This is a genomic window from Streptomyces fructofermentans, assembly GCF_014651055.1.
In the GTDB taxonomy this organism is placed as follows: Bacteria; Actinomycetota; Actinomycetes; order Streptomycetales; family Streptomycetaceae; genus Streptomyces; species Streptomyces fructofermentans.
On record NZ_BMWD01000004.1, the window covers coordinates 92,001 to 416,110 of the forward strand.

The following is a 324,110-nucleotide window of genomic DNA, read 5'->3' on the forward strand; positions in this document are numbered from 1 at the left end:
GGGGGCCCCACGGCGTTGGTACGCGTCTGCGCGGCCGGTGCCCGCACCCGCAGGTGTCGCCGGTGCCCGGGCCCGCGGAGGCTCACCGGCCGACGGGACCGGAACGGGGGTTGCGCCCGTGGCACCGGCCCTCCGCGCGCGGTCCACGACATCGACGCGGGCCGATCCCCAGGGCTCACGGCCACAGCCCGGCGTGCCGGCCGACCGAAGCGGGGCCGGACCCCGCACCCCGAGTGCCCGCAGAACGGCTTGCGGGGGCCGGGCAGCGGCCGGAGTCCCGAAGGGGCGCGGATCGGGCCGGGGACCGCGGGAGCCCGCGCATCCGGAGGTCCGGCGAAGGCACGACCCCGGGCCGAGGGGAACTCCGCACCCGAAACCCGACGGACTCGCCCGCCCGGGAGCGGCGGAGCGGAGTCACCGGATCCGGAGCCCGGGCAGAGCGGCGGAGTCCGAAGGCCTGGAGGCCGGGAAGGCCGGGGAGGCCGGGCCGTCGTGCACCCGGGCGACGGGGCAACGGGGCAACGGGGCGACGGGGCAACCGGGTCCTACGGATGCTCCGTTCCCGTTCCGAGCTTCTGTCCCCGCAGCAGGATCCACGCCGCCGCCGACGCCGCGAGCAGCACCGCCGCGCCGATGCCCGCCGCGCGGCTGATCCCCTCGACGAAGGCCGTGCCGGCGGCGTCGACGAGTTCGCGCGCGTTCGGCAGCCCGGCCGACGCCTCCACCGCGCCGCCGAGCGACTCGTGGGCGGCCGCCGCGACCTCCGGCGGGGTGCCCGCCGGGACCGTGAACCCCCTGTAGACGCCGGTGACGATCGAGCCGAGCAGCGCGATGCCGAGGGCCGCCCCGAGTTCGTACGCCGTCTCGGAGACCGCGGACGCCGCGCCCGCCTGCTCCTTGGGCACGCTGGAGAGGATCACGTCGGACGTCACGGTGAAGGAGAGTCCGGCGCCGACGCCGACGACCAGCAGGGCCGCACCGAGGAGCGGGTACCCGGTCGACGTGCTGAGCAGGGTCAGCACGGCCAGCGCGATGCCGATGGCGGCCAGCCCGCCTGCGGCGACCGAGCGCACCGAGTAGCGGCGCGCGACCCGGCCGGCCACCAGCCCCGCCGCCACCGCGCCGAGCGCCGCGGGGATTTCGGCGAGCCCGGCCTCCAACGGACCGCGCCCCTGGACGAGTTGCAGGTACTGCGAGAGGAAGAAGACCAGCCCGGAGAGTCCGAGGATGGTCAGCAGGTCGGCGAGCACGGCTCCGGAGAAGCCCCGGCTGCGGAACAGCCGCATGTCCAGCAGCGGTACGGGAAGCGTGAGTTGGCGGCGCACGAAGCCGTACAGCGCGCCCGCGCCGAGCAGTCCCGCCCCGAACGCCACCGCGCTCGGCCCGTGGGACGCGGCCTCCTTGATCCCGTACACGATGCCGACCATGCCGACGAGGGACAGCACCACGCTGGCCAGGTCCCACGGACCGGGCCGCGGGTTGCGGGACTCGGGCAGCAGCTTCACGCCGACGAGGACGAGCACGGTCATCACGGGCAGGTTGATCAGGAAGACGGAGCCCCACCAGAAGTGCTCCAGCAGGAAGCCGCCGACGACCGGTCCGACCGCCGTGCCCGCCGAGGCGGTGGCACCCCAGATGCCGATGGCGAGACTGCGCTCGCGCGGGTCGTGGAAGAGGTTGCGGATCAGCGCGAGGGTCGCGGGCATCAGGGTCGCGCCGGCCACACCGAGCAGCGCCCGCGCCACGATCAGCGTCTCGGGCGAGCCGGCGTAGGCGTTGAGCACGGATATCAGCCCGAACGCGACCGATCCGACGAGCAGCAGCTTCTTGCGCCCGATGCGGTCGCCGAGGCTGCCCATCGAGACGAGCAGGCCGGCGATCACGAACGAGTAGACGTCACCGATCCACAGGAGCTGTGTGCCGCTCGGCCGCAGGTCCTCGCTGATGTAGGGGGTCGCGAGGCCGAGCACGGTCGCGTCGACGGCCACCAGCAGCACGGCCAGGACGAGGACGGACAGGGCGAGCCAGCGGCCCGGCCTCTTCTCCGTCTCCGCCGCGAGGGCCCGCTGCGTCGTGCTGGTCATGATTCGTCTCTCCGTAGCGCTCCGCCGAGCAGCAGCTCGACGATCATGTAGTGGAAGTCCTTGGCCGCCACCCGGCCCTCGGTGACGGCCCACGCGCCCGAGGCGCAGAGTCCGAAGAGGGCCTCGGTGAGCCAGGCCGGGGTGAGGTCGATGCGGAACTCGCCGCTCTCCTGGCCGCGCCGGAACAGCGCGGCGATGCGCGCGTCGATCCTGGCCCAGCCCGCGTTCTGCTCCTCGCCCTCGAACAGCTGGTTCTCGGTGTAGAGGAAGGCGAGCAGTCCGGCGGCGTCCTCGAACTCCCGCACCAGGCGGCGGACGGCCTCCCCCGCGGTGTCCTCGTCGAGCCGGGCCGCGTCGAGCGCGGCCTCGCACTCCTGGATGCCCAGGTCCTCCAGCGCCCGCACGAGGACGTCACGGCCGGCGAACTGGCGGTGCAGGGTGGCCCGGCTGATCCCGGCCGCCTTGGCGACCTCGTCCATGGTGGCGGTGGATTTCCGGGTCAGCAGGGCCGCGGCGCTGCGCAGCAGGTGTTCACGATCGACGGCCATGAGACAAGGCTACCCCACATGAGACACTGATGTCTCATGTGGGGCATGCGCCGCTCGCCGACGCTCGGGGTCCGGGGTGGGGCTGCTCAGTGCCAGGGCAGTCGGCCGCGCCGGTCCCAGTACTCCGCCGGCTCCTCGGCGAGCGCGGCGAGCCGGGCCGTCTGCCCGTCGTCGAGGTCGACGACCGCGGCGTGCAGGTTCGAGGCGAGCTGGTTGACCGTGGCCGCGCCGGACAGCACGACGCCCGCCCAGGGCTGCCGCAGTACCAGCGCGAGGGCGACCGCGTCGGGGCCGAGGCCCGTCTCCTCGGCGACGGCCCGCAGCACGTCGGGCGCGTGCGCCCCGGCGAGCCGCCCGTTGGCCACGCCCTCCTTGACGATCACGGTGAGCCCGGCCTCGTGCGCCTCGGCCAGCGCGGGTGCCACGGAGGTCTCCAGCACGTTGTACGTGGACTGGACGGTACGGAAGAGGGGCTCGCCGTCGACGGTCACGGCGAGCGCCGCGCGGACCGCCTCGGCCTGGGCCGGACCGCTGGTGGAGAAGCCCACGGTGAGGCCCCGGGAGGCGGCCTCGGCCAGCCTGGCGTGCAGTTCCTTGTCGGTGAGCGCCGGGCTGTCCGGCGTCACGGAGTGGATCTGGTAGAGGTCGAGGCGCGCTCCGAGCAGTTCGGCGGTCTCGGCGCGCTGCCTCTCGTACGTGGCGAGCCCGTGGTCCTTGACCTCGTGCGCCTCGGCGTCGGTGCGCCAGTCCGCCGTGTAGGTGTAGCCCCACTTGCTGCCGACGACGACATCGACGGCGTCGGGCCGCGCGGCCAGCCAGCCGGCCAGGAACTCCTCGGAACGGCCGTACGAGCGGGCGGCGTCGAAGTAGCGCACGCCCTGGGCGTGGGCGGCGTCGAGGAGTTCGAAGGTCCGCTCGCGCAGGGCGTCGACGCTGCGGTCGGCCGGCAGGTCCGTCTCCCTGCCGAGGTTGATGTACCCGGGGCGGCCCACGGCCGCGAGGCCGAGTCCGAGGTGGGCGGTGGGTGTCGTCGCTGCGGCGAGACGGGCGAAGGGCATCGCGTGCTCCGTTTCCGGTCGGCTCCTTTACGGGCGCCCGACCAACGTAACGCGCGATGCCCCTCTCGTCGGCGACCCGCTACTTCTTGTCCTTCGCGGAGGCCCACGCGTGCTGGGCCGCGACGTCCGACGTCACCTCGGCGAGCTGCACGGCCACGGCGCTCGGGGCGGTGCCGCCGCGGCCGTCGCGGGCGGCGAGCGCGCCCCTGACGTCGAGGACCGACCGGACCTCGGGCGTCAGGTGGACGGAGATCTTCGCGAACTGCTCGTCGGTGAGCCCGTCGAGTTCGACGCCCCCGGCCTCGGCGGCCTTCACGCACTCCCCCGCGACCTCGTGCGCGACACGGAACGGCACCCCCTGCTTGACCAGCCACTCGGCGATGTCCGTGGCCAGTGAGAAGCCCGCCGGGGCCAGTTCCTCCATGCGCTCGCGGTTGACCGTGAGCGTGGCCATCATCCCGGTGAAGGCCGGCAGCAGGACCTCGAGCTGGTCGCAGGAGTCGAAGACCGGCTCCTTGTCCTCCTGGAGGTCGCGGTTGTACGCGAGGGGCAGGGCCTTGAGCGTCGCCATCAGTCCGGTGAGGTTGCCGATGAGGCGGCCCGACTTGCCGCGCGCCAGCTCCGCGATGTCCGGGTTCTTCTTCTGCGGCATGATCGACGAGCCGGTGGAGAAGGCGTCGTGGAGCGTGACGAAGGAGAACTCCTTCGTGTTCCAGATGATGACCTCCTCGGCGATCCGGGAGAGGTTCACCCCGACCATCGCGGTGATGAAGGCGAACTCGGCGACGAAGTCGCGCGAGGCCGTGCCGTCGATGGAGTTGCCGACACTGCCGCGCTCGAAGCCGAGGTCCTCGGCGACCGCCTCCGGGTCGAGGCCGAGGCTGCTGCCCGCGAGGGCGCCGGAGCCGTACGGCGAAACGGCCGTCCGCTCGTCCCACTGGCGCAGGCGCTCGGCGTCCCTGGACAGCGCCTGCACGTGCGCGAGCACGTGGTGGGCGAAGAGCACGGGCTGGGCGTGCTGGAGGTGGGTGCGGCCCGGCATCGCGACGTCCGGGTGCGCCTCGGCCAGGCCGATCAGCGCGCCCTGGAGGTCGGCGAGGAGCCCGCCGATGATCCGGGCGTGGTCGCGCAGGTACATCCGGAAGAGCGTGGCCACCTGGTCGTTGCGCGAGCGGCCGGCGCGCAGTTTGCCGCCGAGGTCCGGGCCGAGGCGCTCCAGCAGTCCGCGCTCCAGCGCGGTGTGGACGTCCTCGTCGGCGACGGTGCCGACGAAGGAGCCGTCGGCGACGTCCGCCTCCAGGACGTCGAGCCCGGCGGTCATCCGCTCCAGTTCGTCGGCCGTGAGGAGGCCGGCCCTGTGCAGCACGCGCGCGTGCGCCCGGGAGCCGGCGATGTCGTACGGCGCGAGACGCCAGTCGAAGTGGACGGACGCGGACAGCTTGGCCAGGGCCTCGGCGGGACCGTCGGCGAAACGGCCGCCCCAGAGCCGTACGTCTCCGCTGTTGCTGCTCACTTGCTGCGCTCCTCAAGGCTGTGGATGTGCGACCGCCTCCCCACTCGGACGGGAGTCGCGCGAGGGGGGAGGCGGCTGTCGGGCCGGTGCGTTCGGGTCCGCGGGGCTAGGCGAGGTCGCGCTTCGCCGCGATCTTGGACGACAGGGCGAAGATGTCGATGAAGCCCTGCGCCTTGGACTGGTCGAAGGTGTCGCCGGAGTCGTAGGTGGCGAGGTTGAAGTCGTACAGCGACTCCTCGGACCTGCGGCCGGTGACGACGGCGCGGCCGCCGTGCAGGGTCATGCGGATGTCGCCGGTGACGTGCTGGTTGGCCTCCTCGATGAAGCCGTCCAGGGCGCGCTTGAGCGGGGAGAACCACAGGCCGTCGTAGACCATCTCGCCCCAGCGCTGCTCGACCTGGCGCTTGTAGCGGGCGAGCTCGCGCTCGACGGTGACGTTCTCCAGCTCCTGGTGGGCCGTGATCAGCGCGATCGCGCCGGGAGCCTCGTACACCTCGCGGGACTTGATGCCCACGAGCCGGTCCTCGACCATGTCGATCCGGCCGATGCCCTGGGCGCCCGCGCGCTCGTTGAGCTGCTGGATGGCCTGGAGGACGCTGACGGGCCTGCCGTCGAGGGCGACCGGGACGCCCTTCTCGAAGGTGATGACCACCTCGTCGGGCTCACGCGGCAGGGCAGGGTTGCGCGTGTACTCGTAGACGTCCTCGATGGGGGCGTTCCAGATGTCCTCCAGGAAGCCGGTCTCGACCGCGCGCCCGAAGACGTTCTGGTCGATCGAGTACGGCGACTTCTTGGTGGTGGCGATCGGCAGGCCCTTCTCCTCGCAGAAGGCGATCGCCTTGTCGCGGGTCATCGCGTAGTCGCGGACCGGCGCGATGCACTTGAGGTCGGGGCCGAGGGCCTGGATGCCGGCCTCGAACCGCACCTGGTCGTTGCCCTTGCCGGTGCAGCCGTGGGCGACGACGCCCGCGCCGTGCTTGTGGGCGGCGGCGACGAGGTGCTTGACGATCGTGGGGCGGGAGAGGGCGGAGACCAGCGGGTAGCGGTCCATGTAGAGGGCGTTGGCCTTGATCGCCGGGAGGCAGTACTCCTCGGCGAACTCGTCCTTCGCGTCCGCGACCTCGGCCTCCACGGCACCGCAGGCGAGGGCGCGCTTGCGGATGACGTCCAGGTCCTCGCCGCCCTGGCCGACGTCGACCGCTACGGCGATGACCTCGGCGCCCGTCTCCTCGGCGATCCAGCCGATGGCGACGGAGGTGTCCAGACCGCCTGAATAGGCGAGTACGACGCGCTCGGTCACGGGTTTTCTCCTCACAGTGCATTCGCTGACATGCATGAGTATGCAGGAGTCTGCATGGTTCGTCAATCCATGCGCGCCGGGACGCCGACCCCGCCGCGGCACGCGGCCCCCGCGACGCCCACGGAGGAGGAGCCCGTACCTGCCCGGACGCACGGCCCGGTGCGGGTCGTCCCGCGGGGCTGCGGCCATAATCGTTCGACATGGGAAAGACATATGAGCGCATAGACGGCCGACTGCGTACCTTCATCGAGGCCCAGCCCGTGTTCTTCACCGCGACCGCGCCCCTGTCCGGGGACGGGACGGTCAACCTCTCCCCCAAGGGCCTGACCGGCTCGTTCGCCGTGCTCGACGAACTCACCGTCGCCTACCTGGACTTCGCGGGCAGCACCGCCGAGACCATCGCCCATCTGCGGGAGAACGGCCGGATCACCCTGATGTGGTGCGCCTTCCAGGGCCCGCCCACCATCGTCCGCGTGCACGGCCGCGGCGAACCGGTCTTCCGCGACGACCCCCGCTTCCCCGGCCTCCTGGCCCGCTTCCCCGACATCGACCCGACCCGGCACGGGCTGCGCGCGATCGTCGTCGTCACGGCCGAACTCGTCCGCGACTCCTGCGGCTACGCGGTGCCCTTCATGACGTACGACGAGGACCGCGACCTGCACGCCAGGCGCTTCGCGCGGGAGGACGACACCTCGCTCAGCGCGTACTTCGAGAAGAAGGAGCACGTGGCGAGCAGCCTGGACGGACTACCCGGGCTGCCCCTGCCGCTGCCTCCCCGTAGCGTCTGACGCATGCGCCGCACCGGAGCCCTCGTCCTCGCCTCCGTCTCCCTGCTCGCCCTGGCTCCCGGCCCGCCCGGACCGCCGCCCGGACCGCTGCCCGAACGGATGGCGGACACCGGCGGCGGCAGCCAGCTGATCACCGCGCGGGCCGCCCGGACCTCGTCGACGACCGGCACGGTGACCTGGTGGAACCGGCGCGGCGGACGCTGGGTCGAGGCCGGTTCGGCGCCCGCCCGCTTCGGTGCGCGGGGGCTCGTCGAGGGCCGTTCGCGCACCCAGGGCACGAACACGACGCCCACCGGGCTGTACGACCTGCCGTACGCCTTCGGGACCGAACCGGCGCCCGCGGGCACGGCGACCCCCCACCGGAAGGTGGGACCCGACTCCTGGTGGTGCCAGGACAACGGCTCCCGCTCCTACAACCGCTGGACGGAGCCGCGCCCGGCCGACTGCCGCGCCGCGGAGTCCGAGCACCTCGCCTCGTACGGGACGCAGTACGCGCACGCGCTCGTCATCGGCTTCAACTACGCGCGGCCGGTCCGCGGGCGGGGCGCCGGGATCTTCCTGCACGTCGACGGGCGCGGGGCCACGGCGGGCTGCGTGTCCGTCCCCAAGGACGCCATGCGGCGCATCCTGCGCTGGGCCGATCCCGCGCGCCGGCCGCACATCGCGATCGGCACACGGAGCGGACCGACCGCTCTCACGCGCTACTGACGGCACCGACAGGCCTCCGGCCCGCCGCCCGGCGCCTCGCCCCCGGCCTGCGACGACACCCCTCGCGGCCTCGGGTTACCGCGGGTCTCGGCACGTCCCCGCTTGCTCCGCGGGGCGTTGAACACACGGCCTTCCCCGGACGTACCAGTGGGCCAAGGGTCCACTCCCTTCCCAGCGTCCCCACGGAGGAACCGTGAGCACCATCGCCGGCGGTCGCGCCGCGCGCCGCCAGACGATGCGCCGTATCCGCCCTCGCCGCTCCCCCGCCATCCCGCTGCTCATCGCCGTGTGGGCGGGTGCCGCGGGCGTGATCTGGCTCTGGTGGAGCAATACGCCGTCCATCGCGGACGACAAGGGCCGGATCCTGAACGCGGGCCGCATCACCGGCCTGCTCGCCGGGTACCTGATGGCCCTCGTGGTGCTGCAGATGGCCCGGGTGCCCGCGCTGGAGCGCCGGGTCGGCTCGGACCGGGTCGCCCGCTGGCACGCCATGAGCGGCCGCTACACGCTCTGCCTGACGCTCGCCCACATCCTGCTGACGATGTACGGGTACGCCCTGCAGTCCGGCACCGGGATCGTCGAGCAGACCGTCGACTCCGTCACCACCCTGCCGGACATGGGCAAGGCGGCGATCGGCGCGAGCCTGCTGCTGTTCATCGGCCTGATCTCCGTCGGAGCGCTGCGCCGCAGGATCCCGTACGACACCTGGTACCACATCCACCTGCTCACGTACGCGGCCGTCTACCTGTCGTTCTGGCACCAGCTCTCCACCGGCAACGACTTCGCCGTGGAGCCCACCGCGACGACGGCCTGGTACGTGCTGTACGGCACGGTGACCGCCCTGGCGCTCTGGTACCGGGTGCTGGTGCCGATCCGGCTGAACATGCGTCACCGGATGCGGGTCGAGGAGGTCGTCGAGGAGGCGCCCGGCATCGTCTCGGTGCTCATCAGCGGCAAGCGGCTGCACCGCATCGGGGCCGAGCCGGGCCAGTTCTTCCGCTGGCGGTTCCTGGCGCCGGGGCTGCGGCTCAGTTCGCACCCGTACTCGCTGTCCGCCGCACCGCGTCCGGGCCTGCTGCGCATCACCGTCAAGGCGCTGGGCGACCACAGCACCGCGCTGCGGTCGCTGAAGCCCGGCACCAAGGTCTGGGCCGAGGGCCCGTACGGGGCGCTGACCGCCTCGCGCCGCAGCCGGGGCAAGGTGCTGCTGATGGCCGGCGGCGTGGGGATCACCCCGATGCGGGCGCTGTTCGAGACCCTGCCCGCCGAGCGCGGTGACCTGACCCTGCTGTACCGGGCCAACACCACGCAGGACCTGGCCCTGTGGGACGAGTTGTCCGCCATCGCCGACGAGCGCGGTGCCCGGCTGATGTACGCGGTGAACAGCCCCGACGGCGAGCGCCCCGACATCAACCCGGAGACGCTGCGGCTGAAGCTGCCCGACATCGACACCCACGACGTGTTCCTGTGCGGCCCGCCCGGGTTCGCGGAGAGCGCGTACACCGCACTGCGCGGAGCGGGCGTGCCGGCCCGCCGCATCCACCACGAGTCGTTCGAGCTGTGAGGAACGGGAGTCCGGACCGATGAAGAAGAGCCATCCCCTTCGCCGTGTGGTGCTGGCCGGTGCCGCGACGGTGTCCGGAATCGTGCTGCTGCTGTCGCTGAAGCCCGCGTCGGACCCCGCCGCCGCGTCGGCCGGCGGCACGCCCCAGCAGCAGCAGTCGGTGGCGCCCCAGGGTTCCGGGGGCGCGCAGGCCGCCGCCGACGGGGAGCCCCGGACCCTCACCGGTGACGTCGTCAAGACCGACTACGGCAACGTCCAGGTCCGGATCACCGTGAGCGGCGGGAAGATAACCTCGGCCGCCGCCGTGCAGTCGCCGTCCGGCGGGCGCAGCACCACGGTCAGCGCCGACGCGGTGCCCAAGCTCAACCGGGCCGCGATCGCCGCCGGCAGCGCCGACATCGACGCCGTCTCGGGCGCCACCTACACCAGCGGCGGCTACAAGAAGTCCCTCCAGTCGGCCCTGGACCAGGCCGGCGCGCCGGGCGGCGGCGCGGGCGAGCCGAGCGGATCGGGCGGATCGGGCGGCGGATCCGGTGGGGGAGGCACCGGGTCGGGCGGCTCCGGCGCCGCCCAGGCCAGGACCGTCACCGGCAAGGCCGTGCAGACGGACTACGGCCCGGTGCAGGTCCGGATCACCGTGGCCGGCGGGAAGATCTCCAAGGCGGAGGCGGTGCAGTCGCCGAGCGGCGGCCGCAGCAGCCAGATCAGCGGCGACGCGGTGCCCAAGCTCAACCGGGCCGCGATCGCCGCCGGCAGCGCCGACATCGACGCCGTCTCGGGCGCCACCTACACCAGCGGCGGCTACAAGGAGTCCCTCCAGTCGGCCCTGGACCAGGCCGGTGGCTGAACCGGACGGACCGGCGCGGCCCGACGAGGCGCTCCCCGCCCTGCGGCACGCCGAGGAGGTGATGGGCACCGTCTTCTCGTTCGACGTCCGGGGCGGTGAACCCGACGCCGTGCGGGCCGCGTTGGACGAGGCGGTCGCCCAGCTCCACGTGGTGGACGAGGTGTTCAGCACGTACCGCGAGGACAGCCAGGTCTCACGGCTCGCCCGCGGCGGGCTGACCGTCGGGGAGTGCGACCCGGAGGTCGCCGAGGTGCTCGACCTGTGCGCCAAGGCGGAACGGCTCAGCGACGGCTGGTTCAGCGCGACGTACGCGGGAACCGTGGACCCGACCGGCATGGTGAAGGGCTGGGCCGTCGAACGCGCGGCCCGGCGGCTCACGGAAGCGGGCGCCGCCGGCGTCAGCGTCAACGGCGGCGGCGACATCCAGATGTACGGCGTGCCCGGACCGCACCGCCCCTGGCGGGTCGGTGTGGCGGATCCGCTGCGTCCCGGCGGTCTGGCCGCCGTGGTGTCCGCCGCGGGCGTCGACGAACTGGCCGTGGCCACCTCGGGATCCGCCGAGCGCGGTACGCACATCCTGGACCCCCGCACCGGCCGCACCGCGGTCACCGACCTGGTCGCGGTGACCGTCGTCGGCCCCCGCATCACCTGGGCGGACGCCTGGGCGACCGCGGCGTTCGCGATGGGCTCGCGGCAGGCGCTCCGCTGGCTGGACTCGCTGCCGGGCGTCGAGGCGCTGCTCATCACGGCGGGCGACGAGGTCCGGTGCACCGGAGGTCTCGCCGCCCGTCTGGGATGAGCAGCCCGCGCGAGGCGGGGATCAGTGGTGGTTCTGCGCCAGCCTCAGCAGGTGGTCGGCGAGCGCCTGCCCGCCCGTCGGGTCGCGGCTGATCAGCATCAGCGTGTCGTCGCCGGCGATCGTGCCCAGGATGTCGTGCAGCTCGGCCTGGTCGATCGCCGAGGCGAGGAACTGCGCGGCGCCCGGCGGGGTGCGCAGGACCACGAGATTGGCCGAGGCCTCCGCCGAGATCAGCAGCTCCGAGGAGAGCCGCCGCATCCGCTCCTCCTTCGCCGACTCCCCCAGCGGCGCGCGCGGGGTGCGGAAACCGCCCTCGCTCGGCACCGCGTAGATGAGGTCGCCGTCGTTGTTGCGGATCTTCACCGCGTTCAGCTCGTCCAGGTCCCTGGAGAGCGTCGCCTGCGTGACGTTCAGCCCGTCGTCGGCCAGGAGCTTCGCGAGCTGGCTCTGGGAGCGCACGGGCTGCCGGTTGAGGATGTCCACGATCCGGCGGTGGCGTGCGGTGCGGGTCTGCGGCACGGCGGGTCCCGCGTGCTCGTGATCCTGCGCCTGACTCATCGTCTTCGTCCCATTCCTCAGGATGCTCCGTCCCCGTCGGCCTGTCGGGCCCGGTCAAGGACCCCCGGCAGCGCCCGGAGGAACGCCTCCGCCTCCTCGTCGCGCAGATTCAGCGGCGGCATCAGCCGTACGACGTCGGGGGCGGGCGCGTTGACCAGGAGGCCGGCGTCCTGAGCCGCCTGCTGCGCACGGGGCGCGAGCGGCTCGGTGAGCACGATACCCAGGAGCAGGCCCGAGCCCCTGACATGGCCGACCAGCGGATGCCCGAGGGATTCGATCCCGTCGCGCAGCCGCTCGCCCGTCCGCTTGACGTTGTCCAGGAGGCCCTCGGCCTCGATGGTGTCGAGGACGGCGAGCCCCGCGGCGCAGGCGACGGGGTTGCCGCCGAACGTGGTGCCGTGGTGCCCCGGCCGCAGCAGCTTCGCGGCCCGCCCGAACGCGACGGTCGCGCCGAGCGGCAGTCCTCCGCCGAGCCCCTTGGCCAGCGTGACGACGTCCGGCAGGACGCCCTCGTGTGCCTGGTACTCGAACCAGTGCCCGGTACGGCCGATCCCGGTCTGCACCTCGTCGAGGACGAGCAGTGTGCCGGTGGCGGCGGTGATGGCGCGGGCAGCCTTGAGATAGCCGGGGGGCGGTACGACGACGCCGTTCTCGCCCTGGATCGGCTCGATGACGACGAGCGCGGTGTCCTCGGTGACGGCGGCGGCCAGCGCCTGCGGGTCCCCGTACGGCACGTGCGTGACGTCGCCGGGCAGCGGCAGGAACGGTTCCCGCTTGCCGGGCTGGCCGGTCAGCGCGAGCGCGCCCATGGTCCGGCCGTGGAAGCCGCCGTCGGTCGCCACCATGTGGGAGCGGCCGGTCAGCCGCCCGATCTTGAAGGCTCCCTCGTTGGCCTCGGCCCCCGAGTTGCAGAAGTAGACGCGGCCGTCCCGCCCGAAGAGCTGGAGCAGCCGTTCGGCGAGCGCGACGGGCGGCTCGGCCACGAACAGGTTGGAGACATGTCCCAGTGAGGCGATCTGCCGGCTCACGGCCTCGACGATCGCCGGGTGGGCGTGGCCCAGGGCGTTCACCGCGATACCGCCGACGAAGTCCAGGTACTCGGTGCCGTCCGCGTCCCAGAGCCGGGTGCCCGCGCCTCGGACGAGGGGCAGGCGCGGGGTGCCGTAGTTGTCCATGAGCGAGCCCTGCCAGCGGCGGGTGAGCGCCTCGTTGCCCGTCCGTTCCTGCTGGGCCGCGGGTTCCTGATGGCCGGTCATACGGCTGTCCCCTCCTGCTCTTCCTGCTCTTCCTGCTCTTCCTGCCCGTCCGGCACGTCCTGCCCGTCCGGCACGTCCTGCCCGTCCGGCACGGTCGCGTCGTGCGGGTGCTGCTCCGCCGGTGCCGTCCCGTGCCGGGGGTTCGGCTCCTCCGGCGCGGTCGGGTCCGGCACGACCATCGTGCCGATGCCCTCGTCGGTGAAGATCTCCAGCAGGATCGAGTGCTGGACCCGGCCGTCGATCACCCGGGCGGTGTTGACGCCGTTGCGGACGGCGTGCAGACAGCCCTCCATCTTGGGCACCATGCCGCTGGCCAGTTCGGGCAGCAGCTTCTCCAGCTCGGAGGCGGTGAGGCGGCTGATCACCTCGTCGCTCTCCGGCCAGTCCTCGTAGAGGCCCTCGACGTCCGTGAGGACCATCAGGGTCTCGGCGCCCAGCGCCGCAGCGAGTGCCGCAGCCGCCGTATCAGCATTGACGTTGTAGACATGTCCGTCGTCCTGGCTCCTGGCGATCGAGGAGACGACCGGGATGCGGCCGTCGGCGAGCAGCGCCTCGATGGCGCCCGTGTCGATCGCGGTGATCTCGCCCACCCGCCCGATGTCGACCGACTCGCCGTCGATCGTGGGCCGGTGCCTGGTTGCGGTGATCGTGTGCGCGTCCTCGCCGGTGAGGCCGACGGCGAGCGGCCCGTGCTGGTTGAGCAGTCCGACGAGCTGGCGCTGGACCTGCCCGGCGAGCACCATGCGGACGACGTCCATGGCGTCCTCGGTGGTGACCCGAAGGCCCGCCCGGAACTCGCTGACGATGCCGTGCCGGTCCAGGGCGGCGCTGATCTGCGGGCCGCCGCCGTGCACGACGACGGGCTTGAGGCCCGCGTGGCGCAGGAACACGACGTCCTGGGCGAACGCGGCCTTGAGGTCCTCGTCGACCATGGCGTTGCCGCCGAACTTGATGACGACGATCCTGCCGTTGTGCCGGGTCAGCCAGGGCAGCGCCTCGATGAGGATCTGCGCCTTGGGCAGTGCGGTGTGCTTGCGGGTGGTGCTCATGACGAGTACGCGCTGTTCTCGTGGACGTAGTCGGCGGTGAGGTCGTTGGTCCAGATGGTGGCGGTCTCGGAGCCGGCCGCGAGGTCGGCGACGATGTGCACCTCGCGGTAGCGCATGTCGACCTGGTCGCGGTCCTCTCCGACGCCTCCGTTCCTGCAGACCCATACGCCGTTGATGGCGACGTTGAGCCGGTCGGGCTCGAAGGCCGCCCCGGTGGTCCCGATGGCGGACAGGACGCGGCCCCAGTTGGGGTCCTCGCCGTGGATCGCGCACTTGAGGAGGTTGTTGCGGGCGATGGAGCGGCCCACCTCGACGGCGTCGTCCTCGCTCGCGGCGTTGAGCACCTCGACCCTGATGTCCTTGCTGGCGCCCTCGGCGTCCCGGATCAGCTGCTGTCCGAGGTCGTCGCACACGGCCCGTACGGCCTCGGCGAACTCCGCGTACTGCGGGGTGACCCCGGCGGCCCCGGAGGCGAGCAGCAGCACGGTGTCGTTGGTGGACATGCAGCCGTCCGAGTCGACCCGGTCGAAGGTGGTCCGGGTGGCGGCGCGCAGCGCCCGGTCCAGGGCGTCGCCGTCGACGTCGGCGTCGGTGGTGAGGACGACCAGCATGGTGGCGAGGCCGGGGGCGAGCATGCCCGCGCCCTTGGCCATGCCGCCGACGGTCCAGCCGTCCTTCGCCACGACCGCCGTCTTGTGCACGGAGTCGGTGGTCTTGATGGCGATGGCGGCCTTCTCGCCGCCGTGCTCGGACAGTGCCCCGGCGGCCGTGCCGATGCCCTTGAGCACCTTGTCCATGGGCAACAGCAGTCCGATGAGCCCGGTGGAGGCGACGGCGATCTCGCCCGCGTTGAGGTCCAGCACCTCGGCCGCCCGCTCGGCGGTCGCGTGGGTGTCCTGGAAGCCCTTGGGGCCCGTACAGGCGTTGGCTCCACCGGAGTTGAGGACGACGGCCGAGACCAGGCCGCCCTTCAGGACCTGCTCGGACCAGAGGACGGGCGCGGCCTTCACACGGTTCGAGGTGAAGACGCCCGCGGCGGCCAGCGCGGGCCCGTGGTTGACCACGAGGGCGAGGTCGGGGTTGCCGTTCTCCTTGATGCCTGCCGCGATGCCTGCTGCGGTGAACCCCTTGGCAGCGGTGACGCTCACTGTGACTCCTCGTTCGCTTCTCCGCCTGCGTGGCGCACAGGTGCGGGTTTCGTCCTCGTCCTCGTCCGCGGCCCGGCGGCCGCGCACGCGTCGCTCACGGTGCGACTCCGACCGTGGAAAGGCCCAGCTCCTCGGGGAGCCCGAGGGCGATGTTCATGCTCTGCACCGCGCCGCCCGCGGTGCCCTTGGTCAGGTTGTCGATGGCGCTGATCGCGATGATGCGCCGCGCGTCCGCGTCGTACGCGACCTGCACCTGAACGGCGTTGGAACCGTGGACGGACGCGGTGGACGGCCACTGCCCCTCGGGCAGCAGGCGCACGAACGGCTCGTCGGCGTAGGCCTTCTCGTAGGCGGCCCGTACGGCTTCGGCGGTGACGCCGGGCCCGGCCTTGGCGCTGCAGGTCGCGAGGATGCCGCGGGGCATCGGGGCGAGGGTCGGCGTGAAGGAGACGGTGACGGGGGCGCCGGCAGCCGCGGAGAGGTTCTGGACGATCTCGGGGGTGTGCCGGTGGCCGCCGCCCACGCCGTACGGGGACATGGAGCCCATGACCTCGCTGCCGAGCAGGTGCGGCTTGGGCGCCTTTCCCGCGCCGGAGGTCCCGGACGCGGCGACGATCACGGCCTCGCTCTCCGCGAGGCCCGCGCCGTACGCGGGCAGGAGCGCCAGCGTGACGGCGGTCGGGTAGCAACCGGGCACCGCGATGCGCTTGGACCCCTCCAGCGCAGCGCGGCAGCCCGGCAGTTCGGGGAGTCCGTAGGGCCAGGTCCCGGCGTGCGGCGAGCCGTAGAACCGCTCCCACTGCGCGGCGTCCCGCAGCCGGAAGTCGGCGCCCATGTCGACGACCAGTACGTCGGGCCCGAGTTGCTCGGCGACGGCGGCGGACTGCCCGTGCGGCAGCGCGAGGAACACGACTTCGTGCCCCGCGAGCACCTCGGACGTGGTCTCCTGGAGCACGTGTTCGGCCAGCGGCGCCAGGTGCGGCTGGAGTGTGCCGAGCCGCTGTCCCGCGTTGGAGTTGCCGGTCAGGGCGCCGATCTCGATCCCGGGGTGCGCGAGGAGCAGACGCAGCAGTTCCCCGCCCGCGTACCCACTCGCCCCGGCCACTGCCGCACGTACCGCCATGGAACCCTCCTCTTGGATGGCATGACTATACGTTGCGCTGCACGTTTATGCAATCGCCCCGGATGGGTACGCATGGTCCTCCGGGCCTCTCGGCGCGCGACGGCCCGCGCTCCGAGCCCGGTCGTGCCGCCGGTGCGGCCCGGGGGATGATGACGGCCATGGACGACACGGGTGTGGACATCGGGCGGGCCGTCGCGGAGATCCGGAACGCCGAGGAGATGCCCGGCCTGCCGATGGCCTGGCGATGGTCGCCCATGTCGCGCTTCGTGTTCGCGCTGGCCATGGACGCCGACGGCGGCTGGGCCTACCAGATGAACTCGCTCGACGTGCACGACGAAGGCCTGACCAGGGCCGTCCTCGCGTTCGCGAGGGAGCACCGCCTCGGACGCGGCCCGGACGCCGGACCGCTCACGACCGCCTCCGGATTCTCTTACGGGACCTACCGGTTCGACTCGGTGGCAGCGGCTTCGCCGTCCGTGCACGGCTACCACCACGGGCGGAACGAGGCCCTGAACGAGGTCGTCTCGGGGGTGTTCCCCGCGTACCGGTGCGAGTTCCGCGGCGACGAGAGCCCGGAGGAGGCGGTGACGCGGTTCAAGGGCATGCTGCGGCCGACGGTCCTCTCCCGGCCCCCGGTCCCGTACCTGCGGATGCGGTACGACAACACCAGGACGAAGGGCGGCAGCGTGGGCCCGTCCCGCGGGTTCACCACGCACGACGTGCTGCTGCGGGAGCTGGGGCTGCTCGAAGGCGCTCCGGGGAGCTTCGTGGAGTTCGAGAACTCGTCGGGCGAGGTGTGGCACGTCGAGTGGAACGGTTCGTGGCTGGTGAACGGAACAGCCCGGGACGCGCCGCCCTCCGAGAGTTGGGTGGCGTCGGTCCTCGGACTGCCCGGAGAAGTCCGGTGACCGGCCTCCTGCCGACCGCCGGGCACGCTCCTCGGGCTGTCCGAGGAGGTCCGGCGAACGGCGACCCGCCACCCGCCGAGCCCAGGGCCCGCGCGGTGACCGCCCACGGCTCACGCGACCGGGAGTGCCGTGCACGCCCCGACCCCCTCGGCCGGCGGGCCCGGCCGCGACGCGCCCCGGCCCCTGCGACGACTGCCGTGACCCCGACCCCGCTTCAGGCACCGGCCACCCGCACCGATCGCGGTCGCCCTCGCAGCGCGGGCAGGCGGGCGCAGTCCTCGGCACCGGAGAGGCCCTCACCGAGAGCCAGGAGCGAGAGGAGCTGCACGGGCCGGCCGGCCGTGGCCGCGGCCTCCAGCTTGTGGTGGCCGTCGAGGAGGAAGTGCGTCAGTCCCCAGTGCCGGTAGTGGTCGGCCGGGAGGCCGGAGGCGGGCTCGCACACGTCCAGCGTCGACACGGCCACGGCCGTCGGCACCGTTCCCCGGCCCATCAGCCCGGCGTACTCCTCGACCCGGTCCCTGTCGTTCCAGGTGGGCGGAACCATGGGCACGACGAACTCGTAGAGGTGGGCCGCCTCGTCGACCGCCGTCTCGAAGGTCCGGTAGTACGGCGTGTGCGGGTACTCCGGGAGGCCCCAGAACTGGTCCAGCCCCCATGTGGCGACCTGCTCCGCGCCGAAGTAGTCGCCCTCCTCGCCGGGGACGGTCAGGCGGGGCTCCACACGGAGCAGCATCGGAAGGTACTCGCCCTCCGGCAGCAGGGCGCCGAACGCGTCGATCACGCCGCCGTCGTCCGGATCCGCCAGTGGGCCGGAGAGTCGCTCCCGCGGGCCCTCCAGCGACAGCGTCTGCCCAGCGGTCTCCAGACGGCGGAACAGGAACTGGCACGTCCCGCACCAGAAGCTGAGCTCGAAGGCCGGTGCCCCGTCGACCGTGAGCAGCCGGCGCCCCGGCCCGCCCGCGGCCTCCCGGCGCTCCGCCTCGAAACGCAGCCGCGCCTGCGGGGCCGGAACGCCGAGCCTGCGCGGTTCACCTGATCCGATCATCACGGACCGACCGTAGGGGACGCCCCCCGGCGGCACCACCGCACCCCCGGGGGCCGCCCCGGAGGGGGTCAGGACGGGGACAGGTCCGTGTGCAGCATGTAGTGGTCCGAGTGCGGGCTGGGGCGTACCCGGTGCGTGAGGGGGGTGATGCCCCGCAGGAAGACGTAGTCGAACTTGCTCTGCCACTCGGTGGTCGGCTCGCACGCACCCGCGGCCAGGGGGCGGCACCGGGGGTCCGTGTCCGCGGCCAGCGCCCACATCCCGGCGAGTTCCTGGGAGTCCGGTACGGCGTTGAAGTCGCCGAGGACGATCGCGCGGTCGTGGCGGGCGACTTCGGCGGCCAGTACGCCGATCTGGCGCGCCCGGACCGGCTCCTGGCGCCGTTCGGCGAGGTGGGTGTTGAAGACGCGGACGGACCGGCCGCCCACGGTGGTGGTGACGGCCATGTACCCGCGGTCCTCCGAACCTCCGTCCGGGTACTCGACGTTCACGCGGTCCGTCATCGGTGCCGCCGACAGGATCGCCTGGCCGAAGGCCCCCGGGCTCCACGGCAACCCCCCGCAGCGGCTCCAGTTCTGTTGCACCATCCCGTACTCGACGCGGTAGACCAGCCCGTACAGGGCCTCCAGATGGTCACGCACCCTGTCGACGTCTCGCGCGCACGCCTCCTGCAGGCCGACGACCTGGGGCGCGTACGTGGCGATCTCCGCCGCCAGGCCGAGGTCGTGACCGCTGCGGCCGCAGGGGTTGCAGATGTTCCACGTCATGACCCGGTTCGGTATGACGTCCTCGGCGGCGCCGGGCGGCAGGGGCTCGGCGACGAGGGCGCCCCCGGGCGTGCTGGGACCTATCAGGACCACGCAGATCGCGGTCATCGCGGCCGCGAGCGACCACGTGCCCCTTCCGAGCACCAGCGCCTCCCCGGAGTGGATGTTCGGGGCATCGCATGGCGCCCGCGTGTACGAGGGTAGGGGACGGACCGTCCACCGCACATGCCCCTCCCGCCCGCCGCGCGACGCCCACCGGCCGTCCCGGCCCGCGGCGGCCGGCGGGCCGGGTCCGTGCGCGAGCGGACCCCCGACTTGCGGTACACACGCGTCAGATGGGCCTCGACAGCCTCCCTCGGCAGGAACCGCGAGGTGGCCGCCTCCCCGTTGCTCAGCCCCTCCCCCACGGCCCGCGCCACCTGGAGCTCCTGCGGGGTGGGCCGGTCCACCGGCGCGGGGCCCGGGCACGGGGCGTGCGGGCTCCCGGGCGGCAGGCGCCCGTCCGGTCCATCGCCGACTTCCTGCGCTTCGCCGGCGTCCTGTGATCCGTACCGCCGCACCCGCCCCCGCCCTCACCCCCGCCGGTCGCGCTTCCTCCGGCGGGGGCGGTGCGCGGCCGTGCGGCGCCATCCCCTCCCGCCCCACCCCCGGCCGTCGAGCGGGGGGGTCACCTGGCGGCCGCGCACCTCGACGTCGATGCCGTGGGCGCGGCCCGTCCCGGTGGAGCGCGCCCGGGGACGAGCGTCGACTCGCCGCCGTCCACGGCCTGTTCGTGGTCGTGCCAGGCCGGGTCGCCCGCGGAGACCATGGCGTTCCCGGCTGCCTCGTCGCTCTGCACGTACGTGTCCCGCGGGATCAGCGTGACCGTGTCGCACGTTCGCGATGTCGGATGCTTGCCGGCACCTCGAACGGCAAAATGGGAAGGGTGCGCGAGGGCGTCAAAGGGTTGTGCGGGAGAGGCCGGGGAGGCGGACGGGATGACCGGGTTCTGGCCCGTGGTCGATGTGCTGGCGTATCTGGCCGGCGACTGGCACGTGGAACGCTCGGTGCGGGACCTGGCCGGCGCCGAGGAGGGCTCCTTCAGCGGGACGACCGTGTTCGGGGCGCCCGAGGAGGGCGGGGCCGGACTGCTGCACCACGAGTCGGGCACCTTCGTGTGGCGGGGCGCGGCGCGGCCCGCCGAGCGCACGCTGCGGTTCCTGCCGGGCGGCCGCCCCGGCCTGGCCGACGTGCGGTTCGCCGACGGCCGCCCGTTCCACGACCTGGACCTGACCTCGGGGCGGCACGTCGCCGACCATCCGTGCGCGGCCGACCTCTACCGGGGCGAGTTCACCGTGTTCGACGCGGACCGCTGGCGGACGGTCTGGCGCGTGGGCGGTCCGGCCAAGGACCTGGTCCTCACCACGGACTACACGCGTACCGGCTGAGCGTCCAGGCGCAGGTTCCAGCGCCCGCCCCGGCCCGTGAGCGTCACCGCGGACAGCGGGCGCACGTCGAGGTTCCAGTACGTCGCCGGAGGCGCCTTGAGGGCGTACACGACGGCGGCGCGCACGACCGCCGGTTCGGCCACCGCCACGATGCGCACACCGTCGTCGGCGGGCCGGGTGTCGAGCCAGCCGCCCACCCGCTGCACGAACGCCAGGAGGGACTCGCCCCCGTGGGCGGCGGAGTACGGATCGGCCAGCCAGCCGTCGACCGCCTCCGGTTCGCGGGCCATCGCCTCGCCCAGCGTCAGCCCCCGCCACCGGCCCATGTCGCAGTCCCGCAGCGCGAGCTGCACCAGCGGCGCGAGGCCCAGAGCGTCCCCGGTGGCCCGGCTGCGCGGCGTGGGCGAGCAGTACCGCAGTTCGGCCGCGGCCAGGGGCATCAGCCCGTGCGCGGCGCGCTGCACCTCGTCCCAGCCCGCCTGATCCAGCGGCCGGTCGTCGTCGAAACGCTCGGCGAGCAGCGAGGAACTACGGGCTGCGGCGACCAGCGTGACCCGAACATGCATGCGGCGATGGTGAGGTCAGGACCCCCGCAGGTCAAGAGGTGACTGGCGGCGCTCACGGAATACTCACGCGTCACGTACCGCCGGCGGCCCGGCGTCCGGCGCCCCGCGACCACCCCGGACGTCCGGTACGTCCCCTTCGGGGGCGTAGGCCGGACCGGCCCGGGCGGGCGGGTGCGCGGGGCCGCTTCCGGTGCCGCGTTCGGGGCGGAGGGCGCCCGCCCGGGGCGGCGGGCCCCCCGCACGGGACGGGCCGCCGGGCGGCGGGGTGCGGGCGCCCTCGATCGCGTAGCCGCCCCACGGCGGGCCCGGCGGCCGGTCGCGGGCCGCGCGCCCACCGGCCCGCCCTGCCCGCGCCCACCGGCCCGCCCTCCCCGCCGCTGCCGGCGGGCGGGGGCGCGCCGGCGGTCCGGGGTCCTCACGCCGCAGCCGCGTCGCCCGCCTCCTCGCAGGCCGCCACGAGACGGCGTACGCCCTCGGTGATCTCGGCCGTCCCGGCGACCGTCGCGAAGCTCAGCCGCAGATGGGCGGCCGGGGGCTCGGCGCTGAAGTAGGGGCGGCCCGGGGTGACGGCCACCCCGGCGCGCAGCGCAGCCGCGACCAGCGGCTCCTCCTGGGCGCCGTCGGGCAGCCTCACCCACAGGTGGTAGCCGCCGGACGGGACGTGCGGCAGGGCGAGCCCGGGCAGCCGCAGCCGCAGGGCGGCGGTCATGGTGTCGCGGCGCTCGCGCAGCGCCGCCGAGACGGCGCGCAGGTGCCGCGGCCACGCCGGGGAGCCGACGAGTTCGAGGGCCGCCTCCTGGAGCGGGCGGGGCACGAAGAAGGTGTCGACGATCTGGATGGCCCGCAGCCTCTCCAGGACGGGCCCGCGGGCCGCCAGCGCCCCCACCCGGAAGCTCGGCGAGGTCGCCTTGGTGAGGGAGCCGACGTGCACCACGACCCCGTCGGGGTCCTCCGCGGCCAGCGGACGCGGCAGCGGTCCCGCGTCCTCGTGCACGAGCCGGCGCACGAAGTCGTCCTCGACGACGAACGCGCCCGCCGCGCGCGCGATCCGCAGCACCTCGCCCCGCCGGGCCGGTGCGAGGACCGCCCCGGTCGGGTTCTGGAACAGCGGCTGGCACACGAACACACGGGCGCCGGTCGCCCTGAAGGCGTCGGCGAGCAGTTCCGGCTTCACCCCGTCCCGGTCCACGGGCACCGGTACGGGCCGCAGTCCGGCCGCCCTGGCGATGGCCAGCATCCCCGGGTAGGTGGGCGACTCGACGAGGACGGGGGCGCCGGGCGGGGCGAGGGCGCGCAGGGCGGTGGTGAGCGCGGACTGGCCGCCCGCGGTGATGAGCACCTCCGCGGCGGTGATGGCACCCCCGATGCCCCGCGCGAACCATTCCCGCAGCTCCGGCAGCCCGTCCACCGGCGGACGAGCCCAGGCGCCGGGACGCCGGCCGGCCCGGGAGAGCGCGGAGGCCATCGCCCGCTCGGGCTGCAGGGAGGCGTGCAGGTAGCCGCCGTTGAACTCGATCACGCCCGGCGGCGGGGCGGCGAGCGAGACCAGCACCCCCGAAGCGTCCACGGTGCGCGGTACCGGTTCGGCGGCGGCGTCGGCGCTGAGCGTCACCTCCTGCCAGGAGGTGTCCCCGGCCGCCGGTCCGGCCTCGCGCGGCTCGGCCCGGAACGCGCCCGCTCCGGGCCGGGTGACCACCAGGCCCTCGGCGGCGAGCTGGGCCAGCGCCCTGGACACGGTCACGGGGCTCACCCGGAACCTCTCGACCAGCGCCCGGCTCGACGGCAGCTTTCCACCCGGAGAGTAGCGGTTCAGCTCGCTCCGCAAGCGATCCGCCAGTTCACCGACACTGCTACGCTCATGCATGACAGCACAGGATAGCGCTACCGCACAGAACCCGATAGCGGTCCGCGCCTCCGCCGGCGCGGACGGCGCGACCGCCGCCGGCACGGGCCGCGAGGCGGGCACGCGGGCCGCCCGCGACGGCCGCGCGAGCGCCGGAGGGCGATCCACCCCCGACCCGGGCGCGGTCGCCACCGGCGGGCCCGGTACCACGTCGCCCAGTCCCCGTACGGGCACCCTCATGGCCGGGCTGGGCGTCACCGCCTTCTCCCTCACCTTCCCCGCCACCGCCTGGGGTCTGGAGGGGTTCGGGCCCTGGTCGCTGGTGGCCGTGCGCAGCGTCCTCGCGGCCGTCGTCGCGGGCGGCTGCCTCCTGGCGCTGCGCGTACCCCTGCCCGTGCGCCCGCACCGGCCCGGCCTCGCCGTCGTGGCCGCCGGTGTCGTCCTCGGCTTCCCGATGCTCACGACCCTCGCGCTGGAGACGTCGACGACCGCGCACGCCGCCGTCGTCGTCGGACTGCTCCCCCTCACCACGGCCCTGTTCTCGGCCCTGCGCGTCGGCACCCGGCCCTCACGCACCTTCTGGGCGGCGGCGCTCGCGGGCGCCGCCGTGGTCATCGCGTTCACCGTGCAGCAGAGCGGGGGCGCCCTGACGAGCGCCGACGCCTACCTGTTCGGGGCCCTGCTGGTGTGCGCCGCGGGCTACACCGAGGGCGGTCGGCTGGCCGGCGCGATGCCCGGCTGGCAGGTGATCGCCTGGGCGCTCGTCCTGTGCCTGCCCCTCACGGTTCCGGTGGCCGCGGTCGCGCTCACGTACGAACCCGTGCGGCTGACCGCGCACAGCGTGACGGGACTGCTGTGGGTGGCGGTCGGCTCGCAGTTCGCCGGCCTGGTGGTCTGGTACCGGGGGATGGCCGCGATCGGCATCCCCAGGGCCAGCCAGTTGCAGTTGGCGCAGCCACTGCTGACACTGGTGTGGTCGGTGCTGCTCCTGGGCGAGCACCTCACCGCGGCCGCGCCCCTGACGGCCGCCGCCGTGCTCGTCTGCATCGCCGTCACCCAGCGGTCCCGGGGCTGAGCGGCGCGCACGCGCCGGTGCCCCACGGCGCCGGCGCCGTACACATCGGCCGCCACGGGCCGCCACTCCCGCGCGAGACGAGGAGGCCCCGCAGATGCAAGCAACCGAAGGCGATCACCTGCTGGTGCACGGCAGGGTCGTCGGCCGGCAGGACCGGGTCGCGGAAGTCGTCGAAGTTCTCGGGCAGAAGGGCAATCCTCCCTTCCGTGTCCGCTTCGAGGACGGCCACGAGGCCCTGGTCTCCCCCGGCCCCGACTCCGTGGTCCAGCACCGGGACACCGCCCGCTGATCCGCGCACGGCGCGGGCGCGGGCCCGGTCAGCGCGAGGGCGCCGCCGGCTGCCGGTAGTGGTCGGCGACGACCCTCGCCATCGCGCCCGCACGGTCGGCCGCGACCTCCTTGGCCGAGAAGAACACGTGCCCGCGCACCTCCGGATGGTCCCGCGCGAGGGTGAGGTGCCGGGAGAGTTCGGCGGGGTCCTGCCAGGCGGCGGGCTGCGCCGGGTCACCGGCCTTGTACAGGGCCTCGCCCACGTAGAGCTTCGTACCGCTGCCGCGTACGGCCTCCGCCCACCACGGGACGAGCTTCGCGTAGTCGGCGGCGGGGAGGCCGATGTTCCAGTAGAGCTGCGGGACGACGTAGTCGATCCAGTTCTCCCGGGCCCACTTGCGCGTGTCGGCGTACAGGTCGTCGTACGTCTGCACACCGGCCCGGGTGTCCGAGCCCAGCGGGTCGGTCGCCGCGTTGCGCCAGACCCCGAAGGGGCTGATCCCGAACTCCGTGCCCGGCCTGATCTGCCGGATGCGGGCGGCCGTCTCGCGCACCAGCCGGTCGATGTTGTCCCGCCGCCAGGCCGCCCGGCCCGGGAAGGCGCCGCCGTACGCCTCGTACGCGGCGTCGTCGTCGAAGACCTGGCCCGCGACGGGGTACGGGTAGAAGTAGTCGTCCCAGTGCACGGCGTCCACGGCGTACGAACGCACCGCGTCGAGCATCGCGTCCTGGACGAACGCGCGGACCTCGGGCAGCCCGGGGTCGTAGTAGAGCCTGCCGCCGTACGGGACCACCCACCCGGGGTTCCGGCGGGCGGGATGGGAGGCCACCAGCCGCGTCGGATCGGTGTGGTTGGCGACACGGTAGGGGTTGAACCAGGCGTGCAGTTCGAGGCCCCTGGCGTGCGCCTCCTCGACCGCGGTGCCGAGCGGGTCCCAACCGGGCGCCCTGCCCTGGACACCGGTGAGGCACTGCGCCCAGGGCTCGTACGGCGAGGGCCACAGGGCGTCCGCCGTCGGGCGCACCTGGAGGACCACCGTGTTCAGCCGGCGCTCCACCGCACGGTCCAGGTGGGCCAGGAGTTCCGCGCGCTGCGCGCTCGCGCTCAGGCCCGGCCGGGAGGGCCAGTCGCGGTTGGCGACGGTCGCCAGCCACATGCCGCGCATCGTGCCCGTGGCGGCGCGGCGCCCCGGCGCCCCGGACCCGCCGGTCCCGCCGGAATCCCCGCCGCCGGCCCTCTCGACCGCCGCGGCCAGGCCCGCCGTAGCCAGCCCGGACAGCCCGACCGCCGCAGCCGCGGCGAAACCCCTGCGTGACATCCGCCCCATGCGGCACTCTCCGAACGCTGTGGGTCCGCCTGGTCACGGACCGTTCGTCCCGGACAGCATGCCCGACCCGGCCGGTCGTTCGCGCGAACCTCCGGAGTAACGTGCGTGGCGGCGGCGGGCACGTTACAACGGAGACCTGCCGAGCCAGTGATCAGCGAGAGCGAAAGGGACGATGTGACCGACACCTGGGGCGACATCGCACGCGTGGGAGTGGTGGGCTGCGGCCAGATGGGGGCAGGCATCGCCGAGGTCTGCGCCCGCGCCGGCCTGGATGTGAAGGTCGCCGAGACCACCGGCGAGGCGCTGGAGTTCGGCCGGACCCGGCTCTTCAACTCGCTCTCGAAGGCGGCCGAGCGCGGCAAGATCTCCGAGGAGGAGCGGGACGCCACGCAGGCGCGGCTCTCCTTCACCACCGACCTCGGCGAGTTCGCCGACCGCGACCTCGTGATCGAGGCCGTGGTCGAGAACGAGCAGGTCAAGACCGAGATCTTCCAGGTCCTGGACCAGGTCGTGACGCGGCGGGACGCGATCCTCGCCTCCAACACCTCCTCGATCCCGCTGGTGAAGCTCGCCGTCGCCACGTCGCGCCCCGACCAGGTCATCGGCGTCCACTTCTTCAACCCGGCCCCGGTGCAGAAGCTCGTCGAGCTGATCCCGGCCCTCACCACCTCCGAGGGCACGATCAGCCGGGCCCAGGCGCTCGTCGAGAAGATCCTCGGCAAGCACGCGATCCGCGCCCAGGACCGCTCGGGCTTCGTGGTCAACGCCCTGCTGATCCCGTACCTGCTCTCCGCGATCCGGATGTTCGAGTCCGGCATGGCGAGCCGCGAGGACATCGACAACGGCATGGAGCTGGGCTGCGCCCACCCGATGGGCCCGCTGAAGCTGTCGGACCTCATCGGCCTCGACACCGTGGCCTCGGTCGCGTACTCGATGTACGAGGAGTACAAGGAGCCGCTCTACGCCGCGCCCCCGCTGCTCCAGCGCATGGTCGACGCGGGCCGCCTCGGCCGGAAGTCCGGCTCGGGCTTCTACACGTACGACTGACCCCGGCGGCCCGGACGGGCGGCGGACGCCCGCCCTCCGGCACCGCGCGCGCCTGCCGCCCTCCCCGGGACGGCCACGGACGGCGCGCCTTCTGCGACCGCGGGCCCGGCACTCCTCGGAGTGCCGGGCCCGCGGCATTCACACACCGTGTGCGCACCGGGCCCGCATATGCCCCGCGCACACTCTCCCGCCCCGTCCACCAGGCGAGTTGACTTTCCGTGCGCAGGTGGGGATGTGACGACTACGGAAAGGAGCGGACACGTGACCGCCGACCCGGAGCATCCCGTGGTCCATGGAGAAGTCGCAGAGTTGCGCCGTCGCCTCGACGTGGCGCACGCCCGTGTCGAGGGCGGGCTGGCCCTGCTCAGTCATCGCGCCGAGCAGACCGCCAAGGAGCTGGACGACCTGAGCGCACGGGTCGTCGCGCTGGAGCACACCCGCTGGCCGCTGCGGGCGGTCGCGGTCGTCACGGCCGTGGGCGCGTTCGCCGTGGCGGTCTGGCAGGCGCTGGGCCACTAGGGGTGCCGTTCGGATCGGCCGGCGAGGACCGTTCGGGCACGGCCCGAGGGGCGGGGCCCCGAGTGGACCGGCCCGAGCAGGTCCGGCGCGAACCGGTCCGGACGAGACGCCCCGGGCCGTGTCCGGCGGTTCCCGCCGCTCGGGAAGTGTCCGGCACGGTCACGGTCCAGGACGCCGCGGGGGATCAGGGCAGGGTGTCCTGACCGAGCCTCAGGTGGTGCAGGAGGAGCAGCGCGGCCGCCATGTTGGCGGCCGGTACCTCGCCGCGGGCGACCATGTCGGGGACGAGCTTGAGGGGGACCCACTCCCGGCGGTCCGACTCGAAGTCGTCCACGGGGTGCCCGATGTGGACGCCCTCGTCGGCCCAGTAGATGTGGTGCCGGGCGTCGGTGAGCCCGTTGGAGGGCTCGACGCTCATCAGGTGACGCAGGGGTCCCGGCCGCCAGCCGGTCTCCTCCTCCAGTTCGCGGGCCGCCGCGGCGGCGATGTCCTCGCCGTCCTCGACGACGCCGGCGGCGAGTTCCCAGCCCCAGCTGTCGGTGATGAAGCGGTGGCGCCACAGGAGCAGCACCTCGTTCGCCTCGTTCACCACGGTGGCCACGGCGACGGGCCGCAGCCGTATCAGGAAGTGATCGAGGTGCCGACCGTCGGGCAACGCGACATCCGCCAGATTGACGCTGAACCAGCGGTTTTCATACACAGTTTGTTCGTTCTCTTTCGTCCACTGCACGGTTCTGCCACCTTCCGCCGAGTAGATGGCAATATGGCAGCCGGAGCCTCCGCACAGCAGGCTCGCCGATGACACCTCTCGGCGCACGGGTGGACCTGTCCTCGCCCCTCGCGGAGTCACGGGACCCGGGGGCGGCGGCGCGTCCGCGCCGAGTGCGCCCCCCGTCCCCTCCCCGGGTTCCCCTGCGGGCTGTTCCTAGAGCGGTACGCGCAACGCCCCGTCGATGAGCTCGGCGGCCTCGGACGTCCCCGAGCAACCACTGGCTACGAGGTGTTCGCGCACCGCGCGGAGTCTGTCGCGCAGCCGCTGGGACTCCATTCCCCGCGCACGCTCCGCCATTTCGACCGCGGTGACCACCGCCCGGTCGGCGTTCCCCTGGCGCAACTCGATCTGGCTGAGCATGGCCAGCCGGTGCACCCTGCCCCGGTCGTGCGCCGGATTGTCCACGGCGGCGGCGGCGTGCTCCCGCGCGGCCGTGAGGTCGCCGAGGCTCAGCAATGCCTCCGCCACCTGCACATTGACCAGGCCCGGCTGGACATAGCCGGTCTCATCCGGCTCGTACCCGCGCCGGATGCGGTCGGCGGCCTGCTCGGCACGCCGGATGCAGGACAGCGCGCTGCTGCCGTCACCGAGGTGCGCGTACGCCTTGGCCTGCATCGCGTAGAGGTCCGACGCGAGCGCCGGGGTGATGTGCCGTCCCGCGGCGCGCAGGGCCGCCTCGGCGAAGGCGACGGCCTGCCGGTGCTCGCGCATGAACAGCGCCTGGTTCACGAGGAGGGCGATGACGTACGCGCCGAGACCCCGGTCCCCGCTGGCCTTCGCGAGGCGCAGTGCCTGGTGGAAGTAGCGCTGGGCGAGGCCGTGCGCGTCGGAGTCGTACGCGCAGATGCCGGCGATGGCCACCAGTCCGCCGGTGGCGCGGTGGAGTTGGCGCCCGGTGTCGTCGGGGTAGCTGCCCCGCAGGAGGGGGGCGGTCTCGGCGTTGAGGAAGCCGACGATGCGCGTGCGGGTCGCGACGCCGCCGGCCTTGCGGTACATCTGCTCGTAGTGGGCGCGGGCCGCGCGCAGCATGTCGATGTCGGCCATGCTCACCCGGTGCCGTCCGCCGCGCGAGACGTCCACGTCCTCCGGGGGGTTCTCCCACTCCCACACCGGCATCACGGCCGGGGTGCCCGTGACGGCCGGGGCGCCGAGGATGTGCGGGCGCTGCTGCTCGTCGGAGCGCCACAGGGCCGTGGCCCGCTCGACGAAGCCGGACAGTGTCGTGCCGTGCGGGGCGGCCGGTTCGCCGGGGACCCCGAGGCCGATGTCGTCCAGTGTGACGGGCCGTTGGAGCCGGGCGGCGAGCACCTCGCAGATGAGGTCCGGCACTTGGCCGCGCGGCCGCTGGCCCTTCAGCCACCGCGCCACCGCGGTGTGTTCGTAACGAAGCGTCAGATTCCTTGCGCGCCCCGCCTGGTTGACGTGGGCGGCCAGACCCGCGTGCGAGATCCCGGCCTCGTCGAGAACGGCGTCGAGCAGTGTGTTGGGCTGCATGAATGCCCTCCGGTGCCTCGGTGCGGACAGAGTAGTGCCTCCCCCTTCACACGGGGTGTGAACGGAGTACGCGAATCCGTGCAGTGCGTGCGCTGTCGCGGAGAGTCGCGGACCGCTTGACTGAAATGCCTCGTCAAGAGGCCGGTCGGGCCGCCGGCTCCCCCTCGTACAGTGCGGCGGCCCGTGTCACGCCGTCCGCCACGCCGCCTGCCCGACACTCCGTGGCGGGGCGGACGGCTCCGCCGGTGGTCCGCCGCCGGCGCCCCGGGGCCATGGCGCGGCCCCGGGTCGCGCGGGGCCGTCCGCGGTGGCTTCCCCCAGGTCACGGGGTACTGTGCCGGGCCATGGAGGGGCCGGGCCGCGCCGTCGGGCGGTTGCGGTCGTTGCGGATCACCAGCATGGCCACGTCGTCCGGGGGCCTGCCTCCGACATGGCGCCGGAGCCGGCCCGAGACCGTCCGCAGCAGTTCCTGGGGCGACACGATCCGGCCGGGTACGGCATCGGCCCGGACGGTGTCCGCGCGCACGGCGCCGGTCGGCGCGGTACCGGCCGGCGCGGCGTTGGCGAGCACGGTGTCGGTGAGCACGGCCTCCGCGCGTACCCCTTCGGCGAGCACGGCGTCCGCGAGCACGGCGGCCAGCGGGAAGAACCGGCCGCCCCGGTCGCGCGCGTCCTCGGCCCCGTCGGTGTGCAGGAACAGGGCCTCGCCCGGCAGCAGGCGCCCGCAGCGCACGACGGCCGGCTCGGCGGGCAGCGGGAAGAGCCCGAGCGGGGGCAGCGGGTCCGCCACCGCGATCTGCTCCACCGGCCCGGCGGCACCGGCGGGCACGGGTCCGCGGCGGAGCAGGTACGGCCACGGGTGACCGCAGTTGAGGGCGCGCATCGTGCCGTCCCCGCCGATCTCCAGGAGCAGCACGGTGACGAACTCCTCGGCCACCGCGCCCTCCACGCCGGGCGCCGCTCCGGACGGGTGGTGCCCGGACTTCGCCCGCTCCCCCAGATGCCGGGCCAGCGCCCGCTCCAACCGGCGCAGCACACCGGGGAGTTCGGCCTCGTCGTGGGCCGCCTCACGGAAGCTGCCGAGGACGGCGGCCACGGTCCCGAGGGCGGCGAGGCCGTGTCCGCGGACGTCGCCCATCACGACCCGCACCCCGTGCTCGGTGCCGACGACCTCGTACAGGTCGCCCCCGACGGTGGCGCCGCGGTCGGCGGAGAACTGCGCCGCGGCGAAGGACAGCCCTTCCAGGCGCGGCGGCGGCGGTCTCAGCAGGACGCCCTGGGCGGCGCCCGCGACCCGGCGGACCTGCCGGAGTTCCCTCAGCAGCCCGCGTCTGGCGTGCACGACGAGCCCCGTACCGACCGCCAGGAGGACGAGGCAGGTGGCGATCCGGGCTTCGAGCCCGTCCTGCCGGGCGAGCGGGCAGGTCAGCTTGAAGGTGACGGCGGCCGCGCCCCACAGCGTCGGCAGCCCCGTGGCGAGCGCGTCTCGCAGCCTCCGCCCCCGGCGGCGGCCCGGGCAACGCCTCCCGGTGCGGCCCGGCAGCAGGCCCCGGACTCCGCGGAACGTGCCGGGCACGGCGCTGTCCGGTGTCCTGGCGGCGGCCTGGCGCCACCGTGTCAGGTGAGCCGTCCGGGGACCGGCCCGGCGGGGGTCCCCGATCTTGGTACGGATCATGCCGATGGCCCCCCTAAGGCCCCGTTCAGCGCGCGGGCACCGGCCGCTCCGACCGGACCGATTCTGTCGATCGGCCGCGCCGATCGGACCGGATCGCCCGCACTTGTCACCCGAAGGAGTGAGGTGACTGTTCAGGGGCCCCGAAAGGGCGCGGGGGACGGTGTGCCGGGCCGCGCCGCTCGCGCGGCGGGCCCGGCACACCGTCCCCCGGTACCACCTGTGTCGCTAGCTCCGCAGAGCCGCTCCCGTGCGCTCGCCCGCGAGGGCGACCGCGGCGTCACGTGCCGCGGATGCCTCCTCGACGGTCAGCGTCCGGTCGTCGGCGCGGAAGCGCAGCGCGTAGGCCAGCGACTTCCTGCCCTCGCCGAGCTGCTCGCTCTCGTAGACGTCGAACAGCCGGATCGACTCCAGGAGTCCACCGGCGCCCTCGCGCAGCGCCGCCTCGACAGCGGCGTGCGGGACGGTCCGGTCGACGACGAGCGCGACATCCTGCGTGGCGACCGGGAACGTCGAGATGTGCGGCCCCTCGGGAAGACCCGCGCTCGCGCGCTCCAGGGCGTCCAGGTCGAGCTCCATCGCGCTGGTGCGCGGCGGCAGGCCGAGACCCTTCAGGACGCCGGGGTGCAGCTCGCCCGCGTACCCGATGACCTGCTCGGCACCGTCGACGACGACCGCCAGCTCGGCGCAGCGGCCCGGGTGCCACGGCCCGTACTGGCCCTGGCGCACCAGGAGCACGGTGCCGGACTCGCGGGCGAGGATCCGGGCGGCCTCGACGGCGTCGGCCCAGTCGGCCGGGTGGCCCTTGCCCCACCAGCCGGCCTGCTCGCGGGCGCCCGCGAGGACGACGGCGGCGTGCCGGGGCTGGACGGGGAGCGCGTCCGTGAGGGAGGCGAGCTCCTCGTCCGTGGGACGGCGGTCGACGGGCAGGCGCACGGCGACGCGAGGCTCGTCCTGCGGGAGGAAGACCAGGCCCGTCTCGAACAGGGCCAGGTCGTGCGAGCCCCGCCCGTCGTTGCGGCGCAGGGCCTGGAGCAGCCCGGGCAGCAGCGTCGTACGGAGCGCGGGCTCCTCGTCGGAGAGCGGGTTGACCAGCTTGACGACCCGGCGCTTCGGGTCGTCGGCGGCCAGTGCGAGCTGGTCGAAGACGTGCTCGCCGACGAACGGGTAGTTCGGCGCCTCGACGTAGCCGGCACCGGCCAGGGCGCGGCCGACCCTGCGGTGCAGCCGCTGCCGGTCGGTCAGTCCCAGGCCCGCGGGGGGCTTGGGCAGGGTGGAGGGCAGGTTCTCGTAGCCCTCCAGCCGGATGACCTCTTCGGCCAGGTCGTTCGGGTCCGTCAGGTCGGGGCGCCAGGACGGGACGGTGACGATCAGCTCGTCCTGCCCGTACACGTCGCAGCCGACCTCCTGGAGGCGGCGTACGACGGTCTCGCGGCCGTAGGCCACGCCGGCGACCCGGTCCGGGTGGTCCGCCGGGATGGTGATGGTGCGCGGCGCGGAGGGCGCGATGACCTCGGTGACCCCGGCGTCGGCGGTGCCGCCCGCCAGGAGGACCAGCAGGTCGACGGTGCGCTGGGCGGCGGCGGACGCGGCCTCCGGGTCGACACCGCGCTCGAAGCGCTTGGACGCCTCGGAGGCCAGCTTGTGGCGGCGGGCCGTGCGCGCGATGGAGATCGGGTCGAAGTGGGCGGCCTCGACGACGACCTCGGTGGTCGTGCCCTCGGTGTCGTCGATCTCGGTGTTGGCGCCGCCCATGACGCCCGCCAGGCCGATCGCCCCGCGGTCGTCGGTGATGACCAGGTCCTCGGCGTCCAGCGTGCGGACGACTCCGTCGAGGGTGGTGAGCTTCTCGCCCGGCTCGGCCCGGCGCACGCCGATCGTGCCCTGGACGCGGGAGCGGTCGTACGCGTGCAGGGGCTGGCCCAGCTCCAGCATCACGTAGTTGGTGACGTCGACGGCGAGCGAGACCGGGCGCATGCCCGCCTTCTGGAGGCGGCGCCGCAGCCAGATCGGGGAGCGCGCCTCCGGCGCCAGACCGGTGACGGTCCGCGCGGTGAAGCGGTCGCAGCCCAGCGGGTCGGAGACCTGCACCGGGTGGCCGAACGCGTTCGGTCCGGGCACGTCGAGCAGTGCCGGGTCGCGCAGCGGCAGCCCGTAGGCGGTGGCGGCCTCGCGGGCCACCCCGCGCAGGGACAGCGCGTAGCCGCGGTCGGGGGTGACCGCGATGTCGAGGACCTCGTCGACGAGTTCGAGCAGCTCGATCGCGTCGGTCCCGACCTCGATCTCGGGCGGCAGCACGATGATGCCGCCGCTGCCGTCGTCGCCCATGCCCAGCTCGTCGCCGGAGCAGATCATGCCGTGCGAGGTCCTGCCGTACGTCTTGCGCGCGGCGATGGCGAAGTCCCCGGGCAGCACCGCGCCCGGGAGGACCACGACGACCTTGTCGCCGACGGCGAAGTTGCGGGCGCCGCAGACGATCTCCTGGGGCTCGCCGGTGCCGTTGGCGGTGCCGACGTCGACCGTGCAGAACCGGATGGGCTTCTTGAAGCCCTCCAGCTCCTCGATGGTGAGCACCTGGCCGACGACCAGGGGGCCCTTGAGGCCGGCGCCCACCTGCTCGACGGTCTCGACCTCGAGTCCGGCCGGGATGAGCCTGGCCTGGACGTCGCGCCCGGTCTCCGTCGCCGGCAGGTCGACGTACTCCCGCAGCCAAGAAAGCGGGACCCGCATCAGATCTCCATCCCGAACGGCCGGGTGAACCGGACGTCGCCCTCGACCATGTCTCGCATGTCTTCGACGTTGTGGCGGAACATCAGCATCCGTTCGATGCCGAACCCGAAGGCGAATCCGCTGTACTTCGCGGGGTCCACGCCGCAGGCGACGAGCACCCGCGGGTTGACCATGCCGCAGCCCCCGAGCTCGATCCAGCCCTCGCTCGAGCACGTGCGGCAGGGGCGGTCGGGGTTGCCGACGGACTCGCCCCTGCAGACGTAGCAGAGCATGTCCATCTCGGCCGACGGCTCGGTGAACGGGAAGTAGTTCGGACGCAGCCGCGTCTTCATGTCCGCGCCGAAGAGCGACTGGACCATGTGGTCCAGGGTGCCCTTCAGGTCCGCCATCGTCAGGCCCTCGTCGACGGCGAGCAGCTCGATCTGGTGGAAGACGGGCGTGTGCGTGGCGTCGAGCTCGTCGGTGCGGTAGACGCGGCCGGGGCACACGACGTAGACGGGCGGCTCACGGTCGAGCAGCGCACGGGCCTGCACCGGCGAGGTGTGCGTGCGGAGCACGACACCCGACTCGCCCTCGGCGGCCCCCGCGCCCTCGGGGCCTTGGACGAAGAAGGTGTCCTGCATCTGCCGGGCCGGGTGGTCGGGGCCGAAGTTCAGGGCGTCGAAGTTGAACCACTCCGCCTCGACCTCGGGACCCTCGGCGACCTCGTATCCCATGGACACGAAGACGTCCGCGACCCGCTCCATCATGGTGGTCAGCGGATGCCGGGCGCCGGACGGCGTGCGGTCGTACGGCAGCGTGACGTCCACCGCCTCCTCGACGAGCACGCGCGCGTCCCGCTCGGCCTCCAGCTCGGTCTGGCGGGCGGCGAGGGCCTTGTTCACGGCTCCGCGCGCCTGGCCGACCCGCTTGCCCGCGTCCGCCTTGGCGTGCGGGGGCAGGGCGCCGATCTCGCGGTTGGCGAGCGCCAGCGGCGAGGTGCCGCCGGTGTGGGCGACCTTGGCCTCCTGGAGCGCGTCGAGGTCGCCGGCGGCGGCGAAGGCCGCGAGCGCCTCGTCCCGCATGCGCTCGATCTCTTCCGGTTTCAGTGTCTCGACCTCAACGGGGTCGTACGACTTGTTCGGTGCCGACATCTCTTCCCGTGCTTCCGATTGGTTGGCCAAAGGTCCCCGTCGCGAGTCGTGGGCGAGTCGCGCTCGGCTCAGGACGCAAACGTGCCAAAGACCGAGTCTAACGGGGGTGAGGTGTGCGAATGCGCCCGCGGGCGGCTCCGGCCGGGGAGGCCGGGCTCAGGCCAGATAGGCCGGGGTGCCCACGGGCAGCGTAAATCGGAACTGCGCGCCGCCCTCGGGGGCGCGGCCGACCGTGATGGTGCCGCCGTGGACCTCGACGATGCCCTTGACGATGTAGAGGCCGAGGCCGGTCCCGCCGCGCTTGCTGCCCCGCCAGAAGCGGGTAAAGACGCGGTTCATGGACTCCTCCGGGATGCCGGGGCCCTCGTCGCTCACCGTGACCGACGTGCAGACGTCCTCCCCTTCGCGGGGGGACGGCGCGGGCGCTACGTCGATGGTGACGGTTCCCTCCCCGTGGCGCACGGCATTTTCCAGCAGGTTGCTCAGCACCTGGTCGACCTTGTCGGGGTCGGCCCACAGGTCGGGCAGCGGCTGTCCGATGCGCAGCAGGAAGCGGTCGGCGGACTGCCCCGAGGCCACGTACGCCTGGATGTGCCGGCCGACGGCGGCGCCGATGTCGACGGGCTGGCGGCGCACCTCCAGGCGTCCGGAGTCGATGCGCGAGATGTCGAGGAGTTCGGCGATGAGCCGGGTGACGCGGTCGGCGTCGGCGTCGACCGTCTCCAGCATCAGCCTCTTCTGGTCGTCGGTGAACCGCTCCCACTTCGCGAGCAGGGTGGCGGTGAAGCCCTTCACGGAGGTGAGCGGCGAGCGCAGTTCGTGTGCGACCGTGGCGATCAGCTCGGCGTGGCTGCGCTCGGTGCGGCGGCGGGCCTCGGTGTCGCGCAGCGAGACGACCACGCGGCGGATCGGACCGGTGGGCCGCAGGCGCACGTACCGCGCCGAGACGAGGACCTCCCTGCCGCCGGGCAGCAGCAGATTGCGCTCGGGCTGGCCGACCCGGATCGCGAGCCCTCCGTACGGGTCGGTGAGCTGCCACCAGCGGCGCCCCTCCAGGTCCTCCAGTGGCAGGACCCGGTCGAGCTGCCGGCCCAGCGCGTCGGCTGCGGGGGTGGCGGTGATCCTGACGGCCGCGGCGTTGAAGCAGATCACGCGGCCGTGCTCGTCGGCTATCACGAGTCCGTCGGGGAGCTGGTCGGGGTCGAGGCCGAGTTCGGCGAGGTCTCCGTGCCGGGGCGCGGGCGCGCTCCGCACGTCGTGTGCCCGCAGTGCGCTCTTCGCACCGCTCGTGCCGACACTCATCCCCGTACCCCACCTCTCGTCTGGCGCAGGGCCCCCGAGCCCGTCACCCTACTAGCTGGGAGTGACGGAACGGACCCCCTCAGGCACGAGCACTGCGGGCACGCTGCGCTCGCGCCGACGCGTAGAGACATACGGCGGCGGCGGTCGCGAGGTTCAGACTCTCGGCCCGCCCGTGGATGGGTACGCGCACGACCGCGTCCGCCAGCGCGCGGGTCTCGGCCGGGAGCCCCCACGCCTCGTTCCCGAACACCCATGCGGTGGGTCCGCCCATGGTGCCCTTGTCGAGTTCGTCGTCCAGGTCGTCCTCGCCCGCGCCGTCGGCGGCCAGGACGCGCACGCCGGCCTCCTTGAGCCCGCGGACCGCGTCCTCCACCGGGACGCCGACCGCGACCGGCAGGTGGAACAGCGAACCGACCGACGCCCGCACGGACTTGGGGTTGTAGAGGTCCACGGACGCGTCGGTGAGCACGACGGCGTCGGCACCGGCGGCGTCGGCGCACCGCAGCACGGTCCCGGCGTTCCCCGGGTCGCGCACGTGGGCGAGCACGGCGACCAGTGCGGGCCGCGCCGCGAGGATGTCCTCGAACGGGGTGTCCAGGAAGCGGCAGACACCGACGAGCCCCTGCGGGGTGACGGTGGTCGAGATGTCGGCGACGACGTCCTCGGAGGCCAGGTGCACCCGGGCCCCGGTGTCCCGGGCCGCGCCCACGATGTCGGCGTAGCGGTCGGCGGCCTCGGGGGTGGCGAACAGCTCGACCAGTGCGGGCCCGCCGGCCGTCCGGTGGGCGGCGGCCTCCCGCACGGCCTGCGGCCCCTCGGCGAGGAACAGCCGGTCCTTGCCCCGGAAGTTCCGCTTGGCGAGCCGCCGCGCGGCGGACACCCGGGAGGACCGGGGGGAGATCAGCTCAGGGGCGGCGTCCATGCCGTTACGTCACCTTCGGTTCGCGAATGGGGTGCGGGACACGTGGTTCCGCCTGCTTCACGCGGCCGGGCCGGCCGCGCGGTGCGGGGCCCGTACGCACTCGGACCCGCAGGCCTGGTGGCCTGCGGGTCCGAGTCACATCCGGCTGGGGGCCGAGGTCGGTGTCACGCAGCCTTCGGCGCGTTGACGTCCGACGGCAGCGCCTTCTGGGCGACCTCGACGAGCGCGGCGAACGCGTTCGCGTCGTTGACGGCCAGCTCCGCGAGGATCTTGCGGTCCACCTCGATGTTGGCGGCCTTCAGACCCTGGATGAGGCGGTTGTACGTCATGCCGTTCTGGCGGGCCGCAGCGTTGATGCGCTGGATCCACAGCTGACGGAAGTCGCCCTTGCGCTTCTTGCGGTCGTTGTAGTTGTAGACCAGCGAGTGGGTGACCTGCTCCTTGGCCTTGCGGTACAGGCGCGAACGCTGACCGCGGTAGCCGGAGGCCGCCTCGAGGATTGCCCGGCGCTTCTTGTGGGCGTTGACTGCCCGCTTGACGCGTGCCACTTGTTAACTCCTTGTAGCGGGGCCGTGGGGAGACTCACACGGCCCGAAATCGATTGGGTCCCGGTCCAGACGTACGGCGCCGAGGCGCCGGTACGTCACTTGCCGAGAAGCTTCTTGATCTTCTTGGCGTCGCCCGGGGCCATCTCGGCGTTGCCGGTGAGGCGACGCGTCACACGGGACGACTTGTGCTCGAGCAGGTGGCGCTTGCCGGCGCGCTCGCGGAGCACCTTGCCGGAGCCGGTGATCTTGAAGCGCTTGCTGGCACCGCTGTGCGACTTGTTCTTCGGCATAGCGCCGTTCTCTCCTCGTCAGTGGCGTTCCTGTGCCCGGTCGCGAAACCGGGCACAACGGAACGTCATGTGTATGGGTTCACGTCCCCGGACTCGCGTCCGGAGACCCCCTTGGGACCTGCGTCCCGGGATCAGGCCTCGGCTGATGCCTCGGCCGGGGCCTCGGCGGTCTCGGCGTCCTCGGTGACCGTCTCGGTGCCTTCGGCATCCTCGATGTCGCCGTCCGCGGCGTTCTGCGAGCGACCCGGGTTGGCCTTCGCTTCCGCCTTGCGCGCCGCCTGGGCCTCACGGGCCTCGGCCATCGCCTCGGTCTTCTTCTTGTGCGGGCCGAGAACCATGATCATGTTCCGGCCGTCCTGCTTCGGGTTCGACTCGACGAAACCGAGGTCCGCGACATCCTCCGCGAGGCGCTGCAGCAGTCGGTAGCCGAGTTCCGGCCGGGACTGCTCGCGACCACGGAACATGATCGTGATCTTGACCTTGTCGCCCTGCTTGAGGAACCGGACGACGTGACCCTTTTTGGTGTCGTAGTCGTGCGGGTCGATCTTCGGCCGGAGCTTCATCTCCTTGATGACCGTGTGCGCCTGGTTCTTGCGCGCCTCACGGGCCTTCATGGCCGACTCGTACTTGAACTTGCCGTAGTCCATGAGCTTGCAGACCGGCGGACGCGCGGTCGCGGCCACCTCGACCAGGTCGAGGTCGTACTCCTGCGCAAGCTCCAGGGCCTTGGCAAGCGGAACGATCCCGACCTGCTCGCCGCTGGGACCGACAAGTCGTACCTCGGGAACGCGAATCCGGTCGTTGATGCGGGGCTCGGCGCTGATGGATCCTCCTCGGATAGCACCACACGGCTGTCTGGCAGACAGCTCGCGTACGTCTGTTTCACGGGACCAACCACCGCGGCGCATGAAAAATGCCCCGGACGGGACGCAGGCGGGGCTCCAAGGGTTACCGGAGCACCGCCGCGGTCAACCGCGGGGCGCATATTCGACGGCTCCATCGTCCGTACGGAACGATGGTGGCCGCCTGACCGGGTGACCCGCCGTCCCGGAGGGCGGTCGGGTGGGAGATCGGAGCCTCCACTTGCGGGCCGGGCACAGGAGTGTCCGGCCGGTCGTTACAGAAGGTTAGCAGCTCCCGGGGCAAGGCGCTAACCGGCCGTCGCCCACCTCCTGCCGAGGGGGTTCGCGCGGGGGCCTATCGTGTGGGGCATGAGTGACACCCCTCCCGAATCCCCCGAGTCCGCCGGCTCCCCCGACTTCGACGCCATGACCCGCGACATCGCGGAGGTGCCCGCGGTCGAGGTCCTCGTGACGGTCGCCGTCAACCTGATGAGCGCCGCCGCCGTGAAGCTCGGTCTGACGGAGGAGGGCGACAAGTACAAGGACCTCGACGAGGCCCGCAAGCTGGTGCACGCGCTCGCCGGACTGCTGGACGCCAGCGCGACGGAGATCAGCTCCTTCCACGCGGCCCCGCTGCGCGACGGCCTGAAGTCGCTCCAGCTCGCGTTCCGCGAGGCGTCCCTCGTACCGGACGAGCCGGGCCAGGGGCCGGGCGAGAAGTACACGGGTCCCGTCTTCGGCTGACCCTCCCCGCGGGGGAGGCCGGCGCGCCGCCCCTAGGAGCGTACGAACAAGGGCTCGCCCGGAGGCGTCGTCCCGGCCGGCAGGATCGCCAGGTCGAGGCCGCGCACCAGGCGGGCCCTCAGCGTCTCGTCCGCGGCCAGCCGCCGCGCCACCGCCCGGGCCGCCTCCGCCGGCTCCGCGGACTCCTCCAGGACTAGGGCCAGGGTGCCGTCCGCCCGGCCCGGGCCCAGGTAGGCGCTGTGCACCGTCGGCTCGGCGGCGACCGCCGAGCGCACGGCCGCGGTCACGGCGGGATCGGCGAGCGGGTCCGTCGTCGTACGCCCCTCGGCCAGCGCGAGCAGCGCGGGCCCCGTCAGCTCGTACGGGACCGGACCGGCCAGGTCGAGCACGAGGGTGTCGGCCTTCTCGTGCGCGGCGGCCTTCAGCGCTTGGTGCAGCGGTACGGCCACGGGACGCGCCCGCGGGTCCCAGCGGGCCAGCGACTCGGTGGACGTGAAGGCGGGCAGGGCCGTCCGGCCGCCCGCCTTCAGGGTGGGGACGGCCATGTCGCTGGTCTTCTCGCGGCGCAGCCCGTTCTCGTCCTCCTCCACCTCGCCGAGCACGGCGACGACGGGGACGAGCAGTCGGGCGCCCTTCAGGGCCGCCAGGACGGGAGCGTGCGCCGACCTGTCCTCGGCCCAGGCCGAGAGCGCGGCGCTGAGCCGGGGGTCGGCGGTGCCGTCGTCGTCGGAGAAGCCGGGGTCCGGGATGTTCTTGTTCGCCACGGGGACCGAGCCTAGCGCTGCCGGGGCGGGTGGCCGCCCGTGGGCCGATCGCACGGTTTGCCCGGACCGGAAACGAGGCGTTCACGGGTCGAGGGATTTCTCAGGAATCCCTGACACGCTTCTCACACACGCCTAACCGCACGCACAGCGCGGGGGCCCACGATCGCGGCATGTCCCCCCGCAGAGCACGGCCGCGCAGCGCCCGTCCGTCCCGCCGCAGGCGGCTCCTCCACGTGGGTGCGGCCTCCCTCGTGCTGCTGGGTGCCACGACCGCGGGGACGGCGTACGTGAGGGCCCACGACCGCGACGGCCTCGTATCGTCGTCCGCGGCACCCGAGGCGATGGAGGCGACCGTGGAACCAGGGACCGCGCCCACCCGCGCGAGCGGCTCGCCGTCGCAGGCGCCTCCCACTCCGGCCGCCGACCCCGACGCGCTGCTGGCCGAGGCGGTGGAGGCCGTGCCCCTGGAGGACGGGGCGAGGGTGTCCGTGGCCGTGCTGGACCTGGCGTCGGGCCGGAGCGCCATGTACGGGGACGCGGCGTTCGACACCGCGAGCATCGTGAAGGTCGACATCCTGGCCGCGCTGCTGCTGCTCGCCCAGGACGAGGACCGTGCGCTGACCGTTCAGGAGAAGGCGTACGCCTCCGCGATGATCCGCAGCAGCGACAACGCCTCCGCCACGGCCCTCTGGTACGCGATCGGCCGGGCGGAGGGCCTCGCCGCGGCGAACGAGCGGTTCGGACTGCGGGACACCGAGGGCGGGGACGGGGCGCTGTGGGGGCTCACCCGGACCACGGCCGCCGACCAGCTCGCGCTGCTCCGCCAGGTGTTCGGGAGCGACTCGGAACTGGACGAGGACGCGCGGGCCTATCTGCGCGAGCTGATGGGCGGCGTGGCCGAGGGGCAGGACTGGGGCGTCTCCGCCGCGGGGTCCGACTGCGCCCTCAAGAACGGCTGGCTGCCGCGGAGCACGACCGGGCTGTGGGACATCAACAGCGTGGGACGGGTGGCCGCGGACGGCCGCACGTACCTCGTCGTGGCGCTCTCCGACGGCAACTCCACGATGGCGAAGGGGATCTCGCTGGTGGAGGCGGTGTCCACGGCGGCGGTGGACGTGCTCGCGGACGCCTGACCGGCTACGCGGCGTCCTCGCGGCGCGGTCGGGAGCCCCGCCACAGGACGGTGGCCACGACCAGCAGGACGCCTCCGACGCCGCCGGCGAGGGGCCCGAGCCACGCGGTGGAGGCGCCCCCGTCCTTGCCGGTGTCCGGGCCCTCGCCGAAGTACTTGTCGTCGTGGGCCACCGGGCTCAGGCTCCCGGGCTTGAGCCCGGCGCTCCTGGCGACGGCCGCCGCGGGGTCGATGAAGCCGAAGCCCCGGGAGTCGTCACGTCCGCCCGAGGGGGCGTTGCGCGCCGTGTCCTGCAGCAGCTTCTTGATCTGGGCCGGGGACAGCCCGGGGCGGGCCGCCTCGATGAGGGCGACGGCCCCGGAGACGAAGGCCGAGGCGGCGCTGGTCCCCCAGCCCTCGTAGTACTTGCGGTCCGGGTCGGCGATGACGACGTCGACGCCGGGCGCGCTGACCGTGGCGTACCAGCGGCGGGTGGAGAACGGGGCGCGGGTGCCGTACCGGTCGACGGCCGTCGCGGCGATCACGCCCGGGTAGGCCGCCGGGTAGGAGATGTGGTCGCCCTTCTCGCCGCCGTTGCCCGCCGAGGCGACGACGACGGCGCCCTTCCTGAGGGCGTACTGGACGGCCGCGTCCTCGGACGCCTCCGGGTGGGCGGACTTGGAGTCGTCGCCCAGTGAGAGGTTGATGACGTCGGCGCCGTGGTCCGCGGCCCACCGGATGCCCTCGGCGAGGGCGTTGCCGCGGTTGCTGCGGGCCTTGCCGCGGGACGAGTCGCCGTCCTCCAGGATCACGCGGACGGGCAGGATCCTGGCCTCGGGGGCGATGCCCATGACGCCGTCCGCGTTGCCGGCACCGTGGCCGTGGCCCGCGATGATGCCCGCCATCGCGGTGCCGTGCCGGGCCCAGGCGCGGTCGCCGCGGCCCGCGCCGAAGCCCACCATGTCCTTGCCCTCCAGGACGTTGCCCGCCAGGTCGGGGTGCCGGTCGTCCACGCCCGTGTCGAGCACGGCGACCGTGACGCCCTCCCCCTTGGTCGTACGCCAGACCTCCTGCGTGTGCATCGCCTCCAGTGCCCACTGCTGGGCGCGGATGCCGTCCGCGTGGGCGGCGGTGGGGGGCAGCAGCGCGAGGGTGGAGGCCAGCAGGACGACGAGGAGTCCCGCGCGGCGGGGCCCGGGGCGGCGCGCCGTGCGGGGTGCGGCGGTGCGGGTCATGACGGCTCCTCCCCGGCAGGGTCGACGGACTTGCGCAGGCTCCGCTCCACGCGGTCGGCGAGTCCCCGGGCGTCGTGGCCCAGGCCCGCCTGCGCGGGCGACTTGGTCGAGTCGGCCTTCATCGCGTCCTCTGCGGGCAGCGGTTCGCCGACCGTGCGGCCGTCGGCGAAGCCGGAGACCGCGTACACGACGACCGGGGCGTCGGTCAGCACCGACAGCGTCCACGACGCGCGCTGTCCGTCGCCGAACCCGGCGGCGGCCCCGTCCGCGGGGGCGTACGGGCGGGGCATGAGGTCGCGCCGCCGGTCGAGGCCCTGCTTCTCGAACCGGGTGCGCAGCGCCGCCATGGCCGCGGAGTCCGCCTTGGTGAACAGCAGGCCCACCGTCGTGACATGGCTGCGGGTGGCGTCCGTGTAGGTCGCGCGCAGCAGCCGCAGGCAGCCCACGGGGGCGAGGGCCTTGCGCAGCAGGGGGTCGAAGGCCTTCTTGCAGCCGCTGTCCGGGGCCACGGCGACCCGGGTCCACACCCGGTCGGAGCCGCCGGGTCCCGCGCCCTCGCCGCGCACGGTGGGCGGGAAGAGCTTGTCCACGGGGCTGCTGTGCCACAGGTCGCCGGCCGCGGCGAACGCGTTCCGTCTCCCGTCGCCGTCCGTGCCGTCGCCGGTGAGCCAACTCCCGGTGGCCGCGCCGCCGATGAGCCCGAGCCCGAGCACCACGCAGGCAGCGGCGGCCACGACCCGGGAGCGCCGGCGGGGAGCCGCGGCGGGCGGGCCGGGTTCCGGGTCGAACGCGCCGGGGGGCGGGAAGGAGTCGAACGGCCGGGGGGCCGGGATGCCGGGAGCCGGGGCCTGTGCGCCGGGGTTCCGTACCTCGGGGCTCCGTACTTCGGGGCTCCGTGCGTACGGGGCGGGCCAGGAGGGGTCGGTGAAGGACTCGCCTCCGGGCGGGCGCGCGCCCGCGGGAGGCGTGCGGGATGCCGATGGAGGCGTGCGGGGCGCCGCGGGAGGGCCGGCGGGCAGGGTGCGCAGCCGGGTCGTGTCCTCCGAGGGCGCCGCGGTGCGTCGCGCGGCGGGGTGCAGGGTGCTGGGCCTGGGCGGTATGGGGCGTCCGGCCCGGCCGTCCGTGTCGAATGCGTCGGCCCTGCCTGCCGTGCTGCCCGTGCCGACCGGCGCGGACGTCGGGACGGCGCGCGGCTCCCGGGTGCCCGGCGCGGAAGGCTGCGCGGTCGCCGGAGCGGGCGGGAGCGGAGGGCCCTCGGGCCGCCGGGGCGGGCGGACGGCCGCACGCTCGCGGGACGCGCCGGGGGCCGTGCCCGGTGCGGTGGCGGGGCCGGGCGGGGCGGACCGCTCCCCGCCCTCGGGCCGGGGGACACGGGGTCCGGTGGCGGGGCGCGGCGGAAGCCCGGCCCCCCGGGAGGTGTGCGGTGCCGTGCCGGGGCCGGTGGCGGGGCGCGGCGGGACCGTCCCGGGTGCGGCGCCCTGTCCGGGCCCGCGCGGATCGCCCGCCGGGCGGGGCGGCAGGCCGGTGCCCCAGAAGTCCGTGCGCGGCGGGCGCGGGTCGGTCGACGGGCGCGGCGGGGCGTCCGGACGGCGCGGGGAGGCCGGCGGCGGGGTGTCGGGGAACCGCGCGGAGGCCGGTGGCGGCGGGGGCGTCCGGGGCGACGGCGGCTGTTCGCCGGTGGGCCGCAGGCTCGGGAAGCGCGCCTCGGGCGGTGTGTCCGGGGCACCGGGTCGCGGCGCGGCGCCCGGCCGGTGCTGCCACGGGGCGGGGCCGTCGGGTTCGCGGGCGGTGCGCGGGCCGGGGGCGTGCTCGTCGGTGCCGTCCTGGGCACGCGTCCCGTCCGGCCGACGCGCGGCTTCGGTGGACCCGGATTCCTGTGACCCGTCGGGCCGGTCCGCCGACTCGCCCGCGGAGGGCGGCCCTGGCGGTGTGGACGGGTGCGGCGGATGCGAGGCGCGGCGCGCTTCCGTGCTCATGCACCCCCCGTTTCCTCGGCCCCGGGCGACCGGCCCGCCGAAGGAACCCCTCCGGAACCGTTCCCTGCTTGCGTGCGCGTCACTCTACGGGTTGACGACGCGGGAGTGGGAACCAGTCCGCAGGCCCGGAGGCATCTGCCCGGAACGTCCCCCTACCCTGCGGTAATCAGGTCTGGCAGGCTTCGCCCATGACTGCCCGCGCCGCCGACCGGGCCCGCTACGACCGGGCCACCGCTCACCTAGACGCCCCCCTCGCGATCGTGGATCTCGAGGCCTTCGACGCCAACGCGGACGACCTCGTACGGCGGGCGGGCGGCAAACCCGTACGCGTGGCGAGCAAGTCCGTGCGCTGCCGCGCGCTCCTGGAGCGCGTGCTCGCCCGGGACGGCTTCGCGGGGATCATGTCCTTCACGCTCGCCGAATCGCTGTGGCTGGCCCGCTCCGGCTTCGACGACGTGCTGCTCGCCTACCCGTCCGCGGACCGCAAGGGGTACGCGGAGCTGACGAACGACCCCAAGCTCGCGGGTGCCGTCACCGTGATGATCGACGACCCGGCGCAGTTGCGGCTGATCGACGAGGCGCGCGACGGCGGGCGCGAAGTGGTGCGGGTGTGCCTGGAGTTGGACACCGCGCTGCGGATGTTCGGCGGCCGGGTGCGGGTCGGCGCGCGCCGCTCGCCGCTGCACTCCCCCGCCCAGGTCGCCGATCTGGCCCGTACGGTCGCCCGGATGCCCGGGTTCGCGCTGGTCGGGATCATGGCGTACGAAGGGCACATCGCCGGGGTGGGCGACGCGCTGCGCGGGCGGCCGCTGCGTTCGCGCGCGATCCGGCTGATGCAGGCCACGGCCCGCAAGGAGCTGGCCGCGCGGCGCGCGGACGTCGTGCGGGCCGTGCGTGCCGTCGCGCCGGACCTGGAGTTCGTCAACGGGGGCGGCACCGGCAGTGTCCAGCACACCGCGGCGGAGGACTCGGTGACCGAGATCGCGGCGGGTTCGGGACTGTACCTCCCGCGCCTCTTCGACAACTACACGTCGTTCAGCGGGCGTCCGGCCGCGCTCTTCGCACAGCCCGTCGTCCGCAGGCCGGGGGTGGGTGTCGTGACCGTGCTGGGCGGCGGCTACCCCGCCTCGGGCGCGGCGGGCCAGGACCGGCTGCCCGTGCCCCATCTCCCGGAGGGCCTGTCCTACGACCCGCAGGAGGCGGCAGGCGAGGTCCAGACGCCACTGCTCGGCGCGCCCGCCGACGACCTGCTGATCGGCGACAAGGTGTGGTTCCGGCACGCGAAGGCCGGGGAGCTGTGCGAGCGGTTCGACGTGCTGCACCTCGTGGAGGGCGAGACGGTGACCGCGACCGTCCCGACGTACCGCGGGGAGGGGCACACCTTCCTGTGACGGCTAGCGGGAGGGCCCGATGCTGCTGCCCACGCCGCCGCCGGTGTCCGCGTCGCCGACCGCCCGTATCCCCTTGGTGATCCGGTCCATGTCGGCGAGCGGCGGGCCGTCCTCGCCCGCGTCGAACACGTACCGGACGACGATCGGCGCCTGCGCGCCGACGCTGGACGGGAACACCGTCGACTGGACGTAGCCCCCGGGGCCCGCCCCGGTGGTGACCCGCCAGCGCACGAAGTAGCCGGCCCGGCCCGCGACGGCGACCGGTCCCTGGGCCACGCGCTTGTGGGACGTGATGCCGTGGAAGGGCCGCCGGTCGACCCGGTCGCGGTCGTAGGCCAGGTCGGCGGCCTCGGAGATGTCGTCCTTGGCGAGCGCCTCGGGGGACGTCTCGTCGTTCTGGGTCACCGTGCGGGAGCTGACGACGCCGTGCCGGCACAGGCCGTCGTCGCCCGGGCAGTCGTACGTCCCCGGGGTGGTCATCAGCACCTCGGGGTCGCTGACGTTCTCGGGCGCGGCCCAGCCGTCGAGGAGCGGCAGGGTGATGCCGTTGAGTTCGTCGACGACCGCGGTCGGGTCGTCGGCGGGTGTCCTCGAGGGGGACGGCGAGGGGGCCCTCGGGGTGGCGTCCGGCGCGGCGCCCGTGGCCGCCGGCACGCCGTCGGACTCCGGGACGCCGGTGTCCCCGCTCAGGACGACGGCGCCCGTGACGATCACCGCGGTCAGCACGGCCGCGGCGGCGGTGAGGACGACCGGCCTCGTGCGGAGGTGACCGCCGGCCGGGGCCGACCGGACGTGTGTCGGCGGTTGTCCCGGCGCCTCGGGGGTGCGGCGGTGCTCGGTCCAGGCGGTCCCGTCCCACCAGCGCTCGACGTGCGGGGCCGAGGGGTCGCGGTACCAGCCGGGCGGCGTCGTCATGCTCATCCCGGCACTCTAGGCGGACCGTAGCCGTGCCGTGCGCGGCGGCCGGTCGGGGGCGCGGCCGCCGCGGGGGAGCGGCTACACGGGGGTCACGTACGCCCCCGAGATCCCGCCGTCCACGAGGAAGTCCGAGGCGTTCACGAACGAGGAGTCGTCGCTCGCGAGGAACGCGACGGCTGCGGCGATCTCGTCGGCCTCGGCGAACCGACCGACGGGAATGTGCACGAGGCGGCGCGCGGCGCGCTCCGGGTCCTTGGCGAACAGCTCCCGCAGGAGCGGGGTGTTGACGGGGCCTGGGCACAGGGCGTTGACCCGGATGCCCTCGCGCGCGAACTGCACGCCCAGCTCGCGGGACATGGCGAGCACTCCGCCCTTGGACGCGGTGTACGAGATCTGCGAGGTCGCGGCGCCCATGCGCGCGACGAAGGACGCGGTGTTGATGATCGAGCCCCGGCCCTGGCGCCGCATGTAGGGGATCGCGGCCTTGCAGCACAGGAAGACGGAGGTGAGGTTGACGTCCTGGACGCGCTTCCAGGCCTCCAGGCCCGTGTCGAGGATCGAGTCGTCGTCGGGGGGCGAGATGCCCGCGTTGTTGAAGGCGACGTCGACGCTGCCGTAGGTGTCGTAGGCCGCCTTGAACAGGGCCTCGACCTGTTCGGGGTCGGTGACGTCCGCCTCGACGAAGAGTCCGCCGACCTCCTCGGCGGCCGCCCTGCCGCGCGGCCCGTCGACGTCCGCGCAGACGACGTGGGCGCCCTCGGAGGCGAGCCGGCGGGCGGTCGCGAGTCCGATGCCGCTGCCCGCGCCGGTGACGACGGCGGTGCGGCCGACCAGGCGGCGGCAGATGATTCCCTCGGTGGCTTCGGTCACTGTGCGGGGCCCTCCGTGCTGATGAAGACGTTCTTGGTCTCGGTGAAGGCGGTGAGGGCGTCCGGGCCCAGTTCGCGGCCGATGCCCGACTGCTTGAAGCCGCCGAACGGGGTCCAGTAGCGGACGCTGGAGTGGGAGTTGACGGACAGGTTGCCGGCGCGGACGGCGGCCGACACCCGCAGGGCGCGGCCCACGTCCCTGGTCCAGATGGAGCCGGACAGGCCGTGGTCGGTGGCGTTGGCGAGCCGTACGGCGTCGGCCTCGTCGTCGAAGGGCAGGACCACGGCGACGGGTCCGAAGACCTCCTCGACGGCGACGCGCGCCCGCGGGTCGACGCCGGTGAGCACGGTGGGCGGGAACCAGTAGCCGGGCCCCCTCGGCGCCGTCCCCCTGATGCCGGCGAGGTCGTCGGTCACGTACGAGCGCACACGCTCCAGTTGGGGGCGGGAGATGAGGGGGCCCATGTCGGTCCGCTCGTCGGCCGGGTCGCCGACGACGACCGACTCGACGGCCGGGGCGAGGAGTTCGAGGAAGCGGTCGTGGACGTCCCGCTGCACGAGGATGCGGGTACGTGCGCAGCAGTCCTGGCCCGAGTTGTCGAGGAACGACATGGGGGCGGCCGCCGCGGCGGCCTCGATGTCGGCGTCGGCGAAGACGATGTTGGGGCTCTTGCCGCCGAGTTCGAGGGTGACGCGCTTGAGCAGGGCCGAGCTCCTGGCCAGCACCTGCCTGCCCACGGCGGCGGACCCCGTGAAGACGATCTTCGCGACGCCGGGGTGGTCGACCAGCGCGGTGCCCGCGACGGGCCCCGCCCCCGGGAGCACTTGGAGGAGGTGCTCCGGAAGGCCTGCCTCCAGGGCGAGTTCGGCCAGCCGCAGCGCGGTGAGCGGGGTCGTCTCGGCGGGCTTCAGGACGACGGCGTTGCCCGCCGCGAGCGCCGGTGCGGCGCCCCAGGCCGCGATCGGCATGGGGAAGTTCCAGGGCACGATGACACCGACGACGCCCAGCGGTTCGAGGATCGTGACGTCGAGGCCGCCGGCCACCGGGATCTGCCGGCCGGTGAGCCGCTCCACTCCCCCGGCGGCGTAGTCGAGCAGGTCGCGGACGTTGCCCGCCTCCCAGCGGGCGTTGCCGATGGTGTGGCCGGCCTCGCGGACCTCCAACAGGGCCAGTTCCTCGACGTGTTCGTCGACGACGACCGCGAACCGGCGCAGCAGCCGGGCCCGTTCGCCGGGCGCCAGGGCCGCCCACCGGACCTGTGCCCGCGCGGCCCGGACGACGGCGGCGTCCACGTCGGCCGCGCCGGCGCCGGTGACGGTGGCGACGACGTCCTCGGTCGCCGGGTTGAGTACCTGGAGCTCGTACGGCTGCGACAACGAAGGGCCTCTCACATGCGTTCGAAGGAGCGGCGCAGCTCCCAGTCGGTCACCGCGGCGTCGAAGGCGTCCAGCTCGACGCGCGCCATGTTGCGGTAGTGCGCGACGACCGCGTCGCCGAACGCGGCACGGGCGATGGGGCTGTTCTCCCAGAGTTCGGCGGCCTCGCGCAGGGTGCCGGGCACATGCGCGTAGTCCCCCGCGTAGGCGTTGCCCGTGCAGGCCTCGGGAAGTTCGAGGCCCTGCTCGATGCCGTGCAGGCCGGCGGCCACGAGGCCGGCGACGGCCAGGTGCGGGTTGACGTCCCCGCCGGGCAGCCGGTTCTCGAAGCGGGTCGAGCGGCCGTGCCCGACGACCCGCAGCGCGCAGGTGCGGTTGTCGTGGCCCCAGGCGACGGCGGTCGGCGCGAAGGAGCCGCGCTGGAACCGCTTGTACGAGTTGATGTGCGGCGCGTAGAGGAGGGAGAAGTCGCGCAGCGCCGCGAGCTGTCCCGCGAGGAAGTGCCGCATGGTGTCGGACATGCCGTCCGTGCCCTTGCCCGCCATGACGTTGGTGCCGTCGGCGTCGGTGAGCGAGAGGTGGATGTGGCAGGAGTTGCCCTCGCGCTCGTTGTACTTGGCCATGAAGGTCAGCGAGACGCCCTCCTGGGCGGCGATCTCCTTGGCCCCGGTCTTGTAGACGGCGTGCTGGTCGCAGGTGACCAGGGCCTCGTCGTAGCGGAACACGATCTCGTGCTGGCCCGGGTTGCACTCGCCCTTGGCGGACTCGACGGTCAGCCCGGCGGCGGCCATCTCGTTGCGGATGCGGCGCAGCAGCGGCTCTATCCGGCCGGTCCCGAGCACCGAGTAGTCGATGTTGTACTGGTTGGCCGGCGTGAGTCCGCGGTAGTTCGCGTCCCACGCCTGCTCGTAGGTGTCCTTGAAGACGATGAACTCCAGCTCGGTGCCCACCTGCGCGGTGAGGCCGTGCTCGGCGAGCCGCTCCAGCTGGCGGCGGAGGATCTGGCGGGGTGCCGCGAGGACGGGCCGGCCGTTGTCCCAGGCGAGGTCGGCGAGGACCATGGCCGTCCCGGCGTTCCAAGGGACCCTGCGCAGCGTGCCGAGGTCGGGATGCATCGCGAAGTCGCCGTAGCCGCGCTCCCAGGACGACATCTCGTATCCGTCGACCGTGTTCATCTCGGTGTCGACCGCGAGGAGGTAGTTGCAGCCCTCGGTGCCGTGCTGGAGGACTTCGTCGAGGAAGAAGCGGGCGGCGAACCGCTTCCCCTGGAGCCGCCCCTGCATGTCCGGGAACGCCAGGACCACCGTGTCGATCTCGCCGCCCGCGACGAGGGCGTGCAGTTCCTCGACACTCAGGGGTGGTGTGCGGTCTGCCACGGGAAGGCTCCTTCGGTCAGCCGGGAGCCATAAGGTATTGCCGAGAACCATTGCTTGGGAAGGGGGCGCGGCCGGATGTCGCAACCGGACCCGTACGGCCCGCAGGACCGGCTCGGACCCGTCCTGCGGCCGGTGCGCGCGGGCAACGGCTTCGAGGAGGCCCTGGAGCAGATACTCCAGATCGTCCGGCTCGGCCTGGTGCCCGGCGGCGAACGGCTGCCTGCTGAAAGGGAGTTGGCGGAGCGCCTCGGAATCAGCCGGGTGACGCTGCGCGAGGTGCTCAAGGTGCTCCAGGACCAAGGACTCGTGGAGCCGCGCCGCGGGCGCTACGGCGGCACCTTCGTGCTGGCCAGGACCGAGGCCCCGGGCGGGGCCGAGCTGCGCCGCCGGGTCGAGGGCGTCGACATCGAGGACGTCCTGCGGTTCCGCGAGGTCCTGGAGGTCGGCGCGGCCGGGCTCTGCGCGGCGCACGGCCTGCCGCCCGAGGGGTCCGCGCGCCTGCGCGACGCGCTCGCCCGCACCCGCGACGCGCCGCTGGCGGACTACCGGCGGCCGGACACCCTGCTCCACCTGACGCTGGCCGAACTCTCCGGCTCACCCACCCTGACCGCCCAGTACGCGGCCGTGCGCGCGACCGTGAACGACCTGCTCGACGGAATCCCCCTGCTGGTACGGAACCTGGAGCACTCGCAGCGCCAGCACGCGGCGGTGGTCGAGGCGGTGCTCGACGGGGACGCGGACGGGGCGCGCGAGATCATGCGGGAGCACTGCGCGGGCACGGCGGCGCTGCTGCGCGGCTTCCTGACCTAGCGGATCACGACCCGGCGGATTCCCGACCCGGCGGAATCCGCCAAAGGTATGGGTCCGGTCCATTAGCCTCTCCTCCCGGGGCCGGACGAGCGACAGGGAGCGCGGGATGCACGGGATGCGCCGGACGACGGACGGGCCGGACGCGCCGGACAGGCCGCTGATCGGTGTCAGCACGTATCTGGAGTCCGCGCGTTGGGGCGTGTGGGAGCTGGAGGCGGCGCTCCTGCCTGAGGGGTATCCCCGGCTGGTCCGCGCGGCCGGCGGGCTCGCCGCGATGCTGCCGCCGGACGAGCCCGCGTACGCGGCGCCGACCGTGGCCCGGCTCGACGCGGTGGTGATCGCGGGCGGTCCCGATGTGGAGCCGTCCCGGTACGGGGCCGTCCGCGACGCCCGTTGCGGGCCCGAGGCGCGGGCCCGTGACGACTGGGAACTCGCGCTGATCGAGGCGGCGTTGGCCTCCGGCACTCCGCTGCTCGGCATCTGCCGCGGGATGCAGCTGCTCAACGTGGCGCTCGGGGGGACGCTGGTGCAGCACCTCGACGGGCACGCCGGGACGGTGGGGGTCTTCGGACGGCACCCGGTGAAGCCCGTGCCGGGGTCGTTGTACGCGGAGCTGGTGCCGGAGGAGGCGTCCGTGCCCGCCTACCACCATCAGGCGGTGGACCGGCTCGGGGCGGGTCTCGTGGCGTCCGCGTACGCGGAGGACGGGACCGTGGAGGCGGTGGAGTTGCCGGCGGGCGCGGGGTGGGTGCTGGGGGTTCAGTGGCATCCCGAGATGGGGGGCGACCTCCGGGTCATGGCGGGGTTGGTTCGGGCCGCGGGGGGTTGGGGGGCCGGGTGAGGGGGGACCTGGCGTCCGTCGGGGCTTGCTCATGGCGTGGGGGTGACTTGCCGGACCCGTCGCGCGGTTCCCCGCACCCCTTCAAGTGAGCTGCCCGACTGGCGGGTTCGCGGGCTTGGCCGAGTCGCCCGGGCCCGTGCCGGCTCGGGTGGGGCTGTCGTGGTCAGGTTCGGGTCAGGGTGAGGAGGTCCCGGGCCGGGCCCGTGGGGCGGTGGCCCTGGGGCCAGACCGCCTTCAGGTCGCGGCTGAGGCGGACCCCGTCCAGGGGGATCTCGACCAGGCGGCGCGCGGACAGCTCCTCGCCCAGGGCCAGTTCGCTCAGGACCGCGGGCCCCGCCCCGGACGCCGCGGACGCCTTCACCGCCGTCGTGGAGGACAGCTCGATCAGCGGGCGCGCCAGCCCGCCGAGCGCGGCGTCCAGCACCTGCCGCGTACCGGAGCCCTTCTCCCGCAGGATCAGCGGCGTCCCCGCCAGCTCGCCCGCGTCCAGGGGCCGCCGTCTGCGCGCCCAGGCGTGCCCTGGCGCGGTCACCACGATCAGGCGGTCGTGCGCGATGACCACCGAGTCGAGCCCGCCCGCCACGGACACCCCCTCGACGAACCCGAGGTCCGCCTCGCCCGACAGCACCCGTTCCGCCACCACCGTGGAGTTGCCCGCGAGCAGGGACACGGCGGTGTCCGGGCGCTGCGCGCGCAGGGCGAGCAGCCACCCCGGCAGCAGGTACTCGGCGATCGTCATGCTCGCCGCGACCCGCAGCCGCGAGTCCCGGCGGTCCCTCAGCGCCTGCGCCCCCGCGTCGAACGCCTCGGCCGCCTCCACGATCCGCCGCGCCCAGTCGGTGACCAGCGCCCCGGCGTCGGTGAGGCGGGAGCCCCTGGGCGACCGGTCCACCAGCGCGACGCCGAGCTGCCGTTCCATGGACCGGACGCGGCTGCTGGCCGCCGGCTGCGTGATCCCGACCTCGCGGGCCGCCCGCCCCAGGCTCCCGAGCCGTGCCACGGCGAGCAGCAGTTCCAGCGCGCCCAGGTCCGGCACCCGGTGCGCGAGCCCTGCCACGGGGTCCGCAGCCCCGCGAACCTGCTGGTCATCCGCCTGTTCATGCCGACTCATAAGCCCACCTTATGTCCTCATAGGCCGGTACTCCCTGGCGAGGCCCCCGGCCCGCGGGCACGGTGAAGCCATGGTCACCGCAGCCCATCCGCATCCGGCCCGCAGCGCCGTCACCCGCCGTCCCGGGCGGGTGCGCACCGTCCGGCATCTCGGACCCAACTGGTACGCCACCGTCATGGGCACGGCGATCGTGGCCACGGCGGGAGCCGGGCTCCCCGTGCACGTGCCCGGACTGCGCACCGCCCTCACCGCGGTCTGGGCGCTCGCCCTGGTGGCGCTGGTGGCGCTGCTGGCCGCCCGGGCCGTGCACTGGACCCACCACCGAGACCAGGCCAGGGCCGATCTGCAGGACCCGGCGGCGGCGCCGTTCTACGGCTGCCTGTCGATGGCCCTGCTGGCGGTCGGAGGCGGCGCCCTGGTCGTGGGACGGGACTGGATCGGCACCCCCGCCGCGGTCGCCCTGGACGCCGTGCTCTTCACCGCGGGCACCCTGACCGGCCTCGCGGCGGCCGTGTGCGTCCCGTACCTGCTCGTCGTGCGGCGGCGGACGGCGCCCGCCCAGGTCACCCCCGTGTGGCTGCTGCCCGTGGTGGCGCCGATGGTGTCCGCCGCCCTCGGGCCGCCGCTGGTGCCGCACCTGCCGGCCGGCCAGCCCCGCGCGACCCTGCTCCTGGCCTGCGTCGCGATGTTCGGCCTCAGCCTGCTGGCCACGCTCGTGATGCTGCCGCTGGTCTTCGGGCGGCTGGCCACCGGCGACCCGCTGCCCCAGGTGCTCACGCCGACGCTGTTCCTGGTCCTCGGCCCACTGGGCCAGTCCACGACGGCCGTGGACAGGTTCGCCGTCACGGCGCCGGGCGTCCTGCCCGCCCCGTTCGACCGGGGCTTCGACGTCCTCGCGGTGCTCTACGGGGTGCCCGTGATGGGATTCGCGCTGCTCTGGCTGGCGCTGGCCTCGGCCCTGGTGGTGCGGGCCCGCCGCCGGGGCATGGGCTTCGCGATGACCTGGTGGGCCCTCACCTTCCCGGTGGGCACCTGTGTGACGGGAGCAGAGGGCCTCGCACGGCACACCGGACTGGTGGCCTACGAGGTCCTGTCGGTCTGCCTGTACGCCCTGCTGCTCACGGCCTGGGGCGTGGCCGCCGTGCGGACGGCCCGGGGCCTGCTGGACGGAGGGCTGCTCGCAGCGCCCCGCTGAGCACACGCGGGGCCTGCGCGAGCGAGGGCCCGTACCAGGTGAGGAGCCGCCCGTCGACGAGGGCGCAGGGCAGCCCCGCGAACGCCTCGGGGCCGTCGTCACGGGTGAAGCGGTACGGCTCGTCGGGCAGCACGACCAGATCGGGACGGGCCGCGCACAGCTCGTCGACGGGGACACGGGGGTAGCGCTCGGCGTGATCCGCGTAGACGTTGCCGACGCCCAGCCGGGCCAGCACGTCGCCCGCGAAGGTGTCCCGGCCGAGCACCATCCAGGGCCTTCGCCAGACGGGCACGACCGCGCGCGGCGGCGGCCCCGTGCGCAGCGGGCCGGGAGCTTCCGCCCAGGCCTCCCGCGCCTCGTCCAGCCAGCGCGGGCGCCCCCGCACGCCGCACGCGGCCAGCACCCGCTCCAGCTCGTCGAGGGCCTGCGGCACACCGCGCACCTCGGTGACGAGGACGGCGAGGCCCGCCGCGCGCAGCGCGCCCAGGTCGGGTTCCCGGTTCTCCTCCTCGTTGGCGACGACCAGGTCGGGGGCGAGGCCGACGATCCGCTCGACGTCCGGGTTCTTGGTGCCGCCGACGCGGACGACCTCCAGGCCGGCCGGGTGGCTGCACCAGTCGGTCGCCCCCACCAGTACTCCGGGGGCCGACACGGCCACGGCCTCCGTCAGGGAGGGCACCAGCGACACGACCCTCATCGCCGCCGGCCCCCGCTCCCGCGGTCAGCGGCGCGGATCGTCGACCGCCTCGATGTGGTCCGCGACCGACACGACCAGGATGCGGGTGTCCGCCTCGGTGGCCCGCCACCGGTGGCGGACACCGCCGGTGAGGTAGAGCGTGTCGCCGCGCCCGAGCCGGTACGCGCGCCCCTCCGCCTCGACCTCGACGGCCCCGTCGGCGACGTACATCAGCTTGTCGTTGCGGTGCTGGAACTCGCGGCCCGCGTCGTGGTCCCCGGAGATCTCCAGGGCGTGCAACTGGTGGTGACCGCGCACGAGGGGGCGCACCCGGGGCTCGTGGGTGAACTCGGAGTCGCCGCCGCGCACCACGTCGACGCTGCGCGCCGGGTCCGCGGCGGCGAGCAGCTCGACGCTGGTGGTCCCGAGGGCGTCGGCGACCCGCTGGAGCGAGCGGGTGCTCGGCCGGGCGCGCTCGTTCTCGACCTGGCTCAGGAACGGCACGGAGAGGCCGCTGCGCTGGGCGACGACGGCGAGGGTGAGCTCCAGCGCCCGGCGCCGGCGCCGGACTGCCGCGCCCACTCGAAGGGTCTCTTTGCTCTCGTCCATCGCTTCGGCTCCCCCCTGTGCGTCGTCGGTGCGTGAGGTGCGGTGGCTGCGGCGCGTTCCCCTGCGGGTGGGCGCCGGTCTGCTCGCTGTTCTTGATGTGTTCTCTGCACCCTACGGGTGTTCCGCAAACCGTTTCACGTGCCCGTCGGATCGTCTTGAACATTGCCCTGGGGAGCGGGCGGCGACGCTACAGTTCGCGCCGCCGAACCGGTCGGCCGACCTGATCCCGGTGCCGCCCGCCCATCGGGGGCGAACGGCCCGGCCACCGCCGCGTCCCTTCCGGAGGTCCCGGCGGGCGACCGGGGCGTCCCGCGGGTGACCCGCCGGTACCGGCCGGTGCCCCCCGTGTACCGCCGGGTGACCGGGGCGGCGGCGCGCCGGGCGGGGTCCCGCCGCCGCACGGGGGCGGGCGCCGCCGGAAGCCCGCGGGGCGGACCGCGGCGGGTCCTCCGGGCAGGCGGCGGACGCCGCGGACGGTGCCGCCGTCGCCGTCCTCCCGGGTCGTGCACACCGGTGCGCGCTCGCGCATGGGGCCCTCCGGTCCCGCCCGGGGGTCCTGCCGCCCGGGACACGGTTGTCCGGATCCTGCTCGTCGGGGCGAGCCGGCGCCCGGTGTCGGCCGGCGGGCGCGGAAGCCCCGTATCGAGTATCCGACGTCGCCGTCCCGCCCGCCGGACGGACGGCCCGGGGCGGGCCGCCGCCCCGGGCGAGAACCCTCCCCCCGCGCCCGCCGGCACCGCGCGTTCCGCCGTCGGACGCCCGTGGGGGCCCGATCTTCGAGATCGGGCCCCCACGGGCGTCGTGCGTCGGCGGAATCCCGGGGAGACCGCCGCTCGCCTACCGCGGCGTCATCCGCTCCACCATCTCCGGGTGCTCGTCGAGCCACGCGGACACGGCCTCGGCCTCGTGCCCCTGGCCGCGGTCCTTGATCACGCCCTCCAGGCTGCCGAGTTCGTCCTCGCTCATCCTGAACCCCTTGATCCACTCGGTGAGCCGGGGATACCGCTCGGGGAACTCCTTGCTGGAGATCGTGCGGATCGTGTTGCCCTCGCCGAACAGCTTCCTGCCGTCCGCGAGCTTGGTGAGCCCGTACTCGCTGTACGCCCAGTGCGGGGACCACAGCACGACCGCGACGGGTTCCTTCCTGGCGTACGAGCGCTTCAGCTCGGCCAGCATCGCCGGGGTGGAGCCGTCGACGACCTCGTACTCCTCGTCGAGCCCGTAGCCCGGCAGGACCTTGGTCTTCAGGAGGTTCATCTCGCCGGTGCCCGGCTCGATGCCGATGATCTTCCCGTCGAAGGTGGAGGACCTGCCCTTGAGGTCCTCCAGCGACTTGACGCCCTTCACGTAGGACGGCACGGCGATCTCCAGGGAGGTGGGCTCGTACCAGGTGCCCAGGTCCCTGAGGTCGTTCTTGTGCTTGTCCCAGTAGTTCTTCTGCGCGTGCGGCAGCCAGGCGTCGAAGTTGAGGTCGATGTCACCGGAGGCCAGGCCCGTGTAGACCGGTCCGACGTCCATCTGCTTGAGGTTCAGCTTGTAGCCGCGCCGGGCCAGGACGTCCTTCCACAGGTACGTGACGGCGACGTCCTCGTCCCAGGGGAACCAGGCCACGTCGACCGCGCGCTCGGCCTCGGCTGGCGTGCCGGCCGAGGACTTCGCCACCGGCGCGAGCTTGTCGACGACACCGGGGTTCGCCTTCAGCCAGGTGCGCACGGCGTCCTGCTGCTTGCCCTTGCCGGCCTTGTTGATCTCCGCCTCCAGGCCGGTGAGCTGCTTCTCCGTCATCCGGAAGTCCTTGAGCCACCCGCCGACGGTCGGGTTGTCGCCGGCGAAGCCCTTGCGGGACAGCGTGTGCACGCCGTCGCCCTTGCCCCAGGCCCCCTTGGGGTCCTTGAGCTTCTTGAGGTCGTACTCGCTGTAGGCCCAGTGCGGGGACCACAGCGTCGTGACGACCGGCTCCTTCTTGGCGTACGCGCGCTTCAGTTCGGCCAGCATCGCCGGGGTGGAGCTGTCGACGACCTCGTACTCCTCGTCGAGCCCGTACTCCTTGAGGACCTTGCTCTTGAGCAGGCCCATCATTCCGGCGCTGGACTCGATGCCGGTGATCTTCCCGCCGAACTCCCCCGCCCTCCCCTTGAGGTCCTCCAGCGAGTCGACGCCCTTCATGTACGAGGGCACGCTCAGCTCCAGCGACGTCGGGCCGTACCAGGAGCCCAGGTCGTCGAGCCGCTCGCCGTACTTCTTCCAGTACTCCTCGTGCGTCGTGGGCAGCCAGGAGTCGGTCTGGAAGTCGATGTCGCCCTGCGCGAGGGAGGTGTACAGCGGGCCCGCGTCGAACTGCTTGGCGTCGACCTCGTAGCCGCGCCGCTCCAGGATCTCCTTCCAGAGGAAGGTGGAGGCGACGCCCTCGTCCCAGGGGATGTAGCCGATGGAGACCTTCTCGCCCTTGCCGACGTTCCCGCTGTCTGCGGCGCTGGACTCGCCCGGGGCGGAGCCGAACACGCCCATGCCTCCCGCGACCAGCGCGAGGACGACGACGCCCACCACGGCCACGGCGGGCCGGGGGCGGTAGGACCAGATCCTCAGCCCCTGCGCGGCGCGCGCCCTGGCGGCGGCGCGGCGGCCCAGCGGCGAGACCTGGGTGCCGAGGGCACCGGTCATGCGGTCCAGGTAGATCGCCAGGATCACGATGGCCACTCCGGCCTCGGAGCCGAGGCCGACGTTGAGCTGGCCGATGGCCTCGTTCACGTCACCGCCGAGGCCGCCGGTGCCGACCATGCCCGCGATGGCGGCCATGGACAGACCCAGCATGATGACCTGGTTGACGCCGGCCATGACCGTGGGCAGGGCCAGCGGGAGCTGCACCCGCAGCAGGGTGTTGCGGGGGGTGGTGCCGAACGCCTCCGCGGCCTCGACCAGTTCCTTGTCGACCTGCCTGATGCCCAGTTCGGTCATCCGGACACCGGGTGCCAGCGCGAAGATCAGCGTGGCCACGATGCCCGCGGGAGCGCCCGTCCCGAAGAACAGGATCGCCGGGATGAGGTAGATCATCGCGGGCAGCGTCTGCATGAAGTCGAGTACGGGGCGCACGATGCCGCTGACCCGGTCGGACCGGGCCGCCCAGATGCCCACCGGAACCGAGACGGCCAGCGCGATGATCGTCGCGACGAGGACCAGCGACAGGGTCACCATCGCGTTCTCCCACAGTTCGAGGGAGTCGATGAAAGCGAACCCCGCGAAGGAGAGGACACCGGCGGACACCCCGCGCAGCCAGAACGCGATCACCGCGAGGATGCCCGCGAGGAGCAGCGGCTGGGGGGCCTGGAGCACGGCGTCGATGCCGTCGTACATGCCGAGGAAGACGGTCTTGAGGAAGTCGAAGAGCCACGCCATGTGGTCGAGCAGCCAGTCGACCGCGTCGTTGACCCAGTCGCCGAAGGGGATCCTAGGCACCGGCCTTCACCGCCCCGACGGTCTTGCCGCGCGGTGTGTCGCAGGGCCCGGGCTCCCCCTGCTCGTCGCCGAGGAAGCCTACGAGCCGCTGCCGGGGCACGACCCCGACCAGCCCGCCGTCGGCGTCCACGACGGCGACGGGGTGCTCGACGCGGGCGCTGATCGCGCACAGTTCACCGAACGCGGTGCCCGGCGAGGCGGTCTCGCAGCCGCACTCCGCCTCGTCCCCGCGCGTCCGCGCGTCCATCACGGCGGCGGCGGTGAGCACCCGCGACCGGTCGACGTCCTGGGTGAAGGAGGCCACGTAGTCGTTGGCCGGGCGGACCAGGATGTCCTCGGCGGTGCCGATCTGGACGATGCGGCCGTCGCGCATGACGGCGATGCTGTCGCCGAGGCGCATCGCCTCGTTGAGGTCGTGCGTGATGAAGACGATGGTCTTCCTGAGCTTCTTCTGGAGCTCGATCAGCTGGTCCTGCATGTCGCGCCGGATCAGCGGGTCGAGCGCGCTGAACGACTCGTCCATCAGCAGCAGGTCGGCGTCGGTGGCGAGGGCCCGCGCGAGTCCGACGCGCTGCTGCATGCCGCCTGACAGCTCGTCGGGCCAGGACTTCTCCCAGCCGGCGAGGCCCGCCAGCTCCAGGGCCTCGGTGGCCCGCTGCTCGCGCTCGCGGCGCGGCACGCCCTGCACCTCCAGGCCGTACGCGGCGTTCTCCAGGACGCTGCGGTGCGGGAAGAGCGCGAAGTGCTGGAAGACCATGCTGATCTTCCTCGAACGGACCTCGCGCAGCTCGCGGTCACTGAGCGCGGTGAGGTCCTGCCCGTCGAAGCGCACATGCCCCGCGGTGGGCTCCAGGAGCCCGTTGAGCATGCGCAGCAGCGTGGACTTGCCGGAGCCGGACAGACCCATGACGACGAAGATCCGGCCCGGTTCGACGGTGAAGGACGCGTCGATCACGGCGGCGGTCGTACCGTCGGCGCGCAGGTCCTCGCGGTCGGCCCCGCGACGCAGTCGCTCGACCGCCTCGCCGGGTCGTCTGCCGAACACCTTGTACAGCTGTTCCGCCTCAAGCCTGGATGACACGTGTACCTCTCGGGTCGAACGAGGACGGCCCGCCTCCCCCGCCGGCGGGCCGTGGAGCGACGCGGGTTCCGCCCGCTCATCCGGTGCGCGTGCCGTCGGGTGTGGCCGACGACCCGACCGGGCTCGCTCCGGCTCGGCGCCTGCCCCGGGCCCCCTGGCGCAAACTCGTCCGTGTCCCACCTCACACACGCTCCGCACCGGGCGGGCGGGGCGGGACCCGGACGGTCGGGGACGGGGCACGGGTCCCTCGGGTCCTGGCCGTCCCACCAGCCCGGCAGCGGTGACGAGCGGTCGCTGTCAGTGGCGTACGGCATGATGCGGAGCGTGACGCAGCAGACTCAGCAGCCCCGGCGACTCATGCTCCTCGACACCGCCTCCCTGTACTTCCGGGCCTATTTCGGGGTCCCGGAGTCCGTGAGGGCCCCGGACGGCACACCGGTGAACGCCGTGCGGGGACTGCTCGAATTCATCGACCGGCTCGTCAAGGACCACCATCCGGACGACCTGGTCGCCTGCATGGACGCGGACTGGCGGCCGCAGTGGCGGGTCGACCTGATCCCGTCGTACAAGGCCCACCGCGTGGCCCGGGAGACCGAGACCGGCCCGGACGAGGAGGAGGTGCCCGACACGCTCTCGCCGCAGGTGCCGGTCATCGAGGCCGTCCTCGACGCCGTGGGCATCGCCCGCGTCGGTGTCGGGGGGTACGAGGCGGACGACGTCATCGGGACGTTCACCGGCCGCGCGACGGGACCCGTCGACATCGTCACCGGCGACCGCGACCTGTACCAACTGGTCGACGACAAGCGGGAGGTGCGCGTGCTGTACCCGCTCAAGGGCGTCGGCACGCTCCAGGTCACGGACGAGGCGTGGCTCGGCGAGAAATACGGCGTCGACGGCCCCGGGTACGCGGACCTGGCGCTGCTGCGCGGCGACCCGAGCGACGGGCTGCCGGGCGTGCCGGGCATCGGCGAGAAGACGGCGGCGAAGCTGCTCGCGTCGTTCGGGGACCTGGCGGGCATCATGGCGGCGGTCGACGACCCGCGGGCGGCGCTCACGCCCTCGCAGCGCAGGCGCCTCGACGAATCGCGCCCGTACATCGCCGTGGCGCCCACGGTCGTCAAGGTGGCGGGTGACGTGCCCCTGCCCGAGGTGGATCCGGCGCTGCCGCGTGTGGCGCGCGATCCGGCCGCGCTGGAGGAACTGGCGGCCCGCTGGGGCCTGGGCGGCTCGCTGGCGCGGCTGATGACGACTCTCGGGGCCTGAGGGGGACACTGGAGGCCGAGGTACTCCCCGGGCGCCCCGAGGGACCGCACCGCGGAGTCCACTCGGCCTCCCCCGGGGGTACGTCCCGACCGGTGCGGGAGCGGTACGCCCTCCCGGTACGCCCTCCCGGCCCGGTACGTCAGACGCGAAGTCGCGCGCTCAGTCGAGCGTTTCCTCCGGAGAAGGTGCTAACTTAGGTAAGGCTAAGCAAACTTATCCGGGAGGCCGATATGTCAGAGCGTCCGGCACGCAGGGTCCCGAAGCCCCACTCCGCGCGGGTCGTCCGCACGGAGCGGCTGACTCCCCACATGCAGCGCGTCGTCCTCGGCGGCGAGGGGCTGGCCGGCTTCACGGCCGGCACCAGCACCGACCACTACGTGAAGCTGCTGTTCGGGGCGGCGGGCGTGACCTACCCGGAGCCCTTCGACATGGCGCGGATCCGGGAGGAGTTCCCGCGCGAGCAGTGGCCCGTGACGCGTACGTACACGGTGCGCGCCTGGGACCCCGAAGCCCGCGAACTGACGCTGGACTTCGTGGTGCACGGCGACGAGGGCCTCGCCGGCCCGTGGGCCAAGCGCGTCCAGCCGGGCGAGCTCGTCCGGTTCCTGGGCCCCGGCGGGGCGTACGCCCCCGACGCCGGGGCCGACTGGCACCTGCTGGCGGGCGACGAGAGCGCGCTGCCCGCGATCGCCGCGGCGCTGGAGGCGATGCCCGCCGGTGCCGACGTGCGCGCGTTCGTCGAGGTCTCGGGCCCGGCGGAGGAGCAGAAGATCGACTCCGAGGTGGACGTGGTCTGGCTGCACCGCGGTGACCGGCCGGTCGGCGAGGCGCTGGTCGCGGCCGTACGCGCGCTGGAGTTCCCGGAGGGCCGGGTGCACGCGTTCGTGCACGGCGAGGCGGCCTTCGTGAAGGACCTGCGCCGGCTGCTGCGGGTCGAGCTCGGGATTCCGCGCGAGGACCTGTCGGTCTCGGGCTACTGGCGGCTCGGGCACAACGAGGACGGCTGGCAGGCCGCCAAGCCGGCGTGGAACGCACAGGTGGAGGCCGAGCAGGAGACCGTGTCACCCGCGGCCTCCTGACGTCCCGCTCCGGCGGCGGGACGGGCCCCCTCCCCTCCTGACGCCCCGGCCGGGCGGGACGGGCCCCCGCGTCGCGAGACCGCCGACGCGGCCTGCGCCACAGGGCCCGGGAGGGGCCGATGCCACAAGTCCCTCCGGACGGCGGCCTGTTGACGCCACGCGCCCGGCGGACCGGCCGGCCGAAGACGCCGCGACCGGGTCCGCGCCCACCGGCACCGAGGCGCGCCCGCGGCGCCAGGCCCCGGACGCAACGCGGGGACGCGGGTCGCGACCGTCGACGCGAACCCCCGGCCTCCGCCGACGCGGCGACCGGGCGCCGCGACGACCCCGCCCCGACGTGGCGTGGTCACGCCCCGTGGGCCGCCGCCCCCCGAGGACGCCGCTGCAATCACCCCTCGGAGGACGGCGCCCCGGCCTCAGACCGAGCGCTGGTACGACCGGAACGTGCGGATCGACAGCAGGACCGCGACCACCGCGAGGGCGGCCAGGGCCCCGGTCCGGGTCAGTACGACGAACCGGTCCGGGTCCTCGGACATCGCCGAACGGCCCGCCACCATCGCCCAGTCCAGCGGGTTGAGGTCGGCGACGTGCCGCATCCAGTCGGGCATCCGCGAAGGAGCCATGAAGGCCGAGGAGAGGAAGGTCAGCGGCAGCAGCAGGAAGGTGTTGATGCCGATGATCGACTCCCGCTGCCGCACCAGCATTCCCAGGGCGTTGGAGAACGCCCCGAAGACCGTGCCGAGCAGCGAGGCCGCGACGACGAGCACCGCCACTCCCGCCGCCCCGCCCGGATACTCCGCCCCGCCCAGCCTGCCGAGCAGGACGATGAGCAGTGACTGGACGGCCGTGGTCAGCGCCTGCTGGACGACGTTGGCGTTCATCAGGGCGCCCCGGCCGACCGGTGTCGTCAGGAAGCGGTTCAGCGTGCCGCGCTCGATCTCCTCCAGAGTGCCCATGCCCGCCCACATGTTGGAGCTGAGCGCGCTCATCACGACGATGCCCGGCACGAGGTAGTCCAGATAGCTGCCCGTGCCGAAGCCGCCGAGTTCGACGACGTCCTTGAAGAGGTTGCCGAACAGGAACAGCCACACGGCGGGCTGGATCAGCATCATCACCACGTACGCGGGCTGCCGCAGTACGGCGGTCAGTTGACGCTGCGTCATGAACCAAGTCTGGGACAGGGCTTCGGTGCTCATCGGGCGCCTCCGGCGAGGGTGAGGCCCGCGGTGCCGTCGGTGGCGGCGGCCTCGGCCTCCGCCTCGGCGTAGCGGCGGCCCACGTACCGCAGGTAGACGTCGTCGAGCGACGGGCGGGCCACGGTGGCGGACGCGACTCCGGCCCCGGCCCGTTCCAGAGCGGCGAGCAGGGCGGGCACGGCCGCCGCCCCGTCCTCGGCGCGGACGCTGACGCGACGGCCGTCGAAGAACGCCTCGTACACCCCGGGCAGTGCGGTGAGCGCGCCCGAGAGCAGCGTGCGGCCCGCCTCGCCGACCGGTTCGCGCAGTTCCATGTGGACGGCGTCGCCGCGGAGTTCGCCCTTCAGGGCGTGCGGTGTGCCCTGGACGACGACGCGGCCCCGGTCGACGACGGCGATGTGGGCGGCGAGGCGGTCGGCCTCCTCCAGATGGTGCGTGGTGAGCAGGACGGTCAGACCCTCCTCTCCCGCGAGGCGGGCGATCTCGTCCCACATGGCCGCGCGGGCCTCGGGGTCGAGGCCGGTGGTCGGCTCGTCGAGGAAGAGGACCTCGGGCCGGTGGACCAGGCCGAGCGCGACGTCGAGGCGGCGCAGCATGCCCCCGGAGTAGCCCCTGACCTGGCGGTCCGCGGCGTCCGTGAGCCGGAAGCGGTCCAGCAGCGCGTCCACCCGTTCACGCAGCGGTGCGCCCCGCAGGCCGTGCAGCCTGGCCTGCAGCCGGAGGTTCTCGCGGCCGGTGGCCACCGGATCGGCGCCGGACTTCTGGGCCACCACTCCGATCGCCCGGCGGACCCGGTCGGGATGGTCCAGCACGTCGTGGCCGGCGACGGTGGCGGTGCCCGAGTCTGGACGGGCGAGGGTGGTGAGGATCTTGACGGTGGTGGACTTGCCGGCGCCGTTCGGGCCGAGGAGTCCGAAGACGGTGCCCGACTCGACGGTGAGGTCCATGCCGCGGAGGGCGGTCACCCCGCCCGGGTAGGTCTTGGTCAGGTCTCGCGCCTGCACTGCGGGCGCACGGTTGCTCATGACGACTGCTCTCCTGGGTCGGCTGATGGGAGCCGTTCCGGGTGAAGAGCGCCGGGCTATCCTGGGTGTGCCGCACCTCGATCGCCTGGCCTGCCTCACCGCGGAGTCGGCTCGGGGTTCGAGACCCCGGCCGGGCTGCTGCAACAGCTCTGCCGGGGTCCGTCTCGCATCTGGGTCACTTCTCGGGGTTGCGGGCCTCCAAGTCCTTCACGTCCTGCGGCACTTCCCCGGTCTCGTGGAACCGCCGCCACTGCTCGACACCGTCGAGCGCGCCCGACTCCAGCTCCCGCAGGAACCCGCGGAGCCACTCGGCCTGCGCCTCGGCCATGTGGAGCTGGTACTCGCTCTCGACGAGGAAGATCCGCGGCAGGGTCTCGTACAGCTTCGCCAGGCCGCCGCGCGCGCTCGCCGCCTGCACCTCCAGCGTCTTCAGCCGCTCGGCGAGCAGACGCGCGACCTCGTCGGGGTGGACCGCCCCCATGAGGGACAGCGCGGCCTCGAAGATCGGGAACTCCCGCGCCGGGACGGCGAGCAGGTCCGACAGCCACTCCGTCGCCTCCTCGCGTCCCGCGTCCGTGATGCCGTAGAGCGTGCGCTCGGGGCGGTTGCCCTGCCGCTGCACCTCGGCGACCTCGACGAACCCGTACTTCTCCAGGTTCTGCACCACGGTGTAGAGCGAGCCGTAGTTGATCTTCAGGCTGGTGTCCTTGCCCCGGCTGCGCAGGGTCTGGGCGATCTCGTACGGGTGCATCGGACGCTCGGTGAGCAGCACCATGACGGCCAGGGCCAGCGGGTTGCCGAGCTTGCGGCGCTTGGTCGCCACGGATCTCACCTCGTCTCCGAATATACGTGGCAGAACATATCGCGAGTCCGGAGCACTGCGCAATACACACGATGTATCGCGATCGGCGCGGCGGCGCAAGGCCGTGAGGACTTCGGCCCGACGCGGACACGAACGCGTCACGCGGGCGAAACAGGCCCTCCCTAATTTCTGTCACCCGACAGGAATCCGCTGTCGCCTCCAGGATCCCGCCCCCTGCGCCGAAGGCAGGTGCCGCCGTGGCCACAACCGCCCCCTCCGACGTACGCCCCGAACCACCCGGGCCGACCGCCGACAGCTCCCTGGTGGAGTTCGGCTACCGGCAGGAGCTGCACCGCAGCCTCGGCCGGTACGCCTCGTTCGCCGCCGGCTTCTCCTTCATCTCCGTACTGACGACCGTCTTCCAGTTCTTCGCCTTCGGGTACGCGTTCGGCGGCCCCGCCTTCTTCTGGGCCTGGCCCGTCGTACTCGTCGGCCAGTTGCTGGTCGCCGCGTGCTTCGCCGAACTGGCCGCGCGCTACCCGATCTCGGGCGCCGTCTACCAGTGGTCCTCACGGCTCTCCACCCCCGCCTTCGGCTGGTTCGCCGGATGGATCATGGTCATCGGGCAGATCGTGGTGGTCGCCGCCGCGGCGCTCGCGCTCCAGGTCGTGATGCCGGCGATCTGGTCCGGCTTCCAACTGATCGGCGGCGACCCGGCCCCGACCTCGGCGAGCGGCGCGGCCAACGCCGCCCTCCTCGGCGTGGTCCTGCTGGCCCTGACGACCTTCGTGAACATGATCGACAACCGGGTGATGTCCCTCGTCAACCGCATCGGAGTGACCGCCGAGATCATCGGCGCCGTCCTGATCGCGGTTCTCCTGTTCACCCACTCCGAACGCTCCCCCGGCATCACGTTCCACACCGGTACGGCCGCCCAGTCGGGCCTGGTCGGGGCACTGCTGGTGGGTTCGTTCACGGCCGCGTACGTGATGATCGGCTTCGACAGCGCGGGCGAGATGAGCGAGGAGACGCACCGTCCGAGGCGCACCGCGCCCCGTACGATCCTCACCGCGCTCGGCGCGGCGGGCCTGCTCGGCGGACTGATCGTCCTCGGCGGCCTGCTGGCCGCGCCCAGCCTGACCGACGGCCGCCTCGGCTCCGAAGGGCTGAGCTACGTCCTGACCAGCAGCCTCGGTGACGGTGTGGGCAGGGCCCTGCTCGTCGACGTGGTGATCGCCATCGCCGTGGCGACCCTCGCGATCCAGACCTCCGCCTGCCGGATGCTGTTCTCCATGGCCCGCGACGGGCAGCTGCCCTTCGCCCGCCGGCTCGCCGCGGTCGACCGGCGCACCGGGATGCCCGGCGCCCCCGCCCTGGTCGTGGGTGTCCTCGCGGCGGCCCTGCTGCTGCTCAACTTCGCCTCGCCGGAAGCCTTCCTGGCCATCGGCACCACCTGCATCGTGATGCTCTACCTCGCCTACGCGATGGTGACCGGGCCCCTGCTGTGGCAGCGCCTGCGCGGCGGCTTCACCGTCGAGGGCGCGGACGAGACGGGCCGCCCGCTCTTCTCCCTGGGCCGCTGGGGAGTCCCCGTCAACGCGCTCGCCCTGCTGTACGGGCTGTTCATGACGGTCAACCTGGCCTGGCCGCGGGCCGAGGTGTACGACCCCGCCGGCGGGCACTGGTACTTCCAGTGGTTCACCGTGCTGTTCCTGCTGGCCACCGTGGGGCTCGGCGCGCTGTGGCGGGCCACGAGGACACAACGGGGGCGCCCGGCCCCGAGGGAGGCCGCCGCCGCGGAGCCCGTCCGGGAACCGACCCGGTAGCGTCCGGCGCCCGCCGGGTGGGTGGCATGCCGGTCACGCAGCCCTGGCGCACGGGCCGGCGATCGGAGCCGGAGCACGCCTCGGACGCCGTCGCCCACCGGAGTCGGGCACGGCCGAACCCGGCGACGGACCCGAACGGCCCCCGGAGGGAAGCCCCGGGGGCCGTTCTCGTGAGCGGCGTGACGGATCGTAGCGCGTGTTTGTGCAACTAGGTGCACAAGCCCCGGGCCGGTGCCGTGGGCGTGCGGCCCCCGGCGCTGCCGCCCGGGCTTCCCAGTGGCTGTTCGCGCCTGGCCGAAGGGGCACTGGGGGCGGTCGCACGCCGGTCCCACCGGGTCGCGGGGGCACGTGGTGGCGGAGGCACGTGGTCGCGGGGGTGGCGGGGGCACGTGGTCGCGGGGTGCGAGCCGGTCCCGGACGACCGGGCCCGGACGACCGTGCCCGCGGCCCATGCCCGGGGCCGCGCTCGGGGCCAGTCCGCCGGGGGCCTGCGTACTCTTGGCCGGGTGAGACGCAGAACCCGGATTCCGCCCTCCCCCCTGCCGCAGCGCGAAGGGGTGGACCCGATGCGGGTGCGACTGCCGGTCGAGGGCCCCTGGGCCACCGTGCGGGAGCACCTGGTCGGACGGCTCTCGGCGGGCGCGGGGGTCGTCGACGCGATGCTCGGCTCGGGGCTGATCGTCGGCGCGGACGGCCGTCCGGTCACTCCCGACGACGCGTACGTGCCGGGGATGTTCGTCTGGTTCCACCGGGAGCTGCCCGACGAGGTGACGGTGCCGTTCCCCCTGGAGGTAGTCCACCGCGACGAGCACATCGTCGTCGCCGACAAGCCCCACTTCCTCGCCACGACGCCGCGCGGCAGCCATGTCACGCAGACCGCGCTGGCACGGCTGCGGCGGGAGCTCGGCATCCCGGCCCTCGGCGCGGCGCACCGGCTGGACCGGCTCACCGCCGGACTCGTGCTGTTCACGGTCAGGCCCGAGGAGCGGGGCGCCTACCAGTCGCTGTTCCGCGACCGGCTCGTCCGCAAGGAGTACGAGGCGGTGGCCCCGTACCGCGAGGGGCTGGAACTGCCGCGCACCGTCCGGAGCCGGATCGTGAAGGAGCGGGGCGTGCTCGCCGCCCGCGAGGTGCCGGGCGAACCGAACGCCGTCAGCCGCGTCGAGTCGGCCGGCCACCGCGACGGCCTGGCGCGCTACCGCCTGCACCCGACCACCGGTCAGACACATCAACTGCGGGTGCACATGAGCGCGTTGGGCGTACCGATCCTGGGCGATCCGCTGTACCCGGTGGTGACCGGCCCCGTGCCGGCCGGCGACTTCCGGCGTCCGCTCCAACTACTGGCGCGGGTGCTGGAGTTCACCGATCCGGTCACGGGACGGGAGCACTCGTTCCGCAGCGGGCGGACCCTCGGGGCCTGGTCCGCGTACGACGACTGGGCCGCCGGCCCGGCGCCTCAGTAGCCGCGCCACCAGCGCAGGAACCGCTGCCAGGCGCCCAGCGGGCGCCCGGAGTCCGGGGCGGGCGCGGGGGGCAGCGCCTCCGGGCGGGGCTCCACGGGCCGCGGGGCCGGGGAGGGCTTCAGGCGCGCCGAGGAGACCTCCCAGTCGGGCCTCGGTCGCGGCACCTCGCTCACCCCGGGACGCTCCATGACGTCCTGCGGCGAGGCCGGGTCGAACTCCACGGGCAGTTCCACCAGATGCCGCGACGAGATCGACGCGGTCCAGCGCAACGAGTGCTCCTCCACGGCGAGCTGCACGTCCGGCAGCCGCTTGAGCAGCGCGTCGACGCCCACGTCGGCGATGGCACGGCCGATGTCCTGACCGGGGCACTCGTGCGGGCCGCCGCCGAAGGCGAGGTGCGAGCGGTTGCCCCGCATGTTCGCCTTCAGGTCCGGACGGACCAGGGGGTCGACGTTGCCCGGCGCGATCCCGAGCAGCAGTCCGTCGCCCTTGCGGATGCGCCGGCCGCCCAACTCCGTGTCCTGCTTGGCGAAGTACCCGAGGACCGTGCTGAACGGCGGCTCGTCCCACAGGGACTGCTCGACCGCCTGGGGCACGGTCATCTGACCGCCGTTGAGCTGGGCGCGGAAGCCGGGGTCGGTGAGCACGACCCTGAGCACGTTGGCGAGCAGGTTCGCCGTCGCCTCGTACGCGGCGAGCAGCACCAGCCGCAGGTGCTGGCCGACCTCCTCGTCGCTGAGCCCCGCCGGATGGTTGATCAGGTGGCTGGTGAAGTCCTCGGCGGGCTCGGCGCGGCGGCGGACGGTCAGCCGCATCAGTACGTTCATGACGTACTCGTTGCTGGCGATCGCGGTCTCGGTGCCCTTGAGCAGGTCGCGCGTCTTGTGCACCATGCGGTCGTCGTACTCCTCGGGCATGCCGAGGATCTCGCACAGCACCGCCATCGGCAGGTGCTCGGCGAACTGGCTCACCAGATCGGCCGTGCCCCGCTCGCAGAACTTGTTGACCAGGTACTGGGTCCAGCTGTTGATGTAGCGGCGCAGCGTACGGGAGTTGATGGTCGACATGGCACCCATGACCGCGCCGCGCAGCCGCTGGTGCTCGTCGCCCTCGGCGTGGGAGCAGATCGGCTGCCAGGCGATGTGCGGCATCAGCGGGTGGTCCGGCCCCGCCGTGCCGTCCAGCACGGCGGTCCAGATGCGGCTGTCCCGGGTGTAGAGCGAGGGACTGCTGACCATGTGCAGGTTCTCACCGTGCCCGAGGACCATCCAGAACGGGACGTCGTTGTGGAGCAGCACGGGCGCCACGGCTCCGTGCTCGGCGCGCAGTTTCTCGTACAGGCCGGCCAGGTCCTGCGCCTCCGGTCCGTACAGGCGGCGCAGTCCGCCGGGCCCCGTACCGTGGGCGGGGCAACTCGGCGGCGGCTCGGACAGGAGGTCGTCCGTTCCGGTCGGGGAGTGGGGTTCAGGCGTCACGGTGATCGCTCCGAAGCTGAGGTGGGAACCGGTGTCTTGGGGTTCGGGCCCGCGTCGGGGAGCGGGCCGCTGTCTCGGGAGTCCGGGTGGTGCGGGTGCGGGGCCGGGTCGCCGTCCGGTCGGTGCGGGACCGGGCCGGGTCGCCGTCCGGTCCGTGCGGGACCGGGCCGGGTCCCGGACCGACCCCGTCGTGATCGGCCGGGTCAGGTCCTGGCCGGGGCCGACGCCATCGCGATCGAGTGCAGGAAGCGCATCAGCGTCATCAGCACGTCACGGCTGGACGCCCGGCGCCGCGCGTCGCACTTCACCATGGGGATCTCGTCGGAGAGGTCGAGCGCCGCGCGGAGGTCCTCCATCGGGTAACGGGGCCCGTCCGGGAAGTCGTTGACGGCGACGACGAAGGGCACACCGCGCTCCTCCAGACGCCCGATGACGTCGAAGCTGACTTCCAGGCGGCGGGTGTCGATCAGGACGACCGCGCCCAGCGCGCCCTCGAACAGGCCGTTCCACAGGAACCAGAAGCGCTCCTGTCCCGGCGTGCCGAACAGGTAGAGCACCAGTTGCTCGGTGATGCTGATGCGCCCGAAGTCCATGGCCACGGTGGTGGCCGTCTTGGAGTCGGAGCCGTAGTTGTCGTCGACACCGATGCCGGCCTGGGTCATGGTCTCTTCGGTGGTCAGCGGCCTGATCTCGCTGACCGAGCCGACCATCGTGGTCTTGCCGACCCCGAAACCGCCCACGATCACGATCTTCACCGCGGCCGTCGCCGTCTGCGGGAGGTGGTCCTCGGCACGAGGACCCGTGATGGTGTCAGAGCTTTTGAAGTCCATGCATCACCGCTTCGAGGAGGGAACGGTCGGGCAGCTCCGAGCGGACGATCGGAGCACGCGCCTGTACCAGTTCAGCCGTCAGCAGCTCGGTCAGCAGTACGGTCACCACGCTGAACGGCAGATTGAGATAGGCCGAGACCTCGGCCACGGACATGGGGGCCCGGCACAGCCGGAGCAGTGCCGACTGTTCCGGCTGCGCGGTGGGCGGGGCGTCGGAATGCGCCACGATCAGGGTCACCAGGTCGAGTTCGGCACGGTCTCCGCCCTCGACCTGTCCGGTGACGACGTAGAGCCGCTCCGGGTCGCTTCCCTTGCCCTGCCCTTCCGCAGGAGCTGGGGGTGATTCCTCCGGCGCCTCCTTCGGAACGCGCCGACGTCGTTGCGGAGGAGTCATACGGTCTGCCCGTTCCGCCGGGGCGGACTCGTCAGATGGGCACCGATCCGTACGACGAGGTCGCGCATCCGCGCGCTCATGAGTCCGGCGTCCACATGGGCCTCGGCGAGCACCGCGAGGTAGGCGTTGGGACCGGCGGCCATCATGTAGAAGTAGCCGCCCTCCATCTCGATGATGACCATCCGCATCTTGCCGTCGGTGTCGGGGATCTCGGTCGCGACGGCCCCCGCGAGGCTCTGGAGCCCCGCGCAGGCGGCGGCGATGCGGTCGGCGGCGTCGGGGTCGCCGCCGTAGCGCGCGATGCGCAGCCCGTCCGCGGAGAGCACGACGACCTGCCGGGTCCCGTACACCCCGTCGGACAGCTCCTTGAGCATCCAGTCGAAGTTGGCTCGCTGCTGGATCACTTGAGGTCCCCCTCGTCATCGGCCTCCGTGCGGGCGGGACCGGTCGTGTCTGCGGACGTCTGCTGCTGCTCTTCGTCTCCGCCCTTGAGGCCGGCCATGAACGCCTCGACCCACAGACCGGGTTCCTTCTCCTCCTTCTTCTTCGCCGGGGAGGGCACCTGGGTGGACGACCGGGTCCAGTCGATGACGGGGCGGCCCTCACGCCGGGCGGTCTCCGCCTCCTCGGCGGCGGCCCGCGCCTCCAGTACGCGCTGGCTGTAGGGGACCTTGACCCGGCTGCGGCGCTGCGGAAGGCCGTTGGCGGTCCACTCCGTGACCTCGGGGACGTCGTCCTCCATGCCCTCCGGCGTGGAGATGCGGGGACCGGTGGTGGGACGGCGCTTCTTCTCCACGCGCTTGGGTCCCTCGACACCGCCGAAGTCGACCTTCGGCACCGCCGCGGCGCCGATGCCGTGGGCGAGACCGGGCGCGGGCTCCTCGGTGAGCATCCTGCGCGGCACGACCAGCACGGCGCGCACGCCGCCGTAGGCGGACTGCCTCAGCGAGACCTGCATGTCGTACATGTCCATCAGGCGGCCGACGACGGCGAGGCCGAGCCGGGGGCTCTCACCGAGGTTGTTCAGGTCGGCGCCGGCCGCGGCCTGCTCCAGCATCTTCTCGGCCCGGGTGCGGGCCTCCTCGCTGAGGCTGACGCCGGCGTCCTCGATCTCGATGGCGACACCGGTCTGCACCTCGACCGCGGTGACGTGCACCTTGGTGTGCGGCGGCGAGTAGCGGGTGGCGTTGTCGAGGAGTTCGGCGGCCGCGTGGATGATCGGCTCGACATGGATGCCGTTGGCGGCGACCTTGGCGATGGAGTGCAGCTCGATGCGCCGGTACTCCAGGATGCGGGACATGGCACCCCGCAGCACGCTGTAGAGCGGCACGGGCCGGGGCCACTGGCGCCCGGGGCGGCCGCCGCCGAGCACGGCGATGGAGTCGGCGAGACGGCCGATCAGCGCGGTGCCGTGGTCGATGCGCAGCAGGTCGTCGAAGACCTCGGGGTTGCGCCCGTGGTCCTCCTCCATCTCGCGCAGTTCCTTGTTCTGCTGGTGGACGATCGCCTGGACGCGCCGGGCGATGTCGACGAACGAGCGCTGGGCGGCCTCGCGCTGGAGCTCCTCGTTGTCCACGATCCGCAGGAGTTCGACCAGCAGGGCGCGCTGGGACGGGGGGATGTTCCGGTTGCCGGGGTCGTGGTCGATCGTCAGACGGATCGCTTCATGCGGCGACTTGCCCCCGCGCATGCGCACGAGCACGGCCGGCAGCAGTTCCTCGCGCAGATGGTCGATCTCGGCGTCGTGGAGGGCCACGCGCCGCTCCATCACCTCGGTGCGGTGGGCGAGTTCGGCGCGGGCCGCGCGCATGAGGCGACCGCGGCGGACGGCCTCGGCGGCCGTGGCGATCACGAGCAGCGTCGCCACGGCGCCGCACCAGCCGACCGCCGTCCGGGCCGGCTGCGCCACCAGGGCGACGGCCGCCCCGGTCGCCGCGGCCAACGCTATGGCAGGCAGCAACAACACACGCGCGTAGGGAAGTTCACGGCCACCGGGAGGGGTTTGAACACTCACCATGTATGCCTTCTGAGACAGGTCGGCTGGAGGTCTGGGGGGAGATCACTGGATCATCGGAACATTGGGAACAAGCGCACGATTACACCTCAACTCGGTGCGCTGCGGGCGAGCTTAGTCCGACCGGATCATCGCTGTGTCATATTCCGCAAGCGCCTGAAATCGCCCTCGCGGCAGGAGTACCCTCTGCCTCATTTGCACGCTGCGGCACCATTCGCACACTCTGCGTCACAGTGGACGGACATGCGAAAACCCCTCATCAGAAGGGGTGGGACACCCTCGCGGCCCGTGCCCTGCGACGGCCCCGCGCGGACTCCGGGAGATCCCGTGGGACACCGGGAGCGGTCTCGCACGGACACCGGGAGCGGTCCCGCGCGAACTCCGTAGGACCTCGGGAGCCGTCGCGCGCCGCACTCGGCGGCACTCGGGACGTCCGGGATGCGTCCGGGATGCGTACGGGGACGATCGGGTGCGTACGAGCCGCGCCGGATCAGACCCCGGCGATGCGCAGCGCCGCGTCGGCGGTCGCCTCCGCGAAGGCCGACACCGGGCGCTCCGGGTCGGAGCGGTGCACGAGGATCACCCCTTCGATGAGACCGAACACCAGGTCCGTACGGAGGTCCAGCGCGCTCTTGGCGAGCGCGCCGCCCGCCTCGGTCGCCGCGAGCAACTGCCGGTACGTGTCCTTGAGTTCGGCGCGGACGGCGTGGAACCCGGCGAACCGCTCCGAGCGGACCTCGGGGAGCAGGTAGAGGCCGCCGAGGTTGTGCGGGCCGCCGCAGAGCAGTTCCACGTCGGAACGGCACAGCTCCCACAGCCGCTCGACGGCGGGCCGGGAGTCGTCGGCGAGGAGCCGCCGGGCGAGCGCCAGCGACGGCGTCACCGTCGACTCCAGCAGCGCGGCGAGGAGTTCCTCCTTGCCGGACACGTAGTGGTACATGGACGCCTGGCGCATCCCGGCGCGCTCGGCGACCGCCCGGGTGGTGGTGGCCGCGTACCCACTGGTCGTGAACAACTCCGCGGCGGCGGCGAGCAGTTCGTCACGGGGCGGAACACCGCTGTCCGGCCGCTGCTCGGCGCGGGGCCTGCCGACCCGCCGCCCACTGGAACCCATGCGTTCGATCCTCGCACACCGCCCCGCGCGGCGGTCCCGGTGAGCGATCGGTAACCGCCCGGCAACGTACGGGCAACGGCGCGGACCCGCCCGCCTCCTAATTTCTGTCGGGCGACAGAAATGACATCGGAGCCGGAGGTCCCGCGATGGCGACAGCGACCACGTACGGAGCCCGTGCCCACGCCCGGGCACAGGAGAGCACGCGCACCGAGGCCATGCCGGTCGTGCCGGCCGGCGACTGGCCCGCACCGCCCTGCGAGGCGGGCCACCTGGTGTGGGCCGAGACCGTCGCGGGCGGCGGCTACACGCACCGCGTCCTGGCCCGCGGGACCGAACTGCGCCTGACCGACCTCCGGGGCGACGCATGCGCGCATCTGCTGCTGTACGCCGCCGACCGGCCCTGGGAGCGGCTGAACGTGGCCGACACGGTCAAGGTGCAGTGGAACGCCTACCTGGGAGAGGGCAGGCTGCTCCTCTCCGACCAGGGCCGCGTCCTCGCCTCGCTGACCGCCGACACCTCGGGGCGGCACGACGCGCTGTGCGGCACCTCCACGCTCGTCCGCAACACCCTGCGCTACGGCGACGGCACCCCGCAGTCCGCCTCCCCCGCCGGACGCGAACTGTTCAAGCTGGCCGCGGCCAAGAACGGCCTGGAACCGCGCGACCTGCCGCCCTCGCTCTCCTTCTTCCAGGGCGTGGAGGTGGGCGGCGACGGCTCGCTCGGCTTCACCGGTTCGGCGGGCCCCGGCGGCAGCGTCACCCTGCGGGCCGAGCAGGCGGTCACGGTGCTCGTCGCGAACGTGCCGCACCCGGCGGACCCCCGCCCCGAGTACGTCAGCACCCCGCTGGAGGTGCTCGCCTGGCGCGCCTCGGCCACGGGGCCCGGCGACCCCCTGTGGGACGCGACGCCCGAGGGCCGCCGCGCCTTCCTCAACACCACCGAATTCCTCGCCGCCAGGGGGCTCGCATGAGCACGCACACGGGCACGGCCACAAGTACGGGCACGGACAAGGGCGCTGACGCGCACCCGGCCCCGTACAGGAGGACCAGGACGCACATCGACACGGACACGGGCACCGTCGTCCCGGCGCGTGCCGCCTGGTCGTCGGTCGTCCGGGCCGGGGAGACGCTGACGGTCACCGACCTGCACGGCAACCAGGCCGTCGACTGCCTCGTGTACGACGCCCACGACACGGCCGTCCGCTACAGCGCCCCCGACACCGTGCAGGCGCAGGGCGGCATCTTCCTCACCGCGGGCAGCGTGCTGATGTCCAACGAGCACACCCCGCTCATGACCGTCGTCGAGGACGAGGTCGGCCGGCACGACACGCTCGGCGGCGCCTGCTCCAAGGAGTCGAACACCCTCAGGTACGGCCACCACACGTGGTCGCAGCACGCGTGCGTGGACAACTTCCTCGCGGAGGGAGCCCGCCACGGCCTGGGCAAGCGCGACCTCGTCTCGAACATCAACTGGTACATGAACGTGCCGGTGGAGCCGGACGGCACCCTCGGCATCGTCGACGGCCTCTCCGCACCCGGCCGGAGGCTGACGCTGCGGGCCGAACGGGACGTGCTCGTCCTCGTCTCCAACTGCCCCCAGGTCAACAACCCGTGCAACGGATTCGAGCCGACGGCCGTCGGCATGACGATCACCGCGGCGGGCGGCCCGGACGGAGGTGCCCGATGACCTTCGACACGCTCCTCGTGGCCAACCGGGGCGAGATCGCGGTACGGATCATCCGCACGGCCCGGCAACTGGGCCTGCGGACCGTCGCGGTGTACTCCGACCCCGACCGTTCCGCGCCGCACGTCCGGCTGGCGGACGAGTCCGTACGGCTCGGCCCCGCGCCCGCGAAGGAGTCGTACCTCGACGCCGACCTGGTGCTGCGCGCGGCCAAGGACACCGGCGCGGGCGCGATCCACCCGGGCTACGGCTTCCTGTCCGAGGACGCGTCCTTCGCCCGGCGCTGCGAGGACGCCGGCATCGTGTTCGTCGGCCCGACGCCCGGTCAGCTCGAACTGTTCGGCGCCAAGCACACCGCGCGGGCCGCGGCCGAGGCGGCGGGCGTCCCCCTCGCCCCCGGCACCGGGCTCCTCGGCTCGCTCGGCACCGCCCTCGCCGAGGCGTCCGCGATCGGCTACCCCGTCATGCTCAAGGCCACCGGCGGGGGCGGCGGCATCGGCATGTCGGCGTGCCGGTCCGCCGACGAGCTCACCGACGCGTGGGAGCGGGTGCAGCGCGTGGCCGCGGCCTCCTTCTCCTCCGCGGGCGTCTTCCTCGAACGCCTCGTGGAGCACGCCCGGCATGTCGAGGTGCAGGTCTTCGGCGACGGCGCGGGCAAGGTCGTGACCCTCGGCGACCGCGACTGCTCCCTCCAGCGCCGCAACCAGAAGGTGGTCGAGGAGGCCCCCGCGCCCGGCCTGCCCGACCGGGTCCGCGCGCGGCTCGCCGACTCGGCCCGCGAGCTGTGCGCCTCGGTCGGCTACCGCTCCGCCGGGACCGTGGAGTTCGTGTACGACGCCGCCCGCGAGGAGGCCTACTTCCTGGAGGTCAACACCCGTCTCCAGGTGGAGCACCCGGTCACGGAGGAGGTCCACGGCGTCGACCTCGTCGCCTGGATGCTGCGCCTGGCCCGCGGCGAGGCGGACGTCGTACGCGACCAGGGCGAGCCGCGCGGCCACGCCGTCGAGGCACGGCTGTACGCCGAGGACCCCTCGCGCGGACACCGCCCCAGCGCCGGGCTGCTGACCCGGGTCGCGTTCCCGGACGGCGTCCGCGTGGACGGCTGGATCGAGACGGGCACCGAGGTCACCACGGCGTACGACCCGATGCTCGCCAAGATCGTCGCGTACGGCTCCGACCGGGCCCAGGCGCTGGAACGGCTGGACGCCGCGCTCGCGGCGACACGGGTCGACGGCATCGAGACCAACCTCGGACTGGTCAGGGCAGCCCTGGCGGACGCCGGCTTCCGGGCCGCCGCGCACTCCACCGGCACCCTCGGGGGCATCGGCGACCCGACGCCCCGGATCGAGGTCGTCGCCGGCGGCACCCTGACGACGGTGCAGGACTGGCCGGGACGCACCGGGTACTGGCAGGTGGGCGTGCCGCCGTGCGGGCCGATGGACGACCTGTCGTTCCGGCTCGGCAACAGGGCGCTCGGCAACGACGAGGGGGCACCGGGCCTCGAATGCACCCTCCAGGGGCCGACCCTGCGCTTCACGCACCCGACGACCGTGTGCGTCTCCGGCGCCTCGGCGAGGGTCACGCTCGACGGGGCCGAGGTCCCGCAGTGGGAGCCGGTGACGGTCCCCGCGGGCGGCGAACTCGCGGTCGGGGCCCCCACGGAGCACGGACTGCGGACGTACGTCCTCGTCGCGGGCGGCGGGTTGGACGTACCGCCCCACCTGGGCAGTGCCGCCACCTTCACCCTGGGCCGGTTCGGCGGGCACGGGGGGCGGGCCCTGCGGACGGGCGACGTCCTGCACGGCGGCGCCGCGGTCGTCCCCGGCGGGCCGGTGCCCGCGCCCGAACGCCCGGTGCTCGGGTCCGGATGGTCGATCGGCGTCCTCGAAGGCCCGCACGCGGCACCGGAGTTCTTCACCGAGGAGGACATCCGCGAGTTCTACGCCGCCGAGTGGAAGGTGCACTTCAACTCGGCGCGCACGGGTGTGCGGCTGGTCGGGCCCAAGCCCCGCTGGGCGCGCGCCGACGGCGGCGAGGCCGGCCTGCACCCCTCCAACATCCACGACACGCCCTACTCGGTGGGTGCCGTCGACTACACCGGCGACATGCCCGTGCTGCTGGGCCCGGACGGGCCCTCGCTCGGCGGGTTCGTGTGCCCGGCGACCGTAGCGACGGGGCAGCGGTGGAAGCTGGGGCAGCTCCGCCCCGGGGACACCGTGCGGTTCGTGCCGGTGACCGTGCCCGAGGCCGCGCGGCTGCGGCGCGCCCCGGCCGCCGAGCCGGTGGCCGACCGCCCGGAGATCGCCGACGGCGGCGTGCTGGCGCGGGACGCCGACGTGACGTACCGGCGCGGCGGCGACGACAACCTGCTCGTCGAGTTCGGGCCCATGCAACTGGACCTGGCCCTGCGGATGCGGGTGCACGCGCTGATGGAGGCCGTGTCGGCGGCCGCGCCGCCCGGCGTCGCGGACATCACGCCGGGCATCCGCTCGCTCCAGGTCCGGACGGACCCCGACGAGCTGCCCCTGCCCGAACTCCTCGCCCTGGTGCGCGGGATCGTCGCCGCCCTGCCGCCGGCAGACCGGCTCGTGGTGCCGTCCCGCACCGTCCACCTCCCGCTGTCGTGGGACGACCCGGCGACCCGCGAGGCCATCGCCCGCTACATGGCGGGCGTGCGCGACGACGCCCCCTGGTGCCCTTGGAACATCGAGTTCATCCGCCGGGTCAACGGCCTGGACTCGGTCGCCGACGTGTACCGCACGGTGTTCGACGCGGAGTACCTGGTCCTCGGCCTGGGCGACGTGTACCTCGGGGCGCCGGTGGCGACGCCGCTCGACCCCCGCCACCGGCTCGTCACGACCAAGTACAACCCGGCGCGGACCTGGACGGCCGAGAACTCGGTCGGCATCGGCGGCGCGTACCTCTGCGTCTACGGCATGGAGGGGCCCGGCGGCTACCAGTTCGTCGGCCGCACCACCCAGGTGTGGTCGGGCTGGCAGCAGCGCGGCGCCTTCGAGCCCGGCTCGCCGTGGCTGCTGCGCTTCTTCGACCGCGTCAAGTGGTATCCGGTGGAGGCGGACGAACTGCAGGAACTGCGCGCCGACATCATCTCCGGACGGTTCGTGCCGAGGATCGAGGAGGGCACCTTCTCGCTCGCCTCCTACGAGGCGTTCCTCGCCGACGAGGCCGAGTCCATCGAGGAGTTCCGGGTCCGGCAGGGCGCGGCCTTCGCCGCCGAACGGGACGCCTGGGAGGCGGCGGGCGAGTTCACCCGGGCGGAGGCCGTCGCGGCTGCGCCCGTGTCCTCCGCCGAGGTGGCGGTCCCGCCGGGCGGCCGCCTCGTGGAGGCCGAGTTCGCCGCGTCGGTGTGGCAGCTGAACGTCGGCGTGGGGGACACCGTGACCGAGGGGCAGCCCCTGCTGGCGCTGGAGGCGATGAAGATGGAGTCCCGGGTCCCGGCGCCCATGGACGGAGTGGTCGTCGAACTCCTCGCCTCCCCCGGCGACCAGGTGGAGGCCGGAACGGCCCTGCTCGTGCTGGGACCGGCGGCGGGACCGGCCGTGCCCTCCCCCTGAGCCCGATCCGCCCCTCCGGCGGCCGGGCGCCCGGGCTTCCGGGCACCCGCCCTCCCCGCTCCGCAAGGATTGCCCCCGGTCCACGCGCATCGGACCGGGGGCGCGCACACCGCTCCGGTACGCCGGAGCGCGGCCGTGCCACGACCGGCCGGCCCGCCGACCACCCCGCACCCCCGAGCAAGGAGCACCGGATGTCGACCCGGACCCGGGGCACGGCCCCGACCCCCGTCCTGACCCGTGTCCGCGCGGCCTACGCCCGCGTCGAGGCGGTCGACCGCCCCGAGATCTGGATCGATCTGCGTGCCCGGCCCGAGGTGGAGGCCGAGGCGGCCGGGATCGACGCCCGGCTCGCCGCGGGCCACCACCTCCCCCTCGCGGGGCGCCTGCTGGCGGTGAAGGGCAACATCGACGTCGCCGGACTGCCCACCACGGCGGGCTGCCCGGCCTACTCGCACCGGCCGGAGACCGACGCCCCGGCGGTGGCCCGGCTCCGCCTGGCGGGCGCCCTGGTGCTGGGCACCACGAACCTGGACCAGTTCGCCACCGGCCTGGTCGGCACCCGCTCCCCGTACGGCGCCGTCCGCAACGCGTACGACCCGCGGCGCGTCAGCGGCGGCTCCAGCTCGGGCAGCGCCGTCGCCGTGGCCCTCGGCATCGTGGACCTGGCGCTCGGCACGGACACGGCCGGGAGCGGCCGGGTGCCCGCCGCGTTCAACGGCGTCGTCGGCCTGAAGCCCACCCGGGGGCTGGTCCCCACGGAGGGCGTGGTCCCGGCCTGCGCCTCCCTCGACTGCGTGACCGTGTTCGCCCGCACCCTCGCACAGGCCCAGGAGGCCCTTGCCCACATGGCCTCGCCCGCCGGCCGGGCGGCCCGACCGGTCCCGGGGCGCGCTCCGGGCCCGTGGCGTGTCGCCGTCCCGCCGCGTGAGCGGCTCGGCGCGCTGGACGAGGGCTGGGCGGAGGCCTTCGAGGCGGCCGCCGCACGGCTGCGGGACGCGGGGGCGGAGCTGCGCCCGCTCGACCTGACGCCCTTCACGGAGGCGGCCGCCCTGCTGTACGAGGGCGCGTTCGTGGCCGAGCGGTACACGGCGGTCGGCGACTTCGTCGACAAGTCGCTCTCGGCGGGCGGGGCCGGTCTCGATCCGACCGTCGCCGGCATCATCACCCGCGCCCGGGACATCCCCGCCCACCGGCTGTTCGCCGACCAGGACCGGCTGGCCCGCCTGCGGACCCGCGCGCTGGCGGAACTCGGCGACGCGGACGCCCTGCTGCTGCCGACGGCACCGGGCCACCCCACGCTCGCGGAGGTGGCCGCCGACCCGTTGGGAGCCAACGCGCGCCTCGGCCGCTTCACCAACTCCACGAACCTCTTCGACCTGGCCGCCGTTGCCGTCCCGGCGGGTGAGGTGTCCGGGCTGCCCTTCGGGGTGATGCTGGTCGGCCCGGCGTCCACCGACGAACGCCTCGCCCTGATCGCCCGCGCCCTGGAGGCACCCGAGGTACGGCTCGCCGTGGTCGGCGCGCATCTCTCCGGCCAGCCGCTGAGCGGTCAACTCCTGGCGCTGGGCGCCACGCTGGACCGTACGACGACGACCGCGCCCGTGTACCGGCTGCACGCCCTGGCCACCGAGCCGCCCAAGCCCGGCCTCGTCCACGTGGGCGAGGGCGGGGGCGGTGCGGCGATCGAGGCCGAGGTGTGGCGGCTGCCCGCCGAGGGGCTCGGCCGGCTGCTGGCGGCGCTCCCCCGGCCGATGGCGCTGGGCCGGGTGGAGCTGGCCGACGGCACCGCGGTACCCGGCTTCCTGTGCGAACCGGCCGCCCTTGAGGGCGCGCGGGACATCACCGCCTGCGGCGGCTGGCGGGCCCACCTGTCGTCACCGGACGCGTGACCGACACCCGCGGGTCCCCGGCCGGGGACGCCACGCGATGAACCCCGTTCCGCCACGCACACACCGGACCGCGCGCGGGAAGCACACCGGATCGCGGCGCGTCCGGGGGCGCCCCGGTTCCCGCGCCCCGTCCGGTCCGGCGACCTGCCCGGTCGGGTGACCCGCGGCCCACCGGCCGGCCACCCGTACCGCCGCTCACCGCCGTGCCCCGCCGCCCCCGGAAGACCCGTGGCTCCCTCCGGGAGCGTCCGCGGGTCCGTCCGAGGGGCGCTCAGCCCACCGAGGAGTACGCGACCACTCCGCGCAGGAGTTGGTCGACGGCCTTGCGCGCGTTCTTCGCCACCGTGGAGTCCGCCTTGGAGACGGGCGCCGCGGCCGAGATCTGCCCCAGCACGTCGATGACCTGCTTGCACCAGCGCACGAAGTCGCCGGCGGGCATCTCCGCCTCGCGCAGCACCTCGTCGAGCCCCTTGCCGGAGGCCCACTGGTAGGCCGCCCAGGCGAAGCCCAGGTCGGGCTCGCGCTGGCCGACGCCCTCGGTCTGCGTGATGCGGAAGTCCTCCTCCAGGGCGTCGAGCCGCCCCCAGATGCGGACCATCTCGCCCAGCGCGGCCTTCGCCCGCCCGGCCGGCAGCTTCGGCGCCATCGCGTCGTCGCCCGCCCGGGACTCGTACACGAGAGCCGAGACGCACGCGGCGAGTTCGGCAGGGTCGAGTCCCTCCCAGACGCCCTCGCGCAGGCACTCGCTGGACAGCAGGTCCATCTCGCCGTACAGCCGGGCGAGCCGCTTGCCGTGCTCCGTGACCTCGTTGCCGCGCAGGTAGTCCAGCTCGGTGAGGAGCGCGACGATACGGTCGAAGGTACGGGCGATGGTGTTCGTCCGGCCCTCGATGCGCTGCTCCAGCTGCGCGGTGTCGCGCCGCAGCCGGTGGTACCGCTCCGCCCAGCGGGCGTGGTCCTCGCGGTCGCTGCACCCGTGGCAGGGGTGCGCCCTGATCTCCGTGCGCAGCCGCGCGATCTCGCGGTCGTCGGCGGCCTCGGCACGCCCCCTGCGGTGCCGTTCGGGCACGATGTGCCCGGCCTTGGTGCGCAGCGCGGAGGCCAGGTCGCGGCGCGACTGCGGCGAGCGCGCGTTGAACGACTTCGGGATGCGCATCCGCTCCAGCGCCTCGACGGGCACCGGGAAGTCCGTGGTGTTGAGCCGCTTGACCTGGCGCTCGGCGGTCAGCACCAGCGGACGCGGGCCGTCGTGGTGCTCGAAGCCGCGGTGCCCGTTGGACCGTCCCGCAGGGAGTCCCGGATCGAGCACGAGGGCGAGCCCCGCGAACTTGCCGGTCGGCACGTGGATGACGTCGCCCGGCTTGAGCCGCTCCAGGGAGACGGCCGCCTCGGCCCGCCGCTGGGTCGCCCCCTGCTTGGCCAGCTCCGTCTCGCGGTCCTTGAGGTCGCGGCGCAGCCGCGCGTACTCCTCGAAGTCCCCGAGGTGGCAGGTCATCGACTCCTTGTAGCCTTCGAGCCCCTCCTCGTTGCGCTGCACCTGACGGGAGATCCCGACGACGGACTTGTCCGCCTGGAACTGCGCGAACGAGGTCTCCAGCAGCTCGCGCGAACGGTGCCGCCCGAACTGCTCGACCAGGTTCACCGCCATGTTGTACGACGGCTTGAAGCTGGAGCGCAGCGGATACGTGCGGGTGCCCGCGAGGCCGGCCAGGTGGTCGGGGTTCATGCCGCGCTGCCACAGCACCACGGCGTGGCCCTCGACATCGATGCCGCGTCGGCCCGCCCGGCCCGTGAGCTGGGTGTACTCGCCGGGGGTGATGTCCGCGTGCTGCTCGCCGTTCCACTTGACGAGCTTCTCCAGCACCACCGAGCGGGCGGGCATGTTGATCCCGAGCGCGAGCGTCTCGGTGGCGAACACGGCCTTCACCAGACCGCGTACGAAGAGCTCCTCGACGACCTCCTTGAAGGTCGGCAGCATGCCCGCGTGGTGGGCGGCGATGCCCCGCTCCAGGCCTTCGAGCCACTCGAAGTAGCCGAGGACGTGCAGGTCCTCGTCGGGGATGGACGCCGTGCGCTCCTCGACGAGGGCGCGGACCCGTTCCCGTGCCTCGTCGTCGTTGAGCCGCAGGCCCGCGTACAGGCACTGCTGGACGGCGGCCTCGCAGGCCGCGCGGCTGAAGATGAACGTGATGGCGGGCAGCAGCCCCTCGGAGTCGAGCCGCTCGATGACCTCGGGCCGGCCGGGTGTCCACACCCGGGACCGCTGGCGCCGCTCGCGCTCCCGGTCGGCGTCGCGCATGGCGCGCCCCCGCTTGCGGTCCTGGTACGAGGGACGGCTCGCCTCCATGCGCGCCAGGCGCGTGAGGTCGGGGTTGACGGCCTTCTTGTGGCCCTCGCCCTCCTCGAAGAGGTCGTACATCCGCCGCCCCGCGAGGACGTGCTGGAACAGCGGCACGGGCCGGTGCTCGGAGACGATCACCTCGGTGTCGCCGCGCACGGTGTCGAGCCAGTCGCCGAACTCCTCCGCGTTCGACACGGTCGCCGACAGCGAGACCAGGGTCACGGACTCGGGGAGGTGGATGATCACTTCCTCCCAGACGGCGCCGCGGAAGCGGTCCGAGAGGTAGTGCACCTCGTCCATGACGACGTAGCCGAGGCCGAGCAGGGTCCGTGAGCCCGCGTACAGCATGTTCCGCAGCACCTCGGTGGTCATCACGACCACCGGCGCGTCGGAGTTGACGCTGTTGTCGCCGGTGAGCAGACCCACCTTGTCCGCGCCGTAGCGGCGGGCCAGGTCGGCGTACTTCTGGTTCGACAGCGCCTTGATGGGCGTGGTGTAGAAGCACTTCTTGCCCTGCTGGAGGGCGAGGTGGACGGCGAACTCGCCGACGATCGTCTTCCCCGAGCCGGTGGGCGCGGCCACCAGCACGCCCTTGCCGGCCTCCAGGGCCCGGCAGGCCTCGATCTGGAAGGGGTCGAGGCCGAAGTCGTACATCTCGCGGAAGCCCGCGAGAGCGGTGGCCTGCTCGACGGCGCGCTTCCGTGCTGCCGCATACCGCTCGGCGGGTGAGAGATCCTCTGTCATCGTGCTTTCGAGACTACCGGCCGCCGCTGACAACAGGACGATCATTATTCGATCGGAGCCCGCCGATCCGGAGCGCTGCGGTCCGGGACCCGGCGGCCGTCCCCGGCGAAACGCCCCGGGAGCGGGCGCCGAAGGGGCCCCGGGGCCCTGTCAGAGCCCGGCCACCCGCACGGCGCCGCGTACGCACCGGGCGGTCAGCGGCAGCGCGCCCAGCGGCTCCCCGTCCGCGTACCCGGTGATCCCGTCGGCCGCGAGTTCGACCTTCGCGGCCCGGTGCACGGTGACCTTGGGATGGCTGAGATGGGTGCCCTTGTAGACCCGCGGGAAGACGGTGAGCAGGGTGCTGCGGCTGCAGTCGCCGACCACCGTGACGTCGAAGAGCCCGTCGGTGGGATCGGCGTCCGCGCATATCCTCATGCCGCCCCCGTAGGAGCTGCCGTTGCCGACGGCCACGAGCGTCGCCTCGATCTCCCGCACCTCGCCGTCGTCGAGGGTCAGCCGGTACGGGATGGGCTTGAGCGAGGCGAGTTCGGCGAGCATCGCGAGGTCGTACCGGAAGCGGCCCACGGGCCAGTTCATGCGGTTGCCGCGGTCGTTGACCCGGGAGTCGAACCCGGAGGCGAGGACCGTCCCGAACCAGGTGCCGTTCACGAGCCCCAGGTCGATGTCGCGCAGCCGGTCGCCCTTGAGCGCGTCCGCGACGATGCGGCCCGCGGCGGCCGGGTCGCGCACGGGCAGCCCGAGCGTGCGCGCGAAGTCGTTGCCGGTGCCGACGGCGACCAGGCCCAGCGGGGTCCGCGTGCCGGCGACCGCCTGGAGCGCGAGGCTCGCCATCCCGTCGCCGCCGACGGCCACCAGGGCCCCCGTGCCGCCCCGGACGGCGGCTCGCGCGCGGGTGAGGGCGTCCGCGGCGTCCTCGCCGAGGATCGTGCGCACGGAGAAGCCCGCCGCGCGGAGAGCCGAAGCGGCCGGCTGCGCCGCGTGGGCGCCCCGGCCGCGTCCCGCGGTGGGATTGACGAAGAGGGTGATCTCGCTGGTCACGGGCCGGACCCTACAAGATCGCCCGCCCTCGTCAGGTCACGTCGTCATAACCGTTGACGCGGTCCCGCTCGGAGTCCGCCTGCGCGGGCAGCGCGCGCGGCCCGGGCACGGTCTCGATCTCGCCGATGTCCTCGGGGGTGAGGTCGAGTTCGGAGGCCTCGTCGTCGTCCGGCCCTTCGGCCTCGCGGCGGGCCCTGCGGCGGTCGTTCAGCAGGGAGATGCCCGCGGCGGCGAAGTACAGGACCCAGATGGGGCCTGCCAGCGCCAGCATCGTCAGCGGGTCGGTGCTGGGCGTGGCGACCGCCGCGAACACGGTGATGCCCATGATCATGGCGCGCCACCAGCCGAGCATCCGCCTGCCGGTGATCACCCCCGCCATGTTGAGCATCACCAGGAGCAGCGGCAGCTCGAAGGAGAGGCCGAACACGACCACCATGCGGGTCACGAGGTCGAGCAGGTCGTCCAGGGGCAGCAGGTTGTCCACGCCGAACGGCGTGAACTCCATCAGCACCTTCGCGGTGGTGGGCAGCACCTTGTACGCGAAGAAGGCGCCGCCGAGGAAGAGCGGTACGCCCGACGCGACGAAGCCGTAGGCGTACTTCTTCTCACTGCGGTGCAGGCCCGGCGCGACGAACGCCCACAGCTGGTAGAGCCAGACCGGGGAGGCCAGCACGACACCGGCCATCAGCGACACCTTGAGCGCCAGCGTGAAGGGGCCGAGGAGGCCGTTGATGGTGATGCGCGCGCAGGGTTCGTCGGAGGTCGACTTCGCCAGCTCTTCGAAGGTCTTCCCGCAGCCCACCTCCTTGAGGATGGGCTCGGTGAAGAAGTTGATGATGTCGTTGTAGAAGAAGGCGGCGACGATCGTGACGAGGACGATGGCCAGCATCGCCTTCGCGAGCCGGTTGCGGAGCTCGCGAAGGTGCTCCGCGAGCGGCATCCGCCCCTCGGGATCCTTCTCCTGCTTGCGGGCGGACTTGAGCAACCCACGTTCCCATCTCGTGCGGCGGGCCGGAGGTCACCGGCCCTGCGTCAGCGCTTGGTCGTGTCCGTCGGCTCGGCCACCGGGCGCGAGCTGGTCACGTCGCCGGGAGCGGCCTGGATGGTGCGCTGGGCCGGGGGCTGCTGGTCGTCGTGCGGCGGGGCGGCGGGGGCGGATGCGCTGTCCTGGCCCTCGGTCTTCATCGCCTTGGCCTCGCTCTTGAGGATGCGAGCGGACTTGCCCAGGGAGCGAGCCATGTCCGGAAGCTTCTTCGCGCCGAACAGCAGGATGATGACGACGAGGATGAGAATGATCTCGGGAGCGCCGAGCCTTCCGAACATAAGTCTTTACCTTCTCACCGAGGCGGCGTGGTTGGGTGGCTGCCCGACCGGTCGGACACCTGTCCGACGATCGTGCCGGCAGCGATCGTAACGCTCGGGGGTGAACGCGAAGCAATCCCCGTGCGTACTCCCGTTCCGCGACCCGCGCCTCGTTCTCCGGGCCACGATCAGCAGCGTACCTGCCGCGCCTGCGCCTCTGACAGGTCGCAGTGGCTCAAAGAGAGCGCGCCACGGTCAGAGGGCGTCCGCGGAACGGGCCACGCCGACGGACGCGCGTTCCAGGTCCTCGGCGGCCCGGTTGATCCTGCGCGTGGATTCGGCGACCTGGCTGCCCAGTCGCTCCGCCTCGACGAAGACACGGACGGCGAGGACGCCGATGACGGCGATTCCCAGGAAACCCGCAGCGATGGCGAGCATCGGCCAGAACATGGCCCGAGCCTAGACGGTGGGGTGCAGCCGCAGAGTGCGCACCCCTCCACCGGTGAGGAGTTCGACGATGCGCTCCCCCGCCGGCTTGCGCACCGCGGTGCCGCACTCCGGGCAGGTGAACGAGTAGAAGGTGGTCCGGTGCGTGGCCCCGATGGCGAGCCGGAACGCCGCCGCGGCGAGTTCGAACCCGCCGCGGCAGTCGGGGCAGGCGACCCTGAACACCACGGGACGCGCCCGGGTCATCCCCGAGAACGCGGACGCCACGGACATCTCCCTGGTACCGGCCGTCGGCGACGCGCTCACAGACCCTGCTCCTGCCTGTCGTACATCTCGTCCCGGACCGCGCGCGGTCCGGAGTCCGGGCGGGGTACGGCCCCGACTCCGGTCGCGGTGCCGGTCACGCTCCCCGCGTCCGTGCGCGGCTCCGTGCCGCCGGTCCCGGTCTGCGCTGCCGCGCCCTTCGGGGCCGGAGCGGCCTTCGGCGCGGGGGCGGAGTCGGGCGCGGGGGCGGAGTCGGGCGCGGGGGCGGCTTGAGGCGCGGGGGTGGCCCGCGGCCGGTCCGGCGCCGGGTACGCGTCCTGGGGCGCGTCGTAGGCGAGCAGTGCCTCGCGGGCCGCCTGCCGGGCGCTGTCCGCGACGTCCTGCGGCGACACGATCCGGCCGTCGCGACCCAGCCGCAGCGCGAGCCGCCGCAGCGACCCGGGATCGGGGGCGCGCAGCGTGATGCGCAGACCGCCGTCGGGCAGTTCCTCCGCGCTGTCGTGAGGGTAGTACTCGGCGACCCAGCGCCCGCCGGGACCGACCTCGATCACCACCTCGGGGTCCTCCGCGGCCGGCTGCACCAGCGCTTCGGAGAGGTCCCGCAGTTCGATCTCGGGAGGCGCGGACGGCTCGTCGAGGATCTTGATCTCGGCCACCCGGTCCAGCCGGAAGGTGCGCCGGGCCTCGGAGCGGCGGCACCAGGCCTCCACGTAGGTGTGGCCGACGCTGACCAGTCGGATCGGGTCGATCTCCCGCTCGCTCAGCTCGTCCCGCGAGGGCGAGTAGTAGCGGATCCACAGCCGGCGGCGCTCGGAGATGGCCCGGTCGACGTCCGCGAAGACACCGCCCTCGGACTCGAAGGTGACCGAGAGCCGTGAGCTGGCCCCGGCCGCCTCGCCCGCGGCCGCCTCCACCTTCGCGGTGGCCCGCAGCAGCGCCTGCCGGTCGCCCTCGCGCAGCCCGGGCAGGGTCGACACCGCGCGGGCGGCCACCAGGAGGGCGGTCGCCTCGTCGGCGGCGATCCGCAGCGGCTCGGCGGCCTCGGCGGCCAGCGCACCGGGATTGCGCCACCAGATGCGGTCGCCGTCCGTGTCGATGTCGAGCAGGTCGCCGCCGCGGAAGCTGGTCCCGCACAGCGGCAGTACGTCGAGGTCGGAGATCAGCTCGTCCTCGGTGATGCCGAAGGCCCGGGCGACGTCCTCGACGCGGGCGCCGGGGCGCTCGCGCAGATACGTCACCAGGGAGAGCATCCGCCGGGTCTGGTCGATCGCGTTCGTGGGCCTGGCCGGTTTTCCTGCCACGTTCCTGTGTTCCCCTCAGCCCTTGGCCACTGCGCGCAGCCGGTCCACGACGTCGGCCCGCAGCTCGGCGGGTTCGAGGACCACCACGTCGGGCCCGAACTCGACGAGCCAGGCGTCCAGGCCGTGGCCGTACGGAATCTCCAACTCGTCCCAGCCGTCGCCGAGTTCCCGCACCGAGGCGGACTTGGCGCGCAGCGGGTATCCGGAGCCCGAGCGCAGCCGGATCAGCGCGGTGCGGTCGGCGATGTCCCCGGCCCAGCCCGCGACGGTCTCCCGCACGGTCACGACGTCGGGCACCGCGGCCGTGTACGCGCCGTTGCGCGCGCGGACCTTGCCGGTGATCCGGGAGAGCCGGAAGACCCGCTCGGCACCCCGGTCGCGGTCCCAGCCGGCCAGGTACCAGTGGCCGCGCCAGCACTCCAGGGCCCAGGGCTCGACCTGGCGGGGCTCGGGCCGGGCCGCGGTGGCCTTGCGGTAGTCGAAGGTGACCGGCCGCCGGTCGCGGCAGGCGAGCATGAGCGGCTCGAAGGCTGCCTCGTGCACCGGGATCCGCGGCTCCAGGGCTCCGTGCGCCTCGTACGGGTCGACGCCCTCGGGCAGCCCCGCGGCGCGCAGCTTCTGCAGGGCGCCGCTGGCCGCGCCCGCGAGGCGGGCCTGCTGCCAGACCTTGGCGGCCAGGCCCAGGGCCGCGGCCTCCTCGGCGTCGAGGGTGATCGGCGGCAGGCGGTTGCTGTCGCGGCGCGCCAGGTAGCCGACCTCGCCGTCGAGGTTCTCGACGGTCTCGATCACCAGTCCCAGCTCGCGCAGGTCGTCCTTGTCGCGCTCGAACATGCGGTTGAAGGAGTCGTCCGAGCCGGCTTCCAGATAGGCCTCGATGGACTCGCGCAGCTCGCGCTTGCTGAGCGGCCGCCGCGTCCCGAGCAGACACAGCGCCAGGTTCATCAGCCGCTCTGCCTTGGCAATGGCCATCGATGCCCTTCCCTATGGTGCTTCCGATCGTCGACCGTACCGCCCCGGGGTGTCGGGGCAAAAGCCGAGGGCCCATGCCCGGACAGGCATGGGCCCCAAGTGATCAACTCCGGTCAAGCGGTGATCACCCGGCTGGTGGGGGCGGACCGGAGCCCGGTCCCCGACGCTCAGACCGCGACGAGATCGCAGACGAAGATCAGCGTCTCGCCGGGGCCGATACGGCCGCCGGCACCGCGGTCGCCGTAGGCGAGGTGCGCGGGGATGACCAGCTGGCGGCGGCCGCCGACCTTCATGCCCTGCACGCCCTGGTCCCAGCCCGCGATGACCTGGCCGACGCCCAGCTGGAACTTGAGCGGCGTACCGCGGTTCCAGGACGCGTCGAACTCCTCGCCGGTGGAGAAGGCCACGCCGACGTAGTGGACGGAGACGGTGTCGCCCGCCTTGGCCACCTCGCCCTCGCCCTCCCAGATGTCCTTGATCTCGAGGTCCGCCGGGGGCTCGCCGCCCGGGAAGTCGATCTCGGGCTTCTCGATGCTCACGTCTCTAGCTCCTGCTTGTGTACGGCACGTGTTCGCCGCGCCTGTCGGTCAACAGGGCGACCCGGACAGTCTTGCACTTCCGGCGGGGTCACATCTTCGCGAGGATGTCCACGGAGAAGACCAGCACCGAGTCCTTCTTGATGCCGCTGCCCTGCGGCGGGCTGTCCCCGTAGCCGAGGGCCGGCGGAACGACGATCAGCACACGGCTGCCGACCTTCTTGCCGGTCAGTCCCTGCGCCCAGCCCTTGACGACCTGCGCCAGCGGGAACGAGGTCAGCTGCCCGCGGCTGTAGGTGGAGTCGAACTCCTTGCCGTCGGCCCACAGCACGCCCTTGTACTGGACGAGCAGGCTGTCGCCCTCGCCGACCTCGGCGCCGTCGCCCTCCAGGATGTAGTCGGCGACGAGCTTCGTCGGCGCCGCCTTCTTCGGGACGTCGATCGAGGGCGCCTTGCCGTCGGTGTTCGTGCCCACCTTCGGCAGGGCCGCGTCGTTCTGCGGGACGACCTTGCCCTTGGCCGAGCTCTTGCTGTTGAAGGTCTCCTCGATGTCGACGACGAAGACCAGCGTGTCGGTGCCCTTGATGCCCGCCGCCTCGTTGCCCGTCGTCCCGTAGCCCCAGGTCGGCGGCACCGACATCTGCACGCGGCTGCCGGTCTTCTTGCCCGTCAGCGCGTACCGCCAGCCGTCGATGATCTGGCCCTGCGCGAGCTGGATGACCAGCGGCGTCTTGCGGTCGTACGAGTTGTCGAAGACCTTCGCCGTGGCCCAGACCTGGCCCAGGTAGTTGGCCTGGATGAAGTCGTTCTCGGCGACCGTGCTGCCCGTGCCCGGGATGACCGTCTTGACCGCGAGGTCCTTCGAGGGGTCGCCGGTGCCCTTGGCGACCGTCGGCTTCTCACCGAACTTCACCCCGGCCGTGATGGCCGGCAGCGGCCCGTCGACGATCTTCGGCGGCGGGGGCGCGGACGCCGAGGCCGAAGGGGACGGGCTTTCGCTGGGCTTCGCCTTGTCCGACTTGTCGTCGTCACCGCATCCGGCGAGTGTGACCAGTCCAGCGGGAACAGCGAGAAGGAGTGAGCGTCGGCGCACGGTGGGGGCCTCGTATCGGTCGATCTTGGTTGATGGCGTGCGCGCAACTCTACGACGTGAGAAGGGCGCCGCACGGACAACGTACGGCGCCCCGCGTTGCGTTCCGGGAGTCCCGGGACGCGTGTGGTCACATTCCGGCGATGAGCTTCTCCACCCTGTCGTCCACCGACCGGAAGGGGTCCTTGCACAACACGGTGCGCTGTGCCTGGTCGTTGAGCTTCAGGTGGACCCAGTCGACGGTGAAGTCACGGCGCTGCTCCTGCGCCCTGCGGATGAAGTCGCCGCGCAGTCGGGCCCGAGTGGTCTGCGGCGGTACGGACTTCCCCTCGAAGATCTTCAAGTCGTTGCAGATCCGCGCGGCTTGCCCGCGCTTCTCCAGCAGGTAGTACAGACCCCGGCGACGGTGGATGTCGTGGTAGGCGAGGTCTATCTGCGCGACGCGCGGGTGCGACATCGTCATGTTGTGCTTGGCGCGGTACCGCTCGATGAGCTTGTGCTTCATGACCCAGTCGATCTCGGTGCCGATGCGGTCGAGGTCCTCGGCCTCGATCGAGTCGAGCACCCGGCCCCACAGCTCCAGCACCTGGTCGACGGTTCCGGTACGGATGCCGCGGCGCTCGACGAAGTCCACGGCCTTCTCGTAGTACTCGCGCTGCACCTCCAGCGCGGAGGCCTCGCGGCCGCTGGCCAGGCGCACCTTGCGCCGGCCGGTGATGTCGTGGCTGACCTCGCGGATCGCCCGAATGGGGTTCTCCAGCGTGAGGTCCCGCATGACGGTGCCCGCCTCGATCATGCGCAGCACCAGGTCGGTCGCGCCGACCTTGAGGAGCATGGTCGTCTCGGACATGTTCGAGTCGCCGACGATCACATGCAGACGGCGGTAGCGCTCGGCGTCCGCGTGCGGCTCGTCCCGGGTGTTGATGATGGGCCGGGAACGGGTCGTCGCCGAGGAGACGCCCTCCCAGATGTGCTCGGCCCGCTGGCTCACGCAGAACACGGCACCCCGTGGTGTCTGCAGCACCTTGCCGGCGCCGCAGAGGAGCTGCCGCGTGACGAGGAACGGGATGAGGATGTCCGCGAGCCGGGAGAACTCCCCGTGGCGTGCCACCAGATAGTTCTCGTGGCAGCCGTACGAGTTGCCGGCAGAGTCGGTGTTGTTCTTGAAGAGATAGACGTCGCCCGCGATTCCTTCCTCGTGCAGGCGTCGTTCGGCGTCTACCAGGAGTCCTTCCAGAATGCGCTCGCCGGCCTTGTCGTGGGTGACGAGTTCCGTCACGTTGTCACATTCGGGAGTCGCGTATTCCGGATGTGATCCCACGTCGAGATACAGGCGGGCGCCGTTTCGCAGAAAGACATTGCTGCTGCGGCCCCATGACACGACACGGCGGAAGAGGTACCGCGCCACCTCGTCGGGAGACAGGCGCCGCTGTCCCCTGAACGTACACGTGACGCCGTACTCGTTCTCCAGCCCGAAAATGCGGCGGTCCATGACTGAACATTACGCCTGATGCCCTGCGCTGAAACGGGGTTCGGCGGCACCGTTTCGATCATTTTCCGAACTTCCCTCAACCACCGCACCGCCGCCCGTAGCTGCGAGGACCCGCCCGGTGGCCAGCAGGACGAGCAGCGCGACACCGCCCGCGACGGCCGGCACCGCGAAGCCCCGGACGGCCCCGCCCCACTGGACGACCGGCCCCGCGAGGCCCGTTCCGACCGACGCGCCGACGGTGAACGTCGTCACCAGCCACGAGAACGCCTCGGTGACCGTGCCCCTCGGCGCGTGCCGGTCCACGATGATGAACGCGCAGGCGATGCAGGGCGCGAGGAACACCCCGGCGAGCGCCACCAGCGCGGTCATCGCGACCGCGCCCGGCACCAGCATCAGCGGCAGGTAACAGACCGCCAGCAGCCCCACCAGCACCCGCAGTCGCCGCTCCGGCGCCCCGGCCCACTGCCGCGCCCCGTACACCGTGCCGCCCACGAGCGCGCCGAGGCCGAGAGCCGCCATCAGCCAGCCGTACGTCGCGTCGCCGCCGTGGTCGTCCGCGTACGAGATCGACGCGACCGTGATGGAGCCGAGCGCGATGCCGACGAAGAGGAAGGCCCCCAGCAGCGCCAGCAGCCCCGGCGAGCGCAGCGCCCCCAGCCAGTGCGCCTCGCGCGGCGCCGAACGCCAGGCGCGCGAGGGGTGCGAGAGCACCACGGACAGGGCGCCGAGTACGCCGATGACGTTGAGGACGATCAGAGCCGCCTGCGCCGACCACACGGCCACGCAGAGCGTCACGAGCAACGGCCCGACGGTGAACATGACTTCTTGCGCCACCGCGTCCATCGCGTACGCCGTGTGCACCTGGTCCTGCCTGCGCAGCACGGCGGGCCACAATGCCCGGAGCCCGCCCTCCAAGGGCGGGGTGAACAACCCGGCGACGACGGTCAGCGCGTACGCGAGCGGAAGCGGCTCGATGCCGGCGAGGGCCAGCCCGGTCATCCCGAGGGCCGAGACGAGAGCGGCCGGAAGCTGGACACGCGGCTGGCCGTACAGGTCGACGAGCCGGCCCAGCAGCGGCTGCCCGACGGCGTTGGCCACGCCGTAGACGGCGGCGAGCGCTCCGGCGAGGCTGTAGGTGCCGCCCGCGGCCCGGACGAACAGCACGATGGCGATGGCGCCCGTGGCGTTCGGCAGCCGGCCCACCAGGGTGCCCACGAGGAGCCGCGTGGCATGCCTCGTCCGGAGGATCTCCAGATATCCCGTGGCCATGTCCTGCCCCTCTCGGCCCCGCGGCCGCACCGGCCGCCCGCCGGGCCCCGGCAGGGGTCGCGGAGGCGGTGGGAGCGGCGGAAGCGCGGAAGTTTTACGTATAACGTCGCTCGTCATACGTACCATGAGCGCAGTCCGCGAGTCCAGCAGAAAGACAGGTCACCGGTGGCCGCAGGCAGCCCCCGCCCCACGAGCCGCGACGTCGCGCAGGCCGCCGGAGTGTCCCAGGCGGCCGTCTCCCTCGTGCTCGGCGACAAATGGCGCGGCCGCGTCTCCGCCGGCACCGCCGAGCGCGTGCGCGAGGCCGCCAGGGAGCTGGGCTACCGGCCCAACCTCGCCGCCCGCAACCTGCGCCTGGGCAGCACCCGCACCGTCCTGCTCGTCGTGCCCGCCCTCACGACCGAGTTCTTCGCCGGCGTCTACACGGGCGCGGCCCGCGTGGCCGCCCGGCACGGCTTCGGTGTCGTCCTCTACCCCTCCCCCGAGGGCATCGGCCCCGCCCGCAACCCCTTCGCCTCCGCCCAGGCCGCCCTGGACGGGGTGATCGCCTCCTCGATGGCCGCCGAGGCCCTCACCGCGATCCGCGGCGACCAGCTCCCCCTCGTCATGCTGGACAGCGATCCCGCGGCCGGCACCGGCGCCGCCACCGTCAACCTCGACATCCGCGACGGGGTCCGCCAGGTCGCCGAACACCTCCTGGCACTGGGCCACCGCCGCTTCCTCCACCTCGCGGCCGACATCCCCTCCTGGACCTTCGAGGTGCGCGCCGGAGAACTCGCCGAACGCCTCGCCGCGGTACCCGGCACCGACCTGCGCACGGCCACCGCCGCGATCTCCATGGACGGCGCCCGCGCCGCCTGCGAGGCGGCCCTCTCCGCTCCCGGCCCCCGGCCCACCGCGGTGGTCTGCGACGACGACAAGCTGGCGGCGGGCTGCTACAAGGCCGCCCGCCGGCTCGGCCTGCGCATCCCCGAGGACCTGTCCGTCACCGGCCTCGACGACCTGGCCCTGGCCAGGGCCATCGACCCGGAACTGACCACCGTGCGGCTGGAGGCCGAACTCTTCGGCGAACGCGGCATGGAGGCCCTCCTCGCCGTCATGGACGGCCGCGAACCCGCTCCGGGCGACATCCCGGTCCGGCTCGTCACCCGGGGCTCCACAGCCCCACCGGCCGCCCTCTGAGCCGCCCTCGCGCCGCTCACGGCCCACGGCCCACCACGAAACGCGCCCCGACCCACCCGGGCCGGGGCGCGCACACGTACGTCTCGGAACGCCGGTCGACGACGAGGAGGTCACTCCTCCCCGTCGGCCTCCGCGGTCTCCTCGGCCTCGTCCGCCTCGGCCTCCGCGGCGGTGGACGCCCCACCGACCTCCAGGAGCCGATCGAGCTGACGGCCGACGATGCGCTTGAACTTGCGCTGCTGCGGACGCGTCCGGTCCAGCACCGCGACCTCCAGCCGCTCCGCCGGAATCTCCCGCTCACTGCCGTTGGTGTCGCGGGACAGGGCCTGTACGGCCAGCTTGAGCGCCTCCGCCAGCGACATGCCGTCCTGGTGCCGCTGATCCAGGTACGTGCTGATCTGCTCGGCGTTGCCGCCCACCGCGACCGAACCGTGCTCGTCGACGATCGACCCGTCGTGCGGCAGACGGTAGATCTGGTCGCCCTCGGGCGTGTCCCCCACCTCGGCGACGACCAGCTCCACCTCGTACGGCTTCTCGGCCGCGGACGAGAAGATCGTGCCGAGGGTCTGGGCGTACACGTTGGCGAGACCGCGGGCGGTCACGTCGTCGCGGTCGTAGGTGTAGCCCCGCAGATCCGCGTAACGGACACCGCCGATCCGGAGGTTCTCGTACTCGTTGTACTTGCCGGCGGCCGCGAAGCCGATCCGGTCGTAGATCTCGCTGAACTTGTGCAGCGCACGGGACGGGTTCTCGCCGACGAACACGATGCCGTCGGCGAACTGCAGCACGACGAGGCTGCGACCGCGGGCGATGCCCTTGCGGGCGTACTCGGCCCGGTCGGCCATGGCCTGCTGGGGTGAGACATAGAACGGCGTCGACACCGGTTATCCGTCCCTTTCTGTCGAAGTCACTGGATCACCTTGATGCATCGGGGGCCGCGGCTCAGAGCAGCTCGGCGCGCGGGCCGTCGGGCTGCTCCAGACGCCGGGCCAGGATCGCGCGGGCGATCTCGGACGACTCGTCGTCGGTCAGCCTGCGGAAACCCTCTTCGGTGATCACGGTGACGATCGGGTAGATCCGGCGCGCGACATCGGGACCACCGGTCGCCGAGTCGTCGTCGGCCGCGTCGTACAGCGCCTGCACGACGAGCGTCGTGGCCTGCTCCTCGGTCAGGTCCTTGGCGTAGAGCTTCTTCATGGCGCTCCGGGCGAAGAGCGAGCCGGAGCCCGTGGCGGCGTAGCCGTGCTCCTCGGAACGGCCGCCCGTGACGTCGTACGAGAAGATGCGGCCCCGCTCCCGGTCCACGTCGTAGCCCGCGAAGAGCGGGACCACCGCCAGTCCCTGCATCGCCATCGCGAGGTTGGACCGGATCATCGTGGACAGGCGGTTCGCCTTGCCCTCCAGGGAGAGCGTGGCGCCCTCGACCTTCTCGAAGTGCTCCAGCTCCAGCTGGAACAGCTTCACCATCTCGACGGCCAGGCCCGCCGTGCCGGCGATGCCCACCGCCGAGTACTCGTCGGCCGGGAAGACCTTCTCGATGTCGCGCTGGGCGATGACATTGCCCATGGTGGCCCGCCGGTCGCCGGCGAGGACGACACCGCCGGGGAACGTGACGGCCACGATGGTCGTGCCGTGCGGCGCCTCGATCACCCCCTGGACGGGCGGCAGTTGCCGCATGCCGGGGAGCATGTCCGGCTGGTGCTCGGAAAGGAAGTCCATGAAGGACGACGACCCTGGCGTCAGGAAGGCAGCCGGTAGACGCCCGGTGCTACGAGTGTTGGCTTCCACGGGGATCCTTCCAAGTAGGCGGCAGCCCGACGAACAGTGTCGGGATGATCTCCCAACTTGCCGATGGCCGAATTGCAGTTGAAGCACAGTACGCCACGGACACTACCCGCCCTGTGGCAGTGATCCACATGAATGGCGGGAGCTTTCGAACAGATCACTCGGAGCCCTCGTCACGAGGCGGCCGCCTCGTCCCGGGACGGCCTCGGTGAGACCGTGCCGACGCCTCGGCTGCCGCGCGCCCCTCGACCGCTCCGCCCACCCTGCAACGCGTCGGGAGACCGTCGGAGGCGGTCGCATCGGGGTGCCGGTCGCCGCGGGGCTCGGCCTCCCCCGCGGCCCCGGCGGAATTCATGGCCCTCGGGCGCATTCACCCTCGGGCCGTCGCCGTTGCCTTCTCGCCCGCCACCGGGTCCGGCGGTATTCCGCCGGAACTCACGGCAGTGGGCCTGCGAACCGTCACGGGTCTCCCCGCCACTCGCGAAGGCCGCTCGCGGTTTTCAATCCCTGCTACCGCGAGCAGCACTCCGCGTCGCCGTCGATCACCACTCCAGAGGCTTTTCGCGCCTCTGTTCCGAAGGCTACTCGCCACCCTTCTGGACAAATGAGCGAACGAAGTCCTCGGCATTCTCCTCGAGGACGTCGTCGATCTCGTCCAGAACCGAGTCGACGTCGTCGCTCAGCTTCTCCTGGCGCTCCTTGAGGTCCTCGGAGCCCTGCGCTTCCTGCGCGGTCTCCTCGACCTCCTCGGTGCTGCGCGTCGCCTTCTGCTGTCCGCCGCCGGTGTCCTTGGTCGCCATAACCCTCACCCCGCTCGGTTCGACGTTCTTGATCAGACCCTACAAGCAGGGTCCGACATCGGCCCCACAGTTGCTCCAACGTCCGGGAACCACCTCGATGATTCCCGGACACCACGCCTTTCCACCTCTCCCGGCCGCATCGGCCCTCGGGCCGGTGTCGGACCCGTCAGTTGCCCGACAGGACCTTGACCAGGTCTTCTGCCGTCCGGCAGCGGTCAAGGAGCTCCTTGACGTGATTACGCGTTCCGCGAAGCGGCTCCAGGGTTGGAACCCGCTGGAGCGAGTCACGGCCCGGCAGATCGAAGATCACCGAGTCCCAGGAGGCCGCCGCGACGTCGTCCGCGTACTGTTCGAGGCAGCGCCCACGGAAATAGGCGCGCGTGTCCTCGGGCGGCTTCGTCTCGGCCCGCTCGACGTCCGTCTCGTCCAGCAGCCGCTTCATCCGGCCGCGGGCGGCCAGCCGGTTGTAGAGGCCCTTCTCGGGGCGCACGTCGGCGTACTGGAGGTCGACCAGGTGCAGCCTGGCCGCGTCCCATTCGAGGCTGTCCCGGCGCCGGTAGCCCTCCATCAGCTCCCGCTTGGCCACCCAGTCCAGTTCTCCGGCCAGGCTCATCGGGTCGGTCTCCAGGCGTCCGAGGACGTCCTCCCAGCGGGCCAGCACGTCCTTGGTCTGGTCGTCCGCGTCCGCGCCGAACCGCTCCTCGACGTACTTGCGAGCCAGCTCGAAGTACTCCATCTGGAGCTGGACCGCGGTGAGTGTCCGGCCGCTGCGGAGCGTGATCAGGCGTTTGAGGCCCGGGTCGTGCGAGACCTGGTGCAGCGTGCGCACCGGCTGGTCCACCGCGAGGTCGACGGCGATGAAGCCGTCCTCGATCATGGAGAGGACCAGGGCCGTCGTGCCGAGCTTGAGGTAGGTGGAGATCTCCGACAGGTTCGCGTCGCCGATGATGACGTGCAGCCTGCGGTACTTCTCGGCGTCCGCGTGCGGCTCGTCCCTGGTGTTGATGATGGGCCGCTTGAGGGTGGTCTCCAGGCCCACCTCGACCTCGAAGTAGTCGGCGCGCTGGCTGAGCTGGAACCCGTGCTCGTGCCCGTCCTGGCCGATCCCGACGCGGCCCGCCCCGGTGACGACCTGGCGTGAGACGAAGAACGGCGTCAGGTGCCGCACGATGTCCGAGAAGGGGGTCTCCCGCTTCATCAGATAGTTCTCGTGCGTGCCGTACGAGGCGCCCTTGTTGTCGGTGTTGTTCTTGTAGAGGTGGATGGGCTGGGCCCCGGGGAGCTGGGCCGCGCGCTCGGCGGCCTCGGCCATGATGCGCTCGCCGGCCTTGTCCCACAGGACGGCGTCCCAGGGGTTGGTGACCTCGGGTGAGCTGTACTCGGGGTGTGCGTGGTCCACGTACAGTCGCGCGCCGTTGGTGAGGATGACGTTGGCGAGGCCGATGTCCTCGTCGGTGAGCTGGCTGGTGTCGGCGGCCTCGCGGGCGAGGTCGAAGCCCCGCGCGTCCCGCAGCGGGTTCTCCTCCTCGAAGTCCCAGCGGGCCCGCCGGGCCCGGTGCATCGCCGCCGCGTAGGCGTTGACGATCTGGGACGAGGTGAGCATGGCATTGGCGTTGGGGTGGCCGGGGACGGAGATCCCGTACTCCGTCTCGATGCCCATTACTCGCCGTACGGTCATGCGGCCCTCCTTGCCCGGCGGCGCCCTCGGTCGGGGACGCCGCTCAAGTACCGCTGGCGCTCCGGTGCGTGTGCGGTGCCCGTCCCCGCACTGCGCGACTCGGCGGTACCGAAGAGCCTAGAACGCCCTTGCGCTGGTGGGGAGATCATTTGCGTCATTGCTCTGCTCCGGCTCTGCCCGTAGAAAACAGTCGGCTGCGGGTACCCGTCGAGGGCACCCGCAGCCACCCCGTCTTTTACAGGTATTGACCGGTGTTGGCCACCGTGTCGATGGAGCGTCCGGTGTCCGCGCCCTGCTTTCCGGTGATGAGTGTCCGGATGTAGACGATCCGTTCACCCTTCTTTCCGGAGATGCGGGCCCAGTCGTCCGGGTTGGTGGTGTTCGGCAGGTCCTCGTTCTCCTTGAACTCGTCCACGCAGGCCTGGAGCAGGTGGGACACCCGCAGGCCCTTCTGGCTGTGTTCGAGGAAGTCCTTGATCGCCATCTTCTTGGCGCGGCCGACGATGTTCTCGATCATGGCGCCGGAGTTGAAGTCCTTGAAGTACAGGACTTCCTTGTCGCCGTTGGCGTACGTGACCTCGAGGAAGCGGTTCTCCTCGGACTCGGTGTACATGTGCTCGACGGCGGTCTGGATCATGCTCTGGACGGTGGTCGCCTTGCTGCCGCCGTGCTCGCCAACGTCGTCGGAGTGCAGCGGGAGCCGCTCGGTGAGGTACTTCCCGAAGATGTCCTTGGCCGCTTCGGCGTCGGGACGCTCGATCTTGATCTTCACGTCGAGCCGGCCGGGGCGCAGGATCGCGGGGTCGATCATGTCCTCGCGGTTCGAGGCGCCGATGACGACCACGTTCTGCAGGCCCTCCACGCCGTCGATCTCGGCGAGCAGCTGCGGGACGATGGTGTTCTCCACGTCCGAGCTGACACCGGATCCGCGGGTGCGGAAGAGGGACTCCATCTCGTCGAAGAAGACGATGACGGGGGTGCCCTCGCTGGCCTTCTCACGAGCACGCTGGAAGACGAGGCGGATCTGCCGCTCGGTCTCGCCGACGTACTTGTTGAGGAGCTCGGGGCCCTTGATGTTGAGGAAGAAGCTCTTGCCCTGGGCCTGGCCGGTGACCTCGGCGACCTTCTTGGCCAGCGAGTTGGCGACGGCCTTGGCGATGAGCGTCTTGCCGCATCCGGGGGGCCCGTACAGCAGGACGCCCTTGGGCGGCCGCAGTTCGTGCTCCTTGAACAGGTCGGGGTAGAGGTAGGGGAGCTCGACCGCGTCGCGGATCATCTCGATCTGGCCGCCCAGACCGCCGATCTGCTCGTAGCCGATGTCCGGGACCTCTTCGAGGACGAGTTCCTCGACCTCGCTCTTCGGCACGACCTCGTAGACGTAGCCGGAACGGGGTTCGAGCAGCAGGGCGTCGCCGGGGCGGATGGTGATGTCCAGCAGCGGCTCGGCGAGCCGCACCACCCGCTCCTCGTCGGTGTGCCCCACCACGAGGGCGCGCTCGCCGTCCTCGAGGATCTCCTTGAGGGTGACGATGTCGCCGACGCTCTCGTACTCCATGGCCTCGACCACGTTGAGCGCTTCGTTGAGCATCACTTCCTGGCCGCGCCGGAGCTCCTCGAGCTCGACGCCGGGGCTGACGTTCACCCGGAGCTTGCGGCCCCCGGTGAAGATGTCGGCCGTGCCGTCCTCGTTCGCCGTGAGGAAGACTCCGAATCCGGCCGGCGGCTGCGCGAGCCGGTCGACCTCCTCCTTGAGGGCCACGATCTGGTCGCGGGCCTCCCGGAGGGTGTTGGCGAGCCGCTCGTTCTGCGCGGACACGCCGGCCAGGTTGGTCTGCAGCTCGACGATCCGCTCTTCGAGAATCCTCGTGTGCCGCGGAGAGTCGGCGAGCTTGCGTCGCAGGACGGCGATCTCCTGCTCAAGGTAGGCAATCTGCCCGGACGGGTCGTCGGACCCTCGTCCCGGGCGGATGCCGCGGTTCATGTCGTCGTCGTGGGCTGCCACGGTCCTCACCTCCTCCAAGGGGAGCTGGACGCTTCCAGACCCTACCTGGGTGGGTGTCGATTGAAACCCTAGATCAGAAAGACTCTGAGGGTGTGTTGTCGATCACCCTGCGTTCTCCCTCACGCCGAGTGGATACCCACTCAACGGGATTCAGAAGCGAGCTGTTCCGAGGGTGTATCGGTCGAAAGCCTTCACGAGCGGCCCGAGTTGCCCACGCCGGGGGCCGTGCGCCCCCTGTGAGCGCGTGCGCCGGGGCTCCGCGGGACTGCTCGCGCCGGGTCCCGGAGAGGAGAGTCCACACCCCTCCCGTGACTACCCGGTGTGACGACATGGGTGTGAGGCGTTACCTTCGGTGAAGATCGCGGGGACGGTCTCCGACCTGCGTCCGCCGTGATCGCGGGGGTCTCCCTGCCCGATACGGCGGGGAAGCGGACGGAGGTAGGGTCGATGTGTTCAACACCCGCCGGGACCGACCCGACTTGCTCGCGGACCCGGACACCCGGCGCATGAAGACGGCAGGAGACATGACTGTGCAGCAGGAGGCCGGAGTGGACGGCGAGGCGCTGGAGGTCTGGATCGACCAGGACCTGTGCACCGGTGACGGGATCTGCGCCCAGTACGCCCCCGAGGTCTTCGAACTCGACATCGACGGCCTGGCCTACGTGAAGAGCGCCGACGACGAGCTGCTGCAGGCCCCGGGCGCGACCACGCCCGTGCCGCTGCCGCTGCTGCGGGACGTGACGGACTCCGCGAAGGAGTGCCCGGGCGACTGCATCCACGTACGCCGGGTGTCGGACCGCGTCGAGGTCTACGGGCCCGACGCGCAGTAGCGCGGCACCGCTCCCGGCGCCGCGCCGCTCCCCGTCAGGCGCCGGGGGCGCCGGACGGGGTCGAGCGGAGGAAGGCGCCGTTCTTCCACTGCCACTTCGCCCGCTCGTCGATGTCGGGGCAGCAGCCTGGCACGTCCGGGGTGGAGTACCCGAGCAGGGTCGCGGTCACCACGGCGTCGCGTACGGCGAGGTCGGTGACGGTCATCCGGTCCCGGGGATCGACCAGGGTGGCGACCACGCGGGGCTTCGCGCCGTTCGCGCCGCCCGTCAGGACGTAGACGCCGCTCGGGGGCGTGCCGGAGCCCGCGTCGCAGTGGACCTCGGCGACCGTCTCGGGGCGGCCGTCGCCGTCGAGGTCGCCGGAGGCCCGGTCCGCCACGACGGACCCGATCGTCCCGCATTCGAGGGGGAAGTCGGCGCCCGACGGATCGGGGGGTGCGACGGCGGCCGGCGCGGACCTGGCCTCGGGCCCGTGCTGGGCCGCGGTGGCCCGGTCGGGCTGGAGGAAGGCGGAGGCCGCGACGACCCCGGCCACGGCGGTGGCGGTGGCCACCCAGTGGATCGGGCGGGTGTGCGTGTGTGCCAGTTCCGGGACGGCGGATTGCTGCACTAGGAAGTGTCTCCCGTGAGGGCTGTGCCGGTGGGGTGGCCAGCATGGTGCCACACGTCACACCGCGAGGGAACGGTGGGGTCCGGGGTACTGGCGGGAGGCCGGGAGAAAGCGCCGTGGCCGGGCTCCCCGGAAGACCCGGGGAGCCCGGCCACGGCGTTGTCGCGTACGCGGCACCGGGGCCGGCTCAGCGGCCGGCGGCGCCCCCGTCGGCGTTGGGGCCCGTGTAGTCGTCGCCGTACGCGCCCTTGGAGGGACGGCGGCGGCGCATGGGCGGCTCGACGCCGTCCGCGAGGCGGCGGGCGGTGAGCAGGAAGCCGGTGTGGCCGATCATCCGGTGGTCCGGGCGGACGGCCAGGCCCTCGACGTGCCAGTTGCGGATCATCGATTCCCAGGAGGTCGGCTCGTTGAAGCAGCCGATCTCGCGGATCGACTCGACGGTCCGCGCGAGCTGGGTCGTGGTCGCCACGTAGCAGCACAGGATGCCGCCGGGCACGAGCGCCTTGGAGACGGCCTCCAGGCACTCCCAGGGGGCGAGCATGTCGAGGATGACACGGTCGACGTCGGCGTCCGACAGGTTGTCCTGGAGGTCGCCGACCGTGAGCTGCCAGGCGGGGTGCGGGCCGCCGAAGTAGCGCTCCACGTTCTGCTGGGCGATCTCGGCGAAGTCCTCGCGGCGCTCGTACGAGTGCAGCATGCCCTGGTCGCCGACGGCGCGCAGCAGGAAGCTGCTGAGCGAGCCGGAGCCCACGCCGGCCTCCACGACGCGGGCGCCGGGGAAGATGTCGGCGAAGGACAGGATCTGCCCCGCGTCCTTGGGGTAGACCACGGCGGCACCGCGGGGCATGGACAGGACGTAGTCGGGGAGCAGGGGGCGCAGCGCCAGATAGGCGACGTTCCCCGTGGTGCGGACAACGCTGCCCTCGGGAGCGCCGATCAGCTCGTCGTGCGGGAAGGAACCCTTGTGGGTGTGGAAGTTCTTCCCCGCTTCGAGCGTGAACGTGTAGTGGCGGCCCTTGGGGTCGGTCAGCTGTACCTGGTCCCCGACCTTGAAGGGCCCGCGTCGGCGGGCGGCACCGGTCGGTTCGGACATGTGACCAGCCTACCGGTCCCGCCGGGGGCCTCCGACCACTAGGAGGGCCTCGCCATCGCCTTCACGAAGGCCCGTTCCACGTCCGCGGCGGAGAGGACTCCGTAGATCTCCCCGGAGTCCTCGACGACGAGGTACTCGGTCGCGGGGGTCGCCCTCAGGGTGTCGAGGAGGTCCTCGCCGGCGAGGTCGGCGGAGACGCGCATGCCGTCGGTCAGGTCCTGGGCGAGTCCGCTGACGGCCACCCAGGGGCGGCGGTGCTCGGGTACGCCGACGATGGCGGCCTCGCGGACCAGGGAGAGGGGTTCGCCCTCGCCGTCGACGACGACCAGGGCGCGGGCGCCGGCGTCGTTGGCGCGGCGGAGCGCCTCGGAGAGCGGGGTGTGGGTCTCCACGGGGACCGCGCGGCGGGTCAGGGCGCGGGCCTGGAGCTCGGGCAGGTGCTCGCGCAGGCGGGCCATGCGCAGGCTGTTCCCGGCGCCCGTCCAGATGATGGCGGCGAGGATCGCGGCGAGCAGGGCGTCCAGGACGGTGTCCATGCCGCCGAAGTCGTCGGCGTCGGCGCCGAGTGCCCCGGAGTGGGTGAGCAGGGGAAGTCCGACCAGGACCGAGATGGCGAGCGCCCGGCCGACCCAGGCGGCGGCGATCGTGCCGCTCATGGGCTTGCCGGTGATCTTCCAGACGACGGCCCGGAGCATGCGGCCGCCGTCGAGGGGCAGGCCGGGCAGGAGGTTGAAGGCGGCGACGATCAGGTTGGAGATCATCAGTCCGGCCAGCAGGACGCCGGGGACGGTGCCGGGTTCGACGGCGAGCAGCGCGAGGTAGAAGAGGCCCGCGAGGATCAGCGAGAGGAGGGGGCCGACGAAGGCGAGGACGAACTCGCGCCCCGGGGTCTCGGACTCCTTCTCGATCTCGGAGACGCCGCCGAAGAACTGGAGCTGGATGCGGCGTACGGGCAGTTTGAAGCGCAGCGCGGCGACGGTGTGGGCGAGCTCGTGGACGAGCACGGAGGCGTAGAAGGCCACCGCGAAGAAGAGCGAGACGAGGTAGCGGGCCATGCCGAGTTCGGGCAGGACGCGGTCGAGCTGTCCGCCGAACACCCAGGTGATGAGCGCGGCGACGAGGAACCAGCTGGGTGCCACGTAGACGGGCACGCCGAAGGGGCGGCCCATGAGCAGGCCGCCGCCGGGTTCCTTGGCGCGCTTCGGGGAGCGGCCCTTCCCGCGGCGGTTGCCGGGTCCGGTGGGCGGGGTGTGCGCCTCGGACCGGTGGGCGTGGTGCTGCGGGGGTGCGGCGGGGTCGTGGCCGGGGGCCGGCGGATTCCCGCCCGGGTCGATGTCCGGCGCGGTCGGCGCCGGCGGCGCGGTCGGCGCGGGCGGCGTGGTGGGCACGGACGGCGTGGTGGGCACGGACGGCGGGTGGGTGCCGGACCCCGCCTCCGGGGTGCCGTGGGCCGGGGGCGCGCTCGGGGCGGGACCGCCGGGTGCCGTCGCCCCGGGCCGGTCGGGCCGGTCCGGGTCGGCGGGAGGTCCTTCGCCGGGCTGAGGTCCCTCGCCGGGCCGGGGCCGGGCGGCGGCGTCCGGATTCTCGACGAGGCCGGGTCGCGGCGGAGCCGCGCGGTGCCCGTCCGTCTCCTCCGTGCCGGATCGCGGCTGCCCGCTACCGCCGCTCTCGTCCACGATGTCCCCTCGTTCGACGCGTTTCCCGCTCGCGATCATGCACGGCGAGAGGTTCTGTCGTCGATGGTATGCGTCCGTCGCGGCGTGTTCGGCCCCGGCACCCCCTCCGTCTCCTGCCGCGGCCGCGGCAGGCGGATCACCGTGTGTCGCGTTGTCAGTGGCGGCCCGTAAGGTCTGTCGTCATGGAGACGAGTACCGACGGCGTCGCGCGGACGGGTTCCGGAGCGGAGGCGGGCGCCCCCGCGGCCGGGGCCTCCGCCGTGGTGGGCGGGAGCACCGGCGAGGTCGTGGCCGCGGCCGTGCCGGAGGGCCGCGCCACGCGCCCGGCCCCTCCGAACTCGTTGTCGCCCTCGCGCGCCGGGGACTTCATGCAGTGCCCCCTGCTGTACCGGTTCCGCGTGATCGACAAGCTGCCCGAGAAGCCCAGCGAGGCGGCCACCCGCGGGACGCTCGTGCACGCGGTGCTGGAGCGGCTCTTCGACGCCCCGGCGACCGAGCGGACCGCGCCGCGCGCCGCGTCGCTGATCCCCGGTCAGTGGGACCGGCTGCGCGAGGCGAGGCCCGAGCTGTCGGAGCTGTTCGCGGACGAGGACGAGAAGGCCGCGGGCGAGCGGCTGGCCCGCTGGCTCGGCGAGGCCGAGCGGCTGGTGGAGCGCTGGTTCACCCTGGAGGACCCGACCCGGCTCGAACCGGCCGAGCGCGAGCTGTTCGTGGAGGCCCGGCTCGACTCGGGCCTGACGCTGCGCGGCATCATCGACCGCGTGGACGTGGCGCCGACGGGCGAGGTGCGGATCGTCGACTACAAGACGGGCAAGGCCCCGCGTCCCGAGTACGCGGAGGGCGCGCTGTTCCAGATGAAGTTCTACGCCCTTGTCGTGTGGCGGCTGAAGCAGGTGATCCCGCGCCGCCTCCAGCTCGTCTACCTGGGCAGTGGTGACGTGCTGACCTACGACCCGGTGCGGGACGACCTGGAGCGGGTGGAGCGCAAGCTGCTGGCGCTGTGGGAGGCGATCCGGCTGGCCACGGAGTCCGGTGACTGGCGACCGCGGCGCACGAAGCTCTGCGGCTGGTGCGACCACCAGGCCGTGTGTCCTGAATTCGGCGGTACTCCCCCGCCGTATCCGCTCCAGGTGAGGCCGCCCGAGTCGGGTGCCGCCGCGCAGGGCAGAATGGGGCCGGACTAGCGAAGGAGACTTACGTGGCCATCCGTGTCCTACTGGTCGACGACCAGCCGCTGCTGCGCACCGGCTTCCGCATGATTCTGGAGGCGGAGCAGGACATCGCGGTCGTCGGTGAGGCCGGTGACGGTCTCCAGGCGCTCGACCAGGTGCGGGCCCTGCAGCCCGATGTGGTTCTGATGGACATCCGGATGCCGCGGATGGACGGGGTCGAGGCGACCCGTCAGATCACCGGCCCCGGCCGGGACGGTCCGGCGAAGGTGCTGGTGCTCACGACGTTCGACCTCGACGAGTACGTGGTCGAGGCGCTGCGCGCCGGTGCCAGCGGCTTCCTTCTGAAGGACGCTCCGGCCAATGAACTGGTGCAGGCCATCCGTGTGGTGGCCGCCGGCGAGGCGATGCTCGCGCCGAGCATCACACGACGGCTGCTCGACAAGTACGCGACGCATCTGCCGTCGGGCGACGAGCCGGTGCCCGACACCCTGCACACGCTCACCGACCGCGAGGTCGAGGTGCTGAAGCTGGTGGCCCGGGGCCTGTCGAACGCGGAGATCGCGGCGGACCTGTTCGTCAGCGAGACGACGGTCAAGACGCATGTGGGACATGTGCTCACGAAGCTCGGTCTGCGCGACCGGGTGCAGGCCGCGGTGTACGCGTACGAGAGCGGTCTGGTGCGTCCCGGCGCCCAGTGACCGACCGTCCCTGCGCCCGGTGACCGTCCCGGCGCCCGCCGGAGTCCGGTCCGGCCAGGGGCACGTACGGCCCCGGGCGGCGGACGACCGGGCGGGGCAGCTGTCCGGGCCCACGACGGAGAAACGGAAACGGCCGCCTCCCCTCTCGCGAGGGGGGCGGCCGTCTCTCGTGGCTGCGGGTGCTCAGTCCTTGCTGATCTCCCAGAAGCGGAACACGGTCGACGCGTCGAGGCAGTTCTCCAGGCCGTACACGTTGCCGCGGACGACGGCGTACTGCTTGGCCTGCCAGACCGGGATGATCGGGACCTGGTCGGCGACGATGTCCTGGAGCTCGCCGAACTGGTCGTCGGTCGTGCCGCGGTCGCTGACCGCCGCGGTCCGGGGGATGATCCGCCCGGTGATCGTGCTGTTGGTGTAGTTGTTGCCCAGCACGTTGCCCTTGCCGAAGAACGGGGCCGTGAAGTTGTCGGGGTCCGGGTAGTCCGGCACCCAGCCCTTCACGTACACGCCGTACTCGCCCGCCTCGATGTCCTTCTCGTACTTGTCGTACGGGACGGACTTCACGGTGGCGTCGAACAGGCCGCTCGCGTTGAGCTGCTCGGCGATCGCCTTGAACTCCCGGTCGGTGGACGGACCGTAACGGGTCGGCGTCGACCACAGGGTGAGCTTCACCTTGTCGGTGATGCCGTCGGCGCGCAGCGCGGCCGCCGCCTTGGCGCGCGAGGGACGGCCGCCGTAGGTGTCGAAGAAGGCGGTGTTGTGGCCCGTGATGCCCGCCGGGATGATCGAGTACAGCGGGGTCGCCGTGTTCTCGTACACCTCGTCGATGAGGGCGTCGCGGTCGAGCAGGTGGGCGATTGCCTTGCGGACACCGCTCCTGCCGGTCACCGGGTCGTTCATGTTGAAGACGAGGTGGTGGACCTCGGCGCTGGTGCCCTCGACGACGTCGATGTCCTCGCCGCCGGTGGCGTCCGCCTCGATCTCCGCGATGTCCTCGGCGGCGAGACCTCGGTAGGCGGCGTCGACCTGGTTGCCGAGGATCGCCTTGCGCAGGCCGTCCTGGTCCCCGTGGAAGAACCGGAGGGTCACACCGGAGTTCTGGGTCTCGGCGGTGCCCTTGTAGTTCTCGTTGACCGAGAAGACGGCCTTGTCCTTGTCGAAGGAGTCCAGCTTGTACGGGCCGGAGCCGACGGCGCCGCCGTCCTTGCGCAGCCCCTCGTCGGAGTACTCCCGCTCGCTCACGATGGAACCGGCGCCGGAGGCGATCTTGCTGGGGAAGGTGGCGTCGGAGACCTTGAGCCTGAAGACGACCTTGCGCGCGCTCGGCGTCTGCACCTTGTCCAGCATGGGGAACATGATGGCGGGACCGGCGTCGTCGTCGATCTTCATCATGCGGTCGAAGGAGAACTTGACGTCCTTCGAGGTGAGCGGGTCACCGTTGCTGAACTTCAGGTCCTTGCGCAGGGTGCACTCGTACACCCTGGCCTCGGTGTCCGTGAAGGAGCACTCCTCGGCGGCCTCCGGCTCCGGCTCGGTCCCGCCCTTGGGGAAGCTGAGCAGGGACTGGAAGACGTTGTTGAACAGAAGCCACGAGCCCGGGTCGTAACCCGAGGCCGGGTCGGTCGCCAGGACGTCGTCGGTCATCCCGATGACGACGGAGGAGTCGTCGGTGCCGGGAACACCGTTCTCGGTGCCGCAGCCGGACAGCAGGCCGACGGCCAGCCCCGCCACAACGGGCAGGGCCGGCCACTTGGTACACATGTTCACGAGGTAGTGCCCAGTCGTAGATCTTGAGTGCGTGGATCGGTCAGCGGCTGTCAGCCGCTGACGCCCCGGCCGAGCTCCCACAGCTGGAGCGTCGCGGAGGAGTTGAGCGCGTACTCGGCGCCGGTGATGTGGTCACGGGCGGCGATGTACTGCTTGCCCTGCCACAGCGGAAGGATCGGGACGTCCTCGGCGACGATGCTCTGGATCTCCTCGATGCTCTTCGAGGCGGTGAGGCGGTCGGCCTCGCGGCGGGACTGCGGGATGAGGTTGCTGCGGATCTTGCTGTTCGCGTAAGGCGAGCCGAGCGTGTTGTCCTTGTCGAGGAACGGCGCGAGGTAGTTGTCGGCGTCGGGGAAGTCGGGGAACCAACCCATGCCGTAGACCTCGTAGTCGCCCTTCTGCTCGTTGGGGCGGAAGGTCGCCCACTTCTCGCCCTTGATGTCGACCTTGAACAGGCCGGAGTCGTTGAGCTGCTCCTTGAGCATCTCGAACTCCTCCTTGGTGGCCGGGCCGTAGTGGTCGTTCGTGTACTGCAGCGTCAGCTTGACCGGCGTGGTGACGGCCGCCTCGGTCAGCAGGTCCTCGGCCTTGGAGACGTCCGGGTCGCCGTACTTGTTGAAGAACGAGTTGGCGTGGCCGGTGACCGTGGCGGGGACCAGGGAGTACAGCGGGTCGGCGCCGGAGCCGTACACCTTGGCGGTGAGCTCGCTGCGGTTGATGACCTGGGCCATCGCCTGGCGGACCGCCTTGGTCTTCACCGACGGGTCGTTGGTGTTGAAGGCGAGGTAGCGGATCTCGAGGCCGGGCTGCTCGATCAGGTCGATGTCGGTGCCGCTGTCGTCCTGCAGCTTCTTGATCTGGCTGGGGGACATCGTGCGGGTCATCATGTCGATGTCGCCCTCTTCGAGAGCGGCGCCCATGTCCTCGGCGCTGTCGAAGGAGCGCAGTTCGACCTTGTCGTTCTTCACCTCGGAAGTGCCCTTGTAATTGGGGTTCTTGGTGAAGACGGCCTTGACAACCTTGTCGTCCTTGACCTCGGTCTTCAGCGTGTACGGGCCGGAGCCGGTCACGTCGAAGCCGTCGCGGAGCTTGTCCTTCGGGTAGTCGTCCGGGTCGATGATGGCCGCGACCGGGGTGGACAGCTTGAAGGGGAACGTCGCGTCGGCGGTGTTGAGGTGGAAGATCACCTCTCGGTCGCCCTTGGTCTCGACGGTGTCGATCGTGGACAGCAGGGCGAAGACGCCGCTGTCGGACTCGATCTTCAGCGCGCGCTCGATGGAGTACTTGACGTCCTCCGCCGTGATGCGGTCGCCGTTCGCGAACTTGAGGTCCTCGCGCAGCGTGCACGCGTACCGCTCGTTGCCGGAGTCGGAGAAGCCGCACTCCTCGGCCGCCTCGGGCGCCGGGTCGCCGCCGCCGTTGGGCATGACCATCAGGGTCTGCACGGTCTGGCGCAGGATGTTCCAGGTGCCGACGTCGTACGCGTACGCGGGATCCAGGGGCGCCGGAGCCTCCTTGGAGGCGGTGAACCCGTCGGTGGTACCGACGATAATGGCGTCGCCGCTCTTGCCCTCGCCCTCGGAACCGCCGCAAGCGACGAGAACCGGAGCAAGCAGACCGATCACGGCCGGCAGCACCAAAGTCTTACGGTTCATCCTCGAAGTTCTCCAGAGCTGTCGATCCCGCGATCCCGGCAAGCCGGGGTGTTGCGGACGGGTCACGGGGGTTACGGCGATGTTCTCGCGCTGACATTAGTCCGCCTCCGCAGGACCGTTCGCAGCGGCCGGAGTCGACTTCCCATCACGCTGCGAAACCGGCTGCGGACGCACCGAAAAACCGACAGCGGAAGGATTAGTGCAGCTTTCCACCAATCAGGACACAAGGGCACGTCGGACACCCCCGGAAGGGGGTCCGATACACAGGGTGCCCACCCTGTCGACCCCCTGTGGAGTGGCGAAGCTCACACTCTCAACGAGGTTGGGGTGCACGGCAATTCGGCCATCCGCCCGCCGGCGGGGGCGATCGAATTACACCGGTGTCGGAGCCACGTAGTTCTTTTCGTATTCCGCCGTGCACCCTGGGTGAACGATTAGCGATTTTCCGTCATCAGGCCACGGAGAAAAGACAGGTCGACCTGTTCGAGCGAGGGCACCACGGTGCGACGGAAGGCCGGGGCGATCGGGGCCACGGAGGGTACGGCGACCACGTGGCACCCCGCGGCCTCGGCGGCCGCCACGCCCGTCGCGGTGTCCTCGATGACCGCGCACCTTGCCGGGTCGGCGCCGAGGCCCGCCGCCGCCAGGAGGTAGGGGTCGGGGTACGGCTTGGTGCGCTCGACCTCGTCGCCCGCGACGGTCAGGGCGAAGTTCTGCGGGCCGAGCGAGGTCAGCACGCGGTCGATGATCCGCCGGTGCGAGGCGGAGACGAGGGCCGTGGGCACCCCGTGCGCCGCCAACTCGGCGAGGAGTCTCGCGGCGCCGGGCATCAGCGGCAGGGTTCGGGCGATCCGGTCCTCGAAGCCGTCGTTGAGCAGCACCGTGAGCTCGGCCAGGGTGATGGACGCGCCGGTCGCCTCGATGAGGAAGCCCGCGCTGCGGGTCATCGGACCGCCCACGACCACGTCGCGCCAGGAGTCGTCGAGGAGGTGGCCGAGCCTGCCGAACACCTCGACCTCGGCGTCCCACCAGAAGCCCTCGGTGTCCACGAGAGTGCCGTCCATGTCGAGAAGCACGGCCTGCAGGGCGGAGCCTTCGGCCGTGCGGGTACCGACTGAGGGGACCGTACTGGTCATCCGGGCACACCTCCGTGAGGGACGAGAAGGCCGGTTCCCGCCAGGGAACCGGCCTGCTGTGGACCGACCAGTGTACGACGCCGTGGCGGGAAGTGCGCTCCGGAGACGTCGGGGCGGCCGGGGCCGGCGGGGCGGAAGGCACGGGGGCAGTGCTGCCTGACGCCCTCGCGGGACCGTGGCCGGGCCGGGGAGCGTCCCCGGGCGGACCCGTGGACGGCCCGGGGCCGATGTGCGGCGGGCCGCCCCCGCGAGGCGGTCCCGCGAGGCCCGGAGGGGCTGGGCACCACGAGGCCCGCAAGGGCTGGGGCGCCCGTCCGGGCCGGTGCGCGGGGGCCTGGACCGCCGGCCCAGGAGGGGCGCGACCCCCGGGGCGTGTCCGGCCGCCTGCGGGGTCCTGCGGTGACTGCGAGGGGTTCCGGGCGCCCGGCGTGCCCGCAGGGGCCGCGCAGGTCATCCCGGGGTCGGTGCCGGACCGGGATGCCCGCAAGGGCGGGCAGGCTCACCGGGCGGTCGCGGGGCGGGCACGCGCCTCCCCCGCACCCGGGGGCGCGGGGGAGGCGGCGGGCGGCCTCAGCGGGCGTTGAAGTACTTCGCCTCGGGGTGGTGGATGACGATGGCGTCCGTGGACTGCTCCGGGTGGAGCTGGAACTCCTCGGAGAGGTGGACACCGATCCGCTCGGGCTCCAGGAGCCGGGCGATCTTGGCGCGGTCCTCCAGGTCCGGGCACGCCCCGTAGCCCAGCGAGAAGCGGGCGCCCCGGTACTTCAGCGCGAACATGTCCTCGATGCCGTCGGGGTCCTCCCCGGAGAAGCCGAGTTCGGAGCGCACGCGCGCGTGCCAGTACTCGGCGAGCGCCTCGGCGAGCTGCACAGACAGGCCGTGCAGCTCCAGGTAGTCGCGGTAGGCGTTCGCCTCGAAGAGCTTCGCCGTCTCCTCCCCGATGCGGGAGCCCATGGTGACCACCTGGAGGCCGACCACGTCGGTCTCACCGGACTCCTCGGGCCGGAAGTAGTCGGCCAGGCACAGCCGCCGGCCGCGGCGCTGACGCGGGAACGTGAAGCGGGTCCGCTCGTTGCCCCGCTCGTCGAGGATGATCAGGTCGTCCTGCTTGGAGACGCACGGGAAGTAGCCGTAGACGACCGCCGCCTCCAGCAGGTTCCCCGTCTGCAACTGGTCCAGCAGGCCGCGCAGCCTCGGCCGACCGTCGGTCTCCACCAGTTCCTCGTACGTCGGGCCGTCGCCCGTACGCACCTGCTTGAGTCCCCACTGGCCCTTGAACAGCGCGCCCTCGTCGAGCCAGGAGGCGTACTCCTTGAGCTGGATGCCCTTGATCACGCGGGTGCCCCAGAACGGCGGGGCGGGCACCGGGTTGTCGACGGACACGTCGGAGCGGACCGCGCCCTCCTCCGGGCGCTCCTCCACGACGGTCTGGGCGGTGGCCCTGACCCGGCGCTGCTTCAGCTCCGGCAGGCTCGCGCCGGGCACGCCCCGCTTGACCGCGATCAGGGCGTCCATCAGGCGCAGGCCCTCGAACGCGTCGCGGGCGTAGCGGACTTCGCCCTCGTAGATCTCGTGCAGGTCCTGTTCGACGTACGCGCGGGTGAGTGCCGCGCCGCCGAGGATCACCGGGTAGTCGGCGGCCAGCTTGCGCTGGTTCAGCTCCTCCAGGTTCTCCTTCATGATCACCGTGGACTTGACCAGCAGGCCGGACATGCCGATGACGTCGGCGCGGTGCTCCTCGGCGGCCTCCAGGATCGCGGAGACGGGCTGCTTGATGCCGAGGTTGACCACGGTGTAGCCGTTGTTGGACAGGATGATGTCGACGAGGTTCTTGCCGATGTCGTGGACGTCGCCCCGGACGGTGGCGAGCACGATGGTGCCCTTGCCCTCGTCGTCCGACTTCTCCATGTGCGGTTCCAGGTGGGCCACCGCGGTCTTCATGACCTCGGCGGACTGCAGCACGAACGGGAGCTGCATCTGACCGGAGCCGAACAGTTCGCCGACGACCTTCATGCCGTCCAGGAGCGTCTCGTTGACGATGTCCAGGGCGGGGCGCTCGGTGAGTGCCTCGTCGAGGTCGGCCTCCAGCCCGTTCTTCTCGCCGTCGATGATGCGGCGCTTGAGGCGTTCGTTGAGCGGCAGCGCGGCCAGTTCCTCGGCCCTTCCGGCCTTCAGCGACTTGGTGGTGGCGCCCTCGAAGAGGGCCATCAGCTTCTGGAGCGGGTCGTAGCCCTCGGCGCGCCGGTCGTGGATGAGGTCGAGCGCGGTGGTGACCTGCTCGTCGTCGAAGCGGGCGATCGGCAGGATCTTGGACGCGTGGACGATCGCGGAGTCGAGGCCGGCCTTGACGCACTCCTCGAGGAAGACGGAGTTGAGCAGGACGCGGGCGGCCGGGTTGAGGCCGAAGGAGATGTTCGACAGGCCGAGGGTGGTCTGCACGTCCGGGTGGCGGCGCTTGAGTTCGCGGATCGCCTCGATGGTCGCGACGCCGTCGCCGCGGGACTCCTCCTGGCCGGTGCAGATGGTGAAGGTCAGGCAGTCGATGAGGATGTCCGACTCGTGGATGCCCCAGTTGGTCGTGAGGTCCTCGATCAGGCGCTCGGCGATGGCGACCTTCGTCTCGACGGTCCGGGCCTGGCCCTCCTCGTCGATGGTGAGCGCGATGAGCGCGGCGCCGTGCTCCTGGGCGAGCCGGGTGACCTTCGCGAACCGCGACTCGGGGCCGTCGCCGTCCTCGTAGTTGACGGAGTTGATCACCGCGCGGCCGCCGAGCTTCTCCAGTCCCGCGCGGAGCACCTCGACCTCGGTGGAGTCCAGCACGATGGGCAGGGTGGAGGCGGTGGCGAAGCGGCCGGCCAGCTCCTCCATGTCGGCGACGCCGTCCCGGCCCACGTAGTCGACGCAGAGGTCCAGCATGTGCGCGCCCTCGCGGATCTGGTCGCGGGCCATCTCCACGCAGTCGTCCCAGCGGCCGTCGAGCATGGCCTCGCGGAACTTCTTCGAGCCGTTGGCGTTCGTCCGCTCGCCGATCGCCATGTAGGCGGTGTCCTGGCGGAAGGGCACGGTCTGGTAGAGCGAGGCGGCGCCGGGCTCGGGGCGCGGGTCGCGCGACGCCGGGGTCAGGTCCCGTACGCGCTCGACGACCTGGCGCAGGTGCTCGGGGGTGGTGCCGCAGCAGCCGCCGATCAGCGAGAGCCCGTACTCGCGGACGAAGGTCTCCTGGGCGTCGGCCAGTTCGGGGGGTGTGAGCGGGTAGTGCGCGCCGTTCTTGCCGAGGACCGGGAGGCCCGCGTTCGGCATGCAGGACAGCGGGATGCGCGAGTGGCGGGCCAGGTAGCGCAGGTGCTCGCTCATCTCGGCGGGGCCGGTGGCGCAGTTGAGGCCGATCATGTCGATGCCGAGCGGCTCCAGCGCGGTGAGTGCCGCGCCGATCTCCGAGCCGAGGAGCATGGTGCCCGTGGTCTCGACGGTCACGGACACGATGAGCGGCAGGTCGACGCCGAGGCTGTCGAGCGCCTGGCGGGCCCCGAGCACCGACGCCTTGGTCTGCAGGAGGTCCTGGGTGGTCTCCACGAGCAGCGCGTCGGCGCCGCCGGCGATCATGCCCTCGGCGTTCAGCCGGTAGGCGTCGCGCAGCGTGGTGTAGGGGGCGTGCCCGAGGGTGGGCAGCTTGGTGCCGGGGCCCATGGAGCCGAGCACCCAGCGCTGGCGGCCGGTGGAGGCGGTGAACTCGTCGGCGACCTCGCGGGCGATGCGGGCGCCGGCCTCGGAGAGTTCGAAGACGCGCTCGGCGATGTCGTACTCGCCGAGGGCCGCGTGGTTGGCGCCGAAGGTGTTGGTCTCCACGCAGTCGACGCCCACGGCGAAGTACTCCTCGTGGACCGAACGGACGATGTCCGGGCGGGTGATGTTCAGGATCTCGTTGCAGCCCTCGAGGTTCTCGAAGTCCTCGAGCGTCGGATCCTGTGCCTGGAGCATCGTGCCCATCGCACCGTCGGCCACCACCACGCGGGTGGCGAGCGCCTCGCGCAGCGCGTCGGTCCGGGTCCTGCTGTAGCCGGAGGAACCTGCGGGTTCTGCGGAACCGGTTGAGGCGGAGGTACCGGCGGAACCGGTGGAACCTACGGAACCTACGGAACCTACGGAACCTACGGAAGGGGACGGGTTCGGCAACGAGGCCATGGAAGATACTCCCTGGAGTGCGACGGCTGTCGGCTTTGCGCTTCCCGTGGAAGGCGCACGCCGTCAGGGTAGCCCGCGGCGGGACGAAGGGTCAGGGACGTCCACGGGACGGACGGGCGATCCGTACCCCTCGCCGGCCGGGAACCCGACCGCGGTGCACGGTGACCACCCATTAGCGGGAGGTCCACACGGACCGGTAGTGTTCGACATTGCCGAACGGCGGCGCCGGGGCGCGGGCCGACGGTCCAAGGGGACGGAGGGCAGGACGGCGATGGCACGGAACATCCAGTCGCTCGAACGGGCGGCCGCGATGCTGCGGCTGCTCGCGGGCGGCGAGCGGCGGCTCGGCCTGTCGGACATCGCCTCGTCGCTCGGCCTGGCCAAGGGGACCGCCCACGGCATACTGCGGACCCTCCAGCAAGAGGGCTTCGTCGAGCAGGACACCGCTTCGGGGCGCTACCAGCTCGGCGCGGAACTGCTGCGCCTGGGCACCACGTACCTCGACGTGCACGAGCTGCGGGCGCGCGCCCTGGTGTGGACGGACGACCTGGCCCGGTCCAGCGGCGAGAGCGTCTACCTGGGGGTGCTGCACCAGCGGGGCGTGCTGATCGTGCACCACGTCTTCCGCCCCGACGACAGCCGGCAGGTCCTGGAGGTCGGGGCCATGCAGCCGCTGCACTCGACGGCGCTGGGCAAGGTCCTGTCCGCCTACGACCCGGTGGCGCACAGCGAGGTCCTGGAGGCCGAGCGCAAGGCGTTCACCGCGCTGACGATAAGCGAGCCGGACGCGTTCGAGGTCGTGCTCGACCTCACGCGGGCGCGGGGGTACGCGGCCGACGTGGAGGAGACCTGGACGGGTGTGGCCTCGGTGGCGGCGCCCATCCACAACCAGCGGCGGATGCCGGTCGGCGCGGTGGGCGTCACCGGTGCCGTGGAGCGCGTCTGCAAGGACGGTGAGCTGCGGCCCGACCTGATCGCCGCGGTCCGCGACTGCGCCCGCGCGGTGTCGCGGGACCTGGGCGCCGGGCGCTTCTGAGGGTTCCGAACGAGGGCCGGCACGTCATCGACGTGCCGGCCCTTCCGCATGCCGTGCCGGCCACCCGACGTGCCCGTCCGCACGCTGTGCGCGGCCGTGGCGGGACCGATAGCCCACACCGATCAATAACGATCGCGTTTTCGATAACGGAAGCCTTGACGGGGTGGTAACGACGGAGCGAGACTCGCGTCCATCGGTCGGCATTGTCGAACACCTACCGGCAATAAGCGTTAGAGTGTGTCAATGCCAAGGGCCGGCAACGACCTCACCTGAGGTCGCGAACCACCGGTGGGACCCGGGGTTCGCCTTCCCCTGGACGAAGGACAAAGGAGTCGCGGGTGTCCAGCTCCGACATCTTCATCGGCGAGACCATCGGTACCGCCATACTCATCCTGCTCGGTGGCGGCGTCTGTGCCGCCGTCACCCTGAAGGCCTCCAAGGCGCGCGGCGCCGGGTGGCTCGCCATCACCTTCGGGTGGGGCTTCGCCGTACTCACGGCCGTCTACACGTCGGCGCCCCTCTCCGGCGCCCACCTGAACCCGGCCGTGACCCTCGCCATCGCGATCAAGGACGACGCCTGGAACAACGTCCTGACCTACTGGTCGGGGCAGCTGCTCGGCGCCATGATCGGCGCGGCGCTCGTGTGGGTCGCGTACTACGGACAGTTCCGCGCGCACCTGACGGACGACGAGATCGTCGGCGACGTCAAGTCCGTGGAGGCCCGGGAGGCCAAGGCCGGCCCGGTGCTCGGCGTCTTCTCCACCGGCCCGGAGGTCCGGGTCGTCTGGCAGAACCTCGCCACGGAGATCATCGGCACCGTGGTGCTGGTCCTCGCGGTCCTCACGCAGGGACTGAACGACAGCGGCAAGGGGCTCGGCACGCTGGGCGCCCTGATCACCGCCCTCGTCGTGGTCTCGATCGGCCTCTCGCTCGGTGGCCCGACGGGCTACGCGATCAACCCGGCCCGCGACCTCGGTCCGCGCATCGTGCACGCCCTGCTGCCGCTGCCCAACAAGGGCGGCTCCGACTGGACCTACGCCTGGATCCCGGTCGCCGGTCCGCTGATAGGCGGAGCGCTCGCCGCAGGCCTGTACAACGTCGCCTTTGCTTAGAGCCGTACGTCAGCCCGGAGCCGTACGCCACCCGGTACGGAAACGTCGGCTCCGGGCCGAGAGCAATACGTCGTAAGCCAGTCCCTTTATCCACGGACTTTCAGGAGCACACCGTGACCGACGCGCACACCGCCGCCACGCATTCCCACGGCACCGGCCCGTTCATCGCCGCCATCGACCAGGGCACCACCTCCAGCCGCTGCATCGTCTTCGACCGCGACGGGCGCATCGTCTCCGTCGACCAGAAGGAGCACGAGCAGATCTTCCCGAAGCCGGGCTGGGTGGAGCACGACGCCGCCGAGATCTGGACCAATGTCGAGGAGGTCGTCGCCGGAGCCATCTCGAAGGCCGGCATCACCCGCGACGACATCAAGGCCATCGGCATCACCAACCAGCGTGAGACCACGCTGCTGTGGGACAAGAACACGGGCGAGCCCGTCCACAACGCGCTCGTGTGGCAGGACACCCGCACCGACGCCCTCTGCCGGGAACTCGGCCGCAACGTCGGCCAGGACCGCTTCCGCCGCGAGACGGGCCTGCCGCTCGCCTCGTACTTCGCCGGCCCCAAGGCCCGCTGGCTGCTGGACAACGTCGAGGGCCTGCGCGAGCGCGCCGAGGCGGGCGACATCCTCTTCGGCACCATGGACACCTGGGTCATCTGGAACCTGACCGGTGGCGTGAACGGCGGCAAGCACGTCACGGACGTGACGAACGCCTCCCGCACCATGCTGATGAACCTGCACACCCTGGCGTGGGACGAGAAGATCGCCGAGTCGATCGGCGTCCCGCTGGCGATGCTCCCCGAGATCCGCTCCTCCGCCGAGGTGTACGGCGAGGTCACCGGCGGGCCGCTCGGCGACCTGCTCGGCGGCATCCCGGTCGCCTCCGCGCTCGGCGACCAGCAGGCCGCCCTGTTCGGCCAGACCTGTTTCTCCGCGGGCGAGGCCAAGTCCACGTACGGCACCGGAACGTTCATGCTGATGAACACCGGCGACAAGATCATCAACTCGTACAGCGGGCTGCTGACCACGGTCGGCTACCGCATCGGCGACCAGGCCCCGGTCTACGCCCTGGAGGGCTCGATCGCGGTCACCGGTTCGCTGGTGCAGTGGATGCGCGACCAGATGGGCCTGATCAAGTCGGCGGCCGAGATCGAGACGCTCGCGTCCTCGGTCGAGGACAACGGCGGCGCGTACTTCGTGCCGGCCTTCTCCGGCCTGTTCGCCCCCTACTGGCGCCCGGACGCCCGCGGTGTCATCGCCGGACTCACCCGGTACGTCACCAAAGCGCACATCGCGCGCGCCGTCCTGGAGGCCACCGCCTGGCAGACCCGCGAGATCAGCGACGCCATGACGAAGGACTCCGGCGTCGAGCTGACGGCCCTCAAGGTCGACGGCGGCATGACCTCCAACAACCTGCTGATGCAGACCCTGGCCGACGTCCTGGACGCCCCCGTGGTGCGCCCGATGGTCGCCGAGACCACCTGCCTCGGCGCCGCATACGCCGCCGGCCTCGCCGTCGGCTTCTGGACCAACACCGAGGACCTGCGCGCCAACTGGCGCAGGGCCGCCGAGTGGACCCCGAACATGGCCGCGGAGACCCGCGACCGTGAGTACAAGAGCTGGCTCAAGGCCGTCGAGCGGACCATGGGCTGGCTCGAAGACGACGCTGACGAGGAGTAATTCGCAATGACCACCCTGCAGAGTGTCCCGGCTCTTGGGACGCGCCCGGCCTACGGCTCCAACCCGAGCCGCGCCGAAACCCGGGAGCAGCTGTCCAAGGCGACATTCGACCTCCTGGTGATCGGTGGCGGAATCCTGGGCATCTCCACCGCCTGGCATGCCGCGCAGTCGGGCCTGCGGGTGGCCGTGGTCGACGCCGGCGACTTCGCCGGCGCGACCTCCTCCGCCTCCTCCAAGCTGCTCCACGGCGGTCTGCGCTACCTGCAGACCGGCGCGGTGAAGCTGGTGGCGGAGAACCACTTCGAGCGCCGTGCGGTCAGCCGCCAGGTGGCCCCCCACCTGGCGAACCCGCTCACGTTCTACCTCCCCGTGTACAAGGGCGGGCCGCACGGCGCGGCGAAGCTGGGCGCGGGCGTGTTCGCGTACTCGGCCCTGTCGGCCTTCGGTGACGGCGTCGGCCATCTGCTGTCGCCGTCGAAGGCCGCGCAGGACGTCCCTGAGCTGCGCACCGACAACCTGAAGGCCGTGGCCGTGTACGGCGACGACCAGATGAACGACTCCCGGATGGCCCTGATGACGGTCCGCGCGGCCGTCGAGTCGGGCGCCGCGGTACTGAACCACGCCGAGGTGACGGGTCTGCGCTTCACGCGCGGCCGGGTGTCGGGTGCCGAGCTCAGGGACCGGCTGTCCGGTGACGAGTTCGGCGTGTCGGCGCGCCTCGTGCTCAACGCGACCGGGCCGTGGGTGGATCACCTGCGCCGGATGGAGGACCCCAATGCGGCACCGTCGATCCGTCTGTCGAAGGGCGCGCATCTGGTCCTGAAGCGCACCTCCCCCTGGAAGGCCGCGCTGGCGACCCCCATCGACAAGTACCGCATCACGTTCGCCCTCCCCTGGGAGGACATGCTGCTGCTCGGCACGACCGACGAGGAGTACGAGGGCGATCCGGCGGACGTCTCGGTCAACGAGCGGGACATATCCCAGATCCTCGACGAGGCGGCGTTCTCGATCCGCGACCAGCAGCTGTCGCGCGATCTGATCACCTACTCCTTCGCGGGTCTGCGCGTGCTGCCCGGCGGTCCCGGGGACACCTCGAAGGCCAAGCGGGAGACGGTGGTCACCGAGGGCCGGGGCGGCATGCTGTCCGTCGCGGGCGGCAAGTGGACGACCTTCCGCCACATCGGCCGGACCATCATGAAGAAGCTGGAGTCGCTGCCGGGCCACCCGCTCGGCGAGGACTTCGAGCCGATCTCCGAACTGCCGAAGAAGCTGCCGCTGCCGGGGGTCGCCAATCCCCGCGCGGTCGCGCACCGGCTGCTGGTGGACGGCCCGGCACCCGGTCCCCGCATGGCGGCCGACACCGCGAGGCACCTGGCGACGCACTACGGTTCGCTGGCCTTCGACATCGCCCGCCTGGCCAACGAGAGCCCGGCCCTGGCCGAGCGCGTCCACCCGGACGCCCCCGAGATCTGGGCCCAGGTCGTGTACGCCCGCGACAACGAGTGGGCCGAGACCGCCGACGACGTACTGCGCCGCCGTACGACGCTGACGATCCGCGGCCTCGCGACGGACGAGGTGCGCGGCAGGGTGCAGGACCTGCTCGACAACCGGGACGCCCGCTAGGGGTCCGGCACCACGCACCGCAAGGGGCGGCTCCGCCACGGAGCCGCCCCTTCCGCGCGCCCGGGCACCGGGACGGGTACCGGCCCCGGTGCGGCGCCGGTACCCGTGTCGGTGCCCCTCCCGGGACCCGCGGAGCGCTCGCCCGGGCCCTGCCCGTCGGCCCCGGCCCCACTTGGACACCGTCCGGCCTGCAGTGATCCGTGCGGAGCGGGGTGGACGGGACGGACCAGGCCGCATAATGAGACATCGGATGTCTGAGTGACTGGGAGGCCCGCCATGGCGGTCACCGATGAGGCGATCGAAAAGATCAAGGAAATGATCGTCTCCGGCGCACTGCGTCCCGGCGACCGGCTCCCGAAGGAGAGTGAACTCGCCGCCGATCTGGGCCTGTCCCGCAACTCACTGCGCGAGGCGGTCCGCGCGCTGTCCCTGATCCGCATCCTGGACGTCCGGCAGGGCGACGGGACCTACGTCACGAGCCTGGACCCGCAACTCCTGCTGGAGGCGCTGAGCTTCGTCGTGGACTTCCACCGCGACGACACGGTCCTGGAGTTCCTCGCGGTGCGCCGCATCCTGGAGCCGGCCGCGACCGGGATGGCCGCGCTCTGCATCAGCGAGCGGCAACTGGACACTCTCACAAGCCAGTTGGAGGCACTCGGCGACGCCCCCACCGTGGAGGAACTCGTCGCCTGCGACCTGGAGTTCCACCGCAGCATCGTGCAGAGCGCGGGCAACTCCGTGCTCTGCTCACTGCTCGACGGACTCTCGGGACCCACCACCCGGGCCCGCGTCTGGCGCGGTCTGACGCAGGAGGACGCGGTGAGCCGCACGCTGTACGAGCACCGGGCCATCCTCGCCGCCCTGCGCGACCGGGACGCCGAGGCCGCCCGGTCGTGGGCCACCGTCCACATCGCCAGCGTGGAGCAGTGGCTGCGCACCACGCTCTGAACGGCACCCGCCCGCGCACGGCGCCGCCCCGCCCGCGCACGGGGCGCGGCCCGCCACGGCCCCGGCCGCACGGTCGCCGCGGTCGTCCGACGTATGTCACCGCCCCGGCCGGCGGCCCGGACCAACGCCTCGGAACCCGGTCGAAGTTGGGTCGGGACCACGGGAACAGCTCGGATGACTGCGGGGTGTTCCGAGGTGGTGAACGGGGCAGTCATCCGGTCACTCCCCCATTCGAGGGGGCTGCGGGCGCCCCCCGTGCACGCCGTAAGGTTGGGGCGTACGCGAGGGCACGTCGGAAGGAGGTACTGGGTGATCGAGCTCGAAGGGGTTCCCGAGCTGGTCGACCCGGTCATGGTGGCCGCGTTCGAGGGCTGGAACGACGCCGGCGACGCCGCCTCCGCCGCGGTCGCGCATCTGGACAGGGAATGGAAGGGCGAGGTGTTCGCGGCGCTCGACGCCGAGGACTACTACGACTTCCAGGTGAACCGGCCCACCGTCTGGCTGGACGGCGGTGTCCGCAAGATCACCTGGCCGACGACGAGGCTGTCGGTGATCAGGGTGGGCGGCGAGAAGCCGCGCGACCTGGTGCTGGTCAGGGGCATAGAGCCGTCGATGCGCTGGCGCTCGTTCTGCAACGAGCTGCTGGGCTTCGCCCATGAGCTGGGCGTCGAGCTGGTGGTGATCCTGGGCGCACTGCTCGGCGACACCCCGCACACCCGTCCGGTCCCGGTCAGCGGCGTGACGTCCGACGCGGACCTGGCGCGCACGATGGACCTGGAGGAGACCAAGTACGAGGGTCCGACGGGCATCGTCGGCATCCTCCAGGAGGCGTGCACGCACGCGGGCGTGCCGGCGGTCTCGCTCTGGGCGGCCGTGCCGCACTACGTGTCGCAGCCGCCCAACCCGAAGGCGACGCTGGCCCTCCTGAACCGCCTGGAGGACCTCATCGACCTGCGCATCCCGCTGGGCGAGCTGCCCGAGGACGCGCGCGCCTGGCAACTGGGCGTGGACCAGCTGGCGGCCGAGGACAGCGAGGTCGCCGAGTACGTGCAGACGCTGGAGGAGGCGCGGGACACCGCCGAGCTGCCCGAGGCGTCGGGCGAGGCGATCGCCCGCGAATTCGAGCGCTATCTGCGCAGACGGGACGGCGGCGGTCCGACCGGCCCCGCGCCCGGCGGGCACGCCACCGCGGACGGCAGCGACAGCGTGCCGTATCTGCGGGACAGCCCCGGCGGCCGGACCAGGCCCCCGAAGCCGCCCAGGCCGGAGCAGGAGAGCGGACCCGGATCGGGGTCCGGTTCGGGACCGGAGTCCGAGAGGGACGACGAGGACACGCCCGAGGGCTGACATCCGTGGAGGGGCGGTGCGCTGCCGGCGCGCCGCCCCTCCGGCCTTTGCGCCACGGAGGGGCGGGCCGCCCACGGGCCCGCCCCTCTGCCGACGACGGGACCGGGCGCGGGGCGCGGGATCGGATGCGGAGCCCCGGGCGCGGGGCGCGGAACCGGGCGCGGGACGTACGGTGCCCAACGGCGTCGCGGCCCGCACGAGTGGTGCGGTCGGGGCACTGCGGGTCCCGGGCGCACGACGGCCGGGACCGGGCGGGCGCACGAGCGGGCGCGCAGACGGTCGGTCGGTCGTCGGACGGCCACCGGGAACGACGCGGAACGCCGGCCGGGCTCGCGCCCGACCGGCGTTCCGCGTCGTTCCGTATCGCTCCGTGCGGCTCTGTACCGTTCTATGCCGCTCTATGCCGCTCTACGGCCTCAGAGAGCCACGCCCAGCAGGGCGTCCACGGAGCGCGACACGACGCCGGGGGCGCCTTCGTCCGTGCCGCCCCGCTCCTCCTGGAGGAGGGCCCAGCGGTCTACGGCCGCGAGCGCCGCCGGGGCGTCGAGGTCGTTCGAGAGGGCCTCGCGGATCTCGTCGACGAGCGCGTCGGCGGGCGGTCCGTCGGGCCGCGACACGGCGGCCCGCCAGCGGTCGAGCCGGGCGAGCGCGTCCTGGAGCACCTGGTCGGTCCACTCCCAGTCGGCCCGGTAGTGGTGGGCGAGCAGGGCGAGCCGGATCGCGGCCGGGTCGACCCCGTCTCGGCGCAGCGCGGACACGAAGACCAGGTTGCCCTTGGACTTGGACATCTTCTCGCCGTCGAGCGCCACCATGCCGGTGTGCACGTACGCCTTGGCCATCGGGAACTCGCCGGTCAGCGCCTGGGCGTGGGAGGCGCCCATCTCGTGGTGCGGGAAGGCGAGGTCGGACCCGCCGCCCTGGACGTCGAAGCCCATGCCGAGGTGGTCGAGCGCGATCGCGACGCACTCGATGTGCCAGCCGGGCCGGCCCGGTCCGAGCGAACCGCCGTCCCAGCTCGGCTCGCCCTCGCGGGCGGCCATCCACAGCATCGGGTCGAGCGGGTTCTTCTTGCCCGGACGGTCCGGGTCGCCGCCGCGCTCGGCGGACAGCACCCGCATCGCGGCGGCGTCCAGGTGGGACACCCCGCCGAAGTGGGGGTCCGCCTCGACGGAGAAGTAGACGTCGCCCTCGAGTTCGTACGCGGCTCCCGCGTCCCGCAGCCGCTCGACCAGCGGGACGATCCCGGGTATGGCCTCGACGGCTCCGATGTAGTGCTTCGGGGGCAGCATCCGCAGGGCGGTCATGTCCTCGCGGAAGAGGGCGGTCTCCTTCTCGGCGAGGGCGACCCAGTCGACGCCGTCGCGTACGGCTCGCTCCAGCAGCGGGTCGTCGACGTCCGTCACGTTCTGGACGTAGTGCACCTGCCGCTTGGTGTCGAGCCACACGCGCTGCACGAGGTCGAACGCGTTGTAGGTCGCCGCGTGACCCAGATGGGTCGCGTCGTACGGCGTGATGCCGCAGACGTAGATACGGGCGACGGGACCGGGGTCGAGGGTCACGGGACCACCGGTCGCGGTGTCGTGGATCCGGAGGTCGCGTCCCTCACCGGGCAGGGCGGGGACCTCAGAAGCGGGCCAGGCATGCATGTCATGAGCCTAACCGGACGGAGGTTCCGTATACGAACCGGAGCGGGCCGGACGGCCGGGAAGGCCCTCTTGCCGGCGCCGCCGGGGTGTGCGGCCGGGCTAGACGGGCGGCCAGGGGATCGCGGGCCACTCCCCCGACGGCTCGGGATGGCGTCCCGAGGCGAGCAGACCGGCCACACGCGCGCGCGTGGCGGCCACTTCCTCCTCCGTGACGAGTTGCGCCAGCCGGGTGCCCAGCGTGCCGTCCAGGGCCTGTCCGAGGCCCTTCAGCACGTCGACCGCCTCCGGCGTGAGTTCCTCCCCGGCCCAGCCCCACAGCAGCGTCCGCAGCTTGTTCTCGGCGTTGAAGGTGACCCCGTGGTCGATCCCGAACAGCCGCCCCTCGGCCGCGGGCAGCAGGTGGCCCCCCTTGCGGTCCGCGTTGTTGATCACCGCGTCGAGGACGGCGAGGCGGCGCAGCCGCTCGTCGTCGGCGTGCACGAGCAGCGCGGTGCGGCCCTCGCCGACCTCGGCCAGGCCGACGGCCCGCCAGCCCTCGCCGGGCTCCTCGGCGTCGACCAGGGCGAGCAGGTCCGCGCCCGCCGACACCGACTCGACCCAGAGCTGGCACATGCCCTCGCCGTACGGCCCGTCGCGCAGGACGGTGGGCGGGACGAGGCCCCAGCCGGTCGCCTCGGAGACCTCGTAGGCCGCCACCTCGCGCTGGGCGAGGGTGCCGTCGGGGAAGTCCCACAGCGGGCGTTCGCCGGCCACGGGCTTGTACACGCACGCGGCCTCCAGGCCCTCGTGCGCCACGTCGCACAGCAGGACCGCGTTGGATGCCTCGCGGATGCGGCCCCGTACCGTGAGTTCGCCCTCGGCGAGCAGCTCGGCCGTGGTCACGCCTCGCGTCGGTATCCGTTCTGGCGCGGACATACGTGTCCTTCCGGGTCGAGCGGGAGGCTGCACAGCGGGCACGGCGGCCGGCCCGCGTTGACGACGTCGAGGGCGCGCTTGGCGAAGGCGCGGGCCTGTGCGCCGGTGAGGCGGACCCGCAGCATGGGCGGGCCGTTCTCCTCGTCCTGGAGGAGCCGCTCCTCGGCCTCGGCGAGATCCTCCTCCGAGTCCGCCTCCAGCTCCACCAGTGCCTGCGCCTCGACGATCATGCGCTGTTCGTCGCCGTCCCAGGCGAGCGCCATGGTGCCGACCCGGAACTCCTCCTCGACCGGCGACTCGAGGGGTGCGGTGTCGGAGACCTCCGAGGGGACCATCGCCGGCACCGGGGCGCTGCCGCCGGTGCGTCGTACGACCTCGTCGAGAAGCTCGTCCATCCGCTCGGCCAGCGCCGCCACCTGCGTCTTCTCCAGCGCCACACTGGTCACCCGGGGGCCGGAGGAGGCCTGCAGGAAGAAGGTGCGGCGCCCTGGCAGCCCGACCGTGCCGGCTACGAAACGGTCCGGCGGGTCGTAGAGGAACACCTGACGGGACACGTCCTGTCTCCATTGGATCGACTGCATCTGCCATCGACTGAGTGCTGCTGACAACTGCTGCGCTGCTTCGACCGCTTCACCCTACTGCGGCGGACGATCACGGTGCGCCCGCACCGCCCCCGACCGCGGCGTCCGTCGTCGGGGCTTCCTCGCGCGGGGCGAGCGCCGCGAAGTCGCCGGTGTCCCCGAGGCGTACGAGGAAGGGGCGCAGCCGTGTGTAGCGGATCGCCGTGACGGAACACGGTTCCACGGAGATCCGCTGGAAGAGGTCCAGATGCAGTCCGAGCGCGTCGGCGACGAGGGACTTGATGATGTCGCCGTGCGAGCACACCAGGTAGACGGCGTCGGCGCCGTGCTCGTCCGCCACGCGCGCGTTCCACTCGCGGACCGCCTCGGCCGCCCTGGTCTGCATGGCCCGCATGGACTCGCCGCCGGGGAAAGCGGCGGCGGAGGGGTGCGCCTGGACCACCTCCATCAGCGGCTCGTCCTTCAGCTCGGCGAGCTTGCGGCCGGACCAGTCGCCGTAGTCGCACTCGTTGAGGCGCTCGTCCACGTGCGACCGCAGGCCGGGCCGGGCGTCGAGGAGCGGCCGGACCGTGTCCCGGCAGCGTTCCAGGGGGCTGGTGACGACCTCGGAGATCGGCAGTGCCGCGAGGCGTCCGGGCAGGGCGGCGGCCTGTGCGGTGCCGCGCTCGTCGAGGGCGACGCCGGGAGTGCGCCCGGCGAGCAGTCCCGCGGTGTTGGCGGTGGAGCGTCCGTGCCTGACGAGGATCAAGGTGGGCATACGGCTCAGCGTAGGCGGCGGCCGGAATGCCCCGCGGCCCGAGTGGAGGGAGAATACGCTCCGTGATCGTCGACTGCGGGCTGTACCGCGACGGACACCGGACGGAGGGGCCGGAGGACTTCTCCGACGCCCTGGCGGAGGCGCGCTCCTCGGGGAACGCCTTCGTGTGGGTCGGACTGCACGAGCCGACGGAGGGGGAGTTCGACCGCGTCGCCCAGGAGTTCGCGCTGCACGCGCTGGCGGTCGAGGACGCGCTGAAGGCCCACCAGCGGCCCAAGCTGGAGGTCTACGACGACTCGCTGTTCGTCGTCCTGAAGCCGGTGACGTACGAACCGGACAGCGACACCGTCTCCTCGGGGGAGGTCATGGTCTTCCTCGGCGACTCCTTCGTGGTGACCGTGCGGCACGGCGAGGGGGCGCCCCTCAAGGTCGTTCGGGACCGCCTGGAGCGGGACGCGGAGCTGACGCGGCTGGGGCCGACGGCGGTGCTGTACGCGGTCGCGGACGCCGCCGTCGACCACTACCTGGAGGTGGCGACCGAGCTGCAGACCGACCTGGAGGAGCTGGAGGCGGAGGTGTTCTCGCCGCAGGTCGGCGGGTCCCGGCACACCGCGTCCAGGATCTACACGTTCAAGCGGCAGGTCCTGGAGTTCCGCAGGGCGACGGGGCCGCTGTCGGTCCCGGCGACACGGCTCGCGGGTTCGGGCGCGCTCGGCACCGACGTGCCGTTCGTCGAGGCGGCCGCACGGCCGTTCTTCCGTGACGTCAGCGACCACCTGACCCGGGTGAACGAGTCCGTGGAGGGCCTGGACCGGCTGGTGTCGGACATCCTGTCGGCGCATCTCGCACAGATGAGCGTCCGGCAGAACGACGACATGCGGAAGATCTCCGCGTGGGCGGCTATGGCGGCGGTCCCGACGATGATCGCGGGCATCTACGGCATGAACTTCGAGCACATGCCCGAGTTGCACTGGATGTGGTCCTATCCGGCCGTGCTGCTGGTGATGGCGGTGCTGGAGATCGGGCTGCACCGCCTCTTCAAGCGGCGCGGCTGGCTCTAGCCGGTGTCAGGGGGCCGTTCCCGGCTCCCCCGCGCGCGCAAGGCAGGCGGGACCGCTCCGGGCCCTCCCACGCCCGCGGGCCGCGCGGAACGGCGGCACGCGCGCGTGGCGTCCGATCAGGCGAACTCGGGGGCGGCCGTCGCGGGCCCGCCCAGCGCGTCGCGGCGCTCCGGCATCGTCAGGGAGACCATCCGGCGCCAGCCGTTGAGGCGCTCGTACGCGTACACGGCGCGGATGCCCGCGGCGAGCACGGCCGCCTTGGGCCGGGACCAGCCGAGGATGCGCCCCATGTGGTCCATGACGGCGAGGCTGACGTCGCGGTAGACGCGGATCTCGGCGAGCGCGCACTCGCGCAGGGTGCGCTGGATGGCCCTGCCGTGGCCCTCGCGCGCGAAGCGCAGGAGTTCCTCGTGGCAGTAGGCGAGGTGGTTGTCCTCGTCGTTCGAGATCATCCGCACGGCGCGGCCGAGGTCGGGGTGGTCGGCGAAGTGGCGGCGCAGCAGGTCCATCTGCTCGGAGGCCCGCTGCTCGGTCACTCTGCTGTGGGCGAGGTAGGTGACGATGTCCGGGACCGTGAGCGGTTCGTCGCCCTTGAGCTTCTCGTGGGCCAGGCCGATGCCGTGCCGTTCGAGCAGCATCGTGTAGTCGGTGTCGGGCGGGACCTCGACGGGTTCGAGTCCGCGCTTCTTGAGGAGCGCGTTGAAGATCCGCCCGTGCTTGTCCTCGTCGGCTCCGTGCCGGGTGATCTTGGGAGCGAGCGCGCGTTCGCTCGCCGGGACGAGCGCCGCGATCCGCGCGTTCTCCCAGCCCCCCTGCGACTCCCCGCTCGCAGCGATGGAGCAGAAGAGCCGGAACGACTCGTCGTCGTCGAGGATTTCCTGGAAAAGACTCTTGGCCGAAAGCATGACTGCCACCTCCATGCAGGACTCCGCAAAGAACGAGTCAAATGCGTGGTGGGGCGTGCGGCAACACGTGCGTCGGACAAATCCGCCGAACGGCTGACGGGAAGGGCGTACGGGGGCGTAACCGAGCGGCTCTCCGCGCGTTGTTACCCGTGACGGCCGTGGCGGGGAAGACCCCCGAGCCCCCACCACGGCCGCAGAACTTCTCCTTCTCCGCCGTCGCCGCCGGCTACGCGAGTCCGGCCCGCTCCAGCGCCTCGGTACCGGCGCGGAGCGAGGCGAGTCGCTCGTCGCGGGTGAAGCCCGCGGGGGCCAGCGTCAGGGTGGTGACCCCGGCGGCGGCATAGGCCTTCATGCGGTCGGCGATGCGGTCCACCGAGCCGAGCAGGGTGGTCTCGTCGATGAGCTGCTGCGGAATGGCGGCCGCCGCGCCCGCCTTGTCGCCGGCCAGGTACTTGTCCTGGATCTCGGCGGCCTCCTTCTCGTAGCCCATGCGCTGGGCGAGCTTGTTGTAGAAGTTCTGCTTGCGGCTGCCCATGCCGCCCACGTACAGCGCGGTGTACGGGCGGAACATGTCGGCCAGGGCCGGTACGTCCTTGTCCTCGCCGAGCGCCAGCGGCACGGTCGGGCAGACGTCGAAGCCGTCCATCGTCAGCCCGGCCTTCTCGCGGCCCGCGCGCAGGTGCCTGATCGCCGTGTCCTCCAGGTGCTCGGCGGACGGGAAGATCAGCAGGGCGCCGTCGGCGATCTCGCCGGTCTGCTCCAGGTTCTTGGGGCCGATGGCGGCGATGTAGAGCGGAATGTGCTCGCGCTCCGGGTGCACGGTCAGCTTGAGGGGCTTGCCGGGGCCGTCCGGCAGCGGCAGGGTCCAGTGCGCGCCGTCGTACGAGAGGCGTTCGCGGGTCATGGCCCTGCGCACGATCTCGACGTACTCGCGGGTGCGGGCCAGCGGGCTGTCGAACTTGACGCCGTACCAGCCCTCGGAGACCTGCGGCCCGGAGACGCCGAGGCCGAGGCGGAAGCGGCCGCCCGACAGCGAGTCGAGCGTGGCGGCGGTCATCGCGGTCATCGCGGGCTGGCGCGCCGGGATCTGGAAGATGGCCGATCCGACGTCGATGCGCTCGGTCTGGGCGGCGACCCAGCTGAGCACCGTGGCCGCGTCGGAGCCGTACGCCTCCGCGGCCCAGCAGACCGCGTAGCCCAGGCGGTCGGCCTCCTTGGCCACGGCGAGGTTGTCCGCGTCCATTCCGGCACCCCAGTAGCCGAGGTTGATCCCGAGCTGCATGGCCGATTCCCCTTACTGATCAGTAACGTCCCTTGTGCGGCACCCTAGCGCGCTGCCGGGCCCGGCGGCAGGGAGCCGGTCGGGGATCATGCGGTCCCGGTTGTCCACAGGCCCCCACACAACGGGTCCTGGCCAGTAATCTCAGCGCCCATGGAGCAGAGGCATCTCGGCCGTACCGGCCTGCGCGTGTCCCGCATCGGGCTCGGCACCCTCACCTGGGGCCGGGACACCGACGAGCACGACGCCGCGGACCTGTTGAAGGTGTTCTGGGAGGCGGGCGGAACGCTCGTCGACACCGCCGACGTGTACGGCGGCGGTGAGGCCGAGTACCTGCTCGGGCAGTTGATGGAGGGCCTGGTGCCGCGCCGCGACCTGGTGATCTCCACCAAGGCGGGCAGCGTCCCGGACCCCGACCGGCGCTTCGACGGCTCCCGCGGGCATCTGCTGTCCGCGCTCGACGCCTCGCTCACGCGGCTCGGCACCGACTACGTCGACCTGTGGCAGATCCACGCCTTCGACCCGGACGCGCCGCTGGAGGAGACCCTCCAGGCCCTCGACATCGCGGTCAGCAGTGGCCGCGCGCGCTACGCCGGGGTCTCCAACTTCTGCGGCTGGCAGCTCGCGAAGGCGGCGACGTGGCAGCTCGCCGCGCCCGGGATACGCACCCGCCTGTCGAGCACGCAGATGGAGTACTCGCTGCTGCAGCGGGGCGTCGAGCGCGAGGTGCTGCCCGCCGCCCTGGACCTCGGCATCGGCCTGCTGCCCTCCTCGCCCCTGGGCCGCGGCGTGCTGACGGGCAAGTACCGCAACGCGACGCCGTCGGACTCCCGCGGCGCCTCCGAGCACATGGCTCCGTTCGTCGAGCCGTACCTGGACGAGCCGGCGAGCCGCATCGTGGACGCCGTGACGACGGCGGCGGACGGTCTGGCCGTGACCCCGCTCCAGGTGGCCCTGGCGTGGGTCCGGGACCGGCCGGGGGTGGCCGCCCCCATCATCGGCGCACGCAACGCGCTGCAGCTCACGGCGGCGTTGTCAGTGGAGACCCTTAGTCTTCCTGACGAGATCTGCCGGGCGCTCGACGACGTGTCGGCGCCCGTGCACCGCTATCCCGATCACGACTGGAGCACGCTGTGACCACGGAGCCCGCAGCCCCGGAGCCCGCCGCCGCGGAGGAGGCCGAGCCGCAGGCCGACCCGTCGCCCGACGGCCCCGAGGCCGCGGCGGACGGACCGGGCGGCACCGACAGCTCCGACCCCACCGACAGTGCCAAGAGCGCCGACAGCACCGACGGCACCGACAGCGCCGACGGGTCCGAGCCCGCCGCCGCCGAGGGAGATGGGACGGACCCCGGGGCGACCGCCGAGGGTGCCGCCCAACTGTCCGAGGCCGAGGCCGAACTGGCCGCGCAGCGCGAGCTGCGGGAGCGGATCGAGCGGCGGAAGGCGGAGAAGGCGGGTCCCGTCAGCAGCGGGGCGGGGCTGAGCGGGAAGGCCGCCGACCTGCTCGCGGCCGTACGGGCCGTGGAGAGCGGCGAGAAGCCCCCGGCCGGCGCCTTCGACGGACCCGAGCCGACCCCGCGCAGGGCCGCCCCGCAGCCCACCCCGCAGCCCAGGCCCGTCGTCCCGCGGGCCCCGGCGCCGATGGCCTCGGAGACCGTCGACGCGGTGCGTGCCGTGCTGGTCGGGGGCGGCGCACCCGACACGCTCGCGGTCCAGGCGACCGCGACCCTCGGCGAGGAGGCCGAGACCCTGCTGCGCGAGGACCCGTGGCAGTTGCTTCGCGTGCCCGGCGTGCGGCCCGAGCAGGCCGACGGCTTCGCCCGGGCCCTGCTCGGCGCGGAGTGCCGGCCGGACGACGAGCGACGGGGCCGGGCGGTGACGGTCTGGCTCCTGGAGCAGGCGGCGCTCGCAGGGCACACCGCCCTGGAGGCGCCCGCGCTGCACGCGGCGCTCGCCCAGCGCTCGGTGCCGGACCCGGACGCCGCGCTGCAGGGCGCCCTTGCGGAGGGCGACGCCCTGGTGTTCCAGGACGCGCTCGACGAGCCGGGCACCGGCCCGGCACCCGCGCCGACGACGCCGCCCGAGGACTCCCAAGCGGGTGACCAGGGTGACGAGGGTGACGAGGGTGACGAGGGTGAGGAGGCCGAGCAGGAGCGTCCGGTGCGCGTCCTGATCGGCCTGGAGCGGTACGCGCTCGCCGAGGAGAGCCTCGCCGACGGTCTCGCCCGCGTGGTCAACACCCTGCCCAAGGAGGACGCCTCCGCCGCGGGCTGGGAGTCGGCCGCGACCGGTTCCGCCGCCGAGCTGATCCGCGCCGCCGCGACGCACGGCCTGGTCCTGCACACCGGCGGCGAGGCGGCCCGCGCCGAGCCGGCGGCCCTGATGTCCGTCGCCCGCTCCCTCGGGCTGCGGGTGTGCGCGACGACCCACACGGCGGACGGCCGCCGCCGCTTCGCCGCGCTGCTGGCCGCCGCGGACGGGAAGGCCGGCCTGGCCCCCTCGAACACCGGGGCCGGCACCGCCGACCCGACCGGCACCGCCGACCCGACCGGCGCGACCGGCGCCGAGGACTCCGTGACGGTGACGACGGTCGCGGGGCTGCTCTCCGGGACCGAGGGGCCGGGCCGGGACAGCGACGGCCTGCTGCGGACCGACCTCCTCGTCGTGCTCGACGCTCCGCAGCTCGACGTCGAGAACGCCGCGATGCTCGCCGAGTCGCTCCCCGACGGCGCCCGGCTCGTACTGAGCGGGGACCCGGGAGTGCTGTGGTCCGCCGGGCCCGGCCGCGTCTTCGCGGACCTGCTGGCCGCCCGGGTGTGCCCGCAGATCGCCTCCCGCACTCCGGACCCGGGCCCCGTCGGCGAGTTGGTCTCGGGCATCGGAGTGGGCGAGCTGAACCAGGTCGAGGCGCCCGGCAAGGAGGTCGTGATCGTCCCGGTGCGCGATGCCGGGGAAGCGGTGCTGCGCACCGTGCAGCTCGTCGCGGACTCGGTGCCGAGAGCGATCGGCATCCCCGCGGAGCAGACCCAGGTGATCACTCCGGGGCACGGCGGCGCGGTGGGCACCCGGGCGCTGAACACCGCGCTCAAGGAGCGGCTCAATCCCGGTCCGGGGCGCTTCGGTGGCTTCGACCCGGGCGACCGGATCGCGCACACCCCCTCACCGGGCCGTACGGTCACGGGCCACGTGGTGAAGGCCGACGCCGACGGACTCCACCTGGAGTGCGCCGGTACCGCCGTCGTGGTGCCCAAGGAGCGGGTGGAGCAGACCGTCCGGCACGGCTGGGCGCTCACGGCGCACCAGGCGGCCGGATTCCGCTGGCCGGCCGTGGTCGTGGTACTGCCCGGCGACGCCGCCGGCGTCCTGACCCGGCCCTGGGTCTACACCGCCTTCGGCCGCGCGGAGCGGCACCTCTCCGTGGTCCACGGCGTGGAGCAGGCACTGCCGCGCGCCGTGGCCGAGGTGGCCGCGAAGCCCCGTACGACCCGGCTGCCCGCGCTGCTCAAGGCCCAGGTGCCGGTGGCCGGCTGAGTCCTCGCCCCTCGGCCCCGCCTCGCCGCCCCGCACGCGGCCCCCGCCTCGTGGGGCCGCGCGCGCGGCGGGGCCGAGGGGCCCCGGACACGGCGGTGGCGGTCACCGGGCCCGGAGCCCGGTGACCGCCACCGCTCGCGTTCCGCGGACCGTCAGCGATCCGCGTCCAGCGGCTCCCGCGCTCCGTCCGCCTCGTCCAGGTCGTCCGCGTCGTCGGGTTCATCCGCTTCGTCGTCACGGTCCACGGGCTCGGCGTCGTCGTCGAGGTCGTCGGACTCCTCGTCGAAGACGGCGCTCACGTCGAAGCGGCAGACCACCCGGTGCGGGTCGGCCTGCTCGAACGGCGCCTCCAGCCACTCACCGGGATCGGCCGGTTCGTCCGATGCGGTGACCCACAGCGTGGAGTCGCCCTCCTCCAGACCGAACTCCTTGTGCCGGGACGCGATCTCGTCGGGCTCGAACTCCCCGAAGAGGACACCCAGCGCGCCGTGCACGCTGCCGGAGGCCGCGTCGAATCCCGCCTCCGAGGCCCCGGACTCCTCCACGGCCTCCACCCGCTGGGCCTGCGCCAGCAGTCGCTGCGGCTCCACCACCGCGTAGTCGCGGCGGATCAGCACGCTCAGCGCGTTCGGCTCCTCCGGACCCTCGTAGGGCGGCAGGGCGTCGTCCGTCCCGGGGATCTCGAAGGGGGTGACCTCGTCGTAGCGGTCGTAGAGGAGCTCGTCGTACTCCTCGGCGGCCGCGGCCAGCTCGTTGAACGCCTCGTAGACGGCCGGATCGTCCTCACCCGACCTGCGCTCGACCGCCGCCAGGTGACGGTCGAGCGCGGTCTTGACCGCCTCGGCGGCGGCGCGTACCTCGGCAGCGGTGGGCTGCGCAGCATCAGACATAGTGCAGACGCTATCCGTACACAGGCTCTGCACGCACAATAGATGCGATGCCGGAATACGAATTTGTCGACGTGTACGTGCCGCGCGGGGTGTCCCGCAAGGAAGCCACACGCCTGCTGACGGACCATGCCGAGTACGGCCACTGGGAGTTGGAGCGCCTCAGCCTGCACCGCGACGGGAGCCGCAGGGTGCGGTTGCGGCGGCGCATCATCCGCCAGGTGCGCGCCACCTGGTGACGCGGGACGGCTGAAACGGAACGGGCCCCGAGGGACGGGGCCCGTCGCACCGCGCCCCCCGTCGGGGCGCCGGTCCGGCCATGGCGCCGTGGGAGGCGTCATGGCGTTCGGTCACGCCGCGGCGCGGGCCCTGCGGTAGAGCACGGCGCCCGCCAGCAGCGCGCCCGCGCCCATGGGGAGCGCGAGGCCGAGGGGCAGCCCGCTGCCGGTGCTCGCGAGTTGGTCCGTGCCCTGACCGGCGGCGGACCGGGCACCCACGTGGTTCGCGTCCGAGGACCCGGGGGTCCCGTTCCCGGAGGTCCGCGGCCCGTCCGGGTTGCCGGGGTTGCCGGGCGTACCGGGGTTGCCTGGCGTACCGGGGTTGCCGGGCGTACCGGGATTACCCGGGTTGCCGGGCCCGCCGGGCTCACCCTCGTTGCCGGGCTCACCGGGATTCCCCGGGTGGCCGGGGTGACCCGGGTGGCCCGGGTGGCCGGGGTGACCGGGGTGACCGGGGTGACCGGGCTTGCCCGGAGTGTTCGGGTGGCCGTGGCCGGGAGGCGTCCGGTGGCCGTGCGACGTGTTCCCGCAGCCGTTGCCCCCGGCCGCGTTGCCGACACCCACGACGGAGACGCCGTTGCCGCAGGCGTTGACCGGCACGTGCACCGGAGCCTGCACGGAGTTCCCCGAACCCACCCCGGGGGACCTGCTCGTGTGGCCCGCGGCGTGCGAGCCGCCGGACGCGTGGCGTCCGGAGCCGCCCTTGTTCACGCAGCTGTTGCCCATCGCCGGGTTGAGCAGCCCGACCACGTTCACGGTGTTGCCGCACGCGTTGACCGGCACGTGCACCGGAGCCTGCACGGAGTTCCCCGAGAGCACGCCCGGGGAGTTCGAGGCACCCCCGTACGCCCCCGAGTCGGCGTGCGCGTATCCGCCGGTGGCGGCGAGGACACCGGTCGCGGCCGCAACCGTCATCAGGCCTTTGCGGGTGACCTGTCGCATAGCTGTTCCCTGCCTTGCTGAGCCGTATTGCTTCGGGAATGCGCACCGCTCGGATGCGTGTGCGCCGAATTCGGGAAATCGACGGCCCCGGAGCGCATGGCGCGCACTCCGGGGCCGCGGACTCGGATCCTCAGGGGTTCGGCCCCTCACGGGACGGCCGGCCCTTCATGAGGTGAGCACAACGTCAGACGTTGGCGCAGGTGTTGCCGAAGGCGGGGTTCAGCAGCCCGATCACGGAGACCGTGTTGCCGCAGACGTTCACCGGCACGTGAATCGGCGCCTGGATGACGTTGCCCGAAAGCACGCCGGGCGAGTGCACAGCGGCACCCTGAGCACCGGCGTCGGCAACCGCCATACCCGCACCAGCGAGAACGAGGCCACCCGTGGCAGCCGCAGCGGCGACGACCTTCTTGATCATTATTCCTCCTTGTTGGCAATGCGATCCCAACCGCGGATCGCATCACCTGTAACGAGGAGGGAGTAATAGGGCTACGAGCCTATGAGCGCATTCACTCTTCTCAGTCGATCCCGTACGCGCTGGCGATTAACGGAGTCCCCTCCCGCCGCGGAACGCTCCGGGACGGCTCCTCCCGCGATCCGCGGCGGGTTCCGGTCAGGAGGCCTCGACGAAACGGTCGAGCACCCGGACGCCGAACCGGAGGGCGTCGACCGGCACCCTCTCGTCCACGCCGTGGAACATCCCGGCGAAGTCCAGCTCCGGCGGGAGCTTCAGCGGCGCGAAGCCGAAGCAGCGGATGCCCAGGTCGTCGAAGGACTTGGCGTCCGTGCCGGCGGAGAGCATGTACGGAACGGCCCGCGCGATCGGGTCCTCGGCGGACAGCGCCGTCTGCATGGCGTCGACCAGGGCCCCGTCGAAGGTGGTCTCCAGCGCCTTGTCGGCGTGCACGTCCTCGCGCCGCACGTTCGGGCCGAGGATGCGGTCGAGGTCGGCGAGGAACTCCTCCTCGTAGCCCGGCAGATAACGCCCGTCGACGTGCGCGGTGGCCTGGCCGGGGATCACGTTCACCTTGTAGCCGGCGCCGAGCTGGGTCGGGTTCGCGGTGTTCTGGAGCGAGGCGCCGATGAGTTTGGCGATCCCGCCCAGCTTGGCGAGCGTCGCGTCCATGTTCTCCGGGTCGAGTTCGGTGCCGAGGGCGTCACCGAGTTCGTCGAGGAAGTGCCGGAGGGTCTTCGTCACGCGCACCGGGAAGGTGTGCCGGCCGAGCCTGCCCACGGCCTCCGACAGCTCGGTGATGGCGTTGTCGCGGTGGATCATCGAGCCGTGGCCGGCGGTGCCGTCCACGGTCAGCTTCATCCAGTGCATGCCCTTCTGCGCGGTCTCGACGAGGTACAGCCGCAGCTTCTCGTTGACCGTGAAGGAGAATCCGCCGACCTCGCCGATCGCCTCGGTCACGCCCTCGAAGAGGTCGGGGTGCTTGTCGACCAGGAACTTCGCGCCGAACCTGCCGCCCGCCTCCTCGTCGGCCAGGAACGCCAGCACGAGGTCGCGCGGCGGTTTGCGCCCGCTGCGCATCCGGTCGCGCACGACCGCGAGGGTCATCGCGTCCATGTCCTTCATGTCGACGGCGCCGCGGCCCCAGACGCAGCCGTCGGCGATCTCGCCGGAGAACGGGTGGTGGGTCCAGTCCTGGGCGTTGGCCGGGACGACGTCGGTGTGCCCGTGGATGAGCAGTCCGGGACGGGAGCGGTCCTCCCCCTCGATCCTGACCACCGTGGAGGCGCGGCCCGTGTGGGATTCGAAGATCTGCGGTTCGAGTCCCACCTCGGCGAGCTTCTCGGCGACGTACTCGGCGGCCTTGCGCTCACCCGGACCCGAGTGGTCGCCGTAGTTGCTGGTGTCGATCTGGATCAGCTCGCGACAGAGGTCTACGACCTCGTCCTCACCCTTGATGCTCCTGGTCGTGTCCGGCTCGCTCACGCTGCTTCCTCCCACGGTCACTGCTGGTGGACCCTCTCATCCTCCCCCTCCGGCCTCCCGTCCCCAAGGCCGGACCCGCTCCGTCACACGTCGTTCACGCGGCGACGGCCCGTGATCGGGGGCCCTCGAAAGCCTGGTAATGTTTCCTTCGTCGCCGCGAGGGGAACCCCGCGCGACAGACACCTTGTCCGGGTGGCGGAATGGCAGACGCGCTAGCTTGAGGTGCTAGTGCCCTTTATCGGGCGTGGGGGTTCAAGTCCCCCCTCGGACACACACGGAGTGAGGGCCGCGACCACTGGTCGCGGCCCTCACTGGTTGTTCGTCGCCGTTCCGTCGCCCGCCCCGCCCCGCCCCTCCTCCATGGGCGCGCGGGGGTGCCCGTCCGCCGGGTCCGCCCGCCCCCGGGGCCGGATGTGGGACAGATCTCGTCAGGTTGACGTACCTCCATGTCAGGGCTCCGGAACATCCGGTTCCGTGTCCCTCCGAAGGCCTCCCCGCCTCGCCGGGCCCGGGGTCCCCGCTTAGCGTCGTACTAAAATTCCACGCTTGTTCGGCGCTGACCGGAATATCCCCAGGCATACCTGCGGGCCCGCCGGCGCCCCCGGACGTTCCGGGAACCACACGTGAGGACCCGATGGCAGCCCTCCAGCAAGGCCCCGATCTCGCGTTGTCCGACGCCGAGGTGCGGGCCGAGTTCGGCGACCTGGCACGCTTCTCCGCCGCAGGCGCCCCCTCCGCGCGCACGCTCGTCGACATCTTCGACGCCTCCGTGCGGGCCCACCCGGACGAGCCGGCCCTCGACGACGGCAGGCGCTGCCTCACCTACCGCGCGCTCGCCGTGGAGGTCGAGACCCTCCGCCGTCGGCTCAGCGCCGCGGGCGTGGGCCTCGGGGACCGCGTCGGCGTCCGCGTCCCGTCCGGGACCGACGAGCTGTACGTGGCGATCCTCGCCGTGCTGGCCGCCGGTGCCGCCTATGTGCCGGTGGACGCCGAGGACCCGGACGAGCGGGCCGAACTGGTCTTCGGCGAGGCGGGGGTGCGGGCGGTCGTCGGGGCCGGGCACGAACTCACCGTCCACGGCAGCGGCGGCACACGCGCGGCTCGGCCGGGCGTCGAGCACGACGCGTGGATCATCTTCACCTCCGGTTCGACCGGCAGGCCCAAGGGCGTGGCGGTCAGCCACCGGAGCGCCGCCGCCTTCGTGGACGCGGAGGCCGGGCTGTTCCTGCCGGAGGACCCCATCGGTCCCGGCGACCGGGTCATGGCCGGCCTCTCGGTCGCCTTCGACGCCTCCTGCGAGGAGATGTGGCTCGCCTGGCGGCACGGGGCCTGCCTGGTGCCCGTGCCGCGTGCTCAGGTGCGCAGCGGCGCCGATCTGGGGCCCTGGCTGGTCGAGCAGGAGATCACCGTCGTGTCCACCGTGCCGACGCTGGCGGCGTTGTGGGAGCCGGAGGCCCTCAACGAGGTCCGGCTGCTGATCTTCGGCGGTGAGGCCTGCCCGCCCGAGCTGGTGCAGCGGCTGGTCACCGAGGGGCGCGAGGTGTGGAACACCTACGGGCCGACCGAGGCCACCGTCGTCGCCTGCGCCTCGCTGATGACCGGCGAGGAGCCGATCCGGATCGGGCTGCCGCTGAACGGTTGGGAGCTGGCCGTCGTCGACGAGGGCGGCGAGCCCGTGCCGATGGGCGGCAGCGGTGAGCTGGTGATCGGCGGCGTGGGCCTCGCCCGCTACCTCGACCCCGGCAAGGACGCGGAGAAGTACGCCCCGCTGGAGTCGCTCGGCTGGGAGCGGGCGTACCGCAGCGGGGACCTGGTGCGGGCCGAGGCCGAGGGGCTGGTCTTCCTCGGGCGGGCCGACGAGCAGATCAAGCTGGGCGGCCGGCGCATCGAGCTGGGCGAGGTGGACGCGGCGCTCCAGGCACTTCCGTCGGTCGCGGGCGCGGCGTGCGCCGTGCGCACCGCGCGCGGCGGGAACCAGCTCCTGGTCGGCTATGTGGTCACCCAGGAGGGCTGGGACCGGGCGACGGCCGTCGAGAAGCTCAGGGCGGAGCTGCCCGCCGCACTCGTGCCGCTGCTCGCGCCCGTCGACGAACTGCCGACCCGCACGTCAGGCAAGGTCGACCGGGCCGCGCTGCCGTGGCCGCTGCCCGGTGCGGAGACGGACGGCGGCGGCGGCGGCGAGGAGCTGTACGGGACGCAGGCCTGGCTCGCCGAGCAGTGGAGCGAGGTACTGGGCATCCCGGTCACCGACGCCTCGGACGACTTCTTCGCGATCGGCGGCGGGAGTCTCGCGGCCGCCCAGCTCACGACACGGCTGCGCACCCGCTACCCGAGTGCCGCCGTCCTCGACATCTACCAGCAGCCGGTGCTGCGCAAGCTGGCCAGGCGTCTGGAGCGGTCCGCCCAGGGCGACGGCACCGCGCGGGTGGTCGCGCCGGTGCCGGTGCGGGCCCAGGCGGTCCAGCTCCTGCTGCTGGTCCCGCTGTTCGCCGTGCTCGGGCTGCGCTGGACCGTGGTGCTGGCCGCGCTGGGCAACGTCCTGCACCGGTTCGGCCCGTACCCGTGGATGCCGACCGCGTCCTGGTGGCTGGTGGCGGCGGGCGGCGCCCTGCTGTTCAGCCCGCCGGGCCGGCTGGCGGTCGCGGCCGGGGGTGCGCGGCTGCTGCTGCGCGGGGTGCGGCCCGGTGGCTACCCGCGGGGCGGAAGCGTTCATCTGCGGCTGTGGACGGCCGAGCGGCTCGCCGAGTTCAGCGGGGCGACCTCGCTCACGGGCTCGTGGCTGCAGCGGTACGCGCGGGCGCTGGGGGCGAAGGTCGGGCCCGACGTGGACCTGCACTCGCTGCCGCCGGTGACCGGGATGCTGAAGCTGGGCCGGGGCGCCGCCGTGGAGTCCGAGGTGGACCTGTCGGGGCACTGGCTCGACGGCGACCGTCTGGAGATCGGGCCGGTCAAGGTCGGCGCCCACGCCGTGGTCGGCACCCGGAGCATGCTCTTCCCGGGGGCGCGCGTGGGCAAGCGGGCCGAGGTCGCTCCCGGTTCCGCCGTGTCCGGGCACGTGCCCACCGGCCAGCGCTGGGCCGGGGCGCCCGCGGTGAAGCTGGGCAGGGCGAAGCGCGACTGGCCCAAGGAGCGTCCGCGGCGCGGGACGGCCTGGCGGCTGGCGTACGGCGCGACCGGGTTCGGGCTGACCGCGCTGCCGGTGGCCGCGGGGTTCGCGGCGCTGCTGGTCGCCCGGGCCTTCGTCCCCCCGGCCGCCGGTCTCGGCGGGGCGCTGCTGGGCGCCGCCGCGGCGCTGGTGCCCGCGACGCTGGCCTTCGGGTGCGCCTACGCCCTGCTCCTGGTGTTCGCGGTGCGGCTGCTGAGTCTCGGGCTGCGGCCGGGGACGCATCCGACGCACGGCAGGGTCGGCTGGCAGGCCTGGACGGTCACCCAGTTGATGGACCGCTCACGGGAGACCCTGTTCCCGCTGTACGCGGGGCTGGTCACGCCGGTGTGGCTGCGGCTGCTCGGCATGCGGGTCGGGCGCGGCGCCGAGGTGTCGACGGTGCTGGCGCTGCCGAGTCTGACGACGGTCGGCGAGGGCGCGTTCCTGGCCGACGACACCCTGACGGCGCCCTACGAGCTGGGGGGCGGCTGGATGCGCGTGGGGCGGGCGGAGATCGGGCGCAGGGCGTTCCTCGGGAACTCCGGGATGACCGCGCCGGGCCGTTCCGTCCCCGACGGGGGGCTCGTCGGGGTGCTGTCCGCGACCCCGAAGAAGGCCAAGAAGGGCAGCTCGTACCTGGGGCTGCCGCCGGTGCGGCTGCCGCGCTCGTCGCGGGGCGGCGACCAGAGCCGTACGTACGATCCGCCGGCGCGGCTGCTGTGGGCGCGCGGGCTGGTGGAGCTGTGCCGGATCGTGCCGGTGCTCTGCTCGGCCGCTCTGGTGGTGCTGACGGTGGCCGCGCTCAGTGCGCTGGGGGTGTGGGCCTGGGCGCTGGCCGGGCCGGTGCTGCTGGCGGCGGGCGTGCTGGCGGGGCTGGTGTCCGTCGCCGCGAAGTGGCTGCTGGTGGGGCGGCACCGGGCGGGCGAGCACCCGTTGTGGAGCGGTTTCGTGTGGCGCAACGAGCTGGCCGACACCTTCGTCGAGGTGGTGGCGGTGCCGTGGCTGGCGGGCTCGGTGCCGGGCACCGCGGCGATGAGCCTGTGGCTGCGCGCCCTGGGCGCCCGGATCGGCCGGGGCGCGTGGGTGGAGAGCTACTGGCTGCCGGAGACGGACCTGGTCACGGTGGGCGGCGCGGCGACGGTGAACCGGGGCTGCGTGCTGCAGACCCACCTCTTCCACGACCGGATCTTGCGGACGGATACTGTGGTCCTCCGTGAGGGCGCCACGCTGGGCCCGGGCGGAATCGTCCTGCCCGGCAGCACCGTCGGGGCGCGCAGCACGCTGGGGCCCGCCTCCCTCGTCATGGCTGCGGAGTCCGTCCCCGACGACACCCGCTGGCTGGGCAATCCGATCGAGGCATGGCGTCCCTAGGTGCGGCCCGTACGCTGCCGGGGGACGGTGGACCGGCACCCCGTACGAGCGCAGCGCAGGGAGCAGACACTTCAGTGGCTCAGCAGACAGTGGGAGCGGACCCGTACTTCCCGGCCAACGGCGACCCCCGTTACCGGGTGCATCGGTACGAGCTCGCCCTGGACTACCGTCCGGGTCCCAACCGGCTGTCCGGCACGGCGCGGCTGAACGCCATTGCGGGCCGGGCGCCGCTCACCGAGTTCCAGCTGAACCTCGCCGACTTCAGGGTCGGCCGGGTGCGGGTCGACGGCCGGGTGCCGCACTACACGCACCGGGGCGGCAGGCTGCGGATCCGTCCGGCCAAGCCGGTCCGGGCCGGGGCCGCGTTCACGATCGAGGTCACCTGGGCGGGCAACCCCGAGCCGGTGCGCAGCCCGTGGGGCGGGCTCGGCTGGGAGGAGTTGGAGGACGGGGCCCTGGTGGCCAGCCAGCCGGTGGGCGCGCCGTCCTGGTACCCCTGCAACGACCGTCCGGCGGACAAGGCCTCGTACCAGATCTCGATCACGACTCCGTCGGCGTACTCGGTGGTGGCGGGCGGGCGGCTGCTGGCCCGCACGGCGAGGGCGTCCACGACCACGTGGGTGTACGAGCAGGCGGCGCCGACCTCCAGCTACCTGGTCGGGCTGTCGGTCGGGAAGTACCAGACGGTGCTGCTCGGCGATCCGGGTCTGGGCGGGGTGCCGCAGGCGGGGCACATCCCGGGGGGCCTGCTGACGGAGTTCTCGCGGGACTTCGCGCGCCAGCCCGCGATGATGGACCTGTTCGAGGAGCTCTTCGGCCCTTACCCGTTCGGCGAGTACGCGGTGGTCGTGACGGAGGAGGACCTCGACGTCCCGGTGGAGGCGCAGGGGCTGTCGCTGTTCGGCGCCAACCACGTGGACGGGGCGCGGGGTTCCGAGCGGCTGATCGCGCACGAGCTGGCGCACCAGTGGTTCGGCAACAGTGTGACCATCGCGGACTGGCGGCACATCTGGCTGAACGAGGGGTTCGCGAAGTACGCGGAGTGGCTGTGGTCGGAGCGCTCGGGCGGGCGCACCGCGCAGGCGCTCGCGGGTGTCGCCCACCGCAAGCTGGCGGCGCTGCCGCAGGATCTGCGGCTGTCCGACCCGGGCCGCAAGCTGATGTTCGACGACCGGCTCTACGAGCGCGGGGGTCTGGTGCTGCACGCGGTGCGCTGCGCGCTGGGCGACGACGCGTTCTTCCGGATGCTGCGCGGCTGGGCCTCCGTGCACCGGGGCGGCACGGTCACCACGGCGGGGTTCTGCACGCACGCGGCCCGCTTCACGGCCGAGCCGCTGGACGAGTTGTTCGCGTCCTGGCTGCACGGGACGGCGCTGCCGCCGCTGCCCTCCCCAGCGGCGGCGATGCCGGCGCGCCCGCCGTATCCGCCGAGGAGGGCGGACTCCGCCTGACGGCCGCCGCCGGGACGCGGCTGCCGCGCGTCGGTGGGTGTGCAGCACAATGGGGCGCATGTCCCGACGTTCCCCGCAGCCCCGTGCCCGGCGCGCCGCCGGCTCCCTCCCCGGCGGACCCGCCGGCTGCCCGTGCGGTCTCGCCGGGCCGTACGAGGCGTGCTGCGGCCGGTTCCACGGGGGTGCGGCCGCCGCGCCGACCGCCGAGGCGCTGATGCGGTCGCGGTACTGCGCCTTCGTGCGCCGTGACGAGGCCTACCTGCTGCGCACCTGGCACCCGCGGACCCGGCCGGCCCGGGTGGAGTTCGATCCGGGGACGCGGTGGACCGGTCTGGAGATCCTCGGCACGGGGGACGGTTCCGCGTTCCACAGCACCGGGACGGTGACCTTCCGGGCGTCGTACGCCGGGGGTTCGCTGCACGAGCGCAGCCGGTTCGAGCGGCTCGAAGGCGCCTGGGTGTACGTGGACGGCGACTTCGCCGAGTAGTCCCGTACGGGGGTTCAGGGCGCGAGGATGTCGAGTTCCTGGAGGGCGCCCAGCGCGATCTCGCGGGTGAGCGCCTCGGCGCGGACCGCGTCCCCCTCGCGGACCGCCTCCGCGACCTGGACGTGCAGGGTGACGGCGGCCGGGTCGGGGTCCTCGAACATCACCTGGTGGTGCGTGCGGCCCGCGAGGACCTCGGCCACCACGTCGCCGAGGCGGGCGAACATCTCGTTGCCGGACGCGTTGAGGATGATCCGGTGGAAGGCGACGTCGTGGACGAGGTAGCCCTCGAGCCGCCCGCCGCGTGAGTTGGCGACCATGCCGAGGGCGCACTCGGTGAGTTCGGCACACTGCTCGGCGGTGGCGTGCTTCGCGGCCAGGCCGGCGGCGACGGGTTCGACGGCGGACCGCAGGACGGTCAGCGAGCGGAGCTGGCGGGGGCGGTCGGCGCCCGCGAGGCGCCACCGGATGACCTGCGGGTCGTAGACGTTCCACTCGTTCGCGGGGCGTACGGTCACGCCGACGCGGCGGCGGGACTCGACGAGGTGCATCGACTCCAGGACGCGGACGGCCTCGCGCATCACCGAGCGGGACACGTCGAAGCGCTGCGCGAGTTCGTCGGTGCGCAGAACGCTGCCCGGTGGGTACTCGCCCGCGGTGATCGCGGGGCCGAGGCTCTCCAGTACATGGCCGTGCAGCCCCCGGCCCGGTGTGCTCATGAGGTTCAGACTACGAGGCTCGGCGCGCGAACAAAAAGTCAGACTTATACATCACACACTCTTGAATTCATCAGACCTATGCGTTTCAGTGTCGTGACGCGGATGCGGCGTCCGACCGGCATCCGTCACCCACAGGTCGGCATCCAGGTGCCGAGGCAGACAGGCGAGGCAGTCATGAGCACCCCCCACGTCGTCGTGGTCATGGGAGTAGCGGGCACGGGCAAGACCACGATCGGTCCGCTGCTCGCCGAACGGCTCGGCGTCCCGTACGCCGAGGGCGACGACTTCCACCCCGAGGCCAACATCGCCAAGATGTCGGCCGGGACGCCGCTCACGGACGAGGACCGCGGCCCGTGGCTGGACGCCATCGGCGCCTGGGCGCACGGCCGGGCCGGACTCGGCGGCGTGGTCAGCAGCTCCGCGCTGAAGCGCGCCTACCGGGACCGCCTCAGGGCCGCGGCTCCCGGGATCGTCTTCGTCCACCTCAGCGGCGACCGGGCCCTCATCGAGGACCGAATGGCGCGGCGCAAGGGGCACTTCATGCCGACGGCGCTCCTCGACTCCCAGTTCGCCACCCTCCAGCCGCTCCAGGCGGACGAGGCGGGCACCGCCGTGGACGTCGCCGGCAGCCCCGGGGAGATCACCGACCGGGCCGTCGAAGCGCTGCGCGCCCTCGACCGGTGACCGGGCCCCCCTCCCCGCCCGCACCCGCGTTCTCCCCCACCCCTCCCACCCAAGGAAACACACCGTGACCAGACTCAGTGTCGAGCTGCTGGCAGCGGATCCCGTCGAGCCGATCACCTCGGCGGGCCACGCGCAGTTGGGCATCGCCGTCCTGGCGGGCATCGCCGTCATCGTCCTGCTCATCACGAAGTTCAAGCTCCACGCCTTTCTCGCGCTGACGATCGGCTCGCTGGCGCTCGGCGCCTTCGCCGGCGCCCCGCTGGACAAGACGATCGCCAGCTTCTCCAGCGGGCTGGGCTCGACCGTGGCGGGCGTGGGCGTGCTGATCGCGCTCGGCGCGATACTCGGCAAGCTGCTCGCGGACTCGGGCGGCGCCGACCAGATCGTCGACACGATCCTCGCGAGGGCGAGCGGCCGTGCCATGCCGTGGGCGATGGTGCTGATCGCCTCGGTGATCGGGCTGCCGCTGTTCTTCGAGGTCGGCATCGTGCTGCTGATACCCGTCGTGCTGATGGTGGCCAAGCGCGGCAACTACTCGCTGATGCGCATCGGCATCCCCGCGCTGGCCGGCCTGTCCGTGATGCACGGGCTGATCCCGCCGCACCCCGGCCCGCTGGTCGCCATCGACGCGGTCGACGCGAACCTCGGGGTCACGCTGGCCCTCGGCATCCTCGTCGCGATCCCGACGGTGATCATCGCGGGACCCCTCTTCTCGAAGTACGCGGCCCGCTGGGTGGACGTGCCCGCCCCCGAGCGGATGATCCCCGAGCGACCCTCCGAGGACCTGGAGAAGCGTCCCGGCTTCGGCGCGACCATCGCCACCGTGATGCTGCCGGTCGTCCTCATGCTGTCCAAGGCGCTGGTCGACATCGTCGTGGACGATCCCGCGAACATGACGCAGCGCGTCTTCGACGTGGCCGGCTCACCGCTGATCGCGCTCCTCGCGGCCGTGCTGGTCGGCATGTTCACCCTGGGCCGGGCGGCCGGGTTCGGCAAGGACCGGATCTCCTCCACGGTCGAGAAGTCCCTCGCCCCGATCGCCGGCATCCTGCTGATCGTCGGCGCGGGCGGCGGCTTCAAGCAGACGCTGATCGAGTCCGGTGTGGGCCGGATGATCCTGGAGATCTCCGAGGACTGGTCGATCCCCGCGCTGCTGCTGGCCTGGCTGATCGCCGTCGCGATCCGGCTCGCCACGGGCTCCGCCACCGTCGCCACCATCTCGGCGGCCGGTCTCGTCGCCCCGCTGGCGGCGGACATGTCCACCGCGCACGCCTCGCTGCTCGTGCTGGCCATCGGCGCCGGTTCGCTGTTCTTCAGCCATGTGAACGACGCGGGCTTCTGGCTGGTCAAGGAGTACTTCGGGCTGAGCGTGGGCCAGACCGTCAAGACCTGGTCGGTGATGGAGACCATCATCTCGGTGGTGGCCGGCGGACTGGTCCTGCTGCTGTCACTGGTCATCTAGCGCGGCGCGCGACCGCGGTCGGCCGGCCCGGTCTCCGTGCGGTGCGTCCGGCCCCGGGTCGGGGCGCCGCCGGAACCGGGCGGGCCCGTCCGGTGTCTCCTGTCTGTGGACGTTGATCATCCACGGACAGGAGAGACCGATCGTGAACAGCTCAGCAACTCCCTTAGGCCGTCGTACGGCGCTGGCCCTCGGGGCCGGGGCGGCCCTCGCGGTCGCCGGAACGCCCTCCGCGTACGCGGCCGACGGGACAGGGGCGCGGGTCCGCCCGCGCACCGGGGCGACCGGAACCGACATCACGCGGGCGCTCGGCGAGTTGGAGCGGGAGCACTCCGCGCGGCTCGGGGTGTACGCGCGCAACACGGTCACCGGCGTGACCGTCCGGTACCGCGCGGACGAGACCTTCCCCATCTGCTCCGTCTTCAAGACCCTTGCCGCCGCGGCAGTCCTGCGGGACCTCGACCGGCGCGGCGAGTACCTCGCGCTGCGGGTGCGCTACACCGAGAAGGACGTCAAGGACTCGGGCTACGGGCCCGTCACCGGCAAGGCCGAGAACCTCGCGCACGGCATGACCGTCGCCGAGTTGTGCCACGCGGCGATGGCGTTCAGCGACAACGCCGCCGCGAACCTGCTGCTGCGTGAACTCGGCGGCCCGACCGCGATCACGCGGTTCTGCCGTTCGCTCGGAGACCGGACCACGCGGCTCGACCGCTGGGAGCCCGCCCTCAACTCGGCGGAGCCGTGGCGTACGACGGACGTCACCAGCCCTGCCGCCGTCGGACGGACGTACGCGAAGCTCGCGCTCGGGGACGCGCTGACGCGCCGTGACCGGGACCGGCTCACCGGATGGCTGCTCGCCAACACCACGAGCGGCGCCCGGTTCCGCCTGGGCCTGCCCGCCGACTGGGCCCTCGGCGACAAGACGGGCACGGGCGAGTACGGCACGACCAACGACGTGGGCATCGCCTGGACTCCGCAGGGGGCGCCCGTCGTGCTGTCGGTCCTGTCCACGCGGCCGGAACCCAAGGCCCCGAAGGACGAGCCGCTCGTGGCGAAGACGGCCGCCCTGCTCGCGCGGGCGCTGGCCTGAGCCCGCCGTCCGGTCCCCCGGCAGGTCCCGGGGGGCCGGACGGTCCGGTCGCCGCAGGCGGGGCTAGGGCCTCCAGAGGGGGTGTTCGCGCTCCGCCCACTCCCGGTCGACGGAACCGGTCCGCATGCCGCGCCGGGCCTCCGGCCGGGCGAGCGCCATCCCGATGTGGCCCGCGAGGACGATCCCGACGGTCAGGGCCAGCCAGTCGTGGACGAAGGTGGCCCCCGTGCGCCAGACGAGCGGCGCGAGGTGCGTGAACCACATCAGCAGCCCCGTGCCGAGCATCACGAGGACGGCACCCGCGATCCAGGCCGCGTACGTCTTCTGCCCCGCGTTGAACTTCCCGGCCGGCCGTGATCCGGGGCGGGCGTCCCGGCGCAGCGCCGAGCGCAGCCACACCCGGTCGTGCGGTCCGAAGCGGTTGAGCAGCCGCAGGTCCGCCCGGAAGGCGCGCGAGAGGAGACCGGCCAGCAGGGGCACCGGCAGCAGCAGGCCCGACCACTCGTGCACCCTGACGACCAGCTCGCGGCGGCCCACCAGCTCGGCGAGCTGCGGCAGGTAGAGGCAGGCGGCGGTCAGGACGCACAGCCCCGTCAGCAGGGCCGTCGTCCGGTGCACCAGGCGTTCGGCGGGCGAGAAGCGCCGCACGCGCGCGGCGCCGGCCGGGTGCTCCCCGGGGTGCGGCGTCCGCGCGTCGCCGGTCTCAGGTCGCGTCATCGTCCCGTCCGTTCGAGCGGCCCACCCAGGCGTCCACGTCGTAGCCCCGCTCCTCCCAGTAGCCGGGGCGGACGTCCGGCGTGAGGGTGATGCCGGAGAGCCATTTCGCGGACTTGTAGAAGTACATGGGGGCGACGTAGAGGCGGGCGGGGCCGCCGTGGGCGTGGTTGAGGTCCTTGTCCTGCATGCGGAGGGCGACGAGCACGTCGGCGCGGCGGGCCTGGGACAGGGTGAGGCTCTCCGAGTACGTGCCGTCGAAGCACGTGAAGCGCACCGCCCCGGCCGACGCGCGCACTCCGGCGGCGTCCAGCAGCCGGGACAGGCGTACCCCTTCGAAGGGGGTGTCGGGCACCCGCCAGCCCGTGACGCACTGGACGTCCCGGACCATCCGGGTCTGCGGAAGGGCCCGCAGCTCGGACAGGGAGTAGCGGGCGGGGCGGTCGACCAGCCCGTCGACGGTCAGGCGGTAGGAGTCCTCGTCCTTGTGCGGGACGGAGGAGGCGACCGAGTAGTAGCGGAAGCCGCCGCCGTTGGGCAGCAGGCCGGTCAGTCCGGTGGGGTCCTTGTCCGCGGCGCTGCCGAGGAAGGATTCCAGACCGCGCTGGAGCACGGGGGCGGCGGCCACGCCGAGCGCGCCGAGGCCGAGCATCCCGAGGACGAGCCGCCGTCCCACGGGTGCGCCGTCCGCTTCGGGCTCGTCGGGGGACGGCCGCGGGGTTTCCGGGTTCACCCCCCGATTCGAACACCCCCGGCCCCCGGAAGCCAGGGGCCGAGGGTGCTCGTCAGTCTTTCGTCACCTGTCGCCGGGTCCCGGGACGTGTCCGGGACCCGGGCGGGTGTCCGGGACCCGGGACGTGTCCGGGACCCGGGCGGGTGTCCGGGACCCGGGACGTGTCCGGGACCCGGGCGGGTGTCCGGGACCCGGGGTCCACCCGGGGGTGCTCAGGAGTCGGTCTCCGCCGCCTTGTCGAGCTGGAAGGCCTCGTTGCCGAGGCCGATGCCCGCGTGCGCCCGGGGGTTGCGGGCCCGCAGGTACACGCCCTGGAGCACGCCCGCGACGGCGGCCAGCACGACGATGCCCGGCAGCACCCAGCTCAGCGCGGAGCCGGGGCCGGCACCGACGAGGACGTCGAAGTCCTTGACGGTGTAGACGGCGATCACGAGCAGCGAGAGGCCGGCCACCACGGAGCACGCCAGGCGCCAGGCCTGGGCCCCCGCGGCGCCCCGGCGGGCGAAGAACACGACGACGGAGAGCGAGGCCGTGGCCATCAGCACGATGACGCCGAGCGCGCCCACGTTGCCCATCCAGGTGAACAGGTGCAGCACCGGGGCGGTCGGGTCGCCGACGGGCTTGTCGTCGGCCAGGGCGAACGCGGACACGGCCACGACGGCGACGACGGTCTGCAGGAGCGAGCCCGTGCCGGGTGCCCCGCTGGAGCCCGTGGTGCGGCCGAAGACGGAGGGCAGCAGGCCCTCGCGTCCCATCGCGAACGCGTAGCGGGCGACGACGTTGTGGAAGCTGAGCATCGCGGCGAACATGCCGGTCACGAACAGTACGTGCAGGACGTCGGTGAACGCTCCGCCGAGCCGGGACTCGGTGAGGTGGAACAGCAGCCCCGCGCTCTGCTCCTGCGACGCTCCGACGATGCCCGAGGGGCCGGCGGCGACGGTGAGCGCCCAGGAGCTGATCGCGAAGAAGACGGCCACGAAGCCGATGGCGAGGAACATCACGCGCGGCACCAGGATGTGCGGGCGGCTCGTCTCCTCGGCGTACACGGGGGCCTGCTCGAAGCCGAGGAAGGCCGCGATGCAGAAGCACAGCGCGGTGCCGAGGCCCGCGCCTGAGAGGGTGTCCGGGTTGAAGGCGTGCAGCGACAGGCCCTCCTTCGCGGGGTCGGCGACCGCCGCCACGTCGAAGATGACGACGAGGGCGACCTCGATGAGCAGCAGCACGCCGAGCACGCGGGCGTTCACGTCGATCTTCAGCCAGCCCAGCGCCCCGACGGCGAGCGCGGCGACGAGCGCCGGTATCCACCAGGAGATCTCGAGGTCGAGGTAGGTGGCGAACAGGCCGGACACCTCGAAGCCGAAGATGCCGTAGATGCCGACCTGGAGCGCGTTGTACGCGACGAGGGCGACCGCCGCGGCGCCGGAGCCCGCGGTGCCGCCGAGGCCCCGCGAGATGTACGCGTAGAAGGCGCCGGCGTTGTGGACGTGCCGGCTCATCTCGGCGTACCCGACGCTGAAGAGGACGAGCACGACCCCCAGCAGGACGAAGAGCAGCGGCTGGCCGACGATCCCCATCACCGCGAATGTGGTGGGCATGACACCCGCAACCACCATGAGCGGGGCGGTCGCCGCGAGGACGGACAGGAGGAGCCCGCCCGTGCCCAGCCGGTCGGAGCGCAGGGCGCGGTCCTGGCCCTTGAAGGTGCTGATGCCGCTGTCCGCGGCGGCCGGTCTGTCCGCGCTCGCGGCACTCGTTGTGTTCGAACTGCCCGTCGTCATGGCGGGGTTGTCCTTTCGGATTCGGGGGTGTCGTTCAGACCGTGCCGAGCACGCTGTCGCGCGCGGCACGGAAGGCGGAGTGCGGATCGCGGTCGGGGTAGGACCACGGCGCCGGGGTCGCGTACGGACCGATCCGGTGGAACAGGGCGGCCGCTTCGGCCCCCCGGCCCTCCGAGAACTTGGCGTGGGCGAGGAAGTTGAGGTCGACCTGGCTGCGCGGATGGTCGTCGCGCTCCCACTCCAGCCACCAGTCGAAGGCCGTCTTCATCACCTGGCGGGCCCGGCGTCCGACCCAGTGCCCGGACGCCACGGGATCGGCGGACTCGCCGCCGGAGGCGGCCAGCACGCGATAGCGCTCGGCGTGCGCGACGACCGGCAGGATCGCCAACGGCGAGTCGGCGGGCGCCTGTTCGGCGGACCAGGTGGCGAAGTCGTAGACCTCGTGCAGCGGGTCCTGGCCGGTGTCGGGGCGGCGCTCGGCGAGCCGGGCGACCATCAGGTGGTGGGCGTGGTGGTGGTCCGGGTAGCGCAGGCGCACCTCGTCGAAGAGCTGGATCACGTCCTGCTCGCCACCGAGGACGCGCTCCAGCATGAGCAGGCCGAGCCAGGGCGTCGGGTCGGCGGGCAGCAGCGCGGCGGCCGTCTGGCACGCCTCGCGCGCCCGCACGGGCTTGTCCTTGCCGTCGAGGGCGCGCCGAACGGTGGCGGCGGCGAGCAGCACCGCCGCGTCGGCGGACTCGGGCTCGGCGAGAAGCCAGTCACGGGTCCACGCGAGCGTGCTCGGCTCCTCGGCGAGAGCGGTGACACGGTGCCCCCGGCGGTCCCAGTCGTCGCCGGTCTCGACGAGCAGCGCGCGCACGGCGGTCCACCGCCCCTGCGCCAGGGCGGCACGGGCGGCGACGAGTTCGGCGTCGTCCAGTGCGGCGTCGAATGCCTGAGCCGCGCGCTTGCGGGCGCGGCCGAGTGGTGGCGGGGGTGGCGACACCGCGGGACTTCCTCACACGACGCGGTTTTCTCAGCGGTTGTTTGTCCAACCGGTTGACATTTACCGGCGATTGGTTTTTGTCAGTGGTCAACTACGGACAGCCAACCCTCACCCCAGGGCTCGCGTCAAGACCTGACAGATCCCATACTCGCGTCAACATCGTTCCGAAGACGTCGAGTTCACCTCCGCGTCAGCTCACGGCCTTCGCCGCGGCACGGCCGGCCGTCCGACCGGAGAAGAGGCATCCGCCCAGGAAGGTGCCCTCCAGCGAGCGGTATCCGTGCACACCGCCGCCGCCGAACCCGGCCGCCTCGCCCGCCGCGTACACGCCGGGCAGCGGATCGCCGCCCTCGGTCAGCACACGGGAGGAGAGGTCGGTCTCCAGGCCGCCGAGCGACTTGCGGGTGAGGATGTTCAGGCGCACGGCGATGAGCGGGCCGGCCTTGGGGTCGAGGATGCGGTGCGGGCCCGCCGTGCGGATCAGCTTGTCGCCGAGGTAGGAGCGGGCCCCGCGGACCGCGGTGATCTGGAGGTCCTTGGTGAACGGGTTCGCGACCTCCCGGTCCCGCGCGGTGATCTCGTGGCGCAGCCGGGCCTCGTCGATGAGCGGTTCCTTCGTGAGCGCGTTCATACCCCGGACGAGGGCGCCCAGGTCCTTCTCCACCACGAAGTCGGCGCCGTTGTCCATGAACGCCTTCACCGGGTCGGGCACGTCGGCCCGCGCGCGCTGGAACACGCCTCTGACGGACTTGCCGGTGAGGTCCGGGTTCTGCTCGGAGCCCGACAGCGCGAACTCCTTGCCGATGATCTTCTGGTCGAGGACGAACCAGGTGTAGTCGTACCCGGTGGTCATGATGTGTTCGAGGGTGCCGAGCGTGTCGAAGCCGGGGAACAGCGGTACGGGCAGCCGGTTGCCCCGGGCGTCCAGCCACAGCGAGGACGGGCCGGGCAGGATGCGGATGCCGTGGTTCTCCCAGATCGGGTTCCAGTTCTGGATGCCCTCGGTGTAGTGCCACATGCGGTCGCGGTTCACGAGGTGGGCGCCCGCGTCCTCGGCGACGGCGAGCATCTCGCCGTCCACGTGGGCCGGCACACCGGCCACCATGCGCTCGGGCGGCGTCCCGAGGCGGGCGGGCCAGTGGGCGCGTACGAGGTCGTGGTTGCCGCCGATGCCGCCCGAGGTGACGATCACGGCCTGGGCGCGCAGTTCGAAGGCACCGCCGACGACCCGGCTGCTGGCCTCGCCGCGCCGGATGTCCGAGGGCTCCAGGATCTCGCCGCTCACGGTGTCGACGGTGCCCGCGCTGCGGGACAGGCCGGTGACGCGGTGGCGGAACCGGAGCTGTACGAGCCCCTTGGCGACGCCCTCGCGCACCCGGCGCTCGAAGGGGGCGACGAGGCCGGGGCCGGTGCCCCAGGTGATGTGGAAGCGCGGCACGGAGTTGCCGTGCCCGTTGGCGTCGTAGCCGCCGCGCTCGGCCCAGCCGACCACGGGGAACCAGCGGACCCCCTGCCGGTGCAGCCAGGACCGCTTCTCCCCGGCCGCGAAGTCGACGTACGCCTCGGCCCACCTGCGCGGCCAGTGGTCCTCGGGGCGGTCGAAGCCGGCCGTGCCCATCCAGTCCTGGAGGGCGAGCGCGTGGCTGTCCTTGATCCGCATCCGGCGCTGCTCGGGCGAGTCGACGAAGAAGAGTCCGCCGAACGACCAGTGCGCCTGGCCGCCGATCGACTGCTCGGGCTCCTGGTCGAGCAGGATGACCGAGCGCCCCGCGTCGACGAGCTCCGCGGTCGCCGCGAGCCCGGCGAGGCCCGCCCCGATCACGATCACATCAGCGTCGTACGCCATGAGCAGGCCCTTCGTCGGACTTGTTACCGGTGGGTCAGATCCTTGGGCAACGGAGTGACCCAGTCAACTGCCGCGTTCGGGGTAGTCGGGCTACAGTCGGTCGATACCCCGCACCGACCGCACCTGTTCTTCCCTCCGTGCGGAGATCCGAAGTATCGAGGTACTCAGTGTCCGTCCTGGTTCTCGTCCTCGCCGTCGGCGCCGCCTGCTGTCTGGGATTCGGTTTCGTCCTCCAGCAGAACGCGGCGGCGCACGCGCCCCTGAAGGACTTCCTGTCGCCCCGGCTGCTGCTCGACCTGGTGCGGGTGCCGCGCTGGCTGGGCGGGATCGGACTCATGGTCGTCGGCATGGTGCTGGGCGCCACGGCGCTGTCGTACGGCGAGATCTCCCTCGTGGAGCCGCTGCTCGCCACGAACCTCCTCTTCGCGCTGCTGCTCTCCCGGCGCCAGACCCGGCAGCCACTGGGGCGCCAGGGCTGGGCCGGCCTCGCGCTGCTGGCGGGCGGGGTCACGGCGTTCATCGTGGCCGGGCAGCCCGTGGGCGGCGAGGCCGACACGCAGCCGCTGCGGCGCTGGCTGATCATCGGCGTGGTGCTCGGCGTCGCGCTGCTCCTGACGACCTTCGCCAAACGGTCCAGGCTGAGCGCGGGGCCGGTGCTGCTGGGGGTCGCGGCGGGCCTGCTGTACGGCGTACAGGACGCGCTCACCCGGATCAGCGGCCAGCGGTTCTCGGACGGCGGCTGGACGGCCCTGGCCACCGGCTGGCAGGTGTACGCGGTGATCGCGCTCGGAATCACCGGGCTCGTGCTGGTGCAGAGCGCCTTCGAGACCGCGCCGCTGCGGATGTCGCTGCCGGGGCTCACCGCGGCCCAGCCGCTGGCGGGCATCGCGTGCGGGGTGGGCTTCCTCGGGGACCGGCTGCGGACCGACGTCGGGGCGCTGGCCTGGGAGGCCGCCGGGCTCGCCGCGATCGTGGCGGGAGTCGTCCTGCTGGGGCTTCACCCCGGGATGCCCGGTGGCGCCGCGGCACCGAAGGAGCGGGTGCGGGAGCTGCGGGTATGAGCTCCGCCGACGAGGTCCTCGACGTCGTCGACCGGGACGACGTCGTGGTGGGCCGGGCGAGACGCGGGGACGTGTACGCCCGCGGGATGCTGCACCGGTGCGCGTTCATCCAGGTCAGGGACGCGCGGGGGCGGCTGTTCGTGCACCGGCGCACGGCCGGGAAGCTGGTGTTCCCCTCGCTGTACGACATGTTCGTGGGCGGGGTCGTGGGGGCGGGCGAGACCTACGACGAGGCCGCTCTGCGCGAGGCCGAGGAGGAACTGGGGGTCTACGGGCTCGCCGCTCCGGAGTTCCTGTTCAAGTTCCTCTACGACGACGGGGCCGGACGGGCCTGGTGGTCGGCCGTGTACGAGGTGCGCTGCGACACGGCGGTGGAGCCGCAGGTCGAGGAGGTCGCCTGGCACGCCTTCCTGCCGGAGGACGAGGTGCTGCGGCGGCTGACCGAGTGGGAGTGGGTCCCGGACGGTCTGGACGCCTACACGCGCCTGAGGGCGTTCCGGGACGTCGGCTGACGCCCTTCGCCGCCCGCCACTGCCTTGTGCCGCCCTTCGGCGGCACGCCCGGGGCCTCCGCGCGGAGGGCTCGGACGGGATGGGTAAGGTCCTGCGGGTGATCGAACTCGTACGGAACGTCCGGTTCTGGTTCGCGCCCGGGCGGATCGAGGACGAGGGCGAAACGCCGGACTACCGCTTCTCGCTGGCGAACGAGCGGACGTTCCTGGCCTGGCTGCGCACCTCGCTGGCACTCATCGGCGGCGGTTTCGCCGTGGACCAGTTCCTGCCGGACCTGCCGTGGGCCTGGCGGGTCGGGCTGGCGCTCGGACTGCTGGCCGCGGGGGCGCTGTGCGCGCTGCGCGCCGTGAACCACTGGGTGCGGTGCGAGCGGGCGATACGCCGCCGCGAGAATCTGCCGGTGTCCCGCTTCCCGGCCCTGCTGAGCATCGGGGTGGCCCTGGTGGCGCTCGCGATGGTGGTGGTCGTGCTGGCCGGATGGCAGGAGTGACGGCTCCGGCGCGCGACCCGGGACTCCAGCCGGAACGCACACGGCTCGCGTGGCGGCGCACGACGCTGACGGCGACCGTGGTCGCCGTGCTGGCCGGGAAGTCCGCCCTGCGGGAAGGGGCCGGCGCGGCGGGTCACGTGGCGTTCGCGCTGTGCTGCGCGCTGTGGCTGGGCCTGCTCGTGGTGGCACACCGGAGGATCCGCGTGCTGGCGCTGGGCGGGCGGCCTGCCGCGCTGACGCCCGCGCACGCGAGCGCCGCCGCGCTCTGCGCGGTCGCGCTGGCCGTGTGCGCGACGGCCCTGGTCCTCTGACCCCGGCGAGGCCCCGGCCGGGTCCCACGCCGCCGGTGAGCGGTGCACCCGGCCCGGCTCAGCCCGGCCACGCAGCCCCCCGGGCCCCGGGCCGCCGGGCGCGTACGCGCCGGGCCACCGTAGACCCCTCGGACGACCCCGGGGCCACCCGACAGCCGGACGCCGTCCGCACCCCGGGAGGTCGGGACGCGCGTCCTCCGGCCCCGCCGGCGGGCCCTCGGCTCCCGTACACGCCGTCCGGCCGCAGGACGGGCCGCCGGGCGACGGTGGGCCCGGTGCCCGGGCACGTCGGGACGCGCGTCCTCCGGCCCCGCAGGCAGGCCCGCGGCGGCAGCACACGCGTCCGGCCGCGGGAACCTGGCTGCCGGGCGCCGCCCGCGCCCCACGCCCGGGAAGGGCGGCCCGCGCGTCATCCAGCCCCACCGGCGGGCCCGCGGCGCCCGTACACGCCGTCCGGCCGCAGGACGGACCGCCGGGCGACGGTGGGCCCGGTACCCGGGGAGGTCGGGACGCGCGTCCTGCGGCCCCACAGGCGGGCCCGCGGCGGCAGCGCACGCGTCCGGCCGCGGGAACCTGGCTGCCGGGCGCCGCCCGCGCCCCACGCCCGGGAAGGGCGGCCCGCGCGTCATCCAGCCCCTACCGCAGGCCCGCAGCCGCAGCGCACGCATCCGGCCGCAGAAACGGCCGCGGCGCGCGCCCGGCGCCCGGGGAGGGCGGGGTGCGCGTCCGCCGACCCCACCGGCGGGCCCTGGCGCCCGTACACGCCGTCCGGTCGCAGGACCAGGCCGCCGGGCGACGGGCGGGCCGGGGACGGAGACCCCCACGGGGCCCCGGGGGAGCGCCACGGCCCCCGGCGAGCCCTCGGCGCCCCGGGCCGATCCCGCTCCCGAGCCCCGTCGACAGCGGGGACGGGCCGGCACGGTGACGCGCGCACCGCGTGGTCCATTCGGGGCCGATGTCGCGGATTCCGCACGGCCCTCCCGGCTCCCGCCGCGCTCCGCGCCGGAAGGTGGGCGCATGAGCACCCTCCACCAGGAACACTCCACGCACGAGCACACGCACGGCCCGGACTGCGGGCACGCCGAGGTGCCGCACGGCGACCATGTCGACTACGCGCACGACGGGCATCTGCACCGGCGGCACTCGGGGCACTGGGACGAGTGCGAACCCGGCGGGCACACCCCTCACCCCGAGCACGGCCACGAGCACGGGGAGGGCTGCGGCCACCGGGCCGTGCCGCACGGCGACCACGTCGACTACGTTCACGACGGCCACCGTCACGCGCTGCACGACGGGCACTGGGACGACCACTGAGGACCGCCCCGGACCGGCGGCGGCATGGCCCGGGAACACCGGCCCGAACGAGCGGGTACCACCGAACCCCCCGAGCGGCACCGGCCGCTCGGGGGGTTCGTCCCGGCCGAGACGCCGATCACGTTTCGTCCTCCCACTGGACTGCATACCGACCGGTCGGCATCATGTGGGGAGTCCCGCTTCAGGTGTACGGAGGAACACGATGAGCCCAGACCACCCGCCAGGTCTCGATCTCGGCAGGCTGCGCGGCCTGCTCGACAGCGAGCGGCCCGGACTGGTCCGCGGCGCCCTGGCCGGCCGGCTGATCGAGGGCGGGCGGTCGAATCTCACCTACGCGGTGACCGACGGCACCTCCCGGTGGGTCGTGCGCCGCCCCCCGCTCGGCCATGTGCTGGCGACCGCTCACGACATGCGGCGCGAGCACCGGGTGATCAGCGCGCTGCACCCGACCGCCGTGCCCGTACCCCGTCCCGTGCTGCTGTGCGAGGACGAGGAGGTGCTCGGAGCGCCGTTCTACGTCATGGACTTCGTGGAGGGCACGCCCTACCGGACCGCCGAGCAGCTCGCGCCGCTGGGTCCCGGGCGCACGCGCGGCGCGGTGCTGGGCCTCGTCGACACGCTGGTCGAGCTGCACGCGGTCGACCCCGCCGAGGTGGGCCTCGCGGACTTCGGCCGGCCGGAGGGGTTCCTCGACCGGCAGCTCCGGCGCTGGGGCAAGCAGCTCGACGCCTCCCGCAACCGGGACCTGGCCGGCATCGACGAGCTGCACGCCGCGCTGGGCCGCGAGCTGCCGCACTCCCCCGCCGCCGCCGTCGTGCACGGCGACTACCGGCTCGACAACGTGCTGATCGGCGAGGACGACCGGATCGAGGCGATCCTCGACTGGGAGATGTCCACGCTGGGCGACCCGCTCACCGATCTGGGGCTGCTGGTGATGTACAGCATGCCGCTGGACATGCCGGACTCCCCCGTCTCCACGACCGCGACGGCCGCGGGGCACCCGACGCCCGCCGAGCTGATCGAGCGGTACGCCGCGCGCTCGGGGCGCGACGTGTCCGCGGTCGCCTGGTACACGGCGTTCGCGTGGTTCAAGCTCGCCGTGATCCTGGAGGGCATCCACTACCGCTACACGCTCGGCCAGACCGTCGGCGCGGGCTTCGACCGCATCGGCGACCTGGTCCCCGTCTTCATCGAGCACGGCCTGACCACCCTTCAGGAAGGCTGACCGGACCATGGATTTCGCATTCGACGCCCGCACCGAGGAACTGCGCGCGAAGCTGCTCGCCTTCATGGACGAGTACGTGTACCCGGCGGAGGCCGTCGCGGAGGAGCAGCGCGAGCGGCTGGCCTCCCCGTGGGACACCCCCGCCGTGGTCGGGGAGCTGAAGGCCGAGGCCCGCCGCCAGGGCCTGTGGAACCTCTTCCTCCCGGACTCCGAGCACGGGGCCGGACTGACGAACCTCCAGTACGCGCCGCTCGCCGAGATCACCGGCCGCTCCCCGCACCTGGCGCCGACCGCGCTGAACTGCGCCGCGCCGGACACCGGCAACATGGAGGTGCTGGCCCAGTTCGGCGACGACCGGCAGAAGAAGCAGTGGCTGGAGCCGCTGCTGGCCGGGGAGATCCGCTCGGCGTTCGCGATGACCGAACCCGAGGTGGCCTCGTCCGACGCCACGAACATCACGACGTTGATCGAGCGCGCTCCCGACGGCACCGACGAGTACGTCATCACCGGGCGCAAGTGGTACATCTCCGGCGCGATGAACCCCGACTGCAGGATCTTCATCGTCATGGGCAAGACCGACCCGGACGGGTCCGACATACGCCGCCAGCAGTCGATGGTGCTGGTGCCGCGCGACACCCCGGGTGTCGAGGTCAAGCGCGCGATGCGGGTGTACGGGTACGAGGACCACTCGCACGGCGGGCACGCCGAGGTGGTCTTCCACGGAGCCCGGGTACCGGTCTCGAACCTGGTCGGCGAGGAGGGCGGCGGTTTCGCCATCGCCCAGGCGCGCCTGGGCCCGGGCCGCATCCACCACTGCATGCGGCTGATCGGCATGGCCGAGCGTGCCATCGAGCTGATGTGCCGCCGGGCGGTCGCGCGCACCGCGTTCGGCAAGCCGCTGGCCCAGCAGGGGGTCGTGCACAACTGGATCGCCGACGCGCGCGTGGCCGTCGAGCAGTTGCGGCTGCTCGTGCTGAAGACCGCCTGGATGATGGACACCGTGGGCAACAAGGGCGCCCACGCGGAGATCCAGGCCATCAAGATCGCCACGCCCCGGACGGTCGTCGACATCATCGACAAGGCGGTCCAGCTGCACGGAGCGGGCGGCGTCAGCCAGGACTTCCCGCTGGCCGAGCTGTGGGCGAGCGCGCGCACGCTGAAGCTGGCGGACGGTCCCGACGAGGTGCACCAGCGGTCGCTGGCCCGCCGGGAACTGAAGAAGTACGTGTGAGCCGCCGAGGGGGCGGGGGCGGACGGTCCGCGCCCCCGCCCCCTCGGGCCCGACGCGTTACGGCCTCAGGGCGCGCAGCAGCAGGTCCGCGAGGTGGTCGGCGACCTCCTGCTGGGTGAGCGGGCCGTCCGGGCGGTACCACGTCGACAGGTGGTGGATGGAGCCGAAGTGGTAGTCCACGACCAGGTCCGCCGGGGTCGCCTTCGAGAAGACGCCCAGGTCCTGGCCCTCTTCGATCAGCGCCCGGAACCGTTCGTGGTAGCGCCGGCGCTCCGCCCTGACCTGCTTGTTCTTCTCCGGGCTCAGATGGTGCATGGAGCGGAAGAAGATCGACGCGTCGTCGAGGTTGTCGATCGTCGTGACGACGACGTCCGCCGCGGCCCCGCGCAGCCTCTCCTCCACGGGCGCGTCGGCGTCCGCGAAGGCGTCGAGCCGCTCCTGCTGGACGCGCAGCACGCGCGCGTACACCTCGTGGAGCAGGTCGTCCTTGGAGCCGAAGTAGTGGTAGAGCGCCCCTTTGGTGACGCCGGCCGCCTCGACGATCTCCTGGACCGAGGTGCGGTCGTAGCCGCGCTCGGCGAAGAGCCGGGTGGCGGCGGCCAGCAGCCGCCGCGGGACGGGCGTACCGTCCCCGTCCGTCGTTCTGGGCACTGCCGCCACCTGCCTTCCAGTGTTCTTCACGTGTCTGTCCGCCGCCCCCGTCTCACCGGGAACGCAATTCCCGGCGGAGGATCTTCCCGCTGGCCGTCTTCGGCAAGTCGGGCAGGATCTCGACCTGCCGCGGGTACTTGTAGGCGGCCAGTCTCTCCTTGCAGTACGCGGCGAGCGCATCCGGGTCCTCGTCGGCGCCCGGCGCGAGGCTGACGTATGCCTTGACGGTCTCGCCCCGGTAGCCGTCCGGGACCCCCACGACGGCCGCCTCGCGGACCGCCGGATGGGTGTGGAGCACGTCCTCGACCTCCCGCGGCCACACCTTGAACCCGGACGCGTTGATCATGTCCTTCTTGCGGTCGACGACGTAGAGCCAGCCCTGCCGGTCCATGAACCCGATGTCGCCGGTGCGCAGCTCCCCGTCGGGGAAGGTCTCGGCGGTGGCCTCGGGGCGCCGCCAGTACCCGGGCACGACCTGCGGGCCGCGGACGAGGATCTCGCCCTGCTCGCCGAGGGGCACCTCGTGGCCCTCGTCGTCGACGATGCGGACGACCGAGTCGGGGCCCGGCACCCCGACGGCCAGCGTGCCGGAGGCCGGGTCGACCGGGGCCTCCAGGCCGGGCGGCACGGCCGCGCAGGGCGCCGAGCACTCGGTCAGCCCGTAGCCGTTGCGGATGTAGGGGCCGAAGCCGGCCCGGAACCTCTCCACCAGGGCCGGCGGCAGCGGCGCTCCGCCCGAGGAGATGACGTGGAAGGACGAGAAGTGGTCGCGGGTCGCGGACGGGTGCGCGGCCAGCGCCATGAAGGCGGTCGAGGGGCCGACCGTGTAGTGCGGCCGGTGCTCGGCGAACGCGTCGAGCACGACCCCCGCCTCGAAGCGGTACGCGAGGACGAGGGTGCCCGCGCTGTTCAGGCAGGCCGCGAGCTGGCAGACCATTCCGGTGATGTGGAAAAGGGGTGCCATGGCGAAGTAGACGGGCACCCCGGGCAGCGCGAGCCCGGTCCGCTGCCGCTCGGCGTTGTACATGATGTTGGCGTGCGTGTTGGTGGCGCCCTTGGGGGCTCCGGAGGTGCCCGAGGTGTAGCTGATGAGCGCGATGTCGGAGGGGGCCGGGTCCCGGTCGCCGGGTGCCTCGTGGCCCGCGCGGGCGACGGTCACGAGGTCGTCGGCGTCGGGTGCCTGCGGCAGCCGCTCGAAGGCCAGGACGCGTTCGTCGTTCCTCGTCTGGAGGTCCAGCTCGCAGGCGGTGAGGACGACGCGGACCGTCGAGCCGGCGGCCGTCTCCCGCAGGTACGCCTCCCAGGCCCGGTCGGAGCAGACCAGCGCGGCCACCTCGCCGTCCCGCAGGACGTGGGAGACCTCCCCCGACTTGTACATCGGGTTGACCGGGAGGACGGTCGCGCCGGCCTTCCAGGCGCCGAGGACGGCGAGGACGAACTGCGGGGAGTTCTGCAGCAGGACGGCGACCCGGTCACCGCGTACCACCCCGCGTGCGGCGAGGTGCCCGGCGACGGAGTCACTCAGCTCGTCCACCTCGCGGTGGCTGAGGCGGCCGTCGAAGTAGGCCAGGAACGTGCGGTCCGGGGCCTCGGCGACGGACCGGCGCAGCGCGTGCACCGGCGAGTCGGCGGGGCTGACGGGCGCGCGCTGGGCGTCGTTCAGCAGGGCGAGCCACGGCTTGGCCGTGTAGGCGGAAGTGGTCACCGGCCATCCGCCTCCCACTTCTGCTGGATGTGGTTCATGCTGGTCAGCCATCGGTCGGGGGAGCCTGCCCGCGCCCGGTAGTAGTCGGCGACCTCGGGGTGCGGCAGGATCAGGAAGCGGTCCTCGTCGATGCCCGTGAACAGGGCGTCCGCGACCTCCTCCGGCTCGATCGCGGTGGGCTTGAGGACCAGGTCGCCCGCGCTGCCGGTGCCGGCGAGCATGTCGGTGCGCACGCCCTGCGGGCAGATCGCGTGGACCTTCACACCGCGGTGGCGGTAGGTCAGGGACAGCCATTCGGCGAAGGCGTACGCGCCGTGCTTGGTGACGCTGTAGGGGGCCGCGCCGACCATGGTGAGCAGTCCGGCCGCCGAGACGGTCGAGACGAAGCGGCCGCTGCCGCGTTCCAGCCAGGCGGGCAGCAGTTCGTGGGCGGCTCGGACGTGGGCCATCACGTTGACGTCCCAGGCGAGTGCCCAGACCTGTTCGGGGGCGGCCTCCGAACCACCGGAGGCCAGACCCGCGTTGGCGCAGTACACGTCGACCGTGCCGCCGAGAGCGTCCCTGGCCTCGGCGACGATCGTGGAGGCGTCGCCGGGCACGGCGGTCCCGCCGATCTCGTCGGCGACCGCCTTGGCCTTGTCCGCGTCCAGGTCGTTGACGACGACCCGGGCACCCTCGGCGGCGAACCGCCGGGCCAGTGCGGCCCCGATGCCCCCTCCCGCACCCGTCACGACCACTCCGGCATCCTGCACGGCTTCCACCACCGGTCTCCTTCGACACGACTTCGACACGACGAGATTCGACAAGACTCGACGAGTTTCCACTGCACTCGACTGGAGTCGACACGACTCGAATCGAATCCGCACGACAGACTAACCAGTCGGTATGTAGCTGGGGAAGGCCCCCGCACGACCCCGCGGGAAGCGTGCGGACCACCGGTCGGCGAGGGGCGCGCGACAAGCCGTGGGCCGCGCGTGGCTTACGTACCACCGGTGGCAGCCCTTAGCGTGCTCGTGCCAGCTTCCGCGATCACGGAGGTCACACCATGCGCCTGTCCAGACGGAGTCTGCTCGCCGCCACCACCGCCGCGGCCACGGTCGCGGCGGGCCCGTCCGCAGCGGCCCTGCCCGCGCCGGACCGGACCTCGGCGCCCAGCGGGGGCAGACGGCTGCGCACCGGGTTCGAGCGCCTCGCGGCGAGCGGGTACTCCCTCCTGGCGGGCGACCGGGTGGGTGTCGTCACCAACCCGACCGGCGTCACCCGGGACGTGCGCCACATCGTCGACGTCATGCACGCCGACGACCGGGTGAACCTGACGGCCGTCTTCGGACCGGAGCACGGATTCCGCGGCACGGCCCAGGCGGGCGGCTCGGAGGGCCGGTACGACGACCCGGCGACCGGGCTGCCGGTCTACGACACGTATCTGAAGAGCGGCCGGCCGCTGGCCGACGTCTTCACCGCCTCGGGCGTCGACACGGTGGTCTTCGACATCCAGGACGTGGGCGCCCGCTTCTACACGTACATCTGGACGCTGTTCGACTGCATGGAGGCGGCCCGGCTGGCCGGCCTGCGGTTCGTGGTGCTCGACCGGCCGAATCCGGTGACCGGCCGCGGCGCCTTCGGACCCGTGCTGCACAAGGAGTTCGCGACCTTCGTGGGGCGCGAGCCGATCGCGCAGGCGCACGGGATGACGGTGGCGGAGCTCGCGCTGCTGTTCAACAAGGAGTTCCTCACCGCCCCGGTCGCGCTGGACACCGTGCTGATGTCGGGGTGGAGGCGGTCGGAGTTCTACGACGCCGCCGGCCTCCCGTGGGTGCCGCCGAGCCCGAACATGCCGACGCCGGAGACCGCCCTGGTCTATCCGGGCACCTGTCTCTTCGAGGGGACGAACCTGTCGGAGGGCCGGGGCACGACCCGGCCGTTCGAGCTGATCGGCGCCGAGGGGATCGACGGGAGCTGGGCCGCGGCGGCCGAGGGGCTCGGTCTTCCCGGAGTGCACTTCCGCGAGGCGTACTTCAGCCCCACGTTCTCGAAGTTCCAGGGCCGGACGGTCGGGGGCGTGCAGATCCACGTGCACGACCGGGCCGCGTACGACCCCGTCCGCACCGGGATCGCCCTGCTGGTCACCGCCAGGAGGAGCTGGAGCGGGTTCGCCTGGCGGCCGGACAACTGGATCGACAAGCTGACCGGCTCCACCCGGGTGCGCACGCTGATCGACGCGGGCGCGACCGCCGACGAGGTCGTGGCGGACTGGCAGGGCGACCTGACGGAGTTCCGCCGGATGCGCGGGAGGTACCTCCGCTACCGGTGACGGGGCCGAGGCCTCCCCCGGCCTCCCCTTCCCCGCCCACCCGCTCGCCCTTTTCCGCCGCGCGTCCGGCGTCTGACGTCCGGCGTCCGGCGTCCGGCGTCCGGCGTCCAGCGTCCGGGCGACGCGCCGGACGGGAGTTCGGGCGGGCCCGACCGGACCGGCCGTATGGCCAACTCCCCGCGCAGGCGGGACGATACGCGCCGGTGGGCGGGGCACGGTGGCCGAAGGAGGCTCGTCATGGCGGTTCCCGGGATGGGCGCGGCTCCTTACTGGGAGCTGTCCTTCGACGCCGACGGGGACGTGGACGGCGGGCAGCGCGACCGGCTGCTCCGGGAGGCACCGGAGCGGGGCGTCAAGGACCTGATCGTGTTCGCGCACGGCCGGTACGACGACCCGTCGGGCGCCGACCGCTTCCAGAACCGCTTCCTCGGCCTGTTCCCCGGCCTCGCGCCGCACGCCCGCCTCGGGTACGCGGGCGTGGTGTGGCCGTCGATGCGGTTCATGGACGAGGCGCTGCCGGGCGCCGGTCCTGCCGCGGCGCAGGCGGGCCCGGCCCTGGACAAGGGGACCCTCGGCGCCCTGCTGGACGTCTTCCCGGGCCGCGCCACACTGATCGACCAGCTCTCCCGGATGCTCGACCGGCAACCGGCGGAGGACGCCGCGCTGGCGGAGTTCGGCCGGCTGGTGCGGCTGCTCGTCGCGCTGCGGCCGGAGGCCCCGCAGGCCGCCTTCGCCGCCGACACGCGGGCCGAGGAACACCCCGGTGACGAACCGGCGATGCTCGTCGGCGATCCCGTGCCGACGTGCCGGGCGCTGACTCCCGAGCGACAGCGGCCGATCGGCGCGAACGGCGCGGCCGCGGACCCGGTCGGCTTCCCCAAGGTCTGGCACGGCGCGCACGAACTGCTGCGCCAGGCCGCGTACTTCGCGATGAAGCGGCGGGCCGGCGCGGTCGGCGAACGGGGACTGGGGCGGGTGGTGGGTCGCCTCGCGCGGTCCGCTCCGGGGCTGCGCGTGCACCTCGTGGGCCACGGCGCCGGTGGGCGCCTGGTCTCCTTCGCGCTGCGCGGACTGCCCCGCGGGGTGCGGACCGTGAAGTCCGTGACGCTGCTCCAGGCGGCCTTCTCGCACTACGCGTTCGCGCCCCGCCTGCCGCAGGACGCCCGTGACAGCGGTGTCCTGTCCGGCTTCCAGAACCGTATCGACGGCCCCCTGGTGTGCTGCTACTCGCGGCACGACACCGCTCTCGGCACGTTCTACCCGCCGGCCTCCCGCAGGGCGGGGGGCACCCGGCCTGCGGCGGACCCCGGTCGGCCCGGTCCGCCGGAGGACCGGTGGGGCGCGCTCGGCCACGACGGGATCCTGGCGGTGCCCGGCACCCGGGCCTTCGGGCATGCCGAGGCGCTGCGCACACCGCTGCCCGTGTCCGGCTGCGTCAGCGTCGACGCGTCCGCCGTGGTGAGGGAGGGCGGCCCCCCTGCGGGGGCGCATCACGACGTCTGCCGCCCGGAGCTGGCCCGGGTGGTGCTGGCGGCGGGCCGGATCCGCTGACGCCCTCGAAGGGGGCCGGGCCGCCGCGCCCGACGTGACGGAGGCCGTCCATGGGCCGCGACCGGTCCCGGGCCGCCGCGTGCCCGGCGCCCCTCTCGGTGCCGCGGCGCGTGGTGCCCGTGATGTGCGGCACACCGGGCCTCCCGTCCCGGACGGCCGCCGCGCCGGTGCGCCCGGCGGACCCGTGGTCGGGGCCACCCGGCCGGCGGGACCCCCTCGCGAGGAGCCGCGGAGGAGGTCGCCGACCTCGGCGCCGGTGGGCACCGAGTGCCCCTGGAGCGGCTCGGCACCGGGCCTGAGCAGGTCTTCCGTGCGGGCGGGCAGGGTCCCGAAGGCCCGCCCGGCGGGAGTGCCGGCGGAGTCGTCGTCGCCGTTCCGGCCGGGGCCTGGATGCCGGAGCACCGGGCGTCCCGGTGGTCGTCCTCGGCCCCCCACGGAGGTGGTGTCAGCGGCGGCCCACCGGGAAAACGGTGACAAAAGACCGCTCACGAGACCACACATGGATGCGCCCATGAGGAACTCGGGGAATCCGCCGGGAGTTCTCCGCCTGTCGAGGAAGGCGCGTGGGGCGGGCCGTGCACGGCCGGCTCCTCGCGACGGGGCGGGCCGGACGCCACCGGCCGTGCTCCTACGGTCGGAGATGACCGTGCGTCACCTCCGGCGCCGCGCCGAAGGAGCCCCGTCGGCGCGGTGCCGGCGGCCGACGGCCGGGAGGCACCCGGCGATCGGCCGGCAAGTGCCTGGCGGAAGGCACGGAACCGGGGTTCGGCGGCCGAGGGGCGACGGCCGGAAAAACAGATGGAGCCGAATCGCGTGTCGATACGTCTATTCGACGACGTCCTTACGACGACGCCGAAGTGACCGAAGTACAGGTGCAGGTGTGACGGAGGTGCAGGGCGATGGCCGGTTTCCGGAGTCTGGCGAGACAGGTGCGCGACCCGAGGAGCGATCTGGCACTTCGGCGCTATTCACTGCGCAAGTGCCTTGAGAGGTTCGCTCCCTACGGTCACCGGGCGACCTGGGACCATCTCTGCTCCCGGGCCGGGTTCGGTCCCGAGGACCGGTCCCCCGATCCGGCGCGGCTCGTGGCCGCACTGGACGAGCTGGAGGAGGCGCGTTCCGTCTGGCTGGCCTACGAGGCCGGGTTCGCCCAGCGCCGCAAGAAGGAGAAGCACGACGGTCTGCGCAGCCCCGGCAGCGTGGACGACTGGCACCGGCTCACCTGGGGCGGCTTCGGGGTCGCGTGGTGCGACGACCCGCGGGTCCATCCCCATGAGCCGCTGGCCGAGGTGCTGCGCCGGCTGATCGCCGCCCTGGAGCGCGAGCCGGGCGCCGTCTGCCCCGTGTGTGCGGGCGAGCGCCTCACCTGGAAGTACGACCTGGCCCACGAGCCGTCATCGGGTCCTGTCTGCACGGCGTGCGGCATCGTGGTGCCGCGGCCGGTCCTCACCCCCGAGGCACTGGCAGCGTCCAGACGCGGACGCGTACTGCTGTCGGTTGCCGTCTGAGGCCGACCGGTGTCGCCGGGGGCCGTCAGAGGTACCCGGCCGATCGCCGCGCGGCGTCGGGCGCGGCGCGCCGCGCGGCGGAGGGCCGCCCGCAGGGGGCGCGCGGTTCCCGTCGCCCGGGTCGAGAACGCGAAGTCGGCGGGCGGACGGGCGATCGCGGTGACGCACGCGGGCGTCCAGGTGGCGGCCCGCGCGGTGTACGCGCCGGAATCCCGCACGGGCGCGCCGGAGCGCTCCGGCGCGGGTGCGGGACGGGGTGGCCGTCGGCGTCCGCCCGGCGGCGGTCGCGGGTCCGGCCCACGGACACCCGGCGGCGGTCGCGGGTCCGGCCCGCGGTTCGCGTCCGGCGCCCTGCCGCGGGGACGACAGGCGGGTGCCCGACGGGCTTCCGGACCGCCGCCGTGCGGGACCGGGCAGGAGCAGCGGGGCCGCGCGGGTCGCGGGTTCGGGCGGCCGACCGCGTCCCCGGCGGCTCAGGGGGTCTTCACGTCGGTGTGGATGGCGAGCTTGAACTCGGCGAGGGTGAGGGGCGTGGAGATCCTCGTGTCCCTCGCCCCGCGGGCCGAGACCTTCAGGCCGACAGGGGTCCCGCGGGTCACGAACATCTGCCAGAGGTAGGTGCGGTACTGCCCTCCCCGGGTGATCGCCGAGTCGGCGGTGGCCGTCGAGTCGTAACCCGTCGACGACCCCAGGGGGTCCCGCACGAAGCGGGCGCGGTATTCGATCGCGCGGGCGTCCGACGTCCAGAAGACCATCGCGGACAGGACCGCCCAGCCGTCGTGGCTGGGCCAGACGAGGCCCGACCGGGCGTCGGGGAACGCCGACACGGTGCTCGCGCCGTGCGAGGGGTCGTGCATCCGCCAGGGGTCGTAGGACTCCCCGCCGGCCGTGTACGGGAAGCGGACGAGGTGGTAGCCGTCCTTGTCGTACCGGATCTTCTGCGTCCCCGAGTGGGCGGCGTCCCATTTCAGTGAACAGACGACAAGACTCATGCGTGCTCCTGGCCCTCCCGGCCCGGCCGGCCGGGAGCTGTGTGTCGGTGCGCCTGGCACCATCGGGGGCATGGTGCAGGTCTGTCTGAACGGGACCCGCGGGTCGGGCGACGGTGCGGGTGTGCCGTTGTCGCCGGGGGACATGGCCGCCTCCGCCGCCCGGGCGGTCGAGGCGGGTGCGTCGGACGTCCATCTGCACCCCAAGTCCCCGTGTGGACATGACACATTGTCCCCGAAAGCGGTCGCGGCGACGCTGGAAGCGGTGCGTTCACGCCTACGGGTTCCCGTCGGGGTGACCACCGGGGCCTGGGCCGAGCCCGATCCGGCCGCCCGGGTCGCGCGGATCCGCGCCTGGGCCGTGCTCCCCGACCACGCCTCGGTCAACTGGCACGAGCCGGGGGCGGAGGAGTCGGCGGCCGCGCTCATGGAACGGGGCGTGGGCGTCGAGGCGGGCATCTGGTCCGAGACGGACGGGGCTGCGCGGTTCGCGGCGTCACCGCTGCGCACCCGGGTGCTGCGGGTGCTGGCCGAGGTGACGGACCCTGACCCCCGCACGGCCGCGGACACCGCGAGGGCGCTGCTGGCCTCGATCCGGCCCGTCCCGCCGGTGGTACCCGCCGCACCGGGAGCGCCGCCCTTCCCGGGGCCGCCCGTTCTGCTGCACGGCGAGGAGGGCGGCACCTGGCCCGTGCTGCGGCTGGCCGGCGCCCTCGGCCTGGCGACACGCGTCGGCCTGGAGGACACGCTGCTGCTGCCCGACGGCCGACGGGCCTCCTCCAACGCCGAGTTGGTGGCGGCGGGGCTGGTCGAGTACGGCCGGGCCCGGCGCGCGTCGCGACCGGGCGGCCCTGCTGCCCCAGGCTCCGCAGGCCGGTCCCGGCGCGGGCGGCGAGGAGGTTAGCAGCTCCGAAATCCCTCGCTCCACCCCTTTGCCGTCAGGACAGTTGGGGGTGATGAGAACCGGCTGAGGAACCGAGGAGCACCACCATGTCGACCCTCCGCGTCACCGCCGAAGTGCTGACCGTCCACGAGCATCCGAACGCCGACGCGCTCGAACTGGCCCAGGTGGGCCTGTACCGGGCCGTCGTCGCCAAGGGCGCCTACCGCACCGGGGAGATCGCCCTCTACATCCCGGAGCAGTCCGTGCTGCCCGCGGAGCTGATCGAGGAGCTGGGTCTGACGGGGCGTCTCGCGGGCGGTTCGGCGGACCGCGTCAAGGCGGTGCGGCTGCGCGGCGAGCTGTCGCAGGGCATCGTCTGCCGGCCGAGGGCGCTGGCGGGCGTCGACCTCGCCCGGGAGGCCGCCCGGGGGACGGACTTCGCGGAACGCCTCGGCATCACCAAGTGGGTGCCGCCGATCCCGCCCGCCATGAGCGGTGACGTGGAGCCGGCTCCCGATCTGCTGCCCTGGGTCGACATCGAGAACATCCAGCGCCACCCGGGCGTCTTCGCCCCGGGCGAGCCCGTGGTCCTGACCGAGAAGCTGCACGGGACGGCCTGCCTGCTCACCCACTTCGCCGAGGACGGCCGCGTCCAGGTCTCCTCGAAGGGCTTCGGCGCCAAGCACCTGGCCCTGAAGGAGGATCCGCGCAACCTCTACTGGCGCGCGATCCACGGCCACGGCGTGGCCCGGGCCGCCGCCCGGCTCGCCGAGCGGCTCGGGGCGCGCCGGGTCGGCGTCTTCGCGGAGGTGTACGGGGCGGGCGTGCAGGACCTCACGTACGGCGCCGACGGCCGGCGCGAGAGCCTCGGGTACGCCGTGTTCGACGTGTCCGCCGAGATCGACGGCGAGGTCCGCTGGCTGGACGCGTGGGAGCTGCTCGACGGTGAACTGCCGCTCGTGCCACGGCTCCACGAGGGCCCGTACGACATCGGACGCGTGCTGGAGTTCGCGTCCGGGCGCGAGACGGTGTCGGGGCGCGGGCTGCATCTGCGCGAGGGGGTCGTGATCCGCCCCGCCACCGAGCGGTACAGCGCGGTGACGGGCGGCCGGGCCATCGCGAAGGCTGTCAGCCCGGCGTATCTGACCCGCAGGGGCGGCACCGAGTACGAGTGAGGGCGGCGCCCGGGGGCGGCCTCAGCGGCAGCTCCCGGGCTCCTTCTCGCGCCGCCCTGAGGGCTGCGAGCGCTGCTTCCCGCGCTCCACCATGAGCCGGGAGCCGCTCTGCCGCTCGCCGAAGACGTCGTCGGGGTTGGACAGCACGCAGGTCTCCAGGGACAGGCAGCCGCAGCCGATGCAGTCCGTGAGGTGGTCGCGCAGACGGCCCAACTGCTTGATGCGCTCGTCGAGTTCCGAACGCCACGCCTCGGACAGCCGGGCCCAGTCCTCCCGGGTCGGCGTGCGCTCCTCGGGGAGTTCGGCGAGTGCGTCGCGGATCGTGGCCAGCGGGATGCCGACGCGCTGGGCGGCCCGTACGAAGGCGACGCGGCGCAGCGCGTCACGGTGGTAGCGGCGCTGGTTGCCCGCGGTGCGGCGGCTGCTGATCAAACCCTTGGACTCGTAGAAGTGCAGGGCCGAGACTGCCGCGCCGCTGCGCGCCGACAACTGGCCGACCGTGAGTTCATGGATCTTCTCGGGAATCTGGGGCACCCCTGTGACCCTACCGACCGCGGCACGCACCCGGTCCGTTGACAGGGAACCTCCACCCGACCATGCTAAGCAGTTGCTTAGACATTGCGACGCGGGAGGCCAGGGACATGGCAGAGCCGAGGATCTTCACGTCCGCCGACGAACTGAGGTCGGCGGTGGGCGAACAGCTGGGGTACAGCGACTGGGTGGAGGTCGACCAGAAGCGGATCGACCTGTTCGCGGACGCCACGGGCGACCACCAGTGGATCCACGTGGACCCGGAGAAGGCCGCGGCGGGCCCGTTCGGGACGACCATCGCCCACGGGTACCTCACGCTGTCGCTGCTGCCGCTGTTCGGGCCGCAGCTCATCGCGGTGGAGGGCGTCCGGATGGGCGTCAACTACGGCACGAACAAGGTGCGCTTCCCGGCGCCCGTGCCGGTCGGCTCGCGGCTGCGCGCCACTGCCGGGATCACCGGTGTCGAGGAGGTGGCGGGCGGGGTGCAGGTGTCCGTCGCGTTCACCGTGGAACGCGAGGGCGGCGAGAAGCCGGTCTGCGTGGCCGAATCCGTGTCCCGCTACTACTTCTGACCACCGCCGACCGCCGCGCCGCGCGTCAGCCCCGGGCGCTCCGGGGCAGCTCGCGCGGCTCCGCGTGCCCCGCGAGGGGCTCCGCGCCGACCATCCGCAGCACGAGGTCGGCGTACAGCGCGCCGACCTCCTCCGGGCTGCGGGCTCCGCCGACGTTGAACCAGCGGGCCACGTCGATGCACAGGGACAGCACCGCGAGGGTCGTGCCCGGCACGTCGGGGACGTCGAAGGCCCCCTCGGCCACACCGTCCTCGATGATCCCGCGCACCTCGGCGTCGCACTGCCGGCGCAGGGCGATGATCTCGGCCCGGGCCTCCGGGCCCAGCGAGTCCAGTTCGTACTGCACGACGCGGGCGGTGGTCCGGCCGCCGGCGTGCCAGCGCACGAACGAGCCGACGGCGTCCGCGAGCCGCTCGGTCGCGGTGCCCTCGCGCCCGGCCGCCGTCCGCAGGATGTCGAGCGCCTTGGCGTGGCCGATGCTGCTGATCCGGTGGAGCAGCTCTTCCTTGGTCTTGTAGTGGATGTAGAGCGCGGCCGGGCTCATGCCGGCGCGGCCCGCGATGTCACGGGTCGTCGTCGCGTGGTACCCGCGCTCGGCGAAGGCCTCCACGGCGGCGACGAGCAGCCGCCGGGCCGCGTCAGGGGTGACCTCGGCCCACGGCTGCGCCTCGCCGCCGACCGTCTCCTCCGCCGTACTCATCGCTGGTTCGCCCCTATCTCTTGGCAGGACGAACACCATACCCCCGATACTGAGCGAGCGCTTAGCCCCGTCCGCCGGACGCCGGCACCCGTTCAGAGCTTCTCGTACGGGTCGTGGTCCGCTAGGAGCTTCTCCAGCCGGGCCTGGTCGACCCTGCTGACGATCTGCCCGGCCTCCTGGCGGTCGCGGACGACCTTGGCGAGGGTGAACGCCGAGGTGACCAGGTAGAGGACGGCGATGCCCAGGAAGGCGCGCACCCAGGTGTCGGCCTCCAGTTTCAGGATGCCGACGCCCGTGGCGACCATGGCGACCACGAACGAGGCGACCGCCTGACCGTGGAAGGCGGCGGTGGACTGCTGCTTGACCGGTGTGTCACTCATGACCACAGGGTCGGCGAGGCCGGCCGCGTGCCGCATCCGCCGTGCTACTCAGGGTCCGGCGCCCGCGTACTCAGAAGGCCGAGACCCCGGTCAGCGCCCGGCCGATGACCAGCTTCTGTATCTGGCTGGTGCCCTCGTAGAGGGTCATCACGCGGGCGTCGCGCAGCAGCTTGCCGACCGGGTACTCGTCGATGTACCCGTAGCCGCCGAACACCTGGAGGGCGTTGTTCGCGGCGCGCACGGCCGCCTCGGAGGCGAAGAGCTTGGCCTTGGAGGAGGCGGTGGCGAAGGGCTCGCCGCGGTCGATCAGGTCGGCGACGCGCCAGGTGAGCAGGCGGGCGGCGTCCACGTCGACATCGATGTCGCTGAGGAGCTCCTGGACGAGCTGGTGGTGGGCGATGGTCCTGCCGAACTGCTCGCGCTCGGTCGCGTACGCGACGGCGGCCTCCAGCGCGGCCCGGGCGATCCCGACGCAGCCCGCCGCGACGGACATCCGGCCCTTGGCCAGCGCGGACATGGCCACGGCGAAGCCCTTGCCCTCGGGGCCGAGCATCGCGGAGGCGGGCACCCGCACGTCCTCCAGGACGAGTTCGGCGGTGGCCTGGCCGCGCAGTCCGAGCTTGCCGTGCACGGCGCGCCGGGTCAGGCCGGGGCTGTCGGCCGGCACCAGGAAGGCGGAGACACCCCGGTGCCCCGGCGCGTCGGTCGAGCGGGCGAAGAGCAGTACGACGTCCGCCCAGGTGCCGTTCGTGATGAACATCTTGCTGCCGTTGACCACGTACGAGTCGCCGTCCCGTACGGCCCGGGTCGCCAGGTTGCCCGCGTCGGAGCCCGTGCCTGGTTCGGTGAGGCCGAAGCAGCCGAGGGAGGAGCCGGAGGTGAGCCCCGGCAGCCACCGGCGCTTCTGCTCCTCGCTCCCCCAGGAGGCGATCGTCTTCGCGACGAGGCCGAGGGAGACCGAGACGATGCCGCGCACCGAGGAGTCGCCCCGGCCCAGCTCCTCCGTGACGAGGCAGTACGCCAGGTGGTCGCCGCCGGAGCCGCCGTACTCCTCGTCGATCGTGAGCCCGAGGAAACCGACCTCGCCCAGCTTCTTCACGATCGAGCGGTCGACCTCCTCCGCCCGGTCCCAGCCGATGACGTTCGGGGTGATCTCGCGGTCCACGAAGTCCCTGGCGAGCCTCCGGACGGCGGTCTGCTCCTCGCTCAGCTCCAGGTTCATGACGCGTCACCCCATGTGAAAGCCGTACATTTAAATTAGCACTGCTAGTTTGTTTGCGCAGCCCTACTATGTGCGCCATGGCCCGACCGCGCAAGCCCCTTCTCAGCACCGACCGCATCGTCGAGACGGCACGGTCACTGGTCGACGCCGAGGGCCTGGCGGCCCTCTCGACGCGCCGCCTCGCCGCCGAACTGGGGGTCAGCGGCCCGTCCCTCTACAACCACTTCCGCACCAAGGACCAGATCCTGGAGGCGGTCGCGGACTCCGTCAGCGCGCAGGTCGACCTGTCGATGTTCCAGGACGGCCGGGACTGGCGCACCGCGCTGCACGACTGGGCCGTCTCGTACCGGGCGGCGCTGCGCGACCACCCGAACATCGTCCCGGTGCTGGCCCGCGGCCCCGGCCGCAGGCCCGCCGGCCTGCGGCTCGCGGACGCCGTCTTCGGCGCGATGGTCGCGGCCGGCTGGCCGCCGTCCACGGCGACCTCCATCGGCGCGCTGATGCGGTACTTCGTGACGGGGTCGGCGCTGGGCTCGTTCGCGGGCGGCTTCGTGGACGACGAGGCCGCCTACGACCCCGCCGACTACCCGCACCTCGGCCAGGCCCACCTCCTCGCCGAACAGCAGGAGAAGATCGACGAACGAGCCTTCGAAACAGGCCTCACAGCCCTCCTGGACGGCCTGACCCAGCAGTACAACGCCCTGCCCCCCTGACCAGCCCCCCGGGCCACGTGGGAGGCCCGCAGGGCCCCAAGGGGCGCGGGGAACTGCGCGACCAGCCACCACGGCGGCGCCGGCCGACAGACCACCACAGGCCCGCAGGGCCCCAAGGGGGCGCGGGGAACTGCGCGACCAGCCACCACGGCGGCGCAGCCGGCACCTCGTGCGCCCAAGGTTCGGCGCACACCGAAACGTCCGTACCCCATCCTGGACGCATGTCCCCCCGCACACACCCCGGCGCCGCAGCCCTGGCGGCCCTCGCCGGCCTGCTGGCCGACGAGACACGGGCCGGCTTCCTGCTGGCACTGCTCGACGGACGCGCCTGGACCGCCGGTGAACTCGCCCGCCACGCGGGGGTCGCCGCGTCGACGACGAGCGAGCACCTGGGCAAGCTGGTCGCGGGCGGCCTGCTCGCCGAGGAGCGGCAGGGACGCCACCGGTACGTACGCCTCGCGGACGCCCGGGCCGCCCAGCTCGTCGAGGACCTGGCCGCACAGGCCCCGCCGACCGCCGCCCCACGCCCGCGCACCCTCGGCGAGGCGGGCGCGGGCAGCGCCATGGCACGCGGGCGCACCTGCTACGACCACCTGGCCGGGCGGCTCGGCATCGCCGTCACCGACGCGCTCACCGGCCTCGGGCTGCTCCGCCAGGACACGGGCTTCGCGCTCACGGACGACGGGCTGCGCTGGTTCGGCGGGCTCGGCGTCCCCCTCGTACGGACAGGGCGGCGCCCGCTGGCCCGCGCCTGCCTGGACTGGACGGAACGGCGCCCGCACCTGGCCGGAGTGGCCGGCGCGGCCCTGTGCCGGCACGCCCTGGAGGCGGGCTGGTGCGTACGCATCGGTTCCGAGCGCGCGCTGAAGGTCACGGACCGGGGCGGCCGGGCGCTCTCGGAGCTGCTCGGTATCCCCGAGGGGACCCTGCGGTGACCCGGGAGCCGCGGCCCGCGCGGCGCACCGCCGGACCGCCCGGGTCCCGCGGCGCACCGCCCGACCGCCGGGTCCGAAAATCGCGAGCCCTTTCCACTCCCCCCGCTTAGCCTCTGGACCGTGATGAAGCCTGTTCGAACCCCGCGCCGCACCGAACTCCTCGCCGCCGCGGCCGCGACGGTCACCGTGCTCCTGTGGGCCTCCGCGTTCGTGTCCATCCGGAGCGCGGGCGAGGCGTACGCGCCCGGCGCCCTGGCGCTCGGCCGGCTGCTCGCCGGGGCGCTGGTCCTCGGGGTCATCTGCCTGATACGGCGGGAGGGCTTGCCCCCCAGGGCGGCCTGGCCGGGGATCGTGGTCTCCGGACTGCTCTGGTTCGGGCTCTACATGGTGGTGCTTAACTGGGGCGAGCAGAAGGTGGACGCGGGCACCGCCGCGCTGGTGGTGAACGTCGGCCCGCTGGTGATGGCCCTGCTCGCGGGCCGGCTGCTCAACGAGGGTCTGCCGCCCCGGCTGCTCGCGGGCATGGCCGTGTCCTTCGCGGGCGCGGCGGTCGTCGGCCTGTCGATGTCGGGCGAGGGCAGCGCGTCCGTCCTCGGCGTGCTGCTGTGCCTGCTCGCGGCGGTCGCGTACGCGGGCGGAGTGGTGGCCCAGAAGCCGGCCCTCCGGCACGCATCCGCGCTCCAGGTGACGACGTACGGCTGCGCGATCGGGGCGGCGGCCTGTCTCCCCTTCGCCGGGCAACTGGTGTCCGACGCCGCCGACGCCCCGCTGTCCGCGACGCTCAACATGCTGTACCTGGGGGTCTTCCCGACCGCCCTCGCCTTCACCACCTGGGCCTTCGCCCTCGCCCGCACGACGGCCGGGAGGATGGGCGCGACGACCTACGCGGTCCCCGCGCTCGTGGTGCTGATGTCCTGGGTCGCCCTCGACGAGGTCCCGGGCTGGATCACGCTCGGCGGCGGCCTGGTGTGCCTGGCGGGCGTCGCGGTGTCGCGGTCCCGCCCCCGGGCGGCCGCGGGAGCCGCGGTTCCCGCGGGTGCCGATCCCGACGCGGCCGCCGACGCCCCGGCGGGCCCCGGCCCGGTGCCGGCTGCCGCGGTGGGCGCCACCGCGGAAGCGCCCGCCGACGCGGGCCAGGGGCCGGAGCGCGAGCGGGACTGATCAGGGCCCGGAGGCGCGGACCGCCGGCCCGACGCGGGCGGGCGGCACCGTCACCGGTGGACGCGGGCTGGGCGGGAGGCGACCAGGCCTCCCGCCCGCCCGCCCCCGGCCTCCCGCCGGCGCCGCCTCGCGGGTCACCCCGGCCGGCTCGGCCGACCCGTACCGTCCGGTCGTCCTCACCGCCCGTCCGGGGCGGGCAGCCTCACCACCCGTCCGAGGCGGCCGTTCTCACCACCCGTCCGAGGCGGGCAGCCTCACCGTCCGTCCGAGGCGGCCGTTCTCACCACCCGTCCGAGGCGGGCAGCCTCACCGTCCGTCCGAGGCGGCCGTTCTCACCACCCGTCCGAGGCGGGCAGCCTCACCGTCCGTCCGGGGCGGGCGGGAACGTCACCAGCGCCCGGCCGCCCTTGCCCGCGAGCATGTTGTCGAACGCCGCCGGAATGTCCTCGAGACCGATGTGCTCCGTGACCATGGAGCGCAGGTCCAGCCTGCCCGCGCGGACGTGGGCGGCCAGCACGGGCAGGTCGCGGGACGGGTCCGAGTTGCCGAAGACGCAGCCGGAGAGGGTCCGGCCCCAGTGGAAGATCTCCAGGGCGTTGAAGGTGACCTGCTGGTCCTTGCCGCCGATGCCGACGACCGTCGTACGCCCGCCCCGCCGCGTGGACTCCCAGGCGGTACGGATCGTGACGGCACGCCCCACGCACTCGACGGCCACGTCGACGCCCTGCTTGCCGGTGAGGCCGCGGATCTCCCGGGCCGTCGTGTCGGAGGCGACCACGTACTCGGTCGCGCCCGCCTCCCGGGCGAGGGACTCCTTCTCCGGGGACACGTCGACCGCGACGATCGTCGACGCACCGGCGATCCGGGCGGCCTGGAGGGCGGCGAGACCGACCCCGCCGACCCCGAACACGGCGACGGTCTCCCCCGGCCGTACCGCCGCCGAGTGGTGGACCGCCCCGTAGCCGGTGAGGACGGCACAGCCGAGCAGTGCCGCGTCGGCCAGCGGAATCCCGTCCGGCGCGGGCAGCACGCACCCGGCGGCCACCACGGTCTCCTCGGCGAACGCGGCGACGTTCAGGCCCGGGTACAACTCCGTCCCGTCGGAGGAGCGCCGGGCGTGCACGGTACCGGCACCCGTCAGTGCCTCGGCGCACAGCCAGACCTCCCCGAGCGAGCAGGCGTGGCAGGCTCCGCACGACGGCGCCCAGTTGAGGACCACCCCGTCCCCGGGCGCGACGTGCGTGACGCCCGGGCCGACGGAGACGACGGTGCCCGCGCCCTCGTGGCCGAGCACGGCGGGCACCGGCAGCCGCATCGTCCCGTCGGACAGCGACAGGTCGGAGTGGCAGACCCCGGCGGCGGCGAGACGCACCCGCACCTGGCCGGGGCCGGGTTCCGGCAACTCGATCTCGGTGATCTCCAGCGGAGATCCGACGGCGGGCAGGACGGCGGCGCGGACCATGGGCGCAGAACTCCTGGATCTGACGGGACTGAACAGGACTGATGGGACTGACAGGGCTGAGGGGCCTGCCGGGCCTGAGGGGCGCGGGGCCCGCCACCCCTCTAGAACTGGAGGGACTTGGTCTGGAGGTACTCGGCCAGTCCGTGCGAGCCCAGCTCGCGCCCGACTCCGGACTGCTTGTAGCCGCCGAAGGGCGCGAGCGGGTTGAAGCGCCCGCCGTTGATGTCGACCTGCCCGGTCTCCATGCGCCGCGCGAAGGCCACCGCCTGCGCCTCGTCGCCGGCCCAGACCGCGCCCGCGAGCCCGTAGACGGTGCCGTTGGCGATCCGCAGGGCGTCCTCCTCGTCCTCGTAGCGGAGGATGGACAGCACGGGTCCGAAGATCTCCTCCTGCGCGAGGGTCATCTCCGGGGTGACGTCCGCGAAGACGGTGGGGCTCACGAAGTACCCCTGCTCGCGCGGGGCCACGGGACCGCCCGCGACCAGCCGCGCCCCCTCGGCGACACCCTTCTCGATGTAGCCGCGTACGCGCTGCTGCTGCTTGGCGTTGACGACGGGGCCGATGCGGTCCGCGTACTTCGCGGCGGCCTCCCCGGCGAGCGCGACCGCCTCCTCGTACTGCGTCTCGTGGACCAGCATGCGGGTCCAGGCGCTGCACGTCTGGCCGGAGTTGGACATCACGTTGGCCACACCGACGTTGACCGCCTTGGCGAGGTCGGCACTCGGCAGGATGACGTTGGCGGACTTGCCGCCCAGTTCCAGGGCCACCCGCTTGACGGCCGCGCCGGCCGTGGCGCCGATGCGCCGCCCGACGGCGGTCGAGCCGGTGAAGGAGACCAGGTCCACTCCGGCGTGCGAGGCGAGTGCCTGGCCCGCGACCGGTCCGAGGCCGGTGACGAGGTTGAAGACGCCTGCCGGGACGCCCGCCTCGTCGACGGCCTCGGCGAACAGCTGCGCGGTCAGCGGGGTGTCCTCGGCGGGCTTCAGCACGACCGTGCAGCCGGCCGCGAGGGCCGGGGCCACCTTGGCGACGATCTGGTGGAGCGGGTAGTTCCACGGCGTGATCGCGCCGACCACGCCGACCGGCTCCAGATGGACGGTCGAGTTCCCGACCTTCTCCTCGAAGGCGTACGAGGCGGCCAGCTCGGCGTACGAGCCGGCGACCGCGACGGGGGCCCCGACGTGCACCGCCTGCGAGAACTTCAGCGGCGAACCGAGTTCGGCGGTGACCGTGGCGGCGATCTCGTCGGCGCGGGCCACCAGGACGTCCCGGAGGGCGCCGATGCGTGCCGCGCGCTCGGCGGGCGGTGTCGCGGCCCACGCGGGGAAGGCCGCCCGGGCCGCCCGCACGGCCGCGTCGACGTCCTCGGCCGTGCCCGCCGGGACGTGCGCGAGGACCTGTTCGTCGGCCGGGTTCACGACGGCGATCGTGTCCGCCCCGGCGGCGGGGCGCCATGCGCCGTCGATGTACATGCCGTCGTGTGCCTTCATGCGATCCTCCCGGGAAGGGGGCGGGGCGTCGTCGTCCGCCACCCGCGCCTGGCCGTCGTCCGCCCCCCAAACTAGCGGTGATAGTTTTTGCGCGCCAGGGGCGGCCGCCGCAAGCCGGACGTGTCGCGGGTTCCGGGCCCGCCGTCCGGGGCCCGCGCGCCCCGGCGGAGGGCCCCGCGTGCGTCCTGGGCGGCGCGGGCGCGCGACCTGGACGGCCCGAAGGCACGGCCGGTCCCGGAGACATCCCGGACACGCGCCGGAGCGCCGGCCGGTGTCCGCCGTACGGGACCGGGTCGGCCGGTGTCCGCCGTACAGGACCGGGTCGGCCGGTGGCCTCCGTACGGGACCGGGTCGGCCGGTGTCCTCCGTACGGGACCGGGTCGGCCGGTGTCCGCCGTACAGGACCGGGTCGGCCGGTGTCCGCCGTACGGGGCCGCCGACCGTCGGCTGGGCGTACGGGGCCGCTCGCCGGCTGTACGGGGTCCGGCCGGGCGGGGGTCCGGCGGGCCCGGCGGGCCAGGCGCGGCCCGGGTCCCCGCCGGGCTCACTCCTCCAGGTCGGGCAGGCGTGCCGGGGCCGGGCAGATCCGTACGCCGCGCTGGTCGAAGACGAACAGGTGGGCGAGGTCCACGAGCAGCGGGACCTGCATGCCGTGCCGCAGCGCGTGGTCCGGCGTCGTACGGACGATCAGGTCGCCCGGCAGCCGGCCGTCGGGGGGCGGCGGGTCGTCCCGGTCGGCGCCGGTCTCCTCGGACGGGTCGAGGACCACGACGGGCCCGGCGCGCAGCCCGCCCGCGCGTCCCCGCAGCCGGCCGATGACCCCGCCCTCCTTGCGGCGGCGCCCCGCGGACCCGGCTGCGGCACGCGGCGCCTCCAGGTCCGGCACGAGGGCGGGCCGCGAACCGGTGTTGAGGTGGACGAGGACCTCGTGCCCCTGGAACTCCACGTGCTCGACGAGCCCGCTGATCGCCACCTCGCCGGGCCGGGCGTCCGAGGGCCGGGCCAGCCGCACGGCCTCGGAACGCAGTCCGACGATCACCTCGCGCCCCTGCTGCACCCGCAGCAACTGGTGGTCAAGGCACAGGGGTTCGGGCAGGACGAGTGCCTGGCGGCCGAGGCCGATCGACATGGCTCCGTCGAGGGGCGCGAGGACGATCCCGCGCAGCAGGTTGATGCGAGGGGTGCCGATGAAAGCGGCGACGAAGACGTTCTCGGGCAGCGCGTAGACCGTGCGCGGCGTGCCGAGCTGCTGGAGGACGCCCCCGCGCAGCACCGCGACCCGGTCGCCGAGGGACATCGCCTCCCCCTGGTCGTGGGTGACGTAGACCGTGGTGACGCCGAGGGTCCGGGTGAGCTGGGCGATCTCGGCGCGCAGGTGGTTGCGGAGCTTGGCGTCGAGGTTGGAGAGCGGCTCGTCCATCAGGAACGCGGAGGGGTGCCGGGCGATCGCCCGGCCCATGGCGACCCGTTGGCGTTCGCCGCCGGAGAGCTGGTGCGGGAAGCGGTCGAGCAGGTCCGCGATGCCGAGCATCCGGGCCGTGGCCTCGACGCGCGGGCCCGGGTCGGCGTTCGGGGCCTCCAGACGCAGCGGGAAGCCGATGTTCTCCCGGCTGCTCATGCCCGGGTAGAGCGCGTAGTTCTGGAAGACCATCGCCACGTCCCGGTCGGCGGGCGGCAGTTCGTTCGCGTAGGCGCCGTCGAGCCGCACCTCGCCCTCGGTGGGGTCCTCCAGTCCGGCGATCATCCTCAGCACGGTCGACTTGCCGCAGCCGGACGGCCCGAGGAGCACGAGGAACTCGCCGGGCGCGATGTCGAGCGACAGCCGCTCCACCACGCGCACCCCGCGCGTGTAGGACTTGCTGACCTGGTGCAGGGAGATGGCGCGTGACATAGGGAGGTGACCCCCGGGGTCTGACTGGGCGCTGGTGCTCCGCGGCCGGATGTCCCGCACGGTGCCGTACGGGACCCATGAGTCACGGAAGCTAACGGACCGCACACGCCCCGGGGAAGCCTTCTGGCGGGATCGGACGGCTCGAACACCGGGCCGCCTGCACGGAATTCACGCTTCCGGCAACTGCCGCCCGGCCCGGTCGGGTTCGGCCACCGCGATCCGCCTCCGCCGACGCCTCCGTGTACGCCTCCGGGTACGCCTCCGCGGACGCCTCCGCGCATCCCGCCCGACTCGCGGCCCGACCGACTCGCGGCCGGCACCCGGCCCGCGCCCCCCCGGCGTCCGCCACCCGACCCGCAACACCTCCACCGGTTCGCGCGTTCCGGCCGCGCCGAGGATTCCGTCCGCCCCACGACCCCCGCCCGAGCGCGGCCCCGCGCCCCCTACCGGTCCGCGGACGCCGGCCGGTCCACCGGCTCCGCCCGCGCCGCAGGTCCGACGGCTCCGACGGCCCCGGCCGCTCCGGTCACCCCGGCGGCGCCCGCCGCCTCCGCCGCCTCCGCCCGGTCCTGTCCCGCCGACGTACGCCCCTGCCGCAGCCCCAGCCCGGAGGCGACGAGCAGCAGCGCCCCGAGCAGGACGAACGGCGCGGCGACACCCGACACCCCGGCGACCAGTCCCGCGGCGGCGGGCGCGGCGACCTGGCCGAGCCGGTTGCCCGTCAGGCGCAGGGCGAGAGCCGTGGACCGGGCCCCGTCCGGGGCCGCCCGTACCACCGTGGTCATGGACAGGGGCTGTCCGACGCCCAGGCAGAAGCCGAGCAGCGCGAGGACCCCCGCGAGGGCCCCGACCGGCAGGGGCAGCGCGACCGCGGCGCACAGCAGTGCCGACAGGAGGCAGGTCCAGGTGAGCAGCGCCGCCCGCCCCAGCAGCCGCAGCATCGGAGTCATCACCAGACGGCACGCGATGGTGGCCGCCGCCCGCAGGCTCAGCAGCAGCCCGATCACGGAGGGCGCGATGCCGCGGTGCTCGCCGACCACCGGCAGGTACGCGGTGAGGATGTCGGTCGCGGACAGCACGGCGAGGCTGACGAAGATGCCGGCGGGCACGCCCCGGGTGCGCAGGATGCGGTGGACCGGCACCCGCTCCCCCCGTTCCGCGCGGGGCCGTCGCGGCGTCCGGTGCTCGATGCGCCACAGCGGGAGGAACGAGACGGCGGCGACCGCGGCCGCCGCGAGCAGGGCGCGGGCGCTCGTGCCTGCCATGTCGGGGGCGCCGATCAGCGCGCCCGCCGCGACCGGTCCGACCAGTTGTCCGAGCGAGGCGCCGATCGTGAAGTGGCCGAAGTTCCGGTCCTGTTCACGCGGCGCGGACTGGCGGGCCACGATCGACTGCGCGCCGATCACGAACGCGAGGTGCCCGAGTCCCATGACCCCGCTCCAGGCGGCCGTCGCGGCGAGCGAGCCCGCCGTACCGCTGAAGGCGCAGCCGCCCGCGACGAGGGCGGCACCTGCGGGCAGCAGCGGGGCGCACCTGCCGTGGTCGGTACGGCGTCCGAGCGGTACGGCGGCGAACAGCGGCAGCAGCGCGTAGACACCCGCGATCACGCCGATCGCGCCCTCGTCCGCGCCCAGCGCCAGGGCCCGGTAGGAGACGGCGGGCCGGGCCATCGACACCGCCCCCTGCGCGAAGGCGAAAGCGATGACGAGGCGGAGCAGCCAGCCGCGGCTCCCGCCGGGCCGCACGGTGACGTCCTGCATCGGTCGGTCCGAACTCCCTTTCCCCGAAGGTCAGATGATGCCGAAGAGGATGCCCGCGGCCAGCACGGTGAGCGAGGTGAGCGCGGCCCACTTGACCACGAACCTGGTGTGGTCGCCGAACTCGACCCCGGCCATGCCGACGAGGACGTACACCGCGGGGACGAGCGGGCTCGACATGTGCAGGGGCTGGCCGACGAGCGAGGCGCGGGCGATCTCCAGCGGCGGGACCCCGTGCGCGGCGCCGGCCTCGGCGAGGACCGGCAGGACTCCGAAGTAGAAGCCGTCGTTCGACATGAAGTAGGTGAGCGGGAGGCTCAGTACGCCGGTGACGACGGCCATGTGCGGGCCCATGCCCTCGGGGATTCCGTCGACGAGCCACTTCGCCATGGAGTCGACCATGCCGGTGCCCTGGAGGACGCCGGTGAACACGGCGGCGGCGAAGACCATGCCGGACACGTTCAGGACGTTGTCCGCGTGCGCGGCGAGGCGGTCCTTCTGGTCGGGGATGTGGGGGAAGTTGACCGTGAGGGCGAGCGCGGCGGCGAGCAGGAACAGGACCGGGATCGGCAGCAGTTCGGTGATCATGGCGGTCAGGAGGACCACCGTCAGCAGCGCGTTGAACCAGTACAGCCGGGGCCTCAGCGTCGGCCGGTCGGGGTCGAGCCCCTGAAGGCGTACGTCGCCCTCGGCATCCGTCGCCTCCCGGGCGCCCCCGGTCTCCCCTGCGCCCCCGGTCGGCTCCGCGCCGCTCCCGCCGGCTCCTCCGCCCGCGGTGTCCCGGTCGGTGGTACCGCCGCCGCCCGAACCGCCCGCGCCACGCGCGTCGTTCGTTTCGATCGTGTCGACCGCGGGAGCGTCGGCGCCCGCGCCGCCCGGGGCCGTGGGCGTACGTCCCGTACCGCCGGGGACTCCGGCGCCCGCGCCCACCAGGACGGCCCCGGTGGCGGGCGTCCCGGACCGGCTCCCCCCGCCGGCGAGCACGTCGTCGAGGTCCAGCACGCCGAGGCGCTTGCGCTCGCGGCGGCCGAGGACGTACGCGAGGGCGACGACGAGGACGAGTCCGACGGCGAGCGCGGGGATCATCGGTACGAAGATGTCGCCGGCGTCGAGCTTGAGCGCGGTGGCGGCGCGGGCCGTCGGACCGCCCCAGGGCAGCGTGTTCATCACGCCGTTGGCGGTGGCGGCGACGCCCGTCATCACGACGAGGCTCATCCCGAGGCGCTTGTAGAGCGGGTACATCGCCGAGACCGTGATCATGAACGTCGTGGAGCCGTCGCCGTCGAGCGAGACGATCGCGGCGAGCAGGGCCGTGCCGACGACGATGCGCAGCGGGTCGGCCCTGCAGAACCTCAGGATGCCCCTCACGATCGGGTCGAAGAGGCCGACGTCGATCATGACGCCGAAGTACACGATGGCGAACATCAGCATCGCGGCGGTGGGCGCGAGGTTGCCCACCCCTTCGATGACGTAGTCGCCGAGATGGGCCCCCTTTCCGACGAACACGCAGAAGAGTGCCGGGATCAGCACCAGCGCCGCGATCGGCGACATCTTCTTCACCATGATCAGGACCAGGAAGGTCGCGATCATGGTGAAGCCGAGGATGGTCAGCATGGATGGACACCTAACGTTCGCCCTTGAACTCCCACCAGGGCCGGCGGTGCGAGTGACGTTAGGTCGGCCGCGCGAGGCTCAGCAAGACGTTGACGCGCGAGCAATAAGCGCAAAACTCCAGGTCACAGCGTTGTGCCTGCTGGCGCCACCTCGATGGGTACGCCATTGAGCACCGCCGTGCCGGACAGCGGGTCGAGCAGGCTGCCGTCCAGGAGCTGGTTGACGTTGACGCCGGGCTCGACCGCGGCGTGGCCCAGCCGGGTGCCGGGCCGGTCGTGCCCCCAGCCGTGCGGCAGGCTCACGACGCCGCGCCTGACGGTGTCGGTGACCTCGGCGGGCGCGACGACCTCGCCTCCGGCGCCCTTGACCCGCACGGGGGCGCCGTCCACCACGCCGAGCCGTCTGGCGTCGTCCGGGTGGATGTGCAGTGTGCAGCGGTTGGTGCCGCCGGTGAGGGCGGGGATGTTGTGCATCCAGCTGTTGTTGGAGCGCAGATGGCGGCGGCCCACGAGGACGAGGCCGTCGGGGCGCCGGCGCAGCGCGTCCCGGAGCCGGGGCAGGTCGTCGGCGAGGGGCGGCGGAAGGAGTTCGACGAGTCCGCTGCGCGTCTTGAGGGGCTGCGGCAGCCGCGGCCGGAGCGGGCCGAGGTCGATGCCGTGCGGCCGGTCCAGCAGACCGGCGAGGGTGAGCCCGTCAGGCCGGGCGCCGAAGCCGTCGCCGTACGGGCCGAGGCGCAGCATCATGTCGAGGCGCCGCTCGGGGCCGCTCGCACCGGTGAGCCGCCCGGCGAGTTCGCGCGGGTCGCGGCCGTGCACGGGCGAGTGGGCCTCCTTGACGGCCTTGCCGAGGGTCTGGTCGATGACCAGTGTGTCGACGGCGGAGGGGTCGGCGCCGTGCATGCCGGTGGCGGCGAGCACGAGCCGGGCGAGGATCTCCGTCTCGGCCATCCGGCCCGGCTCCAGCGGGACGGCGGCGGGTGTGTAGCGGACCTGGTTGCGGACGGCGAGCGTGTTGAACGCGAAGTCGTGGTGCGGGCTCTGCGAGGGCGGGGGCGGGGGCAGCACGACATGGGCGTGGCGCGAGGTCTCGTTGAGGTACGGGTCGACGCTGACCATGAAGTCCAGTGAACCGAGGGCCTTGTCGAGGCGGTCGCCGTCGGGCGTGGACAGGACGGGGTTCGCGGCGACGACGACGAGGGCGCGGACCGGCTCGCCCTCCTCGGTGGCGGTGTCGATCTCCTCGGCGAGCGCGGCGATCGGCAGTTCGCCCTTGGCCTCCGGGTGGCGGCTCACGCGGCTGTGCCAGCGGCCGAGCCGGAAGCCGTGGCCGGGCCCCGCGGGCCGGGGCGTCCGGTCGGTGGCGGCCTGGGGAAAGAGGGCGCCGCCGGGCCGGTCGAGGTTGCCGGTGAGGATGTTCAGCACGTCGACCAGCCAACTGGCCAGGGTGCCGTGCGGGACGGTGCAGCTCCCGATGCGCCCGTACACGGCCGCGGTGGGCGCGGCGGCCAGCTCGCGGGCCAGCGCCCTGATGTCCGAGGCGTCGACGTCGCATGCCCCGGCCGCCGCCTCGGGGGTGAAGTCGCTTACCGCGGCGGCCAGTTCGTCGAGTCCCTGGACCAGCGGGGTGAGTTCGCCGAGGTCGGTGAGCCCTTCCTCGAAGAGGACGTGCGCCATGGCCGCGAGCAGCAGCGCGTCGGTGCCGGGGCGGATCGCCACGTGCCGGTCGGCGAGCCTGGCCGTACGGGTGCGGCGGGGATCGATGACGGTCAGCGTGCCGCCGCGGGTCCTGAGCGCCTTGAGCTTGCCGGGGAAGTCGGGTGCCGTGCACAGACTCCCGTTGGACTCCAGGGGGTTGGCGCCGATCAGCAGCAGGTGGTCGGTGCGGTCGAGGTCGGGCACCGGGATCGCGTTGGCGTCTCCGAACAGGAGCCCGCTGGAGACGTGCTTGGGCATCTGGTCGACGGTGGACGCCGTGAACAGGCTGCGGGTGCCGAGTCCGGCGAGCAGGACGGTCGGGTAGAGGGCGCCGGCCATGGTGTGCACGTTCGGGTTGCCGAGCACGACGCCGACGGCGTGCGGGCCGTGGCGTTCGGCCACGGGGCGCAGTCCGGCGGCGACCGCGTCGAAGGCCTCCTCCCAGGTGGCCTCGCGCAGTTCGCCGTCCTTGCGCACGAGTGGGGTGCGCAGCCGGTCGGGGTCGCCGTCGGCCGCCCCGAAAGAGGCGCCCTTGGGGCAGATGAACCCCTTGCTGAACACGTCGTCGCGGTCTCCGCGGGCCTGTGCCACCCGGGTGCCCTCGATGGTGAGCGTGAGCCCGCAGGTGGCTTCGCAGAGCGGGCAGATGCGCAGGGCTGTACGGGAGTCGGGGGTGGTGGACACGGGTCCTCCCGGAGGGGTGGCGGCGACGGTGACGCACGGACGCGCCGAGCATACCGACCGGTACGCATGGTGGGGAGGGGTGGCGGGGGGTCACGTCGCGAATTCGCGCCCCCGGATGCCCTGCGCGGCCTTCGCACGGGGTCTTCGCGCCCCCCTGGCCCCTTGCGCGGCCTTCGCGTGCCCTGCGCGCGGCCCTTCGAGGGCCTTCGCCCGCCCTGCGCGTGCCCGGCTCCCCTGGATCTCCCGGACCCGGGGCACGGGCCCCGCCCCTCGCCCCCCGGCCGTTCGTCTCAGTCGAGCGACCGCGCCAGGTACGCCCGCAGCAGCCCGCGCGTCTCCCCGATGACGCGGTCGTCACCGGCCGGGTCCATCCGGAAGGCGAGGTGCACGAGGGCGTCGGCGGCCTCGACGGCGACGAGGAAGGTGCGGCGGAGGTCCTCGTCGGGGGTGCGTCCGAGGTGGGCGCAGACCATGTCGGTGAGCCGGTCCGCGACACGGGTGTTGGGCTGGGCGTCGCGGGAGCCGACGGGTATCTGGTTGCCGAAGTCGACCAGCGAGAAGCCCGGCGCGGTGCGCTTCATGGCGAGGTACTCGTCCAGGACGGCGTCCATGGCCGTGCGCCAGCCGCCCCCTCCGGCGGTCAGCCGAAGGCGTCCGCCGACGCGTTCGGTGTACACCTCCAGGTTGCGCTGGGCGAGGGCGTCCGCCATCGCCCGCTTGTTCCCGAAGAACCGGTAGACGGAACCTATGGGCACTCCGGCGCGCTCGGCGACGGCACGGGTGCTCAGGGCGTCGTAGCCGACCTCGTCGAGGAGGTCGGCGCAGGCGTCGAGGATGCGGGTGAGGCGTTCGGCACTACGGCGCTGAACGGGCGCGCGGCGCAACGAGGTCGCAGGGGGCACGGGCTTCATGATGCCTTTCCGCCGGGGTCCGGTGAACCGTGCCCATCCGTACGGGAGTCAATGCCCGTACCACTCACCGACCCGTGTCCGCGGCGGACGGAGCGCCGCTCGCGGCACTTCCCGGGCCGGGGTCGGACACCGTGATGTCCGCCGTGCTGCCCACGGGCTCCCCGTCGACCGCCCACACCGTGTCGTCGTCGGCGTGCAGCCGCACGGTCACCTGGTGCGTGCCGCGCGGGACGAGGCCGCCCGCGAGGTGGTGGGTCGGGCCGCGCAGCAGGGACAGGGGACGGCCGTCCAGGCGCAGGAGCGCGTATCCGCGGCCCGGTTCGGCCGTCGTCCGCGCGCCCTCGGGCGTGAAGCGGAAGCGGTGGACGGTCAGCCGCACGTCCCAGCCGTCCTCGTCGGCGTCGGGCTCGATCTCCACGGCGACGCCCGGCGCGTCCTTCTCGTCGATCTCACGGTAGTGCCGCCCCTCCTCGTCCGTGTCCTCCAGCACCTTGCCCACCGGTGACGGCCTCACTCCGCCGCCCTGCGGCCCGCCGCCCCGGCCGCAGCCGGTGGCACCGGCGAGCAGGGCGCCGAGCAGGGCACAGACGGCGAGCGCGGTGACGTATACGCGCGTCCACGACATGCGGGGGAGATTAGGGCACCGCCCCGGCGGCCCGAATCCCCCTGAAGTCGGGTTCCCACGCGTTCCGCGGTCCCGGCCGGATCGTTCCGCCTGCGGCGGACCGGCACCCTCCGCCCCCTTGCGCGCCGAATCCGCGAATCCTACGGTGTTGCATAGGAATCAGAACGAGGGAGCGATCATGAGCGGGGACGCGCCGAACAGCGCCGAGGCACGGCGGAGGACCGCCGAGGCACTGACGTACCTCCCGGGCTTCGGCAACGAGCACAGTTCGGAGGCCGTGCCCGGCGCCCTCCCGCACGGGCGCAACTCTCCGCAGCGCGCGCCCCTCGGGCTGTACGCGGAGCAGCTCAGCGGATCGGCGTTCACCGAGCCCAGGGCGCACAACCGCCGCTCGTGGCTGTACCGGATCCGGCCGTCGGCGGCACATCCCCCGTTCACCCGCGTCGACAACGGCTCCGTGCGCACCGCGCCGTTCACCGAGTCGGTGCCCGACCCGAACCGGCTGCGCTGGAACCCGCTGCCCGAGCCCTCGCCGGGCACCGACTTCCTGGCCGGGCTGTGGACCCTCGGCGGGAACGGCGACGCGGCCCAGCGCGCCGGCATTGCCGTGCACCTCTACCACGCCAACGCGTCGATGGAGCGGGTGTTCGGCGACTCCGACGGCGAGCTGCTGATCGTGCCCGAGCGCGGAGGGCTGCTGCTGCGCACGGAGTTCGGGCTGCTGCGCGTGGAGCCGGGGCACGTGGCCCTGGTCCCCCGCGGGGTGCGCTTCCGCGTGGAGCTGCTCGACGCCCCGGGCGACGGGCGGTCCCCGTCGGCACGCGGCTACGTGTGCGAGAACTACGGGGCACCGTTCCAGCTCCCCGACCTCGGCCCGATCGGCGCCAACGGCCTCGCCAACGCCCGCGACTTCCTCGCCCCGGTCGCCGCCCACGAGGACGTCGAGGGTCCCGTCGAGGTGGTGAACAAGTTCTGCGGCAACCTCTGGTCGGCCACCTACGACCACTCTCCGCTGGACGTCGTCGCCTGGCACGGCAACCATGTGCCGTACGTCTACGACCTCCGCCGCTTCAATGTGATCGGCTCGATCAGCTACGACCACCCGGACCCGTCGATCTTCACGGTGCTGACCTCCCCGTCCGACACCCCGGGCCTCGCCGGTGTGGACTTCGTCGTCTTCGCGCCGCGCTGGCTGGTGGGCGAGGACACCTTCCGGCCGCCGTACTTCCACCGCAACGTGATGAGCGAGTACATGGGGCTCATCGAGGGCGCGTACGACGCGAAGGCCGAGGGCTTCGTGCCGGGGGGCGGCTCGCTGCACAACATGATGTCGGCGCACGGCCCCGACCGGGAGACCTTCGACCGCGCGAGCGCCGCGGAGCTGGCGCCGCAGAGGATCGACGACGGTCTCGCCTTCATGTTCGAGACGCGCTGGCCGGTCACCGCCACGGAGCAGGCGGCACGGGCGGAGCACCTCCAGCAGGGCTACGACGAGGTGTGGCAGGGCCTCCAGCGGCACTTCCGGCCGGTCGACCGATCGTGACCGCCCGTTGCACTGAACGCCCGCGAACGGTACGGATACCCTCGTGACCTCCTTCGCCCCGGACTCGATCGTCCTGAACCGCAAGCTGCCGCTCTGGTATCAGGTGTCGCAGTCCCTGCGCGCCTCGATACTCGGGCGGTCGCCGCAGGATCCGCTGCGCCTGCCCACCGAGGAACGGCTCGCGGAGCACTACGGGGTGAGCGTGCTGACCATGCGGCAGGCGCTCAAGGAGCTGGAGGACGAGGGGCTGATCACCCGGCACCGCCGGCGCGGCACGTTCATCGAACCCGGCGTCACGCGGGGCGCGCCGGTCCGGCTGCTGGGCTCGGTCGACGCGATCGTGGCCCAGCAGTCGGGCATGACGACGGAACTGCTCGACCACGGCCGGGAGCCCGTGCCCGCCGAACTCGTCGAGCACTTCCCGGACGTGGCCGAGGTGGCGACGTACCACCGGCTGCGCTGCGACGAGAAGACGGGGGAGCCGACCAACCACGCGCGCAACTACGTCCGGCCGGAGCTGGCCGCGCTGATCGACCCGGAGGACCTGGTCCGCTGGCCCATGACCAAGGTGCTGCGCGACGTCGCGGGTGCCCGGATCGGGCAGATCACCGACACGGTCGAGGCGCGGCTGGCGGACCCGGAGACCGCGCGGCTGCTGCGCGTGCCGCTGCTGAGCCCGATCCTGCACTACACGGGCATCGTGCACGGCGAGGACGGCCGGGCACTGGACGTGGCCCGCATCCAGTACCGCGGCGACCGCTTCTCGTTCACCGTCACCCTCGACGCCCACTGACCGTGCGGGACCCGGCCGCCGCTCGGGGCGCACGTCGTACGATGCCGAGCGTGACGCACGACGACGCTCCGCTGCTCGCGGACCTCATGCCGTGGTCCGTCGCACCGCCCCGGCTGGGCCGCGGGTGGCCGGCGGCACCGGACCCGGCGTCCCTGAAGGCCCGGTGGGAGGCCTTCCTGGCGGCCGAGGGGCCCGCCCGCGAGGCCCTGTTCGGCGTGACCCGCGCGCGGAACCTGCACTCGGCGGTGGGACAGCTTCCGGGCCGCTCGTCCGGGACGGAGCGGCTGGCCCGGGCGCCGGGACCCTGCGCGGAACCGGTCCGGGTGCTGCTCGGGCCGTTCGACGAGCAGTGGCTGATCCCCGACCACCGGCTGATCGACGCGGCGCGGCCGGAGTTGTGGCGGGTCGCGGACGAGCGCCAGGTCTTCGTGGTGGAGCAGGCTCCGTCGCCCGGCGGCCCGGCGCTGCTGGTCTCCTCGCTGCTGCCGGTGGCCGGGCCGCAGCCGAAGTCCGCGCCCGCGGCCCGCTCCGGCCGGGTGCGGCCCCTGTACCGGCGGCCCGGGGGTCTCGAACCCAACCTGGCACCGGGCCTGGTGGACCATCTGGCCGAGGTCCTCGGCCACTGCCCCGAACCGCTGGACGTGCTCGCCTGGATCGTCGCGGTGGCCCGTCCGGGGCCGGGCGGATGCGCGGTCCCGCTGACCGCCGACCCCGGACTGTGGTCCAGGGGGACCGAGTTGGGCCACCGGATGCTGTGGCTGATGCGCCGCGACGGCGAGCGCCCCAAACTCCCCGGCGGCCGCCGCCCGTACGTACGCGCCCCGCTGCCGGCCGTGCCGCGGTCACGGCCGCGTCCGGGCGTCGCGGGCCCCGCTCCCGAACCGCGCTACGACCGCGACGAGGAAACGCTCCACCTGGACGAGGGCCGGATCTCCCCGGTGCCGCAGGCCGCGTGGGACTTCGAGGTGGGCGGTGCACGCGTCCTGGACCGGTGGCTCGCGGCCCGCACCACGGCGCCCGAACCGGGCACCCTGGAGGCCATCGGGCCGGCCGGCTGGCCCCAGGACCGGACGTCCGAACTGCTCGAACTCATCACGGTGCTGGCACTGCTCGCGGAACTGGAGCCGCTGCGGACCGGGCCGTCCGGGGCGCCCTCCGTCACGGCGGCCGGGCTGCGGCGCGCCGGCGTCCTGCCGGTCCCGGGCTCCGCCCGCCGGCCGGCCTCGGTGCTCGACCATCACGAGGAGGGCCCCGAGGGGCAGTTCGCACTGCTGTGAGTCCCGCCCCCGGCCCCTGGCGGCCTCCGGCGGACGCCCGGCATCACCGCCTCCGGTGACGCTCACTGGCCAGTCCGCGGTACCGGCGCTCCCCGCCCCCCGCCCGGGCGGGCCGCCGGTCCGTCGCGCGGGGTCGACCCGTCGAGGACACGCTCCAGGGCGCGCCGGAAGACCGCTTCCAGGTCGATGGGCCCGAGTCCTCCAGGAACGCCGTTGGCAAGGCGCGGACACGCCCCGGTGGCCACCCGCCCGCCCGGGTGGGCGCCGCGGACCTCGTTCCCCTCGACACCCCGTACGGCACGAAGTCCGAGCTCGTCGCGATGGTCGACGGCGTCGTGACGGCCCGCGTGGGCGACGAACCGGCCACCGCCGAACGCGCCCGCTCCCCACCCTGGTCGGAGGAGCGGGAGGACTCCTCGCGGTGTTCGTTCCGCTCGCCGTCCTCCGGTACGCGCGGGCACGGCTGAGCCGCGCGGCCCGGCACGGCCGTCCGCACGCACGGGCCACCCGTCGCGCGCGCCGCGTACTGCCGTGCATGACAAAGCCGGGACCCGCGCGACATGATCCACCGCATGCAGCCAGATCCCCGGATGTCCGGCCCCTCGCAGCCCCTGCCGCTGGAGGGCATCACCGTCGTCGCCGTCGAACAGGCCGTCGCGGCGCCCTTCGCCACCCGGCAGCTCGCCGACCTCGGGGCCCGGGTCGTCAAGGTGGAGCGCGTCGACGGCGGGGACTTCGCACGCGGCTACGACACCGCGGCCGGCGGGCTGGCCTCGCACTTCGTGTGGTGCAACCGGGGCAAGGAGTCCGTCGCCCTCGACCTGAAGGACCCGCGCGGCCTCGACGTGGTCCGCCGACTGGTCGCCGGTGCCGACGTGTTCGTGCAGAACCTCGCGCACGGCGCCGCCGCCCGGCTCGGCCTGGACGCCGGGACGCTGTGCGCCGCGCACCCCAGGCTGATCGCCGTGGACATCTCGGGCTACGGGAGTTCGGGACCGTACGCCGACAAGCGGGCCTACGACATGCTCGTGCAGTGCGAGGCGGGACTCGTGTCCGTGACGGGGACGGCCGGGCAGCCCGTGAAGGCGGGCATCCCGGCGGCCGACATCGCGGCGGCCATGTACGCGTTCTCCGGCGTCCTCGCGGCGCTGGTGCGGCGCGGCACCACCGGCCGGGGCGGTCCGGTGGAGGTGTCGATGCTGGAGGCGCTCGCGGAGTGGATGGGCCATCCCCTGCACCATGCGATGCACGGCGGCACTCCCCCGGCGCGCACGGGTGTCGCGCACGCCGTCATCGTCCCGTACGACGCCTATCCCACGGCGGACGGCGGGCGGGTGCTGCTGTCCGTGCAGAACGACCGCGAGTGGCGCCGCCTCGCGGAACAGGTGCTGGAACGGGCGGAGTTGGCGCACGACCCGGCGTACGCGACGAACGCGGCCCGGGTCGGCAACCGGGACCGTACGGACGCGCTGGTCGGCGCGGCCCTGAAGGCGCTGGGCACGGACGCGGCCGTGGCGCGGCTGGAGGCCGCCGGGATCGCCTGCGCACGGCTGCGGGACGTACGGGAGGTTGCGGAGCACCCTCAGTTGGCGGCCAGGGACCGCTGGCGCGAGGTGGGTTCGCCGGTGGGTCCGCTCAGGTCGCTGCTTCCGCCGATCACGCTGCCGGGCGGGGACGCGGCACCCATGGGGCCCGTACCCGCGCTCGGGGAGCACACCGGGGCGCTGCTGCGTGCCATGGGGATGACGGACGATGAGATCGCAGCACTGCGCCGGGACGGCGTGGTCGCCTGAGCGCGGGTCGGGATCCTGTTCGGCACGGCCGCCGGACGGCGGCCGGGACCGCCGTCAGCGGCCGCCGAACAGGGAGCGGCGCAGCCGGCGCAGTGGCGCGAAGAGCGAGACCCGCCTCACCCGCGCACCCATGCCGGTACGGTCGTGCGCGGTGTCACGCGTGGTGAGTTCGCGCATCAGCGACGTCGCCTCGGCCGTCTCGCGCTGAGGGACGGCAGGGCCGCCCATCACCGAGAGATGTCGGTCGAGGCGCGAACTGGTCGCGCTGCTCCCGCACGTGATCGCAGGGACTCGCGCCCTGCCACGCACCGTTATCTGTTCCATGTCACTCCCCACCCGTACGACGGCACCCGGCCCGGGCAGGCTAACCCTATCGCTCCCGCATCACACCCGTGTATCCCGGTCGTGGGATTCACCTCCCCCATAAGGGTGTTGATGGTTACTCTCCGAATCCAACTGATTTCAGGGCGAGTTGGACAACCGGTGCGGTAGTGGGCTGCGGGGAGCCGCCGGCCGGTTCGATGGTGACAGCGAGTGAGATCGCATTGGTGCCGAGTCCCGTGGCGACCAAGGGCGTGTCGCCCGCCAGAAGCCCCAGGGAGCGCGGTTTGCCCTCCGGCCGCATGAGCCACAGCTGATGGACCCTTTCGCCCGCGGGGGTGCCCAGACCGCTGCCCGTCACCACGGCGGCGCGCCGCGAGGCCGACGCGACGACGGCGATGCCCTGTCCCTCCGCGTCACGGCCGGCGGTCGATCGGGCGTCCGGTGCCGCGAGAACGTGTGCGATCTCACGCGCCTGGGCCCGCTCCTGGGCCAACTCGTCCTGGGCGCGGGAGGCCTGGACGCCGAAGAGCGCGGCGACCACGAGCGCGGCGGCGGCCGTCGTGGAGGCGAGGGGGATCAGGAAGGGGGCGAACGGCGAGCGACGCCCACGGGACGGCGAGCGCTCCGGACGGGCCCGCGGCAGCGGCTCCGGGCGGACGGGCGCCGGTTCCTGAGGGGTCGTCCGTACGGCCGTCAGCACCCTGTCGCGCAGGGCGGCCGGGGCCGGCGCGGCCGTGGACCAGGCGAGCCGGACCGCGTCCTCGCGCAGGGCCCTGACCTCGGCGGGACAACTGTCGCAGCGCTTCAGGTGCTTCTCGAACCGCTTGTGCTCGGGGGGCTCCAGAGCGTCCAGCGCGTACGGGGCGGCGAGCGAGTGCAGGTCGCCGCGGCGGAAGAAGCCGGTCATGCGACACCTCCCAGGCAGTCGCGCAGCCGCGTGAGCCCGTCGCGCATCCGGGTCTTGACAGTGCCGAGCGGAAGCGAGAGGCGCTCGGCGACTTCACGGTACGTGTAGCCGTCGTAGTAGGCGAGAGTGACCGACTGGCGCTGCAGTGCGGTGAGCCGGTCCAGGCAGCGGCGCACCCATTCGCGTTCGAGGCCCGCCTCCACCTCCTCGGCGACCTGGTCGAAGGCGGGACCGTTCGCCCGCCGGGCCATGCGCAGTTCGCGCTCCCCCGCGGCGCGCGCGCTGCGGACCCGGTCCACGGCCCGGCGGTGCGCGAGGGTGAGCACCCAGGCGAGCGCGGTGCCTCTCCCCGGGTCGTACCGGGCGGCGGAGCGCCACAGTTCGAGGAGCACCTCCTGGGCCACCTCCTCCGACTGGGCCGGGTCCCGCACCACTCGGCGCACCAGCCCGAAGACCGGTCCGGACACCAGCCCGTACAGATCCTCGAAAGCCTTCTGGTCGCCTGCGGCGACGAGCACCAGAAGTTCGTCCGCCTCCACCCGTCCCCCTCTCCGGCCGCGCACGGCCCGTTCCGTCACCCGCTATTCGGCGCCCTGGCGCCTCCGGATGGGGTTACGGATCAGCGGGCCGAAAACGCGGGTGAATCCCGAACCAATCCGCCCGCCCCGCCGCTCCGAATGGCCAGCGTCAGGCAACAGCCGACGCGGGACGGGAGCGGAGGCGGGCCGCAGGACAGGCCCCCTCCCGCAGACACCACCGCCGGAACGAAGCTTTGGGACAGAGGACGGACGGCATGACACCTTTCACCAGCAGGATCGTGGGACGCGGGGGCGTCGCGACCCTTGTCTGTGGTGCGCTGGCCGCCGGGGGGCTCGCAGCCGCCGGCGTGACCGCGCTGGAACCGGGGGCGGCCAGCGCCTCCAGCCACCGCGAGGCACCGCTCATCTCGGGACAGCCCCAGTACGACAACACGGACGTGTACGCGTTCGTGAGCCCGGACAAGCCCGACACGACGACGATCGTCGCGAACTGGATCCCGTTCGAGGAACCGGCCGGCGGTCCGAACTTCTTCACGTTCGCCGAGGACGCCCAGTACGACATCCACATCGACAACAACGGTGACGCGCAGGGCGAACTGGTCTACCGCTACACGTTCAAGACCCACGTCAAGAACAAGAAGACCTTCCTCTACAACACCGGCCCGGTCGAGAGCCTCGACGACCCGGACCTCAACATCACGCAGTCCTACGACATCGACCTGCTGCGGCTGAAGGACCAGCACCTGGTGTCCCGGACGAAGGTCGCCGACGACGTGCCGGTCGCCCCGTCCAACGTCGGCAAGGCGTCCATGCCGGACTACGGCAGGCTGCGCGACCAGGCCGTGCACGAACTCCCGGGCGGCGCGACGACGTTCGCGGGCCAGGCCGACGACCCGTTCTTCCTCGACCTGCGGGTCTTCGACCTGCTGTACGGCGGCAACCTGTCCGAGGTCGGCAGGGACACGCTGAAGGGCTCCAACGTCAACTCGGTCGCCCTCCAGGTGCCGACCGACATGCTCCAGGAGTCGGCCGACCAGCCCATCGTCGGCATATGGTCGACCACCCAGCGCAAGAACGCGAGCGGCCACTTCCGTCAGGTCTCGCGCCTCGGCATGCCGCTGGTGAACGAGGTCGTCAACCCGATCAAGGACAAGGACAAGTTCAACGCGTCCGCGCCCTGGAACGACGGGGACTTCCTGAAGAACGTCACCAACCCCGAGCTGCCGAAGCTCATCGAGGCGATCTACAAGATCAAGGCGCCGGCCGAGCCCCGCAACGACCTGGTCGACGTGTTCCTGAAGGGCGTCGAGGGTCTCAACCAGCCCCCGAACGTGCGTCCTTCGGAGATGCTGCGGCTGAACACCTCGATCAAGCCGTCCGCCGAGGAGAAGCGGCTCGGCGTCCTGGACGGCGACAACGCGGGCTTCCCGAACGGCCGCCGGCTCGGTGACGACGTCCTGGACATCGCGCTCCAGGTGGTCGAGGGCGAACTCGTCGGCTCCAAGAACGACCTCGGCGACGCGGTCGACAAGAACGACCGGAAGTTCGGGAAGACCTTCCCGTACCTCGCGCAGCCGACCGCCGGTTCGCGCGGCGCCCTGGCCAAGGGCACGTCCGGCACGAACGACGTCCGCAACCAGCTCGGTGACGCGCTGCAGCCCGCGGGCGGCTCGACCGGCATGGACGACACGACGCTGATCGCCGTCTCGGCGGCGTCGGGCGCGGCCGGGTTCCTGCTCATCGGCACCGGTCTGCTGTGGTGGCGCAGCCGCCGCCGCGCGTACTGACCGGTCCCATCCACTGGCGCGGCCCGCGTACACCCCCCACGGCGCGGGCCGCGCCGCTCACCCCGAACCAAGGCTTGCGTCCAGGAGATTGAGGAGAGGGCATGTCCCCGGGTACGAACGAGGACGCGCGGGAGAGGGATCGCGCGGACGAGGCAGGGCGGCCGGCCTCCGGCGAACGCCCCGAGTCCGGACGGGTCCGCGCGCTGCGGCTCGCCGCCTGCGTGGCCGCCCTCGCCGTCGCGATGACCGCGGGTGCCGTGGTGCTGGGCAGCAGGGACGACGCCGGGGACCGCGCGGTCGCCGCCGCTCCGGCCGCCGCGCCCGAGCTGCTCGCGAGCGGGGACCTCGACGCCGGGATCTCCGCCCTCCAGAGCCATCTCAAGGCACAGCCGCGGGACTTCACCGGGTGGGCGACCCTGGGGGTCGCCTACGTCGAGCAGGCCCGCACGCACGGCGACCCGTCCCGCTACCCGCAGGCGGAACGCGCGCTGGATCGGTCGCTGGAGCTGGAGCCCCGCAACGACCAGGCGCTCGCGGGCCGGGCGGCACTGGCCGCCGCCCGGCACGACTTCGGCCGGGCGCTGCGGCAGGCCGACGAGGCGCTGGCGGAGAACGCGTACAACGAGCGCGCGCTGTCCACGCGGATCGACGCGCTGGTGGAACTCGGCCGCTACAAGGAGGCGTCCGCGGCGGCCGACCGGGCGGACGCCCGCCGCCCGGGCATCCCGGTCTTCACCCGGTACGCGTACGTGCGGGAACTGCGCGGCGACGTCCGCACCGCGCGCCGCGTCCTGGAGCAGGCACTGGCCGGCGCGACGGCTCCCGGCGACATCGCGTACGTCGCCACCTCGCTCGGGCAACTCGCCTGGCGGGAAGGCGACCACGAGGAGGCGCTGAAGCACTTCGGATCGGCCCTGCGGGCCGACGGGGCGTACCTTCCGGCGCTGGAGGGGCGCGCCCGGGCGCAGGCGGCGAACGGTGACCGCGCGGCGGCGATCCTCGGCATGGAGGCGGTCGTGGCCCGCTCCCCGCTGCCGGGACCGCTGGTCGTGCTGGGCGAGCTCTACGAGGCCCGCGGCGCCGGGGGCGACCGGGCGAAGGCACGCGAGCAGTACGCGCTGGTCGACGCGTGGACCGCGCTGGCCCGCGCCAACGGGGTCAACGCCGATCTGGACACGGCCCTGGCGGCCGCGGACCACGGCGACCGCGGGGCCGCGCTGCGTGCGGCGCGCGCCGAGTGGGAGCGCCGGCGGACCGTCCACACGGCGGACGCGCTCGCCTGGGCGCTGCACGTCAACGGTCGGGACGAGGAGGCCCTGCCGTTCGCCCGGCGGGCCACGGCCACCGGCTACCGCGACGCCGTGTTCCTGTACCACCGGGGCGTCGTCGAGCACGCCACCGGCCACGACGCGGCGGCCCGCCGCAGTCTGGCCTCGGCCCTGCGGCTGAACCCGGGGTTCTCCCCGGTGGGCGCCGAACGCGCCGAGCGGACGCTGAAGTCGCTGGGCGGTGCCGAGTGAACGCCCCCACCGGACGCGGCTCCCGTGTCCGCCGCGCCGGACGGCCGTCCGCCGGCCGCCGCGCGTTCGCCTCGTGCGGGGCGGTCCTCGTGGCCGCCTGCGCGCTCGTACTGATGCCCGCCGCGACGGCCTCGGCGCATCCGCTCGGCAACTTCACCGTCAACCGGTACGACGGTCTCGTCGTCGCTCCCGGGGAGCTGCGGATCGACCATGTGGAGGACCTGGCGGAGATCCCGGCGACGCAGGCGCAGCCCGCGATCGAGCGGGCCGGCCTCGACACCTGGGCGGCCGAGCGCTGCGCGGACGCGGCAGCCGGCAGCCGGGTGACCGTCGACGGGGAGCGGGTCGCGCTGAACGCCGGCCGGAGCCGTGCCCTGGTGCGGCCGGGACAGGCCGGGCTCGACACGCTGCGCGTGGAGTGCCGCTGGACCGCTCCCCTGCCCGAGGCGGGCGGCGGACCCGGGGCCGTGCGGTTCCGGGCCGCGGTGGACGACGGGCCCGGCTGGCGCGAGGTCACGGCCCGCGGGGACCGCTCGACTCTCACGTCCTCGGACGTGCCGACGACCTCCGTGTCACGCGAACTGACGCGCTATCCGGAGGAGTTGCTGTCCTCGCCCGCGGACACGGCGAGCGCGGACCTGAAGGTGCGGCCGGGCGGTCCCGCGCTGGTCGAGGAAGGAGCGGACGCCCCCGCCTCCTCGATCCTGCCGCGCGGCGCCGACCGCTGGACCCGCGCGCTGGACGACCTGGTGTCCCGCCACGACCTGACCTTCGGCTTCGCTGCGGCGGCTCTGGGCATCGCCGTGTTCCTCGGGGCCCTGCACGCCCTGGCCCCGGGACACGGCAAGACGATCATGGCCGCGACGGCCGCCGCCCGCGGCGACGCCACGCTCCGCGACGTCCTGCCGCTGGCGGCCTCGGTCACGGTCACGCACACCCTCGGTGTGGTGGCGCTCGGGCTGCTCGTCACGGCGGGCTCGGCCGCCGCGCCCTCCGTGGTCGCCTGGCTGGGAGTGGCCAGCGGCCTCGTGGTCACGGTGGCCGGCGCGACCCTGGTCCGCCGCGCGTGGCGCCGCCGGGGCCAGGGCCACTCCCACGGGCACGGGCACGGGCACGGGCACGGGCACGGACACTTCCACGGACAGGGTCACTCCCACGAGCACGGACACGAGCGCGGACGCGCCCTCGCGCACGCGCACGCTGCCGGGCCCTCCGAGGAACACGCGCACGGCTCCTCCGGGGGGCAGGGTCCGTCCCCGGACGGCGGGCCCTCCGGCGGGCACAGCCACGCCCACGAGGAGGCGCCCACGTCCGGACACGGGCACTCCCACGACCACGGGCCTTCCCGAGGCGGCCACGACCACGGCCACGACCACTCGCACGGCCACGGCCACGGCCACGGCCACGATCACTCGCACACCCCGTCCCTCAGGCTCAGGGACACCGTCCTGCTCGGTTTCGCCGGGGGCCTCGTCCCCAGCCCCTCCGCGGTCGTCGTGCTCGTCGGTGCCGCCGCGCTCGGCAAGGCCTGGTTCGGCCTGCTGCTCGTCCTGGCCTACGGGGCGGGGCTCGCGCTGACGCTGACGGCGGCCGGGTTCGCCGTGGTGCGGGTCGGCAGCCGGGTGGCGAGGGCCATCGAGAACGGCGCCCGCTGGTCGGGGAGCCGCACCGCGGTGCTGGTGCGGCGAGCCACTCCGCTCGGATCCGCGTTCGTCGTGGTGGCCCTTGGGGCTGGGCTGGTGTTCAAGGGGGCGGCAACCGCGCTCGGTTGAGCTACTTTTGTTCAGAATCGTGCGGATGCTAATGGGGGGCGGCGCCCGTGTCCGGAGTACCAGGCAGTGAACGTGTGATCGCGGGACGCTACCGCCTGCTGTCGCCGCTGGGCGAGGGCGGGATGGGGACGGTGTGGCGCGCCCGCGACGAGGTGCTGCACCGCGAGGTCGCCGTCAAGGAGGTCAGGGCCCCGGCCGGACTGCCGGGCCCGGACGTCGAGCGGATGTACGCGCGGCTGGAGCGGGAGGCCTGGGCCGCCGCCCGGGTGTCCCACCGCAATGTCGTGACGGTCTACGACGTGGCGACCGAGGACGGCCGTCCGTGGATCGTGATGGAGCTGGTCCGCGGCATCGCGCTCTCCGATCTCCTGGACGCGGAGGGCCCGTTGTCCCCGCAGCGCACCGCCCACATCGGCGCGGAGGTGCTGGCCGCGCTGCGCGCCGCGCACGAGGCGGGGGTCCTGCACCGGGACATCAAGCCGGGCAACGTGCTGATGTCGAACGACGGCCGGGTCGTCCTCACGGACTTCGGCATCGCGACGGTCGAGGGCAGTTCGGCCCTCACCATGACCGGCGAGGTGATCGGGTCGCCCGAGTTCCTCGCCCCCGAGCGGGCGTTGGGGCGCACACCCGGGCCCGAGTCCGACCTGTGGTCGCTGGGCGTGCTGCTCTACGCGGCGGTCGAGGGCAACTCGCCCTTCCGCCAGAACACTCCGTTGAGTACCCTGCGCGCGGTCGTCGACGAGGAACTCCCGCCGCCGCGCCGGGCGGGCCCGCTCGCCCCGGTCGTCGAGGGCCTGCTGCGCAAGGATCCGGCGGACCGGCTGTCGGCCGAGGCCGCCGAGCGGGACCTGCGTCTCGTCGCGGCGGGCGGCACACCCGCGACGGGTTCCGCGGCGTACGCGCCGACGGTCGCCGCGGTGCCGCTGCCCGCGCCGCCCCCGCGCGCGGCGGGACCGGCCCGCACGTCGCCGGGTGCCGTCCCCGGCCGGCCCCCGGAAACCACGACCACCACCGCGGAGCCGGCCCGCTCCCGGCGGGCCGCGGTCGCCGTGGTGGCGGGTCTGGCGGCGATGGCCCTGGCGCTGGCCGGGCTGACGTACGCCCTGATGAACGGCGACGACGGCGGCGGGGGCGGCGGCACCAAGGGGAGTGCGAGCAGCGGGGGTTCGACGGGCGGCGGCACGCCCGGGGCCGACGGCGGAAGCGGTGACGGCGGGTCCGGCGGGGGGCCCACGACGGAGGGTCCGAAGCCGACCGCGACGACCGGCGGCACCGGGGGCACCGCTCCGACGACCAGGGCGCCCACCCAGTCCGTGAAGGTGACGGTCGCGGGCTCGCACACCGACTACACGGGCGCCTGCCCGCCGCCCGGGGCCCAGGCGCCCACCTTCACGGCGACCTTCACCGTGGGCGTCGTCCCGGTGGACGTCGAGTACCGCTGGGTCACGGAGACCGGCGAGGTGTCCGACCCGGGCTGGAAGACGCTCTCGTTCCCGGCGGACGGCGGGAGGACCAGGCAGAACACGGTCGTAGTGACGACGTACGAGGAGTCGGGCACGTACCGGAACAGGATCGGGGTGGAGGTCCGCGCCCCGCAGCGGACGAAGTCGAACACGGTGGCCTTCTCGGTGACCTGCGAGACGGAGGCCCCGCCCTCGGACGGGGCCTACGGCGGGGCGTCCTCGCTCGGCACGCGGTGACCGCCGGGCGGGCCGTCCGCCCGGCGGGAGGTGGTGCGCCGCTCAGTCGTTCGCGTTGAGGACGGGCAGGTAGCCGCCCGACTGACCGGACGCGGTCGGGTGGTAGGACTCACCGATATTCAGCCAGTTGACGCTGTGCAGCCAGGAGCTGCCGGAGCAGATCTCGTGGCCCGTGAACGTGGGGCGTACGTCGCCGAAGGTGAAGCCGTGGTCGGCGGCGCGTTTGGCGATGGCGCTGTCCAGGTGGTCGGCGGCGCTGTTGATGGCGGCCCGTTCGGTCTCGGAGAGGCCTGCCAGGCAGCTTCCGCTCAGCTTGTAGAAGCGGGGGTAGCCGAGGACGACCACGCGGGCCGCCGGAGCCCTCGTGCTGATCGCCGAGTAGACGGAGTCGAGTCGGCCGGGGAGCGTGGAGTCGACGTACGCCCGGGCCGTGTTGATGCGGGCCACGCAGGAGCTCTCCGACTGCAGGACACAGGTCGTCATGACGTCGGAGAAGCCGGCGTCGTTGCCGCCGATGGAGATCGTGACGAGGCCGGTCCCGGCGCCGAGCGGTCCCAGCTGGTTCGCCAGGACATCACTCGTACGAGCGCCCGAGCAGGCCGTGAAGTCGAAGGACGAGGGTGAGTTGGCGGCCGCCCAGAGGTACGGGTAGGCCTTCGTGCTGCGCTTGCAGTCGCCGCTGGAGCCGATGTAGCTGCCCGCGCCGAGACCGGAGGAGTAGGAGTCGCCCAGGGCCACATAGCCCGTGGCGGCGGCTTGCTGGTCCGCCTGTGCCGCCGTCGCCCCGGTGAGGGCCGCGGTGGTGGCGAGGAGGAGCGAGGTCACGTATGCCGTAAGTCGGGAACGTCTCATGGAACCTCCCTTTAGCAGGATCTCTGCCGTAACTTTCGTAGCAGCTACGCATGTTGACAGGAAGTGTCCATGCCAAGACTTTCCGCACGTCGCGGACATCTCCACGACACATCCACACGGCGCGCATTGCGTGTCCATGACAGGCGTATGACAAAGCCCCAACTCCCTTGAGCCGTAGGGTCCGGATCGATCACGCTGCTGTCTCGGCCAGGAGCGGAACACGACGCTCCCGGCCGTGCGTGCGATCCCGCGCGCATCCCCCACAGGCGCGTGCCCCGACCCGGGCACGCGCCGCCCATGAGGAGGACTCCCTCGTAATGGCACAGCTGCGCAGCAACAAGATCCGGATCGCCGCGACGACCTCGGTGGCGACCGCCGCCCTGCTCGGCGCCGTCACCGCGCTCCCCGCCCAGGCCGCGCCGGCCGAGGGCCGGGTCCTCGCGGCCGGCTCCCCCACCGCCGTCAAGGGCAGTTACATCGTCACGCTGAAGGAGGGCGTGGACTTCAAGGCCTCCTCCGCCGAGGGCAAGGGCCTGATCAAGGGGTACGGCGGCACGGTCCGCAAGACGTTCGGCGCCGCGCTCAACGGCTACACCGCGACCCTCTCCGCGAGCGAGGCCCGCAGACTCGCGGCGGACCCGTCGGTCGCCACCGTCGAGCAGGACCAGACCGTGCACGCGGCCGACATCACCCAGTCGAACGCCCCCTGGGGCCTGGACCGCGTCGACCAGGCGTCGCTGCCGCTCTCGGGCACGTACACCTACCCGGACAGCGCGGGCGGCGGTGTGACCGCGTACGTCATCGACACCGGCGTACGCATCACGCACAGCCAGATCAGCGGCCGGGCCTCCTACGGCTACGACGCCGTGGACGGCGACACGACCGCCGCGGACGGCAACGGCCACGGCACGCACGTGGCCACGACCATCGCCGGATCGACCCACGGCGTCGCCAAGAAGGCCCGGATCGTGGCGGTCCGCGTCCTCGACAACGCCGGCTCGGGCACCACCGCGGGCGTCATCGCCGGGATCAACTGGGTGACCGCGAACCACAGCGGGCCCTCGGTCGCCAACCTGTCGCTCGGCGGCGGAGCCTCCACCACGCTGGACAACGCCGTGGCCAACTCCATAGCCGACGGGGTGACCTACGCGGTCGCGGCGGGCAACAGCGGCGCCAACGCCTCGTCCTACTCGCCCGCCCGGGTCGCCGCCGCGATCACGGTCGGAGCCACCACCAGCGCGGACGCCAGGGCCAGTTACTCCAACTACGGCCCGGCGCTCGACATCTTCGCGCCCGGTTCTTCGATCACCGCCGGCTGGCACACCAGCGACACCGCGACGAACACCATCTCAGGCACCTCGATGGCGACCCCGCACGTCGCGGGGGCGGCGGCCGTCTACCTCGCGGGACACACCTCGGCCACCCCGGCCCAGGTCGCCACCGCTCTCGTGAACGGCTCCACCACCGGCAAGGTCACCGGTCCGGGCAGCGGCTCGCCGAACCGCCTCCTGAAGATCGTCAAGTAGCGCGGGCTGCTCCCGTCCCGCCCCGCGTGTCCCCGGAGGCAGCCGGCGCCTCCGGGGGCACGCGCGCGCGGCCCCCGTGCACCGAACCCGCCCCGAACCCGCCCCAAACCTGCGCGGAGTCGTTCGGTGTCTTGACTCCCCCGGCGCCGCTGCGCGACATTGAAGCCCGGCATCCGGCGCTTCGGGGGGCAAAGTCGCCAATGCAGACCTTAGGTATCAAGACGTCTTCATCCAGTCCGTCTCCACAGGGCGGTGACGAGCGGCCGGAGCAGGGTCCGGGGAGGGACCTGCTGCCGCTGCTCGCGGGGGCCGCCCTGGCGGTCGCGGGCGCCGGCGCCGCACTGGCGTCCGCCGGGACCGACTCGCCGCTGCGCGCTCCGCTGGCGCTCTTCTTCCTGCTGGCCGCGCCGGGCGCCTCGGTCGCCGTCGCGCTGCGCGGCCTGGAGCCGTTCGGCCGGACCGTCGCGTCCCTGGCCGCAGCGGTGGCGGTCAATCTCCTGGTCGCCCAGGGCATGCTCGCGGTGCACCGCTGGTCGCTGCGCGGCGGGATCGTGGCCGTGGCCGCGCTGAGCTGCCTCGTACTCCTGCTGGTCCTGCTACGGCGGCTGCGCGGTCGTACGGCGAGCAGACGGGCCTCCTGACGTGGACATCAGCGTGTACCGACCCGGTGAACTGACGTCGGCCGACCGCGCGGCCTGGACGGCCCTTCAGTCCAAGGCCGATCTGCACGACACTCCCGGACTCGCCAACCCCTTCCTGTCACCGGAGTTCACGCTCGCCGTGGGCCGCTGCCGGCGCGGAGTGCGCATCGGCGTCGTCCGCGAGGAGGACGGACCCGCCGCGTTCTTCCCGTTCCAGCGCACCGCCACCGGCGTCGGCCGGGCCGTGGGCATCGGCGTCTCGGACTGCCAGGGACTCGTGCACCGGCCCGGGTTCACCTGGGACGCCCAGGAACTGCTGCGGGCCTGCGGGCTCTCCGTCTGGGAGTTCGACCACCTCGCCCAGGGGCAGACGCCGTTCGAGGCCGGGGCCTCCGGCACGTTCGCCTCGCCGGTCATCGACGTCGACCGGGGGTACGAGGTCTACCTGGACCAACTCCGGGCCCGATCACCCAAGTTCACCCGGACCACGCTCGCCAAGGACCGCAGGCTCGGCCGCGACCACGGCGGGCTGCGCTATGTGCACGACGAGCGCGATCCCGCGGCGCTGCGCACGCTGATGGCGTGGAAGTCGGCCCAGTACCGGCGGACGGGACGCAGCGACCGCTTCGCGCATGCCTGGATCACCCGGCTGGTGGAGCAGCTCTTCCACACCCGCACCGAGCGGTTCGCCGGACTGCTGTCGGTGCTCTACGCGGGCGAGCGGCCGATCGCCGCGCACTTCGGGCTGCGCTCCGAGCGCGTCCTCGCGTGCTGGTTCCCCGCGTACGACCCGGACTTCTCCCGCTACTCCCCCGGACTCGTCCTGCATCTGCGCATGGCGGAGGCGGCAGCCGCCGACGGCATCGCCCATCTGGACCTGGGACGGGGCCAGAAGGAATACAAGGACTCCCTGAAGACACGGGAACTCGCCGTGTCCGAGGGGTGGGTCACCCGCCGCCACCCCGTGGCGTTCGGGCACCGGGCGCGGCGCGCCCCGGTCCGGGCGCTGCGGAACGCGGTGCTGGCCCGGCCGGAGCTGTTCGAGCCGGCCGACAGGATGCTCAAACGGATGGGAAAAATCCGTTCGAGTGGTCGTGTAACGACCAAACCAACAAAAACGTGAGGCCTGGTTCCAGGTCTTGCCATAGCGACTCAACCATCAATACCGTCGTACAACCACCCGCATCGGTCCATCACGCACATGCGATCTAGGGGAGGGCTCAAGATCGCGACGAGGGCCCGGCGCGGGGCGCGGTAGGGGGGTGCCGTGCTCGGTGACCACACCTGTGCCGAGTCGTGCCGCGCGACCGACGACATCAGTCGGCCAGCTTTGCCAGCTCACCCGGTGTGCACGGAGATCCATTTCGTCATGCCGTAAGTGAGAAACCCCCCTTTCGAACCGGACACACAGCGGACCGCCCGGGGGCGGGCGGTCCACCGGACGAGAGGGACCAGACTCATGAGTTCTGTTCTGCGACCGGCGGTCGCCGGCAATGATCCGTTCACGGTCGGCAAGTACCGGCCCATATCGACCCACCTGGCCATCGCGCCTCCGGTGAGCGTCGTCATCCCCGCCATGAACGAGGCGGAGAATCTCCCGTACGTCTTCAAGACACTTCCGGACTGGATACATGAAGTGGTCCTGGTCGATGGCAACTCCACCGACGGGACCGTCGAAGTGGCCCGCGAACTGTGGCCCGACGTCAAGGTCGTCGAGCAGCTCGGGAAGGGCAAGGGCGACGCCCTGATCACCGGATTCGCCGCGTGCACGGGCGACATCATCGTGATGGTCGACGCGGACGGCTCGGCCGACGGCCAGGAGATCGTCAGCTATGTCTCCGCGCTGGTCTCCGGCGCGGACTTCGCGAAGGGGTCGCGGTTCGCCAACGGCGGCGGCACCGACGACATGACACCGATCCGCAAGCTCGGCAACTGGGCCCTGTGCTCGATCGTCAACCGCAAGTTCGGCGCCCGCTACACCGACCTCTGCTACGGCTACAACGCGTTCTGGCGGCACTGCCTCGACAAGATCGACCTCGACTGCACCGGCTTCGAGGTGGAGACCCTGATGAACATCAGGGTGGTCAAGGCCGGGCTGAAGGTCCAGGAGATACCGAGCCACGAGTATCTGCGGATCCACGGCACGAGCAATCTGCGGGCCGTGCGGGACGGGCTCCGGGTGCTGCGGGTGATCCTCAAGGAGCGCTCCAACCGACGGTCCCTGCGCCGCCGCCGGCACGCGATCGCTCTCAACTCCGGGCCGGGAGAGGTGTCTTGAGCAAGCCCGACATCTCCGTGGTGGTCTGCGTCTACACCGAGGACCGCTGGGAGGACATCCTCGCGGCGGTCGCCTCGGTGCGGGCGCAGTCCCGGCCCGCCCTGGAGACGCTGCTGGTCGTCGACCACAACGAGGCGCTCCTGGAACGGCTGTCGAAGGAGTACAAGGAGACCGGGGACGTGCGGGTGCTCGCCAACGCGGGCCCCCGCGGCCTGTCCGCGGGCCGCAACACGGGCATCGCCGCCTCGCACGGCGAGGTCGTCGCGTTCCTCGACGACGACGCGGTGGCCGAGCGCGACTGGCTGCTGTACTTCGCCGAGGGGTACGACGACCCCCGGGTCATGGCGGTGGGCGGGCGGACGGCACCGATCTGGGCGTCCGGCCGGCGGCCCGCCTGGTTCCCCGAGGAGTTCGACTGGGTCGTGGGCTGCACCTACCGGGGTCTGCCGCCCGGCCGGGTGCGGGTGCGCAACGTGCTGGGCGGCAACGCCTCGTTCCGGCGTACGGCCTTCGACGCCGCGGGCGGCTTCGCGACCGGCATCGGACGCGACGGCGACAAGCGGCCGCTGGGCTGCGAGGAGACGGAGCTGTGCATCCGGCTCGCCCGGGCGCGACCCGAGGCCGTCCTGCTCATCGACGACCGGGCGGTGATCCACCACCGGGTGCCCGAGGTCCGCGAGCACTTCGCGTACTTCCGCACCCGCACGTACGCCGAGGGGCTGTCGAAGGCGCTGGTCGCCCGCAGTGTCGGCGCCGGCAAGGGCCTGGAGTCCGAGCGCCGCTACACCACGCGCGTACTGCCCGCGGGCGTCGCGCGCGGGCTGCGGGACGCCCTGCTCGGCCGCCCCGGCGGCGCGGGCCGGGCGGCGGCCGTGGTCGCCGGAGTGGTGACGGCGGCCGGCGGGTACGTAGTCGGCAGCGTCCGGGCGCGCAGGGGTGGGGCCACGTTCTCGGTCGTACGGATCGAGGGGGCGGAGAGATGAACGAGCCACGCGGGGCGGGCGTGCCGATTCTCATGTACCACGCGGTCGCCACCGAGCCCAATGACGCGACGCGCGCGCTGTCGGTGGCGCCCGAGGCGTTCACCGAGCAGATGGCCCTGCTGGACGACCTGGGCTTCACGCCGGTCGGCACCGCCGAGCTGGCCCGGTGCTGGCGCGCCTCGGCGCCGCTGCCCGAACGCCCCGTGCTGATCACGTTCGACGACGGCTACGAGGGCGTGCACCGGCACGCGCTTCCCGTGCTCGCCAAGCACGGGTTCGCGTCCACGCTGTTCGTGTCGACGGGCTGGCTGCGCGGCGCGTACGACACCGGGGGCGCGCTGGACGACATGCTCGACTGGGACCAGGTGCGCGAACTCGCCTCCTCGGGCGTCGAGATCGGCGGCCACAGCCACACGCATCCGCAGCTCGACCAGCTGGACGACGAGTCCCTGCGGTCCGAGCTGCTGCGCTGCCGGGACATCGTCGCCGACGAACTCGGCGCGCGTCCGGCGTCGTTCGCGTATCCGTACGGCTACTCCAGCCGCCGGGTGCGGCGGATGGTGCGCGAGACGGGCTTCTCCCAGTCGCTCGCCGTCGGAAACCGCCTCGCGCGACGCGGCCAGGGACCGTACGCGCTGCAGCGCGTCACCGTGCGCCGCAGCACCGTGATCGAGGAGTTCGGGCAGCTCGTCCAGGGCCGCTCGGTCACCCGTGTCTTCGCCAGGGACCATGCCCTGACCAAGGGGTACGCCATGGTCCGAAGAGCCCGACAGGTTCGCCGGAAGGCCATCCGCTCCCGTGTCTGACACGACCACGGCCCAGGCCGACAGTCCCACGCCCGAAGCGCCCGAGCGGTCCGGGCGCCGCCTCCGCCTGCCCGGACTCGGCGGGTCGTCCGGCGGCTCCCCGCTGTTCCGCAACGCCTATGCCCTGATGCTCAACACCGGCATCTCCGCCGTGCTGGGCCTCGGCTTCTGGCTCGCGGCCGCCCGCTACTACTCCGAGTCCGCGGTCGGACAGGGATCGGCCGCGATCGCCGCGATGAAGCTCCTCGCGGGGCTCACCGCGGTGACGCTCACGGGCGCCCTGGCCCGCTTCATCCCGGTCGCGGGACGCGGTACGGGACGGCTCATCCTCCGTACGTACGCGGGCAGTTCGGTGATCGTGGCGCTGGCCGCCGGGCTCTTCCTGCTCACGCTGAACGTCTGGGGCTCCTCCTACCGCTTCCTGCACAGCCCGCTCATGGGCGCCGGCTTCGTGCTCGCGGTCGTCGCCTGGTCCCTGCTGACGCTCCAGGACGGTGTACTGACCGGGTTGCGCAGCGCCCTGTGGGTGCCGGTCGGCAACACCGTGTTCTCGGCCGTCAAGCTGGTGCTGCTGGTGGCCTTCGCGGCGGCGATCCCCACCATGGGCGTCTTCGTGTCCTGGGTGGCGGCCATCGCGGTGTCCGTGCTGCCGCTGGGCTGGCTGGTGTTCCGGCGGCTCGTGCCCCGGCACGCCGAGGCCGCGCGGGAGGACGCCGAACCGCCCACGACGAGGGAGATCGGGAGGTTCCTCGCGGGCGACTACACCGGCTCGCTCTTCTCGCTCGCCGTCGTGTACCTCGTGCCCGTGATCGTCGCCGCCCAGGTCGGCTCGGCCGACAACGCCTACTTCTACATCACCACGACGATCGGCGGCACGGTCAACCTGCTCGCCATCAACATGGGCGCCTCGCTGACCGTCGAGGGCTCGCACGATCCGGCGCGGCTGGCCGCCAACACCCGTGCCGCGCTGCGCCGGATGGCACGGATCATGCTGCCGGTGGCCGGGGTGCTGTTCTTCGGGGCCCCCTGGATCCTCGCCGTGTTCGGCCGGGCGTACGCGGACGCGGGGACCCCGCTGCTGCGCTGGTTCGCTCTCGGGGCGGTGCTGCGGGTCGTCATGGAGACGTACTTCGCGGTGCTGCGCGCCCAGAGCAGGACCTCGGGACTCGCCTGGCTGCAGGGCCTGCTGTGCCTGCTGGTGCTGGGTCTGACGCTGATCCTGCTGCCGCGCATGGGCCTGACCGGCGCGGGCGTGGCGGAGGTCGTCAGCGTCGCGGTCATCGTGACGCTCGCGGCGCCCAGGCTGTACCGGATCGTGCGCACGGCACCGCCCCCCGACGAGGCGTACGAGCCGGCCGACGCGGCGCCCGACGGCGATCTGGCGGACCTGGGCACGCGGGAGGACTCCGTACCGCGGAGGACCGAACCCGCCAAGGGACGCGGTGCCGGCTGGGCGCACCGGCTCGACACGGACACGCTCGCGCTCGGCGTACAGCTCGACTTCGACCACCTGGAGCGGCGGCCGGACGTACGGCCGGGTCCGGGTACGCCGCCCGCCGGAACGCCCGCTGTGAGGCGGCCGGACGCGGGCCGCCGCGGGTCCCGGTCCGAGCACCGGCCGACGTGGGCGCTCAAGGCCCCGCCGCCCGCCGCGCGCGTGGAGGTGGGTCTGCCCGTCGAGGAGCGCGAACCGGGTTCGGAGAGTTCGCTCGGTCCCCCCGGGACGGGCGCGCCGGACGGAACGGGCGGAACGGACGGTACGGGCAGCATCGGCGGTACGGGCGCGCCCGATGCTCCGAACGCGGCCGGGACCTCGGCGCGGGCAGCGGGCGAAGGCCCCGGGGACGGGGAGTCCGAGGACGGGGACGGGAGCAAGGACGGGGACAGGAGCGGGCACGGACGGAGCGGCGGACGCGGCGACGGGGACGGGCCGCGCGAAGAGCGCGACGGCTCCGCGGGCGACGGCGCGGTGGGCGACGGGCGCGGGGACTCCTCGGCGCCGGACCGCGAGGAACTCCGCCCGGCCCCGGCCGCGGACCGGAGCGCTCGGGAGCCGTCGCCCGGGGCGGGCGGACAGCCCGTGCCGCCGGCCGCCGGACGGTTCTCGTGGCCGCGGCCGACCCGGACCGGAGTGCTGCTCGGCTTCCTGCTGACGGCCGCGCTGGTCCTCTACTGGGTCCCCGCGTCCGGACTCGGGGAGCGCGATCTCGACCGGATGGACGGGCTCGGCCTGATCTCCGTCCTGCCGACCCCGACCCTGGTCGGGGCCGCGCTGCTGGTCACGGTGTTCGCCTCGCTGCTCTGGCTGGGACGCGAGCACAAGGGCCTGCTGATGGTGACGCTGCTCGCGACGGTCGTGTCCCTGCACGCGCTGCCCGCGGTGATCGAGACCGAGCCGCGCTTCCCGACGGCCTGGCAGCACCTGGGGTTCATCGACTACATCGACAGGACCGGCTCGGCCGTGCCCGACCTGGACGCGCGCTGGAGCTGGCCGGGCTTCTTCGCCGCGGCCGCGTTCGCCGCCAGGGCCTGCGGGGTCGAGGACCTCACCGAGGTCATCCGCTGGTGGCCGCTGACGATGCAACTCCTCTATCTGGCACCGCTGTTCCTGCTGGTCCGCCATATGCGGGCGAGCTGGCGCGCCCGGTGGACCGGCATCTGGATCTTCGTGCTGAGCGGCTGGGTCGGCCAGGACTACTTCTCGCCGCAGGGCTTCACGTACCTGCTCTACCTGGTGTTCGTGGCGATCCTGCTCGTGTGGTTCCGGGCGCCGCGCGTGCTGTGGACGAAGGCCCGGCCGGGCGAACTGGAGGTGGAACCGACGGACCGGCGGCAGCGGGCCGTGCTGCTGGCCGTCGTCATAGGGCTGTTCATGGCCGTCGTCCCGGCCCACCAGCTCACGCCGTTCGTGATGCTGGGCGTCCTCGCGGCGCTCGTGCTGTTCGGTCGGTCCGAACTGCGCGGCCTGCCCATCCTGTTCGCCGTACTGGTCGCCGTCTGGGTCGGCTTCCTCGCCGAGCCGTACTGGTCGGGGCACTTCGACGAGCTGTTCGGCGGGGTCGGCGGCGTGAGCGGCAATGTGTCCTCGTCGGTCTCCGGCCGTATCGGGGAGGGCAGTTCGGCCCACAAGCTGGTCCTCTACGCACGCGTGGCGCTCGCCGGCGGCGTCATGGCCATGGCCTGCTACGGCTGGTGGCGCCGACGCGACCACAAATACCGTGAACGGTCCCTGCTCATCCTCGCGTTCGTCCCGTTCCTCGGCTTCGGAATGCAGTCGTACGGCGGCGAGATGGCACTGCGCGTCTTCATGTTCGCCCTGCCCGGGGCGGCCATGCTCGCGGCGCTCGCGCTGTTCCCGCGCACCGGGGTCACCGCCAAGGAGCGCGACCGGGACCGGGTGAGCCTCGCCCCGCTGGCCGCGCTGATGGCGGGCCTCGTACTGGTGGGCGGCTTCCTGGTGGCCAGGTGGGGCAACGAGCCCTTCGAGCGGGTCCGGCCCGGCGAGGTCGCCGCCATGGAGTTCGTGTACGCGCACGACGATCCGACCGCGCGCCTGCTGTGGCTCAGCGACGACACGGTGAACAACGTGACGCCCCTCCTGCCGTGGGGCGCGCGGGACATGGAGCGGGTCGAATACCTGCCGACCCTCGCGCCGACCGATCCGGTGCTGGTGTCGGGGCTGGTCAAGTCCCTGAAGGACGCGGGCCCCAACTCGTATCTGATGGTCAACCGCGGTCAGGTGACCTATCTCCGGATGGACGTGGGCTACGCGAAGAGCTGGGAGGAGCGGCTGCTGCGCAACCTCGACGAACGGCGGGATCTGCGCAAGGTCTTCGTGAACGCCGACGCGACCGTCTACGCGCTTCGCTCCCAGGGCGACGAGGAGGTCGCGAAGCCCGATCCGGGACCCATCGGGCCCCAGGTCACCTGGACGCCCTGGTCGGTGGTCGGCGGCCTGGCTGCGATCGCGCTGATCGTGCTGCTGACGACCCGCGAGATCGTACGGGTCGCCGTCCGGCCGAGCGTGCGGCAACTGCAGTGGCTGCAGAGCACGTTCTGGTTCTCGCTGCCGCTGCTGGCGGTGCTGCTGGCCTCTCTGGTGCAGCGGTTCCTGACGATGGCGTGAGGTGGCGGCGGCCGGGGGTCCCGACCCTCAGCCGCCGATCCACTTCACCTCGTACGCGTCCAGTGCGAGCCGCTTCCCGTCGACCTCCGCGCTGATCCGCCGGTCCAGGGTGTTCACGACGAGCACGACCCCGTCGTCGGCGAGCACCCGGACGTCGGACGCGTGCGCGCCGGCGACGGGGACCTTGCGGTACTTCGTGCCGGGCGGGAACTCCTCGCCGAAGCGGGAGAGCAGGCCGGCCATCGGCAGGGCCTCGCCCCCGCCGGCCCGGTCGGTCGGGCTCCAGAGGCAGCCCGCGCAGGCGGGGCCCTTCTCCCGCTGCGGGTTCCAGTAGAAGGCGGAGCTCGTGCCGCCGCGCGCCATCGCCATCAGACCGGCGGCATGGACGGCGACCCGGTGGGGTTCGGACCAGCCGTCGCGGTGGTCGTCGGCGTCGGCGGGCTCCACGTAGTACTCGGCCCACCACAGGGGCAGGTCGCCGGTCCGCTCCCGGACCCAGCGGCTGACGTCGGTGAACTTCCCGGTGGCCGCGAACTCGTCGGGCAGCAGCTCGTCGTCCTTGGTGTAGCTGGACCCGTCCACGACGACGAAGTCCGCCCCCGCCTTGTGCTCGTTCCAGTAGTCGAAGGCGTCGAGGACCCGCTGGTCCATGGTGCCCCAGTCGCCCTTGAGCGTCGTCGAGGCGTTCTCCTCCTGGCGCGGGTCCTGGCTGTCCATCACCAGGTACGGCCCGCCGACCTCGATCTCCTCGTCGACCTTCTTCAGCGCCTTGTAGACGAGGTTGTAGAGGTCCGTGTAGCCCTCGTGGTCCCAGCGTCCCTCGTCCTCGTGCCAGAAGCCCTTGAACTCGTTCCAGACGATGAAGTGGCGCACGTCCGGGTAGCGTTTGGCGACGGTCGCGGCCAGCGCGGCGTAGTCCTCGAAGTGGGCGGGTTCCGGAGCCGTCTCCAGGGACTCCTGGCTCCAGTCGGTGCGGTCGGAGCCCGGCTTGCCGCCCTTCATCCAGTCCGGGGCGCAGCACAGGGTGACGACCGGTGTGCCGCCCGTCCTGCGGACGAAGTCGATGCGGCGGTCCATCTCGGCGAAGTCGTAGCGCCCCTTGACCGGTTCGGGATTGCCCGCGCCCCAGCCCATGATGTGCTGGATCTGCGGTACGGAACGCCCGGAGAGCCGCTTCGCCACCCGGTCCACGGCCGTACGGCTGCCCACGTCCGCGCTGAACTGGGTGTGCGTGAAGCCCCAGCCCACGTCCGGTCCGGTGCGCGCGGGCACGGCGGGCGTGCCGTGCACCTTGTCGCCGTCGCGGGTCGTGCCCGCCTCGCTCCCGGTGTCCCCGGGCAATGTGCTGACCAGGGTCAGCACCAGGGCCAGAGCGGCCACGCCGACACCGAGCAGAGCGGTGAGTCGCCACCGCCGAGCCCCCGAATTCCACCCATGACGTCCCATCATGGGCCACAGTAGCCGCGGGGGTCGGCGGGCGGACAGGTTCCGTACGCCCACAGCCCTGTAACAGGGTGCGACGCCGGGCCCCGGACCCCGGGGCACCACCGGGCCCGGGGCGCGCCACGGAAACCGGATGCAAGGGGCGCCCGCGTGACAGATCATGGCGGCATGTCTGCCAACCCGCACGAAGCTCTGCCGATCCGGCTCAACGTCGACGACAGCGACTCGCCGTCGGACGTCGTCGACGCGCTGTTCCTCGGCCGCTTCGCGACGGGCGAGCAGCCCCACTCGCACGCGGCGAACATCGAACGCGTCCGCTCCGGAGCGAGTCTCCTGCCGTCCGGCGCCCGGGTGCTGCGGTCCGCGCGCGACGACGACCGCAGCGCGACCCTCGCCGAGGGGGACGGCTGGACGGTCCTGGTGTCCCGCTGGAACCGGGGCGCAGACATCACCGTCACCGCGACCACCGCGGAACTGGCCGAGAAGGTGCTCGGCCAGGCCACCGACGGCGCCGCCGACGAACCCGAACCGCAGCCGGAGAACGTGACGATGGGGTTCTGGTACGTCTCCCCGCGGCGCGGCCCGCACCGCACGACCCGGCAGATCTCCGCGGGGACGTGGGAGGAGGTGCGCGCCAACTACACCGCTCCGGTGGCGGACGCGATGGACGGTCTGATGAAGACGACGCCGGAGGACATCGCGGGCCGGCTGCTGCTGCTCCACGGCCCGCCCGGCACCGGCAAGACCTCGGCGCTGCGCACGCTGGCGCGCTCGTGGCGGGACTGGTGCCAGGTGGACTGCGTGCTGGACCCGGAGCGGCTCTTCTCCGACGTCGGCTATCTGATGGACATCGCCATCGGCGAGGAGGACGGCACCGGCAAGGGCCGCTGGCGGCTGCTGCTGCTGGAGGACTGCGACGAGCTGATCCGCGGCGAGGCCAAGCACACGGCGGGCCAGGCTCTGTCCCGGCTGCTCAATCTCACGGACGGACTGCTGGGCCAGGGCCGCAACGTCCTGGTGGGCGTCACGACCAACGAGGACCTGGAGCGCCTGCACCCCGCCGTCGTCCGCCCCGGCCGCTGCCTCGCCCGGATCGAGGTGGGTGCCCTCACCCGCCGCGAGTCCGCGGCCTGGCTCGGCACGGAGGAGGGCCTGGGCCGCGAGGGCGCGACGCTCGCCGAGTTGTACGCCCTGCGCCGCGGCACCACCCCGGCATCGGTGCCGGACCAGCGCGAGGGCGCGGACGCGGGGCTCTACTTGTAGGCCCCACAGCCCGGATGGGCCCTGCGGCCTCGGAGGGTCCCACGGTCCGGATGGGCCCTGCGGCCCGGAGGGTCCCACGGTCTGGGTGGGTGCCCTGCGGTCCGGATGGGTCCGGCTGGTCCTGTGGGCCCTGCGGCCCCGGTGGGCGCCGACGGTGTCTGCGGGCGCCGCGGTTCCGGGGGGGGGGGGGGCACAAGCGGGGTCTCCGGGTCCCGCGATCCCGGTGGGCACAGGCGGCGTATGCGGATGCCGCGGTTCCGGTGTGCACGGGCGGTGTCTGCGCCGCGGCTCCGGTACGCGCCTCCGTGGCCGGTCCGCGGTCACGCCCGCGGGTGCGGGCGTGCGGGCCGTCGCGGTCCTGCTCTCACGGCGGGACCACGGGTACGGTCACCCGTCGCCCGTCACCGGTAGCCGGGCGGCGGTCGCTCCGGGTGGGTCCGTGAACGCCCGGCAGCCGCCCCGTACCCGGCGGACGCGGCACGGGGCAGGCCCGTCGCCGAAGGTCGCAGGCGTCTGCGGGCGCCGAGAGCGACGCGGCGGAGGGGCCGGCCCCGCTCCCGTCGGTCACCCCGTGCTGTCGTACGCCGCCCTCAGGGCGTCCCTCGCCGCGTCGAGGGCCGCGGCCTCGGAGAGTCCGAGTCGCTGGACCCGCTCGGCGTAGGACTGCGCGGCGGCGGCCGCCCCACGGGACGCCGCGTCGCCGGCCGCCGCGACGAACGTGCCGTTGCGGCCCCGGGTCTCGATGACGCCGTCGGCCTCCAGGGCCCGGTACGCCTTGGCGACCGTGTTGGCCGCGAGGCCGAGCGACTCGGCGAGCCCGCGAACCGTGGGGAGCCGGTAGCCCACCGGCAGGGTCCCCGCCCTCGCCTGCTCGGAAATCGTCGCGCGCACCTGCTCGTAGGGCGCGACACCCGCACCGTCGTCGATGTCGATCTTCAGCGTCACGCAGCGATTGTCCCGCACCTCCGGCGGATCGCACCTCCGGGGAACGGGGCTTGGGGAACGGGCTCTTCGGGGCGGCGTGCCCTCCGTGCTCGTCCCCGGGCGGAAACGCTTCCGGGCAACAGCGGTTGCGGGCGAGGGAGGCCCGGACGGGCACGCCCGGCACTCCCCCGCCCCGGAGGCGGGCTCACGGAAAATGGGAGGCAACCGGCCGCGTGCCACGCGTAGCGTGCGGCGTCATGACTGTGACTGTCCGCGACTTCCGCGCGGGAGACGCCGAGGGATTCGCCCGGGTCAGGCATCTGGCGCTGCCCTTCATGCTCTCCACCCCCGAGTCCATCGCCTACGACGTCGCACACGCCCATCCCGACGCCCACTTCCAGCCGCTGGTCGCGGAGGAGGACGGCGAACTCGTCGGCACGGCCCAGGTAGGCGTGGCGCACGAGAGCCCGCAGCCGGGCCAGGGCTACCTCAACGTGTACGTGCATCCCGAGCACCGGGGCCGCGGTGCCGGAACCCTGCTGGTGAGCACCGCCGAGGAGCGCCTCGCCGCCCTCGGCACGTCGAAGGCCTTCGCCTGGGTCCTGGACGACCCGACACACCGCGCCTTCGCAGAGCGCCGGGGCTACGGGGCGGGACGCTCCGCGCACTTCCTCCGTCTGGACCTGGCCAACGGCTCCCTCCCGCCGCTCCAGGAGCCGCCCGCGGGTGTCGAACTGCGTTCCGCGGCCGACTACGCGGCTGACCCCCGCCCCCTGTTCGAACTGGACGCGGAGACGCTCCTCGACGAGCCGGGCGACATCTCCTACGAGTTCACGGACTACGAGGCGTGGCTGGAGTCCACCTGGCACCACCCCCTTCTCAGTCATGAGCTGACCTCGGTCGCGGTCGTGGACGGGCGGCCCGCCGCGTTCAGCGCGGCCCGCACCGGCGGGGACGGCCGCTACGACACGGCGATGACCGGGACGGCCCGCGCCCAGCGCGGCTGCGGTCTCGCCAAGCTCGCCAAGAACGACTCGCTGCACCGCGCCCGCGCCGCCGGCTTCACCGAGGCGTTCACGGGCAACGACGCCGGGAACGGGCCGATGCTGGCGATCAACGAATGGTTCGGCTACGAGATCTGCGCCACGGAGGTGCGTCATGTCCGCGAACTCGGCTGAGTCCGCACGACTGTTGGAGGTCGTGCTCGTCAAGGCCGGCCGCACGAAGATCCGCTATCCGGCGGAGCTGCTGCACGACGACGGCACCCGCGTCACGGTCCGCGCGCCCTGGGCCGGAGCCTCGGTCCGCGACTTCGGCTTCGTGCGCTTCGAGCCGGGCGACGTCTTCACCGAGCACTACTGGCGCGACCGGTGGTACGCGGTGAAGGAGGTCCGTGACGCGGCGGGCGTCCTGAAGGGCCACTACTGCGACGTCACGCGCCCGGCCGCCGTCCTCGGCGAGGAACTGGTCGTCGAGGACCTCGACCTCGACCTGTGGCGCTCCGCGGACGGTGCGGCCGTACTGCGCCTGGACGAGGACGAGTTCGCGGCGAGCGGTATCGAGACGGCCGACCCGCGGGCCGCGGCCGCCGCCCTCGACGCCCTGGACCGGCTCGAAGCCATGGCCCGGGAGGGCGACTTCGAGGAGCTGCTGTCCTGGCCCCCGCGCTCCGCGGCCGGCTGACCCACCGCCCTTCACGGGACGGCCACCAGCGCGTACCGCTCGTCGTCGACCTCGCGGCCCCACAGCGGCGAGTCGTCCGACAGGCGGTCCACGCGGAGCTCCCGCACCAGGGGCGCGAGCAGCCCGGTCAGCCGGTCCGCGGACAGGCCGACCGGGCTCACCGTCCCCCAGACGCCCTCGACGAGGACCAGGCGCCCGCCGGGGCGGAGGAGTCCGCGCCAGTGCCGCAGGACGCGGGCCGGACCGGGCAGCGTCCACAGCACATGGCGGACGAGCACGACGTCGAACCGCTGCTCGCCGACCGGCGGCGCCGCAGCGTCACCGACGAGGAACGCCGCGTCGCGACCGGCGAGTTTGGCGCGGGCCAGCTCGACCATGCGGGGCGAGAGGTCGACGCCCGTGACGCGGTGCCGCTGTTCGGCGGCGAGCAGCGACAGGCTGCCGGTGCCGCAGCCGAGGTCGAGCACGTCGGACGGGGCGCGCGGCAGCCAGCCGCGCAGTCTGGCGGCCCATGCCTCGCGTACGACGGGGTCCCGCAGTCCGTGGTCGGGTTCGTCGTCGAAGGTGGCGGACTCGGCGTCCCAGTCGACGCGGCGCCGCTCGTCACCGGCTTCCGCCGGGTGGTCACTGGTCATGCGCCCAGAGTGACACCGACCACTGACAACGGGCCGCCGGCCCGGGCGGACCCGCAGGTTCCGGGGCGACGCACCCGACGGCTTCCGGCACCTCGCGATGCCTCCCGGCGACTCCCGGCCCCTCCCGGCCCCTCCCGGCCCCTCCCGGCCCCTCCCGGCCCCTCCCGGCGAATCCTGGCAGCTGCCCGGCGACTCCCGGCAGCTGCCGGTGACTCGCGGCGATCCCCGGCACGGTCCGGCACGGTCCGGACACGCAGACGATCACTCATGTCCGATATCTGGACTCCTGGACGGAAGGTGAGCACGACCACTGACAGGAGCCCGCCGATGAGTCAGTCTCCGGGAAACGGTCTACCTCCCGTGAACGCGGAAGCCGGTGGACACGAGGAGGCAGCCATGCGCCGCACAACCTTGCAGAAGCCCCTGAGGAAGCCGGACTCCCGCCGTCCGCGGGACGAGTCCGAGGAGCGCCCCGCACAGCGTCCGGAGGTCCGGAAGGACATCCGTCGCACCTGGTGGCCGGACGGCTGAGCCCGTCGGCGACGGGCTTCCCACGCCCCGCGCCCAGAGCCCGGCGCCCCGTGCCCCGTGCCCCGTGCCCCACGCCCCACGCCCCACGCCCTCAGGGTGCGAGGCGCTTGCGGTAGTGGAGGCGGTCGTAGGGCCCGTCCACCCTGCGCTCCAGGAGTTCGTACCCGAACCTCGGATAGATCCTCTGGTTCTCCCACATCAAGGCGTTCGTGCAGAGCCTGACCTCGGGCAGCCCGAGTTCCCGCGCGTGCGCGTCCACGAAGTCGAGCAGCCGCCGCCCCACCCCCTGTCCGTGGGCCTCCGGACGGACCGCGATGCTTTCGAGGAAGAGGTGGTCCTCGTGCGCCTCGACCACCACCAGCCCGGTCACGGGCTCCCCCGTCACGAACACCCGTCCCGCGGCCACATCGGCGGCGTGGTCCGCCTCCATGGGCTTCGGCACCACGCCGATCCGCTCGATGTAGGGCCTGTACGCGGCGTCGGTGACGGCTTTCACGGCAGCGGTGTCGGAACCCCGCGCCCGCCGGATCCCGGCGCGGGTCGAAGCGTCCGAGGCGCCGGTCGGGATCTCGTCCATGACTCGAACGCTACCGGCCGACGCGCGCCGGGCCTGCGGGCCGGACCGGCGCGCAGGCCCGGTGGGCCGCTACCTGATCCCAGCCTCAGCACTCCCTTAACGGCACCGTAAAGGCCTCTGACCTGCCGCAAGAGTCGCACTCGCAGGTCAGAGGCGGGATCCGAGGGCCTCATCTAGGCGCGGGGAGCCAAACAGGGAGCCACCGCGCACGAGTCAGCCTCCCCCGGGGGTACCTCCGTCCTTCGCGTCGTCTTCACCAAAGATGTCGTCCATCGCTTCCGCGCCCTCGGAGATGACGGGGCGCAGTTGCTTGCGGTAGACCCGCTCAGTCGTTCCGCTGCCCATGTGCCCGACAAGGCGCGCGATGACCTCGATCGGGATTCCATGGTCCGACAGCAGGGACACGAAGCTTGTCCGCAACTCTCGCGGAGTCCACTCCTGCGGATTCTGGAAACCCGCCTCTTTGAGCAGCGCCCGGAAGTTCCGGCGGACGTTCAGAGCGCTGCGTACTTCGCCGCTCTCAGTCGGGAAGACGAGAGCTTCATCGCTCCACGCTTTCCCGCCTGCCAGGCATCTGGCCTGCTCTTGGCGCTTGTGCGCCTTCATGACGAGAGCGGCTTGCCGCGGCATAGCCAGTGATCGTCGGCTCTTACGGGTCTTCGTGTCGCCGTGTCGACGCACTGAACGCCACACATCGACGTGAGGCTTGTCCCTGCCGGAGCCCGCCAGATGAATGTGGGCCCAGGTGAGGGGTCGCGCTTCCTCCGGGCGGACACCCACGAGAAGCGACAAGACCACGTAGGCGTGGATCCAGCTTCCCTCTCTCGCGCGAAGAACCGCCTCACCCTGCTTCAGCGAAAGCGACTTGCTCGGTCGGCCCGCTTGCCCGTCCGGTACCTCGACCAGTTCAGCCACGTTACGAATGGCCCTGCCTCTCCTCTGAGCGTGGCTGATCGACCGCCGCAAGATCGAATGGACCATCTTCAGAGACTGCGTCGCGAGAACCTCGGCCTCCGCCTCCAACCACTCGTCAAGGTCATCGGCTTCAAGATCCCGCATCTTGGCTTTGCCGAGATGCGGGATGATGTGATGCTCCGCGAGGCTCTTGTACGTATCGACACTCGTCACCTCCCTGCCTTTGAGCCCCTGCGAGATCCAGTCGGTCACGGCTTGGGCAACGCTGTAGTTCGCGGGCGCCTTGGCACCGTCCGCCAGTTCCTTCCTCAACTCACGAAGCTTCTGGCGGACCTCGGCCTTTGTCCTGCCTGACACCTTCGGGCGGTTGCGCTTGCCGGCCGGGGTGTAGCCGAGAGACACCGCGCCGATGTACCGGTTCTTGGACTTGTCCCAGTAGATCGAATCGTCGCCGTGTCCTGCTCTGGTACGCCGATCGGGGGTCTCGGTCATGCGTCGTTACCTTCCAAACAGAAGAGCAGGGCCGCATCCGTGGATGCGGCCCTGCTCGGTGGTGACGTCAGGCGGCTGTGTCAGCTTCGTGTTTCAGAAGTTCGACGTACTCATCGATCCACTCCACGGGCACGAGACGCCGGCGACCACGGCGGACGGTACGGAGCCGCCCAAGCCGTATCTCGTCGTACGTCGCAGTGCGCCCGATGCCAAGGAGCTCTGCTGCGACTTCCACGCTGCACAGACGGGGCAGTGTCGGAACGGCGGCCTCCGTCACAGATGCGCTCACGGAGACCTCCACGAGTTGGGCATACATTCCTCTGAGTCGCGACTCATCGGCACTCAACGGCACTCAGAGGGTTCTTGAGAGTCGATGAGTCGCGACTCTGGCAAATGTGGTTCGCGCAGGGCGAGCGTGATCCCGTTGTAGGTGATCACCTGTCGGCCGTACGCGTCACGGGGGCGAGTGCGGTTGAGTTGGGGAACGACGGACAGCAGATTGCGGCCGAACATCTGCTTCGTGCCGGGTCGCACGCCGTTGTCCTCGGACCACTCCCGCCACACGTTCCACAAGGCGTCCACGGGGACGCTGCACGTCGGACCGGTGGCACAGCGCTCGCGGACGAACGCGCTCGTTGGTGAGGCAGTGTCCTGCATGGTGGTGACTGCTTCGCGGCTGGACTGCGGTTCTGTGATCCGGCCGGTCTGCTGAAGTCGGGCGATGCCGTCGAGAGCCCAGTTCAGGATGCCGGGCATCTCCGTTGCGAGCCGGTCGGTGAGGGTGGTGTCTTCCTTGCCCAGCCATGAGACCCGCATGTTGAGCAGGATGAACCGTTTGGCGATGACACCGGAGGAGTCACCGAAGTGCGGCAGCTCGTTGGACAGCAGCATCAGCCGAGTAGGCAGCTTGCCCGTCCACTGTTCGCGGTACTTGCGGTCCACGTCGATGGTGTCCTCGCCGGAGATCGTCAGTAGCCGCTCCACGACCTGGCTGTTGTCGCTGCCGGACAGCCGGGCATCGGAGATGACTGCGAGTGGCTTGCCGATCAGGGTGGACAGTCCGAAGTTCGTGCCGAGTCCGGCAAGCGTGGGTCCGGCGAGGTTCTCTTTGCCGACCAGCTCTTTCAGCACGCGCGCGATGGTGCCTTTGCCGGAGCGGGACGGGCCGACGATCAGCATGACCTTTTGCTGGTCGGTGCGGCCGGACAGCACGTAGCCGAACCACTCCTGTAGGGCATTGATCGCGTCCAGGTCGTCAGGCCAGATCTGCCCCAGAAACCTCTCCCACGTGGGCGCGGTCGCAATCGGGTCGTAGGCGAAGGGGACGGAGACGAGGTTGAAGAAGTGCGGGCCGTGCGGGAGTAGGACACGGTCCCTGATCCTGAGCAGGCCGTTCGCGCATGCCACGATGGGGCCACAGTCCTGCTCGCTCGGGTTGCCGTTGGTGTCGAGCCAGACCGGGGCGTCGGTACCGGTGGGCAGCAGGGTGATGGCTCCCATCGCGTCGAGAAGGTTGCTGATCTTCTGTTTGGTCGGTGCCCATTCCCGCGGCTCCGGCTGTTCGTCCTTGCCCGGCACGTAGAAGACTGCGTGTTCCAGGCGCCGGTACATCGAAGCGCGCAGTTGCGCCTCATCCAGCTCCCGCCAACTCGCGCCGTTCCAACGCATCCAGGAAGCGCGCCAGTGCCGGCAGACAAGTTGCCCGTCCTCGGTCTGCCAGTCAGGCAGCAGACGACGCGCGACTGCGAGCGGATTCGATGGCGCGGGCAGTTCCTCATCCTCGAACGCGTGAGGGCCCGTCGTGCTGTCCGTGGCCGCGTTCGGGTCAGGGCGAAGAGCAGTGCGGACGCCTTCGGCGACAACCTTCGGCGCGCTACGGCCAGACACGGGGTCGGTTGGTTCGGCGGGGCCGGACCCGGTGGGGGTGGGGATGCTTTTCAAGAGGGAGGCAGGGTGGTCGCTCATGCGGCTGTCCTCGGGCGGCAGGTGCGGATGGACCAGTCCAGTGCGCTGCGGATCGTGGTCCGGCACTCGGCCGCGGTGAGTCCGGCAGCCTCGCCCTCCCCTTGAAACGCGTCTTCGACCACGTGCCGAGGGATGTCGCCCCATGCAACGAAGCGGCCCATGGCGCGTGCGCTCTCCAGAAGCCGGACGTTACGGGTGCCCTCCGGCGCCTGCCGCACGTTCCTGCGCCCCCAGGTGAGGGCTGCTTCGGCGGCCCGTCCGGTGCGCGCCGTTGGCGTGAGCGGAGGCACGCACGGTGACGTGGTGGACGGGTGCGGTGGGATGAGCAGGGCGAGCAGCCCCGGGGGCAGGGGGTTGAGCAGTGCGGGGCCCTCGATCTCGTATGTCCTGCCGTCGACGACGCTGCCGGACGCGACGACGTATCCGCCCCACGCTCGGGTGTCGACCAGTGGGGCGAGGGTCCCGGCGGTGTTGTGCAGCCGTACCGCGGCGGGGGCGGTGAAATACAGATGCTGTCCGCCGCTCGCGGTCCGGATCGTGCGGGTGCGGGGGACGGGCTGTCCGGTGCGCTCGCAGAGCGCCTCAAAGGTCGCCGCGCCGCAAGGCGCGTCCGCACTGCCGTTGCCGTTGTCCTGATCTTTGGGCATGTCCAGGTCGATGACGATCAGCCCGGACGGACCGGTCGCGATGCCGACGTTGAACGGGGCCCGCGACCATGCGGCACGGATGCGGTCCGGGTCGTTCGTGGCGCGTGCTTCCCACTTGCGGTGTCCGCTCGCGCACGGGCCGGTACGGGCGCACGCCTGCTCGCTGTGCAGGGCAGGCCGCTTCGTGCTCGGTCGGAGCGGGAAGACGTGCCAGCCGCGCGCGGCGGCGCTTAGAGCAGCGTTCAGGAGAGGGGTGTTCATGCCGCCGCCCCCAGTTCGGGCACGGGCGCCGTGGCGAGGAAGGCGCGGCCGATCCACTCCGTGTACGCGGGTGGGATGCACTCGCGGATGCCCTCGCGGGTCATCCACGGCACGCCCATGACGCGGCGGGCGAGGGGGACGCCGGAGAAGTTGCCGACGTACTGCCCGTAGTGGCCGGGCGGGACGGGGCGGCCCATCTTCGCCTGAGGCGCCATGTGGGCGGGGTGCGGGAGCTGTTCGAGAGTGAAGCTTCCGCCGGGCTCAAAGTGCCGGTGCCGGTAGGTCTCCAGGCTGAACATGGGCCCGCAGAGCATCACGGGCTGACGGAGTTTGGGGAGTGCTCCCCGTACGTTCTCGATCACCCACGGGCGCCCGGTGGTTTCCAGGGCGGTGCGGGTGGGGTCGATGAGGTCGGGGTGGGTGTTGCCGTGCAGGCGCTGGCAGTCGCTGTCGAGCTGGCAGGGGGGTGAGGTGTGGATGAAGTCGAACTCGGCTCCGTGCTCGCGGATGAACGCGACTGCGTCGCCCTGGATGAACCGGTAGGGGTAGAGGGGCTGGGGGTCGATGTCGATGCCGGTCACGTCGAATCCGGCGTCGTCGTAGCCCTTGCCTGCCCCGCCCTGTCGGCAGAACGCATCCAGCAGCCGCGGCCGATGGCCGCGTGCTCGCCGGATCATGGTGGGTTGGGTCATGCTGGATGTCTCCAGTTCCTTTGATGGATGCTGGCTGACAAGGGCGGCCCCGGTTCTTTGGCGAGATGCGGGGGCCGCCCTTGGCGTAGCTAGAGGTGCCTAGTGCGGGCGAGCCGGAGGGTGATCCCTCCGAATCCGATGGGCCCGGCAGCGCCAGCGATGACGGTCACGGTGTGGGCGGCGGCATCGAGCAGCGCGCACACCGCGACGACCAGCCCCCAGCCCCCGAGCGCGGCGGCTCCGGCGATAGCGAGCGGGATCAGGACCCTGCGCCACGGGACGCCGTTCGGGTCGGTGGTCTGCACGACGATGACGACCGGTGCCCCGGTGGCTTCGGCACGGCGGTAGGCGTCTGCGGGGACGTGCGGGGCGATGATCCCCGGCGGGTCGCGGTAGGTCATTCGGGCCTTCCTCAGGTGAGGCGCGCGCCTGTGTCCGCAGGGGCTGCGGGGGCGCGTGCGGGTGGGGTGTCAGGCGGGTGTCAGAGCCGGGTGTCAGGGCGCGTGACACCTGCGCCTGCCTAGGGGTTTGGGTGTCACGGGGTCGTGACGGTGTCAGGTGTCACGCGGCTGTCAGGGACGGCACGATGCGCCACCGGCCGGTGGTGTTCGTCGGCGCGAGTCGACCCTCCGCGGCTGCCTCCGCGAGCTTCTTGGACACCCACGGGCGGGAGAGGTTGTGGCGCTCGCACCAGTCGGACAGATCCTTGGGACCGATGATCATCTGTCCGTTCTGTTCGAACTCCGCGAGCGCCTCCGCGAGCAACCGGCGGGCCTCTTCCCCCTTCGGCTTGCGGCCGGTGCCCTCTCCGAAGATCGGGGCATCGTCTCCGTCCTGCGCTGCGGGGAGTTCGTCCTCGGGGTCGATCTGCTCGTCCTCGGGGTCGAGCGGCTGCCTCTCGTCCACGTCGTCGTCCTCCGGCCCGGTCGTCGCCGGCCCGGAGGACGGTCCGCTCTGCTGGTCGTCCCCGGCGACCGGCCGGCCGCCGTAGGCGTTGCCCGCGATGGATGCGGCGGCTCCGGCGGTGATCGGGTCGGCAATCGCGCCGTTGCGCTGTGCCCACGCGGCGACGACTTCCATGAGGGACACCGACCGGTGGGTGAAGGCGCGGGTGCGCCCCGGGGAGGCGTAACGGTCCTCGGGCACGCCCGTGCTCACGAGGTAGCAGTAACCGGGCTTGCGGTTGCCCCACGCTCCCGGGTGCGCGCCCGCATCGAGCACACGGTCCGGGAGGGAGAACCCTTCGTCGCGGGGGTCGCAGCCGAGTGCGATCACGGACGGCAGGGCCGCGCGGGTGCTGGTGGACATCTGGTCGTAGGAGGGGCGTTGCAGGGAGACGATCAGGGAGACCCCCGCGGAGCGGGCCTCTTGCGTGATCCCGGTGAACGCGTCGTCCCCCAGCGCCCGCAGGGTGCTTGCGGCCTCTTCCATCCAGGCCACGAGGAACGGCATCCCGGGGCAGCCGCACGCGGTGCCGTCCGGCCGGCAGGAGTGCTGGGGGTCGTTCTGCTGCTGTGCTGCCTGCGGGAGCCACTGCCGGTAGGAGTGCTGTCCGAGCCAGCGCGTGCGGGCGGGGATGACTTCCTGCAAGGCTTCCACCATGACCTCGGTGGGGGTGCCGCCCTCGGCTGCCCAGTCGATGCCGGGGAGCAGGGGGCGGAAGTCCTGGAACATCTTCGGGTCGGACAGCCACAGCAGCACGTCCGAACGGGAAAGGATCTCCGTCTGGAGATTGAGGGCAGTGTCGCCCTTGCCGGAGCCGGAGCCGCCCGCGATGAGGACATGGGTGCCGTTGCGGCCCGTCTGCGGGTCGCCGGGCAGCCACAGGTGCATCGGAGCGCCGTCGTCGTAGCGGCCGATCACGAGCGGCTCCGCGATCGAGCCCCCGAGGTTCGAGGGCCCGTCGTATTCGACGACCTCGGCAAGCATGTCCTCGGGGACGATGACCAGGTCCCCGCGGCGGTTGGAGTCCGGGTCGGGCTGGTAGCGCACCGCGGAGACGGGCAGGTCCAGCGCGGACGCGAGCAGCCCGAGCGCCTTCGTCACGTCGTCGTTGGTCTGCTCCCCCGCAGCGAGCGCAATCGGCGCGGTCACCCGGTTCGGCTCCACCTTCGCCGCGCCGATCTGCGCACGGGCCAGCCCGATCTTCTCCAACAGGCCCTTGTCACCGCCCTGCCCACTCGCCTCCCCATCCGGGGTGCGCAGGATCAGGCGCACGTTCCACGACAGGGCGACCACCGGCCCGCCCATCAGGTACAGGTCGTCCAAAGGTCCGGCGAGCGGTCCGGCGAGGCATGCCCCGGTCACCCACGCGGAACCCGCGGCCACGGTGATCGCGGAGTGCAGCCGGCGCTGAGCGGACGTGTTGCGGCCGACCCACCAGGTGACGCCCGTCAAGGCGACGGAGGCGAGGGTGAGGCCGACTCCGGCCGGAGCGCTCTCCCCCCACCGCCAGTTGCCGAGCGCGCCCGCGACACCGGCCGCGCCGACTCCCAGCCACGGCGGAAGATGCGGCTTGGCCCGGTTGAGGAGGTACGCGCCGATCCCGCCGCCGGAGCCCTGTCCGGGAAGCAGACCCTCGCCGCGGTAGTCGGCGACGATGCCGTCGCCGAGGTAGTCGGTGTGCCGCGCGCGGCCACCGCTGCTGTTCCTTGCCATGGTCAACCCTCCTTACTGCTGGGACCAGTCGATGACGGGCGCCTGCGGCTTGCGGGCCCGGTGGCGGACGCGGTTGATCTCTTCCTCGTACTCCTGCTGGAACGTCGCGTACGCCGCAGCCGCGCTCTTGGCCGCGTGGCGCAGGTCGTCGGAGGCGCGGCGCATCTTGCGCGACACCTTCGCCGCACGCAGGCGGGAGCCGAACGCGCGTCCCTCCGGGTCCGGCACCGCCGCGAGCACCCCGTTCAAAATCTCCGCACCCATGGCCACCTCGATGGACAGAGTCACGGCAGCCGCGCGCAGGGTGTTGCAGTAGTTGCGAATCAAGGCAGGGGAACTGAAGTCCGGAGCGGGGAGCAGGGTCTCGTGCCCGCGCCGGCTGCCGGAGCTACGGCCCCGGTTGTTGTTCACGGTGATGTTGACGGGCGGGACGAACGAGCCGCCCACCGCACCGACGAACCCTCCGACCGCAGCCCCCGCGTTGGTGAACTTGTTGGACTTGGCGCCGGTGTTGGCGTTCACGCGCGGCCGGGCCGCGTGCTGCGCCTGCCGATAGGCCCGGTTGTTGGCCCGGTTCGCGGATCCGTTGTCTGCCATGCGGTCATCTCCTTAGGTCAGTGGGTGCGGCGGACGATGAACCATGCGGTTTGCGTGCCGAGCAGGATCAGCAGCCACCAGACCTCCAGCGGACCGGCGAGCGGGCCGGCCGCGACCGCGAGCGCCGTCCATCCCCCGGCGAGAGCGGAGACGGCCGCGAGCGTGATCCGCCACGCGAGCGCCGATCCGTCGGCGGGGTGGCGGCGCTGGACGAGGGCGAACCAGACGAGGGGCGCGAGCGCGGCCGGGGCGAGCACGAGAGCCGCCCACCACGCGAGCGTGTGGAGTACGGCGGTGAGCACGAACGCCAGTAACGCCAGCCCGGTGGGGGCGAGTGCACGGCGGTGGTCCCACACGAGCAGCGCGAGCGCGGAGGCCGCGCGCCCGGTCAGTGAGTGCCGGTGTTCCGGCACGACGACGATGTACGGCTGCCGTCCGCGGCCACGTTGGCGCGGGATACGGACGGTTTTCGGGCTGGCCATGAAAGGCCCCTTCCAGGCTGGATGATGGGGTGTTCAGGCGGCGCGCTGTTCGTCGTCGGGGTAGGCACAGGGCACGCACACGCCGAGCGAGGTGGGGATGACGTATCCGGCATCCCGTCGGCACTGCGGGCAGGTGCGGCGCGCGGTGTTGGCCTTGTCGAGTGCGGCCCGTTTCGCCGGCGTCATCGGGCGAACGGGCTTGGCGCAGTCGAGGCGGTAGAGGTAGGCGACCAGCGGGCCGCGCCGGTAGCGCGGACGCAAAACCTGCCCGGCGACCGGCTGACCACCCGGACGCAGGCCACGGGCACGGAGCTGCCGGCGGGTGGCGTAACCGTCAGGGGCGCCCGCCACGGGAAGGTAGGGATCCCGTGGCGGGCGCCGTTGGGGTCAAAGCACTTGGCGTAGGAGTACGACATGGGAGCCGTCCTCCCGTTCAGCCGGTGAGCGCGGTCGGGAGGTCTGCGAGGTGCGGCTCACGGGCTTTGACCCGTCCGCGCGCGGTGCGGGCCGTCGACTCCGACGCACCCAGCCCCGCCGCGGCCATCGCCTGCGTCATGCGGGCCGTGCTCGGCTGCGTGAAATCCGTGCCGTACAGGGCGCGCACCAACTGATCCACGCGGTTCGGGTAGACCACCGGGGCGCACAGGTCGACGGGCGTCGACGCGGCGTCGACGGGGACCGGGGCAGGGGTGACGGGCGTCGACGCAACCTCCACAGCCACCGGCACGGCCACAGCCGCAGGCACCGGGGCAGCCGGCGGGGCGGTCGGGCGGTCGACGCTCACCATGACGGGCGTCGAGGGTGCGTCGACGTCCGTCGGCGGCGGGTTGACGCCCGTCGACGCACGGCGGGCAAGGTAGGCGTGCACCTGCCGCATCAACGCACCGAACGCCAGCAGCGCGGCCACCGGAGGCACCGCGGCCACCACATAGTTCAGGGCCCCGGCACCCTCACCGACACCCGCCACATTCAACGCGATAGAGGCCCCGTCACCTGCGGTGACCAGGCCAATCGCCCACCAGTCCACCCTGTGGGCGAGCGAGGCACGCAGGATCAGCAACTCACCGATCACGATGAATAGATCCACCGTGGCCGGCCACGCCCACGACCGGGCAACCGCCTCTTGCATGCCGTGACGCGCGGCGACTTCCTGCAAATGCTCGTAGGAGAGCCAGAACGCCACTGCCGTCAGGAGCACCGTGAGCACGGCCGCGAGCGCGGTGATCGCGTGGTCCACCGCGGCGGGCGTCGACGCGGTTTCGACGGGCGTCAACGACGCGTCGACGCGGGCCGGAGCACTCATGCCGCACCCCCGACCAACACCGGGGTGACGACATCCGTGTAAGCGATCAGGAGCACCGTGGCGCCCGCGTGGTCGACGCTCGCGCTCAGGGTTCCCGTCCGTCCGTCGTTCTGCTCCCGGTAGGTCACCGCGTCCGGGGCGACCGCCAGGGCTTCCCGCCACAGCTCGAAGCCGGAGAGGCCGTCGTAGAACGACAACTCCAGCCGCTCCGGGTAGATCGTCGACACGTGCACGGACGGAGCCGGCAGGTGCCCGAAGTCCACCGCCAGCAGACGCAGCGCCCGCAGGGGCACGGCCACCTCGTCAAACGTCAGGGTCCCGCTCATACGGCAGCCCCCTCGGAGATGATCAGGAAGCTGTCCGTGTCCAGGTCCATGACGACCGTGGCGCTCTCGCCCTGCTCCCGCAGGGCTGCGGCCCGCTCCTCCGCCGGCCAGGAACCGCGCGGGTGACCGGCGGGGAAGCTGTCGAGGATCTCGCGCTCACTCATGCCGCCACCGCCGTACGCACCACGGAGCCGCGCGCCGTGCGGCGCGTCCGCGGCCGACGGGCCACGGCCCGCGCGTCCCTCAGCGGGCTCGTACGCAGCAGCGTCTCCGCGTACGCCGCGGCCGGCGGGTCCGACTCCCGCAGCTCCGCGAGCACCTCGCGCGCCACGTCCAGCCGCACCACCCGATCACCCTCGGACTCCATGGCCGGGTCGGTGAACAGCTCCGGGGCGATACCAAACGCCAGCTCCGCGAACTCCGTCGCGGTAACGGCTTCATGACCAGCAACGATGCACTTCATGGGTCGTCTCTCCTCATAGACGGAACGGCCCGAAAAAGCGGCCCCGGTGCTCGAACACCGGGGCCGCGCGCCGTTGTGGAACCAGGGAATTCCGGCTCCCCGCGCTCCCGTCCGTACGTCCTCACGCAGTGAGCGGAACGGACGGACGGGAGAGGCAGCCGGCCGCGGCACAAGGCGCCGCGAAACCAGAAGACGGACCGGAGAGTTTCTCTGCAGGCGCCGCCGGTCGGTCCATCACGGCGACGCCAAAGCATTCGTTGACGCACAGCACTCCCGAAGATCGAAGGAACAAGAACCAGCACTGCAAGGGGGACCCAGTCCCCACACTCCGGCCGTTGCTCGCGGTCGCCGGGCCACCTCGCCAGTACGGGCCGAAACCCTGTTCCACCTGGCCTTTAGCGGGATTGCAGCGTCCCCGCCCTAAGAGGTACATGTAGTACGTGTTCCTCATCATGCAGAGAGAGGTTCGCCCGGTCAAGCCCTTCGGCTTTTTGAAGTTCGGTGAGCCCCTCGCCGCGATGTACCTACAGCCTGGCGCCGACACCGACGACGCTCGACTTCGCACCTGTACGACCTGGGTCGTTCTTGGATAGCGTGAAGTCGTACCAAGTCGTCCCGGCTGGACGGAGGTTGGCATGGCGAACGAGCGACTACGCGGCGCGATAGTGGACTTGGGCCTGACGCTCGATGAGGTTGCCGAGCGACTCGGGGTCGCACCCAAGACGGTTGAGCGATGGATCAACGACCCCGAGCGCAAGCCGTACCGTCGCTTTCAGTACGCCACCGCCTCACTGCTGAAGTGTGAAGTGTCGTACCTATGGCCCGACGAACGCACCTCGGCTGAAGTCACGGCCTCTGGAAACGCGGAATTAGTCAGGCTCTATCCACACCGGTCCGTCGTGATGCAAACACTATGGACGAACCTCTACTCAAAATCGACGCGGCAATTCGATGTGCTGGTGTACTCCGGCTTTTGGCTCACAGAAGACGCGACGTTCCACCGAATCGTGAGAGAGAAGTCCGCCGAGGGGGTCCCGATTCGCTTCATGCTGGGAGAGCCGACGTCGTCCGCTGTAGCAGTGCGCGGGGAAGACGAAGGAATCGGTGCGACGATGGGAGGGAAGATCCGGAACGCACTCATCAACTACGGTCCGCTCTTCCGTCTCCCGGGGGTGGAGTTTCGCCTACATGGCACCACCCTCTATAACTCGATCTATCGAGCCGATGACGAGATGCTGGCGAACGGCCATCTCTACGGCGTCGGCGCCTACATGGCCCCTGTACTTCACCTGCGACGCGTCCCCGGCGGAGAACTCTTCGACTCCTACGCTGAGAGTGTTGAGAGGGTCTGGGAGTCCGCCCGACCGATCTCCTCGCCGGCCGAATGGGAAGGCACGCACTGATGAGCCGCATTGACTACTTCCGCGACCCGAACGCTCCGCAAGCCAACTCAGTGGTGCCCTCAGTCACCGCAGTTGTCCAGGACGACTCAGGGCAGCTGCTCCTCATCCATAAGACCGACAACGGCCTATGGGCCCTTCCTGGCGGCGGTCACGACATTGGCGAACGTATCGGTGAAACAGTCGTCCGGGAAGTCTTGGAAGAGACAGGAATCCAGGTTGAAGTCGACAACATCATCGGCCTTTACACTGACCCTGCTCACGTGTTGGCATACGACGACGGGGAAGTCCGGCAACAGTTTTCTATCTGCTTCCGGGCTCACCCCACGGGCGGTTCCCTGCGCACAAGCAGTGAATCGAAAGAGGTCCGCTGGGTAAACCCGGCGGACCTAGACGGACTGGATATCCACCCGTCGATGATGTTGCGCATTCGGCACGGATTGGATGAATCGCGGGGGGAACCCTACATCGGCTAATCGTCGGCAGAGACCAGCACCAACCGGCTCTCAACACGCTCCGACGCTGCGTAGATCTCGGGAGACGCGCGCTGAATGAACCGTCCGACGATCGTGTCGGGACCGTACCGCTTCACGATCTCGTCCAGCCGCGCGGACGGCGTGGTCGGTGTCCCGTCGGGCGTTGTCGTCATGTCGCAGTACACCAGGGCGTCGACCAGGTCCGGACGCTCTAGCTCGAACTCCCCCTCAAGTTCCCGCCTCAGTCCGCGCTCCTCGGCCTCCAACAGCGCGCAAGAGTGGTGAGCGACGAGACGAACCACACGCTCATCCGCTCCTTCCTGATCCCGGAGGAATCGCGCGCCGTCCAGCGGGTGAAAGCCTGTGGTGGCGATGGCCGGCGAGTACCCGACGTCATGCAGCACGGCCGCGGCTTCAAGCAGCTCCGCATCGGCACCCAGGATCGGGCGCAACGAGCGAGCACGCTTGGCGACCCCAAGAGAGTGCGCCCACCGACGCGGCAACGGTTCGGACAGCATCGCCTCTGAGAGCGAGTACGCCCACTCAGTCAGTCCCATGGTGGCCAAGACTACGGCCGCGCCATGGGCGCTGGGAGGGCGCGCACCGTGCGCCCTCTCCCGTGCACGGTGGCGAGCAATCCGTTCCCCTCCATCTGCGCAAGGATGCGACGAACTGCGGTTCGGGATACGCCGAACCGCTCGCACAACTTTGCCTCTGACGGGTACGTGTCGCCTACCGCAAGCGAGTCCTCCGCGATCACATCGTTCATGCGATCGGCAAGCGATCGGCGGTCACCTGGCCGAGTGCTGCGCCATCCGACGCCAGGTACGGACTCGACGATGCCGTCCGCTTCCAGCGTCTTGAGCGCGCGACGCACGGTGTTCCGCGAGACGCTGTGAGAGCGCATGAGGGCCGACTCCGAAGGCAACGGCTCTCCCTCTCTGATCTTTGCTCGCAGCACAGCCGCGATGACCAGATAGGTCCCGCGCGGACTGGCGTCTGGCACCTCGACTCCCCTCACATCGTCTCTCGTTCGTAGCCAAGGATCCCACGGCGGTGTGACTCCGGGGCAGACACACTTGCCGGGCAATCTGGCACCGGTACGCCTCCGCCCGACGAGTACATGAGCAGTGCTTGAGTCCCCAACGCAAGCGGGCGCCCATCGTCTCCGCATCAGGTCGACGTGCGATCGAGGCGCCTCATAAGCGTGCTTTCCGCGGCCCAGGCACCCGCCGGTCAATGACCTGAACCTACAGTCCTAACCTGGGCAGTTGTCGAGTTCTACGATTAGCCCGCACTCAGAGGGTAAGTGGGCTCTCAGTCACCGCTCATCCCGATCGCGAACAGCAGAGCTCATCATCAGACGGTTTCCACTCCTTCACCTGGATGACTGACGCCCGGAACCAACGGTGCATCGTAAGTGAAGTGCAGTTCAGCGTATCCCTCAGGGGTACCGGCGGGAACACTATTGTCGGCGATGATCATTTGGAATGATCCCTCAAATTCGGCCCGGAGGTGCATGATGTACTCGTACACCTTCTCACCAACAATTGAATCCTCTGCGGTCTGCCCGATGTTCTTCCGAGGACTGTCGACGATCAACAAGGTTGGGTAGAGGGTATCTGGGTGAGTTAGCCCATATTGCAGGTTTGCTAGGTGGTAGGCAAGATTGACGATCGTCTTTCGAGCGCCCCCCACTGAGAGATCGTCGAACTTTGCACCGTTCACAATGGGTAGGTATGTATCCTTGTCAATCTCCGCACTCGAATACCAGGGGAGCTGCAGGGCGCCAACAATCTCATTGAATACGATTGAAAGATCATCGATCCGCGACTGATTACTGGAAAGATCGTCCTGAAGTGCTGCTTCTTGTTGAGCAACCCGCATTGCCTCCTCTTCGGCATCGCTAGCCGCGTCAACTGAACTCTGATAGTTGCTCCAGCGCGCTGCAGAGGATTCAATTTTTTCAAGTTGAGCTTCAAATCTTGCAATTTCCATTGCGAGCGTTTGGACCTCTTCAAGTTGCGGGCTAATCATCGCTGAGGCAGCGCGTTCCAACTCCATCGTCAATTCGGCTAGGTCTTCCTCTACTTGCCGCACCTTGACCTGCTGATCCTCTAGCGAGCCCTCATCCTCTTCCATCAGGGACTGAGTCTCACCGATCTGAGCGGCGAGCCGTTTTAGCTCTCCACTATCGAATTCGCTATAAACCTCCTCGGGCTGCGTGCACAGTAGGCAGTGGCCGCTCGGTACGTCACGATCTCTCACATCTTGTAGGCATCGTGGACATGAAGAGAATTCGAGCCCGCTAAGAGCCCGGTGCGCGACATCGGCTCGCTGCAATGCTTGCTGATCCAGGCGCAGTTGAGCCATCAATGACTCGCTTTTGCGGACATCAGCAGCAGTTGCGTCGCGTACTGCGATCAGTTCACTCAATTGCCCTCTGAGCTGACTCACGCGCTGGCGGGTGCCGCGCTGAGCTTCCAGAACTGCGTCACTTTCGGTACGCACACTGTCCAGCAGAGACGTTGCCTCTTCCAGCGCTCGCCTAGTTTCCTGCTCAAGGCTCTCTAGTTGCTCTAGCTCAGGTTCTTCGGCTTGCGCTAGGAAGTCCTTAATAGCCTCCGCTCTAGATTTTAGCTGAGCAGCCCTATCGGTCCATTTCCCTTTCAGAATGGCCAGATCAATAAGCTCCGGAGAATTCAACCCGTAAACCAACTCAAAGACTGCTCGGCGCTTTAGGTCAAGGTGAGAATTGGTATGGCCTACAACCTGCGTATCAATGTCATTTTGACCAAGATAGATGTACTTGTATAGGTCGAAGAAACTTACCCCTACGGTTTCACTTGTAGGCTTGCTTCGCTTCCTCGGGATTCGAAGATCAGCGGGTAGACCAAGGGCTGCCAACAGTTCCTGACTAGCCTTAGGCATATATTTCTTGTTGGTCGCTGACCACGGCCCGATCAATTCGCCTGTTGAATGGTCTACGACATCGACGTTATTTTTACCAACCTCCCTGATTAGCGTGTATCGGCGACTCCCGAGGGTCACTTGAATCTCAACAGATGTAACATTTTGTTCCACTGCCGGCATGAGTTTGGCGGACGTAGCGCCCAGCCCAAACTTGAGCAGCTCCAGGAGACTGCTTTTACCAACACCGATGCTCCCAGTTACCACAGTGACTTGGTCACTAAACGGGAATACGGCCTGGTCGGTACGAGTCTTGATGGCGAGCTGGTGAAGTCGAACAGTGGCACCCAATTAAATCTCCTCCCAATGAGGGCGATTCATGGCGTCGGGGAGTGATTCATAAATCATCTGTTTGAGCCTATTTCCCGACAAGTTGAAGTTTTGGCGCAACATCTCTGATCTCTTGTACGTCATGCTCCAATCCGAGGTTGAGGCCAACTGCGTGGCCAGAGTGTCGCCTTTCTCGGTAAGGCGGATAGAAACGCGGCCCTTCCCGTTTACGGTTTCGGCTAGCTCGTAACCTACAAGTCTCCCGATCAGTAGGAAATAGCGATGATCCCACGGTCCGTACTTATAGCGGATCATTCTGCTTTCCACAGCATTGAGCTCATCAGGGCTTGGCTCGCAGCCAAGCGGCCAACTTGCTCCTCGGGATGAAAGCAGGTGATCTGTGAACGATGGATACCTAAGTAGAAAATCTAACTTTGCAAGCTTGGTTAGTCCGTCGAGTCCTTTAGAATTCGGCTTTCCAAAGTGATGAAGAAGGATAAGGAGACGCGCCATGTGATATTCGAGATGTTCATCGGCGCGCATCAGGCTACCTCCTCTTCGCTATCAGATAGATCGAACTCTGGCGACCACCAGATCTTGCATTCATCAGTGAGTTGGTAGGCAAGGCCAAGCAGGTGCAGGCGATCCAGATCTATTCCAGAAGGCGCTCCAATGCTGTCCGGAGTAAGTTTTCCGTGCAGGACCTTGAGCATCTCTCGACCGTATGTCGAGTCAGGGTTAAAACTCTCCGCCTCAGCCATCGCGGCTTCGTGGAGGACGCGCGTAGTGAGATCGTCTATCAGGTCACCCTCAAGAGGCAAAGGAGAACTGTATTGGGCGGCAAAAGCCGTCCAAGAGCGTCGCGTCCTGCGAGCAGATTGAATTCCCGTCTCGCCGATGCCCCCTTGCCGCAACTTCTTTGCCAGTCTGGTCTCTGTCTGACCGTGAAGCGTGAGGTTCGTCTGCAGAAGAGGGTTGTCAAACGTGGGAACACGGTTGACAGCACTTGCTATGGCTTCAGCGGTAATGAGACGCCGCGCGATGTCTTCTTCTCTGAGGGTGTCGTAATCCAGAGAGTTAAAGCAAGAGAGAGTCCACGTCACATCCTCTCGGTTGTCTGCTACAGACCGAGAAGCTTCCTCGACGACTTGAACGATGGAGTCGTATACCCGCCCCGCCTCAAGGTTGCGTTTCCCTTGACGCCTCAGCATCGACCGAACGTAGGATTCAGTATTAATAGCTCTGATGTGCTTCCGAGGTGGCAGCTCAGCTTCCACCCTTAACCGCATCAAGAATTCAATTGCGTCGCGCGGGGTGGCGCAACCTAGCTTCAAATAAAGTTCTTCGGAAAAATCTTTGAGAAGTTTGGCGTCTCCTGTAGCGCAAGCTTTAGCTAGTTGCTTGGATCTACGATCCAGTGCACCGTTAGTCGCCAGACGAACTTGATCTGGCTTATTGCACTCTTCCCACCGGGCACGAAGAGTGTTGAGCCCTCCGTCGTCACAGAGACTCGTGAGGGTCCAGTTCCCCTTGCTTCTTTCGCGATGTTTGACACTCACTAGAACGAAACGGTGTCCCGATAGTGCGAGTACGTAGTCGGTGTGCCATTCGCAAAGCACCCAAAGAAGCTCACTGTTTCCGAACTCGGTACAGTGTCGCGCGATGACTTGATATTGATATCGGTATCGATCTGCGGTATCGCTGCCGCTGTCCTCGGTGGGCTCATGCATGAGCTCCCATGGCACGTCCAAGTCTGGCCCCCCAACCCCTCGTGACCTTCAGAAGCTACGCGGTTACGTTCAGCAACGCCAGAGGGGGGAGCATTGAGATCGCTGAGTGGCGAATGGACATTGCTTCCGTTGGAGCTGCGTCGCCCCCTGCGCTGGAGCCGGCCCTCCTGTCTTGCCGCGTCGATCCACTGCCCAGCCGGGAGCCATACGGGGAGCCAACTGACGCGTCCGCCTGCGGACGAACATGAACTGCCACGGACAGTGGCGCCGTTCGCCCGCAGGTGAGGCAGGGCTCTTCAACCGCTCTGCCTGAGCCCTCAGTTAGCCCTGTCTTAACGGCACCATAAGGATCGCCTCCACCCGCTCCGAGCAGGCGATTCGGCGGTTTCGAGGGGCTAGCTTGCTGATCGCCGCAAGGCTCACAGGCACCCCCAGTTCCGCTTCGAGGAGTACCCCCATGCCCGCTCGCCGCAAGGCCGCCGCCCTCGCCACCGCAGTCGCCGCCGGTGCGGCGCCGCTCGTCCTGACCGTGCTCGCCGCCGCCCCGGCGGCCGCCCACGGATCGATGACCGACCCGGTGAGCCGGGTGGCGGGCTGCTTCGCGGAGGGGCCGGAGAACCCGAGGTCCGCCGCGTGCAAGGCCGCGGTCGCGGCCGGCGGCACGCAGGCCCTGTACGACTGGAACGGCGTCAACATCGCCGACGCGGCGGGCAGGTCGAAGCAGATCATCCCCGACGGCAAGCTGTGCAGCGCGGGCAACGACAAGTTCAAGGGCCTCGACCTGGCCCGTGCCGACTGGCCTGCCGGCCGGCTGGCCTCCGGCAAGCACACGTTCCGGTACAAGGGGACCGCCCCGCACAAGGGCTCGTTCGAGCTGTACGTCACCAAGGACGGCTACGACCCGACGAAGCCGCTGGCGTGGTCGGACCTGGAGGCCAAGCCGTTCCTGAAGGTCACCGACCCGCGACTGGTGAACGGGGAGTACGTCTTCGACGGGGTCGTCCCGGCCAAGTCGGGCCGCCACCTGATCTATTCGATCTGGCAGCGCTCGGACTCCCCCGAGGCCTTCTACACGTGCTCCGACGTCGTGTTCGGCGCGGGCGGCGGGACGGCCGGGGCCTCGGCGGCGCCGACCGCCTCGGCGCCGACCGACGAGGAGATCTCGGACGGCGCCGACGAGTCGTCCGTGGAGCACGGCGGCCACGGCGACGACGACCCGAGCACCCAGGCCACGGTCACGGCCGCCGCGGGCACCGCGGACGGGGGCGGGTCCTCCGACGGGGCGACGGACGACACCTCGCCCGACACAGGCACCGCGACAGGCAAGGACACGGGGACGGCCGCCGAGCCCGCGGGCGGCACGGAGAACCTGGCCGAGACCGGCGGCTCCCCGACCACCGGGTATCTCGCGATGGGCGGGGCGGCCACCCTGGCGGTCGGCTCCGCGGCGCTGTTCGCCTCGGCCCGCCGCCGTGCGGCGAACGCAGGCCGCACCCGCTAGCGGATCCGGTCGGACCGGCACGGGCCGGTCCGACCGGGGTGCTCCCGTCCGTCAGCCGATGACCGAGAGACAGGTGGTCGGGGTGGCGCGCGCCGGGTCAAGGGCGTTCGTCACCTCGTGGAAGGCGATCCGGTCGATCAGCCCGATCGCGGCGTGCTCGGAGAGGTCGAGGGCGCACCGGTCCTGGATCAGCACGTTGTGTACGTTCGGGCCGTCCAGGAACTGCGACCTGTACGGCGTGACCACCTCGTCGTACCGGGTGGCGATGACCGTGTAGCGGACTCCCGGGACGGTGTCGCCTCCCTCGTTGAGCCTGGTCAGGAAGGCGGAGCCGGCCACCTGGTCGGCCAGGGCCGGGGTGGCCGTGGAGAGCAGGTCGCCCGCGCCGGGGAAGTACGCGAGCAGCTTGGTGAGTCCGTGCAGGGTGGTGCCGTGGTTGTCGGGGGCGATTCCGACGAGGGCGTTCACCTTGGCCGCACCACCGAGGAACTTCAGGTAGTGACGGGGCATCAGGCCGCCCTGGGAGTGGCCGACGAGGTCGACCTCGGCCGCGCCGGTCGCGGCGAGCACCCTGTCGACGAAGGTCTTCAGCTGCTCCGCCGACTTGCCGATGGGGCCGAGGCCGTTGAAGAACGGCACGCCGGGCAGCTGCCCGTAGTCGAGGGCGTAGACGCAGTAGTCGCGGTTGACCAGGTAGGGGCCGAGGCCGAGCCAGTTGTCGACGGAGTTGGCGAAGGTGCCGTGGACGAGCACCACGGGCCTGGGGTGGGCGGCGGAGGGCTTGCAGGAGTAGTCGTTCCATCCCCTGCTGGGCGCGGATCCGGCGTGGGCGGTGGCGGCGGGGACGACGGAGACTGCGGCGGTCAGCAGCAGCGCGGCCAGGGGTCTGAGCAGGCGCTTCCAGGGCAGCATCGGGTGATCTCCTTGCGGCTCAAGGGAGTTGCGACGGCGTACGCCCTGTGATCCGGATCACGAGGATGCTGTTCTCTTGTCAAATTACGGGCAAGTAGTAAAAGAGTGAAGTTACGCGTCAGTAAAAACTTCCAGTGCTAACCGGGAGTGCTTACTCGTGTCGTGGAACCGTCACCAGGCGGGCCTGATGGGACCGTAGGGCGCGATCCGCAGCAAACCGTCGCGCAACGCCCGCACTTCACCCTCACCCAGCAGTTCGGCCCACGCCGCGACGGCTTCCGCGGCGGACTCCTCGGCTGCCCGCGTGCAGTCCCGGCCGCGCTCGGTCAGCACGATCAGCCGGGCCCGCGCGTCGTCGGGGTGCGGCCGCCGTTCGGCGTACCCCCTGCGGACGATCTCGTCGACGAGCTGACTCGCGCCCTGCTTCGTCATGCCCAGGTGGGCGCCCAGCTCGGTGACGGTCGCGCCGCCCGGCGCGAGCCGGGCGAACGCGAAGCCGTGCGCCGGCCGCAACCCCTCGAAGCCGCGGGCGACGACGCCCTCATGGATGCGCTGCGTGAGTTCACCCGCGGCGGCGAGCAGCGCGGCGGACAGGGCCATGGCCTCGGAGTTCTCCACGCATGCATTGAAACACCCTTGACGGTTCGGTCAAGCTGCTTGACCATAGAGCCATATAGTCAAGTAGCTTGACCACTTTGGAGGCAGTCGTGCCCGTCATCCGTTCGTCCGAGGCCGTCGTCCACGAGATCCACGGCGCGCGCTTCGTCTCGTACGCCTCTCCCCGCAGCGGGAGCAGGGAGCTGTGCGCCTGGCGGGGCGAGATCCCCGCGGGCACGAAGGCCCCCTCCCACACCGTCGACCGCGAGGAGGTGTTCCATCTCCTCGCGGGCGAACTGCTGATGACGCTCGACGGCCGCGCCGAACGGATCACCGCGGGCGACACGGTCGTCGTCCACGCGGGTTCGACGCTCGCCGTCGAGAACCCGGGCGGGGAGACCGCGGTCTCCTGGGTCACCACCTCCGTCGGCCTGCGGGCCGAGCTGGCCGACGGCACGGTCCTGGCACCCCCGTGGGCCAACTGAGCCGGCCGGGCCGGCCGCACCCCCGCCCCCGCCCCCACCCCCGGACCGTCACGCCTCCGGTCACGTGCCGCCCACGGCCCCACCCGTAAATCACCCACCGCCCAAGAGCCGCCGCGCAGTCGCTCGGTCGTCAGGCGGCCAGCGTCCCCGGCATCACCGCCCGCGGACCGAACTTCGCCCGGACCCGGTCCGCCACCTCCTCGATACGTCGGGCCTTCTCGTCCACCGGGTCGAAGGTCAGCTGGTAGGAGGCCTGTTCGGCGGGGTCGAGCCCCTCGGCCCGCAGCGCGAGGCCGCGGACCCGGGCCCGTTGGAGACCGAGCGCCTCGTACATGCGGTACGCGGCGTCGGTGAGCGCCGAGGAGTGCGCGGTCGGCTCGGGAAGCGTACGGCTGCGGGTCGTCGTGGAACGGTCGGCGTAGCGGACGGTGAGGGTGAGCGTGCGGCACACCTTCTCCAGGGCGCGCAGTCTGGCGCCGAGTTCCTCGGCGGCGGAGAGCAGCGCCCTGCGGTGCCGGGACGGGTCCAACTCGTCGCGCGAGAAGGGGTGTTCGGTGGCGAGCGACCGGGAGACGGCGTTCGGCACGACCCGGCTCCGGTCGATGCCCCGCGCCATCTCGTGCAGGTCGCGGCCCGTACGGGCCCCGGTCAGGCGCTGCAGTGTGGACAGGGGCGCGGCGGCGACCTTGCCCGCGCTGTCCAGTCCGTACTCGCACAGGGTGCGCGCCGTGGCGGCACCGACGCCGGGCAGCGCCCGCACGGGCTGCTCCTCCAGGAACTCCATGAGGTCCGGGAGCCGCCCGGGCACGACGAGGGTGGTTCCGGGGGCGGCCTGCCGCAGCGCCATGCGCGCGAACATCGGCCCGGGTCCGGCACCGATCGCGCAGTCGACCCCGTGCCAGGCGAGCGACCGCACCCGTATCAGCGAGGCCAACTCCCCGACGTCCCGGCCGAAGTACCTTTCGGCGCCGCGCAGGTCGGCCAGCGCCCCGTCGGGGGGCAGCGCTTCGACCACGGGCGTGAACTCCTCCAGCACGCCGAGGAGTCGGGGCAGGGCCGCCTCCCGCGTCGGAGGCAGTTGGAAACGTACGCAGAGGATGGTCATCCCGCACTCCCCGGGCTCTGGTGCCACAATTTCTTTCCGCTCGCGGGCCCCTCGCCCGCCGGGCGCAGGTCCGCCCACGGATGCATTTCGTATCCCGTGGACATCCGGATTCGACGACCGCCCGTCGAATCGCCGGAATCTCCCGGACCACCGGGCTCCTGCCGGGTTCCGCCGCCCTCCCGGGCCTGGCCCCCTCCGCCCCGGACTCCGGACCCGGAGCCGGACCCGGTGTCCGCACCGGCCCCTCCGCCCGGTCCGGCCAGCCGCAGCGCGACTCCGTCCAGGCCCTCCTCGCGCCGCAGTTCCACCAGGTCGGCGAGGTTCCAGGCGGCCGCCCCCACCACGCTGAGGCTGCGCGGCCCGCGCCGCTGCACCACACCGCGCACCAGCAGGAGCCAGGAGTGGAAGACGGTGTGCGCGCACGCGTCGTGGGAGTCGTCGAAGAAGGCGAGGTCGACCAGGCCCGTACCGTCGTCCAGGGTCGTGAAGACGACCCGCTTGCCGGAACGGATCGGCGGTGTCTGCGTGGCCGCCTTGGCGCCGGCGACCAGGACCGTGTCGCCGTGCCGCGCCGCGCGCAGACGGCGTGCGGTGACCACGTTCAGCTCCTCCAGGAACTCCCGGTGGTCGTCCATCAGGTTGCGCGAGGCGTCCATCGAGAGCACTCCCAGCTCCGCGCTGAGGCGCTCCGCCGAGGAGAGGTCGGGCAGCCCGGCCGGCGCGGTCTTCTGCCCTCCGTTCAGCGGGAGTTGGGAACCTCCCGCACCCCGCGGCCCCCGCGCGCCCCGGTGCAGCTCCGTCAGATGCAGTTGCAGATCACGGCGGTTGGCTCCGAAGGCGTCCAACGCGCCGACCTGTGCGAGGCGTTGAGCGAGCGGACGGCTCGGGCGGGCCCGCTCCCAGAAGTCGAGCAGCGAGGCGTACGGCCGACCGTCCGCGATCCGGGCGGCCTCGGCCTCGCTGATCCCGTGCACGTCGGAGAGCGCGAGCCGCACCCCCCACGTCCTGCCGGAGCCCTCCGAGTCCTCCGAGCCGGCGACCTCGTCGGGAGCCCCGGCCCCCTCCGGCCCCCCGGAGTTCGCGGCACCCCCGGAGGCTCCGGAGCCCTCGAAGTCCCCGGAGCCCGCGCCTCCCCCGGCTCCAGACACTGATCCAGGCACTGATCCAGACAGTGATTCAGACAGTGATTCAGACACCAGTTCGATAGCGTGGGCGACCGAGGACCGGTTCACGTCCAACGGCAGGATCGGGACCCCCCGTCGCCGCGCGTCCGCCAGCAGCAGCCGCTTCGGGTACATCCCCGGGTCGTGGGTGAGCAGACCGGCGTAGAAGGCGGCCGGATGGTGCGCCTTCAGCCACGCGGACTGGTAGGTCGGCACGGCGAAGGCGACCGCGTGCGCCTTGCAGAAGCCGTACGCCCCGAAGGCCTCCACGATCTCCCACGTACGGGCGATCGTCTCCGCGTCGTACCCCCGCGCGGTCGCGTGCTGCGCGAACCAGAAGCGGATCCTCCCCTGCGACTCGGGATCGGACAGCCCGCGCCGCACCCGGTCCGCCTCGCCGCGCCCGCAGCCGGTCATGATGTCGACGATGTCGATGACCTGCTCGTGGAACACCACGACCCCGTACGTGTCCCTCAGCGGTTCCTCCAGATCCGGGTGCGGGTAGCGGACCGGCGCCCGGCCGTGCCGCGCCTCGATGAACGGCCGCACCATGTCGGCCGCGACCGGCCCCGGCCGGAACAGCGAGATGTCGACGACGAGGTCGTGGAAGGTCGCGGGCTGGAGCCTGCCGATCAGGTCCCGCTGGCCCGGCGACTCGATCTGGAAGCAGCCCAGCGTCTCGGCGGACCGGATGAGCCGGTACGTCCGCGGGTCGCCCTCCTCGACGGCGTCCAGGTCGACCCTGTCCCCCGTCGCCCGCTCCACCTCGGCCACCGCGTGCGCCATCGCCGACTGCATCCGCACACCCAGCACGTCCAGCTTGAGCAGCCCGAGGTCCTCCACGTCCTCCTTGTCGAACTGCGACATGGGGAACCCCTCGCCGCTGGTCGGCACGACCGGTGTACGGGAGAGGAGCGAGGCGTCGGAGAGGAGCACCCCGCACGGGTGCATGGCGATTCCGCGCGGCAGCGCGTCGAGGGCCTCGACCAGCTCCCACAGTCGCTCGCGACCACCCATCTCCTCGGCGAGGGAGCGCAGTTCGGGAAGCTCGGCCATGGCGGCGCGCGCGTCACGGGCGCGGATGTGCGGGAAGGACTTGGCGATCCGGTCGATGTCCGCCGGGTCCATGGAGAGCGCGGCGCCGACATCGCGTACCGCATGCCGCACCCGGTACGTCTCCGGCATCGACACGGTCGCGACCCGCTCGGCGCCGAACCGGCCGATGATCGCGCGGTAGACGTCGAGGCGGCGGGCGGACTCCACGTCGATGTCGATGTCGGGCAGGACGGCACGGCGTTCCGACAGGAAGCGCTCCATCAGCAGCCCGTGCTCGACGGGGTCGGCGTGCGCGATGCCGAGGAGGTGGTTGACGAGCGAGCCCGCGCCGGAACCGCGCGCGGCGACCCGGACGCCCATCTCCCTGACGTCGTCGACGACCTGAGCGACCGTCAGGAAGTAGGAGGCGAAGTTGTGATGGGCGATGATGTCCAGCTCCCGGTGCATGCGCTCCCAGTACGCGCGCCGCGAGCCGTAGCCCCGCAGCACCATCCCCGCCGCCGCCCGCGAGGCCAGCACGCGCTGTGCGGTGCGCCGGCCGGCACCGACCAGGTGCGGCTCGGGGAAGTGCACGGAACCGATGCCGAGGTCGTCCTCCGGGTCGACGAGGCACTCGGCCGCGGTGGACTGCGTCTGTTCGAGCAGGCGGTACGCGGTGTCGCGGCGGTAGCCCGCGGCCTCGACGACGCGTTCGGCGACGCCGAGCATGGTGTCCGCGTCCTTCAGCCAGGCCTCGCCGCTGTCGAGCTCCTTGCGGGGATCGACCGGCACGAGCCGGCGGGCGGCGTCCAGGACATCGGCGACCGGGCCCGATCCCGGGTCGGCGTACCGGACGTCGTTGCCGAGCACCGGCCGCACCCGCTGCTCGGCGGCGAAGCCCACAGTACGGGCCGCGAGCCGCAGGGACCCGGGGCCGGTGCCTCCTCGCCCGTGCCAGACCGCTTCGAGGCGCAGCGCGTCCCCGTAGGCCTCCCGCCAGGGGACGAGCAGTTTCGCGGCCCGGTCGGGGCGTCCGGCGGCGAGCGCGCGGCCGACGTCGGAGGCCGCGCCGAGCAGCACGGTCAGGCCCTCCGCGTGGTTCTCGGCCCACGGCAGCAGGGGCGGGCCCTCTCCCGCATGGGATGCCGTAACGATTCTGCAGAGATCGGCCCAGCCCTTCGCGCCGTCCCGGGCGAGGAAGGTGACCCTGGGTGTCGACTCGTCGATGAAGGCGCCTCCGCGCACGGGGGCCCTGCGCCCCTCGCCCCGTACGGGCTCCCCGACCGCGAGGTCCACGCCGAACAGCGGACGCACCCCCTGCGCGGCGCAGGCCTTGGCGAAGCGGACCGCGCCCGCGAGGCTGTCGCGGTCGGTGAGCGCGAGCGCGTCCATGCCCCGCTCGGAGGCGCGCTCCGCCAGCCGCTTCGGGTGGGAGGCCCCGTATCGCAGGGAGAACCCGGAGGCGGTGTGCAGATGCGTGAAGCCCGGCACGCGCACCTCCGTCCCTCAGGGGCCCTTCACACCAGCCCTCGAACACTTGTTCCCTACTCCCCCGCCCCCACCATAGACCAATTCTCGAACTCCTGTACGACATCCGTTCAGACCCCTCCCACCTGCGCAAACACCGCGCGGCCCGGATCGCGGGGACATGACATGGGCGACCGAGGACCCCGCCCCCACCCCCGCCCGGCGGGCACGCCGCCCGCCCTCGCCCCCGTCGCCGCGCCGGGGAGGGAGCGGGCCACACGGCGGGAACCGTCGCCGCACCCCCGCCACCACCCGGGGCGTCGACCGGCCCGCCCTCGCCCCGGCCGGGCACGCCGACCGCGCCCGCCGCCACCCGGGGGCCGACCGAGGCGCCCTCCCCCTCCAGCACCTCCCCTCCGGCCACCCGGCCACCACCCGCACCCCGGCACCCCGGCACCCCGGGAGCGTCCAGTCCCCGTCCGCCGGACACGCGCGAGCCCCCGTTCCCGCCGAGTGGCGGGAACGGGGGCTCGCGATCGCCCGAGGGTGCCGGCCTCGTCAGCCGATCTCGGTCCCGGTCGCGGAGAGCGCCTCCGTGACCGGCTGGAAGAACGTTTCGCCACCCGCGGAGCAGTCACCGCTGCCGCCGGAGGTGAGCCCGATGGCGTTGCTCCCCGAGAAGAGCGAGCCGCCGCTGTCGCCGGGCTCCGCGCAGACGTCCGTCTGGACGAGTCCGTTGACGACGTCGCCGTTGCCGTAGTTCACGGTGGCGTCCAGTCCGGTGACCGTGCCGTCGTGCACCTGGGTCGTGGACCCGCTGCGGGTGACCTTCATGCCGACGGTGGCCTCGGCCGCGCCCGAGATCGCCTGCGCGGACCCGTTGTAGAGGTTGACCTCGCTCGGGTGGTCCACCTCCGCGGTGTACTTGACCAGGCCGTAGTCGTTGTCCGGGAAGCTGGAGTCGGCGTTCTCGCCGATCACGGTCCCGGACGAGTCCGACCATGTGGTGATGCCCTCGGTGCAGTGACCGGCGGTCAGGAAGAACGGCTCTCCGCCCTTGACCACGTTGAAGCCGAGCGAGCAGCGGCCGCTGCCGCCGGTGATCGCGTCACCACCGGCCACGAAGGGCTTGAACTCCCCCTTCGTGCGCTTCAGTTCGGCCGTGCCGCCGAGCCCGTCGACGACCTCGGTCAGCTCGGCCAGCTCGGCGCGGCCGACCGTGCGGTCCGCGGTGACGACGACCTTGTTGCTCGCCGGGTCGACCGCCCACGACGTGCCGGGGATGGTCGCGTCCTGCTTCAGCGTCGTGCGGGCGCCCTTCAGTTCGGCGAGCGAGTTCTCCACGACCCTCGCCCGGGCGCCGGCCGACTCCACCAGCTCGGCCGCCGCGCTGTCGAGCACGTTCACCACGAGGTGCTCGGACTTCGCGTCGTAATACGTTCCCGCCGCGTCCGAGCCGAGGTCCTCGCCGAGTGCCGAGGCGAGCTTTCCGGCCGCCGCGACCGACAGGGTCCGGGGCTCCGGGGTGGCCGACCGCTCACTCGCGTTCGCGGACTGGAAGGTGACTCCCGCGGCGACGAGCGCGGCGACGCCCGCGCCTGCCACGGCTGCCCGCCGCCTGGGTATGCGTCGGTGCTTCAACGTGTGTCCTCCTGTGGGGGGTCGGGCACGGCGGTTGTGGGGACCACCGCGACCGCAAGGTGTACTGACATCGACTCGACTCGCAATAAAAGCCGCGTCCATGCCAACGGACGACGACCACTATTCCGAGGGCGCACAGGAGCACACAAGGTCGACTTCAGGACGCGCGCACAGCAACGGGCGCACGCCGCCTTCCGGTTGGCGTGCGCCCGGGGAGCGTGATCACACCACGTCGATCCCCATTGCAAATACTACTAGTGAGTAATCAGCGACCCTCTGCGAGGTCTAGTCCTGTCCGGATTTCGACTCTCCGCTGTCCGGATCCAACGGCTCCTCGGCGGATGGAAGTTGCTCCCGCACCGATTGCTGCCACTGGGAGAGCAGGTGCTGCATCAGAGCCGCCAACTCCTGCGGCTGCCCCGGGAGGCGTCCCGGCGGCGGCTCCCCCTCCTGCCCGCCGGGCAACGGCAGCGGCATCCGCGCGGGCGGCTCCTGGGACCGCGCGGGCGGCTGCTGGGGCTGTGCGGCCGGCTGCTGGGCGCGTTCCAGGAACCGCAGCAGTTCCACCGGGAAGGGCAGTACGAGGGTGGAGTTCTTCTCGGCGGCGACCGCCACCACGGTCTGGAGCAGCCGCAGTTGGAGCGCGGCGGGCTGCTCCGACATCACTCCGGCGGCCTCGGCCAGCTTCTTCGACGCCTGCAGTTCCGCGTCCGCGTTGATGACCCGGGCCCGCCGCTCACGGTCGGCCTCGGCCTGCCGGGCCATCGAGCGCTTCATGGTCTCCGGCAGGGACACGTCCTTGATCTCCACCCGGTCGATGGAGACACCCCACTCCACGGCCGGACTGTCGATCATCAGCTCCAGGCCCTGGTTGAGCTTCTCCCGGTTGGAGAGGAGATCGTCCAACTCGCTCTTGCCGATGATCGAGCGCAGCGAGGTCTGCGCCATCTGCGAGACCGCGAACCGGTAGTCCTCGACCCGTATGATCGCGTCGGCGGCGGACACCACCTTGAAGTAGACGACGGCGTCCACCCGCACCGTGACGTTGTCCCGGGTGATCCCCTCCTGGGCGGGCACCGGCATCGTCACGATCTGCATGTTCACCTTCTGGAGCCGGTCCACGAAGGGCACGATCATGGTGAATCCGGGGCCTCGCACCCCGGATCGCAGTTTGCCGAGCCGGAGCACCACACCCCGCTCGTACTGTTTGACGACCCGGGCCGCCGCCATCGCGTACACCGCTCCGACGGACGCGAGAGCCACTCCCGCCGTCACCAGTTCCTCGACCATGACGACCCCCAGGGACCGTATCGGGCGCACAAGGTGTGTACTTCGACGGTAACTCCGGCGCGAAGGCGAAGGGGAGATGGAGGACAAGGGTGCCGAGCGGGATACGGATGCGGGACGGACGATGGCTGACGTTCGAGGAGTGGGGCGACCCGGAGGGCACGCCGGTGGTGCTGCTGCACGGCACTCCGGGCGGCCGGCAGGGCCTGGTGCCGCCGGAGGCCGCGAAGGAGCACCCCGGGGTGCGCTTCATCTCGTACGACCGTGCCGGGTACGGGGAATCGGACCGGGGGGCGGGGCGCCGGGTGGCGCAGGCCGCGCGGGACGTGGCCACGCTGACCGACGCGCTCGAGATCGGTCGGTTCGCGGTGCTCGGCCACGGGGGCGGCGGGCCGCACGCGCTGGCCTGCGCGGCGCTGCTGCCGAGCCGGGTGCGGCGGGTCGCGGTGACGGCCTCGCTCGCGCCGCCCGTCGCCGAGGGGCTCGACTGGTTCGAGGGGATGGCGGCTTCGGCCGTCGACGAGTTGTCGCGGGCGCTGACCGAACCGGTGGAGTTCGCGGACCGGCTGGCCGCCCGGGCCGCAGCGATCCGCACCGATCCCGCGCAGTACCTCGCGTCGATCCGCGACGGTCTCAGTGACGCCGACCGCCGGGTCCTCGCGACCCCTGCGGTGAGCGACATGCTGCTGCGCTCCTACCGCGAGGCGCTCGGCGGGTCCGCCTACGGCTGGCTCGACGACAGCCTCGCGCTGCTGAGCCACTGGGGCTTCGACCCGGAGCAGATCAGCCGGCCCGTGCTGCTGTGGCACGGCGCTCAGGACACCCTCTCGCCGGTGGGCCACTTCGAGTGGCTGGCCGGGCACATCCCCAGGGCCCGGCCCGTGCTCGATCCGGAGGGCGGTCACTTCTCGGCGCTGGAGGCCCTCCCGGACATCCTGGACTGGCTCCGCGCGACCCCGCGGTCCGACGCCTGACCCGGTTCCGGCACCGCCCGGCCCGGCTCCGGCACCGCCCGGCCCGCGCGCCCGGCTGCGCTCCTCCGCGCCGGCGGGGCCGTACGCCCGGCGTCCGCGCACCTGCGAACCGCCGGGCACCGCTCGGGGGGACGGGAAGCCCCGGTCCAGAAGAGCCCCCGCACCCGGGAACGGGTGCGGGGGCTCGCCTGCTGCTGGCCGCAGGTCGGGTCGCGCGGGTGTCGCTGTGACGCGTACCTGTCAGAAGACGCTGACGCCGTAGGCGCTCAGGGCCTCGGTGACCGGCTGGAAGAACGTGGTGCCGCCCGAGGAGCAGTTGCCGCTGCCGCCCGAGGTCAGACCGTAGGCGACGCCGTTGCTGCCGTAGAGCGGGCCGCCGGAGTCGCCGGGCTCGGCGCAGACCGTGGTCTGGATCATGCCGTAGACGACATCGCCGCCGCCGTAGTTGACGGTCGCGTTGAGGGCGGTGACGCGTCCGGTGCGCGTGCCGGTGGTGGAACCGGTACGGATCACGTTGGTGCCCACGCTCGGAGTGGCGGCGCTGGTGATGTCCACGCTGCCCGCGGTGCCCGACTTGGCGATCGTCGTGTTGGTGTAGCGGACGATGCCGTAGTCGTTGGTCGGGAAGCTGGACCCTGAGGTCGGGCCGAGGACCGTGGTGCGACCGGAGTTGGAGTACCAGGTGCCCCCGCCGTCCGTGCAGTGGCCGGCGGTGACGAAGTAGTTGGCTCCAGCGCTGTTGCGGACGTTGAAGCCGAGGGAGCAGCGCCCGGTGCTCGAATAGATGGCGTTGCCGCCCGCGATCAGCTTGTTGATCTTGCCCGGGGTCCGCTTGATCTCCAGGGCACCGGCGTTGCCGCCCGCGGCCTGCTTGATCCGTGCGATCTCCGCCTGCGAGACGGTGCTGTCGACCGTGACGACGACCTTGTTGGTCCTCGCGTCCGTCGCCCAGGCAGTACCCGGCACATCCGCCTTGAGCACCGAGGAGTTGGCGCTCTTGAGCTGAGAGGTGCTGAACGTCTGCGCGTCGCTGGCGTTGGCGGCGGGGACGGTGAATGCGGCCGCGGCCACGAGCCCGGTGGTCACGGCGATCAGCCGGGTCCGTCTCGCGATTCCGCTGCGGGGGGTGGTGCGCTTGGTCCTCACTGTTCGTTCCCTCCAAAGGGAAGTCGGGGGCCCGCGTGGGGTCGGGGCCCGTGAGGCGCACGCCAGGAGCGGAATGTCCGGATTCCGAACACGCTGTGCCCCTGACAAGGCGCGCTGGGGGGAGTATTCGGCCGCACACCCGACGGGCGCAAGGGCGCCTTTCGGCCGTGGCACTTTCAACTTACGTGTCCCCCAGTGCGGTTGACGCGATCGTCGACAATGTGTGGATGCCGCGCGGATCACGTGAGCAGATTGCGCTCACCGGCGGCGATCGCCGTGCTCAGCGCGTTGCCCGGCGGCGGGAAAGGGCAGATGAAGTGGTCCGCGAACGCGCACGGCGGAAGCAGCGCACGGTTGAAGTCGACGGTCGTCCACCCGTCGGCACCGGGTGCCGGGGGACGCAGGAACCGGAAGCGGTGGCTGCCGCGCCCACTGGTGGCATCGCCGAAAACAGCCCACAGGGAATCGTCCGCCTGCACCGACACCTGGAGTGTCAGATCCCTCCCGTCCAGGGCGAAGGCGAGTTCGCCGCCGAGTTCCAGACCGCGTTCCCGCCCGTCGGCGTTCGCCACGCGCACGGTGCGGTCCCGGTCGTACGGCGTGAAGCGCCCCGGCACCGACCAGCGGGGATCGTACGGAGTGGCCTCGATGCCCCGGAACGCCCTGCGCGCCGGCGCGTCCGGGTCGAAGTCGCGTACGCCCCATGCCCCTTCGCGGACGAGCACGACGAACCGGCGTGCCCCGTACGCGACCCGGGAGGCGGCGGCCCGCCCCGGGTCCGCCGCGAGCCTCGCCCCACCGGAGAAGGGCCGCCCGTCCAGGGTGAGGCCGTCGGAGGCGCCGGCGGTCAGCACGACCGCGTCGCCGTCCGCGGTCCACCGGCCGGGCATGCCCGGCAGTCGCCCGTCCGGATGGTCCCCGATCCAGTGGGTGCCGGTGAGGGCCAGCGGCCCGTCGGGCGCCGAGACTGCCTCGGTGCGGTGCTCGTGCCAGCGCTTCCAGTCCTCGGCGGCGTCCGTCGTCATGTGGTCAACCCTTCCATACGGGGTCCGGCAGCCCGAGGTGCGAGCGCAGCGTCGTGCCGGTGTACTCCGTGCGGAACACACCGCGTTCCTGGAGGAGCGGCACCACCCGGTCGACGAACTCGTCGAGCCCGCCCGGTGCCGGATGCGGTACGAGGACGAAGCCGTCGGCCGCGCCCGCCGTGACGAACGCGTCCATCTCCGCGGCGACGGACTCCGGGGTGCCGACGAAGGACTGGCGGCCGGAGGCCTCGACGACGGTCTGCCGGATCGAGAGCCCCCTCTCCCGGGACAGGGCCCGCCACTCCTCCGCCACCGCGAAGGGGTCGGCCACCCCCACCCGGCCCCGCGCGGGGCCGGACTCCGGTTCGGGGTCGATGTCGGGCAGGGGGCCGTCGGGGTCGTACGAGGAGAGGTCGACGCCCCAGACCTGCTCCAGGGCGACGATCGCGTTCCGCGGGGAGATCTGCCGCCGGCGGATCTCGGCGGCCCTCTCCCGTGCCTCGGCGGCGGTGTCGCCGAGCACGAAGGTGACCCCGGGCATGATTCTCAGATCGCCGGGGTCGCGGTCGTACGCGGCCAGCCGGCCCTTGACGTCGGCGCAGAACGCGCGGCCGGCCTCCAGAGTCCCGTGGCGGGTGAGGACGACGTCGGCCGCCGCCGCCGCGAACTCTCGGCCCTCCGCCGAGTCCCCGGCCTGGATGACGACCGGGTGCCCCTGCGGGGAGCGCGGGACGGTGAACTCCCCGGCGATGTCGAAGTGCCGGCCGTGGTGCGCGAAGGGACGCGACACCCCGTCCGGTGTCCAGGAGTCCCACAGTTCACGGGCGAGCAGCACGAACTCGTCGGCGCGGGTGTACCGGTCCGCCCGGTCCAGGAAGCCCCCGCGCCGGAAGTTCTCCCCGGTGAAGGCGTCCGAGGAGGTGACCACGTTCCAGGCCGCCCGGCCCTCGCTGAGATGGTCCAGCGTGGCGAGCCTGCGCGCGAGTTCGAACGGCTCGTTGAAGGTCGCGTCGACCGTCGCGGCGAGCCCGAGGCGGTCGGTGACGGCGGCGAGCGCGTTCAGCACGGTGATCGAATCGGGGCGTCCGACCGCGTCCAGGTCGTGGATCCGCCCCTGGTGCTCGCGCGGCCGGAGCCCTTCGGCGAGGAGGAAGAAGTCGAACAGGCCGCGTTCGGCGGTGCGCGCCAGATGCTCGAAGGACGCGAAGTCGATCCGGGACCCCGACTTCCGGTCGGCCCGGACGGTGGTGTTGCCGACGCCCGGGAAGTGGGCGGCGAGGTGCAGTTGCCTGCGGGCCCGCGTATCCGCGCTCATGACGCTCCCCCTGTCTCGGCGTACCGGTTGGCGGGCCGGGCCAGCCCGAGGTGCTCGCGGAGGGTGCTGCCCGGATAGAAGGTGCGGAACAGGCCGCGGTGCTGGAGCAGTACCACCGTGCCGTTGACCAGGCGTTCCAGGTCTCGGGACGGCTCCACGGGGGTGAGGTGGAAACCGTCGACGGCACCCGTTCCGTGCCAGGCCGCGATCAGTTCGGCCAGGTCGACGGGCCCGCCGCGGTACAGCGGGCCGCGGGGGCCGTTCCCGCCGCCTCCCCCGAGTTCGCGCTCCCTGGCGAACAGGGCGGAGCCCCAGCCCGGTTCGGCGACGCGTTCACCGGCGCCGAGGTCGACGGTGAGCGCCGCGAGGACGCGCAGCTCGTCCGGGTTCCTGCCGTGGCCGACGGCCGCCGCGTGCAGCAGGTCGCGCACGGCTCCCGCCTGGGCGGGGTCCGTCGCACGGATCAGCGCCACGTCCGCGTACCGGGCGGCGGTCCGCCGGGCGTGCCGGTCCGTCGCGTCGACGACCCGTACCGGATGCCCCTGCGGGGGGCGGGGCACGATCGACGGGCCGCGTACGGAGAAGGTGTCGCCCTCGAAGTCGACGCGGTGCAGCCTGTCCCGGTCGCCGAAGCGGCCCGTCGGCTCGTCGCGCATCTCCGCGCCGTCCTCCCAGCTGTCCCACAACCGGGCCGCCACGTCCGCCACTTGGCCGGCCTCGTGCCACAGCGCGTCCGCGGGGAGCGCGTGCCTGCGGCCGAAGAGCCGGGCCTCGCCCTCGGTCGTCGACACGTCGATCCGCCAGCCGGCGCGCCCCCGGCTGACCCAGTCGAGGGTCGCCAGGGCGGCCTGGACGTGGAACGGCTCGGTGTGGGTGGTGGTGACGGTCGGCACGAGACCGACCCTGGTCGTGGCGGGGGCGACCCGCGCGAGCACGGCGAGCGCTTCGGGTCCTGGCCGTGCGAAGGAGTCGCCGAGGGTCACGAAGTCGAGGCCGCCGCGTTCCGCGAGCCGCGCCGAACCGATGTGGGACGCGGCGTCGAAGCCCGCTTCCTGGTCGACGGCGGCGGCCAGGTGCAGGAGCCTCGAACCGTTCGGTCGGGGCATGGTGGGGGAGCCTTTCCAAGGAGGTGGCTCCGCACCGCCGCGCGCACGGCGGTGGGGAGCGGCGGTCTTCCGGGACGGTCCCGGAAGCCCTGACGGGCCGGGGCGCCCGCACGGTCTTGGCGCCCCTGCCCCGGGTGCCGGGCCGGCCGGTCCTCGCGCGGCCGGACACCTGTCGGCCGGACGCCCGGTCAGATCTTCGGCAGGCCGGGAGGGTTGATCTCGGACTTCGGCACGGCCTCGCCCGACAGCCCCCACCGCTTGAGCACGCGGGCGTAGCTTCCGTCCTCGATCACCTGGTTGAGGGCGGCCGCGTACGCGTCGACGAGCCCGCTCCCCTTCTTCGTGGTGGCGGCGATCTTGCCCTGGAGCCCGTCCCCCGCCCCGGAGAGCGTTCCGGCGATACGGGACTGCCTCGCGGTGGCCACGTGGTAGGCGGCGGACGGGCTCGGGCCCAGGTAGGCGTCGATGCGGCCGGACTGGAGGGCGAGGTAGTAGTCCGTGTCCTTCTGGAAGTACTTGATCGTGACCGGCTTGCGGCCCGCCTTCTCGTTCTGCTTGCTCCAGTCGACGAGGATCTTCTCCTGGTTGGTGCCGGAGGAGACGGCCACGGTTCTGCCCGCGACGTCCTCGGGGGCGTCGATGGTCCAGTCGTCGCCCTTCTTCGTCTCGAAGGCGATGTTGTCGAGGCGGTAGGTCGCGAAGTCGTACTTCTCCTTGCGCTCCTCGGTGACGGTCACGTTGGAGAACACGGCGTCGAACTTGCCGCTGTCGAGCCCGACGAAGAGGTTCTCCCAGGAGACCTCCTCGTTGTCGAGCTTCAGTCCGAGGGTGTCCGCGACGAGGGTCGCCAGGTCGATCTCGGAGCCGATGCGGGTCTTGTCGTCGGTCGCGTAGAAGCCGAGTGGCGGGGAGGCGTCGGCGCTCTGGCCGAGCTTCAGCGTGCCGCGCTCGCGGATCGCCGCCGGGACGAGCGCGGCGATCTCCGCGTCCTTCTTGCCGCGGACCCGGTTCTGGTCGGGGCCGATGTTGACGCCGCCGACCTTCTCGGTGCCCCTGGACCCTCCCGTCCCGGTCGCCGCGTCGCTGTCACCCCCGCAGGCGCCGAGCAGCGGGGCGATCACGAGTGCGGCGACGGAGGCGGCGAGGGTGCGTCGGGACATCACGTAAGGACTCCTTTGATCTGAAGGGTTCTGCCGGGTTCGGGACGGCGAGGTGCCGGTCACAGGACTTTGGAGAGGAAGGCGCGGGTGCGTTCGTGCCGCGGCGCGTCGAGCACGTCGCCGGGGCTGCCGCGCTCGACGACGCGGCCGTCGTCCATGAACACGACGGTGTCGGCGACCTCGCGGGCGAACCCGATCTCGTGGGTGACGACGATCATCGTGGTGCCCTGGTGGGCCAGGTCCTTGATGACGTCGAGGACCTCGCCGACCAGTTCGGGATCGAGCGCGGACGTCGGCTCGTCGAAGAGGAGCACTCCGGGCTCCAGGGCGAGCGCGCGGGCGATGGCGACGCGCTGCTGCTGGCCGCCCGAGAGCTGCCGGGGGTACGAGTCGGCCTTGTCCGCGAGCCCGACCCGGTCGAGCAGCCCGCGGGCCGCCGCGGTGACCTCCCTGCGCGGCCGTTTGAGCGCGGAGACCGGGGCCTCGACGATGTTCTCCAGCACGGTGAGGTGCGGGAACAGGTTGAAGTTCTGGAAGACGAACCCGATCCGGGTGCGCTGTCTGAGGATGTCCCGCTCGCGCAGTTCGTAGAGCCTGGAGCCGGAGCGCCGGTAGCCGATCAGCGAGCCGTCCACGCTGATCCACCCCTGGTCGACCTTCTCCAGGTGGTTGATCGTGCGCAGCAGGGTGGACTTGCCGGAGCCCGATGGCCCGAGGATCACGGTGACCTCTCCGGCGCGGACCTCCAGGTCGACCCCCTTGAGGACCTCCAGCGCGCCGAAGCTCTTGTGGACGGCCCTGATGTCGACCATGACGGGGGCTGCGGGTTTGCTCATCGGGCGCTCCCCTTGGCGAAGTACCGCTCGACGTAGTGCTGGAGGACCGAGAGCACGGTGGTCAGGAGGATGTACCAGGCGGTCGCCACCATGAGCAGCGGTACGACCCGGCCGTTGCGGCCGTAGATGACCTGGACCTGGTAGAAGAGTTCGCCGATGGCCATCACGGAGACGATCGAGGTCCCCTTGAAGAGGGAGATCACCTCGTTGGCGGCGTTCGGCAGGATGGACCGCATCGCCTGGGGGAGCACGATCCGCCGGATCTGCCGCAGCCTGGGGATGCCGAGCGCGGCGGCCGCCTCCAACTGGCCGCCGTCGACGGCCAGTACGCCGCCGCGCACGATCTCCGCCGCGTACGCCGCCTGGTGCAGCGCGAGCCCGAGCACGGCCGCGCTCATCGCTCCGACCAGCCCCATCGTGTCGAAGGAGAGGAAGCCGGGTCCGAAGGGGATGCCGAACCGCAGCTCCTCGTACAGATAGGCCAGGTTGAACCAGAACAGGAGCTGGACGATGAGCGGGATGGACCGGAAGGCCCAGATGTAGCCGAAGGCGACCGTCGTGAGGAACCGGCTCTTCGACAGCCGCATGAAGGCGAGGACGATGCCGAGCGCGAAACCGAGCGCCGTTCCGTAGACGGTGAGCTGGAGTGTCGTCCAGACCGCTTCGAGGATGACGTCAGCGGTGAAGAACTCGGCGAACACCCCCCACTCCCAGCCCGGGTTGGTGGCGAGTCCGTGGATGAACTGCGCGAGCACGACGGCGGTGGCCGTGATGGCGACCCAGCGCCAGGGATGGCGGACGGGCACCACCTTCAGCGCCGCGTAGTCGTCGCCCGGCGGTGCGGGTTCCTTCGTTCCGACAGGTGGGTCACTCGTCAAGGACATGGGTTCCTCGGGGTGTTCGGCAGGAGGACGGGAGGGGCGGACCCGACGGGAGCGGATGTCACGCGGTGGGCGTGAGCCGTTCGACGGGAGGGGGCGGGGGACCGCCCGGCGGGGACGCGTGCCGCCCTGTGTCCGGCGGGACCGTGCCGGTGGGCGGGGTGTTCAGGCGGCGGCGCGACAGGACAGCGCGCGCAGGAAGGAGAGGGCGGCCCGCGCGCCGGCGTCGTTCTGCCTGAAGGCCGGTCCGCCGGTCCGCGGCCGGGTGAACGCCCCGGAGCCGCGGGCGTCGGTGTGCGGACCGAACGCGAACCGGCGCGGGTGCGGGCTGCCGGAGCGGTCGAGGACACGCCCGTCCGCGGGGTCGACGGCGAGCAGCCCCTCGGGCGTGACGGCGGCGCCCTCCTCGTACAGCTCGCCCAGCAGCCGGTCCCGGCTCCGTTCGACCGTGGGGTGCGGCAGCCGCGCCTCGACGAGCGCCCGCGCCTCGACGTGCTGCCCCGGTACGGTCGCGCTCGCCGCCCGGAAGACGCCGTCCGCGGCCGTGACGGTCAGGTCAGCGCCCAGGAACGTGAGGACTCCGGCCCTGGACAGGGCCAGCATCTGCTGCAGCCGCGGCGCGGGCGGCCCGGAGGCCAGGAAGCTGAAGAAGCCGTGCCACCAGGGGCCGACGTCACCGAGGCGCACCAACTGGCCGTAGACGGAGAGCAGTCCGAGGAAGACGGCCAGGTCGGGACTGTGCGAGGGGTCGTGCCGTCGCGCCACGTCCTGCTCGACGCGGGAGCGCAGGTCGTCCTGGAACGCGTCGTACGAGGCGTGCCGCACGGTGTCCAGCGGGCGGTCGAGCGCGGCCGGGTCGAACCGGTCGGCGGGGTCGGGCACCGCCGCGGCGGCCAGGGCGCGCAGCTCGTCGCCCGTGCCCGCGGCGTAGCTCCGCTCGAAGTCGGCCCACTCCGTGCGGGTGCGCTCCGGATGCGCGGCGAACAGCCGGTGGTAGTGGGCGAAGCCCAACTCCTTCTCGACCAGTGGCCACACGTCCCGCCGGAAGTCGAGGCGGCCGGGTCGTGCGAGGAGGCCGTCCACCTCGACGGGCCCGAAGAACCGGGGCAGCGGGGGCCGTTCGCCCGTCCAGTCGTAGCCGATCTTCGAGTGGTACGGGACACCGCGCCGGGAGCCGACGTGGAGTAGGGGCTCACGTCCGGACGGCAGGTAGGTCAACTCGCCGTCCGGGGACCTCTCGTAGCGGCCGCCGCGGCCCTCGGTGAGAAGCACCGTCAGGTCGACGAAGGCGAGTCCGAAGCCGCGTACGATCACGGGTTCCCCGGCGGCGAGGGCGGACAGGTCGCTGTCGGCCGTGAAGTCCGGCGGCAGGTGCACGAGTCCGTGGGTCCGGGCGTACTCGGCCAACTCGCGCTGTTCGTCGTTGTGTTCGGCATCGAGGTGGCCGAGTGTGAGGACGACGAGGTCGGCGAGGAGAGGGCGCGGGAGACCGTCGAGCCACACCTGCTGGCGTCCCTCGCGCGGGCCGCCGACCCGCACCGCGCGTCGGGCGTGGTGGCGGACACGGATCTCCGGCGGGAGCGCGGCGAGGGTGTCCTCGTGGACCCAGCGCAGGTAGGCGCCCTGGGTGCGCCGGTCCGCGAACACCCGCCCGTCGAGGCCCGCCCACTCGTGCAGGGTGGGGCCCGGCCGGACGGGTCCGGCCATGTCGACGGACTCGTCGGTGAACATGGTGACGTCCTGGGCCTGCGAGTTCATCCACAGCAGGGGTGACTGCTCCTCGCGCCAGATCCGTCCGCCGCCCGGCGGGAAGGGGTCGACGAGGTGCACGTCGAGTCCCTGACCGTCGTACAGCTCGGGCGCGTTGGCGGCGATGCGCTCCAGGAATCCGACCCCGCGCGGGCCGGCGCCCACGATCACCAGCGACGGACGCCCGGTGCTCATCGCGTCCACCGGCCGGGCCGCGCCGCCCCTCGCGCGGGCCGGGAACGGAACCCGACCGCGCAAGTGGCTTGCCAGTGATGGGAGTTGATGCCCGGAGGCGTCCTGGGATGCGGCCGCGGTACGGCGGGCCGGGAAGGGGTGTCGGAGGGCATGCGAAGGCTCCGTGATGCGTCGGTCGGGCACGGCACGACTGGGTGCCTTCACACGGAGCGCGGCGAAGCGCGTACGGCCGAGCCCCTCAGCAGGGCCGTCCCTGGAGGGTACGGGTGCGTTTCCCCTCGCTGTCAAGCATGTCCACACTGTGGGCGGTGCGTCTCAACTCGGTTGACGTGAAACCGGATGCCTGTTCCACTGAGCGCATGCATCCGCAGCAGTGGCTGGTCAAGCGCTCCCACATCGACCTCGGTCGAGTGTGGTCCTCCTCCTGTTGAGCTGACCCCCTGCGCGCCCGCTCGGACGGGTGTGCTCTCCGCGTTCTCCACGCAGGCGCCTTCACACGCACACCCCTCCCCTCGCGCACCCCGCTCCGCCGTTCCACGCCGTTCCATGCCGTGCAGTTCCATGCCGTGCCGTTCCGCTTGCCGCAGCTCCCGGCCTTCCGCCCGGCTGCTCCCGCAGGTCTCCGCGCCCGCGGACCCTGTGCCTCGCCGCGCCCGCGCACAAGCCCGGTCGGCGGGCGGGCAACCCACTGACCGTCCGTCAAGGTGCCGGGACCACGGCCCGGTCCACCGCCACGGCCCCGGCGGCCGTGGCGTCCGGGCGTCCCGGCGGACTCCCCGGACGGCGGGCCCGGGGCGCCGGCGTGCCTCAGCAGCTGCAGTCGCACCCGCAGCCGTCGCAGCAGTTGCCGCAGCAGTCGCACCCGTCGCAGCAATCGCAGCAGTCACTGCAGTCGTCGCACCGCTGGCAGAGGCCCTCCTTGCGCTCCCCCGTCCACGGGTCGTCGTACTCGCAGCACATCTGGCACGTGCAGGCCAGCCCCATCCACACCGCGCAGCCCGCCAGGAGTCCTCGGCGGTCGCGGCGCGGGGGCTCGGGCGGCGGCGGGGCGCCCGGCCCGGACGGCGCGTACGGGTTGCCCGGCGGCGGCCCGTACAGCTCGCCGCCGTGCGGGACGCCCGCGTGCGAGCCGCCGTGCGAGCAGGCGCTGGTGCCGAAGGCCCGGTCCACCGAGTTGCGCAGCTCGTGCGCGAGCAGCACATGGGCCAGTTTCGCGTCCGTGAAGTCGACCTCGCGCAGCGCGAGCCGTATCCCGTGCAGGGCGTCGTCGGCGAGGCGGCGGGCCTCCGGCAGGGGCGTGCCGGTGGCGGTGAGCGGATTCCACGCGCCGGCCGCCGCGTCGGCCTCCCGGTCCTCCACGGCGTCCAGGAGGTGGGCGAGCCGTCCGAAGAGCCGGCCCGCCTCCGCGAGCGGCTCCGCGTTGCCGGGCCGTCCGGCCAGGACCGCGGTGTGCGCGAAGGCCGCTGCGGTCGCGGTCTCGGTCGGCTCGGTGACCGTCAGCAGCGGGGTGCCGGGACCCGCGAGCGCCTCGATGCCCGTCTGCCGCTCGACGGCGTCCACGAGGACGGCGGTGTCGAAGCCGACGGCGGAACCGGTGCGGGCGCCGGCGCGGCCCCAGTTCGCCGCCACCCGGCGCGCCGCGAGCGCCACCGGTCGCCGGGCCAACAGCCCGTCCCCGTCGGCCACGTGGTCGCGGACCTTGGCCGAGGCCAGCACCAGTGAGACGGCGGCGGCGAGCCGCGCCCCCTCACCCTGAGCGACGGACGCGCCGCGCATGCCGCGCAGCGGACACGGCCCGGCGGTGCGCCGCCAGGCGCCGGCGCGATCGGCCTGAGCCTCCGTCAGAACCGATATCAGCAGGCCGTCGTAGTTCGTGACGACCCGCGCGAACTGCCCGTGGTCCCCGCGCAGTGCGAGGCAGAGCCCGCACAGATGCGCCATCCACTGGGTCTTGAGGCTCTCCCCCAACCGGTGCCGGCAGGGCCTGACGATTCCGAACATGTGGATCCCCCGTGGTGTCTGTGACGTTGAGCTGCGGCATCGTATCGACCGCTTCGTTCACCCGTACGCTCCAGCCGTCACCCGTACGCCGCGAAGAATCATATTTCACTCTCAGTCAGCAGCGGTGTACGTCAGGACCCTTGGGGTACGCGGGCTCTCGACGAATTCCCTGTGCACCAGTACCGTCACGAATCCCCCGCGCGGCGTCTATCCCCTTGGCGCGACATCCGCATCATGGACGACCATGGGGAGGCGGAAGCACGAAAGACCGCTGTGAGAGGAGGCGTCCATGGGATCGGTGCGCAAGGCGAGTGCCTGGCTTGGCCTCGTCGACGACAACGATGACGAGCGTTACTACGACGACGACTACACCGAGGGCTCCACGCCGGGAGACGCCTGGGTCACGGACCCGCGCGTGAAGGTGGCGTCCGACGCCGCCGAGGAGAAGGGCCGCCGGATCGGCACGGTCACCCCGGACAGCTTCCGGGACGCCCGTGGCATCGGAGAGCTCTTCCGTGACGGTGTCCCCGTCATCATGAACCTCACGGCCATGGAGGCGGCCGACGCCAAGCGCGTCGTCGACTTCGCGGCCGGCCTGATCTTCGGCCTGCGCGGCTCGATCGAGCGTGTGTCGAACCGGGTTTTCCTGCTGACCCCCGCCGACACCGAGATCGTCAGCGGGGAGCCCGTCGGCCGTCGCGCGGACGGCTTCTTCAACCAGAGCTGAGGCAGGGCCGCTCACCGGACCCGCCTCTCGGCGCCGCCTAGCGGAAGGCGTCGAGACCGGTGAGCGCCTTGCCCAGGACCAACTGGTGCATCTCGACGGTGCCTTCGTAGGTCAGCACGGACTCCAGGTTCGTGGCGTGCCGCATCACGGGGTACTCCAGCGAGATCCCGTTGGCGCCGAGGATCGTCCGAGCGGTACGGCAGATGTCGATCGCCTCCCGCACGTTGTTGAGCTTGCCGAAGCTGACCTGCTCGGGGCGCAGCCGTCCCGCGTCCATCCGGCGCCCCAGGTGGTGGGCGAGCAGAATCCCCTTGTGCAGCTCGACCGCCATGTCGGCGAGCTTGGCCTGGGTGAGCTGGAAGCCGCCGATGGGCCGCCCGAACTGCTCGCGGGTCCTGGCGTACTCGACGGCGGACTCGAAACTGGCCCGTGCGGCGCCCATCGCGCCCCACACGATCCCGTACCGGGCGTGGGACAGGCAGCTCAGCGGCCCCTTCAGTCCGGTGACCCCGGGCAGCACGGCGTCGCCGGGCAGCCGTACCCCGTCCAGGACCAGTTCACTGGTGACGGAGGCGCGCAGGGACCACTTGTGCTTGATCTCGGGTGCGGAGAAGCCGGGGGTGTCCGTCGGCACGACGAACCCGCGGATCCCGTCGTCGGTCCGCGCCCAGACGACGGCGACGCCGGCGACCGAACCGTTCGTGATCCACATCTTGCGTCCGGTGAGGACCCAGTCGCCGCCGTCGCGCTTGGCGTGCGTGCGCATGGCCCCGGGATCGGAGCCGTGGTCCGGTTCCGTCAGCCCGAAGCAGCCGATGACCTCGCCGGAGGCCATCCGCGGCAGCCACTCCAGCTTCTGCTCCTCGCTGCCGAAGCGGTGGATCGCGTACATGGCGAGCGAGCCCTGCACCGACACGAGCGACCGGATGCCCGAGTCCGCGGCCTCCAGTTCCAGGCAGGCGAGCCCGTACTGCACGGCGGACGCCCCGGCGCAGCCGTACCCGGTGAGGGACATGCCGAGCGCTCCGATGCCGCCCAGCTCCCGGGCCAGCTCGCGGATGCCGGGGAGTTCGCCCTTCTCGTACCAGTCGGCGACGTACGGCAGGACGCGGTCACCGGCCCACGCCCGCACGGTGCCCCTGATCGCCAGGTCCTCGGGGCTCAGCAGGTCGTCGACGCCGAGCGGATCGGCGGGGTCGAAGGGCGGCAGCTTCGAGGGAGCGGACATGGAGGGCCTCCGGCGCACGGAAACTAGCACTGATCACTACGGCTGACGGCCGACGTTACGACGCCGTGCCCGGCACGTCCAGGGCACTTCCGCCGACGCGCGGGTGCGGGCGCCCCGGCGGGGGGCCGCTCAGCGCAGGGACTCGGCCCGCGCGGGGGCCGGGGCCTCCCTCGGCGCGGGCACCTCGACTCCGGCCGCGACCGTCCCGCAGTCCATCACCCGGGGCAGCCGCAGGGCCATCACGGCTCCGAGGAGCAGCAGTCCGGCGCTGACCAGCAGGGTCACGTGCAGTCCGTGCACGAACGCGTTCCGTGCCGCGTGCCGCAGCGCCTCCCCCGAGGGTCCGCCCAGCCGGGCCGCGACCTCGTAGGCCTCGCCGAGGGAGTGCCCCGCGGCGGCCGAGTCACGGGCCGGCACTCCGGGGACGGCCGCCAGCGAGGGGGCGTACGCCGCGTTCATGACGCTGCCGAGGAGGGCGATGCCGATGCCGGCACCGAGCTGGTACGACGTCTCGCCGATCGCGGCCGCCCCGCCGGCCTGCGCCTGGGGGGCCTCGCTGAGCATCGACTCGTACGCCCCGAAGAGCGTCACCTCCAGGCCGAAGCCGAGCAGGACGAAGCCGGTGAGCAGCAGCGGCGGGTTGTCGTGGCTGCCCATCGCCGTCAGGGTGACGACCGCGGCGGCGGTGAGGCAGAAGCCGGAGCAGACCATGGTCCGCGGCCCGAAGCGCTGGAGCATCCTGGCGCCGACGAGGCCCGCGGCCATCGCCGCGATGGTGAGCGGCAGCAGTCTCAGCCCGGTCTCCAGCGGGGAGAGCTTCAGCACGAGCTGGAGGTACTGGGCGGCGATCAGTTCCAGCCCGACGAGCGCGAGCATCGCGAGCACGATGCACCCCACGGACGTGCTGAAGGCGGGCCGGGCGAACATCCGCAGGTCCACCAGCGGGTGGCGGCGGCGCCGCTGGCGCCGTACGAACCCGGTCAGGAGTCCGGCGCCCAGGAGGAGCGGCACCAGCGTGAGGAGGCTCAGCGGGTCCTCGCCACCGCCCAGGCGCTTCACGCCCAGGACCACGCCGAAGAGCCCGGCCGCCGCCATCAGGGCGCCGACGACGTCCCACGGACCGTCGCGTTCGCCCTTCGACTCGGGCAGCAGCAGCCGTCCGACGGGCAGGCTGACCAGCATCAGCGGGATGTTGATGAGGAAGACGGAACCCCACCAGAAGTGCTCCAGGAGGAATCCGCCGAGGAGCGGCCCGACGGCAGCGCCCACCGCGGCCACGGCACTCCAGATGCCGATGGCGAGGGCCCGCTCGCGCCGGTCGGGGAAGACCTGCCGCAGGATGGACAGGGTCGCGGGCATGATCATCGCGCCGCCGACGCCCAGCAGGGCGCGGGCCGCGATCAGCACCTGCGCGGTGTCCGCGAGGGCCGCGATCGCGGAGGCGACGCCGAACAGCGCGTAGCCGAGCAGCAGGATGCGTCTGCGTCCCACGCGGTCGCCGAGCGTGCCGAAGAGGATCAGCAGCGAGGCGCAGACGAGCGGGTAGATGTCGACGATCCAGAGCAGCTCTATCGCGCCGGGCGTGAGGTCCTCGGTGACGGCGGGCACCGCGACGTGCAGCACGGTGGCGTCGACGGCGACCAGCAGCAGGCTGACGCAGAGGACGACGAGGACGACCCACCGGTTGGCACCGGCCCCGGCCTCCCGACGGCGACGCGCGGCGGCCGTGGTCGTCCCGGACATGTACGTACCTCCCAGATTTTCCCTCGCGTTCGGCGATCCGCTGGGTGGGGACTCCCTGCGGCTGCGGCCGGGGAGGAGCGGCGTCCCGGGCCCACGCAACAAAGGCGAGTGAGTGGTCAGCGTACGCGAGTTCCCGCCGATGTCGGGTGGCGGACCTCTCACGTTCCACGGGACGCCGTGTGGCGTGCGCCACGCGTGGGAGGGCCGCGGGCCCGCCCCGGCACGGGGCCCCGCCGAGGGCGCCCCCGATAATCGGACCCGTGACCGATCTTGTAACCTCCGCCGCCCCGACCCGTGCGGAACCAGCCTGGCGCCGCGCCGCGCCCGCCCTCCTCGGGTACGCGGCGGTGCGGGTGCTGGGCCTGCTGGTGCTCACGGTGTGGAGCGCGGCGCGGGACACGAGCGCGCACCGGTTGCTGTCGGCCCGCTGGGACTCGCTCTGGTACACCCGGGTCGCCGAACTCGGCTACGGCTACGAGGTGCGCCTGCCCAATGGCGACGTGCACTCGAACCTGGCGTTCTTCCCCCTGCTGCCGTGGCTGGAGCGGGCCGTCGCGGCGGTGTCCCCGCTGTCGTACGCGGACGGCGGCCTGCTGGTGTCGGCGGTGGCCTCGCTCGCCGCGGCCTGGGGGATCTTCGCGGTGGCCGACCACGTGTACGGCCGCCGGGCGGCCGTCTGCGCGGTCCTCCTGTGGGCGGTGCTGCCCGTCGGGGTCGTGCAGTCGATGGCGTACAGCGAGTCACTGTTCACCGCGCTGGCGGCCTGGTCGCTGTACGCGGTCCTCAGGGGCCACTGGGTGAGTGCCGGGCTGCTCGCCTCACTGGCGGGGCTGACCCGCCCGGTGGGCGCGGCGGTGGTCGCGGCCGTCTGGGTGGCGGCGGTCGACTCGTTCGTACGGGAGCGGGGTGCGGTGGCGCGGGACGGCGCGCCGCGGTGGCGGCGCGCCGTCGGCATGGCGGTCGCGCCCCTGGGCGCCGCCGGTTACGTGCTGTGGGTCGGCGGGCGCACGGGCGGGGGGCCACTGGGGTACCTGGACGTCCAGGCCGGCTGGCGCAACGGCTTCGACGGCGGCTACGCCTTCGCCGTCTTCGTCGCCGGCAAGTTCACGTCGTTCCCCTCGGCGCTCGCCGGACTCGGCCTCGTCCTCGGGACGGGCCTGCTGATCCTGCTGTACGTGGTCTGCGTACGGCAGCGGCAGCCGCTGCCGCTGCTGGTGTACGCCGGGGTCGTCACGGCCCTCGCCCTGTGCGCGTCGAGCTACTTCGGCTCGAAACCGCGCCTGCTGCTCCCCGCGTTCCCGCTGCTGCTGCCGCCGGCCCTGGCCCTGGCCCGGCTGCGGACCTCCAGGTCGGCGTGGGTACTGGGGAGCGCGGCGGTGGTGTCGGCGGTGTACGGCGCGTTCTGGCTGAACGGCTCGGGTCCGCCGTGACCGCCGTGACGGCGCACGCCGTGACGGCGCCGCGCCCGGGTGAGCGTCCGGAGAAGCACGGGCGAGTTTTCGGTGAACGAATTGATAAGCGCCACATAACTCCCCACCGGAATGATCAATCGAATTGAAGGAAGAGCGGACGAGGGATTCAATAATCCTTGGAAATAACCCCCCTCCTGAGAGCAATCCCACATCACATCGTCATCACAAAGAGGGGGCTTCGGCCTGGAACACAGCTCACTCGCTGTAACGTCGATTGAGTGCGTACCGAACGAAAGCTGACTCGTCTGGACCGGGTCTTCGCCCGGCTGGACCGTGAGCCGGAACGACCGGCCCACATCGACGTGCCCAGGATGAGCCGGCACAGGGTGGTCCTCTTCGCGTCCACGCTCGCCTTCTACCTCGCCATCGTGTGGGCCGTCGTGATCACCTCGTGGCTGGTCCGGCTGGACTGGCAGGTCATGTTCTTCCGCCCGTACCAGCAGTGGCCGGAGATCCACGCGTTCCTCGACTACTACGTGGTGCTGGGCCAGCGCGGCCCCACCGCGGTCATGGTCGCCGCCTGGCTGGGCTGGCGCTCCTGGCGGCAGCACACCCTGCGCCCCTTGCTGGTGCTGGGCGCCTCCCTGCTCCTGCTGAACGTCACGGTGGGTGCCGCCAAGATCGGCATGGGCCGGCTGGGCCCGCACTACGCCACCTCGGTCGGTTCCAACGAGATGTGGCTGGGCGGCGACATATTTCCTTCGGGCCACACCGCCAACGCCGTCGTGACCTGGGGCATCCTGGCCTATCTGGCCTCGACCCCGTGGGCCAGGCGCTGGTTGTCGGCGCTGTCCGCCGTGGTGTCCCTCGGCGTCGGCCTGACCACCGTCTACCTCGGCACCCACTGGCTGAGCGACGTGGTGCTCGGCTGGGCCGCGGGCCTGCTGATCCTGCTGGCGCTGCCCTGGTGCGAGCCGCTGATCGCCCGCGCCGAGACCGTGCTCTTCGATCTGCGCGACGCCTGGCGCGACCGGCTCCGCCGGCCCGTGCCCTCCGCGGTCCCCGAGCCCGTGGGCGCGCCCGCGGCGCGCCCGCTCGGTGGCGGCGCCGGCGACCGGGAGCCCTCGGTCCGCGAGCCCGTGGCCGCCTCCCGGCCGCCCCGCCCGCAGGGTTTCCTGGCCCCGGGGCCGCACACGGCCCGCTCCGAGCGCACCCCGGTGACGCCCGTCGGCAGCCGAAGACCCCCTCAGACCGATCGCGTGACCCGCGGTACGGCCTCGGCGCGCCCCCTGACGGGCGGCTGACCGGGGCGGCGGGGGGCCGGTACGCACAGACCACCCCCGCACGGCGAAGGCCCCGGCTCAAGGAGCCGGGGCCTTCGCCGTGTCCGCACGCGCTGCCGGTCGCACGTCCCGGTGGCGGCCGGCCGTCCGTGCCGACCGCGCCGGGCAGGTCAGCCCTTCCAGCAGCGGGTCACACGGCCGTCGGCGACCTCGAAGTTCAGCCGCCCCACGCGGTACTCCATGGTGATGATCGAGCCCGGGGGCAGTGAACGCACCGCGGACCAGCCGCGCTCACGGGCCAGCCGTTCGGCGCCGGCCGCCTCCAGTCCGACGTACGCGTCCGGAGTGTCCACGGGCTCTGCGGGAGGAGTGGGAATCGGTGCCATGCCGCCACGTTATGCGGCGGAATGCGGGCAGGGAACCCCGGGCCCGGACACCAAGCGTCACCGGTCCCTCTCCGGTCACGCTTCTGTCACAGGACAACGACACGCGTTTCGGCCCGACTCCCTCACACGAACGAGCGGTTCGGCATGCGTTCCGCACGCCTTCGAACGTAATTCGGAGGTACTCCGGGACCACTCGCACCGCGATACGAATAGTCCCCGTAAAGAGTGCGCCCGCGAGGCCGCCGCCACGGCTTTGCATTCCGATTCCACGCACGGCCCGGGAAGTCGGACCGCCATGGGAATTGCACGGTTCACGCACACGGCCTCCGCATGCCCGGTGTTCGCGCGGGTGTCCGGGCGCGGCCGGAACGAGGGCCGGGGCACGGGTGGACAGCGGGCGAACACGCGGGACGGAAGCGGGCGCCCGACCCGGCGTCGGGCCCGGACGCGCGCCGGACCTGATCCGGGCGGTGGTCCGGGTGGGCCCGCCCTCCGAGCCCGCCCACCGGGCCTGCCCGCCGCGGTGCCTGTGCCGCGGCGGGCGGCGCACCGCGGGTCAGCGCGCCGCGGGACCCGTCCGGGCCGCGGGCGGGGCCGCCGCTCCGCTCCGGTCGAGCGCGGCCGTCAGGCGGTCCCGGCCGGCCCGGATCGCGTCGAGCAGCGCGACCGGTTCGAGCACCTCGAACTCGATGCCCATCAGCATCACGTGGATCACCATGACGTCGAGGTTCGCGGCCCCCGTGCGCAGTACGCAGCTCGCCGGGCCGTCCGCCTCCAGCGTCCCGGCCGAGGGCGAGACGCGCCGAGCCGCCTCCTCCAGGGGCACCAGCAGCCGTACGACGGCCTGCGTGGCGTACGCGCGCACGGACACGCCCTTGGACACGTACGCGGCCAGGTCGTCCGCGGGCGGCCGCCGGGGCGGGAAGCGCGGCCCGTGCGGCGGCCTGGGCGAAACCCGGTCCGCCCGGAAGGTGCGCCAGTCGTCCCGGTCGACGTCCCAGCCCACCAGGTACCAGCGGCGCTCCGTGCACACCAGCCGGTGCGGCTCGACCGTCCGCCTGCTCGTGGCCCCCTCGTGGTCGCGGTACTCGAAGCGCAGCCGCTCCGAGTCCCGGCAGGCGGCGGCGAGTTCCGTGAGCACGGCCGGGTCGACGGGCGAGGGCACGGGGCCGCGCAGCATCGGCACGGTGAAGTCGTTCAGGGCGCCGACCCTGCGCCGCAGCCGGTGCGGCAGCACCTGTTCGAGCTTGGCGAGGGCGCGCACGGAGGTCTCGCCGATGCCGTCGATGCCCTGCCCCGCGGCGGTGCGCAGGCCGACGGCGACCGCCACCGCCTCGTCGTCGTCCAGGAGCAGCGGCGGCAGTTCGGCTCCCGCGCCGAGCTGGTAGCCGCCGCCCGTGCCGGGGCTCGCGTTCACCGGGTACCCGAGTTCGCGCAGCCGGTCCACGTCCCGGCGGACCGTGCGCGGGGTGACGCCGAGCCGGTCGGCGAGGTCCGCGCCCGACCACTCCCGGTGCGCCTGGAGCAGTGAGAGCAGCCGCAGGAGTCGTGCCGAGGTCTCCACCATGGCGGCGAGTCTGCCACCGGTTGCGGACAGCCACTGTCCGCGACGGCGCCCGCGGCGGACCGGGTGCACCCCTGTTCCTCGCGGTGGACCACTCCGGGCTGAGGGAGGGCCTGTGGGACCTGTGGCTCCGCCCGGCGGGGGAGGCGGGGCGACGTGGCCGTCACCGCGGCGGCCGCCGTGAACCGCGCCGGCCCGCAGCGCCGTCCGCGGCTCCCGGCGGGCGGGGGGCGCGGCCGGCGGCGGCGCCGCTCGTCGTCGACAGCAGGCGCGGCTGCGGACCGCAGCCGGCGGGGTGCGCCGTTCCCGAACGGTCGCGCCGTCGACATCCCGGTTTCGGAGCCTTTGGGCGTCCGGACGCATCAGGGGTCGTAGGGCAACTGCGGTACGTCGAAGCACTCGTCGTCCAGGTCGCCCTGGCCGACCCAGCCGCGGGCGTCCTCCCAGCGGGCCACCGACAGGCACGTCCTGCGCGTCCCGGGAGGCTCGGCCAGCCGTTCGTGACGGACCGGCGCCAGCAGGCCGTCCGCGGTGTACGGCCTGCCCGAGTCCATGAACCGGTCGACGCAGGCGCGGGTGATCCCCGTGCGCGCGCAGGACCGCGCGGCGTCGGTGAACCACATGGCGGCCGCCCAGCCCTCCACCTGCCACTGGGAACGCGTCCGCAGTCCCTTCGTGCCGTCACGGAACTCGCGTACCGCCGCGTGGCCGGTGTCCTCGTAGGAGCGGCTGGCGCCCGTCACCCACAGCGTGTTGCGGCAGCGCGGCGCGTTCTTGTAGTCCTCACGGACGGTGGACGTCCAGTTCTGCACGTTGGTGACCTTGGCCGTGACGTCGGCGCCCACCTCGTCCATGGCCTCGCACAGCCGGGAGTTGCCGTAGGTGTCGATGGCGTCGAAGACCAGGTCGGCGCCCTGCTTCTTCAGATCGGCCGCCGCCGCCCGGAAGTTGGGGAGCGCGAAGTCGACCTGCTCGGTGACCACCTTGTACCCCTCGGCCCGCAGGCCCCGGGTGACGAGCCGGGCGTAGGCCGCGGAGGCCGACTGGTTGTAGGAGACGACGGCCGCCGTACGGGCGCCCTGCTCGCGCTTGAAGTAGCGGTAGACCTCGGTGCCGCCGTACAGCTTGCCGTCCCAGCCCGGTGTCCCGTTCCGGGGGGCGAGGCTGCCGTAGATCCCGTACAGGTGCGGGTAGGTGTCGTACGCCGCGCCGATGGGCTGGCCGCCGATGTCGGGCACGCCCGCGCGGGACACCCGGGACGCGCCCGCGTAGTCGAGGGACGTGGTGGCGACCAGCGCGACGACCCCGTCCTCGTCGACGAGCCGGTGCACGCACTCGTTGTTGCCGACCCCGCTGCCGCCGTCGTCGCAGGTGCGGACCTCGACGGTGCGGCCGCCGATGCCGCCGCGCGCGTTGAGCCGGTCGAAGTACGCCTTCGCCCCGTCGCGCGGGCCGGTGAACGCGTCCCCGCCGACGGGGCTCGTCACGCTCGTGACGATGCCGACGCGGATCGGTTCCGCGCCGCCGCCCGCCGGTGCGCGGTCGGGCCGGCCGCCGAAGTCGCCCTCCGGGAGCCGGCTGCCGCAGGCCGTGGCCAGGATCAGCAGCAGGCCCGCGGCGGCGCACTCAGCAACCCGGGCCCGGCGACTCATTGCCGCTCAGCCCCACCAGACCGCACAGCGTCTTGACGGACACCTTCCACGTGCCGTCCTGCTCCACGGCGGTACCGGCGGCGTCCGGCATCACGGTGGCGCCCTTCAGGGTGAGCGTGTAGGTCACTTCCGCCCCGGTGGGCGAGGTGAACCGGACCTCGCCGACCGTGGCCTCCACCTGCCCGCCGCGCTCGTCGCCGCTGAAGCTCCCGAGGACCTGGCCCATGTCGTCGCCGTTCTCCAGCAGGTCCGCCTTGTCCTTCACGGCGACCTTCGGATCGAAGAACTTCGCCCAGTTCTCCTTGATCTCCTTCTCCGCCGCCGCCGGATCGTCCGGAGCGCTCGCGCCCGGACTCGGCTCGGACGTCGTGGGCGACTCCGCGGTGGGCGAGGGCGGGGCCGTGTCGTCGCCACCGCTGTCGTCCCCGCAGGCCGTCAGGGCCGAGGCGAGGACGAGCACCACCACCGCCAGCCCCCGGCCGGTCCCCCGCCTGAGGTCACTCCCGAGAACCATCTGGCTCACCACCGGGTGTCGGTCCGGGCGGTGCGCGCCCGGTGCTTTCAGGGTCAGCTTCCAGAAGGCATAGTGCAAGCCATCGGCCGACATGGACAGACACATGACGTGGGAGCCTCGATGCGGACTGCTCGACTGCGGACTGTGCACCCCGTCCTGTGGGCCGGGTGGGCCGCCCTCGCCGCGGGAGCGGTGCTGTGCGTACTCGGCTGGTACGGGATCTCCGGGGAGCGGTACGCGGAGCGGCAACTGCCCTATCTGGCGTCCTGCACGGTGCCCGGAGCGGCGCTGGTCGTCGCGGGCGCGGTCCTGCTGGCCCAGGGCAGGAACGCCCTCGCGGCGGCACGGGTGGAGGAGCTGTACGCGCTGCTGGTGGCGGCGGGGCCCGACGACGCCGAGCGGCCCGGGGAGACGGCCGCCGCGCCCGTCGCGATCGGCACGGACCTGCTGATGGTGCCGGGCGGCACCCTGTGGCACCGCGCGGACTGCCCGCTCGTGGCGGGGAAGCAGGACGCGCTGCCGGTCGACTCCCGGCTCCTCGCCGGCGGCGGACTGGCCCCGTGCCCGATCTGCGAGCCGGACGCCCCGGACGGCCGTACGCCCTCCCGGGACCGCCCGCCGGCCGGCCCGGCCCCCTCCGCCGACGGCGCGGCCACGCTCTTCCCGGACGGCCGTACGCGGGCCCCGGGCCAGGTGGCCCCGCCGGACGGCCGCCCCGCCGGCCAGGAGGGCCCCCCGGCCGACCCGGACGGGCCTCCCCCGCCCCCGGCCGGCTGATGGCGTCGCTCACGTACGACCTCACGCTCGCCGGGCTCTCCGTGGGCGCCGCCGCCGCGCTCACCGGCATCGGCCTCGTCGTCACCCACCGGGCGACCGGCGTCCTCAACTTCGCGCACGGGGCGATCGCCATGGTGTGCGCCTTCCTGCTGCGCCAGCTCACGGTCGAGTGGCACTGGCCGCTCGGCCTCGCCGCCGCGTTCACCCTGCTGGTGGTGGCCCCGGGCATCGGTCTGGCGCTGGAGCGGCTCGTCTTCCGTCCGCTCTCGGTCCTCGGCGGCGATCCCGCGCGGAGCCTGGTCGCGTCCATCGGCGTGTTCGTCCTGCTCGTCGGCGGGGCCGTCCTGGTGTGGGGCCCGGGGGCGCGCGCGGACGCGCCCACCCTGGTGGCGGCGGAGCCCTGGGGTCTGCTCGCCGTGGTCCTCGCCGTGGCGGCGGGCGTGACGGCGGTGACCCGCGGGACCGGGTTCGGGCGGGACTCGCGGGCCGTCGTCGACGACCGCGCGCTCGCGGCGCTGAACGGCGTCGACACGAACCGCGTGGCCGCCGCGGGCTGGGCCTTCGGCGCGTTCACGGCGGGTCTCACCGGCGTGCTCCTCGCCCCGTACGTGCGCCTGGACCCGTACGGCATGCCCCTCCTCGTCATGGAGGTGCTGGCGGTCGCGGTGGCCGCCCGGATGCGCAGCCTGACGGTGGCCGTGGTCGTGGCCCTCGGCATCGGGGTCGCCCAGAGCCAGCTCACCCGGCTGCACCCCACGGGATGGCGGGAACCGCTGCTCCAGGCGGTGGGCACGAATCTGTTCGTCGTCGCGCTGCTGGTCGCGGCCCTGGTCCTGCCGGGCATCGGCACCCGGGACGCGCTGCCGCGCACGGCGACGGCCCGGGTGGCGACCCCGCCGGGCGCGTGGATCGTGGCGGCGGTGCTGTTCCTGATTCCGCTGGGGTTCGCGGGCTCCGACCTGCACACGTCCGTGCAGGTCCCGGCGCTCGGCGTGATCCTGCTCTCCCTGGTCGTGGTCACCGGCCGCGGCGGCCAGATCTCGCTCGGGCAGGCGGCCTACGCCGGCCTCGGCGCGCTCTTCACCGCCCTCCTGGCGGCGGGCCGCTTCCCCGGGCTGCCCGCCCTCCCCGAACTCGCCGCGCTGGCGGTGGCGGTGCTGCTGGTCGCGCCGCTCGGCCTGCTGACCGGCTGGCCCGCCGTCCGCCGCCACGGCCTGGCGCTCGCGGTCGCCACCTTCGCGGTGGGCGTCGGAGTCAGTCGTTTCGTGTTCGCCCAGCCGTACGCGACCTCCGGCCTGGCCCTGGGCCGCCCCGCCGGCTTCGAGGACGACCGCGCGTACTACGCCCTGGAACTCGTCCTGCTGGCCGGCGCGCTGCTGGCCGCGCACGGGCTGCGCAGGGGCCGCACCGGGCGGGCGCTGGCCGCCATGCGGGACCACGAGGAGGGCGCCTCGGCGGCGGGCGTCCGCGTCCCGGCGCTGAAGGTGACGGCGTTCGTCGCGGGAGCCGCGCTGGCCGCGCTCGGCGGCGGGATGCTCGGCATGGGCCTGCGGGCCTTCGACCCCGGGGCGTACGACCCGGTGCGCGGCCTGCTGTGGTTCGCCGCGGTCGTCGTGCTCGGCGCCGACAGCGTCCTCGGCGCGCTGGTCGCGGCGGCGCTCCTGGTCGGCCTGGACGAGGGCGCGCGCGGCGGGGTCGCGGCCGCGCTGATCGGCCTCCTCGCCGTGCTCGTGGGCCGCTTCCCCGGCGGACCGTACGAGTCCCTGCGCCGGGCGGCGGCGGGCCTGCGGCCTGTCCGGGACGTGGCGCCGACCCCGCTGGGCGCAGCCGTGGGGCGCCGGCTGCGGGCCGCCGGCGCGGCCACCCCCGCCCCGGTCGGGGCGGCCTCCGCCGCGGGGGCGACGGCACTGCGGCCGGGAACCGGGCCCCGGACGGCCGAAGGCGCGCCCGTCCGGCCGTCCGGGGAGCGCCCGGTACTGCGGGCCCCGGGCCCCCGGGTCCGGCGGGGGGTCCCCGGGCATCCCGTCCTGCGTGCCCGGGGACTCACCGTGTCCTACGGCGGGTTCACCGCCCTGGACGGCGTCGACCTGGATCTCGCCGCGGGCCGGATCACGGCCGTCGTGGGGCCCAACGGTGCCGGGAAGAGCACCCTGTTCCACTGTCTCGCGGGCACCCTGCGGCCGGACGCGGGGCGGATCGCGGTCGGCGGACGGGACGTCACCCGGCTGCCGGCCCACGCGCGGACCCGGCTGGGCGTCGCCCGTACGTTCCAGCGGCTCGCCGTCTTCCCGACGCTGACCGTGGCGGAGAACGTCCGCGTGGGCGCCGAGCAGGGCCATGTCGTGGACCCGGCGGCCGTGGAGCGCGCGCTGCGGCTGCTCCGGCTCGACGGGGCGGTGCGGGCACGGCCGGCGGCCGGCCTGCCGACGGGGACGCTGCGGCGCGTCGAGCTCGCGCGGGCCCTGGCGGGGAGCCCGCGCGTCCTGCTCCTCGACGAGCCCGCGGCGGGGCTCGACACGGACGAGGTGGCCGCGCTGGCCCGAGTGCTGGGCGCCCTGGCGGCGGACGGCACGGCCCTGCTCGTCGTCGAGCACGACCTCGACCTCGTGGCCGGTCTCGCGGACACCGTGCACGTCATGACGGCGGGCCGGATCGTGTCCTCCGGTCCGGCCGGGGAGGTGCTCGGGCGTCCGGCGGGGCCCGGCGGAGCCGCGCCGGGACGCCCCGGGGCCGGTACGGCGGCCGGCGGATGAGCGCCCGCGGCGTCTCCCTGCGGCGGGCACGGGTGTCCTACGGCCCGCTGGAGGCCCTGCACGGCGTGTCCCTGTTCGCGCCGGACCCCGGGGTGACCGTGCTGCTGGGCCGCAACGGCTCCGGGCGCACGACCGCTCTGCGCGCCCTGGCAGGAACCGTGCCGCTGTCCGGCGGGGCGGTCGTCCGGGACGGCGTCGACATCACGGGGGTGCGCGCGGACGAGCGGGCCCGCCGCAGCCTGTGCCTCGTCCCGGACCGGCGGGCCGTCTTCGGCTCGCTCACCGTCCGCGAGAACCTCGGCCTCGCGGCCCGCGGCGGGGACGCCTCGGCGGCCCTCGACGCCTATCCGCAGCTCGGCCCGCTGCTCGCGCGTCGGGCAGGCACCCTCTCGGGCGGCGAGCAGCGCATGGTCGCCCTCTCCCGGGCCCTGCTGTCGGGCGCGCGCGTGGTCCTCGTCGACGAGCCCGCCCAGGGCATGTCGCCGCAGGTCGCGGCCCGCACCTACGAACTGCTGCGCGGTCTGGGCGCCTGTGTGGTGGTGGCCGAGCAGCGGCTGCCGCGCGGCCTGTCCGACGGGACGGTCCTGGTGTACGAACTGCGGCGCGGCACCGTCGTGTTCAGCGGTGAGGCGGCGGAGCGGGCAGCGGCGGGCCCATCAGGGCCCGGCCGTGCGGCAGGTCCGTAGGCAGCCGGCCGTCGGCGAGGACCGGCGGGCCGGCGGCGCGGCGGCCCGGCGTCCTCCACAAGCCGAGGGACCGTCCGGGGCCCGCGGCCTTCGGCAGCTTCAGCATCGTGCCCGGGAGCAGCCGGCCGGGGTGCTCGCCGACGGTCTTCCGGTTGGACGCGTACAGCGTCCGCCAGCCGCCCTTGAGGCGGTAGCGGCGCGCGAGGGAGGCGAGGGTCTCCCCCTTCCTGACCACGTGCGCGCGCCCGCTCAGCCGGTACCGCTTGGAGCAGACGGGCCAGGCCCGCCAGCCCTGGACGCGCACCACCTCCTCGGCGACCCTGATCTGCTCGCCGCGCGTGGCGAGGTCGGCGCGCCGCGCGTAGGCGGTGCCGCCGAAGGCGCGCCATGTCGGCTGCCAGAACTGGAGCCCGCCGTAGAAGCCGTTCCCGGTGTTCGCGTGCCAGCGGCCGTTGCTCTCGCACTTGGCGATGCAGCCCCAGGGCCACTGGTCCTTCGCGCAGCCGTACGGCGGCGCGGCCGCGGCGGCACCGGGCGCCGCGGACGGTGACGCCGCCTCGGCCCCTCCGGGAGCGAGCACGGCCAGGGCGACGGCGACGACGACGGAGGCCGTGTACCGCTTGCGCTTGATCGACATCGGGCCACGCTAGGCGGGCCCGGCACCGTGCCCGGCCCGGCCGCGCAGGAGACGGGTGGGGCCCCACCCGGTCGGAGGACCGGGCGGGGCCCCGGGGCGTCGCGCGCCGGCCGGTGCTCCGGGTTCAGAGCTCCAGCCGCTGCCCGGGGAGGATCCTGTCGGGATCCGCGCCGATGACCTCCCTGTTGGCCGCGTGGATGCGCTGCCAGGTCGTTCCGTGCCGTGCGGCGATGCCGCTCAGCGTGTCGCCGCTGCGGACGGTGTAGTCGCCGCGGGACGCGTCGCGGCCCGTGCGTCGGGCCGGCCGGTCCAGTGCCGCCGCCTTCTTCGACGGCTTCGCCGGTGCCGCCTCGGCGGCGGGCTTCCCGGGCGCGGCCTGCGCGGGGGCTCCGCCAATGGCACCCGCGCGCACCGAGCAGCTCGGCCAGGCGCCCCAGCCCTGCGCGCCCTGGACCTTGGTGGCCACCGCGATCTGCTGCGCCCTCGACGCCTCGTCCGCGGTGGACGCGTAGGCGGAGCCGCCGTACGCGCGCCAGGTCCCGGCGGAGAACTGGAGTCCTCCGTAGTAGCCGTTCCCGGTGTTGATGTGCCAGTTCCCGCCGCTCTCGCACTGGGCGATGCGGTCCCACACCCCGCTGTCCGCCGCCGCGGCCCCGCCGCCGGCGGCGAGCATTCCGAGCGGGGCGAGCAGCGCCGCCCCGGCGAGGACCGCCGTCCGGCGGACCGTGCGGGTGTTGTCGGCACATTCGGACATGTAGTTCCCTCTCGAAGAACCCGGGATCCCCCAAGGCGGCGCGGAGTACCGCGATTCGACGCGGTCGTGCCGTGCCGCCCCACCCGCCGGCGGTGGTGCTGTCGTGCTTGGTGCTGATCGGGTCCTGCGGCCGGCGGACGTACCCGAGCGGTGCTCGCTGCACACAGCCGAGGAATCTAGGCAGCGGGCCGGGCCGGCAACAACCAATCCCCCGTCGTTCGAGGCCAGTTGGCCATTACCGTGAGTATCGTCGAATTTGAGACACCTATTTCATTCGCTGATTTCCTGATTTGTCGACCATGGGCGATGCGCTCCTGTGACTCAGTTCACCGGATCAACAGGCAGGACAGTCCGAGGAGTTGGCGTGGAGTAACAGATTCCGCGGCCGATTTCACCGTGCGCGCCGGATGGTTCGATTCCGTTCGCTCCCGGGCGTGACTCCGGCCACAGATCATCCGTTGTCTTCTTCATGAGCCGGGAACCCGTCCGGTTCATGGACCGGGAGCCCCCGGCCACGCACCACATCCCGAGGAGCCACCCGTGCCGCGCATGCTCGACGTCAGCGACGACGTACGCGCCGAGATCGGCGACGAAGAAGCCGACCGGCTGCTCGCCGGCGAGAACGCCCCGGGCAGTTACGACTGCACGTCCTGCCGCACCCAGGGCGACTCCGAACAGGAGCGGACCAGCACCGTCCTGTTCATCGGCGACGAGACGGCCGTGCTCGCCTTCGCCCACGCCACCTGCCTGCCCTCGCAGGTCGTCCAGGTGACCGAGGAGCAACTCCAGGGCGCCGTCAGGTCCATCACCGGGGACGAGCGCCCCTCCGGCGCCCAGCCCGAGCAGGCGGTGCTCGGCGTCACCAGCGGACTCGTCCTGATCGCCGGCGAGTTGCACCCCGCCCTCGTCGTCGAGCCGACCGCGCGCATCGCCCGGCCGGGCACGACCGGGGGCAGCGGGGACGACTTCCTCCCGCTCCTCGTCGAGCAGGGCTTCATGCCGGTGAGCGGGCTCACCGAGGTGCCGCCCGTACTGCACGGCTGGTCCGTGCTGCTCGCCATGGGCCAGCTGCACGCGGTCCTCCAGCCCGGGACCGGCGGCGGCTCGCCCGTCGCCTGGTGGCAGGCCCACCAGCCGCTCCAGGTCACCGAGAGCTGGCGGGCCGCCGCGAACAAGCACCAGCAGGTGCTGCTGTTCGCCGCCCCGGTGGGCTCGATCGGACGGCAGCCCCGCGAGGACCTGCTGCGCGGCGCCCTCGACAAGGCGGCGGCCGACGGCCGGCTGGTGGCGAGCGCCATGCCCCTCGCCGGCACCTGAGCGCGGCGCGGCCCGCCGTTCGCGCCGGGCACACTCCCGGTGACCTGCGAAAGCGGGCGGTCGGCCGCATCCCAAGGGCGGCGGGTTCGTTGGCACGTACGTGCACACCTACGACTCCCCCCGCCGCCTGCCGTACACGTCCCCCGTCCCGGCCAGGCTCCCCCAGGCTCTCCAGTCCGGCCGGACAGGGAGGGCCTCCGAGCCGCAGGACACCGCCTGCGGCCCCTCGGCCACGCCGATCTACGACGCGCTCTACGCGGAGTACCGCAGGTCCTTCCGGACCCTGCCGGGCGACCGCAGCGGCGAGGAGGGGGCCGGTTTCACGGCCTTCGGGTCCGGTCCGCACGGTTCGGGGGCGCACGGCACGGGTCTGCACGGCACTGGGCTGCTCAGCACGAGCACGTACAACCCGGGTGCCTACACGCCGGGTTCGTACGGGGCGCGGCACGGCGGCGGACAGCACCAGACCGGACACGTCGCCCCGCACCAGAGCCCGACGATCACGGCGGTCTGGCAGCCGTCGGCGCGTCAGCACTCCACGGTGCCGGCCCCGCCGGCCCTGCCGCCCGGCCCCCGCCGGGAACACTGACAGGAGCCCCGCCAGTAGCACCGACGGGAGCACTGGCAGGCAACAAGGCGCAAGGAGAAGGGCCCCCGCGAGGNGCGGGGGCCCTTCTCCTTGCGCCGGACACGGCCTGTACCGCCGCCGTGCTGCCGCGGACCGTGTCCGCGGCCGCCCTACTTCTTCTTGCCGCGCTTCTCGCGGACCCGCACCGAGATGTGGATCGGGGTCCCCTCGAAGCCGAACTCCTCGCGCAGCCTGCGCTCCACGAACCGGCGGTAGCCGTGCTCGATGAAGCCGGAGGAGAAGAGCACGAACCGCGGCGGCTTGGTGCCCGCCTGGGTGCCGAAGAGGATGCGCGGCTGCTTGCCGCCCCGGATCGGGTGCGGGTGGGCGGCGACCAGCTCGCCGAGGAAGGCGTTCAGACGGCCCGTCGGGACCCGCTGCTCCCAGCCCGCCAGCGCGGCCTCGATCGCCGGCACCAGCTTCTCCATGTGGCGGCCCGTACGCGCCGAGACGTTGACCCGGGGCGCCCACGCGACCTGGAGCAGCTCGGTCTCGATCTCGCGCTCCAGGTAGTAGCGGCGCTCCTCGTCGAGGTTGTCCCACTTGTTGAAGGCGAGGACGATGGCGCGGCCCGCGTCCACGGCCATCGTCACGATGCGCTGGTCCTGCACGCTGATGCTCTCGCTGGCGTCCAGCAGGATGACCGCGACCTCCGCCTTCTCCACCGCGGCGGCGGTACGCAGGGAGGCGTAGTAGTCGGCGCCCTGCTGGAGGTGGACACGCTTGCGGATGCCCGCCGTGTCGACGAACTTCCAGGTGATGCCGCCGAGCTCGATCAGCTCGTCGACCGGGTCGCGGGTGGTGCCCGCCACCTCGTTGACGACCACGCGCTCCTCGCCCGCCACCTTGTTCAGCAGGGAAGACTTGCCGACGTTCGGGCGGCCGATGAGGGCGATGCGGCGGGGGCCGCCGATCGCGGTGCCGAACGTCTGCTCCGGGGCCTCGGGCAGCGCCTCCAGGACGGCGTCCAGCATGTCGCCGGTGCCGCGGCCGTGCAGCGCCGAGACGGGGTGCGGCTCACCGAGGCCGAGAGCCCAGAGGTACGAGGCGTCCGCCTCGCCGCTCTGGCCGTCGACCTTGTTGGCGCACAGCACGACGGGCTTGCCGGCCTTGCGGAGCAGCCGGACGACCGCCTCGTCGGTGTCGGTGGCGCCGACCTTGGCGTCGACGACGAAGACGACCGCGTCGGCCGCCTCGATCGCGTACTCGGCCTGCGCGGCGACGGAGGCGTCGATGCCGAGGACGTCCTGCTCCCAGCCGCCGGTGTCGACGACCTTGAAGCGGCGGCCCGCCCACTCGGCCTCGTAGGTGACACGGTCGCGGGTGACGCCCGGCTTGTCCTCGACGACCGCCTCGCGGCGGCCGATGATCCGGTTCACCAGGGTCGACTTGCCGACGTTCGGCCGGCCGACGACGGCGAGGACGGGGAGCGGGCCGTGGCCCGCCGCCTCGATCGCGCCCTCGACGTCCTCGGCGTCGAAGCCCTCTTCCGCGGCGAGCTCCATGAACTCCGCGTACTCGGCATCGCCAAGTGCCCCGTGCTCGTGCTCCGAGCCGTCGGGCTGGATCTGGTCGTTCATGAAGTCCGTACCTCGTTCATCGTGGTGATCGGTGGAACCCCCCGTTTCGGGTGATCCACTACTCAAGTGTCGCTCAGCGTCCCGTGAGGCGCCTGGCGTTTTCCAGGTGCGCGGTGAGCTGCTTCTGGATGCGCACCGTCGCCTCGTCGAGCGCCGTACGCGTACGCCGTCCGCTGCCGTCGCCCGCCTCGAAGGGGTCGCCGAAGACGACGTCGACCCGGCTGCGCAGCGGGGGCAGCCCCTTTATCAACCGTCCGCGCCGCTCCGTGCTTCCCAGCACGGCGACGGGCACGATCGGGGCGCCGCTGCGGACGGCGAAGTAGGAGAGGCCCGCGCGCAGCGACGCGAAGTCCCCGTCGCCGCGGGTGCCCTCGGGGAAGATCCCGAGGACGCCGCCGTTCTCCAGGACGCCCAGGGCCTGGGTGATCGCGGTGCGGTCGGCGGTCGTCCGGTCCACCTTCAGCTGGCCGATGCCGAGCAGGAAGGGGTCGAGCGGGCCGACGAAGGCCTCTTTCTTGATCAGGAAGTGCGTGGGCCGGGGCGCCACGCCCATGACCATCGGGCCGTCGATGTTGTGGGAGTGGTTGACGGCGAGGATCGCCGGTCCTGCCGCGGGGACCTTCCAGGCGCCGAGCACCCGCGGCTTCCACAGCCCGTACATCAGGCCCACGCCGATGCGGCGCCCGATGTCGGCGCGCCCCGCGGACGGTGCTTCGGTCACTTCGCTGCCCGCTTCTCCTCGACGAGGGTGACGACGCACTCGATGACCTGCTGGAGCGTGAGTTCGGAGGTGTCCACCTCGACCGCGTCGTCCGCCTTCGCGAGCGGGGAGGTCTTGCGGCTGGAGTCGGCCGCGTCCCGCTTGATCAGCGCCTCACGGGTGGCCTGCACGTCCGCGCCCTTGAGCTCGCCGCTGCGGCGGGCGGCACGCGCCTCGGGCGACGCGGTCAGGAAGATCTTCAGGTCCGCGTCCGGCAGGACGGTCGTACCGATGTCCCGGCCCTCGACGACGATGCCCGTCCCGGCCGCCGAGGCGATCGAGCGCTGGAGCTCGGTGATCCGGGCGCGCACCTCGGGGACGGCGCTGACCGCGCTCACCTTGGAGGTGACCTCCTGGGTGCGGATCGGGCCCGCGACGTCCGTGCCGTCCACGGTGATGGTCGGCGCCGAGGGGTCCGTACCGGACACGATGTCGGGCTTTCCGGCCGCGTCCGCGATGGCGGAGGGGTCGGTGACGTCTATGCCGTTGGTCACCATCCACCAGGTGATCGCCCGGTACTGGGCGCCCGTGTCCAGGTAGCTCAGGCCGAGCTGGGCGGCGACGGCCTTCGAGGTGCTCGACTTGCCCGTGCCGGAGGGACCGTCGATGGCGACGATCACGGCCGGGGCGGTCCGGGCGGCAGTGGTTTCCACGGGTGCGGACACCTTCCTGGTACGGGGTGGCGGGCTGGTTCGGGCGCGAACGCGCCCCGAACAAGGTTACTGGCTCCCCGGCCCCCGATTTACGGGTCCCCACGGGCACCCCCGGCACCACCTCCGCGCGACGCCCGCGGGGACGCGCCGGGCGCCGATGCGGCCCGTCGGCAGCACCGGACCGGGCGGCCCCGCCGGACCGTGGAGGCGGCGCGGGCCACGGCCTGCGCCACGCGCGGGGCGGCGGGGGCCCGGCCGGGCGGGACGCGCCCTGCACCGAGCCGACGGCCGGATCAGGAGACGGCACCGGTTCCGGAGACCGGGCGGCGAACCGTGTCGAGATGGCCGTCGTACGTCGGTCTCCGCCGCCGGGGGCTCCCGGCGGGGGCTACTGCCGGATGGCCCAGCCCCGCTCCCGCAGGGCCGCCGTGAGGACCGGGGCCGCCGAGGGCTTGACCATCAGCTCCACGAGACCCGCCTGCTGCCCGGTCGCGTGCTCGATGCGGACGTCCTCGACGTTGACCCCGGCCCGGCCGGCGTCGGCGAAGATGCGGGCCAGCTGGCCCGGCTGGTCGTCGATGAGCACGACGACGCTCTCGTACACCGTGGGCGCCGTGCCGTGCTTGCCCGGGACGCGGACCTGGCCCGCGTTGCCGCGGCGCAGCACGTCCTCGATGCCGTCGGCGCCCTCGCGGCGCTTGGCGTCGTCGGAGGACTGGAGGGACCGCAGGGCGCGCACGGTCTCGTCCAGATCGGCGGAGACGTCCGCGAGCAGGTCGGCGACCGGGCCCGGGTTCGCGGAGAGGATGTCGATCCACATCCGCGGGTCCGAGGCGGCGATCCGGGTCACGTCGCGGATGCCCTGGCCGCACAGCCGTACGGCCGTCTCCTCGGCGTGCTGCAGACGCGCGGCGACCATGCTGGACACCAGGTGCGGCATGTGCGACACGAGCGCGACGGCCCTGTCGTGCGCGTCCGCGTCCATCACGACGGGCACGGCACGGCAGTGCGACACCAGTTCCAGTGCGAGGTTGAGCACCTCGGTGTCGGTGTCCCGGGTCGGCGTCAGCACCCAGGGGCGGCCCTCGAAGAGGTCTCCGGTCGCGGCCAGCGGACCCGACTTCTCGCGGCCCGACATGGGATGCGTGCCGATGTACGCGGACAGGTCGAGGCCCAGCGACTCCAGCTCCCGGCGCGGACCGCCCTTGACGCTGGCCACGTCGAGGTAGCCGCGCGCCGCCCCCCGCCGCATCGCGTCGGCGAGGGTGGCCGCGACATGGGCGGGCGGTGCCGCGACGATCGCGAGGTCGACGGGACCCGCCGGCGCCTCGTCCGTGCCGGCGCCCAGCGCGGCAGCCGTACGGGCCTGCTCGGGGTCGTGGTCGGCCAGGTGCACGGCGACGCCGCGGGAGGACAGGGCGAGTGCCGCCGAGGTGCCGATGAGGCCGGTGCCGATGACGAGCGCGGTCCTCACTGGGCGATGTCCTTGCGCAGCGCGCCCGCGGCGCCCAGGTAGACGTGCGCGATGTCGGAGCGCGGCACGTCCGACTCGATGTGCGCGAGGACCCGTACGACCCGCGGCATCGCGCCCTCGATGTCGAGTTCCTGGGCGCAGATCAGGGGCACGTCCACGATGCCGAGCTTGCGCGCGGCGGCCGCCGGGAAGTCGCTGTGCAGGTCGGGGGTCGCCGTGAACCAGATGCTGATCAGGTCGTCGGTGGTGAGCCCGTTCCGTTCGAGGACGGCGGTGAGCAGCTCGCTGACCCGCTCGTCCATGTGCCCGGCCTCGTCCCGGTCCAGTTGGACGGCGCCCCGCACCGCTCGTACCGCCACGGTGATGCTCCTTGCTGGTGTGCGTATCGGTTCCTGGTGCATCCAGCCTAGTCAGCCCCCGGTGACCCGGTGCGCGGCGCCCGCCTGCCGAGACGGCCGCCGGGGTGCGGAGCGGGCCCGCGGACGGGCCCTCGACGCAGGGAGCACCCGGTGTGCCCCGGGTGCGCGCGGCCCCGGGGACAGCAGCCCCCGCGCGGGCCGGCAAGGAGCGAATCCGTCCCTGCGCGGCCCCGCCCCGCGGGCGCCGCCCCCGCGCCCGCAAGGAGCCCGGCGTCGTGCGGCCCGTCATCTTCCTCAGCTACAGGCGCCGCCCCCGCCCGCAAGGAGCCCGGCGGCCCGGAACGCCCCCGGGCCCCGGCACCGGCCGCGCCGGGTGCGGTACCGGCCACCGGGTCCGGCATCCGCCGCCGACCCGGAATCCGCCCCTCGGACCCGAATCTCCGCTTCCGGCCGCTTCGGGTGACGCCGTCCCCTAGGGGCGTGATCGACCGCAAATCTCCGCGAAGTCGCTCCTGTACGCCTCTGGACGCCGGGGCGCGGGTCCGCTTGCATGGTGAGGCTGTCCACGCCTCGGGGGAGGCACGATGAAGCGCTCCGGACCACTGTTCACGCTCCTCGCGGGACTGCTGTTCGCCCTGGTCATGCTGTCGCTCAACGCGACGACCGGGACGCGCGGCACGTCGGCCGGGAACGACACCTCGTCCGACGCCGTGTCGGCAGGACCCGCCACCGCGTCGCCGACGGACCCGGCCGCCGGGCCGTCCGGGTCGCCGAAGGGCAAGCCTTCCGCGTCGCCCGGCCCGTCGAGAACCGCCGTGCCGAACGGCGACTACGCGGGCCGCACGGACGACGACTCGTCCGCGATCGCCATCACGCTGCGCGACGGGAAGGCGGTCGCCTACTTCTGCGACGGCCGCGACCAGGAGTCGTGGCTCAAGGGCGACGTCGAGGCCGACGGCGGCATGCGGCTCACCGGCGAGAAGGGCGAGGTGCTGACGGGCGACCTGGCGGGCCGGCGCATCACCGGCAGCGTCGACATGGGCGAGCGGGACTACGGCTTCACGGCCGACCGGGCGGTCAAGCCCTCCGGGCTGTACCGCGCCACCGCGAACGTGCGGGGCGCCAAGCTGGACGGCGGCTGGATCGTGCTGCAGGACGGCCGCCAGGTCGGCATCCTCAGGCGCGACGGCAAGCCTTCCGAAGCACCCCGCATCGACCCCGCGACCGGCGCCGTGACCGTCGACGGGAAGCGGCTCACCGCCCGGCCCGTGACTCCTTGACCGTCGCGCTCCACCCGCAGCCCCACCCCCGGCCCAGCCGCGCTCCCGCCCCAGCCCCGTCCCCACGCGCACCCGGGCCCTGCCCTTCGCCCCGCCCCAGCCCCGCCCCGTCCCCGTGACCGCAGGGAGCCGACCAATGACCGTGGACCCGAACGCAGCAACCCAGGGCTTCCGCCCACCGGACCCCGCCTCGGGGCCCGGGGCCGCGCGCTACCTCGTGCCCGCCCTGGTCGCGGGCGCGGTCGCCGTGGGCCTCGGCGTGTACGGCAACACGCACGACCCGCAGGGCACGGCGTTCAACCTGGCGGGCTTCTCCAGTACGAGCGCCGTCAAGTCCTGGCTCGCCACGGCCGCCATCGGCTTCGCGGTGGTCCAGGTGGTGTCGGCGCTGATGCTCTACGGCCGGCTGCCGGGCCCCGGCTGGTCCGGGACGCTGCACCGCTGGTCGGGCCGGATCGCCTTCCTCCTCGCGGTGCCCGTCGCCGTGCACTGCCTGTACGCGTTGGGCTATCAGACGTACGAACCGCGCGTCCTTTGGCACTCGCTCCTGGGTTGCTTCTTCTTCGGGGCCTTCAGTGCCAAGATGCTGCTGCTCCGTTCGGAGCGGCTGCCCGGCTGGTTGCTGCCCGTCGTCGGCGGCCTCGTCCTCTCTGTCCTGACGGTGGTCTGGCTGACCTCCGCCCTCTGGTTCTTCCGTACCTTCGGAGTGACGACATGACCAACCGTTCGACGCGGCGCACGGTCCTCGCGACGGGTGCGGCCGCGCTGCTCACGGGCTGCACCACGTACGGGGACGAGAACGACGGGGGCGATGCCGAGGAGGCCTCCTCCGCGCCCCCGTCCGGCGGCGGGGACCGGAGCGGGTCCCCGGCCGGCGGGCAACTCACCACGACCGCTGAGATCCCCGTCGGGGGCGGCAAGATCTTCAAGGACGAGAAGGTCGTCGTCACCCAGCCCGAGAAGGGCGAGTTCAAGGCCTTCTCCGCGATCTGCACGCACCAGAACTGCATCGTCGCCAATGTCTCGGACGGCACGATCAACTGCACCTGCCACGGCAGCAAGTTCCGTGTCGCCGACGCCTCGGTGGCCGACGGCCCGGCCCCCCGGCCGCTGCCCGCCAAGCAGATCACCGTCTCCGGGGACTCGATCAGCCTCGCGTGACCACCGCGCCGCGCGGGCCGGTCCGACCAGGGCCGGCCCCTACCGGTCCGACGGGCCCGATCCGCCCGTCGGCTCCTCCCCGGTCCCCGCCTGCCCCGCCCACCGGGGCACGCCCCCGCCCGCTCGCCGGCCCGGACCGTCAGGCGTCCCAGAGCGCACCCAGGGCCATCAGCTCCCCCTGGTACTCGATCCGGTCCGCCCACGCGGTGGGCCAGGCGTCCGCGCCGAGGTGGGCGCCCGCGAACGCCCCGGCGAGGGACGCCACGGAGTCCGAGTCGCCCGACGTGCACGCGGCGCGGCGGAGCGCCGTCACGGGCTCGTCGACGAAGAGCAGGAAGCACAGCAGCCCCGTCGCGAGCGCCTCCTCGGCGATCCACCCGGCGCCCGTGGCCAGGCACGGGTCCGTCTCGGGCGACGGCGACCGCAGTGCCTCCCGTACGCGCTCCAGCACCTCGAGGCAGTCGTCCCAGCCGCGCGCGATGAAGTGCGTGGGCGTCGGATCCTGGGCCCGGGTCCACAGGTCGCCGAGCCAGCGCTCGTGGTAGCGGGTGCGGTTCTCGTAGGCGTACGAGCGCAGCAGCCCGACCAGGCCGGTGGGTTCGGCGCCCTGGGCGAGCAGGTGCACCGCGTACGCCGTGAGGTCGGAGGCGGCGAGTGCCGTCGGGTGGCCGTGGGTGAGCGCGGCCTGCAACTGGGCCGCGCCCGCGCGCTGTTCGTCGCCGAGCCCCGCGACGAGCCCGAGGGGCGCGACCCGCATGTTGGCGCCGCAGCCCTTCGAGTCCACCTGGCTGGCGTCCTGCCAGGGCAGCTCAGCGCGCTTCAGCCGGTCGCAGGCCGTCAGACAGGTCCGACCGGGCGCGCGGTTGTTCTCCGGCGACCGGTACCAGTCGACGAACTCCTCGCGTACGGGCCGCTCCAGCCGCTTCGGGCCCAGCAGCCCCCGGTCCATCGCCGTCCGCAGCCCGCGCCCCAGCGCGAGCGTCATCTGCGTGTCGTCCGTGACGAGGGCGGGGTCCGGCAGCTCCAGCTCCCGCCAGGGCCCGTACGCGGCGAGGATCGCCGGCACGTCCTTGAACTCGGTCGGGGCCCCGAGCGCGTCCCCGAGGGCGAGCCCGACCAGCGCGCCGGTGGCGGCCTGCTTCCTGACGGTCGTGGTCATGCGGATCGTCCTTCCCGAGACGGGTCTGCGGCGGTCGGGGACCCCGAACCGGGGCGTGCCGAGGAGCCGGTGGCGGTGCCGGCTGCGGGGGCCGGGGGGTCGGGCGCGCGGCCCGCTCCCCCGGCGGGCGCCGCCGGGCGCAGCAGCGGAGGGTGCGCGGTGGTCGCGCCCCCCGCCCGGTACAGCGCGGCGGGCTTGCCCCGGCCCCCGGTCAACCGGGCGCCCCCCGGGACCTGTTCGACGAACCCCGGTGTCGTGAGGACCTTGCGCCGGAAGTTCGGGCGGTCGAGAACGGTGCCCCAGACGGTCTCGTAGACCTGCTGGAGCTCGCCGAGGGTGAACTCCGGCGGGCAGAACGCGGTGGCGAGGCAGGTGTACTCCAGCTTGGCGCCGATCCGTTCATGGGCGTCGGCGACGATCCGGTCGTGGTCGAAGGCGAGCGGCCCGAGCCCTTCGCAGGGCAGCCAGCGCGCGCTCGCCGCGTCCCCGCCGCCGGTCGGCTCGGGCGCGTCGGGCAGCAGCGCGGCGAACGCCACGGAGACGACCCGCATCCGCGGGTCGCGGTCGGGTTCGCTGTAGGTGCGCAACTGCTCCAGGTGCAGCCCGGAGACGTCCGACAGGCCGGTCTCCTCCGCGAGTTCGCGCCGCGCGGCCGTCTCCGCGGACTCCCGGGGCAGCACGAAGCCGCCGGGCAGCGCCCACTGCCCCGCGTACGGCTCCTGCCCCCGCTCGACCAGCAGGACCTGGAGCACGCCCGCCCTGACCGTGAACACCGCGAGGTCGACGGTGACGGCGAAGGGCTCGAAGGCGTGCATGTCGTAGCCGTCCATACCTCCTCCTCACCCCCTCCTCGCGGCCTGCGCGGCCGTCCCGCGCCCCGCCGGGCGACGGCCGGGGACCGGGACCACCCCCGTGGGCCCTGCTCCGTCGGCCGCGCCCGGCACGGGCACTCTTTAATGGTCAGTGCGACTATAAAGAGTGGGCGCGACGGCCACAAGCCCCCGGCGCGAACCCAGTACGGCGAACACCCCGGGAACGCACGTCGGCCGGCCCCGGGACGTCCCGGGACCGGCCGATGCCGTGAAGTGCCGTGCGCTGCCGTGCGCGGGCGCCGTGCCTAGAGGCCGACCTCCGCCATCAGCATGCCGACCTCCGTGTTGGACAGCCGCCGCAGCCAGCCCGACTTCTGGTCGCCGAGCGTGATCGGTCCGAAGGCGACCCGCACCAGCTTGTCGACCGGGAACCCGGCCTCCGCGAGCATGCGCCGCACGATGTGCTTGCGGCCCTCGTGCAGGGTCACCTCGACGAGGTAGTTCTTGCCGGTCTGCTCGACGACGCGGAAGTGGTCCGCCTTGGCGTACCCGTCCTCCAGCTGGATGCCGTCCTTGAGCTGCTTGCCCAGGTCACGCGGGATCGGGCCCACGATGTGCGCGAGGTAGACCTTCTTCACCCCGTACTTGGGGTGGGTCAGCCGGTGCGCCAGCTCGCCGTGGTTGGTGAGCAGGATGACACCCTCGGTCTCGGTGTCGAGCCGGCCGACGTGGAAGAGCCGCGTCTCGCGGTTCGTCACGTAGTCGCCGAGGCACTGCCGCCCCTCGTTGTCCTCCATGGTGGAGACGACACCGGCGGGCTTGTTCAGCGAGAAGAACTGGTACGACTGCGTGGCGACGGTCAGCCCGTCGACCTTGATCTCGTCCTTCTCCGGGTCCACGCGCAGACCCTGCTCCAGCACGATCTCGCCGTTGACCTCGACCCTGGCCTGCTCGACCAGTTCCTCGCAGGCGCGCCGGGAACCGTAGCCCGCACGCGCGAGGATCTTCTGGAGTCGCTCGCCCTCCTGCTCGGCACCGGGGAAGGTCTTGGGGAGCTTCACGTCCGGCTTGCCGGCGTACCGGTCCCGGTTGCGCTCCTCGGTCCGCGTCTCGTACTCGCGGGAGCGCGCGGGCTCGGTCCGTCCGCCGCGCTGCTGGCCCTGCCTGGGGCCGCCCTTGGCGCCACCGCGCGCCGACGCGCCGCGCCCCGACTTGGGGCCGTCGTGCGAGCCCCCGGGGCCCACGTCGTAGCGGCGCTCCTCGGGACGCGGCTTGCTGGGACGCTTCGGCTGGTCGTCACGCCCGGCCGCGCTCCTCGGCTGGGAGCCGCCGCCACCGGTGCCGCGCGAGCCGCCGGCCCCACGCGGACCGCCGCCACCGCCGCCACCGCCGCGCGGACCGCCGCCGCCCGCACCGCGCGGACCGCCGCCGCCGGTTCCGCGCGAGCCGGCGCTGCCGCCGCCACCGCGCGAACCGCCGCTCCCGCCGGATCCCCGCGGGTTGCCGCGCCCGCTGTTCCTGCCACTGCCACTGCCACTGCTTCGCATCAAAGTTCCGTCGTCGTCGTGTCGTCTGCGTCTGCATCCGGTGCGTCCGGATCGAACGACGGGACCCCTTCCAGCGTCTCTGCTTCGATCGCGTCCGCCTCTGGGAGGAAGGGCGCGAGCTCCGGGAGCTCGTCCAGACCGCGCAGGCCCATTCGCTCCAGGAAGTAGTTCGTCGTCCTGTACAGGATCGCACCTGTTTCGGGTTCCGCGCCCGCCTCCTCGACCAGACCCCGCTGCAGGAGGGTGCGCATCACGCCGTCGCAGTTCACTCCGCGGACCGCGGAGACCCGGGAACGGCTGACGGGCTGCCGGTACGCGACCACCGCCAGCGTCTCCAGCGCGGCCTGGGTCAGACGGGCCTGCTGGCCGTCCAGGACGAAGCGCTCCACGGCCGGCGCGTACTCGGGCCGGGTGTAGAAGCGCCAGCCGCCGGCGATCAGCCGCAGCTCGAATCCGCGGCCCTGCACGGTGTACTCGTCGGCCAGCGCCCGCAGCGCGTCCGCGATCTGCCGTCTCGGCCGCTCCAGGATCTTCGCGAGGTGCTCCTCGGTGGCCGGCTCGTCCACCACCATCAGGACGGCCTCGAGGGCGGGTCCGAGGTCGAGGTCCGCGACGGTGCGCGGCCCCGCCGGGTCGCCGGTGGTGTCCTCGCTCACGCCTTCTCCTCCTTGGCCGAATCGGCCGGCTCACTCGACCTGGCCGAATCGGCCGGCTCACTCGACCTGGCCGACCTGGCCGACTCGGCGGGCTCGGGCGGTCTGTCGAACTCGTCGGTCACCTTCGGGCGGACATCCCCTTCTCCGCCCGTCCAGCGCACCACCAGGTCCCCCAGAGCCTCCTCCTGGTCCAGGGACACCGCCTTCTCGCGATAGAGCTCCAGAAGGGCGAGGAAGCGCGCCACGACGGTGAGGGTGTCGCCGGCGTCCTCGACGAGCGCGGCGAACCGGGCCTCCCCGAGTTCGCGCAGCCGCGCCACCACGACGGCGGCCTGCTCCTGCACGCTGACGAGCGGCGCGTGGATGTGGTCGACGTACACCTGGGGCTTGGGCCGGGGCTGCATCGCCTTCACGGCGAGCCGGGCGAACCCCTCGGCCCCGATGCTGATGACGACCTCGGGCAGCAGCGCGGCGTGGTGCGGCTCCAGCCCGACGGTACGGGGGTAGCGCCGCGCCTCCTCCTGGAGCCGCAGGTTGAGGATGTCGGCGACCTGCTTGTAGGCGCGGTACTGGAGCAGTCGCGCGAAGAGCAGGTCCCGGGCTTCGAGGAGGGCGAGGTCCGCCTCGTCCTCCACCTCGGCGGTGGGCAGCAGCCGGGCGGCCTTGAGGTCGAGCAGGGTGGCCGCGACGACCAGGAACTCCGTCGTCCGGTCGAGGTCCCAGTCCGGGCCCAGCGCGCGGATGTACGCCATGAACTCGTCGGTGACCCGCGAGAGCGCCACCTCCGTGACGTCCAGCTTGTGCTTGGAGATCAACTGGAGGAGCAGGTCGAAGGGGCCCTCGAAGTTCACGAGCCGCACGGTGAAGACGCCGTCGGCGGGTTCCGCACGGGGTTCCGCGTCCGGGGCGCCCTCGGGAGCGGCCCGGCCCCTGACGTCTTCTTCGGCGGGATCGGGCCGTGGCGGTCCGTCGGGAGCGGTGCCGGGGTCCGCGGAACGCTCCCCCGACGGGTCTTCCTGGTCCGGCTCCGGTGCCGCGCCCGGCCCGTCGGCGGGGCCGTCCGGTGCTCCGGTGCCACCGGGCCCGCTCGCGGGCGCCCCGGGCTCCGTGTCCGCCGGTGCGGACTCCGCCCCGGGCGGCGCCTCGGCCCCGGGACCCCGTCCCAGCGCACGCCGACGGCCGGCAGCACCGCCGGACGCCGGGACAGAGGGGTCGTTCGAGGTCATAGCCGTCGCAGGCTACCGCTACCGCCCGCGCAACCGTCGTACGAGGATGCTCGCGTCCCCACGCGATTCGAGATCCGCGAGGACCACGGCGACCGCCTCGCGCACGATCCGCCCGCGGTCCACGGCGAGCCCGTGCTCCCCGCGCAGCACCAGCCGGGCGTGCTCCAGGTCCATGAGCTCCTCGGCGGACACGTACACCGTGATCTTCTCGTCGTGCCGCTCCCGCCCGCTGGGGCGCCGGCCGGAGCCGCGCCCGCGCTGCTTGCGCGACGACGATCCGCCAGAACCTTCCTGCGCGCCCTGGCGCCGGCCCGACCGCTCCGCCGCGGCGGCCCGGCTGCGGGCCTCCCCCGCGTCGGAGGGGTCGGCGTCGGCGGCCACATGCTCGTCGCCCTCGCCGTCGCCGCCCTGGACGGGCACCGCGTGCGGCGCGTCCTCGGCGGCGGCAGCGGCGTCGCCCTCGCCCGCCGGAGCGGGCACCCGGGCCTCGCCGTTGGCCTGCCGCCTGGGGGTGGACGCCTGGAGCGCCATACCCCCGGTCGTACGGAACAGTTCGTCGGCCCCCGGCAGACTCACTCGGCGTGACACCGGGCGAGCACCTCCCTGGCGAGCTGACGGTAGGCGGCGGCGCCCACGGAGTTGGAGGCGTACGTCGTGATCGGCTCACCGGCGACCGTGGTCTCCGGGAAGCGGACCGTCCGGCCGATCACCGTGTGGTAGACGTGGTCGTCGAACGCCTCGACCACCCGCGCGAGCACCTCACGGCTGTGCACCGTGCGCGAGTCGTACATGGTGGCGAGGATGCCGTCGAGCTCCAGCTCGGGGTTGAGCCGCTCCTGGACCTTCTCGATGGTCTCGGTGAGCAGCGCGACTCCGCGCAGCGCGAAGAACTCGCACTCCAGCGGCACGATCACCTTGTGCGCCGCCGTCAGGGCGTTGACGGTGAGCAGGCCGAGCGAGGGCTGGCAGTCGATCACGATGTAGTCGTAGTCGGCCATCAGCGGCTTCAGGGCCCGCTGCAGGGTGGACTCGCGCGCGACCTCGGAGACGAGCTGGACCTCGGCGGCCGACAGGTCGATGTTGCTGGGCAGCAGGTCCATGTTCGGGACCGCCGTCTTCAGGAGCACCTCGTCCGCCGCCATGCCCCGCTCCATGAGCAGGTTGTAGACGGTGAGGTCGAGCTCCATCGGGTTGACGCCGAGGCCCACGGACAGCGCGCCCTGCGGGTCGAAGTCGACGAGCAGGACCCTGCGTCCGTACTCGGCGAGCGCGGCACCCAGGTTGATGGTCGACGTCGTCTTGCCCACGCCGCCCTTCTGGTTGCACATCGCGATGATCTTCGCGGGGCCGTGGTCGGTCAGCGGGCCCGGGATCGGGAAGTAGGGCAGCGGACGACCCGTGGGACCGATGCGCTCGCGGCGCTGACGGGCCGCGTCGGGCGCGAGCGTGGCCGCGTACTCCGGATCGGGCTCGTACTCGGCGTCGGGGTCGTAGAAGTGCCCCTCGGGCAGTTCGTCGTAGTCGGCGAAGTGGGTGCGGTTGTCGCCACTTCCGTTGCCGGCCATGGCGTTCACGTGATGGCCATCCATGCTCTGGTGTGCGGGCTGGGTCATCCCCGAGGGGTGGAGACCCTGGTGGGCTGCGAAGGTGCGCACAGCGACGGAGCCGACAGCCTCGAGCCCCGTGGGCCTTGAGCCCTGCGCAGGCATTCCTGGTTGACCACCCCCGGGAGTAAATGTCGACTCATTCACAAGTCGTCTTACCTCCTTGGTGACCAGGAAACTTCTAGATAGGTCAGCGTGGCACCATGCCGACGGTTGGCGACTCTATGGCGTGTCACCGGTCCGCAGCAACACAATCCGCCGGACCCGGCCCGATGTGTCGGCAACCGAACACCCCTCTGTCAAGGGCGTAAGGGCGTCGCACGGCAGGTTTCACGGGTGTGCGAATCGGTTGAAGGGTTACCTTCGCGGCGAGTTGAACGAGTGTCGCAAAGTGACCCGACACACACCCGGCCGGACCTTGCGGGGCAAGGTCCGGCCGGGTGCGCGGGGTTGACGACCTGTGTTGACGTATCGCCTTTTGCCGAGGGGGAGATCGCCCGGCGTACCGGGACGGAACGGGCGGTGACGTCAGCCGATCAGGGTCACCAGGTCGACGTGCTCCATGCCGTGCGCCTCCGCGACCTCACGGTAAACCACCTTGCCGTCGTGGGTGTTGAGACCCCTGGCGAGCGCCGGGTCGCGGCGCACGGCCTCGACCCAGCCGCGGTTCGCCAGCTCCACGATGTACGGCAGCGTGGCGTTCGTCAGCGCGTAGGTCGACGTGTTGGGCACGGCGCCGGGCATGTTCGCGACGCAGTAGAAGACCGAACCGTGGACCGGGAAGGTCGGCTCGGCGTGCGTCGTGGGACGCGAGTCCTCGAAGCAGCCGCCCTGGTCGATCGCGATGTCGACAAGAACACTTCCGGGCTTCATCCGCGACACGAGCTCGTTGGTGACCAGCTTCGGGGCCTTGGCGCCGGGGATCAGCACGGCACCGATCACGAGGTCGGCCTCCAGGCAGGCCTTCTCCAGCTCGAAGGCGTTGGAGACGACGGTCTGGATCTTCGTGCCGAAGATCTTGTCGGCTTCCTTGAGCTTGTTGATGTCACGGTCGAGCAGGGTCACGTGGAAGCCCATGCCGATGGCGATCTGCGCGGCGTTCCAGCCGGAGACGCCGCCACCGATGACGACGGCCTTGCCGGCCGCCACGCCCGGGACGCCGCCGGGCAGCACACCGCGGCCGCCGTTGGCGCGCATCAGGTGGTAGGCGCCGACCTGCGGGGCGAGGCGGCCCGCGACCTCGGACATCGGGGCGAGCAGCGGCAGCGCGCGGGAGGGCAGCTCGACCGTCTCGTACGCGATCGCGGTGGTGCCGGACTCCAGGAGCGCGTCCGTGCACTCCTTGGACGCCGCCAGGTGCAGGTACGTGAAGAGCGTCTGGTCCTTGCGGAGGCGGTGGTACTCCTCGGCGATGGGCTCCTTGACCTTGAGCAGCAGGTCGGCGGCGGCCCAGACCTCGTCCGCCGTGCCCAGGATCCGCGCCCCGGCGGCGACGAACTCGTCGTCCGTGATCGAGGAGCCGACGCCGGCGTTCTGCTCGATGAGGACCTGGTGGCCGTGGCGCACCAGCTCGTGCACGCCGGCGGGGGTGATGGCCACCCGGAACTCGTTGTTCTTGACCTCGCGGGGGATGCCGACCTTCACGTCGATCACGGTCCTTGGCTCAGAAGGGGTCTGGGGGTACGCATGTCGGGACGATGCCCGACATACCCGGATGCACAGGTGCACACCGGGAGACACCACGAAAGAACGCGGCGGAGCCAGTCTAATGAAGGGATTATTTCTGTCTAGCCTTTCAATGCATCAATCTTCCGTGGATGCACTGCGGATTTCGCAGGCGTTAGCGTCGTGTTCCCTGGCTGAGTCGTCCTCCGGGGCCTCTTCACCCAGCATGCGCTCGGCCGCGCCTCGGTGCAGCCGGGCCGCCGCGGGGTCCCCGAGCCGGTCCAGCGTGTCCGCGAGCCTGAGCTGCAGCGCGGCCTGGAGGCGGACGTCGTCCGCGCGGCGCGCCCACTCGACCGCCTCCTGGCAGGTGGCCAGCGATTCCTCGGGCCGTCCCGCGTACTCCTGGACGCGTGCCATCTCGCTCAACGCCCTTGCCTGGCCCGGCACATCACCGGTCCTGCGGTAGCCCGTGACCGCCGAGCGCCAGTTGCGCAGCGCCTCGCCGTAGCGCCCCGCGTAGGTGTGCGCGGTGGCGATGCGGCCGTGCAGCCTGGCCGCGTCCTCGCGCTCGTCACGGGCGAGCCGCTGGGCGAGCGCGCGCCCGTACCAGTCGGCGGCCCGGTCGTAGTCCCCGAGCTCCTGGTGGGCACCGCCCACGGATTCCATCGCGCGGCCGGTCGCATACGGGTCGTTCGCCTCGCGTCCCGCGTCGAGGGCGGCCCGGTAGCGGGCGAGCGCCTCGGTGGTCCGCCCGGTCCTGGCGTCCAGGTCGGCGAGGTTCAGCAGCGCGGCGGCCCTCTCCCGGGGCAGGTTCCGGCGCTCGGCGACATCGAGGACGAGCCGGTGGATTCCGTACAGGTCGGCCGCCGCCGCCTGCGTGCCCACGTGCGCGACCATCGCCCTGACCAGCGCGGCCATGAGGCGGCGGGCCAGGGTGTCCAGCTCCCCGTCGGCCACCGCGAGCCGGGCCGCGGCCAGCAGGGCGGGCTGCCGGATGGTGAGCCAGTCGGCGGCGGCGCGCGGGTTGGGGAAGCGCAGGGTGCGCGGCATCCCGGCGAGCTTCTCGCGGGCGGGCGAGCTGTCGGTCTCCGTGATGGCGCGGCAGGACACCAGCAGCCGCACGGTCCGCTCCAGCATGCGGGCCCTGGCCAGCTGGAGCTCGGCCGGACGGTCGTCGGTCTCGGTGAGCGCCCGCAGCAGCGGCAGCAGGCAGCCGGGGACCTCGTACTGCGGCAGCGGGGACTCGACGGGCCGCAGGAAGCCGAGCCGCGCGAAGTCGTCCAGGCTGGTGCGGGCGGCGCCGACCGAGCAGCCGGCGAGCGCGGACGCGGTGTGCGGGTCGACCAGGCCCGCGGGGGCGAGCGACAGGAGCCGCAGGGTCCGCGCTGCGGTCGAGGACAGGGCCGTGTAGGCGAAGCGGAAGACCCGTTCGAGGACGGGACCGTCGTCACCGTCGGTGTGCAGCTGCTTGGCCAGGTCGGCGACCGCGCTCTTGGGCCGGTGTGCCAGCCAGGCGCCCGCGAGGACGAGCGCGGCGGGCTGGGCCGCGCAGATCTCCACCAGCCCCTCGGCGGCGCGCGGGTCGACGGTGATGCGCACCGAGCCCGCGTACCGGCCCAGGAGTTCGAGGGCCGACTTGGTGTCCAGCCCGCCGAGCGTGCAGGGGCGGACGTCGGAGATCCCGGTCAGGGGGCCGCGGGAGACGGCGACAACAAGACAGTCCGGGGTTTCCGGCAGCAGCGCGTCCACCTGCTCGGCGTCCGCCGCGTCGTCCAGCAGGAGGAGCATCCGGCGGGTGGCGAGCGCCTCGCGGAGCGCCTCCGAGAGCTCGTCCTCGTCGGCTCCCGCCGGTGCGGTCAGTTCGAGTGCGCCGAGCAGGTCGCGGGCGGTGCGTTCGGTCGGCACGGGCGTGCCGTCGGGTTCGGTCAGCCGGGCCCGCAGGACGCCGTCCGGGTAACTGTCCGCGACCTGCCGCACGAGTTCCGCGGCGAGCGCCGTGCGGCCGGATCCGGGCTTTCCCGCGATGAGCAGCACCCGCGCCCTGGGCGCTTTCCGGCCTGCGAGCGTATCGAGCCCGGTCCGCTCGATGTCGACCCGGAGGCCTTTCAACTCTCTTGTACGGCCGAGGAACTGACTCTCCGTGGGAGCGGACCCGGCAGCCGGGCGCCGCCCTTTTTTCGACACCTTGGTGCCGCCGGCGTCCACCGCCTGATCCGTCACGGGCCACACTCCCGTCCCACTGCGCGCGCCATCCCGCCGGGACTCCGGACGGGGCGTTTTCAGAGCCTAGTTCACGCTCTGCGACGATCCGTGCGGAGCACGGCGGGCACGTCCCCCGATCGGATCAGGCGATCGTCACACCGGGAGGCTTCGCGCGTGCGCCCGAGTGAATCGGGAAGGGCTCAGGCCTCGAAGGGCCGGGCCGGCCACGGCGCCTCGGCGGGGCGCAGGGCGTCCAGCCCGTCGCCCTCACGGGCCGCGATCAGCGAGAGGACCCCCACGACGAGGCAGTTGTTGTGCAGTTCGCCGGCGAGAACGCCGCGTACGAGTTCGTCGACCGGGACCCGGGAGAGTTCCATGTCGGCCTCCTCGTCCTCGACCTCGAAGCGCTGCCCCTCCGCCTCGGCCAGGTCGCGGGCGAGGAAGATCCGGACGGCCTCGTCGCACCCGCCGGGCGTGGTGAACACGTCGGCGAGCACCCGCCAGTCCTCGGCCTTGACGTGGGCCTCCTCGTACAGCTCGCGCTGCGCGGCGTGCAGGGGGTTCTCGCCGGGGACGTCGAGCAGGCCCGCGGGGATCTCCCAGAGCTTGTGGCGCACGGGGTGCCGGTACTGGCGGATGACCAGCACACGCCCCAGGTCGTCGAGGGCGAGGACGGCCACCGAACCGGGGTGGACCTGGTAGTCGCGGCGGACGACGGACCCGCCGGGCATGACCACGTCGTCGGTGCGCACGGAGGTCTTGTTGCCCACGAAGGGGGTCGCGGTCGCCCTGACCTCCCACTCCTCGGCGGTGTCCTTGATGGTCATGTCGACTCGTCCTCCACGCGTGCGGGGCCGACCGCCGCGGGCCGGCACAGAGAAAACCGGGGTGCGCGTCCCTGCGGACACGCACCCCGGCAACCGTACAACCCTGTGCTACTTGGCCGTCTTGCGCTCCACCGCGGCCTTGACCAGGCCCGCGAAGAGCGGGTGCGGCCGGGTCGGGCGGGAGCGCAGCTCGGGGTGCGCCTGGGTCGCCACCAGGTAGGGGTGGACGTCGCGCGGGTACTCGACGTACTCGACGAGCTTGCCGTCCGGGGAGGTGCCCGAGAACTGCAGACCGGCCTTCTTCTCCAGCTCGGCGCGGTAGGAGTTGTTCACCTCGTAGCGGTGGCGGTGGCGCTCCTCGACGTACTCCTTGCCGTCGTACACCTCGCGCACGATCGAGCCCTCGGCGAGCTTGGCGGGGTACATGCCCAGGCGCATGGTGCCGCCCATGTCGCCCTCGCCCGCGACGATGTCGAGCTGCTCGGCCATGGTGGAGATGACCGGGTGGCCGGTGGCCGAGTCGAACTCGGTGGAGTTGGCGTCCGGGATGTCGGCGAGGTTGCGGGCCGCCTCGATGACGATGCACTGCAGGCCCAGGCAGAGCCCGAGCAGCGGGATCCGGTTCTCCCTCGCGAACCGGATGGCGCCGACCTTGCCGGACACACCGCGGTCGCCGAAGCCGCCGGGGATGCAGATCGCGTCCACGTCGCCGAGCTGGCCGGCGGCGCCCGCCGGGGTCTTGCAGTCGTCCGAGGTGACCCACTTGATCTTCACGCGGGCCTTGTTGGCGAAGCCGCCGGCCCGCAGGGCCTCGGTGACCGAGAGGTAGGCGTCGGGCAGGTCGATGTACTTGCCGACCAGCGCCATGGTGATCTCGTGCTCGGGGTTGTGCACCCGGTCGAGCAGGTCGTCCCAGGTCCTCCAGTCCACGTCGCGGAACGGCAGGTCCAGCTTGCGGACGACGTACGCGTCCAGCCCCTCGGCGTGCAGGACCCGCGGGATGTCGTAGATGGACTTGGCGTCCATCGCCGCGACCACGGCCGCCTCGTCGACGTCGCACATCAGCGAGATCTTGCGCTTGATCGCGGTGGGCACCTCGCGGTCCGCGCGCAGCACGATCGCGTCCGGCTGGATACCGATGTTGCGCAGCGCGGCGACGGAGTGCTGCGTCGGCTTGGTCTTCAGCTCCCCGGCGGGGCCGATGTACGGCAGGAGCGAGATGTGGACCACGAACACGTTGTCGCGGCCGACCTCGTGCCGGACCTGGCGGACGGTCTCCAGGAACGGCAGGGACTCGATGTCGCCGACCGTGCCGCCGACCTCGGTGATGACCACGTCGACGTCGTCGGTGGCCATGCGCCGGATGCGGTGCTTGATCTCATTGGTGATGTGCGGGATGACCTGGACGGTGTCGCCGAGGTACTCGCCGCGCCGCTCCTTGGCGATGACGGTCGAGTAGACCTGCCCGGTGGTGACGTTGGCGGACCCGTCGAGGTCGACGTCGAGGAACCGCTCGTAGTGGCCGATGTCGAGATCGGTCTCGGCCCCGTCGTTGGTGACGAAGACCTCACCGTGCTGGAACGGGTTCATCGTGCCGGGGTCGACGTTCAGGTACGGGTCGAGCTTCTGCATGGTGACCCGCAGACCCCGTGCCTTGAGCAGCGCGCCCAGGCTGGAGGCCGTCAGGCCCTTGCCGAGGGAGGAGGCGACACCCCCGGTGACGAAGATGTGCTTGGTCGTCGTGGCTGTGCTGTTTCGGAAAGCAGCGGGCGGCATGGCCAAGAGGGGGCTCCCGTGGTCGCGGTCTGGGGTGCGGTCCGGCTGTCCGTCCGGGGTTTCCCGGAGGGGCCGTCGCTGCGGTTCGGGGGTCCCTTCTACTGCTGGGGCGCCCACCGGCTCACGGGCTACCAGGGTATCAGCGACAGGACGAGGCCGCTTCCGGCCACGCTCCGCGCACGGGGCGACACGGACCACACCGTGCTCACTCGATGCTCACTCGATCGGCTCAGACGGGTTGTACGGAGCGGCGCGCGGATCATCAGAGTGCGTCGTATCCTGCTCGGACACTCGCTGCCGAGCCAGGCCCGCGTACGGCACCACCCCCGCCCGTCTCCCGGAACTTCTCGAGCTCGTCAGTTCGTTTCGCAACGACATCCCTACGACAATTGACGTCGCGCGACGACGATCACCAACGTTCCCTTGACCGCAAGAGCGACCGCCCCTCGGGGGGCGACGTGGCCGTTCGACTGGAGATGCACGTGGCCGGGCGCATCGAAGACTACGCACTCATCGGAGACATGCAGACAGCAGCGCTGGTCTGCCGGGACGGCACGGTGGACTGGCTGTGCCTGCCCCGCTTCGACTCCCACGCCGTCTTCGCGGGACTGCTCGGCACGGAGGAGCACGGGTTCTGGCGGCTCGGACCGGCGCACGCGTCCGACTCCCCGCCGCCGGCCGCGGCCCGCCGCCACTACCGCGGCGACTCGCTCGTCCTGGAATCGGAGTGGGACACCCCGCGCGGCACGGTCCGGGTGACGGATTTCATGCCCCCGCGCGACGGCGCGCCGCAGCTGATCCGGATCGTCGAGGGCGTCACGGGCAGGGTCCCGATGCGCTCCGCGCTGCGGATGCGGTTCTCCTACGGCCGTGTCGTGCCGTGGGTGCACAAGCACGAGGGACGCACGGTGGCCGTCGCGGGCCCCGACTCGGTGTGGTTCGACACCGAGTGCGAGACGTACGGCAAGGCGCTCACCACGTACTCGGACTTCACGGTCGCGCCGGGCGACCGGATCGCCTTCACGATCTCCTGGGAGCCCTCGCACAAGCAGCCGCCCGCGCTGCCCGAGCCGGAGCAGGCCCTGGAGGCCACCGAGGACTTCTGGCGCGAGTGGGTGGAGCAGTGTACGTACCACGGGCCCTACCGCGAGGCCGTCGTCCGTTCGCTGATCACGCTGAAGGCCCTGACGTACGCGCCGACGGGCGGCATCGTCGCCGCCCCGACGACCTCCCTGCCGGAGGAGATCGGCGGCGTCCGCAACTGGGACTACCGGTACACCTGGCTGCGTGACGCGGCGATCACCCTGTCGTCACTGCTGCGCACGGGCTACCGCGAGGAGGCGCGCGCCTGGCGCGAGTGGCTGCTGCGGGCCGTCGCGGGCGACCCGGAGAACCTCCAGATCATGTACGGCATCGCGGGCGAGCGGGAACTCGGCGAGGCCGAGCTCGACTGGCTGCCGGGCTACGAGAACTCGGGGCCCGTCCGGGTCGGCAACGGCGCGGCCCACCAGCTCCAGCTCGACGTGTACGGCGAGGTCACCGAGGCGCTGCACCTGGCCCACATGACGGGCCTGGCCCGCAACGACTACGCCTCCCTCCTCCAGCTCAAGCTGATCCGCTACCTGGAGGACCACTGGGACGAGCCGGACGAGGGCATCTGGGAGGTGCGCGGTCCGCGCCGCCACTTCGTGCACTCGAAGGTGATGGCCTGGGTCGCGGTGGACCGCACGATCAAGCTGATCGAGTCCGGCGACGCGGACGGCCCGCTGGAGAAGTGGCGCGAGCTGCGCGACGACATCCACCGGGACGTCTGCGAGAAGGGCTACGACCCGGAGCGCAACACCTTCACGCAGTCGTACGGCTCGAAGGAGCTGGACGCCTCGCTGCTGCTGATTCCGCAGATGGGCTTCCTGCCGCCGGACGACAAGCGGGTGATCGGCACCATCGAGGCCATCCAGCGGGAGCTGTCCACGCCGGACGGCTTCATCCTGCGCTACCCCACCGCCGGTGAGAACGCGGGCGTGGACGGCCTGGAGGGCGACGAGGGCGCGTTCCTCGCCTGCTCCTTCTGGATGGCGGACGACCTCGCGATGATCGGCCGCGTGGACGAGGCCCGCAAGCTCTTCGAACGGCTGCTGGCCCTGCGCAACGACCTCGGACTGCTCGCGGAGGAGTGGGACCCGCGTCTGCAGCGCCAGGTCGGCAACTTCCCGCAGGCGTTCAGCCACGTGCCGCTCATCGACACGGCCCTGCGCCTGACCGCGTCCGGGGCGTACGGGGGCTGACGGCCCCTCGCCCGCCACGCCCGGTGCCCGGGTCCGGAACCACCGGGCCCGGTTCCGCACGCCCGCGACGGCGACCGATCCGGCGCGACCTCGTCCGCGGCGACCTCGTCCAACGTGACCTCGTCCAACGTGGCCTCGTCCAACGTGGCCTCGCCCGGCGCGACCGACGCGCCGGGCCCGCCTAGGCTGGAAGGGTCCACCTGCCCCCTGTCCGGAAGGGGCGGCCATGGCTTCCCTCTCGAAGGCGGGCGCGGCGCTGACCGCGTTGCGCGAGGACCTCACCGGCGAGGTCTTCGCTCCGGGGGACCCGGGGTACGACGGGGCGCGGACGGTCTACAACGGGATGATCGACCGGCGTCCGGCCGTGGTCGCGCAGTGCGCGGACGGCGACGACGTCGTACGGGCGGTGCGGTTCGCCCGCGACCTCGACCTGCCGATCGCGGTCCGCGGCGGCGGGCACAGCGTGGCGGGCATGGCCCTCAACGACGGCGGTCTGGTCGTCGACCTGCGCCGGATGCACGCGGTGACGGTCCGTCCGGAAGAGGCGTCCGCACGGGTCGGGGGCGGCGCGACGATGGGCCATCTGGACCGCGCCACCGAGCCCCACCACCTCGCGACGACCGGAGGGCGGGTGTCGACCACGGGGGTCGGCGGGTTCGTCCTGGGCGGCGGGAGCGGCTGGCTGGAGAGGAAGTTCGGGCTCGCTGTCGACAACCTGCTCGACGTCGACCTGGTGACCGCCGACGGTTCGGCCGTGCACGCGAGCGAGCGGGAGAACCCGGAGCTGTTCTGGGCCCTGCACGGCGGCGGCGGCAACTTCGGCGTCGCGACCTCGCTGACCCTCCGGCTCCACGAACTGCCCTCGATGGCCTTCGCCCTGCTGCTGTTCCGGCCCGAGGACGGGCCCGGGGCGATCAGGGTGTTCCGCGGGATCATGGAGTCGGCACCGGTCGAGGCGGGCGGCGGAGTCCTGTACATGACCGGGCCGGCCGAGGAGTTCGTACCGGAGCGCCTGGTCGGCACGCTCGTGTGCGGCGCCCTCCTGACGTACGCGGGCTCCGAGGACGAGCTGCGCCGGACCGCGGAGCCGCTGCTGGCGCTGCCGCACGAGGCCGAGGTCGTCACCGCGATCCCGTACGCGGAGCTCCAGCGCATGAACGACGACCCGCCGGGCCTGCGCAACCACTGGTCGGCGGAGTACCTGACGGGTCTGCCCGACGAGCTCGTGGACGTCTTCAGCTCCAGGGCGCTGACCATGCCCGTGCCCACGCTCACCCAGCACGTGCTGTTCCCGCTGGGTGGCGCGGTCGCCGACGGCCCCGCCGGGTATCCGGTGCCGTACCGGGACGCGCCCTGGGCCGCCCACCCCTTCGGGATGTGGGAGGACCCGGCGGACGACGAGCGGTGCGTCCGGTGGGTGCGGGACGTCCGCGCCGACGTCCGGCCGTGGAGCACCGGGGCGGTCTACCTCAACTTCGTCGGCGACGAGGGCCGGGACCGGGTGGAGGCCGGCCTGGGGCCCGAGCACACCCGGCGGCTGGCCGAGGTGAAGGCACGGTACGACCCGGACAACGTGTTCCGCTTCAACCACAACATCGCTCCCGCGTAGGACCGCCGCCGCGCAGCCCGGGCCGCACGGGCCTACAGGCCTGACTGGCCTCATGGGCCTCACGGGACGGACGGCCGGACGGCGACGACCCGGGAGGGCCGGGCGGGCCCCGGGCCCGCCCGCCGGATCGCGGCACGGGGCCCCGGACCGGGTAGCGTCCGACCCATGGACAGCCGTATCGACACGCCGGACACCCAGGGTGGCGGAATCACCGTGCAGCGGGCCCTGGAGCTGCCCGGACTGCGCGGCGGCCTGCCGGAGATCCTGGCGGGCGCCGACCGGCTGGGGCGCACCGTGCGCTGGGTGCACGCGGGCGAGGTGCCGAACATCGCCTCGCTGCTGAAGGGCGGCGAGCTGCTGCTGACCACGGGGTACGGGCTCGGCACCCGCCCCGCCGACCAGCGCGCGTTCGTGCGCACCCTCGCGGAGCGCGGCATCGCGGCCCTCGTCGTCGAACTGGGGCCGCGTTTCACCCGGTTGCCCGCGGCACTCGTGGAGACCGCGCGAACGGCAGGTCTGCCGCTGGTCCAGCTCCACCGCGAGGTGCCGTTCGTGACGGTCACCGAGGAGATCCACACCGAGATCGTGAACGGCCACTACGCCCTGCTCCAGCGGGCCGAGGAGGTCCACAGGCGCTGCACGCAGGCCCTGCTCGGCGGGGGCGGCATCCCGCAGGTCCTCGGCATCCTGGCGGACTTCAGCGGCAACCCGGTGTTCCTGGAGACGGCGGACGGACAGCTCCTGTACGCGGCCGGCACCGGTCCGGCGAACGCCGATCCGCTCCAGGTGTGGGAGGGGCTGCGCGCCCAGCACCAGGACGAACCGCCCGCCGGTTCGGTCCTGGTCGACGTGCCCGGCGGCGGTCCCGGCCCGGGGTCGGTGCGGGCCAGGCTCGTCCTGCTGCCCGTCAACGCCCCCCTCGCGCCCGTGCACCGGATCGCGGCCGAGCGGGCGGCGGCGGTGCTGGCCGTGGTCCTGATGCAGGCCCGCCAGGAGGAGGAGCTCGCTGCGCGCGGCCGCGGGGACTTCCTGACCGATCTCGCGGAGGGCCGCGTCACGGCCGCGGACGCTCCCGCGCAGGCCCGGGTGCTCGGCTTCAAGCCCGGCCGCAGCCCGCTGCTCCCGGTGGTCATGCGGCTCGCCGACGGCCCCTCCCCCGACGGGGCCGCGGCGAGCGGCGGCAACTGGGCCGTGCTGGCCCGCGCGGTCGGCGAGGAGTTGGCCTCGGTCGGGGTGCCGGTCCTGCTGGGCGTACGCCCCGTGGAGGGCCGCGTGCCGCTGCTCCTGGGCCTGCGCGCGGAGTCGGAGCGTGCTGCGGTGGCCGACCGTGTCGCGACCGCGCTGCGGACGGGCGCCGAGCGGGCGGGCATGGTGCGGCCCGGAGCGCAGCCGCCGGTCGTGGTGGTGGGGGTGGCGGGCGGTTGGGCGGCCGCCTCCGCGGGGCTGCGGCACGCGGCCGAGGCCGCAACGGCCGCCCAGGGCCTGTCCGACCGCCTCTGGTACGACGCGCGCCGCCTCGACATCGACCTGCTGCTGTGGCGGCTGCGCGAGCACCCGGACCTGGCGGCGTTCGTCGACCGCGCGATCGGCCCGCTGCGCGACCACGACCACCGTTCGAAGCCGCCGCTGCTGCCCACGCTGGAGACGTATCTGGCGCACGCCGGCCGCAAGGCGGAGACGGCACGCGAGCTGCACCTCAACCGGCAGACCCTCTACAACCGGCTCGCGAGGATCGGGGAGTTGCTCGGCACCGACCTGGACGACCCGCAGACGGTGCTGGCGTTGAGCCTCGCGCTGCGGGCCAGGCGGCTCGTACCCTGAGCGCCCCCCACCGGGCCCGGCCGACCGCTAGGCGAGCGGTACGGGCCTGGTGAGTTCGTCGTACACGCTGAGGACCTGGGCGACGGTCTCGTCCTCCGTGGGCCAGGTGGCCGCCTGACGCGTCCCCCTGTCCCTCAGCAGCTCGCGCCGCCCCGGGTCGGCGAGCAGACCCGTGACGGCCGCGGCGAGCGCCCTGGAGTCCGCGTACGGGACGAGTTCGGCCGCGTCGCCGACGAGTTCGGCCACGCCCGCGGTGTCCGCGGCGACGAGCGGCACGCGCGCGTGCAGTGCCTCCTGGGCGAGCACGGAGCGCGACTCGCGGCTGCCCGGCAGCAGGGCCAGGTCGGCGGCGGCGAGCAGGTCGCCGACGTCGTCACGGCGGCCGACGAGCCGTACGGGAAGCTCCTCGGTCTCGACGCGCCGCTGGAGTTCCGCGCGCAGGGGGCCCTCTCCGGCGATCACGAGCAGCGGGACCGGGTCGAGGCGGCACCACGCGCGCGTGGCGTCCAGCAGCGTGCCGTACCCCCGGCGGCGCTCCAGGGCGCCGACGGCCACGAGCAACGGGCGGTCGATCGCGCCGAGTTCGGCGCGCGCCTTGGGCCGGAGCCTCTCGGCCTCCTCGCTCCCGGCGAGCGGCGGGCGGGGCGCGGGCAGCGCCACCGCGGCGAGCCGCGCGTCCCGTGCTCCCCTGCTGCGGGCCCGGTCCACGAGGTCGGACGAGGGGCCGAGGACCACGGACGCCGCCTTGGCCACCCGTCGTTCCAGCAGCCGCAGCACCTGGGCCCGGGCGCCCTCGGCGTACGGGCGGGTGTGCCAGGTGACGACGAACGGAACGCGCCGGCCGCCGAGCGCGAGCGCCGCCCTGAGCGCGGCGTGCAGTCCGTGCGCGTGGACGAGGTCGGCGTCGGCGCAGGCCGCCCGCAGCAGGGCGACCGAGGACGGGTCGTTGCTCCTGGGCACGGGCACGTGGTCGGCGCCCACACCGGTGAAGTCGTAGGCCCGGTCGGCCTCGTGGGGAGCGCACACGGTGACCCGCACCCCGCGGGCGACCAGCCCCGACGTCAGCGAGCGGACGTGGGCGCTGCTGCCCGCGCTGCCGCCGCCGAGCACTTGGACAGTGCGCAGCGGCGCCTGTCCGTGCGGTGAGTGGCTGCTCACGTGGCTCACGTGGCCGGGGCTCCTGGTTCGGCGTCGGGCGGTCACGAAGAACGTACAGAACGAACGCGCGGTGGGGGTGTAACGCTCGTCGCCCTTCTTCAAGCATGCCAGGGCGCGAGGGGGTTGCCGACCACCGCGTGAGCGGTGCGCGGCCGGGGATGCGGGCGCCCGCGCGCGGGTGCGGGGCGTCCTGCGATGCCCGGAACCACCGAGGGGCGTGCGCCTCACGGCGCAAGCCCCCTGTGCACGCCCGCGGGTGCCGCCGAGCGCCCGCCCGCACGCCGGATTCCCGCCCCGGCCGGCCCTTCGCCGCCGCCCGCCCACCAGCGGGGCGGACCTGCTCGGGCCGTCGCCGCACGCGGCCGCGCACAGCACGCCGTTCGCGTCTGCGGGCCGCCCCGCGGGACCGGCCGCCACGACGACGGCGGCGGTGCCGGAGCACGGCGACCCGGGTCGGCGGACCGCCCGCGTCGCCGGACCAACCGGGTCGCCCGACCCACCGGGACGGCCGGACGGCTCGCGTCGGCCGACCCGCCGGGCAGGCCGACCGCTCGCGTGGACCGGCGGCCGGATCGGCCGGACCGCTCCCGCCGGGCGGGCCGACCGTTCAGCCGTCCGCCCTGGCCGTGGCCAGCAGCTCCTCCGCGTGGGCCCGGGCCGTCTCCGAGTCCTCCTGGCCGGCCAGCATCCGGGAGAGCTCGCGGACGCGCTCCTCGCCCTCCAGGACCTTCACGCCGGACCGGGTGACCGTGCCGTCGTTCGTCTTCTCCACCAGGAGCTGCCGGTCCGCGAAGGCCGCCACTTGGGGCAGGTGGGTCACGACGACGACCTGCGCGCTCTTCGCGAGCTTCGCGAGCCGCCGGCCGATCTCCACCGCCGCCTTGCCGCCGACGCCGGCGTCGACCTCGTCGAACAGGTACGTGGGCACGGGGTCCGTGCCCGCGAAGACGACCTCCACCGCGAGCATCACACGGGACAGCTCACCGCCCGACGCCCCCTTGGCGATGGGCCGCGCCGGCGCGCCCGGGTGCGGGGCGAGCAGCAGCTCGACCTCGTCGGCGCCCGCGGGCCCGTAGGCGACCGGACGGCCGCCCACCTCGACACCCTCGGCGTCCTCGGTCTGCCGGATCTCGAACGACACGCGCGCGTGGGGCATGGCCAGCGAGGCCAGCTCGGCGGTCACCGCCGCGGCGAACCGCTCGGCGGCCTCCGTACGGGCGTCCGTCAGCGCCTGCGCCAGCCCGCCCAGTTCGGCCCGCAGCGCGTCCCGCTCGGCGGTGAGGTCGCCGATCCGGTCGTCGTCGCCGTCCAGTTCCAGCAGCCGGGCCGCCGACTGCTCGGCCCAGGTCAGTACGGTGCCGACGTCCTGGCCGTACTTCCGGGTCAGCGCCGTCAGCGCGGCGCGCCGCTCCTCGACGGCCGCGAGCCGCAGCGGGTCCGCGTCGAGGTCGTCGGCGTAGCCGGCCAGCTCGCCCGCCACGTCACCGAGCAGGATCCCGATCTCCCCGATGCGGCCGGCCAGCGTCCCGAGGGCCGCGTCGTGGGACCGCACGGCCTCCAGGGCCCGGTGCGCGCCCGCGACGAGCGTGGCGGCGTCGATGCCCTCCGGGTCCTCCGGATTGCCCGCGAGGGCGGCGTGGGCGGCCGTGGCCGCGGACGCGAGGGCCTCCGCGTGCCCGAGCCGCTCCGCCTCGGCGGCGAGTTCGACGTCCTCACCCGCCCGGGGCTCCACCGCCGCGATCTCGTCCAGGCCGAAGCGCAGCAGGTCGGCCTCCTGGGCCCGCTCCCGCGCACGCGTGGTGATCTCGTCCAGCTCGGTCGAGACGGCGCGCAGCCGCCGGTACGCGCCCGCGTACTTGGCGAGCGGCACGGCGACGGCGTCTCCCGCGTACCGGTCGAGCGCCTGCCGCTGCCGGGACAGCTTGAGCAGCCCCTGCTGGTCGGTCTGGCCGTGCACGGCCACCAGGTCGTCGGCCAGCTCCGCGAGCAGCCCCACGGGCACCGACCGTCCGCCCAGGTGGGCCCGCGAGCGGCCCTCGGCGGAAACGGTACGGCTGATGAGCAGCGTCCCGTCGTCGAGTTCGGCGCCCGCCTCCTCGGCCCGGACGATCGCCGAGGCCCCGGCGGGCACGGCGATGCGGCCCTCCACGACGGCGTTCTTGGCGCCGATCCGTACGAGCGCCGGGTCGGCGCGTCCGCCCAGCAGCAGGCCCAGGCTGGTGACCACCATCGTCTTGCCCGCGCCGGTCTCGCCGGTCACGGCGGTGAAGCCGGGTGACAGCTCGACAACCGCGTCGTCGATGACTCCGAGCGACCGTATCCGCATCTCCTCCAACACGGACATGACCATACGAGGTTTCTCCCGCCCGGCGCGACGCCGCCCCAGTCACCGGGCGAACACGCGGCGGCCCGAGGTGGTCCGGGCCGTGCCCGGGAAGCCCACAGGGCGCCCGGAATGCCCGGCTTGGGCCCTCTGGTGCCCGTTGTCCGCCCCGCCCGGCGGTGCGGGTGCCCCGGCCCGGACCGCCTTACGGGAGGAGGCGGGCCGGGTGAGCCCCCGGTCCCCGCGCCCCGGGCCGAGGGGGTGGCCCGGGCCGCTCGGTTGACGGGGCACGCGCGAAGGCCGCCCCGCGCGGACTGCGCGGGACGGCCCCGGTAGTGACGGGCCGCCGCCGGCCCCGCTCCTCGCTTCTCCGCAGGTCCCGACAGGCCCGTTCAGGCCCCCTCGGGTCCCCCTCAGTTCGGGGCGCCCCGCCAGCCCGCCACCGGAAGCGCGAACTTGGCCACGAGCCGGTCGGTGAACGACGCGTGGTGCAGCCGGGCCAGCCGTACGGGGACGGTCCCCCGGCGGACCTCGACCCGGGCGCCCGGCGGCAGCTCGATCGTGCGCCGGCCGTCGCACCACAGGACCCCGGGCGGGATGTGCGGCAGCACCTCGACCGCGAGCACCGAGTTCGGCGAGGTCACCAGCGGCTTGGCGAACAGGGCGTGCGCGCTGATCGGCACCATGAGCAGCGCCTCGACCTCCGGCCACACCACGGGTCCGCCCGCGGAGAACGCGTACGCCGTCGATCCGGTGGGCGTCGCGCAGACGATGCCGTCGCAGCCGAAGCCGGTCACGGGCCGCCCGTCGATCTCCAGGACGACCTCCAGGAGCTTCTCGGCGGAGACCTTCTGCACGGCGGCCTCGTTGAGCGCCCAGTCCGTGTGCACGACGTCGCCGTTGCTGTGCACGACGACGTCGACGGTCATCCGCTCCTCGACCTCGTACGCCCTCGTCACCACCCGGTCGACGACCTTGTCGAGGTCGTCGCGCTCGGCCTCCGCGAGGAAGCCGACGCGCCCGAGGTTGACGCCGAGCATCGGCACGCCGGAGGCCCGGGCGAACTCGGCGCCCCGCAGCAGCGTCCCGTCACCGCCGAGGACGATGAGCAGCTCGCACCCGTCGAGGCACTCGGGAGTGGCCTCGTCGACGAGCTCCACCGTGGGCGGCAGCGGCAGGTCCGCCGCCTCCGCCGCCAGGACCCGTACACCGAGACCGGAGCGCAGTAGCCCCTCGACGACGAGTTCCGCGCTGCGGATGGCCGCGGGCCGTCCGGTGTGCGCGAGCAGGAAAACAGTACGAGCTCGGGTCTGTGTCAACGCGGCCCCTCCGCCACTGCACGGTCAACGTCGGCCGGGTCCAGTGCGGGTGCCCCGGCACGCAGCCACAGAAAGTACTCGACATTCCCGGAGGGCCCGGGCAGCGGACTGGCCGTCACGCCCTTCACCCCGAGTCCAAGCTCCCCCGCCTGCCGTGCCACCCCGCGCACGGCGTCCGCCCGCAGCTCCGGGCTGCGGACGACCCCGCCGCTCCCGAGCCGCTCCCTGCCCACCTCGAACTGCGGCTTGACCATCATCACCAGGTCGGCTCCGGGCGCCGCGCACCGCACGAGGGCGGGCAGCACCAGGCCGAGCGGAATGAAGGACAAGTCACCGACCACAAGATCCACCGGCTTCCCATCGATCGCCTCCAACGTCAACTCGCGTACGTTCGTACGGTCCTTGACGGTGACGCGTTCATCACTTCGGAGAGACCAGGCGAGTTGTCCGTAACCGACGTCCACGGCGACGACGTGCGAGGCGCCCGCGCGCAGCAGCACATCGGTGAAGCCGCCGGTGGACGCGCCGGCGTCCAGGGCCCGCCGTCCCCCGACCTCCAGGCCGAGCGGTACGAAGGCGGCCAGCGCCCCGGCGAGTTTGTGGCCCCCGCGCGAGACGTAGTCGGGATCGTCGTCGTCCGTGGCGACCACGATGGCGGCGGCCGTCTCCACCTGGGTGGCGGGTTTGGTCGCGAGGGTCTTGCCGACGGAGACCCGCCCGGCGGCGATCAGTTGTCCGGCGTGCTCGCGCGAGCGGGCGAGCTTGCGCCGGACCAGCTCGGCGTCGAGGCGGCGTCGTGCCACTCCTGCCACGTTCGGTTCAGCTCCTGTTGCTGTTGCTGTGGGACGGAAGGGGCACCGGAGGTCCCGGCTGGGCGTCGAGCGCGGTGAGCGCGTCGCGCAGCCCCCTGTGCACATCCTCGTACACCTCCACGTGTCCGTCCGTGGCCAGGTGGTCTGCGTCGGCCAGCCGGTCGAGCAGGACGTCGACGTCGGCGTCGCCCGTGGGCGCGCGCACCACGTGCAGCGGCGCCGGGGCCGCCGGGTCGGGTTCGGGCAGGGCCCCGGCCACCGCGGGGGCCGCCCCGGCGGTCGGGCCGTCCGCCTGGGCGGCGGCCTCCGCCGCCGCGTCGGGCACCGTGCCGAAGGGCTCAGCCTCCGGTCCGGTCATGGAGTCGCTCATGCCCCGACGCTACCGCGAAGCGCTGGGGTACCGTCGATCACGATGGCGACGATCGAGGAGTGCCGCAGCGCGCTCGACACACTCTCGGACAACATGGCGGGCGCCGGCGGCGACGTGCACGACGCGGCGGCCCTGGACCGGTCGCTGAGCTGCCGTGTCACGGACCTGGACATCACCTTCGTCGGCCGTCTCAGGGACGGCCGGATCCAGGTGCTGGACACGGTCGAGGGGCCGCCTGCCGAGAAGGCCCAGATCAGACTGGCGATGACCGGCGACGACCTGGTCGCGATGGTCGGCGGCGAGCTGAACTTCGCGAAGGCATGGGGCTCGGGCCGGGTCAGGCTCGAAGCGGGCCTGCGGGACCTGGTCCGCCTCAGAAAGCTGCTCTGACGCGGGCGCACCCCGTGCCGGCCCGCCCGGCCCCGCTAGTCCTTGCCGACGCCCGCGGTGGCGGTGGCGGCGGCGATCCCGGAACCGGTACGCGCCCTCCGCGCGGCGGGCACCACCAGCGGAGTACCCGTCTCCGGGTCCTCGATGACCTGGCAGCGCAGCCCGAAGACCTCCTCGACCAGACCGGCCGTGACGATGTCGCGCGGCGCGCCCTCGGCGACGACCGACCCGTCGCGCAGGGCGATCAGATGGGTGGCGTACCGGGCCGCGTGGTTGAGGTCGTGCAGCACCGCGACCAGGGTGCGGCCCTGCTCCTCGTGGAGTTCGGCGCACAGGTCGAGCACGTCGATCTGGTGCTGGATGTCGAGGTACGTGGTCGGCTCGTCCAGGAGCAGCAGCGGGGTCTGCTGGGCGAGCGCCATGGCGATCCACACGCGCTGGCGCTGCCCGCCGGAGAGTTCGTCGACGAGCCGGTCGGCGAGTTCGGCGACCCCGGTCGAGGCCATCGACTCGCGGACGATCCGCTCGTCCTCGGAGGACCACTGGCGCAGCAGCCCCTGGTGCGGGTAGCGGCCGCGTCCCACGAGGTCGCCGACGGTGATCCCGTCCGGCGCGATCGAGGACTGGGGCAGCAGCCCGAGGGTCCGCGCCACCTTCTTCGCGGGCATCGACTGGATGACCTGCCCGTCCAGCAGCACCCGGCCACTGCTCGGCCTGAGCATCCGGGACAGCGCGCGCAGCAGGGTGGACTTGCCGCAGGCGTTCGGACCGACGATCACCGTGAAGGAGTTGTCCGGTATCTCCACCGACAACTGCTCGGCGATGACGCGCTGGTCGTAGGCGAGGGTGACGTCCTCGGCGGACAGGCGGTTCACAGTGCTCCTCCGGGTGTTGGTGTGCGGCCCGTCGCCGGCGCCCGTACGTGTCGTCCCGCCGGCCCTCATATCCGGCCCGCCCTGCGCTCGGTGACCAGGAGTCCCAGCAGGTAGACACCGCCGAGCACCCCGGTCACGGCGCCGACGGGCAGCTGGTCGGCGCCGAAGGCCCGCTGCGAGGCCCAGTCCGCGACGACCAGCAGGGTGGCGCCCATGCACATCGCGGGCACCAGGTTGGGGCCCGGCGAGCGGGTCAGCCGCCGGGCGAGCTGGGGCGCGGTCAGCGCGACGAAGCCGACCGGTCCGGCGGCCGCCGTGGCCGTGGCGGTGAGCAGCACCGCGGCGGCCATCAGCAGGAGCCGGGTCCTCTCGACCCGTACGCCGAGCGCGTACGCGGTGTCGTCGCCCATCTCCAGCATGCGCAGCTCGCGGGCGTTGCCGAGGACGAGCGGCACGAGGACGGCGGACAGGCACAGCAGCGGCCAGACCTGCTCCCAGCCGCGGCCGTTGAGCGAGCCGGTCATCCAGACGACCGCGCGGGCCGCGTCGACGAAGTCCGCCTTGGTGATCAGGTAGCCGTTGACCGCCGTGACGACCGCCGAGACGCCGATCCCGACCAGGACCAGCCGGTAGCCGTGCACGCCGCGCTTCCACGCGAGCGCGTAGATGGCGAACCCGGTGACCAGGCCGCCGGCCAGCGCCCCGGAGGTGACGGCCGCCGCGTCCCCGGAGAAGAGCACGATGACGACGAGCGCGCCCGCGGTCGCCCCCTGCCCGAGGCCGAGGACGTCCGGGCTGCCCAGCGGGTTGCGGGAGATCGCCTGGAACAGCGCGCCGCCGAGACCGAGCGCGGCCCCGACCAGCAGTCCCACCAGGACGCGCGGCAGCCGCAGTTCGTTGACGATGAACTCCTGGCCCGCGTCGCCGTTGCCCAGCAGGGTGCTGAGGACGTCCGAGGCGGGGATGGGGAAGTCGCCGGTGCCGATGAGCACGACACTCGCGGCCAGCGCGGCCACGAGCAGCAGGGCCACGACGGTGAGCGCGCGGACGTCGACGCGCACCGACAGTCCCGCGCCGGTGCGGACCGTCCGGCCGCGGAACGGCCGGCCGGTGGCGGAAGCGGGCCCGCGTTCGGCCTGGTTGTGGGGGGTCTTCACAGCTGTGCCGTCCTCCGCCGTCGTACGAGAAGGATGAACACCGGGCCGCCGAGGACCGCCGTGACGATGCCGACCTGGAGTTCGGCGGGCCGGGCGACCATGCGGCCGACCACGTCCGCGCCGAGCAGCAGCACCGGCGACAGCACGGTGGCGTACGGCAGGATCCACCGCAGGTCGGGCCCGGTGAAGGACCGTACGACGTGCGGGACCATCAGCCCGACGAACACGATCGGCCCGCAGGCCGCGGTCGCGGCGCCGCACAGCAGGGTCGCTGCGACCATGGACAGCGCCCGGGTGCGTCCGAGACGGGCGCCGAGCGCGCGGGCGGTGTCGTCGCCCATGGCCATCGCGTTCAGCGGACGGGCGAGGGCCAGCGCGAGGACCGTGCCGATGAGCAGGAACGGCAGCACCTGCTCGATCGTGGCGTCCGTCGCCGCGGCCAGCGACCCGACCGTCCAGAAGCGCATCTTCCCGAGCGCGGCCTCGTCGAGGATCATCACGGCCTGGAGATAGCCGTACAGCGCCGCGCTGATGGCGGTTCCGGCGAGCGCGAGCCGCACGGGCGTGGCGCCACGGCTGCCGCCGAGCGCGTACACGAGCGCCCCGACGACGGCCGCGCCCGCGAAGGCGAACCACACATAGCCGCGCAGCGAGGTGACGCCGAAGAAGGTGATGGCGGTGACCACGGCCGCCGACGCGCCCGCGTTGATCCCGAGCAGCCCGGGGTCGGCCAGCGGATTGCGGGTGAGCGCCTGGAGGACGGCGCCGGACAGACCGAGCGCGGCACCGACGAGCAGTCCGAGGACCGTACGCGACAGCCGCTCGCCGACCACTACGTCGCCGTACATGCCCGAGTCCTGGAACAGGCCGTGCCAGACCTGTTCCAGCGACAGTTCCTTCGCGCCGATCGCGATGCTCGCCACGGCGACGAGCGCCAGCAGGGCGACGGAGGCGAGCAGGCCCGCGGCACGCGCCGCACGGCGGGCGGGGGGCGCGGGGGCGGTCTCCGCGCGCGGTTCAGGAGGACTGTCGACCAACACCCGGTTAGGTTAGCCTACCCTCGCATGCGGGTCGGCTCCCGCACACCCGTTGACCTGCGGGACTCCCGGTCGCTGAGCCGCGGGACGCCCGTTCGGCGGTCCGCGACCCCCGTCGGTCCTCGGCGGGGGTCCCGGCAGACGGCCTCCGCGACCGGCCCCGGGCGGCGCCCACGACTCACCGTCGACGGCCTCCGCGACCCGCCGGCCGCGGCTTCCGGGCGAGCGCCTCCCCGACCGGGGAGACGCACCGGACCGGCCCGCCCGGATGCCCCGCTCAGAGTCCGAGCCGTGCCAGCGCCTTGCCCGCGTCCAGTCCGCAGGACCCGTCCCCGGCCGCCGTCCAGGCGGCGGCGCACAGCGCCCGCAGCCCGTCCATCGGCTCACCACCGCCCTCCAGTTCCAGCCGTTCCGCGCCCGCCGTCGCCGTCCAGCCACCGCAGCGGAAGCCCTCGCCCGCCGCGACGACCTCGGGCTGCCCGGTCAGCATCCCACGCAGGTCGGTGTCGACATAGGTGGGCCGGTGCTCGGGCGGTGCGGCCAGGAGCTGCGGCCCGTCCGTCACACCGGTCAGCACCAGCAGCGAGTCCACCTCGCCGTTGAACGCGCCCTCGATGTCCGTGTCGAGCCGGTCCCCCACCACCAGGGGCCGCTTCGCCCCGGTCCGCAGAACCGTCTCCCGGTGCATCGGCGGCAGCGGCTTGCCGGCCACCTGCGGCTCGGCCCCGGTGGCGATCCGCACCACCTCCACGGCCGCGCCGTTGCCCGGGGCGATACCGCGCGCGCCGGGGATCGTCAGGTCCGTGTTGGACGCGAACCACGGCACCCCGCGCGAAATCGCGTAACACGCCTCCGCGAAGCGCCCCCACGGCAGATCGGGCCCGCCGTATCCCTGCACGACGGCCACCGGATCGTCCTCGGCGGACTCCACGGGCTCCAGACCGCGCTCGCGCAGCGCCACCCGCAGCCCCTCCCCGCCGATCACCAGCACGCGCGCGCCCGCGGGCACCTGCTCGCTGATCAGCCGGGCCACGGCCTGCGCCGAGGTGATGACGTCCGACGCCTCCGTCGGCGTACCCAGCTCGGTGAGGTGCTCCGCGACGGCACCTGGGGTGCGCAGCGCGTTGTTGGTGACATACGCGAGATGCATCCCGCCCGCACGGGCCGCGGCGAGCGAGTCGATCGCGTACGCGATGGCGTTCCCGCCCGCGTACACCACCCCGTCCAGATCGAGCAGCGCCGTGTCGTACGCCTCGCTCAGGGCCCGGTCACTGCCCTCGGGCCGCGTCCTCACGGTCTGGCTCATTGCGCATCTCTCCTCGTTCGATCCCTTTCCCCCGATCATCCCCCACCCGGGCCGCCCACTTACGATGCATCAATGAACACTGCAGGTCCCGCGGACGTACCGGCACGCATGGGCCTTGAACTCGCCCCCTTCCGGGGCCTGCGCTACGACCCCGACCGGGTCGGCAGCCTCTCCGCCGTCACCTCCCCGCCGTACGACGTGGTCGTACGCCCCGACGGCCTGCACCACCTCGAGTCGGCGGACCCGCACAACATCGTCCGGCTGATCCTGCCCCAGGCCACCACCGCGAGCGTCCGCAACGAACAGGCGGCCGACACGCTGGACCGGTGGCTCTCGGAGGGCGTCCTGACCACGGACACCGAGCCGGGTCTGTACGTCTACGAGCAGCAGGGCGACGGACTGCTGCAACGGGGCGTCATCGGCGCGCTGCGCCTTTCGGAGCCGTCGGACGGTGTGGTGCTGCCGCACGAGGACGTCATGCCGCACGTCGTCGCGGACCGCGCGGCCCTCATGCGGGCCACCACCGCGAACCTCGAACCGCTGCTCCTCACCTACCGGGGCGACGGCGCGGCCACGGGCACGACAGCCGTCATCGAGCGCACCGCCGAACGGCCGCCCCTGCTGCGCACCACCACGGAGGACGGCTTCCGCCACCGCCTGTGGGCCGTCACCGACCCCGCGGACCTCGCCGAGATCCGGACGGACCTCGCCCACCGGCAGGCCCTCATCGCCGATGGCCACCACCGCTGGGCCACGTACCTGCGTCTACGCGCGGAGCACACCTCGCCGAGCCCCTGGGACTTCGGCCTGGTGCTGCTGGTCGACACGGCCCGCCATCCGCTGCGCGTGCGCGCGATCCACCGGCTCCTGCACCGCCTCCCGGTCGCGGACGCCCTCGCCGCCCTCGCCGGCGACTTCCGGGTGCGACCGGTGGACGGCCCGCTGCCCGAGGCACTCGCGGCGCTGTCCGGGGCGAAGGCCGCGGGGAACGCGTTCCTCCTCGCCGGCGACGGACGCTTCCACCTCGTCGACCGCCCGTCCCCCGAACTCCTCGGCCGTACGGTCCCTGCCGACCGGCCGGAGGCCTGGCGCACCCTCGACGCCACGGTCCTGCACGCCACGCTCCTCGACCACGTCTGGCGCATCCCGGACGTCCCGGAGCACATCGCGTACATCCACGACACGGCCGCCACGGTCGCCAAGGCCGAACAGGACGGCGGCACGGCCGTCCTGATGCACCCGGTCCACGAAGAGGTCGTACGCGACCTCGCGAGCCAGGGCGTCACGATGCCCCGCAAGTCGACGTCCTTCGGCCCGAAGCCGGCCTCGGGCCTGGTGCTGCGCGCGCTCACCCACTGACCGGGACACGAATGGGCGGGACCCCCTCGGGGATCCCGCCCATTCACTTCCCGCGGGGCCGTCAGCCCTTCAGGTCACTCTCGTCGCGGCCGTCGCCCTCGGAGTCCTCTGCCTTCTCGGCCTTGTCGGCCTTGTCGGAGACCTCGGAGACCTCGGAGACCTCGTCATCGAGGTCGCTCCCGGACTCCGGGGACTCGGTGTCCTCCTCGTCCTCCGCAGCCGCATCGGCCACCGCAGCCTCATCGGCCACGTCGGCCACCGGGACCTCGGAGTCCGCGACGGGCTCGCCCACGGCTGCCTCGTCACGGTCGTCCTCGTCGAGGGCGTCGACGAACTCGACGCCGTCCAGCTCCGCGAGCCGGTCGGAGGCGTCCGTGCTGCCGTCCTTGTCGGACTCGACGGCCTTGGCGAACCACTCACGCGCCTCGCCCTCACGCCCGGCCGCCAGCAGCGCGTCGGCGTACGCGTACCGCAGCCGCGCGGTCCAGGGCTGTACGGAGTTGGAGGCCAGCTCGGGGCTCTGCAGCGTGACGATGGCCGCGTCGAGCTGGTCCAGGTCGCGCCGCGCACCCGCCGCGACGAGCCGCATCTCGACCTGGCCGGCCTTGTCGAGCTTCTGCACCTCGGGGGCACCGGCCATGTCGAGCGCCTTCTCGGGACGCCCGAGACCACGCTCGCAGTCCGCCATGACGGGCCACAGGTCCACGTTGCCGGTCATGCGCCGGGCGGCGCGGAACTCGGCGAGCGCCTCGCTGAACTTCTGGCTCGCGTACGCGGCGAATCCCGCGGCCTCCCGCACGGCGGCGACGCGCGACGCCAGCCGCAGCGCGACCCTGGAGTAGCCGTAGGCGCCCTCGGGGTCCTCGTCGATGAGCCGGGCCACCATGACCAGGTTCCGCGACACGTCCTCCGCGAGCCCCTTCGGCAGGCTCATCAGCTCCTGCCGTACGTCCTTGTCGATCTCGTCGCCGGTGACGTCGTCCGGGATCGGGAGCCGCCTGATCGGCTCGCGGTCACGGTCGCGCTCGTCACGGAAACGGCCACCGCCACGGCGGTCGTCGCCTCCGCGGTCGTCACGGCCGCGGAAGCCACCGCTGGGGCGTCCACGGCTGTCGTCGCGACGCGGGCCGCCACGGGGGCGGTCGTCACGGCCGCGGAACCCTCCGCGGTCGCCACCGCCACCACGGCTGTCATCACGGCGGAACCCACCGCGGTCGTCATCGCGACGGGGCGCGGGACGGTCGTCACGACGGAACGAAGGACGGTCACCGCCACCACGGCTGTCGTCACGGCGGAACCCACCGCGGTCGTCATCGCGACGGGGAGCGGGACGGTCGTCACGACGGCCGTAGCCACCGCGATCCCGGTCGTCACGGGCCGGACCACCGGAACGCTCGTCACGCCGGAACGGCGGCCGGCCGCCCCCACCGCCGCGGTTGTCGTCACGACGGAAGGAAGGACGATCGCGGTCGCCCCCGCCCCCACGGTTGTCATCACGCCGGAACGGCGGACGGTCACCGCCACCACGACTGTCGTCACGCCGGTTGTCGTCACGACGGAACCCTCCGCGGTCGCCACCACCACGGCTGTCGTCACGGCGGAACCCGCCGCGGTCGTCATCGCGACGGGGCGCGGGACGGTCGTCACGACGGAACGGGGGACGGTCACCGCCACCACGGCTGTCATCACGACGGAACCCACCACGGTCGTCATCGCGGCGAGGCGCGGGACGGTCGTCACGACGGAACGGCAGGCGGTCACCGCCACCGCCCCGGTTGTCGTCGCGACGGAACCCACCGCGGTCGTCGTCACGACGGGGGGCGGGACGGTCGTCACGACGGCCGTAGCCACCGCGGTCGTCATCGCGGCGAGGAGCGGGGCGGTCGTCACGCCGGAACGGCGGCCGGCCGCCCCCACTGCCGCGGTTGTCGTCACGACGGAAGGAAGGACGATCGCGGTCGCCCCCGCCCCCACGGTTGTCATCACGCCGGAACGGCGGACGGTCACCGCCACCACGATTGTCGTCACGCCGGTTGTCGTCACGACGGAACCCACCGCGGTCGCCACCACCACGGCTGTCATCACGCCGGTCGTCACGCCGGAACGGCGGACGGTCACCGCCACCACCCCGGTTGTCGTCACGGCGGAACGGGGGACGGTCGCCGCCACCACGGCTGTCATCACGGCGGAAGCCGCCACGGTCGTCATCGCGGCGAGGAGCGGGGCGGTCGTCACGACGGCCGTAACCGCCACGGTCGTTGTCGCGGCGCGGGCCCCCGCGGAAGCCGCCGCGGTCACCACTGTCCCGGCGGCGCTGATCGCGCTCCGGTCGCTCGTCGGGAGAGTTGGTGGACATGGTGACTCCTGTCATCGGTACCGCAGTCATTCTCGCGCAGCCGAGTACCCGGCGCGCTTCGGAAAAACAAAAAAGGACCTCTGGTCCCAGCGAGTCGCTGGGACCAGAGGTCCTCCAAAAATTGTTCGGCGGCGTCCTACTCTCCCACAGGGTCCCCCCTGCAGTACCATCGGCGCTGTGAGGCTTAGCTTCCGGGTTCGGAATGTAACCGGGCGTTTCCCTCACGCTATGACCACCGAAACCCTTTCAGACACCCTGCCATGAGGCAGAGTTTTGAACGGGCAGCGAACAAGCACACTATTCAATTGATTAGTGGAACTGTTCAGCCAGCACAACCGTTCGTTGTCTGGGAACTACACAGTGGACGCGAGCAACTGAGGACAAGCCCTCGGCCTATTAGTACCGGTCACCTCCACA

278 protein-coding genes, 1 tRNA gene, 1 rRNA gene and 8 pseudogenes are annotated in these 324,110 nt (G+C 72.7%); 104 read left to right on the forward strand and 184 right to left on the reverse strand.

Translation table 11 applies throughout. The annotated features are described in order from the left end of the window. Positions 1 to 545: 545 nt before the first annotated feature. The 5 genes from IE265_RS07285 to IE265_RS07305 all read right to left on the reverse strand — a co-directional run bounded on the left by IE265_RS07285 (position 546) and on the right by IE265_RS07305 (position 6,503). A complete protein-coding gene (locus IE265_RS07285; RefSeq protein WP_190034551.1) occupies positions 546 to 2,084 on the reverse strand; it encodes an MFS transporter in 1,539 nt (512 codons plus the stop codon). Next, a complete protein-coding gene (locus IE265_RS07290; RefSeq protein WP_190034552.1) occupies positions 2,081 to 2,632 on the reverse strand; it encodes a TetR/AcrR family transcriptional regulator in 552 nt (183 codons plus the stop codon). The genes IE265_RS07285 and IE265_RS07290 overlap by 4 nt, the downstream gene beginning before the upstream one ends. An 86-nt stretch (positions 2,633 to 2,718) precedes the next feature. Continuing rightward, positions 2,719 to 3,690, reverse strand: a complete 972-nt coding sequence (locus IE265_RS07295; protein WP_190034553.1) for an aldo/keto reductase — start codon at positions 3,688 to 3,690, stop codon at positions 2,719 to 2,721. A gap of 79 nt (positions 3,691 to 3,769) precedes the next feature. Beyond that, positions 3,770 to 5,203, reverse strand: a complete 1,434-nt coding sequence (gene argH, locus IE265_RS07300; protein ID WP_190034554.1) for an argininosuccinate lyase — start codon at positions 5,201 to 5,203, stop codon at positions 3,770 to 3,772. 106 nt (positions 5,204 to 5,309) lie between these two features. Continuing rightward, positions 5,310 to 6,503 carry an argininosuccinate synthase gene (locus IE265_RS07305; protein ID WP_190034555.1) on the reverse strand — a complete coding sequence of 398 codons (1,194 nt, stop codon included), beginning with the start codon at positions 6,501 to 6,503 and terminating at the stop codon, positions 5,310 to 5,312. A gap of 200 nt (positions 6,504 to 6,703) precedes the next feature. Here IE265_RS07305 and IE265_RS07310 point away from each other — a divergent pair, with 200 nt between their 5' ends. From IE265_RS07310 to IE265_RS07330, 5 genes are all read left to right on the forward strand, one after another. Continuing rightward, entirely contained in the window at positions 6,704 to 7,291 is a 588-nt protein-coding gene (locus tag IE265_RS07310; RefSeq protein ID WP_190034556.1) for a pyridoxamine 5'-phosphate oxidase family protein, read from the forward strand. 3 nt (positions 7,292 to 7,294) lie between these two features. Further along, positions 7,295 to 7,999: a L,D-transpeptidase family protein gene (locus IE265_RS07315; RefSeq protein WP_190034557.1), complete on the forward strand. Its 705-nt coding sequence runs from the start codon at positions 7,295 to 7,297 to the stop codon at positions 7,997 to 7,999. 235 nt (positions 8,000 to 8,234) lie between these two features. Continuing rightward, complete coding sequence (locus IE265_RS07320; protein ID WP_190034801.1) at positions 8,235 to 9,563, forward strand: ferredoxin reductase family protein; 1,329 nt, start codon at positions 8,235 to 8,237, stop codon at positions 9,561 to 9,563. 19 nt (positions 9,564 to 9,582) lie between these two features. Further along, on the forward strand, positions 9,583 to 10,410 hold the full coding sequence (locus IE265_RS07325; RefSeq protein ID WP_190034558.1) for an FMN-binding protein: 828 nt from the start codon (positions 9,583 to 9,585) through the stop codon (positions 10,408 to 10,410). A gap of 61 nt (positions 10,411 to 10,471) precedes the next feature. Then, positions 10,472 to 11,209, forward strand: coding sequence for an FAD:protein FMN transferase (locus IE265_RS07330; RefSeq protein ID WP_190034802.1), 738 nt, complete (start codon positions 10,472 to 10,474; stop codon positions 11,207 to 11,209). 21 nt (positions 11,210 to 11,230) lie between these two features. Here the strand turns inward: IE265_RS07330 and IE265_RS07335 are convergent, their stop codons facing one another. The 5 genes from IE265_RS07335 to argC all read right to left on the reverse strand — a co-directional run bounded on the left by IE265_RS07335 (position 11,231) and on the right by argC (position 16,343). Next, complete coding sequence (locus tag IE265_RS07335) at positions 11,231 to 11,767, reverse strand: arginine repressor (protein ID WP_190034559.1); 537 nt, start codon at positions 11,765 to 11,767, stop codon at positions 11,231 to 11,233. Between the two features lie 17 nt (positions 11,768 to 11,784). Further along, positions 11,785 to 13,023 (reverse strand): acetylornithine transaminase, encoded by a 1,239-nt coding sequence (locus tag IE265_RS07340; protein ID WP_190034560.1) that lies wholly within the window; start codon positions 13,021 to 13,023, stop codon positions 11,785 to 11,787. Continuing rightward, positions 13,020 to 14,072: an acetylglutamate kinase gene (argB, locus tag IE265_RS07345; protein WP_308434777.1), complete on the reverse strand. Its 1,053-nt coding sequence runs from the start codon at positions 14,070 to 14,072 to the stop codon at positions 13,020 to 13,022. Before argB ends, IE265_RS07340 begins: the two co-directional genes overlap by 4 nt. Continuing rightward, entirely contained in the window at positions 14,069 to 15,220 is a 1,152-nt protein-coding gene (argJ, locus tag IE265_RS07350; protein ID WP_190034561.1) for a bifunctional glutamate N-acetyltransferase/amino-acid acetyltransferase ArgJ, read from the reverse strand. Before argJ ends, argB begins: the two co-directional genes overlap by 4 nt. A 94-nt stretch (positions 15,221 to 15,314) precedes the next feature. After that, positions 15,315 to 16,343 (reverse strand): N-acetyl-gamma-glutamyl-phosphate reductase, encoded by a 1,029-nt coding sequence (argC, locus tag IE265_RS07355; protein ID WP_190034562.1) that lies wholly within the window; start codon positions 16,341 to 16,343, stop codon positions 15,315 to 15,317. Positions 16,344 to 16,501: 158 nt separating this feature from the next. Between argC and IE265_RS07360 the strand changes: the two genes are divergently transcribed. After that, on the forward strand, positions 16,502 to 17,251 hold the full coding sequence (locus IE265_RS07360) for a hypothetical protein (RefSeq protein ID WP_190034563.1): 750 nt from the start codon (positions 16,502 to 16,504) through the stop codon (positions 17,249 to 17,251). A gap of 214 nt (positions 17,252 to 17,465) precedes the next feature. Here IE265_RS07360 and IE265_RS07365 read toward each other — a convergent pair whose 3' ends face one another. The 4 genes and pseudogenes from IE265_RS07365 to IE265_RS07380 all read right to left on the reverse strand — a co-directional run. After that, the gene (locus IE265_RS07365; protein ID WP_190034803.1) at positions 17,466 to 18,296 is read right to left on the reverse strand and encodes a hypothetical protein; all 831 of its coding nucleotides are present in this window, start codon (positions 18,294 to 18,296) and stop codon (positions 17,466 to 17,468) included. 68 nt (positions 18,297 to 18,364) lie between these two features. After that, positions 18,365 to 19,171, reverse strand: a complete 807-nt coding sequence (locus IE265_RS07370) for an endonuclease/exonuclease/phosphatase family protein (protein WP_190034804.1) — start codon at positions 19,169 to 19,171, stop codon at positions 18,365 to 18,367. After that, on the reverse strand, positions 19,168 to 19,623 hold the full coding sequence (locus tag IE265_RS39100; protein ID WP_190034564.1) for a helix-turn-helix domain-containing protein: 456 nt from the start codon (positions 19,621 to 19,623) through the stop codon (positions 19,168 to 19,170). The genes IE265_RS07370 and IE265_RS39100 overlap by 4 nt, the downstream gene beginning before the upstream one ends. A gap of 78 nt (positions 19,624 to 19,701) precedes the next feature. Then, a pseudogene (locus tag IE265_RS07380) lies at positions 19,702 to 19,904 on the reverse strand (hypothetical protein); the annotation flags it as partial. Positions 19,905 to 20,040: 136 nt separating this feature from the next. Between IE265_RS07380 and IE265_RS07385 the strand changes: the two are divergent. Beyond that, complete coding sequence (locus IE265_RS07385; protein ID WP_190034565.1) at positions 20,041 to 20,490, forward strand: DUF6314 family protein; 450 nt, start codon at positions 20,041 to 20,043, stop codon at positions 20,488 to 20,490. On the opposite strand, the gene IE265_RS07390 is transcribed toward IE265_RS07385, so the two are convergent. Continuing rightward, positions 20,472 to 21,056 (reverse strand): histidine phosphatase family protein, encoded by a 585-nt coding sequence (locus IE265_RS07390; protein WP_190034566.1) that lies wholly within the window; start codon positions 21,054 to 21,056, stop codon positions 20,472 to 20,474. The two genes, IE265_RS07385 and IE265_RS07390, sit on opposite strands and share 19 nt — an antisense overlap. 415 nt (positions 21,057 to 21,471) lie before the next feature. Continuing rightward, positions 21,472 to 22,920, reverse strand: a complete 1,449-nt coding sequence (locus IE265_RS07395) for an aminotransferase-like domain-containing protein (protein ID WP_190034567.1) — start codon at positions 22,918 to 22,920, stop codon at positions 21,472 to 21,474. Here IE265_RS07395 and IE265_RS07400 point away from each other — a divergent pair. Further along, on the forward strand, positions 22,919 to 23,974 hold the full coding sequence (locus IE265_RS07400) for a DMT family transporter (protein ID WP_373302908.1): 1,056 nt from the start codon (positions 22,919 to 22,921) through the stop codon (positions 23,972 to 23,974). The genes IE265_RS07395 and IE265_RS07400 overlap by 2 nt on opposite strands. A 94-nt stretch (positions 23,975 to 24,068) precedes the next feature. Beyond that, positions 24,069 to 24,263, forward strand: a complete 195-nt coding sequence (locus IE265_RS07405; RefSeq protein WP_190034568.1) for a DUF1918 domain-containing protein — start codon at positions 24,069 to 24,071, stop codon at positions 24,261 to 24,263. A 28-nt stretch (positions 24,264 to 24,291) separates the two neighbouring features. Here IE265_RS07405 and IE265_RS07410 read toward each other — a convergent pair whose 3' ends face one another. Further along, positions 24,292 to 25,563: a glycoside hydrolase family 10-like protein gene (locus tag IE265_RS07410; protein ID WP_190034569.1), complete on the reverse strand. Its 1,272-nt coding sequence runs from the start codon at positions 25,561 to 25,563 to the stop codon at positions 24,292 to 24,294. 159 nt (positions 25,564 to 25,722) lie between these two features. Here IE265_RS07410 and IE265_RS07415 point away from each other — a divergent pair, with 159 nt between their 5' ends. Together IE265_RS07415 and IE265_RS07420 are read left to right on the forward strand one after the other, a co-directional pair. Then, positions 25,723 to 26,619: a 3-hydroxybutyryl-CoA dehydrogenase gene (locus IE265_RS07415; RefSeq protein ID WP_373302915.1), complete on the forward strand. Its 897-nt coding sequence runs from the start codon at positions 25,723 to 25,725 to the stop codon at positions 26,617 to 26,619. Positions 26,620 to 26,880: 261 nt separating this feature from the next. Then, positions 26,881 to 27,138, forward strand: coding sequence for a hypothetical protein (locus IE265_RS07420; protein ID WP_190034570.1), 258 nt, complete (start codon positions 26,881 to 26,883; stop codon positions 27,136 to 27,138). 184 nt (positions 27,139 to 27,322) lie between these two features. On the opposite strand, the gene IE265_RS07425 is transcribed toward IE265_RS07420, so the two are convergent. The 10 genes and pseudogenes from IE265_RS07425 to infC form a co-directional block, all read right to left on the reverse strand. After that, the gene (locus IE265_RS07425; RefSeq protein WP_190034571.1) at positions 27,323 to 27,868 is read right to left on the reverse strand and encodes an NUDIX domain-containing protein; all 546 of its coding nucleotides are present in this window, start codon (positions 27,866 to 27,868) and stop codon (positions 27,323 to 27,325) included. Positions 27,869 to 28,063: 195 nt separating this feature from the next. Further along, on the reverse strand, positions 28,064 to 29,404 hold the full coding sequence (locus tag IE265_RS07430; protein WP_190034572.1) for an NsdA family TPR-like regulatory protein: 1,341 nt from the start codon (positions 29,402 to 29,404) through the stop codon (positions 28,064 to 28,066). A 322-nt stretch (positions 29,405 to 29,726) separates the two neighbouring features. Beyond that, positions 29,727 to 31,079 carry a PP2C family protein-serine/threonine phosphatase gene (locus IE265_RS07435; protein ID WP_190034573.1) on the reverse strand — a complete coding sequence of 451 codons (1,353 nt, stop codon included), beginning with the start codon at positions 31,077 to 31,079 and terminating at the stop codon, positions 29,727 to 29,729. Between the two features lie 225 nt (positions 31,080 to 31,304). Next, positions 31,305 to 33,806, reverse strand: a complete 2,502-nt coding sequence (gene pheT, locus IE265_RS07440) for a phenylalanine--tRNA ligase subunit beta (RefSeq protein WP_190034574.1) — start codon at positions 33,804 to 33,806, stop codon at positions 31,305 to 31,307. Next, complete coding sequence (gene pheS, locus IE265_RS07445; protein WP_190034575.1) at positions 33,806 to 34,939, reverse strand: phenylalanine--tRNA ligase subunit alpha; 1,134 nt, start codon at positions 34,937 to 34,939, stop codon at positions 33,806 to 33,808. Before pheS ends, pheT begins: the two co-directional genes overlap by 1 nt. A gap of 156 nt (positions 34,940 to 35,095) precedes the next feature. Continuing rightward, positions 35,096 to 36,241 carry a sensor histidine kinase gene (locus IE265_RS07450; RefSeq protein WP_190034576.1) on the reverse strand — a complete coding sequence of 382 codons (1,146 nt, stop codon included), beginning with the start codon at positions 36,239 to 36,241 and terminating at the stop codon, positions 35,096 to 35,098. A 79-nt stretch (positions 36,242 to 36,320) separates the two neighbouring features. Then, a complete protein-coding gene (locus IE265_RS07455) occupies positions 36,321 to 37,163 on the reverse strand; it encodes a TrmH family RNA methyltransferase (RefSeq protein ID WP_190034577.1) in 843 nt (280 codons plus the stop codon). 164 nt (positions 37,164 to 37,327) lie between these two features. After that, positions 37,328 to 37,711: a 50S ribosomal protein L20 gene (gene rplT, locus IE265_RS07460; protein WP_003970214.1), complete on the reverse strand. Its 384-nt coding sequence runs from the start codon at positions 37,709 to 37,711 to the stop codon at positions 37,328 to 37,330. Positions 37,712 to 37,806: 95 nt separating this feature from the next. Beyond that, positions 37,807 to 38,001, reverse strand: a complete 195-nt coding sequence (rpmI, locus tag IE265_RS07465; RefSeq protein ID WP_019065473.1) for a 50S ribosomal protein L35 — start codon at positions 37,999 to 38,001, stop codon at positions 37,807 to 37,809. Between the two features lie 131 nt (positions 38,002 to 38,132). Continuing rightward, positions 38,133 to 38,850, reverse strand: a pseudogene (gene infC, locus IE265_RS07470) (translation initiation factor IF-3). A 362-nt stretch (positions 38,851 to 39,212) separates the two neighbouring features. On the opposite strand from infC, the gene IE265_RS07475 reads away from it, so the two are divergent. Next, positions 39,213 to 39,587, forward strand: a complete 375-nt coding sequence (locus IE265_RS07475) for a DUF1844 domain-containing protein (RefSeq protein WP_190034578.1) — start codon at positions 39,213 to 39,215, stop codon at positions 39,585 to 39,587. A gap of 32 nt (positions 39,588 to 39,619) precedes the next feature. Here the strand turns inward: IE265_RS07475 and IE265_RS07480 are convergent, their stop codons facing one another. Continuing rightward, on the reverse strand, positions 39,620 to 40,351 hold the full coding sequence (locus tag IE265_RS07480; RefSeq protein WP_190034579.1) for an SseB family protein: 732 nt from the start codon (positions 40,349 to 40,351) through the stop codon (positions 39,620 to 39,622). Between the two features lie 170 nt (positions 40,352 to 40,521). Here IE265_RS07480 and IE265_RS07485 point away from each other — a divergent pair, with 170 nt between their 5' ends. Further along, positions 40,522 to 41,484, forward strand: coding sequence for a serine hydrolase (locus IE265_RS07485; RefSeq protein WP_190034580.1), 963 nt, complete (start codon positions 40,522 to 40,524; stop codon positions 41,482 to 41,484). A 4-nt stretch (positions 41,485 to 41,488) separates the two neighbouring features. Here IE265_RS07485 and mycP read toward each other — a convergent pair whose 3' ends face one another. Both mycP and IE265_RS07495 read right to left on the reverse strand, forming a co-directional pair. Continuing rightward, a complete protein-coding gene (gene mycP / locus IE265_RS07490) occupies positions 41,489 to 42,697 on the reverse strand; it encodes a type VII secretion-associated serine protease mycosin (protein WP_190034581.1) in 1,209 nt (402 codons plus the stop codon). Next, positions 42,694 to 43,431, reverse strand: coding sequence for a hypothetical protein (locus IE265_RS07495; protein ID WP_229916079.1), 738 nt, complete (start codon positions 43,429 to 43,431; stop codon positions 42,694 to 42,696). Before IE265_RS07495 ends, mycP begins: the two co-directional genes overlap by 4 nt. Positions 43,432 to 44,861: 1,430 nt before the next feature. On the opposite strand from IE265_RS07495, the gene IE265_RS07500 reads away from it, so the two are divergent. Further along, positions 44,862 to 46,064, forward strand: coding sequence for an amino acid deaminase/aldolase (locus IE265_RS07500; protein WP_190034582.1), 1,203 nt, complete (start codon positions 44,862 to 44,864; stop codon positions 46,062 to 46,064). 3 nt (positions 46,065 to 46,067) lie between these two features. Here the strand turns inward: IE265_RS07500 and IE265_RS07505 are convergent, their stop codons facing one another. The 4 genes from IE265_RS07505 to IE265_RS07520 form a co-directional block, all read right to left on the reverse strand. After that, entirely contained in the window at positions 46,068 to 46,979 is a 912-nt protein-coding gene (locus tag IE265_RS07505) for a DUF2510 domain-containing protein (RefSeq protein ID WP_190034809.1), read from the reverse strand. A gap of 81 nt (positions 46,980 to 47,060) precedes the next feature. Beyond that, positions 47,061 to 47,852, reverse strand: a complete 792-nt coding sequence (locus IE265_RS07510; protein ID WP_190034583.1) for a 3-oxoacyl-ACP reductase — start codon at positions 47,850 to 47,852, stop codon at positions 47,061 to 47,063. Then, positions 47,849 to 49,228, reverse strand: a complete 1,380-nt coding sequence (locus IE265_RS07515; protein WP_190034584.1) for an aldehyde dehydrogenase family protein — start codon at positions 49,226 to 49,228, stop codon at positions 47,849 to 47,851. The genes IE265_RS07510 and IE265_RS07515 overlap by 4 nt, the downstream gene beginning before the upstream one ends. 11 nt (positions 49,229 to 49,239) lie before the next feature. Further along, on the reverse strand, positions 49,240 to 50,604 hold the full coding sequence (locus IE265_RS07520) for a glutamine synthetase family protein (protein WP_190034585.1): 1,365 nt from the start codon (positions 50,602 to 50,604) through the stop codon (positions 49,240 to 49,242). Positions 50,605 to 50,679: 75 nt separating this feature from the next. Here IE265_RS07520 and IE265_RS07525 point away from each other — a divergent pair, with 75 nt between their 5' ends. Together IE265_RS07525 and IE265_RS07530 are read left to right on the forward strand one after the other, a co-directional pair. Next, entirely contained in the window at positions 50,680 to 51,414 is a 735-nt protein-coding gene (locus tag IE265_RS07525; protein ID WP_190034586.1) for a FadR/GntR family transcriptional regulator, read from the forward strand. A 106-nt stretch (positions 51,415 to 51,520) separates the two neighbouring features. Further along, a complete protein-coding gene (locus tag IE265_RS07530) occupies positions 51,521 to 52,255 on the forward strand; it encodes a gamma-glutamyl-gamma-aminobutyrate hydrolase family protein (protein WP_229916080.1) in 735 nt (244 codons plus the stop codon). Between the two features lie 163 nt (positions 52,256 to 52,418). On the opposite strand, the gene IE265_RS07535 is transcribed toward IE265_RS07530, so the two are convergent. After that, the gene (locus IE265_RS07535; protein ID WP_190034587.1) at positions 52,419 to 53,366 is read right to left on the reverse strand and encodes a LysR family transcriptional regulator; all 948 of its coding nucleotides are present in this window, start codon (positions 53,364 to 53,366) and stop codon (positions 52,419 to 52,421) included. A gap of 70 nt (positions 53,367 to 53,436) precedes the next feature. Here IE265_RS07535 and IE265_RS07540 point away from each other — a divergent pair, with 70 nt between their 5' ends. Beyond that, a complete protein-coding gene (locus IE265_RS07540) occupies positions 53,437 to 54,561 on the forward strand; it encodes a TDT family transporter (RefSeq protein WP_190034588.1) in 1,125 nt (374 codons plus the stop codon). On the opposite strand, the gene IE265_RS07545 is transcribed toward IE265_RS07540, so the two are convergent. The 4 genes from IE265_RS07545 to IE265_RS07560 all read right to left on the reverse strand — a co-directional run bounded on the left by IE265_RS07545 (position 54,485) and on the right by IE265_RS07560 (position 60,380). Further along, on the reverse strand, positions 54,485 to 55,258 hold the full coding sequence (locus IE265_RS07545; RefSeq protein WP_190034589.1) for a helical backbone metal receptor: 774 nt from the start codon (positions 55,256 to 55,258) through the stop codon (positions 54,485 to 54,487). The genes IE265_RS07540 and IE265_RS07545 overlap by 77 nt on opposite strands. Before the next feature lie 24 nt (positions 55,259 to 55,282). After that, complete coding sequence (locus IE265_RS07550) at positions 55,283 to 55,846, reverse strand: helix-turn-helix domain-containing protein (protein ID WP_190034590.1); 564 nt, start codon at positions 55,844 to 55,846, stop codon at positions 55,283 to 55,285. Between the two features lie 837 nt (positions 55,847 to 56,683). Then, positions 56,684 to 59,299, reverse strand: coding sequence for an ABC transporter permease/substrate binding protein (locus tag IE265_RS07555; RefSeq protein ID WP_190034591.1), 2,616 nt, complete (start codon positions 59,297 to 59,299; stop codon positions 56,684 to 56,686). Beyond that, on the reverse strand, positions 59,292 to 60,380 hold the full coding sequence (locus IE265_RS07560) for a quaternary amine ABC transporter ATP-binding protein (protein WP_190034592.1): 1,089 nt from the start codon (positions 60,378 to 60,380) through the stop codon (positions 59,292 to 59,294). Before IE265_RS07560 ends, IE265_RS07555 begins: the two co-directional genes overlap by 8 nt. Before the next feature lie 315 nt (positions 60,381 to 60,695). Here IE265_RS07560 and IE265_RS07565 point away from each other — a divergent pair, with 315 nt between their 5' ends. Further along, positions 60,696 to 61,643, forward strand: coding sequence for a 5'-3' exonuclease (locus IE265_RS07565; RefSeq protein ID WP_229916093.1), 948 nt, complete (start codon positions 60,696 to 60,698; stop codon positions 61,641 to 61,643). A gap of 230 nt (positions 61,644 to 61,873) precedes the next feature. After that, entirely contained in the window at positions 61,874 to 62,722 is an 849-nt protein-coding gene (locus IE265_RS07570) for a siderophore-interacting protein (RefSeq protein ID WP_190034594.1), read from the forward strand. A gap of 416 nt (positions 62,723 to 63,138) precedes the next feature. Here the strand turns inward: IE265_RS07570 and IE265_RS07575 are convergent, their stop codons facing one another. From IE265_RS07575 to IE265_RS07585, 3 genes are all read right to left on the reverse strand, one after another. Beyond that, positions 63,139 to 63,918 carry an ABC transporter permease gene (locus IE265_RS07575; RefSeq protein WP_190034595.1) on the reverse strand — a complete coding sequence of 260 codons (780 nt, stop codon included), beginning with the start codon at positions 63,916 to 63,918 and terminating at the stop codon, positions 63,139 to 63,141. Then, complete coding sequence (locus IE265_RS07580; protein WP_190034596.1) at positions 63,915 to 64,943, reverse strand: ABC transporter ATP-binding protein; 1,029 nt, start codon at positions 64,941 to 64,943, stop codon at positions 63,915 to 63,917. Before IE265_RS07580 ends, IE265_RS07575 begins: the two co-directional genes overlap by 4 nt. A 175-nt stretch (positions 64,944 to 65,118) precedes the next feature. Continuing rightward, positions 65,119 to 65,766 carry a PadR family transcriptional regulator gene (locus tag IE265_RS07585; protein ID WP_190034597.1) on the reverse strand — a complete coding sequence of 216 codons (648 nt, stop codon included), beginning with the start codon at positions 65,764 to 65,766 and terminating at the stop codon, positions 65,119 to 65,121. A 236-nt stretch (positions 65,767 to 66,002) separates the two neighbouring features. Between IE265_RS07585 and IE265_RS07590 the strand changes: the two genes are divergently transcribed. Both IE265_RS07590 and IE265_RS07595 read left to right on the forward strand, forming a co-directional pair. Then, positions 66,003 to 67,571: an amino acid permease gene (locus tag IE265_RS07590; protein WP_190034598.1), complete on the forward strand. Its 1,569-nt coding sequence runs from the start codon at positions 66,003 to 66,005 to the stop codon at positions 67,569 to 67,571. Between the two features lie 506 nt (positions 67,572 to 68,077). Beyond that, positions 68,078 to 69,034, forward strand: coding sequence for an RluA family pseudouridine synthase (locus IE265_RS07595; protein WP_190034599.1), 957 nt, complete (start codon positions 68,078 to 68,080; stop codon positions 69,032 to 69,034). Here the strand turns inward: IE265_RS07595 and IE265_RS07600 are convergent. From IE265_RS07600 to IE265_RS07625, 6 genes are all read right to left on the reverse strand, one after another. Then, complete coding sequence (locus tag IE265_RS07600) at positions 69,028 to 70,509, reverse strand: cytochrome P450 (RefSeq protein WP_190034600.1); 1,482 nt, start codon at positions 70,507 to 70,509, stop codon at positions 69,028 to 69,030. The two genes, IE265_RS07595 and IE265_RS07600, sit on opposite strands and share 7 nt — an antisense overlap. Positions 70,510 to 70,712: 203 nt before the next feature. Then, positions 70,713 to 71,339, reverse strand: coding sequence for a GTP-binding protein (locus tag IE265_RS07605; protein ID WP_190034601.1), 627 nt, complete (start codon positions 71,337 to 71,339; stop codon positions 70,713 to 70,715). Continuing rightward, the gene (locus IE265_RS07610; RefSeq protein ID WP_190034602.1) at positions 71,320 to 71,733 is read right to left on the reverse strand and encodes a DUF742 domain-containing protein; all 414 of its coding nucleotides are present in this window, start codon (positions 71,731 to 71,733) and stop codon (positions 71,320 to 71,322) included. The genes IE265_RS07605 and IE265_RS07610 overlap by 20 nt, the downstream gene beginning before the upstream one ends. After that, positions 71,730 to 72,137 carry a roadblock/LC7 domain-containing protein gene (locus tag IE265_RS07615; RefSeq protein WP_107019841.1) on the reverse strand — a complete coding sequence of 136 codons (408 nt, stop codon included), beginning with the start codon at positions 72,135 to 72,137 and terminating at the stop codon, positions 71,730 to 71,732. Before IE265_RS07615 ends, IE265_RS07610 begins: the two co-directional genes overlap by 4 nt. After that, positions 72,134 to 73,750: a sensor histidine kinase gene (locus IE265_RS07620; RefSeq protein ID WP_190034603.1), complete on the reverse strand. Its 1,617-nt coding sequence runs from the start codon at positions 73,748 to 73,750 to the stop codon at positions 72,134 to 72,136. The genes IE265_RS07615 and IE265_RS07620 overlap by 4 nt, the downstream gene beginning before the upstream one ends. Positions 73,751 to 74,237: 487 nt before the next feature. Further along, a complete protein-coding gene (locus IE265_RS07625) occupies positions 74,238 to 74,861 on the reverse strand; it encodes a TetR/AcrR family transcriptional regulator (RefSeq protein WP_190034604.1) in 624 nt (207 codons plus the stop codon). A gap of 146 nt (positions 74,862 to 75,007) precedes the next feature. Here IE265_RS07625 and IE265_RS07630 point away from each other — a divergent pair, with 146 nt between their 5' ends. The 4 genes from IE265_RS07630 (at position 75,008) to atzF (ending at position 82,009) form a co-directional block, all read left to right on the forward strand. Further along, complete coding sequence (locus IE265_RS07630) at positions 75,008 to 75,832, forward strand: urea amidolyase associated protein UAAP1 (protein ID WP_190034605.1); 825 nt, start codon at positions 75,008 to 75,010, stop codon at positions 75,830 to 75,832. Beyond that, positions 75,829 to 76,548 carry an urea amidolyase associated protein UAAP2 gene (locus IE265_RS07635; protein WP_229916081.1) on the forward strand — a complete coding sequence of 240 codons (720 nt, stop codon included), beginning with the start codon at positions 75,829 to 75,831 and terminating at the stop codon, positions 76,546 to 76,548. The genes IE265_RS07630 and IE265_RS07635 overlap by 4 nt, the downstream gene beginning before the upstream one ends. Then, positions 76,545 to 80,120 (forward strand): urea carboxylase, encoded by a 3,576-nt coding sequence (uca, locus tag IE265_RS07640; protein ID WP_190034606.1) that lies wholly within the window; start codon positions 76,545 to 76,547, stop codon positions 80,118 to 80,120. The genes IE265_RS07635 and uca overlap by 4 nt, the downstream gene beginning before the upstream one ends. Positions 80,121 to 80,311: 191 nt before the next feature. Then, positions 80,312 to 82,009 (forward strand): allophanate hydrolase, encoded by a 1,698-nt coding sequence (atzF, locus tag IE265_RS07645; protein WP_190034607.1) that lies wholly within the window; start codon positions 80,312 to 80,314, stop codon positions 82,007 to 82,009. 271 nt (positions 82,010 to 82,280) lie between these two features. On the opposite strand, the gene IE265_RS07650 is transcribed toward atzF, so the two are convergent. The 12 genes and pseudogenes from IE265_RS07650 to IE265_RS07705 all read right to left on the reverse strand — a co-directional run bounded on the left by IE265_RS07650 (position 82,281) and on the right by IE265_RS07705 (position 94,805). Beyond that, positions 82,281 to 85,139 carry a DEAD/DEAH box helicase gene (locus IE265_RS07650; protein WP_190034608.1) on the reverse strand — a complete coding sequence of 953 codons (2,859 nt, stop codon included), beginning with the start codon at positions 85,137 to 85,139 and terminating at the stop codon, positions 82,281 to 82,283. A gap of 105 nt (positions 85,140 to 85,244) precedes the next feature. Continuing rightward, on the reverse strand, positions 85,245 to 86,135 hold the full coding sequence (locus IE265_RS07655) for a diacylglycerol kinase (RefSeq protein WP_190034609.1): 891 nt from the start codon (positions 86,133 to 86,135) through the stop codon (positions 85,245 to 85,247). Positions 86,136 to 86,166: 31 nt separating this feature from the next. Continuing rightward, a complete protein-coding gene (gene tatC / locus IE265_RS07660) occupies positions 86,167 to 87,120 on the reverse strand; it encodes a twin-arginine translocase subunit TatC (protein WP_190034610.1) in 954 nt (317 codons plus the stop codon). Positions 87,121 to 87,167: 47 nt separating this feature from the next. Beyond that, positions 87,168 to 87,458, reverse strand: coding sequence for a Sec-independent protein translocase subunit TatA (gene tatA / locus IE265_RS07665; RefSeq protein WP_190034611.1), 291 nt, complete (start codon positions 87,456 to 87,458; stop codon positions 87,168 to 87,170). Positions 87,459 to 87,692: 234 nt separating this feature from the next. Then, entirely contained in the window at positions 87,693 to 87,887 is a 195-nt protein-coding gene (locus tag IE265_RS07670; protein ID WP_190034612.1) for a hypothetical protein, read from the reverse strand. Positions 87,888 to 87,896: 9 nt separating this feature from the next. Continuing rightward, the gene (locus tag IE265_RS07675; RefSeq protein ID WP_373302916.1) at positions 87,897 to 88,157 is read right to left on the reverse strand and encodes a hypothetical protein; all 261 of its coding nucleotides are present in this window, start codon (positions 88,155 to 88,157) and stop codon (positions 87,897 to 87,899) included. 313 nt (positions 88,158 to 88,470) lie between these two features. After that, positions 88,471 to 89,398, reverse strand: a pseudogene (locus tag IE265_RS07680) (helix-turn-helix transcriptional regulator); the annotation flags it as partial. Between the two features lie 66 nt (positions 89,399 to 89,464). Beyond that, positions 89,465 to 90,418, reverse strand: coding sequence for a helix-turn-helix transcriptional regulator (locus tag IE265_RS07685; protein WP_190034615.1), 954 nt, complete (start codon positions 90,416 to 90,418; stop codon positions 89,465 to 89,467). A 167-nt stretch (positions 90,419 to 90,585) separates the two neighbouring features. After that, the gene (locus tag IE265_RS07690) at positions 90,586 to 90,957 is read right to left on the reverse strand and encodes an FKBP-type peptidyl-prolyl cis-trans isomerase (protein WP_190034616.1); all 372 of its coding nucleotides are present in this window, start codon (positions 90,955 to 90,957) and stop codon (positions 90,586 to 90,588) included. Positions 90,958 to 91,045: 88 nt separating this feature from the next. Further along, positions 91,046 to 92,047, reverse strand: a complete 1,002-nt coding sequence (locus IE265_RS07695; protein ID WP_190034617.1) for an FKBP-type peptidyl-prolyl cis-trans isomerase — start codon at positions 92,045 to 92,047, stop codon at positions 91,046 to 91,048. 127 nt (positions 92,048 to 92,174) lie between these two features. Further along, the gene (pafA, locus tag IE265_RS07700; protein ID WP_190034618.1) at positions 92,175 to 93,536 is read right to left on the reverse strand and encodes a Pup--protein ligase; all 1,362 of its coding nucleotides are present in this window, start codon (positions 93,534 to 93,536) and stop codon (positions 92,175 to 92,177) included. 9 nt (positions 93,537 to 93,545) lie between these two features. Next, on the reverse strand, positions 93,546 to 94,805 hold the full coding sequence (locus IE265_RS07705; RefSeq protein WP_190034619.1) for an MFS transporter: 1,260 nt from the start codon (positions 94,803 to 94,805) through the stop codon (positions 93,546 to 93,548). Between the two features lie 165 nt (positions 94,806 to 94,970). Between IE265_RS07705 and IE265_RS07710 the strand changes: the two genes are divergently transcribed. Next, positions 94,971 to 95,987 (forward strand): LacI family DNA-binding transcriptional regulator, encoded by a 1,017-nt coding sequence (locus IE265_RS07710; RefSeq protein ID WP_190034620.1) that lies wholly within the window; start codon positions 94,971 to 94,973, stop codon positions 95,985 to 95,987. Positions 95,988 to 96,097: 110 nt separating this feature from the next. On the opposite strand, the gene prcA is transcribed toward IE265_RS07710, so the two are convergent. The 6 genes from prcA to arc all read right to left on the reverse strand — a co-directional run bounded on the left by prcA (position 96,098) and on the right by arc (position 102,252). Beyond that, positions 96,098 to 96,868: a proteasome subunit alpha gene (gene prcA, locus IE265_RS07715; protein WP_190034621.1), complete on the reverse strand. Its 771-nt coding sequence runs from the start codon at positions 96,866 to 96,868 to the stop codon at positions 96,098 to 96,100. A 61-nt stretch (positions 96,869 to 96,929) separates the two neighbouring features. After that, positions 96,930 to 97,775 carry a proteasome subunit beta gene (prcB, locus tag IE265_RS07720; RefSeq protein WP_190034622.1) on the reverse strand — a complete coding sequence of 282 codons (846 nt, stop codon included), beginning with the start codon at positions 97,773 to 97,775 and terminating at the stop codon, positions 96,930 to 96,932. Then, a complete protein-coding gene (locus IE265_RS38235) occupies positions 97,727 to 97,933 on the reverse strand; it encodes an endonuclease domain-containing protein (RefSeq protein WP_308434778.1) in 207 nt (68 codons plus the stop codon). Before IE265_RS38235 ends, prcB begins: the two co-directional genes overlap by 49 nt. A gap of 420 nt (positions 97,934 to 98,353) precedes the next feature. Then, positions 98,354 to 98,572 (reverse strand): ubiquitin-like protein Pup, encoded by a 219-nt coding sequence (locus tag IE265_RS07730; protein WP_190034623.1) that lies wholly within the window; start codon positions 98,570 to 98,572, stop codon positions 98,354 to 98,356. A gap of 166 nt (positions 98,573 to 98,738) precedes the next feature. Then, positions 98,739 to 100,250, reverse strand: a complete 1,512-nt coding sequence (gene dop, locus IE265_RS07735; RefSeq protein WP_359310770.1) for a depupylase/deamidase Dop — start codon at positions 100,248 to 100,250, stop codon at positions 98,739 to 98,741. A gap of 235 nt (positions 100,251 to 100,485) precedes the next feature. After that, positions 100,486 to 102,252: a proteasome ATPase gene (gene arc / locus IE265_RS07740; protein WP_190034624.1), complete on the reverse strand. Its 1,767-nt coding sequence runs from the start codon at positions 102,250 to 102,252 to the stop codon at positions 100,486 to 100,488. A gap of 524 nt (positions 102,253 to 102,776) precedes the next feature. On the opposite strand from arc, the gene IE265_RS07745 reads away from it, so the two are divergent. Further along, a complete protein-coding gene (locus IE265_RS07745; RefSeq protein ID WP_190034625.1) occupies positions 102,777 to 103,082 on the forward strand; it encodes a ferredoxin in 306 nt (101 codons plus the stop codon). Between the two features lie 34 nt (positions 103,083 to 103,116). Here the strand turns inward: IE265_RS07745 and IE265_RS07750 are convergent, their stop codons facing one another. The 3 genes from IE265_RS07750 to IE265_RS07760 all read right to left on the reverse strand — a co-directional run bounded on the left by IE265_RS07750 (position 103,117) and on the right by IE265_RS07760 (position 106,500). Continuing rightward, a complete protein-coding gene (locus tag IE265_RS07750; protein WP_190034626.1) occupies positions 103,117 to 103,692 on the reverse strand; it encodes a hypothetical protein in 576 nt (191 codons plus the stop codon). Between the two features lie 187 nt (positions 103,693 to 103,879). Beyond that, on the reverse strand, positions 103,880 to 104,785 hold the full coding sequence (locus tag IE265_RS07755) for a tRNA (adenine-N1)-methyltransferase (protein WP_190034627.1): 906 nt from the start codon (positions 104,783 to 104,785) through the stop codon (positions 103,880 to 103,882). 38 nt (positions 104,786 to 104,823) lie between these two features. After that, positions 104,824 to 106,500, reverse strand: a complete 1,677-nt coding sequence (locus IE265_RS07760; protein ID WP_444545241.1) for a site-2 protease family protein — start codon at positions 106,498 to 106,500, stop codon at positions 104,824 to 104,826. A gap of 143 nt (positions 106,501 to 106,643) precedes the next feature. Between IE265_RS07760 and IE265_RS07765 the strand changes: the two genes are divergently transcribed. Both IE265_RS07765 and IE265_RS07770 read left to right on the forward strand, forming a co-directional pair. Beyond that, positions 106,644 to 107,645, forward strand: coding sequence for a RecB family exonuclease (locus IE265_RS07765; protein WP_190034628.1), 1,002 nt, complete (start codon positions 106,644 to 106,646; stop codon positions 107,643 to 107,645). A 14-nt stretch (positions 107,646 to 107,659) separates the two neighbouring features. Further along, positions 107,660 to 108,331 (forward strand): response regulator, encoded by a 672-nt coding sequence (locus tag IE265_RS07770; RefSeq protein WP_020141342.1) that lies wholly within the window; start codon positions 107,660 to 107,662, stop codon positions 108,329 to 108,331. Between the two features lie 183 nt (positions 108,332 to 108,514). Here IE265_RS07770 and IE265_RS07775 read toward each other — a convergent pair whose 3' ends face one another. The 4 genes from IE265_RS07775 to metH form a co-directional block, all read right to left on the reverse strand. Continuing rightward, positions 108,515 to 110,092 (reverse strand): ABC transporter substrate-binding protein, encoded by a 1,578-nt coding sequence (locus IE265_RS07775; RefSeq protein ID WP_373302909.1) that lies wholly within the window; start codon positions 110,090 to 110,092, stop codon positions 108,515 to 108,517. Between the two features lie 56 nt (positions 110,093 to 110,148). Beyond that, entirely contained in the window at positions 110,149 to 111,753 is a 1,605-nt protein-coding gene (locus IE265_RS07780) for an ABC transporter substrate-binding protein (RefSeq protein WP_190034630.1), read from the reverse strand. Between the two features lie 434 nt (positions 111,754 to 112,187). After that, positions 112,188 to 112,889, reverse strand: a complete 702-nt coding sequence (locus IE265_RS07785; RefSeq protein WP_190034631.1) for an HAD family hydrolase — start codon at positions 112,887 to 112,889, stop codon at positions 112,188 to 112,190. Between the two features lie 570 nt (positions 112,890 to 113,459). Continuing rightward, positions 113,460 to 117,071, reverse strand: coding sequence for a methionine synthase (gene metH / locus IE265_RS07790; RefSeq protein ID WP_229916082.1), 3,612 nt, complete (start codon positions 117,069 to 117,071; stop codon positions 113,460 to 113,462). Between the two features lie 271 nt (positions 117,072 to 117,342). Here metH and IE265_RS07795 point away from each other — a divergent pair, with 271 nt between their 5' ends. The 6 genes from IE265_RS07795 (at position 117,343) to IE265_RS07820 (ending at position 124,819) form a co-directional block, all read left to right on the forward strand. After that, positions 117,343 to 118,107, forward strand: coding sequence for an IclR family transcriptional regulator (locus IE265_RS07795; RefSeq protein ID WP_190034632.1), 765 nt, complete (start codon positions 117,343 to 117,345; stop codon positions 118,105 to 118,107). Positions 118,108 to 118,445: 338 nt separating this feature from the next. After that, positions 118,446 to 119,219 (forward strand): MIP/aquaporin family protein, encoded by a 774-nt coding sequence (locus tag IE265_RS07800; RefSeq protein ID WP_190034633.1) that lies wholly within the window; start codon positions 118,446 to 118,448, stop codon positions 119,217 to 119,219. 113 nt (positions 119,220 to 119,332) lie between these two features. Next, positions 119,333 to 120,901: a glycerol kinase GlpK gene (glpK, locus tag IE265_RS07805; protein WP_190034634.1), complete on the forward strand. Its 1,569-nt coding sequence runs from the start codon at positions 119,333 to 119,335 to the stop codon at positions 120,899 to 120,901. Positions 120,902 to 120,907: 6 nt separating this feature from the next. After that, positions 120,908 to 122,524, forward strand: coding sequence for a glycerol-3-phosphate dehydrogenase/oxidase (locus IE265_RS07810; RefSeq protein ID WP_190034635.1), 1,617 nt, complete (start codon positions 120,908 to 120,910; stop codon positions 122,522 to 122,524). 276 nt (positions 122,525 to 122,800) lie between these two features. After that, complete coding sequence (locus IE265_RS07815; RefSeq protein ID WP_190034636.1) at positions 122,801 to 123,472, forward strand: FadR/GntR family transcriptional regulator; 672 nt, start codon at positions 122,801 to 122,803, stop codon at positions 123,470 to 123,472. A gap of 309 nt (positions 123,473 to 123,781) precedes the next feature. Then, a complete protein-coding gene (locus tag IE265_RS07820; protein WP_190034637.1) occupies positions 123,782 to 124,819 on the forward strand; it encodes a PAC2 family protein in 1,038 nt (345 codons plus the stop codon). Positions 124,820 to 125,235: 416 nt separating this feature from the next. On the opposite strand, the gene mshC is transcribed toward IE265_RS07820, so the two are convergent. From mshC to IE265_RS07840, 4 genes are all read right to left on the reverse strand, one after another. Continuing rightward, the gene (gene mshC / locus IE265_RS07825; protein WP_190034638.1) at positions 125,236 to 126,465 is read right to left on the reverse strand and encodes a cysteine--1-D-myo-inosityl 2-amino-2-deoxy-alpha-D-glucopyranoside ligase; all 1,230 of its coding nucleotides are present in this window, start codon (positions 126,463 to 126,465) and stop codon (positions 125,236 to 125,238) included. A gap of 99 nt (positions 126,466 to 126,564) precedes the next feature. Further along, positions 126,565 to 127,380: an SCO1664 family protein gene (locus IE265_RS07830; RefSeq protein WP_190034639.1), complete on the reverse strand. Its 816-nt coding sequence runs from the start codon at positions 127,378 to 127,380 to the stop codon at positions 126,565 to 126,567. Then, entirely contained in the window at positions 127,344 to 127,934 is a 591-nt protein-coding gene (locus IE265_RS07835) for a DUF3090 domain-containing protein (RefSeq protein WP_190034640.1), read from the reverse strand. The genes IE265_RS07830 and IE265_RS07835 overlap by 37 nt, the downstream gene beginning before the upstream one ends. Before the next feature lie 97 nt (positions 127,935 to 128,031). After that, the gene (locus IE265_RS07840) at positions 128,032 to 128,718 is read right to left on the reverse strand and encodes a histidine phosphatase family protein (RefSeq protein WP_190034641.1); all 687 of its coding nucleotides are present in this window, start codon (positions 128,716 to 128,718) and stop codon (positions 128,032 to 128,034) included. 62 nt (positions 128,719 to 128,780) lie between these two features. Between IE265_RS07840 and corA the strand changes: the two genes are divergently transcribed. Then, positions 128,781 to 129,779, forward strand: a complete 999-nt coding sequence (corA, locus tag IE265_RS07845; RefSeq protein ID WP_190034642.1) for a magnesium/cobalt transporter CorA — start codon at positions 128,781 to 128,783, stop codon at positions 129,777 to 129,779. A 116-nt stretch (positions 129,780 to 129,895) separates the two neighbouring features. Here the strand turns inward: corA and IE265_RS07850 are convergent, their stop codons facing one another. Further along, on the reverse strand, positions 129,896 to 130,684 hold the full coding sequence (locus IE265_RS07850) for a ferritin-like domain-containing protein (protein WP_190034643.1): 789 nt from the start codon (positions 130,682 to 130,684) through the stop codon (positions 129,896 to 129,898). A gap of 226 nt (positions 130,685 to 130,910) precedes the next feature. Then, on the reverse strand, positions 130,911 to 131,966 hold the full coding sequence (locus IE265_RS07855) for an LLM class F420-dependent oxidoreductase (protein WP_190034644.1): 1,056 nt from the start codon (positions 131,964 to 131,966) through the stop codon (positions 130,911 to 130,913). Positions 131,967 to 132,116: 150 nt separating this feature from the next. Here IE265_RS07855 and IE265_RS07860 point away from each other — a divergent pair, with 150 nt between their 5' ends. Together IE265_RS07860 and IE265_RS07865 are read left to right on the forward strand one after the other, a co-directional pair. After that, entirely contained in the window at positions 132,117 to 133,100 is a 984-nt protein-coding gene (locus IE265_RS07860; protein ID WP_190034645.1) for an aldo/keto reductase, read from the forward strand. After that, a complete protein-coding gene (locus IE265_RS07865; RefSeq protein WP_190034646.1) occupies positions 133,097 to 135,496 on the forward strand; it encodes a helix-hairpin-helix domain-containing protein in 2,400 nt (799 codons plus the stop codon). The genes IE265_RS07860 and IE265_RS07865 overlap by 4 nt, the downstream gene beginning before the upstream one ends. A gap of 152 nt (positions 135,497 to 135,648) precedes the next feature. Here IE265_RS07865 and IE265_RS07870 read toward each other — a convergent pair whose 3' ends face one another. Next, positions 135,649 to 136,386 carry a hypothetical protein gene (locus IE265_RS07870; RefSeq protein ID WP_190034647.1) on the reverse strand — a complete coding sequence of 246 codons (738 nt, stop codon included), beginning with the start codon at positions 136,384 to 136,386 and terminating at the stop codon, positions 135,649 to 135,651. A gap of 47 nt (positions 136,387 to 136,433) precedes the next feature. Here IE265_RS07870 and IE265_RS07875 point away from each other — a divergent pair, with 47 nt between their 5' ends. Next, positions 136,434 to 136,622 carry a DUF5703 family protein gene (locus tag IE265_RS07875; protein ID WP_190034648.1) on the forward strand — a complete coding sequence of 63 codons (189 nt, stop codon included), beginning with the start codon at positions 136,434 to 136,436 and terminating at the stop codon, positions 136,620 to 136,622. 111 nt (positions 136,623 to 136,733) lie between these two features. Here IE265_RS07875 and IE265_RS07880 read toward each other — a convergent pair whose 3' ends face one another. The 3 genes from IE265_RS07880 to IE265_RS07890 all read right to left on the reverse strand — a co-directional run bounded on the left by IE265_RS07880 (position 136,734) and on the right by IE265_RS07890 (position 139,542). Further along, entirely contained in the window at positions 136,734 to 137,603 is an 870-nt protein-coding gene (locus IE265_RS07880; RefSeq protein ID WP_190034649.1) for a chaplin, read from the reverse strand. Between the two features lie 184 nt (positions 137,604 to 137,787). Beyond that, positions 137,788 to 138,021, reverse strand: a complete 234-nt coding sequence (gene chpH / locus IE265_RS07885; protein WP_190034650.1) for a chaplin ChpH — start codon at positions 138,019 to 138,021, stop codon at positions 137,788 to 137,790. A gap of 195 nt (positions 138,022 to 138,216) precedes the next feature. Continuing rightward, on the reverse strand, positions 138,217 to 139,542 hold the full coding sequence (locus tag IE265_RS07890) for a M20/M25/M40 family metallo-hydrolase (RefSeq protein ID WP_190034651.1): 1,326 nt from the start codon (positions 139,540 to 139,542) through the stop codon (positions 138,217 to 138,219). Between the two features lie 186 nt (positions 139,543 to 139,728). On the opposite strand from IE265_RS07890, the gene IE265_RS07895 reads away from it, so the two are divergent. From IE265_RS07895 to IE265_RS07910, 4 genes are all read left to right on the forward strand, one after another. Beyond that, positions 139,729 to 139,813 (forward strand) — tRNA-Leu (locus IE265_RS07895). Positions 139,814 to 140,176: 363 nt separating this feature from the next. Then, positions 140,177 to 144,058 carry a Pls/PosA family non-ribosomal peptide synthetase gene (locus IE265_RS07900; RefSeq protein WP_190034652.1) on the forward strand — a complete coding sequence of 1,294 codons (3,882 nt, stop codon included), beginning with the start codon at positions 140,177 to 140,179 and terminating at the stop codon, positions 144,056 to 144,058. Between the two features lie 89 nt (positions 144,059 to 144,147). After that, the gene (locus tag IE265_RS07905) at positions 144,148 to 145,509 is read left to right on the forward strand and encodes a M1 family metallopeptidase (protein ID WP_229916095.1); all 1,362 of its coding nucleotides are present in this window, start codon (positions 144,148 to 144,150) and stop codon (positions 145,507 to 145,509) included. Between the two features lie 58 nt (positions 145,510 to 145,567). After that, positions 145,568 to 145,996: a YchJ family protein gene (locus IE265_RS07910; protein WP_229916083.1), complete on the forward strand. Its 429-nt coding sequence runs from the start codon at positions 145,568 to 145,570 to the stop codon at positions 145,994 to 145,996. Positions 145,997 to 146,010: 14 nt separating this feature from the next. Here the strand turns inward: IE265_RS07910 and IE265_RS07915 are convergent, their stop codons facing one another. Continuing rightward, the gene (locus IE265_RS07915) at positions 146,011 to 146,712 is read right to left on the reverse strand and encodes a FadR/GntR family transcriptional regulator (protein WP_190034655.1); all 702 of its coding nucleotides are present in this window, start codon (positions 146,710 to 146,712) and stop codon (positions 146,011 to 146,013) included. A gap of 174 nt (positions 146,713 to 146,886) precedes the next feature. Between IE265_RS07915 and IE265_RS07920 the strand changes: the two genes are divergently transcribed. The 3 genes from IE265_RS07920 to bla all read left to right on the forward strand — a co-directional run bounded on the left by IE265_RS07920 (position 146,887) and on the right by bla (position 149,945). After that, positions 146,887 to 147,396, forward strand: a complete 510-nt coding sequence (locus tag IE265_RS07920) for a gluconokinase (protein ID WP_190034656.1) — start codon at positions 146,887 to 146,889, stop codon at positions 147,394 to 147,396. A gap of 64 nt (positions 147,397 to 147,460) precedes the next feature. After that, positions 147,461 to 148,858: a GntT/GntP/DsdX family permease gene (locus tag IE265_RS07925; RefSeq protein WP_190034657.1), complete on the forward strand. Its 1,398-nt coding sequence runs from the start codon at positions 147,461 to 147,463 to the stop codon at positions 148,856 to 148,858. A gap of 142 nt (positions 148,859 to 149,000) precedes the next feature. Continuing rightward, positions 149,001 to 149,945 (forward strand): class A beta-lactamase, encoded by a 945-nt coding sequence (gene bla, locus IE265_RS07930; protein WP_373302910.1) that lies wholly within the window; start codon positions 149,001 to 149,003, stop codon positions 149,943 to 149,945. 63 nt (positions 149,946 to 150,008) lie between these two features. Here the strand turns inward: bla and IE265_RS07935 are convergent, their stop codons facing one another. The 5 genes from IE265_RS07935 to IE265_RS07955 all read right to left on the reverse strand — a co-directional run bounded on the left by IE265_RS07935 (position 150,009) and on the right by IE265_RS07955 (position 156,001). Continuing rightward, on the reverse strand, positions 150,009 to 150,662 hold the full coding sequence (locus IE265_RS07935; protein WP_190034659.1) for a cytochrome b/b6 domain-containing protein: 654 nt from the start codon (positions 150,660 to 150,662) through the stop codon (positions 150,009 to 150,011). After that, on the reverse strand, positions 150,649 to 151,392 hold the full coding sequence (locus IE265_RS07940) for a molybdopterin-dependent oxidoreductase (RefSeq protein WP_359310734.1): 744 nt from the start codon (positions 151,390 to 151,392) through the stop codon (positions 150,649 to 150,651). The genes IE265_RS07935 and IE265_RS07940 overlap by 14 nt, the downstream gene beginning before the upstream one ends. A 212-nt stretch (positions 151,393 to 151,604) precedes the next feature. Beyond that, positions 151,605 to 153,170, reverse strand: a complete 1,566-nt coding sequence (locus IE265_RS07945; RefSeq protein ID WP_190034660.1) for an APC family permease — start codon at positions 153,168 to 153,170, stop codon at positions 151,605 to 151,607. Between the two features lie 34 nt (positions 153,171 to 153,204). After that, the gene (locus tag IE265_RS07950) at positions 153,205 to 154,155 is read right to left on the reverse strand and encodes an amino acid adenylation domain-containing protein (RefSeq protein ID WP_190034661.1); all 951 of its coding nucleotides are present in this window, start codon (positions 154,153 to 154,155) and stop codon (positions 153,205 to 153,207) included. A 190-nt stretch (positions 154,156 to 154,345) separates the two neighbouring features. Further along, the gene (locus tag IE265_RS07955) at positions 154,346 to 156,001 is read right to left on the reverse strand and encodes an FAD-binding dehydrogenase (protein WP_190034662.1); all 1,656 of its coding nucleotides are present in this window, start codon (positions 155,999 to 156,001) and stop codon (positions 154,346 to 154,348) included. A gap of 167 nt (positions 156,002 to 156,168) precedes the next feature. On the opposite strand from IE265_RS07955, the gene IE265_RS07960 reads away from it, so the two are divergent. The 7 genes from IE265_RS07960 (at position 156,169) to IE265_RS07990 (ending at position 162,145) form a co-directional block, all read left to right on the forward strand. Continuing rightward, positions 156,169 to 157,062, forward strand: coding sequence for a DMT family transporter (locus IE265_RS07960; protein ID WP_190034663.1), 894 nt, complete (start codon positions 156,169 to 156,171; stop codon positions 157,060 to 157,062). Further along, entirely contained in the window at positions 157,059 to 157,574 is a 516-nt protein-coding gene (locus IE265_RS07965; protein WP_190034664.1) for an NUDIX domain-containing protein, read from the forward strand. The genes IE265_RS07960 and IE265_RS07965 overlap by 4 nt, the downstream gene beginning before the upstream one ends. Positions 157,575 to 157,671: 97 nt before the next feature. Continuing rightward, complete coding sequence (locus IE265_RS07970; RefSeq protein ID WP_190034816.1) at positions 157,672 to 158,064, forward strand: YidH family protein; 393 nt, start codon at positions 157,672 to 157,674, stop codon at positions 158,062 to 158,064. Beyond that, positions 158,052 to 158,375 carry a DUF202 domain-containing protein gene (locus IE265_RS07975; protein WP_190034665.1) on the forward strand — a complete coding sequence of 108 codons (324 nt, stop codon included), beginning with the start codon at positions 158,052 to 158,054 and terminating at the stop codon, positions 158,373 to 158,375. Before IE265_RS07970 ends, IE265_RS07975 begins: the two co-directional genes overlap by 13 nt. 1,017 nt (positions 158,376 to 159,392) lie before the next feature. Continuing rightward, on the forward strand, positions 159,393 to 159,689 hold the full coding sequence (locus tag IE265_RS07980) for a hypothetical protein (RefSeq protein WP_190034666.1): 297 nt from the start codon (positions 159,393 to 159,395) through the stop codon (positions 159,687 to 159,689). A 202-nt stretch (positions 159,690 to 159,891) separates the two neighbouring features. Beyond that, positions 159,892 to 160,914, forward strand: coding sequence for a phosphotransferase family protein (locus tag IE265_RS07985; RefSeq protein WP_190034667.1), 1,023 nt, complete (start codon positions 159,892 to 159,894; stop codon positions 160,912 to 160,914). Positions 160,915 to 160,921: 7 nt separating this feature from the next. Further along, entirely contained in the window at positions 160,922 to 162,145 is a 1,224-nt protein-coding gene (locus IE265_RS07990; RefSeq protein WP_190034668.1) for an acyl-CoA dehydrogenase family protein, read from the forward strand. 57 nt (positions 162,146 to 162,202) lie between these two features. Here the strand turns inward: IE265_RS07990 and IE265_RS07995 are convergent, their stop codons facing one another. The 3 genes from IE265_RS07995 to IE265_RS08005 are packed head-to-tail and all read right to left on the reverse strand — an operon-like array spanning position 162,203 to position 165,265. After that, positions 162,203 to 162,796: a TetR/AcrR family transcriptional regulator gene (locus IE265_RS07995; protein ID WP_190034669.1), complete on the reverse strand. Its 594-nt coding sequence runs from the start codon at positions 162,794 to 162,796 to the stop codon at positions 162,203 to 162,205. A 52-nt stretch (positions 162,797 to 162,848) separates the two neighbouring features. After that, positions 162,849 to 164,552: a class I adenylate-forming enzyme family protein gene (locus IE265_RS08000; RefSeq protein WP_373302911.1), complete on the reverse strand. Its 1,704-nt coding sequence runs from the start codon at positions 164,550 to 164,552 to the stop codon at positions 162,849 to 162,851. After that, positions 164,498 to 165,265 (reverse strand): SDR family oxidoreductase, encoded by a 768-nt coding sequence (locus IE265_RS08005; RefSeq protein WP_190034671.1) that lies wholly within the window; start codon positions 165,263 to 165,265, stop codon positions 164,498 to 164,500. Before IE265_RS08005 ends, IE265_RS08000 begins: the two co-directional genes overlap by 55 nt. A 281-nt stretch (positions 165,266 to 165,546) precedes the next feature. On the opposite strand from IE265_RS08005, the gene IE265_RS08010 reads away from it, so the two are divergent. Together IE265_RS08010 and IE265_RS08015 are read left to right on the forward strand one after the other, a co-directional pair. Further along, positions 165,547 to 166,812, forward strand: coding sequence for an exo-beta-N-acetylmuramidase NamZ family protein (locus IE265_RS08010; protein ID WP_190034672.1), 1,266 nt, complete (start codon positions 165,547 to 165,549; stop codon positions 166,810 to 166,812). A gap of 237 nt (positions 166,813 to 167,049) precedes the next feature. Then, positions 167,050 to 168,363, forward strand: a complete 1,314-nt coding sequence (locus IE265_RS08015; protein ID WP_190034673.1) for a serine-threonine protein kinase — start codon at positions 167,050 to 167,052, stop codon at positions 168,361 to 168,363. Here the strand turns inward: IE265_RS08015 and IE265_RS08020 are convergent. Continuing rightward, positions 168,248 to 168,502: pseudogene (locus tag IE265_RS08020) on the reverse strand (penicillin acylase family protein); the annotation flags it as partial. The gene IE265_RS08015 and the pseudogene IE265_RS08020 overlap by 116 nt on opposite strands. Positions 168,503 to 169,262: 760 nt before the next feature. Between IE265_RS08020 and IE265_RS08025 the strand changes: the two are divergent. Together IE265_RS08025 and IE265_RS39240 are read left to right on the forward strand one after the other, a co-directional pair. Continuing rightward, the gene (locus IE265_RS08025) at positions 169,263 to 169,871 is read left to right on the forward strand and encodes a hypothetical protein (RefSeq protein WP_190034675.1); all 609 of its coding nucleotides are present in this window, start codon (positions 169,263 to 169,265) and stop codon (positions 169,869 to 169,871) included. A 111-nt stretch (positions 169,872 to 169,982) separates the two neighbouring features. Beyond that, positions 169,983 to 170,150, forward strand: a pseudogene (locus IE265_RS39240) (diaminopimelate decarboxylase); the annotation flags it as partial. A gap of 194 nt (positions 170,151 to 170,344) precedes the next feature. On the opposite strand, the gene IE265_RS08030 reads toward IE265_RS39240, so the two are convergent. Next, positions 170,345 to 170,863: a hypothetical protein gene (locus IE265_RS08030; protein ID WP_190034676.1), complete on the reverse strand. Its 519-nt coding sequence runs from the start codon at positions 170,861 to 170,863 to the stop codon at positions 170,345 to 170,347. 70 nt (positions 170,864 to 170,933) lie between these two features. Between IE265_RS08030 and IE265_RS08035 the strand changes: the two genes are divergently transcribed. After that, positions 170,934 to 171,764, forward strand: coding sequence for a 3-keto-5-aminohexanoate cleavage protein (locus tag IE265_RS08035; protein ID WP_190034677.1), 831 nt, complete (start codon positions 170,934 to 170,936; stop codon positions 171,762 to 171,764). A gap of 86 nt (positions 171,765 to 171,850) precedes the next feature. Next, on the forward strand, positions 171,851 to 172,918 hold the full coding sequence (locus tag IE265_RS08040; protein ID WP_190034678.1) for an RNA ligase (ATP): 1,068 nt from the start codon (positions 171,851 to 171,853) through the stop codon (positions 172,916 to 172,918). Between the two features lie 21 nt (positions 172,919 to 172,939). Here IE265_RS08040 and soxR read toward each other — a convergent pair whose 3' ends face one another. After that, positions 172,940 to 173,452 (reverse strand): redox-sensitive transcriptional activator SoxR, encoded by a 513-nt coding sequence (soxR, locus tag IE265_RS08045; protein WP_190034679.1) that lies wholly within the window; start codon positions 173,450 to 173,452, stop codon positions 172,940 to 172,942. Positions 173,453 to 173,559: 107 nt separating this feature from the next. On the opposite strand from soxR, the gene IE265_RS08050 reads away from it, so the two are divergent. Beyond that, positions 173,560 to 174,021: a MaoC family dehydratase gene (locus tag IE265_RS08050; protein ID WP_190034680.1), complete on the forward strand. Its 462-nt coding sequence runs from the start codon at positions 173,560 to 173,562 to the stop codon at positions 174,019 to 174,021. A gap of 25 nt (positions 174,022 to 174,046) precedes the next feature. On the opposite strand, the gene IE265_RS08055 is transcribed toward IE265_RS08050, so the two are convergent. The 3 genes from IE265_RS08055 to IE265_RS08065 all read right to left on the reverse strand — a co-directional run bounded on the left by IE265_RS08055 (position 174,047) and on the right by IE265_RS08065 (position 176,323). After that, positions 174,047 to 174,721, reverse strand: a complete 675-nt coding sequence (locus IE265_RS08055) for a TetR/AcrR family transcriptional regulator (protein ID WP_190034681.1) — start codon at positions 174,719 to 174,721, stop codon at positions 174,047 to 174,049. 92 nt (positions 174,722 to 174,813) lie between these two features. Beyond that, the gene (locus IE265_RS08060) at positions 174,814 to 175,101 is read right to left on the reverse strand and encodes a YiaA/YiaB family inner membrane protein (RefSeq protein WP_190034682.1); all 288 of its coding nucleotides are present in this window, start codon (positions 175,099 to 175,101) and stop codon (positions 174,814 to 174,816) included. A gap of 70 nt (positions 175,102 to 175,171) precedes the next feature. Then, positions 175,172 to 176,323: an acyl-CoA dehydrogenase family protein gene (locus IE265_RS08065; protein ID WP_190034683.1), complete on the reverse strand. Its 1,152-nt coding sequence runs from the start codon at positions 176,321 to 176,323 to the stop codon at positions 175,172 to 175,174. Positions 176,324 to 176,400: 77 nt separating this feature from the next. On the opposite strand from IE265_RS08065, the gene IE265_RS08070 reads away from it, so the two are divergent. From IE265_RS08070 to IE265_RS08080, 3 genes are all read left to right on the forward strand, one after another. Then, on the forward strand, positions 176,401 to 177,036 hold the full coding sequence (locus IE265_RS08070; protein WP_190034684.1) for a TetR/AcrR family transcriptional regulator: 636 nt from the start codon (positions 176,401 to 176,403) through the stop codon (positions 177,034 to 177,036). 221 nt (positions 177,037 to 177,257) lie between these two features. Beyond that, complete coding sequence (locus IE265_RS08075; protein WP_190034685.1) at positions 177,258 to 177,971, forward strand: ArsR/SmtB family transcription factor; 714 nt, start codon at positions 177,258 to 177,260, stop codon at positions 177,969 to 177,971. A 123-nt stretch (positions 177,972 to 178,094) separates the two neighbouring features. After that, complete coding sequence (locus IE265_RS08080) at positions 178,095 to 179,132, forward strand: DMT family transporter (protein ID WP_190034686.1); 1,038 nt, start codon at positions 178,095 to 178,097, stop codon at positions 179,130 to 179,132. A 358-nt stretch (positions 179,133 to 179,490) separates the two neighbouring features. Here IE265_RS08080 and IE265_RS08085 read toward each other — a convergent pair whose 3' ends face one another. The 8 genes from IE265_RS08085 to IE265_RS08120 all read right to left on the reverse strand — a co-directional run bounded on the left by IE265_RS08085 (position 179,491) and on the right by IE265_RS08120 (position 191,260). Further along, positions 179,491 to 180,594, reverse strand: a complete 1,104-nt coding sequence (locus IE265_RS08085; protein WP_190034687.1) for a Zn-dependent alcohol dehydrogenase — start codon at positions 180,592 to 180,594, stop codon at positions 179,491 to 179,493. A gap of 101 nt (positions 180,595 to 180,695) precedes the next feature. Continuing rightward, positions 180,696 to 182,084, reverse strand: a complete 1,389-nt coding sequence (locus tag IE265_RS08090) for an aldehyde dehydrogenase family protein (RefSeq protein ID WP_190034688.1) — start codon at positions 182,082 to 182,084, stop codon at positions 180,696 to 180,698. A gap of 544 nt (positions 182,085 to 182,628) precedes the next feature. Then, positions 182,629 to 183,975 (reverse strand): ABC transporter ATP-binding protein, encoded by a 1,347-nt coding sequence (locus IE265_RS08095; protein ID WP_190034689.1) that lies wholly within the window; start codon positions 183,973 to 183,975, stop codon positions 182,629 to 182,631. 443 nt (positions 183,976 to 184,418) lie between these two features. After that, positions 184,419 to 185,720: an MFS transporter gene (locus IE265_RS08100; protein WP_190034817.1), complete on the reverse strand. Its 1,302-nt coding sequence runs from the start codon at positions 185,718 to 185,720 to the stop codon at positions 184,419 to 184,421. Between the two features lie 45 nt (positions 185,721 to 185,765). Then, positions 185,766 to 187,346 (reverse strand): CitMHS family transporter, encoded by a 1,581-nt coding sequence (locus IE265_RS08105; RefSeq protein ID WP_190034690.1) that lies wholly within the window; start codon positions 187,344 to 187,346, stop codon positions 185,766 to 185,768. A 122-nt stretch (positions 187,347 to 187,468) separates the two neighbouring features. Continuing rightward, the gene (locus tag IE265_RS08110; protein ID WP_190034691.1) at positions 187,469 to 189,724 is read right to left on the reverse strand and encodes a molybdopterin oxidoreductase family protein; all 2,256 of its coding nucleotides are present in this window, start codon (positions 189,722 to 189,724) and stop codon (positions 187,469 to 187,471) included. Positions 189,725 to 190,014: 290 nt separating this feature from the next. Next, positions 190,015 to 190,635, reverse strand: a complete 621-nt coding sequence (locus IE265_RS08115; RefSeq protein ID WP_190034692.1) for a TetR/AcrR family transcriptional regulator — start codon at positions 190,633 to 190,635, stop codon at positions 190,015 to 190,017. A 64-nt stretch (positions 190,636 to 190,699) separates the two neighbouring features. Beyond that, positions 190,700 to 191,260 (reverse strand): hypothetical protein, encoded by a 561-nt coding sequence (locus IE265_RS08120; RefSeq protein WP_190034693.1) that lies wholly within the window; start codon positions 191,258 to 191,260, stop codon positions 190,700 to 190,702. Between the two features lie 178 nt (positions 191,261 to 191,438). Here IE265_RS08120 and hmgA point away from each other — a divergent pair, with 178 nt between their 5' ends. The 5 genes from hmgA (at position 191,439) to IE265_RS08145 (ending at position 196,666) form a co-directional block, all read left to right on the forward strand. Continuing rightward, entirely contained in the window at positions 191,439 to 192,803 is a 1,365-nt protein-coding gene (gene hmgA / locus IE265_RS08125; RefSeq protein WP_190034694.1) for a homogentisate 1,2-dioxygenase, read from the forward strand. A gap of 43 nt (positions 192,804 to 192,846) precedes the next feature. After that, positions 192,847 to 193,596, forward strand: coding sequence for a GntR family transcriptional regulator (locus IE265_RS08130; protein WP_190034695.1), 750 nt, complete (start codon positions 192,847 to 192,849; stop codon positions 193,594 to 193,596). A 41-nt stretch (positions 193,597 to 193,637) separates the two neighbouring features. After that, positions 193,638 to 194,873, forward strand: coding sequence for a type ISP restriction/modification enzyme (locus IE265_RS08135; RefSeq protein ID WP_190034696.1), 1,236 nt, complete (start codon positions 193,638 to 193,640; stop codon positions 194,871 to 194,873). A gap of 257 nt (positions 194,874 to 195,130) precedes the next feature. Then, positions 195,131 to 195,340, forward strand: coding sequence for a hypothetical protein (locus IE265_RS08140; protein WP_190034697.1), 210 nt, complete (start codon positions 195,131 to 195,133; stop codon positions 195,338 to 195,340). 93 nt (positions 195,341 to 195,433) lie between these two features. Then, on the forward strand, positions 195,434 to 196,666 hold the full coding sequence (locus IE265_RS08145) for a CaiB/BaiF CoA transferase family protein (RefSeq protein ID WP_190034698.1): 1,233 nt from the start codon (positions 195,434 to 195,436) through the stop codon (positions 196,664 to 196,666). 54 nt (positions 196,667 to 196,720) lie between these two features. On the opposite strand, the gene IE265_RS08150 is transcribed toward IE265_RS08145, so the two are convergent. The 3 genes from IE265_RS08150 to IE265_RS08160 form a co-directional block, all read right to left on the reverse strand. Next, entirely contained in the window at positions 196,721 to 196,990 is a 270-nt protein-coding gene (locus tag IE265_RS08150; protein ID WP_190034699.1) for a hypothetical protein, read from the reverse strand. A gap of 115 nt (positions 196,991 to 197,105) precedes the next feature. Beyond that, positions 197,106 to 197,897 (reverse strand): anti-sigma factor, encoded by a 792-nt coding sequence (locus IE265_RS08155; RefSeq protein WP_190034700.1) that lies wholly within the window; start codon positions 197,895 to 197,897, stop codon positions 197,106 to 197,108. Next, positions 197,894 to 198,436 (reverse strand): sigma-70 family RNA polymerase sigma factor, encoded by a 543-nt coding sequence (locus tag IE265_RS08160; RefSeq protein WP_190034701.1) that lies wholly within the window; start codon positions 198,434 to 198,436, stop codon positions 197,894 to 197,896. The genes IE265_RS08155 and IE265_RS08160 overlap by 4 nt, the downstream gene beginning before the upstream one ends. A 254-nt stretch (positions 198,437 to 198,690) precedes the next feature. Here IE265_RS08160 and IE265_RS08165 point away from each other — a divergent pair, with 254 nt between their 5' ends. From IE265_RS08165 to IE265_RS08180, 4 genes are all read left to right on the forward strand, one after another. Further along, a complete protein-coding gene (locus IE265_RS08165; RefSeq protein ID WP_190034702.1) occupies positions 198,691 to 200,223 on the forward strand; it encodes a DUF4331 domain-containing protein in 1,533 nt (510 codons plus the stop codon). 101 nt (positions 200,224 to 200,324) lie between these two features. After that, positions 200,325 to 201,743, forward strand: coding sequence for a tetratricopeptide repeat protein (locus IE265_RS08170; protein ID WP_190034703.1), 1,419 nt, complete (start codon positions 200,325 to 200,327; stop codon positions 201,741 to 201,743). Next, complete coding sequence (locus IE265_RS08175) at positions 201,740 to 203,515, forward strand: sulfite exporter TauE/SafE family protein (protein WP_229916084.1); 1,776 nt, start codon at positions 201,740 to 201,742, stop codon at positions 203,513 to 203,515. Before IE265_RS08170 ends, IE265_RS08175 begins: the two co-directional genes overlap by 4 nt. Before the next feature lie 47 nt (positions 203,516 to 203,562). Then, the gene (locus IE265_RS08180; protein WP_190034704.1) at positions 203,563 to 205,218 is read left to right on the forward strand and encodes a serine/threonine-protein kinase; all 1,656 of its coding nucleotides are present in this window, start codon (positions 203,563 to 203,565) and stop codon (positions 205,216 to 205,218) included. 42 nt (positions 205,219 to 205,260) lie between these two features. On the opposite strand, the gene IE265_RS08185 is transcribed toward IE265_RS08180, so the two are convergent. Then, positions 205,261 to 206,070, reverse strand: coding sequence for an SGNH/GDSL hydrolase family protein (locus IE265_RS08185; protein WP_190034705.1), 810 nt, complete (start codon positions 206,068 to 206,070; stop codon positions 205,261 to 205,263). Between the two features lie 317 nt (positions 206,071 to 206,387). Here IE265_RS08185 and IE265_RS08190 point away from each other — a divergent pair, with 317 nt between their 5' ends. The 7 genes from IE265_RS08190 (at position 206,388) to IE265_RS08220 (ending at position 216,430) form a co-directional block, all read left to right on the forward strand. Beyond that, positions 206,388 to 207,596, forward strand: coding sequence for a S8 family peptidase (locus IE265_RS08190; RefSeq protein ID WP_190034706.1), 1,209 nt, complete (start codon positions 206,388 to 206,390; stop codon positions 207,594 to 207,596). A 200-nt stretch (positions 207,597 to 207,796) separates the two neighbouring features. Beyond that, positions 207,797 to 208,237: a hypothetical protein gene (locus IE265_RS08195; RefSeq protein ID WP_229916085.1), complete on the forward strand. Its 441-nt coding sequence runs from the start codon at positions 207,797 to 207,799 to the stop codon at positions 208,235 to 208,237. 1 nt (position 208,238) lies between these two features. Further along, positions 208,239 to 209,360, forward strand: coding sequence for a GNAT family N-acetyltransferase (locus IE265_RS08200; RefSeq protein ID WP_190034707.1), 1,122 nt, complete (start codon positions 208,239 to 208,241; stop codon positions 209,358 to 209,360). 336 nt (positions 209,361 to 209,696) lie between these two features. After that, the gene (locus IE265_RS08205; RefSeq protein WP_190034708.1) at positions 209,697 to 210,515 is read left to right on the forward strand and encodes a glycosyltransferase family 2 protein; all 819 of its coding nucleotides are present in this window, start codon (positions 209,697 to 209,699) and stop codon (positions 210,513 to 210,515) included. Further along, positions 210,512 to 211,498, forward strand: a complete 987-nt coding sequence (locus tag IE265_RS08210; RefSeq protein WP_190034709.1) for a glycosyltransferase family 2 protein — start codon at positions 210,512 to 210,514, stop codon at positions 211,496 to 211,498. Before IE265_RS08205 ends, IE265_RS08210 begins: the two co-directional genes overlap by 4 nt. Next, positions 211,495 to 212,304 carry a polysaccharide deacetylase family protein gene (locus IE265_RS08215; protein ID WP_190034710.1) on the forward strand — a complete coding sequence of 270 codons (810 nt, stop codon included), beginning with the start codon at positions 211,495 to 211,497 and terminating at the stop codon, positions 212,302 to 212,304. The genes IE265_RS08210 and IE265_RS08215 overlap by 4 nt, the downstream gene beginning before the upstream one ends. Next, on the forward strand, positions 212,297 to 216,430 hold the full coding sequence (locus IE265_RS08220) for a lipopolysaccharide biosynthesis protein (protein ID WP_229916086.1): 4,134 nt from the start codon (positions 212,297 to 212,299) through the stop codon (positions 216,428 to 216,430). The genes IE265_RS08215 and IE265_RS08220 overlap by 8 nt, the downstream gene beginning before the upstream one ends. Positions 216,431 to 216,457: 27 nt before the next feature. Here IE265_RS08220 and IE265_RS08225 read toward each other — a convergent pair whose 3' ends face one another. Continuing rightward, positions 216,458 to 217,876: a GH39 family glycosyl hydrolase gene (locus tag IE265_RS08225; RefSeq protein ID WP_190034711.1), complete on the reverse strand. Its 1,419-nt coding sequence runs from the start codon at positions 217,874 to 217,876 to the stop codon at positions 216,458 to 216,460. A 165-nt stretch (positions 217,877 to 218,041) separates the two neighbouring features. On the opposite strand from IE265_RS08225, the gene IE265_RS08230 reads away from it, so the two are divergent. Then, positions 218,042 to 219,136 (forward strand): DUF5925 domain-containing protein, encoded by a 1,095-nt coding sequence (locus IE265_RS08230; protein ID WP_190034712.1) that lies wholly within the window; start codon positions 218,042 to 218,044, stop codon positions 219,134 to 219,136. A gap of 564 nt (positions 219,137 to 219,700) precedes the next feature. Here the strand turns inward: IE265_RS08230 and IE265_RS08235 are convergent. Continuing rightward, entirely contained in the window at positions 219,701 to 220,081 is a 381-nt protein-coding gene (locus IE265_RS08235) for a GntR family transcriptional regulator (RefSeq protein ID WP_190034713.1), read from the reverse strand. Positions 220,082 to 220,317: 236 nt separating this feature from the next. On the opposite strand from IE265_RS08235, the gene IE265_RS08240 reads away from it, so the two are divergent. Together IE265_RS08240 and IE265_RS08245 are read left to right on the forward strand one after the other, a co-directional pair. Next, positions 220,318 to 221,238 (forward strand): GNAT family N-acetyltransferase, encoded by a 921-nt coding sequence (locus IE265_RS08240; protein WP_190034714.1) that lies wholly within the window; start codon positions 220,318 to 220,320, stop codon positions 221,236 to 221,238. Then, positions 221,219 to 221,743 (forward strand): ribonuclease FAU-1 family protein, encoded by a 525-nt coding sequence (locus IE265_RS08245; protein ID WP_190034715.1) that lies wholly within the window; start codon positions 221,219 to 221,221, stop codon positions 221,741 to 221,743. Before IE265_RS08240 ends, IE265_RS08245 begins: the two co-directional genes overlap by 20 nt. 11 nt (positions 221,744 to 221,754) lie before the next feature. Here IE265_RS08245 and IE265_RS08250 read toward each other — a convergent pair whose 3' ends face one another. Further along, a complete protein-coding gene (locus IE265_RS08250) occupies positions 221,755 to 222,378 on the reverse strand; it encodes a class I SAM-dependent methyltransferase (RefSeq protein ID WP_190034716.1) in 624 nt (207 codons plus the stop codon). A gap of 396 nt (positions 222,379 to 222,774) precedes the next feature. On the opposite strand from IE265_RS08250, the gene IE265_RS38945 reads away from it, so the two are divergent. Then, a complete protein-coding gene (locus IE265_RS38945; RefSeq protein ID WP_268255785.1) occupies positions 222,775 to 222,909 on the forward strand; it encodes a hypothetical protein in 135 nt (44 codons plus the stop codon). Positions 222,910 to 223,000: 91 nt separating this feature from the next. Here IE265_RS38945 and IE265_RS08255 read toward each other — a convergent pair whose 3' ends face one another. The 15 genes and pseudogenes from IE265_RS08255 to IE265_RS08325 all read right to left on the reverse strand — a co-directional run bounded on the left by IE265_RS08255 (position 223,001) and on the right by IE265_RS08325 (position 234,287). Further along, positions 223,001 to 223,486 carry a GNAT family N-acetyltransferase gene (locus tag IE265_RS08255; protein ID WP_190034717.1) on the reverse strand — a complete coding sequence of 162 codons (486 nt, stop codon included), beginning with the start codon at positions 223,484 to 223,486 and terminating at the stop codon, positions 223,001 to 223,003. Between the two features lie 213 nt (positions 223,487 to 223,699). After that, the gene (locus tag IE265_RS08260; protein ID WP_190034718.1) at positions 223,700 to 224,893 is read right to left on the reverse strand and encodes a site-specific integrase; all 1,194 of its coding nucleotides are present in this window, start codon (positions 224,891 to 224,893) and stop codon (positions 223,700 to 223,702) included. 67 nt (positions 224,894 to 224,960) lie between these two features. Then, complete coding sequence (locus IE265_RS08265) at positions 224,961 to 225,209, reverse strand: helix-turn-helix domain-containing protein (RefSeq protein WP_190034719.1); 249 nt, start codon at positions 225,207 to 225,209, stop codon at positions 224,961 to 224,963. A gap of 26 nt (positions 225,210 to 225,235) precedes the next feature. Continuing rightward, positions 225,236 to 226,858 (reverse strand): DNA primase family protein, encoded by a 1,623-nt coding sequence (locus IE265_RS08270; RefSeq protein WP_229916087.1) that lies wholly within the window; start codon positions 226,856 to 226,858, stop codon positions 225,236 to 225,238. Continuing rightward, complete coding sequence (locus tag IE265_RS08275) at positions 226,855 to 227,766, reverse strand: bifunctional DNA primase/polymerase (RefSeq protein WP_190034720.1); 912 nt, start codon at positions 227,764 to 227,766, stop codon at positions 226,855 to 226,857. Before IE265_RS08275 ends, IE265_RS08270 begins: the two co-directional genes overlap by 4 nt. Then, positions 227,763 to 228,458 carry a class I SAM-dependent methyltransferase gene (locus IE265_RS08280; protein ID WP_190034721.1) on the reverse strand — a complete coding sequence of 232 codons (696 nt, stop codon included), beginning with the start codon at positions 228,456 to 228,458 and terminating at the stop codon, positions 227,763 to 227,765. The genes IE265_RS08275 and IE265_RS08280 overlap by 4 nt, the downstream gene beginning before the upstream one ends. An 89-nt stretch (positions 228,459 to 228,547) precedes the next feature. Next, complete coding sequence (locus IE265_RS08285; protein WP_190034722.1) at positions 228,548 to 228,859, reverse strand: hypothetical protein; 312 nt, start codon at positions 228,857 to 228,859, stop codon at positions 228,548 to 228,550. A 160-nt stretch (positions 228,860 to 229,019) separates the two neighbouring features. Then, positions 229,020 to 231,116, reverse strand: coding sequence for a plasmid transfer protein TraB (traB, locus tag IE265_RS08290; protein WP_190034723.1), 2,097 nt, complete (start codon positions 231,114 to 231,116; stop codon positions 229,020 to 229,022). Between the two features lie 12 nt (positions 231,117 to 231,128). Continuing rightward, positions 231,129 to 231,713, reverse strand: a complete 585-nt coding sequence (gene traA, locus IE265_RS08295) for a plasmid transfer protein TraA (RefSeq protein WP_229916088.1) — start codon at positions 231,711 to 231,713, stop codon at positions 231,129 to 231,131. A gap of 17 nt (positions 231,714 to 231,730) precedes the next feature. Beyond that, on the reverse strand, positions 231,731 to 232,195 hold the full coding sequence (locus IE265_RS08300; RefSeq protein WP_190034724.1) for a hypothetical protein: 465 nt from the start codon (positions 232,193 to 232,195) through the stop codon (positions 231,731 to 231,733). Between the two features lie 33 nt (positions 232,196 to 232,228). Beyond that, positions 232,229 to 232,611, reverse strand: a pseudogene (locus IE265_RS08305) (RRQRL motif-containing zinc-binding protein). 17 nt (positions 232,612 to 232,628) lie between these two features. Beyond that, the gene (locus IE265_RS08310) at positions 232,629 to 233,498 is read right to left on the reverse strand and encodes a DUF2637 domain-containing protein (protein WP_190034725.1); all 870 of its coding nucleotides are present in this window, start codon (positions 233,496 to 233,498) and stop codon (positions 232,629 to 232,631) included. Continuing rightward, positions 233,495 to 233,824, reverse strand: coding sequence for a hypothetical protein (locus tag IE265_RS08315; RefSeq protein WP_190034726.1), 330 nt, complete (start codon positions 233,822 to 233,824; stop codon positions 233,495 to 233,497). Before IE265_RS08315 ends, IE265_RS08310 begins: the two co-directional genes overlap by 4 nt. Then, positions 233,821 to 233,988, reverse strand: a complete 168-nt coding sequence (locus tag IE265_RS08320; protein WP_190034727.1) for a DUF8839 family protein — start codon at positions 233,986 to 233,988, stop codon at positions 233,821 to 233,823. The genes IE265_RS08315 and IE265_RS08320 overlap by 4 nt, the downstream gene beginning before the upstream one ends. Beyond that, on the reverse strand, positions 233,985 to 234,287 hold the full coding sequence (locus IE265_RS08325) for a hypothetical protein (protein ID WP_190034728.1): 303 nt from the start codon (positions 234,285 to 234,287) through the stop codon (positions 233,985 to 233,987). The genes IE265_RS08320 and IE265_RS08325 overlap by 4 nt, the downstream gene beginning before the upstream one ends. Positions 234,288 to 234,922: 635 nt before the next feature. Between IE265_RS08325 and IE265_RS08330 the strand changes: the two genes are divergently transcribed. Next, the gene (locus IE265_RS08330; protein ID WP_190034729.1) at positions 234,923 to 235,690 is read left to right on the forward strand and encodes a helix-turn-helix domain-containing protein; all 768 of its coding nucleotides are present in this window, start codon (positions 234,923 to 234,925) and stop codon (positions 235,688 to 235,690) included. Further along, complete coding sequence (locus IE265_RS08335) at positions 235,690 to 236,163, forward strand: NUDIX domain-containing protein (protein WP_190034730.1); 474 nt, start codon at positions 235,690 to 235,692, stop codon at positions 236,161 to 236,163. The genes IE265_RS08330 and IE265_RS08335 overlap by 1 nt, the downstream gene beginning before the upstream one ends. On the opposite strand, the gene IE265_RS08340 is transcribed toward IE265_RS08335, so the two are convergent. From IE265_RS08340 to IE265_RS08360, 5 genes are all read right to left on the reverse strand, one after another. After that, positions 236,160 to 236,720: an HD domain-containing protein gene (locus tag IE265_RS08340; protein WP_190034731.1), complete on the reverse strand. Its 561-nt coding sequence runs from the start codon at positions 236,718 to 236,720 to the stop codon at positions 236,160 to 236,162. The two genes, IE265_RS08335 and IE265_RS08340, sit on opposite strands and share 4 nt — an antisense overlap. 11 nt (positions 236,721 to 236,731) lie before the next feature. Continuing rightward, positions 236,732 to 237,169: a winged helix-turn-helix domain-containing protein gene (locus tag IE265_RS08345; RefSeq protein WP_190034732.1), complete on the reverse strand. Its 438-nt coding sequence runs from the start codon at positions 237,167 to 237,169 to the stop codon at positions 236,732 to 236,734. Positions 237,170 to 237,522: 353 nt separating this feature from the next. Beyond that, the gene (locus tag IE265_RS08350; RefSeq protein WP_190034733.1) at positions 237,523 to 239,424 is read right to left on the reverse strand and encodes an AAA family ATPase; all 1,902 of its coding nucleotides are present in this window, start codon (positions 239,422 to 239,424) and stop codon (positions 237,523 to 237,525) included. Then, positions 239,425 to 239,946, reverse strand: coding sequence for a hypothetical protein (locus IE265_RS08355; RefSeq protein ID WP_190034734.1), 522 nt, complete (start codon positions 239,944 to 239,946; stop codon positions 239,425 to 239,427). Next, positions 239,946 to 241,133: a dsDNA nuclease domain-containing protein gene (locus tag IE265_RS08360; protein WP_190034735.1), complete on the reverse strand. Its 1,188-nt coding sequence runs from the start codon at positions 241,131 to 241,133 to the stop codon at positions 239,946 to 239,948. Before IE265_RS08360 ends, IE265_RS08355 begins: the two co-directional genes overlap by 1 nt. Positions 241,134 to 241,590: 457 nt before the next feature. Here IE265_RS08360 and IE265_RS08365 point away from each other — a divergent pair, with 457 nt between their 5' ends. After that, on the forward strand, positions 241,591 to 242,634 hold the full coding sequence (locus IE265_RS08365; RefSeq protein WP_190034736.1) for a lytic polysaccharide monooxygenase auxiliary activity family 9 protein: 1,044 nt from the start codon (positions 241,591 to 241,593) through the stop codon (positions 242,632 to 242,634). 51 nt (positions 242,635 to 242,685) lie between these two features. Here the strand turns inward: IE265_RS08365 and IE265_RS08370 are convergent, their stop codons facing one another. Further along, entirely contained in the window at positions 242,686 to 243,546 is an 861-nt protein-coding gene (locus tag IE265_RS08370) for an esterase/lipase family protein (protein ID WP_190034737.1), read from the reverse strand. A 171-nt stretch (positions 243,547 to 243,717) separates the two neighbouring features. Continuing rightward, on the reverse strand, positions 243,718 to 244,164 hold the full coding sequence (locus tag IE265_RS08375) for a MarR family winged helix-turn-helix transcriptional regulator (protein WP_190034738.1): 447 nt from the start codon (positions 244,162 to 244,164) through the stop codon (positions 243,718 to 243,720). Between the two features lie 89 nt (positions 244,165 to 244,253). On the opposite strand from IE265_RS08375, the gene IE265_RS08380 reads away from it, so the two are divergent. Next, positions 244,254 to 244,628, forward strand: coding sequence for a cupin domain-containing protein (locus IE265_RS08380; protein WP_190034823.1), 375 nt, complete (start codon positions 244,254 to 244,256; stop codon positions 244,626 to 244,628). 130 nt (positions 244,629 to 244,758) lie between these two features. Here the strand turns inward: IE265_RS08380 and IE265_RS08385 are convergent, their stop codons facing one another. The 4 genes from IE265_RS08385 to IE265_RS08400 all read right to left on the reverse strand — a co-directional run bounded on the left by IE265_RS08385 (position 244,759) and on the right by IE265_RS08400 (position 252,329). Beyond that, positions 244,759 to 245,733 carry a DNA polymerase Y family protein gene (locus IE265_RS08385; protein WP_190034739.1) on the reverse strand — a complete coding sequence of 325 codons (975 nt, stop codon included), beginning with the start codon at positions 245,731 to 245,733 and terminating at the stop codon, positions 244,759 to 244,761. Further along, the gene (locus IE265_RS08390) at positions 245,730 to 249,422 is read right to left on the reverse strand and encodes a DNA polymerase III subunit alpha (RefSeq protein WP_190034740.1); all 3,693 of its coding nucleotides are present in this window, start codon (positions 249,420 to 249,422) and stop codon (positions 245,730 to 245,732) included. The genes IE265_RS08385 and IE265_RS08390 overlap by 4 nt, the downstream gene beginning before the upstream one ends. A 534-nt stretch (positions 249,423 to 249,956) precedes the next feature. Next, positions 249,957 to 251,039, reverse strand: coding sequence for a S1 family peptidase (locus tag IE265_RS08395; RefSeq protein WP_190034741.1), 1,083 nt, complete (start codon positions 251,037 to 251,039; stop codon positions 249,957 to 249,959). 285 nt (positions 251,040 to 251,324) lie between these two features. Continuing rightward, positions 251,325 to 252,329, reverse strand: a complete 1,005-nt coding sequence (locus IE265_RS08400) for a slipin family protein (protein WP_190034824.1) — start codon at positions 252,327 to 252,329, stop codon at positions 251,325 to 251,327. Between the two features lie 89 nt (positions 252,330 to 252,418). Here IE265_RS08400 and IE265_RS08405 point away from each other — a divergent pair, with 89 nt between their 5' ends. Continuing rightward, on the forward strand, positions 252,419 to 253,300 hold the full coding sequence (locus tag IE265_RS08405; protein ID WP_190034742.1) for an alpha/beta fold hydrolase: 882 nt from the start codon (positions 252,419 to 252,421) through the stop codon (positions 253,298 to 253,300). Between the two features lie 240 nt (positions 253,301 to 253,540). Here the strand turns inward: IE265_RS08405 and IE265_RS08410 are convergent, their stop codons facing one another. The 9 genes from IE265_RS08410 to IE265_RS08450 all read right to left on the reverse strand — a co-directional run bounded on the left by IE265_RS08410 (position 253,541) and on the right by IE265_RS08450 (position 264,714). Beyond that, the gene (locus IE265_RS08410; protein ID WP_190034743.1) at positions 253,541 to 254,446 is read right to left on the reverse strand and encodes a S1 family peptidase; all 906 of its coding nucleotides are present in this window, start codon (positions 254,444 to 254,446) and stop codon (positions 253,541 to 253,543) included. A 239-nt stretch (positions 254,447 to 254,685) separates the two neighbouring features. Continuing rightward, positions 254,686 to 255,471: a DUF1684 domain-containing protein gene (locus IE265_RS08415; protein WP_190034744.1), complete on the reverse strand. Its 786-nt coding sequence runs from the start codon at positions 255,469 to 255,471 to the stop codon at positions 254,686 to 254,688. 4 nt (positions 255,472 to 255,475) lie between these two features. Then, positions 255,476 to 256,786 (reverse strand): NtaA/DmoA family FMN-dependent monooxygenase, encoded by a 1,311-nt coding sequence (locus IE265_RS08420; protein WP_190034745.1) that lies wholly within the window; start codon positions 256,784 to 256,786, stop codon positions 255,476 to 255,478. Further along, entirely contained in the window at positions 256,783 to 257,892 is a 1,110-nt protein-coding gene (locus IE265_RS08425) for an LLM class flavin-dependent oxidoreductase (RefSeq protein WP_190034746.1), read from the reverse strand. The genes IE265_RS08420 and IE265_RS08425 overlap by 4 nt, the downstream gene beginning before the upstream one ends. Positions 257,893 to 258,080: 188 nt before the next feature. Continuing rightward, positions 258,081 to 259,052 carry an ABC transporter substrate-binding protein gene (locus tag IE265_RS08430; protein WP_373302912.1) on the reverse strand — a complete coding sequence of 324 codons (972 nt, stop codon included), beginning with the start codon at positions 259,050 to 259,052 and terminating at the stop codon, positions 258,081 to 258,083. A gap of 59 nt (positions 259,053 to 259,111) precedes the next feature. Next, positions 259,112 to 259,888, reverse strand: coding sequence for an amino acid ABC transporter ATP-binding protein (locus tag IE265_RS08435; RefSeq protein WP_308434779.1), 777 nt, complete (start codon positions 259,886 to 259,888; stop codon positions 259,112 to 259,114). Then, positions 259,885 to 260,772: an amino acid ABC transporter permease gene (locus IE265_RS08440; protein WP_190034748.1), complete on the reverse strand. Its 888-nt coding sequence runs from the start codon at positions 260,770 to 260,772 to the stop codon at positions 259,885 to 259,887. Before IE265_RS08440 ends, IE265_RS08435 begins: the two co-directional genes overlap by 4 nt. Positions 260,773 to 260,934: 162 nt before the next feature. Next, positions 260,935 to 262,713 (reverse strand): FAD/NAD(P)-binding protein, encoded by a 1,779-nt coding sequence (locus tag IE265_RS08445; RefSeq protein WP_190034749.1) that lies wholly within the window; start codon positions 262,711 to 262,713, stop codon positions 260,935 to 260,937. 807 nt (positions 262,714 to 263,520) lie between these two features. After that, positions 263,521 to 264,714: a DUF5685 family protein gene (locus tag IE265_RS08450; RefSeq protein WP_190034750.1), complete on the reverse strand. Its 1,194-nt coding sequence runs from the start codon at positions 264,712 to 264,714 to the stop codon at positions 263,521 to 263,523. A 289-nt stretch (positions 264,715 to 265,003) separates the two neighbouring features. On the opposite strand from IE265_RS08450, the gene IE265_RS08455 reads away from it, so the two are divergent. Beyond that, positions 265,004 to 265,441, forward strand: coding sequence for a cell division protein SepF (locus IE265_RS08455; RefSeq protein WP_190034751.1), 438 nt, complete (start codon positions 265,004 to 265,006; stop codon positions 265,439 to 265,441). 37 nt (positions 265,442 to 265,478) lie between these two features. Here the strand turns inward: IE265_RS08455 and IE265_RS08460 are convergent, their stop codons facing one another. Both IE265_RS08460 and IE265_RS08465 read right to left on the reverse strand, forming a co-directional pair. Next, positions 265,479 to 266,669 carry an acyl-CoA dehydrogenase family protein gene (locus IE265_RS08460; protein ID WP_190034752.1) on the reverse strand — a complete coding sequence of 397 codons (1,191 nt, stop codon included), beginning with the start codon at positions 266,667 to 266,669 and terminating at the stop codon, positions 265,479 to 265,481. A 129-nt stretch (positions 266,670 to 266,798) separates the two neighbouring features. Beyond that, positions 266,799 to 268,412 carry an MFS transporter gene (locus IE265_RS08465; protein ID WP_190034753.1) on the reverse strand — a complete coding sequence of 538 codons (1,614 nt, stop codon included), beginning with the start codon at positions 268,410 to 268,412 and terminating at the stop codon, positions 266,799 to 266,801. A gap of 260 nt (positions 268,413 to 268,672) precedes the next feature. On the opposite strand from IE265_RS08465, the gene IE265_RS08470 reads away from it, so the two are divergent. Together IE265_RS08470 and IE265_RS08475 are read left to right on the forward strand one after the other, a co-directional pair. After that, a complete protein-coding gene (locus tag IE265_RS08470) occupies positions 268,673 to 269,842 on the forward strand; it encodes a glycosyltransferase family 39 protein (RefSeq protein ID WP_190034754.1) in 1,170 nt (389 codons plus the stop codon). Between the two features lie 260 nt (positions 269,843 to 270,102). Next, a complete protein-coding gene (locus IE265_RS08475; protein ID WP_190034755.1) occupies positions 270,103 to 271,128 on the forward strand; it encodes a phosphatase PAP2 family protein in 1,026 nt (341 codons plus the stop codon). A gap of 149 nt (positions 271,129 to 271,277) precedes the next feature. Here the strand turns inward: IE265_RS08475 and IE265_RS08480 are convergent, their stop codons facing one another. The 4 genes from IE265_RS08480 to IE265_RS08495 form a co-directional block, all read right to left on the reverse strand. Next, a complete protein-coding gene (locus IE265_RS08480; RefSeq protein WP_190034756.1) occupies positions 271,278 to 271,493 on the reverse strand; it encodes an I78 family peptidase inhibitor in 216 nt (71 codons plus the stop codon). Between the two features lie 556 nt (positions 271,494 to 272,049). Next, positions 272,050 to 273,060, reverse strand: coding sequence for a helix-turn-helix transcriptional regulator (locus IE265_RS08485; protein WP_190034757.1), 1,011 nt, complete (start codon positions 273,058 to 273,060; stop codon positions 272,050 to 272,052). Between the two features lie 359 nt (positions 273,061 to 273,419). Further along, positions 273,420 to 274,709: an ABC transporter substrate-binding protein gene (locus IE265_RS08490; protein WP_190034758.1), complete on the reverse strand. Its 1,290-nt coding sequence runs from the start codon at positions 274,707 to 274,709 to the stop codon at positions 273,420 to 273,422. Then, entirely contained in the window at positions 274,684 to 275,223 is a 540-nt protein-coding gene (locus IE265_RS08495; protein ID WP_190034759.1) for an MTB12 C-terminal domain-containing protein, read from the reverse strand. The genes IE265_RS08490 and IE265_RS08495 overlap by 26 nt, the downstream gene beginning before the upstream one ends. Positions 275,224 to 275,343: 120 nt before the next feature. Here IE265_RS08495 and IE265_RS08500 point away from each other — a divergent pair. The 3 genes and pseudogenes from IE265_RS08500 to IE265_RS08510 form a co-directional block, all read left to right on the forward strand. After that, positions 275,344 to 275,814 (forward strand): annotated as a pseudogene (locus IE265_RS08500) (hypothetical protein); the annotation flags it as partial. Between the two features lie 185 nt (positions 275,815 to 275,999). Then, on the forward strand, positions 276,000 to 278,753 hold the full coding sequence (locus IE265_RS08505) for an ABC transporter permease subunit (protein WP_190034760.1): 2,754 nt from the start codon (positions 276,000 to 276,002) through the stop codon (positions 278,751 to 278,753). After that, the gene (locus IE265_RS08510) at positions 278,750 to 279,439 is read left to right on the forward strand and encodes an ATP-binding cassette domain-containing protein (protein WP_190034761.1); all 690 of its coding nucleotides are present in this window, start codon (positions 278,750 to 278,752) and stop codon (positions 279,437 to 279,439) included. Before IE265_RS08505 ends, IE265_RS08510 begins: the two co-directional genes overlap by 4 nt. Here the strand turns inward: IE265_RS08510 and IE265_RS39105 are convergent. Further along, positions 279,372 to 280,076, reverse strand: coding sequence for a LysM peptidoglycan-binding domain-containing protein (locus IE265_RS39105; RefSeq protein WP_190034762.1), 705 nt, complete (start codon positions 280,074 to 280,076; stop codon positions 279,372 to 279,374). The two genes, IE265_RS08510 and IE265_RS39105, sit on opposite strands and share 68 nt — an antisense overlap. Positions 280,077 to 280,200: 124 nt before the next feature. Next, positions 280,201 to 280,830 carry a LysM peptidoglycan-binding domain-containing protein gene (locus IE265_RS08520; protein WP_190034763.1) on the reverse strand — a complete coding sequence of 210 codons (630 nt, stop codon included), beginning with the start codon at positions 280,828 to 280,830 and terminating at the stop codon, positions 280,201 to 280,203. A gap of 540 nt (positions 280,831 to 281,370) precedes the next feature. Between IE265_RS08520 and IE265_RS08525 the strand changes: the two genes are divergently transcribed. After that, positions 281,371 to 282,147: a DUF8842 C-terminal domain-containing protein gene (locus tag IE265_RS08525; protein WP_190034764.1), complete on the forward strand. Its 777-nt coding sequence runs from the start codon at positions 281,371 to 281,373 to the stop codon at positions 282,145 to 282,147. Between the two features lie 100 nt (positions 282,148 to 282,247). After that, positions 282,248 to 282,736, forward strand: coding sequence for a hypothetical protein (locus IE265_RS08530; RefSeq protein WP_190034765.1), 489 nt, complete (start codon positions 282,248 to 282,250; stop codon positions 282,734 to 282,736). Between the two features lie 149 nt (positions 282,737 to 282,885). On the opposite strand, the gene der is transcribed toward IE265_RS08530, so the two are convergent. From der to aroH, 5 genes are all read right to left on the reverse strand, one after another. Beyond that, positions 282,886 to 284,355, reverse strand: a complete 1,470-nt coding sequence (der, locus tag IE265_RS08535; protein ID WP_190034766.1) for a ribosome biogenesis GTPase Der — start codon at positions 284,353 to 284,355, stop codon at positions 282,886 to 282,888. Between the two features lie 73 nt (positions 284,356 to 284,428). Then, entirely contained in the window at positions 284,429 to 285,115 is a 687-nt protein-coding gene (locus IE265_RS08540; RefSeq protein WP_229916089.1) for a lysophospholipid acyltransferase family protein, read from the reverse strand. After that, positions 285,073 to 285,768 carry a (d)CMP kinase gene (gene cmk, locus IE265_RS08545; protein WP_190034768.1) on the reverse strand — a complete coding sequence of 232 codons (696 nt, stop codon included), beginning with the start codon at positions 285,766 to 285,768 and terminating at the stop codon, positions 285,073 to 285,075. Before cmk ends, IE265_RS08540 begins: the two co-directional genes overlap by 43 nt. Before the next feature lie 388 nt (positions 285,769 to 286,156). Continuing rightward, positions 286,157 to 287,242 carry a prephenate dehydrogenase gene (locus IE265_RS08550; RefSeq protein WP_190034769.1) on the reverse strand — a complete coding sequence of 362 codons (1,086 nt, stop codon included), beginning with the start codon at positions 287,240 to 287,242 and terminating at the stop codon, positions 286,157 to 286,159. Beyond that, positions 287,239 to 287,601, reverse strand: a complete 363-nt coding sequence (aroH, locus tag IE265_RS08555; RefSeq protein ID WP_190034770.1) for a chorismate mutase — start codon at positions 287,599 to 287,601, stop codon at positions 287,239 to 287,241. Before aroH ends, IE265_RS08550 begins: the two co-directional genes overlap by 4 nt. Positions 287,602 to 288,185: 584 nt before the next feature. Here aroH and IE265_RS08560 point away from each other — a divergent pair. The 3 genes from IE265_RS08560 to IE265_RS08570 all read left to right on the forward strand — a co-directional run bounded on the left by IE265_RS08560 (position 288,186) and on the right by IE265_RS08570 (position 290,042). Continuing rightward, complete coding sequence (locus tag IE265_RS08560) at positions 288,186 to 288,881, forward strand: hypothetical protein (RefSeq protein ID WP_190034771.1); 696 nt, start codon at positions 288,186 to 288,188, stop codon at positions 288,879 to 288,881. 136 nt (positions 288,882 to 289,017) lie between these two features. Then, the gene (locus IE265_RS08565; RefSeq protein ID WP_190034772.1) at positions 289,018 to 289,599 is read left to right on the forward strand and encodes a DUF6529 family protein; all 582 of its coding nucleotides are present in this window, start codon (positions 289,018 to 289,020) and stop codon (positions 289,597 to 289,599) included. Next, entirely contained in the window at positions 289,596 to 290,042 is a 447-nt protein-coding gene (locus IE265_RS08570) for a Rieske (2Fe-2S) protein (protein WP_190034773.1), read from the forward strand. The genes IE265_RS08565 and IE265_RS08570 overlap by 4 nt, the downstream gene beginning before the upstream one ends. A 139-nt stretch (positions 290,043 to 290,181) precedes the next feature. On the opposite strand, the gene IE265_RS08575 is transcribed toward IE265_RS08570, so the two are convergent. The 11 genes from IE265_RS08575 to pyrG all read right to left on the reverse strand — a co-directional run bounded on the left by IE265_RS08575 (position 290,182) and on the right by pyrG (position 303,516). Next, positions 290,182 to 291,201, reverse strand: a complete 1,020-nt coding sequence (locus tag IE265_RS08575) for an ADP-ribosylglycohydrolase family protein (RefSeq protein WP_190034774.1) — start codon at positions 291,199 to 291,201, stop codon at positions 290,182 to 290,184. Then, positions 291,198 to 292,031 (reverse strand): NUDIX hydrolase, encoded by an 834-nt coding sequence (locus IE265_RS08580; protein WP_190034775.1) that lies wholly within the window; start codon positions 292,029 to 292,031, stop codon positions 291,198 to 291,200. Before IE265_RS08580 ends, IE265_RS08575 begins: the two co-directional genes overlap by 4 nt. Before the next feature lie 287 nt (positions 292,032 to 292,318). After that, the gene (locus tag IE265_RS08585; protein WP_190034776.1) at positions 292,319 to 293,560 is read right to left on the reverse strand and encodes a pseudouridine synthase; all 1,242 of its coding nucleotides are present in this window, start codon (positions 293,558 to 293,560) and stop codon (positions 292,319 to 292,321) included. Continuing rightward, positions 293,560 to 294,216 (reverse strand): SMC-Scp complex subunit ScpB, encoded by a 657-nt coding sequence (gene scpB / locus IE265_RS08590; protein ID WP_190034777.1) that lies wholly within the window; start codon positions 294,214 to 294,216, stop codon positions 293,560 to 293,562. The genes IE265_RS08585 and scpB overlap by 1 nt, the downstream gene beginning before the upstream one ends. Next, entirely contained in the window at positions 294,213 to 295,442 is a 1,230-nt protein-coding gene (locus tag IE265_RS08595) for a segregation and condensation protein A (protein WP_190034778.1), read from the reverse strand. The genes scpB and IE265_RS08595 overlap by 4 nt, the downstream gene beginning before the upstream one ends. 18 nt (positions 295,443 to 295,460) lie before the next feature. Then, complete coding sequence (locus IE265_RS08600) at positions 295,461 to 296,030, reverse strand: hypothetical protein (protein ID WP_190034779.1); 570 nt, start codon at positions 296,028 to 296,030, stop codon at positions 295,461 to 295,463. After that, positions 296,015 to 297,151 carry a ParA family protein gene (locus tag IE265_RS08605; protein ID WP_190034780.1) on the reverse strand — a complete coding sequence of 379 codons (1,137 nt, stop codon included), beginning with the start codon at positions 297,149 to 297,151 and terminating at the stop codon, positions 296,015 to 296,017. Before IE265_RS08605 ends, IE265_RS08600 begins: the two co-directional genes overlap by 16 nt. A 423-nt stretch (positions 297,152 to 297,574) precedes the next feature. Further along, positions 297,575 to 298,699, reverse strand: coding sequence for an alanine dehydrogenase (gene ald / locus IE265_RS08610; RefSeq protein ID WP_190034781.1), 1,125 nt, complete (start codon positions 298,697 to 298,699; stop codon positions 297,575 to 297,577). A 150-nt stretch (positions 298,700 to 298,849) separates the two neighbouring features. After that, positions 298,850 to 300,931 carry a tetratricopeptide repeat protein gene (locus tag IE265_RS08615; RefSeq protein WP_190034782.1) on the reverse strand — a complete coding sequence of 694 codons (2,082 nt, stop codon included), beginning with the start codon at positions 300,929 to 300,931 and terminating at the stop codon, positions 298,850 to 298,852. Positions 300,932 to 301,113: 182 nt separating this feature from the next. After that, positions 301,114 to 301,740 carry an NUDIX domain-containing protein gene (locus IE265_RS08620; protein ID WP_190034783.1) on the reverse strand — a complete coding sequence of 209 codons (627 nt, stop codon included), beginning with the start codon at positions 301,738 to 301,740 and terminating at the stop codon, positions 301,114 to 301,116. A gap of 108 nt (positions 301,741 to 301,848) precedes the next feature. After that, positions 301,849 to 303,516, reverse strand: coding sequence for a CTP synthase (gene pyrG, locus IE265_RS08625; RefSeq protein ID WP_190034784.1), 1,668 nt, complete (start codon positions 303,514 to 303,516; stop codon positions 301,849 to 301,851). Between the two features lie 476 nt (positions 303,517 to 303,992). On the opposite strand from pyrG, the gene IE265_RS08630 reads away from it, so the two are divergent. From IE265_RS08630 to IE265_RS08640, 3 genes are all read left to right on the forward strand, one after another. Continuing rightward, complete coding sequence (locus tag IE265_RS08630; RefSeq protein WP_190034826.1) at positions 303,993 to 305,801, forward strand: glycoside hydrolase family 15 protein; 1,809 nt, start codon at positions 303,993 to 303,995, stop codon at positions 305,799 to 305,801. A gap of 226 nt (positions 305,802 to 306,027) precedes the next feature. Then, complete coding sequence (locus IE265_RS08635) at positions 306,028 to 307,410, forward strand: FAD-binding oxidoreductase (RefSeq protein WP_190034785.1); 1,383 nt, start codon at positions 306,028 to 306,030, stop codon at positions 307,408 to 307,410. A gap of 165 nt (positions 307,411 to 307,575) precedes the next feature. Beyond that, entirely contained in the window at positions 307,576 to 309,231 is a 1,656-nt protein-coding gene (locus IE265_RS08640; protein ID WP_190034786.1) for a PucR family transcriptional regulator, read from the forward strand. Positions 309,232 to 309,258: 27 nt separating this feature from the next. Here IE265_RS08640 and IE265_RS08645 read toward each other — a convergent pair whose 3' ends face one another. The 5 genes from IE265_RS08645 to IE265_RS08665 form a co-directional block, all read right to left on the reverse strand. After that, the gene (locus IE265_RS08645; RefSeq protein WP_190034787.1) at positions 309,259 to 310,398 is read right to left on the reverse strand and encodes a glycosyltransferase family 4 protein; all 1,140 of its coding nucleotides are present in this window, start codon (positions 310,396 to 310,398) and stop codon (positions 309,259 to 309,261) included. A 598-nt stretch (positions 310,399 to 310,996) separates the two neighbouring features. Next, positions 310,997 to 312,739, reverse strand: a complete 1,743-nt coding sequence (recN, locus tag IE265_RS08650) for a DNA repair protein RecN (RefSeq protein ID WP_190034788.1) — start codon at positions 312,737 to 312,739, stop codon at positions 310,997 to 310,999. Positions 312,740 to 313,125: 386 nt separating this feature from the next. Continuing rightward, on the reverse strand, positions 313,126 to 314,031 hold the full coding sequence (locus IE265_RS08655) for an NAD kinase (RefSeq protein WP_190034789.1): 906 nt from the start codon (positions 314,029 to 314,031) through the stop codon (positions 313,126 to 313,128). Continuing rightward, positions 314,028 to 314,843: a TlyA family RNA methyltransferase gene (locus IE265_RS08660; RefSeq protein ID WP_190034790.1), complete on the reverse strand. Its 816-nt coding sequence runs from the start codon at positions 314,841 to 314,843 to the stop codon at positions 314,028 to 314,030. The genes IE265_RS08655 and IE265_RS08660 overlap by 4 nt, the downstream gene beginning before the upstream one ends. A gap of 7 nt (positions 314,844 to 314,850) precedes the next feature. Continuing rightward, positions 314,851 to 315,213, reverse strand: coding sequence for a hypothetical protein (locus IE265_RS08665; protein WP_190034791.1), 363 nt, complete (start codon positions 315,211 to 315,213; stop codon positions 314,851 to 314,853). A 42-nt stretch (positions 315,214 to 315,255) separates the two neighbouring features. Between IE265_RS08665 and IE265_RS08670 the strand changes: the two genes are divergently transcribed. Next, positions 315,256 to 315,603, forward strand: coding sequence for an SCP2 sterol-binding domain-containing protein (locus IE265_RS08670; RefSeq protein ID WP_190034792.1), 348 nt, complete (start codon positions 315,256 to 315,258; stop codon positions 315,601 to 315,603). A gap of 35 nt (positions 315,604 to 315,638) precedes the next feature. Here the strand turns inward: IE265_RS08670 and IE265_RS08675 are convergent, their stop codons facing one another. The 4 genes from IE265_RS08675 to IE265_RS08690 form a co-directional block, all read right to left on the reverse strand. Beyond that, a complete protein-coding gene (locus IE265_RS08675) occupies positions 315,639 to 316,547 on the reverse strand; it encodes an ABC transporter ATP-binding protein (RefSeq protein ID WP_190034793.1) in 909 nt (302 codons plus the stop codon). Then, on the reverse strand, positions 316,544 to 317,635 hold the full coding sequence (locus IE265_RS08680) for a FecCD family ABC transporter permease (protein ID WP_190034794.1): 1,092 nt from the start codon (positions 317,633 to 317,635) through the stop codon (positions 316,544 to 316,546). Before IE265_RS08680 ends, IE265_RS08675 begins: the two co-directional genes overlap by 4 nt. Then, positions 317,632 to 318,675, reverse strand: a complete 1,044-nt coding sequence (locus tag IE265_RS08685) for a FecCD family ABC transporter permease (protein ID WP_190034795.1) — start codon at positions 318,673 to 318,675, stop codon at positions 317,632 to 317,634. Before IE265_RS08685 ends, IE265_RS08680 begins: the two co-directional genes overlap by 4 nt. Positions 318,676 to 318,949: 274 nt before the next feature. Then, entirely contained in the window at positions 318,950 to 319,978 is a 1,029-nt protein-coding gene (locus IE265_RS08690; RefSeq protein WP_190034796.1) for an HAD hydrolase-like protein, read from the reverse strand. 72 nt (positions 319,979 to 320,050) lie between these two features. Here IE265_RS08690 and IE265_RS08695 point away from each other — a divergent pair, with 72 nt between their 5' ends. Continuing rightward, positions 320,051 to 321,337 carry a DUF1015 domain-containing protein gene (locus tag IE265_RS08695; protein WP_190034797.1) on the forward strand — a complete coding sequence of 429 codons (1,287 nt, stop codon included), beginning with the start codon at positions 320,051 to 320,053 and terminating at the stop codon, positions 321,335 to 321,337. Positions 321,338 to 321,398: 61 nt separating this feature from the next. Here IE265_RS08695 and IE265_RS08700 read toward each other — a convergent pair whose 3' ends face one another. The 3 genes and pseudogenes from IE265_RS08700 to rrf form a co-directional block, all read right to left on the reverse strand. Continuing rightward, positions 321,399 to 322,271 carry a tetratricopeptide repeat protein gene (locus IE265_RS08700; RefSeq protein ID WP_229916098.1) on the reverse strand — a complete coding sequence of 291 codons (873 nt, stop codon included), beginning with the start codon at positions 322,269 to 322,271 and terminating at the stop codon, positions 321,399 to 321,401. Positions 322,272 to 322,469: 198 nt separating this feature from the next. Beyond that, a pseudogene (locus tag IE265_RS39460) lies at positions 322,470 to 323,228 on the reverse strand (DEAD/DEAH box helicase); the annotation flags it as partial. Between the two features lie 588 nt (positions 323,229 to 323,816). Next, positions 323,817 to 323,933, reverse strand: a 5S ribosomal RNA gene (rrf, locus tag IE265_RS08710). Positions 323,934 to 324,110 lie beyond the last annotated feature (177 nt).

Bases quoted from the DNA above. Each gene is read 5' to 3' on its own strand.
- IE265_RS07760 (WP_444545241.1), bottom strand. From the start codon at position 106,500: ATGATCGCGAGCGGGAAACGCGTCGAACGAGGGGACATCGTGGACGAG.
- IE265_RS07450 (WP_190034576.1), bottom strand. From the start codon at position 36,241: ATGAGTGTCGGCACGAGCGGTGCGAAGAGCGCACTGCGGGCACACGAC.
- IE265_RS07550 (WP_190034590.1), bottom strand. From the start codon at position 55,846: ATGGACGAGAGCAAAGAGACCCTTCGAGTGGGCGCGGCAGTCCGGCGC.
- IE265_RS08355 (WP_190034734.1), bottom strand. From the start codon at position 239,946: ATGCGCGCCGATGAACATCTCGAATATCACATGGCGCGTCTCCTTATC.
- IE265_RS08070 (WP_190034684.1), top strand. From the start codon at position 176,401: ATGGCCCGACCGCGCAAGCCCCTTCTCAGCACCGACCGCATCGTCGAG.
- IE265_RS08035 (WP_190034677.1), top strand. From the start codon at position 170,934: ATGGTGCAGGTCTGTCTGAACGGGACCCGCGGGTCGGGCGACGGTGCG.
- IE265_RS08370 (WP_190034737.1), bottom strand. From the start codon at position 243,546: ATGCTGCCCTGGAAGCGCCTGCTCAGACCCCTGGCCGCGCTGCTGCTG.
- IE265_RS07900 (WP_190034652.1), top strand. From the start codon at position 140,177: ATGGCAGCCCTCCAGCAAGGCCCCGATCTCGCGTTGTCCGACGCCGAG.
- IE265_RS08385 (WP_190034739.1), bottom strand. From the start codon at position 245,733: ATGACCATCCTCTGCGTACGTTTCCAACTGCCTCCGACGCGGGAGGCG.
- IE265_RS08360 (WP_190034735.1), bottom strand. From the start codon at position 241,133: ATGCATGAGCCCACCGAGGACAGCGGCAGCGATACCGCAGATCGATAC.
- rpmI (WP_019065473.1), bottom strand. From the start codon at position 38,001: ATGCCGAAGAACAAGTCGCACAGCGGTGCCAGCAAGCGCTTCAAGATC.
- IE265_RS08025 (WP_190034675.1), top strand. From the start codon at position 169,263: ATGGCCGGTTTCCGGAGTCTGGCGAGACAGGTGCGCGACCCGAGGAGC.
- IE265_RS07915 (WP_190034655.1), bottom strand. From the start codon at position 146,712: ATGAGCACACCGGGCCGGGGGCTGCACGGCCATGTACTGGAGAGCCTC.
- IE265_RS08455 (WP_190034751.1), top strand. From the start codon at position 265,004: ATGGGATCGGTGCGCAAGGCGAGTGCCTGGCTTGGCCTCGTCGACGAC.
- IE265_RS08245 (WP_190034715.1), top strand. From the start codon at position 221,219: ATGTCCGCGAACTCGGCTGAGTCCGCACGACTGTTGGAGGTCGTGCTC.
- IE265_RS07990 (WP_190034668.1), top strand. From the start codon at position 160,922: ATGGATTTCGCATTCGACGCCCGCACCGAGGAACTGCGCGCGAAGCTG.
- IE265_RS08340 (WP_190034731.1), bottom strand. From the start codon at position 236,720: ATGGGACTGACTGAGTGGGCGTACTCGCTCTCAGAGGCGATGCTGTCC.
- IE265_RS08315 (WP_190034726.1), bottom strand. From the start codon at position 233,824: ATGAGCGGGACCCTGACGTTTGACGAGGTGGCCGTGCCCCTGCGGGCG.
- IE265_RS07855 (WP_190034644.1), bottom strand. From the start codon at position 131,966: ATGCAGCTCGGGATCAACCTCGGCTACTGGGGTGCCGGAATGGACGCG.
- IE265_RS07850 (WP_190034643.1), bottom strand. From the start codon at position 130,684: ATGCTTTCGGCCAAGAGTCTTTTCCAGGAAATCCTCGACGACGACGAG.
- IE265_RS08230 (WP_190034712.1), top strand. From the start codon at position 218,042: ATGTCTGCCAACCCGCACGAAGCTCTGCCGATCCGGCTCAACGTCGAC.
- IE265_RS07780 (WP_190034630.1), bottom strand. From the start codon at position 111,753: ATGAACCGTAAGACTTTGGTGCTGCCGGCCGTGATCGGTCTGCTTGCT.
- IE265_RS07875 (WP_190034648.1), top strand. From the start codon at position 136,434: ATGCCGGAATACGAATTTGTCGACGTGTACGTGCCGCGCGGGGTGTCC.
- IE265_RS07685 (WP_190034615.1), bottom strand. From the start codon at position 90,418: ATGGCCATTGCCAAGGCAGAGCGGCTGATGAACCTGGCGCTGTGTCTG.
- IE265_RS07455 (WP_190034577.1), bottom strand. From the start codon at position 37,163: ATGGACGCCGCCCCTGAGCTGATCTCCCCCCGGTCCTCCCGGGTGTCC.
- IE265_RS08435 (WP_308434779.1), bottom strand. From the start codon at position 259,888: ATGAGCAAACCCGCAGCCCCCGTCATGGTCGACATCAGGGCCGTCCAC.
- IE265_RS08060 (WP_190034682.1), bottom strand. From the start codon at position 175,101: ATGAGTGACACACCGGTCAAGCAGCAGTCCACCGCCGCCTTCCACGGT.
- IE265_RS08185 (WP_190034705.1), bottom strand. From the start codon at position 206,070: ATGAGACGTTCCCGACTTACGGCATACGTGACCTCGCTCCTCCTCGCC.
- IE265_RS08215 (WP_190034710.1), top strand. From the start codon at position 211,495: ATGAACGAGCCACGCGGGGCGGGCGTGCCGATTCTCATGTACCACGCG.
- IE265_RS08565 (WP_190034772.1), top strand. From the start codon at position 289,018: ATGACCGTGGACCCGAACGCAGCAACCCAGGGCTTCCGCCCACCGGAC.
- IE265_RS07625 (WP_190034604.1), bottom strand. From the start codon at position 74,861: ATGGGTTCCAGTGGGCGGCGGGTCGGCAGGCCCCGCGCCGAGCAGCGG.
- IE265_RS08080 (WP_190034686.1), top strand. From the start codon at position 178,095: ATGAAGCCTGTTCGAACCCCGCGCCGCACCGAACTCCTCGCCGCCGCG.
- IE265_RS07575 (WP_190034595.1), bottom strand. From the start codon at position 63,918: ATGAGCACCGAAGCCCTGTCCCAGACTTGGTTCATGACGCAGCGTCAA.
- IE265_RS07860 (WP_190034645.1), top strand. From the start codon at position 132,117: ATGGAGCAGAGGCATCTCGGCCGTACCGGCCTGCGCGTGTCCCGCATC.
- traB (WP_190034723.1), bottom strand. From the start codon at position 231,116: ATGGCAAGGAACAGCAGCGGTGGCCGCGCGCGGCACACCGACTACCTC.
- IE265_RS07975 (WP_190034665.1), top strand. From the start codon at position 158,052: ATGGCAGGAGTGACGGCTCCGGCGCGCGACCCGGGACTCCAGCCGGAA.
- IE265_RS08330 (WP_190034729.1), top strand. From the start codon at position 234,923: ATGGCGAACGAGCGACTACGCGGCGCGATAGTGGACTTGGGCCTGACG.
- IE265_RS07840 (WP_190034641.1), bottom strand. From the start codon at position 128,718: ATGCCCACCTTGATCCTCGTCAGGCACGGACGCTCCACCGCCAACACC.
- IE265_RS08155 (WP_190034700.1), bottom strand. From the start codon at position 197,897: ATGACCGGCTTCTTCCGCCGCGGCGACCTGCACTCGCTCGCCGCCCCG.
- IE265_RS08240 (WP_190034714.1), top strand. From the start codon at position 220,318: ATGACTGTGACTGTCCGCGACTTCCGCGCGGGAGACGCCGAGGGATTC.
- uca (WP_190034606.1), top strand. From the start codon at position 76,545: ATGACCTTCGACACGCTCCTCGTGGCCAACCGGGGCGAGATCGCGGTA.
- IE265_RS07410 (WP_190034569.1), bottom strand. From the start codon at position 25,563: ATGTCACGCAGGGGTTTCGCCGCGGCTGCGGCGGTCGGGCTGTCCGGG.
- IE265_RS08430 (WP_373302912.1), bottom strand. From the start codon at position 259,052: ATGTCCCGACGCACCCTCGCCGCCTCCGTCGCCGCACTCGTGATCGCC.
- IE265_RS07985 (WP_190034667.1), top strand. From the start codon at position 159,892: ATGAGCCCAGACCACCCGCCAGGTCTCGATCTCGGCAGGCTGCGCGGC.
- IE265_RS08700 (WP_229916098.1), bottom strand. From the start codon at position 322,271: ATGAGCCTGCCGAAGGGGCTCGCGGAGGACGTGTCGCGGAACCTGGTC.
- pheS (WP_190034575.1), bottom strand. From the start codon at position 34,939: ATGTCGGCACCGAACAAGTCGTACGACCCCGTTGAGGTCGAGACACTG.
- IE265_RS08400 (WP_190034824.1), bottom strand. From the start codon at position 252,329: ATGGTCGAGGAACTGGTGACGGCGGGAGTGGCTCTCGCGTCCGTCGGA.
- metH (WP_229916082.1), bottom strand. From the start codon at position 117,071: ATGGCCTCGTTGCCGAACCCGTCCCCTTCCGTAGGTTCCGTAGGTTCC.
- IE265_RS08585 (WP_190034776.1), bottom strand. From the start codon at position 293,560: ATGCGAAGCAGTGGCAGTGGCAGTGGCAGGAACAGCGGGCGCGGCAAC.
- IE265_RS08195 (WP_229916085.1), top strand. From the start codon at position 207,797: ATGCAGACCTTAGGTATCAAGACGTCTTCATCCAGTCCGTCTCCACAG.
- IE265_RS08050 (WP_190034680.1), top strand. From the start codon at position 173,560: ATGGCAGAGCCGAGGATCTTCACGTCCGCCGACGAACTGAGGTCGGCG.
- IE265_RS07505 (WP_190034809.1), bottom strand. From the start codon at position 46,979: ATGACGACGCCGCCCGGCTGGTACCGCGACCCCTCGGCCCCGCACGTC.
- IE265_RS07365 (WP_190034803.1), bottom strand. From the start codon at position 18,296: ATGATCGGATCAGGTGAACCGCGCAGGCTCGGCGTTCCGGCCCCGCAG.
- IE265_RS08165 (WP_190034702.1), top strand. From the start codon at position 198,691: ATGACACCTTTCACCAGCAGGATCGTGGGACGCGGGGGCGTCGCGACC.
- IE265_RS07400 (WP_373302908.1), top strand. From the start codon at position 22,919: ATGACAGCACAGGATAGCGCTACCGCACAGAACCCGATAGCGGTCCGC.
- IE265_RS07565 (WP_229916093.1), top strand. From the start codon at position 60,696: ATGCGGAGCGTGACGCAGCAGACTCAGCAGCCCCGGCGACTCATGCTC.
- IE265_RS08320 (WP_190034727.1), bottom strand. From the start codon at position 233,988: ATGAGTGAGCGCGAGATCCTCGACAGCTTCCCCGCCGGTCACCCGCGC.
- pafA (WP_190034618.1), bottom strand. From the start codon at position 93,536: ATGGACCGCCGCATTTTCGGGCTGGAGAACGAGTACGGCGTCACGTGT.
- IE265_RS08285 (WP_190034722.1), bottom strand. From the start codon at position 228,859: ATGACCTACCGCGACCCGCCGGGGATCATCGCCCCGCACGTCCCCGCA.
- IE265_RS08490 (WP_190034758.1), bottom strand. From the start codon at position 274,709: ATGAGTCGCCGGGCCCGGGTTGCTGAGTGCGCCGCCGCGGGCCTGCTG.
- IE265_RS07335 (WP_190034559.1), bottom strand. From the start codon at position 11,767: ATGAGTCAGGCGCAGGATCACGAGCACGCGGGACCCGCCGTGCCGCAG.
- IE265_RS08145 (WP_190034698.1), top strand. From the start codon at position 195,434: ATGATCCACCGCATGCAGCCAGATCCCCGGATGTCCGGCCCCTCGCAG.
- IE265_RS07405 (WP_190034568.1), top strand. From the start codon at position 24,069: ATGCAAGCAACCGAAGGCGATCACCTGCTGGTGCACGGCAGGGTCGTC.
- IE265_RS08495 (WP_190034759.1), bottom strand. From the start codon at position 275,223: ATGGTTCTCGGGAGTGACCTCAGGCGGGGGACCGGCCGGGGGCTGGCG.
- IE265_RS07745 (WP_190034625.1), top strand. From the start codon at position 102,777: ATGACTGTGCAGCAGGAGGCCGGAGTGGACGGCGAGGCGCTGGAGGTC.
- IE265_RS08000 (WP_373302911.1), bottom strand. From the start codon at position 164,552: ATGGCTGACCAGCATGAACCACATCCAGCAGAAGTGGGAGGCGGATGG.
- IE265_RS08270 (WP_229916087.1), bottom strand. From the start codon at position 226,858: ATGAGCGACCACCCTGCCTCCCTCTTGAAAAGCATCCCCACCCCCACC.
- IE265_RS07870 (WP_190034647.1), bottom strand. From the start codon at position 136,386: ATGTCTGATGCTGCGCAGCCCACCGCTGCCGAGGTACGCGCCGCCGCC.
- IE265_RS07340 (WP_190034560.1), bottom strand. From the start codon at position 13,023: ATGACCGGCCATCAGGAACCCGCGGCCCAGCAGGAACGGACGGGCAAC.
- mycP (WP_190034581.1), bottom strand. From the start codon at position 42,697: ATGACCCGCACCGCCGCACCCCGCACGGCGCGCCGCCCCGGGCCCCGC.
- hmgA (WP_190034694.1), top strand. From the start codon at position 191,439: ATGAGCGGGGACGCGCCGAACAGCGCCGAGGCACGGCGGAGGACCGCC.
- IE265_RS08055 (WP_190034681.1), bottom strand. From the start codon at position 174,721: ATGAGTACGGCGGAGGAGACGGTCGGCGGCGAGGCGCAGCCGTGGGCC.
- IE265_RS08115 (WP_190034692.1), bottom strand. From the start codon at position 190,635: ATGAAGCCCGTGCCCCCTGCGACCTCGTTGCGCCGCGCGCCCGTTCAG.
- IE265_RS08190 (WP_190034706.1), top strand. From the start codon at position 206,388: ATGGCACAGCTGCGCAGCAACAAGATCCGGATCGCCGCGACGACCTCG.
- IE265_RS08250 (WP_190034716.1), bottom strand. From the start codon at position 222,378: ATGACCAGTGACCACCCGGCGGAAGCCGGTGACGAGCGGCGCCGCGTC.
- IE265_RS08510 (WP_190034761.1), top strand. From the start codon at position 278,750: ATGAGCGCCCGCGGCGTCTCCCTGCGGCGGGCACGGGTGTCCTACGGC.
- IE265_RS07475 (WP_190034578.1), top strand. From the start codon at position 39,213: ATGAGTGACACCCCTCCCGAATCCCCCGAGTCCGCCGGCTCCCCCGAC.
- IE265_RS08695 (WP_190034797.1), top strand. From the start codon at position 320,051: ATGAACACTGCAGGTCCCGCGGACGTACCGGCACGCATGGGCCTTGAA.
- IE265_RS08575 (WP_190034774.1), bottom strand. From the start codon at position 291,201: ATGACCACGACCGTCAGGAAGCAGGCCGCCACCGGCGCGCTGGTCGGG.
- recN (WP_190034788.1), bottom strand. From the start codon at position 312,739: ATGGTCATGTCCGTGTTGGAGGAGATGCGGATACGGTCGCTCGGAGTC.
- tatA (WP_190034611.1), bottom strand. From the start codon at position 87,458: ATGTTCGGAAGGCTCGGCGCTCCCGAGATCATTCTCATCCTCGTCGTC.
- IE265_RS08620 (WP_190034783.1), bottom strand. From the start codon at position 301,740: ATGACCATCAAGGACACCGCCGAGGAGTGGGAGGTCAGGGCGACCGCG.
- IE265_RS07635 (WP_229916081.1), top strand. From the start codon at position 75,829: ATGAGCACGCACACGGGCACGGCCACAAGTACGGGCACGGACAAGGGC.
- IE265_RS08690 (WP_190034796.1), bottom strand. From the start codon at position 319,978: ATGAGCCAGACCGTGAGGACGCGGCCCGAGGGCAGTGACCGGGCCCTG.
- IE265_RS07330 (WP_190034802.1), top strand. From the start codon at position 10,472: ATGGGCACCGTCTTCTCGTTCGACGTCCGGGGCGGTGAACCCGACGCC.
- IE265_RS08465 (WP_190034753.1), bottom strand. From the start codon at position 268,412: ATGTCCGGGACGACCACGGCCGCCGCGCGTCGCCGTCGGGAGGCCGGG.
- IE265_RS08310 (WP_190034725.1), bottom strand. From the start codon at position 233,498: ATGAGTGCTCCGGCCCGCGTCGACGCGTCGTTGACGCCCGTCGAAACC.
- IE265_RS07815 (WP_190034636.1), top strand. From the start codon at position 122,801: ATGGCGGTCACCGATGAGGCGATCGAAAAGATCAAGGAAATGATCGTC.
- IE265_RS08335 (WP_190034730.1), top strand. From the start codon at position 235,690: ATGAGCCGCATTGACTACTTCCGCGACCCGAACGCTCCGCAAGCCAAC.
- IE265_RS08420 (WP_190034745.1), bottom strand. From the start codon at position 256,786: ATGAGCGCGGATACGCGGGCCCGCAGGCAACTGCACCTCGCCGCCCAC.
- mshC (WP_190034638.1), bottom strand. From the start codon at position 126,465: ATGCATGCCTGGCCCGCTTCTGAGGTCCCCGCCCTGCCCGGTGAGGGA.
- IE265_RS07485 (WP_190034580.1), top strand. From the start codon at position 40,522: ATGTCCCCCCGCAGAGCACGGCCGCGCAGCGCCCGTCCGTCCCGCCGC.
- IE265_RS07535 (WP_190034587.1), bottom strand. From the start codon at position 53,366: ATGAGTCGGCATGAACAGGCGGATGACCAGCAGGTTCGCGGGGCTGCG.
- argC (WP_190034562.1), bottom strand. From the start codon at position 16,343: ATGGCGGTACGTGCGGCAGTGGCCGGGGCGAGTGGGTACGCGGGCGGG.
- IE265_RS07910 (WP_229916083.1), top strand. From the start codon at position 145,568: ATGTCCCGACGTTCCCCGCAGCCCCGTGCCCGGCGCGCCGCCGGCTCC.
- IE265_RS07385 (WP_190034565.1), top strand. From the start codon at position 20,041: ATGACCGGGTTCTGGCCCGTGGTCGATGTGCTGGCGTATCTGGCCGGC.
- IE265_RS07945 (WP_190034660.1), bottom strand. From the start codon at position 153,170: ATGACGACGGGCAGTTCGAACACAACGAGTGCCGCGAGCGCGGACAGA.
- IE265_RS08630 (WP_190034826.1), top strand. From the start codon at position 303,993: ATGCACGTGGCCGGGCGCATCGAAGACTACGCACTCATCGGAGACATG.
- IE265_RS07795 (WP_190034632.1), top strand. From the start codon at position 117,343: ATGGCACGGAACATCCAGTCGCTCGAACGGGCGGCCGCGATGCTGCGG.
- IE265_RS08450 (WP_190034750.1), bottom strand. From the start codon at position 264,714: ATGTTCGGAATCGTCAGGCCCTGCCGGCACCGGTTGGGGGAGAGCCTC.
- IE265_RS07650 (WP_190034608.1), bottom strand. From the start codon at position 85,139: ATGATCGTCCTGTTGTCAGCGGCGGCCGGTAGTCTCGAAAGCACGATG.
- IE265_RS07285 (WP_190034551.1), bottom strand. From the start codon at position 2,084: ATGACCAGCACGACGCAGCGGGCCCTCGCGGCGGAGACGGAGAAGAGG.
- IE265_RS08520 (WP_190034763.1), bottom strand. From the start codon at position 280,830: ATGTCCGAATGTGCCGACAACACCCGCACGGTCCGCCGGACGGCGGTC.
- IE265_RS08675 (WP_190034793.1), bottom strand. From the start codon at position 316,547: ATGAGGGCCGGCGGGACGACACGTACGGGCGCCGGCGACGGGCCGCAC.
- IE265_RS07935 (WP_190034659.1), bottom strand. From the start codon at position 150,662: ATGACGCGACCTGAGACCGGCGACGCGCGGACGCCGCACCCCGGGGAG.
- IE265_RS08095 (WP_190034689.1), bottom strand. From the start codon at position 183,975: ATGTCACGCGCCATCTCCCTGCACCAGGTCAGCAAGTCCTACACGCGC.
- IE265_RS08280 (WP_190034721.1), bottom strand. From the start codon at position 228,458: ATGACCCAACCCACCATGATCCGGCGAGCACGCGGCCATCGGCCGCGG.
- IE265_RS07545 (WP_190034589.1), bottom strand. From the start codon at position 55,258: ATGAGGGTCGTGTCGCTGGTGCCCTCCCTGACGGAGGCCGTGGCCGTG.
- IE265_RS07435 (WP_190034573.1), bottom strand. From the start codon at position 31,079: ATGATCCGTACCAAGATCGGGGACCCCCGCCGGGCCGGTCCCCGGACG.
- IE265_RS07430 (WP_190034572.1), bottom strand. From the start codon at position 29,404: ATGCAGCCCAACACACTGCTCGACGCCGTTCTCGACGAGGCCGGGATC.
- IE265_RS08480 (WP_190034756.1), bottom strand. From the start codon at position 271,493: ATGGCACCGATTCCCACTCCTCCCGCAGAGCCCGTGGACACTCCGGAC.
- IE265_RS07320 (WP_190034801.1), top strand. From the start codon at position 8,235: ATGCGCCGTATCCGCCCTCGCCGCTCCCCCGCCATCCCGCTGCTCATC.
- IE265_RS07530 (WP_229916080.1), top strand. From the start codon at position 51,521: ATGCACGGGATGCGCCGGACGACGGACGGGCCGGACGCGCCGGACAGG.
- IE265_RS07980 (WP_190034666.1), top strand. From the start codon at position 159,393: ATGAGCACCCTCCACCAGGAACACTCCACGCACGAGCACACGCACGGC.
- pyrG (WP_190034784.1), bottom strand. From the start codon at position 303,516: ATGCCGCCCGCTGCTTTCCGAAACAGCACAGCCACGACGACCAAGCAC.
- IE265_RS08265 (WP_190034719.1), bottom strand. From the start codon at position 225,209: ATGTATGCCCAACTCGTGGAGGTCTCCGTGAGCGCATCTGTGACGGAG.
- IE265_RS08570 (WP_190034773.1), top strand. From the start codon at position 289,596: ATGACCAACCGTTCGACGCGGCGCACGGTCCTCGCGACGGGTGCGGCC.
- traA (WP_229916088.1), bottom strand. From the start codon at position 231,713: ATGGCAGACAACGGATCCGCGAACCGGGCCAACAACCGGGCCTATCGG.
- IE265_RS07730 (WP_190034623.1), bottom strand. From the start codon at position 98,572: ATGGCGACCAAGGACACCGGCGGCGGACAGCAGAAGGCGACGCGCAGC.
- IE265_RS07390 (WP_190034566.1), bottom strand. From the start codon at position 21,056: ATGCATGTTCGGGTCACGCTGGTCGCCGCAGCCCGTAGTTCCTCGCTG.
- IE265_RS08415 (WP_190034744.1), bottom strand. From the start codon at position 255,471: ATGACGACGGACGCCGCCGAGGACTGGAAGCGCTGGCACGAGCACCGC.
- IE265_RS08120 (WP_190034693.1), bottom strand. From the start codon at position 191,260: ATGTCGTGGACGCGCGTATACGTCACCGCGCTCGCCGTCTGTGCCCTG.
- IE265_RS08560 (WP_190034771.1), top strand. From the start codon at position 288,186: ATGAAGCGCTCCGGACCACTGTTCACGCTCCTCGCGGGACTGCTGTTC.
- IE265_RS08485 (WP_190034757.1), bottom strand. From the start codon at position 273,060: ATGGTGGAGACCTCGGCACGACTCCTGCGGCTGCTCTCACTGCTCCAG.
- IE265_RS08605 (WP_190034780.1), bottom strand. From the start codon at position 297,151: ATGCCTGCGCAGGGCTCAAGGCCCACGGGGCTCGAGGCTGTCGGCTCC.
- IE265_RS08170 (WP_190034703.1), top strand. From the start codon at position 200,325: ATGTCCCCGGGTACGAACGAGGACGCGCGGGAGAGGGATCGCGCGGAC.
- IE265_RS08205 (WP_190034708.1), top strand. From the start codon at position 209,697: ATGAGTTCTGTTCTGCGACCGGCGGTCGCCGGCAATGATCCGTTCACG.
- IE265_RS08150 (WP_190034699.1), bottom strand. From the start codon at position 196,990: ATGGAACAGATAACGGTGCGTGGCAGGGCGCGAGTCCCTGCGATCACG.
- IE265_RS07670 (WP_190034612.1), bottom strand. From the start codon at position 87,887: ATGTTCTGGCCGATGCTCGCCATCGCTGCGGGTTTCCTGGGAATCGCC.
- IE265_RS07500 (WP_190034582.1), top strand. From the start codon at position 44,862: ATGACTGCCCGCGCCGCCGACCGGGCCCGCTACGACCGGGCCACCGCT.
- IE265_RS07705 (WP_190034619.1), bottom strand. From the start codon at position 94,805: ATGGCCACGGGATATCTGGAGATCCTCCGGACGAGGCATGCCACGCGG.
- IE265_RS08365 (WP_190034736.1), top strand. From the start codon at position 241,591: ATGCCCGCTCGCCGCAAGGCCGCCGCCCTCGCCACCGCAGTCGCCGCC.
- IE265_RS07955 (WP_190034662.1), bottom strand. From the start codon at position 156,001: ATGGCGTACGACGCTGATGTGATCGTGATCGGGGCGGGCCTCGCCGGG.
- IE265_RS08580 (WP_190034775.1), bottom strand. From the start codon at position 292,031: ATGGACGGCTACGACATGCACGCCTTCGAGCCCTTCGCCGTCACCGTC.
- IE265_RS07965 (WP_190034664.1), top strand. From the start codon at position 157,059: ATGAGCTCCGCCGACGAGGTCCTCGACGTCGTCGACCGGGACGACGTC.
- IE265_RS07765 (WP_190034628.1), top strand. From the start codon at position 106,644: ATGGAGACGAGTACCGACGGCGTCGCGCGGACGGGTTCCGGAGCGGAG.
- IE265_RS08105 (WP_190034690.1), bottom strand. From the start codon at position 187,346: ATGCTGACCATCCTCGGCTTCACCATGATCGCGACCTTCCTGGTCCTG.
- IE265_RS08670 (WP_190034792.1), top strand. From the start codon at position 315,256: ATGGCGACGATCGAGGAGTGCCGCAGCGCGCTCGACACACTCTCGGAC.
- IE265_RS39105 (WP_190034762.1), bottom strand. From the start codon at position 280,076: ATGTCGATCAAGCGCAAGCGGTACACGGCCTCCGTCGTCGTCGCCGTC.
- IE265_RS08665 (WP_190034791.1), bottom strand. From the start codon at position 315,213: ATGAGCGACTCCATGACCGGACCGGAGGCTGAGCCCTTCGGCACGGTG.
- IE265_RS38945 (WP_268255785.1), top strand. From the start codon at position 222,775: ATGCGCCGCACAACCTTGCAGAAGCCCCTGAGGAAGCCGGACTCCCGC.
- IE265_RS07580 (WP_190034596.1), bottom strand. From the start codon at position 64,943: ATGAGCAACCGTGCGCCCGCAGTGCAGGCGCGAGACCTGACCAAGACC.
- IE265_RS07830 (WP_190034639.1), bottom strand. From the start codon at position 127,380: ATGTCCGCGCCAGAACGGATACCGACGCGAGGCGTGACCACGGCCGAG.
- IE265_RS07310 (WP_190034556.1), top strand. From the start codon at position 6,704: ATGGGAAAGACATATGAGCGCATAGACGGCCGACTGCGTACCTTCATC.
- IE265_RS07620 (WP_190034603.1), bottom strand. From the start codon at position 73,750: ATGGTGAGTGTTCAAACCCCTCCCGGTGGCCGTGAACTTCCCTACGCG.
- IE265_RS07775 (WP_373302909.1), bottom strand. From the start codon at position 110,092: ATGTGTACCAAGTGGCCGGCCCTGCCCGTTGTGGCGGGGCTGGCCGTC.
- IE265_RS07325 (WP_190034558.1), top strand. From the start codon at position 9,583: ATGAAGAAGAGCCATCCCCTTCGCCGTGTGGTGCTGGCCGGTGCCGCG.
- IE265_RS07570 (WP_190034594.1), top strand. From the start codon at position 61,874: ATGTCAGAGCGTCCGGCACGCAGGGTCCCGAAGCCCCACTCCGCGCGG.
- IE265_RS07610 (WP_190034602.1), bottom strand. From the start codon at position 71,733: ATGACTCCTCCGCAACGACGTCGGCGCGTTCCGAAGGAGGCGCCGGAG.
- IE265_RS07785 (WP_190034631.1), bottom strand. From the start codon at position 112,889: ATGACCAGTACGGTCCCCTCAGTCGGTACCCGCACGGCCGAAGGCTCC.
- IE265_RS07810 (WP_190034635.1), top strand. From the start codon at position 120,908: ATGACCACCCTGCAGAGTGTCCCGGCTCTTGGGACGCGCCCGGCCTAC.
- pheT (WP_190034574.1), bottom strand. From the start codon at position 33,806: ATGCGGGTCCCGCTTTCTTGGCTGCGGGAGTACGTCGACCTGCCGGCG.
- IE265_RS07315 (WP_190034557.1), top strand. From the start codon at position 7,295: ATGCGCCGCACCGGAGCCCTCGTCCTCGCCTCCGTCTCCCTGCTCGCC.
- IE265_RS08255 (WP_190034717.1), bottom strand. From the start codon at position 223,486: ATGGACGAGATCCCGACCGGCGCCTCGGACGCTTCGACCCGCGCCGGG.
- IE265_RS08085 (WP_190034687.1), bottom strand. From the start codon at position 180,594: ATGGTCCGCGCCGCCGTCCTGCCCGCCGTCGGATCTCCGCTGGAGATC.
- IE265_RS08040 (WP_190034678.1), top strand. From the start codon at position 171,851: ATGTCGACCCTCCGCGTCACCGCCGAAGTGCTGACCGTCCACGAGCAT.
- IE265_RS07630 (WP_190034605.1), top strand. From the start codon at position 75,008: ATGGCGACAGCGACCACGTACGGAGCCCGTGCCCACGCCCGGGCACAG.
- IE265_RS07525 (WP_190034586.1), top strand. From the start codon at position 50,680: ATGTCGCAACCGGACCCGTACGGCCCGCAGGACCGGCTCGGACCCGTC.
- IE265_RS08300 (WP_190034724.1), bottom strand. From the start codon at position 232,195: ATGGCCAGCCCGAAAACCGTCCGTATCCCGCGCCAACGTGGCCGCGGA.
- IE265_RS07370 (WP_190034804.1), bottom strand. From the start codon at position 19,171: ATGACCGCGATCTGCGTGGTCCTGATAGGTCCCAGCACGCCCGGGGGC.
- IE265_RS07605 (WP_190034601.1), bottom strand. From the start codon at position 71,339: ATGGACTTCAAAAGCTCTGACACCATCACGGGTCCTCGTGCCGAGGAC.
- IE265_RS08275 (WP_190034720.1), bottom strand. From the start codon at position 227,766: ATGAACACCCCTCTCCTGAACGCTGCTCTAAGCGCCGCCGCGCGCGGC.
- dop (WP_359310770.1), bottom strand. From the start codon at position 100,250: ATGACCGTACGGCGAGTAATGGGCATCGAGACGGAGTACGGGATCTCC.
- chpH (WP_190034650.1), bottom strand. From the start codon at position 138,021: ATGATCAAGAAGGTCGTCGCCGCTGCGGCTGCCACGGGTGGCCTCGTT.
- IE265_RS07880 (WP_190034649.1), bottom strand. From the start codon at position 137,603: ATGCGACAGGTCACCCGCAAAGGCCTGATGACGGTTGCGGCCGCGACC.
- IE265_RS08090 (WP_190034688.1), bottom strand. From the start codon at position 182,084: ATGAAGGCACACGACGGCATGTACATCGACGGCGCATGGCGCCCCGCC.
- IE265_RS08640 (WP_190034786.1), top strand. From the start codon at position 307,576: ATGGACAGCCGTATCGACACGCCGGACACCCAGGGTGGCGGAATCACC.
- IE265_RS08635 (WP_190034785.1), top strand. From the start codon at position 306,028: ATGGCTTCCCTCTCGAAGGCGGGCGCGGCGCTGACCGCGTTGCGCGAG.
- IE265_RS08325 (WP_190034728.1), bottom strand. From the start codon at position 234,287: ATGAAGTGCATCGTTGCTGGTCATGAAGCCGTTACCGCGACGGAGTTC.
- IE265_RS08135 (WP_190034696.1), top strand. From the start codon at position 193,638: ATGCCGAGCGTGACGCACGACGACGCTCCGCTGCTCGCGGACCTCATG.
- IE265_RS08015 (WP_190034673.1), top strand. From the start codon at position 167,050: ATGGCGGTTCCCGGGATGGGCGCGGCTCCTTACTGGGAGCTGTCCTTC.
- IE265_RS07675 (WP_373302916.1), bottom strand. From the start codon at position 88,157: ATGTCCGTGGCGTCCGCGTTCTCGGGGATGACCCGGGCGCGTCCCGTG.
- IE265_RS07395 (WP_190034567.1), bottom strand. From the start codon at position 22,920: ATGCATGAGCGTAGCAGTGTCGGTGAACTGGCGGATCGCTTGCGGAGC.
- IE265_RS08595 (WP_190034778.1), bottom strand. From the start codon at position 295,442: ATGACCTCGAACGACCCCTCTGTCCCGGCGTCCGGCGGTGCTGCCGGC.
- IE265_RS08010 (WP_190034672.1), top strand. From the start codon at position 165,547: ATGCGCCTGTCCAGACGGAGTCTGCTCGCCGCCACCACCGCCGCGGCC.
- IE265_RS07920 (WP_190034656.1), top strand. From the start codon at position 146,887: ATGAGCACCCCCCACGTCGTCGTGGTCATGGGAGTAGCGGGCACGGGC.
- IE265_RS08440 (WP_190034748.1), bottom strand. From the start codon at position 260,772: ATGTCCTTGACGAGTGACCCACCTGTCGGAACGAAGGAACCCGCACCG.
- der (WP_190034766.1), bottom strand. From the start codon at position 284,355: ATGAACGACCAGATCCAGCCCGACGGCTCGGAGCACGAGCACGGGGCA.
- IE265_RS07540 (WP_190034588.1), top strand. From the start codon at position 53,437: ATGGTCACCGCAGCCCATCCGCATCCGGCCCGCAGCGCCGTCACCCGC.
- IE265_RS08260 (WP_190034718.1), bottom strand. From the start codon at position 224,893: ATGACCGAGACCCCCGATCGGCGTACCAGAGCAGGACACGGCGACGAT.
- IE265_RS07290 (WP_190034552.1), bottom strand. From the start codon at position 2,632: ATGGCCGTCGATCGTGAACACCTGCTGCGCAGCGCCGCGGCCCTGCTG.
- IE265_RS08065 (WP_190034683.1), bottom strand. From the start codon at position 176,323: ATGAACCTGGAGCTGAGCGAGGAGCAGACCGCCGTCCGGAGGCTCGCC.
- IE265_RS08030 (WP_190034676.1), bottom strand. From the start codon at position 170,863: ATGAGTCTTGTCGTCTGTTCACTGAAATGGGACGCCGCCCACTCGGGG.
- IE265_RS08505 (WP_190034760.1), top strand. From the start codon at position 276,000: ATGGCGTCGCTCACGTACGACCTCACGCTCGCCGGGCTCTCCGTGGGC.
- IE265_RS08425 (WP_190034746.1), bottom strand. From the start codon at position 257,892: ATGCCCCGACCGAACGGTTCGAGGCTCCTGCACCTGGCCGCCGCCGTC.
- IE265_RS07360 (WP_190034563.1), top strand. From the start codon at position 16,502: ATGGACGACACGGGTGTGGACATCGGGCGGGCCGTCGCGGAGATCCGG.
- IE265_RS08460 (WP_190034752.1), bottom strand. From the start codon at position 266,669: ATGTCCGCTCCCTCGAAGCTGCCGCCCTTCGACCCCGCCGATCCGCTC.
- argB (WP_308434777.1), bottom strand. From the start codon at position 14,072: ATGAGCACCACCCGCAAGCACACCGCACTGCCCAAGGCGCAGATCCTC.
- IE265_RS08445 (WP_190034749.1), bottom strand. From the start codon at position 262,713: ATGAGCACCGGGCGTCCGTCGCTGGTGATCGTGGGCGCCGGCCCGCGC.
- IE265_RS07755 (WP_190034627.1), bottom strand. From the start codon at position 104,785: ATGTCCGAACCGACCGGTGCCGCCCGCCGACGCGGGCCCTTCAAGGTC.
- atzF (WP_190034607.1), top strand. From the start codon at position 80,312: ATGTCGACCCGGACCCGGGGCACGGCCCCGACCCCCGTCCTGACCCGT.
- IE265_RS08075 (WP_190034685.1), top strand. From the start codon at position 177,258: ATGTCCCCCCGCACACACCCCGGCGCCGCAGCCCTGGCGGCCCTCGCC.
- IE265_RS07295 (WP_190034553.1), bottom strand. From the start codon at position 3,690: ATGCCCTTCGCCCGTCTCGCCGCAGCGACGACACCCACCGCCCACCTC.
- IE265_RS08225 (WP_190034711.1), bottom strand. From the start codon at position 217,876: ATGGGACGTCATGGGTGGAATTCGGGGGCTCGGCGGTGGCGACTCACC.